The organism is Leucobacter viscericola, from assembly GCF_011299575.1.
In the GTDB taxonomy this organism is placed as follows: domain Bacteria; phylum Actinomycetota; class Actinomycetes; order Actinomycetales; family Microbacteriaceae; genus Leucobacter; species Leucobacter viscericola.
This window is the reverse complement of sequence record NZ_CP049863.1, coordinates 1,320,196-1,781,568: the sequence shown is the minus strand read 5'-3', so window position 1 is coordinate 1,781,568 and position 461,373 is coordinate 1,320,196. Positions and strand designations below refer to the sequence as shown.

Annotated in this window: 380 protein-coding genes, 10 tRNA genes, 2 pseudogenes and 1 riboswitch (2 of these 393 cut by a window edge); of the genes and pseudogenes, 235 read left to right on the top strand and 157 right to left on the bottom strand. The window is 60.9% G+C overall.

The features are described from left to right. Positions 1 to 950 carry the 3' portion of an Rv2578c family radical SAM protein gene (locus G7068_RS08000; protein WP_166290927.1) on the top strand. The gene continues 91 nt to the left of window position 1, outside the view, so 950 of the gene's 1,041 nt are visible here — the last part of the coding sequence; its start codon lies off the left edge, out of view; it ends in the stop codon at positions 948 to 950. Between the two features lie 68 nt (positions 951 to 1,018). Here G7068_RS08000 and G7068_RS07995 read toward each other — a convergent pair whose 3' ends face one another. Next, complete coding sequence (locus G7068_RS07995; RefSeq protein WP_244304788.1) at positions 1,019 to 1,993, bottom strand: 3-methyladenine DNA glycosylase; 975 nt, start codon at positions 1,991 to 1,993, stop codon at positions 1,019 to 1,021. Between the two features lie 380 nt (positions 1,994 to 2,373). Further along, complete coding sequence (locus G7068_RS07990) at positions 2,374 to 2,751, bottom strand: RNA-binding S4 domain-containing protein (RefSeq protein WP_166290925.1); 378 nt, start codon at positions 2,749 to 2,751, stop codon at positions 2,374 to 2,376. Positions 2,752 to 2,799: 48 nt separating this feature from the next. Between G7068_RS07990 and G7068_RS07985 the strand changes: the two genes are divergently transcribed. The 5 genes from G7068_RS07985 (at position 2,800) to G7068_RS07965 (ending at position 8,917) form a co-directional block, all read left to right on the top strand. After that, complete coding sequence (locus tag G7068_RS07985; protein ID WP_166290923.1) at positions 2,800 to 3,426, top strand: YigZ family protein; 627 nt, start codon at positions 2,800 to 2,802, stop codon at positions 3,424 to 3,426. Positions 3,427 to 3,583: 157 nt separating this feature from the next. Next, positions 3,584 to 4,732, top strand: coding sequence for a DNA polymerase III subunit delta' (locus tag G7068_RS07980; protein ID WP_166290921.1), 1,149 nt, complete (start codon positions 3,584 to 3,586; stop codon positions 4,730 to 4,732). Next, complete coding sequence (locus tag G7068_RS07975; RefSeq protein WP_244304787.1) at positions 4,732 to 6,402, top strand: alpha/beta hydrolase; 1,671 nt, start codon at positions 4,732 to 4,734, stop codon at positions 6,400 to 6,402. The genes G7068_RS07980 and G7068_RS07975 overlap by 1 nt, the downstream gene beginning before the upstream one ends. Before the next feature lie 167 nt (positions 6,403 to 6,569). Further along, a tRNA-Thr gene (locus tag G7068_RS07970) sits at positions 6,570 to 6,644 on the top strand. A 131-nt stretch (positions 6,645 to 6,775) separates the two neighbouring features. After that, a complete protein-coding gene (locus G7068_RS07965) occupies positions 6,776 to 8,917 on the top strand; it encodes a family 43 glycosylhydrolase (protein ID WP_166290919.1) in 2,142 nt (713 codons plus the stop codon). Between the two features lie 9 nt (positions 8,918 to 8,926). On the opposite strand, the gene G7068_RS07960 is transcribed toward G7068_RS07965, so the two are convergent. The 12 genes from G7068_RS07960 to G7068_RS16715 all read right to left on the bottom strand — a co-directional run bounded on the left by G7068_RS07960 (position 8,927) and on the right by G7068_RS16715 (position 21,456). After that, complete coding sequence (locus tag G7068_RS07960) at positions 8,927 to 10,894, bottom strand: ABC transporter ATP-binding protein (RefSeq protein ID WP_166293066.1); 1,968 nt, start codon at positions 10,892 to 10,894, stop codon at positions 8,927 to 8,929. Between the two features lie 51 nt (positions 10,895 to 10,945). Further along, positions 10,946 to 11,452, bottom strand: coding sequence for a 6,7-dimethyl-8-ribityllumazine synthase (ribH, locus tag G7068_RS07955; protein ID WP_166290917.1), 507 nt, complete (start codon positions 11,450 to 11,452; stop codon positions 10,946 to 10,948). Between the two features lie 27 nt (positions 11,453 to 11,479). Continuing rightward, positions 11,480 to 12,754, bottom strand: coding sequence for a 3,4-dihydroxy-2-butanone-4-phosphate synthase (gene ribB / locus G7068_RS07950; RefSeq protein ID WP_166290915.1), 1,275 nt, complete (start codon positions 12,752 to 12,754; stop codon positions 11,480 to 11,482). Further along, a complete protein-coding gene (locus G7068_RS07945; RefSeq protein WP_166290913.1) occupies positions 12,751 to 13,431 on the bottom strand; it encodes a riboflavin synthase in 681 nt (226 codons plus the stop codon). The genes ribB and G7068_RS07945 overlap by 4 nt, the downstream gene beginning before the upstream one ends. Beyond that, positions 13,431 to 14,603: a bifunctional diaminohydroxyphosphoribosylaminopyrimidine deaminase/5-amino-6-(5-phosphoribosylamino)uracil reductase RibD gene (gene ribD / locus G7068_RS07940; RefSeq protein WP_425280497.1), complete on the bottom strand. Its 1,173-nt coding sequence runs from the start codon at positions 14,601 to 14,603 to the stop codon at positions 13,431 to 13,433. Before ribD ends, G7068_RS07945 begins: the two co-directional genes overlap by 1 nt. Positions 14,604 to 14,668: 65 nt before the next feature. Further along, positions 14,669 to 14,811: riboswitch (FMN riboswitch) on the bottom strand. Positions 14,812 to 14,934: 123 nt separating this feature from the next. Beyond that, positions 14,935 to 15,639, bottom strand: coding sequence for a DUF1345 domain-containing protein (locus G7068_RS07935; protein ID WP_244304786.1), 705 nt, complete (start codon positions 15,637 to 15,639; stop codon positions 14,935 to 14,937). Positions 15,640 to 15,656: 17 nt separating this feature from the next. Further along, a complete protein-coding gene (locus G7068_RS07930; RefSeq protein ID WP_166290911.1) occupies positions 15,657 to 17,792 on the bottom strand; it encodes a bifunctional lysylphosphatidylglycerol flippase/synthetase MprF in 2,136 nt (711 codons plus the stop codon). A 166-nt stretch (positions 17,793 to 17,958) separates the two neighbouring features. Continuing rightward, entirely contained in the window at positions 17,959 to 18,969 is a 1,011-nt protein-coding gene (gene trpS, locus G7068_RS07925; RefSeq protein ID WP_166290909.1) for a tryptophan--tRNA ligase, read from the bottom strand. A gap of 33 nt (positions 18,970 to 19,002) precedes the next feature. Further along, positions 19,003 to 19,860 (bottom strand): exodeoxyribonuclease III, encoded by an 858-nt coding sequence (locus G7068_RS07920; RefSeq protein ID WP_166290907.1) that lies wholly within the window; start codon positions 19,858 to 19,860, stop codon positions 19,003 to 19,005. Positions 19,861 to 19,906: 46 nt separating this feature from the next. Beyond that, positions 19,907 to 20,785, bottom strand: a complete 879-nt coding sequence (locus G7068_RS07915) for an exodeoxyribonuclease III (protein WP_166290905.1) — start codon at positions 20,783 to 20,785, stop codon at positions 19,907 to 19,909. A 24-nt stretch (positions 20,786 to 20,809) separates the two neighbouring features. Continuing rightward, complete coding sequence (locus G7068_RS07910) at positions 20,810 to 21,109, bottom strand: DUF7882 family protein (protein WP_166290903.1); 300 nt, start codon at positions 21,107 to 21,109, stop codon at positions 20,810 to 20,812. Between the two features lie 17 nt (positions 21,110 to 21,126). Then, on the bottom strand, positions 21,127 to 21,456 hold the full coding sequence (locus G7068_RS16715) for a DUF7882 family protein (RefSeq protein ID WP_244304785.1): 330 nt from the start codon (positions 21,454 to 21,456) through the stop codon (positions 21,127 to 21,129). Between the two features lie 141 nt (positions 21,457 to 21,597). On the opposite strand from G7068_RS16715, the gene G7068_RS07905 reads away from it, so the two are divergent. The 4 genes from G7068_RS07905 to G7068_RS07890 all read left to right on the top strand — a co-directional run bounded on the left by G7068_RS07905 (position 21,598) and on the right by G7068_RS07890 (position 23,956). Further along, entirely contained in the window at positions 21,598 to 22,869 is a 1,272-nt protein-coding gene (locus G7068_RS07905; RefSeq protein WP_166290880.1) for an LCP family protein, read from the top strand. A gap of 66 nt (positions 22,870 to 22,935) precedes the next feature. Beyond that, positions 22,936 to 23,026: transfer RNA gene (locus G7068_RS07900), tRNA-Ser, on the top strand. A gap of 104 nt (positions 23,027 to 23,130) precedes the next feature. Further along, positions 23,131 to 23,502 (top strand): hypothetical protein, encoded by a 372-nt coding sequence (locus tag G7068_RS07895; RefSeq protein ID WP_166290878.1) that lies wholly within the window; start codon positions 23,131 to 23,133, stop codon positions 23,500 to 23,502. Positions 23,503 to 23,554: 52 nt separating this feature from the next. After that, the gene (locus tag G7068_RS07890) at positions 23,555 to 23,956 is read left to right on the top strand and encodes a hypothetical protein (RefSeq protein ID WP_166290876.1); all 402 of its coding nucleotides are present in this window, start codon (positions 23,555 to 23,557) and stop codon (positions 23,954 to 23,956) included. 284 nt (positions 23,957 to 24,240) lie between these two features. On the opposite strand, the gene G7068_RS07885 is transcribed toward G7068_RS07890, so the two are convergent. The 8 genes from G7068_RS07885 to G7068_RS07850 form a co-directional block, all read right to left on the bottom strand. Then, positions 24,241 to 26,841 carry a LuxR family transcriptional regulator gene (locus tag G7068_RS07885; protein WP_166290874.1) on the bottom strand — a complete coding sequence of 867 codons (2,601 nt, stop codon included), beginning with the start codon at positions 26,839 to 26,841 and terminating at the stop codon, positions 24,241 to 24,243. Positions 26,842 to 27,322: 481 nt separating this feature from the next. Beyond that, positions 27,323 to 29,113 (bottom strand): sensor histidine kinase, encoded by a 1,791-nt coding sequence (locus G7068_RS07880; protein ID WP_244304784.1) that lies wholly within the window; start codon positions 29,111 to 29,113, stop codon positions 27,323 to 27,325. Then, entirely contained in the window at positions 29,110 to 29,457 is a 348-nt protein-coding gene (locus G7068_RS07875; protein ID WP_166290872.1) for a response regulator, read from the bottom strand. The genes G7068_RS07880 and G7068_RS07875 overlap by 4 nt, the downstream gene beginning before the upstream one ends. After that, positions 29,454 to 29,615, bottom strand: coding sequence for a hypothetical protein (locus G7068_RS07870; protein WP_166290870.1), 162 nt, complete (start codon positions 29,613 to 29,615; stop codon positions 29,454 to 29,456). The genes G7068_RS07875 and G7068_RS07870 overlap by 4 nt, the downstream gene beginning before the upstream one ends. Then, the gene (locus tag G7068_RS07865) at positions 29,612 to 31,099 is read right to left on the bottom strand and encodes a glycosyltransferase family 2 protein (protein WP_166290868.1); all 1,488 of its coding nucleotides are present in this window, start codon (positions 31,097 to 31,099) and stop codon (positions 29,612 to 29,614) included. Before G7068_RS07865 ends, G7068_RS07870 begins: the two co-directional genes overlap by 4 nt. After that, positions 31,092 to 31,808: a PHP domain-containing protein gene (locus G7068_RS07860; RefSeq protein WP_166290866.1), complete on the bottom strand. Its 717-nt coding sequence runs from the start codon at positions 31,806 to 31,808 to the stop codon at positions 31,092 to 31,094. Before G7068_RS07860 ends, G7068_RS07865 begins: the two co-directional genes overlap by 8 nt. After that, positions 31,805 to 32,794: an ATP-grasp domain-containing protein gene (locus tag G7068_RS07855; RefSeq protein WP_166290864.1), complete on the bottom strand. Its 990-nt coding sequence runs from the start codon at positions 32,792 to 32,794 to the stop codon at positions 31,805 to 31,807. Before G7068_RS07855 ends, G7068_RS07860 begins: the two co-directional genes overlap by 4 nt. Next, positions 32,794 to 33,837, bottom strand: a complete 1,044-nt coding sequence (locus G7068_RS07850) for a response regulator (protein ID WP_166290862.1) — start codon at positions 33,835 to 33,837, stop codon at positions 32,794 to 32,796. Before G7068_RS07850 ends, G7068_RS07855 begins: the two co-directional genes overlap by 1 nt. A 165-nt stretch (positions 33,838 to 34,002) precedes the next feature. Between G7068_RS07850 and G7068_RS07845 the strand changes: the two genes are divergently transcribed. Next, on the top strand, positions 34,003 to 35,391 hold the full coding sequence (locus G7068_RS07845) for a DUF1214 domain-containing protein (protein WP_166290860.1): 1,389 nt from the start codon (positions 34,003 to 34,005) through the stop codon (positions 35,389 to 35,391). A 3-nt stretch (positions 35,392 to 35,394) separates the two neighbouring features. Here the strand turns inward: G7068_RS07845 and G7068_RS07840 are convergent, their stop codons facing one another. Then, complete coding sequence (locus tag G7068_RS07840; protein WP_166290858.1) at positions 35,395 to 36,276, bottom strand: class II glutamine amidotransferase; 882 nt, start codon at positions 36,274 to 36,276, stop codon at positions 35,395 to 35,397. Between the two features lie 83 nt (positions 36,277 to 36,359). After that, a complete protein-coding gene (locus G7068_RS07835; protein ID WP_166290855.1) occupies positions 36,360 to 36,659 on the bottom strand; it encodes a helix-turn-helix domain-containing protein in 300 nt (99 codons plus the stop codon). A gap of 130 nt (positions 36,660 to 36,789) precedes the next feature. Between G7068_RS07835 and G7068_RS07830 the strand changes: the two genes are divergently transcribed. Then, positions 36,790 to 38,025: an MFS transporter gene (locus tag G7068_RS07830; protein WP_166290853.1), complete on the top strand. Its 1,236-nt coding sequence runs from the start codon at positions 36,790 to 36,792 to the stop codon at positions 38,023 to 38,025. A 26-nt stretch (positions 38,026 to 38,051) separates the two neighbouring features. On the opposite strand, the gene G7068_RS07825 is transcribed toward G7068_RS07830, so the two are convergent. Further along, positions 38,052 to 39,182, bottom strand: coding sequence for a mannose-1-phosphate guanylyltransferase (locus G7068_RS07825; RefSeq protein ID WP_166290851.1), 1,131 nt, complete (start codon positions 39,180 to 39,182; stop codon positions 38,052 to 38,054). 50 nt (positions 39,183 to 39,232) lie between these two features. Beyond that, positions 39,233 to 39,913, bottom strand: a complete 681-nt coding sequence (locus tag G7068_RS07820) for a cyclase family protein (protein WP_166290849.1) — start codon at positions 39,911 to 39,913, stop codon at positions 39,233 to 39,235. Between the two features lie 202 nt (positions 39,914 to 40,115). Here G7068_RS07820 and sdhC point away from each other — a divergent pair, with 202 nt between their 5' ends. Genes sdhC through G7068_RS07795 form a run of 5 tightly spaced genes read left to right on the top strand, consistent with a single transcriptional unit; the run spans position 40,116 to position 44,665 of the window. Further along, positions 40,116 to 40,520, top strand: coding sequence for a succinate dehydrogenase, cytochrome b556 subunit (sdhC, locus tag G7068_RS07815; RefSeq protein WP_166293062.1), 405 nt, complete (start codon positions 40,116 to 40,118; stop codon positions 40,518 to 40,520). A gap of 18 nt (positions 40,521 to 40,538) precedes the next feature. After that, positions 40,539 to 40,982 carry a succinate dehydrogenase hydrophobic membrane anchor subunit gene (locus G7068_RS07810; RefSeq protein ID WP_166290847.1) on the top strand — a complete coding sequence of 148 codons (444 nt, stop codon included), beginning with the start codon at positions 40,539 to 40,541 and terminating at the stop codon, positions 40,980 to 40,982. 58 nt (positions 40,983 to 41,040) lie between these two features. Further along, positions 41,041 to 42,873 (top strand): succinate dehydrogenase flavoprotein subunit, encoded by a 1,833-nt coding sequence (sdhA, locus tag G7068_RS07805; RefSeq protein ID WP_166290845.1) that lies wholly within the window; start codon positions 41,041 to 41,043, stop codon positions 42,871 to 42,873. 3 nt (positions 42,874 to 42,876) lie between these two features. After that, positions 42,877 to 43,644: a succinate dehydrogenase iron-sulfur subunit gene (locus G7068_RS07800; RefSeq protein ID WP_166290843.1), complete on the top strand. Its 768-nt coding sequence runs from the start codon at positions 42,877 to 42,879 to the stop codon at positions 43,642 to 43,644. 37 nt (positions 43,645 to 43,681) lie between these two features. Then, the gene (locus G7068_RS07795; RefSeq protein WP_166290841.1) at positions 43,682 to 44,665 is read left to right on the top strand and encodes a YihY/virulence factor BrkB family protein; all 984 of its coding nucleotides are present in this window, start codon (positions 43,682 to 43,684) and stop codon (positions 44,663 to 44,665) included. On the opposite strand, the gene G7068_RS07790 is transcribed toward G7068_RS07795, so the two are convergent. From G7068_RS07790 to G7068_RS07750, 9 genes are all read right to left on the bottom strand, one after another. After that, positions 44,662 to 45,243, bottom strand: coding sequence for a signal peptidase I (locus G7068_RS07790; RefSeq protein WP_244304783.1), 582 nt, complete (start codon positions 45,241 to 45,243; stop codon positions 44,662 to 44,664). The two genes, G7068_RS07795 and G7068_RS07790, sit on opposite strands and share 4 nt — an antisense overlap. Before the next feature lie 41 nt (positions 45,244 to 45,284). Beyond that, positions 45,285 to 46,034: a hypothetical protein gene (locus G7068_RS07785; protein WP_166290839.1), complete on the bottom strand. Its 750-nt coding sequence runs from the start codon at positions 46,032 to 46,034 to the stop codon at positions 45,285 to 45,287. Continuing rightward, on the bottom strand, positions 46,027 to 47,304 hold the full coding sequence (locus G7068_RS07780; RefSeq protein WP_166290837.1) for an RICIN domain-containing protein: 1,278 nt from the start codon (positions 47,302 to 47,304) through the stop codon (positions 46,027 to 46,029). Before G7068_RS07780 ends, G7068_RS07785 begins: the two co-directional genes overlap by 8 nt. A gap of 11 nt (positions 47,305 to 47,315) precedes the next feature. Beyond that, on the bottom strand, positions 47,316 to 47,918 hold the full coding sequence (locus G7068_RS07775; RefSeq protein WP_166290835.1) for a SipW-dependent-type signal peptide-containing protein: 603 nt from the start codon (positions 47,916 to 47,918) through the stop codon (positions 47,316 to 47,318). 82 nt (positions 47,919 to 48,000) lie between these two features. Beyond that, on the bottom strand, positions 48,001 to 48,534 hold the full coding sequence (locus G7068_RS07770) for an alternate-type signal peptide domain-containing protein (protein WP_166290833.1): 534 nt from the start codon (positions 48,532 to 48,534) through the stop codon (positions 48,001 to 48,003). 250 nt (positions 48,535 to 48,784) lie between these two features. After that, a complete protein-coding gene (locus G7068_RS07765) occupies positions 48,785 to 49,990 on the bottom strand; it encodes an RICIN domain-containing protein (protein WP_166290831.1) in 1,206 nt (401 codons plus the stop codon). Then, entirely contained in the window at positions 49,987 to 50,598 is a 612-nt protein-coding gene (locus G7068_RS07760) for a hypothetical protein (RefSeq protein ID WP_166290829.1), read from the bottom strand. Before G7068_RS07760 ends, G7068_RS07765 begins: the two co-directional genes overlap by 4 nt. An 81-nt stretch (positions 50,599 to 50,679) precedes the next feature. Beyond that, complete coding sequence (locus G7068_RS07755; protein WP_166290827.1) at positions 50,680 to 51,213, bottom strand: alternate-type signal peptide domain-containing protein; 534 nt, start codon at positions 51,211 to 51,213, stop codon at positions 50,680 to 50,682. Positions 51,214 to 51,480: 267 nt separating this feature from the next. After that, complete coding sequence (locus G7068_RS07750; protein WP_166290825.1) at positions 51,481 to 54,051, bottom strand: LuxR family transcriptional regulator; 2,571 nt, start codon at positions 54,049 to 54,051, stop codon at positions 51,481 to 51,483. 161 nt (positions 54,052 to 54,212) lie between these two features. Between G7068_RS07750 and G7068_RS07745 the strand changes: the two genes are divergently transcribed. Continuing rightward, entirely contained in the window at positions 54,213 to 55,511 is a 1,299-nt protein-coding gene (locus G7068_RS07745) for a thymidine phosphorylase (protein WP_166290823.1), read from the top strand. Positions 55,512 to 55,631: 120 nt separating this feature from the next. Here the strand turns inward: G7068_RS07745 and G7068_RS07740 are convergent, their stop codons facing one another. After that, positions 55,632 to 56,576 carry an ADP-dependent NAD(P)H-hydrate dehydratase gene (locus G7068_RS07740; protein ID WP_166290821.1) on the bottom strand — a complete coding sequence of 315 codons (945 nt, stop codon included), beginning with the start codon at positions 56,574 to 56,576 and terminating at the stop codon, positions 55,632 to 55,634. Continuing rightward, positions 56,573 to 58,387 (bottom strand): phospho-sugar mutase, encoded by a 1,815-nt coding sequence (locus tag G7068_RS07735; protein ID WP_166290819.1) that lies wholly within the window; start codon positions 58,385 to 58,387, stop codon positions 56,573 to 56,575. The genes G7068_RS07740 and G7068_RS07735 overlap by 4 nt, the downstream gene beginning before the upstream one ends. Before the next feature lie 154 nt (positions 58,388 to 58,541). Between G7068_RS07735 and G7068_RS16595 the strand changes: the two genes are divergently transcribed. Next, the gene (locus G7068_RS16595) at positions 58,542 to 58,670 is read left to right on the top strand and encodes a hypothetical protein (protein ID WP_280116217.1); all 129 of its coding nucleotides are present in this window, start codon (positions 58,542 to 58,544) and stop codon (positions 58,668 to 58,670) included. A 9-nt stretch (positions 58,671 to 58,679) separates the two neighbouring features. On the opposite strand, the gene G7068_RS07730 is transcribed toward G7068_RS16595, so the two are convergent. Together G7068_RS07730 and G7068_RS07725 are read right to left on the bottom strand one after the other, a co-directional pair. Continuing rightward, the gene (locus G7068_RS07730) at positions 58,680 to 60,158 is read right to left on the bottom strand and encodes a PucR family transcriptional regulator (protein ID WP_166290817.1); all 1,479 of its coding nucleotides are present in this window, start codon (positions 60,156 to 60,158) and stop codon (positions 58,680 to 58,682) included. Positions 60,159 to 60,191: 33 nt separating this feature from the next. After that, positions 60,192 to 61,421: a flavin monoamine oxidase family protein gene (locus G7068_RS07725; RefSeq protein WP_166290815.1), complete on the bottom strand. Its 1,230-nt coding sequence runs from the start codon at positions 61,419 to 61,421 to the stop codon at positions 60,192 to 60,194. 263 nt (positions 61,422 to 61,684) lie between these two features. On the opposite strand from G7068_RS07725, the gene G7068_RS07720 reads away from it, so the two are divergent. From G7068_RS07720 to G7068_RS07670, 11 genes are all read left to right on the top strand, one after another. Continuing rightward, positions 61,685 to 62,812 carry an extracellular solute-binding protein gene (locus G7068_RS07720; protein ID WP_166290813.1) on the top strand — a complete coding sequence of 376 codons (1,128 nt, stop codon included), beginning with the start codon at positions 61,685 to 61,687 and terminating at the stop codon, positions 62,810 to 62,812. Between the two features lie 5 nt (positions 62,813 to 62,817). After that, positions 62,818 to 63,732 (top strand): ABC transporter permease, encoded by a 915-nt coding sequence (locus tag G7068_RS07715; protein WP_166290811.1) that lies wholly within the window; start codon positions 62,818 to 62,820, stop codon positions 63,730 to 63,732. Beyond that, positions 63,732 to 64,517 carry an ABC transporter permease gene (locus tag G7068_RS07710; protein ID WP_166290809.1) on the top strand — a complete coding sequence of 262 codons (786 nt, stop codon included), beginning with the start codon at positions 63,732 to 63,734 and terminating at the stop codon, positions 64,515 to 64,517. Before G7068_RS07715 ends, G7068_RS07710 begins: the two co-directional genes overlap by 1 nt. A 5-nt stretch (positions 64,518 to 64,522) precedes the next feature. Continuing rightward, complete coding sequence (locus G7068_RS07705; protein WP_166290807.1) at positions 64,523 to 65,719, top strand: ABC transporter ATP-binding protein; 1,197 nt, start codon at positions 64,523 to 64,525, stop codon at positions 65,717 to 65,719. A gap of 282 nt (positions 65,720 to 66,001) precedes the next feature. Then, positions 66,002 to 67,018: an AAA family ATPase gene (locus G7068_RS07700; protein ID WP_166290805.1), complete on the top strand. Its 1,017-nt coding sequence runs from the start codon at positions 66,002 to 66,004 to the stop codon at positions 67,016 to 67,018. A gap of 21 nt (positions 67,019 to 67,039) precedes the next feature. Continuing rightward, on the top strand, positions 67,040 to 67,924 hold the full coding sequence (locus G7068_RS07695; protein WP_166290802.1) for a DUF58 domain-containing protein: 885 nt from the start codon (positions 67,040 to 67,042) through the stop codon (positions 67,922 to 67,924). Next, positions 67,917 to 68,408: a hypothetical protein gene (locus G7068_RS07690; RefSeq protein ID WP_166290800.1), complete on the top strand. Its 492-nt coding sequence runs from the start codon at positions 67,917 to 67,919 to the stop codon at positions 68,406 to 68,408. Before G7068_RS07695 ends, G7068_RS07690 begins: the two co-directional genes overlap by 8 nt. A 14-nt stretch (positions 68,409 to 68,422) precedes the next feature. Further along, positions 68,423 to 69,424: a vWA domain-containing protein gene (locus tag G7068_RS07685; RefSeq protein ID WP_244304782.1), complete on the top strand. Its 1,002-nt coding sequence runs from the start codon at positions 68,423 to 68,425 to the stop codon at positions 69,422 to 69,424. After that, entirely contained in the window at positions 69,421 to 70,425 is a 1,005-nt protein-coding gene (locus tag G7068_RS07680) for a vWA domain-containing protein (protein ID WP_166290798.1), read from the top strand. The genes G7068_RS07685 and G7068_RS07680 overlap by 4 nt, the downstream gene beginning before the upstream one ends. Then, entirely contained in the window at positions 70,422 to 71,264 is an 843-nt protein-coding gene (locus G7068_RS07675) for a tetratricopeptide repeat protein (protein WP_166290796.1), read from the top strand. The genes G7068_RS07680 and G7068_RS07675 overlap by 4 nt, the downstream gene beginning before the upstream one ends. Then, positions 71,258 to 72,358: a hypothetical protein gene (locus tag G7068_RS07670; protein WP_166290794.1), complete on the top strand. Its 1,101-nt coding sequence runs from the start codon at positions 71,258 to 71,260 to the stop codon at positions 72,356 to 72,358. Before G7068_RS07675 ends, G7068_RS07670 begins: the two co-directional genes overlap by 7 nt. Before the next feature lie 45 nt (positions 72,359 to 72,403). Here the strand turns inward: G7068_RS07670 and G7068_RS07665 are convergent, their stop codons facing one another. After that, complete coding sequence (locus G7068_RS07665) at positions 72,404 to 73,759, bottom strand: MFS transporter (RefSeq protein ID WP_166290792.1); 1,356 nt, start codon at positions 73,757 to 73,759, stop codon at positions 72,404 to 72,406. 177 nt (positions 73,760 to 73,936) lie between these two features. Between G7068_RS07665 and G7068_RS07660 the strand changes: the two genes are divergently transcribed. The 4 genes from G7068_RS07660 (at position 73,937) to G7068_RS07645 (ending at position 78,014) form a co-directional block, all read left to right on the top strand. Continuing rightward, the gene (locus G7068_RS07660; RefSeq protein ID WP_244304780.1) at positions 73,937 to 74,539 is read left to right on the top strand and encodes a helix-turn-helix domain-containing protein; all 603 of its coding nucleotides are present in this window, start codon (positions 73,937 to 73,939) and stop codon (positions 74,537 to 74,539) included. A gap of 94 nt (positions 74,540 to 74,633) precedes the next feature. Beyond that, positions 74,634 to 76,004: an NAD(P)/FAD-dependent oxidoreductase gene (locus G7068_RS07655; protein ID WP_166290790.1), complete on the top strand. Its 1,371-nt coding sequence runs from the start codon at positions 74,634 to 74,636 to the stop codon at positions 76,002 to 76,004. 31 nt (positions 76,005 to 76,035) lie between these two features. Next, complete coding sequence (locus G7068_RS07650) at positions 76,036 to 76,389, top strand: cupin domain-containing protein (protein WP_166290788.1); 354 nt, start codon at positions 76,036 to 76,038, stop codon at positions 76,387 to 76,389. 14 nt (positions 76,390 to 76,403) lie between these two features. After that, the gene (locus G7068_RS07645) at positions 76,404 to 78,014 is read left to right on the top strand and encodes an amidohydrolase (protein WP_166290786.1); all 1,611 of its coding nucleotides are present in this window, start codon (positions 76,404 to 76,406) and stop codon (positions 78,012 to 78,014) included. A gap of 150 nt (positions 78,015 to 78,164) precedes the next feature. Here the strand turns inward: G7068_RS07645 and G7068_RS07640 are convergent, their stop codons facing one another. Together G7068_RS07640 and G7068_RS07635 are read right to left on the bottom strand one after the other, a co-directional pair. Continuing rightward, the gene (locus G7068_RS07640) at positions 78,165 to 79,475 is read right to left on the bottom strand and encodes a flavin monoamine oxidase family protein (protein ID WP_166290784.1); all 1,311 of its coding nucleotides are present in this window, start codon (positions 79,473 to 79,475) and stop codon (positions 78,165 to 78,167) included. A 296-nt stretch (positions 79,476 to 79,771) separates the two neighbouring features. After that, a complete protein-coding gene (locus tag G7068_RS07635; RefSeq protein WP_166290782.1) occupies positions 79,772 to 80,575 on the bottom strand; it encodes a purine-nucleoside phosphorylase in 804 nt (267 codons plus the stop codon). A 62-nt stretch (positions 80,576 to 80,637) separates the two neighbouring features. Here G7068_RS07635 and G7068_RS07630 point away from each other — a divergent pair, with 62 nt between their 5' ends. After that, positions 80,638 to 80,913, top strand: coding sequence for a hypothetical protein (locus tag G7068_RS07630; RefSeq protein ID WP_166290780.1), 276 nt, complete (start codon positions 80,638 to 80,640; stop codon positions 80,911 to 80,913). Next, positions 80,910 to 81,317, top strand: coding sequence for a type II toxin-antitoxin system VapC family toxin (locus tag G7068_RS07625; RefSeq protein ID WP_166290778.1), 408 nt, complete (start codon positions 80,910 to 80,912; stop codon positions 81,315 to 81,317). The genes G7068_RS07630 and G7068_RS07625 overlap by 4 nt, the downstream gene beginning before the upstream one ends. Positions 81,318 to 81,358: 41 nt before the next feature. Here the strand turns inward: G7068_RS07625 and G7068_RS07620 are convergent, their stop codons facing one another. Beyond that, positions 81,359 to 82,699, bottom strand: coding sequence for a hypothetical protein (locus tag G7068_RS07620; protein ID WP_166290776.1), 1,341 nt, complete (start codon positions 82,697 to 82,699; stop codon positions 81,359 to 81,361). 309 nt (positions 82,700 to 83,008) lie between these two features. Continuing rightward, positions 83,009 to 85,669 carry an aminotransferase class I/II-fold pyridoxal phosphate-dependent enzyme gene (locus G7068_RS07615; RefSeq protein WP_244304808.1) on the bottom strand — a complete coding sequence of 887 codons (2,661 nt, stop codon included), beginning with the start codon at positions 85,667 to 85,669 and terminating at the stop codon, positions 83,009 to 83,011. Between the two features lie 355 nt (positions 85,670 to 86,024). Between G7068_RS07615 and G7068_RS07610 the strand changes: the two genes are divergently transcribed. Beyond that, on the top strand, positions 86,025 to 86,495 hold the full coding sequence (locus G7068_RS07610) for an SIP domain-containing protein (RefSeq protein WP_166290771.1): 471 nt from the start codon (positions 86,025 to 86,027) through the stop codon (positions 86,493 to 86,495). On the opposite strand, the gene G7068_RS07605 is transcribed toward G7068_RS07610, so the two are convergent. Then, complete coding sequence (locus G7068_RS07605; protein WP_166290768.1) at positions 86,492 to 87,265, bottom strand: hypothetical protein; 774 nt, start codon at positions 87,263 to 87,265, stop codon at positions 86,492 to 86,494. The genes G7068_RS07610 and G7068_RS07605 overlap by 4 nt on opposite strands. Before the next feature lie 80 nt (positions 87,266 to 87,345). Here G7068_RS07605 and G7068_RS07600 point away from each other — a divergent pair, with 80 nt between their 5' ends. From G7068_RS07600 to G7068_RS07580, 5 genes are all read left to right on the top strand, one after another. Then, complete coding sequence (locus G7068_RS07600; RefSeq protein ID WP_166290766.1) at positions 87,346 to 89,496, top strand: S-layer homology domain-containing protein; 2,151 nt, start codon at positions 87,346 to 87,348, stop codon at positions 89,494 to 89,496. Between the two features lie 24 nt (positions 89,497 to 89,520). Continuing rightward, the gene (locus tag G7068_RS07595; protein ID WP_166290763.1) at positions 89,521 to 90,960 is read left to right on the top strand and encodes an NAD(P)H-quinone dehydrogenase; all 1,440 of its coding nucleotides are present in this window, start codon (positions 89,521 to 89,523) and stop codon (positions 90,958 to 90,960) included. Between the two features lie 127 nt (positions 90,961 to 91,087). Beyond that, positions 91,088 to 91,477, top strand: a complete 390-nt coding sequence (locus G7068_RS07590) for a cupredoxin domain-containing protein (RefSeq protein WP_166290761.1) — start codon at positions 91,088 to 91,090, stop codon at positions 91,475 to 91,477. Between the two features lie 207 nt (positions 91,478 to 91,684). Continuing rightward, positions 91,685 to 92,104, top strand: coding sequence for a PadR family transcriptional regulator (locus G7068_RS07585; protein WP_166290759.1), 420 nt, complete (start codon positions 91,685 to 91,687; stop codon positions 92,102 to 92,104). Then, a complete protein-coding gene (locus G7068_RS07580) occupies positions 92,097 to 93,179 on the top strand; it encodes a hypothetical protein (protein WP_166290756.1) in 1,083 nt (360 codons plus the stop codon). Before G7068_RS07585 ends, G7068_RS07580 begins: the two co-directional genes overlap by 8 nt. Positions 93,180 to 93,182: 3 nt before the next feature. Here the strand turns inward: G7068_RS07580 and G7068_RS07575 are convergent, their stop codons facing one another. Beyond that, complete coding sequence (locus G7068_RS07575; RefSeq protein WP_166290754.1) at positions 93,183 to 94,514, bottom strand: class I SAM-dependent RNA methyltransferase; 1,332 nt, start codon at positions 94,512 to 94,514, stop codon at positions 93,183 to 93,185. A gap of 34 nt (positions 94,515 to 94,548) precedes the next feature. Here G7068_RS07575 and G7068_RS07570 point away from each other — a divergent pair, with 34 nt between their 5' ends. The 5 genes from G7068_RS07570 (at position 94,549) to G7068_RS07550 (ending at position 97,528) form a co-directional block, all read left to right on the top strand. Beyond that, positions 94,549 to 95,313, top strand: coding sequence for an ABC transporter ATP-binding protein (locus G7068_RS07570; protein WP_166290751.1), 765 nt, complete (start codon positions 94,549 to 94,551; stop codon positions 95,311 to 95,313). Then, a complete protein-coding gene (locus G7068_RS07565) occupies positions 95,310 to 96,044 on the top strand; it encodes an ABC transporter permease (RefSeq protein WP_166290749.1) in 735 nt (244 codons plus the stop codon). The genes G7068_RS07570 and G7068_RS07565 overlap by 4 nt, the downstream gene beginning before the upstream one ends. 178 nt (positions 96,045 to 96,222) lie before the next feature. Then, complete coding sequence (vapB, locus tag G7068_RS07560; RefSeq protein ID WP_166290747.1) at positions 96,223 to 96,456, top strand: type II toxin-antitoxin system VapB family antitoxin; 234 nt, start codon at positions 96,223 to 96,225, stop codon at positions 96,454 to 96,456. Next, the gene (locus tag G7068_RS07555) at positions 96,456 to 96,863 is read left to right on the top strand and encodes a PIN domain-containing protein (RefSeq protein WP_166290745.1); all 408 of its coding nucleotides are present in this window, start codon (positions 96,456 to 96,458) and stop codon (positions 96,861 to 96,863) included. The genes vapB and G7068_RS07555 overlap by 1 nt, the downstream gene beginning before the upstream one ends. A 32-nt stretch (positions 96,864 to 96,895) precedes the next feature. Then, positions 96,896 to 97,528, top strand: a complete 633-nt coding sequence (locus G7068_RS07550; protein WP_166290743.1) for a Maf family protein — start codon at positions 96,896 to 96,898, stop codon at positions 97,526 to 97,528. Positions 97,529 to 97,540: 12 nt separating this feature from the next. On the opposite strand, the gene G7068_RS07545 is transcribed toward G7068_RS07550, so the two are convergent. Beyond that, positions 97,541 to 99,307: a PucR family transcriptional regulator gene (locus G7068_RS07545; RefSeq protein ID WP_244304778.1), complete on the bottom strand. Its 1,767-nt coding sequence runs from the start codon at positions 99,305 to 99,307 to the stop codon at positions 97,541 to 97,543. 135 nt (positions 99,308 to 99,442) lie between these two features. Between G7068_RS07545 and G7068_RS07540 the strand changes: the two genes are divergently transcribed. Continuing rightward, on the top strand, positions 99,443 to 100,927 hold the full coding sequence (locus tag G7068_RS07540; protein ID WP_166290741.1) for a CoA-acylating methylmalonate-semialdehyde dehydrogenase: 1,485 nt from the start codon (positions 99,443 to 99,445) through the stop codon (positions 100,925 to 100,927). 14 nt (positions 100,928 to 100,941) lie between these two features. Further along, on the top strand, positions 100,942 to 102,330 hold the full coding sequence (locus tag G7068_RS07535; RefSeq protein WP_166290740.1) for an aspartate aminotransferase family protein: 1,389 nt from the start codon (positions 100,942 to 100,944) through the stop codon (positions 102,328 to 102,330). A 99-nt stretch (positions 102,331 to 102,429) separates the two neighbouring features. Here the strand turns inward: G7068_RS07535 and hisD are convergent, their stop codons facing one another. Then, positions 102,430 to 103,755, bottom strand: coding sequence for a histidinol dehydrogenase (gene hisD, locus G7068_RS07530; RefSeq protein WP_166290738.1), 1,326 nt, complete (start codon positions 103,753 to 103,755; stop codon positions 102,430 to 102,432). A 71-nt stretch (positions 103,756 to 103,826) separates the two neighbouring features. On the opposite strand from hisD, the gene G7068_RS07525 reads away from it, so the two are divergent. Continuing rightward, positions 103,827 to 104,771, top strand: coding sequence for a LysR family transcriptional regulator (locus tag G7068_RS07525; RefSeq protein WP_166290736.1), 945 nt, complete (start codon positions 103,827 to 103,829; stop codon positions 104,769 to 104,771). Here G7068_RS07525 and G7068_RS07520 read toward each other — a convergent pair. Then, complete coding sequence (locus G7068_RS07520; RefSeq protein WP_166290734.1) at positions 104,758 to 105,582, bottom strand: nitrilase-related carbon-nitrogen hydrolase; 825 nt, start codon at positions 105,580 to 105,582, stop codon at positions 104,758 to 104,760. The genes G7068_RS07525 and G7068_RS07520 overlap by 14 nt on opposite strands. Before the next feature lie 239 nt (positions 105,583 to 105,821). Here G7068_RS07520 and G7068_RS07515 point away from each other — a divergent pair, with 239 nt between their 5' ends. The 3 genes from G7068_RS07515 to G7068_RS07505 all read left to right on the top strand — a co-directional run bounded on the left by G7068_RS07515 (position 105,822) and on the right by G7068_RS07505 (position 109,324). Then, positions 105,822 to 107,285 carry a purine-cytosine permease family protein gene (locus tag G7068_RS07515; RefSeq protein WP_166290732.1) on the top strand — a complete coding sequence of 488 codons (1,464 nt, stop codon included), beginning with the start codon at positions 105,822 to 105,824 and terminating at the stop codon, positions 107,283 to 107,285. Between the two features lie 227 nt (positions 107,286 to 107,512). Beyond that, positions 107,513 to 107,980, top strand: coding sequence for a MarR family winged helix-turn-helix transcriptional regulator (locus tag G7068_RS07510; RefSeq protein WP_244304776.1), 468 nt, complete (start codon positions 107,513 to 107,515; stop codon positions 107,978 to 107,980). Positions 107,981 to 108,028: 48 nt separating this feature from the next. Next, the gene (locus tag G7068_RS07505; RefSeq protein WP_425280502.1) at positions 108,029 to 109,324 is read left to right on the top strand and encodes an MFS transporter; all 1,296 of its coding nucleotides are present in this window, start codon (positions 108,029 to 108,031) and stop codon (positions 109,322 to 109,324) included. A 30-nt stretch (positions 109,325 to 109,354) separates the two neighbouring features. On the opposite strand, the gene G7068_RS07500 is transcribed toward G7068_RS07505, so the two are convergent. The 4 genes from G7068_RS07500 to G7068_RS07485 all read right to left on the bottom strand — a co-directional run bounded on the left by G7068_RS07500 (position 109,355) and on the right by G7068_RS07485 (position 112,284). After that, entirely contained in the window at positions 109,355 to 109,816 is a 462-nt protein-coding gene (locus tag G7068_RS07500) for a hypothetical protein (protein WP_166290728.1), read from the bottom strand. 140 nt (positions 109,817 to 109,956) lie between these two features. After that, positions 109,957 to 110,619, bottom strand: a complete 663-nt coding sequence (locus tag G7068_RS07495) for a CE1759 family FMN reductase (RefSeq protein ID WP_166290726.1) — start codon at positions 110,617 to 110,619, stop codon at positions 109,957 to 109,959. An 11-nt stretch (positions 110,620 to 110,630) separates the two neighbouring features. Beyond that, positions 110,631 to 111,083 carry a MarR family winged helix-turn-helix transcriptional regulator gene (locus G7068_RS07490; protein WP_166290724.1) on the bottom strand — a complete coding sequence of 151 codons (453 nt, stop codon included), beginning with the start codon at positions 111,081 to 111,083 and terminating at the stop codon, positions 110,631 to 110,633. 10 nt (positions 111,084 to 111,093) lie between these two features. Continuing rightward, positions 111,094 to 112,284, bottom strand: a complete 1,191-nt coding sequence (locus G7068_RS07485; protein ID WP_166290722.1) for an LLM class flavin-dependent oxidoreductase — start codon at positions 112,282 to 112,284, stop codon at positions 111,094 to 111,096. A 136-nt stretch (positions 112,285 to 112,420) separates the two neighbouring features. On the opposite strand from G7068_RS07485, the gene G7068_RS07480 reads away from it, so the two are divergent. Genes G7068_RS07480 through G7068_RS07470 form a run of 3 tightly spaced genes read left to right on the top strand, consistent with a single transcriptional unit; the run spans position 112,421 to position 115,895 of the window. Further along, positions 112,421 to 113,107, top strand: coding sequence for an ATP-binding cassette domain-containing protein (locus tag G7068_RS07480; protein WP_166290720.1), 687 nt, complete (start codon positions 112,421 to 112,423; stop codon positions 113,105 to 113,107). 40 nt (positions 113,108 to 113,147) lie between these two features. Continuing rightward, complete coding sequence (locus G7068_RS07475) at positions 113,148 to 115,295, top strand: YhgE/Pip family protein (protein ID WP_166290718.1); 2,148 nt, start codon at positions 113,148 to 113,150, stop codon at positions 115,293 to 115,295. A 42-nt stretch (positions 115,296 to 115,337) separates the two neighbouring features. After that, positions 115,338 to 115,895, top strand: coding sequence for a TetR/AcrR family transcriptional regulator (locus G7068_RS07470; RefSeq protein WP_166290716.1), 558 nt, complete (start codon positions 115,338 to 115,340; stop codon positions 115,893 to 115,895). A 72-nt stretch (positions 115,896 to 115,967) separates the two neighbouring features. Here the strand turns inward: G7068_RS07470 and G7068_RS07465 are convergent, their stop codons facing one another. Beyond that, the gene (locus tag G7068_RS07465; protein WP_166290714.1) at positions 115,968 to 117,170 is read right to left on the bottom strand and encodes a pyridoxal phosphate-dependent aminotransferase; all 1,203 of its coding nucleotides are present in this window, start codon (positions 117,168 to 117,170) and stop codon (positions 115,968 to 115,970) included. Positions 117,171 to 117,348: 178 nt separating this feature from the next. On the opposite strand from G7068_RS07465, the gene G7068_RS07460 reads away from it, so the two are divergent. The 16 genes from G7068_RS07460 (at position 117,349) to G7068_RS07385 (ending at position 139,337) form a co-directional block, all read left to right on the top strand. Further along, positions 117,349 to 117,424: transfer RNA gene (locus G7068_RS07460), tRNA-Trp, on the top strand. A 52-nt stretch (positions 117,425 to 117,476) separates the two neighbouring features. Then, positions 117,477 to 117,752, top strand: a complete 276-nt coding sequence (gene secE / locus G7068_RS07455) for a preprotein translocase subunit SecE (protein WP_166290712.1) — start codon at positions 117,477 to 117,479, stop codon at positions 117,750 to 117,752. 80 nt (positions 117,753 to 117,832) lie between these two features. After that, complete coding sequence (gene nusG / locus G7068_RS07450; protein ID WP_166290710.1) at positions 117,833 to 118,654, top strand: transcription termination/antitermination protein NusG; 822 nt, start codon at positions 117,833 to 117,835, stop codon at positions 118,652 to 118,654. Positions 118,655 to 119,133: 479 nt separating this feature from the next. Then, positions 119,134 to 119,562: a 50S ribosomal protein L11 gene (rplK, locus tag G7068_RS07445; protein ID WP_166290708.1), complete on the top strand. Its 429-nt coding sequence runs from the start codon at positions 119,134 to 119,136 to the stop codon at positions 119,560 to 119,562. Between the two features lie 11 nt (positions 119,563 to 119,573). Further along, a complete protein-coding gene (gene rplA, locus G7068_RS07440; RefSeq protein ID WP_166290706.1) occupies positions 119,574 to 120,263 on the top strand; it encodes a 50S ribosomal protein L1 in 690 nt (229 codons plus the stop codon). 259 nt (positions 120,264 to 120,522) lie between these two features. Further along, positions 120,523 to 121,665, top strand: a complete 1,143-nt coding sequence (locus G7068_RS07435; protein WP_244304774.1) for a serine/threonine-protein kinase — start codon at positions 120,523 to 120,525, stop codon at positions 121,663 to 121,665. After that, complete coding sequence (locus G7068_RS07430) at positions 121,662 to 127,772, top strand: Ig-like domain-containing protein (protein WP_166290704.1); 6,111 nt, start codon at positions 121,662 to 121,664, stop codon at positions 127,770 to 127,772. Before G7068_RS07435 ends, G7068_RS07430 begins: the two co-directional genes overlap by 4 nt. 63 nt (positions 127,773 to 127,835) lie before the next feature. Beyond that, positions 127,836 to 128,855: an AAA family ATPase gene (locus G7068_RS07425; RefSeq protein ID WP_166290702.1), complete on the top strand. Its 1,020-nt coding sequence runs from the start codon at positions 127,836 to 127,838 to the stop codon at positions 128,853 to 128,855. Then, positions 128,852 to 130,216 (top strand): DUF58 domain-containing protein, encoded by a 1,365-nt coding sequence (locus tag G7068_RS07420; protein WP_166290700.1) that lies wholly within the window; start codon positions 128,852 to 128,854, stop codon positions 130,214 to 130,216. The genes G7068_RS07425 and G7068_RS07420 overlap by 4 nt, the downstream gene beginning before the upstream one ends. Further along, positions 130,213 to 132,765, top strand: a complete 2,553-nt coding sequence (locus G7068_RS07415; protein ID WP_166290698.1) for a TgpA N-terminal domain-containing protein — start codon at positions 130,213 to 130,215, stop codon at positions 132,763 to 132,765. Before G7068_RS07420 ends, G7068_RS07415 begins: the two co-directional genes overlap by 4 nt. A 5-nt stretch (positions 132,766 to 132,770) precedes the next feature. Further along, positions 132,771 to 133,583 (top strand): PP2C family protein-serine/threonine phosphatase, encoded by an 813-nt coding sequence (locus G7068_RS07410; protein WP_244304772.1) that lies wholly within the window; start codon positions 132,771 to 132,773, stop codon positions 133,581 to 133,583. Further along, positions 133,583 to 134,119 (top strand): hypothetical protein, encoded by a 537-nt coding sequence (locus G7068_RS07405; RefSeq protein WP_166290696.1) that lies wholly within the window; start codon positions 133,583 to 133,585, stop codon positions 134,117 to 134,119. The genes G7068_RS07410 and G7068_RS07405 overlap by 1 nt, the downstream gene beginning before the upstream one ends. A 157-nt stretch (positions 134,120 to 134,276) precedes the next feature. Next, positions 134,277 to 136,142 (top strand): DUF5684 domain-containing protein, encoded by a 1,866-nt coding sequence (locus G7068_RS16590; RefSeq protein ID WP_166290694.1) that lies wholly within the window; start codon positions 134,277 to 134,279, stop codon positions 136,140 to 136,142. Positions 136,143 to 136,261: 119 nt separating this feature from the next. Then, on the top strand, positions 136,262 to 136,954 hold the full coding sequence (locus G7068_RS07395) for an endonuclease/exonuclease/phosphatase family protein (RefSeq protein WP_166290692.1): 693 nt from the start codon (positions 136,262 to 136,264) through the stop codon (positions 136,952 to 136,954). Positions 136,955 to 137,067: 113 nt separating this feature from the next. Beyond that, positions 137,068 to 138,783 (top strand): DHA2 family efflux MFS transporter permease subunit, encoded by a 1,716-nt coding sequence (locus tag G7068_RS07390; protein ID WP_166290689.1) that lies wholly within the window; start codon positions 137,068 to 137,070, stop codon positions 138,781 to 138,783. Positions 138,784 to 138,791: 8 nt separating this feature from the next. Next, positions 138,792 to 139,337: a MarR family winged helix-turn-helix transcriptional regulator gene (locus G7068_RS07385; RefSeq protein ID WP_244304770.1), complete on the top strand. Its 546-nt coding sequence runs from the start codon at positions 138,792 to 138,794 to the stop codon at positions 139,335 to 139,337. Between the two features lie 3 nt (positions 139,338 to 139,340). On the opposite strand, the gene G7068_RS07380 is transcribed toward G7068_RS07385, so the two are convergent. Continuing rightward, positions 139,341 to 140,498 carry a 5-(carboxyamino)imidazole ribonucleotide synthase gene (locus tag G7068_RS07380; protein ID WP_166290687.1) on the bottom strand — a complete coding sequence of 386 codons (1,158 nt, stop codon included), beginning with the start codon at positions 140,496 to 140,498 and terminating at the stop codon, positions 139,341 to 139,343. Between the two features lie 36 nt (positions 140,499 to 140,534). After that, on the bottom strand, positions 140,535 to 140,846 hold the full coding sequence (locus G7068_RS07375; RefSeq protein WP_166290685.1) for a helix-turn-helix domain-containing protein: 312 nt from the start codon (positions 140,844 to 140,846) through the stop codon (positions 140,535 to 140,537). Positions 140,847 to 141,000: 154 nt separating this feature from the next. Here G7068_RS07375 and purE point away from each other — a divergent pair, with 154 nt between their 5' ends. Together purE and G7068_RS07365 are read left to right on the top strand one after the other, a co-directional pair. After that, positions 141,001 to 141,540 carry a 5-(carboxyamino)imidazole ribonucleotide mutase gene (gene purE, locus G7068_RS07370; RefSeq protein WP_166290683.1) on the top strand — a complete coding sequence of 180 codons (540 nt, stop codon included), beginning with the start codon at positions 141,001 to 141,003 and terminating at the stop codon, positions 141,538 to 141,540. Position 141,541: 1 nt separating this feature from the next. Continuing rightward, a complete protein-coding gene (locus G7068_RS07365) occupies positions 141,542 to 142,747 on the top strand; it encodes an MFS transporter (protein WP_166290681.1) in 1,206 nt (401 codons plus the stop codon). A gap of 37 nt (positions 142,748 to 142,784) precedes the next feature. Here G7068_RS07365 and G7068_RS07360 read toward each other — a convergent pair whose 3' ends face one another. Next, positions 142,785 to 143,882, bottom strand: coding sequence for a glycosyltransferase family protein (locus G7068_RS07360; RefSeq protein WP_166290679.1), 1,098 nt, complete (start codon positions 143,880 to 143,882; stop codon positions 142,785 to 142,787). A gap of 169 nt (positions 143,883 to 144,051) precedes the next feature. On the opposite strand from G7068_RS07360, the gene galE reads away from it, so the two are divergent. The 8 genes from galE (at position 144,052) to G7068_RS07320 (ending at position 156,931) form a co-directional block, all read left to right on the top strand. Further along, on the top strand, positions 144,052 to 145,065 hold the full coding sequence (gene galE, locus G7068_RS07355; RefSeq protein ID WP_166290677.1) for a UDP-glucose 4-epimerase GalE: 1,014 nt from the start codon (positions 144,052 to 144,054) through the stop codon (positions 145,063 to 145,065). 53 nt (positions 145,066 to 145,118) lie between these two features. Then, positions 145,119 to 146,471, top strand: a complete 1,353-nt coding sequence (locus tag G7068_RS07350; protein WP_166290675.1) for an LCP family protein — start codon at positions 145,119 to 145,121, stop codon at positions 146,469 to 146,471. A gap of 41 nt (positions 146,472 to 146,512) precedes the next feature. Then, entirely contained in the window at positions 146,513 to 148,126 is a 1,614-nt protein-coding gene (locus tag G7068_RS07345; RefSeq protein ID WP_166290673.1) for an LTA synthase family protein, read from the top strand. Positions 148,127 to 148,211: 85 nt separating this feature from the next. Beyond that, positions 148,212 to 149,189: a glycosyltransferase gene (locus tag G7068_RS07340; protein ID WP_166290671.1), complete on the top strand. Its 978-nt coding sequence runs from the start codon at positions 148,212 to 148,214 to the stop codon at positions 149,187 to 149,189. 33 nt (positions 149,190 to 149,222) lie between these two features. Continuing rightward, positions 149,223 to 150,077, top strand: coding sequence for a glycosyltransferase (locus G7068_RS07335; RefSeq protein ID WP_166290669.1), 855 nt, complete (start codon positions 149,223 to 149,225; stop codon positions 150,075 to 150,077). Positions 150,078 to 150,113: 36 nt separating this feature from the next. Next, the gene (locus G7068_RS07330) at positions 150,114 to 153,614 is read left to right on the top strand and encodes an FG-GAP-like repeat-containing protein (protein WP_166290667.1); all 3,501 of its coding nucleotides are present in this window, start codon (positions 150,114 to 150,116) and stop codon (positions 153,612 to 153,614) included. 10 nt (positions 153,615 to 153,624) lie between these two features. Next, on the top strand, positions 153,625 to 155,376 hold the full coding sequence (locus tag G7068_RS07325) for an S-layer homology domain-containing protein (protein WP_166290665.1): 1,752 nt from the start codon (positions 153,625 to 153,627) through the stop codon (positions 155,374 to 155,376). Between the two features lie 115 nt (positions 155,377 to 155,491). Next, positions 155,492 to 156,931: a CHAP domain-containing protein gene (locus G7068_RS07320; protein WP_166290662.1), complete on the top strand. Its 1,440-nt coding sequence runs from the start codon at positions 155,492 to 155,494 to the stop codon at positions 156,929 to 156,931. On the opposite strand, the gene G7068_RS07315 is transcribed toward G7068_RS07320, so the two are convergent. Both G7068_RS07315 and G7068_RS07310 read right to left on the bottom strand, forming a co-directional pair. After that, complete coding sequence (locus G7068_RS07315; RefSeq protein WP_166290660.1) at positions 156,910 to 158,958, bottom strand: family 43 glycosylhydrolase; 2,049 nt, start codon at positions 158,956 to 158,958, stop codon at positions 156,910 to 156,912. The two genes, G7068_RS07320 and G7068_RS07315, sit on opposite strands and share 22 nt — an antisense overlap. Positions 158,959 to 159,110: 152 nt before the next feature. After that, on the bottom strand, positions 159,111 to 159,608 hold the full coding sequence (locus G7068_RS07310; protein WP_166290658.1) for a GtrA family protein: 498 nt from the start codon (positions 159,606 to 159,608) through the stop codon (positions 159,111 to 159,113). 67 nt (positions 159,609 to 159,675) lie between these two features. On the opposite strand from G7068_RS07310, the gene G7068_RS07305 reads away from it, so the two are divergent. After that, positions 159,676 to 160,464, top strand: coding sequence for a glycosyltransferase family 2 protein (locus tag G7068_RS07305; RefSeq protein ID WP_166290656.1), 789 nt, complete (start codon positions 159,676 to 159,678; stop codon positions 160,462 to 160,464). A gap of 9 nt (positions 160,465 to 160,473) precedes the next feature. On the opposite strand, the gene G7068_RS07300 is transcribed toward G7068_RS07305, so the two are convergent. After that, the gene (locus tag G7068_RS07300; RefSeq protein ID WP_166290654.1) at positions 160,474 to 161,745 is read right to left on the bottom strand and encodes a hypothetical protein; all 1,272 of its coding nucleotides are present in this window, start codon (positions 161,743 to 161,745) and stop codon (positions 160,474 to 160,476) included. A 415-nt stretch (positions 161,746 to 162,160) separates the two neighbouring features. Here G7068_RS07300 and G7068_RS07295 point away from each other — a divergent pair, with 415 nt between their 5' ends. Together G7068_RS07295 and G7068_RS07290 are read left to right on the top strand one after the other, a co-directional pair. Continuing rightward, positions 162,161 to 164,854, top strand: a complete 2,694-nt coding sequence (locus G7068_RS07295; protein WP_166290652.1) for a CDP-glycerol glycerophosphotransferase family protein — start codon at positions 162,161 to 162,163, stop codon at positions 164,852 to 164,854. Between the two features lie 248 nt (positions 164,855 to 165,102). After that, complete coding sequence (locus G7068_RS07290) at positions 165,103 to 167,754, top strand: S-layer homology domain-containing protein (protein ID WP_166290650.1); 2,652 nt, start codon at positions 165,103 to 165,105, stop codon at positions 167,752 to 167,754. Here G7068_RS07290 and G7068_RS07285 read toward each other — a convergent pair. The 4 genes from G7068_RS07285 to G7068_RS07270 form a co-directional block, all read right to left on the bottom strand. Then, positions 167,751 to 170,096, bottom strand: a complete 2,346-nt coding sequence (locus G7068_RS07285; RefSeq protein ID WP_166290648.1) for a CDP-glycerol glycerophosphotransferase family protein — start codon at positions 170,094 to 170,096, stop codon at positions 167,751 to 167,753. The two genes, G7068_RS07290 and G7068_RS07285, sit on opposite strands and share 4 nt — an antisense overlap. After that, positions 170,089 to 172,533 (bottom strand): bifunctional glycosyltransferase/CDP-glycerol:glycerophosphate glycerophosphotransferase, encoded by a 2,445-nt coding sequence (locus tag G7068_RS07280; protein ID WP_166290646.1) that lies wholly within the window; start codon positions 172,531 to 172,533, stop codon positions 170,089 to 170,091. Before G7068_RS07280 ends, G7068_RS07285 begins: the two co-directional genes overlap by 8 nt. A gap of 83 nt (positions 172,534 to 172,616) precedes the next feature. Continuing rightward, on the bottom strand, positions 172,617 to 174,140 hold the full coding sequence (locus tag G7068_RS07275) for a polysaccharide pyruvyl transferase family protein (protein ID WP_166290644.1): 1,524 nt from the start codon (positions 174,138 to 174,140) through the stop codon (positions 172,617 to 172,619). After that, entirely contained in the window at positions 174,137 to 176,248 is a 2,112-nt protein-coding gene (locus tag G7068_RS07270; RefSeq protein WP_166290642.1) for a glycosyltransferase, read from the bottom strand. The genes G7068_RS07275 and G7068_RS07270 overlap by 4 nt, the downstream gene beginning before the upstream one ends. A 156-nt stretch (positions 176,249 to 176,404) precedes the next feature. On the opposite strand from G7068_RS07270, the gene G7068_RS07265 reads away from it, so the two are divergent. From G7068_RS07265 to G7068_RS07245, 5 genes are all read left to right on the top strand, one after another. After that, positions 176,405 to 177,079 (top strand): hypothetical protein, encoded by a 675-nt coding sequence (locus G7068_RS07265; RefSeq protein ID WP_166290640.1) that lies wholly within the window; start codon positions 176,405 to 176,407, stop codon positions 177,077 to 177,079. A gap of 32 nt (positions 177,080 to 177,111) precedes the next feature. Next, positions 177,112 to 177,981, top strand: coding sequence for a metallophosphoesterase family protein (locus tag G7068_RS07260; RefSeq protein ID WP_166290638.1), 870 nt, complete (start codon positions 177,112 to 177,114; stop codon positions 177,979 to 177,981). Positions 177,982 to 178,180: 199 nt separating this feature from the next. Beyond that, positions 178,181 to 178,969: an ABC transporter permease gene (locus G7068_RS07255; RefSeq protein ID WP_341873768.1), complete on the top strand. Its 789-nt coding sequence runs from the start codon at positions 178,181 to 178,183 to the stop codon at positions 178,967 to 178,969. Further along, positions 178,953 to 180,125 (top strand): ATP-binding cassette domain-containing protein, encoded by a 1,173-nt coding sequence (locus G7068_RS07250; RefSeq protein WP_244304768.1) that lies wholly within the window; start codon positions 178,953 to 178,955, stop codon positions 180,123 to 180,125. Before G7068_RS07255 ends, G7068_RS07250 begins: the two co-directional genes overlap by 17 nt. 76 nt (positions 180,126 to 180,201) lie before the next feature. Continuing rightward, complete coding sequence (locus G7068_RS07245) at positions 180,202 to 182,850, top strand: bifunctional glycosyltransferase/CDP-glycerol:glycerophosphate glycerophosphotransferase (protein ID WP_166290634.1); 2,649 nt, start codon at positions 180,202 to 180,204, stop codon at positions 182,848 to 182,850. Positions 182,851 to 182,855: 5 nt separating this feature from the next. Here the strand turns inward: G7068_RS07245 and G7068_RS07240 are convergent, their stop codons facing one another. From G7068_RS07240 to G7068_RS07215, 6 genes are all read right to left on the bottom strand, one after another. Then, the gene (locus G7068_RS07240; RefSeq protein WP_166290631.1) at positions 182,856 to 184,952 is read right to left on the bottom strand and encodes an acyltransferase family protein; all 2,097 of its coding nucleotides are present in this window, start codon (positions 184,950 to 184,952) and stop codon (positions 182,856 to 182,858) included. A 47-nt stretch (positions 184,953 to 184,999) separates the two neighbouring features. Further along, positions 185,000 to 185,236 carry a hypothetical protein gene (locus G7068_RS07235; RefSeq protein ID WP_166290629.1) on the bottom strand — a complete coding sequence of 79 codons (237 nt, stop codon included), beginning with the start codon at positions 185,234 to 185,236 and terminating at the stop codon, positions 185,000 to 185,002. Beyond that, entirely contained in the window at positions 185,233 to 186,543 is a 1,311-nt protein-coding gene (locus G7068_RS07230) for a class I SAM-dependent methyltransferase (RefSeq protein WP_166290627.1), read from the bottom strand. The genes G7068_RS07235 and G7068_RS07230 overlap by 4 nt, the downstream gene beginning before the upstream one ends. Positions 186,544 to 186,820: 277 nt before the next feature. Continuing rightward, entirely contained in the window at positions 186,821 to 187,189 is a 369-nt protein-coding gene (locus G7068_RS07225; RefSeq protein WP_166290625.1) for a DUF2304 domain-containing protein, read from the bottom strand. 6 nt (positions 187,190 to 187,195) lie between these two features. Then, entirely contained in the window at positions 187,196 to 187,879 is a 684-nt protein-coding gene (locus tag G7068_RS07220) for a glycosyltransferase family 2 protein (RefSeq protein ID WP_166290623.1), read from the bottom strand. A 41-nt stretch (positions 187,880 to 187,920) separates the two neighbouring features. Then, positions 187,921 to 189,054 carry a glycosyltransferase family 4 protein gene (locus tag G7068_RS07215; protein WP_166290621.1) on the bottom strand — a complete coding sequence of 378 codons (1,134 nt, stop codon included), beginning with the start codon at positions 189,052 to 189,054 and terminating at the stop codon, positions 187,921 to 187,923. Between the two features lie 107 nt (positions 189,055 to 189,161). Here G7068_RS07215 and G7068_RS07210 point away from each other — a divergent pair, with 107 nt between their 5' ends. The 3 genes from G7068_RS07210 to G7068_RS07200 all read left to right on the top strand — a co-directional run bounded on the left by G7068_RS07210 (position 189,162) and on the right by G7068_RS07200 (position 193,598). Beyond that, positions 189,162 to 190,445, top strand: a complete 1,284-nt coding sequence (locus G7068_RS07210; RefSeq protein WP_166290619.1) for a lipopolysaccharide biosynthesis protein — start codon at positions 189,162 to 189,164, stop codon at positions 190,443 to 190,445. A 67-nt stretch (positions 190,446 to 190,512) separates the two neighbouring features. Continuing rightward, entirely contained in the window at positions 190,513 to 192,018 is a 1,506-nt protein-coding gene (locus G7068_RS07205) for a DUF2142 domain-containing protein (RefSeq protein ID WP_166290617.1), read from the top strand. Beyond that, positions 192,018 to 193,598, top strand: a complete 1,581-nt coding sequence (locus G7068_RS07200) for a DUF2142 domain-containing protein (RefSeq protein WP_166290616.1) — start codon at positions 192,018 to 192,020, stop codon at positions 193,596 to 193,598. The genes G7068_RS07205 and G7068_RS07200 overlap by 1 nt, the downstream gene beginning before the upstream one ends. On the opposite strand, the gene G7068_RS07195 is transcribed toward G7068_RS07200, so the two are convergent. Then, positions 193,530 to 194,795, bottom strand: a complete 1,266-nt coding sequence (locus G7068_RS07195; RefSeq protein ID WP_166290615.1) for a polysaccharide biosynthesis protein — start codon at positions 194,793 to 194,795, stop codon at positions 193,530 to 193,532. The two genes, G7068_RS07200 and G7068_RS07195, sit on opposite strands and share 69 nt — an antisense overlap. 68 nt (positions 194,796 to 194,863) lie before the next feature. On the opposite strand from G7068_RS07195, the gene G7068_RS07190 reads away from it, so the two are divergent. Genes G7068_RS07190 through G7068_RS07180 form a run of 3 tightly spaced genes read left to right on the top strand, consistent with a single transcriptional unit; the run spans position 194,864 to position 196,908 of the window. Next, complete coding sequence (locus tag G7068_RS07190) at positions 194,864 to 195,751, top strand: glycosyltransferase family 2 protein (RefSeq protein WP_166290614.1); 888 nt, start codon at positions 194,864 to 194,866, stop codon at positions 195,749 to 195,751. Between the two features lie 21 nt (positions 195,752 to 195,772). Then, positions 195,773 to 196,528 (top strand): glycosyltransferase family 2 protein, encoded by a 756-nt coding sequence (locus tag G7068_RS07185; RefSeq protein WP_166290613.1) that lies wholly within the window; start codon positions 195,773 to 195,775, stop codon positions 196,526 to 196,528. Further along, positions 196,525 to 196,908, top strand: a complete 384-nt coding sequence (locus tag G7068_RS07180; RefSeq protein WP_166290612.1) for a DUF2304 domain-containing protein — start codon at positions 196,525 to 196,527, stop codon at positions 196,906 to 196,908. Before G7068_RS07185 ends, G7068_RS07180 begins: the two co-directional genes overlap by 4 nt. Here the strand turns inward: G7068_RS07180 and G7068_RS07175 are convergent. The 3 genes from G7068_RS07175 to G7068_RS07165 all read right to left on the bottom strand — a co-directional run bounded on the left by G7068_RS07175 (position 196,905) and on the right by G7068_RS07165 (position 200,489). Further along, entirely contained in the window at positions 196,905 to 198,299 is a 1,395-nt protein-coding gene (locus tag G7068_RS07175) for a sugar nucleotide-binding protein (RefSeq protein ID WP_166290611.1), read from the bottom strand. The genes G7068_RS07180 and G7068_RS07175 overlap by 4 nt on opposite strands. Positions 198,300 to 198,301: 2 nt before the next feature. Next, entirely contained in the window at positions 198,302 to 199,303 is a 1,002-nt protein-coding gene (gene rfbB / locus G7068_RS07170; protein ID WP_166290610.1) for a dTDP-glucose 4,6-dehydratase, read from the bottom strand. Positions 199,304 to 199,370: 67 nt separating this feature from the next. Then, on the bottom strand, positions 199,371 to 200,489 hold the full coding sequence (locus G7068_RS07165) for an acyltransferase family protein (protein WP_166290609.1): 1,119 nt from the start codon (positions 200,487 to 200,489) through the stop codon (positions 199,371 to 199,373). 117 nt (positions 200,490 to 200,606) lie between these two features. Between G7068_RS07165 and rfbA the strand changes: the two genes are divergently transcribed. The 3 genes from rfbA (at position 200,607) to G7068_RS07150 (ending at position 204,716) form a co-directional block, all read left to right on the top strand. Beyond that, complete coding sequence (rfbA, locus tag G7068_RS07160) at positions 200,607 to 201,482, top strand: glucose-1-phosphate thymidylyltransferase RfbA (protein ID WP_166290608.1); 876 nt, start codon at positions 200,607 to 200,609, stop codon at positions 201,480 to 201,482. A 1-nt stretch (position 201,483) separates the two neighbouring features. Then, a complete protein-coding gene (locus G7068_RS07155; RefSeq protein WP_166290607.1) occupies positions 201,484 to 203,568 on the top strand; it encodes an acyltransferase family protein in 2,085 nt (694 codons plus the stop codon). Positions 203,569 to 203,801: 233 nt separating this feature from the next. After that, on the top strand, positions 203,802 to 204,716 hold the full coding sequence (locus G7068_RS07150; RefSeq protein WP_166290606.1) for an alpha/beta fold hydrolase: 915 nt from the start codon (positions 203,802 to 203,804) through the stop codon (positions 204,714 to 204,716). A 20-nt stretch (positions 204,717 to 204,736) separates the two neighbouring features. Here the strand turns inward: G7068_RS07150 and G7068_RS07145 are convergent, their stop codons facing one another. Further along, on the bottom strand, positions 204,737 to 206,650 hold the full coding sequence (locus tag G7068_RS07145; RefSeq protein WP_166290605.1) for a DUF6541 family protein: 1,914 nt from the start codon (positions 206,648 to 206,650) through the stop codon (positions 204,737 to 204,739). Positions 206,651 to 206,787: 137 nt separating this feature from the next. Between G7068_RS07145 and glf the strand changes: the two genes are divergently transcribed. The 3 genes from glf (at position 206,788) to G7068_RS07130 (ending at position 210,686) form a co-directional block, all read left to right on the top strand. Beyond that, positions 206,788 to 207,927, top strand: a complete 1,140-nt coding sequence (gene glf, locus G7068_RS07140) for a UDP-galactopyranose mutase (protein WP_166290604.1) — start codon at positions 206,788 to 206,790, stop codon at positions 207,925 to 207,927. A gap of 105 nt (positions 207,928 to 208,032) precedes the next feature. After that, complete coding sequence (locus tag G7068_RS07135; RefSeq protein WP_166290603.1) at positions 208,033 to 208,260, top strand: hypothetical protein; 228 nt, start codon at positions 208,033 to 208,035, stop codon at positions 208,258 to 208,260. 134 nt (positions 208,261 to 208,394) lie between these two features. After that, on the top strand, positions 208,395 to 210,686 hold the full coding sequence (locus G7068_RS07130; RefSeq protein ID WP_166290602.1) for a M12 family metallo-peptidase: 2,292 nt from the start codon (positions 208,395 to 208,397) through the stop codon (positions 210,684 to 210,686). Between the two features lie 94 nt (positions 210,687 to 210,780). Here the strand turns inward: G7068_RS07130 and G7068_RS07125 are convergent, their stop codons facing one another. The 3 genes from G7068_RS07125 to G7068_RS07115 form a co-directional block, all read right to left on the bottom strand. Further along, entirely contained in the window at positions 210,781 to 212,685 is a 1,905-nt protein-coding gene (locus G7068_RS07125; RefSeq protein ID WP_166290601.1) for a glycosyltransferase, read from the bottom strand. Positions 212,686 to 212,769: 84 nt separating this feature from the next. Next, positions 212,770 to 213,126, bottom strand: coding sequence for a hypothetical protein (locus tag G7068_RS07120; RefSeq protein ID WP_244304767.1), 357 nt, complete (start codon positions 213,124 to 213,126; stop codon positions 212,770 to 212,772). A gap of 5 nt (positions 213,127 to 213,131) precedes the next feature. Beyond that, positions 213,132 to 214,541 carry an O-antigen ligase family protein gene (locus G7068_RS07115; protein WP_166290600.1) on the bottom strand — a complete coding sequence of 470 codons (1,410 nt, stop codon included), beginning with the start codon at positions 214,539 to 214,541 and terminating at the stop codon, positions 213,132 to 213,134. 52 nt (positions 214,542 to 214,593) lie between these two features. Between G7068_RS07115 and manA the strand changes: the two genes are divergently transcribed. The 11 genes from manA to hpf all read left to right on the top strand — a co-directional run bounded on the left by manA (position 214,594) and on the right by hpf (position 227,070). Further along, positions 214,594 to 215,877 (top strand): mannose-6-phosphate isomerase, class I, encoded by a 1,284-nt coding sequence (manA, locus tag G7068_RS07110; protein WP_166290599.1) that lies wholly within the window; start codon positions 214,594 to 214,596, stop codon positions 215,875 to 215,877. Positions 215,878 to 216,119: 242 nt separating this feature from the next. Continuing rightward, on the top strand, positions 216,120 to 216,377 hold the full coding sequence (locus G7068_RS07105) for a WhiB family transcriptional regulator (protein ID WP_205881382.1): 258 nt from the start codon (positions 216,120 to 216,122) through the stop codon (positions 216,375 to 216,377). Between the two features lie 70 nt (positions 216,378 to 216,447). Continuing rightward, positions 216,448 to 219,495, top strand: a complete 3,048-nt coding sequence (locus tag G7068_RS07100; protein ID WP_166290597.1) for a glycosyltransferase — start codon at positions 216,448 to 216,450, stop codon at positions 219,493 to 219,495. Next, a complete protein-coding gene (locus G7068_RS07095) occupies positions 219,492 to 220,883 on the top strand; it encodes a DUF5719 family protein (RefSeq protein ID WP_166290596.1) in 1,392 nt (463 codons plus the stop codon). Before G7068_RS07100 ends, G7068_RS07095 begins: the two co-directional genes overlap by 4 nt. A gap of 17 nt (positions 220,884 to 220,900) precedes the next feature. Further along, on the top strand, positions 220,901 to 221,335 hold the full coding sequence (locus tag G7068_RS07090) for a metallopeptidase family protein (protein ID WP_244304765.1): 435 nt from the start codon (positions 220,901 to 220,903) through the stop codon (positions 221,333 to 221,335). Between the two features lie 156 nt (positions 221,336 to 221,491). Next, on the top strand, positions 221,492 to 222,175 hold the full coding sequence (gene mtrA, locus G7068_RS07085) for an MtrAB system response regulator MtrA (RefSeq protein WP_166290595.1): 684 nt from the start codon (positions 221,492 to 221,494) through the stop codon (positions 222,173 to 222,175). Positions 222,176 to 222,179: 4 nt separating this feature from the next. Beyond that, positions 222,180 to 223,883, top strand: a complete 1,704-nt coding sequence (mtrB, locus tag G7068_RS07080) for an MtrAB system histidine kinase MtrB (RefSeq protein WP_166290593.1) — start codon at positions 222,180 to 222,182, stop codon at positions 223,881 to 223,883. After that, entirely contained in the window at positions 223,880 to 224,860 is a 981-nt protein-coding gene (locus G7068_RS16440; protein WP_244304763.1) for an LpqB family beta-propeller domain-containing protein, read from the top strand. The genes mtrB and G7068_RS16440 overlap by 4 nt, the downstream gene beginning before the upstream one ends. Continuing rightward, positions 224,743 to 225,546, top strand: coding sequence for an LpqB family beta-propeller domain-containing protein (locus G7068_RS16435; protein ID WP_341873771.1), 804 nt, complete (start codon positions 224,743 to 224,745; stop codon positions 225,544 to 225,546). The genes G7068_RS16440 and G7068_RS16435 overlap by 118 nt, the downstream gene beginning before the upstream one ends. 504 nt (positions 225,547 to 226,050) lie before the next feature. After that, positions 226,051 to 226,425 (top strand): ComF family protein, encoded by a 375-nt coding sequence (locus G7068_RS07070; protein WP_166290590.1) that lies wholly within the window; start codon positions 226,051 to 226,053, stop codon positions 226,423 to 226,425. An 18-nt stretch (positions 226,426 to 226,443) separates the two neighbouring features. Then, a complete protein-coding gene (hpf, locus tag G7068_RS07065) occupies positions 226,444 to 227,070 on the top strand; it encodes a ribosome hibernation-promoting factor, HPF/YfiA family (RefSeq protein WP_166290588.1) in 627 nt (208 codons plus the stop codon). A gap of 46 nt (positions 227,071 to 227,116) precedes the next feature. Here hpf and G7068_RS07060 read toward each other — a convergent pair whose 3' ends face one another. Next, positions 227,117 to 227,854: a polyprenol monophosphomannose synthase gene (locus tag G7068_RS07060; protein ID WP_166290586.1), complete on the bottom strand. Its 738-nt coding sequence runs from the start codon at positions 227,852 to 227,854 to the stop codon at positions 227,117 to 227,119. 190 nt (positions 227,855 to 228,044) lie between these two features. On the opposite strand from G7068_RS07060, the gene secA reads away from it, so the two are divergent. From secA to G7068_RS07040, 5 genes and pseudogenes are all read left to right on the top strand, one after another. After that, positions 228,045 to 230,789 carry a preprotein translocase subunit SecA gene (secA, locus tag G7068_RS07055; RefSeq protein WP_166290584.1) on the top strand — a complete coding sequence of 915 codons (2,745 nt, stop codon included), beginning with the start codon at positions 228,045 to 228,047 and terminating at the stop codon, positions 230,787 to 230,789. Positions 230,790 to 230,842: 53 nt separating this feature from the next. Next, positions 230,843 to 231,829, top strand: a complete 987-nt coding sequence (locus G7068_RS07050) for a DsbA family protein (RefSeq protein WP_166290582.1) — start codon at positions 230,843 to 230,845, stop codon at positions 231,827 to 231,829. Positions 231,830 to 231,861: 32 nt separating this feature from the next. After that, positions 231,862 to 231,937, top strand: a tRNA-Thr gene (locus G7068_RS07045). Positions 231,938 to 232,016: 79 nt separating this feature from the next. Next, positions 232,017 to 232,423: pseudogene (locus G7068_RS16430) on the top strand (DMT family transporter); the annotation flags it as partial. 3 nt (positions 232,424 to 232,426) lie between these two features. After that, complete coding sequence (locus G7068_RS07040) at positions 232,427 to 232,963, top strand: DMT family transporter (RefSeq protein WP_425280501.1); 537 nt, start codon at positions 232,427 to 232,429, stop codon at positions 232,961 to 232,963. Here G7068_RS07040 and G7068_RS07035 read toward each other — a convergent pair. Further along, positions 232,950 to 233,522, bottom strand: coding sequence for a nitroreductase family protein (locus tag G7068_RS07035; RefSeq protein WP_166290580.1), 573 nt, complete (start codon positions 233,520 to 233,522; stop codon positions 232,950 to 232,952). The two genes, G7068_RS07040 and G7068_RS07035, sit on opposite strands and share 14 nt — an antisense overlap. After that, positions 233,519 to 233,944 (bottom strand): peptide-methionine (R)-S-oxide reductase MsrB, encoded by a 426-nt coding sequence (gene msrB / locus G7068_RS07030; RefSeq protein WP_166290578.1) that lies wholly within the window; start codon positions 233,942 to 233,944, stop codon positions 233,519 to 233,521. Before msrB ends, G7068_RS07035 begins: the two co-directional genes overlap by 4 nt. A 198-nt stretch (positions 233,945 to 234,142) precedes the next feature. Here msrB and G7068_RS07025 point away from each other — a divergent pair, with 198 nt between their 5' ends. The 4 genes from G7068_RS07025 (at position 234,143) to G7068_RS07010 (ending at position 243,051) form a co-directional block, all read left to right on the top strand. Further along, on the top strand, positions 234,143 to 236,398 hold the full coding sequence (locus G7068_RS07025) for an S-layer homology domain-containing protein (protein ID WP_166290576.1): 2,256 nt from the start codon (positions 234,143 to 234,145) through the stop codon (positions 236,396 to 236,398). A 253-nt stretch (positions 236,399 to 236,651) separates the two neighbouring features. Next, on the top strand, positions 236,652 to 238,955 hold the full coding sequence (locus tag G7068_RS07020; protein WP_166290574.1) for an HtaA domain-containing protein: 2,304 nt from the start codon (positions 236,652 to 236,654) through the stop codon (positions 238,953 to 238,955). A 253-nt stretch (positions 238,956 to 239,208) separates the two neighbouring features. Further along, complete coding sequence (locus G7068_RS07015; protein WP_166290572.1) at positions 239,209 to 242,061, top strand: HtaA domain-containing protein; 2,853 nt, start codon at positions 239,209 to 239,211, stop codon at positions 242,059 to 242,061. A gap of 69 nt (positions 242,062 to 242,130) precedes the next feature. Beyond that, positions 242,131 to 243,051: an HtaA domain-containing protein gene (locus tag G7068_RS07010; RefSeq protein ID WP_244304758.1), complete on the top strand. Its 921-nt coding sequence runs from the start codon at positions 242,131 to 242,133 to the stop codon at positions 243,049 to 243,051. A 3-nt stretch (positions 243,052 to 243,054) separates the two neighbouring features. Here the strand turns inward: G7068_RS07010 and G7068_RS07005 are convergent, their stop codons facing one another. Beyond that, positions 243,055 to 243,873, bottom strand: a complete 819-nt coding sequence (locus tag G7068_RS07005) for a heme ABC transporter ATP-binding protein (protein ID WP_244304757.1) — start codon at positions 243,871 to 243,873, stop codon at positions 243,055 to 243,057. Next, on the bottom strand, positions 243,873 to 244,976 hold the full coding sequence (locus tag G7068_RS07000; RefSeq protein ID WP_166293049.1) for a FecCD family ABC transporter permease: 1,104 nt from the start codon (positions 244,974 to 244,976) through the stop codon (positions 243,873 to 243,875). Before G7068_RS07000 ends, G7068_RS07005 begins: the two co-directional genes overlap by 1 nt. A gap of 143 nt (positions 244,977 to 245,119) precedes the next feature. Between G7068_RS07000 and G7068_RS06995 the strand changes: the two genes are divergently transcribed. The 3 genes from G7068_RS06995 (at position 245,120) to groL (ending at position 249,046) form a co-directional block, all read left to right on the top strand. Further along, on the top strand, positions 245,120 to 246,289 hold the full coding sequence (locus G7068_RS06995) for a heme/hemin ABC transporter substrate-binding protein (RefSeq protein WP_166290568.1): 1,170 nt from the start codon (positions 245,120 to 245,122) through the stop codon (positions 246,287 to 246,289). 124 nt (positions 246,290 to 246,413) lie between these two features. Continuing rightward, positions 246,414 to 247,175 (top strand): LytR C-terminal domain-containing protein, encoded by a 762-nt coding sequence (locus G7068_RS06990; RefSeq protein WP_244304753.1) that lies wholly within the window; start codon positions 246,414 to 246,416, stop codon positions 247,173 to 247,175. A gap of 251 nt (positions 247,176 to 247,426) precedes the next feature. Further along, on the top strand, positions 247,427 to 249,046 hold the full coding sequence (groL, locus tag G7068_RS06985) for a chaperonin GroEL (RefSeq protein WP_166290566.1): 1,620 nt from the start codon (positions 247,427 to 247,429) through the stop codon (positions 249,044 to 249,046). Positions 249,047 to 249,304: 258 nt separating this feature from the next. Here the strand turns inward: groL and G7068_RS06980 are convergent, their stop codons facing one another. From G7068_RS06980 to G7068_RS06960, 5 genes are read right to left on the bottom strand one after another with little or no spacing between them, the layout of a single operon-like run. Then, complete coding sequence (locus tag G7068_RS06980; protein WP_166290564.1) at positions 249,305 to 250,816, bottom strand: sensor histidine kinase; 1,512 nt, start codon at positions 250,814 to 250,816, stop codon at positions 249,305 to 249,307. Between the two features lie 5 nt (positions 250,817 to 250,821). Next, positions 250,822 to 251,523 (bottom strand): response regulator transcription factor, encoded by a 702-nt coding sequence (locus G7068_RS06975; protein ID WP_166290562.1) that lies wholly within the window; start codon positions 251,521 to 251,523, stop codon positions 250,822 to 250,824. A 59-nt stretch (positions 251,524 to 251,582) separates the two neighbouring features. After that, entirely contained in the window at positions 251,583 to 253,253 is a 1,671-nt protein-coding gene (locus tag G7068_RS06970; protein ID WP_166290560.1) for a DNA repair helicase XPB, read from the bottom strand. 23 nt (positions 253,254 to 253,276) lie between these two features. Beyond that, positions 253,277 to 255,100: a helicase-associated domain-containing protein gene (locus tag G7068_RS06965; protein ID WP_166290558.1), complete on the bottom strand. Its 1,824-nt coding sequence runs from the start codon at positions 255,098 to 255,100 to the stop codon at positions 253,277 to 253,279. An 8-nt stretch (positions 255,101 to 255,108) separates the two neighbouring features. Then, complete coding sequence (locus tag G7068_RS06960; protein WP_166290556.1) at positions 255,109 to 255,375, bottom strand: hypothetical protein; 267 nt, start codon at positions 255,373 to 255,375, stop codon at positions 255,109 to 255,111. A gap of 133 nt (positions 255,376 to 255,508) precedes the next feature. On the opposite strand from G7068_RS06960, the gene G7068_RS06955 reads away from it, so the two are divergent. Both G7068_RS06955 and G7068_RS06950 read left to right on the top strand, forming a co-directional pair. After that, positions 255,509 to 255,886: a cold-shock protein gene (locus G7068_RS06955; RefSeq protein WP_166290554.1), complete on the top strand. Its 378-nt coding sequence runs from the start codon at positions 255,509 to 255,511 to the stop codon at positions 255,884 to 255,886. After that, the gene (locus tag G7068_RS06950; protein ID WP_166290552.1) at positions 255,879 to 256,580 is read left to right on the top strand and encodes a DUF3027 domain-containing protein; all 702 of its coding nucleotides are present in this window, start codon (positions 255,879 to 255,881) and stop codon (positions 256,578 to 256,580) included. Before G7068_RS06955 ends, G7068_RS06950 begins: the two co-directional genes overlap by 8 nt. Before the next feature lie 52 nt (positions 256,581 to 256,632). Here G7068_RS06950 and serC read toward each other — a convergent pair whose 3' ends face one another. After that, positions 256,633 to 257,751 (bottom strand): phosphoserine transaminase, encoded by a 1,119-nt coding sequence (gene serC, locus G7068_RS06945; RefSeq protein ID WP_166290550.1) that lies wholly within the window; start codon positions 257,749 to 257,751, stop codon positions 256,633 to 256,635. A 96-nt stretch (positions 257,752 to 257,847) separates the two neighbouring features. Between serC and G7068_RS06940 the strand changes: the two genes are divergently transcribed. The 9 genes from G7068_RS06940 (at position 257,848) to G7068_RS06900 (ending at position 267,492) form a co-directional block, all read left to right on the top strand. Next, entirely contained in the window at positions 257,848 to 258,546 is a 699-nt protein-coding gene (locus G7068_RS06940) for an iron-dependent transcriptional repressor DtxR (protein ID WP_166290548.1), read from the top strand. A 73-nt stretch (positions 258,547 to 258,619) separates the two neighbouring features. Next, on the top strand, positions 258,620 to 259,972 hold the full coding sequence (gene gdhA / locus G7068_RS06935; RefSeq protein WP_166290546.1) for an NADP-specific glutamate dehydrogenase: 1,353 nt from the start codon (positions 258,620 to 258,622) through the stop codon (positions 259,970 to 259,972). 278 nt (positions 259,973 to 260,250) lie between these two features. Further along, positions 260,251 to 260,907: an NlpC/P60 family protein gene (locus G7068_RS06930; protein WP_166290544.1), complete on the top strand. Its 657-nt coding sequence runs from the start codon at positions 260,251 to 260,253 to the stop codon at positions 260,905 to 260,907. 206 nt (positions 260,908 to 261,113) lie between these two features. Next, a tRNA-Arg gene (locus G7068_RS06925) sits at positions 261,114 to 261,186 on the top strand. A 121-nt stretch (positions 261,187 to 261,307) separates the two neighbouring features. Further along, positions 261,308 to 262,474 (top strand): acyl-CoA dehydrogenase family protein, encoded by a 1,167-nt coding sequence (locus tag G7068_RS06920; RefSeq protein ID WP_166290542.1) that lies wholly within the window; start codon positions 261,308 to 261,310, stop codon positions 262,472 to 262,474. A gap of 53 nt (positions 262,475 to 262,527) precedes the next feature. Further along, positions 262,528 to 263,304, top strand: coding sequence for an electron transfer flavoprotein subunit beta/FixA family protein (locus G7068_RS06915; protein WP_166290540.1), 777 nt, complete (start codon positions 262,528 to 262,530; stop codon positions 263,302 to 263,304). 14 nt (positions 263,305 to 263,318) lie between these two features. After that, complete coding sequence (locus G7068_RS06910; RefSeq protein ID WP_166290538.1) at positions 263,319 to 264,281, top strand: electron transfer flavoprotein subunit alpha/FixB family protein; 963 nt, start codon at positions 263,319 to 263,321, stop codon at positions 264,279 to 264,281. Positions 264,282 to 264,285: 4 nt separating this feature from the next. Then, positions 264,286 to 266,169, top strand: coding sequence for a cytochrome b/b6 domain-containing protein (locus tag G7068_RS06905; protein WP_244304752.1), 1,884 nt, complete (start codon positions 264,286 to 264,288; stop codon positions 266,167 to 266,169). A 126-nt stretch (positions 266,170 to 266,295) separates the two neighbouring features. Then, complete coding sequence (locus tag G7068_RS06900; RefSeq protein WP_166290536.1) at positions 266,296 to 267,492, top strand: acyl-CoA dehydrogenase family protein; 1,197 nt, start codon at positions 266,296 to 266,298, stop codon at positions 267,490 to 267,492. On the opposite strand, the gene G7068_RS06895 is transcribed toward G7068_RS06900, so the two are convergent. Continuing rightward, the gene (locus G7068_RS06895; protein WP_166290534.1) at positions 267,489 to 268,013 is read right to left on the bottom strand and encodes a hypothetical protein; all 525 of its coding nucleotides are present in this window, start codon (positions 268,011 to 268,013) and stop codon (positions 267,489 to 267,491) included. The genes G7068_RS06900 and G7068_RS06895 overlap by 4 nt on opposite strands. A gap of 342 nt (positions 268,014 to 268,355) precedes the next feature. On the opposite strand from G7068_RS06895, the gene G7068_RS06890 reads away from it, so the two are divergent. The 6 genes from G7068_RS06890 to G7068_RS06865 all read left to right on the top strand — a co-directional run bounded on the left by G7068_RS06890 (position 268,356) and on the right by G7068_RS06865 (position 274,277). Continuing rightward, positions 268,356 to 269,213: an EamA family transporter gene (locus tag G7068_RS06890; protein ID WP_244304751.1), complete on the top strand. Its 858-nt coding sequence runs from the start codon at positions 268,356 to 268,358 to the stop codon at positions 269,211 to 269,213. A gap of 21 nt (positions 269,214 to 269,234) precedes the next feature. Continuing rightward, a complete protein-coding gene (locus tag G7068_RS06885) occupies positions 269,235 to 269,945 on the top strand; it encodes a CYTH domain-containing protein (protein WP_166290532.1) in 711 nt (236 codons plus the stop codon). Next, complete coding sequence (locus G7068_RS06880) at positions 269,942 to 270,160, top strand: HPP family protein (RefSeq protein WP_166290530.1); 219 nt, start codon at positions 269,942 to 269,944, stop codon at positions 270,158 to 270,160. Before G7068_RS06885 ends, G7068_RS06880 begins: the two co-directional genes overlap by 4 nt. A gap of 132 nt (positions 270,161 to 270,292) precedes the next feature. After that, complete coding sequence (locus G7068_RS06875) at positions 270,293 to 271,714, top strand: NAD(P)/FAD-dependent oxidoreductase (RefSeq protein WP_166290528.1); 1,422 nt, start codon at positions 270,293 to 270,295, stop codon at positions 271,712 to 271,714. Continuing rightward, complete coding sequence (locus tag G7068_RS06870) at positions 271,711 to 272,070, top strand: cupin domain-containing protein (RefSeq protein WP_166290526.1); 360 nt, start codon at positions 271,711 to 271,713, stop codon at positions 272,068 to 272,070. Before G7068_RS06875 ends, G7068_RS06870 begins: the two co-directional genes overlap by 4 nt. A gap of 236 nt (positions 272,071 to 272,306) precedes the next feature. Then, the gene (locus tag G7068_RS06865) at positions 272,307 to 274,277 is read left to right on the top strand and encodes a serine/threonine-protein kinase (RefSeq protein ID WP_166290524.1); all 1,971 of its coding nucleotides are present in this window, start codon (positions 272,307 to 272,309) and stop codon (positions 274,275 to 274,277) included. Positions 274,278 to 275,022: 745 nt separating this feature from the next. Here the strand turns inward: G7068_RS06865 and G7068_RS06860 are convergent. Beyond that, on the bottom strand, positions 275,023 to 275,304 hold the full coding sequence (locus G7068_RS06860) for a pyrophosphorylase (protein ID WP_166290522.1): 282 nt from the start codon (positions 275,302 to 275,304) through the stop codon (positions 275,023 to 275,025). A gap of 396 nt (positions 275,305 to 275,700) precedes the next feature. Here G7068_RS06860 and G7068_RS06855 point away from each other — a divergent pair, with 396 nt between their 5' ends. The 10 genes from G7068_RS06855 to G7068_RS06810 all read left to right on the top strand — a co-directional run bounded on the left by G7068_RS06855 (position 275,701) and on the right by G7068_RS06810 (position 293,403). Further along, positions 275,701 to 278,223 (top strand): hypothetical protein, encoded by a 2,523-nt coding sequence (locus G7068_RS06855; RefSeq protein WP_166290520.1) that lies wholly within the window; start codon positions 275,701 to 275,703, stop codon positions 278,221 to 278,223. After that, entirely contained in the window at positions 278,220 to 279,587 is a 1,368-nt protein-coding gene (locus tag G7068_RS06850; protein ID WP_166290518.1) for an ABC transporter substrate-binding protein, read from the top strand. Before G7068_RS06855 ends, G7068_RS06850 begins: the two co-directional genes overlap by 4 nt. Positions 279,588 to 279,595: 8 nt before the next feature. Continuing rightward, positions 279,596 to 283,897, top strand: a complete 4,302-nt coding sequence (locus tag G7068_RS06845; protein WP_166290516.1) for an FtsK/SpoIIIE domain-containing protein — start codon at positions 279,596 to 279,598, stop codon at positions 283,895 to 283,897. After that, positions 283,897 to 285,291 carry a hypothetical protein gene (locus G7068_RS16320; protein ID WP_205881367.1) on the top strand — a complete coding sequence of 465 codons (1,395 nt, stop codon included), beginning with the start codon at positions 283,897 to 283,899 and terminating at the stop codon, positions 285,289 to 285,291. Before G7068_RS06845 ends, G7068_RS16320 begins: the two co-directional genes overlap by 1 nt. Positions 285,292 to 285,321: 30 nt before the next feature. Beyond that, the gene (locus G7068_RS06835; RefSeq protein ID WP_166290514.1) at positions 285,322 to 285,681 is read left to right on the top strand and encodes a hypothetical protein; all 360 of its coding nucleotides are present in this window, start codon (positions 285,322 to 285,324) and stop codon (positions 285,679 to 285,681) included. A gap of 194 nt (positions 285,682 to 285,875) precedes the next feature. Further along, complete coding sequence (locus G7068_RS06830) at positions 285,876 to 286,868, top strand: hypothetical protein (RefSeq protein ID WP_166290512.1); 993 nt, start codon at positions 285,876 to 285,878, stop codon at positions 286,866 to 286,868. A gap of 64 nt (positions 286,869 to 286,932) precedes the next feature. Next, complete coding sequence (locus tag G7068_RS06825) at positions 286,933 to 288,831, top strand: alpha/beta hydrolase (protein WP_166290510.1); 1,899 nt, start codon at positions 286,933 to 286,935, stop codon at positions 288,829 to 288,831. A 113-nt stretch (positions 288,832 to 288,944) separates the two neighbouring features. Then, entirely contained in the window at positions 288,945 to 289,568 is a 624-nt protein-coding gene (locus G7068_RS06820; RefSeq protein ID WP_166290508.1) for a hypothetical protein, read from the top strand. Between the two features lie 309 nt (positions 289,569 to 289,877). Then, positions 289,878 to 290,507, top strand: coding sequence for a hypothetical protein (locus tag G7068_RS06815; protein WP_166290506.1), 630 nt, complete (start codon positions 289,878 to 289,880; stop codon positions 290,505 to 290,507). A 946-nt stretch (positions 290,508 to 291,453) separates the two neighbouring features. After that, positions 291,454 to 293,403 carry a leucine-rich repeat domain-containing protein gene (locus tag G7068_RS06810; protein ID WP_166290504.1) on the top strand — a complete coding sequence of 650 codons (1,950 nt, stop codon included), beginning with the start codon at positions 291,454 to 291,456 and terminating at the stop codon, positions 293,401 to 293,403. 211 nt (positions 293,404 to 293,614) lie between these two features. Here the strand turns inward: G7068_RS06810 and G7068_RS06805 are convergent, their stop codons facing one another. Further along, entirely contained in the window at positions 293,615 to 294,004 is a 390-nt protein-coding gene (locus tag G7068_RS06805) for a DoxX family membrane protein (RefSeq protein WP_166290502.1), read from the bottom strand. Between the two features lie 182 nt (positions 294,005 to 294,186). Here G7068_RS06805 and G7068_RS06800 point away from each other — a divergent pair, with 182 nt between their 5' ends. Genes G7068_RS06800 through G7068_RS06790 form a run of 3 tightly spaced genes read left to right on the top strand, consistent with a single transcriptional unit; the run spans position 294,187 to position 299,599 of the window. Continuing rightward, positions 294,187 to 295,548: a uracil-xanthine permease family protein gene (locus G7068_RS06800; protein ID WP_166290500.1), complete on the top strand. Its 1,362-nt coding sequence runs from the start codon at positions 294,187 to 294,189 to the stop codon at positions 295,546 to 295,548. Positions 295,549 to 295,586: 38 nt separating this feature from the next. After that, positions 295,587 to 299,387, top strand: coding sequence for an AAA family ATPase (locus G7068_RS06795; protein ID WP_244304749.1), 3,801 nt, complete (start codon positions 295,587 to 295,589; stop codon positions 299,385 to 299,387). Beyond that, entirely contained in the window at positions 299,384 to 299,599 is a 216-nt protein-coding gene (locus tag G7068_RS06790) for a hypothetical protein (protein WP_166287121.1), read from the top strand. Before G7068_RS06795 ends, G7068_RS06790 begins: the two co-directional genes overlap by 4 nt. Positions 299,600 to 299,816: 217 nt before the next feature. Here the strand turns inward: G7068_RS06790 and G7068_RS06785 are convergent, their stop codons facing one another. Next, positions 299,817 to 300,107, bottom strand: coding sequence for an FmdB family zinc ribbon protein (locus tag G7068_RS06785; protein WP_166290498.1), 291 nt, complete (start codon positions 300,105 to 300,107; stop codon positions 299,817 to 299,819). 11 nt (positions 300,108 to 300,118) lie between these two features. Next, on the bottom strand, positions 300,119 to 300,766 hold the full coding sequence (locus G7068_RS06780; protein ID WP_166290496.1) for a 5-formyltetrahydrofolate cyclo-ligase: 648 nt from the start codon (positions 300,764 to 300,766) through the stop codon (positions 300,119 to 300,121). 76 nt (positions 300,767 to 300,842) lie between these two features. On the opposite strand from G7068_RS06780, the gene G7068_RS06775 reads away from it, so the two are divergent. The 5 genes from G7068_RS06775 (at position 300,843) to G7068_RS06755 (ending at position 306,690) form a co-directional block, all read left to right on the top strand. Continuing rightward, positions 300,843 to 301,772, top strand: coding sequence for a UTP--glucose-1-phosphate uridylyltransferase (locus G7068_RS06775; protein ID WP_205881366.1), 930 nt, complete (start codon positions 300,843 to 300,845; stop codon positions 301,770 to 301,772). 3 nt (positions 301,773 to 301,775) lie between these two features. Next, complete coding sequence (locus G7068_RS06770) at positions 301,776 to 302,396, top strand: GNAT family N-acetyltransferase (RefSeq protein WP_166290494.1); 621 nt, start codon at positions 301,776 to 301,778, stop codon at positions 302,394 to 302,396. Between the two features lie 172 nt (positions 302,397 to 302,568). Then, positions 302,569 to 303,618, top strand: coding sequence for a hypothetical protein (locus G7068_RS06765; RefSeq protein WP_166290492.1), 1,050 nt, complete (start codon positions 302,569 to 302,571; stop codon positions 303,616 to 303,618). 64 nt (positions 303,619 to 303,682) lie between these two features. Further along, positions 303,683 to 303,755, top strand: a tRNA-Ala gene (locus tag G7068_RS06760). A gap of 199 nt (positions 303,756 to 303,954) precedes the next feature. Next, complete coding sequence (locus G7068_RS06755) at positions 303,955 to 306,690, top strand: M1 family aminopeptidase (RefSeq protein WP_166290490.1); 2,736 nt, start codon at positions 303,955 to 303,957, stop codon at positions 306,688 to 306,690. On the opposite strand, the gene G7068_RS06750 is transcribed toward G7068_RS06755, so the two are convergent. The 3 genes from G7068_RS06750 to G7068_RS06740 are packed head-to-tail and all read right to left on the bottom strand — an operon-like array spanning position 306,683 to position 309,494. After that, entirely contained in the window at positions 306,683 to 307,996 is a 1,314-nt protein-coding gene (locus G7068_RS06750) for a UDP-glucose dehydrogenase family protein (RefSeq protein WP_166290488.1), read from the bottom strand. The two genes, G7068_RS06755 and G7068_RS06750, sit on opposite strands and share 8 nt — an antisense overlap. A gap of 2 nt (positions 307,997 to 307,998) precedes the next feature. After that, a complete protein-coding gene (locus tag G7068_RS06745) occupies positions 307,999 to 309,330 on the bottom strand; it encodes a glycosyltransferase (RefSeq protein WP_166290486.1) in 1,332 nt (443 codons plus the stop codon). A 2-nt stretch (positions 309,331 to 309,332) separates the two neighbouring features. After that, on the bottom strand, positions 309,333 to 309,494 hold the full coding sequence (locus tag G7068_RS06740) for a hypothetical protein (protein WP_166290484.1): 162 nt from the start codon (positions 309,492 to 309,494) through the stop codon (positions 309,333 to 309,335). A 203-nt stretch (positions 309,495 to 309,697) separates the two neighbouring features. Between G7068_RS06740 and G7068_RS06735 the strand changes: the two genes are divergently transcribed. Next, a complete protein-coding gene (locus tag G7068_RS06735; protein WP_166290482.1) occupies positions 309,698 to 310,327 on the top strand; it encodes a LysE family transporter in 630 nt (209 codons plus the stop codon). Between the two features lie 19 nt (positions 310,328 to 310,346). Here G7068_RS06735 and G7068_RS06730 read toward each other — a convergent pair whose 3' ends face one another. Further along, positions 310,347 to 311,003: a pyridoxamine 5'-phosphate oxidase family protein gene (locus G7068_RS06730; protein WP_244304747.1), complete on the bottom strand. Its 657-nt coding sequence runs from the start codon at positions 311,001 to 311,003 to the stop codon at positions 310,347 to 310,349. Positions 311,004 to 311,139: 136 nt separating this feature from the next. Between G7068_RS06730 and pdxR the strand changes: the two genes are divergently transcribed. The 5 genes from pdxR to G7068_RS06705 all read left to right on the top strand — a co-directional run bounded on the left by pdxR (position 311,140) and on the right by G7068_RS06705 (position 315,975). Further along, entirely contained in the window at positions 311,140 to 312,579 is a 1,440-nt protein-coding gene (gene pdxR / locus G7068_RS06725) for a MocR-like pyridoxine biosynthesis transcription factor PdxR (protein WP_166290480.1), read from the top strand. 121 nt (positions 312,580 to 312,700) lie between these two features. Then, positions 312,701 to 313,822, top strand: coding sequence for a fatty acid desaturase family protein (locus G7068_RS06720; RefSeq protein WP_341873770.1), 1,122 nt, complete (start codon positions 312,701 to 312,703; stop codon positions 313,820 to 313,822). A 171-nt stretch (positions 313,823 to 313,993) separates the two neighbouring features. Further along, positions 313,994 to 314,068: transfer RNA gene (locus G7068_RS06715), tRNA-Lys, on the top strand. 151 nt (positions 314,069 to 314,219) lie between these two features. Beyond that, the gene (locus tag G7068_RS06710) at positions 314,220 to 315,275 is read left to right on the top strand and encodes a DUF262 domain-containing protein (RefSeq protein WP_166290476.1); all 1,056 of its coding nucleotides are present in this window, start codon (positions 314,220 to 314,222) and stop codon (positions 315,273 to 315,275) included. Then, complete coding sequence (locus G7068_RS06705) at positions 315,262 to 315,975, top strand: hypothetical protein (protein ID WP_166290474.1); 714 nt, start codon at positions 315,262 to 315,264, stop codon at positions 315,973 to 315,975. The genes G7068_RS06710 and G7068_RS06705 overlap by 14 nt, the downstream gene beginning before the upstream one ends. A gap of 165 nt (positions 315,976 to 316,140) precedes the next feature. Here the strand turns inward: G7068_RS06705 and G7068_RS06700 are convergent, their stop codons facing one another. From G7068_RS06700 to G7068_RS06675, 6 genes are all read right to left on the bottom strand, one after another. Continuing rightward, on the bottom strand, positions 316,141 to 317,103 hold the full coding sequence (locus tag G7068_RS06700; RefSeq protein WP_166290472.1) for a hypothetical protein: 963 nt from the start codon (positions 317,101 to 317,103) through the stop codon (positions 316,141 to 316,143). A 120-nt stretch (positions 317,104 to 317,223) separates the two neighbouring features. Then, positions 317,224 to 318,366: a tyrosine-type recombinase/integrase gene (locus G7068_RS06695; RefSeq protein WP_166290470.1), complete on the bottom strand. Its 1,143-nt coding sequence runs from the start codon at positions 318,364 to 318,366 to the stop codon at positions 317,224 to 317,226. 5 nt (positions 318,367 to 318,371) lie between these two features. Further along, a complete protein-coding gene (locus tag G7068_RS06690) occupies positions 318,372 to 319,010 on the bottom strand; it encodes a recombinase family protein (protein ID WP_205881365.1) in 639 nt (212 codons plus the stop codon). 303 nt (positions 319,011 to 319,313) lie between these two features. Beyond that, on the bottom strand, positions 319,314 to 321,515 hold the full coding sequence (locus G7068_RS06685; RefSeq protein WP_166290468.1) for a bifunctional DNA primase/polymerase: 2,202 nt from the start codon (positions 321,513 to 321,515) through the stop codon (positions 319,314 to 319,316). A gap of 687 nt (positions 321,516 to 322,202) precedes the next feature. Further along, on the bottom strand, positions 322,203 to 322,970 hold the full coding sequence (locus G7068_RS06680) for a DUF4190 domain-containing protein (protein WP_166290466.1): 768 nt from the start codon (positions 322,968 to 322,970) through the stop codon (positions 322,203 to 322,205). Beyond that, positions 322,958 to 323,284 (bottom strand): hypothetical protein, encoded by a 327-nt coding sequence (locus G7068_RS06675; protein WP_166290464.1) that lies wholly within the window; start codon positions 323,282 to 323,284, stop codon positions 322,958 to 322,960. Before G7068_RS06675 ends, G7068_RS06680 begins: the two co-directional genes overlap by 13 nt. A 95-nt stretch (positions 323,285 to 323,379) precedes the next feature. Here G7068_RS06675 and G7068_RS06670 point away from each other — a divergent pair, with 95 nt between their 5' ends. The 4 genes from G7068_RS06670 to G7068_RS06655 all read left to right on the top strand — a co-directional run bounded on the left by G7068_RS06670 (position 323,380) and on the right by G7068_RS06655 (position 332,182). Continuing rightward, positions 323,380 to 323,604 carry a helix-turn-helix domain-containing protein gene (locus G7068_RS06670; RefSeq protein ID WP_166290462.1) on the top strand — a complete coding sequence of 75 codons (225 nt, stop codon included), beginning with the start codon at positions 323,380 to 323,382 and terminating at the stop codon, positions 323,602 to 323,604. 268 nt (positions 323,605 to 323,872) lie between these two features. Further along, positions 323,873 to 327,538 (top strand): YobI family P-loop NTPase, encoded by a 3,666-nt coding sequence (locus G7068_RS06665; RefSeq protein WP_244304745.1) that lies wholly within the window; start codon positions 323,873 to 323,875, stop codon positions 327,536 to 327,538. Between the two features lie 797 nt (positions 327,539 to 328,335). Further along, the gene (locus G7068_RS06660; RefSeq protein WP_166290460.1) at positions 328,336 to 329,697 is read left to right on the top strand and encodes an RNA polymerase sigma factor; all 1,362 of its coding nucleotides are present in this window, start codon (positions 328,336 to 328,338) and stop codon (positions 329,695 to 329,697) included. A 289-nt stretch (positions 329,698 to 329,986) separates the two neighbouring features. After that, on the top strand, positions 329,987 to 332,182 hold the full coding sequence (locus G7068_RS06655; protein WP_166290458.1) for an InlB B-repeat-containing protein: 2,196 nt from the start codon (positions 329,987 to 329,989) through the stop codon (positions 332,180 to 332,182). 108 nt (positions 332,183 to 332,290) lie between these two features. Here the strand turns inward: G7068_RS06655 and G7068_RS06650 are convergent, their stop codons facing one another. The 4 genes from G7068_RS06650 to G7068_RS16645 all read right to left on the bottom strand — a co-directional run bounded on the left by G7068_RS06650 (position 332,291) and on the right by G7068_RS16645 (position 335,293). Beyond that, positions 332,291 to 332,968 (bottom strand): lipid II:glycine glycyltransferase FemX, encoded by a 678-nt coding sequence (locus G7068_RS06650; RefSeq protein WP_244304743.1) that lies wholly within the window; start codon positions 332,966 to 332,968, stop codon positions 332,291 to 332,293. Then, positions 332,940 to 333,398 (bottom strand): hypothetical protein, encoded by a 459-nt coding sequence (locus G7068_RS06645; RefSeq protein ID WP_166290454.1) that lies wholly within the window; start codon positions 333,396 to 333,398, stop codon positions 332,940 to 332,942. The genes G7068_RS06650 and G7068_RS06645 overlap by 29 nt, the downstream gene beginning before the upstream one ends. Positions 333,399 to 333,513: 115 nt before the next feature. Then, positions 333,514 to 334,611, bottom strand: a complete 1,098-nt coding sequence (locus tag G7068_RS06640; protein WP_166290452.1) for a hypothetical protein — start codon at positions 334,609 to 334,611, stop codon at positions 333,514 to 333,516. 49 nt (positions 334,612 to 334,660) lie between these two features. Then, positions 334,661 to 335,293 (bottom strand): RNA polymerase sigma factor, encoded by a 633-nt coding sequence (locus G7068_RS16645; protein WP_425280500.1) that lies wholly within the window; start codon positions 335,291 to 335,293, stop codon positions 334,661 to 334,663. 288 nt (positions 335,294 to 335,581) lie between these two features. Between G7068_RS16645 and G7068_RS06630 the strand changes: the two genes are divergently transcribed. Together G7068_RS06630 and G7068_RS06625 are read left to right on the top strand one after the other, a co-directional pair. Then, positions 335,582 to 336,898 (top strand): RICIN domain-containing protein, encoded by a 1,317-nt coding sequence (locus G7068_RS06630; RefSeq protein ID WP_166290448.1) that lies wholly within the window; start codon positions 335,582 to 335,584, stop codon positions 336,896 to 336,898. 196 nt (positions 336,899 to 337,094) lie between these two features. Beyond that, a complete protein-coding gene (locus G7068_RS06625) occupies positions 337,095 to 337,655 on the top strand; it encodes a pyridoxine/pyridoxamine 5'-phosphate oxidase (RefSeq protein ID WP_166290446.1) in 561 nt (186 codons plus the stop codon). Here the strand turns inward: G7068_RS06625 and G7068_RS06620 are convergent. After that, positions 337,639 to 342,570, bottom strand: a complete 4,932-nt coding sequence (locus G7068_RS06620; protein ID WP_166290444.1) for a DUF7507 domain-containing protein — start codon at positions 342,568 to 342,570, stop codon at positions 337,639 to 337,641. The two genes, G7068_RS06625 and G7068_RS06620, sit on opposite strands and share 17 nt — an antisense overlap. Before the next feature lie 178 nt (positions 342,571 to 342,748). On the opposite strand from G7068_RS06620, the gene G7068_RS06615 reads away from it, so the two are divergent. Continuing rightward, positions 342,749 to 345,310: a LuxR family transcriptional regulator gene (locus G7068_RS06615; protein ID WP_166290442.1), complete on the top strand. Its 2,562-nt coding sequence runs from the start codon at positions 342,749 to 342,751 to the stop codon at positions 345,308 to 345,310. A gap of 5 nt (positions 345,311 to 345,315) precedes the next feature. Here the strand turns inward: G7068_RS06615 and G7068_RS06610 are convergent, their stop codons facing one another. The 5 genes from G7068_RS06610 to G7068_RS06590 form a co-directional block, all read right to left on the bottom strand. Further along, positions 345,316 to 347,883 (bottom strand): helix-turn-helix transcriptional regulator, encoded by a 2,568-nt coding sequence (locus G7068_RS06610; RefSeq protein ID WP_166290440.1) that lies wholly within the window; start codon positions 347,881 to 347,883, stop codon positions 345,316 to 345,318. Positions 347,884 to 348,108: 225 nt separating this feature from the next. Next, positions 348,109 to 348,513 carry a hypothetical protein gene (locus tag G7068_RS06605; RefSeq protein ID WP_166290438.1) on the bottom strand — a complete coding sequence of 135 codons (405 nt, stop codon included), beginning with the start codon at positions 348,511 to 348,513 and terminating at the stop codon, positions 348,109 to 348,111. Between the two features lie 398 nt (positions 348,514 to 348,911). Then, positions 348,912 to 349,295, bottom strand: a complete 384-nt coding sequence (locus G7068_RS06600) for a hypothetical protein (RefSeq protein WP_166290436.1) — start codon at positions 349,293 to 349,295, stop codon at positions 348,912 to 348,914. A 136-nt stretch (positions 349,296 to 349,431) separates the two neighbouring features. Further along, positions 349,432 to 351,744 carry an Ig-like domain repeat protein gene (locus tag G7068_RS06595; protein WP_166290434.1) on the bottom strand — a complete coding sequence of 771 codons (2,313 nt, stop codon included), beginning with the start codon at positions 351,742 to 351,744 and terminating at the stop codon, positions 349,432 to 349,434. Positions 351,745 to 352,031: 287 nt separating this feature from the next. After that, the gene (locus tag G7068_RS06590; protein WP_166290432.1) at positions 352,032 to 354,290 is read right to left on the bottom strand and encodes a DUF5979 domain-containing protein; all 2,259 of its coding nucleotides are present in this window, start codon (positions 354,288 to 354,290) and stop codon (positions 352,032 to 352,034) included. A 340-nt stretch (positions 354,291 to 354,630) separates the two neighbouring features. On the opposite strand from G7068_RS06590, the gene G7068_RS06585 reads away from it, so the two are divergent. Beyond that, positions 354,631 to 355,260, top strand: coding sequence for a hypothetical protein (locus G7068_RS06585; RefSeq protein ID WP_166290430.1), 630 nt, complete (start codon positions 354,631 to 354,633; stop codon positions 355,258 to 355,260). A gap of 362 nt (positions 355,261 to 355,622) precedes the next feature. Here the strand turns inward: G7068_RS06585 and pstB are convergent, their stop codons facing one another. From pstB to G7068_RS06545, 8 genes are all read right to left on the bottom strand, one after another. Beyond that, a complete protein-coding gene (gene pstB / locus G7068_RS06580; RefSeq protein ID WP_166290428.1) occupies positions 355,623 to 356,402 on the bottom strand; it encodes a phosphate ABC transporter ATP-binding protein PstB in 780 nt (259 codons plus the stop codon). Positions 356,403 to 356,429: 27 nt separating this feature from the next. After that, a complete protein-coding gene (pstA, locus tag G7068_RS06575; RefSeq protein WP_166290426.1) occupies positions 356,430 to 357,506 on the bottom strand; it encodes a phosphate ABC transporter permease PstA in 1,077 nt (358 codons plus the stop codon). After that, complete coding sequence (pstC, locus tag G7068_RS06570) at positions 357,506 to 358,432, bottom strand: phosphate ABC transporter permease subunit PstC (RefSeq protein WP_166290424.1); 927 nt, start codon at positions 358,430 to 358,432, stop codon at positions 357,506 to 357,508. The genes pstA and pstC overlap by 1 nt, the downstream gene beginning before the upstream one ends. Positions 358,433 to 358,578: 146 nt before the next feature. Then, on the bottom strand, positions 358,579 to 359,682 hold the full coding sequence (gene pstS / locus G7068_RS06565; RefSeq protein WP_166290422.1) for a phosphate ABC transporter substrate-binding protein PstS: 1,104 nt from the start codon (positions 359,680 to 359,682) through the stop codon (positions 358,579 to 358,581). A gap of 275 nt (positions 359,683 to 359,957) precedes the next feature. Continuing rightward, positions 359,958 to 360,911: an NUDIX hydrolase gene (locus G7068_RS06560; RefSeq protein WP_166290420.1), complete on the bottom strand. Its 954-nt coding sequence runs from the start codon at positions 360,909 to 360,911 to the stop codon at positions 359,958 to 359,960. Further along, the gene (locus G7068_RS06555; RefSeq protein ID WP_166290418.1) at positions 360,908 to 363,031 is read right to left on the bottom strand and encodes an RNA degradosome polyphosphate kinase; all 2,124 of its coding nucleotides are present in this window, start codon (positions 363,029 to 363,031) and stop codon (positions 360,908 to 360,910) included. Before G7068_RS06555 ends, G7068_RS06560 begins: the two co-directional genes overlap by 4 nt. Further along, positions 363,028 to 363,939, bottom strand: coding sequence for a mycothiol synthase (mshD, locus tag G7068_RS06550; RefSeq protein ID WP_166290416.1), 912 nt, complete (start codon positions 363,937 to 363,939; stop codon positions 363,028 to 363,030). Before mshD ends, G7068_RS06555 begins: the two co-directional genes overlap by 4 nt. Further along, positions 363,936 to 364,610, bottom strand: coding sequence for a winged helix-turn-helix transcriptional regulator (locus G7068_RS06545; protein WP_166290414.1), 675 nt, complete (start codon positions 364,608 to 364,610; stop codon positions 363,936 to 363,938). The genes mshD and G7068_RS06545 overlap by 4 nt, the downstream gene beginning before the upstream one ends. A gap of 224 nt (positions 364,611 to 364,834) precedes the next feature. Here G7068_RS06545 and G7068_RS06540 point away from each other — a divergent pair, with 224 nt between their 5' ends. From G7068_RS06540 to G7068_RS06530, 3 genes are all read left to right on the top strand, one after another. Beyond that, entirely contained in the window at positions 364,835 to 365,143 is a 309-nt protein-coding gene (locus tag G7068_RS06540; RefSeq protein WP_244304741.1) for a hypothetical protein, read from the top strand. A gap of 204 nt (positions 365,144 to 365,347) precedes the next feature. Further along, positions 365,348 to 366,505: a CAF17-like 4Fe-4S cluster assembly/insertion protein YgfZ gene (gene ygfZ / locus G7068_RS06535; RefSeq protein WP_166290412.1), complete on the top strand. Its 1,158-nt coding sequence runs from the start codon at positions 365,348 to 365,350 to the stop codon at positions 366,503 to 366,505. A 9-nt stretch (positions 366,506 to 366,514) separates the two neighbouring features. Next, positions 366,515 to 367,255 (top strand): phosphoglyceromutase, encoded by a 741-nt coding sequence (locus G7068_RS06530; protein ID WP_166290410.1) that lies wholly within the window; start codon positions 366,515 to 366,517, stop codon positions 367,253 to 367,255. Positions 367,256 to 367,342: 87 nt separating this feature from the next. Here the strand turns inward: G7068_RS06530 and G7068_RS06525 are convergent, their stop codons facing one another. Beyond that, complete coding sequence (locus G7068_RS06525) at positions 367,343 to 367,531, bottom strand: DUF3073 domain-containing protein (protein WP_166290408.1); 189 nt, start codon at positions 367,529 to 367,531, stop codon at positions 367,343 to 367,345. A 381-nt stretch (positions 367,532 to 367,912) separates the two neighbouring features. On the opposite strand from G7068_RS06525, the gene G7068_RS06520 reads away from it, so the two are divergent. The 3 genes from G7068_RS06520 to G7068_RS06510 are packed head-to-tail and all read left to right on the top strand — an operon-like array spanning position 367,913 to position 371,508. Next, positions 367,913 to 369,220 (top strand): LPXTG cell wall anchor domain-containing protein, encoded by a 1,308-nt coding sequence (locus tag G7068_RS06520; RefSeq protein WP_166290406.1) that lies wholly within the window; start codon positions 367,913 to 367,915, stop codon positions 369,218 to 369,220. Between the two features lie 21 nt (positions 369,221 to 369,241). Then, entirely contained in the window at positions 369,242 to 370,825 is a 1,584-nt protein-coding gene (locus G7068_RS06515; RefSeq protein ID WP_166290404.1) for a hypothetical protein, read from the top strand. A 41-nt stretch (positions 370,826 to 370,866) separates the two neighbouring features. Beyond that, positions 370,867 to 371,508, top strand: a complete 642-nt coding sequence (locus G7068_RS06510) for a hypothetical protein (protein ID WP_166290402.1) — start codon at positions 370,867 to 370,869, stop codon at positions 371,506 to 371,508. Here the strand turns inward: G7068_RS06510 and G7068_RS06505 are convergent, their stop codons facing one another. Beyond that, positions 371,509 to 372,804: a DUF445 domain-containing protein gene (locus G7068_RS06505; protein WP_166293039.1), complete on the bottom strand. Its 1,296-nt coding sequence runs from the start codon at positions 372,802 to 372,804 to the stop codon at positions 371,509 to 371,511. Between the two features lie 84 nt (positions 372,805 to 372,888). Between G7068_RS06505 and G7068_RS06500 the strand changes: the two genes are divergently transcribed. Genes G7068_RS06500 through G7068_RS06490 form a run of 3 tightly spaced genes read left to right on the top strand, consistent with a single transcriptional unit; the run spans position 372,889 to position 378,985 of the window. After that, positions 372,889 to 376,812: an efflux RND transporter permease subunit gene (locus G7068_RS06500; RefSeq protein WP_166290400.1), complete on the top strand. Its 3,924-nt coding sequence runs from the start codon at positions 372,889 to 372,891 to the stop codon at positions 376,810 to 376,812. 2 nt (positions 376,813 to 376,814) lie between these two features. Beyond that, complete coding sequence (locus G7068_RS06495) at positions 376,815 to 378,359, top strand: DEAD/DEAH box helicase (RefSeq protein WP_166290398.1); 1,545 nt, start codon at positions 376,815 to 376,817, stop codon at positions 378,357 to 378,359. A gap of 47 nt (positions 378,360 to 378,406) precedes the next feature. Then, positions 378,407 to 378,985, top strand: a complete 579-nt coding sequence (locus G7068_RS06490; protein WP_166290396.1) for a dihydrofolate reductase family protein — start codon at positions 378,407 to 378,409, stop codon at positions 378,983 to 378,985. 1 nt (position 378,986) lies between these two features. On the opposite strand, the gene G7068_RS06485 is transcribed toward G7068_RS06490, so the two are convergent. After that, a complete protein-coding gene (locus G7068_RS06485; RefSeq protein ID WP_166290394.1) occupies positions 378,987 to 379,439 on the bottom strand; it encodes a MarR family winged helix-turn-helix transcriptional regulator in 453 nt (150 codons plus the stop codon). A 12-nt stretch (positions 379,440 to 379,451) separates the two neighbouring features. Then, on the bottom strand, positions 379,452 to 379,934 hold the full coding sequence (locus G7068_RS06480; RefSeq protein ID WP_166290392.1) for an SRPBCC family protein: 483 nt from the start codon (positions 379,932 to 379,934) through the stop codon (positions 379,452 to 379,454). A 262-nt stretch (positions 379,935 to 380,196) separates the two neighbouring features. On the opposite strand from G7068_RS06480, the gene G7068_RS06475 reads away from it, so the two are divergent. After that, positions 380,197 to 382,272, top strand: a complete 2,076-nt coding sequence (locus G7068_RS06475) for an acyl-CoA dehydrogenase family protein (protein ID WP_166290390.1) — start codon at positions 380,197 to 380,199, stop codon at positions 382,270 to 382,272. Between the two features lie 46 nt (positions 382,273 to 382,318). Here G7068_RS06475 and G7068_RS06470 read toward each other — a convergent pair whose 3' ends face one another. Further along, positions 382,319 to 383,245, bottom strand: a complete 927-nt coding sequence (locus G7068_RS06470) for a LysR family transcriptional regulator (RefSeq protein ID WP_166290388.1) — start codon at positions 383,243 to 383,245, stop codon at positions 382,319 to 382,321. Between the two features lie 85 nt (positions 383,246 to 383,330). Between G7068_RS06470 and tdh the strand changes: the two genes are divergently transcribed. Beyond that, positions 383,331 to 384,374, top strand: a complete 1,044-nt coding sequence (gene tdh / locus G7068_RS06465; RefSeq protein WP_166290386.1) for an L-threonine 3-dehydrogenase — start codon at positions 383,331 to 383,333, stop codon at positions 384,372 to 384,374. Next, positions 384,371 to 385,561 carry a glycine C-acetyltransferase gene (locus G7068_RS06460; RefSeq protein ID WP_166290384.1) on the top strand — a complete coding sequence of 397 codons (1,191 nt, stop codon included), beginning with the start codon at positions 384,371 to 384,373 and terminating at the stop codon, positions 385,559 to 385,561. The genes tdh and G7068_RS06460 overlap by 4 nt, the downstream gene beginning before the upstream one ends. A gap of 24 nt (positions 385,562 to 385,585) precedes the next feature. Here G7068_RS06460 and G7068_RS06455 read toward each other — a convergent pair whose 3' ends face one another. The 5 genes from G7068_RS06455 to G7068_RS06435 form a co-directional block, all read right to left on the bottom strand. Continuing rightward, complete coding sequence (locus G7068_RS06455) at positions 385,586 to 386,425, bottom strand: LysR substrate-binding domain-containing protein (RefSeq protein WP_166290382.1); 840 nt, start codon at positions 386,423 to 386,425, stop codon at positions 385,586 to 385,588. Then, complete coding sequence (locus G7068_RS06450; RefSeq protein ID WP_166290379.1) at positions 386,422 to 386,760, bottom strand: MGMT family protein; 339 nt, start codon at positions 386,758 to 386,760, stop codon at positions 386,422 to 386,424. Before G7068_RS06450 ends, G7068_RS06455 begins: the two co-directional genes overlap by 4 nt. Positions 386,761 to 386,796: 36 nt before the next feature. Further along, positions 386,797 to 387,519, bottom strand: coding sequence for a VIT1/CCC1 transporter family protein (locus G7068_RS06445; RefSeq protein ID WP_166290377.1), 723 nt, complete (start codon positions 387,517 to 387,519; stop codon positions 386,797 to 386,799). A gap of 128 nt (positions 387,520 to 387,647) precedes the next feature. Beyond that, on the bottom strand, positions 387,648 to 389,390 hold the full coding sequence (locus G7068_RS06440; RefSeq protein ID WP_205881364.1) for an ABC-F family ATP-binding cassette domain-containing protein: 1,743 nt from the start codon (positions 389,388 to 389,390) through the stop codon (positions 387,648 to 387,650). 441 nt (positions 389,391 to 389,831) lie between these two features. Continuing rightward, positions 389,832 to 390,554 carry a formylglycine-generating enzyme family protein gene (locus G7068_RS06435; protein WP_166290375.1) on the bottom strand — a complete coding sequence of 241 codons (723 nt, stop codon included), beginning with the start codon at positions 390,552 to 390,554 and terminating at the stop codon, positions 389,832 to 389,834. A 66-nt stretch (positions 390,555 to 390,620) separates the two neighbouring features. On the opposite strand from G7068_RS06435, the gene G7068_RS06430 reads away from it, so the two are divergent. Continuing rightward, positions 390,621 to 391,118, top strand: a complete 498-nt coding sequence (locus tag G7068_RS06430) for an SRPBCC family protein (protein ID WP_166290373.1) — start codon at positions 390,621 to 390,623, stop codon at positions 391,116 to 391,118. A 16-nt stretch (positions 391,119 to 391,134) separates the two neighbouring features. Here the strand turns inward: G7068_RS06430 and G7068_RS06425 are convergent, their stop codons facing one another. Further along, entirely contained in the window at positions 391,135 to 392,064 is a 930-nt protein-coding gene (locus tag G7068_RS06425; RefSeq protein WP_244304739.1) for a helix-turn-helix transcriptional regulator, read from the bottom strand. 80 nt (positions 392,065 to 392,144) lie between these two features. Here G7068_RS06425 and G7068_RS06420 point away from each other — a divergent pair, with 80 nt between their 5' ends. Further along, complete coding sequence (locus tag G7068_RS06420; RefSeq protein ID WP_166290369.1) at positions 392,145 to 393,104, top strand: alpha/beta fold hydrolase; 960 nt, start codon at positions 392,145 to 392,147, stop codon at positions 393,102 to 393,104. 150 nt (positions 393,105 to 393,254) lie between these two features. On the opposite strand, the gene G7068_RS06415 is transcribed toward G7068_RS06420, so the two are convergent. Further along, positions 393,255 to 394,289 carry an NAD(P)-dependent alcohol dehydrogenase gene (locus tag G7068_RS06415; RefSeq protein WP_166290367.1) on the bottom strand — a complete coding sequence of 345 codons (1,035 nt, stop codon included), beginning with the start codon at positions 394,287 to 394,289 and terminating at the stop codon, positions 393,255 to 393,257. Positions 394,290 to 394,496: 207 nt separating this feature from the next. Between G7068_RS06415 and G7068_RS06410 the strand changes: the two genes are divergently transcribed. Beyond that, positions 394,497 to 394,961 (top strand): ASCH domain-containing protein, encoded by a 465-nt coding sequence (locus G7068_RS06410; RefSeq protein ID WP_166290365.1) that lies wholly within the window; start codon positions 394,497 to 394,499, stop codon positions 394,959 to 394,961. A 3-nt stretch (positions 394,962 to 394,964) separates the two neighbouring features. Here the strand turns inward: G7068_RS06410 and G7068_RS06405 are convergent, their stop codons facing one another. Further along, the gene (locus G7068_RS06405; protein ID WP_166290363.1) at positions 394,965 to 395,441 is read right to left on the bottom strand and encodes a GNAT family N-acetyltransferase; all 477 of its coding nucleotides are present in this window, start codon (positions 395,439 to 395,441) and stop codon (positions 394,965 to 394,967) included. Positions 395,442 to 395,785: 344 nt separating this feature from the next. On the opposite strand from G7068_RS06405, the gene G7068_RS06400 reads away from it, so the two are divergent. Next, positions 395,786 to 396,226 (top strand): MarR family winged helix-turn-helix transcriptional regulator, encoded by a 441-nt coding sequence (locus G7068_RS06400; protein WP_166293037.1) that lies wholly within the window; start codon positions 395,786 to 395,788, stop codon positions 396,224 to 396,226. Positions 396,227 to 396,253: 27 nt separating this feature from the next. Here the strand turns inward: G7068_RS06400 and G7068_RS06395 are convergent, their stop codons facing one another. From G7068_RS06395 to G7068_RS06385, 3 genes are read right to left on the bottom strand one after another with little or no spacing between them, the layout of a single operon-like run. Then, positions 396,254 to 396,541, bottom strand: coding sequence for a putative quinol monooxygenase (locus tag G7068_RS06395; RefSeq protein WP_166290361.1), 288 nt, complete (start codon positions 396,539 to 396,541; stop codon positions 396,254 to 396,256). Positions 396,542 to 396,581: 40 nt separating this feature from the next. After that, complete coding sequence (locus G7068_RS06390; protein ID WP_166290359.1) at positions 396,582 to 397,094, bottom strand: GNAT family N-acetyltransferase; 513 nt, start codon at positions 397,092 to 397,094, stop codon at positions 396,582 to 396,584. A gap of 31 nt (positions 397,095 to 397,125) precedes the next feature. Continuing rightward, complete coding sequence (locus tag G7068_RS06385) at positions 397,126 to 397,611, bottom strand: GNAT family N-acetyltransferase (RefSeq protein WP_166290357.1); 486 nt, start codon at positions 397,609 to 397,611, stop codon at positions 397,126 to 397,128. A 179-nt stretch (positions 397,612 to 397,790) separates the two neighbouring features. On the opposite strand from G7068_RS06385, the gene G7068_RS06380 reads away from it, so the two are divergent. Then, positions 397,791 to 398,219, top strand: a complete 429-nt coding sequence (locus tag G7068_RS06380) for a hypothetical protein (protein ID WP_166290355.1) — start codon at positions 397,791 to 397,793, stop codon at positions 398,217 to 398,219. A gap of 83 nt (positions 398,220 to 398,302) precedes the next feature. Here G7068_RS06380 and G7068_RS06375 read toward each other — a convergent pair whose 3' ends face one another. Continuing rightward, positions 398,303 to 399,352 carry an LLM class flavin-dependent oxidoreductase gene (locus tag G7068_RS06375; protein ID WP_166290353.1) on the bottom strand — a complete coding sequence of 350 codons (1,050 nt, stop codon included), beginning with the start codon at positions 399,350 to 399,352 and terminating at the stop codon, positions 398,303 to 398,305. Positions 399,353 to 399,577: 225 nt separating this feature from the next. Between G7068_RS06375 and G7068_RS06370 the strand changes: the two genes are divergently transcribed. The 7 genes from G7068_RS06370 (at position 399,578) to G7068_RS06340 (ending at position 403,952) form a co-directional block, all read left to right on the top strand. Beyond that, positions 399,578 to 401,086, top strand: a complete 1,509-nt coding sequence (locus G7068_RS06370; RefSeq protein ID WP_166290351.1) for a leucyl aminopeptidase — start codon at positions 399,578 to 399,580, stop codon at positions 401,084 to 401,086. Between the two features lie 5 nt (positions 401,087 to 401,091). Continuing rightward, positions 401,092 to 402,393, top strand: a complete 1,302-nt coding sequence (locus G7068_RS06365; protein WP_166293036.1) for a M18 family aminopeptidase — start codon at positions 401,092 to 401,094, stop codon at positions 402,391 to 402,393. Positions 402,394 to 402,466: 73 nt separating this feature from the next. Continuing rightward, positions 402,467 to 402,751 carry a hypothetical protein gene (locus G7068_RS06360; protein WP_166290349.1) on the top strand — a complete coding sequence of 95 codons (285 nt, stop codon included), beginning with the start codon at positions 402,467 to 402,469 and terminating at the stop codon, positions 402,749 to 402,751. Between the two features lie 114 nt (positions 402,752 to 402,865). Beyond that, positions 402,866 to 402,938 (top strand) — tRNA-Glu (locus G7068_RS06355). A gap of 30 nt (positions 402,939 to 402,968) precedes the next feature. Continuing rightward, positions 402,969 to 403,045, top strand: a tRNA-Asp gene (locus G7068_RS06350). A 63-nt stretch (positions 403,046 to 403,108) separates the two neighbouring features. Then, a tRNA-Phe gene (locus G7068_RS06345) sits at positions 403,109 to 403,181 on the top strand. Positions 403,182 to 403,685: 504 nt separating this feature from the next. After that, positions 403,686 to 403,952 (top strand): hypothetical protein, encoded by a 267-nt coding sequence (locus G7068_RS06340; RefSeq protein ID WP_166290347.1) that lies wholly within the window; start codon positions 403,686 to 403,688, stop codon positions 403,950 to 403,952. A gap of 131 nt (positions 403,953 to 404,083) precedes the next feature. Here the strand turns inward: G7068_RS06340 and G7068_RS06335 are convergent, their stop codons facing one another. Next, positions 404,084 to 404,410, bottom strand: a complete 327-nt coding sequence (locus tag G7068_RS06335; RefSeq protein ID WP_166290345.1) for a hypothetical protein — start codon at positions 404,408 to 404,410, stop codon at positions 404,084 to 404,086. 230 nt (positions 404,411 to 404,640) lie between these two features. Between G7068_RS06335 and G7068_RS06330 the strand changes: the two genes are divergently transcribed. From G7068_RS06330 to G7068_RS06305, 6 genes are all read left to right on the top strand, one after another. After that, positions 404,641 to 405,075: a hypothetical protein gene (locus G7068_RS06330; protein WP_166290343.1), complete on the top strand. Its 435-nt coding sequence runs from the start codon at positions 404,641 to 404,643 to the stop codon at positions 405,073 to 405,075. A 46-nt stretch (positions 405,076 to 405,121) separates the two neighbouring features. Continuing rightward, the gene (locus G7068_RS06325) at positions 405,122 to 405,661 is read left to right on the top strand and encodes a GNAT family N-acetyltransferase (RefSeq protein WP_166290341.1); all 540 of its coding nucleotides are present in this window, start codon (positions 405,122 to 405,124) and stop codon (positions 405,659 to 405,661) included. A gap of 183 nt (positions 405,662 to 405,844) precedes the next feature. After that, a complete protein-coding gene (locus G7068_RS06320; protein ID WP_166290339.1) occupies positions 405,845 to 408,739 on the top strand; it encodes a helix-turn-helix transcriptional regulator in 2,895 nt (964 codons plus the stop codon). Positions 408,740 to 408,893: 154 nt separating this feature from the next. Continuing rightward, positions 408,894 to 409,418 carry a lipocalin family protein gene (locus tag G7068_RS06315; protein ID WP_166290337.1) on the top strand — a complete coding sequence of 175 codons (525 nt, stop codon included), beginning with the start codon at positions 408,894 to 408,896 and terminating at the stop codon, positions 409,416 to 409,418. Between the two features lie 25 nt (positions 409,419 to 409,443). Further along, complete coding sequence (locus G7068_RS06310) at positions 409,444 to 410,553, top strand: carboxylate-amine ligase (RefSeq protein WP_166290335.1); 1,110 nt, start codon at positions 409,444 to 409,446, stop codon at positions 410,551 to 410,553. A gap of 90 nt (positions 410,554 to 410,643) precedes the next feature. Next, a complete protein-coding gene (locus G7068_RS06305; RefSeq protein ID WP_166290333.1) occupies positions 410,644 to 410,901 on the top strand; it encodes a DUF7218 family protein in 258 nt (85 codons plus the stop codon). Here G7068_RS06305 and G7068_RS06300 read toward each other — a convergent pair. Both G7068_RS06300 and G7068_RS06295 read right to left on the bottom strand, forming a co-directional pair. Further along, positions 410,876 to 411,592 carry a methyltransferase domain-containing protein gene (locus tag G7068_RS06300; RefSeq protein WP_166290331.1) on the bottom strand — a complete coding sequence of 239 codons (717 nt, stop codon included), beginning with the start codon at positions 411,590 to 411,592 and terminating at the stop codon, positions 410,876 to 410,878. The genes G7068_RS06305 and G7068_RS06300 overlap by 26 nt on opposite strands. Then, positions 411,589 to 412,770 carry a type III polyketide synthase gene (locus G7068_RS06295; protein WP_166290329.1) on the bottom strand — a complete coding sequence of 394 codons (1,182 nt, stop codon included), beginning with the start codon at positions 412,768 to 412,770 and terminating at the stop codon, positions 411,589 to 411,591. Before G7068_RS06295 ends, G7068_RS06300 begins: the two co-directional genes overlap by 4 nt. Positions 412,771 to 412,890: 120 nt before the next feature. On the opposite strand from G7068_RS06295, the gene G7068_RS06290 reads away from it, so the two are divergent. The 3 genes from G7068_RS06290 to G7068_RS06280 are packed head-to-tail and all read left to right on the top strand — an operon-like array spanning position 412,891 to position 415,091. Beyond that, a complete protein-coding gene (locus G7068_RS06290) occupies positions 412,891 to 413,229 on the top strand; it encodes a hypothetical protein (RefSeq protein ID WP_166290327.1) in 339 nt (112 codons plus the stop codon). Between the two features lie 52 nt (positions 413,230 to 413,281). Continuing rightward, positions 413,282 to 414,076, top strand: a complete 795-nt coding sequence (locus tag G7068_RS06285) for a nitroreductase family protein (RefSeq protein WP_166290325.1) — start codon at positions 413,282 to 413,284, stop codon at positions 414,074 to 414,076. 10 nt (positions 414,077 to 414,086) lie between these two features. Continuing rightward, positions 414,087 to 415,091, top strand: coding sequence for a DNA topoisomerase IB (locus G7068_RS06280; protein WP_166290323.1), 1,005 nt, complete (start codon positions 414,087 to 414,089; stop codon positions 415,089 to 415,091). Positions 415,092 to 415,133: 42 nt separating this feature from the next. On the opposite strand, the gene G7068_RS16585 is transcribed toward G7068_RS06280, so the two are convergent. After that, positions 415,134 to 418,058, bottom strand: a complete 2,925-nt coding sequence (locus tag G7068_RS16585) for a helix-turn-helix transcriptional regulator (RefSeq protein ID WP_166290321.1) — start codon at positions 418,056 to 418,058, stop codon at positions 415,134 to 415,136. 424 nt (positions 418,059 to 418,482) lie between these two features. On the opposite strand from G7068_RS16585, the gene G7068_RS06270 reads away from it, so the two are divergent. Further along, positions 418,483 to 418,824, top strand: a complete 342-nt coding sequence (locus G7068_RS06270) for a DUF1801 domain-containing protein (RefSeq protein WP_166290319.1) — start codon at positions 418,483 to 418,485, stop codon at positions 418,822 to 418,824. Positions 418,825 to 418,953: 129 nt separating this feature from the next. Beyond that, positions 418,954 to 420,282 carry a peptidoglycan DD-metalloendopeptidase family protein gene (locus G7068_RS06265; protein ID WP_244304737.1) on the top strand — a complete coding sequence of 443 codons (1,329 nt, stop codon included), beginning with the start codon at positions 418,954 to 418,956 and terminating at the stop codon, positions 420,280 to 420,282. A 78-nt stretch (positions 420,283 to 420,360) separates the two neighbouring features. Here G7068_RS06265 and ppa read toward each other — a convergent pair whose 3' ends face one another. Beyond that, positions 420,361 to 420,855: an inorganic diphosphatase gene (ppa, locus tag G7068_RS06260; RefSeq protein WP_166290317.1), complete on the bottom strand. Its 495-nt coding sequence runs from the start codon at positions 420,853 to 420,855 to the stop codon at positions 420,361 to 420,363. A gap of 144 nt (positions 420,856 to 420,999) precedes the next feature. Between ppa and tilS the strand changes: the two genes are divergently transcribed. Next, a complete protein-coding gene (gene tilS / locus G7068_RS06255; protein WP_166290315.1) occupies positions 421,000 to 422,028 on the top strand; it encodes a tRNA lysidine(34) synthetase TilS in 1,029 nt (342 codons plus the stop codon). Positions 422,029 to 422,069: 41 nt separating this feature from the next. Here tilS and G7068_RS06250 read toward each other — a convergent pair whose 3' ends face one another. Then, positions 422,070 to 422,507, bottom strand: coding sequence for a coiled-coil domain-containing protein (locus G7068_RS06250; RefSeq protein WP_166290313.1), 438 nt, complete (start codon positions 422,505 to 422,507; stop codon positions 422,070 to 422,072). Positions 422,508 to 422,684: 177 nt separating this feature from the next. Here G7068_RS06250 and hpt point away from each other — a divergent pair, with 177 nt between their 5' ends. The 17 genes and pseudogenes from hpt to G7068_RS06165 all read left to right on the top strand — a co-directional run bounded on the left by hpt (position 422,685) and on the right by G7068_RS06165 (position 439,355). Next, positions 422,685 to 423,242: a hypoxanthine phosphoribosyltransferase gene (gene hpt, locus G7068_RS06245; RefSeq protein ID WP_166290311.1), complete on the top strand. Its 558-nt coding sequence runs from the start codon at positions 422,685 to 422,687 to the stop codon at positions 423,240 to 423,242. Between the two features lie 127 nt (positions 423,243 to 423,369). Further along, positions 423,370 to 425,544, top strand: a complete 2,175-nt coding sequence (gene ftsH / locus G7068_RS06240; RefSeq protein WP_244304735.1) for an ATP-dependent zinc metalloprotease FtsH — start codon at positions 423,370 to 423,372, stop codon at positions 425,542 to 425,544. A gap of 5 nt (positions 425,545 to 425,549) precedes the next feature. Further along, entirely contained in the window at positions 425,550 to 426,176 is a 627-nt protein-coding gene (gene folE / locus G7068_RS06235; RefSeq protein WP_166290307.1) for a GTP cyclohydrolase I, read from the top strand. A 17-nt stretch (positions 426,177 to 426,193) separates the two neighbouring features. Continuing rightward, positions 426,194 to 427,062, top strand: a pseudogene (gene folP, locus G7068_RS06230) (dihydropteroate synthase). Next, on the top strand, positions 427,059 to 427,484 hold the full coding sequence (gene folB, locus G7068_RS06225; protein ID WP_166290305.1) for a dihydroneopterin aldolase: 426 nt from the start codon (positions 427,059 to 427,061) through the stop codon (positions 427,482 to 427,484). The pseudogene folP and the gene folB overlap by 4 nt, the downstream one beginning before the upstream one ends. Continuing rightward, positions 427,481 to 427,996, top strand: coding sequence for a 2-amino-4-hydroxy-6-hydroxymethyldihydropteridine diphosphokinase (gene folK / locus G7068_RS06220; RefSeq protein WP_166290303.1), 516 nt, complete (start codon positions 427,481 to 427,483; stop codon positions 427,994 to 427,996). The genes folB and folK overlap by 4 nt, the downstream gene beginning before the upstream one ends. Continuing rightward, the gene (locus tag G7068_RS06215) at positions 427,989 to 428,504 is read left to right on the top strand and encodes a DUF3180 domain-containing protein (protein ID WP_166290301.1); all 516 of its coding nucleotides are present in this window, start codon (positions 427,989 to 427,991) and stop codon (positions 428,502 to 428,504) included. Before folK ends, G7068_RS06215 begins: the two co-directional genes overlap by 8 nt. 22 nt (positions 428,505 to 428,526) lie before the next feature. Then, positions 428,527 to 429,051: a PH domain-containing protein gene (locus tag G7068_RS06210; RefSeq protein WP_166290299.1), complete on the top strand. Its 525-nt coding sequence runs from the start codon at positions 428,527 to 428,529 to the stop codon at positions 429,049 to 429,051. Further along, positions 429,048 to 430,802 carry a PH domain-containing protein gene (locus tag G7068_RS06205; RefSeq protein WP_244304730.1) on the top strand — a complete coding sequence of 585 codons (1,755 nt, stop codon included), beginning with the start codon at positions 429,048 to 429,050 and terminating at the stop codon, positions 430,800 to 430,802. The genes G7068_RS06210 and G7068_RS06205 overlap by 4 nt, the downstream gene beginning before the upstream one ends. After that, positions 430,799 to 431,521 (top strand): Rossmann-like and DUF2520 domain-containing protein, encoded by a 723-nt coding sequence (locus G7068_RS06200; protein ID WP_244304728.1) that lies wholly within the window; start codon positions 430,799 to 430,801, stop codon positions 431,519 to 431,521. The genes G7068_RS06205 and G7068_RS06200 overlap by 4 nt, the downstream gene beginning before the upstream one ends. 49 nt (positions 431,522 to 431,570) lie before the next feature. Then, positions 431,571 to 433,142 (top strand): lysine--tRNA ligase, encoded by a 1,572-nt coding sequence (gene lysS / locus G7068_RS06195; RefSeq protein ID WP_166290297.1) that lies wholly within the window; start codon positions 431,571 to 431,573, stop codon positions 433,140 to 433,142. A 49-nt stretch (positions 433,143 to 433,191) separates the two neighbouring features. Then, positions 433,192 to 433,371: a hypothetical protein gene (locus tag G7068_RS06190; protein WP_166290295.1), complete on the top strand. Its 180-nt coding sequence runs from the start codon at positions 433,192 to 433,194 to the stop codon at positions 433,369 to 433,371. A 68-nt stretch (positions 433,372 to 433,439) separates the two neighbouring features. Then, positions 433,440 to 434,921, top strand: coding sequence for a cardiolipin synthase (cls, locus tag G7068_RS06185; protein WP_166290293.1), 1,482 nt, complete (start codon positions 433,440 to 433,442; stop codon positions 434,919 to 434,921). 49 nt (positions 434,922 to 434,970) lie between these two features. Next, entirely contained in the window at positions 434,971 to 435,327 is a 357-nt protein-coding gene (locus G7068_RS06180; RefSeq protein ID WP_166290291.1) for a YbjQ family protein, read from the top strand. A 220-nt stretch (positions 435,328 to 435,547) separates the two neighbouring features. After that, positions 435,548 to 438,073: an ATP-dependent Clp protease ATP-binding subunit gene (locus G7068_RS06175; RefSeq protein WP_166290289.1), complete on the top strand. Its 2,526-nt coding sequence runs from the start codon at positions 435,548 to 435,550 to the stop codon at positions 438,071 to 438,073. 113 nt (positions 438,074 to 438,186) lie between these two features. Further along, positions 438,187 to 438,705, top strand: coding sequence for an amino-acid N-acetyltransferase (locus G7068_RS06170; protein WP_166290287.1), 519 nt, complete (start codon positions 438,187 to 438,189; stop codon positions 438,703 to 438,705). A 26-nt stretch (positions 438,706 to 438,731) separates the two neighbouring features. Next, positions 438,732 to 439,355 carry a DUF4232 domain-containing protein gene (locus tag G7068_RS06165; RefSeq protein ID WP_166290285.1) on the top strand — a complete coding sequence of 208 codons (624 nt, stop codon included), beginning with the start codon at positions 438,732 to 438,734 and terminating at the stop codon, positions 439,353 to 439,355. A gap of 11 nt (positions 439,356 to 439,366) precedes the next feature. On the opposite strand, the gene G7068_RS06160 is transcribed toward G7068_RS06165, so the two are convergent. The 5 genes from G7068_RS06160 to G7068_RS06140 are packed head-to-tail and all read right to left on the bottom strand — an operon-like array spanning position 439,367 to position 445,581. Next, the gene (locus G7068_RS06160) at positions 439,367 to 440,524 is read right to left on the bottom strand and encodes a peptidase C39 family protein (RefSeq protein WP_166290283.1); all 1,158 of its coding nucleotides are present in this window, start codon (positions 440,522 to 440,524) and stop codon (positions 439,367 to 439,369) included. Continuing rightward, complete coding sequence (locus tag G7068_RS06155) at positions 440,521 to 442,116, bottom strand: ATP-binding cassette domain-containing protein (protein ID WP_244304726.1); 1,596 nt, start codon at positions 442,114 to 442,116, stop codon at positions 440,521 to 440,523. Before G7068_RS06155 ends, G7068_RS06160 begins: the two co-directional genes overlap by 4 nt. Then, complete coding sequence (locus tag G7068_RS06150) at positions 442,113 to 442,979, bottom strand: ABC transporter permease (RefSeq protein WP_166290281.1); 867 nt, start codon at positions 442,977 to 442,979, stop codon at positions 442,113 to 442,115. Before G7068_RS06150 ends, G7068_RS06155 begins: the two co-directional genes overlap by 4 nt. Next, entirely contained in the window at positions 442,976 to 443,941 is a 966-nt protein-coding gene (locus G7068_RS06145) for an ABC transporter permease (protein WP_166290279.1), read from the bottom strand. The genes G7068_RS06150 and G7068_RS06145 overlap by 4 nt, the downstream gene beginning before the upstream one ends. Positions 443,942 to 443,949: 8 nt before the next feature. Beyond that, positions 443,950 to 445,581, bottom strand: a complete 1,632-nt coding sequence (locus tag G7068_RS06140; protein ID WP_166290277.1) for an ABC transporter substrate-binding protein — start codon at positions 445,579 to 445,581, stop codon at positions 443,950 to 443,952. A gap of 195 nt (positions 445,582 to 445,776) precedes the next feature. Between G7068_RS06140 and G7068_RS06135 the strand changes: the two genes are divergently transcribed. Next, entirely contained in the window at positions 445,777 to 445,965 is a 189-nt protein-coding gene (locus G7068_RS06135; RefSeq protein ID WP_166290275.1) for a hypothetical protein, read from the top strand. Here G7068_RS06135 and G7068_RS06130 read toward each other — a convergent pair. After that, on the bottom strand, positions 445,962 to 447,467 hold the full coding sequence (locus G7068_RS06130; protein ID WP_166290273.1) for a PucR family transcriptional regulator: 1,506 nt from the start codon (positions 447,465 to 447,467) through the stop codon (positions 445,962 to 445,964). The genes G7068_RS06135 and G7068_RS06130 overlap by 4 nt on opposite strands. Positions 447,468 to 447,620: 153 nt before the next feature. Here G7068_RS06130 and G7068_RS06125 point away from each other — a divergent pair, with 153 nt between their 5' ends. The 5 genes from G7068_RS06125 (at position 447,621) to G7068_RS06105 (ending at position 452,633) form a co-directional block, all read left to right on the top strand. Next, positions 447,621 to 448,772: a CaiB/BaiF CoA transferase family protein gene (locus G7068_RS06125; protein ID WP_166293031.1), complete on the top strand. Its 1,152-nt coding sequence runs from the start codon at positions 447,621 to 447,623 to the stop codon at positions 448,770 to 448,772. 23 nt (positions 448,773 to 448,795) lie between these two features. After that, on the top strand, positions 448,796 to 449,959 hold the full coding sequence (locus tag G7068_RS06120) for an acyl-CoA dehydrogenase family protein (RefSeq protein ID WP_166290271.1): 1,164 nt from the start codon (positions 448,796 to 448,798) through the stop codon (positions 449,957 to 449,959). A 177-nt stretch (positions 449,960 to 450,136) separates the two neighbouring features. Beyond that, entirely contained in the window at positions 450,137 to 450,541 is a 405-nt protein-coding gene (locus G7068_RS06115) for a GntR family transcriptional regulator (RefSeq protein WP_166290269.1), read from the top strand. Next, positions 450,538 to 451,635, top strand: a complete 1,098-nt coding sequence (locus tag G7068_RS06110) for a DUF1648 domain-containing protein (protein ID WP_166290267.1) — start codon at positions 450,538 to 450,540, stop codon at positions 451,633 to 451,635. The genes G7068_RS06115 and G7068_RS06110 overlap by 4 nt, the downstream gene beginning before the upstream one ends. Next, positions 451,632 to 452,633, top strand: coding sequence for a CPBP family intramembrane glutamic endopeptidase (locus G7068_RS06105; RefSeq protein WP_166290265.1), 1,002 nt, complete (start codon positions 451,632 to 451,634; stop codon positions 452,631 to 452,633). The genes G7068_RS06110 and G7068_RS06105 overlap by 4 nt, the downstream gene beginning before the upstream one ends. A 7-nt stretch (positions 452,634 to 452,640) precedes the next feature. On the opposite strand, the gene G7068_RS06100 is transcribed toward G7068_RS06105, so the two are convergent. The 6 genes from G7068_RS06100 to G7068_RS06075 all read right to left on the bottom strand — a co-directional run bounded on the left by G7068_RS06100 (position 452,641) and on the right by G7068_RS06075 (position 458,562). Beyond that, positions 452,641 to 453,213, bottom strand: a complete 573-nt coding sequence (locus G7068_RS06100) for a TetR/AcrR family transcriptional regulator (RefSeq protein ID WP_166290263.1) — start codon at positions 453,211 to 453,213, stop codon at positions 452,641 to 452,643. Positions 453,214 to 453,259: 46 nt separating this feature from the next. Then, on the bottom strand, positions 453,260 to 453,721 hold the full coding sequence (locus tag G7068_RS06095) for a cupin domain-containing protein (protein ID WP_166290261.1): 462 nt from the start codon (positions 453,719 to 453,721) through the stop codon (positions 453,260 to 453,262). Further along, entirely contained in the window at positions 453,718 to 454,632 is a 915-nt protein-coding gene (locus G7068_RS06090) for an ABC transporter permease (protein ID WP_166290259.1), read from the bottom strand. Before G7068_RS06090 ends, G7068_RS06095 begins: the two co-directional genes overlap by 4 nt. Further along, a complete protein-coding gene (locus G7068_RS06085; RefSeq protein ID WP_166290257.1) occupies positions 454,629 to 455,834 on the bottom strand; it encodes an ABC transporter permease in 1,206 nt (401 codons plus the stop codon). Before G7068_RS06085 ends, G7068_RS06090 begins: the two co-directional genes overlap by 4 nt. Continuing rightward, on the bottom strand, positions 455,831 to 457,408 hold the full coding sequence (locus G7068_RS06080; RefSeq protein ID WP_166290255.1) for an ABC transporter ATP-binding protein: 1,578 nt from the start codon (positions 457,406 to 457,408) through the stop codon (positions 455,831 to 455,833). The genes G7068_RS06085 and G7068_RS06080 overlap by 4 nt, the downstream gene beginning before the upstream one ends. Before the next feature lie 89 nt (positions 457,409 to 457,497). Next, complete coding sequence (locus tag G7068_RS06075) at positions 457,498 to 458,562, bottom strand: BMP family ABC transporter substrate-binding protein (RefSeq protein ID WP_166290253.1); 1,065 nt, start codon at positions 458,560 to 458,562, stop codon at positions 457,498 to 457,500. A 459-nt stretch (positions 458,563 to 459,021) separates the two neighbouring features. Between G7068_RS06075 and phoH2 the strand changes: the two genes are divergently transcribed. Further along, positions 459,022 to 460,347, top strand: a complete 1,326-nt coding sequence (gene phoH2 / locus G7068_RS06070; RefSeq protein ID WP_166293030.1) for an RNA 5'-3' helicase PhoH2 — start codon at positions 459,022 to 459,024, stop codon at positions 460,345 to 460,347. Between the two features lie 271 nt (positions 460,348 to 460,618). After that, positions 460,619 to 461,373, top strand: partial view of an acyl-CoA dehydrogenase family protein gene (locus G7068_RS06065; RefSeq protein ID WP_166290251.1) — the 5' portion only. The gene runs 406 nt beyond the window's last position; only the first 755 of its 1,161 coding nucleotides appear in the window; the start codon lies at positions 460,619 to 460,621; the stop codon falls past the right edge of the window.

Here is a 461,373-nt window from a genome sequence, read left to right as displayed (position 1 = left end):
TGCGCACCGTGCGCGCGCCCGAGTTCCAAGGTGTGGTGTTTCATGAGGTGCTCGCGAGGAGCGCTTTGAACAAGGTGCCCGGTGGGTCGTCGATGCCGTTCTCCTGGACCATCAACCCGTATCGCGGCTGCTCCCACGCCTGCGTTTACTGTTTTGCGCGGGGCTCGCACCGCTATCTTGATTTCGATACCGGTCAAGATTTCGATTCCCAGATCATCGTGAAGGTCAATGTCGCCGAGGTGCTCTCTCGCGAACTTGCGCGCTCATCGTGGCAGCGGGAGTGGGTGGCGCTCGGCACCAATACTGATCCATACCAGCGGGCCGAGGGCCGATACCGACTGATGCCGGGCATCATCTCGGCGCTGAGCCGGTCGGCGACGCCGCTCTCGGTGCTGACAAAGGGAACCCTGCTGCGCCGCGACCTGCCGCTGCTCGTAGACGCCTCGCAACGCGCGCCCGTAAACCTGTCGATGTCGATAGCTATCGGCGATCCTGAGCTGCAGCAGTCCGTCGAACCGGGCACGCCTTCAACGAAAGCGCGACTCGAAACGGTCGCCGCCGCGAGAGAATCGGGCCTGCCCTGCGACGTGTTTGTGATGCCCGTGCTGCCGCACCTCACTGATTCCCCGGCACAGCTCAACGACCTGCTGCGTGATATTCGCGACGCGGGAGCCCGATCGGTCATGTACGGCGCTCTGCACCTGCGCACGCACGTGAAGCCGTGGTTCTTCGCCTGGATCGAGCGGGAGCATCCCGAGCTGCTCGGGGCCTATCGGGCGTTGTATCCGGGCAGCACGAGCCGGGCTCTGAAAGAGTACCGCGTTGCGCTCGCCGCGCGGATCCGCCCGCTCATCAGGCGCTACGGGCTGGAATGGCAGCCGGGCCCGCGGATCGCAGCCCCGCAACCCGAATCCCTACCGCCAGGGGTGCCCGCTCCGACGCTGTTTTAGCTAGGTCAGCTTTGCGGCTTGCAGTCCGTTGGCCGGGGTGATCCTCCGGGGCCATGGCGAGCAGAATCTCAGACCGGCCGCAAAGCGCGAGCCCGCCGAATCGCCGCAATTACACGCTCCCGCAGCGCATTGCCGCGCTCGGCGAATCCGCGCTGCAGCTGCGTGTACTCGCGCTTACCCTCCGGGGTTTCGATTGGGATCGCGGGGAGCCCCAGTGAACTCACGTCGTAGGGCGATGCCTGCATGTCGACCACACGAATGTCGCGGGCGAGCTCGAAGGCGTCGAGCAGAACCTCGCCGGGCACGATTGGCCCGAGCTTCGATGCCCACTTATAGACGTCCATGCCCGCGTGCAGGCAACCGGCCTGCTCCAGTGCGGGTTGAGATTCGCGCGTCGGCTGCAGCGTGTTGAGTGGTGCTGCCTCGGGCGTAAAGAAGCGGAACGCGTCGAAATGGGTGCACGCAATCGGGTGCTGTTCCACGACCAAGTCCGTTGCCTCGTGGCCGATGCGCAGGGGGAGCGCGCTGTGGCGCAGCTGCTCGGAAGTCATGCGGTAAACCATCGCCCACTCGTGCAGACCGAAGCAGCCGTAGCGCGGGGTGCGTTCGAGGGTTGCCGAGAGCAGGTTTTCGACGTAGTCGACGGTGCCGCCGCGGGTCGCGAAGAACTCGGTGAGATCGACCATTGAGTCGGTGTTCTGAGCATCGGCGAAGACTTCAGCGCCGATCGTGACAGGGTCGGTCGCGGGGTCAGGTCCTGAACTGTGCGGGCTCGCCGCAACGGTCCTGTAGTGCCGCCAGGATCCGCGATCCGCCCCCTCGAGCACAACGCCCGCGCCCGGGTGCCAGCGCCGCAGCTCCCGCGGTTTCACCGAGTAGTAGTGCCACAAAAAGTCTTCGATGGGGTGCTTCTCACCGCGCAGTTTGCGCTCGCGGTGGCCCGCGGTGAGCGCGTCGGCTCGGGCTTCGTGCTCGGCCGCTCGCGCTTGCCACTCGGCTGCAGAAAGGTGCAGCGTTGCGTTTGAGTCAGTAAGCGCGGCCACCCCTTGAGTTTACCCGGGTGTGCCTTGTGGCTTTGCGCCCTGTGCCTGTGCCTGGTGCCTGGCGCCTAGTGCCCGGTGTACTGCACCCTGCGCCCTGTGCTTTGTGCCCTATGTTCTGCACTCAACTCGACCACCATGTCGGCCGGTACTCACACGTCAGCCGGTTGTAAACCTGGAATTTTGACCGGCTGGTGTGTGAGTACCGGCCGACGTGAGAGAGCGGGCGCGGGCGCGGGTGCGGGTGCGGGTGCGGGTGCGGGAGCGGGCATGCCCGAAGAGTGGACAGAGGTAGGCGACCGGGGCGCGGGCGCGGGAGCGGAGGCAGGGGACGGGGAAGGGGCGACCTGCTGGGCCGGACAGGTTGGGATTGGGAGCAGCCTCTACTCGAGCGGATCCACGTCACGCCCGCGCAGGCGGTCGATATCCCGACGCTCACGCTTGGTTGGTCGACCGGCGCCGCGATCCCGAATCACAGCGGCAGGCTGCTCGACGCGGGGGAGTGGCGGTGGAGTCAGATCTTCGAAGTGCTTCGCCGCCTCGGTCGCACTGCCGCGCCGAGTTGCAAGCCCGGTGACTCGATAGATCTTGTCGAAGCCGCGGATTCGCACGCGAACCACGTCACCGACCTTCACCGGCTGCGCGGCCTTTGCGGTCTGGTCGTTCACACGAACGTGGCCACCACGGCACATGGTTGTTGCCTGACTGCGCGTTTTTGCGAGTCGCACCGCCCACACCCAGCTATCCACTCGTACGGCCATGCTCGCAAGGATAGCGTGACCGCACGCGCAAACCGGCAGAATGGAGGAATGGCAGCCGAGTACGAGACGATCGCAAAAGCGGTTGAGACCGAGATTGAGATCTCGCGATCCCGCTTTATCTCCCGGCTCGAGCGCGTCGAAGACGAGGCGGCAGCGCGCGAGGTCATTGCTGCTGTGCGTGCCGAGCACCCACGGGCACGACACCACTGCTCGGCGTTTGTGATTGGAGCGGACGGCCGCGTGCAGCGATCCAACGATGACGGTGAGCCGAGCGGCACGGCGGGAGCTCCCATGCTCGATGCCCTGACGTCAGCTGGTCTCAGCGATGTGGTCGCAGTCGTGACGCGGTACTTCGGGGGAGTGCTGCTGGGTGCAGGTGGCCTGACGCGCGCGTACCGCTCCGCTGTGGCCGGGGCTGTGCTGGAGGCAACGCGCGTGCGGCGAGGGCTGCGGCGCGAGGTGACGGTGCGATCGTCGTACGAAGTTGCGGCCCAGATTGAGGCCGAGGCCAGGCGACGCGGGTACGGGATCGGTGCCGCTGAGTACAGCGACGAGGTTGCCCAGGGGTTCGAGATCGCCGAAGAAGAAGTCGCCGGGCTCACCGCGCTCGCCGCCGAGCTGAGTGCGGGCGCTGCGCGAGTAGAGGCGGGTGGGATCGGCTACGTCGATCTGTAGGGTCTGCATCCATGCCGCCCCGCCATTTCGATGCCGCCCCGCCACCGCGTGAACGCGACCCAACGTTATGGTTGCTCTTTCGGTTGACTTGCGTTCACCGCAGGGCGCTTTGCGGCTTCAGTCAGCCGTTGTCAGTGGCTCGCGATACGCTTGGCGCGTGAGTTTTTGGTCAGAGATTGTGGGGCAACCTGAGGCGGTGCAGACGCTGCAGCGCGAGTCCGAGGCGCCCGGCGCCCATGCCTGGCTGATTACTGGGCCACCAGGATCGGGCCGCTCGAACCTGGCCTTTCGTTTTGCAGCGTCGTTAATCGCGCGCAGCGAAGATGACCGCGAGGCGGTCTTTCAGCAGGTGCAAGCTCAGACGCACCCCGACTTGGGAGTGCTCACAACACAAAAGCTTGTGATCGATATCAAGGCAGCCCGCGAGATCGTCGCGACCGCCCACTACTCCCCGGCTGAGGGCCGCTACCGCGTGATTGTGATCGAAGACGCGGATCGAATGCCCGAGCGCACCTCGAATGTGCTGCTGAAAGCACTCGAAGAACCACCCGAGCGCACCATCTGGATACTGTGTGCACCGAGTGAGGCCGACCTGCTGCCGACGATTCGGTCGAGGGCCCGTTCGCTGCGGCTCGTCACGCCGAGCGCCGGTGATATTGCGAGGTTGCTGCACGAGCGAGACGGCGCGAGCGAGGTCGATGCTGAGCGGGCGGCGAGACTCGCACAGAGCCACATCGGCATGGCGAGGCGACTCGCGACTGATCCCGAATCTATGGAACGTCGTGACCGCACGATCAACATCGCACTCGGCATTGAGACGCTTGGTGATGCAATGCACGCCGCCGGATCCCTCGTGAAAGTGGCGGAGGCCGATGCTGCTGCACTGACCGAGCGGCTCGACGCGACTGAACGCGACAGCGCCATGCGCAGCCTCGGGCTTGCCCCCGGCGCCGCGATCCCACCCCAGATGCGTTCTCAGATGAAGGCGCTCGAAGAAGACCAAAAGCGGCGGGCAACTCGTAGTCTGCGAGACGGTATCGACCGCATTCTCACCGACCTCCTGTCGCTCTATCGAGACGTGCTGCTGACCGCGTTGGGAGCCGAGCCGGAGCTCGTGAACCTGGAGCAGGCCGACCGCATCACAGATCTCGCAGAGCGCTGGAGCCCAGAACACGCCCTCGCGATGGTGACCGCCATTGAGACTGCCCGCGTGCGTCTCACTCGAGGGATCACTCCCGGGCTGGTGCTTGAGGCGTTGTTTGCCGGAGTGATCGCGGAAAAAGTATCCAATAGAGAGAGCATGTAGTGAACGAAGTACCTGGAACGCCGGGGATGCCCGAGACCCCTCGACCTCCCGTGCCACCGGTGCCTCCCGAGCTGCAGGGAATGCCACCGGCTGAGCCGGCCGAGCCGGTGAAGCGCGCGATTCTCAAACGTCCGGTTACGATCGCGATCATCTCAATGGTTGCCGTGGTCGCGTTGGCCGCGTTCATTATCTTCCCGCTCATCCTGACCGCTCAGGGTGACGCGGGGTCGACCACGGTGGCAACGAAGCTGCCCGAGGAGCCAAAGGGCACGGCGACGGACTTCGAAAAGCAGCAGCCAAATTGGCAGTCGTGTGGCACCGGTATGCAGTGTGCAGACGTGTATGCCCCTCTCGACTGGAAAGATCCGTCGGGTGAGAAGATCACGCTGCACATGGTGAAGCAGCCGGCGAAGAACGGCAAGCCGATCGGTTCACTGTTTGTGAACCCGGGTGGGCCGGGCGCCTCCGGTGCCGACTTTGTGTTGGACAGCGTCAACTCGGCCGTGGAGCCCGCGGTGCAGCAGCAATACGACGTGATCGGGTGGGATCCGCGAGGCGTCGGTAAATCCACCCCCGTCACCTGCCTTGATGCGGCGGGAATGGACAAGTACCTGTTTGGTGTCAGCCCGGCAGACGGCTTGACCGAGGGAAGCGACGAGTGGATCGCCGCGGCCGAAAAGGAATCGGCTGACTTCGGTGCGGCGTGCGCCAAGAGTTCCGGTGCGCTGCTCGGGCACGTCAGCACCGCCTCTACAGTGCAAGACCTCAACATGATGCGTGCGATCGTGGGCGATCCGAAGCTCAACTACCTCGGTTACTCGTACGGCACTTACATTGGCGCCCGGTTTGCCGATGCCTACCCAGATAAGGTCGGGCGACTAGTGCTTGATGGCGCAATGGACCCCACGACCTCTCTGGGAGAGGTCGTTCGCGAGCAGACGCTCGGGTTTGAGCAGGCCCTGCGAGCGTACGTGACGGACTGCCTGAAGCGCAGCAACTGCCCGTTGAGCGGCAGCGTAGACGAGGCCATGGCCTCGATCGGAAGCCTGCTTGACGGCGTCGACGCGAAGCCGCTGAAGGGGTCTGACGGACGCATGTTCACCTCGGGCACGATGCTCACCGCGATCATCACTCCGCTCTACTCGCAGAGCAACTGGCCATATCTCGACCAGCTCTTCACCTCCGTGGCCGATGGCAACGCCGATGTCGGTCTTTCGCTCGCTGACTTCTATTACGACCGCGAGAACGGTAAATACACGAGCAACTCCACCGAGGCGTTCTCGGCGATCAACTGCCTCGACTACCCGAGCGACATTGACGCTGACCGCATGCGCAAGGAAGCAGCCGAACTCGCCAAGATTGCCCCGACCATTGGGCGTTTCCAGGGCTACGGTGACCTCGGCTGTGCGGGCTGGCCATACACGGGAACCGAACGAACCGCGGTCAAAGCGAAGGGCGCCGATCCGATCCTGGTCGTGGGCACAACGGGCGATCCCGCGACCCCGTACCGCTGGGCCGAGTCGTTGACCAAGCAGCTCGATAGCGGAGTGCTTTTGACCTACGAGGGTGAGGGGCACACCGCGTACGGAAGCAACGCCTGCGTCAACGACGCGGTCGATGCGTACCTTTTGAAAGGAACAGTGCCCCCGGAGGGAACCCGCTGCAAGTAGCGGCGAGGCCGATTGCCGAGAGTGCATTCCGCAGCCGAAACTGCGGTTCTAGGCTGCACTCTCGGCATTGAAACGCAGGGTCGAGGCTGGGCCTCTCCTCGATGTGAACTGCGGCCCGCCTCCGTGCTAGAGTGTTACCTCGTGTGCGCGAGCGTTCTCGCACGCAGGCCGCCTTAGCTCAGGGGTAGAGCAGTTCCCTCGTAAAGAACAGGTCGTCGGTTCAAATCCGACAGGCGGCTCCAACAAAATGTATGTAACAGTGTCCTCGGGTGAACCCGGGGTGGTGTCTGTCGATATTGTTGTGACCGCTTAATTTAGCAACAGACGTAAAGTTACCTACACTGGAAGTGTCTCACTTCGGTCGGAGGTTGCTGTGCGTTTTTTGCGGGGTTCTGTCACTGCGATCGTCACAGCCGCTTTGATTTTTGGGTTCACGACCGCGGGCAATGCACTCGCAAAGAGCGAAACCCCCGACGGTGGCATGAACGGCAACGGCATAAGCGCCGAGCAATCGCCGGATCCCACGCCAGAACCAAGCGATCCCGCAACGAACCCTCCCGGTGATACCAACCAGGAAACCACCGATCCAGAGACCACCGACCCCATTCCACCAGACGGTGAAGGTACGGAAACACCCGCGCCACCCGAGACTCCCGAACCGGACCCGCAGGATCCGAACGGGACAGAACCGGGGCCCGGCATAAACCCCGGACCCCTTGAGCCAATTCAGAACATCGAAACCGAACCGGTTCCGCCTGCCTCAGCCAGGGCAGCCGCGCGAAACTGGTGTGCTGGGTCCGAAGCTTGGATGCGCCCCAGCTGCCGCTACACGGGCACGTTCGCAGACCCCACGGTTCTGCCGGTGGTCGAAAACGGCAAGACCGTCTACTACGCATTCGGCACGACCACCAGCAACCTGCGGCTGCCGGTGCTGCGCAGTACCGACCTCAAAAACTGGTACCCGAACATCTACAGCTCGCAGCCAAAGTGGCAAGACACGTGGCAGTCTGCAGACCGAAACAACTACAACCCTCGCACCGATCCCGCGATCCCCGCTGAGATTCGCAACCACCGCTACACGAACACGGCCGCGGGCAGCTTCGAGGAGAAGCGCGAGACCTGGTTCAACGTTGACGGACTCGTTTCGAAGCGACCCAGTTGGGCGGTGCCGATCGGCCCCGACGCTCGCGGGTGGATGACCCAGGAGAACTGGGCTCCGGGCGTCGCCAAAATCGGCAATAAGTACTTCGCTTACATGTCGGTGCGCACGCGTTACCCCGGCCAGGCGGGCGGCGCACCAGACGGCTCGTTCTGCATCGCGGTGGCAACGTCGTCCAAGCCGGGCGGCCCCTATGGCTACGCCAACGGTGGAGCCCCGGTGCAGTGCCAGAACTCCGACCCCGGCGGCGCGATTGATCCCGAACCCGTCTCCTACAACGGCAAGTGGTACCTGCTTTGGAAGGGGCAGGGGCAGGCCGGTGTGACGCAGGGGCTCTACGCTCAGCCGATCAACACGACCACGGGTGGCCTCACCGGTCGTTTCGTCCAGTTGCTCGCGCGTGACATGTCGCCGGGCACCTGGGAGGTCAACACAATCGAGAATCCCTCGATGGCGACCATTGGCGGCACGAGCTATCTCTTCTACGCGGGCGGTGACTACTACCCCGGACCCAACAACACGAGCAACTACGCGACCGGTTACGCGATCTGCCCGAAGGGGCCAACGGCCGCGTGCTACCGTCCGGCGGGCAATCGGCTCATGTCGAGTTCAGGATCGGTGCAGGGCCCCGGCGGCGGCAGCCTCTTTCAGCCCGGTGACGGTACGACCCGCTTCGCCTACCACGCCTATACCTACGGTGGTCAGCAGGGCATGCGAACCCTGCGCATCACCAACGTGCACCGCTGGCCCAATGGTCGCCTCACGCTCTCAACCGACCTGAACCCGGTGTTTGCCGATGTGCCGAACAATCACAAGTTCAACGCCGCGATTCGCTGGCTCGCGGGCAAGGGCATCACGACCGGTGACAAGGCCGGTAACTTCAACCCATCGGGCAACGTCACTCGCGCCGACATGGCGGCGTTCCTCTACCGCTACAACAAAACGACGAACTACACACCAACTGGCCCCGAGCCCTTTGCCGACGTCAACAAGAACACGAAGTTCTACAAAGAGATTCGCTGGATGAAGGCCAACGGCCTCGCAACCGGCTCGAAGAACCCGAGCGGCGGCAAACCCCTCTACAAACCTCAAGACAGCATCAGTCGTGAGGCGATGGCGGCGTTCCTCTACCGTCTCAGCGGCACGAAGAACTACAAACCGAGCGCGAGCCAGCCGCTCGTCGACATCACTCCGAAGTCGAAGTTCTACAGAGAGATTCGCTGGATGTACGCGAACGGCATCACGACTGGCAACAGGCTGCCCAACGGCACGGTGTTCTTCGACGAGAAAGGCGCGACCTCAAGGGCCGCGTTCGCCGCGTTCCTGCAGCGCTATGATCGCAAGTTCGCGAAGTAGAAAGCCCGCTCAAGCCTCGGTATCTGCCACCAGCAGCTGGTGCGCCGCGAGATCCCGGTAGAGCGGGGTGCTCTCGATGAGCTCCTCGTGGGTGCCCTCGCCGATCACCCGACCCTCGTCGAGCACCACAATCTTGTCTGAGTCGACCACGGTCGCCAGGCGGTGCGCGATCACCACGAGTGTGCGCCCGGTCGAGACCGAGTCGAGAGCGTCGCGCATCAGTCGCTCGTTGACACCGTCGAGGCTGGCGGTCGACTCGTCAAGCAACAGGATCGGCGGAGCCGTGAGCAGCGCCCGCGCGATAGCGAGGCGCTGCTTTTCGCCGCCCGAGAGCATCACACCGTTTTCGCCGACCTGCAGATCGAGGGGGGATCCCGACTCCATACCCGCCGCTGTGCGGTCGAGCAGGCCACCAAGGTTCACTGCCCGCAGCACGCGCTCGCAGGCCGCGTCTGAGGCGTCAGGAGCCGCTAGGCGTAGGTTCTCGCGCAGGCTGCCCGCGAGCACGGGCGCGTCCTGCTCGACATAGCCCATCTGAGCCCGCAGCTCTGCGCGATCCAGGGTGCGTAGGTCTGCCCCGTGCAGCGAAACAGAACCCGACTCCGGATCGTAGAAGCGCTCGATAAGACCCAGGATCGTCGACTTGCCGGCGCCGGAGGGGCCAACGAGAGCGACTCGGGACCCGCGGGGCACATCGAAGGTCACACCGTGCAGCACCGGGGTCTCGACGATGCGGGCCGGGGCTGCCTCGGCGTCGCGCTTCGCGCCGCGACTCACGAGCGCGCGGGCGTCTGCGCGATCCGGGGCCGCCGAGCGGTACGTGAAGTGCACGTCAGAGAAGCTGAGCGCTGGGGCGTCTTCGCGCCGCACCTCGCTGAGCGGCACAATTTGACCGATCGGCGAGAGCTCGACATCGTTATCGGTCTCCGAGGGCAGGTTCGCGATTTCTTGAATGCGCCCGAGCGCGCCGAGCGCCTGGTTGATCGCGGTGATCGCGCCGAAGGCCTGGCCCAGCGGCATGATCATCAGGAACAGGAAGATGATGAAGGTGACCAGCTGCGCGATGGTGATCGCACCGGTCGCCACGCGGTACCCGCCGAGGCCGAGCACCACCAAAAACGAAAGCTGCATCGCGAGGAACGACACCGGCACGATAAACGCCGAAATCTTGGCGACCTTCACACCAAGCACATACGCTTCAGACGCGTCGCGCACGGTCGCCTGCTCTTCGCGCTCTGCGGCACCCGCTGCACGAATCGTGCGAATGGACGAGATGGTGCGGTCCACCTGGGCGGCGAGGTCGCCCACCTTTTCTTGAGACCTGGCGACGGCGGGCCTGATCCTGCCCGACACAATCACCACAACCACGAGGGCGACGAGAATCACACCAAAGGTGATCGCAAACAGCACGGGATCAATCACGAGCATGCCAATGAGGGCGCCCACAAACACGAGTAGCCCGCTGATCGCCTCAACGAATCCCTGCGTGAGCACCGCGCGCAGCAGCGTCGTGTCGCTGCCAACGCGCGACACAAGATCGCCAGTGCGGCGGCGATCAAACTGCGAGATCGGCAGGTGCAAGATCTTCGCGATGAGCTGCTTGCGGCTGTTGAGCACCACACCCTCGCCCATGCGCTGCAGCACGTAGTGCTGCAGACCGCTCAGCACCGCGCCGACGATGACGATGGCCGAGAGGCCCACCAGAATCCAGTCGAGCGCGAGGCCACCCTCAACTCGCGTGATGACCTGCCCGAGCAAAATCGGTTGCAGCAGCGAGGCGACGGCGGCCACGAGGCCAAGCACCAGCGCAAGCGTCAGTAGCTTGCGCTGCTCGAACAGGAACGGCACAAGCTCTCGAAGCGAGGCTCGAGGCCCCTTCGGAGTACTGCTCACCGCCGAGGGTTTGCCACCCCTGCGGGGCTTGCGAGAACCCTTAGGTTCGGGGGATCCGGAGCTGCCTGGTTGCTCAGTATGCACTGCCACGCTTCTACTCTAGGCCGGTGCCCCTGGCAATTTGCGGGTTGTGGATCACCGCCGCCCGGGCACCAGCTCCATTGTGGGCCCGTCCTCGCGAATCCGGCGCAGCTGAACCGCGAGGTGCAGGGCTGCCTCGGCGGCCTCCTTGCCCTTCGACTCGGGGGCTCCGGGGCGACCCGAGCGGTCAAGGGCCTGCTGCTCGGTGTCTGTGGTCAGCACGCCGAACCCGACCGGCTTGCCGGTGTCGAGCTGCACGCGGGTGAGACCGTCGGTTACGGAGTTGCAGATGTAATCGAAGTGGGGGGTGCCACCGCGAATGATCACACCGAGGCAGACAACCGCGTCGAAGCCGCTCTGCAGCGCAGCCTGCGCGGCGGCGGGCAACTCGAAAGCGCCGGCGACACGGAAGAGCGTGTGATCCGCGCCCGAGGCGATTGTGGTTTCGTGCGCGCCCTTGATCAGGGGCGACATGATCTCTTCGTGCCAGCTGCCTGCAATGACGGCGACACGCAGTCCGCTCGCGTCGACGGCAAGGTCTGGGGCTCCAGCGCCACTCATGGGGTGCTCCTTTGGTTCGTGTGTGGTTTAGGCAACATCGTTGGGCAACTGGTGGCCCATACGATCGCGCTTCGCGTTGAGGTAGCCGATGTTCTTTTCATTGACACCGACCAGCAGCGGTACACGCTCGCTGATCACAACACCGTGCTGCTCCAGCTGCGACACCTTGTCGGGGTTGTTGGTGAGCAAGCGCACCCGGCTGATTCCAAGATCGTTCAGGATCTCCGCCGCTGCGGTGTAGTCACGAGCGTCGGCGGGCAGCCCGAGCTGCAGGTTGGCGTCGAGGGTGTCAGCGCCCTGCTCCTGCAGCTGGTAGGCGCGGAGCTTGTTGGCCAGGCCGATCCCGCGACCCTCATGCCCGCGGAGGTATATGACGATGCCACCGCTCTCGTTGATCCGGTCCAGGGCGGCGTCGAGCTGCGGCCCGCACTCGCACTTCAGCGACCCGAACGCCTCGCCGGTGATGCACTCGGAGTGCACTCGCACGAGCGCGTCATCACCAGGCAGCGAACCGTCGGGCATGGGTGAGACCAGCGCGATGTGGTCAACACCCACCCGACGATCCCGGTAGGCCATAGCCCGGAAATCGCCGTGCACTGTGGGCAGCAGCGCGTTGGCGCGCAGGCTCACGCTGCGGTGCGGGGTTCCCTGAGTCGTACCCTCAGGTGCACCCTCGGGGTCGTTTTCGTTGAGGTACCCGATCAACTGTTCGATCGTGATGACGGGAATGCCCTCGCGGTTGCCGAGCTTAATGAGCTCGGGCAGCCGCATCATCTCGCCGTCTTCTGCGACAATCTCGGCGATCACCGCGACGGGACGCAGCCCCGCGAGGCGCATGAGCTCAACACCAGCCTCGGTGTGGCCGTCGCGGGCGCGCACGCCACCATCGACCGCGCGTAGCGGCAGCACGTGGCCAGGGCGGCGCACGTCGGTCGGCACTGCATCGGGGTTGGCGAGCGCACGCACGGTGGTGGTGCGATCGCTCGCGCTGATGCCGGTGGTGACCCTGTGGGCCGCGTCGACGGTCACGGTGTATGCCGTTCCGCGTACGTCCTCGTTGTTGCTCACCATCATGGGCAGCTCGAGCTGATCCGCGACCTCATTTGACATTGGCGCGCACAGCAGACCCGACGACCAGCGCACGGTCCAGGCCACCCACTCGGGGGTCGCGAGTTCGGCCGAGAGGATCACGTCACCCTCGTTCTCGCGGTTCTCGTTGTCGGCGACGATGACCGGCTTGCCAGCCTTGATCGCCTCGATGGCCTCTTCGATGCGAGAGATGCCGGTGCTCGTTGTGGTCATGCTTGTGATCCTTCGCTGCTGGAGCCGATGATGCTGCTGGGTGTAGTTGGGGCCGCGACGCCGAGGCGGAGCATCCGCGCGACGTGACGAGCAAGAATGTCGGTTTCGACGTTGACGCGATCGCCGGGCTGCAGTGAACCGAGGATCGTTGCCGTGAGTGTCTCCGGGATCAGCGAGACTTCAAACCACTGCTCGGCCTCGTCTTCGGCCGCGATCGACGAGACGGTCAGCGAGACACCCGAGAGTGTCACCGAGCCCTTATCTACCAGCAGCGGTGCAAGCTCGGGGCTGAGTGAGAACCGCAGCACCTGCCAGGCATCACCCGGGGTGATCGACAGCAGCGTGGCCGTGCCGTCAACGTGGCCCTGCACGATGTGGCCTCCGAGGCGGGTGTCAACCCGCACCGCGCGCTCGAGGTTGACCTTGCTGCCCTCGGCGAGGTCGCTGAGGGCCGACATGCGGATCGACTGCGCCATCACGTCGGCGGTAAAGGTGCCGCGGCCATCGGGGGTCGCGCCCTGCTCGATCACGGTGAGACACACCCCCGAAACGCAGATGGAGGCGCCGTGGGTCGCGTCGCTCGTGACGAGCGGACCCGCGATCGTGAGGCGGAGTGAGTCACCGACCGGTTCGATCGCGACGATCTCGCCGATCTCTTCGATGAGTCCTGTAAACATTAGGAACCTTCCTGACTGCGTGATGCGGGTGAAGAGTTGGGGCCTGCGACCGCTGCCTTGATGAGCAGGTCGGCGCCGAGCTGGGCGGTGTGCACGATGCGCAACTGTTTGATTTCCGCCATCGAGGCAACACCGATGTCGCCGAGGGCCAGTCGCGGTCCACCGAGCAACGAGGGGGCGATGTAAATGAGTACCTCATCAACCAGGCCCGCGGCAAACAGTGCACTCGCCACTGTGGGGCCACCCTCGACAAAGAGACGCTGGATTCCGCGCTCGTGGAGCTCGGTGAGTGCGCCAGCGAGGTCCTCGCCGCTGAACTGCATCGGGGCCCCGAGGCCGTTCGCCGCGAGCGCGGGGTGCTGACGTAGGCGCGCATCGGCAGGAATTTCTCGGTGCCCAATAACCACCGGGATCGGCTGTTCGGCGGCGGGAACGAGCAATCCGCCGCTCTCTGCGCGGGCGGTGAGTGAGGGGTCATCGGCAAGCAGCGTGCCAGTGCCAACGAGGATCGCGTCCGCCTCGGCACGACGCCGATGTACGTCGGCCCGAGCATCGGCACCGGTAATCCACTGGCTCGAGCCGTCTGCGGCGGCGGCGCGGCCGTCGATGGTCTGTGCCCACTTCACGGTGACGTGAGGGCGAGGCGAATCAGTGGGCTGTGCTGATTCTGAGGGCCGTGCCGATCCTGCTTGCGAGGGAAACGCCCGCGCCAACCACGGCCCGAGCAGCGCGGCAGCCTCGCCAGCCAGCACACCGCCGGTCACAGAAACGCCGTGATTGCGCAGCGTCTCGGCGCCGCCCGAGGAGGCCTGGCCAGGATCGCCGAGCGCATAAACCACTGCCCCGATCCCTCCCGCCCCAAATTCTGTGAGCGCAACGGCACACGGACCCGTGCGACCCGTGTGATTGCAGGGTTCGAGGGTCACAACGGCCGTGAGCTCGCGCGACCGTTCACGCCACTCGGCGGGCACACGCGAGAGCGCATCGACCTCGGCGTGCGGGGTGCCGGACCCGCGGTGCCACCCCTCGGCGATGATGCAGCCGGAGGGGTCGAGGATCACGCAACCCACCTGCGGGTTCGCGTTGTCGGCGGGACCTCGGCGTGCAATCGCGAGCGCACGACGCATCGCGTCTGTGCTGGCCACCCTCGAAATGGTGTCTTGCTCGTGCATCCGGTCTCGCTGTCTTTGCGCGTGCCGGGTGCAGGGTTCGCAAAACAACTGGTGCGTTCACCAACCCTGCGTTCCTCACATCCGGACTAGACCCGCCTCAAGCGAGCCATCACCGTCGGTACCGGAGTTTCACCGGTTCAACCTCGCGGAAGCGAGGGTCGCGGACTTTGACCGCCGGTTCGGATTCTCACCGACCCCGGAACACGCTTCCCACTGTAGCCGGTACGCGGCGGGTGTGGGGATCGTTCGCTGAGTGCGTAACGGGGAATAATCCCCCTGTCATTCTGCGGGAGCTTGCGAGTCGCAGGATCTCACCCTCGACAAAAGTCGGTCAGCTAAACAGCTCAGCAAAGAGGTGCCCGTCGGCGATCACCTTGATCACCAGGCCGATAATAAGCGCGTTGAAGAAAAACGCGAGTGTGGTGTGCCACACGATGGTCCAGCGCATGCGAGAGCTGGTGACCTTCACGTCAGACACCGCAAAGGTCGTGGCGTTCGTGAAGGCCAGGTACACGAAGTCGACAAGCCGCGGTTCGGGGGTGCCCGGAAATGACAGCGGCGGATCCTGCGCGCGGTGATAGCGCGAGAAATAGATGCGGGCGTAGCCCCAGTTGAACATGGCCCACGACAGCATCATTGCCCAGATGGCTGCGAACTCCTGCACCGGGTTCTGCGTCTCCATACCGATGCTGGTGATAAGTTCGAGCGCAACGCTGAGACCAATAATGCTGGCGCCAAAGGTGATGATGGTCGAGAGAAACCGCGTGAGCGGGTGCCCAACAAGCACGCGTGTCGACGCGGGATCCGGTTGCTCCAGGCGCACAAGAATGTTGAGGCTCAGGATCGTCGCTCCGAGATAGACCGTCGCGAAGAGGCACCAAGCGACCAGGCGAACGGTTTCGCCCTCTCCGTCGGGGCCCCACATGATCTCGGCGCCCATGTAGACCAGCAGCAGCTGCATTGCGAGACCAACGATCTCGCCCCCGGTGCTGAGCACGGCCCCGATGCGAGAGGGCCGCTTGAGTTGCGTATCCATTCCGTCAGCTTATGCAGCTACGAAGCTGATCGGGAGACGGAGGTAGCTGACGCAACCAGGTCACGCAGCGAGGCATCGGGCAGGTAGGCGCGGGTGAGCGCGATGCCGATCCGCGGTAGGTCTCCCTCGTCACGGAACAGCAGGTACATCGGTTCGGATCGCGGATTGAACTTTTGCTTAAACCTGTGCAGCGACTTGAAACCGTAGAGTGGCTCGATCATGCCGCCGAGCTGTTCGAGAACCTGATCCACGGGTCCCGCCTCGACCCCCTCGGGCCGCACCAGCGGTGCGCCGGAGAGCGACACGAACTCGTAGCCCTCCTCCGCGAAGAACTGCGCTGACGAGGCGATCAAGAACTCCATGACCGGCCCAAAACCGCCGTCGCGGCGTCGCATGAGGTCGAGGGTCCAGCCGGTGATTTTTCCATCACCCGCGTAGACGGGCAGCCACGAGGTGACACCGTGCAGGCTGCCCTCGTCGTCGAACGCGAGGCCAACATAGACCTCCGGGTCGAGTGCCTCCTCGACGGTGCCGAGCGTAAAGCGCATCTCGGGCAGGCCCTTGTCTCCCGTCCACTGCTCAGAAATGGCGCGCACCTGCGCGAGGGTGCTCCACGGCTCGTCCGCAAGACGGGCCATGCGAAACGTGATCCCCTCGCGCCCGGCCTTATTGATCGAGGTGCGCACCGCGTTCCAAGACTTGCCCTTGAATTCGAGACCGGGCAGATCCACGATCGTGTCCTCGGCAACCACCACTGCGCGCCAGCCCTTTGGCTTCGCTTGCTCGCTGACGCCGTTTGCAGAGAACGCGCACGGGATCAGCCCGGCCTGCTGAGTCACCCTGGTGAACTCTGCGAACGCCTCACTCTGACCACCGGCGGGTGTGATCGGATCCCCGAGCATAATCGCGACGCCCGCGTGCGCCTGATAGCCGATGACACCCTCACCGACCGCCATGTAGCGGTTTGCGGGCCAGCTCAGCATCCACGAGATGGTGCCACCCCCAAAGCGCCTGACGCGATCCACTGTCTGCTCGGGGGTGAGTGTCTCAGCCTTGAGCTTGCGGCGCGAGTGGCGCAGGGTCACTCGGAACGCACCGCGGCCGACGATGATGAAGATCATGATCGCCACCCAGAACACCGCGGGGGCGATAAAGATGCCCAGCACTTCCTCGGGGGAGTCGATTGCACCGGCGTCAACGAGAAGCGGCACGATCGCAACACCGAGGGCCGCCGTCAGTACGTTGTAGGAACCGATGATGAGGGCGCCGATCCAAGCGATCCGGTAGCCGTGTCGCACTCCGTTGGCGATCAGCAGAATCACCACGACGTCGATCGCAACGTCAACAAACGAGGCAACCGGGTGGTTCTGGCCGAGCGGGCCGTCAAATGGCACAACAAGATCGAGCACCTGGATCACACCGATCGCGATGAGGCCCGCAAAGCCGATCAGGCGCCACTCGCGCTCGCTCGGCCTGCCCGCTGGGTGCCGGAACGCAGGGAGCCATCCGCTGGCGACGAGCCCGACGGCCATCGCGACCGCGTGCTCCAGGTCGTAGATGCGGCCGAGGTAGAGCACCGAGATGATGGTCCACACGAGAATAATGACGCGTCCACGCAGTCGCCACGGAGCCGGAAGGGTCGCGATGGCAAAAACGAGCGCAAAGAACGCACCGCAGGAGGGGCCAACGTCGTACGCCTCTGAGAGTCGTATCGCCCAGGGCCAACCCGTCGGCACGATCAGGGCGACGATGCCCGCGGCCCCCAGAATGCCGACGATGTGACCGACCACAAACAATCCGAGGGTGCGCAGCCAACCGAACTGCCACTCGGCCCAGCCGACACCGCCGATGACCAGTGGCGCGAGGATAAGGTAGCCGACGGGATGGTCGACAAAAAACGGTGAGGTCAGGATCGTCCACCAGCGCCCCTCGGCGAACGAGGGTAGACCAGTGGCGACGTCCTGGAACCAGGGCTTATCCGCGGCTGGAGAGAGCAGCGTGCCGGTCGTGATGCCGACCGCGAGAAGAGCGACGACGAGTGTGATCGTGAACGGTGTGCGCCTTACCACGGTGAGGGCGCGGTTGGGGGAGCGAGGCGGATCCTCACGCCCCTGCGGTGCGGTCTGCTCTGGGCTGGCGACAACGTCAGTCATGGTCCCCAGTGTAGGGATTGCCGCTTTCCGCGGCTATCCCTTGCGCTTTGCGTGCTCCCTCTTGCAGGCGCCTCCAAACGGGTGTAGCCATATTGCTAGTTGAGCCGCGCCCAACTAGCAATATGGCTACACCCGATTTAAACGGAGAGGGGGAGAGGGAGAAAGACTACCCGTGCAGCAGGCCGAGCGCCTCGTAGGCACTGGCAAGCGTGCGGCTGGCGACCTCGTTCGCGCGCTCTGCCGCACCCGCGAGGATGCGGTCAAGCTCGGCCGGATCCGCGAGCAGCTCTTCGGTGCGGGTACGCACCGGTGCGAAGGTCTCCTCGACGACCTCTGCGAGACCCTTCTTGAGGTCACCGTAGCCGCGGCCCTCGAACTCGGTTTCGAGCGACTCGAGCGAGCGCTCCGTCAGCACCGAATAGATGGTGAGCAGGTTTGAGACACCGGGCTTCGCCTCGCGGTCGAAGCGAATCGACGCATCGTCGTCGGTTACCGCGCGCATGATCTTCTTTTTGGTCACGTTTGCGGGATCGAGCACCTTGATCAGCCCGGCCTCGGTCTCGGCCGACTTCGACATCTTCGAGGTGGGATCCTGCAGATCGTAGATCTTTGCGGTGCCCTTCTGAATCTGCGCCTCCGGCACGACAAAGGTGTCGCCGAAGCGCGAGTTGAAGCGAGCCGCGAGGTCGCGGGTCAGCTCGACGTGCTGGCGCTGATCTTCACCAACCGGCACAACGTTGGTCTGGTAGAGCAGAATGTCGGCGGCCATCAGGATCGGGTATGTGAAGAGCCCAACCGAAGCGGAGTCGGTGCCAGCGCGCTGCGACTTGTCCTTGAACTGTGTCATGCGGCTGGCCTCGCCGAAGCCGGTCATGGTGTTTAGCACCCAGGCGAGCTCAGCGTGTGCTGGCACGTGGGACTGCACAAACAGCGTCGACTTGGCGGGGTCGATGCCGGCAGCAATGTACTGCGCGGCGGTCGCACGGGTGCGGGCTGCGAGCTCCTTCGGATCCTGCGGCACCGTGATCGCGTGCAGGTTTACGACGCAGAAGTACGCGTCGAAGTCTTCTTGCATCTGCGTCCACTGCGACAGTGCGCCGATGTAGTTGCCGAGGTGGAGGGAGTCGCTTGAGGGCTGCATGCCCGAAAAAATGACGGGTTTAGCGGGGGCATTCATGGTTTAAGAGAGGTGCTTTCGAGAAAGGATGAATTACGCGGTGTAGTCGACGATCACGGGAGCGTGATCTGACCAGCGTGTGTCGTATGAGGGGTAACGCGCGACGCGGTAGTCGGCGACGTGCTCGGCGAGTGCCGGGGTGACAACCTGGTAGTCGATACGCCAACCGGTGTCGTTGTCGAAGGCCTGGCCGCGGTTTGACCACCAGGTGTAGGGGCCGTCGACCTCACCGGCAAAACGGCGGCCCACGTCGACCCAGCCGTGACCAACACCCTCGGAACCGTCAACACCGGTGACGGTCTCGCCGCGCGGTCCGAAGAAGCGGTCAAAGTAAGCACGCTCGCGCGGCAGGAAGCCGCTGCGCTTGACGTTGCCCTTCCAGTTCTTAATGTCGAACTCGCGGTGGCCCACGTTGAAGTCGCCGACGATGGCGACGTAGTCGCGCTCCTCGGCAAGTTCGTCCATGCGCACGCCCATCGCGTCGAGAAAGGCCCACTTGGCCTCCTGGCGCGGTGTATCAACCTCGCCCGAGTGGGTGTAGTTGCTGATCACCGTGAACGGCTTGCCACCGAGCTCGAAGTCGGCCTCAAGCCAGCGGCCGGAAGACTGGATCTGCTCCTGCGCGTCGAGAGCACCGAGCCCTACGCGGTGCGCGGTCGCGGGCACGCGGCTCGCGATCGCAACGCCAGCGCGACCCTTGATCTCGCAGGGATCGTGCAGCACGTGCCACTCGTCGCCGAGCAGTTCTGCGATGTGGGAGTCGTCGGCACGCACCTCCTGCAGCGCGAGCACATCGACCCCGCTCGTGGCGAGCCAGTCGCCCATGCCCTTGCGGTACGCAGCACGAATGCCGTTGACGTTCACGGACGCTACACGAAGTGTTTCAGCCATGCGTCCCATCCTAGTTCCGCGGCGGCGATCCCGTGCCAAAGAACGACTAAAACACCATCGGGCGGTCGTACTCGTCTTCAAACGTGTCGCTCAGCAGTGTTGGATCAACGTCGCACACCACCGGAACGTGGTCGCTGGGGGCATCACCCTTGCGCTCGTCGCGGTCGATCGAGGCGCCGGTCACGACATCGGCGAACGCGCGCGATCCCATGATGAAGTCGATGCGCATGCCCTCGTTTTTCGGGAAGCGCCCTGCCTTGTAGTCCCAGAATGTGTAGCCCTCGGGAGCAATCGGCCGTACGACGTCTTCAACAACCGGCGCGAACGACTCAAACATGGCGCGCTCAACCGGCGATACATGGGTTGACTGTCCCACGACAAAACTCGGATCGCCCATGTCGCCATCAAGTGGGGCGATATTCCAGTCGCCCATCAGGGCAAGCGGCAGCTCGGGATCCTCGGCCAACCACGCCTCAGCGTTTCCACGGAGTGCTTCGAGCCAGCGCAGTTTGTATTCGAGGTGAGGATCGTCGAGCCCGCGCCCGTTGGGTACGTAGAGGCTCCACAAGCGAAGGTCACCGACGGTCACACCGAGTGCCCGCGCCTCGAGTGGCAAGCCATTCGGCCCCTCGCCCTGAACTTCTTCCTGCCCCTTGATGGGCTTGCCGAAGCCCGGCATGCCCTCAAAGCCGCGCGAAACGTCGGTCATCTCGTGGCGGCTCGCAAATGCGACCCCGTTCCACTGGTTCAGACCGTGAATCTCGAGCTGGTAGCCCGCCTGCTCAAACGCCTCGATCGGAAACTGATCCGGGCGGCACTTGATCTCTTGCATGGCGAGCACGTCGACGTCGTTGCGAACGAGCCAGTCGACCACGCGGCCATAGCGGGTGCGGATCGAATTGACGTTCCAGGTGGCGATACGCATACGAGCAAGCCTAGCTCGCGGCGGCTAGCTGCTGGAACCCGGCGCGCGCTCCGGCAGCAGCTTGAGGCCACCCGGGCTGTTTGCGGTCGCCGCGAGCGCTTCGATCCAACCCCGATTGATTTCGTGTGCGTCAACTGAGTCGAACTCAAACTGCAGCGACAGACCCGGGTGCATCCAGATGCTGCGCTGCGCCCCGGCATCATTCCAGGTGAAAGCGAAGCTCTCTTGGAGAACAAGTTTGCCAAGGATTACTGACCTGAGGTGGGCGAGGGCGCGATCTTCAAAGAGAAAAACCTGATTCGAGCTGTAATGGAGGAAGCCCATGTTGTATTGCCTTTCCGCTATTCTGCGGTGTGGCTCTGAGCGTAGGCTTCCGCCTCGCGTTCAGAGATGACGACGAGCCCGCGAGGGGTGTGAGAGAGTTCACCAAGTACACGGAGCCAAACGTCACTCAGTTCTGGCGCCTTACTGCCGGCGAAACGAAATGTCAGTGGGATGTTGGGGGACATCCACAAAGACACGCGGCCGCTTCCTCGGTCAGCTGGGTTGGACCAGCTGAGAAAGAAGCATTCCTGTCGCCGTAGTTTCAGGCTGATAGCCACCTTGAGGTGCGCAAGGACGCGGTCGTCGAACTCATACTCGGCTGATGTGCCGTACGCAAGATAGCCCATAAGCACTATCGTGGCATAAAATCAAGCTGAGAAGAAGAACTCAGACAGGACTCTCCAAGGGCCTACCCAGACCCCTCGGGTAGATTTGGACGTTGCGAACGAGTGCGGCGCCTGTCGCGCGTAACGTGTGAGGATTTCTGGATGGCTAAAAAGGACGCTGAGGCTGTAAAGCCGGTAATTGTGCGCCACGGCAAATTGCGCCGCTCAAATGCGTGGAGCAATGCCCTCAGGATCCTGCTGACGACGACTCTGGTCGTGGCACTCAGCGGAGTTGCAACCATCGCCTATGCCGTGTGGGGAACCCTCGGGCAGGCAAAGACCGTCGACATTGGCTCGGGCCCCGAGATTGTTGGCGCGAATGCCGAGTCGCTCGACGGCGCGGTCACGATTCTTCTTGTGGGTTCTGACTCACGCCAGGGGCAAAGCTGGAACGACGGCAACGAGGGTGAGCTCAACGATGTCACGCTGATGCTGCACATCTCGGCGGATCACAAAAACGCCACTGTCGTCAGCTTCCCGCGTGACCTCATGCTGCCGATCCCGAGCTGCCCCAATCCTGACGGGGGAGACTACCCCGCGATGAGCGAGCAACAGCTCAACAGCACACTCTCTTACGGCGGACTGCCCTGCACCGTGCTCACCATTGAGGCGCTTACGGGCATGGACATCAACTACGCAGGCCTCATCACCTTTGACGGTGTCGTTGGGGTTTCCAACGCGCTCGGTGGTGTCGATGTTTGCCTGGCGAACCCGATCTGGGATCCCGATGCAGACCTGAGCCTCAACGCCGGTAACAACACCCTCAAGGGGATGGAAGCGCTGCAGTTCTTGCGCACCCGTCACGGCGTTGGTGACGGTGGCGACACCAGCCGCATCAGCAACCAGCAGATCTTCATGTCGTCGCTCGTGCGAAAGCTGAAAAATGCTGACACGCTTTCTGACCCGGTGAAGGTCTTCTCGCTCGCGAAGGCTGCTGTGACAAACATGACGCTGTCCAAGAACATGCAGAGCGTCGATTTCATGCTTGCCATGGCACGCACCGTGAAAGATATTGATCTGGATCGCGTGAACTTCGTGCAGTATCCGGCAACAGACCACCCGTACCAAGAGGGGCGCCTCACGCCGAACCGAGTTTCTGCGGAGGCCTTGTTCGACGTGATCAAGAGCGGTCAGCCCTTCGACCTCACTGGTGTCGGACAGGGTGTCGCGATCGACGGTGTTGATTCGTCGGGTACGAACGCCACAGCGGATCCAGCAACTCCGGATGCCACCGAGACGCCGACGCCGACTCCAACGCCGACCGATGGGACCACTCCAACCCCCAACGCGAATGGCAAGGTCGAACTGCCGTCTGACATTACGGGCGTGCGCCCCGATCAGAACATTTGCTCGCTCGGACGAACCGTTTACTGATTCTCCCGCGTCCGATTTCCTGCTCGCGGGATCATCCGGTTAGAATGGGTGACGCTGTTCATTTATGGAGACGTGCCAGAGCGGCCGAATGGACTTCACTGCTAATGAAGGGTCGGGGTTAACTCGACCGGGGGTTCAAATCCCCCCGTCTCCGCCAGTTGAACAGCACAAAACCCCCGAGCTTCGCAAGAAGCTCGGGGGTTTTGGTTTTCTGTGAGGGCATGAGTGAGGCACTGAAGTCTGTCGTGCTACCTTCGAACGATGCCCGCCGATAGCCACACAGAGCTCAACACTGAGCGCGAAGAGCCTGGCAAACGCGGGCCGAATTTCTTTGGCCTCGCCGGGCTGATCTGCCTCCTGTCAGGGCTGATCTTCGGGTACCTCCTGGATCAGCCCTACATTGACGAGCTACGGTCGTGGGCGGGCCTGCCGGCACTGATCGGCTACTCTGGCGGGGTCGTGTTGGCGGTCGTGTCGCTCCTCCGCCGTGAACCGCGCGGGCCGGCGATCGCCACGCTCATCATCGCCGGAGCGCTCCTGCTGCTGCTCGCCATCTCCTCGGCACTTTTGTGGTGGGTGTTTTCGAGCCAACCGCCCTGTGAGGGCGGCCCGTTCTGCTTTAACCCTGCATAGAGCGGGGGCGGGCTGGGTAAGGGCGCAGGCGTCGCGGGCTTAGCATTAGTCCATGCCTCAGCCCCGGATCAGCGCCCTCGATCTTGCAGACGTACTGGTCTACCTGGTGGTGCTCGGCACCTTCACCCAGCTCTTCCCGGCCGTCATCAGCGAGACGTTTCTGGCATCCCTGCTGACAGCGATCATTCTCAAGCTCGTGCTTGAGGCGGTTGTCTGGGCGAAGACCAAGATCGTCGGCAGGATCAGGGCCGCGGAGACTGTGCGGGTGCGTGTGCTGGCCGGGGGCAGTTTCTTTATCGTGGCCGCTGGCAGCAAAGCACTCATCCTCTGGCTGATCGACGTGCTGCTGGGGGATTCGGTCTACCTGGGTGGGTTCTTCGCCGTCACGCTGCTGGTGGTCACCCTGATGGCGGCGCGTGCCGCGTTGAGGGCACTCCTCAAACAACGAAGCTAGAGAATGATGTGGCGGCCTCAGCGCGTCTTTGACCGCGAGGCCGCCACAAATTGGAGGGGCCTGGGGAGAGGCGCAACCTCCAGCGGAAGTGAGCTCCGAGAGACCAAATTACGTCTGGGGAGACCGGCTACTCGGAAATGCACTCATTCGTCTAGAAAAATGGGCGCTCATCCTCCGCTGCCTTCAAGTCTGGCATCGGAAATTTATTACGCTAGCTCTTCTGGCCAAGATCAGTGTTAAAACGCGCAATTGCAGTAGTGATTCCGTGTATCTCAGAGTAGAAATTAGATAATTGCGCTACTCAGGAAGACTCCGAGTGAGTGTCGGTTCGGAACACTGAGCTTTCGCATGACCCGATGCATGTGGCTTTCGACGGTGCGAACGCTAATGACAAGCTGCGAAGCGATCTCCTGATTACTGAGACCAGAAGCCGCCAAACGGGCGACCTCGCGTTCGCGCTCGGAAAGAGCCGCGTTGGTTGTGCTGAAGCGTGCGTTCTCAAGGGGTACGTCGCCAGCGCGTGAGCGGATAAGTGTCTCAAGCTTGTGAGCTGTGCGCTGCAGCTTGGCCTTGTTGGACTCGCCGAACCAGTGCGAGGCCTGCTGAGTGGCCGAGATCGCGAGGCCCAAACGGCCCGCGTGCTCAAGCTCCGTTGCGCTGACCAGCATCGCCTCTGCATCCTTGGCGAACAGAGCTCTCAAGTAGTTGCCGTGGGCTTTTGCGCCCTCAAGCTCGGGAACCTGCGCGAGGTACTCCCCGACCTTTTCCATGCGATCAGGCCGAAGGTTCAGTTCAAGGGCAACAAGAAGTCCGATAACGCCCGCGAAACGGGCCCCCCTGTTCCAGAGGCTCATCGAGGAGTTCCACAGCAGGTCAGCCGCTTCAGACGGTTTGCCGCGGAGAAACAGCACCTGCGAACGCGCCCAGGCGGTCGTCTGGCCGGGAAACGCGCCGTCGACGAAGTGCTCCCGCTCCGCCTCCGCCGCGTAGCGCTCGCCGAGGGAAACCTGCCCCTTCCTGCACGCCGATATTGCTGAGACCGAGAACATCGAAATACGTCGTCCAGGGGGAAGTAGTAACGGGTCGCCAACTGCGAGCACGGTATCGAAGAGTTCCTCCGCCGCCGTGTAGTTTCCAGCGTAGAGGTGGGCGAAAAGGATCGCGCCGCCAAAGGTTCGGTAGGCGTTCATGTCGAAGCTTGAGCGGGCCTTCTCGAGACCCGAGGTGAGCAGTCGCATCGCTTCTGCAGAATGCCCCTCATTGAGCAAGATGAGGCTGAGGAGGTAGGCGGGCTCAACTCGCTCGCTGCGAGGATCCAGTCTCTCAATTGCCGCGTACACTCGGAGGGCATCGCCAAACCTACCACCCGCTGTGAGCAGCAGCATCTGCGTTTCAAACAGCGCCAGCTGCACGCGGACGGGGAGGTCGGGAGTGCTCTGAATGGTTGCGGGTATCTCTGCCGGGGTGTGGCGCATGTGCGTCAGGATCCTGGCTTCCGCAGCGTAGGCCATGGGCGAATAGCTTCCCAGTGCTGCTGCCGATTCGTTCAGCAGCGTAAGAGCAGATTCCAGATCCTTTTTGACGTAAGCCAGCCATTCTGCATGGAGGACCAACAGGTCTGCGCGGCTCTCGGCGTCACCGAAGCTCTCGTTTGTGTCGACTAGAACCCGGTCCACCGTCTCCGCAACGTCTGCGGAATGGGTTTGGGCAAGCGCCGTAATGTAATCAACCGCGTTCGCGGGAGAGGGCTGGGCGATCCACGCGGCCTCCGTGATGAGCCGCCTCGTTCGCGATCGCTCTCGCGCGAGGCCAACAAATATGGTGTCCTGATCGGCCGGATCTGCTGCGCGGGGTGCGTTCTCCGACAGCATTACTGACGCCGAGTCTGCGGCACTGAGATTGGTCGTAATGAGTTCGGTAAGCCTGACTCGTCTGGCGGTGGCTGTGGCGTGACGAAAGTACTCAACAAGAAGCGGCGGGACGACCGTAACCAGATTGTGCGGAGACCCGGGGGCAAAGGCGATCAGGCCGTCTTCTTCAAGCGCCTCAAGCGTGTCCCACTCAACGAGCTGGCGGACAGCACCGAGGTCGGTCGAACCCATGACGGCGATGAGTTCAAGCGCGTCTCGGGCTTCCGGGCGAAGGTGCTCTAAGTGCGATTCCATGAGTCCTCTGAGGGAGGGGCTCCACAACTCCTTGTCGCCGACCCACATGCCTTCCCCGTGCTGAACGAGCCGGTGTTCCCTGACGGCAGCATCAACCAGCGCAATGCTCAGCCCAACGTTGCCGCCCGACTTAGCGTAAATACGACTCATCGTGTTGGTGTCGATCGCGGCGTTCAAATAGTTAGCCAGCGCCGTTTCAAGGTCGTCGTAACGAAGCGGGGTGAGCTCAATGAGGTAGGCGGGTTCGCAGATGGTTCCCGGCAGCGCACTGAGTGCGTGACGAGAAGCGCGACCGAACACGCGAGTGGTCACCACCGGGACTCCAGAGGCCTGCCGCGCGGCTTCGATGACACCCCAGGATGATTCGTCGAGATCGCCCCAATCATCTACGAGGATTGCCGTTAACGAGCGATCAGTGAGCCGAGTGAGGCCCATCGCTGTCTCATGGAGCCGAGAGGAATTGCGACCATTGGTTCCAGATCCCACGACTCCCGCGAGGTGGAGTGCGGCGAGGGGATGAGATTGCAGCGACGCGATGCCCCGCACCTGGATAACATTCCAACCTGATTCCCGGAGTCGCTTTGCAAGCTCGCTGACGAACGCGGTGCGTCCGCTGCCGCGTGCTCCAACGATTTCAACGCTCCGCTTGGCCTGGATGAGGTCAAACGCCGTTGTGAGCGCGTTTCTGCGGCCTTCAAGGTCAGTAGGTTCCGGGGTCATAGGCCTCCGTGGTTTTGGGCAAAACGGTTCTCGTGTGGAGATCGTGGGTCACGTGAATGAGCGTTTGTGGCCAGCGTTACCGTTGCCACCGATAAGAATGTGGTTTGTCGTTCGAGAGCCTAATCAGGATTCTCCGCCGGTGGAGTTCTGTGGGCACGGTTCAGTATGGAGGCGGCACTGAGTTCGGTAATTTTGACCGAAACTTTAGTGAATTTACGGCCGCTTTCAGTATGAAAATGCCAACTACGCACTGGTAGGAAAGGAACACGCACCACGCAGCGCATATATTGCCTCCGTAAAGCTGTGTCAACCCCTTACAGCGGCTTTTGATTCCGTGCACAATAGTCATCACGGGGAGAAACCGGAAGAAGGGGGACGCACAGTCCCGGTGGAAACGCTTCGAGCGAGACAGCCGGGAAGGTGGGGTCCAGGCCGGAACCAAGTGGGGGACTTGGTTCCGGCCTAATTATGTTTTACGGGCCTAATCGTTTGTAGCGCTTGTGGACGCGGCCTCGGGCTTTGGCGCGAGTGGGAGCGACATGCGGAACTCGGTTCCCTCGCCGACCACGCTCGTAAAGTCCATGGTTCCTCCGTGCGCAATGACGATGGCCTTGGTGATGGTGAGTCCGAGTCCAACCCCGGGCACCGCGTTCCTGGTAGCCGTTGAGGCGCGGAAGAACCGGTTGTAGAGCATGCCCTGCTCGTCCTTCGGGATCCCAAGCCCCGTGTCTCGAACGTAGAGCACAACCTCGCCAGGCCTCACGTCAACCCCCGCGGTCACCTGGCCATCTCGAGGGGTGAACTTGATGGCGTTCGAGAGCAGATTGTCGAGCGCCTGGCCCATCCGCCTTGGGTCGACGAGCATCATGACCGGTTCTTCCGGGAGCTCCGCTGCAAGCACGATGCCCTCGCGCTGAGCATGCGGGGTTGCCGAGCGCACGGCTGATCGAACCGAGTCGCAAATGTCGATGCTTTGTGGTTCAAGCGGGAAACGCCCCGACTCGACCTGCGCGGTGAAGAGCAGGTCCCCGACGAGAGCGAGGAGGCGCTGTGCATTGCGCTCAATAATGCTCACGAACTCGTTTTGTTCGGCAGTGAGGGGTGTCTCCGGGTCGTTACGCAGCAGGTCGATGAACCCGATAATGGCACTGAGTGGTGTTCTGAGCTCGTGGGAGATCATCCCTACGAACTCATCCTTCATGCGCGCCACCTCTACCGCGCGCGTCTCATCCGTGACCACGAGCAGGTATCCGCGCTGCTCACCGGTGCCGGTTTTACGCGGGGTGACGGTGACTCGAGCGGGTACGGTCGATCCGCCCGCGGTGGCGATCTCGATGTCGTCCGCAACTGTCGTGTCGGTGTCCGCGCGCGCAAACAGTGCCTGTATTCCCGCGGGCATGTCTGCCGGGGCGAAAGGGTGCTCAATGTCCGGGTGCTGATCCGCGAGCATTGTGAGCACGGAGGAGGGGAAGAACCGATCGATCCGTACGCTGTCGAGCGCCTCCGCAGAGCTCAGCCCGAGCATGCGCTCTGCACCGGGGTTCCAGGCCTCGATGGTGCCGCGGCAGTCCGTTGCGATGACAGCCTGCGCTGTGATCGACGACCACAGGCTCTCGAACGAGTCGAGAAGGGTGCGGTACTGCTGCTCGCTCGTTCGCAGTTGGGCGATCATCTCAAAGTTTTCGGCGAGCGCTTTGGTTCGCTCGCTTACCAGTTTCTCGGCCTGTTCCGCGCGACGGCGCTGCTGGCGTGACAGCACGTTCACGATGGCCGCTGCCGCTGCGTAGACAACGGGCGTGATGACTCCTCGCAGCCAGTCCGCGTGGGTGGAGGGCGGATCGAAAAAGTAGGGCATCAGGATGATGAGCGAGGTCATCCCGAGGATCACAAAGACGTAGCGAATGCCCGGCGCCATCGCGAGCCAGACCACGGGTATGAGCACCAGCGATCCAAATATCGACAGACCCGCACCGGTGCCGGCGCGCAGCATGCCAAAACCGATGATGTCGAGGATCGGAATGACGAACACGAGAACGCCGTCAAGCTGATGCCGCCAACTCAGGATTCCTGCGTATGCCGTTGCGGCAAAAATGACGGCGCCAGCCCAGAGTGTCGTCGCGAGGCTGGTGATTGGCAGATCCGGCACCGCAAAGGTGAGGACGAGCGCAATTGCCATCGCGATCGTGTTGGGGAGCTGTTTGACGAGTGGTGTGGCGCGCGAGAAGGCGCGGTACCAACGATCTTCGACGGTGCTGTCTCCCGCTGCGGTCACGGAGCGAGCCCCTCGAGTAGCTTTCGCAGATCAGCGCCCGTAATCGGCTTTGGCAGGGCCGCGTCAGCTGCGGGGTAGTCTGCCGCGTCGAGAACGGAACTGACGATGATGAAGCAATCGGGAAACCGCTCCCGCACGAGACGGGCGCACTCCGTGCCACTCATTCCAGGCAGGCGAAGGTCGAGTATCGCAACGCGCGGCTCGATATTCACAAACGCGGCCACGGCCACCTCTGCGTTGGGAGCGCTGAAGACCTCGTACCCCTGACGCTCGAGGAGGTGCCGCAGCAGCGCAGACTGATCGTCGCTGTCTTCGACAACAAGGGCGAGCGGGCGGGCATTCATCGCAGCACCAGCTCACGCACGATGGCGATGGCGGCGACAACGGCAAACGCCAGCAAGGCCTGCGGGATCAGCCACAGCTCTTTGCGAGCGTCGCGAGTGATCTCGTCGCGAGTGATCTCGTCTGTGCCATGTTTCGCCTGTGAGGATTGTTCGTTCATGAGACGACCCTTCCCACTTTCTCGGTCTTCACCCAGGAGGCGTCGGCGCGGCGCCATTCCTTTATGTATGAGTCAACTGTAATCGCGCACAGCAGTGATCCGTATCCGAAAAAGTAAATGAGTAATCCCGTGAAGAATCGCCCGCCCGGCAAACGCTCAACGAGGCGCGCAACCCAGGCGCCCAGCATTGAGACGGGACCCCACAGGTAGAGCAGGATCGTAAAGGCAAACCGGCTCTGCTCTGAGGTGTTTCCGAAGAGATCTGTCATCGCAAGACCGGAGGTTCTCGGGAAAATCGCAATGGCCATCACGAGCATGGCACCCACCCCGGGAAACAGCAGCGCCTCTCGCCAAGACCTGAGGCCGTGCGCGGGATCCAACTGCACAGAAAACACCATCGAAAAGATGTAGGTGCAGGCTGCGACGATCCAGGTGAAGCGGAAGGCCACCTCGTCGATGTTGGTATCCATGAGGAGCAGCGCGAGCAGGGAGAACGACGCGAGCAACATCCAGGCTGGCAGCAGCAGGATGCTGAACCAGCTCAGACCAAACGGAATGCTGCCGAGGTGATGGGTGCGGCTTGGTCGAAACCACAGCCGCTTGTAGATCGAAGTCAGCTGCACGTTGCCGCGCGCCCAGCGGAGGCGCTGTTTCCACAGCGCATCCAAAGAGCGGGGTTCTTCCGCGTACACCTTCGCGTGCGGCTCGAACACCATGCGGCGGCCCTTGAGTTGGCTCTCGAAGGTTGTCATCGTGTCTTCGGCGAGTGTGCCGGTTGGGATCCTGCCACCGATTGCCTCGAGGTTCGCGCGTGAGTGCAGTTGCGCTCCACCAGCGAGGCACGCGATTGCGCCGAGCACGTTCTGCGCGCGACGCGATGCGAGCTGGGCGATGATGTACTCCACACCGATAAACCGGGTGAGGTAGTTGCGATCCTCACTCCCCTCGGCGATGTAGGCGGTTACGGCGCCGACCCGCTCGTCCGCAAGGTGTCGGGTCATCTTGCGGAGTGAGTCACGCGCGAAAATGACGTCGGCATCCATGATGAGGATGGCTTCCGCCCACGGCTCCGCGAGCACTCGTGAGATGCCGTGGTTCAGCGTGTGCGCTTTGCCCTCGCCGCCGACGTCGCGGCGCAGATGAAACACGCGGCCGGGGTGCTCGGCGGCCTTACCGAGCACAACGGCGGGGGTGTCATCGGTCGACGCGTCGTCCACCACGTAAATACGCAGACGCTCAGGCGGGTACCCCAGGGTTAGAAGCCGATCAATCGAGGCCCCGATCACAAGCGCCTCGTTCCAGGCGGGCACGATCACCGCGACGTTCGGAAAGTAGGGTGCCGCATGGCGATAGTGATTCTTTACGGCGTGAAACGGCAGCACCAAAAACTGGAGCGCGGTATTCAACACCGGTGTTGTGCCGAGAAAGACGCACACCAGCAGAAAGATGATGAGCACTACCTGTGGCCAGTTCGAGTCACCCATGCGCGCTCACAGCCTCCAGCATCTCGGGCACGCGGCGGTAGCGACCAACGTCTTCCGCGCGGTGGCTGTCGGTTGAGGCGACGAGGGTGGCTCCGGATCGCCGCAGCGCTGCAAGCGTCGCGGGCTCCGGGCAGCCCCACTTCTCATTGACCTCAACAAAGGTATCGGTGGCCGCGGCGGTCTCTGCCCACAGTTGGAGGCGCTCGCCGCCGAGCTGAGCCTCGCTGAGGCCAACCTTCGGGAGGATTGAGAAGCAGTGCGCGAGTTGATTGCCCGGGTGGCGTTGCATCGCTTGGACCAGCGAGGTGACCAGGTCGTCGAGTGCATCTTCGACTGACCAGCCCGCTGCGAGTCGCTCGGTGACCGTGCTCGGTGAGAGGGGACCCTCGCTGCTTGGGAACTGGTGGTCAGCGATCAGAATCCGGTCGATCCCGGCTGGCAACGCGGGCAGGTCTAGCGCTCCAGAAACATCGAGCACCTTGGTTTCCACTCCGGTGAGCACCGTCAACCCGTCAGGGATCTGCAGCGCGTGTACCGCCGCGAGGTACTCCGGCACCCAGTCGGTGCTGCTGCGAACGTGATCGACGAGCCGCACGGTATCAAGACCGGCAGCCACCGCTGCGGCAACATTTTCTTGGAGCGTTGAGACCGCGTCATCAGAAAAGGTTGAGTGGACGTGATGGTCACCGCGCAGAATCGCAGCGGTCATAACTCGTCCTGGTGCCCCGCATGGGCTGACTCCAGCACCTCGTCGACCTCGATGATGACGTCTTCGAGAAACCTCACGGTCGCGATCTCCGCGAACGGCACATTCGCGGGAATGGCCTTGCCGAGAAACAGGTCGACCACGAGCGAGGGAATATCGACCCCGGCTGCAATGGTGAGGGGGAGTGCGCCAGGAAACCGAGGGTTCACTTCGAGCAGCATCGGGCGGCCCGCGCGGTCCCGTCGCAGCTGCACATTTGCCACTCCGACAAGCCCGATGGCCTCAGCAACAGCCGCCGCCGTCTCTTGGAGCTCGGGATCGTGCAGTGTGCGGCCAGCGATCGCAACACCCGAATCGACCCGTGCGCGGGTGCGAGGTACCGCCGCGACCACGCTGCCAGAGGCGTCGGCGATCACATCGACCGAGTACTCCTCACCCGGCAGCAAATCTTGCACAATCAGGCCCTCATCAAGCGGCAGCGCCTCGAGCGCCGCGCGATCCTGAACCATACGAATCCCGCGGCTGCCCGCACCCTGGCGGGGCTTCGCAAACGCGGGGAATTCCCAATCGACAGCGAGCGCGTCGGGCCCCGCGAGCACCGTGCGGGGAGCGCGTCCTGTGGCCGCGCAGCGTTCCGCGAGCGCAAGCTTGTCGAGCGATACCTGCAGGGTCTCGGCAGATGGTGCTGCCAATATCGCCGGTGCGAGTTCGTCGCGGCGGTCAACCACGGCGAGCAACTCAACGTCGACCGTCGAGATGACGAGGTCTAGTTGATCCTCTGCGACCAAACGGCTGAGGGCGGGCACAAAATCGTCATCACGGCCGGGCGGCACGAGCCTGCGCTGCTCAGCGGGCACCAGGTACAAGCCACTTGCCCACCCGTCCATGTCAGCCGCAAACACGGTGAGGTCGGATCGCTTGAGGAGCGATCGAATCACTGCAACTCCCGCTGGCCCGCCAGCGCCTGTAACCAGTACGCGAGTGGTCATTAACTCTCCTGTCGAAGGTGTTCGCGGGTTCGAGCAAGCTCTGAGCTTTCCCGAACCACCTCAAGTGGTTCTACCGCTGTGCCGCCGCCGAATCGGGTCCAGTAGCGTGCGGTCGCCGTGACAAAGTCGGGGGCAAGATAGTCGCGGCTCAGCACCTGCGACTCGTAGCACTTCAGCAACTCGAGCTTTTCGTCTAAAAACTGCTCGATGCGAATAAAGCGCGTTGGCCGGTAGTCGATCGTCGCCGAAGGGCTTTGGTAGCAGGCGACCGTGCCGATCTTGCGGGTCGCGACGATTGTTGCCTCGCTCACTGCCCGGTGATCCTGGTGCCGATCATGGCCGGAGTGCGTGTAAACGATCGTCGGCTGCACCTCTTGCACAACCTCTTCGATCAGCCGAACCGTTGCGCCTCCGCTAGAGATCTCGGTGTCGATCAGATCCTTCAGGAACAGCCTGGCCCCCAGCAGTTCGGCTGCCGCGAGCGATTCACCCTGTCGATCGTTTGCATTGCCGCCACGATCGCCCCGAGACATCGTGAGGATCGTGATGTTGTCACCCGCGTGGGCGTGCGCGGCGAGAATTCCACCGGCGCCGATCTCCACATCGTCAGGGTGAGCGCCAATTGCAAGCACGGTTTCGGGGGTGCGCTGAGCGGATCTGCGGCCTCGGCCCTCGATTGCGAGCCGTTTGACCGTTTCGATAAGGCGAGCGTTGTCGAGGGGTTTGGTCAGAAACTCGTCTGCCTGCGCGCGCAGTGCCGATACCGCGTAGTCGACCGAGACGTGCGCGGTCATCACGATGATGGGAACGCCGGGAATCTTCTCCCGTAACTGTTCGACGAGTTCCAGGCCGTTGAGGCCTGGCATTTCAATGTCGGTCACCACAACATCCGGTTGCGAAGCAACCGCGCGTTCTATCGCGGTGATCCCGTCCGCCGCGACCTCGACCGTGCACCCGGCACGACGCTCAAGGAGCGTCTTGACGAGAAGTGCAACATCTGGATCGTCATCTACAACCAGTACGTGAGGAACTGATAGTGGCATGCCCCCTCCTTCACTATCCTCTTGCGATTATTGCACAGAGGGGATTTCGGTGTTTGAAAGGTTTCATTCACTGCCTTCGCCCGGAACGGGTGATCTGTTTTGTGAGGCGCTGTGGTGGGATCGAGATGGGTATTGGTCCTTATACAACTCAAACTGAGGAGCATCATGGGTGAACAAGCGAGTCTGACTCCTGAGGGATTTCCCGACGCGGATGCGGTGCGGGTCGCCTACGAGGCCTCTGATCTCGTGCGGGCAATTACCTGCTACAAGCACTTCTTCCCTGCGGTGTCGGGGATTGCGATCCTGCGAGGCAGCGAAAAGGTCGGGATCCTTCCCAACCGAGTCTTCGGCACCATGGATACACGACCGGCGCAGGTGGGGCTCACGCTCAATTCTGATACCCCGTATGCACCGGTGTTTCTGGATCTCGATCTCGGGCCGATGCTCGTTGATATTCCCGCGGGGCCAATCGTGGGCTCGATGCTGAACGTTGATCAGTCTTGGGTGACCGACGTCGGCATTCCCGGTGCCGACGCCGGTGCGGGAGGCCGGTACCTGGTGTTGCCGCGAGGAGTGCTGCACAAGGAGGTCGAGGGAGCGATCACGGTGCGCGCCGCGTCGAGGCACGTGCTGATTGGGCTGCGCGCTATTCCGGTCGACGGAGATGTCGACGCTGCACTTGAACTTCTGCGGGAAACGCGGGTCACGCCGCTTGATCCTGAAGCCTCGTGGCAAGAGCCGCGCTGGATCGAGCTGAGCGGGATTCCGCAAGACACCAGCCCCAACGGGGTACAGGGCACTCCGGCGTTTTGGGAGTACTTGCGCGACTATCTGACGATCGAGGGGACTACCGAAACTGACGCGCCGTATGTTGCTCAGCTCGCCGAGCTCGGTATCCGCGCTGGGCAACCCATGCCGCAGGATGAAGTGGTGCGTGCGGTGCTTGACCGCGCTGCTGTGGGGGCCGACGCACAGATGCGGGTGCAGTCACTCGCGGATCGCCGCGAGGATCGTGTTGCCTGGCCAGATCGCCAGTGGGAGTGGGTGAGCCTTCGCCCGGAGAACGCGTTATTTCAGCTCGACGGCCTGCTCGACGTTACCGCCCGCGAGACCTGGTTCTACCAGGCGATCGCCGCATCGCCGGCGATGTTCCGCAGGGTCGCGGGTGGCGGCTCTCTCTACTGGTTTAGCGCGCGGGACAGCTCGGGTGCATACCTGGATGGTGGCAAGGAGTACACGCTCGAGGTGCCACTACCCGTTCCGGGTAATCTGTTCTGGAGCATAACTGTGTACGACGCCCGCACGCGCAGCCAGATATTGACCGAGCAGGGTGAGGCCGCGTTGAGGTCGCTGTTCGAGCTGGATGATCATCTTGATGGCGAATCTGTCACGCTTCACTTCGGCCCGACCGCTCCCGCGAACGATGACGGCACCTGGATTCAAACGATTCCCGGTGTCGGGTGGTTTGTGTACTTCAGGATCTACGGTCCAACCGAGGCCGCGTTCGACGGCACCTGGCGGCCAAATGACTTTGAGTTGAAATCTAGAGACTGAAATCTATAAACCGAGATCGACCGGGGCGAAGAGTGGTGCGGCGCTTGGCTTGAACACCCCGATCGTGCGCGCGGGAATTTCATGCCAGGTTCGCCGGCTCCAGTGCAGTTCGAGCGGTTCGGAGACCACGAGTTGCGCATTGGCGGGGAGCGGCTCATTTGCTCCAGCCGCCGTGTGCAGTGTGGTTGGGCCAAAGGAGTGGAACAGCGAGGGAGCGTCGGCTTCGCTGGCGTCGTCGCTGATCCAACGCAGTGTGACCAACTGGGTGCCGTCTGACGCGCACATCGTTGCGCGAAACGGTTCGGTGACCCCGCGCTCGGCTCTCGCCCGCTCGACACGAGCGACCATACGGCTGAGGGCGGTGACCGGATCGGCCGCGAGGCCATAGCTCAGCGCGAGATAAAAACAGACCTCGGAGTCGCCGTTGCCCAGAATCGACGGGTACAGCTCCGGCAGCACATCGAAGGTGAGATCTCTCTTGAGCGCAGCAAACCCGTTGACCTCGCCGTTGTGCTGAAACATCCAACCGTCGTGCACAAAAGGGTGGCAGTTTTGCTCCGAGATCGTGCCGGTTGGCGCCGATCTGACGTGCGCCAGGAAACATCCCGATTCGATCTGTGCGGCGAGATGGCGCAGATTCTGGCTTCCCCACGCCGGTTCGATCTGACGATACTGGCCGAGCGCGCCCGCGCGGCCAGACCACGCGAGGCCAAAGCCGTCCCCGTTCGTCGGGAAGGCATGACGTCTGAACTGTGCGGATTCTTGGTCGTGCGGGAGAAAGAGATCGCGCGCGAGCAGACTCTGGTCAATCAGGGAGTGATTGGGCTTCACCAGCACGTCTTCGATGGGGATCGGAGCCCCGAGATACGCGATCCAACGGCACACTGTTTCCCCCTGACACATTGGTCACACCGCTTTGGGTTCAGGGTAGCCCTCGCCCAGGAGAGGGACAAGGGGTCTGTCGTGTGTCAGCCCTGTTCGCGACGCGCCTTAATGAGATCACGCACGGTGATCTGGTGGGCCCGCTTGCCGTAGTCGGAGGCGGTGATCCCGGTCAAAAATTGGCCAGGATCAACCTCGAGCGCGGTGGCCAGGCGCACCAGGGTCTCCGCGTTGGGGCTTGAAGCACCTCGCTCAATTCGCCCGATACTGGTCCAACCAATCTCAGAGAGTTCACCCAGATCCTCGAGCGAGATACCGAGTAGTTGCCTCACCTCTCGAATGCGGCGGCCGATTTCAACGGCGGCAGCAGAGTGGGTTTTAGGCATTGCACCAGATTGCTTGAACGGTCGCGCACTTGCCAGGGAGCAAAGAATCAGTTCATTTATGCCTAGATTGTGAATGTCCTTTTCTGAGAGTGCACCGGCTCGCTCGGCACCGCACTACTGTGGAAGTGTCATGGCAGCCGCAACCTCCGCCCTCTTCCTGAGGCTAGCCCCCAGCATTTATGGGCCCACAATACTGTTCACCCTGGGTGAGTACGCGATTCTGCCTCTTGTGCCCTCTCTTGCGGTTGCGCGGGGTGCAAGTCTTGGTCTTGCGGGTTTTATCGCGACGGCCGTGGTGGTGGGTCAACTCGTCGGCAATCTCCCTGCCAGCTGGGTGGTGTCGCGGGCGGGGGAGCGGGTGGCGATGCTGATCGCCTCGGGGGTTTCGTTGTTCGCGGCCGTGGGAATCGCCCTGGCCCCGAATCCTGCACTTCTTGGTGTCGCGGTTTTTGTGGTGGGGTTTGCCGCCGCCACTTTCGGGCTAGCGCGGCACTCGTTTATGACCACGCGGGTGCCCGTGAACTTTCGCGCCAGGGCCCTGTCACTCCTCGGTGGCTCTAACCGACTCGGGCGGTTCGCGGGGCCGTTCCTCGCAGCCGGAATTGTCGCGGCGACGGGATCGCCCGATGCGACGGTGTGGGCGTTCATTGTGTGCATTGGCCTCACGGCGCTGCTCGTTGGGTTCGCACCCGATCCCGAACGCATTGTGCCGCCGACTAACTCGGCAGCAACCTCGCCGGCAGCAGCGTCTGCCGAGTCGGGTGGCATTATTGCGGCGGTGCGCGAGGGGCACGCTCCGCTGTTTCGTGTCGGCAGTTGCGCCGCGATCCTGTCTGGCCTGCGGTCGGTGAAAGACGTTCTTCTTCCGCTGTGGGGCATCTCAATTGGAATGGACGCAGCGGGAATTGCCCTTGTGGTGGGCTTGTGTGGAGCGATCGACTTCGCGCTGTTTTACACGAGCGGTCAGGTCATGGACCGTTTCGGGCGGCTGTGGGCGGCATTGCCCTCGACGGCCGCGATGGCACTGAGTTTTCTTGCGCTCGCCCTCACCCACGATGTGCCCAACGCGGTGACCTGGCTGATTATCGGTGCGATTGTGGTCGGCATCGGTAATGGGCTCTCGAGCGGGATCGTGCTCACGCTTGGAGCGGACCTCGCCCCAGCGGGCAACCCCGCCCCGTTTCTTGCCGCCTGGCGAACCCTGGTCGATTTTGGCGGGGCGACCGCGCCACTCGCGGCCTCCGCTATCGCCGTAGCGTCACTCCCGGCAGCGATGGCCGCGAGCGGTGTGCTCGCCATTCTGGGTGTGGTCGGATTCGCGCGCTGGGTGCCGCGCTATGTTCCGCACCTGCGCAAGTCGAGGTGATGTTTTGGCGCTGTGGCGCCGCGGCGCTAGAGCAGGTGCCCGCCGCCAGAAACCTTCATGCGGTTGACCAGGCTCTTGACGTCTTGCGCGCGGCTCTTCGAAGTGACGAGCAGCACGTCAGCGGTGTCGACCACCACCACGTCTTCCATACCAACGAGGGCCACAAGGCGGTCGCTCTCTGAGACGACGATGCCGCTCGAGCCGTCTGACAGCACCTGGGCGCCGTCACCGAGCACCGCGAGGTCGCTGCCGCGGCCGCGAGTCAGCAGGTTCGCGACGCTGGCGAAGTCGCCCACGTCGTCCCAGTCAAAGTGGGCAGCTACACACACCATCTTGTTGGCGGCCGCTGCGGGCTCGGCAACCGTGTAGTCGATGGCAATCTTTGGCAGCACTGGCCAGAGTCGCTCGCGCACATCTGCGCTGCGCTCGGTGCCCCAGGCGGCTGCCATCTCGCGCAGCGAGCGCACCATGTCGGGCTCGGCGAGCGCCATCTGGTCGAGCAGCACCGATGCCTTCGCAATAAACATGCCGGCATTCCAGAGGTACCCGCCCGCCTCAACGTAGTCGCTCGCCTTCTCGGCGCTCGGCTTCTCCACGAACTCGGTGACCTCGTAGACGTCAAACGGTGCGAGATCGCCGCGGGCTGAACCGCAGGCAATGTATCCGAAGCCGGTTGCCGGGTGCGAGGGGTGGATCCCGATCGTTGCAATGTAGCCCTGGTCAGCCGCCTGCGCCGCCGTTGCGACCGCACGCTGGAAGAGCACGTCGCCGCGAATCACGTGGTCGGCGGCGAAAGAGCCGAGGATGGCGTCGGGATCGCGCAGCTCGAGGATCGCTGCCGCAAGGCCGATGGCGGCGGAGGAGTCTTTGGGCTCGCTCTCGGTCACGAGGTTTTCGGGAAGCAACTCGGGCAACTGCGCGGCGACAGAATCGCGGTGCGCGTTACCGGTGACCACCATGATGCGCTCGGGTGGTGCAACCGGCGCAAGCCGATCCCAGGTGGCTCGCAACAGGGAGTCGCCTGATCCGGTGAGATCGAGCAGAAACTTGGGGGCGTTCGCGCGCGAGAGGGGCCATAGCCGAGAGCCGACTCCGCCAGCGGGGATGACGCAGGTGAGTCGGTCGAGCGCGGAGGGGTGAGTAGTTGCCTTGGGCATGGGGCTAAGCCTAACGAGCGAGTATCTGGGGAGGCTGGATTGCCCGGTACTTATCCCGCCGTGGTCGGGACTTTTGCAAACGCGCGGACCGTAAATGTGCCGGTTCCAACAAACTTCGGCGGTACGGCAGTAAACAGGGATCCGCTCGACGGAAGTTGTTCAAGGCAGGTGAGGTGCTCAACGATATGAATTCCGTTCGCGAGAAACACGGAGTGGGCGGGACGCTCACCCTGTGACTCGGCCGACATATCGTCGATGTTGACGGAGTCGATCCCAACGAGGGTTACCTCTTGTGAAGCGAGGTAGTCGACCGCCTCGGCGGTGAGGAAGGGGGCAGGATCGCCATAACTCGGCGTTCCGAAGTGACGATCCCAGCCGGTGTGCAGCAGCACGGCCCGACCCCGCACGTCCCGATCGTGGAACACGCTGGCGGGAATGCCACGAAGAGCTGAGTCGGCGAGGTGAAACACCTCGGTTGGCAGGTCAACGAGGGTTGAGAGTTCGAGGTCGGCGAGATCTGCACCGTCTTCATAGCGGTGCCAAGCCGTGTCGAAGTACGTGCCGGTGTTGCCGGGAATGGAGAAGACATCCATTGAAAAATCGGTGCCCGGTGCGTATGAACCCTCACCCCGGCGCAAATGCGGCGTGAGAAATGGGGCGGGCACACCCGGCAGGGTGATGAGGCCCTCTCGCAGAGTGTGGCTGAGGTCTACGAAGCGGTGCTGGCTCATTTGAAAAGTGTATCCGGACACCTCGTGGTCGCAGTGTGCCAAGCCCGTGCCCGAATGGTGACATAATAGTGACGCAGTGGATTCTCAACCCCAGGTTTATGTGGGTGCAACGATGCCCGCACTCCGGTTGGATTTCGCGTTGTCAGCTGTCGATAAACAACTCGACGAAGCAGGACCAAGGAGGAAGCTCGTGTCAGGCCAAATGGCAGAGGTCGCACCGGCGGCGAAAAAGAAGAGTCGCCCGGGTGGCACGCTCTATCGTGGCAACGAGGGAATGTGGTCGTGGGTGTTGCACCGGATTACCGGCGTCGCCATCTTCTTCTTCTTGCTCGTACACGTGCTCGATACCGCGCTTATTCGCGTGAGCCCCGAGGCGTACAACGCCGTGATGAGCACCTACAAGACCCCGATCATGGGCCTTGGCGAGGCGGCTCTTGTCGCTGCGATTGTGTTCCACGCGTTCAACGGCATCAGGATCATCCTGGTTGACTACTGGCGCAAGGGTGCTCAGTACCAGCGAGTGATGTTCTGGATTGTGATCGTGGCATGGGTTATCACCATGGCTGGCTTCCTGCCGCGTCACCTGATGAACGTATTCGGTCACTAGGCGAGGGGCGAGAGAAACATGACTATGACGATTGAATCCCCGCGTTCACAGACGCCGGCTAAGAAGCGCACCAACTGGGAAAAGTGGGGCTGGGTGTACATGCGCGTCTCGGGCGTGCTGCTCGTGGTGCTGGTGTTCGGCCACCTGTTCTCGAACCTCATGATCGGTGACGGTGTTCACGCGATTGACTTCGGCTTTGTTGGCGGCAAGCTTTCAAACCCGTTCTGGATGGTGTGGGACACACTCCTGCTGTGGCTCGCTCTGATTCACGGCGCAAACGGCATGCGCACGATCGTGAACGACTACGTGTCGCGACCGGGTCTTGCCAAGGCATTTAAGGTGGCGCTTTTCCTTTCGGCGGCGCTGCTGATTCTGCTCGGCACCTTCGTGATCTACACGCTTGATCCCTGCCCCGCGGGAGCGGATCCCTCGCTCGTCGCGTCGTTCTGCTCGACGCGCTAGACCGCGGCCGAAGCGCTTCGCGATCCCGCTCCCCATTTGACTTGAAGATAGGACTCACGTGACCACCAACACCCACGAGGGCGAGGAAGTGACCGTCAAGGACGGCGTCACTTACCACCAGTTCGACGTTGTGATCGTCGGCGCCGGCGGCGCTGGCATGCGTGCCGCCATTGAGGCCGGCCCGAAGGCAAAGACCGCCGTTATTACCAAGCTGTACCCGACCCGCTCGCACACCGGTGCGGCGCAGGGTGGCATGGCCGCGGCGCTCGCAAACGTCGAGGACGACAACTGGGAGTGGCACACCTTCGACACCGTCAAGGGTGGCGACTACCTCGTTGACCAGGACGCGGCTGAGATTCTCGCGAAGGAGGCCATCGACGCGGTCATCGACCTCGAGAACATGGGCCTGCCCTTCAACCGCACGGCAGAGGGCAAGATCGACCAGCGCCGCTTCGGTGGTCACACGCGTGACCACGGCAAGGCTCCGGTTCGCCGCGCCTGCTACGCCGCTGACCGCACCGGCCACATGATTCTGCAGACGCTGTTCCAGAACTGCGTCAAGCTCGGCGTCAACTTCTTCAACGAGTACTACGTGCTCGACCTCGTGATGACCGAGGAGAACGGCAAGAAGCGCCCCTCCGGTGTTGTTGCTTACGAGCTCTCGACCGGTGAGCTGCACGTGTTCCAAGCGAAGTCGATCGTGTTCGCGACCGGCGGCTTCGGCAAGATCTTCAAGACGACGTCGAACGCACACACCCTCACCGGTGACGGCGTTGGCATCATCTGGCGCAAGGGCCTGCCCCTCGAAGACATGGAGTTCTACCAGTTCCACCCGACGGGCCTCGCTGGCCTCGGCATCCTGCTGACCGAGGGTGCCCGCGGTGAGGGCGCTATCTTGCGTAACGCGAGTGGCGAGCGCTTCATGGAGCGTTACGCGCCCACCATTAAGGATCTTGCTCCGCGTGACATCGTCGCCCGCTGCATGGTGCAGGAGGTGCTTGACGGCCGCGGCGCTGGCCCCCACAAGGACTACGTCTACCTCGACTGCACCCACCTCGGTGCAGAGGTGCTCGAGACCAAGCTCCCCGACATTACGGAGTTCGCGCGCACCTACCTCGGTGTCGATCCGGTCACCGAGCCCGTGCCCGTCTTCCCGACCGCGCACTACGCGATGGGCGGGATCCCGACCAACGTGCAGGGTGAGGTTCTGGCCGACAACGACACGATCGTGCCCGGCCTCTACGCCGCCGGCGAGTGCGCCTGCGTTTCGGTGCACGGCTCGAATCGCCTCGGCACCAACTCGCTGCTCGATATCAACGTCTTCGGCAAGCGCTCGGGTAACGGCGCGGCCGACTACGCGAACCAGGCCGACTTTGTGAAGCTGCCGTCTGATCCCGCGAAGGAAGTTCGCGAGCTGGTCGAGCACTTCCGTACCGGCACGGGCACCGAGCGCGTCGCAGACATCCGCAAGGAGCTGCAGGAGGCGATGGATCGCGGCGCTCAGGTGTTCCGCACCGAGGAGTCCCTCACCGAGGTGCTCGGTGTGATCCACGGCCTGCGTGAGCGCTACAAGAACGTTGGGGTGCAGGATCGCGGCAAGCGCTTCAACACCGACCTGCTTGAGGCGATCGAGCTCGGCTTCCTGCTCGACCTTGCAGAGGTGCTCGCCTACGCGGCGCGTAACCGCAAGGAGAGCCGTGGCGGCCACATGCGCGACGACTTCCCCAATCGTGATGATGAGAACTACATGCAGCACACGATGGCCTACCTCTCGGGCGACCCGCACTCCGCGGACCCCGAGGACCACATCCGGCTTGATTGGAAGCCGGTTGTGTTCACGAAGAACGACAAGGGCGAACTGAACTACCCGCCGATGGAGAGGAAGTACTAGGCCATGAGCACTGCTACCGCTGAAGCTGCCACCATTGTTGACTCGGACGCGCCCAAGCCGTTCACAGTCACCCTCCTGATCCGTCGCTACAACCCGGAATCGGAACGCGAAGCGTACTGGGAAGACTTCGACGTCGAGATGTACCCGACGGACCGTATCCTTGACGCCCTGCACCGCATCAAGTGGGACGTCGACGGCACACTCGCGTTCCGTCGCTCCTGCGCGCACGGCATCTGCGGATCCGACGCCATGCGCATCAACGGCCGCAACCGGCTCGCCTGCAAGACCCTGATTAAGGATCTTGACATCACGAAGCCGATCTACGTTGAGGCAATCAAGGGTCTGCCCCTTGAGAAGGACCTCATCGTTGACATGGAGCCGTTCTTCGCCTCCTACCGCGAGGTGCAGCCGTTCTTGGTGGCAAACACTCCCGCCGAGCCCGGCAAGGAGCGCATCCAAGACATCGCCGCTCGCGAGCGCTTCGACGACACCACCAAGTGCATCCTGTGCGCCGCGTGCACCTCGTCGTGCCCCGTGTTCTGGACCGATGGTCAGTACTTCGGCCCGGCCGCGATCGTCAACGCGCACCGCTTCATCTTCGATTCGCGCGACGACAACGCTCAGGTGCGTCTCGACATTCTGAACGACACCGAGGGTGTGTGGCGCTGCCGCACCACCTTCAACTGCACCGACGCGTGCCCGCGTGGCATTCAGGTGACAAAGGCTATTGCCGAGGTCAAGGCTGCGATCTTGAGTGGCAAGACCGCGTAACCTACGCAACTTGCGTGTGGGCCGCTAGCATTGCCACATGACGACGCCCCGAGTTTCCAAGCACCGGTCAGGTGAGGAGACCGGGGCGTCGCGCGTTTCCGAAGTCGTAGAGCGCGGCAAGGGATTCTGGGAGCGGGCGCAGCTTACGAGGCCCTACCGGGCGTTCTCGCACTTCACCGACGTTGGTGGCAATGTGCTGACGGGCGGTATGAGCTACCAGGCGCTCTTTGCGGTGTTCGCCGCGCTCTGGGTGGGCTTTGGTGTGCTTGGGATCGTGCTCGGTGGCAATCCAGAACTGCTGGACTCGCTCGTCACCCAGATCAACCTGCTCGTGCCAGGGCTTGTTGCGCAGAACGGTGAACCAGGCGCGATCTCGCTCGACGTGTTGCTGAAGAATCGTGTGCTCGACTGGACGAGTCTTGTTGCGGGTCTCACACTCGTGTGGGTTGCCATGAACTGGTTCACCGGAACGCGACGCTCGATCCGGCTCATCTTCGGGCTTGAGGTCAAGCAGTACCGCAACGCCCTGCTGCTGAAAGCGCGAGATCTCGTACTCGCCCTGGCGTTTTTTGTTGCCCTGCTCGTTTCGGCCGCACTTACCGTGCTGAGCTCAAACGTTGTAAATGGCTTTTTGTCGTGGCTGGGCGCAGATCCTGACGGCTGGTTCTTTGGAGGACTCGGAACGCTGCTGCGTTACGGTGCGATGTATGCGGTTGACGTGATCGTGCTGATTGCGATGCATCGTTTTCTCGCGGAGGTGCGGGTGCCGTTTTGGCCCCTCTTGCGCGGGTGCCTTCTCGGTGGTGCCGCACTGCTGGTGCTGAAGATTGTTGGCGCTGCCGCCCTTGGTGGTGCGTCAAGCAACCCCGTGCTCGCGACCTTCGCCGTGTTCATCGGTCTGCTGCTGTGGTTCAACTTCATTTGCCGCACGCTGCTGCTTACGGCCGCCTGGATCGCGGTCGGTCAGAACCCAGAGTTCGGGTTGCCGCCCGAAGACGCTGGAGTTGTGTTCGACGTTTAGCTCGATTGTTTGTTCTTGCGGCGCTCGACGATCCACGCAACGACCATGTACAGCGCGTACAAGAAGACAATACCGGCGACAACCGGGATCCAAATGGAAGAGGCACCCTCGCCGCGAAGCCCGGTCACCCATCCCAGATAGGGAATTGCGTACCAGAGCGCACCACGAATTTGCACCGGACGAACCTGCTCGGGATCCGCAGCCGCGTTATTGTCACCCTTGGTTGTGAAGCGTCGCTCGCCGTCTCCTGTCGCAGAGATCTCAACGATGCGATGAGTCACAACTTCAGGCCGACCCGATTTGAGCTGGTACGTGATCACGTCGCCAATCTTGAGGTCGGCCTCCGGTGTCGGCCGCACAACCAGGTAGGTGCCCGGCGGAAACGCGGGTTCCATCGAGTGCGTGAGCACGGTGTAGGTTTGGGATCCGGTTACTGTCGGAATGATGACCGCGGCAAACGCGAGCACAACGGTGATGGACAGCACCACCGCGCTGATGCCGCGCAGCACTCCGCGCAGAATCTTCTTACCCGTTGTGGGCGGGGCGCCCCGATCGTGTGTCTCGCTTGATTCAGTCACGATCCCCCCTCTTTCAGTTGTCAACGGTGATGTCTGAGGCACTACTGCTCCTCGCTGCGGCGTCTCCGTTTGAATGCAACGATAGCGAACCCGAGTGCTGCAAGAACAGCCCCCCAGCTCAGCAGAGTTCCGAGCTCGGTTCCGGTTGTTTCGAGCGCACCCGGCGATCCTGAGCCGCCCCCAGAGACACCCGTGGTCGGCGGTTTGGTCGAGCCGTCAGTTTCGTTTTCGTCTCCGGGCATTTCCGCGCACTTGGTATCGCCGACGCTGGTCAGCGGTAGGTCGGAGAGCATGACGCGCAGGTTGAAGTCGAGCTTTGCGCCCTGGCCTTGGGTGCCATTGAGGTTGCCGAGCGCGAGCTGCGAAGAAACTCGCACGTCTTTGCCCGCGCCGAGAAGCTGCCCCGCCTCAAGGGTCACGCAGCTACCCTTGGCTGGGAGCGGAAAGGCCGGGTTAGTGTCGGCGAGGCCCGCTGACAGTGTCAGCGCCGCGGCGAGGTTGGGATCCGAGACCGTTGCGTTTGTCGCCATGATGGTGAGGTAGGCCGGAGCCTTGCCGGCATTTCGAACCCAGAAACTCTCGTCCACGCTGGAGAGCGGGGTGAGGGCGACCGGACCGAAAAGCCCCGACATTGAGCGGGAGTAGCTGGCGCCGTCTGAGGAGAGCTCGATGACCTCGGGGGAGGTCTCCGCGTGCGCGGGGGCCTCAATCGAGTGGACTGCCCCCAGCGCCACCGCCGCGGCGGTGGCGCCGAGAGCGACGCGCTGGATGGTGCGTTTTCCGCTACGCATCTTGATCCTCCATTATTGCCTCAGCGGGGTCACGCCCCTCGGTGATGATCACATTGAGCGCAGGGTCGCTCGCGGGAACTTCGTCTAGGACCGGCGTCTCCGGCCCCTGTGATTCCTGTGGCTCCCGTGCCGTTTCAAGCTCTTCAAACTCATCTGACCCTTCCGGATCCTGAGCTCCCGTTGCTGTCTCAGGCTGCTTTTCGGTCCCCGCAGCCGGTTCCGTGAGTTCGGCCATGGTTGGAATTGCGACGTTGACCTTGCTGTAGACGAACTTCTGGACATTGAGATCGTCACAGATGGCGAGTGAGAGGTTTCCGAACGAGGGCGGTGCACTGACGCACAGGCCGGAGGCCAGGTTGACGATCTGGTAGGTCGTGGGTGAGGACTGTTGAATGGTCCAGGCCTGTTCTTTCAGTGCAGCGTTGGTCGTTTGCGCCACGAGGGAGGAGCCACTCGGCTGCAGACTCGTGCCGGCGGGACCCTTGGGGCGAATAGCAAACCCGTTCGTCACCGGCTTAAACGAGAACCACTGGTTGCCGTACATGACATCGGTGCTCGGGTGACAGGTGTACGTTCCGATGAGAGACCCTGCCGTAGCATTCACGCCGCCGGTGACATCGAAGCACCAGGACTGGCCCAGCGGTTTGAGGTTGTACCAATTGTCGACCGGAGTGACATTAGGGAAGATAGCTTTTGTCGCCAGCGTGGCAGAAGATTGAGCGGTGGTCTGGAAATTGCCGAGCGAGAGTGTCGCAGCAACGTTGATGTTCGCGGACACGGTGCCGGTCGAACTGCCAAGGTTGCCCGTTCGCATCGTGCGGAAGCAGTAGGTTTGGCTTTCCCCCGGTGCGAGATCCTTCGTTAACGTGGTGTTGACGGGCCACATAAGGAGAGTTGAGCCGCCGCCTATCTCTGCGTTAACAGGGCAGGCAGCGGCGTTGCTCACGGGCCACACCCATGAGGTGCCAAATACCTGTCCGGTAGAGGTTAGACGGGTGGAGGTCTTGGCCTTCTGCGTTGAGGCGGTTGTCGTGGTGTTGGTGACAGTGAACGGCATGGCGATGCCGTCGTCTGACAAGCGCATCGTCGCATTATTAAAACCGGTCACGCTTGCCGAGAGTTGAGCGGCTTTTACTACACCTCCGACCGTTACGTCGGGATCAGTTGCAGCGTGCGCGGTGGAGCCCGCGAGAACGCTGGCGAGAGAGAGCGCGGCAATCGCGGCACCCCTAACGAGGTGCCTGGTGAGGCTGGACGTTGTGCGGGTCATCGTTTCCTCTCCTACTTTCCGTAAATCGTCACGGCGAATGATGGGGTAATTTGTGTGCCCTGTTTTGCGGCAGCTACATTGCTTGAGAGCTCAACCTGGAGGCAGTACGTTTTGCTGGCGTTGGCACCGAGAACTTGACCGCTGAGAGCTGCGGGAGTCGTCGTGAGCACGTTTCCGGTGATGGGGCCTGGCGTACAGGTGCCCTGAGCGAGAGCGAAACGCAGATCGCCAGACGCCGATTGTGGCAGGTCGATAGCCGCGGCAAGGTCGTGGGGCCTTGAATCGAAGTTCTTGATGGTGAGGGGAGCGCCGATGACGTCTCCCGGAAGCATATTGGTCCATGTAGTAACAGGAAATGCAACGTCAGTGGTTCCCTCGGGCGCCGCTTGTGTACCGGTCGAAATAGAGAGATTAGCCTTGGAAGAGCCCACGGTGATGGAGGCCTCTGGAATGTCGGCGCTGTCGTTCCACAGGGCGAGTGTGCCCGAGGTCGAGCTCGCCGTGATAGCGGCGACTGCCGCGAGAAGCAACGCACCCGCGCCGATCATGATTTTTGCGGTGCGGGGAATATGGCGGCGTCGGCTGGTCGGCTTCTGGTGTTGCTGAGATGTCATCATTCCCCCTTTTAAAAGCGTGTGATTGTGTGATGGCACCGGTTGCGCCTCAGTGAGAGACGCAACCGGTGCCGAGTCGGAGCTAGGCTGCGACCTGGTTGAGCAGGAGCTGCAGGTCGCTCAGGTGAGCCTCCGCGCCCTGTGCGACGAGTCCGGTGACCACGTCTGCGGGGAAGTCGACCTTCACGGTGACCTTTGCGCTGATGGGATCGCCGCTGTTGGCATTCGCCGGGGAGACGCTGTAGGTAGCGTCATCGATAGCGGTGAGTGTGCCGCCGGTGACGTCGGAGACCGAGATGCTGTAATCAAGTGCTGCGAGCAGAGCCGCGTCGCCGGTCACTGAGCTCGGGTCAATCTTGAGCTCGGAAGCGAGGTTGTCACCCTGCGCCACGATCGAAACCTGCGTGGTGTAGGTGAAGGAGTCGCCCGGTACCCACAGCTCGGGGCTTGCGGACCATGATCCCGGTGTGGCGTCGAGCGTCAGTACACCCGAGCTGATCTCCTGTGAGGATCCGACATTAACCGTGTCGTTCCAGAGAGCTAGTGTGGTGCCGCCGCCGAGCAGAAGAGCGGTGCCGATGGCGGTTGCGATTGCACCCTTGGTGAGCTTGTTCATTGAGATTCCCCTATGTTTGTGTTGCGATATGAGTGTCGTAGTGCCGGGCTTAACCCGAGTGTCCGACTGATCCGTGTGCGGTGTAATCCGAAGACTTGCGACTTCACCGATCAGCGCGACAAGAAAAGCATCTCAAGCAGGGTGGGGGCGTGAACAGCCACGTAGACGCCACTTCCGTAGCAAACTACCTGTTTCTTAGGTAGTAATGTGACCGACCTCAGTAGTTCGAAACCTCCGTCGCTTCTGGGCCTCAGTAGTCAGACGTCGAAAGCTCGGATTCGATGCGTGCCTCAGTTGACTCTGGTCCAGCCTGTTCGGTCGTGTTTGCCTCTACGGAGTCCTCAACAAGCGGAGCCTCGGGGGTATTCTCAACCGGCTCGTTGCTGCCGGTGTCTGGTTTCTCAACATCGACCCTTGTTGGAATTGCGACATTGACCTTGGTGAGTGTGAACCGCTGTGACGTGAGATCGTCGCACACGGCAAGGGTGAGTTGGCCGACAGCGGTCGGAGCAGTGACGCACAAACCCGTTTCCATGTTCACCATCTGATACGTGGTCTCGTTGACTTGCTGCAGGAGCCACTGCTGGGCCGAGGTTTCAGCAGTGGTTCGTACCTCCACCGAGGTGCCCCTTGGCTGCATGCTCGTTCCAGACGGCCCGTTCGGGCGAATGGCGAGTGTCTTATTGCTTTGACTCAGCTGCTTGAAGGAGAACCACTGGTTGCCGTAAGCGGTCGTTTCTTGCGTGTGGCAGGTGTAGGTTCCGACAAGGGCACCGGAGGTGGCGTTAATGCCACCCGTCACGTCGAGGCAGCGGCTTTGTCCGAACGGCTTGACGCGGTACCAGTTATCAGCGGGAATCACACTGGGATAGATCGCCTTGGTGGTGATTCGGGCGGTCGACTGATTGCTCGCCTGGAAGTTGCCGAGGGAGAGTGTCGCTGCTGTCGTAATGTTCATCGCCATTGATCCTGATGCGTGAACGACGGTACCGGTCTGCATTGAGCGGACGCAGTAGGTCTGACTTTCTCCCGGGGCGAGACTGGTTGTGACGGTTCCTCCCGCAGGCCAGGGGAGAACGCTCGGCCCGGTGCCGATCGCCGCGTTTGTGGGGCACGCCGCGGCGTTGGCCACGGGCCAGACCCAGCCAACACCAAACGCCGAATTGTCGCTGCTGAATTTGACCGAGGTCGCGGCTTTCTGCGTTGAACTTGTTGCGGAGGTGTTGGTGACCGTGAACGGCATCGCGACAGAGCTGTCAGAATTTCGCATCGTTGCGTTTGGCGGGGTAGTTACCGCAACGGAGAGATTGCCCGCCGTGACAGAGCCGCTCGCTGTGACGGCGGGAACCAGGGCAGCGTATGCGGCCGATCCTGCAAGCACACCGGCTATGGAGAGTGTGATCGCAATTGCACCCTGGGTGAGGCGCTTTGTGAAATTGCGAGGTGAACGGGTCATGGTGTTCCTCCCGTGGTTCCCGAGAATGAAAGCGTGAAGTTGGGAACGACAGAGGTTCCCTGTTTTGTGGCGGCGACTGAGCTTGAAAGCTCGGATTGAAGGCAATATGTTCTACTGGCCCCGGGCGCGAGGTCCGCGTCGCCGAGGGGTGAGGGGGACGCACTCAAGACCGTGCCCGTGAGTGGTCCCGCCACGCAACCCCCCTCGCGGAGTGCGAAGCGCGCGTCCGTTTGGGCTGCGGAAGCGGTGTCGAGACTGGCCTGCAAAGAGACCGGCCCAGTGCCGCGGTTTGTGACGGTCACCGGTGTGCCGAGCACGTCACCCGGGAGCATCCTGGAGAAGGTCGAGGCCGGAAACTGCACGGCTGCCTGGCCTTTTGGCCCTGGCTGGTTGCCAGCTGCGATTGAGAGTTCGGCACTGCCGACCGTGATCGAGGCCTCGGGAATATCTGCGCCGTCGTTCCAAAGCGCGAGTGTGCCGGTTGTTGAACTTGCAATGATGGCAACGACTGTCGCGAGGATGAGGGCGCTGACGCCCGCCAAGATTGCTGCAGTGCGAGGAATGCGGCGCTGGATCCTGCCGTGTTTTGCGGATTTCCGTCGAGACATCATTCCTCCTTCTGAGGCGTATGGGTGTGTGACGGTGCCGGTTGCGCCTCGACCTGAGGCGCAACCGGCACCCGGATAGTGCTAGGCCGCGACCTGGTTGAGCAGGAGCTGCAGCTCGCTCAGCTGAGCTTCTGCCCCCTGAGCAACGAGCCCGGTGACGACGTCAGCCGGGAAGTCGACCTTTACGGTGACCGTTGCCGTAATGGGAGTGCCGCTGTTCGGGTCGTCCGGGTTGACGCTGTAGACCGCGTCGCTGATGGGAGTGAGCGTGCCACCGGTGACTTCATCGACGGTAATGCTGTAGTCGAGTGCCGCGAGCAGTGCGGCGTCACCGGTCACTGAGCTCGGATCGATCTTGAGCTCGGAGGCGAGATTATCGCCCTGGGCGACGATGGATACGCCCGTTGTGTAGGTGAAGGAGTCGCCGGGTACCCAGAGGTTGGGGCTGGACGACCAGACTCCGTCGGATGCGTCGAGGGTCAAGACGCCCGAGCTGATCTCTTGTGAGGAGCCGACGTTGACTGCGTCGTTCCAGAGGGCGAGTGTGGTGCCGCCGCCGAGCAGAAGAGCGGTGCCGATGCCGGTTGCGATTGCACCCTTAGTGAGCTTATTCATGAAGATTCCCCTATGTGTGTTGCGAAGTGAGTGTCATAACTGTCGGGCTTATCCCGATACGTTCGCTCGACCTGAGTGACCAGTGATGTGAAACACTGGGATCGAATCGATCAGAGCGACAAGTAAAAGCATGACAACGTGAACCCACATAGGTATGGCTCTCTACCCCAATCCACGTACTAGGGGGTGGGGTATTTACGTGCGGCTAGGTGCCCTCTACGTGCAAGAGGTACGTGCAAAACCGGTGAAGTCAGTGGTGAACTGTCATCAGTCGAACTCGAGGGAAGACCCCAAGCGTTCCTTCAGATCGTGACGACTCTTCACCCCAACCTTGCGCATAACCCGATGCACATGGCTCTCAACCGTGCGGACTGAAACGACGAGTTTTGCGGCGATCTGCTGATTGGTCATGCCCTCAAGAACAAGCGCAACGGTCTCACGTTCACGATCGGTGAGCTTCACGGCGGCTGTCTTGAGGTGTGCCGTGTCGAACTGCGAATCGCTGAACGTGCTGGCAAGGTGGGCGCCGTGTTCAAGCGCGGCGTGGGCCTCTTCGTTGCGACCGAGGTGCTGAAGCTTCTTGACGGCCGTCTCAACCGCGTTCAGCGCGAGGCCAGGTCGCCCCGTTGTGGCGAGGGCGGAGGCGGAGTCGAGCAGCGCTTCGGGATCTTCCGTGTGTGTCGCATCGAGGTAGTCGAGGTGCGCACTAAAGTATGTGCCGTCCACTTCAGTGGCGAGCTTTCGTACACGAGCGCTCTCTTCAGGGGAATACTCGAGGTCAAGCGCAGCAGTCTCGGCGAAGAGGGATGCAACGCGGAAACCGCGTTGCCACTGGTCCAAGGATTCGGCGCGCAGAATCTGCACGGCCTCGGTGATTTGCCCCGCAAACGCAAGCAGGTGGCCCTGCAGCCAGGCCGGGGACTGCCCCGGATAGGGGCCCGGGCCCGACCCGAGCGCAAGTGCCTCTCGTGCGTACGCCTCTCCCATTTCTTGGCGGCCGCGGCGCACTGCGAGCACGCCCGCGAGGTTGAGGATCGAGATGCGATTCACTCGGACGAACGGTGCGTGCGCGCCGGCTGAGAGGATCGTGGCGAGGATGCCGCTTGCCTGTTCGTAATCGCCCTGGCCAACCAGCGCGAGCGCGGCTACGTATCCGTGTTGGCAGGCGGCAGCAAGGTCGAGGGCAACGCGCGCTTCGTCGTACGCTCGCAGCGACCAGGTGAGCGAATCCGCGTGCCGCCCGTCGCCGAGCAGCGCAAGGCCGTACTGCGCTGACGGGATGTATGCGGTTCCCTGTTCTGTGTTGGGGTGCCTCTCAAAGATCTTGATTGAATCTTCGAAGCGCCCCGCCGCGTTCAATACAAACATCTGGGCCTCAACTACGCGGGCGACAACCCATTCCGAGACGCCGTCCGTGCCCTCGAAAAGCTCGTGGAAGTCGGCGGGCACGTCACGCATGCTCGTTTCGAGGAGCACGGCGGTTGCGCTCGTAACCCTGGAGTACTTGGGGTGCTTTCGCCCGGTTTTCTTCAGAGCTGAAAGACCCGCATCGAGGTCTCCTTTGTAGATCCCGATCCACATGGCGTGCGTAATCGCGAACGCAACCGCGGTCTGCTCTCCAGAGTCTTCCTCTTGTGCGGCATCGAAGACCCCTGACACCTGAGACCCCGGGTCGTTGAGCGCAAGAAGCGCAAGCACATATGCCAGGGCTGTCTCTTGGCTCGGGTTGCTATCCCACTCGGCTTTTGTGACGAGCCAACGTGCTCCGAGTTGCTCGTTTGAGAGTCGCGCGAAGTGCGCGTCCGCCTGCGACTGTTGCTCGCTCGACGCGAGCAGGCTCGGATTTTGAAAGGTGTTCGGGATCGCCTCGCCTCCGAGATGCGATGAAACGTGGGCGCGAAGGCGCCGGCGCCGCGCCGACATGGGGAGGTGCCGGAAATAGTCGACAAGAAGCGGCGGCTGCACCGTGGCCAGCTCACTTCCCTGTGTCGCGTAAAAGCTGAGGTAGGAGCGCTCCTCAAGCGTTTCGACAGTGCTCCAGTCGATGAGTTCTTCGAGAGTGCTGCTGTCGACGGTGCCAATCATGGAGAGCATCTCAAGCGCGTCGACATCGTTGGCATCGAGCGGCTCAAGATACCCCTCAACGAGCCCGGCGATGCCATCACTCCACAGGTCTTGCACCGCGGTCCAGACCCCGTCGATGTTGCGCATGCGACTCTCACGCACGGCCGCATCGGCAATCGCGACGGCTAGCCCGATCACCCCGTTTGTCTTGCGGAATATTGCCCCGGTCGAGGCGAGATCCAGTGGTGCCCCGAGCCGCGCCATGAGTACCTGCTCAAGCTCGTCGAAACGAAGTTGGGGGAGCGACACCACAAACGAAGCGTCTGCCGAAGAACCGGCGAGACCGGTCGGGGTGAAGCTGCTGGTGGTGCCGGTGAGGCGGGTCATAACAACCGAGCACCCGGTGGTGCGTCGAGTGTGGTCGATGATGCCCCACGAGGCCTCATCGATGTCGTTCCAGTCATCGATCACGATAGCGGTTTTCGGGCGTGACGCGAGATGGCGCAATCCCTCGCTGAACTTTCCAAGTGTGGTTGTTGCCGCCGAGGCGGAGTCCTCTTGTATGTTCGCGAGTTGAAGGGCGGTGAGCGGGTTTGAACTCAGGGAGACAATGCCCTGCACGGAAACCACGTTCCAGCCTTGCTCTTCGAGCTTGCGGCTGAGCTCGGCGAGAAAAGTGGTGCGCCCACTCAAGCGGACACCAACAACGTTGACGCTCTCCCCGTTGATGACCAGATCAATCGCCGTGCGGAGTTCTCGACTTCGACCGATCATCGTGTGCCCCCTCGCCCATGTGCCCGCGGCAAGCCGGAGCAACCGATGCGTCCAGTACGCCTCTTATGATGAAAGGTTAGCAATCTGGCTGTGTACTTCATAGGTGAATTTTGGGGCTTGACGAGAGGGGTGTCCCTTGCCTGCTCATCTAGAGTGGGCGTATGAGTGAGCGCGCGCCAGTGGAACCGTACGATGTTGTTGACCTCATTACCCAGAAGAGGTTCGCCAGGCAGCTCAGTCGGCCTGAAATCGAGTGGCTCGTCGATGCGTATGTGCGGGGAGCCGTCGCCCCCGAACAGATGAGCGCACTGCTGATGGCCGTGGTTATTCAGGGCATGGAGCGTGGTGAGATCCAAGCGCTCACTGCCGCAATGATTGCGAGCGGCGAACGCATGAGCTTCGCGGGGATGGGTCGTCCCACGATCGACAAACACTCGACGGGTGGTGTTGGCGACAAAATCACCCTTCCCCTGGTGCCGCTGATGGCATCTCTTGGGGTGGCAGTGCCTCAGCTTTCGGGGCGTGGGCTCGGGCACACCGGTGGCACACTCGACAAACTCGAATCGATTCCGGGATGGCGCGCCCTGCTCAGCAACGAAGAGATGGAACGGGTGTTGCGTGAGGTCGGCGGTGTGATTTGCGCGGCAGGATCGGGGCTGGCCCCCGCGGATCGCGCGATGTACGCCCTGCGCGACGTGACCGGAACGGTCGCCTCCGTCCCCCTGATTGCCTCGTCGATCATGAGCAAGAAGATCGCCGAGGGTGCTGATGGGCTTGTGCTTGATGTGAAGTTTGGCTCGGGGGCGTTTCTCGCGTCGATGGAAGACGCCCGTGAGCTGGCCGAAACCATGGTGCGACTCGGTCAAGATTCAGGCATGCGCACCGTCGCGCTGCTGACAGACATGGACACTCCGCTCGGTCGCGCCGTAGGCAACGCCAATGAGGTGCGTGAATCGGTCGAGGTGCTCGCGGGTGGTGGGCCCCGAGATGTGGTCGAGCTGACGCTCGGGCTTGCGCGCACAATGCTTGAGCTCGCGGGGTTTGAGGATGTGGATCCCGAGCCCGCGCTTGCGAACGGTGCCGCAATGGACGCCTGGCAGCGCATGATCCGCGCGCAGGGCGGCGACCCTGATGCCCCTCTGCCTGTTGCACGTGAAACGGAAACCGTGCGGGCCGCGGCCGACGGGATCGTGCAGCGCGTTGACGCCCGCGACGTCGGAGTCGCCGCCTGGCGCCTGGGTGCTGGCCGTGCGCGACCGGGGGACGCGGTCGATCACGCGGCGGGTGTTGAGGTTCTGGTGAAGCCGGGGGATCGGGTTCGCGCTGGTGATCCGCTGTTCGTTGCGGCCTGCGATAATCCGGCACGCATGGAGCGGGGGCTGTCGCTGCTCGCGGAGGCGGTGGAGTTGGGGGCTGAGCAGCCGCCGCACCGCCCACTGATTGCTGGGCGGGTCGCCTAGGCTTCCGGGGTTTGATGAGCGGCCAGGTTTCCGACGAGCGACCCCTTTAATCGCGCGTCATTAGCCAGTGCACTCGTCTCTAACGCGTGCACTCGTGGGGCGAAAGACCCAGCCGGTCCTTCAGCCCGCTACTGCAATTCCTGCCCAAGCAGCGGGGATCGCGTTCGCAACGTCGAGGGCCGTGATCGGGTGCCCGGATCCGTCGGCCTCGGGATCGCCCGCGGCAATGCGGGCCGCCGCGTCGTGCAGGATCGCGGCTGTCGCACCAAGGTCGGCGAGCAGTTCGGGATCGGCGCATACCTCCGCAGCGTGCGTCGCAACAAGCGCGCCGAGCATCCCGGCCAGTACGTCGCCGGTTCCCGCCGACGCGAGCCACGGTGTTGCCGGACCCGCGGTGATGTGACGGCCTCCCGGGGTAGCCGCGACGGTCACAGAGCCCTTGAGCAGTACCGTCACACCGAGGCACTCAGCCAGACGGAGCGCCGCCTCTGCAAGGCGATTCGTGCCGACACGGTCGGGTCCGCCAGACACGCTGCGTTCGCTCCACCGTCGAGGCAGCACGCCGAGACCACAACCCCGCCACAGCTTCGTGAATTCCCCGCGGTGCGGGGTAACGATGGCCGGAGCGGCGATTGTGCCCTTGCGTGCCCCAACCAGCTCAAGCGCTCCCGCGTCGACGACCACGGGATCCTCGCCGTTCAGCAGTTCCAACAGTTTTGTGCGCTCGGACGCCGAGCGCAGACCGGGGTCGGTGCCCGAGCCAATCACCCAGGCGCCACAGGATCGCAGACCCCCATCACCAAACACCGTTTCGGGGTGCGCCGCGAGAACGGCCGCGGCAGGAGACGGCAGCCCGAACAACGGCTCACTGTCGCCGAGCGGAGGCACATAGCGGACCATGCCGACGCCGGAGCGCCAGGCCGCGGTCACACCGAGCACCGCGGCGCCCGGATACTGGGCCGAGCCGGTGCGCACTCCGAGCACCCCGCGTCGATACTTGTCATCGGCTGGCCCGGGCGCGCGCAGCCACTTGGCTGCGTGAGTGACGGACCAGCTCTCGGTCACAGTGTCTCGCTGTTTTGAGCGTCTGCCAGGTACTCGCGCACCGCGGTTTCGATGCGCACGAGCGCGGTCTCCGCAGCCTCACGGCGCTCAGCGAGGCTTCCCTCACCGCTGAACGTGTCGATGTACACCTTCAGTTTTGGCTCGGTGCCGCTCGGCCGAATCATGACCCGCGATCCATCCTCGAGATCGTAGCGCAGCACGTTCGCAGGCACTTCTGCAGCACCGGGGGTCAGCAGATCCTGAGCCTTCTCCACGGGAATGCCCGCGAAATCTTGCGGCGGATTCTGTCTCACCCGCTCCGAGAGCTCGGTCGAAGCGGTCATCGACGCCAACCGCAGTGTGACCTGTCCGCTCGCAAAGTGACCGAAGCGCAAGCTGGCTTCATCGAGCAGATCCCAGATGGTGCGGCCGGTCGCGGCGCACTCGCGGGCCATCGCGATCGCGTCGGCGCTGGCTGAGATGCCGTCTTTATCGCGCACGATCTCGGGGTGCGTGAGGTAACCGAGTGCCTCTTCGAAGCCAAAGAGTAGCCCGGGAACGCGCGAGACCCACTTGAAGCCGGAGAGGGTTTCCGCGTAGTCGAGGCCGTAATCGTTGGCAACGGCGCGCAGTGCGGGAGAGGAAACGATCGTGCAGGCGAGGGCGCCCGAGGGTTCGCGATCCTCAGCTAATGCCCGCACTCGCTCGCGCTCAGCCGCACGCCACCCGAGCAGCAGGCCGAGCTCGTTGCCGGTGAGGCGTCGATAGCCGCCGGTCGTTTCTGAGTGGGGAAGTGCGATGGCGAGGCGATCCGCGTCGGGATCGTGGGCGACCACCAGGTCGGCGTTGATCTCTCGTGCGGTGCGGAAGGCCAGGTCGAGGGCGCCGGGCTCCTCTGGGTTCGGGAAGGAAACCGTGGGGAACGCACCATCCGGCTGATCCTGCTCGGGCACCGAGGTGACCGACGGCAAGGAAGTCGCCGCAAACACGCGCTGCGCGACGGCTGATCCGACGCCGTGCATGGCCGTGTACGCAATAGCGAGGGGGGCGTCGGCTGCACCCTCGGGCTTCGGGAAACCCGCGAGCAGCGCGCTGGCGGTCTCAGAAACGTAGGCTTCGAGAAGTCCGGGTCCCTCGACCGTATAGATGCGGGATCGTGGCAGGTCGGCGACGGGTGTCGCGGCGACGCGGTCAATGTGCGCTGCGATCTCACCGTCAGCCGGAGGGACAATCTGAGAACCGCCGTCGGCGTCGCCGAGATACACCTTGTAGCCGTTGTCTTGGGGAGGGTTATGGCTCGCGGTGATCATGACACCGGCGGATGCGCCGAGGTAACGCACGGCGAACGCGGTGAGCGGGGTTGGGCCGGCCTCCGGCAGAAGCGTGGTGCGGATCCCTGCCCCCGCCATGATCTCCGCGACGTCGTGCGCGAAGATCTTGGAGTTCACTCGGCCGTCGTAACCAATGACGATGGAGGGGTTCTTGCGGGCCTCGCCGCGGGCAGTCCGGTCACGCAGGTAAGCCGCAAAGCCGGCGCTGGTTTGTGACACAACGACCCGGTTCATGCGGGCGGGCCCTGAGCCGATGGGGCCGCGCAGGCCAGCGGTGCCAAAGGCGAGGCGTCCGCCGAAGGCTGCAGCGAGCTCAGCGTCCGCCTCGGGGTCGCCCGCCTGCGCTCGTGCGACAAGCTCCCGTGTCTGCTGGCGAGTGACCTCGTCGAAGTCTTGCGCTTCCCAGGCAAGGGCCTCCGAGATGAGTAACTGACTGCGGCCTGCGGTGTCACTCGCGGGTGTCACAGTATCACCGGGCACTGCACTGCCGGGTTTTGCCATCGTCGTGCACCTCTTTTCTCAACGATTGGTTTTAAGCTACCATCGGTGGGCCATTGCGCGCGCGTTGGCAGCCAGGCCGTCCGCAATTCCGGGCGGTACTATGGTGCTAGGAATGCGACCCGACCCCCGGTCAGCTTCTCGAAAGGCTTTGATTATGTGTTCTCCCGCCCCCTGCGCAACCTGTGGCAAGACGACCTGGCAGGGTTGCGGCCAGCACGTTGAAGAGGCGCTTGCCGGTGTTCCCGAGGAGAGCCGCTGCGCCTGCGAGCGCGTTGAAGCCTAACAGCGCTGCCTAGACTTCTTCCGGGTCAGGATCCGGCGACGGTACGTACTCGCCCGGGTCGAGGTCGCCGCACTCGATGGCTGCTTGCACGGCGAGCCAGCACTCGGCCGTGTCTTCGATCGAGGAGAGATCTCGGTCGATAATCTTCTCGATGCGCGAGATGCGCGCGATGAGGGTTTGCCTGTGTACGTACAGGCGCTCGGACGCGCGCACCCAGCTGCGATTTTCTTCGAGAAACACCCGCAGGGTTTGGGTGAGTGAGGTGCCGCGCTGCTCGTCGTAGGTGCGCAAGGGGCCGAGCACCTGGCGCGCGATCCCGCGCAGCTGGTCCATGTTGCTGGGGAGAAACAGCGAGGTGGCCTCGTTCTCTTCGAAGCGCAGCACCCGGCCAGACTGGCGATTGCGGATCAGCGCGCTGCGCGCCTGCCGAAGCGCCGCGTGCGTGTCGCTCAGCTGCGAGAATTGTGCACTGACGCCGATCCTGGTGGTTTCTGTTGCGAGCAGTTCGAGTAACCGCTCGATTCGCTCACCGGCCTCAGCGAGTATGAGCACGTGGCCGTCTTTGATCGTGGCGAGCGCGGGCACCCGGTCTGCCGCGAACACGGCGTGCACCTCGTCGAGGGCCGATCGGGCGTGGTCGCTCTGCACCACCGCAAACAGGTAGGGGGAGAGCACGTTGTAGGCGGCCACAAGGTGCTCAGCCGGGCTGGAGGGTACCGACTCGTCACACAGGTCGGTCAGCAGCAGCGAACCGTGCATCCACTCGTTGCGCCTGGCGGCGGCCTTGACCGAGAGTGCGCTGCTCACAACCCCGGCGGCGTGCAGCATAAGGGCGTGATCGACGGGACCCACACTCGCGAAGCGTAGCTCCGGTGTTCCTGGCGCGAGCAACTGCGTTGAATAGATTCTCGCCGAGAGCTGGGAGATTGTGCCGGGCGGCTCTTGCGGGGGACTGAATTCGCCCACTGCGCTGCCAGGACGCAACTGAAGCCGACTCTCGAGCACACTCTCCAGGGCCTCCAGCAGGGTTTCGATCGCGTCGTCGACCGCGTGCGCCCCGGCGACCGCGTAGAGCCGCTCGGTCTGCTGCAAACGGTTCACCCGCTCCTGTCGCCCGGTTGCCGCGACCGCTTTTGCCAAGACAATAAAGGGCACCTCGTGCGCGGTTTGCAGCACCGGGAGCCCAATGTGCGCGGCATAGAGCAGCGCAGCCTCTGCGAACGGTGCGTCTGCGGGAGTCTCATCAATCGCAATGGCAGAGATGCCGGCAGCGTGCACCTCACGAAGGTAGGCACACTGCTCTTCGCTGGTGTCGGGAATGCCAATGCCGGTGGTCATGAGTAGAGCACCCTGCCCCAGCCAGCGCCAGGGCTCGCTCAACTCGCAGACGTGCGCCCATGTGATTGGGTGATCCTCGCCAACCCCCGGGGTGAGTGAAGTGGTCTGGGCCTCTGTGAGATCGAGTAACGACCTAACTGTGAAGGTCATGTTTTCAATGTATCCATATATTGGTGCTTCGATTTATGCACTGAGTACCTGGTCCAGTGCGGCGGCGGCCCGGTATCCCGACGCAACCGCCCCCGAAAGCGACTGCGCGAGCCCCGTGTGCTCTCCCGCGATGGCTACGCGCCCGGCTGCCCGGGTGAACACATCGGCGTCTTCCGCAGCCCAGTCGAGCGCTGGAGCGCTGTAGGCACCCCTGGTCCACGGATCGACAGACCAGTCGGTGAGCAGCACGTCACCGTCGATTTCGAGTTGGGGTCGCATCCCCTGCAGCTCGCGCACCCACCCCTCAGGGCCGCGCGCGATCCCGAGCGCCTCAAACGCAAAGGGTCCACCCGCGAACGAGGAGAGGGCGTTCACGCGGTTTTCGCCGTCAATCGAGAGGGATCGCCAAGACCACCAGGTGTGTTCTGCATTCTGCAGGGCGGGGTCGCTGTCGACCCGGCTGAGAGGCACACCGAGTTTCGCGGCGACACCCATAAAACGGTGGTCGAGGGCGCGCTGCTGTTCTTCGGGCAGGGAAAAGCCCAGTTCAAGTTCGCGCAGGATCGGCAAGGGCACTGAGACCACGGCCGCGTCGGCGCTGATCCTCGACCCGTCGCTGAGGTGCACCTGCACACCACTCGCCGACTGCTCGATGCCGGTGATGGGGTGTTCGAGCCTGATCTGGTCGCCGAGCCTGCGGGCGAGTTCGAGGGAGAGCGCTTGGTTGCCGCCAACAAAACGACCGCCGTCTTCGATGTAGCCACCCGCGCTAGAAGACTCATGCAGCAGCACCGCCTCGGCATTGACGCGGGAGGGATCGGCCGCTGCCGAGGTTGTGGTGCGGCGGTAGACGGGGTCCAGCCGGTAGCCGTCACCGAGCGCCTCGGCGAATGCTTGTTCGAGTGAGACCTGGGTCTCGCCGTCCGCGAGCATGCGGGCGAGTGTGTCGCGCACGCGCTCAGTTGTCGCGCCGAGCTCGGCGAACGAGATGACGTGGTCGTTGACTGTGCGGCGGGCGTAACGCACGTTGTGCGACATGATCGGCACACCGACCTCTGCGGCAAGCTTGCGGATCGGATGCTCGCTGGGAAAGACGTACTCGCCACCGCGCTCCGTCACCTCACCATTGCCGAGCTGCTCAGACCAGGTTCGCCCGCCAACCCGATCCCGCGCCTCAAGAACAGTGCACTTGTGCCCGGACTTGCTCAGCTCCCAGGCCGCAGTGAGTCCTGCGAGCCCGGCTCCGATGACAACAATGTTCATACCTGTTCCTCCTTGAACTGGGTGCGGGGTCGTGTTCATAGTAAGAGTGAGTTTCGGTCGGGTGCTGCGGTTCCGAACTATCTGTGCCGGATTCCTTATGTTCGTACTACATGGCTCGTGGGGTGTGTGTACGAAGCTATGAAAGATCGTGTCGGGCGGTAACGAAGGGGTAACAGGAGCCCCGGGTGCGCTGGTGGTCGCTGTTAGCTTCGAAAGCATCCGCTCAGCGGACGGCTCAACACACAATGAAGTGAGGAAACAGCATGGCCACACTCAAAACCCCCAAGACCAGAAAGCTGCTCGCGCTCGCCGCGGGCGCAGCGGCTCTCGCACTGACGCTCGCCGGCTGCAGTGGCAGCTCCGAGCCCAAGGCGGCCCCCAAGCACGACCTCGGCACTCCGGTTGCCGGGCAGATCAAAGAGGGCGCCCTTGACGGCGTCACACTCACCTTTGCCGGATCGGGTGGTGTCTTCCAGGACGGCCAGACCAAGGCACTCTGGGATCCGTTCGCGAAGGCCTCGGGTGCGACCGTGAACCAGGACGCGTTCGACGCGGGCAAGCTGAAGGCCATGGTCGACAGCGGCAACGTGAGCTGGGACATCGTCAACACGACGCAGTTCGACACCGCTCGCGGCTGCGGCACACTCTACGAGGAGTACGACTACTCCAAGGTTGATACCTCGAAGGTTCCCAAGGGCACCATCACCGACAAGTGCATGGTTCCCCAGATTCTGTACGGCTTGGTCGTCGTCTACAACACCGACAAGTTCGGCGACAACCCGCCCAAGAGCGCGGCCGACTTCTTCGACACCAAAAAGTTCCCCGGTAAGCGCACCGTCAGCCAGTCCACCTACGTCGACCCGCAGACCGTCGAGTTTGCACTCACGGCTCAGGGCAAGGACGTCAAGAACCTGAAGCCCGAAGACATCAACGGCGCCTTCGATATGTACAAGGATCTTGGCGACAATGTCATCGGCTGGACCACCGGCGCCCAGGCGCAGCAGCAGCTCGAGGCGGGCGAAGCCGTCATGGGTCTCGTGTGGTCGGGTCGCGGCTACGGTGCCGCGAGTGCCGGGGCGCACGTTGCGCCGATGTGGGATCAGTGGATGATTATGGTCGACTCGAACGGCATCCCGAAGGGTGTGAAAGACAAGGACGCCGCCTTCGCGGCGGTCAACTACTCCATCGGCGCCGAACAGCAGGCCAAGATGACCGAGCTCACCTCGTACGGCGGGGTCAACACCGACGCGAAGCCGAAGATGGACGCGACCCTCACCGAGTGGATGACCACGGAACACCTCGACACAGGTATCTCACCGAACGTCGACTTCTGGGTCAAGAACTATGACGCGCTCGCCGCAGCGTGGGCCGGTTGGGCCACGGGTAACTAATACCAATGGCCATCGATTCTGTCACCGAGGGCGACGTGTCAACACGCGCGATCGCCCTCGGTGCGGACCCCGGGGCAAAGAAGCGGGGGCCCAAAAACTGGCGCCCCCTGCTCCTGCTCATACCGGCGTTCGTTATCGTTTCCCTGTTCTTCCTGGCCCCCCTTGCCGACGTGTTTGTGCGCTCGGTCACGGACCCTCAGCCGGGGCTGCAGAACTACCAGTGGCTGTTCAGCACTCCGGGCAACCTCAACGTGGTGATGCGTACCTTTGGCACTGCGATCCTCGTCACCTTTGTGTGTCTGCTGCTCGCGTACCCGTACGCCTACCTGATGACGATCGTGTCGGATCGCACGCGCAACATGATGCAGTTGTTCATCATGATGCCGCTGTGGACCTCGATTCTGGTGCGCACGCTCGCCTGGATGGTGCTGCTGCAAGACACCGGCCCGATCAACAGCATCCTCGCCGCCTGGTTCGACATCGGACCGATCCCGCTGATCCGCACCACCTTTGGTGTGGCCCTCGGCATGAGTCAGGTGCTGCTGCCGTTTATGGTGCTGCCGCTCTACTCGTCGATGGCAAAGATCGACAAACGACTGCTGCCCGCCGCATCGAACCTCGGCGCGAACCCCGTGACCGCGTTCTTTACGGTGTACCTGCCGCTGTCGAAGCCCGGTATCTTCTCGGGTGGGGTGACCGTGTTCATTCTCGGTCTCGGCTTTTACATCATCCCGGCCCTGCTCGGTTCGTCGAAGGAGATCATGATCTCGGCGATGATCCAGCAGCAGATCAGCGTCTTTTTGATGTGGGGCCAGGGCACCGCACTCGGCATCTTTCTGCTCGCGTGCACGATCCTCATTTTGGTGGTCGTGTCTCGCTTTAACAAGAGTGGCAGTCTCTTCCCGGGGGTTGATCGCTGATGACCTCAAAACGCCTACTCGGCATCTTCGCCGTGCTCATTGTGATCTGGCTGATCGTGCCGACACTCGTCATCATTCCGATGTCGTTCAACGAGGCGCCGTCGTTCAACTTCCCACCCAAGGGCTTCTCGACGCGCTGGTACGAGAACTTCTTCACCGATCCGAACTGGATGAAGTCACTGTTCGCGTCGCTGCAGGTTGCGGTGCTGACCATGATTGTTGCGACCACGGTCGGTGTGCTCGCATCGCTGGGGCTCTCGAAGGTGAAGTTTCGCGGCAAGGGCCTCATGGAGGGCTACTTTTTGCTCCCCCTGATCGTGCCGGGAATCGTGCTCGCGGTTGGCCTCTACTCGCTGTTCCTGCGGCTCGACCTGCTGGGCACCCTGCCCGGGTTTGTGCTCGCACACACGATCGTGTCGATGCCGCTCGTCATTACAAACGTGATGGCGTCGTTGCAGGGCCTGGATCCCCGCCTCGAACAAGCCTCGGCGAGTCTCGGCGGCGGCCGGGTGCGCACCTTCTTCAGCATCACCCTGCCGCTCATCGCGCCGGGTGTCACGGCGGGCGCACTGTTTGCGTTCGTCACGTCGTTCGACGAGGTGATCCTCTCCCTGTTTATTCAGTCCCCGAGCCTGCAGACGCTTCCTGTGAAGATCTTCAACAGCGTCACGCAGACTAATGACCCCACAGTGGCCGCGGTGGCGGTCATCACGATGTTCACCTCGGTGATCGTGATGCTCGTTGCCCAATTTGCCACGCGCAAGAGAAAGCGACCGGTAGCGTGAACGCTATGACTCAAAACGAAGCACCGTCTAACGACGGCGTGCTGCCCGCGGAACACGAGCAAGAGTTGCGTGCCGAGGGACTGAACACTCGCGCGATCCACACGATCGGTGATGCGGGGATCAGCCTCAGCTCGGTCACGAAGCGCTACGGCGAGAGCACCGTGGTCGACGAGATCGACCTCGTGATCGAACCCGGCGAGTTCATGACCTTCCTAGGTCCCTCAGGATCGGGCAAGACCACCACCCTCAACATGATCGCGGGCTTCACCTCGGTGACCGAGGGCATGCTGCACATCTACGGCAAGCCCGTGGCGAAGCTGCCACCGCACAAGCGGGACATCGGCATGGTGTTCCAGAACTACGCGCTGTTCCCGCACAAGACCGTCGCCGAGAACATCGCCTACCCGCTGCAGCGCCGTAAGCTCTCAAAGGCAGAGCAGAAGGAGAAGGTCGCGACCGCGCTCGGCATGGTGCGCATGGGGGACTTTGGGGATCGTTACCCCTCGGAGCTCTCCGGCGGCCAGCAGCAGCGTGTTGCGCTCGCGCGTGCGCTCGTCTACGAACCCCGAGTGCTGCTCATGGACGAACCGCTGGGCGCCCTCGACAAGAAGCTGCGCGAGTGGCTGCAGAACGAGATCAAGCGCATTCACCGCGAGGTCGGCTCGACGTTTGTGTACGTGACACACGACCAAGAAGAGGCGCTGTCGATGTCGGATCGCATTGCGGTCTTCAATAACGGCAGGATCGAGCAGGTCGGCACTTCGGAGGACCTGTACGAGGCCCCACAGACGCTGTTTGTTGGGCGCTTTCTTGGGGAGTCGACTGTGCTGCTCGGTAAGGGCACTGCCGACGGCGAGCGGCGCACCTCGATCGACGTTGCCGGACACCGCGTGGTGGCCGACGGGCAATCGGCTCACGAGGATCTCGCGATCCTGATCCGACCCGAGAACCTGCGGCTTGAGCCCGCGGGCAGCGTGCCAACCGAAACACAAAACGCGATCCCGGTCACCATCACCGACGTTACCTACCTCGGCGCTTCGCGTCGCTACACGGTGCAGTTGCCGGATGGCACCGAGGGCGCCGTGCGACTCGGCCAGGAGGCCAGGATCCATAACCGCGGTGACAGTGTCGCCATGATGTGGGACATCTCCTCGGGAGTGCTGCTGGTCGACACCGGCGAGGCGGGCGAGTCAACGACGTAGCGCCCGTAGCCCCGCCCGTCCCCGCCCGTCCCCGCCCGGCCCTTCCCTCCCCTTCCCCAGGGGTTTGCGGGTCAGTTTCTGGTACTAAACCGCCTTTTACTACCAGAAACTGACCCGCAAACCATGGTGGGAGGGGTGGGAAGGGGGCGGGGAAGGGGCAGAGCGGGAGGGGGCAGGGCAGGATCTGGATAGTCCACACGGGAATCTCATATCTCTCCAATCGGCAACGGCTATGCTGGCCCGGGGGAAAAATACGAGTCACGTGAGGATCACCCGCAGAGCATGAGCCAAGTCGCAGCACACGCAACCAGAACGACACCGAGCGAGCAGGAAATCGCGTCAGCAGCAGAAAAGCTGGGGCGCATTTCGGCGGCCTACACCTCGAAGGTGGTTGGCCAGGAACGCCTGCGTGTCAGTTTGCTCGTCGGGCTGCTTGCCGGTGGTCACGTGCTGCTTGAGAGTGTGCCCGGGCTGGCGAAGACCACCGCGGCGACCACTCTCGCTGAAGCGGTGCAGGCGTCGTTCAAGCGCATTCAGTGCACCCCCGACCTGCTTCCGAGCGACATCACGGGCAACCAGATTTACGACGCACAGACGGCAGAGTTTCGCACCGTGCTCGGCCCGGTGCACGCGAACTTTGTGCTGCTCGACGAGATCAACCGCTCGAGCGCCAAAACGCAGAGCGCCATGCTCGAGGCCATGCAGGAGCACCAGACCACTATCGGTGGTGAGGTGCACCGGCTCCCCGAGCCGTTCCTCGTGATCGCAACGCAAAACCCCATCGAGCAGGAGGGCACCTATGAGCTGCCCGAAGCTCAGATGGACCGCTTCCTGCTCAAAGAAATCGTCGAGTACCCGAGCCCCGCTGAAGAGGCCGAGATTCTGAGCCGCATCGACTCGGGCATCCTTGCCTCTGGCAGCTCTATCGATGCGGTTGTGTCGACGCGAGAACTCCTCGAACTGCAAGACATCGCCAGCCGCATCTACGTTGACCCGGTTGTGCGCAACTACATCGTGCAGCTGATTTACGTGACGCGTGAACCGGCGCAGTACATCGGTGAGGATCTCGCGCGCTACGTGAAGTACGGTGCGAGCCCGCGTGCGAGCATCGCCTTTTTGCAGGCCGCCCGCGCCCTCGCGCTGCTCAGCGGTCGCAGCTACGTGACACCCGACGACGTGCGCGGCCTGCGCCACCTCGTGCTGCGCCACCGTGTGCTGCTGAACTTCGAAGCCGAGGCCGACGGTGTGCGCAGCGAGCAGATTATCGATGCCATTTTCGGCGCGGTTCCCACCCCGTAAGGGCGTTAGACGCTAAACGCCATGTCCACACTGATCGAACAGGTGAAGAGCAAACTCTTCATCGTGTCGTCGCGCCTCTCAACGAACGCGCTCGACGGCGAATACCAGTCTGCGCTTCGCGGTCGAAGTCTCGACTTCGACGACCTGCATCGTTACGAGCACGGCGACGACATTCGCGACATTGACTGGCGCGCGACGGCCCGGCTGGGTGTGCCGCTTGTGAAGCGCTCCAAAGCAGAGCGCGCACAGACCGTGCTGTTTGCCGTCGACTCGGGTCGCGGCATGGCGGCCCTTGCCCCTGACGGTAACCCAAAGCGCGATCTTGCGATCCTCGCCATGGGTGTCTTGGGGTTCCTGTCACTGCGCCACGGTGACCAGTTTGGGGTGCTGAGCGGTGACGCGGATCAGGTGCAGCGCAGCGACATTCGCCGTTCAGAGGGGGCGCTTGAGGTCGCCCTGCGCAAGATCCAGACCGCCACAACACCCAGCTCGGCTCGCAGCGACATCGAAAAACTGCTCGACACCGTTGTGCGCACGGTCTCGCGTCGCTGCATCCTCGTTGTGATTGCCGATGCCGCTCCGATTTCGGCGCGCACCGAGAAGCTGCTGCGCCGGCTGCGGGTGCAGCACGATGTGGTGTGGGTGACGATCGCCGACGCCGATCCCATTCTTGAGACGCGCGGATCGGGCACCCAGCGGGTCGATATTGACACCGGCTGGCAGATCCCTGATTTCTTGAACGGCGACGAAGAGGTGCTCGAAGAGCTCAGCGCGTTCGACCGGGCCAATGCTTCGCGTCGCGCAGCGTTGATGGTCAAGCTCGGGATCACCCACGCCGAACTGCGCGAGCCAGAAACGGCCGTGGCAGAGCTGCTGCGAATGCTTGATCGGAGGTCCCGTGTCTGACATCGAGGGACTCTACCCGCCGGCCCAGTACGGCTGGGGCTGGCTGCTGCTCGCCTTTGGCGTGATTGCGCTGGTGATTCTCGCGGGAATCGTTGTACTGTGGGCCACACGCCCCCGCTACAAACTCACCAAGGAAACCATTGCCGCGGCGCCCGACGTTAACGGCGATCTCATCACCGCCGCCCTGCGGGCCGAATACCTCGAGCGGCTGCGAGTGGTTGAACAGGCCTACACCGCGGGAGACATCGACGCCCGCGAGGCGAACCGACGGCTGAGCCGAGAGGTGCGCTCGTTTGTGCAAGATTACAGCGGCTTCGAAGCCCCCGTTCTGGGGCTCAACGACCTGATCGAGCTCGGGGTTCACCCCGCGCTCATCGATGCGATGCAGCGCCACTACTACCCGAGCATCTTCCGCAGCGACATGATCATTGACCCGATTGCTGGAGTCGCCGCTGGTCGACAGGTGGTGACCTCGTGGTACTGAGTGAAACGAGCGAATTGGCTGGGCAGCTGTTTGGGCAGCTGTGGGTGCTGTGGGTGGCCCTAGGGCTGCTGGTACTTGCTATTGCCGGTGGTGTGCTGTGGGGTTTGCGAGGTCGCGGCCCCAAAGAAGAAGTGCCGCAGTCACCCGCGCTGCTTTCGCGCTCGGAGCGCGTGCGCTCGCTGCCCGGATACCAGCACGCGGTGCGGCGCAGAAGAATAATGCTGAGCGCACTCGCCGGTATCGGCGCGCTCGCGCTTGCGTTTGGCGGGGTTGTTGCCGCGAGGCCGATGTCGACCCACCTCATTCAGCCCGAAAACGCCAACCGCGATATCGTGCTCTGCCTCGACGTTTCGGGCTCCATGAGTGAGGTTGTCACCGAGGTGATCGATGTCTTCGAGAAACTCCTTCCCGATCTCAAGGGAGAGCGGATCGGCCTCACCATCTTCAATAGCTCGCCCGTGCAGGTGTTCCCGCTGACCGATGACTACGACTTCATCGAGCGTGAACTCGGCCGCATGAAAAAGAGCTTTGATTACACGGACGAGTACCCCGAGCACTGGGCTGGCACGCTGACCGGTGCCGGAGCCTCACTGATCGGTGACGGCTTGACCTCTTGCGTCATGGGCTTTGACCACGAGGGCGAGGAGCGATCCCGCACCGTGATTCTCGCGACTGACAACGAACTGCAGGGTGCGCCCACGGTGACTCTCGTGCAGGCAGCTGCCTTCGCAAAGAAACAGGGCGTGCGCGTCTACGCGATCAACCCGGCCGATGGAGTCTCGAAGAAGGAGAGCGAGGAGCTCTCGAAAGCAATGGTTGAGACGGGCGGGCGATCCTACGCGCTGCGCGAGTCAATGACGGTGCCCGACATTATCGCGAAGGTGCAACAGCAAGAGGCGACGCTGCTCAAGGGCAGCCAGCAACTTGTAGAGACCGACTCCCCAGATCTGTGGATCGGGATCTTTGCCGTGCTCGGCCTCACCTGGATTCTTGTGGCTTGGAGGATCCGGCTGTGAACAACGTAATTTTTAACCCCGTCATTCACCCGGCGCTGCTGATACCCGTGGCGATCGCCGCGATCGGCCTCGCCGTGTGGGCCCTCGTACGTGCACCGGGGCGTCGGGCACGCGTGGTGTGGGGGGTTCGTATGGTGTTTGTGCTCGCGTGCGTGGCAATGCTGCTGCGACCCGGGATTCCAGGCGGCCAGTCGGAGTCGTACGCGACGAACGCCGACGTTTTTATTCTCGTTGATACCTCGGCGAGCATCGTGGCCGAAGACTGGGACGGCGACAGGCCGCGACTCGATGGAGTGCGCGAAGACGTCAAGACGATCGTCGACAAGTATCCGGGCGCGCGATTCTCACTCGTCACCTTCGACTCGACCACCTCCGTGCGGCTGCCGCTGACGACCGACACAACGGCCGTTGGCGCGGCTATGGCAACTCTGAGTCCTGAGGTGACGGACCGATCACGGGGCACCTCGATTTCTCAGGCGAACGGCGTGCTGCGTGACCTGCTGCAGGCGGCAGCCAACAGTGGGCAGGATCGCGCGAGGCTCGTGTTTTACATGGGCGACGGCGAGCAGACCTCGGACACGAAGCCGGGATCGTTTCGCGCGAGCGCCGACTTTGTTGGCGGCGGTCTTGTGCTCGGCTACGGCACCAAAGAGGGCGGCCCCATGCGGGTGACCGATGCCGATCCTGAAGCGAAAGACAATGCGTACATTCAGTACCAGGGCAAAAACGCGAAGTCGGTTATCGACACCGCAAACCTGGAGCGAATCGCGGGGCAGCTTGACGTCTCTTACGTGCATCGCACGGCGGACCAGGCGCTCAAGCTACCTGAGACCCCAAAAACGACAACACACAACGCGACCGGAGAGATCGGCACGGTCATTGAGCTGTACTGGATTCCCGCGGGCATTGCGGTCGTGCTGCTCGCGTTTGAGGTTGCGAACGCAACCGCGGCAACGACGCGGCTGGGCAGGATCACTAAACGAGAGCGGGGTGGGCGATGAGCGAGAACGTAACGCCACCCCCGACGCCGAGCGAAGCACTGCTCGGAGAGCTGCTCGACAAGAATCGTCGCAGGCGACGCGCGCGCAAGTGGATCGGCATCTCCGCGATCCCGGTCGTGCTGATCGCGGCGCTGCTCGTGCTGAAGCTACTCAGCATGTATGCCTTTGCCCACCAGTCGATTCGAGCATTTGTCGCGACCGACTTTGAAGGTACGGTGTCGGCTGCCGAGTGGCAGGGAGCCGGCGTCAACTGGTTTGAGCCCTACAAGGCTCCCTACAACCGCGGTACCGGCCTCGCCGAATTGGGTGAGCTCGACAAGGCGAGAGCCGCCCTCGAAGAAGCGCTCCCGCTTGTCTCGGGCATTGAAGTTTGTGCGGTGCGCTACAACCTGGCCACCGTGGTCGAGCGGCAGGGCGACCGTGCGACCGGTGCGGGTGACGTGCAGAAGGGGCAGGAGCTGTACCGCAAGGCGCTCGAGATTCTCAGTCTCGCGCCCAAGGAGTGCGGCACCGCCGAGGCCGATGCCGCTTCACCCGACCATCAGCGCTCGATGAAAGACAGCCTCGACGAGCTCGTTCGCCGCATCATGGAGAAGCTGATTCAGGATCCGCAAGACGGTGGCCAGAGTCAGGATCAAAACCAGCAGAAGCCACAGGAGCCCCAAGACCCGCAGCAGGGTGAGCAAGACTCTAAACCCAACCCGCAAGACCAACAACCAAATGACTCGCAACTCAACGAGATCGAGAAGAAACTGCAGGACGGCGCTCAGCAGCGCCAGGATCGCGATCAGGGAAAATCTGGTGACGGTTCCGGCGGAGGAACGGACAAGCCATGGTGAGTGAGGATCGAAACCCGGCGGGTGCACGCTCGTACGTATCGAGCACTGAGGGGGCACCGCCACTGCCGCCGAAGGGCGGGTATCACGGCGCGAGCCGGGCGACCGTGCACACGCGAGCGGTTGCGGAGCCTCGGCTTGAAACGGCGACCCTGCAGCGCAACCGTGTGAGGAGCCACTGGCTCGGCTGGGTCGCTCTGAGCCTTGCGATTGTCTTCGCGCTTGTGCTGGTGGTGATGGCCTTCTCGGGGGCCGCCGACGCCGTGTTCAGTGTGACGGTGTTTGTGGTGCAGCTCGCGGTCATAGCGGCCGTTGTCGCAGCACTCGTGACAAAACGCGCGCGGCGGCTCGGCATCGCAGCCCTCGCGGTTGTGCTGCTGTGCAACGTGGCGACGGTCGGCAGCCTCGGTGTGCTGCAGACGGCGTCCGCCGGTAGCTACGCGGTTTCAAAGTCAACGGGGCAGCTGCACCGTGAGGCCTTCCCCGGGGTCGAGGATTACTCCGAGCAAGAGATTCTCGCCCAGCCCTCGCTCGAGGCCGAGCGGGATCGTGTCGCGAAGGTGTTCGAGCAGGTTCGGGATCGGCTCAGCCGCGACTACGGGGTCACCTGGACGAAGACAAGCGACGAGCAGGTGAAGCCAGAGCGCAACGGGCAGGGCGGCGAATCGATGCTCAAGCAGGTGACGTTTGAGGGCTGGACCACCAACGAGCCGGTGCACGACCTCAAGCAGAAACGCGACATGATTGCCACCGCCGATGAGGTGCTGATGGCAAATAACGCCGCGGGGCTTATCTCGATGAACGAGTACGAATCAGGTCTGCCGGCTGCCCGCATGAAAGACCTCTACGGAAGCGTGAAGCCCGACGAGCAGGCTATCTGGGACTACCTGAGCTGGGACGGCTGGCAGCCTACACGCTTGTACGTCGGCATCACCGATCTTTCGCGTGATCCCACGGGAGACTTTCGTGCTGCCGCAGAGGCGCGACGCCTGAATCCGAGCGACCCGGTTGACGGGTTCACCCTCAACGCTTACTCCACTCCGCTGCTCGCCGAGGGCGACGTTAAGGAGTTCAAGGAGCGCATGCGCGGGTACTAGAACTGGTTGAGCGGGCGGATCCTGCTCGCTCAACCAGCCCCGGGCCTACTCCTCGAAGTCGACGCTCTTCGTCTCCTTCGTCAGCAGCAGCGACACAAACGTGACGAGCGCGGCTCCTGTCAGGTAGAGACCAACGTAGATTGGGCTGCCGTCGGCGAGGGTCCACAACCAGACCGCGATGATCGGGGCCAGGGCGGCACCCAGGATCGACGACACGTTGTACGAGACGGCCGATCCGGTGTAGCGAATGTTCGTCGGGAACATCTCCGGCAAGAACGCGCCCATCGGGCCGAACGTGAGGCCCATCAGCGTGAAGCCGAGTGCGAGGAAGAACATGACCATCGGGGTGCTGCCGCTCGCGAGCATCGGCACAAACAGCAGGCCGAAGAGCGCGATGGCCGCGGTCACCACGAGGAGTGTGCGGCGACGGCCGAAGCGATCCGCCAGCGGGCCAGACACCAGCGTGAAGATACCAAAGAACACCACACCGAACACGAGCATCAGAATGAAGTCGTTGTAGGTGTAGCCAGCGCCCGGAACCGGGGCGTCGCCGGGGCGGGTGCCGTAGGTGAGCGTGAACGAGGTCATCAGGTAGAAGAGCACGTAGGTGGCGAGCATGGCGAGGGTGCCAAGGATCAGTGCGCGCCAGTGGCTCTTGAACGCCTCAGCGATGGGCACGCGCTTGACGGCGCCGCGTTCCTTGGTCTGCTCGAATGCCTTCGACTCAACAAGCTTCAGGCGCACCCACAGTCCGATGATCACCATGACTGCCGAGAACAGGAACGGGATTCGCCAGCCCCACTCAAGGAACGCAGCCGACGGCTGGCCCGGTGCCGCAGGATCTGCCAGCACGTGATTGATCACAAAAAACAGCATGTTGGCGATGATGAACCCGAGTGGTGCGCCGAGCTGCGGGAACGTGCCGTACCAGGCGCGCTTGCCCTCGGGGGCGTTCTCTGTCGCGACAAGGGCCGCGCCCGACCACTCGCCACCGATGGCAAAGCCCTGGGTGAGGCGCATGAGCAGCAGCAGGGCCGCGGCCCAGGCGCCGACCATGGCGTGAGTTGGTAGCACGCCGATTAAGAAGGTCGCGATTCCCATGGTGAGAAGCGAGGCGACAAGGGTGGTCTTGCGGCCGAGACGGTCACCCAGGTGGCCAAAGAACACCGCACCGATCGGTCGCGCGAGCATCGCGGCGCCGAAGGTCGCGAACGAGGCGAGCAGCGCGGTGGTCTCGTTCTCGGACGGGAAAAAGAGGTGCGGGAAGACCAGCACGGCCGCGGTCGCGTAGACATAGAAGTCGTAGAACTCGATCGTTGTGCCGATGAGGCTCGCGAGAATGACGCGGGATCGAGTGTTGCGCGGTGCGGCTGGCGCTTGGGCAGAAGATGTGGCTGACACGGGAAAGCTTTCAAGGTGGGTTGAATAGGTCTCGCGCGAAGCCGAGATCGGGCTGTGCGCTCGACGTTGGGCCTATCCGCTTGTGGCAGAACGAAACAAGTCTACGCGGCAATCTGGTGCAGTGTGTTGCTGCGCTTGAGCGAGCGCTGTACAGTGAGGGCGAGTGTACTGAACAAAGTGTTCAGTGGTGAGGATGCCGTGGAGAGCTCTGCCGAGACAGAACTTGGTCGCCGTGTGGCCTCGTTCCGTGAACTGGGTGGGCTGAGTCTGCGCGCGCTCGCCGCCGCTGCAGGGGTGAGTTCCAGCTTTCTGAGCCAGCTCGAGAATGGCCACACCAACGCCAGTGTTGCGTCGCTTCGAAAGATCGCAGCCGCTCTGGGAGTGACCCCCGCCCAGCTGCTCGACGACACCTCGGTGCACACGCGCGGGGTCTTGCGCGCGGCGGATCGCCCCAGCCTGCCACTCGAGGGCGCCGAAAAATACGTGCTGTCGTTGCCGCCACTGCGCAACCTCGAGGTTTACGCGGGTCGATTCGAACCGGGTGGATCAACCGGCAGCGAAGCCTATGTTCACGGCAACTCACAGGAGCTGTTTCTCGTGACCAGCGGTGAGGTGGTCTTCCAGCTCGCTGAGGAGCGCTACACGATGCGCGCCGATGACTCGATTGAGTTCTTGAGCTCGGTGCCGCACCGCGTGCTGAACACCTCCGATGCGCCCGCGTCGGTGGTGTGGATCAACAGCCCACCGACTCCAAACGAGAGTCCGCACGCTCCGGCGTGATCCTGCGACTCGCAAGCTCGCGCAGGATGACCGGGCGGCAAGCTCACGCAGGAAGACCGGAACCAACCCAAGACCGCAGAGAGAAAGAAGCAACATGATCAACGGCAACGTGTCGCACTGGTGGGAAGAGATTGGCGCGCCCGATCCTCGCCCCGAACTGCCGGGCAACCTGACCGCAGACGTCGCGATCGTGGGAGCGGGGTACACAGGGCTGTGGACTGCGTACTACCTCAAGCAGGCAAAGCCCGAGCTGCGAGTCGTGGTGATCGAGCAGCGACACGTCGGTTATGGTGCCTCCGGCCGCAACGGCGGCTGGCTCACCAACGCGATCACCGGCGGGCGCGAGCAGTACGTGAAGACCCACGGGCGCGACGCCGCCGAGCGTTTTCAGCGGGCGATGAATGAGACCGTCGAAGAAGTGATCAGGGTCGCCAAGGCCGAGGGGATCGACGCCGACATCAAGAAGGGCGGCGAATTCAACGTCGCCTATACACCCGCTCAAGAGGCGCGGATCCGGGCCTTCGCCGCATCTGAGCAGAGCTGGCAGTACACCGATCTCGAACTGCTTGAGGCGCCAGAGGCGCAGGCGAAGATCAACGTTGCAAACACGCGGGCTGCCGTGTGGCACCCGCACTCCGCCAGGATCCAGCCCGCGAAACTCGCCAGGGGACTTGCCGAGGCCTGCGAGCGCCTCGGCGTTGAGATCTATGAGCGCACTCGCGCCGTCGAGATTTCGCCGCATCTCGTGCGAACGACACACGGTACCGTGTCGGCCGAGTACATCGTGCGCGCCACCGAGGGCTTTACCGCCAACCTCAAGGGGCTGCACCGGCTGTGGCTGCCGATGAACTCGTCGCTGATCGCGACCGAGCCGCTGCCCGCCTCCGTCTGGGACGAGTTGCACTGGAACAAGGGTGAGGTGCTGGGCGACTTCGCGCACGTCTACATGTACGCGCAGCGCACGGCAGACGACCGCATCGCTATCGGCGGGCGCGGCGTGCCCTACAAGTACGGCTCCCGCACCGACACCGACGGGCAAACGCCCGAGGTGACCGTCGATATCTTGAGCGAGATTCTGCACCGCTTCTTCCCGGCAACCCGGGGTGCGGCTATCGACCATGTCTGGTCGGGTGTGCTGGGTGTGCCGCGTGACTGGGCCGCGACGGTCGGGCTTGACCGCTCGACGGGATTGGCCTGGGGTGGCGGTTACGTCGGCACGGGTGTCACCTCGACAAACCTCGCCGGCCGCACGATCACCGACCTGATTCTCGGCAACAACTCCGAGATCGCTTCGCTGCCGTGGGTGAACCACCGCGTGCGCAAGTGGGAGCCCGAGCCGCTGCGCTGGATCGCGACCAAGGGTCTATATGCGGCCTACGGCATCGCCGACCACTCCGAGCTCGCCGGCCGGGCGAAGACCTCACCCATTGCCCACATCGCCGACGTGGTGACGGGCCGGGGCTAGTGTTACCAACCCTCGAACAAAGGAGTTCACCATGAGCACGATCCTTACCCACGCCATTCACAACACCGCAGCCGTTGACCTTGGCGAGCACTCGCCAAAGGCCACCGCCACGGACGGCAATCTCACCGAGGCCTCCCTGCCGATGTGGGCGAATGACCGCATCGACACCGGACTCTGGGAGTGCACCGCGGGCGCCTTCACCGCCGAGCGCATCGGCTACTCCGAGGTCTGCACGATCCTCTCGGGTCGCGTCACGCTTGAAGTGGATGGTCAAGAGCCTGAGGAGTTTGGCCCCGGTGACGTCTTCGTGACACCCTCGGGGTGGAAGGGTGTCTGGCGGGTCCACGAACCACTGCGCAAGCACTACACAATCATCAACGACTAGGGGAACAATTCAGCATGGTTCAGGGCGGAAACATCGCGATCATTGGCGCAGAGCTGCGCACCAACACGGCGGATCACGCGGACGCAACCGCGATCCTCGTGCGCGACGGCAAGATCGTGTTGATTGGCGGCGACGCCGAGGTGCGTGCGGCTGCTGAGGCGGAGGGGATCCCGAGCCGCGACGTGGCCGGAGCGACAGTGACCCCGGGCCTGTTCGATTCGCACACCCACCCGCACTGGGCCTCAGAAATCACCCGTGGCATCGACCTGGGTGGCCTGGAAACCGTCGAGGAGCTTCGTGCCGCAATTGCCGCCGAGCATGCCCGACTGCCCGAGGGGGCCTGGGTGCGCGGTTGGAACCTCGAGTACGAACCCTTCGAAGAGACCGGCCTGCTGGGCTCGCTGCTCGAAGACGCTGCGCCAGGGCGTCCCGTTGCGCTCATCTGCTACGACCTACACACGGGTCTCGCGACCGCTCCCGCGCTCGCCGCAGCGGGCATCACCGGGGCGCGCGACTTCGACGACGCCAGCGAGATCGTGGTTGATGCCTCCGGAGCCCCCACGGGTGAACTGCGTGAGCCCAGCGCGTACCAGCTGGTGTTCGACGCGGCACCAGCCTCGGGTCCCGAAGAAGAGCGCGAACTGCTGCGCGACATGTTCCGCACGCTTGCCGCCACCGGGCTCACCGGCGGCGCCATTATGGACGGTAAGGATCGCACGGTCGAACTGCTCGGCGAACTTGAAGAGCGGGGTGGGCTGGATCACCGCGTCACCGTGCACCACTGGCACGCGGTTGGCGACGATGATGCCGCGGTCGCGCGGGTCATCGCGAACAAGGATCGACACGGTCGCCTGTGGCAAACCGGCGCAATTAAACTGTTCAGTGACGGTGTGATCGACACCGGCACGGCCTGGTTGCACACGGTTGACGCCTGCGGCGACGGTCGAGCGGCGTTCTGGCCCGACTGGAGCCGCTACGGCGAGGTGGTTCGCGCGTACCACGACGCGGGCATGCTGATCGCGACGCACGCGGTTGGTGACTACGCCGTGAGCCGTGTGCTTGAGGTGTACGCCACATTGCCGCCTCGCGAGGGGCAGCCGTTCCATTCGATCGAGCACCTTGAAGTGCTGGCCGATGAAGACGTTGAGGCACTGCGCGGATCTGGCATCACCGCTTCCATGCAGCCGCTGCACATGCAGTGGCGCGCTGCCGACAACAGCGACAACTGGGCCGTGCGCCTTGGTGAGGGTCGCGACGCGACCGGGTATCGGGTGCGCAGTGTGCTTGACGCCGGTGTGCGGGTCACGCTCGGTTCGGACTGGCCCGTGGCGCAGTACGACCCTCGACTCGGCATGGCTTGGGCCCGCGGACGACACACTCCTGGCGATCCCGCAGCGCACGTGTTTGAGCCCGAGCAGCAGCTCACCGGCGAAGAAGCGCTGCTCGCCTACACGCTGTGGCCAGCGCAGGCTCGCGGACACGAGGACCGCGGCGTGATCGCGGTCGATGCGGTTGCGGATCTGACCGTGTGGGGCGCTGATCCTGTTGTGGCAAGCGCCGACGAGCTGCCCGAGGTGCCGATTCGCCTCACCGTGGTTGATGGGCGCGTAATTTTCGAGGGGTGATCGAGCGGCCCCCGGTTTTCGCCGGGCCCACGCCGTTCTGAGTTGTGCTTCAGCGCCGAGGTTGCATCTCAGCGTCGAGAGTGCGGTTCAGAACCGCAACCTCGGCACTGAGTTGCGCTTTCGGCGGCAGGGCTTCGTGGATGCCGCTGTTTAGTGCGGGCGGAGCTCCTCAAGAACCCTGTGTGACTCACGCAGGCCACTCTCAATCGCGCCATCGATGAAGCCACCCCAGAGGTTGGCATTGTCGGTGGTCGCGAAGTGCACAGCACCCTGCGGCTGCTGCAGTTCGGTCAGGTCTCTCGTGAGCTGACCGGGGCGATGCGTCATCCAGGTGGTGAGGGCGAGAGGATCCGTCATCCAGTCGTGCGCTGCAACCTCGGTGATGGTGAGTCCGGGGCGCACACGATCTACCGCGTCTTGGATACTTGCGAGATCCTCTAGGTCGACGCGAGAGTGATCGCCCCCGAAGCCGACGAGGATTGTGTAGTCCTTGCCCTCCGCGTCGGTGCAGTAGAACTCAGCCTTGAGCACGGAAAAGGGGTCGTGTTGGGTCGCGTATCCCGAGAAGCGAGGAATGTGGCCCTCTACTCGCATCCACACTTTGGTGCCCTGTGAGGCCACGGTTTCGGCGTGCTGTCGCAGCCATACGTCTGGCAGCTCAGGAGTGAAGTGGATCCCCGCTGATGCGTTGACCGGGAGGGTGTTCACGACCTTGCGTGCCTGAATCTGCTCGCCATCAGTGGTCTCCACGAGCGCGCCGGTCTCCGTCTGCGTGACCGAGGTGACGGTTGTGTTCAGGCGAATCTCGCCCGGCACGTCTGCTGCGATTAGCGTGGTGAGCCCGCCCATGCCATCGACGATCCGGTAGGTTGCAGATGCCTCGTGCATCAACTGCCAGTGTCCGCCCGTCGCGGCGACCCAGCGGAGCGCACTCGAGATCCCGACCTGGTGGAGCGGTGCGTTGAGGTGCCCGACCCACACGGACTCGTTGGCGTCGCGGGCTTCTTGTGAGAGGTTGAGTGTGTCGAAGCGGTCCTGCACGCTGAGCCGGTCGAGCTGCCGGATTTCGCCTTCGGTTGGGGCTGAACCGCGAGGGATCGCCGTGCGTACGTCATCGATGAGCTGCTGCTGGCCCTCATCAATCAGGGCCATGAACTCGGCGAGTGTGCCGCACCGCTGGCTGCCGTCGGATCCGCGCCAGTACATCTCTTCAGACTGCGGGCTGCGCACGATCCCGCGCTGATACCGTGTCATCTCGGCCCAGATGTGTGGCTGCACCCAGTGCACCCAGTTCGCGCCGATTTCGAGGTCGTGGCCGAGGCGGTGATCGGTCCAGGTGCGCCCGCCGATGCGATCCCGAGCTTCAAGGGTGAGCACGTTCAGCCCAGCCTGACCCAGCTCGCGGGCGGCGACGAGCCCGGCGAACCCGGCTCCGATGACGACGACATCAACAGACTGCATTTCTCTCCTTTGGGAACGCGGGGGTGCTGCTCTTGAGCGTAGCGGGGCTCATTGCGTCGACCTATCGCAAAACGTCAGCACTTTATCGATTGCCTTCATATGTTTATATGAAGGCACGGTTCTCGGAGCTGCGACCTCCCCAGTTTTGGGGTCAGTTTCTGGTAGAAAAGCGCGCTTTATTACCAGAAACTGACCCGCAAACTGGGATTGGGGCGGGTACGGAGGTCGGATCGGGGCGGGCGCAGCAGACCTCCGAAGGTCAGCACGTGCGTGATCCTATGCTGCCCAGCACTGCATTACAACAGGGCAACCACCCGTTTGAGTAGTTCCGCGAGGTGCGGCTCGGCGGCGCGGCCCTCTTCAAGGACCTCCTCGTGGCTAAGCGGATCGCCCATGCCCGCGGCCGGGTTTGTGATGAGTGAGAAGCCGAGAATCTCCATGCCGGCCTCGCGTGCAGCGATCGCCTCGAGTGTGGTCGACATACCCACGATCTGTCCGCCGATGGTGCGCAGGTAGTGGATCTCGGCGGGAGTCTCATAGTGCGGACCGGGCAGCTGGACGTAGACACCCTCCTGCAGTGAGGGTTCGGCTGAGCGGGCGATGTCGCGCAGGCGAGGGGTATAGAGATCAGTGAGGTCGGTGAAGTTCGCGCCCTCGAGCGGGGAGGTTGCGGTCAGGTTGAGGTGATCGCTGATGAGCACCGCCTCGCCGGCGCGGAAAGCGGGATCGACTCCGCCCGCGCCGTTCGTGAGGATCATGATGCCAGCCCCGGCCGCGGCCGCCGTGCGCACACCGTGAACGACCGCGCGCACCCCTTTGCCCTCGTAGAGGTGGGTGCGTGCTCCGATGATGAGGGCGTGTTTGCCGTTTGCGAGTCGGATCGAGCGCAGTGTGCCCGAGTGACCCGGCACACCCGACGTGTGGAACCCGGGCACCTGCTCGGCGGGCACCACGGCGACGGTCTCGCCGATCACGTCGGCCGCCTTGCCCCAGCCGCTGCCGAGCGTCAGCGCGATGTCGTGCCGCTCGACCCCGGTCAACTCGGCGATTGTGTCTGCGGCCTGTTGGGCGAGCGCGCGCGGATCCTGCGATTCAGTCATGCGGATAGTTTAGGGTGCAATTCAGAGTGTTGCACTTGTAGCCCCGGTGGTACACTTTCAGTATGCCCACCACACTGCCAAGATTCCAAGTGACTGAAACGCCCGAGGTTGCTCGGGCGCTTGAGGTCGCTCGTTTGACGTGGCCCGATCTGAGAAACTCGGAGCGGGTGAGAGAGCTGCTCATTAGAGGGGCGCACTCGATCGAAGAGGAGCGGCTGCAGTTGCGAAGCGCCGAGGCCAAACGACGCGAGGCTGCGCTGGAAGCCTTCGCTGGAAGCCTGACAGGCGTGTACGAAGCAGGCTACCTTGAACGGCTTCGAGAGGACTGGCCCGAGTGATCGTGCTTGACGCGAGTGTGCTGATTGCGCTCGGAAACGCGAACGATGTGCACCATCTGAGGGCCCGAGAGGTTTTGATGGCCTGCCTAGACGAACACTTGCTGCTGCACCCTCTCACAAAGGCTGAGGTACTGGTCGGGCCAGTGCGTCGCGGCTCGGGTGAACTTAAAGAGCGTGAGCTATTAGCTATGGGGGTCGAGGAATGGGCACCCATTGAGGGTTCTGGCCTTCGTCTTGCGGAAATCCGAGTAAGCACTGGTCTCAAAATGCCCGACTGCTGCGTGCTTGATGCCGCGCTCGCCACAGGATCTCAACTCGCAACCTTTGATGAAGAGCTTGCCAAAGCGGCGGCACACTTCGGGCTGGCGCTACAGAATCGTTCTTGGGTTGAGCAGCAACTCTAGCGTCTGAGTTTCGTCGCGGAGGAGTTGGGCGAGTCATGTGCTCAGGGGCTTTTGTGGGAAAATTTCACGAACAAACTGCCACGTTGTAAGTCCTGGCTGGTTTTCTGGGGAGCGTAATCCCGCTGGATGATAGTGGCTTCTCCTGCGGTTTGGGGCGGTTGTCCGCCGGAGAATTGTCTTCCGCTGATTGGACAGTGGCTTTTTTTCGGCTCGAACATCTGTTGGCTTAGGCAAAATCGTTCACGTAGTCGACGGAGTTCTCTGCTGCGAAGGCCCCATTTGATATCCGCTTCAGCGTAAAGAAATTGCAACCAGAAGTTCAATGCCTTGGTGCGAGGGGCTCGCTTCTTCGGAGGTCTCTGACTCAGCTCAGATTTCCTGCTTGAATTTACTGTTTTCCTAAGGTCGTAAACCGTTGGATCAAAAGTTAAGACGAATCCGTAGAAGAAGACAGTAGTTACAACAACCCAAGCAAACGTGAGAAGGGCTAGCGTTGAAAAGAGGCTGGGGAATGCTGTAGAGGCTGGAACAAAGAGGAAGAGAGGGAGGAAGCCCATATACACGCAAACAACACTCGTGGTGGGAAAACTGGTAACTTCCTTCTTGTCGACACTTCCAGGTGATTTCTTGAGCCACTTCCGAAGTAACCTGATTAGTTGAGATCCAAGTATGGGAGTGTAGGAGATCCCGAAAAAAAGTAGTCCTGTCAAGACGAATAACAAAATGAGTATCCAAGCGGGCGGTGCTTCCCACTGGATGGCGGCGACTTCTCCAGGCGACGTATTTGTTCCATCGTCTTCTAGGCCACTTAGGAGTGCGACCAAACTCCCAAAACTGATAGTTGCGTAGAGGGACGACTTAAATCGTGAAAAACCAACGCTTCTCTGTACATCTCGCGCTTGGTTCTGAACGGCGAGAGGCAGCTTTCTTCTTTTCTTGTTGATGCTTTGTGAAATATAGCGACCGTGCGATTTCAACCAAAGATGTTTGGCCTGCGTAAAAGTGCCAGTGAGGGCTGAGTTCTTAAACTCAATGCTCCAAGCCGCAGCCATTGTCGTGATCGTGATCAGTATGACGACCAGTGTGAGAATGACTGATTCTGAATGCGACTCTCCATCTGAATTGTTCCAGTCGATAAAAAGTGCGGCTATGCAGAGGACCGTCATGATGTTCATGATCGCGAGGAGAGCAAGAATCGGAGCGCGGAGCCGATAACGGACAAGGTATTGCTGACGACCCTTGTTCAGAAGCGCTGTGAAAATAAGTATTGTCCATATCAAAACCGCAAGTGAGAATTGTGTTGTTGTAATAAAATCTGTGCTCAGAAAAATCTTTTCGGGGTTAAATAATTTTCCAATTGACCCCAATTCCTTGTCTGACATCAATATGAATTGTGCACTGAATACCGTAAAAACCAAGGGCACAATGATCGAACCGAGTTTAAAGGCTGACTTCCCCTCTTCGGGTGTAATAGCCGGGATTCCAGAGATCGATGGAGGATGTGCAGAGCATCGTGTGCGAGCTGTACTTGACGCAATTCTTGTTTTGCTTGCGCTCAGAAGCTTAAAGAGCTTTCTCCCGTTCAATGGCTTTGAATAGCTCTCGGTGGTTGGCTCCACTTTTGTCAATCGCGCAACTTTCTAGCTAAGTTGAAGCTTCTCTCGCAATTTGTCCACTCGGGTTGCAAGTGTCTACCCCCGCAGCACCCGATACCCGCGGCGGGCGTCGAAGCCGTGGATCTCACGGGTATCTAGCGCCGCCAAAAAGTCGAGCACCTCCGACGTGATGACCTGACCCGGAACCAGCACCGGGAATCCCGGAGGATACGGCGTCACGAAGCCGGCCGAGACCGGCTTTTCGCCGGTGCGCACCCGCTCGCGCAGCGCTTCGGGGGAGACGTGCTCGACCGTGCCGCGCCGCTGCCCGTTGAAGAACGCCGCCCGCAGGTCGCCGTCCGGCAACACAGCGTCGGTCGCGTAGCCCGGCGCAAACGCGCTGAAGTCTGGCAGGGGAGGAGAAGGCACTGATAGGTCGCCGGGCAGCTCGGGATCACGCTGCGCCTGCTCCTCTTCAAAACGATCAGCGAGCTTGACGAGCACCTCGATGAGGTACGCGACCGCGCTGCGCGAGGTGCCGATGTTTGTCATGAACAGCACCGTGTTACGGCTGGTTTTGTTGACTTGGATGCCGTAACGGTCCATCAAGTGCTCGTGCTTGAACGTGTCACCGTCAACGCCGGTGCGGCTGATCTCGATCGTGATGCGCGACGGATCAACTACAAACTCGTCGTTGGCCCACGCCTGCCACATGCTCGTCAGCCCGTCGCGCAGCGGCATCGGGCGGCCAACCTCGCGGTGCTCCGCGGGGATCAGATCGTGCGCCGTGAGCACGCGGAACGTGCGCCTCAGCAGCGGGTGACGTGCGATCGCCTGGGCGAGGCTCGTCGCGAGATCGAGCTGGCGCTGCACAAGCTCGAAGCCCTCGAGCTCCACCTGGCGGCGGCCGATGTCGAGCGAAGAGAGGATCTGGTAGTTCGGTGAGGTCGAGGTGTGGGTCATGTACGCCTCGTGGAACGACTCTTCAGCCTCACGCACCCAGTCCTGGTCATAGACGTGGATCATTGAGCCCTGACGGAGCGCAGTGAGCGTCTTGTGCGTCGACTGCGTTGCGTAAACGCGAATGTGCGCATCGGGCGAGGGGATCAGCCGCTCGGACAACCAAGCCGAATCGGGGGCAGGATCGCCGTCAGTCTTGAACAACCGCGACTGCTGTTCGCGGTACGCGGCTGCGTGCGTGGAACTCTTCAGGCGATCTTCCAGGCGCTTAGCCGCCGACATTGCGGTGCGGCGGCGGGTGACCGGGTGGAACGCCGCGAACGCAAACCACGCTTCGTCCCAGAGGAACACGAGGTCGGGTTTAATCGCGAGGCACTCGGCCATCACGCGCTCGGGATCGTAGACAATCCCGTCGAACGTGCAGTTGGTGAGGGTGATCATTCGCACCTCGTCGAGGCGGCCCGCCGCACGGTAATCGAGCAGCATCTGTTTGATGCGGTTGATTGGAACTGCGCCATAGAAGGCGAAATCGTTCAGCGGGTAGGCCTCGAGGTAGGCGGGCCTTGCTCCTGTGAGCATCACCGCGTGGTGGTGGGACTTGTGGCAGTTGCGGTCAACCATCACCACGTCGTTCGGCGCGACCAGCGCCTGGTGCACAATCTTGTTGGCGGTTGACGTGCCGTTCGTCACGAAGAACGTGTGCTTTGCACCGTATGCACGCGCGGCAAGATCCTGAGCCTTCTTGATGGTGCCGACCGGTGCGAGCAGTGAATCGAGCCCGCCCGAGGTTGCCGAGGTTTCGGCGAGCAACAGGTTCAGGCCGTAAAACGTCTCGAGATCCTTGATCCATTTGGACGATACTACGGAGCCACCACGCGCCACCGGCAGTGCATGGAAGACCCCGACGGGGCGCCGTGCGTGATCCTGAATCGCGCTGAAAAACGGGGTGTCGTAGAGGTGAGAGACACGGCGAAGGAGCGTGAGGTGAAGCTCCAGCTGATCCTCGCGCCTGAACACACGACGGAAGCGGCGGGTCAGTGCCCCGGCGAGCTCTTCGATGTGTGCGCCCGCCATGAGATAGAGATCGAGCTCGGGGCGGATCGCGGCGAGTGTGTCGGCGATCCCCAGCACCCGCTGCACCGAAGCGAGGGAACTGCGCGCTGGAGCAATCGTGTTGGTGTTCTCTGAGTCGGTGCGGGCGAGACCGATGGCCTCTTTGAGGTCTTTGCTGAGGCTCTGTCGAGTGCGGTCGCTGAAGCCTGGGCGCACGACGCAGGCGAGAATGTTGGGGTTGGTGAGAATGGCGGCAACAGCATCGTCGGCGGAGGGGACGATGACGTACTCGTAGATAAAGTCGTCGGCCGGATTACGCAGGCGTAGAGCCTCCGCGCGCATCGTGTCGCGGTCGGCCGCTGTGGTCTCGTCGACCACGAGCACCTCGAAGCGGGGGCGAGGATCGCCGTCGCCGCTGGTCTCCAGGCGATCGAGTTCGTCAATGAACTCTTCGCGGGGGTCCTCGGGAACCGTGTCGCCGCGCAGGCGGTTGACGACTCGACCGATGCGGTCGAGTGCGGTGACGTAGTCGCCGGTTTCGAGCAGGTCTGTAATCCCGGTCACATATCGCTGACCGAAGCCGGCCCAGTACATCTCGATGGTCTCGAGCGAGCGCAGCGAGCGGTAGATCTCACTGTCTGGGGTGAGCGTGTCGGTGTCGTCGTTGCCGAGCGCGAGACGCTTCACGCCGAATCGCAGATACTCCCAGGCATCGCTGCGGAGGCGCCAGGTGCTCGACGGCATTCCGGGATCCCGTTCGAGAACACTGCCCGGGTCGGCTTGCGTCGCGCGAGGCTCCGCGATGTCGTCGGAAATCGAACCGGTACCCCGAAATTCCTCTGTAAGTGTTTCGTGAGCGGAGTCGATCCTCGTCATTGACGACTGTCCTTCCAACATCGGCGTTAATGGGTATTGCGTGGAGTTCTGATTGTCGATCTTACGTCGTTTCAAATGCCGGGTCAGGTACGTTGCGGTTTGCGACTGTGCTTGCGGTGCGGCCTGAGCAAACATTTTGGCGCCGAGCGGGCCCGCAAACAGCGACACTGACCGAATGCCGAGAGTTCACCCGATGTAACTTAGGATGCCCTAATATAGAGGTGTGCAGGCATTCGATTCAGACGGTTCAGAGGTCACCTCTGTCGTCGACCCTGACGGACTCGATTGCGTACTCGCCGCGGGTGACGCGGGCGATCTTGATGAGATTCGCGAGTGGCTGCAGAACCTGCCCGAGACCGCCTACGGGCAGGTCTTCATTGAAGCCTCCGATAAGGCCCAGATCGAGCCGCTGCCTCTGCCGGTAAACGTCGCGGCAACCTGGTTGTGTGCGGGATCACGCGCCACTGTTGAGCAGGATCCGGGAGTCGCCTTGGAGACCGCCGTCGACGCCTGGTTCGACGAGTGGTTGTGGCCAGACAGCGGCGTGGATCGCAACTTTCACCTCTGGACGGGGTGCCGCGAGAACGTGGTCATGCAGGGATACTGGCGCAGTTTCGATCGTCGCCTGAAAAAGCGGTTGCCCCGCTTCTGCGACCCGAACTGCGCGCGGGACTGCTTCGGTTCTTCTGATTAAACGTGTGCGCGCTTCCTGAGTGCGGCCGCGCGGGTAAGTAACAAGGATCCCGCCAGAGCTAAAACCGTCGCCAAGATGGTGCCGGTTTGCCGCGGTTGATTTCCCGTTTTTGCGAGTTCCTCGGGCTTCTGCGCTGGGGTCGGTTGGGCTGTAGAGCGAGGCGCCTCCGTGGGGGGCGGGGTTTCCGAACCAAGTATTGTGAAATTCGCGCCGGGAATTTTCATACCAGTGTCGTCGTAGAAGCAGCTATACCTGACGGTGTACTCTCCAGCACTCGCTGTCAACGGAATGTGAATCGAGTGTGCCACGTACCCATCTGAACCGACCGGTAGATCGAAAGAAAAGTAGGTTTCTCCGTCTGTGTCATTCGTCAGTGTCTGGTGGGAAAAGTCTGCATTGATGCTGTCTGGTGGGCTTGAGCTCTCACCGCAGGATCCGCTGATTTGCACGGTGCCCCCCGGGCTTGTGGAGTTCGGGGCGATGGTGAAACCAGCGGAGAGCGCTACGCCTGGCACTGCGAGCAACGGGGCTTCGGCCATGACTTGTGAATCTGGACCGACGGAGTCGAGCTTAGAACCATCAGGAGATACGTGACGCTCGCCTGAATCAGTTTCGGGAACGCTGAAGGTTTTCTGTTCCAAAGGACTTTCGCCCGACACCTCAGTATTAGGAAGGGGAGATTCGGGTAGTTCTGAAGCAGGTAGTAATCCAGTGGCGGCGAAGACGATTGCGGCAACCGCTGGAAGACTGAAAATTGAGGATGCGCTCATAGTTGCCAAAGCTAACAGGGGAAAATGCATCTAAGCAAGTGAGTTTGACAATATATAAATAAATTCATTAAATTTGAAGAATGACTTCAAAGTTTTGTCATCCTAGACAAAGATCGATCACATTCTTTCTCTTTGTGCCGTTGATGATTGGATTATCAGGATTTGCCGTGCCGAATCCAGCAAATGCGGAAGATTCTTCTGACTCGGCAGCCGAGGATTCGACTGGTAGCGAGAAAACACAAGCAGAATCGCCCCTTGAGGGTCCAGAGGTGGATGATAGTAGCGGCGATTCGGGGTCAAAAGATTCAATTCAGATTACTGAACCTTCGGACGAAACGTGGTTCTTGGACGAGAGCCCAACTGCGGGAATGAATAGCGAAGGGCAGAATCTATCCGGTGAAGCCCAGCGTTCTCGACTTGTTGATTTTGATGCAGGTGCTGCGCTTCACGCGCTAGTTGCCGAAAGCGATTTGAAATCAGGCGATCTAGCTGAACGCACGGTGGTCTCATCTGCAGAAAGCTTTGACTTTCAAGCCTTTGATGGCGAGATTCGGCATATCAACATTCGAGAGGTCGCGGTGATGGCTCCGCTGGATGGAGGCTCACAGCCAGTCGTCGAAGTGCTAGGTGATGAAAGTGTAGGGGGTGGGAATACTTCACTCGCATCCTTCGTGTTCTCTCCAGACGACGCGGGCGAATATCAGCTTTCCGCGAGTATCAACTCGACAGGAGAAGACAGCATTCGTGTTGAAGCAACGGGAGAAACGCTCTACCAAATAGATGAAGTTTCATCGAATACACCTGGCGTGGAACGCACGTTTGTTGATGACGATGCCCCACCGAAGGATGGGGAACTAGAGTTGGATGCCCCGGAGTATGAAGATAATGGCGTGCCCTTAGTGCCTGGCTCTGCAGCTTACAAAGCAGCGAAGGCGCCAAACTACGAAGTTACGGTACTGGCCGTAGCGGCAAACGGGATTGGCGGAGCCGCGGTGGCAGAGGGTCAGATGAGGGGTCTAATTGGCGAAGCCAACGCTGCGTTCGAATACTCCGGTATTAGGACTCGATTGCGCCTATTGGGGGCAATGGGTGTGAGCTTTTCCCAAAATCTGTGGGATATGGGGGAGGATCTTAAAGCCCTTGATAGGGGCAAAGGTGTTTTTGCCAATGTTCACAGCCGACGAAACGAACTCGGTGCTGACATTGTTTCGATGATTGTGCCAACCTCGTCAACCAAGGACAACTATTCCTACACCTGCGGGGTGGCTTGGAGGGCCGGGCAAGGAAAGTACAATAAGAACATTGGCCAGCTTGCCTATGATGCCAGTTATGGTTTCAATGTTGTCGCTACACAGGACGCCATTAGGGGCGGGGTGCAATGTCCGCACTTCGCCTTTGCCCATGAAGTAGGTCACAATCTCGGGGCGAATCATGACCCTGATCATTCCAATGTTACTTATGGCGACGAGGGGTACATACACGGGTATGCGGTTCCCGGTGCCGCACGGGACATCATGTCTTATCAGTGCAATTGGAATACCCCGTGCGCAGAGTCCCAACAATTTGCGAGCCCATGGAAGACCTTCAGAGGTTACCCGAATTTTGTCTCAGGAAACACTTGGCAGTCTAACGCGGCGAGAATGATTGAGGAGACATCGACCGTCGCCTCTGAATGGCGTACAACGACGGTTGGTTACGACGTCCCAACGAGCCACAAGTTCCGCAAGGAAATAATGTGGCTTGTGAATCGGAAGATCTCTAGTGGATACGCAGATGGTTCTTTTAGGCCAGGGGAATCAATTTCACGAGAAGCCATGTCGGCATTCCTGTTCCGGATGAGAAAAGTCAGGAACTTCAAGGTACCCGCAACCGCCAAGACGTTCTCCGATGTCCCTAAATCTCAACGCTTTTACACCTACATCATGTGGATGAGTAGCGAAAAGATCACCACGGGTAATGCGGACGGCACATTTAAGCCTAAAGATGCTGTTTCGCGAGAGGCGATGGCTGCGTTCTTGTACCGATACGCGGGTAGTCCAACCTTTACCCCTACTGCCGCGCCATTCTCTGATGTTCCGAAGACTCATAAGTTCTACAAGCAGATCGCCTGGCTTAAGTCCGTCGGAATTACCACGGGTAATGCAGACGGAACTTTTGGACCGTCGAATGCCGTTTCGCGAGAAGCGATGGCGGCGTTCCTCTACCGCTACAACGCGAAGGGACTCAAGTAGGTATAGCAGCGTAAGCTTGGAGTCATGGCCAAATCGCATGAACGCAAGCATCGGATCGTTGTGCTCGGAGGTGGCCCTGGCGGCTACGAGGCGGCTCTCGCCGGCGCCCAGCAGGGAGCCGATGTCACGCTGATCGAGCGGGCCGGTGTCGGCGGAGCAGCGGTGCTCACTGACGTTGTGCCCTCGAAGAGCCTGATTGGCACGGCGGGTGCCGTGCAGGCGGTTCGTGACTCTGGGCGGCTTGGTGTGCAAGCGTTTGTTCCCGGGGGAGACGGCAAGCCTGTGCGCCCCGAGATTGCCGTCAACCTCGCTGCGGTCAACAAGCGACTCATGGCGATGGCTGGAGCCCAGTCGGTCGACATGTTGCAGACTCTCGAATCTGCAGGAGTGCACGTTGTGCAGGGCGAGGGGCGCCTCGACGGCGTCGGCGCCGTGCTGGTTTCAACCTCCGCCGGATCCGGCGGCACCGACTTTGATCGCATCGAGGCCGACACGATTGTGCTGGCCGTGGGTGCGAGCCCTCGTGAACTCGACTCGGCAAAGCCAGACGGTGAGCGGATCCTGAACTGGAAACAGCTCTATGATCTGCCCGCGATCCCGGAGCACCTCGTTGTGGTGGGCTCGGGTGTGACTGGCGCGGAGTTCGCGAACGCTTACCGCACCCTCGGTGCGGAGGTTACGCTCGTGTCGAGCCGTGACCAGGTGCTGCCGGGTGAGGATCCCGACGCCGCTGCCGTTATTGAGCGCGAGTTCGCGCGGCTCGGCATGAACGTGATGTCGAAGTCCCGCGCCGAGTCGGTCACCCGCACGGAGAACGGCGTTGTCGTGGCCCTGGAAGACGGCCGCACTGTCGAGGGATCGCACTGCCTCATGGCGGTGGGCTCGATCCCGAACACGGCGAATCTTGGGCTCGAAGAGGCCGGTGTGCAGCTCACCGAGAGTGGGCACATTCGCGTGAACAAGGTGGCGCGCACTGCGATCCCTTCGATTTATGCGGCGGGTGACTGCACCGATTTCTATCCGCTCGCCTCGGTTGCTGCGATGCAGGGGCGCACCGCGATCATGCACGCGCTCGGCGACTTCGTGCGACCGATTGACCTGCGCAACGTTGCGGCCAACGTCTTCACGTACCCCGAAATCGCGACGGTCGGGTGGAATGCGAGCAGCCTCGCCGAGGCTCGCGACGTGGCTCAGGCGATTGAGCACACGATCCCACTCAGCTTGAATCCGCGCGCGAAGATGATCGGTTTCACCGACGGTTTCGTGAAGTTGTTCGCATGGAAAGCATCCGGCACCGTGATCGGCGGCGTGATTGTTGCGCACCGCGCGAGTGAACTCATTTTTCCGCTAGCGCTCGCCGTAGAGCACCGGCTGACAGTCGACCAGGTTGCGTCGGCGTTTGCGGTCTACCCGTCAATGACTGGCGCGATTACTGATGCGGCGCGTGCGTTGCATCAACATTAATGCTGGTGCGACGCGTGCGTTGCACTGCACGAGAGCGTAGGCGCGGGTGGGATCGACCGTCTCAATCGGTCGAGTGAAACCGGTGTGCCCGAAGGGTGCGTCGGCCGCGAGAGAAGAGGAACAAATGATGTTGAGCGAACGAGCGCGCACGGCTTCACGGCGCGGGATCCGCGGCGGGATCGCAGGGCTTATGGCTCTGGGGCTGATCGTTGGTCTTTCAGGGTGTGCCTCGGGCAAGCCTGAAGTCGTGCCGTCAGATGAGAGCGCGAAGCCGGTTGTTACGGTGCGCGCGGTCGACAACAAGTTTGAGCCGGCTGACGTGGAGATCGAAAAGGGCCAGGCTGTCCGGTGGGTCTTTGAGGGCACAAACCAGCACGATGTGGTCTCCGATGACGGCAGTTTTGTGAGCGATCTCGTCTACGACGGCAGCTACACGCACGTGTTCAAGGACGCGGGTGACTTCCGCTACATCTGCTCGATCCACCCCGAAATGGTTGGCAACGTGAAGGTGAAGTAGTCAGGCGGGTGGTTTCGGCTGCCCCGCCTGCGTTCCAGCCCGAACTTCCAGAATCCGCCCGGTTTTGCGCCCTTAAGACCTCGATCTTAAGCGCGCAAAGCCGGGCGGATTTGGCTTTCCGTCGAGGGTTAAGACGGAGGGATTGCTTCCGGTTTGCACACTACTGCGCAATCCGTAGTAGTGTGGTGTGCGTAACAGGAGGTCCACTTGGATACCACGCAGCTTCTCAAGGGAGTGCTCGACGCCGCGGTTCTTGCGGTGATCAGTCAAGAAGATGGGTACGGCTATGACGTCGTGCGCCGCCTGCGTGCCGCAGGCCTCGACCATGTCGGCGACGCCTCGGTTTACGGAACACTTAGGCGGCTCTTCACTGCTGGGTCGCTCTCGGCGTACGTCGTCGCATCAGACGGCGGACCAAATCGAAAGTACTACGCGATCACGCCGCAGGGGCACGAAGTGCTTGCTGAACAACGCCTCGCCTGGGCAACCTTCAGCCGATCCCTCTCGTTGCTATTGAACGGTGTGGATCGCCCAAAGACTCTTGCGGATCCTGACCTGAATTTTGATCCCATCCCTGCAACCGACCATTCAGCCAACCCCAGCCTGACCGGAGCTCATAATGACTAGTTTTACGAAGAACAGCGCAGCGGCGAATCTCACTGAGGAGATGATCGATGCGTTTGCTGCACGAGTGCGACTTGCCTTGGGTGACCTGCCCAAGGGTGACGTGGTGGATCTCACTGAGGGGCTCGAGACTTCGCTCGCGGAGCAAGCTGCCGACTTGGGGCCGGGGGCGACGTTGCCTCACGAGGGTGACGCAGTTGCCTACGCCAACGAACTGCGGGAGGCAGCGGGATTGCCTGCTGGTGGGGCTGACTTGACGGCTGAGAAGCGACCGGGGTTATTCAGCGTTGTTGCTGAGCGGTTGCGTGAAATGCGTTCAGAGCTGTCCGATCGCATTCGCGCGAACCCTGTATCGTCTGCGATTTTTGATTTTTTCGTGGCACTGCAGCCGGTTTGGTGGGTGCTCCGCGCATGGGTTGCCTGTTTGGTCTTCAGTGCTGTCTTCATGAGCGGAACGTTGACCTACTATTATCCGATCCCGGAGGGGGTCAAGGCGTGGTTGATGCTGCTAGTTGCGAGTGTTGTCAGCGTGCAGTGGGGACGCGGTAAGTGGATGCCCTGGCGCTGGATGCGAGTAGTGCGGTCACTCGGAAGTGCCTTCTTGTTTGTGGTCGTGCTGTTAGCCGCGCCGACGGTGGTTCCGCAGTGGGGTACTAGCAGCTATGTTGCTGATACGCCCGAAAATGCCCCTGGAATGTGGGTAAACGGCAGTCTTGTGAATAACATCTTTGCCTACGACGCCAACGGCAAACCGCTGAGTGAGGTGCAGCTGTTCGATCAAGACGGGCGAGCAATCGTCACGGTGGGAGATCCGGAGGCAGGCACCGAGGCAGGCCAATGGGTCCCCGCGAGCGTGGGCGCGTCATGGTTAATGCCACGGACCACCATTGAAGGAAAGATCGCCTGGAATGTGTTTCCGCTCAGAACCGTTCCAGATGCCGAAATCGATTACTCTGAAGATCCAATTGGGGTGGTTGATCAGACAAAGGCCATGCCCCAGTCACCGCCCAGCATCCAGGTCTATCCGCTTGCCCCGCTCAAGGATCAATCCGAGGTGGAGAGCAAGCCCGCCAGCTAAGCCCTACCCCCGCTCAAACACCGCCACGGTCTCAAAGTGGTGTGTGTGAGGGAAGATGTCGAACGCGCGCAGCCCAGTGAGTTCGTAGCCCGCATCGCGCAGCGTCTTGGTATCGCGGGCGAGGGCCACGGGATCGCAGGCAACGTAGACGATGTTCGCGGGTGACAGCTCGATCAGCTGGGCGGTGACATCGCCGCCAGCACCGGAGCGCGGCGGATCGAGCACCACGGTGCCGCGGCGCATGCGATTTCGAACCGGCTCTGTCGCCTTCAGCAGGTCGGCAAGGTGGCGGTCTACCCGAGCGGTGACGGCGAGTGCGCCCACAAGCTCGGCAAGGTTCTCAGCAGCATCATCGGTGGCGCCTGCATCGGACTCGACGGTTGTGACCCGAATCGTGGGGCCTGCCGCCTCCGCCATCGCAGCCGCGAGCAGCCCGACCCCGCCGTAGAGGTCGAGGTTGCTGGCTGTTGCGTCAAAGCGCTCAGCGTCAATGAGGTCTTGGATCGCGTCGCGCACCGCGGTGAAAAGAACCGTGGGGGCTTCGCGGTGCACCTGCCAGAATCCGCCGGCACGCACGAGGAAACCGCGATCCTCGACGAGCTCGCGTACTACGTCGTCTGCCCCAGCCCGCTTCTTCTCGCCGGGAAGTCCGAGCAGCATGCGGGGGTCGTCGGCCGCGGGATCAACGAGGTCGACGGTTGCAACCTCGGTGATGTTGTCGGAGAGGGGAGCGATCTGATTGATACCCTCGCTGGCGAGCGGTAGCGACTCGACGGGGATGACCCGGCGGCTGCGTGAGGCGTAGGGGCCGACGGTGCCGGTTTCTGCGTCGACGTGCAGGCGAACGCGCGTGCGGTAGCCGAGCCCGTTGGTCTCGTCGTCACCGGGCGCCGGTTCAACGAGATCAGCAAGCGCCTCCGCGAGATCCTCGCCCTCTTCGCTCGCGAGTTCGACGCCGCCAAAACGCTTCATGGCGTCGGCGAGAACCTCGGCCTTGAGGAAACGCTGGCGTTCAAGAGCGATGTGCCCGAACTCTGCGCCGCCCGCGCGATCTTCGGGGTCGCGCTCGATCGCGGCCTCGGGCCACACATGGGGGCGGCGATCCTCTGATGCTTCTAATACCTCAATGACGGCGGCGCGAGCGAACGACTTCTTGCGCGCCTCGGTGACGCGTGCACGTACGCGTTCGCCGGGGATCGCGTCTGCCACGAACACCACGCGCCCTTCGTGGCGCGCAACGCATACGCCGCCGTGTGCGATTCCGGTGACTTCGAGTTCAATTTCGTCGCCAACGGTGAGGGGCGCGGTGTTGCGGGTTTCAGACATGTTGACCATTCTCCCATTGCTTTGGCGGGTCTAGGATCAGAACATGGAGCAAGCAACGGTTCTAGTGCGAGACCTGAAGGTGCGACGCGGGCGCAAGACGGTGTTTGACGGCATCGGATTCGAGATTCCGCGGGGCGAGGTCACCGGCCTTCTCGGGCCCTCGGGCTGCGGCAAGACGACGCTGCTGCGTGCGATCGTCGGGGTTCAGGCGGGTGTGCAGGGTGAGCTGCAGGTGCTAGGAGAAAGTGCAGGATCGCGCTCGCTTCGAACGCGGGTCGCGTATGCGACACAGGCGGCGTCTGTGTACGATGACCTTTCGGTGCGACAGAATCTTGCGTTCTTTGCGCGGGCGCTTGGGGCGCCCCGGGGCGATGAGGATCGCGTTATCGATCTTGTGGGCCTGCGCGACCAGGCCAAGCAGCGCGTTGAGGCGCTGAGCGGCGGTCAGCGTAATCGGGTTTCCTTGGCTGCTGCTCTATTGGGATCACCCGAGCTCATCGTGCTCGACGAGCCGACGGTGGGGCTTGATCCGGTGCTGCGCGCAGAGCTGTGGGCGCTGTTTCGAAAGCTCGCGAGCGAGGGAGCAACACTGATCGTGAGTAGTCATGTGATGGACGAGGCGCTGCACTGTGACCGGTTGCTCTTGCTTCGTGAGGGCGAAATCGTTGCGGATACAACGCCGTCGAATCTGCTTGAATCAACGGGGGAGCGCGATCCTGAAGCCGCGTTCCTGGCTGTGATTGCCGGCGCAGGGTCTGGCGCGGCAATGCCGGGGCATCCCCGCCACGCAGGGGAGGTGGCCTCATGAATCCGAAACGTACCTTCGCCGTTGCTGGTCGCGTGCTTCGGCAGCTCTCGCACGATCCCCGATCCATCGCATTACTGCTACTCGCTCCGAGCCTTTTGGTCGGCTTGTTTGCCTGGCTGTTTAGCGATCAGGAGGGGACTTTCGATCAGTTCGGCGGGCCGATCCTCGCCCTCTTTCCCTTCATTTTGATGTTCATTATTACCTCGGTGACGACGCTGCGCGAGCGGCGATCCGGCACGCTCGAGCGACTGATGTCGACGCCGCTTGGTAAGGGTGACTTCATTGTGGGCTACGGGATCGCGTTCGGATTGGCGGCGACGGTGCAGGCCGTGATTACCGTGACGTTTGCGACTGTTGTGTGTGGCCTTGAGGTGAGTGGGCCGATTTGGCAGTTGGGCGCCGTTGCCGTGCTTGACGCGCTGCTCGGAACCGCCCTGGGGTTGCTCGCGAGTGCGTTTGCGCGGACCGAGTTCCAGGCCGTGCAGTTTATGCCGCTGGTGGTGTTTCCGCAGATCATTCTTGGCGGATTGTTTATGCCTCGGGATCAGATGCCTGACGTGCTGCACGCCATATCCAACTGGCTGCCGCTGAGCTACGCGATTGACGCTGTGACTGCTGTAACCGACGGCACCGAGGGGTGGGATCTGGGGCGGCCGCTGATCATTATTGCTTCGGTGACCGTCGTAGCTCTGGTGCTTGCGGCGGCGACGCTACGGAGGCGTTCGCCGTAGTCTTTCTCGGTTGCACGAGCTTCGCTCACAGGCAGTCGATTTTGCGAATTTTTGAAAATCTCTGGCGATAACTCCGCTTCTTTCGGAATGGCGTCAGAATTCAACCTATGCTTCTTGGAAACGTTGTCATTCCGCCAATCTCACGTATATACTTCATGTATATCCCAGGAGGTTAAGTATGAGAACTAAGCTGTTTTTCAGTAACAAGACGCAAGCGGTGCGGTTACCCAAAGAGGTGGCCTTCGCGGAAGGAGTAGAAGAAGTGGAAATAGTCGTCGTGGGTGAATCCCGAGTCATTACTCCGGTCAATAGGGGCCTGGAATGGTGGTTCCAAAACGGCGCGGCGGTGAGTGAAGACTTTATGTTGGACCGCGAGCAACCTCCAGTGCAAGAACGCGACTGGGGTGAGTGATGCTGCGTTACCTATTAGACACAGATGTGGCAATCGCTCTGCTTCGTAGGCAGAAAGGGATCGACCTGGATCGCTTTTTTGCGAACAGTGGGCGTCTTGCTATCTCAACGATTTCTATTGAAGAGCTCGAGTTTGGTGCCTACCGTTCTGCATTCCCTGAGCGAAATCTAAAAGCCAATGATGAGCTTCTAGCGCAACTGAAGATTCAAGATTTTAATAGATACGCGGCAGCACACGCTGCGGAGGTTCGGGCAACTCTCGCTGTTAGAGGCACACCGATTGGATCGTACGATTCACAGATTGCGGGGCATGCACGTTCGCTTGGGCTTACCGTCGTCACTGGAAACACGCGCGAGTTCGAGCGAGTCCCTGGGCTGCTGGTCGAGAACTGGATCGGAGGGGAATGAGCCAGCGGCGCACAACGTCATAGAATCGGCGCATGCGTTTGTATCTCGCCTCGACCTCACCCGCCAGACTCTCCGTGTTGCGCGGGGCCGGAATCGAACCGATCTGCTTCTCGCCTGAGGTTGATGAGGACGCCGCCGTGGCGGCGCGCGAGACCGAGCTTGGGCGACCACTCTCTGCCCCTGAGCTCACCGAGTACCTGGGGCGGCTCAAGGCTGAAGACGTTGTGCGAAGGCACGGTGACGAAATCGACGGACTCGTGCTCGGCGGGGACTCAATGTTTCTGCTTGACGGCGAGATTCTCGGCAAACCGCACCTGCCTGAGATTGCGCTTGAGCGCTCCAAACAGCACCGTGGCAAGACCGGGGTGCTGCACTCCGGGCACTGGCTCATTGACCACAGCGGCGGCACGGTGCGCGGGGCCGCGGGCGGGGTCGACACCGCCAAGGTGACGCTGTCGGCAGATCTGACCGATTCAGAGCTTGCGGCTTACGTCGCGACGGGCGAACCGTTGGAGCTCGCGGGAGGGTTTGCAATCGATGGACTCGCAGGAGCTTACATCGAGAGCATCGAGGGAACCCCGAGCTGCGTGATCGGGCTGTCGCTGCCGGAGCTGCGACGCCTCGTTCGTGAGCTCGGCCACGAGTACCCTGCGCTGTGGAGCTAGGGCACCAAGAGGTTACTCTTGCTCCGATCCTCGGGCTAACAGCGCGACGGTGAGTGTTGCGATCGTCTCGCCGCTGGCGAGATCCACCCCGAGCAGATCCTCAATGAGTGCGATGCGCTGATAGAACACCGACCGCGACAGCCTGGCACGTTGCGCGGCGAGTGAGCGGTTTGTCGGGTGTGCGAGATAGGCCTCGAGAACTCGAAGCAGATCCCCGCTGTGACCGGGCCCTGCGCTCTGGTCGTGCGCGACCAGAGTGGCAAGCGTGCTAGACGCAAACTCCTGCACGGCGGGGGCCGCCGATAGTCCACGCACCAGGTACGCGAGCGGCTGCTGTTCGGCCTGCTGCACCGAAACCCTACCAACCGTGGTGGCCGTGGGCAGCGATCCCGCTGCTCGCACGCGCTCCAGCGACGTGATCAGCTCGCCGACCCGTTTACCAGAGATGCCGAGCGTCAGCTGTGCTCGCCACGCGGCAGGCGTGGTGTCGGGCAACAGCATCCCGAGTTCATGGGAGAGCCGCTCGGCGAGTGCTGGGATCCTGGTTTCGTGTCCGTCTAAGGTGGCGGCAGAGGCGGAGTTGGCGGATGCGCTCATTCCGCTGCGTGGATCATTCAGCGGAAACGACAGGAGCGCAAGCAGCGTTCCCTCGCGAGGCGAGTCGGGGTCGGGGGTGAGGATCGCGGATCCTTCGGGTGCAACGGCGCGCCTGAGAGCCGTTTCGAGGATCGCTCGCTCCAAGCTTTCGTGGGCCCCAAAATCACCAAATCCGCGAAGCGTTGCACCGAGCAATCGGCGTCCAGCTATCGGAAGCCCACCGGCCGCGAGTTGAACCGCAAGGTCGGTGTCTCGTCGGTAGCGTCCGCCCAGCAACTGGCCAAAGAGCTGTTTCGAACTGAGCTGCAGCCACTGATCCTCACCCGTGTCAGCAAGCCTGCCGAGCGCGAGTGCAAAGGCACCAAGTTCGAGCACCGTCTGACGCCCGGCCGGGTGCGGAGAGCCTGGAAGTGCGATGAGGTGCCCCCAGCGCGTACCGCGCGCCTCGACGGGCACACGCACCCAATTAGTGGGCAGTGCGCGAGCGAGCTGCTGAGCGGAGGCCCAGCGTTCGAGGGTGTGCTCGGGATCCGGCTGTTGTGAACCCCCGCTCGCCCACGCAACAACACGCTGAGCCGAGTCTTCGAGCACCACGGGTGCGTCGAGCGTCGCCGCAAGCCGCTCGATCACGTAATCGACCGGGCTGCGGTTGAGACCGAGCTCGGTGAGCATCGCGTGCACCTCGGCCCGCGCCTGCAGGGCTTCGGTTTGTGCGGCGAGGATGCGTTGATGAACTCGCTGGGTAATCTGCACAAAGCGCACCTCGCTGTGCAGAACCACCAGCGGGATATCGTTGGCTTCACAACTGGCGATCAGAGCGTCGGGGGCGTGTTCAAGGCGGGTCCCGAGCTCCAGGATCACGGCTGCCGGACCGGTTCCGGTCAGTGTGTCTGTGACTGCGGCGAGCTCCTCGGGGTCACTTGGCCACCCAGCTCCCGTCGTGAGCAGCAGCTCGCCGCCGTCGAGAAAGGCTGCAGCTCCCGTGCCCGCGACCACGTGGGCCCAGCGGACTGCACGATCGGTGTGGCCGGATCCTGCAATCAACTCGGGCTGCCCGGCGCGCAATTCTGGCAGGTCGAGCACAGCGGCGACGGTGAGTCCAGCGGTATCGGTTGCGTTCTCTGGCACGGGATCCTCCGCTTCTTTTGTCATTGTCTGGCTCTCGCCGAGAACAAGCGTCATACAAAGTGTATGACAACACGCAAAAGTGCCGATGATTTGGCGTTCACTTTTAGGCATCTCCGCTGGCACACTTGTAATCGCTGGGATCGAGAGATCCCGAACACAATGACCGAAATGAGAAAGAGGGCGAACCGAATGGCACGCATCCCCCACGTTATTGGCGGCGAGAAGATTGATGCCGGCGAGCGGTACCAGCCGGTGTTCAACCCGGCGACCGGCGAGCAGCAGCACGAGCTGGGCATCGCCTCGGCGGCAACCGTCGAGCAGGCAATTGCTGCGGCTGCGGCAGCCCTGCCGAAGTGGCGCAAGACGAGCCTCACCAAGCGTGCGGATGTGTTCTTCAACCTGCGTCAGCTGCTGAAGCAGCGCACGCCCGAGCTCGCGGCGATCGTCACGAGCGAGCACGGCAAGGTGCTCTCTGACGCAGCTGGCGAGATCGCCCGTGGCCTTGAGAACGTTGAGTTCGCCTCCGGTCTGCTGCACCTGCTCAAGGGTGAGCGCGACGAGCAGGTTTCGACTGGCGTTGACGTCCACTCGGTCAAGCAGCCCGTCGGTGTTGTTGCGGCGATCACGCCCTTCAACTTCCCGGTCATGGTGCCCCTCTGGATGATCGCGAGCGCCATTGCCTGCGGCAACACCGTTGTACTGAAGCCTTCCGAGCGCGACCCCTCGGCTTCGATCTTCATCGCGGATCTCTTCCGCGAGGCTGGTCTGCCCGACGGTGTGCTCAACGTTGTGAACGGCGACAAGGTTGCCGTCGACACACTGCTCGATAGCCCTACGGTTAAGGCCGTCAGCTTCGTTGGATCCACCCCGATCGCCCGCTACATCTACGAGCGCGCCGCGGCAAACGGCAAGCGCGTACAGGCACTCGGCGGCGCGAAGAACCACATGATCGTGATGCCCGACGCTGACCTCAACATGGCAGCCGACGCAGCGGTCTCCGCAGCCTACGGTTCGGCAGGCGAGCGCTGCATGGCGGTCTCCGTTGTTGTTGCCGTTGGCGGCGTCGGTGACGAGCTCGTCAGCAAGATCGCGGATCGTATGAAGGATCTCAAGATCGGTGACGGCACGGATCCCTCCTCTGAGATGGGCCCGCTGATCACCAAGGAGGCTCGCGACCGCGTCGAGTCCTATGTCGAGGGCGCCGCTGCCGAGGGTGGCGTCGTGGTCGTCGATGGCCGCGAGACCAAGTTCGAGGGCAACGGCTTCTTCACCGGCGTCTCGCTGATCGACCACGTCAAGACCGACAGCAAGGTGTACCGCGAAGAGATCTTCGGGCCCGTGCTCGCGATCGTGCGTGTTGACACCTACGAGGAGGGTGTGACCCTCATTAACGAGCACCAGTTCGGCAACGGCACCGCGATCTTCACCCGTGACGGTGGCCTCGCTCGCCAGTTCGAATTCGAGGTTGAGGCTGGTATGGTCGGCATCAACGTGCCGATCCCCGTGCCCGTTGGATCCTTCTCGTTCGGTGGATGGAAGGACTCGCTCTTCGGCGATTCCCACATCTACGGTCCCGAGTCGGTGCACTTCTACACCCGCAGCAAGGTCATCACGACGCGCTGGCCGAACCCCGACCAGTCGAAGGTTGACCTCGGCTTCCCGAGCAACAGCTAAGCGAGGACGGCAACATGACTACCTACACAGATCTGAACGGCACCGAGCAGTCCTTCGGTGACACCGACGCCCAGCGCGAGGTTCGCGCGAACGACCGCCAGTACGTCTTCCATTCGTGGTCGGCGCAGGAAGCCATCAACCCGCTTCCCATCGCTAAGGGCGAGGGCGTGCGCTTCTGGGACTACGACGGCACCGAGTACCTCGACTTCTCGTCGCAGCTCGTCAACCTGAACCTGGGTCACCAGCACCCGGGGCTCGTCAAGGCGATTCAGGATCAGGCCGGGCGTCTCGCGACAATCCAGCCCGCCATGGCAAACGACGTGCGCGGCGAGCTCGCCAAGCGCATCGTTGAGCACTCCTTCGAGGGAGCGCGCTCGGTCTTCTTCACGAACGGCGGCGCCGAGGCGATTGAGTACGCTGTGCGTCTCGCTCGCCAGTCGAGCGGCAAGCGCAAGATCCTCTCGCGCTACCGCTCGTACCACGGCTCGACGGCAACCGCGATCACCATGACCGGTGAACCGCGCCGCTGGGCGAACGACGTGATCGACGGCGAAGTTGTGCACTTCTTCGGTCCCTACGCCTACCGCAGCGCGTTCTGGGCCGAGACTCCCGAGCAGGAGGCCGAGCGTGCCCTGAAGCACCTCGAAGAGCAGATTCAGCTTGAGGGTGCCAGCACCATCGCGGCGATCGTGCTCGAGACGGTTACCGGCACCAACGGCGTGCTCGTGCCGCCGCCCGGTTACCTGCCCGGTGTGCGCGCGCTCTGCGACAAGTACGGCATCCTCATGATCTGCGACGAGGTGATGGTCGGCTTCGGCCGCACCGGTGAGTGGTTCGCGTACCAGGGCTTCGGCGTAAAGCCTGATCTCGTGACCTTCGCGAAGGGTGTCAACTCGGGTTACGTGCCGCTCGGTGGTGTCGTGATTTCCGAGGAGATCCACAAGGCGTTCGCGCACAAGGCGTTCCCCGGTGGCCTCACCTACTCGGGTCACCCCCTCGCGTGTGCTGCCGGTGTTGCAACCTTCGACATCTTCGAAGAAGAGGGCATCATCGAGCGCGTTCGCGATCTCGGCTCACGTGTGATCGAGCCGCGCCTTCGCGAGATGGCCGCCAAGCACCCCTCGGTCGGCGAGTACCGCGGCAAGGGACTGTTCTGGGCGCTTGAGCTGGTGCTGGATCGCGAGACCCGCGAACCGCTTGTGCCGTTCAACGCCGCGGGCGAGGCTGCTGCCCCGTTCAACGCCGTGGTCGCCGCGTGTAAGGCCGCGGGCCTGTGGCCGTTCGCCGCGGGCAACCGCCTGCAGATCGCGCCGCCGTTGATCATCTCGGAAGAGGATCTGGTCAAGGGTCTCGACATCATCGACGCCGCGCTCGACGTGGCAGATGGTTACGTCACGAAGTAACCCAACATGGGCCCGCTCTGAGAGCGGGCCCAAACAAATGACTGTGTGCCGCTTCCCGAGATGGGAAGCGGCACACAGTTATTTTCGGGGGTTTGCGGATCAGGCCGCACCCTCAACGAAACGGTCAAGACGCATCTGGGCTGTTGCGGCGTGGGCCGACATACCTTCAGACTCTGAGATAGTGATTGTCGCTGGTGCAAGAAGCGGTGTCGCGTTGCGCTCGACGCGCTGGTAGGTGAGCGGCTTCAGGTAGCGCGACACCGAGAGGCCCGCGCTGTGCTTGGCGCCGCCAGCGGTGGGCAGCGTGTGGTTTGTGCCAGCCATTCCCTTGTCGGAGTAGGCGACCGTGCTCCACTCGCCCAAGAACACCGAGCCGTAGTTGCGCAGGTGCTCGTGGTACCAAACATCGTCTGCGGTGATGACTTCGAGGTGCTCGGGTGCCAGATCATCCATGAGTGCGACCGCAACCTCGCGACTGTCGGCGACGGTCACTGATCCGAAGTCACGCCACGCGGGTCCGCAGATGTCCGATGTCGACAGGGTGGGCAGTTGCCTCTCAACAGCCTCCATGACGGCGCGACCGTGCGATTCGCTTGTCGTGACGAGAGCCGCGGGGGAGTTCGGGCCGTGCTCCGCCTGACCGAGCAGATCAGCCGCGACGAGCTCGGGATCCGCCGTCTCGTCTGAGAGGACCGCGACCTCGGAGGGGCCAGCGAGTAGGTCAATGGCCGCTCGGCCGAAAAGCTGTCGTTTTGCTTCGGCTACAAAGGCATTACCAGCCCCGACAAGCATATCGACCGGCAGTTCATCGACGAGACCGTAGGCCATGGCAGCGAGTGCTTGGACGCCACCCAGCAGGAAAACGCGGTCTACTCCTGAGACGTGCGCTGTGTAGAGCACCGCATCGTTTGCGGCACCTGAGGGCTGCGGAGGAGTGCAGGCGATGACGTGGGGAACCCCCGCAGCTTTTGCGACTCCGACGGTCATAAAGGCGCTCGCGGTGAGCGGAAAGCGACCGGCGGGCATGTACGCGCCGACGCGACCAACCGGAACGTACCGCACCCCCGTGTGCAGCCCGGGCGCGAGTTCCACATCAAAGTCGACGTGTCCCTCACGCTGTCGCTGGGCGAATCCCTGTGTGCGCTCTGCACCCAATTCGATTGCCTCGCGCAGGGCAGGATCGAGCCGATCCCCGCTGCTTGCGATGTGGTTGGCGGCGATCTCAAAGCCGTCGCCTTCCCAGCGGTCGAGCTTGCGAGCGTAGTCTTGAACGGCGTCGATCCCTCTCCGTTCAATGTCGAGCAGCATGGTCGAGACGGTCTCAACCACCTTCGGGTCTCGCTGCGCTGCTGGCACATCAAGCGGGGTCTTGAGGCGCGTAAAGTGGCCGGCGTATTTTTCGAGGACTGGCGTCGTGAACTTCATGTTCTTGATGCTAGAAACCCGCGTTCCAAAGAACAATAGGCAGGAAACTCTAGATGACATAGTCTTGCGCTATGACAATCACGCAACTCCGCGCGTTCGTAGCAGCGGTTGATGGGGGTTCTTTCACCGCGGCCGCTGACGCTCTCGGAGTTTCGCAACCCACGGTCTCCGCGCTGATCCGAAAACTCGAAGAGCACCACCGGCTGCCGCTGTTCATTCGCACCGGGCGGCGTCTGACCCTCACGGCTGCGGGATCCGAACTCCTTGCTTGGGCACGCCAGATCGTCGAGACCGCCGAACGTGCAGATGAGGCGCTCGTTGAACTGCGCGGAGTGCAGCGGGGCACAATCTCGCTCGGAGTCTTGCGAAACGCGAACTTTTACTTTCTGCCCGACATGATCGAGCTGTTTCACCGTGCGCGCCCCAACGTACAGCTGCGACTCTTCGGGCAGAACTCGTTTGAGGTTGTTGAGGGTGTTCGTGAGGGCGTGCTCGAGGCGGGGATCGTGGTGCTGCCGGTGCCCGACGACGAGCTTGAAGTGTTCCCGCTCATTCAAGACGAGGTGCTGTGGGCAAGCGCTTCGCCCGATCACGTGGCGCAACCCGTCACGATCGACCAGGTCGTCTCAAACCCGGTGGTGCTGTACGACGTGAGTCACAGCTGGAACGATCCCACGAGGCGTCAGCTGAGCGAGCGGGCTCAGGAGCGCGGACTGCGCCTCGAACCGCAGTTCGAGGTTGAATACCTTGAGGCTGCGCTTGAGTTGGTCTCGCGCGGACTTGGCGACACGATGGTGTCGCGGGCCGTCACGAGGAGCGCTCACTTTCCTGACGGCATCCATGTCGCCCCGTTTGAGACGCCCATGTACGACACCATCGCGGTGATTCGCCGTAGAAACAGCATTCTGTCGCCCGCGATTCTTGAACTCATCGACATTGTGAGCGCGCTGCTGCGTCAGCGTGCGCCCCGAATCGTTGGGGAGGCCCCGCCAGCGCCTGCCTCTACGAACGAGTGAGGCGTCCGTAGAACTCTGGTCGGCGATCCTCAAAGAGATCGTTCCGCTCGCTAATACGGCGACGTTCGGGGTCGAGCGTCACGAGGGCATCGTGTCGGCCAGATTGATCCATCTCTCCGGTCGCCCAGCCGTCGGGGCCGATGATCGTAGTGCCCTCGGTCCAGCGAGTGCCACGCTCTTCGCCGCTGCGGTCGCAACACGCGATCGCCAGACCAGACACCCGGGCGGCAGCCATTGCCTGCACCACTTCAGGTGCGTGTTCACCCTGTGGGCGTTCAAGCAGCGGCCAGTTGGTGGGCACCGCGAGCAGATCTGCCCCGCGGAGAGCGAGCGACCGTGGCAGTTCGGGGAACTCGAGGTCGTAACAGATCACAACACCAAGTTTGCCCGCGGGGGTATCGATGACCGGGGGGTCTTCGCGCCCGGGCGTGAACACGAGCTTCTCCGTGTCCCAGAGGTGTAGCTTGCGGTAGACCACAGGTGGTGCGCCGGGAGTGAGTGCGACGGCGCTGTTGTAGACGACGTCGCCGCCATCCTCGCAAAACCCGACTACGACGCTCATGTTCTCGCCAAGTATTTCTTGCCACCGCAAGAACAGCGGAGAGTCTGCGGGCAGCGCGGCTTCGCGGGCCTCCTCCGGGGTGAGCGAGTAGCCACTCGTTGCAAGCTCCGGCAGCACGAGTAGATCGACGTTGTCTTGAGCGGCACCAGCGATCTCAAGCTCGATCTGTCGAATGTTGTGTTCGGGATCGGCGATGATCGGGCTGAGTTGCACGCAGCGAATTCGAACTGTTGTGAGGGTGTTTGTCACTTCATCACCTGTCTCGGCTTGCACGATTAGGGCGGGTCTCCAAAGAAGCACCCGCTCATAGGATCACACATTCCCCGCGTCTGTACCCCGTATCGCACCAGATTTCCGGTATAGATAAAAGCGATGGATTGTAGAGGAAAGCACCGCCTGGTGCTGTAGGGGTCTTGCGCCTAACCTCGGGGATTGGACGCGAGTCCCTGCGCCGATGCAGGGGCGTGAAGCGTGACGAAAGGGATCCCATGGCGAACTCCACACTCGCTGAAGACCTGCAAGATCGAGGACCGCTCATTGAATCGCGTTCGATCGAGTGGGTGCCGCTCAACGAGAGGAGCGGCTCACCGAAGAGCCTCTTCTCGCTGTGGTTCATGTCGAACGCAAACATCACAACGCTCGCCACGGGAATGCTGGGCGCCGCGTTGGGCGGCTCATTTGCAGTCTCTGCGCTCGCGATCCTGCTCGGTGTTGCTGTCGGCACAGTCTTTACTGCCTTCCACTCCGCGCAAGGGCCGCAGCTTGGCCTGCCGCAGATGATCCAGTCCCGCGCGCAGTTCGGGTATCGTGGGGTCGCCCTCATCTGCCTCATCGTGGTGTTTAGCCTGGTCGGTTTCAACATGTTCAATCAGATGCTCGGTGCCGAGATTCTGGTGAAGGTGACCGGTGTTGATGTCAACGCCCTCTGGTACTTCATTATTAGTGCCCTTGCGCTGATGCTCGCGATCTTTGGTTACCACTGGATTCACCGCACCCAGAAGTGGCTGACCTGGCTGTTTCTACTGACGTTCGGTGTGCTCACCGTTGCCGCGATTGTGCTTGTGCCCCTTCCCGCCGACCAGTTCAGCTTTACGAGCTTCACCTGGGTGTCGTTTCTGGTGCAGTTTGGTGCCGCGGCGGCCTACGCGCTCGGATGGGCGCCCTACGTCTCCGACTACTCACGCTACCTACCACCAGAGACTAAGCCAGGCCGCGCGCTGTTCTACACCTACAGTGGGATCTTTGTTGGAGCCTCCTGGCTCATGCTTCTTGGTGCATTTGTTGCTGCGACGTTTGCAGCGTCGGATCCGATTGGTGCGGTGCGGGATCTTGCCGAGCGAGTCCTGCCGGGTTCGGGCAACATGCTGCTTATTGCCGCCTTGCCTGGTCTGGTCGCCGTGATTACCGTCAACATCTATGCGGCTGCCATGGAGCTGATCACTGTTGCGGACTCCGTGCGACCTCTACGACCAACGAGGGCTGTCAGGATCATCGCGACCAGCCTGATCGCGGCCATTGCATTCGTGGGTTCGGTGCTGAGCACGGGAGCCTTCCTCGATAGCTTCGGCAGCTTCCTCGTCATCTTGCTGTACGTGCTCGTGCCCTGGACCTCAGTGAACCTCGTTGACTACTTCTTTGTGCGGCGCGGGCACTACGTGATTTCTGAGATCTTTCGACCGGGCGGGCTCTACGGAAACTGGGGTTGGCGTGGCATGGTGGCCTATGCCGCGGGTCTCATTGCGATGGTGCCGTTTGCCGTGACCGCCTGGTATGTCGGGCCCGTGGCGCAGGTTTTGGGTGGAGCCGACATTGCACTGTTCGTTGGATTGATCGTTTCAGGCCTCGTGTATCTGCTGCTGGGTCGCACGATCGACCTGGCGGCCGAGCGTGAGGCTGCCGCCGCTGACAAGCTGGCAACGGGCGCCCACGCAGTTGTGTTTGCTCGGGAGTAGTGAACGCTCGGGCTGGAGTCCGTGCCACCCCTGCGTGAGTTGGCCGCCAAGCGCCCCTCGGTTTCCAAACCACATCCTCTGGTTCGGGGGTCAGTTTCTGGTACTAAACCACGGTTTAGTGCCAGAAACTGACCCCCGAACTGTTGCGGGGACGTGCTCAAACCCATTTACATAGCGAGGCTATGTAAATTGTGCTAGCGTTGCCTTCGCAGACTTCAGGAGGCATCGTGCAGGATCAACGCGGGGAGACCGACCGCTCGGCCGCGCTCAGCGACGGTACGCTCGACAACACCGCGCTCGAGCTCATCCGCTCAGCCGCGCGTTTCACCCGAATGGTCGCCCGTGTGCCCGGCATCACCTACTCCTCCGTAGCCTGGCGCGTGCTCGCCGACCTTGCAGAGCAGGGCTCAGCGCGGGTCAGTGAACTCGCAGCGCAGCAGCGAGTCGCCCAACCAACCATGACCGCGCTCGTTAACCGACTCGCTGGCGAGGGCTGGGTAGATCGCAGCCCCGATCCCGAGGACGGCCGCGCGACGCTGGTGGTCATTACCCCGGCGGGTGAAGAAGCCCTCAATAACTATCGGCACTCCATGGCCGAGCGCATCGTGCCGCTTCTCGTTGAGCTCTCCGAGCAGGATCGCAGAGCGCTCGATCGTGCCGCCGAAATCATGCTGGGCCTGAGCGAGCAAGTCTAAACGCACAGATCTCCACCCAAACTTAGAAACAATCACGACCAAGGAGTCATCACGAGCACCATCACCGATCCCAAACCAAGCGCAACCGCAGCACCCGCGCGCCGACCCTCGATCCTGCGCCAACCGACCGCCGTCTGGGCGATCGGTTTCGCGTGTGCGGTGTCGTTTATGGGTATTGGGCTTGTGGATCCGATCCTGCCAGCCATCAGCAACGAACTGGGCGCGAGCCCGAGCGAGACGATGCTGCTCTTTACGAGCTACCTCTTCATCACCGGCATCGCGATGTTCTTCACGAGCTGGGTGTCGGGCCGCATTGGTGTGAAGAAGACTCTGCTCGCCGGTCTCGTGCTGGTTGTTGTGTTTGCAGCGCTCGCGGGTTCCGCGGGTTCGGTCGACGCGATCATCGGCTTCCGCGCCGGTTGGGGGCTCGGTAACGCGCTCTTCATCTCAACGGCACTCGCCGCGATCGTGGGAGCGGCCTCCGGTGGCTCGCGCCAGGCGATTGTGCTCTACGAGGCCGCGCTCGGGATCGGCCTCGCTGTTGGGCCACTCATCGGTGGACTGCTCGGAGAAATTTCATGGCGAGGCCCGTTCTTCGGAACCGCCGCGCTCATGTGCGTTGCACTCATTGCGATCATCGCCCTGCTGCGCCAGCCTAAAGACGCTCCCAAGCCACAGCACGTCTCGATCTTTGCGAGCTTCCGTGCCCTGCGAAACCCTGCGCTGCGCGGTCTCGCTATCGTCGCCTTCTTCTACAACTTTGGCTTCTTTGTGCTGCTCGCCTACAGCCCGTACCCGCTGGCAGCGGCCGCCAAGGCCGCGGGCCTCGACTTCGGAGCGCACGAACTAGGCCTGGTATTCTTCGGCTGGGGTCTGGCTCTCGCGATCACCTCGGTGCTCGTCGCGCCGATCCTGACCCGCCGCTTCGGCCTGCGCCCGGTGCTGTTCACCATGCTGACCGCGTTGACCGTGTGTCTCGTGCTGCTGGGATTGCTCGCTGACGTGCTGTCCGGTCTGATCGCGGTTGTCATCGTTAGTGGACTGCTGCTCGGTGTGCTCAACACCGCGCTTACCGAGGCAGTGATGGAGGCGACGGATCTGCCACGCAACGTGGCCTCGTCGACCTACTCCGGTGTGCGCTTCCTGGGTGGTGCAATCGCCCCGGCGGTTGCGGGGCCCATCGCCGAGTCGTTCGGTGCCCCCGTTCCGTACTGGGTCGGTGCAGCGGCTGTCGTTGTTGCGATTGTGATGCTCGGGATCGCGGGCCACCATCTCGCCCACATTGGACGGCCTCACGAAACCACTGAGGGGGAGGCCCAGGCGATCGCCGCCGGAGACGCTTAGGCGGCGATCGCTAGGCCAATGGAGTCGGGCCTAGTAAAGCACCATCAACGTGAAGATGACGCCGATAAGGCCGAGCGCTCCGAGGCAGATGCCGATGATCGCCATGGCGAGTGCACCGCCCTGGGAGGGTGCACCAGCACGCTTTGCTTTTGAAAGCTGAATGAGCACGCTGATGCCGCTCAGAACAGCCACGGTTCCCGCGATTGCGCCGAACAGGAACAGCGAGATCGCGCCAGCAACAATGGAGATGATGCTGGTCGTCATCGTGGACTTGCCCTTGGTAAGCGGTCCCGATGCCCAAGCAGGAGTAGGAGCGCCCTGCTGGGGCTGCTGCATCTGTGGTGCCTGCATCTGCGGTGCCTGCGGGTAGGACGGCGCGGGCTGGGCTGGCTGCACGGGCTGCACGGGCTGTGCGAACTGTGGCGCTGACGTGGCGGGGGCCGCTTCGGGCTGCTGCTCTGCCGGATTGCCGGGCTGAAGGTTTTGTGTCATTTCGTAGGCCTCGAGATATGTGTACTAAAAAGTGAGTGCTGAATGCACCTGGGTCGCGAGAGTCAAACGAAAAAGTTCTGGGGAAGATTTACGGTCAACACACCACTCCCCGCCGCAATTCTAGTCGTTACCGGGGTGGGCTACCGACCACCGGTCGCCATGCGCATCAGTTCGGTGTCGAGATCGATGCCAAGTTCAGATCCGCCGGCGCTGCCGTAGGAGTGCTGGTATGCGCCCCACGCATCGTCACGCACGGTCGAGCGGAACCCAGCGACAACGAGCACTACGAGCTCTGTCGCAGCGCGATCCACGCGCTTGCTAAGGTCGCTGCCATTCCAGTCGTCGGGGGAGGCAAACAGCGAAGTCGGCACGGTGATCGTGCGCAGGTAAGCGAAGAGCCCACGCAGCTGGTCGTCGATCACGAGCGCGTGCCGGTCGCTGCCTGCAGTCGCAGCGAGCAGCACCGGGGTGCCGATGAGCAGGTCGTTGTCGAGCACCTGGAAGAACGCGGTAAACAGTCCGCTCGCCCCCGCTTTGTACACCGGAGTCGAAGCGATCACGGCGTCGGCGTCACGCAGCACGTCGATCGCGTTCTGCAGGTCTGGGGAGATGTGTTGCGCCACGAGAGCGGAGGTGATGTCGTTTGCCAGGGCCCGCAGATCGATCATGCGAGTCTGAATCTCGACACCCTGCTCGGCGGCAAGTACGGCGACACGACCGGCCGCTTGGCTCGCGAGCATCGTCGTCGTAGAGGGATCACTCGTGCCCGCGGTCACCACGGCGAGTGTTTTGATAGTGGTCATTTTGAAGTCCTTTATGTGTTCTGAGAGCCGAGAAGTTTTTTGCACAGCCGCTGCAGCTCCCGCATCTCCGCCTCAGTCAGTTCGCCGCCCACGTCGCGGGCAACGCTTTTTGCGTGGGCCCTCCCGACCTCGCGCTGCACGCGAATGCCTTCCTCCGTGAGGGCGACCTGCACGGCACGGCCGTCGGTCGCATCAGGGCAGCGAGACAGCAGCCCGCGAGTGACGAGCCGATCCACCGCGCGTGAGAGAGCAGGCTGGCTGAGCAGCACCCCCTGCTGGATCTCGCTGATCCGCATCGGTCTCCCGCCCTTTGCGAGTGTGTAGAGCACGTCGTACTCGGAGACCGTTGCTTCGCTCCACATGTCTTCAGCGGCGTAGCGCCCCATGAGGGTTGCGTGCGCCGTCATCAGCGCCTCCCACGCCTCGTTTGCGAGGCGAACATCAATGCGAGTGTTGGTTCCCATGGTCGGCAGCCTATCCACCGAGCCCAAAGGCCGCACCCGTTTTGGCTGCTGTGTCTTGATACGGGGAGCCACCGGTCACGTTGTCGCCGCGGTTCGCGTTCGGTCGCGGCTGACGCGGTGCTTCGTCGCCGTACTTGGCCTGGACCCGCGAAGCGTGTGACGGGGTGTCGGGCGTTCCGGGATCCCGCAGCGCTTCGAGCTCGCGCCGCAGTACGGGCACGACTTCTTCTCCCAGCAGATCGAGCTGCTCAAGCACGGTCTTGAGGGGCAGCCCGGCGTGGTCGATCAGGAACATCTGGCGCTGGTAATCGCCAAACGTCTCGCGGAACCCAAGAGTCTTGTCGATGACCTCTTGGGGACTGCCGACGGTGAGTGGTGTTTGCTGCGTGAAGTCTTCCATGCGCGGGCCGTGGCCGTAAACGGGTGCCTCGTTGAAGTAGGGGCGGAAGCCGTCAACCGCATCCTGCGATTTCTTCGCAATGAACGCCTGCCCGCCGAGCCCAACGATGGCCTGCTTCTGCGTGCCGTGGCCGTGGAACTCGTAGCGTTCCCGGTAGAAGCGCACGAGCCGCAGGAAGTGCTCCGACGGTGCGAACAGGTGGTTGGCGAAGAAGCCGTCACCGTAGAAGGCTGCCTGCTCGGCGATTTCGGGGGTGCGGATCGAGCCGTGCCACACGAACGGGGGCACGTCATCGAGCGGGCGCGGCGTTGAAGTGAAGCCCTGTAGTGGCGTGCGGAAGTTGCCTTCCCAGTCGACTACGTCTTCACGCCACAGCCGGTGCAGCAGGTTGTAGTTTTCGAGTGCGAGCGGAAGTGCGCTGCGAATGTCTTTGCCGAACCAGGGGTAGACGGGTGCCGTGTTGCCGCGGCCGAGCATCAGATCCATGCGACCGTCTGCAAGGTGCTGCAGCATCGCGTACTCTTCGGCGATCCTCACCGGGTCATTTGTGGTGATGAGAGTGGTCGAGGTGCTCAGCTTCAGCGTGCTCGTTTGCGCGGCGATGTAGGCGAGCAGGGTCGTCGGTGTTGACGAGAAGAATGGCGGGTTGTGGTGCTCGCCGATCGCGAAGACGTCGAGACCGACCTCTTCCGCTTTGCGCGCGATCTGCACGGTTGCTTTGATGCGCTCCGCTTCGCTGGGCGTCTCGCCAGTGATCGGATCGCGGGTGATGTCGCTAACCGAGAAGATTCCGAATTCCATGATGCTCCTCATCTATATGCGTGTGCATGTAAATGTAACACGGGATCTTGAAATCTATTCCCGCGGGGTTGACGTAATCTCGAAAATAGTTTTAAACTGACTGGTCGGTACAAAAACTCAGGAAAGCCAGGACGCAGTGCAGACAGCATTTTTCGAGGATCTCGCGCAGAGATCCAAACGCACCCTTCGTCTGGAAGACGCCGTGGTGAACGGCCCCCGCGGCGCGGTCTTCGGCCCCCTCGCAGTGGAAAGCGACAGCGCCATCACCATGATCTGTGGATCCCGCGGCAGCGGGCGGACAGCGCTGCTGCTCGTGCTGGCCGGTCGCATGCGGCTGAGCTTGGGATCGGCCGAGGTCTTGGGTACCACTCGCTTGGCTGAGATGCGTCGCCGCATCGGAATCGCGGGCTTCGCTGACATTGACGCGCTTGAGCCGACGGCCACGGTATCCGCGACCCTGCGCGAGCGCCTTGCCTGGGTTTCGCCCTGGTATCAGCGCACGCCCAAAGTTACGCCCGCTGCGGCGCGCGAGCTGCTCGCCCGGGCATTTGGAGATCTTGCGCAGCCCGCAGCAGACACTCTTGTTCAGGATCTCGTGCCCGCCGACGAGATGCTGCTGCGCATCGCTCTCGCCCTGACAGAATCGCCACAGATGCTCGTCATCGATGATTTCGATGAGCTGCGAAGCTCGGCCGATCGCCAACTCGTAGCTGACCGGCTGACTGCCCTCGCGGCGACCGGAATTCGGGTGGTTCTCGCCACAACCGATCCCGCAGACGCGATGCACTTTGCAAGTGAGCCTCCAGCGCTCATTGAGCTGTAGCCCCAACTCCAACCGCTTCAACACGAATCGAAGATCCCGAATGTCACTTTTTACCACCGGAACCGAGCTCGGCCGCTTTCGCAAGGGCACCCTCCCCAAGATCGCCATTGCGGTGCTGCTGTTCATTCCGCTTATCTATGGAGCCCTCTACCTCTGGGCATTCTGGGCGCCAACCGACAACATGGATCGGCTACCTGTTGCGATCGTGAATCTCGATAAACCAGCAGAGAAGCCGGATGGCGGAGAGCTTTCTGCCGGCGCTGACGTCGTTCATGAACTGCTCGATGGCGGCGACCTCGACTGGCAGACCACAAACGCCAAGGAGGCGGCTGAGCGGGTGTCAGACGGTGATGTCTACTTTTCGGTGACCATCCCGGCTGATTTCTCGGCAACGCTGGCCGGGCTTCAAGATGATCCCAAAGCCGGGCAGATCGATGTGGTGTACAACGACAATAACTCCTTCCTTGCATCCACCCTCGGCAAACAGGCAATGGTGCAGCTGCGAGATGCGGTTGCCGAAACGACCACCCGCACGGCTGCTGAACAGGTGCTTGTGGGGGTTGAGAAGCTCAGTGACGGTACTCGCGATGCTGCGAAGGCGGCTGACAAACTCAACGATGGTTCTGCAGCGCTTGAGCAGGCGAGCGGCAAACTCAGCGCAGGACTCGGTGACTTCTCTGAGGGAACGTCTCAACTCGCGGATAGTGCCCCTCAGCTGGCGGCGGGAGTCAACACACTTGCGAACGGCCTCGGCGAGGCGACAACCGGCAGCGCAACACTCGCGTCGGGCAGCGCAGAGCTTGCCAGCAAGACCAGTGAGGCCTCAACAGGCGCCACGGCGCTGAGCGAGGGCATGACCGCGCTCAGCGAGGGCGTCTCGACGCTCAACACCAAAACGGGGGAGGCCGCTGCGGGTGGTGCGCAGCTCTCGACGGGCATAGGCAATCTTGCTGCGGGTGCTGAGAGTGTTGCGCAGGGCACGGGGCTGATCGCTCAACTCGCAGCGGCAAACCCCGACATGACGCTCGCTCAGTTGGACGCGGCGTTTGCGGGGAAGGGGTCGTCTCTCGGCGCACTCGCGCAGGGAGCAAGTGCGTTGCAGACAGGAGCGGGCACCGCCGCAACCTCCGCGAGCACGCTCAGCGAGGGGCTCTCCGGGCTAAGCCAGGCCACGACAACGCTTAATTCGAAGACCGCAGAGGCTTCGACCGGAGCGGCCAATCTTTCTGGTGGGCTTGCGCAGCTCGCCACGGGTGCGCAGACGGTGTCCGACGGCAATGCCACGCTCTCCTCCAAGCTCGGTACCGCGGCGACGGGGGCGAACACACTCGCGTCCAAGTCCAGCGAGTTGGTTCCCGGAACCGCGAAGCTTAGTGAGGGGGCAAAGAAGGCGGATGCGGGATCAACCCAGCTCGCCGAGGGGGCCACCAAGCTGCATGAGGGTTCCGACACCTTCGCCACGAAGCTCAGCGATGGCGCCAAAGAGGCCCCGAGCTTTGCGAGCGGTCAAACAGATCGCATCGCCACCACGATGGCGGCACCCGTCGAGCTGCACGAGACCACGGAGAACCCTGTTCAAGGGTTTGGTGAGGGCTTCGCCCCGTTCTTCATTGCACTAGCGACGTTCGTGGGTGCACTCATTACCTGGCTGATCCTGCACGCCATGCCGCGACGCCCTCTCGCCACAAACACCTCTGGGCTGCGCACGGTGCTCGCGGGCTTCTGGCCCGCCGCGATCATTGGTGTTGGGCAGGTTGCCATCATGATGGCCGTGCTCGTATTCGGGATCGGGATCCGGCCCGCGCACTGGCTTGGCATGTCGCTGTTTATGCTGCTTGTGACCTTCGCGTTCCTCGCGCTGCAGCAAATGTTTATCGTGCTTCTTGGCACCGCAACAGGTCGCGTGGTGAGTCTTGTGCTGCTGATGCTGCAGCTCTCCTCGTCCGGGGGAACTTACCCCGTCGAGACCACACCCGGATTCTTCCAGGCGCTGCACCCGTTCATGCCGGCCTCGTACGTTGTTGACGGGCTGCGGCAGATGATTGGGGGAGGCGTTGACTATAGGTTCTGGGTGGCGCTTGCGGTGATGTTCGCGGTTCTGCTTGGATCGCTCGCGCTCAGCGCCGCTTCCGCTCGCAGCCAGAAGGTGTGGACGATGAAGCGGCTGCACCCCGAGCTCGCGATTTAGGCGGGGTCAGCGACCCTCGCATAAACACGAGAGGATAGGACCATGGCACGTGTGAACACGAAGCAGCTCATCACTAACGCGGCGGTGGCCGTTGCTGCCCAGTACGGAATCAGCGGCGCGTCGATGGACCTGATTGCGGAGACCGCGGGGGTCGCGAAGGGCAGCCTCTATTACAACTTTGCTTCGAAGGACGCACTGTTCGAAGAGGTGATGCGGGACGGGTTCGAGCGGCTTGCCGGGGCAATTGATGCGGCGCGTGAGGGCGCTGGTGGTGCCCCGGACACGCTGCCGAGGGTGGTCGCCGCAGCCACCCTGGAGACGCTCCGTGAGAATCTCGACCTCGCAAAGCTCATGGCGTCTGAGATCTTCCGCACTGATCGCGCCTGGGCAGACACGATGGTGCTCGCTCGAGCATCGGTGGTGGTGCGCTACCGCGACGTGCTGCGGGCGGCGCACCCCGCGACCCCGGAGTCACAGATCACTGAGACTGCCGGTGCCGCATTCTTTGGAGCGCTTGCTGGGGCCTGCCTTGACTGGCTGCTGTTCCACCCGGATCAGCCGGTCGATGCCGTGCTGGACCAGGTGCTTCGGGATCGCTAGCCGATCCCCAGAATGACAAAAGCCGCCCCCGTTAGGAGGCGGCTTTTGTGCAGGGCTGGCTCGATCCTGAACCTAGGCCCCGAGCAGCTTCTGAACGCGCTTGATGCCCTCGAGCAGTGCCTCGTCACCGAGCGCGTAGCTGAAGCGCAGGTAACCGCTTGGGCCAAAGGCCTCGCCCGGTACCGCGGCAACTTCGGCCTCTGACAGGATCAGGTCAGCCAGCTCGAGTGAGGTCGTGGGAGTGACCCCGCCGTAGCTCTTGCCGAGGGCCTCGGTCACGTCAACGTAAGCGTAGAACGCGCCCTCGGGGGTGGGGCAATTGAATCCGGGAACCTTGCTCAGCTCTGCGACAATCACCTTGCGGCGGCGATCGAAGGCGAGACGCATGTCTTCGATGGGCTGCTGCGGGCCAGTGAGTGCCTCGATGGCTGCGCGCTGCGCAATGTTGTTGATGTTCGAGGTGAGGTGCGACTGCAGGTTTGAGGCGCCCTTGACGATGTCTGCGGGGCCAACCATCCAGCCGAGTCGCCAGCCGGTCATTGCGTAGGTCTTGGCGACACCATTGACGAGTACGGCCCGATCCTGAATCGCCGGAGCGGCTTCAACGATCGAAACGGCGCGCACGCCGTCGTAAGTGAGGTTCTGGTAGATCTCGTCGGCAACGACCCAGAGGCCCTTTTCGACTGCCCACTCGCCAATGGCACGGGTCTCTTCTGCGGAGTAGACAGCGCCGGTCGGGTTTGAAGGCGACACAAAGAGCAGCACCTTGGTGCGCTCGGTGCGGGCGGCCTCAAGCTGATCGACCGTAACCTTGTAGCCCTGATCGGCGCCCGCGAACACCTCGACGGCAACTCCGTCGGCAAGCTGAATCGCCTCGGGATAGGTGGTCCAGTATGGCGCTGGCAGCAGCACCTCGTCGCCCGGATCGAGCAGCGACTGGAAGGCCTCGTAGACGGCCTGCTTGCCGCCGTTGGTCACGATCACCTGGGAAGGATCGACGGCCCAACCCGAATCGCGCGCGGTCTTCTCTGCGATTGCCTTCTTGAGTTCGGGCAGACCCGCCGCGGCTGTGTAACGGAAGTTCTTGGGGTCATCAAGTGCTTTTCTCGCCGCGTCAACGATGTTCGCTGGCGTTGAAAAATCTGGTTCACCGGCGGCGTAACTGATGACTGGGCGGCCTTCGGCCTGGAGAGCCTTTGCTTTGGCGTCAACCTTCAGGGTTGCCGACTCGGCGATGGCAGCGATCTTCTTCGAAAGGCGGGAAATGTTGCTCACCCTCCAAGCCTACGACACAACAGGGTTGTGGCGGGTTTTGGGGTCGCTGAGAGTTTGATGCTTGTCGCAGCCGGGTTAGACAAGCCGTTCAGGATCACGTAGAGTATTGCGAGGTAGTTGACTTCTGCCAGAATTTCCTATGCCTAAAGGCTACGGAAGGCTGGAGGTTAAATTCCGAAGGGCGGTGGCTCAATTGGTAGAGCAGCGGTCTCCAAAACCGCAGGTTGCAGGTTCGAGTCCTGTCCGCCCTGCCACTCCCGGCTGGTGCCTACAGCACCAGTCGGGACAATGTGAAAGGACAATCTAGTGAGCAGCAGCGAGGTCGACGAGAGCGGCGGCGGGCTTGTCGAGCGCGCCAAAGCAGACAGTGCCGCAAAGCGGAGCTGGTTTGGGCGCATCATCCTGTTCATTCAGCAGGTTATTGCTGAGCTGAAGAAGGTCGTTACCCCGACCCGCAAAGAGCTCATCAACTACACGCTTGTGGTGCTCGCGTTCGTTGTTGTCATGATGGCGCTCGTCTGGGTGCTGGATCAGGCCTTTGGCTGGTTCACCCTGTTCCTCTTCGGGTCGCCACTCGGCTAATTGTTCTCTGGGTCTAAACGGCCCGGATCCCGAACCTTACGCGTTTCGAATCTTAAGCAAAGCAAAGGCATGAAAATCAGATGACGAGCGATAACAGCATGAATCCCGAGGCTGACCTCGACGCCGCGCTTGATGCGCTGGCGCACGGCACCGACCCGGTTGTCGACGCTGCTGTAGAAGATGCTCTCGACATCGACAATGCCGAAGAGGCCGAGGCCGCCGCCAACGCGATCGTTGACGAGGAAGCTGAAGAAGAGGCCGAGGTTGAGGCTGAAATCGACTCGGCTGAGGACCCCTACAAGGCTTTCAAGAAAGATCTGCGCCGTCGTCCCGGTAAGTGGTTTGTGATCCACACCTACGCCGGTTACGAGCGCAAGGTGAAGTCCAACCTCTGGAACCGCCGCGAGACCATGGGTGCCGTTGACGACATCTATGAGATCCAGGTTCCCATGGAAGAGGTCATGGAGGTCAAGAACGGCCAGCGCAAGATGGTGACCCGCGTGCGGATCCCCGGTTACGTGCTCGTTCGTATGAACCTGACCGAGAGCACCTGGTCTGTCGTTCGCCACACCCCCGGTGTTACCGGCTTTGTTGGCAACGCCCACAACCCCGTGCCGCTGCGCCTGAACGAGGCCTTCGAGATGCTGAAGAGCACCGTCGAGCTCGAGCCCGCAGCGACTGCCAAGGGCAGTGCAGCTGCGACCGCCGCTGCCGCGGGCAACGTCGAGATCGACTTCGAGATCGGCGAAACCATCACCATCAAGTCGGGCTCCTTCGAGGGCCTGCCTGGCACGATCAGTGAGATCAACCCCGCAGCGGGCAAGCTCACCGTGCTGGTGTCGCTCTTCGAGCGCGAGACCCCGGTCGAGCTCAGCTTCGACCAGGTCACCAAGATGGTCTAGTAGTTCTTTGCAAAAGCCCCGCTTCGGCGGGGCTTTTGTGTTTTTGGGGTGTCTGGTCCCGGCCCTGGCCTGGCCTGGCCTGCCCGGGGGCGTTTCGACCCCAACCCTCTCCGACCCCGCCCTCTCTGACCCACTGGCCCCACCCCCTCTCCGAGTTGGAGTCAGTTTCTGGTAAAAAAACGCGGTTTAGTGCCAGAAACCGACCCGAAAACGGGGTTGGCGGGTGGCGGGTGGCGGGTTGGCGGGTGGCGGGTTGGTGGGTGGCGGGCGAGGCTGGTGGGGTGGCAGGGTAGTGGGCCGGGGCGGCGGGACCGGGCTCGGCCCAGAACCCGCACGTGCAGGATCGGCAGAACTCAGGTATGCTTATTTGGTTTGCGGCTTCTTTCGGGAATGGCGCGAACCACACCACGCTTCGGATCGGCCGGAGAGGTGGGAGAACTGCGCCGCAGGGTGCAGCTTCGAATCGAAAGGAAACAATCATGGCTAAAGCCAAGAAGGTTACCGGTCTGATCAAGCTTCAGATCGCAGCCGGCGCTGCCAACCCGGCACCCCCCGTGGGTCCCGCGCTGGGTCAGCACGGCGTCAACATCATGGAGTTCTGCAAGGCGTACAACGCGGCTACAGAATCCCAGCGCGGCAACGTCGTGCCCGTCGAGATCACGGTGTACGAGGATCGCTCGTTCACGTTCGTGCTCAAGACTCCTCCGGCAGCTGAGCTCCTGAAGAAGGCAGCTGGCGTGCAGAAGGGCTCCGGCACCCCTCACACCGTTAAGGTTGCGAAGGTTACTGCTGAGCAGGTTCGCCAGATCGCCGAGCAGAAGAAGGCTGATCTGAACGCGAACGACATCGACGCAGCGTCGAAGATCATCGCGGGCACCGCTCGCTCCATGGGCATCACGGTCGAGTAAGGGCAACGGACATGGCACAGAAGTCAAAGGCGTACCGCGCCGCCGCCGCAAAGATCGGCGAAGATAAGTTTTACACTCCCGCTGAGGCTGTCGCCCTGGCGAAGGAGACCGGTTCAACCAAGACTGACTCAACCGTTGAGGTTGCAGTCAAGCTTGGTGTGGATCCCCGCAAGGCAGACCAGATGGTGCGCGGCACCGTCAGCCTGCCCCACGGTACCGGCAAGACCGCACGCGTTATCGTGTTCGCAACCGGTGCTGCAGCTGAGGCAGCTCTTGCAGCTGGTGCTGACGAGGTTGGTGGCGACGAGCTGATCGAGAAGGTTGGCGCAGGCTACACCGATTTCGATTCGGCTGTTTCGACCCCCGAGCTCATGGGCAAGGTTGGCCGTCTGGGTAAGGTGCTTGGTCCCCGTGGCCTCATGCCGAACCCCAAGACCGGCACCGTTACCCCGGATCCGGCCAAGGCCGTAACCGACATCAAGGGTGGCAAGATCGAGTTCCGCGTTGACAAGCACGCTAACGTTCACTTCATCGTGGGCAAGGCGTCGTTCACCGCTGAGCAGCTCACCGACAACATCAACTCGGTGCTCGACGAGATCTCACGTCTGAAGCCGTCTTCGGCCAAGGGCAAGTACGTGCAGAAGGGCGCCGTTTCGACGACCTTCGGCCCCGGCATCCCCCTGGATGTCAGCGGCCTGTAATCGCACCACTTAAAACGGCCCCCTGCTCTGGCAGGGGGCCGTTTTTGTTTTATGCAGCATCTCTGCCGGTACTGGCACGCCGGCCGGTTCGAAGCGGCGATATTGAACCGGCAGGCGTGCAGGCACCGGCTGATTTGCGGGGCGACCCCGCTGAAACCTGTGCATCGAATATGCGGTTGTCAGTGCTTCGGTTTAGGATGAGTCGAGATGATATTGGTACCCCTTTCCCCCCTCCGGCGCGCCACGTCGGTCATGTCTCGTGGCTGAGCGCTCTGCCGCCAGCGTGCCCGCGATCCCGGGCTTCAGCTATGTTCGCCCCCTGGGTTCTGGGGGGTTCGCTCAGGTGTACCTGTATGAGCAAGATATGCCGCGTCGGGTTGTCGCGGTGAAGGTGCTCAACCCAACGAGCAACACGATCGCGGCGGCAACGCAGCTGCGCGAGGTCTTCGAGAGTGAAGCCGATGTGATGGCGAGACTTAGCAGCCATCCCTCGGTCGTGTCGATCTATCAGGCAAGCATCTCACTTGACGGCCTGCCCTACCTTGCGATGGAATACTGCCCCGAATCTATGGGCGCCCGTACAAAAGGAAGTCCTGCGCCACTTCGTGATGTTCTAGACGCCGGGGTGAGGATCGCCGGTGCTCTCGAAACCGCCCACAAAGCAGGGGTGCTACATCGCGATATTAAGCCCTCAAACGTTCTCCTCACGACGCTTGGCAGGCCGGTGCTCTCCGACTTCGGTATTTCGCAGGTGATTGGTCGTCAAGAGTTTGGCGACGGCGAGGTTGCGATGTCGATCCCGTGGTCGGCGCCCGAGGTTGTGCAGCTGCAGACCACGGGTAACGTCGCGAGTGAAGTGTGGTCGCTGGGTGCGACACTGTACTCGTTCGCAGCCGGTCGTTCGCCCTTTGAGCTCGCCGACAAGACGCAGAACACCAGGTCTAAACTCACCGAGCGCATCACCAAGGCTGTGTATCCCGCGATACCTGGAGCGCAAGGCTACGAGCCCTTTGACGAGCTGATTTCGCACGCCCTACGAAAGAACCCGCAAGAGCGCTTTGCCTCGATGGCTCAGTTCGGTGAAGCCCTGCAGGGACTGCAGCGGATCTACGGTTTCGATGTGACTCCGCTTGAGGTGGTTTCAGAATCATGGCTGCCCCGATCTGAGGCCGTTCAGGCGGGTACACGCGGCCCGGTCGTGAGCACGGTAGCTGGACGCCAGACACGGGCCGAAGCACGCGCGGCAGCACTGGCTGAGAAGCGGGGCATGGATTCAGACGGTATCGTGCTGGATCGACCAGCGTCACCAATGCGTGCCGGGCTGATTGGTGCGGGTATCGCTCTGGCATGCGTCGCCGGAATTGGTGCGGTTGTGTGGGCACTTTGGGGTGGTGTGGGGTGAACAAGCCGCAAGCTGCAGGAGCGCGCCGATCCCGAACCGCTGACGCCGCGCGCGCAAAGAACGCACGTCTGTGGATCGCGGGTGGAGTCACACTTGCTCTCGTGTCGACCATCGCGGTCATCGCCAGTGGTTACGACGCCAGGGAGACCCCGCGAGAAGAAGCGGGCGTGTGGGTTGCGCGAGACGACGGCCAGTATGCCCGCGTGAACACCGACACAGGTGAGCTCGACATTGTGCGTAAGGTGGCTGAGCCGAGCGGCCTGCTGCAATCGGGTGGGCGTGGCGTGGTGTTCTCGAACGGCAATGGCCGGGCCTGGCCCATTGACGCATCGAACCCGACCGACTTTGGTGATGAAGCAAAGGCGAGTGGCGAGAGCTCGTCGGGCGGCAGCGCGCAGACCGTCGCGAACTCGACTGATACGGCAAACGCCGCGACCGATTCGAACCCTTCAGCTGAGCGCGAGGGTGCCGCAGCCGTTCGTATGCCAGATGGCACACGAAAGCTTGTTGGTTCGGGCCGTTTTGTTGGTGTTTTGACGGAGTCGGGAGTGGCGTACGTAGGTGAGCTTACGGACGGGTCTGACAGCGCAGGATCCGATGCCGCAGATGCTGCCGGTGCCAAGCTCGCCGCCGAAGACCTCAGCACTCGGCTCTCTTCGCTGAGAGCCATCACACCCCTTTCCGAGGGCAAAGCTGAAAAATCCACGACTAAAAAGTCCGACAAACAGGACTACCAGGCCGATGCAATCGCGGTCTCGGCAGCGGGTGAGGTCGCACTGTACTCATCTGCCGAGAACGCCGTGCGCCGCTTTGACGCAGCGAGCGGCGAGGCGAAGGGAGACACCGACGCACTCCCCGAGTCTGCGAAGGGAGTCAAAGACCCCCAACTCACGCTCGTCGGAGACGACTGGGTGCTGCTCGACGAAGAGCAGGGACTTTTGTGGCGCCGAGGCGCGGGTGAGGCCAAGCTGAAGCTTGAGGGCACCGCTAGGTTGCAGGCGAGCAGTGACTCGTCGGGGGAGCCCGCGGTTGTTGCGGACACCGGTGGTCTGTGGCAGGTCTCGAAGAACGGTAGCTCCAAGCGTGTGGCTGAGGCCACGGGAACTCCGGCACAGCCGTTTGAGGTCGGCGGCAAGATGTACGCGGCCTGGCTGGGGCAGAGCAGCGGTCAGCTCTGGGCTGACGGTGACACAAAACCGTTGCAGTTTGACGATTCAGTGCGTGATCCAGGGGACCTCGATCCTGTCTTCCGCTCCAACGGAGAACGTGTGGTTCTCAGCGAGACACGCAGGGGAATGTTGTGGACTCTGCCCGAGGGCAAGCTGATCCCGCTTTCACAGTGGAACATTTCAGACCCACCCAAGCAGAACGAGGGCACCGTCGTTGTTGACGAGGTGACCGAGCAGGTTCCGCCGACAGCCGTCGACGATGCGTTTGGCGTGCGCGCGGGACAACCAGCACCGCTGCCGGTGCTGCTCAATGACTTTGATCCGAACAAACGAGACGTGCTCACGATCGTTCCTGAATCGCTTAGCGAGTCACCGCTACCCGCGGAGTTTGGCACCCTGCAGCTGATGCCGGACGGGCAATCACTCACCGTGCAGACGGCGCCCGGCGCTTCCGGCTCGGCAACGTTTACCTATCACATCACGGACGGCGGGCTCTCGTCGAATACCGCGACGGTTACCCTCACGGTCATGCCCGATGAGGTCAACACTGCTCCCGAATGGTGCCCGGTTGAAGGCTGCCAGCGCGAGTGGCGGGTGCCTCCTATCGCGCCCGGAGGGACCCTGGTCTACCCGATTCTTGAGGGGTGGGTCGACCCCGAGGGTGACGTCATGATGCTGTCGGGAGCAGAGGTAGTCAACCCGCAGGATCCCGTCCGGGCAATCGTTACCGACGACGGCAGGTTGGCCGTCCGGCACACCGACCCGAACGCTGGCGCAGCCGAGGTGATACTCCGGGTCACGGTCACTGATGATCGAGGCCAGTCGAAGCAGCGAGTCCTGCAGCTGTCTGTGCAGCCGGATGCTCCGGCAGAGTTTACTGATACCGCCGCAACCGTGCAGGTTGGTGAGCAGACGGTGCTCCAGCCGCTGTTGAAGGTCGCGGGAGGATCTGGCTCGTACACGCTCACCAACGCCACGGTGCAGGGTGGCAGCGACAAACTGGCCGTCACTCCGCAACTCGCTTCGGGAACCGTGGAGGTCAACGCGAGCGAACCCGGCAGCACAACACTGGCGCTTAATATTCGTGACACCATGACGGGTGGTGAAGTCACCGGGGTCATTCGTGTGACAGCAACCCCTGCCGGGGCTCCGCTCGCGCTTCCACCGCTGCGTGCGTTTGTTCGTCCGCTCGCTGATTCAACAGTCGAGATTCTCAATGCCGTGCCGGGAGCGAATGGACGAGCGCTTGCCGTGAGCGCGGCCGACGTTGTCGACGGAGAGCTTCGTGCCGATGTGGTCGAGCACTCCAAGGTGCGAGTCGCCGGTAGCACTCAAGATGGTGGCCCCGGTCGTATCGGAGCGGTTGATCTGACTGTTACGGAGGGCGCCGCGCAGACTCAGGGCAGGTTGACCGTGTTCCAAGTACCGGAGTCGGGAGACTCCGGCGCCATCGCGGTCGCTGACAACGCGACGGTGCGCGCCGGATCCATCTCTGACATTCGGGTACTCGATAACGACATCGCGCCACCGGGCGATCGATTGCTGCTGCATCCATCAGTGACCGGTTCCGGCGCGAAGGGTGAACTGGCATTCGCCTCCGGCAACGTGCTCCGCTACCTTGCGCCAAGCAAACCGGGCACCTACCGTCTCAGCTACACGACCTATGGCGCCAGCTCTCCCGAAAAGAGTGATGTCGGCTCAGTTTTTGTGACGGTGCTTCCCAAGGGATCGAACCGAGACCCGCAACCTCGGGCGATTACCGCCAGGGTTGCCCCCGGCGAGCAAACCGAGGTTCGTGTGCCACTCTCGGGAGTCGACCCCGACGGTGATCGAGTTCGTCTCGTCGACGTTGCGTCGCCCGATGATCCGCAAATCACAGCGAGCCTGGCCACGGTTAACTCGAGAATCTCAATTACCGCCTCAAGCACAGCCAAGCAGAGTCAGCAAATAGTTGATTACACTGTTCGCGACGACTTTGGGGCCACGGCAAAGGGCAAATTGCGCATCATTGTGATGGGCGCAAAACAAGAAAACAGCGCGCCGATTGCCGCCACTGACTATGTGAGGATGGTGCCGGGCAGCACCGAACCCGCAGTTATCCGCCCGCTCGATAACGACATTGACCCCGCCCACGGCAAGCTGAGCATCGTGTCGGTTGAGCCAAACGTTCCCGGCGGCAAACAGAGCTCCGAGTACAAAAAACTCATGGGGCGCGTGGATCTTTCGCAGATGAAGAAGGGGCGCGTTTCGGTCAGCTCCGATAAAAACATCGGCATCGTCTCGTATCGCTACATCGTCAAGTCATCGGCGAGCTCGAGCACGGCCGAAGGTCTGATCGTCGTGCAGACCTCTGAACGTGTTGGAGCCCAGGCGCCGACGGTCGACGACACCGTGTTGAACGTTCGAGATCGCGCCGCGCTCTCTGGCGGTGGCGTTGATGTCATCACCGATAAGGTGCGCTGGACAACAGGAGATCCTTCCACGCTGAAGCTCTCGCTCTGGGGGAGTAACGCGAAAGATTACCGCGTCTCGGGTAGCAAGATCAGCGGGCAATACAATCCCGACGGTGATCTTGTGGTGTTTAAGGTCACAGGCAAAGACATCACCGGTGCAGAAGTGTCGAGCTACGGATTCTTGATGGTGCCGCCCCTCGATGAACTGCGTCTCACTCTCAAAGCCGGAATGAAACCGGTAAGCGTTGACGAAGATAAGTCGGTCGAGGTGAAGCTGCAAGACCTCGTGGATCTCGGGACTGCGGATCGCGCAGAGCTCCGTCAGACGGCCTTCGACGTGAGTCGCGGTCAAGCGAGCTGCTCAGCGGTCTCAAATAACACCGTGCGGTACACCGCGGGTAAAGAGGCGCCTTGGAACGACACCTGTCTGATCGCGGTGCGACTCGTCGGCCAGAAGACTTGGACTAACCTTCCCGTTCCGATCAATATTGCGCCGCGTATACCCGAGGTCCAGCTCAACCCTCTGACCCGCACCATCATGCCGGGCGCAACGGAAACGATCCAGCTGACTGACATGGTGTCGTGGCCCGGCGGCCGCGACGGAGATGTATCGAAGCTGCGCTTTAGCCGCACCGGAACCGGCACCCTATTTGAAGTGACGGAGAATGGTGCTGCAGTTAAGGTCACTGCGCGCGCCGACGCTCGCACCGGAAGCCAAGAGTTTGTGTCAATCGCGGCGACCGGTGCCGGTGAATCTCGTGCGACGCTGACTCTCCGTGTTGGGGAGGCGCCACGCGATCTGCCGAAGGGTGGATCAGTGCAACTCAGATGCCGTGTTGGTGCCGAATGCGGCACAACCCTCATCGGGCTTCCGAACGAACACGATCCATTTGCAGGCAAGAGCGGCGGCGGATTGAAGTTGGATTCGATTAGCGCGGGATCCTGCCAGGTCGGCAGCTTCTCCAGAGTTGGCGACGCTGGTGTGTCGGTTGCCTGGGCAGCTGATCGGATCGTCGGGGGCACCTGCACCGTAGGGTTCACTGTGCTCGACAGCCAGGGACGTAAGGGTACCGGGTCGATCGAGTTTGACGCCGCGGGGGTTCCAGAAGCACCGACGAGCATTACGCAGACTGCATTCGATGCCACCAGCGTGACACTTTCGGTTGTGCTTGGCGGACAGGCACACCCTGAGGTCACCGGCGCGTCAGTTTCGGCAAGAGGCGTCGGAAACACGAACTGCACGCAGGAAGCGGCGGGCTCGTCGTATACGTGCGTAGTGACGGGGCTTAAGAACGGCGAAAAGCATGAATTTAGCGCTACTGCGCACAATGGGATTGGCGGATCAGCGCCCTCGAGCATTGTAACCGCGTGGGCCTATAAGACTCCAGAAATTACCAAGGCAGTTGCGACCCCGCTTGAGAATCCTGGCAATACCCGCTCAGATCTCGGCGGTGTGCGGGTGACCGTGACAGGTTCAAGTGACACGGGATCGATATCTATTGGCGTTCCGGGTCGAGACGAGGCGGTGGTCATTGATGGGTCAAGCGGTAAGACTGACATCTCGGATCTCAGCGCAGGACCCATGACTTTGAGCGTAACCCCCAACACAAACATAGAAATTCCGAAGATCGGTGGCGCATCGGCATCGGGCACTGCGACACCGGTTGAGGTGACCGTCATCGGCGCACCGAGATTGGACTCTGTAGCCTTAACCAGCGACTCTGCGACATCCGCCAAAATAAGTTTCACACCGGAATCTGGTGCTCACCTCACCGAAAAAGTGACCTACAGCTATGGAATTGCGCGAACCGGCGGAAACGAACCTGCCTGCTCGGCCTCCCGCGGCGGTGGGCCCGCATACACCGGTTTGAGTGCGCGCCGGGAGTACTGGGCCAAGGTGTGCGCGAGTAGTGCATTCGGGGTCTCCTCCATGACAAGCAGCCCAGTGCGGCTTGGGGACGCGATGCCAGCACCGAGCGGCGACCTTCATTACGCCGTGAGTTCAGAGGCATCCACTCAAGACCCTGGCAAAACAACAGCAAACTACGATGCCGTAGCTCCAGACCTCACCAAGACTGACGGAGCAACGGAAATTCAGTATCAGATCAATGGTCGCGGACCGACGAGCTTTGAACTTGATCCCGAAGTTTTGGAGCAGAACATAAAGGTCCGTCAGTGTATCGACCCGCTCGACGTGGGAACCTGTTCGAACTGGGTGGCCGTTGAGCCTGCTGAAACTCCAACTGCGGTGCGCATTAGTGTTCCCAACTCTCCTGCCGTTTGTTACTCCGAGGCGCGACCGCCGGCAACGCCCGAAGCGCTGAGGGGCCTGTTAAACATCTCAGCTGCGGCCGCTCCATATGCCAAAGTCACGAAGGGTACGCCAGATGGAAGCACGATCCCGCTCGAGGTGAGCTGGCAAGATCCAACCTCCCCTTTTAAATCGCTCGCTTCGGTGACTCTCAATGTTTGCTACACACCCTAAGCAAGGGGGTTCCGACGTGATTGTCTGGACCAATACCCCATCAACTCACACACAGAGGAACGCATGAACCTTCAAGCACCTGCCGCAACCCAGGCTGCCGTTGCCCCCGGGCATCAAGAGGCGCTATCCGCCGACCAAACCCAGTGGGTGGCTCAGGTGTTCCGCGCGTGCGCTGGCGCGATCGAACAGACGATTCACGGCAAGCGTCGTGTCATCGAGCTGGTGTTGGCGAGTGTGCTCGCTGGCGGTCACGTGTTGCTCGAGGATGTTCCCGGAACGGGCAAGACCGCTTTGGCCCGCGCGCTGGGTCAGGTCGTGCAGGGCACGTCGTCTCGTATTCAGTTCACACCTGATCTCTTGCCGGGTGACGTCACCGGGGTCTCAGTGTTCGATCAGCGAGCTGGTGTGTTCGAGTTTCACGCAGGCCCCATCTTCGCGAACATCGTGCTCGCCGACGAGATCAACCGCGCGAGCCCAAAGACTCAGTCGGCGCTGCTTGAGGTAATGGAGGAGGGTCACGTCACGATCGATGGCAAAACACACGATGTCGGCAGTCCGTTCCTCGTGATCGCGACCCAAAACCCGGTCGAGCAGGCAGGCACTTACCGTCTGCCCGAGGCTCAGCTCGATCGTTTCATGATCAAGACCTCAATCGGCTACCCCGATGAGGCCGCCATGGTGCGCATTCTGCAGGGTGATCGCTCTGGCAACGCCCCCCTCAAGCCGGTCGTCACAACAAACACTATTACGCAGGCGCAGGACTTTGTTCGTAAGGTGCACGTGAGCCCACTCGTCGCCGACTACGCTGTGCGGCTCATCGAAGCCACGCGTCGTGCGGGCGAAGTGCGCCTGGGCGCGAGCGTCCGCGGCACCCTCGCGCTTGTGCGCCTCGCCTCTGCCTGGGCGCTGGCAAACGGGCGCCACTATGTCACTCCAGACGATATTCGGGATCTCGCGATGCCCGTGCTCGCCCACCGTCTCGTGCTGGAGCCCGAGGCCGAGTTTGACGGTGTTACCGCTCAGCAGATCATCGGCCAGATCCTGCTCGACATCACTCCACCGCAGGAGAACGGCGTCGCGTGAACAAAGACACGTCGCGTGCGCCGCTCTCACGCACTGGCACACGCAGTCGTACCTTCGGCACGACCCAACTGCAAGATACCGGCCGAGGCGTTGCCAAGGCTGGGTCGGGTAAGCGGCGCCTGAAACGCTGGTGGCGACGAAACCGGCGACAGCTATCGCGACTGTGGCGACGCGTCACACGAACGATCACGCCCACGGGCTGGTTCGTCATCTTTGCCACGGCGACAGCTGCGATTCTCGGAGCGACCCTGAACTGGGTTGAGGCCTGGTTCGTTGCAATCGTGGGTGCGGTTCTGCTGCTCGTCGGGCTCCCATTTTTGCTCGGCAGCCGTGCGTACCTCATCAGAATCGTGGTGGATCGCATGCGTGTCGTCGCGGGTGGTGCGGTCAACCTGTCGATCGAGGTAGAGAACTCGAGTGCTCGCCCCGCGCTTCCTGCGACCGCGGAGATGCCCGTGGGAGAGGCACTGCGGAGGATTCCGATCCCCTTCATTAGCCCGCAAGGCAGCGTGGTTGTTCCCGCCGCGGTCGCAGCAACCGCGCGTGGAGTGATCGAGGTTGGCCCGATGACGCTGTCGCGGCGGGATCCCCTCGGCTTAATGCAGCGCAAACTTACGTGGCGAGATCGCCACCTCATTCACGTGCACCCGCGCACGGTATTTCTGCCTCCTGGTACTGCGGGGCTTGTTCGGGATCTTGACGGAGCGGCCAGTAGGCGTCTGACCGACTCAGATCTCTCGTTTCACGCGGTGCGTGAATACGTGCAAGGCGATGCAATGCGCCACGTGCACTGGAAATCAACGGCAAAGACCGGCACGCTTATGGTGCGCCAATACGAGGAATCGCAGACGGCGCGGTCGGCGATCCTGTTCGATGCAAATCGAACCGAATACGCGAGCGACGAAGAGTTTGAACTGGGGGTGAGCGTTGCAGCATCGGTGTCGATGCAGGCGGTGCGTGAGGCACGCGAGAGTTTTGTGGCTTCCCAGTGGTCGCCGGGTCGGCTTCGGCCGAGCATCGATGGTCTCGAAGAGCTGCCATCGCAGACACTCTCACAACTGCTCGATGCCTGGGCAGAGCTTGAGGTTGCAGAAGAAGCGCTGCCAATTGAGCGGCTGGCGAGGGGGCTCGCTGAGTCACGACGCCCGCTGTCTATCGTGGTGATCGTGACCGGTTCGATCCCCGATCCTACGAGGCTGCGCAGAGCTGCCGCCTCCTTCCCCGAAGACGTAACTGTGCTGGCGATTCGTTGCGAGGTGCTCGCTGATCCCGCGTCGCGTCTGCTTGACGTGTGCACACTGTTCACCGTTGGTGCGCTGGGTGATCTGCCCCAGCTCATGCTGCGAGGGGTGTCTGCATGAGCGCCGCGAGAACGCGTGCGAGCCAGCGACGCGGCTCGCGTGGGCGCGCGACACGAGTGCCAGCGGGGCTGACCCTTGGCGCAGCCCTGCTGAGTCTCGCGACGGTTGTGCTCGGTGGACTCGCCGCCGAACCCATCTATCTGACAGATCAGCTGTGGTGGGTTGTTGGTGGCTCTGGCGTGATCACGTTTTGTGTAGTGTGGGCCGGAAAGCGCTTCAGGTGGGGCAGCCTAACGGTCGTCGCCTTGATTGTTGCGTTTCTGGTTTCAGTCGTGCCGCTCGCGGTACCAAGCGCACTGGGCGGCGGGCCGAGGGAGATCTTGCGAGGTGTTGGCGATAGCCTCGCAGCTGTCGCCCTGGGATGGAAGCAACTGCTCACGCTCACCCTGCCTGTTGGGTCGTATCAAACGGTACTCGTGCCCCTATTTGTTACAACCTTGGTTTCCGTTGCCGCCATCGTGGCGCTCACGCTGAAGGGCGGCCGGTGGGCTCCCTTTGCCGCCGCACCGGTGCTGCTCCCTGTTCTCTTTGGTGCGGTATTCGGTTCCTCAAACGTAAGTGAGCCCACAGCACTTGGCCCCCTCACAATTCCGGCCCCGCGTGAGCTCGCGCTGTGGCTGGTAGCGTGCTGCGTGTGTGCGATATGGGTGGCCTGGTCGTCTGGGATCGCTCGCCGTGCTTCGCTCAGACTTGGGCGCGAGGCATGGGCCGACATGCCCTCGGGTCCACTTCCCGGTGCCGGGTCCGTGCGGCGCAACGCGATTGCGCGCGGGCTGGTTGGTGCGTTGCTGGTGGGTATTGCGTTGTTTGCGGGGGTCGCGCTGGTTCCCGTGCTCGATGGTGGAACTCGCAGCGTTGCGAGAGACGCGATTGATCCTGAGATCGTTGTGCGCGAGCAGACCAGCCCGCTCGCCAGCTACCGCGTGTGGAAGCGGGATGCGCTGTTGGCCGCCCCAATCTTTGAGGTTTCGAGCTCCGGGAAGCTCCCGTCACGATTGCGGATTGCGGTGCTTGATCACTATGACGGCGTTGATTTTACCGTCGGCGACACCGCTACCGCTGGTCGCTTTACGCGGTTTCCGAGTGGGGAACCGCTCGCCGACTCGAGCCGAGTCAGCGTAAAGATCGATGACGGTTACAGCGGCATCTGGGTGCCCCTTGCGATGCCCCTAGCCGGACCGCCTGCCTTTGGAGGCAAGCGGGCGGGCGCGCTCGCAGACAGCTTTTATGTGAATCGTGAGCTGCAGGGGGCCGTGGCGGTACCAACGGCAGCGGGGTTGCGACCAGGCGACAGCTATACAGCCGATATGGCGGTCTCCGCCGATGCGAAGCTCGGGGCTGATCCCGCTCACCCTGATCCTCTCATCGACCTAGAGAGCACCCCAGAACTCGATCACTGGCTGCGCGCACAGCAGCTGCCCTCAGACGGCCAGGGACTAACCGAGGCGATCAAACGATTGCGGGATCGCGGCTATCTCAGTCACTCTCTTTCCGATGAAGACGGCGAAGGCGAGTGGGTGCGTGCGCTCGCCAGCGAGTACAACACCTCCTTTATGACGAGCCCGGGTGGGCACTCAATTGCCCGCATCGAGCAGGTGTTTAAGCAGCTCAACGACCAGGAAACCGCCGCGGGAGATCGGCCGAGCGAGAGCATGCTGGTTGCCGGTATCGGTGATGACGAGCAGTTCGCGACGGCCGCAGCCCTTATTGCGCGGGCAATGGGTTTTGACTCCAGGGTTGTGTTGGGTGTGCGGCTGGGCGGCGATAAAGCGGGTGTGCCGGGGATTCCAGCGTGCAAGGCCGAGTGCACGGGGGATAACGTTGCGGCCTGGGTTGAGGTCCGTGGGGCCGATGGTGTGTGGGCTCCTCTCGACGTCACACCGCAGGTGGAAACACCACCGAGCACCCTGGAAGAGGGCGAGCTATTGCCCGAGTTTCCGACGGTTCCCGAAGAGCGCGACGCGACCGAGAGCGACCCTCCGGTTGGCACGAGTGATTCAGACACCACAAACTCCGATAATAAGAACACCGAGGGCCTCAGCGCCCTGTGGCCGGTCTTAAGAGTCGTGGGTTTGAGCCTCGCGGCGCTGGCGCTTTTGGCTCTTCTCGTGCTGTTCATTCCTGTCGTAAAGCGTGCACGCAGCCGATACCGCAGGGGAGCCGCGGCGGCAGAGGTGCAAGCGCTCGGAGCCTGGAACGAACTGCTCGACACCTATGCCGATTCTGGGGTGCGCGTGTCACAGATCGGTACGAGGCGAGAGATTATGGCGTCCCTGGGTGTCGACTCGGGTGATTGGATCTCATGGACTGTTGATCGTGCAGTGTATGCTCCTGAAGGAATAGCTCCTGAAACCGCGCAGCAGCTGTGGCAAGTTATTGACGGTGAAATTGACTCGCGGCTAAGCGGTCTGAGCTTCTGGAGGCGATTGGGTATGCGCTATTCGCTCGCCTCTTTTGGGGTGCAACTGCGCGGGAGGCGCGGCTCCAAACGGGCGCTTGAATCGACGCCGAACAGCAGTCAAGCCAAGCCGATGGAGATGCAACGATGATGTCAATGGGTGAGCTTGAACTCGAGCTGAGCGTCGCGATGCGCACGGATCCTGGGCGACGACGGGCTGTGAACGAAGACTCTGCGCTTGCCGAGATGCCCTGTTTCATCGTGGCTGACGGCATGGGTGGGCACGAGGCGGGTGACCTTGCAAGCCAGGCAGCGGTGGCCGCCTTTGCGCAGTGGATACGGCCGGGCGAACGTTCCTCGGTGCGAACGGTGAACGAGGCGCTCGAAGCCGCGCGGGGGGCCGTGGATCAAGTAGCCCTTGGTCGCGAGCGTGGCGCCGGCTGCACCCTCACCGGCGTGGTGCTTGTAGAGCACGAACAGGAGCTCTTCTGGTTGGTGCTCAATGTCGGTGACTCGCGGGTATATCTGCATCGCGGAGCTGAGCTGCGTCAGCTGACGGTTGATCATTCCCTTATCGAGCAGGCGATCACCGGGGGAGTCGAAAGCAGGAAGCTGCCACCGCGCAATATCATTACGCGCGCACTCGGCTCAATCGATAGTGCCGCAGATACCTGGTTGCTGCCGGTCGAAACCGGTGCGAGGATCCTGATTTGTTCTGATGGCCTCACCACTGAACTTGATGACGAGCAATTGCGTGCGACCCTTACGATGGGCGGCCGATCGGAGGCTGTCGCAGAGGAACTGGTGCAGCGCGCGAACGAAGCTGGAGGCCGTGACAACATCACGGTGATTGTGGTGGATGTGCTTGCCGGTGGCAAAGCTTGGCATGTTGGATCTGACACCTCCGCACCGGAGACTTCGCAGGCCGATAAGACACTGACCGTGACCCTGCCGACGAGGAGAGCCTGATGTCGGGCGACGAAGGACAAGAAGTCGACGAGACCGTTGTTGTTCCCGGGAATCCCTCCGGGGATGAAACGGTCGTTGTGTCGCCCCCGGTCGTTGAAGACTCGACCGCGGTTGTGGCAACGCCTCGTCGCCCCGCAGTCGGCCTGCCAGTTGAAGAGCCGGCGGTAGAGATCCCAAAGGATCTCGCCAACCTCATGTTCAAACCGCCTCTCGACCCGCACCGCAGAGTTCGAGAGTCACCGTTTCCGCAGACGGAGCACACGCTGCCCAAGAGCGGTGTGCGGCAGGGCATGCCGGTTGTCTACGGTGCAAAAGCTGAGACAGCTGTTGACGTCTCGGGTGATGGGGCTGCCCTCGATGCGCGGATCGGACCGCCTCCCGCTGGAGCATATATCGTTCCAGCTCAACGGGAGGGGCTGCCCTCGATAGCAAAGCAGAACCGGCGATTTCGATTGCTTGCACTCGGAGGTGGTGCGGTCGTTGCCATTGTTGTTGGTGCAGGTCTCTGGGGTGTATCGCTGCTTGCGTTTGGATAGGCGAGTGAGTTGCTGTGCGGGTTCGCCGAGGCTTTAGGGCGGGGCTTACTGCCCGCCAAGCGGAAGAAATTTGGCGCCAGCTATGAGCCACGGCGGTTTCGTGGCAGAGTTAAGTAGCTGGGGGCATAACGTGCGGGGTAACGAGAGAGAGTAGCGCATGAACGACGGGACTGCTGGAGCTGCTTTGGGCGGTGGACTGCTCATTGTTTCTGTGATCTGGACCGTGGTTGTTCTCGGTTACTACGTCTGGTACCTGTGGTCGCTTTCGAAGCTTTTTCCAAAGTTGGGATTGCCCTCGTCGCACGGATGGATTCCCGTGTGGAACCAGTGGCAGCTCATCCAGCGCGGTGATCTGCCCGGGTGGATCGTGCTGCTCGCGTTTGTGCCGGGTCTCGGCATCGTGACGCTGGTTGTCACGATCATGGCGATTCACCGCATCAACTCAGAGCACGGCAAGGGCACCGGGTTCACGGTGCTGGGCGCGCTACTTCCGCCAGTGTGGGCGATGATGCTCGCGAATCACATCGGAGATTCTGCCTATGCGCAGCCTGGTCAGGCCAGCGCACACGGTGGGCAGTTGCCATACGCCGTGGGACCCGACGGTTACGGTCAGCCGGGATCCTATGTGTCGAACAACGGGTATCAGCCCGCGTATCAGGCAGATCCGAATGTTGGCGGTTGGCAGGGGATGCCCTCTGTGCAGCAGGATCCGATCGCTGGAGGATGGCAGGGTGTGCCGCAGGTGCAGGCTGATCCCTCAGGGGTTCCAGCGCATCAAGGCAATCCTTGGCAGCCCGCGCCCGTTGAGTACCCCGGTGCCGCAGGGCAGCCCGGTTTTGCCGCGCAGCCTGTGTATGGGGAACAACTTGATCCGGCATGGCAGGTAGCGCCTGTCGAACAGCCGCAGACCTTCGAAGATCCATACGCACAGCACCAGGGTGTTCAGTCGGCGCCGGCGTCTCAGCCGCCCGGATATCCGCAGCCGGAGCAGCCTCAATTGGCGCAGCCTCCCGTCGCGCTACCACCCGCGCCCGCGGTGCCTCCCGTAACGTTCCAGCAGCCCACCTTTTCCCAGCAGCCTGTTCAGCCTGTTGAGTCCGCTCCCGAGAACAACTGGGGTTTCAGTAATACAACGGAGGGGGCCTTCGAGCGTCTGGCTTCAGAGGGTGCTCCTCAACACGGTGATGCTCCTTTGGGAGTGTCGTCTCCGCCGCAGGAGCTGTACTCGTGGCCGTCGGTCGAACCCGAGCCGCCCCTCGAAGCCACCGCGGTCACCGCCGCACCGAGTGTCGAAGCGGAAGAACCCCGTGGAGTCATTGATCCGGCAAACTCCATAACCCCTCTGGTATTACCGGCGCCCTCAGTGATGCCTGTTGCTCCCGAGCCGGTTGCCGCTGCACCTGAGGCACCCGCACCCTCGCCCGAGCCGTTACGAGCCTCTGAGCCCGTGGCGTCAGTCACTCCGCCCGTCCAGACCCCAGACCCTGTGGCCCCGGTTCTGGAACCAGAAGTGCCGACCATCTTCGAAACGTCCCGCCCGCCCGTCGCGCCAGCGCCAGCGCCAGCGCCAGCGCCAGCGCCAGCGCCAGCGCCAGCGCCAGCGCCAGCGCCGATGGCAACGCCGACCCCAACACCAACGCCCGCGCCGACGCAGCAACCGGACGGCGACGAGCTCGACCACACCGTCGTTGTATCGCGGCAAACCCGATGGGGCCTTGAGTTGCCCGACGGGGAAGTGCTCGAGCTGCTGGGAGATGACGTTGTGATCGGACGTAAGCCGCAGGCGCTCGAGGGAACCACGGCTCTGCAGATTGCGGACCCGACCCGAACGATGTCGAAGACTCACGCGCGCATGCGCCGTGAGGGAGACGCCTGGACCATCGAAGACCTCAACTCAACCAACGGGGTCGCGGTGTTCGATAACCTCGGTAACTCGACGCAGCTTGAGGCAGGACAAGCCTCCACGGTCACCGATCGCCTGATCGTCGGCACGCTCGAGGTGCGACTGCGCTCGATCAGCTAGTCGGCGCGCCCGCAGCTGTGCGGTAGCTCAGAGATCCCGTGCAAACTGGCCACAGCCCAGTGTTTGGGGCGTAGGCTGCTGTTGGTGTCGAACGACGCTTCCCCGCTGAGAGGACCCGAGTGAAGATCGTCAGCTATAACCTGCGTAAGAACCGTGCCGTCACTGAGATTGGTGAGTTGGCTGAGGTGCACGGAGTCGACATCTTGTGTCTGCAGGAGGCTGAAGCCGTAGCGCTGCCAGCTCGCCTTGGCCACCTGAGCTTGGTGCACGCGACCGAACGCAACCGACTCGGTCTCGCGATGTACGTGCGCGAAGAACGGTTCCAGGCGCACGCTGCGCACACGTTCCAGCTCAAGAAGTCGCTGCACGACAGGTTGCTCGCCCCCGCGCACGAGCGCCTGCTCGGGGTCCGATTGCACGATCGCGAGAACTCACGCGACTTTGTCGCAGCATCATTTCATGCCGCGCCTCTCACCGCGCTGAACTCGTTGCGCCGCCACCAGATTCACGCCGCACTCGGCGAGTTGCGCCAATTGGGGCCGGGGCTGCCCGCGCTAATGGTCGGTGATTACAACTATCCGGTGTTTAAGGGGCGGCTCGACCTGGAAATGCGGGATCACGGCTACGAGCTCAGCCTGAGTGACAAGCGCACCTACACCCGCTACAAGATGTTCCGCGGGCACTTCGACTTTGCAACCTCCTCCGGGCTTGATATTGAGAGTGTGCGCACCCTGCAGCGTGGCACTTCGGATCACTTGCCCATCATGGTGTCAGCCTCGTTGAGCATGGAACAGATGCACGTCGCAGCGTAGGGCATCGCTCAGCGAGGAGCCACCGCGCGCATTAGTTGACAAAGATCAACCAACTACCTATAGTTGATCTTCGTCAACTAAATTCACGCACGCCAAAGGACCCCACGCCTCCGATGTCCCAGACTCAGATCAAACCACCAAAGAAGATGCCCGTCGAGGGCCTCCTCACCGGTCGCGCCAAGAACCTCGCGCTCACCGGCCTCTTCATGAGCATGGCCGTATCAATGCTCTCCATGACGGTCGTCGGCACGTCGATGCCGATCATCATCGCCGACATCAACGGCAATCAGGCGGCCTTCACCTGGGTTGTAACCGGCACCATGCTCGCATCGGCGATCTCCACGCCAATCTGGGGCAAGCTCGCCGACCTCACCAGCAAGAAGGTGCTGCTGCAGCTCTCGCTGATCCTGTTCACGGTTGGATCGGCACTCGCCGGCACCGCACAGGAGCCCTCCTGGCTCATCGCCTTCCGCGTACTCCAGGGCCTCGGAGCTGGTGGCCTCGGTGCCCTCGGTCAGATCGTGCTCGCCGAAATCATTAGCCCGCGTGAGCGTGGCAAGTACATGGGCATCATGGGTGCGATCATGGCGATCTCGACGGTCGGTGGCCCGCTGCTCGGCGGCACCATCACCGACACACTCGGTTGGCGCTGGAACTTCTACGTCGCAGCTCCCATCGCGATCATCGCGATCATCGTGCTACAGCGCACACTGCACCTGCACACCGAAAAGCGCAAGATCAAGATCGACTACCTCGGTGCGACCTTTATCTCACTCGGTTTTGCGAGCCTGCTGATCTGGGTCACCCTTGGTGGCACCGAGTTTGACTGGTGGTCATGGCAGACCGCCCTCATGGTTGGTGGCGGCGTGCTGCTGCTCGTGGCGGCCGTCTTTGTTGAGCTGCGGGCTGAAGAACCGCTGATTCCAATGACCCTGTTCAAGAATCGCACCTTCACCATGGCCGTCATTGCCAGCATCGCGGTCGGTCTTGCGATGTTTGGCACCTCGGTGTTCCTGGGGCAGTACATGCAGCTCGCGCGTGGCAAGACTCCAACCGAGTCCGGGTTGCTCACGATCCCGATGATGGCGGGTGTGCTGCTCGCTTCAACGCTCGTCGGGCAGATCATCACCCGCACCGGCAAGTGGAAGCGCTACATGGTTTCGGGATCCGTCATCATGCTGGTGGGCCTATTTATGATGGGCCAGCTGCGCTACGACACCTCTTTCCTGTTTGTTGGCGTCGCGATGTTTGTGCTCGGTGCTGGTGTCGGTATGTGCATGCAGAACCTGGTTCTGGTGGTGCAGAACACGGTGAACCCGCATGAGTTGGGTGTTGCGAGCTCCGCCGTCACCTTCTTCCGCACCATTGGCGGTACCGCCGGCATGTCTGCGATGGGCGCGATGCTCGCCAACCTGGTTGTTCAGTACATTAAGGACGGACTCGGTAAGCTCAGCCCTGAGCAACTGGTCGGTGCAGATAAGCTCGCGGGCGGTACGATCCCGAAGATTGCCGAACTGCCGGATCCTATTCGCATCGTGGTTGAGAGCGCTTATGGTCACGGGATTGGCAACGTCTTTCTCGCCGCCTCGCCAGTCGCGATTGTTGCGATCATCGCGATTGCCCTGCTGCCAAACATCCCGCTGAGCGACAAGAGCAACGCCGAGAAGCTCGCGGAACAGCGCGCGGCGTCCGATGCCGCAGCAGTTGGCGCAGGATCCAGTGCCTCCGGAATCGCTCCGAGCGAAGAAGTGGGAATCGAGTTCGACGGAGCCCTGGTTCCTGAGCCGCCCCGTGTTGATGCGTACGCTCCAGATACGCCGGCGCGTTAGGATTTAGTATGTCGCAGCAGCCCGTGATGCCACCGGAAGCCCCTGAAGCATCGGCGATCCCGAACCACCCCGCACAGGGTGACGAACTGATCTCCGAGATTATCGCCGAGTTCTCTCAGGTGTTTGCCTTCGCCCGCACGCGCTGGGCACGCTACGCGGAGGAGGTTCACCCCGAGCTCAAGGGGGTGGGCATCATGGTGCTGCAGACGATCCTGCGAAAGGGGCCGATTACCGCGACCCAGCTGAGTCAGCTGCTCGGCATGGACAAGGCCGTAGTGAGTCGGCAGGTAACGAAGTTGCGGGAGTTCGGTCTCATTGAGGCCGAGGCGGCCGCTGAGGATCGGCGAGTTGTGTTGCTCACGGCGAGTCTCGCGGCGCAGACCGCGATCGAGGAGCTGCACGCGCACACCTCGCACGATTATCAGGAGCGGTTCCAGGGGTGGCGGCTCGAAGAGCTCGCGTCTCTGAATGAGGCGCTGCATCGATTCAACGGTGCAGCGCCCGCGGGGGCCGACAGCCCGGCGAGCCGCTGCGCCCGCCCGGCGGCCGAGTAGCCGCTAGTTAAACTCGTCAGCCGCGGCCTGCGCTGCGGCGCGCACGGTCTCGAGATCCTCGCCCGTCACCGTCACGTGGCCCACTTTGCGGCCCGGCCGCGGTGTTTTGTCGTAGCTGTGGAACTTCGCGCGGGGGTGCGCCGCAAGAGCTGCGGCGTAGCGCACGGGCATCGGCCCCTCGACTGGTCCACCAAGCACGTTCACCATGACTGCGGCGGGGGCCGTCATCGAGGTGTCGCCGAGCGGTAGGTCCGCGACAGCGCGTAGGTGCTGCTCGAACTGGCTCGTCACGGATCCTTCGATCGAGAAATGGCCCGAATTGTGCGGCCGCATGGCAAGCTCGTTCACGAGCACCCTGCCATCGCGGGCCTCGAACATCTCGACAGCGAGCACTCCGGTAACCCCAACCCCCTCGGCAACAACCGCGCCGATGCGGGCGGCCTCATCGAGGGTTGCGGGATCAGCAACCGGCGCCGGCGCCAACACCACGGCGCACACACCATCGCGCTGGATCGTCTCAACCACGGGCCATGTGCGTGTTTCGCCACTCGGGCGGCGCGCGACCAGCTGGGAGAGCTCGCGCGTGAAATCTACGAGTTCTTCAGCGAGCAAGTGACCGCCACGCGCATCCTCAGCGAGAGCGGTAAACCAGTCGCGAACCTCGCTGGCATCCGACACCAATCGCACACCCTTGCCGTCGTAGCCACCGCGGGCCGTCTTGACCACGGCGCGACCGCCATGGGCGTCAATGAAGGCCTTGAGTTCAACCTCATCGGCGACGGCTGCCCAGCTTGGCACCGGGACACCCAGCTCTTCGAGCTTTTGGCGCATAAGGATCTTGTCCTGGGCGAACTGCAGCGCACCGGGCCTCGGGTGCACTGCCTTGCCGCGGCGCTCAAGTTCAAGCAGAATCTCTTGCGGTACGTGCTCGTGATCGAATGTGACCACGTCGACGGTGTCGGCGAAGGCATAGACCGTTTCGGGATCGCGGTAGTCGCCCACGGCGTCGGCTGCTCTCGCGGCGCTCGAGCCCTCGACCTCGGCGAGAACGCTGATGCCCAGACCCAGGTGGGTTGCCGGGGGCACCATCATACGGGCGAGCTGCCCGCCTCCGATGACGCCCACTCGGATGCTGCTGCGGTTCGTGCCCAGTTCGCCCATGTACCTATTCTGCCTTATCGCGCGGTGGCGAAATGGCTAGCCACCATTGCCGAACTGTTCTCTGCGCTGGCGAATGAGGTCTCGAACCTTCAGCTGGTGCGATGGTGGCGCATAGGCGTCGGGTGTGATGCCGGAGATGAACTGGCCGGGATCCGTCTCCAGTGCAAAGGCAAGACGAACAATTGATTGCACCGCAGGGCTTGACTCGCCCCTTTCGATGCGGCCTATGCTGGTGGTCTCCATCTCGGAGAGCTCGCTCAGATCCTCCCGCGAAATACCAAGTTTTTGACGCGCTTCACGAATACGGCGACCTATTTCGATCGCCGCGACGGATTTTGTCTTGGTCATCGCACTAGATTGCTTGACCTAAGTAATAAAGGTCCAGTGAAGAAAAGATGTGTACAGAAAAGTACAGTACAAATTTGACTTACTTTGACACTCACCGGCGCACCCGAAACCCCCGCGTCACTCCCCACTGCAATGCCCGGATACGATATAAACCATGACCAACAGTGCAGTGCCCCTCGTGGGAGTGATCATGGGCTCGGATTCCGACTTCAACGTGATGGCCGACGCGGTCCAGGTGCTGCGAGATTTCGGTATCGCACACGAGGTTGAGGTTGTGAGTGCCCACCGCACCCCAGACAAGATGGTCAGCTACGCTCGCGAAGCCGCTGATCGCGGGCTCAAAGTGATTATCGCGGGAGCGGGCGGAGCCGCCCACCTGCCGGGCATGGTTGCCTCAATGACCACACTGCCCGTTATCGGGGTGCCCGTGCCGCTCGCAAAACTCGACGGGCTCGATTCGCTGCTGTCGATTGTGCAAATGCCGGGGGGCATCCCCGTCGCTACCGTTTCAATTGGCGGTGCGAAGAACGCAGGGTTGCTTGCCGCTCGCATTCTTGGGGCGCAGGATCGCGGAATCTCTGCGCAGCTTGACGCCTACGCGGCCGAGCTCACCGCTGTTGTCGAGGAGAAAAACACGGCGCTCAAGGCACGCGTCGAGGCGACTGCCAGCGACACGGCCTCACCCAGCAACTAAGGTGTCAGACCCGCGCGCAGATCGGGGTACTCCCGAGTATCGGCGCGCGCTCATCGCACTCTTCTGCGCGGGGCTCGCAACCTTTGCGCAGATGTATTCGCCGCAGGGACTGCTGCCCCAGATTGCGCGCGAATTCGAGACGGGTGCTGGATCCATCTCGTGGATCATCGGTGCGACCACCATTGGGGTCGCACTCGGGGTGCTGCCGTGGGCGCGGCTCTCCGACCACCTTGGCCGAATCACAACGATCCGCTGGGCCGCGGCGGCGGCGATGATCCTCGGCCTGCTGGTTCCGTTTGCACCAAACTTCGAAACCATGATTGTGCTGCGCGGGATCGAGGGCATCGCCCTGGGTGGGCTTCCCGCCCTCGCGGTGACAACCCTCGCTGAGACGGTGAGTCCACGCTCGCTCGGCGCGGCGGTGGGTGGCTACGTCGCGGGCACTACGTTCGGTGGGCTCATTGGTCGAGTTGTTGCGGGGTCGCTCGCGGATCCCGTGAGCTGGCGCTTTGGGCTCGCCGCGGTTGCGCTGCTCGCGGCCGCTGCGACGATCGCATTCATCGTCTTGATTCCTAAGACCGCGGTGCCGCTGCCACGTACAACGCCCTTGCCGAGGGCTCTGCTCGCCAACCTGCGCAACCCGGCCGTATTGGTGCTGGTGTTGCAAGCGTTCCTGTTGATGGGTGGTTTTGTTGCCGCGTACAACATGCTCGCGTTTCGCCTGGAGCAAGATCCCTACGCCCTTTCGACCCTGCAGATCTCGTGGCTTTTTCTTGCGTACCTCGCGGGAGCCGTCGCATCAAACCTGGTGTGGCGGATCGCGCGCCGAATCGCACCGGTCGCGGTGATGCTGGCGAGTCTTACTGTGATGCTGCTGGGGCTACTGCTCACCCTCACCGAGCCACTCGCGGCAATTGTCGTGGGGCTCGTGCTGTTTACCGGAGGGTTCTTCGGGGCGCACTCCATTGCGAGTGGGCTTATCGGGCGACGCACAGCGGGACTTTCGGGCGCGAGCCAGGCCCCGCCGCTCTACAACCTCGCGTACTACGCGGGCTCGAGTGTGCTGGGTTGGGTCGGTGGTCTCGCATTTGTTGCCGCGGGCTGGGCTGGGACCGTGGCAATGGTGGCTGCCGCGATCCTGATTTCAGGGACGCTCGAGTGGGTGCAGGCGAAAAGCAGGGGTGGCATCGGCAGCGTCGACGCCTAGGTTCTGCGATGCAGATGTCTGCGCAGAACCTCAGTCGCTACATGTTGGCGTGGGCTTCCCAGAGCTGCCAGGCCGCACCGTTCCAACCGAAGCCGCGGCTACGGTCGCGGGCGAGAACCGCCAGCTTGGTGAGCGAGTTGGGGTCACGGAACAGTCTGCTGAACTCGGCCGCAAATTCTCCCGCCGAGGTTGCTGCCAGGCCCGCATCAAGCACGAGTTCTTCTGCGGCCGGGTGACCCGAGTGCAGCACCGGAACAGATCCGGTGAGTGCGCCGAGCAGGGTATAGCCCGTGCCGACGTAGGCCTGTGGCTGCAGCAGAAGCGAAGCACCGCTCAGCACTGCGCCAACGTCCGTGAGGTCACGAGGTGTCACGAAAACCACGCGGTGCTGAAGCTCCTCGGGGATGCTTGGCTGTTCGGTTGCACTCGCGGCCGGATCCAGCCCCTCGAGCACCACCACGCTGGGGAGCGCGGGATCGGCGCGCAGCGCATCAATAATCCAGCTGAGGCGGCCGTCTTCGCTTGAGGTGGCGGTTGTGACCGCGTAGTGATCGGGTACCCCGAGAGCGGCACGGCGCTCGATCGCGTCGTCCGGGCGCAGGTACTCCGAGGGTGCCCCAAGCTGCAAAACCTGAACCGGAAGGTCGGAACCAAACTGCTCCTGCAGCACCCGAGCGGTTGCGTGGGTGGGGGTGAAAAGTACGTCCGCCAGCTTTACGGCTCGCCGCACGAAAGCGCGGTACAGGCGGGCCTGAGAGTTGCCGAGGATCGCCGGGGCGTCCCAGGCGATGCTGTGGGTAATGGTGACCGAGGTTTGGGTTCCGTCGTCGTCGCCGTGGGAGCGCAGCGGAACCATCGGCGTGATGGAGTGCACAAACTCACCGTCGAGCGGCCTGGCCGTTGCGCCGTTTTGCCACAGCAGCGGCAGCATGGTCGATCGGAACGGTAGATATTCAGAGCGAATAAGCGGTGACGTGAAGTGAGGATCGGTTGATCCCTTGGCCATCAGATACCGGGTACTGCAACTGCGCGGTGCCGTGGTTGCCAAAGCTCCCATGAGATCTCTCGCAGCTGCGGCATGTACCGGCGCTTCCCAGTCGGGGAAAGGTTCTGCGATGAGAGTGAGTGTTGCCACGTACTTCTCCCATCGATAATTCGTACTCTAGAACGGTCCCAGATCATTCTATGAGTCAGAGTGTGCAAAGCCTGAACTTATGCCCTGCGAAGTCAAGGACGAAATAGAAATGTGACGATTGCCCAAGCATTCGGGGAGTCCACGGCTCAAACAAAGTACGCTGGTACCCATGCGTGTATTGCTTACAGGTGGAGCCGGATACATCGGCTCCCACACCGCCCTCGTGCTCTTGGACCAGGGACACGACGTTGTTATTCTCGATGACTTCTCGAACAGCAACCCCGAGGCGGTACGCCGCGTGGAAAAACTGAGCGGTCGGAGTGTCGCGCTTATCGAGGTCGACCTCGCGGATCGCGAACGCGCAGCTGAGGCCCTCAAAGATGTTGAGTTTGACGCCGTGATCCACCTCGCGGGGCTCAAGTCAGTTGGCGAGTCGGTCGCCATGCCCACGAAGTACTATCGCGTCAATATCGATTCCACCCTTGCGCTGCTCGACATTATGCGCGACCGGGGCGTGACAAAACTTGTCTTCAGCTCTTCCGCGACGGTCTACGGTGACCCCGAATACGTTCCCCAAGATGAGCTGCATCGTGTCGGTGTTGGCCTGACTAACCCCTACGGCTGGTCGAAGTTTATGAACGAGCAGATTATTCGCGACACGCAGCTTGCCTGGCCCGAGCTTGAGGCCGTTCTGCTGCGCTACTTCAACCCGGTGGGGGCGCACCCCTCAGGGCGCATCGGTGAGGATCCCTCAGGGATCCCGAACAACCTCATGCCCTTTATTGCCCAGGTTGCCGTTGGTAAACGGAAAGAGCTGAGCGTCTTCGGCGACACCTATCCGACCCCCGATGGCACCGGCGTGCGTGACTACATTCACGTGATGGACCTTGCCGAAGGGCACGTTGCCGCACTGAACAATTCCGCCGTTGGTGTGGCCAGCTACAACCTTGGTTCTGGCACGGGCTCGAGTGTGCTTGAAGTGGTGCGTGCGTTTGAGCAGGCTTCGGGCCAGCCAATTCCCTACGCTGTCGTCGACGCGCGTCCGGGTGATGTTGCAGAGGTCGTCGCGAATCCTGAGAAGGCAAACCGCGAACTGAATTGGCGCACCTCACGATCACTCGCAGAGGCCTGCCGCGACTCCTGGGCCTGGCAGTCGTCGAATCCGGGAGGTTATACCGCGTGACTCTTGATCTTGAGCGGCCGCTTCGTAACCCAGACTTAAACTCGCCGCCGCTCATGAGCAAGCGAGCGCGCTGGCTTGTTGTGCTCGGGTTTTTGTTGCCCGGAAGCGCGCAGCTGCTCTCGGGTAACCGCAAGCTCGGGCGTTTCGGGTTGACCGCCACGATCGTTCTGCTCGTGGTGGGTATCGCCTCGATTCTGGGGCTGATGTTCGCGCGAGTCGCAACACTCACCATTTTTACGAACAGTTGGGTGCTGCTCATTCTGCAGTGGGCGCTATTTGCCTATGCCGTGCTGTGGGTGCTTCTTGGGCTCAACACCCTGGGTCTCACGCGGCTTCGACGGGTGCAGCCCAACTGGAAAATGCCGGTTGCCATTCTCTCCGTGATCCTGACGCTTGTTCCCGCGGTTGGTGCCGCCTGGGCCGGAACATCGGTCGCGGCCGGTCGCGGTGCGCTCAGCGACATTTTTGGCAGTGCCCCCGCTGTTGCGCCGGTCGACGGGCGCTATAACTTCTTGCTGCTGGGCACCGATGCTGGAGCGGATCGTGAGGGGCTGCGCCCCGACAGCATCTCCGTCATTAGTGTTGATGCCGAGACAGGGCAGGCCGCCATTATTGGCGTGCCTCGTGAGCTTGAAGGCACGCCATTCGCCGAGGGATCACCCATGGCCGAAATGCATCCGAACGGGTTCGGCGTTGGCCCGAACGAGTTTGGCGACTACGGCGGCTGCCAGGTCGGTCGTTGCATCTTGAACGGTATCTACGCTGAGGCAGAGCTGTTCTACCCCGAGCTCTACCCGAACGCCAAAAAACACGACTCCTCGCCAGGCATCGAGGCGACCCGTGAGGCCGTTGAGGGTGCTTTGGGGCTCAAGATTCAGTTCTACGTGCTGCTCAACATGGACGGCTTTGCTGATCTGATTGACGCGCTCGGTGGGGTCACCATGGACGTCAAAGAACGACTGCCCATTGGTGGCGGGGTCGATCCGTATAGTGGTGAAGTGGTGAACGAGGATGGCTGGATCGAACCAGGTAAGCAGCACCTCAACGGATTCCAAGCGCAGTGGTATGCGCGGTCGCGATACGGCTCGAGCGGTGGCGACTACGATCGCATGCAGCGACAGCGCGAGCTGCAGGCCGCGATCCTCTCCCAGATGAACCCCACGAACGTGCTTCTTAAGTTCCAGGGTATTGCGGCTGCGGGAACTCAGCTCATTGAGACCGATATTCCCGAATCGATGCTGGGCAGGTTCGTAGATCTTGCTAGCAAGTCCCGCGAACACGACATCGTGAACGTCGAGCTAGTTCCGCCAGCGGTCGAGCCCGATGCGCCGGACTTTGACGTGATCAGGCAGCTCACGGCTGACGGAATCGCACAGGCCTCTCCTCCCAAGAAAGACTCGGAGTAGAATCGCTGGTTGATCAGCGAGTGATAAAGGTGGAAGAAGAATTGACTGCAGAGTCGGTCAGCCCGAAACGTAGGCTGTGGGCTGCCGGAATCGTTGGATTCTGGGTGCTCGTTGCTGTTGGCACCATTTTTACCGGAGCGGCACTCTGGGTGCGGCGTACCTTTGGTGTCATCTCCGTTGATCAGCTGCTAAGCAACATGAACGGCGGTGGTGAGGGTGCGGGCGGAGATGCGCTCGTTGCTGGAGCGGTTGCGGCCATCATTGTGGTTCCCGTGGCCATCACACTCGCATTGGCTGTCGTTGTCGAAATGCTGCGGCGCGGCCTGCGTTCCAAGGCGTGGTTCACCACCCTGCGAACCCGGTTGTTTAGAGGTGTTGCCATTGCGCTCGCCGTCATTCTGCCTCTGGGCGGTGCGACATTGTTCGGGGACACGATTGGCGCGGTCGACTACATACAGGCCTCAATTCGAGAGAAAACGCTGGGAACGACACTCGCCGATTTCTACAAAGCTCCGAAGGTAGAGCCGGGTCACTCCGATGGCGGCTCAGTTGTGAGCGTCGGCGCGAAAGGTGATTCTGGTTCTGGCGCCGCAAAAGGCAAGAACAATCTCGTGCTGATCTATCTTGAGTCCATCGAAGACACCTTCACTGACGACAAGGTGTTTGAGAAGAACATGCTTGCCCCCGTTCAGACGGCGACATCTGGTTGGGCGACTGTTCCAAAGCTAGACACCTACGAGGGTGGCGGCTGGACGATGGCAGGGATCGTGGGAACGCAGTGCGGGATCCCGCTGCGCACCGCGACCTCAAACGCGGATAACGATGACCTGAACCTTCTCGGCGATCAGGATCACCAGCTTGATCGCTTCCTTCCAGGTGCCGACTGCCTGGGAGACGTGCTGAAGGACGAGGGATACCACAACGTTTTTCTCGGGGGAGCGAACGCAAGCTTCGCTGGCAAGGATCAGTTCCTATCCGGTCACGGTTACGACGAGGTCTACGGCCTGGAAGATTGGGTGAGCGAGGGAGAGACAGAAACCCGCGCAGAATGGGGGCTCTCCGATCGTCGCCTGTTCGAGCACGCAAAAGAAAAGGTGAAGGAGCTGCACGACGCTGGCGATCCCTTCAACCTCACAATGCTGACGCTTGACAGTCACGAACCGATACACGTCTTCGACTACTGCGATGTAGACACCAAAAAGGAACTCACCTCGATTACCTTCTGTTCCATGGAGCAGGTGGCGGGGTTTGTTGGCTACATGGACAAGCAGGGATACCTGGACGACACCACCGTTGTTGTCATGGGCGATCATCGGAAGATGAACGTTGAGGGTGGCACCTACTGGGACGAGCTGAAGGACCGGGATGACCGCACCATTTTCAATCGAGTGTGGGTTCCAGGAGGCGTGAAGTTCGCGCGCGAAGAAATCGACCAGCTCAGCATGTATCCAACGCTTCTGGAGCTTGTTGGCCTCAACATCAAGGATCACCGAGCAGGCATAGGGGTTTCCGCGCTTGTGAAGGAACAAGATGTGCCGGCAGGATCGATTCTGGATCTTGACTCAGACGAATACCTTGACGTGGTGAAGTCCCGCTCGGTGAGCTTCTACGCCAAGATGTGGGCGCACGGGTCGCAGGTTACCGCCGCGGGTTGAGGGGCGCGAGCCGTGAGCGAGTGGTCTCCTTCGCGAGCAACGTAGACTAGGCGAGGCCAATTTGTCTTGATGGGAGAGTGTTCGCATGCGCGTAACCGCCGTATTGGTGGCGTACAACCGGCGAGAACTGCTGCAAGAGTCGCTGCGTGCGCTCGCCGCACAGAGCAGACCGGTTGACCGTTTGGTGGTGGTCGATAACGCGTCTGACGGCGGAATCGGCGAAGAAGCCGAGCACCTGCTTGAGGAGTGGGGCGAGCGCGCACGCTTTATCCAGTTAACCGAGAATACCGGCGGTGCCGGTGGGTTTGCGGTAGGGATAGCCGCGGCCGTTGCCGAAGACGGGATCGACTGGGTCTGGGTGATGGACGATGACACCGTTCCCGGCCCCGACGCACTCTCGGGAGCACTTGAAGCGCACAAGCGCTATCGCAGCACGGGGCAAGACGACCTGGCCGTCATGGGGTCTCGGGTCATCTGGACCGACGAGCAAGATCACCCCATGAACACGCCCAAAGCGAAGATTCGTGCTGGTGAACGCGAACGCCGTCGTGCCGCCCAAGCTGGTGGCATGGAGATTCGTTCGATCTCCTTTGTTTCGGCGTTTCTGAGGGCACCGCGGGTGCGCGAACTCGGCCTGCCTCTCGCCGACTACTTCCTGTGGAACGACGACTTTGAATACTCCGCCCGCCTGCTGCGGGGTGCCCGTGGTCTGTACGTACCCGGGTCGGTCGTCACTCACAAGACGGTGAAACGCGGCTCAAGCGACCAGGATCCTGGTCCCCGTTTCTTTTATGAGGTGCGCAATAAACTCTGGGTGTTCCGCTGCAGTCGTGCACTGCAGGGGTGGGAGAAACTGCTGTACTCCGCCGCCACCGCGAGGCGTTGGATTCGCACCTTCCGCGCGTCGGAAGACCGGGCCCAGCTGCGGGACTGCCTGAAGCGGGGCTGGCGTGATGGCTGGCGTACTTCTCCGCGGCTGACGCGTGACGTGCTGCGTGACGCGGGTGTGCCCGTTGATGTCATGTACGAGATCGAACGCCTGTCGAAGCTCGACGCAAGGTAGTCGATTCATATTCAGCGGGTACGCTAGAGCATTATGCCTGCATCACAAACACCCCAGGCGAACTTCTCCCTCCTGCTGCCCGTATACGCTGGCGATAATGCCGAGTATCTGCGTCTTGCCTTCGAGAGTTCGGTGGATCAGCAGACGCTGAAACCGGCCGAGGCCGTGATTGTGCAGGATGGCCCGGTTCCGGAGGCGCTCGCCGCGGAGCTCGAGCGTATCGAAGCCGAGAGCCCCATTCCGGTGCGGCTGATCCGTCTATCTGAGAACCGGGGCCTCACTGAGGCTCTGAACGCGGGTCTCGATGCGTGCACCTACCCCGTTGTCGCCCGCATGGACGCGGACGACGTCTCAAGCCCCGAACGCTTTGCACGGCAGTGGGAGATGATCGAGCAGGGGTACGACCTGGTCGGCACGGGTATGCAGGAGTTTGAACAGGACCCAGCCTCTCCGAGCGCGATTCGTGTTCCGCCCGTCGGGCCGGAGCGCATCAGGGACCACGCGCGTACCCACAACCCTTTCAATCACCCCACGATGATGTACCGTCTCGCCGCGCTCGACCGCGTCGGGCGTTACCAGCCCTTTGGCAAGATGGAGGACTACTGGCTGGGGGTGCAGCTCATCGCTGATGGAGCGAGGGTCGAGAACATTGCGGAACCGCTGCTGAGCTATCGGGTGGGATCCGGTGCCTTTGTTCGCCGCGGTGGCTGGGCCGAGGCTCGCACCGAGTGGAAACTGCAGCGTGAACTGCTTCGGATGGGGTTTGTGACCCGTGCGCAGTACGCGCGCAACGTTCTCATGAAAGGGGCGTACCGTTTAATGCCCGCGGGTGTGAAACGTGTGCTTTTCCGCGGGTTCATCGGGCGGGGGCTGCCCGGGGATCGATAAACCGGATCGTTGAACGTTAGGAACTCTGGGGGAGTCATGTCAGGCTTTGGTCGATCGGTAGTGACGGTGGCGCTTGCAACAGCGCTGGTGTCGTCGCTATTTGTGGTGCCTCTCGGCGCAACAACCGAGGCCGCAGCCGAGTCGCCCGCGATCCTGAATTCGCTGAATAATGATCAGGATCCGGGTACCGGCACGGAGCCGTCGAATGTGACACAGGATCCGGGCGCTGGCGATCCCGAGCCGACTGATCCGCCAGTAGCACCTCCGACGACTGAGCCGACGGATCCGCCAACTGCTGAGCCGACGCCGCCGACCACGCCCGCTCCCGAGCCCACACCCGAGGGAGACGAACCCCGCGGACCCAATGGTGGGCTCGCGTCGAACTCACCAGGGCCGGCGTCTGCGCGACCAGCAGAGGAAGCGCCCGATGACCAGGTGCTCGGTGGTTTGTCGAGCCGGGCCATGGCCAGCGAGCTGCGTGGATCCATCATCGGTGACAACTACCCGGCGAAATACAGAAACCTGCCCTGGCCATACCCCAATGGCGCCTACATCTGGGACGAGTGGAACTTCGCCTACCGGCAGTGCACATCGTTTGTGGCTTGGCGCCTCAACAGCGCTAACGGTGTGCCGTTTTCAAACCAGTACCTCGGCTTGACCCGGTGGGGTGATGCCGGGCAGTGGGCAGATTCGGCTCGCGCCGTTGGTGTGCGCGTTGACAGTACCCCCGAGGTTGGGGCGGTCGCCTGGAGCGGCCCCTGGTACAAGGGTGCCTCGGAGTTTGGGCACGTCGCATGGGTAGCGCAGGTGCTCGACAGCGGCCAGATTGTCATTGAGGAATACAACAACGGGTGGGCGGGTGCCTACGGTACCCGAACAATCTGGCCGGGTGATTTTCAGGGGTACATTCACATCAAAGACCTTGCGAACTCGTTCGTAAAAACGACGACTCCCACCATCAGTGGTGCCGCAGTTGTCGGAAGTAAACTCACGGCGAACCTTGCAGGCTGGACACCCGCAGTGACGGGGCTGCGCTATCAGTGGCAGCGGAACGGTGTTGCGATCGCGGGAGCAACCGCGAGTACCTACACCCCGACGATGACGGACCGCGCACAAACCATCACCGTCGCAGTGACCGGGAGCCGAGCAGGTTATCGAGCGGAAACCAAGGTTTCGGCGGCGACCTCCGCGGTGCTGATGATTGACTCGGACGGTGACGGTCTTGACGACACCACGGAGATGTTGCCGTGGAACTCGGACGTGAACGGCGACGGCCTTCCCGACGTTGTGGGCTTTGGTGTCGACGGTGTGCAGGTCGCGCTCAACACAAAGACCGGTCTCGGCCCGATGAAACAGTGGGTGGCGGGTTTCGGTGCAAACAACGGGTGGTCGCCGCTGCGCAACCCGCGCACGCTTGTTGATGTGAACGGTGACGGCAAATCTGACGTTGTTGGCTTCGCAAACAGTGGTGTGTATGTGGCTACCAGTACGGGTAGCGGGTTTGCCGCGCCGAAACGCTGGGGCGAAGGTTTCGGTGTTGACCTGGGATGGCAAGTCGATAAACACCCGCGCACCCTCGCCGACATTAACGGTGACGGGTTGCCCGACATCGTTGGGTTTGGTGAAACTGGTGTGTATGTTGCCTTGAACACGGGAAGCGGTTTCGGTCCCGAGCAGAAATGGAGCAATGAGTTTGGGGCGACCGCGGGGTGGCGCGTGGATCGACACCCCCGCTACTTGATCGATGTAAACGGTGACGGCAAGTTGGACATCGTCGGATTCTCGAACTCGGGTGTCTCGGTCGCCCTCAGCACCGGCAAGAGCTTCGCCGCCCCGAAGCAGTGGTCGACGGGCTTCGGATACAACAGCGGTTGGCGCATGGAAAGCCATCCGCGCATGCTTGCGGATGTGAACGGCGACGGCCTGCCCGACGTTGTTGGTTTCAAAGACGACGGTGTCTATGCGGCGATCAACACGGGATCAGGGTTCAAAGCCCCCGTTCGATGGAGTGACAATTTCGGCACCGCAAAGGGCTGGCAGACTGGGCAACATCCTCGTGTACTCGCCGACGTTAACGGTGATGGCCGCGCCGACATTGTTGGCTTCGGTGAATCCGGAGTGATGGTCGCGCTGAGTACGGGAGCGAAGTTTGGAGCCGGGACCTGGTGGTCGAGTGAGTTTGGTGCCCTGAACAACGGCAAGCCAAACTGGCAGCTCGACCGCCACCCGCGGATGGTGACCGATGTAAACGGTGATGGCCGCGCGGACATCGTTGGGTTTGGAAACGGCGGTGTGCGAATCGCCTACAACACCGGCAGCAAGTTTGCTGCCGCGACCTCCCCCCTGAATAACCTGGGGTACACCGCTGGTGGCTGGCGGGTTGATAGTCACCCTCGAAGCATGAACATCCAGACGCTGAGCAGCCGGCCAGTGCCGGGCGTCACCGGCTCGGTGCGGGTCGGGCAGCAGATTAGTGGCGCCGCCGGCAGCTGGCAGCCGCGGCCGGTAAAGCTCAAAATGCAGTGGTACCGCGACGGAAAGGTCGTGAGTGGGGCGACCTCAACCAACTATGCAATCACCCCCGATGATCTTGGGACGAAGCTGTCCTTTGGGGTGACGGGGTCGAAGCTCGGTTACGCGGCATCGCAGCAGCGGTCGAAGGAGTTTGTTGTCGCGCCCGGTGTACTGCAGGCCCCGACGCCCACGATTGAGGGGCAACTGCGAGCAGGATCGGTTCTGCAGACAAAGGTCGGCAACTGGGGCCCCGCCCCGGTTCAGCTGAAATACCAGTGGAACCGCAACGGATCCCCAATTCAGGGCGCGACGAGCGCCAGCTACAAGCTGTCGAGCGCGGATGCCGGGCGTCGCCTTACGGTGACCGTCACCGGCTCTAAAGCTGCCTACGATACCGCTTCGCGCACGTCTGCCCATGTCAAGCTGAAAGGGGCCCCGCCCGCGCCCGCGAAGTCTCCATTTATTGATGTACCGGTGACTCACAAGTTCTACCGGCAGATCGCCTGGATGCACCAGACCGGACTTTCAACGGGAACTAGGACCCCGCAGGGCGCGGTCTACGGGCCCAAAACCGCGGTTAGCCGAGAAGCAATGGCCGCGTTTCTGTACCGCCTTGATGCGCTCAAAACATGGAAACCGCCGGCAGCATCGCCGTTTATCGACGTTCCCGCGAATTATGGGTTCTACCGGCAGATTGCCTGGATGGGGGAGACCGGGCTCTCGACCGGCACCCGAACTGCGGCAGGAGCCCGCTACGACCCGAAGACTCCGGTGTCGCGTGAGGCGATGGCGGCGTTCCTGTACAGGCTCGAAGCGCCGAAGGGATACACGCCACCCAAGACCTCACCGTTCGCCGATGTGCCGACGAATCATCGTTTCTATCGAGAGATTTCATGGATGTATTCCTCGGGTCTTTCAACCGGCACACGACAGCCCCACGGGAAGCCCGTGTACTCTCCGAAGGACCCGGTGTCGCGTGAGGCGATGGCAGCGTTCCTGTACCGTATGGAGACCAACGGGTAGGCTGTAACCTATGCTTGCGATACTGAAGAAATTCTCGATCGCCTTGCTCGCCGGGGGACTCGTCATTGGGGTGCTCGTTCCCGGGGGCGTTGCGAATGCTGAAAGTGGCACTGCTTCTGACACGAACACGGGGGCCCAAGAGTCACCCGCGCCCGCGCCAGAAGAGTCCGCCGACCCTGCTGCTCCCGTGACAGAGGATCCCGCGGATCCCGCTGTCCCCGCGACTGAGACTCCAGCTGATCCCACTACCGAACAGCCGCAGTCTGATGTTCCTAGCGCTGAACCCGTCGCGCCGGAGAACCAGGATGTACCGAGCGAAACGAACCCCGACGGGTTTCAGACTGAACCGAGAACAGCTGAGGAGAACGAGAAAATCGAGGCTGCAGCTGCGGGAGCGATTCCCCAGGCACGTGCTTTTTCTACGTCTTCGCTGGCGGCGGGTTTTAAGCCCGGTTACATTATTTCCGACACGAACTTCTATAAGGGCGACTCGATGTCGGCGGCCCAGATCCAGACCTTCCTCAACCAGCGAATGGCTGCCACGGGTGAGGGGCGCTGCACAATTGGCAACCCCGGCAGGACCCCCGGAACGCCCTTTGGCAGCACGGTTGTCGCGAGCCGCTGTTTGAAAGACGCGGCGTTTTCTTCACCCACTCGCGCGGCTAATGCCTATTGCAGCGCCTACCAGGGGAGCAACTCTGCCGAATCATCGGCGACGATCATTGCAAGGGTCGCGCGATCCTGCGGGATCAACCCCCGTGTGCTCCTGGTGATCCTCCAAAAAGAACAGAGCCTCGTCACCGACACCTGGCCAACCGTGCGGCAGTTTGATTACGCCACGGGAGCAAACTGCCCTGACAGCGGACCAGGAAACTCGGCGAACTGTGATGCGGGTAGTGCCGGCTTTGCAAACCAGGTCTACTTCGCAGCCTGGCACTTGAAGCGATACACGGCTCAGAACGGCATGAACTACAACCCGGGGCGCTTCAACACGATTCTGTGGAACCCGAACAGGGGCTGTGGAACCTCCCAGGTCTACATTCAAAACCTCGCGACGGCGACCCTGTACACCTACACGCCCTACCGTCCGAACGATGCCGCACTCAACGCCGGATGGGGCGAGGGTGATGGCTGCTCTTCCTATGGCAACCGCAACTTCTACCAGTACTACAAGCAGTGGTTCGGATCCCCGAACACTTTCTTCGCGGACGTGCCTGAGACACAGAAGTTCTTTAAAGAGATCGAGTGGATGGGCACCAGCGGCCTCAGCGGTGGATTCAAGACCGATGACGGGCGAGGTGTCATTTACCAGCCGTATGCCTCGATCTCTCGAGAAGCCATGGCAGCGTTCCTGTACCGTCTCGAGGGTGCGAACTTCACACCCCCGGCCGTCTCACCGTTTGTAGATGTGAAGCCAAGCGACACCTTCTATCGACAGATCACCTGGATGTACGCGAAGGGCTACTCAACCGGCACCAGGCAGCCGAGCGGTAAGCCAAAATTTGCGCCGAAGGATCCAGTTTCACGCTCGGCCATGGCTGCGTTTTTGTACCGATACAAGGGGGCAAAGTACACGGCTCCTAAGGTCTCGCCGTTTGCGGATGTGAAGCCAAGTGACAAGTTCTACCGCGAGATCACCTGGATGTACGCGGTGAAGTACTCGACCGGCAATAGACAGCCCTCGGGCAAACCGGCTTACCTTCCGCGGGACAACGTTTCACGTGGAGCAATGGCGGCGTTTATCTACCGTATGGAGCACTAGCTTCTGCGAGATTCCCACGAGTCACTGGGTCAAAAACAGCACACACATCAGTCTTTGCAAGGGGTAGCTATCGACTGAGATTTGTGCTTAATTGAACCCAGGACAAGGGGGACCTATGAGATCGTTCAGTCGACCGTTGGTTGGGGCAGTGCTATCGAGCGTTCTCGCCGCTTCGCTGGTGGCAAGTGGCTTGGGGACACCATCGAGGGCAACGGCAGAAACCGGGGACGCCGCCGAGCTAGCACTTGAGCAAGGATCCTCGGGAAGTCCTGGCGAGGAGCCTGGTGCAGTCACCGACCCTGCTGGTGGGGTGACGGAGCCAGGTACAGTTCCGGCTGAGACGCCGAGTGTCGATCCCAACCCAACACCGCCCGAGCCAACGGATCCGAGCTCGCCCCCGGAGACAACACCCACACCTGACCCTACGCCAACACCGACTCCGACCCCGGACCCTCCGGCCCCGCCGACTCCGACGCCAAAGCCCGATCCGACACCGAAACCGAAGCCGGATCCCAAACCGAACCCGACGCCAAAACCAAAGCCAGGCCCGAAGGCTGATCCAAAACCTCATCCCGGTCCCACTCCGGCTCCTCCTGCGGCACCGCCGGTTGCACCGCCAACACCGCAGAACACCTCGGATTCTCCGGGGCTAGAAACGGTTAGGCCGTCGGGCGGCATCTTCGACAGCCCCATCGTCATGAATCTTGGAGCACTGCGAGGCAAGATCATCGGCGATAACTATCCCAGCTACTACCGCAATCTGCCCTGGCCCTACAGCGGCGCGGCCAGCGTTTGGGACAGGTGGAACTTTGCGTACCGGCAGTGCACCTCGTTTGTTGCGTGGCGACTGAACACCGCGAACGGCGTTCCTTTCTCGAACCAGTATCTTGGGGTGGCTCGATGGGGCAACGCCGGGCAGTGGGCTGACTCCGCGAGAAGTGTCGGGATCCGCGTGGATAATGTGCCAGAGGTCGGAGCTGTCGCGTGGAGCGGGCCGAACTACCGGGACGCCTCAGAGTTCGGTCACGTTGCCTGGGTCGCAAAGGTGCTCGGTAAGGGCAAGATTGTGATCGAGGAGTACAACTATGGTTGGGGCGGTGCTTATCATTCCCGCGTAGTTGACTCGAATGAGTTCCAGGGATACATCCACATCAAAGACATCAAGGATTCGTTCTCGAAGGCCGCTGCCCCCGTCGTGGAAGGCACGGCGATGGTCGGCGGGAAGCTCACGGCGAGTGTTGCCGGATGGAAGCCTGCTCCCACGAACGTGCAGTATCAGTGGAAGCGCAACGGTATCGATATTGCGGGCGCAACCGCAAAGACTTACGAGCCAACGAAAGCGGACCTCGGATCCTCCCTCAGTGTCGAGGTGGTGGGGGATCGAGCAGGCTTCAGCGTCGCTGCGAAGAACTCAAAGAAAACTGACCGCATACTCCTTTCCGACGAGAACGCGAACGGAGTCGAAGACGCTCAGGAGCGGTTTGAGCTACATCTTGGGCTGAAGGACTACGGCAGGGCGGAGGATTCCGATTCCTACCCGAACTTCGAGTCGTAGCGCTGCAGGAATGCAGCGAACGCATCGCGGTTGGTGTTGCCCTTCTCGTCGAAGACGTAGGTTCCGTTTCCCTGGCTGTAGCCCGTGGTGATTTTGTTGTCGTACATCCACCGAATCTCACGGTAGAACTTCGACTGGCGGTTCACGTCGAGAAGCGGCTCTTTGCCCTTGGGGGTGTAGTTCTTGGTGCGGCTTAGCCTGTAGAGGAACGCAGCCATGGCCTCGCGGCTGATGGCATCACCGGGTTTGTAGAGGGCCTTGCCACCGTTGGGGTTTCTGCTGCCGGTGGAGAGACCCATCGCGTGCATCCAGCGGATCTCTTTGTAGAACTTGTTGTTCTTTTTACTCACGTCCGCGAACGGCTCGGCCCCCTTGGGGGTATAGGCCGGGGATCCCGCGTAGCGGTAGAGGAAGGCCGCCATGTCGGATCGAGTTGTGGACGTCTGGGGGAGGAAGTTGCCGTCCTTATTGCCGGTTGTGATGCCCTTGTTCGCCAGCCATCCGATCTGCGAGGCGAACTTGTAGTGAGCGGGCACGTCGGCAAAGCGAGCTTTTGCGCCGTCTGAGATCGAGATTTGGCCAGCCTGCCAGCGGTAGATGTTGGCAATCCGCAGCTGCCTCGTATCTGGGTCTCCACCCTGTGTGTAGGCGTGATACGCGAACTTCCAAGTTCCGTCAGCAGCCTGGAATGCACTGCCGCCGCCGGGCCCTTGAACGCTCCCCAAGCTGCCGAGCAGCCGGTTGTCTCCGGAGGGGCGTTTGCAGGGTGCTGTGGGGCCCTTTGGGCAGACCGCATAGCCGGTGGCGTAGTTGCTGTTGGTGCCGGGCTTTGCCCAGAACTCGCCGCCCGCGTAGAACAGATAGGTTGTGCCACCGATGGTCGCCATGGAGGGGTTCTCGATTGCGTGATGTTCCCAGGTCGTGGCAGAAGTGTCGCGATACAGCAGGTCGACCTTTTTGGTTCCCGCTTTGAGCCGGCCCGTCGTGACATCGATTTCTTGGGCGTGCAGGCCCTGCGCCTTGCCAGGAGAGTACTCGCTCTTCCAAAGCAGGTACCACTTGCCGCCATAATTGACGGGCTCAGGATCGATCACGCCGTTGAGGTAGTCGGTGGGGCAAACGACAGCAGAGTTACCACTGATGTATCGGTAGGGTCCGCCCGGATTTGTGGAGGTTGCTAGTCCGATGCAGAAGCGATCGGAGGTACCGTTTGCACGGACCGACATGTACGCGTGATACTTTCCGTTGAAATACGCGACCCCCGGGGCCCAGGTTTCTTGTGTGCGCCAACCGAGCGCACCCGGACCTGCCTGCGGTACCCACGCTGCCCAACTGGGTCGAGCGGAGACGAGGCCGTCGACGTTGAGCCAGGCTTCGACCTGATTGGGGAAGTAGTTCGTCTCGGGTTTCCACTGGACGTTGTAGTTGTACTGACGAATCTCGGCGGGAATCGCCGTGTCATCGAGCGGGTCGTAGTCGGACAGGCATCTGCTCTCGGCCCACCCGGAGTTGGAAGTGTAGGAGATGACGCTCCACGTCTTGAGATCCGTGCTCTTCATGACGGGAAGGTTGCGCTGTGAGGTGTTGGTTGCAAAGGCGTAGTAGACCGTCCCGCCCGCCTCCTTGACCGGCAGCACGAACGGATCGGCGAAGTTACCCTTGTAGGCGATGCCGGGGAACAGCCAGCCACCGTCTCGAATGCTCATAAATTTGCTATTGCACTGTGTGATTGGTGCAGCAGTTGCACTGGCGGTGAGCGGTTCGGGATCGGCCGAGGGTGTTGGTGGGGGAGTCTCTTCGGGGGCCGCTGTTGGGCTCGGTGAGGGAGTGGCGGTGGGTCCGGGTGTTACTTCAGGAGCCTCTGGCTTGTCGCTCGGAGCAGGCGTCGGTTCCGGGTCGGCGGAGGAAGTTGGCCCCTCCGCTTCCGTGGCGAATGCGGCCGTGGCCTGGAAGCCAGAGCCGCTAATCAGGAGCGCAAGAACTGTGAGTGCCCCGGCCGTCGCGGTGAGGGGTCGCGTGAGCTTCAAGAATTTTTCCCGTTAATAACCGGATGAAAAACCGGGCAACACAATAGACGCAACATAACTCCCTGAAAGTCAAACTCCTAGACCAGGGTACCCGTGATTCACGAATGTAGTGAATTGACGAGGTATTTGCTACTCAACTTCCTTGGGGAAGGTCAGCTCGCGGTCTCTGCGGCTTGAAGGTCTAGCTTGCCGGATTGCTGTCCTGTCTTCGGCTGTCCGGGCCTGAAAACAAAACGGTTGTAAAACAGGAACCGTACGAGAACCACGACGACGATGCTGGCCAGGTTCACGAAGTTGGTGATGTAAGGCCCGATCTCGCGGTTGAGTATCAGTGCGGCAGCTTCAACGCCGATCCACACCAAGGCGGCACCAAGACCGGTGCAGAGCAGGTTAACGATGAGAAATCGAACGACTTCATCGGTTCGTTGACGGCGTTCACGATGACGGAAAGCCCACTCCCTGTTGCCAAAGTAAGCATTGATGAGCGCGATTAACGAGGCGGCAATCTTGGCGGGAACGAGGTCCCAGCCCGCGGCAAACAACAGGAGATTGAACGCGGCGACCTCAATAAGGGTGCTGATTCCACCGACGATGAGGAACTTGACGCCAACTTTAGCGACCTGTTTCAACCGCTGCGATATTTGAGGCACCTCAATAGTCTACACTTGATTTCAAGTGCGTCTAATGCGCAACACCTATATGAACTTTAGGATGGTCGTGTCAGTTTCTCGTCTCGTCGTCGTAATGCCGGCTTACAACGAGGCCGAAGGCCTCCCCGGTTTCATTGAAGAAATTCGGTCTCACCTGAAGCCCCACGCTGAAGAGCTCGTATTTGTGATCGCAGACGATCAGTCGACCGACAACACTGTTGTTACTCTTCAGAATCTAGACACCGACGATGTGCGAGTGGTGCCCCAAGCTGTCAATCGAGGTCACGGGCCGACTGCCCTGGCTGCATACCGCGCGGGCCTTGAGCTTGCCCCTGATGTTGTGATCCATGTCGACGGCGACGGTCAGTTTATTGGTGAAGATTTTCCGAAGTTGCTTGCAGCGCTTCAGCCCGGCGTTGATGTCGTGCGTGGTGTGCGTCAGAATCGCACCGACCCATGGTTCCGAAAAGTCCTTACGGCTTGTGTGCGGGCAGTTATTTCGACCGCTGCTGGCAAGTGGCAGCCGGATGTTAATACACCTCTGCGGGCTTACCGTCCCGAAGCTCTACAGGTGCTTATCGAAGCCATTCCCGAACACCCAGCTGTTCCTCACGTTCACTTCTCACTCGCTGAGGCGCGTGGAAAGTTCGTGACGGTTGATATCCCTGTTGAGAGTATCCCGCGACGTGGATCAGAGGAGACAGGAACAATGTGGGGGCAAGTGTCCGCGCCCAAGCTGCCGCCCAAGCGTCTGCGGCAGTTCACCCGTTTGGCGGCAGCTGAACTGTGGCAGGTATCTCTTCGCCCGGGCGCGCCAACCCGAAAGGTAAAGCGCCAGGCCGCTGCGGCGGCCTAGGTCGCTAAACTACTTCAGCTCGTAGAGGTAGAAGTAACTATTCTCGTGAACGAGATCGTAGTTTGAGTCGAGCAGCTTTTGCATCTCGGTGATCGGTTCCTGTGTTTTCGGCCGGATCACCCACCGCGGCTTCTCGTCTGAGACAAAGTTCAGAACTTCTTGCTTGATCTTTGGATCAATTTCAGACCACTTGTCTTGGAGGAAATAGAAACGCTGAATCGGGAGCGTGTCTGTGATCAAGAAGAACTTTGGTTCAAGGTTCCAGCCGTACACTTGGCTGCGATCTGATTCAGGGATCCACTCGAGAATGCGCTCCGCCGCGGCCGCGTAGCTGGCTTCATTCTTTGGTGCAGGCGAAACCGTGCTTCTGTGTACATAACCGAGCATCATGGGTACCGTCAGCAATAAGACAACGATGGCAACAAGGAACTTTGACTCATTCTTGACCGCCTGCATGATCAGCACGGACCCGAGAAAAACAATCGGTAGGCCAAGCTGCAGGTAGTGCATGTAGGCGTTTGTGTTCATGAACATCACTGCACCTGATAGCGCCACCATTGTCCAGCTGAGCGCAAACCACTCTTGACGCTTGTGGATTTGGCGATCGACTATTCCGCCAACGAGGCCCAAGAGTAGTGCGAATGCGCCAAGTATCCCGTACGGGGTGCCAAGCAGGCTGTTGTAGTCGTAAGGGTAGGCGCTGTTGTACAGCGAGTTGAAGGTAAAGACCGCGTAGAGCATTTCGCTGAGCGAGCCTGCGAGCGCGAACCAGGCTAAGAAGGCAAACGTGGTCGCTGCAAAGCCTGCCAGAGAGATCAAAAGCGGTACCCAAACTCGCTTCTTTTTGATGAGGGCGAAGACAAAATAGACCAGGAAAATAGCGAAAACAGGTACAGCATTATTGATTCGAATAAACGCGAGAAACGCAAAGCTGGCACCCGCAACGGAGAACCAGATGAGAGCGAGTGGCTTTCCTGTGCACCACTCGCGAGTCAGGAGCATCAAAACGAGTGCGATGAAGAAGAGCGAGTATTCCTCGGTGAGGTTTCCACCCTGGTAGGGAGCCACGAGGAAAGCGAGCGTAATAATTACGGCAAGGCCTCGTAGTAGCGGTGAAATGAAGTGCTTGGCGATGCTGTCGAGGCAGAGCAGGGTTCCGAACAGCGAGAGAACCTGGATAATGAAGATCCCGATTCTTCCTGGCCAAATGACCTGTCCAAGCCATTCGATAAGGAAAAGGCCTGGGCCCTTGTGGTCCCAAATGTCAACGTAGGGTGCCATGCCTTCGGCAAGAGCGTGTCCGAAAAGACGGAAAGCAGCACTGTCGAACCCGTATGTTGGATTGAACGGTCCGGTTGTGGAGGAAAACAGTGTGACGAACACTGCGGCTGCTCCGAAAAGTAGGGGGTATCGCAGCAGGTGGCTGTATCGTCTCACAGGTGAGTCTCTCTCGCTCGAGCTTCAAGCTTGCTGTTGGTTCGCTTGATCCACAAATTTCCAGGGTAGCAAAGCGGTCTTCTTGCTTGATCGCTGACACGCCAATCCCTCAAAGCAAGAGTATTGGGTAGGCTTAGTTTCAGGGACTTACCTGGTGGTAAATTGTTCCAAAGTATTCGCGCTGAGCTTTTGTGTGCATTTGCGCCTGCATTGAGAGCGCCGAGAAAAAGCTTGAAGCGTTTGTTACGAAGGGTGATTTATGACTGCGGGCCAACCACGTTTTTCGGTTGTGATGAGCATCTACAACCAAGAACCATGGATGGATCAGGCCATTGAAAGCATCATCTCGCAGGATTTGGGGTTTGAAGAGCACATTGAGCTGATTCTCGTAAATGACGGCAGTGTGGATGGCAGCCTTCGCAAGTGCGAGATCTTCAGGGAAAAGTACCCGAACAACGTTGTCGTTATTGATCAAGCAAATCAGGGGCTTTCTGCCGCTCGAAACGCGGGCATGGCTGCCGCAACTGGTCAACTGGTGAATTTCTTTGACCCTGATGACTTTCTTGCGCCAAACGTGTTTTCGGAAGTTTGGGATTTTTGGCAGCGGCACTCGTCCGAGGGCTTGCCGTTCATTACTATCCCGCTTGAGCTGACCGGCGCGAAGAATGGACGCCATGGAAAGTACGAATTTTTCCCCGAAAAGAACGCTGTAATCGATCTGCTGGAAGAGCCCGGCAACTTTGTCTTGTCTTCTGCCGCGAGTTTCTATCCCCGTGAGAATATCGAGGGGGCTAAGTTTGATAGTTCCATGCTCTCTGCGGAGGACTCTCTGTTTAACTTTGAGCTTCTTGCTCGGTTTGGGCCGCGCTTCGGCTACGTGTGTGAGCAAGGTGTCCAGTACGAATACACACAGCACGTGGCGGGGGCAAATCAAGTTGCAAGAAGTGTTCGTACGGCTAGCGGATTTCAGAGTGCAGTTACCTTGCTCTCAAGGCTTCTCCCACCCGTAGGTGAAGAAGCTCCCCGGTATCTCAAGGAACTGATCATTTATGAACTCAGGCAACGTATCGGAAGGATGCGGCGCAAGTATTTTGAGAGCGACGAAGAGTATGAAGCCTTAGTCGCAAGCTACCGAGAGTTCATTGACTACCTCGACCCAGAGACCCTCAAGACTTCACCGTGGGTCACCAGTATGGTCAGACACTTCATGTTTTCCTCGGCCATGACGCGAGACCAGCCTTGGCAGCTGGGCGCCGACGGGATGGTTTTTGACCGAGAAAATGAGCTGTTTCACCTCGATACCATCCCTGTTCAAGTAAGACGCATCAATAAGCGCCCTGAGGCTGCCGAGATTGAGGCTGTCTTCTTCAACTACTTCATCTCCGGCTTTGATCTTGTAATGGTTTCAGATACGGGGGACGTTCTTGAGGCCAGCGGAGGGTTCTCAGGGAAGAACGAGTTCTCGAAGCGCGATGGTGAGTTTATTGCAACGGAGACTCAGTATCGTAAGTTCCTTCTCCCGGCCCCGTCGCGAGAGTCTCGCTGGAGATTCGCGTTTCGACTGACTGCAACTGGTGAACTTCACTTCGTTGCAGATGTAAAGCAGTGGGGAGAAAGCCCTTTCCGTGGATATGACCCGACGCGAAAGAGCATTTCAGAGACGTATTGGATGCGCTTTCTGCCCGAGAGTAATGAGTTTTGGATAAATCGTGCTCACACAAAGGTAGGACTCTATAACCTTAGAAGCACTTTGCGTCTGCTCTGGAAAGAGAAACGATTCGTTCCAGTACGCCTGTTTTCGAAGCCCCAGAAGCGAACGATTCTGATTACAGATCGCCCTGGATTCGGTGACGATAATGGCGAAGCGCTCTTCCGGTACGTACAGGAATCTCGCCCCGATCTGAAGAACGATACTTGGTTAGTTCTCGCCAAAACGGCACCGGGGTACAACGAGCTAAAGCGAACCAAGCGTATTGTGAAACCCGGCTCCTTTCGGCATCGCCTGCTTTTTGTGAATTGCAGAATCCTGCTGACCTCTCACTTGTCCCCAACTCTCATGTCGCCATGGGGCAAGCGTGTGCACGCGGAGATCGCGGATCTCTTCGATCGAACGCTTGTTTGGTTGCAACACGGTGTGACGATGAACGACGTTGGGAGTACGTTCAACCGGCTCCCACTGAGTATTGATGCCGTTGTAGTTGGCACCGCGCACGAGGAGCATTTTGCCTTGCGCGAAGGTCTGCTTTATGACGAAGAAACCGTACTGGGCACGGGCTTTTCTCGCTTTGATCTGCTTGAAGATCAATCCGCCGGTAGCAAGAAGAGAAGTATTCTCTACGCTCCGACGTGGAGAACATGGCTCACAGGTCGAATCATGCCTGATGGCAGCCATGAGGTCATTGATGACTTCGAGGAGAGCCTTTACTTCCAGCAGCAGCGGCAGTTGCTTTCTGATCCAGAAATCCTTGAGGCGTTGAGGGCTGCAGATGCTTCAATCGACATGCTTTTGCACCCGGGTATGGCGGCATACGTAGATAATTACAACGCGCTTGTGTCTGATCGGGTGCGAGTGCATCGGCCCGGATCTGTGAAGTATCGAGACGCATTGAACTCGAGTGTGGCGATGATTACGGATTACTCGAGCGTGTTCTTTGATTTCGCTTACATGGGGAAGCCAGTCATCCTTGATCATTCGGATCAGGAGGAGTTCCGCACCCATCACTATGGTGAGGGAGTCTTCGATTATGCTTCCTCGGCCCCTGGTGCTGTGGTGGACGACTTTATCGAGCTCAAGCGTGAGATCTTGGCGATGATTGACGGCGGCTTCAAGATGGAAGAGAAATATTTGAGCCGCTTGGACGGCGTCTTTTTGCATCGTGACCAAAAGAACAGTCAGCGTGTTATTGAGGCTGCTTTGAATGTTGACCAGCGCAGGAGAGGACTGCTCGTCTAGTGCCTAGAGCCTTTTCCTGAGGTGCCTGGACCGATCAACTGTCGGTACGCGCAACTCATAAGGCGTTTTCGAAGGTGTTGTAGCTAGTCGAGGCCTCAGGTCGGCGTTCGAAGCGATGTAATGAATCTTGCAAGTATCAATGTTGCAGAAAAGCCGATTTCTGCTTTAACAATTCGACTTTCTTGTTAATTTGCAATGAAGTGATACTCTTCTTTAAATTAGGAAATCCTTCTTTTTAGGAGAGGTCAATGGAGAATTCGAGTCTCGGTTTGGTCCGCGTGATCAATGTCAGGCCAGTGCGAAGGAAGAGCTCGTCCAAAGGTCTTAAGGTGTCGTTAATTGCGTTCTTGGCCGCAGCTATGGTTGTAGTGGGGACACCCAACCCGGCACTTGCCGACCCGCAGCCGCCGGAATCAGATTTGTTCGTTGAAGACCAAGTTGAGGAATCCGGGCAGGACGCAGAACCTGAATTATCTAATACTGAGATATCTGACGAGAGCCTGTCCGCTAAATCCGCGAGCGAACCTGAGCCAGTTCAACCGGCGGTGGAAGAACCCCTGCCGACTGCATCCGCCGAGGCGGTCAGTGATCTGAAATACCTGGGGGATCTATTTGCTTCGGCGCAGGCGGGGGCCACCATTACAGTGCCTGCAAGGACCTATAACCTCACTGGAGACGTAATTGAACTGCCATACGCCAGCAATGTAACGGTCATCGCCACTGGGGCTACCTTTACGGGCCAGGCGACATTTGGATCGGCTCTCGGTCAGGGCCTGAAATGGACTGGTGGAACCTTTACTGCAGGAGGTTCTGGCGGGAGCGTCCACTTCGCCCTTATGCAAGTCAAAAATGCTGCATTCACTGATATGAAATTTGATCGAGCGGTGGCCTTTAGAACACACGTTTTTGATGTGATGGCTTCGGATAGCATCAGGATCAACAACATACGGGTGATCGGCTACGGCTCTGGGACCGATTTTACGGGACTGACGGATCACGCGCGCTATGCGGAAGCCGTGCAGATCGACCGACACGCAGAAGGCTCCGGTGGGAACGCTTGGAACTATGGGCTAGACAGACTGTTTAAAAAGCGTGCTGGGGGCAACTACTTTTTGCCTGATCGACACAGCACGAATGTTACGGTGGAAAACTCCACATTCGAAGCCGCGCGTGACGGTTCAGGAAAAGTGATTTCGTGGGCCCAAAGTCCGATAGGGCAACACTTTGCTGGTTCTTCTAACGAAGCGATAAATATCGTCTTCAGAAATAATGTGGTGATCGACCCGGTCCCTGTTGGCGGCACGGCCTACGATGGAGCGCTTCACTTTAGTCCTGTTGCCGGCCTTACAGTTACTGGCAACACTTTTCGTGCTAACGAAAGAATCGGTGTTTGGATTCAGCTAGTAACCGAGAAAAAGCTCACGAAGGGAGTGAATATCTCCGGCAACAAGTTCTACGGCATGAAACCGTCAAACAGTTTCGTTAATATCAGCGTCGTTGGAAACGCGGCAGGTTCTGCCCCTCTGGTCTCCGGTGTCTCTATCAAAGACAATAGCTCCTATGTTGAGGACATCGTTCCAATGCGCGTTGCGCAGCAGGGGAAAACAGCGCGGATCGCTCCAATAACCCAGTCGAACAATGTATATCGTGGTCCTAACTTCTATGATGTGCCTGAAAGTTATGGGTTCTTCAAAGAGATCAAGTGGATGAAGGACGCAGGCATTACCACCGGAAACGCGGACGGCTCCTTTGAGCCGAAAGTAAACACCAGTCGAGTGGCGATTGCTGCGTTCATGTACCGCGCGAAAAAGGCAAGCTACACAGGTCCTAGTTCCTCGCCGTTTGCGGACGTGCAACCGGGGGACAAGTTCTATAACGAGATCGCATGGATGCATAAAGAAGGCATCTCTACTGGCACCAGTCAGGGCCCAGGCAAGAAACCCCTGTTTTTGCCCAGCGACAGCATCAGCCGAGAGGCCATGGCCGCCTTCATGTATCGCTCCGAAAAAGCGACCGCACCCGCACCCGCGGTTTCACCATTTGCGGATGTGAAGACCACGGACACCTTCTACAAGCAAATTGCTTGGATGCACTCAAGCGGTATTTCGAACGGTACGAAGCAGCCGAGCGGCAAGCCACTGTTCGAGCCCAAAAACTTGGTGACCCGTGAGGCGACAGCGGTGTTCCTCTACCGCGTAAGAGCTGAGCCTGATGCACTGAAATACAATTATTTGTCGGGCCACGTCACCAATTTTCCAGGTCGCAAATGTACCGGTGGTTATGTCGTGGCCGGAACTTCAGGAACTTTCATCATGACTGCAGGACACTGCGGAAACACCGGTCAGATAGTTTCCGGAACTCAGGCCCCTTTCGCAAAAGTTGCTGCGAAGAAGCCAACGGATGGGAGCGATTCGCTATTGATGTCTGCATATGCTGGCGTAACGTTGCCTCAAATCGTGATCGATCCAGTGGGAAAGCAGTACCCCGGAACGAATGGCCAAATTAAGGGTGTTGTGTCGAGCTCGCGACAAGTTGAAGGCTTCCTGGTCGGAAAGATGGGTGCCACTTCTGGATGGACCGAAGGGAAAATCACAGGCGAGATTTCTTGGTACGGACGCACTGCAATCTGCTCGACGGCGCAAACTCGCCCAGGTGATAGCGGCGGGCCTGTTTGGCGATCAGAAAATGGGGTGGTCCGAGCAGTGGGAATGATGGTCGCGTATGAGCCCGCAACCGGACATGGCTGTTATTTGCCGATGGACCAACTGCTCAAAGACTGGGGGGCGTGGCTGCCTCTCTACGGCGGTGGTACGGCTCCTGCATCTAGCGCGTCAGAGTCTCAGATCCCGTCTGACCTTCCCAAATTGGATTCTAGGAATTTTGTCGAAGCCGTGGGCTAGAGAAGCCCAAGCTCCTCAAGAATCTTCCGCGAAGCATCACCCTGCTCCCAGCACAGGAAGCGCTCCACGAAGTTTCGGCGCTTAGCGTCGTAGCGCTCAATCCAGGACGCACGGTCGGAGCTCAGTCGAATGGCATCAATGAGTTCTGTGGTCGTCTTGGCGACCGCTCCGGGCGCGACCTCGTCGACGTTGAAGTAGCTGCCGCGGGTTGCGTTGTAGTACTCGATGTCGGGCGTAAACAGCACCAGCGGTTTGCGAAGGTGCGTGTAGCCAAACATGAGAGATGAGTAGTCCGAGATCACCACGTCTGATACCGACATCAGTTCGTTGACGGAGCCGCCGATTTTGTGAACATTGGCTCGGGATCGCGAGGCCTCGGGGTCCAACGTCGCGGGACTGTACGCGGGATTAACACGAACCTCTCCCATGAGCTTCACAAATGGGGAGGGAGCGGGATCCTGCGCGAAATCGGTCAGCTCTTGAAAGTCGATCAGGGCCATCTGAGTGTGGTTGAAGGGGTGCACCTTCATGACGAGCTGGTACTCATCACCCAACTGCCGCTGCATCTCCCGCACATCGAGTAGGCAGGGAAACCGCGAGCCCTTTTTGTTGCGAAACGTTGGCGCGTACAGCACGATCCTTTTCTTGGGGTCGAGCCCGTACCGTTGCCGTATCGTGGCCGACTGATCACCCGGAGGGGGCGTCACGAGCGCATCGTGCTGCGGTAGACCGGTCGCAAGAACCTGCGCGTTCACCGCGTGTGACTTCATGAATGTTTCAGCGACGAACGGACTCGTTGAGACGAGGTAGTCGTAGCGCCTGGTGCGTGCAAGAAAAGTGGCTCGCCCTTTTGCCGAGATCGCATGCTCCGAATCGAGGCCCATTTTTTTAATGGGAATGCCGTGGGTGACCTGCACCTCAATCTGGCCGCGCCGCTTTTGTGTAAACCGTTGAGCCCCGTACCCAAGCTGAAAGTTCACGTCGTTAAAGAGGTACTTCGCTCTCCACAGGTAGTAGTAATACGCGAGGCTGGTGTTGCGCACGACTCGGATCCGGTCTGGGTGGTCGGCCAGTCGAGAAACCTCGGTTTGGATGCGCTCATATTCCGCGCCCGCCGCAAATACCACGCTCTGAAACTGCGGATTCTGTCGATTCAGCTCGAGACAGATGGCAGGTGGGCCAAACGACGGCGAGAAGTTCTTTCCCCAGTAGGACGAAAACACCGCCGTCTTTTTCATCACCGGGAGCGCAAATAGTGCTGGTCGGAGCACCAGATACACCATCAGATTTCGAAGGCTGCGCTTCGTCGTTGGCCAGCGAAGCGCCCGACGGTGTGGCTTAGCGCCGGAAGGCGCCTGCAGGGCTTGTTCAAGGGCAACCGCATCGCCATGCTTTGCCACCATTGCCCACTCAGCGATAGGGGACTGCACTCGCGCAATCGCCTCATCTGACACGGGTCCTAGTATCTTGTGTACTTCTTCAGCGATGTAACGCTGTGTCTCAGCGTCGTGCTTCGGGTACTCAAAAAATATGCGCCGCAGGTTGTAGTCAACGATCGCAAACCCCAGCTCCTCGTTCAAACGGGGTGAGGATCCGCGCGCCGTGAAGTGCTCCTGAATATGCGAAAGTGCCCACAATCGATCGTGAGCCTTGGCTGAGCTGAGCGTCTGAGTGATGCTGCCGGGGGTTCTGCGCCAGAAGTACCCCGCATCTGCGAACACATCAAACGAGGAGGCCTTGTCGAAGAGAATCGGTGTGGTTGCAACGTCTTCGAAGATGCGCCCCTCAGGAAACCTGACCCCGCTGCCGACAAAGAACTCGCGTCGATAGATCTTGTTCCACGCGGTGAAGTCGCGCAGGTACTCCGGGTGATCGTCGAGCGTCAGCCCCTGCCGCGACTCGAAAAACAGGTCCTCACTTCTCACAAATGGTCTTGCGTGGCGATGCCGCGCGGAAAACCGGTACGGCGCGGCCGTAATGAAGTCGGAATCTGACTGACGCAACACCTCAAGCATGCGCGCGTAAACCCCGTCAGGCACGATGTCATCGGAGTCGAGAAACGTCACGTGTTCACCCGTCGCAGCGTCGAGTCCCGTGTTCCGCGCCGCCGACAGGCCACCGTTTGGCTTTTTCAGAACCTGAACCTCTGCGTGACGCTTCGCCCACTTCTCGGCGATGAGGGCCGATCCGTCGGTGGAACCATCATCGACAACAATGACCTCGAACTGCCCCGCGCCCAGACCCTGCTGAAACACGGAGGCGAGACACTGATCGAGGTACCGGGCCGTGTTGTACACCGGCACCACAATCGAGAGTAATAAGGGTTTTGTAGAGCTATTCACGTTCTGCAACCGCAACAAGTCCAAGTTCCGTGAGGATCTTGCGTGCTGCGTCACCCCGATCCCACACCAAAAAACGCTCGATGAAGTCGTTTCGCTTCACATCGTACTGTTCGTTCCAAGAGGCCACGTCCGAGCTCAGCTGGATCGCCTCAATGACCTGCTCGGTGGTCTTGGTGACGGCTCCTGGTGCAATCTCGTCGACGTTGTAGTAACTGCCGCGGGTTGCGTTGTAGTGGTCGATGTCTGGCGTAAACAGCACCAGCGGTTTGCGAAGATGTGTGTAGCCAAACATCAGTGACGAGTAGTCAGAGATCACAATGTCGGCCACAAACATGAGCTCGTTGATGGAGCCGTCGACCTTGCGAACAGTGTCTCGAGATCGCGATGCCTCGTAGTCAAGCGTCGCGGCAACGTAGGTAGGATCCAAACGAACCTCACCCATCAACTTTACGAACGGGGACGGGGCGGGATCCTGCGCGAAATCGCTCAGCTCGCGGAAGTCGATCAGGCCAATCTGAGTGTGGTTGAAGGGGTGCACCTTCATCACGAGCTGGTACTCGTCGCCGAGCTGCTCCTGCATCATGTGGAGATCGAGCAGGCAGGGAAACACAGAGCCGTCAGCATTCCGGAACGTCGGTGCATACACAGCGATTCGCTTTTTGGGATCCAGGCCATACTTCTTGCGGATCCGCCGCAGTTCGTGCTCCTCCGGCGGCGTAAAAAGTACGTCGTGCTGCGGCAATCCAGTTTGCAAGACACTCGGCTCGATACCGAAGGAGTGTGCGTAGGTCTCTGCGACGAGAGGGCTGGTCGACACAAGGTAGTCACAGCGCTGGCTGCGCGCGAGAAACACGGAACGCTCCTCGAGGTCAATCGCTGCCGCTGAATCGATCCCCATCTTTTTGATCGGGATTCCGTGCGTTGTCTGCACCTCGATTTGTCCTGGCCGTTTGCCCGTGAACTTATCGACGCGGAAGGCGAGCTGAAAGTTAGCGTCGTTAAAGAGGTACTTCGCTCTCCAGATGTACCAGTAGTAGGCGAAGCTCGTGTTGCGAACCACCTTGATTCTGCGAGGATCCGCAGCGAGCTCTTTCACCCTCGCGCGAATCAGGCGTCGATCGTTTCGTGTTGCGAACACGACACTTCGCATCGTGGGGTTCGAGCGGTTGAGCTCAATGCAGACTGCCGCTGGTCCGTCTGAAAGCGAAAACTTCTGACCCCAATAGTTTGAGAACACCGCGGTGTTTTCGAGCAGCGGCAACCGAAACAGAACGGGTCGCAGGGCCAGATACACGAAGAGGTTTCGCAGGCGGCGCGCGGTTTCGGGGAGCCGACGGGAGCCACGGAGGCGATCGCGCAGACTCTGTCGCGGCAATGCCTGAGAATGCGCAGCGACGGTTGAGCCGGGCGGAATGTCTGGCAGATTCTCATGCTGCGAGGTGCGCAGTGCCCTGTTGAGTCCCGCAGCGTCGCCGTGCTTTGCCAGCATCGCCCACTCGCGCAGCGGTGATTGCACCCGAGCGATGGTCTCATCGGACACGGAGGCGAGAATTTCTCGCGACTTCTCCGCGATGAAACGCTGTGTCTCTTCATCGAGCTGAAAGTACTCGAGAAACGTCCAGCGTAAGTTGTAGTCGACAATTGCAAACCCGAGTTCGTCTTGCAAACGGGGTGAGGATCCGCGACCCTCGAAGTACTGCTGTATGTGCGCGAGCGCGCCCAACCGGTCATGCGCCTTGACTGGCTTGATCGTCTGGGTGATGCTGCCGGGTGTCATACGCCAGAAGTAGCCTGCCTCGGCGAACACGTCGAAAGCCCTGGCCTTGCTGTAGAGGATCGGGCTGGTGGCGATCTCTTCGTAGATGCGCCCCTCTGGGAAGCGCACTTCGCTCTGCACAAAGAATTCGCGTCTGTAGATCTTGTTCCACGCGGCAAAGTCGCGCAGATACTCGGGATGCTGCTCAAGCGTGACCGATCGCCGCGATTCCCGGTACAGGTCGGCGCTGCGCGCAAAGGGTTTCGCGTGCCGATCCCAACCCGCAAATCGGAAGGGGGCTGCAGTTATGAAGTCTGAGCCGGTCTCCTGCAGCACATCGATCATGCGCCGATACGCGCCCTCGGGAATGAGGTCGTCTGAGTCTAGGAACGTCAGGTACGTGCCGGTCGTGAGTTCAAACCCGGTGTTGCGCGCTGCCGAGAGGCCGCCGTTCGGCTTGGTAATCAGTTGAACTTCGCTGCGACGCCTTGCCCATTTTTGGGCTATCAGTCCTGAGCCGTCGGTCGAACCATCGTCAACAACGATGACTTCAAGCTCGCCCGGCTCGAAGCCCTGGGCAAACACAGAGGTGAGGCACTGATCGAGGTACTGAGCGACGTTGTACACGGGCACCACGACCGATAGCAGGGGTTGCGCGCTTGAGCTGCTCACATTACTCATTCATTAGATTCTAGTTGCAGGCGTGTGGCGACCAGCGGCGAGGTCCAAGACAGGGGATGCCAAGCCAAGACCACTGGTGCCGGCTAGCGTCCGCGTAGTTTGCGTCGAAGGCGATCGCGCAGATTAGCCCCGGGCGGGCGAAGCCTGTGCCGAATCGCGGCGAGCTCATGTTCTAGTCGTTTGTTCTGCTGTCGGAGCTCAGCGATTTCGGCGTGCGCCGCGTGCGCGCCGCGTGGACCGCGCTCATCGGCGGCAATGTTCACGCGCAGCAAATTCACGCCCTCTTGAGCGAGGCGCGCGAGTGCGAGCGATTCAGCAGTCCGTTCGTCGGCCCAGCCCAGGGGCGCAATTTCGGGCGCGTCAGTGGTGACCACCGCACCTGAACCCGCAATGTCGGCCACGATGCCATCCCACCAGTTGTGCTGGTAGGCGCGCACTTTGGCGCCGGATTCAACGACGTGGGCGGCAATCGCTTCTCGGTTGTTTGACATAGATTCGAGCAGTCGACGCCCGATGTACGGTTGCCACGCCTCGAAGGGAATGGCGAACTCCTCCATGCCCACGTTGCGCAGTGCTCCACGCACCCGCACCGCTGAGTAATAGCTAATGACGAGCCCCACCGCCGGGGTGCCAACACCGACGCCGAAAATGACGGGGTGGTACCTGGTGGAGAGCGTGAGCATCGCGCTCGCGGTGACCGCGAGAAGTTCGCGCGCCGGCATCATCGGGAGAGAACGCACACGCCCGCTGCGAGTGTGGGCAACGATGCGGTCGTGCCCGTAGACATCGCTTCGTTGGTCGCTACGGTCAGCGTTCTCGAGTGTGCCCATGTGGGGCAGCAGCAGGATGTCGGCGTCGGTTGTTGCAACGGCGTCATCGAGCAGGGCCGCAACGGCGCGGTAATACTCCTCGTGGGTCAGGCCCGTGCTGAACGAGTGGAATGTGAAACTGCCAACGATGTAGCGTTCAGGGAGGCTCAGATCGTTCTGCTGTTTTGAACTGAGTTCGGCGGGCTCCAGCAGGATCGCGTCGTCGAGCGTGTGGACGACGGGTGCACCATCTCCACCGAGCTCGCGCATAAGCTGTGCCGTTGTGCCTTCGCGGGCGCCGAAGACGCGGGCATAGCTCAGAATCTCTGCGAGAAGCTCGCGATCGGCGGCGTCGAGTTCGGGGCCGACGGTCTGGCTGGTGATGTAGAGCGGAATACCGCGAGCCTCGGCTGCTCGTTTGAGGGTGAGCCGCTCAAATATGTGGTGAGCCCACTTTGAGTTCAGATTGCCACCGCCCGCAATAACCACCGCGTCGGAGGCATCAATGGCAGCAAGGGTCGCTGCGGCGTATTCGGGGGTTTCCCGCTCACCCGCGAGCGTGGCGTCGATTTCTGCGAGTCGCGCGGTCCAATCCTCGCGAGTTGCGAGTGAGCGGTAGCCAAACTGGGGCACCGTATCGACTCCGTAAAATGTTGCGGAGATACCTGGATCACCCGCAATCAGGGTTACCTCTGCGCCACGGTGCTGCAGCTGCGTGATTGCAACCTCGGTCATGGCTTCGTCGCCGAGGTGGTAGCTACCCCGCCAACTGACATCGCCGATTACCAGAATTCTCACTGCATCACTCCTTGGGCCTGGGCTTCTGCCCAGATAAACCTTACCGGCGGCGCAACCTCAGAAGCTTTGGGCGCGGCCTGTGAGAGCGCCGTGCGGTAGTCGTAGAGCTCCAGAACTTCACACTGATTAAACCAGTAATATCCGCCATCTTCTGTGAGCATCGATACTTCATTCTCACTCTTGCTGTCAGCCGCGATCAGGTCTATCTCCCACGGAAACAGCTCCCAATAGTCGTGCGCGCCCAGTGCAACCGGCGGAAGATACACGAAACGCCACCTCTTCGAGAGAACGTCGGCGGGGAAGGGTTGGGGGTAGTCGCGGCGCAGACCCACCATCACCGCGGCGTGTGCGAGTAGGACAAGATGTTGCGAACTGCCAACGACAACGACGGGCAGCTTCGCCGCTCGAAGCGTCATGGCACGCGGGTCGTCAGCTGCGATCAGCCCCCAGGCGTTGGTGGCAGGGTCTGCCGCAGCCGAAGCGAACAGACCCTCAAGCGATAGGCCGTATTCGTTGTGTGATCCTGAACTCAGATCAAACAACACCGCGGACTGATAGCGACGTGCGCGTCCTGTGGCCCTCGCGAGGCGCTGCGGAAGCGCGTATTTGAGGCGGCGCAGCCGCTGACTCAGATGATTCGCAACTCGCCTCGTAAACGCTTGCGGTTGATCTTGGGCGTGGTCGCGCTGCGGGTTTGGCATTGGCGGTTTGCTGTGGCCGAGCTGGTCGCGGATCGCCCAGACCGGCAGGGCTGCGCCTTTAAGTGCAAACTGGGGGCCTGATTCTGCGACGATCCGCACCGCGTCTGGATGCTCGGTGCGCACCAGCAGAATGTGCTCATAGGCCCAGATGGCACCGAGATATTCGACTGCTCGGGTTTTACGCGCGGCGATTTCGAGCTCGTTGTCTGTGTTGGCATCGAGCGCGTGGAAGGAAGTGGGAGGATCGGCACTCACCGACGCAAAACTCACGCGCAGCATGCCGCGGGATTCGTTGTAGTCGTGCCGTTCGACGGCGACGGCTGGCAGCGAAGTGGCTGAGTCGGTTGCGGCAGCCCCGGCGATCCAGGCTGCGCGCATGTCTAGCGGCAGGTTGTGAACCCGAAACGCGTCGATTCGCCTAACGCCAATGCGCTTCAGAATCGCCCGAAGAGCCTCGCGAATCTCAGAGAGTGTCGCTTCGTCGGTGGCGTAGACGGCGGAGTGCGGGCTGCGATTGCGGTCAAACAGGTAAAAGACAAAATAGAGCAGCATGTTCGCGAGCCACTGCGGGCAGTTCGGCCCGGCCTGATCGAGGAGCGCGGGATAGCTGGACCCGAAGAGCACACGATAGCGATCGATGTTCTTTTCTTGAGTCTTCACGATTGATGAGTCGTCTGCGCGGCGCTGATAGCGATAGCGTGCCTCGGGCACCAACACATAGCGGGCTTCGACAGCGAGTAAGTAGCGCACAATAAAATCGGTGTCTTCGCCGGTTGCGAGATCTTCGCGCATGCGTAGCTTGTGCGCGCGAAGGTGCACTGTATTGAGAAAGGTGACGGCTCCCTGCGTGACGAGTGCGTCGGGTTCTTCAAGCAGGTCGACAACGCGAGTCCGCCCGTCACGGTTTTTGTAGTCGAGCGGGTGCTCGATGGCGCTACCGTCGGGAGTCGTCAGGCAGATGCGGCCAACGAACATCGATTCGTCTGGGTGGGCGGATCTGGCACGCTCGATCTCGCGCAAATAGTCTGGCTCGAGAACGTCGTCGGGGTCGGGGCACGCGACCCATGTGCCGCGCGCAACCGCGAGACCCGCGTTGCGAGCCGTTGCGGCGCCGCCGTTAGGTTTGGTGATGAGGTGCACGGGGTAATCGGAGTGTTGCATCCACTCGCGCACGAGTGCCTCCGAGTTTTCGGGGCAGCCATCGATCACAAAGATGAGTTCGGTGCCTGTGTGATCTGAAGTTTGCGCTTCGAGCGATGCAAAAAAAGCCGGCAAATATGCGGCGACTTTGTAGCAGGCGATAACGAGGCTGGTGTGCGGCACCTGATCCTCACCCCAGCTTGGCGAATAGCTCGATGCGAGCAGGCCGACGGGGGAGATGGTCCCTTGGGTTTGCTCTTTGGTCACGGGTTCACTCTAACAACCACCACCGACACGCGGGCTTGTCGGGGTCAATCCTGATGGCCAACGCTCGTTCTATGAAACCAGAACTCACAGTTATTATAAGATTGGCAGAAATTTACTTTGCAATATGAAGCCACAATTAACCTTGAAAGCGGCGAAGTGACTAAAAAACGTGGGACTGAAAACGGCAATGATTCATCAAAGCGAGAGAAAGTTGAATCAATCTCGCGACGGCATACATTTGCCTTGGCCACGAGCGGCGTAATTGCCGCGGGACTGGTCGCGGCTCCCGTAAGTCGTGCGGAAGCAACTGAAACGGCCTCACCCGAAGAAGAGCGCCTTGCAGCTTTGGAATCCGCCGTTCAAGGCGTCTCTAGTCAGGTAGATGCCATTCAGAGCATCGGGGTGACGAACGATGACGTGTTTTTCTCCGCGAACATAGCGGGAACGGGAAATAAGGGGGTTCATGTAATTCAGCCAGACTGGAGTCATTACAACCCGTTTTTTGTAGCTCCATATCCGTTGAGGATCACTTCTGCGACGTTGGCATTTACGACATTTTCAGATCAAGAGATCAAGGCGCAACGCAACGTGTTATTGGCATTACGCAGATTCCGTAATGGAGCGGGTGCCCAAATTGTCGAACGTGACCTCTACTTTGGGCGTCCTGCCGCGTACTCTGCGTTTCCCCTCGATGGTGCCGTTTGGAACGAAACTTCGCGTTCGTTGGACACCGGAGATGTCGTGGCGTTCGGGCTATCGCTTGCAACTAACCTGAAATTCCCGCTTCACTACCCCGTCACAATCACCCTGAAGTATGCGAGAACCACATGATCTCCAGATATCCAGACCTGCGTAAGGGAGTAGTGATAAACCACATCACTGATACCCAGCAGGGGGCCTTCTCTTACTTCACGGACAACTGGTGCGAGCGCGTAGCAAAAGACATAGTCTTCCTTCGTGAGTTCACTTCAGGTCATGTTCACACGGGAGACTGCATTGAGTGGTATACCGAGAAACCTGAAGATGAGAAATACCAGGCTTTTCGGCAAACTGTGATGACGAGTGGTAAGCCATATCTTGACCTTCCTGGGAACCATGATTTGACGACATTCCGTCAGCATGTTCGTTCTGCCAATGAATGGGCTGCCTCCGTAGTGGGTCGAGAAAAAGCAAACAGTGAAATGCTTCTTGGTGACGTTGCTGTCCTTGGGATATCTCCCGACTACATAAGGCGCAACGCGGATAACACGGGGTACCTCAATGAGTACCTTTCGAGCGAAACAATCTCTTGGCTTGATGAGAAGCTGCAGAAGTATTCTTCGAAGCGTGTCTGGATCGGTTCTCATTACTTTCCTTTACCTCACGCAAGAAACCCTGTCGGACCAACGGGGCCTGCTGTCGGCGATTGGAACAAGATTTCTGAGGTGCTGGCGAGCCACGGCAATGTCGTAGGTTGGCTGTCAGGCGATTCCCACAGGGCACCAGGTGATCAGGACACGGTTAGACGAATCCAAGCAGGAAACCGGAAAATCTGGTCCATCAATGCCCCCTCGTCGAGTGGGTTGGGTAACCCCACTGCTGTGGTGCATCAATGGACACGATATGCCGGTTCGCTATACGTGACCGACACGCTAGATGATGCCATCGAGGTTCGCTGGAGAAACCACCTTTCTGCTCGGTGGGAAAATCCCCTCGGAGAGTATGTGAAGGTCTACCGAGATTCGACAGATTGAAATTCTCTCAGTGCTAGTTGTGGAACCGGGAGTGTGAAGCAATCCGGGACGGCTCGTCAGGGTCGCGCCTCAACGAAGTACCCAGCCGGACGAAGTAGACTGCTAGATCGTGTCATACATAAACGCCTTAACTGACCCAGAGTTTAATACTCCAGGTAGGAGCAAGGGCCTCTTTGACGTTTTCCATCATCGTCATCTATTGGGGCTCCTTGTTCGCAAGGGAATCGCCACCCGCTACTACGGCTCAGCACTCGGGTGGATCTGGTCGTACGTGAGGCCAGCGGCCCAGTTCTTGATGTACGACTTTATTTTCGGCACGGTCTTCCAGGCCCACCGCGATATACCGAATTTCTCTATCTATCTGTTTTCCGGCATTATCACTATCAACCTTTTTAGTGAGGCCCTGCGAAACACGACCGACTCGATCACGGGCAACGCGTCGCTTGTCAAAAAGATCTACCTGCCGCGTGAGCTTTTTCCTGTTTCTGCAATTGGTGTCGCGTTCGTGCACTTCTTGCCGCAGGCCGTGATTTTGCTCATTGTGTGCATTTTTCTTGGGTGGACAATCACCTGGATGCAGCTGCTCGCGCTTGTGCTCGGTATCTTCATCGTGCTCGTGTTTGCGCTCGGTTTGGGGTTGTTTTTCGGCTCCATTAACGTGGCGCAGCGTGATGCCCGCAACATTGTTGACCTGATCCTGATGTTTGCCACGTGGCTTTCGCCCGTGCTTTACCAGTGGACGATGTTGAAAGCCCACCTCTCTCCGCTCGCTCTTAAGATCTATATGATCAACCCGGTCACCGTGACGGTCGAGCTCTTCCATAACGTCTTTTGGGCCGCGGTGCCCACGGACGGGCGTCCACTTCCAGAGCGGCCGTCTCATCTCATGCTGAACGCGCTCATTGGCCTCGTCATTGCGCTCGTCACGCTACTCATCGGGCAGCTCACATTCCGAAAGCTGGAGGGTAATTTTGCTCAGCACCTCTGATCCAAACGCCGCCGCCCCTGAACCGGCCGTTGAGTCGGTTGCAGCGGTTGCAGCACCTGCAACAAAGAAGCCCTCGATCGTCATGCACGACGCGAGCAAGACTTTTAGGATCAAGCACACCGGGTCACTCAAAGAGACCTTCGTCGCTGCGTTGCAGCGCAAGGAGATTTCTTCTGACTTTCACGCGGTTGATGGTCTGAGCCTTGAGGTCGCCGAGGGCGAATCGATTGCTCTGATGGGCAGAAACGGATCCGGCAAATCGACCGCTCTCAAGATGCTCTCGGGGGTTCTCCGTCCTACCCGTGGCTGGGTGCGTACTCGTGGCAGGATCGCGGGTCTTCTCGAAGTGGGAGCTGGCTTCAACCCCAACCTCACCGGCCGGGACAACGTTTATTTGAACGCCGCAATCTTGGGCATGAGTAAAAAAGAGACTGACGCTCGCTTTGACGACATTCTCGAGTTCTCTGAGATCGGTGACTTCATCGATACCGAGGTGAAGTACTACTCGTCAGGTATGTACTCCCGCTTGGGGTTCTCCGTCGCGGTGCATACGGAGCTCGATATCCTTTTGGTCGATGAGATTCTGGCCGTTGGTGACGCCGCGTTCAAAGATAAGTGCACGGAGCGAATGAAGCTGCTGCGCAGCCAAGGGACCACGATGTTTATCGTGAGTCACAGCACGCACCAGGTGCTTCAGCTCTGCGACCGGGGTGTTGTGCTGCAGCGCGGCAAGATGGTGTTCGACGGCCCGATTGCGGATGCCGTTGCGTTTGTTGATCCCGCTTCCGGCAAGCTTGGTAGCGGGGCCCTGAATTATCAGGTCAAGGGCAACATTAAGCCGGTGTACGAGCGTGGCCGCAGCCATTACGGGCGTCCCCTGCACAATGAACTCTCGATTACCGAGAACGGTGGCGGCGTGTATCAGCGGTTTGAGGGCGGGCTTATCACCTACTCCGAAGCGCTCGGTAAGGCATACGGCATTGTCAACGGCGCTTTCCTTGAGAGCTACCTCGACGAAGACGGCCCGATGGGAGACTGGGGTTTCTTGGCTGGATCGCCGAAGGGGCGCGTCTCAAACGGAACCCGCACACTCGAGTTCCAGCACGGCATCGCTGAGTTCCAGTCGGGTTCACGGGTATCGTTCAACCCCAAGTAATCACTAGCAGTCGGGCCGCGACGTAGAACATTGTGGCGGCCCGACTGACTGCTCTGAAATGAAGGCTGAATACCCGATGACGAAGATTCCTTCCGCTGCGTACACGGTAGACGCGAACGGCAAAGGGAACGAGCCAAGCGCGTCCCAGCCGGTCGTAACCTTCGTTATCCCCTGCTACAACGTCGCGGTGCACCTGCCTTCGATGTTTGCCAACCTGCAGGCGCAAGAGGTTGATCGTGCGCTTGTTGAGTTGGTGTTTGTGATCGACGGATCACCCGACGAATCAGAGCGCCTGGTGCGTGAGTGGATGCCTCACACCGACTTCGCAGTCACCCTCGTGACGCAGCAGAATCGTGGGCTCAGCGGCGCGCGCAACACAGGAATCGAGGTTGCTCGCGGTGAGTTTGTGAGCTTCCCTGATCCAGACGACACGCTGTCGACCCGCTACCTCGCAGACATGATCGAGGCAATCCGGCAGCACCCCGGCCTTAGCATGTTCACCTCGAAGCTCGTACGCCGCGATCCCGATGGCACACCCCGGCACCACGCCCTGAACTATCGCTATACCGACATTTCCACCACGACGGTTATCGACTTGATGAGCGAGCCGGAGCAGATCCATTTGCACGGAGGCATGGTCTTTCTGCGAACGGCAGAGCTTCGCAACCACAGTTTGAAATTTGACGAGCGCATTCGCCGCGGGTTTGAAGACGCACACCTCATTGCGAGGTTCTTGCTCGCCCTCGACGCGCCGCAGTACGCGCTGGTGCCCCAGGCTGAGTACATCTATGTCGCCCATCCTGGTGCGGCCACCGCTCTGACCGACTACAGCAAGTACCTCAACATCATTCGATACGGCTACCTGCAGCTTCTCGAAGACACCGGCACTGATTGTCCGCGGTGGCTCGGCAATCTGATCCTCTACGACATTTCCTGGCTGTTTAAGGCCTATCTGCCATTCATCTCTCCGGTGTACAAGATGGGTGAGAGCGATCAGACGACGCTTGCTGAGCTTTCGCGCGAGGTTCTTACGGGCGTAGGCCTGGCGAACATTCGTGCTTTTAGGATCATTCACGTACCCCTTGAAATCCGGGCCGCCTGGGAGACCGCGGTAGACCCGGGGCAGGTTTCGCACATTCCCCTTCTGGGGCTCTACGACCCCGCGCGCCAGCTGCAAGAGGTGTTCTTTTACTCGGCGCAGCCAGAGCCCGAAGCTACGGCTTCTCAGGCAGGGGCAGTGCGCGACGTTGCCTTCCGCAAGACCCGCGAGGTCAAGCTGTTTAACCAGACCTGGGCCTATGCGAATATTTTCTGGGTAGCGGCGGAGGATCCGGCACAGCGTACAGATGCGATCGCGCTTCATTCGCCTCAGAGTACGGTGAAGTTCTCTTTTGAGGGTCGCACCCAGACGGAGGGCGAAGCCTGCGTGGCGCTTGAGATAGCCCCGTTGCCTTTCCCCGCTCCTGCAGAAAGCATGCGCGTCAGCCGGGCTACGCAGCTGCGCGAGCGTCTCCGGAACAAGCGTGAACGGCTCTCTTTGGCGCTCGCGTATCGCGCCGGGCGGCTCTTCGGAATCAGCAAGCGGTTCAGCGATGCGTGGGTGTGCATCGACCGCAATATTCAAGCGAACGATAATGCCGAAGCGCTCTATCGTTATCTGCGGAAGCACCGGCCCGATATTAACGCCTGGTTTGTGATTGATCGCGGCTCGCCAGACTACCGTCGGCTCAAGGCCGAGGGTTTCCGACTCGTTGCACACAAGACTAAGAAGCACTTTCTGCTGATGAAAGAGGCGAAGGTACTTGCCTCCTCTATGGCCGATCACTATGTACTTGAGCCGTTCCCCAGGCACTATCTGCCTAAAACCTGGACCTTCACGTTTTTGCAGCACGGTGTGATTCACAACTCGCTCCATCGCTGGCTCAATAGAAGACTCATCGATGTTTTCTTGACCTCGACCCGTGAAGAATATGCGGATATCGCGGGATCACCGTCTCCCTATAGGTTCTCGGAGCGTGAGGTCGCGCTCACCGGTCTTCCCCGCCACGACAGGCTTGTGGAACTTCAGGGTTCGGCCGATAACGCCAACCCGGGGGTTTGCCGGGTGCTCATTATGCCCACGTGGAGAAACTACCTCCTGGGCAACGCGACCGACGGCAAGCGAGAGGTGCTCGACGGTTTCTTCGAGACCGAGTTTGTGCGCGCGTGGCAGGCCTTTTTCCAGGGCGAATTCATGGCCGAGTTGCTTTCGCGAACCGACGTTGAGGTTGTGCTGTTGCCGCACCCCGGCATTGACGAGCACTGGAAGGGGCTGCAGCTACCCGCGGGCATGAAGCGCGTCTCTTACGTTGGTGATGACGTTCAGAAGGTCATCGCCGGTGCGACGTTTGTGGTGACCGACTACTCGTCACAGGCGTTTGAGGGGGCCTTCTGCGGAGCCCCGACGGCGTATTTCCAGTTCGACCGGGATGAGTTCTACGGCGGGGGACACGTTGCTTCGCAGGGCTACTTCGACCACCGGCGCGATGGCTTTGGCCCCGTCTGTAGCGACCTGGAGTCGCTCGAAGAAAACCTCGCGCAGATGATTGCGGGGACACATCCGCAACTCGATGAATATCGCGAACGGATCGCCAAGCTGTACCCGTTTACTGACGGGAAGGCGTCTGAGCGCGCGGTGTCAGCGATCGAAGAGCGTTTGATCCCCTGGACCCCCGAGCAGCGCTGAGGCGACTAACCGACAAGCGGCTCTAACTCACGAGCAAACCACCCCGACATCGACAGTGCAAACAAGTTGGTCAAGTGGTTGTCGTCGGTGTAGGTCACGAGGCCGCCGGTGATCAGGTGACAGGTGCCGTCAGGGCAGAGGATCTCATGCGTATCCAACACGTCGAGATTAAGGCTGTCTGCCGCTGAGGTGAGCCAATTCGGCTCGCTCGGTTCCGCCCAACTGCAGGCGTCGTCAACAATGCCCTGAGACGACAGACACTCGGGCCCCGTGAGCCGTGTGCCATCTGTGTCGAAGACTCTAACCTCGGGTGTGTCTCGGATCACAATGACCTGCTTCCCGGCGTCCAACAGTCTTGAAAACCCGGGGACGGCATCGACGGCGGGAGAGCCGTCTTCAATGCGCACGCTCAAGAGGACCACGTCGACGGTTGGATCTGCAACGATCGAGTCGATCAGTTCCTTGCCCCAGGTCGCGCACCGGGCAACATCTTCGTTTTGCCCCTCGGCTGGAGCCACAAAAACGGCGCACGCAGAACGACTCTCGAGCCGGAACCCCCAGCCGTTGTCCTTCGCGACCTGGCTCAACGGCGCGGCGAACTGGTCCGCATGAGAATCCCCGATGAGCAGTACCTGTTTGCCCTTACCTGGGAACGCGCAGGCCCTCTCCGGCAGGGTCCCGACGGTCTTCTGCGTGCACGTACCCTCTGCGACCCGCTGATTGATCCACCGCCACGGCTTGTCCTCTTGCGCGAACGTTGGGTCGATAACCGACGGGTCGTACGCGTGCGGGTTGTCGCAGCCGTTGAGAATCGAGTACGCGCCAATGCAGAGCTGCAGGTTCGGGATCTGGGTACCCTGCGACTCGGTCGCGCCCGCATCGCTGAGCGGCGACTCAATCTCCGACTGCCGTTTCTCGACTTCTGTGTGAATCGCGGCAACCTGCGTGGTCGAGACCGCAATGATGGCAGCGATGATTGCGCCCGAGAGCACAAAAGTGAGTCCGCGCTGTTCGAGCAAGCCGGGGCTGCGGCGCACCGGATTCTCAACGAACCTGAGGCTGAGCCATGCAAGTGCCGCCGTTGCGGGCACAACGAGGATCGCGCGTTGCCATTCGGGTGTGGCGGGCATCAGAGCGGCGAACACCAGGATGAGCGGCCAGTGCCAGAGATAGATTGAGTACGAGGCATCACCGACGAACTGCACCCCGCGATTGTGGGTAAGCCGCTGCGGTTCGTACTTCCATCCGAGAGGGTGCGCGTCACCGCACCAGATCAGGATCGCGGTTGCGCCAACCGGGATGAGCGCGATCGAGCCCGGAAACGGTGTCGCCGGTCCAAAGACAAAAGCGCAGGCCACAATCGAGGCGACCGCGATAATGCTGACGAGACCGCGCGTGCGGGCGGAATGCCTGGCTGCAGGGACCATCGCGATCAGGCCGCCGAGCGCGAATTCCCAAGCTCTGGTGGTCGTGAGGAAGTAGGCGGAGGGTTGTGATCGCGCGGTTTCGATGATGGAGAAGGCGAGTGATGCCACGAACACAAACGCCAGGGCTCCGAGAATGAACCTTCGCGACGGGCGTTTGAGCAGCGCCGCGATTCCGAGAACGAGGAGGATCAGCACCGGCCAAACGATGTAGAACTGTTCCTCGATCGAGAGCGACCAGTAGTGCTGCACGAGGCTGGGCGGGGCTGCAGCATTGAGGTAGTCGATGGAGTTTGAGGCGAGGCGCCAGTTGAGGACGTAGCCCGCCGCGAAGCCGATGTCGCCGTAGTTTTGGGTGCGGGTGTTGGCGGGCATTAGGGTCGCGGTGAGGATCAGCGTCACTACCAGCACAAGCAGAGACACGGGCAAGAGCCTGCGAATGCGTCGTGCCCAGAACTCGGTAACGCGGATCCGGCCGGTGGTTTCGACCTCGCGCAGCAGGTGCCCGGTGATCAGAAATCCACTGATCACAAAGAAGAGGTCGACGCCGATATACCCACCGGGCAGCGCGGCTGGGAAAAGATGGAACGCAACTACGAGGGTGACAGCGAGCGCACGAAGCCCCTGAATATCGAGACGCAGTGATTTGTGGGTTGCCGGTCGGCCTTGACGCTGCAAACTTGTTACCTTCTGGGGGAGGAACGGGAACGGGCTATTGCCGAGGGTTAGTCGAGGGCCTTTGGTGTCAATTGCCGCTCAGCGACGTCGATCAGCTCCACGATTCGAAGATTGTTTTCACGCAACTCGTCGACCTCGGCCTCAAGGCGCGCCACCAGTTCAAGGGCCGACTTCAATTCGGCCTCGATCGCCGTCATGCGGCGAGCGTCGTCGCGCCAGTGGAAGATGAACCGGTGGGCCAGCGCGCGGAAGTTTCGTGGGGACTTGGAATCCGGCTGAGTCATGGGGTCCTCCTGGAAGTGTGCATCGCGTCGTTTGTGCGAAGTTCGGGTTCGGGATCGGCGAGCCGCACCTGGGCTCCAACGGGTTCGCGGTCGGATTGCGAGTCGAGGGATACAAAGTCAACGGTCAGCCCGAATCTTGCCGCCTCGGCAATGACCTGGTCTCGGGTGAGATGCCAGCCGCTCGGATCGTCGATCGAAACGTCCGCCGCGGGACGCGCGTTAAACACGAAGAAGACCGAGCCGCCGCTGCGCAGCGACATGCGGGTGATTCGCCAGGCGTTCTCTCGGGCGTGGTGGCCAAGCTCTTCAAACAGGTGATTCGCGACGACGCTGAACGGCCCTGTGATCGAGAATCTGCGAGTGAGTGCGATCGACTGCAGCCGATTCAGGTTGAGCCGGCCGAACGACAGGTTGGACGCGGGCGTCGCAGCGGCCCGGTCAAGTGCCGCGGTGGAGAAATCGAGACCGAGTACCTGGCGCGAGGGCTGCTTCTGCATAAGCTGACGAGAAAGCTCACCGAGCCCGCAGCCGAGATCCACGATAAATGGTGTGTCGAAATCCTGACCCACCAGCCAATCGCGGCCCGTCTGCCACTCGGCAGAACTTTGGCCACTCGCAAAGCGGTCGTCCCAGTACTCTCGCTGAAAATTGAAGCCACCGAACCACGGCTCAAAGCGCCGTCGGGTTTCAAGCGGGGTCACGATCTTGAACCCTGGGATCGGGGTGCGCCACTTTTTGTCGTAGTTGATGGTGAGCCAGTGGTCGACGTCTGCGGGCGCCGGAAACTCGAAGCCATCGAGTGCGACGCTGCCAAACGGCAGCATTTGAGCCTCGGTCATTGGGGCGCGCACGTGGAATGGCTGATTGATGTTGCCGTCGCTCGTAAAGAACGCCGCGAACACGTCGATGTAGTGGCCGGGGCCGCTAGCTGGCTCGGAGGTGTTGGCGACTCCCGGGAACGTGAGCTGCATGTGCACCGCACTGTGGTGCAGCACCTGATACCCCAGATCGCTCAATCGATGCCCGACCCTGAGGGACTCGAGTGCGACATCGGCCGGATTGGTGTGGGAAGAGAGGTAGGCGATGTCGGCGTCGTCGTCGTGGGGGAGAAGCTTGCCGTCGCGCACCCCGCCGAGCAGGGTCCCGCCAACTGCAAACGGGCGCAGTCCGAGCTCAGTGAGGTCCGCGACAACCCGAGTGGCGTCCTCGAGAATGCGGCGTTGCGCCTCAGACCCCATTGCTTCAAGCGCATGACCGAGGCGACCCCATTTATTCACCATGAGTTGGTGGCCATCGGGATCAGCCACACTCGTTCGCTGCTGTTGCTCGTCAAACTGTGCGTCGCACGAGGCAAGCTCAGCGAAGCTTGCGGAGTCGACAACGCTGACGCGCGTGTGGCCGGTCAGATACGGCCGAAGCGAGTCTGGCCAGGAGAATGAGAGCGGGTCAGGATCCGCGCGCTTCGTGTCGCTGAGGTCGATGGACCAAATTCTGCGATCGTCGAAGCGGACATCAATTGAGGCGGTTCCCGGGGAATCGCGTCGAGTTGGAGGGCGGTCGGGGTGACCTGCAGCACCGAAGGGCTCAAGGCTGCGGGTGATCCTGAGCTGGTGCTGTGGGCTCGAGTGGCCGCTGCAGCGCGAGCGTGCGAGCGAGCTGGGTGATCTGCGCGCTCTGTGCGCTGCGCCTGCGCGCTGCCTGCAGCGAGTTACCGATGAACACGATGATGAAGGCGTAGAGCAAAAGATCGGCGCCGCGGCCAATGCCGACGCTCACCGCGAGATCGTTGACGAGGGCCGGGAAGATGACGGCGATGATGGCGGCGGCCAGAAAGAGGATGAGCGCGAGCGTGCGGATTGCCTGAGTGCGCGCGGATCCACCTGTGCGCAGCAGCATGAGCCCAAACAGCACAAAGACCGCAATGAGGATTGATTTGATGATGATCTGATCCATTGGGGCCTACTTCACGAACAGTTCGCTCAGGATGTTGACGGAGTTCCAGAGGGACTGTCCCTTTGCGCGGGAGTAGTCGGTGTAAATGATGTGCACGGGCTCCTCGGCGTAGCGCAGGTGCCGCCTGCCAATCTGGGCGACGATCTCGCTCGCGTGAGCCATGCGGTTCTGGCGGATCTGGATCTTGGTGACAGCCACCCGGTTGAGCGCTCGCAGCCCGTTGTGCGCGTCAGTCAGCTTGACCCCGGTGCTGAGCCGCTCGAACCACACGGCTGCCCGAAGTACGATCCGCTTCATGAGGCCAGGCTTGGTGCGCCCGTCGAGGAAACGCGAACCGACGACGATATCGAGGGGTTCGCTGCGCAGACGAGCCACCATGCGCTCTGCGTCTTCGGTGCGGTGCTGGCCGTCGGAGTCGAACGTCACGAAGTATTCGGCCCCCTCTTGCGCCGCGGCAAAATCCAGGCCGGTCTGCAGCGCGGCACCCTGCCCGAGGTTGATGGGGTGGCAGACGACGTAGGCGCCGCCCGCGCGTGCTTCATTGATGGAGTTGTCGCTGCTGCCGTCGTCGACGCACACAATGTTGGGGAACGTTTCACGGGCCTGGGCGATGACCTCGCGCACCACCTGAGCCTCGTTGTAGAGGGGCACAATGAGCCAGGTGTCCGCGTTGCGCGGTACAGCAGCCATGTGTGTGTCCTTAACCGATCAGAAGACGTAGATACTCCAGTCTAGTTCTTGTGATCCGCGACCGCGGCGCACACCTCAGCAAACTGGGTTGCGCGAGCTGGCCAGGTCCACCGATCAATAAGGTCACGGGAAGCGTGCTCGCCGGGATCTCGAAGTACCTTCGCAACCGCTGCGGTGAGAGAGGCCGCGTCTTTCTGCTCAGTGATGGTGACGTTCGCCCCCTGCTTCAGTAGTACTTCCGCGCTGGGAACCGAGTACGACACCACACGTCCGCCCCCAACGATCGCCTCCAGGACGGTGTTCTGAAACCCCTCCGCGAGTGTCGACGGGTTCACGAGAGTGGCTCCCCGCAGCGCCTGGAGTACTTCTGTCTGGGAGACTCGGCCGCGCACAGAAACGATGTCGCTCAGGCCAAGTGAATTAATCTGCGCGAGTACCTGGTCCATGTCTGCGCCATCACCCAGAATCTCTGCGGTGAGCTCGGGGTGATCGGCCCTCGTTGCTGCAACGACCTCAAGAAAGTCCCGCCACCCTTTTCCGGCGACGAGTCGCCCGGCGAACACCAGGTGAGTCGGGCGGCTGGCTGATCCAGGATCCGCCGCACCTCCTGCGGGAATTGCGTCGACGGCGTTGTAAAACACCTCGCCGTCAACCCCAGCAAGCCGGTGGGTGAACGCCGTCACGTTCTCTGAGACCCCAAGCACGCGGTCTGCGCTCCGCAGCACCTTGCGTCCGAGGGTGAAGTCAACCATGCGGCTCGCAAAACGAATGATGGCCGAGTCGCTTGCAACGTGGTCGCTGCCGTGCTCTGTATGAACGAGGGGGAGTTTGGTGGCTCGTGCTGCCCGCATGCCGATGTAGCTCATCGGGAAGAAGCGGGTGTGCACCGAGACGACGTCGATCCCGCGCTCTTTCAGCAGGTGCGTGAGGTGGCGCCGCGTGCCGAGCGACGGAAATCCGAGAATATCGGCAACGCGGAAGTGCTCGGGCAGGGTGAGGATCTCGACGGGGTTTGTACCAGCGCCAGCATCGTGAGACCAGCCCGTTTCGGGGCCAAGCGTCACGACCAACACTTTGTGGCCCTGCCTGGTCAACTCTGAGGCGAGCGCGTGGACGTGCAATTCAACCCCTCCGGTGCGCGGAGGGTAGTTGTTTACGACAAATGCGATGCGCACGAATTGCCACCTTCGGTTTGGCTGGGTGCTGATGTATTGATCCCTGACTTTCGATACTAGGGTGATGAACGACTGTTTCGACACAGGAGGCCCCGTGCGCATCATGCATGTCTGCACCGACACCGAGAGACTCGCCAGTGAGCGGTGAGGGTGGCGGGGTTCTCTCGCGCACTGTTGTCTCCACGATTGGGATGGGCGTGCAGGGGCTTGCCCGGTTCGCCTACACACTCCTCATCGGGCGGCTTGCAGGGCCAGAGAGCCTCGGCGAGATCTCTGCACTGCTGTCGCTTGCGGTGTTTGCGGTGTTGTTCTGGCCAGCCGCGGCCGGTGTTGCGGCTTCGCGGTTTCTTCCAGATCTCAGGCTGTCGGACTCCGCGTTGGGGGTACTAAAGCGCAGTTTTGCTGTGTCCGTTATTGTGCTCGCGATCCTCACTGTGCCCGGCGCGCTTCTGCTGGGGAGCGACCTCGCCAAGACCCTAGGCACGGTGGTGCTTGTGGTGAGCTACTCCGGCTACGTGTTTGTGCGCGGGGTGCTGTTCGGAGAAGACCGGATCACCCGGGCAACCGTGCTCGACACCGTTGCTTCGTTCGTGTCGATCACGGCGCTCGTTGGAGTTCTGCTCGCCGGGTGGCACTGGGCAACACTGCTGCCCCTTGCCGCCTCCTACGCGATCTTTGCGGTGGCTAGCTGGCCGCGCGGAGGTGTTGCGAGCGCTGGTGTGCTGCCGGGTGCGCGCCGAGAGGTGCTGATCTTCACGAGGGACTCAGCCATCGCGCTGCTGGCAACTGGTGGACTTCTGCTTGAGACGATGGTGTTTGTGCGAGCCTTCGAGACTCCCATTGTGGCGGGACTTTTCGCTGCGGGCCTGTCTCTCGCCACCCCGGCAAACCAGCTGGCGCAGTCGGTGCAGCAAGTGCTGGTGCCGCACTTCGCCAGAATGCTCAGCGGATCGGCGCGCGCGATCCGAAGCTCCCTTGTGCGCGTGTTCCTCGTGACGCTCGCTGCCTTCGTTGTGCTGTTCGGCCTGCTGATTTGGCTGTCACCGTGGATTCTGTCGGTGTTCTACGGCGACTCGTATCGTGAAGCAGTTGAGAGCATGCGGCCGCTGCTCGTTGCTGTGTGTGCAATGTCGATCACCGCCGCGCCCGCTGCGTACCTGATTGCGGTGGGCCGACAGGGGCTCTTTGCAAAGATCTGGCTGACCGCCACGGTCGTGGGTACCGCGGTGATGCTGGTTGCCTCACCCGCGCTGGGGCAGTGGGGGGTCATCTCGGGCTTCTTGATTGGTGCGTGCGGCGGGTCTGCCGCGGTTGTTATTTGCGGGCTGACGCTTGCGCCGCGCATTCCACGTGACCTCGCAGGATCACCGCTCCCAAGTAATAGCCCGTAGAATCTCTGGAGACCTCGGGTGTTTGCGAGAAGTGCACCCGCCCTCAACCTTTGGAGTCGCCCGCAGCATGACCACGATCACGACCGCGCCCAAGCGCACGCTCGCCGTTCTCGGTATCTTGCTCGCAGCTCTGGTGACCTTTGGGGCCTGGGCCCTGTCATCTCCGGTTGGTGCGTCACCCGACGAGGACTATCACCTCGCAAGCATCTGGTGCGGTAGCGGCGAACGCGACGGTCTCTGCGGCGAGGGATCGACCGCTGATAAGCGGGAGATCCCAGACAAGATCAAGAAGGCGATCTGCTACGCGCACAACCCCGAGAAGAGCGCGGCCTGCCAGGGTGAAGCCTTTGAAGACAGCGGGTTCAAGCTGGTTGACTCCAAACGCGTGAACTCCGACGGCCAGTACCCTTCCGGATACTATTTTTGGTCGTCGTTCTTTGCGAGCGACAACCTCGTAGTGTCGACAATCGCCCTGCGATTTACGCAAGCCCTGCTGTTCAGCGGTTTGGTCGCCGCCATAACGCTCCTGTTGCCCCGCCAGAACAGACCGTCGCTGATCGGTGCGATCGTGATCACGTTTGTGCCGCTCGGCATGTTCTTGATCCCGTCCATTAACCCGAGCGGGTGGGCGATTGCCTCGGGTGCACTGTTATTCCCGGCTCTGGTCGGGTACCTCACCACAACGGGGCGACGCAGCATTGCGTTGGGTGCGCTCGCCGTTGTTGCGGCGTTGCTCGGTCTCGGATCCCGTGGCGACAGTGCAGCCTACGCGGTGGTGGCCGTGCTCGCTGCACTCGTGATTACGTTCAAACGCACACGTGGGTATGCGCTGCGCGCGATCCTGCCGGTTGCGATTTCACTTGCGGCCGTCGTCACGTTTGTCACCGCGGGGCAGACTGGCCTCGCGCTTGAGGGCATGACGCAGAAGGGCTTTGACTCGATCGAGCCAGGAAAACTGCTGGTCGAGAATATCTTTGCGCTCCCCGAGCTTTACGCCGGGGTACTTGGCCAAAACTTCGATTCGAGCGACTACGCGGGCCTAGGCTGGCTCGACACGCCTCTCCCGGCCTCCGTGTGGGCACTGACGACTTTCGTGTTTGCGGGTGTGATCTTTCTTGCGTTCCGACGTTTTGAGCTGCGCCGCGCAATCGCGCTGACCGGAGTTGCGCTCGCCGCAGCTGCGATCCCGCTCTACATTCACTTCCAGAGCCACGTGCCGATTGGGTTCCAGGTGCAGCCGCGCTACGTAATGCCGCTGTTCGTTCTGTTCGCGGCGGTGGCACTCTCGCCAAGTCCGCAGGGAACCGTTGTTCTGGATCGGCTGCCCAAGCTGACGAAGATTCAGTTCTGGATCGTGGTGTTGCTCCTGAGCGCTGCAAACTCGGTGGCGCTCTTCACGAACATGCGCCGCTACGTGTCACCGGGCAACTTCAATCTCAACAACTCGGATTGGTGGTGGCGGGCGGCGCCGCAACCCATGACCGTGTGGTTTGTTGGTTCAATCGCCTTTGCTGTGCTCGTTTTCTTCCTGATGAGAAAGTTGCAGCGAGATCGCTTGGAGGTGGCCGCATAATGTCGGTGTCTGAAGCTAGCGTCGCGGTGACTGAAACAGCCCCTGAAACTCGGGCGACCCGTTCGAAGCGGCCGATCCTGATCGGCTTACTTGCCATCCTGCTCATGATGCTCTCCTTTGGAGCCTGGGCACTCGCGTCACCGGTCGGTGCAAGCCCCGACGAAGATTTCCACCTCGCCAGCATCTGGTGCGGCAGTGGCGAACGAGAGGGCCTGTGTGGGCCGGGCAGCACCGCCGATTCCCGCATGGTGCCCGACAACATTGAGCGGGCAATCTGTTACGCGCACGAGCCCGACGTGAGCGCCGCCTGCCAGGGTAAGAACTTCTTAGACGGCGCGTTTGGTCTTACGGACTCGGACCGCGTGAACGGTGATGGGCTCTATCCATCGGGGTACTATTTCTGGACGTCGCTGTTGGCGGGCGACAACATGGTGATCTCGACGCTGCTGATCCGCTTCGCCCAGGCGCTGCTGTTCTCGGCGCTCACAGTGGGCCTGTGGGCGCTGCTGCCGCGCAAAAACCGCCTCGCCTACGTTGGCGGTATCGTCGCGACATTTGTGCCGTTTGGCATGTTTCTCATTCCCTCGATCAACCCGAGCGGCTGGGCAATCTCCTCGGCGGTGCTGCTCTTGCCCTCGCTTGTCGGCTATCTGAGCACTACGGGGTGGCGGTCGTGGGCGCTCGGTGGATACGCGGTGCTTGCGGCGCTACTCGGACTTGGTGCTCGCGGCGATGCTGCGGCATACACGGCGATTGCGGTGCTCGCAGCGCTGGTGCTCACCTTCGAAAAGTCCCGCGCGTACTTCGTGCGTGCGATCCTGCCACTTGCTTTGATGGTGTTTGCCGCTTTTGCATTCCTGAGTGCAAACCAAACCGGATCGGCGCTCAGCGGGGGAATGGCGCTGAATGATGCGGCTGAGATTCCAAAGCGTGCGCTCATCGCGATCAACCTCTTCGATCTGCCCGAGTTGTTCCTCGGAATCGTTGGCCAAAACTTCGACGGAAGCCCCTACTCGGGCCTCGGCTGGCTAGATACGCCGCTGCCTGGCCTGGTGTGGTTCTCGACGACGGCCGTGCTGGCGGGTGTGCTGTTTGTGGCGCTCGCCCGATCGGACTGGCGCAAGACCATCGCGCTCGCTGGAGTCGGGCTCGCGACGATCGCGATTCCGATGCTGCTGCTCGTGCAGAACGGTGTGACAGTCGGGTGGCAGGTGCAGCCACGCTACATCATGCCGCTTCTCATCATGTTTGTGATTGTCGCGCTGATGCCGACGCGGGAGCGCGGGAGTGTCGACGCGGGTGTCCCCGTGTGGCGACAGCCGACGTTCAGTCTCGTCCAGGGCGGGGTCGCAGCTGGACTCCTGACCGTTGCAAACTCGGTCGCGCTCTTCTTCAACATGCGTCGCTACGTCGCACCCGGTGAGCTAGATCTCAACGGCGCCGCCGAGTGGTGGTGGCGAGTTGGTCCGTCGCCCATGGTGGTGTGGGGCACGGGAACGCTCGCGTTTGCGCTATTCGCCGCGCTGCTGCTCTGGGTTGCGAGTGCGCAGCGCCGCAAGGTGAACGACGGCGCCGAGTAGCGGGCCGACCACAAGGCCGAGCACAATACGCGTCTCGAGAGAGGCGGGCAGAAACGCGAGGATGGCCAGGGCAAACGCGGCGGCAACGATCCAACCTGCTGCGAAGAAACTGTGACGCTCAAGCGCGAGTGCGGCGGCTCCCGTGGCTGTCAGCACACCGAGGCAACCCGCGGCGGCAACCAGCCCGGCCAGTGTAGAAGCGGAGAGCAGAAAGTCCTCTCCGAAAAACGCTGCAAGTAGCGGGCCACCCCAGAGCCACACCACCCCGGCCACGAGTACGGTCAGCGTTGCGATCACCGCGAGAACGAGCGCGAACAGGCGATTTCGCCCCGCTGTGGCTCCACTCAGGCGAGCGATCAGCATGCTCTGCAGCGCATTGATCGGCACCAAGATGGGGGCGCGAGTGAGGATCACCGCCAAATTAAGGGCGCCAAGAGTGTCGTCGTCAGTCCGCCCAAATAGTGACATGAACACAGGGAAGCCGTTGATCAGGATCGCCGCCGCGACTGAGGCGGCGAGCGTGCGTGACATGTTTGCAGCGAGGCTGCCCGCTGTGCCGGCGACGAGCGTGTTGGCGCGAATGGTGCGCGCCTTGATAAAAAACACCACCGCGAGTGACACCGGAAACGGGATCGCGACGGCCCAAGCGAGTGCAGTGCCGCCGAGATGGAGACCCAGCGCCAGCCCGACGAGCACTAGACGCAGAACTCCGTCGATCACGGCGAGCAGCGCGAACGCGGCCCACTGACTGGTCCCAGCGAGGATCCCGTTCGTCGCCGCGACAATCGCGTAGGCAGCCACCGCGATCGCCAGAGGAACTCCCCAGGTGGCAGTGCCGGTTCCGAACAGGGCCTCGCTCCACAGCGGGCTCGTTGCACCGACCAGAACGAGCAGGGCGACGGCGATCAGCAGGGCAAAACGGAGCACAGAAGTTTTGTGTTGAGCTGTTGCTGTCTTTTCTGGTGCAGCGATGCCTCGCGCCGCAGCGACGCCGCGGGTAGATTCTTGCTGCACGCCGAACAGGATCGCCACCACCATAAACAGCGCGCTCCAGTACACGGAGAACTGCTTGTAGCCAGCGGCACCCAGGGCCGGGGCCACGATCAGCAGCACAATAAAGCTGCTTGCTGCAGAGACGACCGTGCCGGTCAGCACAAGCGCTAATCCGGATCGCGCGTTCGTAGCGGTGTTTGTCAAATGAGACCCCTTAAGATGATGAGCGCGCGACCACGACACATTATCTCAGGAGACGGAGCGACTTCGGCGTGACCATCGACATTCTCATGCCCTACTATGGCGACCCCGAGCAGCTCAAAGAAGCTGTGCACAGTGTGCTGGCCCAGCGTGATCCAGACTGGCGTCTGGTTGTGCTCGACGATTGTTACCCCAAGTGGGATGCGCAACCGTGGGTCACCTCTCTGCAGGATCCCCGCATCGTGTTTGAACGCAACCCGCAGAACCTGGGAGTCAGTGGCTCCTTCAACCGCTCGGTTGACCTTGCAACCGCAGACTACGTGACCATCATGGGCTGCGACGACCGCATGCTGCCCAACTACATTGGCACGGTTAAGGCCGCGATCGAGCGTTTCGACAACCCTGAGTTCGTGCAGCCCGGGGTTCGTGTTATCGACGAAAACGGCGCTGCCTCTTACCCACTCGTTGATCGCGTGAAGACCTGGGTGCGACCCCGTGTGCCAGCCGGAGGCGCGTTGCTCTCCGGAGAGAACGTTATGACGACGCTGCTGCGTGGCGACTGGTCGTATTTCCCATCAATTTGCTGGCGGCGTGACGTGCTCGAGAAACACCGCTTCTCAAAGGATTTCGAGATCACACTCGATCTGGTCATTAAGAGCGACATTCTGCTTGAGGACGGCCGGCTCGCCCTACTGCCCGAGGTTGTGTTCGAGTACCGCCGGCACGCTGCTAGCGCTTCGTCGTACACCGCAAAAGACGGCACCCGATTCAACGAAGAGCAGGCGTTCTATCGCTCCGCGGTGCCCCGGCTGCGCGGTAAGGGGTGGGGTCGCGCCGCGCGTGCTGCCCAGAATCGAATCACTTCGCGCCTCAACGCCGTCACGAAACTCCCGTCTGCTCTTCTCAGCAGGGACGGCGCTGCGATCGGCACGCTGTCGCGATACATCTTCACCCGCTGAGCTGTGGATAGAATGACCGGCATGACTTTCCCTCTTGAACGCGTGCTCATTGTGATGCCTGCTTTCAACGAGGAAGAGGTAATCGCAAGTGTTGTGCGCGAGGTGCGACAGACCCTGCCCGGTGCGACAGTGCTCGTGGTGAACGACGGCTCCTCCGACGCGACGACGGACCGGGCACGCGAAGCCGGCGCTCGTGTTCTTGAGCTCCCGTTCAACCTGGGTGTTGGTGGGGCCATGCGGCTGGGATTCCGCTACGCGGAAACGAACGGTTTTCCGGTTGCCGTGCAGCTCGACTCGGATGGGCAGCACAACCCCGCAGATGTGCCAGCGCTCGTTGCCCTGCTCGACGCTTCGGAGGGATCCAATGGCGCTGAGGGAGTTGACGTTGTCGTCGGGGCTCGGTTCACCGACGGTGACGAATACGAAGTGCGCGGGCCCAGAAAGTGGGCGATGCGTTTTCTCTCCAGCGTGTTGAGCCGCGCAATGCACGTCAGGCTCAGCGACACCACCTCAGGGTTTAAGGCTCACGGGCCGCGTGCGATCCACCTCTTCGCTCGGGAGTATCCAGCGGAGTACCTGGGCGATACGATCGAGGCCCTCGTTATTGGGCACCGCGCCGGGCTGCGCTTTGCCCAGCTCGGAGTCACGATGCGAGAGCGCGCAGGCGGCACTCCCTCGCACAATCCGTTGAAGTCGGCCATCTACCTGGGTCGAGCGTTTTTCGCCCTGGTCATCGCGTTTTTGCGCCCACGGCCAAAGACTGGAGTGGAACTATGACTCTCGCAAGCTACATTCTGGGGATCGCATCGGCTCTTTTGGTGCTCGTTGTGGTGATCGAGTTGCTACGCCGAGGTCGTCTGCGCGAGCGTCATACACTCTGGTGGTTGATTGCCGGAGGGATCGGCCTGGTCGTTGCTGTTTTCCCGAACCTTCTTGAGGGTGCGGCAAAGGCTCTGGGGGTCGAGGTACCGGTGAACCTCGTGTTTTTCTTGGGGATCCTCGTGCTGTTCCTGGTGCTCATGCAGCAGTCGGGTGAACTTACTCGCTTCGAAGAGCGCACGAGAACGCTAGCCGAGCACACGGCGGCCCTTGAGGATCGTGTGCGCGACCTGGAGTTGGGCGCCCCCCGCCAAGAAAACTCGGACGACCCCCGCTAGTTTTCCGGCAGGTAGTCGGCGAGCGCCTCGCGAGCATCGCGGGGTGTGAAGCCCGTTGCCTCGATTTTGGCGAGGGCAAGCGTGCTGTTAAGTGGCCGCGGGGCCGCCTGCTTATCCTTGAAGTACTCGGCGGTGCTCACACCCGTGATGCGCGCGGGATCTTGATCCACGCCCGCAAACACCAAGCGGGCGATGTCTGCCCACGACATGGGCTCACCCTCGTTTGTGAGGTTGTACAGGCCGTATGCCGGGCGGGTCTCGAGCAGGTGTCGGATCCCGGCCGCGATGTCTGCCGTAAAACTGAGGCGGCCGACCTGGTCGTCGACCACACTCGGATCGATGCCGCGCGACGCAAGTGACGCCATCGTGCGCACGAAGTTGTTGCCCTCACCGATCACCCAGCTGGTGCGCACGATGTAGTGTCGCGGCACGGTGGCAACGACAGCATCGCCCGCGGCCTTGGTCTGACCGTACACCCCGAGCGGTGAGACAGCGGAGGTCTCGTCAAACACCGGCTGCGAGCCGTCGAAGACGTAGTCGCTCGACACGTGCACGAGTGTCAGGCCGTGCTCGGTCGCGAGACGCGCTAGCTCGGCGACCCCCGTAGTGTTCGCGGCCCAGCACTCGGCGCGACCGGACGCGGTCTCGGCTTCGTCGACCTTCGTGTATGCGGCCGCGTTGATGACCGTGTCGTAGTCGGCCCAGCGCACGCGCGCCAGCGACGCAGCGTCGCTCAGGTCGATGCGTGCACGATCCGCGAAGTCAGCCTCGGGAAGCGCCGCGCGTAGGGCATGCCCCAGCTGTCCGCCCGCTCCCAACACCAGCGTGCGCTTTGGCTTCATCGGAGTGACATCGGCCAGCACAGGGTGGTTGAGGTCTTTCTCGGAGCGCTCAGCCTGCTCCAGCGGTATCGGCCACTCGATCGCCGCAGTGGCGTCTGCGAGGTTCAAGAAGCAGTATTCGCCCTGCGCCTCCGCGCTCCAGTGCGCGTTGACCAGGTAGACGTAGGCGGTGTCATCTGCGAGGGTCTGGTACGAGTTACCCACCCCGCGCGGCACGAAGATCGCGGTTGAGGGATCCAGCTCGGCGGTAAACACCTGGCCGAAGGTCGGGCCCTCACGCAGATCGACCCAGGCTCCGAAGATGCGCCCGGTCGCAACCGATACATACTTGTCCCACGGCTCAGCGTGGATCCCGCGCGTCGCCCCGGCTTTGTCGTTGAACGAAATGTTGTTCTGCACTGGCCCGAAATCGGGCAGTCCCAGCGCAAGCATCTTCTCCCGCTGCCAGTTCTCCTTGAACCAGCCGCGGTTATCGCCGTGTACGGGCAGGTCGAGTAGCAGCAGGCCCGGGATCGGGGTCTCGCGGATCGCGAGCGGCTTCGCAGCCACGATTACTGTCCCTGCTCGCGGTACTTGGCCTCGGTTGCGGCCTTCTGCGGACGCCACCACGCCTCGTTGTTGCGATACCAGTCGATGGTCGCGACGATTCCGCGCTCGAAATCTGGGAACGACGGCTGCCACCCGAGTTCAGTACGCAGTTTGGTCGAGTCGATCGCGTAGCGTAGGTCGTGACCCGGGCGGTCAACGACGTGCTCAAATGCGTCAGCGGGCTGGCCCATGGCCTGCAGGATCAGCCGCAGTACCTCGAGGTTATTCTTCTCGCCATCGGCACCGATCAGGTAGGTCTCGCCAATGAGCCCCGCCTCGACGATGCGCAGCACTGCTGAGGAGTGATCGTCTGCGTGGATCCAGTCACGCACGTTGAGGCCCTCGCCGTAGAGCTTGGGGCGCTGGCCGTCGATCACGTTGGTGATCTGCCGGGGGATGAACTTCTCGACGTGCTGACGGGGGCCGTAGTTGTTCGAGCAGTTTGAGATGGTGGCTTGCACGTCGAAGGAACGCACCCAGGCCCGTACGAGTAGATCGGAGCCGGCCTTCGTCGACGAGTAAGGGCTCGACGGGTGGTACGGGGTCTGCTCGGTGAAGCGCTGGGGATCGTCGAGCTCGAGATCGCCGTAGACCTCATCGGTTGAGATGTGGTGGTAGCGCTTTTCGTGGCGGCGAACAGCCTCAAGGAGCGTGTAGGTACCAACAATGTTGGTGTCGAGGAAGGGGCGGGGGTTCTGCAGCGAATTATCGTTGTGTGACTCGGCCGCGTAGTGCACCACTACGTCGGTCGCCTCGACCAGCTCGTTAACCAGCTCGGCGTCGCAGATGTCGCCGCGAACCACACGCACGCGATCCGCGGGCAGGCCAGCGAGCGAGGCCTCATTGCCGGCGTAGGTGAACTTGTCGAGCACCGTCACCACGTCATCGGTGTTGGCGACGAGGTAGTGTACGAAGTTGGAGCCGATGAAGCCAGCGCCTCCGGTCACAAGAATCTTGCGGGTCACGGGGTTCCTCCGGGTTTTTGGAATGCCAGTGCGGTACGAGCGCCCCCAAGTGTATCTGGCTCAGCCGTTAGCGATCCGCAGAGCGCCCCGTGGCGATGCGTGTGCGTCGAAGAGCCGGGCGTTCGATCCAGAACCAGCTAGCGAGGGCGAAGAGCGCCGTGATAGCCAGTGAAAGCGTTGAGAACCAGAACACGTTGAGTGTGTAGAGCCCCAGAAGAGCGAGCATCTGCTGCACCGGGAACGCGTAGATGTAGATGCCGTACGAAACGTCGTGGTGTGCGATCCACTTCGGTTGAGGAATGACGGTCGAGAGCCACAGCAGCCCGTAGGCGTAGAGCGGAGCGAGAGCCTGCGCGATCCAGAGCGGCCCGAAATTAACGCCGATGATCATGATCGCGAGCGAGAGCACACCCCCGACCCAGTGGAGCCCGATGTAGGGCTTCAGGAGGCGGAGCAGTGCGCCACCAAGAAAGTACGGGAGTAGGGAAGCCAAGAGGCGGATCGAATCTTCGCCTCCCACGGCATTGACCGCGAGGTCAGCCCGCGCGTACACCGCTGCCGAAAGCACAAACGCGATCGCGACGGGCCACACAGAGGTGCGGGCGCGCTTCCAAATAAGGAGCAGACCGATAAACAGGTAACACAGAAACTCGAAGTACAGGGTCCAGAGCGAGCCGTTCCACGCGTCTGGGTAGGGCACGGCGCTGAGCGTGTCACCGATTGCGTACTGCTTGATGTCGAGAAACAGGTTGCCGTAGATGTAGGCAAACGGGCTCGGCTGTGTCGAAAGGTATCCACGCAGCGTGCCGTGGTTGATCAACTGCGCGATAGGCCCGAATAGGCAGACCGTTACCACCAGCACCGTAATAAACGCGGGGTAGATACGGCCGACTCGGAGCAGTAGGAAGTTCGCGAATCCGGTGCGCTGACGGCTCGCGGTGATCAGGTAACCGCTGATTGCAAAGAAGCCGGCAACAGCCCACCCGCCAAGCCCCTGACCTCCGAGTGCGGGAGCCAGTTCGGGCCTCCCAGTCAGCGGGTAGCTGTGAAACACGAGCACCGCGGCGGCAAGCACAAGGCGGATTAAGTTCAGGCTGTTGGTAGAACTGAGTGGTTTGCCGAAATAACGCGGAGACTTCTGGTTCCAGGGCTCGCCAGGATGCATCAGTGGTGTTGTTGCGGCCATGTTGCTCCCTGAAATCTTGCAGCTCTGGTGAATTGCGCCTCAGGCAGTCTAGCTGCGATGGTGAATCGGCTGCGTGGAATAGGCTGTTGGGCAACACGACGAAAGGCAGTGGTACGCGTGAAGGGCATCGTTCTCGCCGGGGGTTCCGGCACCCGGCTTTGGCCAATCACCAAGGGCATCTCGAAGCAGCTGATGCCGATTTTCGATAAGCCAATGATCTACTACCCGCTTTCGACGCTCATGATGGCGGGGGTTCGCGAGATCCTCATCATCACGACCCCCGAGCACAACGAGCAGTTCCAAGCACTCCTCGGCGACGGGTCACAGTTGGGCATGCGCCTCGAATATGCCGTACAGCCGAAACCAGAGGGGCTCGCTCAGGCGTTCACAATCGGTGAGGAGTTCATCGGAGACGACAGCGTTGCGCTTGTGCTCGGCGACAACATCTTCCACGGCACCGGACTCGGCTCAAATCTGCGCAAGCACACGGAGGTCGACGGGGCCGTGGTGTTTGCGTACCACGTTGCGAACCCCAAGGCCTACGGTGTGGTCGAGTTCGATGCTGAGATGCGCGCGCTGTCAATCGAGGAGAAACCCGAGAACCCGAAGAGTAACTTCGCCGTTCCCGGCCTGTACTTCTACGACAATGACGTGGTGAAGATCGCGAGTGGCATCAAGCCGAGCGCCCGCGGTGAACTCGAGATCTCAACGGTCAACGAAGAATACTTGAATGCGGGCAAACTGCACGTGCAGACGCTCGACCGCGGCACGGCGTGGCTCGACACGGGCACGGTTGAGTCGATGATGCAGGCCTCGGAATATGTGCGCGTGATCGAGGATCGCCAGGGCTTTAAGATCGGGTGCCTCGAAGAGATCGCGTGGCGAAACGGCTGGGTGAGTGATGCGGAGCTCGCTGAGCTCGCAGCCCCCCTGCGCAAGAGCGGCTACGGTACATACCTCGATGGGATTTTGCGTGAGGGTGGCGCCGCTTAGCTTGAGTAAGGCGCAACCGCCCGCCACAAAACGCCTGCGTCTCGACATTCAGGGGTTGCGTGCGCTCGCCGTCGCGCTTGTGGTGGTCTTCCACCTGTTTCCGAAGCACCTGCCCGGTGGCTATATCGGCGTCGACATCTTTTTTGTCATCAGCGGGTTTCTGATCACCGGGCACCTACTCCGTGAAGTTGAGACCACCGGCCGGGTGAAGGTCACCGAGTTTTGGGCGCGCCGCATTCGACGGCTCATTCCCGCGTCGCTCCTTGTGCTGCTCGTCACCATAGCGCTCACGGCGACGGTGATGCCCGCGAACACACGCCCGCAAAACTACGGCGATATTGGATTCGCGGCGGGCTACGTTCTTAACTGGCGACTCGCCGCAAACTCGATCGACTACCTCAACGCTGCATTCCCTCCAACGCTCGTGCAGCACTACTGGTCGCTGTCGATCGAGGAGCAGTTCTATCTTGTCTGGCCACTCATCATCGTGGTGGCAATCGGAATCGCTGCGCTCGTTAAGAAGCCCAAGCGCGGATTCATCCTTGGTGCGCTCATAGCCGTTCTCGTGCTGTCGCTCGCGTTCTCAGTGCTTGAGACCGCGAGATCTCAGCCTTCCGCTTACTTCCTTACCACGACCAGGGCGTGGGAATTTGCGCTGGGTGGCCTCGTTGCGATGGTTCCCGCGGCAAAGTTCTCGGCTGCGTCACGTGGAGTGCTCAGCATCATCGCGGTGGGTGCGATTGCGGGATCCGCGATCCTATTCGGGGCTGCCACACCCTTTCCTGGTGCGATCGCGTTGATCCCGGTCGCCGCGACCGCGATCCTCATCTGGTGCGGTGATACCGACTCCGCGGGTTGGAAGTTCGCTCCGCAGCGTCTCACTCATAACCGGGCCGTCCAGTTCCTCGGCGACACCTCGTACTCGGTGTATCTGTGGCACTGGCCGCTCATCCTCGCGATCACCGCGGCCGCGCCAGCGGTCGGCTGGGGCTGGCGACGCGCACTAGTCGTTATTCCCGTCACGCTGGCGCTTGCCTGGCTGACGCTCAGGTTCGTTGAGGATCCGATACGCAAAGCGCCCGGCATATTGAAGCGCCGCAGCGCCACGTTTGGGTTGATGGTGGTTGCCGTCGGCGCCGTGATCGGGTTGGCTGCCTCGCAGATTGTCGCGATCCAGCAAGACGTGGATCAGCGACGGGCAGCTATCGAGTCGCTGCTGAGTGGCGAGAATACCCAAAGCGGAACACAGCAGTGTGTAGGTGCCTATGCCATCCTCAACAAGTGTGACAATCCTCACGCCTACGAAGAGGCGCTGATCGATCCCACCTTCGCGCAGGAAGACACTCCGTGGCTGTGGTTCCGCACTGGTGTCGGCAAGGATCACTGCACCCGTCAAAAGGTGGCAACCGAGGTGGAACGCTCATGCGATTTCCCGGGCGAGGGTAACCAAATTATGCTGCTCGGCGATTCGCACGCGGAGCAGTTTGCCGCGCCTCTTCAGCAGCTCGCTGCGGAGGAAGGATGGGGGCTGCGTATGGAATCGCGCGCGTCGTGCGAGCTTGTTGACTCCCGAGACAGCCTCAGTAGCGAGGACGCTGCCCGCTGCCGCGAGTGGAGCGAACAACAACTGAGTGCGATCGAGGCTGATCCCACGATCGACACCGTCATCGTCAGTATTCGCGCGGACCTGGTCGCGGGGGATGTGGATCCCACTCCCGCGCTTAACCGGCTTCGCGACGCCGGAAAACAGGTGATTGTGATGCGTGACGCGCCCTCCGTCGGGTTCGTCGGTGCCGATGGTGTGCGACTCAATGGGGCGCAGTGTCTGATAGAGCAAGGGCCTGTTGATGACGCCTGCTCGTGGTTTGTTGAGCAAGATCCCGACTGGTTAACCGCAGCTGCGACCGCGATGGGAATCAGCGTGCTCGACACCCACCAGATGGTGTGCCCGGACGGCACGTGTCACATGATTAGCGGCGACCTGGTGGTCTACAGCGACGACAACCACTTCACCGGAATGTACGCGAATTCACTCAAGGGCTGGTTCGCGCGAGAACTGAAACCGCTGCTGAGTCGCAGCTCGTAAACCGGGTGCCATGCCTGCGCTGCAGAGTGGATAACGGCCCGAAACTTACGCGACACGGAAGACTCGGTGACTATCTAAGAAGCCCGATGCATTCAGGTGGAGTGTTGCTACAGCATGCCCTCTTCGATTCACCCCTGGCTTGTTCGCTCCGTTAGCGTGGACCGAGTTGGTCGGCAGTGAGGCGGTTGCCCCTCCGGCAACGTACATCCCCCAACCCGATACGGAGAGCCTCCATGAACCGTGCCCCACGTCAGACTGCCAGCCTCAGCGTCACACTCGGTGCCACAGCTGCGCTCATCGTCCTGCTCAGCGGCTGCGCGACCGCGTCCACCCCCGCCAAAACCAAAACCGACAGTGCATCGGCCGCCGAGTCGAGCAGCAACGCAACCCCACCGAAACGAACGAGCACGGACGTTGACGTCGACGGTGTCTCCGTTCACACCGAGTGCAGCGGTCCGGCGGACTCCGGCAAGCCGACCGTTGTGCTCATCACGGGTGCGGGAGATTCCCTTACTGCCATGAAGGATCTGCAGGACAAGATCGCTCATGAAACTCGCGTGTGTTCGTATGACCGTCCCGGCACCGGGGACGTGCCCGCACCAAAGCAGACTCAGACGCTAAAGGATGCCGCGGCCCTGTTGCACTCTGTGACCAAGGAAGTCGTTCAGAGCGATTCCATAACGCTCGCGGGACACTCTTCGGGTGGGATGATCGCTGCGCAGTATGCCGCCGACTACCCCGATGATGTCGCCTCGGTCGTGCTGATCGACGCGACGCCACCCAGCGCGATCACGGAGATTCTCAAACTGATTCCGGAGACTGAGCCTGCGGACGAAGCTGCGGGGGCCTCCCGTGCGGAGATCATGAGCATGACCAGTGGCGATAACCCCGAGCGCATGATTTTGACCGGTGATCCACTCGCCCCGATCGGCAAGACTCCGCTGACGGTTATCCGCCACGGACTTGACCTCTTTGCCGAGATTCCCACGTACGGTACCCAGCTCGACGAGATCTGGGTTGCTGGCCAAAAGGAATGGTTGGCGCTGTCTTCTGATAGCAACATGGTCGTTGCCAAGACAAGCGGCCATTACATCTACAACGACCAGCTCGACCTCGTGGTAGACACGATCACCAAAGCGCTCGGCTAGACCGCAGGCAGGCGAGCTGGCTACCCGCAGCCCGTAAACCGATAGAGTTTTGCGTTTCCCTCCTGGTCAACCAGTTTGAACAGGGGGGAACCGCTGAGCCCCTCGATACCGGGGTACTTGTGGCGCTCTTCGGGCTTGATCTCATTCGTGCCGAAGTCGAGCACGTAGCGTACGTTGAGCCGGTCGGCTGCCTTGCAGACCGCGGGATCAGTATCCGCGTTCTTGAGGGACTCCATAACGAGCTTTCGATCCTTACCCACGTTGTTCATGAGGATGTGCGGGTACAGCACGTGCCGATCCGCAAACGCGTAGGCCAGGGCAGTGCCCGTCCAGGGGCTGCCCGCGATCACCTCATCAGGGGCTACCTCGGAGGGGAGGCGCTTCAGCAGGGCGACTTCATCCTGCGAAACTAGGCGCGCATCTGGCTTGAGCTCGTAGACCTGGTGGATGATGATCGAGAGCCGCTCGTATCCCGAGGTGGTGAGCGCGACAGCAGCGACAACCAGGAGCACAACAACCTCGCTGATCCAAGATGGACGCGTTCGTTTGGCGAGGGCGTCCACGATCCAGCGAACGGCCAGTACTCCAATGGGGATCACCGTGATTACAAAAATGGCCGAGAGTCGGGGGGAGTCGCCGTACCAGAGCCAGGTTGGAACCCGCAGGATCGGTGGTTTGACGCTCGCGGCCAGCACGTACAGAATCGCCACGACGACCCACATGCCAACAACCGCGCCACCAATCACGTCTTTGCGGCGAATTGCAATGACAAGACCGAACAGCACGAGGGCGGCAGTCAAGAGGGGGAGCCCGTAGCCTTCGAGCGAAAGCGTTACGATCTGCTTGACTGCCTCGAACACAGACATCCTTGTGTCTCGCCACCAGTCACCCTGGCGAAGCACGACGATTACCGTCAATCCAAACACCACAAAGATGCCGAAGCCCAGGCTTCGCTGCTTCTTCTGCTTCGCGGTGAGTTTGGCCCAGCCGTTAATAAACGCGGCGGTTGCCGAGGGAGCCGCGAGAGCGAGTACACCCATCGTTGCGCCCGGGTGGGCCATCGCAACCCCAAATAGGACCCCCGCGAGTAACACGATGTGCGGCCACAGCGTCGTAACGCGGTTCTCGCGCGAGACCCCGATCAGGTTGAGTACGAGCGCAAGAGCTGCTGGCAAAAGTGTGAGGCCCAAAAAATAGGGGTAGAGCACACCGTAGAGCAACATGTTGAGGGGGAACGCCGGCAGCGCCGCTGCGAGGATTCCGGTTGCGATTGTCGCTGCGCGCGAGGAACCCGCGATCTGGCGAGAGAGCAGCAGGATGCCGGCCGGCCAAACCGCAGCGAGCACCGCGATATTGAACGCGTTGATGGCGAGGGGAATGGACGCCCCGGTGAACTGCTGGGCAAGCTGCACGAGAGCGTGGTAGGCATCGGGGTAGAAGCCGCGGGCACCGTCGGGGGTAGTGAGAACCGTAATGTCGAAGGGTGAAGCTGAACCGGTATCACCGATAAACGCGATGGCATTGAGGTGGAAGACGTTGTCGAATGTCTGCGAGAACGCCTCTGGCTTGCCGATCGATGTCACGGTGATGGTGATGAGAACAATCGAGCAGAAGGCCCACGCCACGATAGTGGGCCAGGATCGACCGCTCTCCGTGGGGGCGAAATCGAACTTCGCGCGGAGGGCGAATCTGAAGAGGCACACAATGAGTGCGCCGAAAACGGCAGCGAAGAGGAGCGCTGATACCGGGTTCCAGGAGACGCCAATCAGTGGGAGCACAACTGATGCTGCGCTCAACAGTGTGATTGACACGGCGGGGGCAAGCGCCCAGAGCCAGAGTCTCCGCAGCCCAATGAACCAGCCAACTGCTAGTCCGGGAACGAGCAGAAGTGCTGCGCTCGCTAAGACTGTGGGAAGGGCGTCGATCCAGCTCATGTACGTCCGTATCTTTCGTCGGGTGAGGGTACGGAAAAATCTCCCCACTTGAGGTTAGCCGAGTTATTCTCATGAACAGCTGGAGGGAAGCACGTGTCTCCGCATTTGTATCGAGGGACTCTACTAAGCTAGCTGCCATGGATCTTTTGGTGGTCGGCTCAGGTTTCTTTGGACTCACAATCGCGGAGCGTGCCGCGAACGACGGAAAAAAAGTGGTTGTCATTGACCGACGCCCGCACATCGGCGGTAACGCATACTCCGAGGCCGAGCCAGAAACGGGCATCGAGGTGCACGTTTACGGTGCGCACCTCTTTCACACCTCCAACCAGACCGTGTGGGAATACGTGAACCGTTTCACGAGCTTCACCAACTACGAGCACAAGGTTTACTCGAACTTCAAGGGTGAGGTCTACCCCCTCCCGATCAACCTCGGCACGATCAACCAGTTCTTCAGGGCCGCCTACGGCCCCGATGAGGCCCGAAACGTGATTGCAGAACAGGCAACGGAGTTCGACACAAAGGGTGCCAAGAACCTTGAAGAAAAAGGCATCTCGCTGATCGGACGCCCACTCTACGAGGCGTTCATCAAGGACTACACCGAAAAGCAGTGGCAGACACCGACAACCGAGCTGCCGGCTGAGGTTATTAGCCGCCTTCCGGTGCGCTACAACTACGACAACCACTACTTCAACGACACGTACGAGGGATTGCCCACCGACGGCTACACCGCGTGGCTCGAGAAGATGGCAGATCACCCCAACATTGAGGTGCGACTGAACACCGACTTCTTTGACGAGTCGCAGCCGCTGAACAAAAACGCCGTTGTCGGCACCGTGCCCGTTGTGTACACCGGTCCAGTGGACCGTTACTTTGACTATGCCAAGGGTGAGCTCGGCTGGCGCACGCTCGATTTTGAGCAGGAAGTGCTGCCGACTGGCGACTTCCAGGGCACGAGCGTCATGAACTACGCAGGATCCGATGTGCCGTATACGCGCATTCACGAGTTCCGCCACTTCCACCCCGAGCGCGACTACCCGAGCGACAAAACCGTCATTATGCGTGAGTTCTCACGGTTCGCGACCCGTGAAGATGAGCCCTATTACCCGGTTAATACCCCGGAGGATCGTGAGCGTCTGCTGCAGTACCGCGAACTTGCGGATGCAGAGAACCAGGTGCTCTTTGGCGGCCGCCTCGGCACCTACCAGTACCTCGACATGCACATGGCGATCGGATCGGCGCTGTCCATGTACAACAACAAGCTCAGCGAGCTACTCTAAACCTTTCAATTGGTTCGCAATACACCCTGAAGTTCGACATCTTCTAAACCCCCGCATAAACTCTTCGTTTGGGGGACGGTTCATTTATCGTGCGGAAGGTGCATATTGCGAACAATAGTTAAGTCCATAGCTGGGGGTGCGCTGGCGCTGCTGCTGGCTTTGAGCGTAGCCCCGGCGAACGCGTTGGACCCCCTCGCCCCTGAGGACGACGTAACCATCGTTGATGATCAGAACCCGGCAGCGGGCGACAACGACGATCTTGAAAATACAAGTGACTCCGACGGCACCGATGGCGACGCATTCGGGCTGAGAATACGTCAGAGGATGAAGTAGAGACTTCTAATGATACGGAATCGGCTCCGAAGCCCACCGGAGAGACGGGCGAGCCAGAAGCTCCCACCGTTGACACGGCCCCAGCAACTTTGAAGGTATCGGGGCAGATATATACGGCCCCAGTAGAAGCTGATGTGCAGACAATCGAGCAATTTGAAGCGGGTGAAAAGCCAGCCACGAGTGAGAGCAAGACGATTGTTGCGACTGAGCAGATCGGTCTTGTAGAAGTTGACACCGAGAAATCCCAGGGAGCGCTTGAGAGCGGAGACACTTTCTCGGGCGAGGTTGAATTACCGTCAGCTGTGGTTGAAGCGATGAGTGACAAAATTGCGAGCGAGGGTCCTCTGACGGAAACGGCAGTTGCCGAGAGCGTCGCTGATGCCACGATGGAAGGTGGCGGACTCCTAGTCGCTTCAGGAGTTGGCGTTGAGGATAGCAACACGGCGGCTGACGAGACTGGTGCTGACACTGATCTCAAAGACGACGGCTCGGCGCAAGCAGCACTGGTCAAGAAGAGCCATCCAGTTCATATCCGTTACTTTGGGGGGAACGCGGCTGCTCAACCCACCAAGACAGAAATGCAGACTCTGGTTAAGGGTGCTTCGAGTTACTGGAACGTTCAGACCAACGGCATCGTGCCTTCGTTGCCAGAGGCAAGTTACAAAGTAATGAGCAACAGTAATAACTGTGATCAATACGCACTTTGGAACCAGGCAATTCACGACCTCGGCTATTCTAACGCTTACGCATTTTTGACGAGTGGGCAGCACCTTGCGATTTTTGTAAATAACAACTGCAGCGGTCCTACTGTTGGACTGGCACTGATGTCCCAATCCCAGACAATTCATCAGGGCGGTGTCACCTGGGTAGACCTTGGTAAGCGAGGAGGCCAGCCCGTCTCGGATATGCTTCAGCCGTTCGCGCATGAAATTGGCCATACCTTTGGCCTGGCACACAGTGATGCACGTCAGTGCCCGAATCCCAAGTTTGACGTAGCGGTTCCGGCTTCTACGGGCAGGCCGAGCGCGAGCACGGGATGTCAGGACATCGACTATGGTGACTACATCAGCGTCATGGGCCCCTACTATCAAGGGTGGGGTAAAGTGCCAGCTGTGCTGCCTATTGCACAAAAGAATTTACTCGGAGTGACAACGAGCTCCATGCTGCGAGAGGTAAACGCGTCCGGTAGCGCGGTGCAAACCTTTACGATAAATGCGGCAAGCGCTACGAGCGGGGTTCGAGGCCTACGAGTCGCTACTCCCAGCCCCGGGCGAACGCTATACGTGGAATATCGCAACGGTACTGGTCAGGATCGGGGCTTGAAATGGTCCACGAACCTACTTACCAACGGAACTGACATTCTGGGACCGGGCGTTCGCGTCATGAACGGTGACAAGGTCTTTGGCAGTCGCGATGTGGTCCTTTCGCCCTGGTTCAGTGGAAAGCGCTGGCAGGGAATGCGAGCTGGTCATAGCGTGATGCCTTATGGTGATACCGCGCGAGTTGTTGTGCAATCCGCATCCGGTGCCACCGCCACAGTTCGTATCGAGTACAAGGGCTTCAAAGATGGCGGCAAGGTAGCCTCGACCTCTGTGAAAGAGGGCGGATCGCTTATCGCCGGTAAGACGCTGACGGCGAAGCTGACGGGCAAATGGGCGGTCACCTACGGTACGGCACCGAGCAAGGTCTCTGACCGCTACCAGTGGCTCCGCAACGGAAGCGCGATCAAGGGTGCTACGGGCGCGAGCTACAGGACAACCGCGGCCGACATTAACCAGAAGATTACGGTGAATGTTAAGCCCTACGCGGCTGGTTGGGTTTCGGGCAAGGGAGCGACATCCGCCACGAGGACCGTGGTGAGCCCGCCATTCATTGACGTGCTCTACGGGCAGAAGTTCTACAACGAGATCAACTGGATGAAGTCATCCGGCACCTCAACTGGAACCAGGACCGCCAAGGGTGCGGTCTACGCGCCGAAGGCAAACGTGACCCGTGAAGCTATGGCTGCATTCCTGTACCGGATGAACGCCCCGAAGAACTACAAGGCTCCGGCCAAGTCTCCGTTCGTGGACGTGCAGAAGGGGCAGAAGTTCTACAAGGAAATCTCCTGGATGTACACATCAGGTCTTTCCACCGGAACGATGCGGAATGGCCAGCGGTTCTACGACCCGAAGGCCGCTGTAAGCCGCGAGGCGATGGCCGCGTTCATGTACCGCATGCAGAAGCCGAAGGGCTACAAGGCTCCGTCGACATCCCCGTTTGCGGACGTGCGGAAGGGGCAGAAGTTCTACAAGGAGATCACCTGGATGTACAAGTCCGGTCTCTCCACCGGGACGAGGCAGCCGAGCGGTAAGCCCGTGTATAGCCCGAAGGGCAGCGTGACCCGCGAGGCCATGGGAGCATTCCTGTACCGCCTCAAGCACTAACAATCAGGCAGTATGACTGAGGGCCAGGATCCGCAAGGATCCTGGCCCTCAGTCGTTGTGCGCGTGACGCGAGCCGCACGCGGGCTAGCGGGAGTTATCGCCCGTCAAAGGTCTTGCGCCACTCCTCAACGGAGGTGATCTCTGGAAGTGCTGCCTTGTACGCCTCTGCCAGCCGATCCCAGTTCTTTTCCAGGCGGCGCGCCAGCTGGCGCGATTCCTTCAGCAAGCGGCGGAATTTCGCCTGATCGTGGCGGTACCACATCTTGCCGCTGCCGTCGGCTGCGCCGATGACAACACTGTGGTGCCGCGGGATTCGCCACCACAGGGAGTCGGCCTTTGAGTACTCGAGTTCGGGGGCGTGCTGGTCCGACTCGTTGTTTTTGCGCAGCCAGTGTTTTGGCACGGTTTTCAGCGTGAAGAGCGCGAGCTGCACACCCGTGGGGTAGTCATCGGGATCCTCAAGAAGAGGAAGGGCCCTGCCCCCGAATGCGCTGGGCGCCTCCGGGTCGTCAGAGCGATAGATGCGGGTCTCGGGGAAGTCCGCGGCGTGGGCCCGAGCCGCGGGCATGTCCGTGGAGATGCTCTTGTGCAGTGCACCGGGGCCGTCAAAGATGGATCGCATGCCGTCGATCGACAGCTGCGTCGCGTAGTACTGCATGTTCAGAAGCTTCTTGAGATCCTGACGGCTGCTGTTCTGGATCAACCGCCCGCCACCCGCCGCGTCTGAGTGCAGCAGGCCCGCGATGATGCGGTTGCGGGTGTGGAAGAAGGCCTGCCAGTCCTGCGAGTCGTCTTTATCGACCCACGAGACGTGCCACAGCGCAACACCCGGCAGCGACACCGTGCGATACCCGGCAGCCTTTGCGCGCAGTCCGTATTCGGCGTCGTCCCATTTGATGAAGACCGGAAGCGAGAGACCGATCTCGGCGATGATCTTCTTCGGGATCAGGCACATCCACCAGCCGTTGTAATCGGAGTCGAGGCGCGCGTGCATCCACTTGGTCTGGCGCAGGTTGCTCTCACGGAAGTCGTGGCGATGCTGCTCTTCGAAGGAGGGGCCCCACATGAACGGGCCAGGGCGTACGACCTCTGCCCAGGCGTGCATCACAGGCTTGTCGAGCAGGTCGAACATGTGGCCGCCAACGATAACGGGAGTGCGGCTGAATCGGCCGAACTGCAGCGCTCGAAGCGCGCTTTCGGTCTCAAACTCAACGTCGTCGTCAAGCAGTAGCAAAAAGTCGGTGTCTTCGCGCTCCAGCGTTTCTGACATGGAGCGAGCGAAGCCGCCGGATCCGCCGAGGTTGCCCTGCTCAATGATCTGCAGGGTGTCACCGAGCTGAGCGGCGACCTCGTCGAAGCCGTTTTCGTCGCGAACCTTTTGGGTGCCCTGATCTACCAGGAAGATTCGATCGACCACGTCGACGAGCGCCGAGTTCTGGGCAATGTTTGAGAGCGTGGCGACGCAGAAATCGGGCTTGTTGTAGGTGGTCATTCCAAGGCTGAGTTTGCCCTTGTTGACGGGCTCGGCCTCGGTGGTCCAGGATCCCTGCTCGAGCGTCAGGTCTTCGGTGCTCGCGATGAGATCGAACCAGTACCAGCCGCCGTCGCTGAACGATTTGAGCGGCAGGTCGAAGGAAGTGGTAGCGGATCCCGTGACCGTGCGGGCCTCAACCTGCTGCTGCACACCGCTCGAGTTTGAGCGGTACACGATGACGGTGCCGGCTCCCTGGGTGCGCAGTTCCAGTCGAACCTCGGTCACCACCGTCCATCGTTGCCAGTAGGCCGCGGGGAACGCGTTGAAGTAGCTCGCGTACGAGATACGCTCACCCGGGCGAACGCGCGAGCTTGAGCGAGACAGCACACTGTCGATGTGCGCGTGCTGACTGAGTCGGACTGACTTCTCGTCGATCGTTGTCCAGGTCTCGGGGTCTGCGTACAGCGGCAGAACATCGGGATCTTTTGCCTGCGGAAATACGACTGACTGCAGAGTGGTCGGCATCGAAAGAGGCCCTTTCACCGGGGAACAACAAACGGGTACAGCGAGCCAAGTCTACCCAGGGATCGCTGCACGCTGCCCGTGCGCTTAATCCACCTGCAGGCGATCGCTCAGCCGCCAGACCGCAACAGTCAGCTCGGGCACCTCGGCCGCGATTTCTCGGAGCAGCTCAAATTCGACCCTGTCGGTATTGCGCTGGTGCTCCGCGGCATCGGGGCCGCCGGCGCGTGCAGCGAGCCGAGCGAGCCCGAATTCGGCGAGCTGATCCCGTTCCTCCAGCATTTCGTCGCGAAGTGTGAGGACAACCAGGTCATCGATCTCCGGGGTTTCAGCGTAGGCCGTGGCCGGATCCTCACCCGCTCGCACGCGGCTCTCGAGTGTGGTGATTCTCTCCAAGCGCGCATCAGCCCGTAGCTTGATGAGACGCTCGGTTGACAGTGACACGGGGATCACCTGCTGAGTCCCACCTGGCCGGTGTCGTGCACGATGGGCACGCGTCGCCACGGCAGTCGCGTGTGCTCGGTATCGAGCGAGGGCACCACAAAATCAAAGCGTGATTTCACCGCGATCAGCACCAGCAGAATCCAGTTCCCCTCGATCAGCAGGCGGCTCTCGGTGAGTGACTGCACGAGCAACGCGACCATCACAAGGAAGGGCCACAGGGAGCTTGTGGCGTAGGGCAGAGCAGGGCCGTAGCCGCGGCGCGGGGGATCAACCGCGCGGAACCAAACGCGCCAGATCGTCAGTATGACCAGCGGTGCAAAAACAAGCACACCGACGATGCCAACCTGTAGCCACACGTCAAGCCAGGTGTTGTGTGCGCTCATCGTCGCCGCGTTTTTCTTCACGTCGATCGACTTGAACGGCTCGACCCAGGGCGCCCAGTAGCTGACCCAGCCCCAGCCGAACCAGGGGCGCTGCTCTGCGAGATGGATGACGCGGTCCCAGATGTCGACGCGACCCGTGAGGTCGCCGCTCTTGCCGAGCAGGCCAAAGACGAACTCGCGCGCGAACAGGGTGACGGCGACCGCCGCGGTGACGAGCACGGTGCTCACAACATAGAGCGGCACGCGTCGCTCTGGCCCCAGCCGCCGTGCCCACAGCGCGACGACCAAACCGACGACCACGGCAAGGAGTGCTACCCACACCGTTGCTCCCCGCGTCAGCAGTAGGGTTCCGGCCGCGATGATCACCCAAAACCATCCGCCTAGGCGGCGCACGAGCCCCGCCCGCAACTGGATGGTGAAGATAATAAGACCCAGCAGCGCAATGAATCCGAGCATTGCGGAGTTGGCAACGAGACCCTGAATGGGGCCGCCAGAAAACAGCAGGTCGCGGCTCCACAGCAGCAGTTTGGATTTGTTGTCCGCGAGCTCTGGCGACAGGAAGTTCTGGCGCAGTGGTTCGCGCAGCACGAGGGACACCCACAGCTCAAACAGGAGTGACAAGCCGATCAGGTAGCGCAGTGCAGTTCCGAGTGTGCGCAGCACCTCTTGCCAGCTCAAGATGAAGGCCAGCACCACCGCGACAACGGTGGTCGCCAACTGTGCGACGACACCGAGCACGGTTTCAAAACGGTACTGCGACCAAAAGATTGAGAGCGTGATGACCAGCAAGAACCAGTAGAGCGGCGCGGGGAGTCGGTACCACCGAAAACGCTCTGGCTTCAAGCGAACAAATAGCACGATCCCGGTAACGACCAGCGCTACTGCGAGCAGCAAGAACCCGGGCCAGCCAACAATATTGCGAACGCCATTGCTGCCCAGTGTGAAGATAAACGCACAGATTGCATACGCGCTCACCCCGAGTCGCGTTTTGTTGGGACCGGTTTTGATCCCTCCATCTTTACTACCTGCCATAGTCGGTATGGTAGAGCATGGCGCTCGAAGCTACGGTCGCCGGAGGAGTGACGTGCTGATCTTCATCGAGAACACCCCGCGTGCGTACGCTTGGGGATCGATGGACGCGCTCGCCGAAATGCTGGGTACACCGGTCACGGGCGAGCCCCAGGCTGAGCTGTGGCTCGGAGCGCACCCTGGCAACCCCGCGACGGTCGCAAAGGCCTCACCCGCGCCACAGACACTCATTGATCTCATCGAGCGCGATCCCGAACGGTACGGGGTTGACGGTGGGCAACTCCCTTTTCTGCTGAAAGTGTTGGCGATCGGCGCGCCGCTCTCGCTGCAGGTTCATCCCAACCTTGAGCAGGCCGCTGCAGGGTTTGCCGCAGAAGAGGCGGCTGGGGTGCCACGTGATGCACGGAATCGTAACTACGGTGACGCGAACCACAAACCCGAGTTGCTTGTTGCGCTCAGCGAGGTAACCGCGCTCAGCGGGTTTCGCTCTCTCGTAGAGACCCGTCGGGATCTGCTCGCGTTTGCTGCGCTCACCCGCGGAGACGCGTCAGAGGTGTTAGCGAAGGTGGCGGAGCGGCTCACTCACGGTGATCCCGAACGACTCCGTCGCGATTTTCTGACCTGGGTGTTCAGCGGTGATCCACTCGTGGCTAACGCCCTTGTGGCGCTCAACACGGCGATTGCAGACGCCGGGATCGCCGCCTCCGGCATTGTGGAAGCCAACGAGGTGCTGCGCGAGAACGAACTCGATCCTGAACGGGTTGGGGCGCTACGCGCGCTCGCCGCAACGTATCCCGGTGACCCGGGAATTCTTGTGTCGCTGCTGCTGCACCTCGTGCGACTCGCTCCCGGTGAGGCTATCTACCTCGCTGCGCAGCAACTTCATGCGTACCTTGGGGGAGTCGGTGTTGAGGTTATGGCGGCGTCTGACAACGTGCTGCGGGCCGGACTGACTCAAAAACACGTCGACATCGCCGAGCTGAGTCGTTTGGTCGATACTCAAGAGCTCGCCGAACCCAGGTTTCCCTGCGAACGGGTCGCGCCGGGGCTCGTGGCGTGGCGACCACCTGTGCCCGATTTTCAACTGCTTCGAGCACGTCTCTGTGAATCTGATGACCTGATGGAGCAGGGGGGCGACGCGGCGGCGAGCGTGGAGCTCGCTGCGGTGCACCCGGTTGTTCTTGTCGTGACAGCGGGTCGCGTGCGAGTTGAGCGCCCGGAGGCAGACCTGGACGAAGTGGCTGCCGTGCGTCGCGGCCAGTCACTCTATGTCTCGGCGGGTGCCCCAATCCGGCTCACGGGTGCGGGTGAAGTTTTCGCGGCGACAGTTGCTGAATAAATTTCGATAATGCCACTCACCTGTTCAGTTTGAGCACATTTTAGACACGCCAGCGCGGCGTCGACCCTCAAGGCGGCATTGAGGGTTTAGACTCTCCGGCTTGACTTGTGCGAATCACAACGGTGTAATTGTGATTGTGTTGCGCAAACGGCGTGGCAACTTGAACGGTTGTGAAGGAGTGTTTGGTGAATAACTCGTCACACGCGCCGGTTCCTGGTAATTGGTTTGTCGACCCGGTATTTCTGGGTGTTCCGGGTGTACGCAAGCCCGAAGAAGATGAAGCCCTCGCTTGGCAGACAGATGCACTCTGTGCACAGACTGATCCTGAAGCTTTTTTTCCTGAAAAGGGCGGCTCTACGCGCGATGCGAAGCGCATCTGCGAGGGGTGCGAGGTTCGCTCCGAGTGCCTTGAGTATGCACTTGAGAACGATGAGCGTTTTGGCATCTGGGGCGGTCTCTCTGAGCGTGAGCGTCGCAGGCTTCGCCGCGAGGCAATGTAGGGAACTCCCTGCGTATTTGCGGCATGGCCTACCGGCCACGTGCATTTTTGTTGCCTAGACTGAGGCCGATATGCGCACAAAAGTGACTGCCGTTCTCGTCGCCCAAGCTGGTGGCGAGTGGCTAGACCAGACCATCGCGGGAGTCGCCGCGCAAACGCGTGCACCCGCGGCCGTTGTTGCTGTCAATAACGGCGGTTCACAACGGGTAGCCGAACAACTGCTGGCTGGCGGTGCACAGGGTGTCGTCGGCACAGGATCGCGCGTGCCCTTCGGGCAGGCAGTGCGTCAGGCGGTGCAGGCGATCCCGGTCGAGGGTGACCCCGCTGCCGAGTGGATCTGGCTGCTCAGTGAGGATTCCTGCCCGGAGCCGGAAGCGCTGGAGCACATCCTTAACCGTGTGCAACGAGCACCCTCGGTTGTTGTTGCCGGACCGAAGCTTGTCGACTGGGATCGCCCGGACCGCATCATTGAACTCGGGCAAAGTCTCACACGTTACGGGTCCCGCTGGACGCTGCGCCGCCAAGAACTGGATCAGCAGCAGTACGACCACATGCAAGACGTGCTGGGTGTTGGGCCCGTCGGTATGCTCATTCGCCGAGACGTGTGGGAACAGCTCAATGGGTTTGATCCTGCACTGGCTGTCTACGATGATGCCCTTGACTTTTGTGTGCGTGCCCGCCTCGCGGGTCATCGTGTTGAAGTTGCGCCCGAATCACGGGTGCGGTTTGCGCAGAGTGGTGTTGCGGGCCCGCGTATTGACCGCAAGCGTTCGGTTATGCGGGTCGCGCATCGCCAGGCTCGAACAGCTCACCTGCACCGCAGGATCACATACGCCCCCGCGTTCGTGGCGTTTTTTGAGTGGTTAGGACTGCCGCTCTACGCTCTGCTTCGTGTGCTGTGGGCGCTGATCCGCGAGCAGCCCGGCTACATGGTCGGCGAGTTTGTTTCGGCCTTCACCGTGTTTTTCACTCCGCACGCGATTTTGGCATCGCGGCGTCGCCTCAAGGCCACCTCAACGGTTGGCTGGCCCGCGATCCGTCAGCTCAGGGTTGACCCCAAGAGTGTGCGAACAGCTCGTATGATCGATCGGGAGGCGATCCTCGCCTCCAATGGCCGACAGCCCAAAGAGCTGCACTTTATTTCGACCGGTGGTCTTGCCGTGCTGGCTGCCGCTACCGTGATTACCATCGCGCTGACCTGGTGGGCATTCTCGTTCACGAGCCTCACCGGCGGTGATCTGGCTCCGCTGAGCTCGATCGATCAGCTCTGGCAGAACACTCACACCATCGACGGGGTGCCGGCAGATCCCTTCACCTGGGTTCTCGCGTTGCTCGGAACTCTCACGTTCTGGAACCCGTCGCTGAGCATCGTGCTGCTGATGGTGGCGGCGATTCCGCTCACCGCGCTGGGCAGTTGGATCTGGGCTGCACAGCTCACCGATTCGAAGGCCGGCCGCGCGCTCGTCGGGCTCGGGTTTGCGATTAGCCCTGTGCTGCTCGGCTCGATTAGCGGCGGACATCTTCCGACTCTTGTACTCGCGGTTGTGCTGCCGTGGTTGTTGCTCGCGGCGACACGCTGCCGTGAGTCCTGGAGCTGGGCGGGAACGGCATCGTTGCTCGTCGCGGTTGCGCTCGCTTCAGCGCCTATCCTGATCCCCGCTGCAGTCGTGCTGCTGATCGTAGGGCTTTTCTCGTCTCTCCGGGGTGTCGGTCGTGTATTGACCACCGCCATCGTGCCGGTTGTGCTGTTTGCCCCGAAGCTGGTTACCTGCCTCGTGAACGGTCGCCCGCTCGACATTTTGCTTGATCCGGGCCTTAACGCGCCGTTCGAACCCGGAACAACCTGGCACATGCTGCTGGGCTTCCCCGTGTTTGGTCTTGAGGGTTGGGCCGGAATTCTCGACAGCATTGGGCTCGGGGGGCCGCCGTCCACTCTGCTGGTGGGTGTGCTCATGGTGCCTCTTGCAGTGCTTGCGCTCCTCGGAGTGTTCACCGGTCGTATTGCCGTCACTGTCATGAACGCGGTTCTTGGCGGCCTCGGTCTGCTGACAGCGATCGCAGCCGCACAGTTGCATCTCACCACAACGGGCAACGAGAGCATCTCGCTGTGGACTGGATCTGGCCTTGCCGTGTACTGGATCGCCGTTCTCGGGCTGGCAGCGGTCGGTGCCGGGGCGTTGCGCCGTGCGGCCACCCCGGTCGTTTCGGTCGCGCTTGTGGGCATGCTCATTGCGGTGCTGCCCATGGCAAGCCAACTGTTTCTCAATAACACGCCGTTCCGCGACGGCAACACCCAGATGCCCGCTCTGGTGCAGGCCGCGGGTGAGAGTAACCCTGGATTACGAACGCTCGTTCTAACAGCCGAGGGCCCGCACAGCGTGAGCGCCGAGTTTGTGACAGGAGCCGGACTGCGGCTTGACCAAATTCGTACCGCGGAAACGGTGCCGACCGAGACTAAGGCTGATCGAGAGCTCGCTGCTCTCGTGGCCGGTCTTGCGAGCGTTGGTGGTGCTGACGTGAGCGATGCGCTTGTTGCTCAGAATGTTGGCCACGTGCTGCTGCGCGACGGTGGTAACGGCTCTGAACGCGCCCAGCTCCAGCGAGTGTTTGATCAGCACGCCTCCCTGAAGAGTGCAGGCCAGACCGCTCAGGGACTGCTGTGGCGTGTTGTTGAGGTTGCGCCGAAGGCCGACGCCGAAGGCAGTGCCGCCGCCAATCTTGGCGGGACCGCCTGGAGTGGCCAAACGATTTGGACGATCCAGCTCGTTGTTGTGCTCGGCATGATCTTGCTGGCCCTGCCGACGGGTGAGGTCACCTACCGACCTGAGCGTCGCAAGCGGGCCTCTCGTTGGTCCAGGCGCAAGACGGCTGCGGTGCCCACTCTCACCGTGGTCGCGCCGGGAAGTGCGCAGGATCCCGAGCCGGCTGCAGCACCGGAAACGACCGTAGAAGCGGAGCCAGCCGCTGAATCTGAACCGGCTGTTGAATCTGAACAAGTTGCTAAATCTGAGCCGGTTGCTGAGTCGAGACAAGCTGAAGAACCTGCGCCAGCTATCGAGGCGGATCCCGAACCGCCCGTAAGTCCTCATCAGCCATCCGCAGAGGGAGAAGAACGATGACCTCCCAGCCCCGTGCCGTTCAGGCAACACTTCGTGCGGTTGTTGGCCTCGTGATCGTCGGCGTAGCCGCTGGCGCCGTTGTGCTTCTTGGCAACACAACGTTGCCATCCGTGACGCGCGCACCGCTCGCGATCAAAACCGACACCACCCAGAACACCGATCGCACGCTCGTGTGTGCCGGATCATTCTCTGAGCTTGGGGCTGACTCCAATCGGCCCGGCGTGGCGATTCCAACGAATGCACCCGCGATCGTCGTTGCCGGCACCGCCAGCGACACCTCAACGCTCGCGCGCGCTGAGGGAGGCGAGGGGCTGCCTCAGGTGTTCCGGGCTCCCACAAAGGAGCCGCTGGGTGCAGCACAGATCCAGGGCGTAAAAACCGATGCACTCCGGGGTCTCACCGCGAGCGCGTGCACGGAACCCCTGAACGAACAGTGGGTGCTTGGTGGAGCCACCGGGCTTGGTGTGTCAAGCACTCTGAGCCTGGGCAATCCCGGAGACGTACCCGCGACCGTGCAGATCACGGTGTTTGACGAAAAGGGAAAGGTCGCCGAGGGGCAGACGGCGGGTGTGCTTGTCTCACCCGGAACCGAGCAGACAATTTCGCTGAACGGCTACGCCCCTGATCGTGCACGCATCGCCGTGCGCATCGTGAGTACCGGTGCTCCGGTCACCGCAAGCATGGGCGTCGCTCACGTTACCGGTCTCGATCCTTATGCGGTCGACACCGTTACTCGGCAAGCCGAGCCCGCAACCAAACTTGTGGTGCCCGGTGTCACAAACGTGAGTGATCATGATCGCGGTGCGGGTGACGTCGGAGAGGCGGATCTGTTCAGCGTGCTTGTTCGGGTGCTCGCGCCCGGCGGTGAAGTTGGCACGGCCCACGTGAAAGCGATCGATGGCAAGGGCAAAAGCACCGACCTTGGTGAAGTTCAGCTTGCTGGCAGTGGCGTTGGCGAATTGACGGTAGAACACTGGCCAGCGAGTGCCAACGCGGTCGTTATTGAAGCGGACGTGCCGATCCTCGCCGGTGTCATGGGATCAGCAAAGAAAGGCGCTGATCACGACTACACCTGGTTCGTGCCAGCCCCCACTCTTGAGGCGAAGACCCCCGTTGCCGTTCCCATGGTGGCCGGTGGCAAACTCGTCATCGCAAACACGGGAGATTCCGAGGCCGAGGTCAAACTTGTTGCCGACGGTGACAAGCCGGTTTCGGTGAAGGTTCCCGCTGGAGCTGCCGTTGTGCAGAATGCAAAGACCAACACCATTCTGACGAGCACGGGTGAAGTGACTGCGGGTGTGCGCATCGCGAGTGGCGGAGACATCGCGGGTTATCCGGTGCAGGCCTCTGACGCGCGCGATGGTGGCCTTTTGGTCTACCCGCGCTGACACCTACACTTGACGCTATGAGTGGTCGACAACCGCATTCGGATCGGCGCGCAGCCGCGCGTCGGCACGGTCGACGACCGATCCGATCCTCGATCACCGGCCCGGGACTCCCTGACCCCGGCAGCCGCTTTGCTCGATTTGAGGCCGATGCGCGCGGGGTCGTCGAGATGCTGCAGGCGCTCTTTCCCGAAGAGCTCGAAGGGGTACAGATCGGGTTTCAGACCGCGCCGAGTGGTACCGGGGAGAGTCAGTTTCCGCTGCTCTACTCGATTGATCGCGCCTCGCAAACCATCATTCTCTACCGCATGCCAATTCAGCGGGCGCGCGGACTACACATTGATGACGACGAACACCGCCGCTACTTTGTTGAGCACTGCGTGTATCGCTCGGTGTGCGAGTACCTCGGGAAAGAGCCCTGGGAGTTGCTCCCGGGGCGATTCGATCACTACTAAGGGATTACTGGGCCTCTGTCATTGCTCTCATAGCAAGACCAGAAATAGGAACTCTCCCCGCTGAGATCGGTGTTTCATGGCATTTGGGTCATTGTTGCAAGAGCAAAGGTTCAGCGGAAGAGAAGATTTCAGGGGTTTGCGGCCATAATGGGAACCATGAGCGCACGTATCCTCGTGGTGGACGATGACAGGGCACTGGCCGAGATGCTCGGCATGGTTTTACAGGCGGAAGGATTTGTTACTGAACACTCCGCAGATGGCGCTGAGGCTGTCGAGATGTTCCGTGAGGTGCGCCCCGATCTCGTGCTTCTCGACGTGATGCTGCCGGGACTCGACGGTATCGAGGTGTGCGAGCAGATCCGGGCTGAGTCCGGTGTGCCGATCATCATGCTGACCGCGCGCACCGACACCAGGGACGTGGTCCGCGGACTCGAGGTCGGCGCAGACGATTACGTCGTGAAACCGTTTAACCCTGCTGAGCTCATCGCGCGTATTCGGGCACGGCTTCGCGAACCGCAGCAGGAAACGTTGGAGACACTGCGCATCGGTGATCTCACGATCGACGTGGCCGCGCACGAGATTCGACGGGCGAACACCCCCATTTCGCTCACCCCGCTCGAGTTTGACCTGCTCGTCATTCTCGCCCGCAAACCACAGCAGGTGTTCACGCGAGAGGTTCTTCTCGAAAAGGTGTGGGGGTACCAGTACAAGGCCGACACTCGTCTGGTGAATGTTCACGTGCAGCGCTTGCGCGCAAAAATCGAGCAGGATCCTGACCACCCAACCATCGTGATGACAGTTCGTGGTGTGGGTTACCGCGCGGGCGCCCCCACTGAGTAACAACATGACCCGAACCCGAGGCCGCTCGCGTTTCGCGCTCGCGTGGCGTCGGGCGCACCTGCGCTGGGTGCGCGTCACTCAACCCGTGCTCGGGCCGTTCCGTGCCCGCTGGCGGCGCTCACTCATGCTGCGCACCATGACCATCACGGGGTTGGTGACCGGATTTGTGGTGTTGGTGTCTGGTGTTTTTATTCTGAGCAGTATCAGCGATGACCTCTACACCTCACGACGAGATCAGGCGCTGCAAGACTCAGCTCGCGCGACCCTGGCTGCGCAGCATGATCTTGACGCCTCAGACGCATCGAACCGCGGCAGCCTCTCGACCCTCGCAGAGTCTGTGCGTCGAACCGTGCGCGACACCTCATCGAGCCAGATGGTGTATCTGCGGAGACAGCCTGGACAGACCACGTTTCCGGAGGCGCCACCGCCCTCCTACACCAACCGGATGCTGGTAGACGCGGTATCGCCAGAGCTGGCAAAGGCCGTTGCGGCCGATACCCAGCCGCAGCACTGGCAATCCGTGACGTTTGTTGAGGAGGACGGAACGACGTCACCGGGGATCGTGGTCGCCTCAAGTCTCAGCTTTCCCGCCGGTGCGGGCACATATGATCTCTTCATCGGCTACAAGCTGAGTGATACGCAGGGCACACTGAGCTTTGTACAGCGCACCCTGTTGATCACCGCCGCGGCGATGATGGCCTTCATCGGCATTTTGGTGTGGATCATCTCTCGGGTGGTGTTTCGCCCTATTCGAGCCGCAGCCGATACCAGCCGCCGCCTCGCTGCCGGAGAAACTGACGCGCGAATGCCGGTGCAAAACGATGAGCACTTCGACATGCTCTCGGAGGGATTCAACGACATGGCCGACACGCTGCAGGCGCGCATTCAAGAGCTCGACGAGGTCTCTGAGATGCAGCAGCGTTTTGTGTCTGACGTGTCGCACGAGCTTCGCACACCATTGACCACGATTCGCCTCGCGGGCGAGGTACTGCAGGGACAAAAGGATGGGCTGAGCCCTGGGCAGTTGCGTGCGGTCGAGGTGCTCGGTACCCAGGTGGATCGGTTTGAGTCTTTGCTCGGGGATCTGCTGGAGATCTCGCGGTACGACGCCGGACGTGTGCTCCTCGAGACAGAGCCGACAAATCTGGTGCACCTCGCGCACGAGGTCGTTGAGGGGCTGCAACCTCTCTCCTCGAGCCTCATCGAGGTGCGGCCACTGGGCGGGTACGCACCGATCGACGTCGATGCTCGCCGCATTCGCCGAATTGTCTCGAACCTTGTTGGTAACGCGATTGAACACGGTGAGGGCAACCCCATTGTTGTGTCGATCGACTCCAACGCGTCGGCGATCGCGATCACGGTGCGTGACTGGGGGATCGGTATCAGCCCCGTCGATGTCGATCACGTATTTGATCGCTTTTGGCGCGCGGATCCCTCGCGAAAACGCACGCTCGGTGGAACGGGACTGGGGCTCGCGATCGCTCGCGAGGACGCGGCGGTGCACGGTGGCACCCTTGAAGCCTGGTCGCGACCGGGCATGGGGTCCAACTTCAGGCTCACGATTCCACGTGCCGATGGCATTTCTGCGTTCATGTCTCCGTTGCCGCTTGTTCCCGACGACGTTGAGCATGAGGACGGCGATCCGCAGGCGACCGGCGGCTGGCTTCGCCGGCCTCGCAGGCGTACCCGCAAGGAGAAACGGCAATGAGGCGTCGTATCGTTCAAGTCGTTGCGGCCGCAGTCGCGATGCTCACGCTCGCGGGGTGCAACGCGATCCCGTCTTCCGGGCCCGTTGAGGTCGGACTCACCGACCTGCGCCAGGTCGATCAGCTCGTCCAGTTCAACCCGCCGGGCCCCACCCCCGGCTCTAGTCAGGAAGACGTCGTGCGCGGGTTTGTGCTCGCAGCGACGTCAAGCGCCGAGGATTACTCCGTCGCGCGAGAGTACCTGACGAACGACTACGCGAACCAGTGGGATCCTAACGCTGGCGTTTTGATTGACGACGGCGACCGACCTTTCAGGGATGAGGGCGATTCTGTTGGGGTTCTTTCACTGACACTCGTCGCGAATGTGGATGAGCACGGTGAGATGCTTCCCGCCAATTCTGGCCCGAGCACGGACATGAGATTTGAGCTTCAGAAGGTCGGAGATGAGTGGCGGATCTCGTCAGCCCCGAACGGCATCATTCTTGACCGAAGCGACTTCCTCGCCATTTGGTCTTCGCACGAGCTGAATTTTGTTGGTACGGGCGGGTACTTGGTCCCTGAGACAAGGTGGTATCTCACGCGCGCTGCACTCGCGACCGAGATCGTTAACGGTCTGTTGGCGGGGCCGAGCGAGCGTATGCGGGAGTCCGTGCGGACCGCTTTTCCCGCTGGTAGTGCGCTCTTGAACGGCACCGTTCCCGTCGCGAACGGCCACGCAAAAGTCGACTTTACGGGTGATCTGCTTGACGCGGAGCCCAGAACAATCGATGAGATCGCTGCCCAGTTGAGCGCCAGCCTGCGTCTAGTGCAGGGAGTCACCAGCTTTGAACTGCTTGTTGATGACGCGCCACTCCGAGAAGAATCCACGAGCTCGCAGATCGAGTTGCGACCCGTGACCGAAGCGATGAACCCCGCGGTAATGCTCGGGGAAAGCTTGGGGAACTTGTCGGCGGGGAGTTCCAAGAGCTACCGGAGCTGAGTGGGCCTGTCGCCGCCTTAAACCCGAGTGCGGTGACCCTGTCGCCCGATGGGACCTCTGCGGCCGTGTTGTCGCCCGCGGGTGTCAGCCGGGTTGATGCAGACGGGGCTGTGACCGTCGATGATCGAAGGGGTCTGCTGCAGCCCAGCTATGACGTCTTTGGAAATGTGTGGACGGTGAAGGCCTCATCTCCGACAACGATGCGAGTCTCAACCCCCGACGGTGGCACGATGCAGGTTGCGGCTCCCTGGCTGAGCGGGCTAAAGCCCGTAGCGGTGCGGCTCTCACCCGACGGCAGTCGAATTGCCGCTCTTGTCGAAGAAGACGAGGAAAGTGTGGTGCTGGTCGCAGCAGTGGTTCGTGATGAGGCAGGTCTGCCGGTGCGCACAACTGACGTCGCAGACACACAGATGACAACGGTCGGCTCACCCATTGACTTCGACTGGATTGACCAGTCGCGGTTTGCAACGCTGACACGAGCCGGTCGCGCGAGCAAGGTCACCATCGGGGGACCGGGGCTTTTTTCTCAAGATCAAGGATCGGTGCCGGGCGGCTGGCAGCTCAGCGGCGGCAGCACACGCACCCAGCTGCGAGTTCTCGGCGAAAAGGGTGACCTCTTTGCGTCGCAGGGCAGCGGTTGGCAGCGGGTCGACAACGAAGTCCAGTTGCTCGCAAAGCGTGGTTAGCGGCGGTTCCCTCACAAGGTCGCATTTTGACGAATCATCCACAGATGCTGCTTGGGGCGGTCGCGGGGCTGAGTGACAGCTGAGAATTGAGGCATGAGTCTCGCCGACACGCTTCGAGAAACCTGCCTTGATGTACTTGCCCTTGTTTGGCCAACAGCGTGCGTGGGGTGCGGGCGAGCAGACCGCGACTGTTGTAAGGATTGCCTTGGCGAGATCAGGTCAGGGGACCCGCTTTTGCGCCATGGTTCGCTGCCGGGGATCAGCGCTCCCGTGTTTGCGAGGGGAGCCTATGAGGGGCCGCTCAGGGCGGTGCTGATTGCCTACAAACACGGGGGCCGGGTCGGTTTTGTTCGGCATCTGGCGCCGCAATTGCGAGGCTTACTGTTTGAAGCGTTCACGCTTGCTGAGAGTAACAGGCCACCCCTCATTGTGACCGCGCCCTCACGTCCTTCCCGAGTGCGGGAGCGGGGAAACCGCCACGTAGAAGAGCTACTGCGAGTGTCCATGCGGGGGCGACCGTCACCACGTCCTCGGGTGCTGCGGGCGTTGCGAACGCTGCGAGGTCGCACGAGTCAGGTGGGGCTAAAACTCGCGCAGCGTGAGAAGAACGCAGCGCGCATCCGTGTGCGTGGATCGGCGCGACCGCGCCTGCGTGATCGCGAGATCGTGCTGGTTGACGATGTGATCACAACGGGAGCAACGGCGCGGGCCGCTCAGAAAGTTCTTGAAGAGGCCGGGGCCCGGGTCATTGCGGTTGTCGCCCTGTGTGCTGTCGTGCGACGTGACACGCGCCAAAACTCTGGGACTGGAAACGCCCTTCTGGAAGGGAGTAGGCTTCCAGAAAGGCGTAAGGTTGCGCCACACCGGCCCACCGCCTGAATACCCTGGGAGGTCACCATGGACGTGCACATCCGCGGCAAGAATGTCGGCATCACCGACCGCTTCAAGAGCTATGTCGAGTCGAAGGCTGAAAAGGTTGAGGGGCTTCTCCCGAAGGCTCAGCTGTTTGAGGTGAGCGTATCTCGACTCAGCGATCGCAGTCCGAAGCACGGTGACCGGGTCGAAATTACGATGGTTGGTCCAGGACCCGTGATCCGTTCGGAGTCCGTAGGCGGCGACAAGTACTCGGCATTCGACATTGCCTACGCGCGAGTTCTCGAACGCATTCGTCGTTTGAAGGATCGTCGCACGGAGCGTCGCGGCCGCGGTCGCACGTCGCTGGGGGATGCCGCAGCGAACGACTTTGACATGGTCGACGTCACGCCGGCACCGCTCGAGGTCCTTGAGTCGGTTGCAACGGGCAGTGTGCCGACTGTGCCGCAGGCAGAAGAAGACTACTCACCGGTGGTTATTCGCACGAAAGAATTCCCGGCTGAAAAGCTTTCTGTCGAAGAAGCTGTGGATCAGATGGAGCTTGTCGGCCACGACTTCTTCCTCTTCATGGATACCGAGAGCGAGCGCCCGGCGGTTGTTTACCGTCGCAAGGGCTGGAACTACGGTGTGATTTCACTCACTACTGAGTAGTTTTGTCAGATTGACGGGGGTCGTGAGCAGTCACGGCCCCCGTTTTCTATTTGCGAAGCTTTCCGAAACGCAGTTGCCAGCCCCAAAGCAGCACTTTGGCGAGCGCCTCAGCGACGATCCCGAACGACATTTTTGAGCGCCCGCTTGATCGCTCCACGAACGTGATCGGCACCTCAACAACAGGGCAGCCGATGCGCTCAAGGCCCCAGGCAAGTTCAACCTGAAACCCATAACCCTCAGTGGTGACTGAACTCAGATCAAGCCGCCTCAGCCAGTTCGTGTCGATGACGCGAAAACCACTCGTAAGGTCGTGGAGGTGTGAACGGAGCGAAACGCGCGCGATAGCGGTGCCGATTCGCGAAATGGCTTGGCGGTGCCAGGGCCAATTCTCAATCTTCCCGCCTGGCACCCAGCGGGCCCCGAGAACCAGTCCGGCACCGTCGTGAGCCGCCGCAATCAATCGTGGCAGGTCGCTTGCGAGGTGCGATCCGTCAGAGTCCATCTCGATCGCAAAGCGATAGTTGCCCGAGAGAGCTTGCTCAAACCCGGCGATATACGCGGTGCCGAGGCCAAGTTTGCCCCGTCGGTGCAACACGCTGATCCGCGAATCGTTGGCGGCGAGTTCGTCAGCGACCTCACCCGTGCCGTCAGGACTGTTGTCGTCTATGACAAGAATGTCGGCCTCTGGAAGCTGTTCGCGCACCGCTGACACGATGTTTGGCAACGAGGCGCGTTCCTCGTAGGTGGGGAGGATAACGAGTGTTTCGCTGCCGCGCTCTCGCATCTGTTCTCCTCATGACCACCCGCATTTGTGCTCGATCGGCGATCAATTTTGGCGGCAACGTCTATCTTTGCATCTCTTCAGGTGACGGACTGCTCTAGATTGGTAAGCTGAAGTGTTGTCACAATTTGGCAACGACGTATGTGTCGCGCTTGTGGCACCCAACGTGGCAAACCGTACAGGAGAAACTAAAGTGGCGACAGTTCTCGAAAAGCTCCTTCGCGTAGGCGAAGGACGCACTCTGAAAAAGCTTGAGCGTCAAGCCAAGCTTGTCGCGGGGCTTGAAGATTCCTTCGCGGAATTGAGCGATGAAGAGCTGCGGGGTGAAACCGAAGAGTTCCGCGAGCGCCTCGCAAAGGGGGAGACCCTCGACGATCTGCTGCCCGAGGCATTCGCCGCGGTTCGCGAAGCTGCGAAGCGTACGATCGGCCTGCGTCCCTTCGACGTTCAGGTCATGGGTGGCGCAAACCTTCACATGGGCAACATCTCTGAGATGAAGACCGGTGAGGGTAAGACGCTCGTTGCAACCCTGCCTGCGTACCTCAACGCCCTCGCTGGCAAGGGCGTCCACATCGTCACGGTCAACGACTACCTCGCGAGCTACCAGAGCGACATCATGGGTCGTGTGTTCCGTGCGCTCGGCATGACCACGGGTTGCATCGTTGCGGGTCAGGATCCGCCGCTGCGCCGGGAGCAGTACAACGCCGACATCACGTACGGCACTAACAACGAGTTTGGCTTTGACTACCTGCGCGACAACATGGCGGGTTCGGCCGAGGAGCGCGTGCAGCGCGAGCATTTCTTCGCGATCATTGACGAGGTCGACTCGATCCTTATCGACGAGGCGCGTACCCCGCTGATTATCTCGGGTCCGTCTTCAGGTGAGGCAAACCGCTGGTTCACCGAGTTCGCTCGTGTTGCAAAGAAGCTTGAGCCCGGTGTTGACTACGAGGTCGACGAGAAGAAGCGCACCATCGGTGTGCTTGAGCCCGGCATCGAGAAGGTCGAAGACTACCTCGGCATCACGAACCTGTACGAGTCGGTCAACACGCCGCTCATCTCGTTCCTCAACAACTCGATCAAGGCGCGCGCGCTGTTCACGCGCGACAAAGACTACGTTGTGCTGAACGGTGAGGTGCTGATCGTTGACGAGCACACCGGCCGTATCCTCGCCGGTCGCCGCTACAACGAGGGCATGCACCAGGCGATTGAGGCCAAGGAAGGGGTGCAGGTCAAGGCTGAGAACCAGATGCTGGCGACCGTCACCCTGCAGAACTACTTCCGTCTCTACGAGAAGCTTTCCGGCATGACCGGTACCGCTGAGACCGAGGCCGGCGAGTTCATGTCGACTTACAAGCTCGGTGTGGTGCCGATCCCGACCAACAAGTCGATGATCCGTAAGGATCAGCCCGACCTTGTGTACAAGAACGAAGAAGCGAAGTTCAAGCAGGTTACTGCCGACATCGCCGAGCGCTATGAGACCGGCCAGCCCGTGCTCGTTGGTACAACCAGCGTTGAGAAGAGCGAGTACCTCTCGCGTCTGCTCGCGAAGGCTGGCGTGCGTCACGAGGTGCTGAACGCGAAGAACCACGCTCGTGAGGCCGCGATCATCGCGCAGGCGGGTCGACTCGGTTCTGTCACGGTCGCGACCAACATGGCCGGTCGTGGTACCGACATTATGCTCGGTGGCAACGCCGAGTTCTTGGCCGTTCAGGAGATGGCAGCCCGCGGGCTCTCGACTGAAGAGGATCCAGAGGCATACGAGGCCGCCTGGGACGACGTGTTTGCAGCGGTCAAGGAGACCGTCGCTGGCGAAGCCGAAAAGGTCGTTGAGGTTGGCGGTCTGTACGTGCTCGGAACTGAGCGCCACGAGTCCCGTCGTATCGACAACCAGCTGCGTGGTCGTTCAGGCCGTCAGGGTGATCCCGGCGAGAGCCGCTTCTACCTCTCGCTCGCTGATGACCTCATGCGCCTGTTTAACTCGGGCGCAGCTGCTGCGCTCATGAACCGCGACAACTTCCCCGACGATCTCGCGATCGAGTCGAAGGTTGTTTCGCGCGCGATTCAGAGTGCGCAGAGCCAGGTTGAGGCTCGCAACGCCGAGATTCGCAAGAACGTGCTGAAGTACGATGACGTGTTGGATCGCCAGCGCAAGGCAATCTACAGCGATCGCCAGCAGATCCTCGACGGTGAAGAAATTGAAACCCGCATCGATGCGTTCCGTGAGCAGACGATCGACGCGATCCTTGATTCACACGGCAGCGATGAGAACTGGGATTTCGACGCGCTGTGGGCTGACCTGCGCCAGGTTTACCCAGTTGGCATTACCGTTGACGAACTGCTCGCCGAGGCCGGCACCACAAAGGTGACCAAGGCCTTCCTGCGCACCGAGATTCTCTCTGACGCAGTAGTGGTCTACAAGCAGCGTGAAGAGACACTCGGTGAAGAAGCGATGCGCGAACTTGAGCGTCGAGTCGTGCTTGCCACGATCGACCGCCGCTGGCGAGATCACCTCTATGAGATGGAATATCTCAAGGAGGGCATCGGGCTGCGTGCAATGGCTCAGCGCGATCCACTGGTTGAGTACCAGCGCGAGGGCTTCGGCATGTTCGAGGGCATGATGGGGCAGATCAAGGAAGAGGCCATGGGTCTTCTGTACAACCTTGAGGTCAAGGTGCGCCCAGCTGAGGGCGAAGAAGGCCACGTCCACCTTGAGGGTGGTGGCCTCGACCAGGAGCAGAGCACGGATCAGTCCAAGCTGAGCTACAGTGCTCCCGACGAAGACGGTGCACCGGCGATGAGCGGTGCTGCGCAGCCCGGGGCCCGTAATGCACCCGCGAAGAAGCCGGCTCAGCGAGGCGCCTTCGGTCAAACTGTCGAAGATTCTGATGAGGCACCCACAAACCGTGCTGAGCGTCGTGCCAGCAAAAAGAAGTAATCTTTCTTCGCAATAGCAAACCCGCGTGAGCGGACCAACTTGGAGATCCACCCATGGCAAATGAGACAAACGGTCGCTTGACTAAAAACGAGCGACGCGTACAGGGCCGCGAGCAGGCACGACTCGCTCGCGAGCAAGAAAAGAAGCGCGAAAAGCGCAATCGTCTATTTTGGCAGGGTGGGATCGTCGTTGGCGTGCTTGCAATCCTCGCCATTGTGGCGATTGTTGTGACTCAGTCGATACAGCCGCCCGGGCCCGGGCCCAAGAACATGGCTTCCGGTGGAGTCGTCTTTGGTAAGGATCTGAAAGTTGTGAAGGGTCCCCGCCTCGAGTCAGGCGAGACTCGCAAGGCACCCGAGACTGACCGCAGCAAGCTGCCACTCGACGTCACGGTCTACGCCGACTACATGTGCCCCGCCTGCGGTGCGTTTGAGCAGCAGAACGGTGAGATCCTCCAGAACTTCGTCGGCAGCGGCGACGTCAAGCTTGAGGTCTACCCGATTAACTTCCTGGACTCCTCGTCGCTTGGCAGTAAGTACTCCACTCGCGCAGCAAACCTCTTCAGCTGCGTGGTCGATCAGCAGCCAGACGTTGCCTTCCAGTTGCACAACCGTCTGCTGAGCAAAGAGGTGCAGCCTCAAGAGGGAACTACCGGACTGACTGACGACGAACTGCTCCAGCAGGCTAAGGACGCCGGTGCAAAGCTGACTGATGAGCTCAAGCAGTGCGTGAAGAGCCAGCCCTACGCCAGCTTCATCTCTGCCAACTATAAGGCTGTGAGTGAAGACGGTGTGCAGGGCCTCGCCAAGGGTGCGCGTCTGCTGATGCCGAGCAGCAACACTGAGCTGCAGCCCGCTGACAAGCCGCAGCGTCTCGTCAGCACACCGACCGTGATCGTCAATGGTCAGCAGTGGAACCCCACTCGCGACGGCACCCTGGAAAGCTACCTGCTGAAGGTTAAGGGTGAAATCGAGCAGAAGAGTGCCGATTCCAAGACCGACACGAGCGCCGATTCGAAAGCTGACGCGAAGAAGGACTAAACTATTCAGGGCGGCCTCGCGGCCGCCCGCTCGCCGCCTTAGCTCATCTGGTAGAGCAGCGCCCTTGTAAAGCGCAGGTGGTCGGTTCGAGTCCGACAGGCGGCTCCAAGCAAGGCCCCGCGAAAGCGGGGTCTTTTGCGTGTCGCCAACTGTCGGTTTGTGTTTGACGGGGCGATAGGGTGAGTGGGTGAATCGCGCAACATCGAAGTTTCCCGTCTGGGCCGCCCTCGTCGGCTCGGGCCTTGCAGGCGTGCTCGTTGCGCTGCAGTCCCGCGTTAACGGCGGACTGAGTCAGGAGCTGGGCAACGGGTACGTTACCGCAGCCACCTCGTTCGGCTCTGGGCTCATCATTATGTGCATCATGGTGACGGCGTCTCCGAAAGCCAGGCGTGGGCTCGGAAAATTGCGCGGTGATCTCAAAACCCGCAAGCTGCCAGTCTGGACGCTCCTCGGGGGAGTGCCGGATCCATGTTTGTTCTTGCGCAGGGTCTGGTCGCTCCGCTCACCGGCCTCGCGCTGTTCACCGTGGGAATTGTGGCGGGGCAGGTGCTTGGTGGTCTGATCCTCGACCGAGTCGGACTCGGGCCGGGCGGCAGGATGGATCCTACGCCGCTTCGTATCGTTGGCACTGCCCTCGCGGTGGTCGCCGTTGCGGTAGCTGTCGGCTCAAATCTGGGCACTTTGCACTACGTCTGGCTGGTGGTGTTTCCGTTTGTGATCGGTGTGCTTGTCGCGGGGCAGTCCATGGCGAACGGAATTGTGCGTGCTGCAGCTCAGAGCGCAATCGCGTCGACGTTCATTAACTTCGTTGTTGGCACCACGATCCTCGTTGTAGCGGCCGCTGTTTCAGTTGTTGTATCGGGCTGGCCAACAAACTGGCCGAGCTCACCCTGGTACTACATCGGGGGAATCGTCGGCACAATCTTCATTGCCGTCGCGGCGATGCTGGTGCGTACTGCGGGAGTGCTGCTGCTGAGTATGTCGAACGTTGCCGGCCAATTGATCGCTGCTGTCGCGTTCGAAGCGGGGATCCCGCTTGCTGACGGACTCACCCCTGGATTGATTGCGGGATCCGCAATCTCCCTACTTGCCGTGGTGATTGCGGCGCTGCCATCACGCGCTACAGCGAACTGAGGTGTTTCGTCACGTCGAGAGGCTTGCGGGGCTTAGGCGTTTTGTCGCGATCTGGAATCCCGCCAACGTAGAGCCAACCGAGTAGATACTCGGGCTTCTTGATTCCATGTGCTTTGCGGACTGCCTTCGTGCGGGTGAGCGGCCCAGTACGCCAGATGGATCCCCATCCGGCTTCGTGCAGCAACAGCCCAAGCGAGTGAGCAACCCCGCTCGCGACCGCCTCCTGTTCCCAGAGCGGAACCTTGTGTGAAGGTTTTGGGCTCACAACAATCGCGAGGACCAATGGCGCCCGCATCGCTTTTGAGATGTGCTTCTCCGCGTCGGATTCCTTATGAGATCGTGTCTCCTGCTTTGCGGCGGCTTTTGCGAGCCCCTCGCCCAGGCTGCGGCGGGCGTCACCTCGCAACTCGATGATGCGCCAGGGGCGCAGGCCGGAGTGGTCCGCAATACTCGACATTGCGGTGAGGAGGTGCTCGAGTTCGGCTCGACTTGGGGCCTCGTCGGTGACCTTCGAGTGTGATCGTCTGGCGCGAAGCGCGTCAAACGCGGGGGAGGTCATGCTTCGTCGACCTCAAACGTCAGTGCGAGGGAGTTCATGCAGTAGCGATTGCCGGTGGGGGTGCCGAAGCCGTCGGGAAAGACGTGGCCGAGGTGTGAGCCGCAATTTGCGCACCTCACTTCGGTTCTGGTCATGCCGAGACTGTTGTCTTCGAGGAGTTCGACTGCCTCCGGGCGCACGCTCTCATAGAAGCTCGGCCAGCCGCAGCCGGAGTCGAACTTCGTGCCAGCGATAAAAAGCTCGTTACCGCAGGCACGGCAGCTATATAGGCCAGCGCGTTCCTCATCAAGCAGGGCCCCCGTGCCGGCCCGCTCGGTGGCCGCTTGGCGCAGGATCGCGTATTCTTCCGCGCTGAGCTGCTCGCGCCATTCCTGGTCGCTGCGCTGAACCGGGTAGTCGCCTGATCCTGATTGCCTGCTCATGGCTGTCTCCTTTGGCGTTCGGGCTGGTGCCTTCAGTTGTGGTCCGGCCAGTGTACGCCCGCCACATTAGTGAGTACTGACTAATGGAAGTGTGAAAGTTTTCTGAGGAATCGCCTAATCTCGCTAATGTTGATATTCTCGATTTTTGTGTGCTATCGCATGCATCCCCCAACCCCTTAAATAGTCTTTTGGAGTGCAATGTCCCTTCCTGCAACTGTGCATGAAGCAAGATCCCGGTGGAAACTCACCGCTATCGTTGCTGTCGTAGCGCTTGTCCTTTCGATGCTGAGTCTCACTGCTGGCCAGCAGTCGATTGCTCACGCCGAAGACGGCGCGACCCGCACCATTTCTGGTGTTGTAAGTCTTCCTGAAGGATCGTCGGCGTCGCTTGCTGACGTCACTGCTCAGGCCACGCTCGACGGTGCAGAGGGGGCACTCGAGCCGGTTGCAGTTGAAGAAGACGGTACCTACGTAATTTCCGATCTGGCGCCAGGCGCATACCGAGTTGAGTTCAAGGTTTCTGGGGACTCTGCTGAGGTCGTAGCCGGCCAGACTTTTGGTGCCACTGCTGAGGCGCCCGAGGGTGGGCTTGTTGATGTCGCCGATGCGAATCGTGACGATGTTGATGTGACGCTGGCTGCTGTTGTAGTTGTGGCTGATGCTGATGCTGATGCTGATGCTAAGGCTGCTGCTTCGGCTACGAGCGATGAGGCCGTGTCAGAGCCGAGTGCTGATGAGACAATGGAAAGGTCCCGTCCGGCGGCGGAACTTGTTACCTCAGCGGATCTTAACGCTAACCTGAGCGGTCCTCTTGCTTTTGGCACCGTCCCCGACGATAGTGCGCAGCCCATGGCCGCACTTTCCATCCAGGCGCCCGCGCTTGATTCGAAGGATAATGCGGCGATGGCAGCCACTGCAGTGGGTAATCGTTCCATTTCTGGAAAGGTAAGCGTGGCTGCAGGTTCACTTTCGGGAGTGCATGTGTACCTCGAGAACGCTGAGACCTCGGTTAAGGGGGTCCGCCCCGGAAGCGATAGCCGTTACCTGAATTACAACAGCACAAGTGTTCCTGCTGCGCAGCGTGACACCTGGAATGCGGCAACAGGGGTGTATACCTTCAAGAACCTAGCACCGGGTCGGTACCGAATTTCGATGGAAAGTTGGGCGGCAAGTCCCGTTCTTGTGGACCAGTGGTACCCCAAAGCGCTCTCGCGTGACAAGGCTGTTGCTGTCGACGTTCGACAGGTAAATGCTTCGGGAATTAACGGTACGCTTCCGCGTGGTGTTGCTTTGACCGGAAGAATCTCCATTCCCAGCGGCTTTGATAAGGCGGGGGCAGGCTTCTACGCGGTCAACGCCAAGAACGAGCGCTGGGCTTTGTACTGGGATAGAACAGCTGGCACGTATGAATCGGGTGCCATGCCTGCCGGAGACTACTGGTTGCAGATCGCCTCCTACAACATCAACACGGGCTCCATGCAGTTTGTGAAGTCCGGCACTCAGACTAAATTCACTCCGGCCGCTGGAACTACGCTGACTAGGAACGTAACAGGAGTCAACCCGGTCAGCAAGATTACTGGCAAGATTGCTGTAACCGGTGGCCTACCGAGTGACTTTGAGCGGGCCGCGAATGTTTATCAGAAGATTGATGGCGTCTGGTTCCCGCTGTACTACGCATACCAGAATCACAGCGGTACCTATCTCGCAGTAAAGCTTGGGCCGGGCCAGTACTCGGTTGAATTTACTGCGAAGACCGGGCGTGATATCGCCAAGGGCGAGTGGTGGAATAAGAAGCCGAGCCAGGCAAAAGCGAACCTTATAACGCTAGATGGAGCTAAGTCAGTTTCGGGAGTGAACGGTACTCTGAGCACCGGTAGCAGCGGGCAGGTTTCTCCATTCAAGGACGTGTTGTCGAACCACAAGTTCTACAACGAGATCCGTTGGATGTACACCTCGGGGACTTCCACCGGCACCAAGGTTGGAAACGCGCGTTACTACAAGCCGAAGGACAGTGTCTCTCGCGAGGCGATGGCGGCGTTTATGTTCCGCATGAACGCACCGGCGAACTACAAGGCTCCAGCAAGGTCGCCGTTCAAGGATGTTCCGACGAACTACAAGTTCTACAAAGAAATTGCTTGGATGTACACCTCGGGTCTTTCCACCGGTAATAAGGTGGCGGGTGGCCGTGAGTACAAGCCAAAGGACGCAGTGTCCCGCTCCGCAATGGCTGCGTTCATGTACCGTCAGTATGCGCCAGCCGGAAACAAGAAGTACTACGCATACTTCGCTGACGTGAACTCAAATCACAAGTTCTACAACGAAATCAGCTGGATGAAAGACAGCGGTATTTCGACGGGAACCCGGATTAACGGTACGGCCTACTACCAGCCCAATGACGCGGTTTCGCGTGAGGCAATGGCTGCATTCCTCTTCAGGAACGCGCTGTACCGCTAGTCTCTAGCGTCATTAAAAAGCGCGGGTTTCGCCCCCTCAGGGGTGGTGAAGCCCGCGCTTTTTGTGTGCCCGGAACATGTTCTCCGTTGTTTATCGAAGCCAATTTCAAACCAGACTTGCATCATCTGATGAAGTTCGCCAGACTTGTCCCTGGTAACCGAGGTTAGGTAAGCCTCAGTTCGATCCGACGATGGACTGCAGGCGTCGCGCCCCCGTGTGATCTCTGCAAACGAGTGTAAGGAGTGCGTTCGTAATGGTGGAGACTCAGAAAAAGCCACGAGGGAGGGTGACCTCGCTGCTCGCGACTGTCACCGCCGCCCTTGTTGTCGCAAGCGGGCTTGGGTTCGCTCCGGCTGTCGCGAACGCCGCGGACCCGGCAGTGCAGACTGCTTCGCTGAGCTGGGGCGTGAAGTCGTCCTTTGCTAGCTACATCAAGAGCCCGATTGCTCACGGCACCATCACTAACCTGGGAGCAACCACCGGGCAGTTCGACTGGGCCAACGGCACCGGCACTGCTACTGGCGACGGCAGTTCGTTCGACGTCAGCTTCGGTGCGGGTAACGGGATGCACTTCCTCGGGCACGAGATCGACGGTGTCAGCGCACTCGACATGCAGTTCACTAACCCCCGAGTCAAGCTCACTTCAGCGACAACCGCCGACCTTTACCTTGACGTGAAGAGCCGCAAGTTTGAGGGGATGTCGTCAGCCAGCGATGAGTTTTTCGAGCAGGACGGCGTTCGCTTCGCAACGGTGACGCTGCCCGCCCCGACCGTAAACGGAAGCGCTCTTACCTGGACGAATGCGGCGACGGAGCTGACGACCGAGGGTTTCGATGCATTCGGCGGTTTCTACCCAGCGGGAACTGCGCTTGATCCGCTTACGCTTACGGTGGGTAACTGGGCCCCGGCTCTTGGAGTCTTCCTTGCGGACGGCACCACCCCCGTGGGCAACTCGGTTGTTCATGCGGGCGACAAACTCATCGTCAAGGGAACCGGTTTTGATCCCACGGCCAACGTCGGCGGGCGAGGCGTGCCGATCCCGGACACTCTGCCGCAGGGTAGCTACGTCGTTTTCGGCAACTTCGGCTCAAGTTGGAAGCCCTCAAGCGGTGCAGCGAGCGCCACTCGCAAGGTTGGCGCTCAGGGCTGGGCGCTGACCTCGGCCACTGTTGATGCTGTGCCCGCGCAGTACCAGGCCACCATCCGTAATCAGTGGGTGGAGCTTGCTGGTGACGGAAACTTCGCGTGGGAAGTCACGCTTAAGAACCCCGCCGAATTGGCAGCCGGAGGCGCCTATGGCATCTACACTTACGGCGCCGGTGGTGTGAATAACGCGAGCCAGGAGCTCGGGGTTGCACTGAATTACGATCCGAGTCAGCGAACCACAACCACCCTCGCCGTGGCTCCGGCTAACTCCGCCACGATCGGTACCTCAACCAAGCTGACTGCAACAGTTGCGGCTGGCGAGGGCACACCCGCCGGTACGGTTGCATTCTTTAACGGAACGACCCAGGTGGGGCAAACCCAGCCCCTGAACGCTGGTTCGGCCTCGGTTACGGTGTCGAACCTTCCCGCTGGATCTGCCAAGCTTCAGGCAAAGTTCACCCCTGCTGATGCGACGGCATTTGCGGCTTCGGAGTCGGCAGTGAGCCCTTTCCAAGTCAATAAGATCGCCAGTAGTGTCGCTCTTGAGGTCATGGTGGCGCTGCCCTCCGGGAACGGCAGCGGTGAGGGTTTTCAATCTGTGGGTGCGACTGTCAAAATTGCCTCTGGCGCAAAGCCTGCCGGAACTGTGACGCTCTTCTCGGGCAAGCAGCAAATCGGCACCCCGCAGAAGGTTAACGAAGATGGATTCGCGTCCCTTCCTAGCGACTTGCTTAAGCCAGGCACGCACTCTCTCACAGCAAAGTTCACGCCCTCAGATTCTTCAAAAATCGCGGAATCTACCTCCAAAGCACTGTCGTTTGTGGTTGATTCACCAACGGCAAAGATCGTGTTCTCTGACGTGAAGAAGAGCGACAAGTTCTACAAGGAGATTTCGTGGATGGCCTCCTCGGGGCTGTCGACCGGAACCAAGCAGGCCAACGGTACCTACCTCTACAAGCCTGCAGATGCCGTATCTCGTGAGGCAATGGCCGCGTTCCTTTACCGTGAAGCGAAGGCAAACTACAAGGGGCCGAAGGTCTCGCCGTTTGCTGACGTGAAGCCTGGCGACAAGTTCTACAACGAGATTGCCTGGATGTACAAGGAAGGTATCTCTACCGGTACCAGGCAGGCGACCGGTAAGCCGCTGTTCAAAGCAAAGGACGGCATCTCTCGCGAAGCAATGGCAGCGTTCATGTACCGCATCGACACGAAGGCGAAGCCGAAGACCCCAACGGTGTCTCCGTTCTCCGATGTAAAGCCCAGCGACAAGTTCTACAAGGAGATCGCTTGGATGTACTCGAGTGGTCTGTCGACCGGGACGAAGCAGGCGAGCGGCAAGCCGCGTTACGAGGCTAAAGCGAACGTTTCTCGTTCGGCTATGGCGGCGTTCTTGTACCGCAAGGCGCACTAGTCAGATAGAACGGCGAGCGGCCGCGGATCCCAGTGGGTCCGCGGCCGCTTTGCTGTTGGGGGGGGGGGGGCGCCTATTTTTGCGGAAAACTTGCATCATCAGATGAAGTTGACCAGACTAGATGGAGTGGCTTAGGTAAGCCTTACCCCGATCCGATGAGCGATCTCCGCAACGAGTGGTGAAGCTCTGAATTTCGATCCCTAATCTTGAAATAGGTGCTTGACTGATGACTGCCCGCGCAAGACTGCTTCGCATGACTTCGACCTTGCTTGCGACCGTCTTGGTAATCGGTGGATCATTGGTGACTGGAGCGGCGGCCTTTGCGGAAGGCCCAGAAGACTCTGCGGTCGCGCAGCAAGAGGCGGCCGAGGTTTCGGCTGATGAGTCAGCACCCAAGGCCGACACGGAGACGACTCCCGAACCTCAAGAACGGCCGGCTGAGGTACCCGCTCCCGAGTCGCCGGAGAGTGCCGAGCAAGCGGCGCCGGCTGTAACAGAGCAGACAAACAGTGAGGTTGTTGGCTCGGTAGCGACCGAGGCAGAGACTCCTGCTTCGGTAGAAACTCCGCGTGTCCCGGAGGCAGCGACGAAGCGAGTGTCAACACAGCAGGTGCCAAACCTCTCACCTTGTGTAGCAGGAGCCAACCCCACCGGGGCGACGCCGGTTACGGCAGCGACTCTCGACTGGGGTGTGAAACAGTCCTACCGCAACTATCTCACTGGGCCGATTGCTCACGGCAGTATCGAGAACCTTGGTTCCACGACGGGTCAGTTCAGCTGGAATGGTGGAACGGGTAACCTGCTTTCGACCGGATCCGCTGGGGCCTTCGGGTTCGGTGTGGGCAATGGGGTCCACTTCGTGGGGCATCTGATGGACGGTGGTTACGCCCTCGACCAGACCTTCACCAATCCGTGTGTGGAAATTGTTTCGGATTCGAAGGCAAATCTCTATCTTGACGTTAATAGCCGCAAGTTTGAGAGCATGACGTCACTGAGCCAAGAATGGTTCGAGCAGGATGGCGTGCTCTTTGCGACGATCGATCTCGACAGCGCGCCCATCATTAGTGGTGGAACAACCACGTGGCAAAATGCGCCAGCAACGCTCACCGACGCTGGGTCAATCGCCTTTGGCGGCTTTTACCCGGTCGGGGATTCCCTCGATCCAGTCACGTTCTCAGTTCCCTTTGAAATTGAGCCACCCGCTCCGACTACGGTTCACCTGCAAAGCTCGACGGTGAAGGCGGTTGAAAAGTCCGAGGTGGTTCTGACGGCGACAACCCAGCCCGCTGATCTAGCTGGAACGGTAACGTTCAGCAGTGGCGAACAATCGCTGGGCCCTGCCGTGCAAGTCCAGGATGGCAAAGCCGTACTCAATACCAAATCGCTTCCGGTCGGATTGAATAAGGTCCGTGCGCACTTTTCTCCGGAGAACAGTATCGGCTACGTCTCTTCGCGCTCAAACACGGTCGAGGTGACCGTCTCCGAGATCCCGACCCCTGTTGCCCCAGACGGAATGCTCGAGTGGGGCGTCAAATCAAGCTTCAGAAGCTACGTGAATGGCCCAATCGCCCACGGCAAGATCACGGTCCAGAAGCCAGCCACGCAGAACGCCGCGAAGACAACGTACAAGTTTCCTCAGGCAACCGGCGGCACCTGGAACGGCAGCACAGGAACCGTGCAGTACGCCGGAAACGTGAACTTCTACGGGCACGAGGGCGCGATGAACGTTGATCTCGCGAACCCTGTCATCTCTGTGAAGAGCAGCACGGCAGCTGAGCTGAGCGTGAAGTTTAAGAAGAAGAACATCGTTCTCGCGACCATCGACCTTAAGTCAGCAAAACGAACTGCACTGCAGGGTGGTGCGGTCAATTTTGCCGGAGCCAAGGCCACGCTCTCGAAAGCCGGGGCCGAAGACTACTTTGCGTACGAGGGGCCAGAGGGAATCGGGGGATTCTACGAGGCTGGAGACGCCCTAGACGCCATGACGTTCACGATCGGTAAACCGACCGAGACCAATATCGTCAACCCTGATCCCAAAGACCCTACGAACACGAACAAGCCGATGGAAAAGCCAGCTGGCCCAGTCGCCACTGGTACCGGGCAGGCCGCCGGATCCCTGCGTTGGGGCGTCTCTTCGGCGTTCGCGAATTACGTCACCGGACCCATCGCCAAGGGTGACATATCTACGAGCGGTGTCGGTAACAGTGAGGGAGCTTACCTCTTCCCTCAAGCGGACGGCGGCAACTGGAACGCCACCTCCCAAACGGGCACTGTGCAGTACTCCGGTGTTATCACGTTCACTGGACACAAGGGCCTGCTGAAAGAAAGCGTCAGTAACCCAATGATTGAGGTCACCAGCGCGACCTCCGGCGTGATCTACTCCGGTGGCGCCCGCTGGGGCACCTTGGATCTCGCAGCAGCCTCGAAGAGCGTTGGCGCAAACGGCGAGGTGACCTGGAGCGGTGTGCCGGTGGCCGGAGGATTCAGTGGAGGCGCCTCTGGCGGAAGTCAGTACACGCTTGGTGCGGACCCACTTACGTTTACCGTCGGATCCGCCAGTGGCGTGAGCTACGGATCCACCCAGAAGGGCGAGAGCACCAAAAAGAGGCGCATCGCCGCCGACATCGCCCCGGCGACAACGGGGATCACGGTGCTCACCGAAGCATCGAAGCTGAAGCCCGGTGGTCGCATCGAGCTTGAGGCTCAGGGATTTGAAGCTGACGACGAGGGCGTGCTCGTCGTGCTGTACAAGGCCAAAGGATCCAAGCCGATCCTGCTCGACGAAGGGGCCAAAGCCGACAAGAGCGGCAACGTCGCCTGGTCAGGCACACTGCCCAAGGACACAACTGGCGAGTACACGATCACCCTGCAGGGCAGCGTGAACGCCGGTGCGATGATCGACATCCTCGACGCGAAGCAGGCGAAGAAGAAAGCCGCAGCGTCTGCGACACAGGTGGATGAGGCAGCTGTGCAGGCTTCGGGGTTCGTGGGTGGTGCCCAGAACAACGGTATGTCGACGTGGGAGTGGTGGGCGAGTGCCGGCGGCCTCGTAGTCATCGCTGCTTGCATGACGCTGCTCGCCATTCGGCAACGTCGACTCTCCTAACTGACTCCGGGCGCAGCGCGCTCCAGTACGATACAACGTGAACTTCGTGACGCCTCAGGAGGCCAACCCGTGAACATCACCCCCAAACGACACCGAGCTTCGTTGACACGTAAGTTCCTGCGTCGAGGAGTGTTGCTCGGTGCCGCTTTCCTTGCCACGCCTCTGCTTCTCGCTCCCGCGGCCGCGCTCGCGATTCCCGCGGGGACTCCGGTAGCTGCCGAGGGAGAGTCGAGTGCCTGCCAGGTGACTGACGGCATGCTTACTTGGGGAGTCAAAGAGAGCTTCCGCTCGTACATCAGCGGAAGCATCGCAAATGGCTCGTGGGACGCAAAAGACGGCGCCAGCTACACGACCCCTGATTTTCAGTGGACCAAGGCCACCGGCACTGTTGACCCAACAACCGGCACCGGAACCGTCTCTTTTGTCGGTACGGTGCATTTCACGGGTCATGACGGGGTGCTGGATCTCACACTCGCTAACCCAACAATTGAGTTTGAGGGTGACGGCAAAGCTTCGCTTCTGCTTGATGCGCGCAGCACCGACGCAACCGGCAAAGTCACGATCGACTCCAAGCAGGAGTGGGTTGGCGACATGACCGCTCCGTTCCCGCTTGCGGTTGCGGGTGAGCCACTCAAGTTCGATGAGCTGAAGACCGTGCTGACCAATAGTGGCGCGAAGGCGTTTGCTGGCTTTTACGAACCGGGGGTCGATCTTGACCCGGTTTCGGTATCACTCGATCTTGCTGACTGTGACCTCTCGAAAGCTGTTGCCGGTGAAACGCCACAGACACCCGCGACCACGACACCCGCAACGGCGGTTCCCGTCGCCGAGAGCAACTCCCAGATCCCCTGGATTCCGATTGTGGTCGGGGGAGTAGCACTTCTTGTCATCGGAGTTACCGCGGGAATGCTTCTGAGCGGGCGCAAGCGTTCTCAGCCGGCGCAAGACCAAGCGACCCAGACTCCGTCACCGCAGGAACCGGTGGAGTAACACCTAACCGCGAAGCGGCATTACGATCCCCACTCCCGTGAGGGGGTGGGGAATCACCTCAACCGGGGTGCGGTAGACGTCGCTGACGATCTCTGCCGTGAGCACCTGCGCGGGCGTATCGCAGGCAACGATTTTGCCGTCGCGCAGCAGTGCAATGCGATCGGCGTAGGCTGCAGCAAGATTGAGGTCGTGCAGCACGACGAGCACAGCGTCGCCCGCTGCGGCGCGATCCCGAGCTAGGCCCAGCACCGCCTCTTGATGCCCAAGATCGAGGGCCGCGGTAGGTTCGTCGAGCATCAGCACACCCGTGCGACCGGCCATGACCCGGGCAAACGCGGTGCGGGCGCGTTCGCCGCCCGAGAGTGACGGCACACGGCGGGTGCCGAGGTGCGCGATATCGGCGGCATCGATCGCTTCAGAGATTGCAGAGTTGTCTTCATCCTCGAGCGGGGTGCGTCGCCACGGAGCCCGCCCCATCTCGACCACCTGGTGCACGGTGAACGGAAACAGCAGTTGGTTGTCCTGCAACAGCACACTGCGCCTGCGCGAGAGGTCACCGAGCGACCACTCCGAGATGTCGCGGTGGCCAAACTGGATCGTGCCCGAATCTGGAGCCATGTCGCCCGAGAGCAGATTCAGGAGTGTCGATTTGCCGGCGCCGTTTGGCCCGAGCAGAGCAAGAACCTCACCGGCCTTAACCTCGAGTGAGACCCTGTCGAGCAGCACGCGACCACCCCGCGAAAGTGTTACTGCTTCGGCAGAGCACACCACATCCCCCATGACGGGCAGCGTGGGCATAGTGAGGTGTCGTGCGGCAGCCATCATCCCCACCCTCCCGAGCGCTTGCGGGTGCGTCGCAGCAGCCAGAAGAAGAACGGTCCGCCGACGAGCGCCGTCAGCATACCGATCGGCAAATCGGCCATCGGAACGATTGTGCGCGAGCCCAGATCCGCCAGGGTGAGCAGCAGCGCGCCACCGAGGGCGGAGGCGGTCACGAGCGGTAGGTGTGCTGGGCCGAGGATCATGCGCATGAGGTGTGGGATCACGAGGCCCACAAAGGCGATGATGCCGGCAAAGGCGACCGCAGCTCCCGTGAGCAGCGCGACGACAAAGATCATGGTGATTCTGAGCACCTCGACGTTCACGCCGAGATGGCGTGCGTTGCGCTCACCCAGAGCAAGCAGGTCGAGTTTGCGTGCTACGAAGTAGGCGGCGCAGAGGCCGATCGCCAGAGCAGGGGCGACGATCATTACCTGAGACCAGCGGCTATTAGCCAGGCTACCGAGCTGCCAGAACACGATCTGTTCGCGAGACTGAGTATCGCTGAGGAAAGTGAGTAGAGCGATTGCGGCGCCCGCGATCGCGTTTACGGCGATACCCGTGAGCACCAGGGTGACGACTTCAGTTTTACCCTCCGCACGGCTCATCGCGTAGACGATGAGTGTCGCCGCGAGGCCAGCCCCGAACGCAAAAATAGCGGTAGTCCACTCGCCGAAGATCGTAAGACCAAAAACGATCGCAAGGCCTGCTCCCACTGCAGCTCCCGAGGAGATGCCAATCACGCCGGGTTCGGCGAGGGGGTTGCCGAAAATGGCCTGCATGATGAGACCCGCAACGGCAAGGCTGGCGCCAACAAGCACTGCCATTGCGACGCGGGGGAAGCGGATCGACCAGAGCGTCTGGTCGCCATTTGCGTGTGACGGCCCAGGCAGCCAGTCGATCCCGATCTTACGCAGCAGCGATCCCAGGATTTCCTGCGGTGGGATGCCGAGCTGCCCGGTGCCTGCAGAGACAAGGATCGCAGCAATCAGCGCCACGACCAACACCACAAAGAGAACCGTCTTTGTGCCGGTGCGGCGCGAGCCGGTGGCGGATCGGCGCACGACGACGGCCGTGCGACTTGTGGCCGGTGAGGTATCTTGCATGCGCTTGGAGGACCGCTTTCTCGGCCGCGACGCATCTTGTTTCGCGTGCGGCGGGACGTTGAAGGGCAGAAAGCCCGACATTCATCTTACCTTCATTGGGTTAGGCTAAGTTGGGTATTCGTCTGATGAAGGGAAGAGGCGGTATGAGCGGAACTGGGCTGCGTGGATTGCGGCAGCGAAAGTCCCGACAGCTCGGTAGCGTTTGGCGCAGTGCGTCGGTGCTGGCGCTTGTTGGGTTGCTCGGGATCGGCCTGACCGCCTGCCAGACCAGCGCGAGTGGTACCGGAGACGGTACGAAGAAGGAAGCCGTCGAGTTGCCCCCGTTGAAGGACGTGACGCCACTCGCAGATCCAACCGCCTACGAAGGGCCAACGACCGCCGTGATTGGTGGCCCCAGCATTCCTCCGCTCGCAGACCCGCCCGCACCGAAGCTGCCAGTCACCGTGGTCTCAAAAGACAAGGCCGGGGACAAAAAAGTTGAGGTGACAGACACTTCGCGTGTGCTTGCGCTTTCCCTCAGTGGAACGCTCGGCGAGCTCGTCTACGCCTACGGAATGAGCGACTCCCTTGTTGGCCGCGATATCTCCACCAATTTCGACGGTGCTGAAAAGCTGCCGGTTATTACCCGCGACGGACACTCCATCAACGCGGAGGCCGTGCTTGCCCTTGATCCGACGCTCATCATTACCGATGGAAGCATCGGCCCGACCGATGTGGTGCTGCAATTGCGTGACGCGGGAATTCCCGTGGTGACGGTTGATCGTGCGATTGATCCCGAATCGAGTTACAAGACTGCTCAGCAAGTTGCTGACGCTCTAGGTGTCGGTGAAGCTGCCCCCACCCTGATCGATCACCTCAAGACCGCGATCGCCGATAAGGAAACCGAGGTGAAGGCGCTGCTTCCCAAGGACTCGAGCAAATCGCCTCGGGTTGCATTCTTATATGTGCGTGGAGCCGCTGGCATTTTCTACCTCTTTGGTGAGGGCAGCGGAGTTGATAGCTTGATCCAGTCCATCGGCGCTGTTGATGTTGCCGAAGAGGCCGGCTGGAAGGGTGAGCGGCCCATGACCGAGGAGGCCTTGGTCGCAATGGACCCCGATGTGATCCTCGTAATGACCAAGGGGCTCGAAAGTGCGGGTGGTGTCGACGGGCTGATCGCCGCACAGCCGAGTATCGCGCTGACTCAGGCGGGAAAGCACCGCCGCATCATTGATGTCGATGATTCAGTGCTGTTTGCGGGAGGCACTCGAATCCCTGATGTGATTGACGGGCTCGCTCGTGCAATCTACGCTCCCGACTCTTTGAAAGGCTAACCTCACCAGTCTCGCAGTCGGATCAATGTACGCTAGTGGAGCCGCTGAAATTCAGTAGCACTGTTGTATGTTGTACCGGTCAGCCGCGGTTTTGGCTGCGGAATCCGGATCCGAGGAGATGAGTGTGGCGCGAACACCCGCTGACCCACAGGCAAATCGCCGTGCCCATAAGGGTATTCCTGAGGACCGTTTTGACCGCGTCGAGCGGAGCGGCCGGGTCGGGGCCCACAGGGTCACTGTCCGCCCCCGGTACGTCTGGCAATACCTGATTGCGGCGCTGCTCGGGTTCGCCCTCTTGACGACCGCTGGAATTTTTGCCGTGCAAAGCATCGGAAATGTTGAGGCCCTGCCGCTCCTTGGCGACAAGGGTGGCACGGCAGATACGCAGAAGCCTGCGACCGCCAAACTTGATCCGAAGGCGACCGTCGCCGTTTTCAATGGAACTCCGACGGAAAACCTTGCTGGTGCACTCGAGAAGATCATCCCCGAGAAAAGCTGGGGGAACGTTGTCTACGCTGGCAGTGCCGGTAAGGACGACGTCAAGATTTCCGCGGTGTTTTACCGGGATGCTGCCGATCAAGCAGCGGCCGCCGGTCTCGCTGCGAAGCTCGGGGGAATCTCGACCTACGAAACCAAAGACTACGCTGATTACGGTGCGCGCCTCATCGTGCTGATCGGCGAAGATTACGCCGGCCCTGGCATCGAAGAGGCGAAGAAGATGACGGCCGAAGACAGCGCGCCAGACTCGAGTGAACCTCAGATTAACCCTGAAACGGGAAACACGGTCGACCCTGTGACTGGCTGGGATATTGATCCCGACACTGGCTGGCCGATTGATCCGTCTACGGGTCAGCCTGTTGATCCGAGCACCGCACCCGCACAGTAGCTGTGTCGGTGGTTGGCTCAGGATCCGCGAGCTTTGCTTCTGCGTCCGCTTGACGCGAACACTCGTCAAAATTGGCTCTGTGTCAATGCTGTGCATAGGCGGCAAGTCTCTTTCGCCGCTTGCACTCGTGGGGTGAGAGTGCCAAGATTGTGCTAGCAGTCGATTCGACTGAGTGCTAAATATCCGTGCCGCAGCGATAAGTCGTCGGCACGGTGATCCCACCACGAGAACGTCCGAGAGAGGCGAAATACATGGCAAAGATCATTGCGTTTGATGAGGAAGCACGTCGCGGGCTTGAGCGAGGACTCAACACCCTCGCTGATGCCGTAAAGGTGACGCTCGGCCCGCGCGGTCGCAACGTTGTCCTCGAGAAGAAGTGGGGCGCTCCCACAATCACTAACGATGGTGTCTCCATCGCGAAAGAGATCGAGCTCGACGACCCCTTCGAGAAGATCGGCGCTGAGCTGGTCAAGGAGGTCGCCAAGAAGACTGACGACGTCGCAGGTGACGGCACCACCACCGCAACCGTGCTCGCTCAGGCGCTCGTGCGTGAGGGCCTGCGTAACGTTGCAGCTGGCAGCGATCCCATCGCGATCAAGAAGGGCATCGAGGCAGCCGTTGCTGCTGTCACCGCTCAGCTTCTTGCAAACGCCAAGGAGATCGAGACCACTGATGAGATCGCGGCAACCGCGTCCATCTCTGCGGCTGACCCCCAGATCGGCGCACTGATCGCCGAGGCCATCGACAAGGTTGGCAAAGAGGGCGTTGTTACCGTCGAGGAGTCCAACACCTTCGGCACCGAGCTCGAGCTGACCGAGGGCATGCGCTTCGACAAGGGTTACCTGTCGGCATACTTCGTCACCGACGCTGATCGCCAGGAAGTTGTCTTCGAGGAGCCCTACATCCTCATCGTCAACAGCAAGGTCTCCAACATCAAGGACCTGCTCCCCGTTGTTGATCCCGTGATCCAGTCGGGCAAGCAGCTCCTCATCATTGCTGAAGACGTCGAGGGTGAAGCACTCGCAACTCTCGTGCTCAACAAGATCCGTGGCATCTTCAAGTCGGCAGCCGTCAAGGCTCCGGGCTTCGGCGATCGCCGCAAGGCCATGCTGCAGGACATCGCGATCCTCACCGGCGGCCAGGTCATCTCTGAAGAGGTCGGCCTCAAGCTCGAGAACGCAACGCTCGACATGCTCGGCACCGCGCGCAAGGTCATCATCACGAAGGACGAGACCACCATCGTTCAGGGCGCTGGCGAAGAAGAGGCCATCGCTGGCCGCGTCACGCAGATCCGTCGCGAGATCGAGAACACCGACAGCGATTACGACCGTGAGAAGCTGCAGGAGCGCCTCGCAAAGCTCGCCGGTGGTGTTGCAGTCATCAAGGCTGGCGCAGCTACCGAGGTTGAGCTCAAGGAGCGCAAGCACCGCATCGAAGACGCCGTTCGTAACGCGAAGGCTGCCGTCGAAGAGGGTGTGCTGCCCGGTGGTGGCGTCGCGCTGATCCAGGCCGGCAAGGAGGCCTTCGCAGGCCTCAGCCTCTCGGGTGACGAGGCCGTCGGTGCGAAGATCGTACAGACCGCTATCGAAGCTCCGCTGCGTCAGATCGCGCTCAACGCGGGCCTCGAGCCCGGTGTTGTTGCCGATCGTGTTGCGGGCCTGCCCGTCGGTCACGGCTTGAACGCCGCAACCGGTGAGTACGGCGACCTGGTTGCTCAGGGCATCCTGGATCCCGCTAAGGTGACCCGCTCGGCGCTGCAGAACGCGGCATCGATCGCAGGTCTCTTCCTCACCACCGAGGTTGTTGTCGCCGACAAGCCTGAGCCCGCAGCGGCTCCCGCTGGTGACCCGACCGGTGGCATGGACTTCTAGTCTGAGTCTGCAGAAGCGGGGCCGCACCTTCGGGTGCGGCCCCGCTTTTTGCTTCTGCCGGGGATCCGGGCCCATCGGTCGAGCCCTGGCGAGTGCCCAGCTAACCGACGAGTGGCCCTCCTGCCAACGCGTTGGTAAGAGGGCCACTCGTCAGTATGGGGGCCGCTCGTGAGTAGGGAGCCGGGTGGCGGGTACTGAGCACCGGGTACCCGGGTGCGGGCCCGGGGCGGAGGTGCCAGGCTCGGAGCGCGTGACTACCTAACCCAGGCGCTTGATCGGGATCGTGTCGTCTGAGAGCGGAGCGCCCGGCAGATCTACACGGAACGTTGCACCGCCGCCCGGCGTCTCGTGCACGCTGACCGTGCCCCCGTGGGCGTCGACGATTGACTTGACGATCGCGAGGCCGAGGCCCGATCCGCCAGTTTCGCGGTTGCGTGAGGTGTCCGCCCGCCAGAAGCGCCCAAAGATCTTTTCGCGAACCTGCTCGGGCACTCCTTCGCCATGGTCGACGATCTCGAAGCGCGCCATTGAGGCAGCCGGTTTTGAGGCGCCCTCAGGTGGGTCAGCTGACACAGTCGACACCACGATCTCAATGGGGCTGCCCTCCGGCGTGTGCCGCATCGCGTTGCCGACCAGGTTGGTCATGAGCTGACGCACCTTGTGCTCATCGCCCACGACCGTGGGGTTGAGAGGATCCTCCTGCACAGTCACAACACGGTCGGGGGCCTGGGCCCCCGCATCGAGCGCGGCATCGTGCGCGAGCTGGTTCAGGGGCAGTGAGGTGAGGTTGAGGGGCCGGCGCTCGTCGAGACGGGCGAGTGCGAGCAGATCCTCGACTAGCGCGGTCATGCGGATCGCTTCCTTCTCAATCCGCTCCATGGCTTGCCCGACGTGCTCCTCGTCTTCCAGCGCACCCATGCGGTAAAGCTCTGCGTATCCGCGAACGGAAACGAGGGGAGTGCGCAACTCGTGACTGGCGTCACCGATGAAACGACGCATGCGGTCGATGGTGCGCTCGCGATCCTCGAGAGAACCGTCAAGTCGGTCAAGCATGATGTTGAGGGATTCGCCGAGGTGTCCCACTTCTGTGTGTGGGCTCGCAACCATGATGCGCTTGGAGTAGTCGCCGCGCGCGATTTCAAGCGCGGTTTGCTCGACCTCCGCCAGCGGCAAAAAAGTGGTCGTGACGAGTAAACGGGTGAGCGCCGCACCCAGCAAGATGACGGCGATTCCGAACCCGGTAAAGATGATGACGTAGTTCGCGACGATCTCATTGATGTTTGCGGTTGAGGCCGCGATGAGGAGGGCACCGGCTGGCTTGTTTGCAATGGTGATTGGCGTGACAATTGCTCGCCATTCAACCCCGTCGCCGCCCCTGAGGGACAGCGTGTCGTCCTTGAGGTCGTTGACCTGGTCAATATCTAAAACGGGAACGTGCGGCAGCGAGGCGTTCGCCCGGCCACGGGTGTTGTCGGCCTGCACTTCGCCCTTGGCGTCCAGCAGTGCTACGTAGTACTCGTTGCCCGCAAGGGTGACGTCTTGCCGGCTGAGGGCGCCCAGAGAAGCGTCTGAGGCGAGTGCCGGTGTGGGATCAACGCGCAGCTGAGAGAGCGAGTTGTTCTGGTTGTTGATGAGCATGGGGCGGAGCACGGAGAGCGTGCCGACTCCCGCAACGATGAGGCCAAGGAACAGGATGAATACCGTCACCCCGGTGATCTTGGCCCGCAGCGAGATCTCGGCCCAGCGTTCTCCGTAGCTCTGCCGCGCCACCCTACCTACTTTGCTTCAGTCTTCAACATGTACCCAAAGCCGCGCTTCGTCTGGATCAGCGACTCTTCGGTCAGCGGATCCAACTTGCGACGCAGGTACGAGATGTACGATTCGACGATGCCAGCATCGCCATTAAAATCGTACTCCCACACGTGGTCAAGAATCTGAGCCTTTGACAGGACGCGGTTGGCGTTCTGCATGAGATAGCGCAGCAGCTTGAACTCGGTGGGCGAAAGCTCAACCGAGGTGCCCTCCACGTTGACCTCGTGTGTGTCCTGATCCATGGTGATCGGGCCGATGGTGAGAACGGTGTCTTCGTCTTCCTGGATCGTGCGGCGCAGCACGGCCTTGATGCGGGCGACGATCTCGTCGAGGCTGAACGGCTTGGTGACGTAGTCGTCGCCGCCGACCGTGAGGCCCTCGATCTTGTCTTCCGTGTCGTCCTTCGCGGTGAGGAAGATGATTGGGGCGGTGTAGCCGGCCGAACGGAGGCGCTTGGTTACGCTGAATCCGTTCATGTCGGGCAGCATGACGTCGAGAACAATTAGATCTGGTTCTTCCTCGAGCACTGCAGAGATGGTCTGTGCTCCATTACCTACCGCACGAACGCCGAAACCGGCGAAGCGAAGGCTGGTGCTGAGCAATTCGCGGATGTTTGGCTCGTCGTCAACGATCAGGATGCGCGGGCCCTTGTGCTGAGTAGTCATGACTTCAGTCTCTGACCGTTTGCTATGAAGTGGCTGGGAGTCGAAGGAAATTATCGGGATTAGTGAGCCACGCTGCGCAGCTGATCGACGTGATCCGCGTCGAGAATTGTGTACGCGTAGCCCTGCTCTGCAAGGAAGCGCTGGCGGTTCTGGGCGAAGTCTTGATCCACGGTGTCGCGCGCTATGAGCGTGTAAAACGAGGCAGTCAGGCCCTTAGCCTTGGGGCGCAACAGTCGCCCCAGTCGCTGCGCTTCCTCCTGGCGCGAGCCGAACGATCCTGAAATCTGGATCGCAACCGAGGCGTCGGGCAGATCGACCGAGAAGTTTGCGACCTTGGAGACCACAAGAATGCGCACCTCGCCCGTGCGGAAGGCGTTAAAGAGCTCTTCGCGCTCGTCGATGGGAGTCTGCCCGGTGATGAGCGGCACATCAAGCGCCTCGGCCATGGCCTCCAACTGATCGATGTATTGCCCGATCACCAGCACACTCTCGCCGGGGTGCTGATCGATGATCCGCTTGGCGAGCACCTGCTTCTGTGTGGTGCTTGCCGCGATGCGGTAGCGATCCTGATCCTCAGCGACCGCGTACTCGAGGCGTTCGCTCTCGGTCAGGTCGAGTCGAACCTCGAAGCACGCAGCGGGAGCGATGAACCCCTGTGCTTCGATGTCTTTCCAGGCTGCGTCGTAGCGCTTTGGGCCGATCAGACTGAAGACGTCGCCCTCGCGACCGTCCTCGCGCACGAGTGTTGCGGTCAGGCCCAGGCGGCGGCGAGCTTGCAGCTCTGCCGTGAGCTTGAATACCGGGGCCGGCAGTAGATGCACCTCGTCATACACGATCACACCCCAGTCTTGCGCGTCGAGCAGTGAGAGGTGCGCGTACTCGCCCTTACGGCGGCTGGTGAGGATCTGGTACGTCGCAATCGTGACGGGTTTCACCTCTTTGACCTGCCCGGAGTACTCGCCAATGTCTTCGGGGGTGAGCGTCGTGCGCGCGAGCAGCTCGTCGCGCCACTGCCGGGCCGACACCGCATTGGTGACTAGGATCAGCGTCTTCGCGCCGACCTCGGCCATGGCGGCCGCGCCGACAATCGTCTTACCCGCACCACACGGCAACACCACAACACCCGATCCACCGCGCTCAAACGCGTCGACGGCCTTGGCCTGGTAATCGCGCAGCTCCCAGCCGTCTTGTACGAGCTCGATGTCGTAGGGCTCACCCGGGGTGTAGCCCGCCAGATCTTCCGCGGGCCAACCGCGGGCCACCAACTGCTGCTTCAGTTCGCCGCGTGCCCAGGCGGCAACGGGGAACGTGTTCTCATCGATCTTGTTGCCGAGCAGAGGGGCAATCTTCTTTGCGCTGGAAACCTCGCGCAGGATCGCAGGCTCGTCTGACCGCAGCACCAACTGGCTGTCGAGATCACCAGAGGTGACGCGCTCGATCGTGAGCCGACCGTAGCGACGCATGGTGTCTTCGATTTCGCTCGCGACGCCGGTGGGAACCGGAAACTTGGCATAGCGGTTGAGCGTCTCAAGAATTGCGTCGGCGGTGTGACCCGCGGCCCGCGCATTCCAAAGCCCGAGCCGGGTAACCCTGTAGGTGTGGATGTGCTCGGGAGCGCGTTCGAGTTCTGCGAACACCGCGAGGGCGTGGCGGGCGTCTTCGGCTTCGGGGTGCGCCACCTCTAAGAGAACAGTGTGGTCGCTCTGCACAATGAGTGGGCCGAGTGTCATAGCGATCTAGTTTACTCGTGAAACTAGAGGGTTTCGACCGCGGTGATGGTGCTGACTGGCAGCGTCCGTTCCATACCGGCGGCCGTATCGGTCGCACGCAGTCGGCCCCCACTGAGCGACACGGGTAGCAGGGTGAAGACATAGGCCTGCCCTCGCGCCTCTGCGGTGACACGCACGGTGCCGCGATCTCGAATGGCCAGCTCTAGAAGCCGCGTGAAATCTCCCGTGCCCGGTTCAGAGCGAGCCGCGAGGTACACCCGCTTGACCAGGTTCTCAAGTTCGGGGGAGAGCTGGGCGGCCGTGTCATCGGAGGTCAGGAGGTGAGGCTCACCGGAGCTGGTCTCACCCGGAGACGGGGCCGAGGCAGAACCTAAACCTCCCGCGCGAAGCGAGGCGGCGGCCGAGGCGGGGTAGCGGGCGGCATTCAGCGCAGCGATGACGTGTTCGGGTCGCAGCTTTGAATACAGCACCCCGCGATCCTCGGCGCTGCGCATGAACTGCAGGTGCTGCACGCTGCGATCAATCAGAATGGTGTCGGCGAGTTCGGGTCGCGAGACGCTGACCCTACTCTGGCCCTCGTCGCCGTGGTGCTCGCCAACTTTGATGCTGCCCGCGCGTTCTGCAATCGAGGCGAGCAGGTAGTCGAGAGGCTGCGGCACCCCGGTCAGCGACAGTCGGGTAAAGATCTCGCGGGCCGTCGTTGCCGTGACGCCACGCTCGATGGCATCCGCGAGCGACAGCTCTGAGACCCGCCGTGTGGTGGCAACCCCAATATGCTCCGGGCGCGAAAGTGACGCAAGGTCAGCTTCGTTCGCCGGATCCAGCGATCCGGGAATCACGATGCTCAGGTCGGGCTGCACGTAGATTCCTGGAGCTGGGGGTGGAAGCTCCGAGGCGAGGATCGCGCGCGCCGTGGCGAGGTCGTCGGCCATGACGTGTTTCGCGGGTTCTGAGAGCAGCCCCTGCACGGTGATGCCGAGGTGATCTGTCGTCGCGACAAAGTCTTCGGCGATCTGCCGCCGGGCGGCGGGGAGAAGCGGAAACATGGTCGGCAACATCGAGGCAGCGACCGCGAGATCGGAGCCCGCGGTCTCAAGTGCAGCGCGCAGCGCTTGCGGCATCGCGTTGAGGGTGGTCTGCGCGAGAACGAGCCAGCGCTCGCCGCAGCTGAGTGCGAGCCAAGCCGGTGCATTGGCGCCCGGAGTGAGCCGCTGTTTACTCGGCTCTGGCCAGAGCAACCTGGCCCGGTCAAGGGCTGCGAGGATCAGCGAGGTTTTAGAGGGCTCGACACTCGTGAGCTCTGAGAGCGCACGCACGGTGGCCACGGCAACGGAGCCACTCCGATTGAGTCGCCCCGGGTGATCACGAAGGGTGCGAAGCGTTTCGGATCCTTCGCCCACCGCGGTCAGTGCTGCCGCGTACCAGGTGTGGGTGTCGGGCTGGGGATCGCGGGGCGCAATCTCGGCTGACGCATCACCGAGTGTGGCCGGATCGATCCCCGCTGTCGCGAGTCCGTTCATGAGCGCAGCTGTGACCTCGGGCAGGGCCTCGGATGAGGAACCCTGTATGCCGACCAATCCGAGGCGAGTGAGCTCACTCAGCACACGGGGGTCGTATGGCTCCGTGGATCCGTCCGCTTCGCTGAGGGTGAGTAGAAGGGAAAGCTGGCGTCGATTGAGAGGTGCAAGGACACGCGCGACGGTATCGGCGCGAAGCAGCTCGGTTGCGAGGCCAATTGGGTCCGACACATTTGAAGCGGACTGGGGGCGGCGCTGACGCACCAAATGAGCAAGCGTTTCTTGATCCATCGAAGCGATTGCTGAGGCGAGCGCGAGAGTTCCGCTCATGAGCGCAACTACTGCTTCTGGCTCTGTCGGAACTCGCGGCGGCGGCGAACCTGACTGATGATAAGTAGCGCAATTAACAGGACAAAGCCGGTCGGCAAGCCGTAGGTGGAGATGCCGTACACAATCGGCCAAAGCCCGGCTGCAAGCACCTCACGGTTACTCATGCCAACGATAAGCGTCGCAAAAAAAGAGAGCAGCGCTATGGCGATGATTGATAGCGAGGCATACGCGAGAATTCGCTCAAGCCACGACGGATTACTGGTTTCTGTGGACATCATCTCCATTTTACCGCGTACCCGCCGACAGTGGGGTCGAGGAACAAACGCTAGACTCGTGTGGATAAGCGCCCGGGTGCGTGAATGTGATGCGATACCAGGTGGGGATCGCCGAGATGGAGAGGGACGAGGCATGCCGAACGGCAAGGTCAGGTTCTACGACGCCGAAAAAGGCTTTGGGTTTATTCAGGGTGAAGACGGGCAGCAGGTGTATCTGCACGCAACCGTCGTTCCCGACGGTGCGGACATTCAGTCCGGCACCCGACTGGAGTACAGCGTTGCCGATGGCAAGCGCGGGCCTCAGGCGCTCTCAGTGCGAGTGCTCGATACCCCGCGCATGGCGAAGCGCAATCGCCGGTCTGCCGACGAGATGGCAGTCATTATTGAAGACCTCGTGAAGTTGCTCGACGGCATGGGTGAAAAACTGAAGCAGGGGCAGTACCCCGAGCGCCCAATGGCGCGGAAGGTTGCGGAGATGCTACGCCACGTTGCGGATGATTTTGATGTCTGATGACACAGCTTCGGCTGAAACCACCCCCTCGGTAGAGCCCGAGGTCGCAGATGTTGAGCTCGCCGCGGTCGAGGGTGAGGCCGAGGCTAATGCTGAGGTCGTCGCCGAGGCCGACGAAGCAGTCTCAAGCGCTCCAGAAGAGCCCAGCGAACCGCTGGCCGCTGATTCGGTGCTGCTCGCGGCACGGGATCAGGCGCGCGCAGCGCTGACCGAGATCACCGATGCCGACATGATCGGTGCAGATCTGGATCACGAAGTTCAGGGCGAGCACGTGCTCACCCTGTTCTTTGAGAGCCGGCTTCCTGGGTATCCGGGTTGGAAATGGGCAGCGACACTGGCGCGCGTCGATGAGGAATCGGACGTCAACGTGCTGGAGGTTGAGATGCTTCCGGGCGAGGACGCCGTCATTGCTCCCGAGTGGGTGCCCTGGTCGGAGCGCCTCGCGCACTACCGCGAGAACCAGTCGAAGCTCGCCGCTGACGAGGCCGAGCTCGCCGAGGCTGCCGCGGCCGAGCTTGAGGACGAAGACGACGTGGATCCCGAAGACGATCTGCTTGACAATGACTTCAGTGATTTCGACGATGAAATTCACGGAGCCGACGTCGAAGATTTCGAAGAAATCGACGACGACGATGAAGACGATGATGATTCCGACGAGGAAGAACTCGACGATTCGGAAAACGACGAAGAATAACCGCTGCAGTTCATCCTGCGGGGCGCACGCTCCCGCAGGATGAACTGAACAACTAACCTATGCGCTCGAGCACGTAGTCAATGGAGCGCGTGAGTGCCCGCACGTCGTCCGGCTCAATCGCGGTGAAGGTCGCGACGCGCAGCTGATTGCGGCCGAGCTTGCGGTACGGCTCCGTGTCGACAACCCCGTTGGCGCGCAGCGCCTTCGAGATCGCGGCAGCGTCAACGCTGTCATCGAAGTCGATTGTTACAACGACCTGCGAGCGGTGATCCGGGTTCGACACAAACGGTGTTGCCACGTTGGATCGTTCTGCCCAGTCGTAGAGCACGTTCGAGGATTCGGCAGTGCGGGCAGCTGCCCAAGACAGCCCGCCGTTGGCGTTGATCCAGCGCACCTGCTCGTCCATCAGCGCGAGCGTCGCGAGCGCAGGCGTGTTGAGTGTCTGGTTCTTGCGCGAGTTCTCAACCGCGCCCGCGAGGTTGAGGGCCTCGGGAATGTAGCGCCCGGAAGAAGTGACTCGTTCGATTCGCTCGATTGCGGCGGGGGAGACAAGCGCGAACCACAGACCACCGTCGGAGGCGAAGTTCTTCTGTGGTGAGAAGTAGTAGACATCAACCTCGGAGGCATCGAAGTCGATGCCGCCCGCGCCACTTGTCGCGTCAACGACGGTGAGTGCGCCCGCATCGCCTGCGACGCGACGTACCTCTGTCATCACACCGGTTGAGGTCTCGTTGTGGGGGTACGCGTACACGTCGACGCCCGCAACCGGCAGAGCGTCTGAGCGTGATCCTGCGTCTGCCGCACGCACGTCGGGATCTTCAAGGAACGGGGCTGCCGCTGCAGCCTTCGCGAACTTCGCGCCGAACTCGCCAAAGGTGAGGTGCTGGCTGCGGTTCTCGATGAGCGAGTGCACTGCGGAATCCCAAAACGTTGTTGCGCCACCGTTGGCGAGCAGGATCTCGTAGCCCTCTGGTGCCCGGAACAGGTCGAGGAGGCCCGAGCGTACGCTGCCGACCAGATCCTTCACGGGTGCCTGGCGGTGCGAGGTGCCGAGAACCCCTGGCTGCAGGGAGGCGAGAAAGCTGAGCTGCTCGTCCCTAACTTTGGACGGACCGCAACCAAAGCGTCCGTCGGCGGGCAGGAGATCAGCGGGGATGATGATGTCGGCCATACGCCCATTCTAAGTGTGCGTCAGGCGTCACACTGCGCAGTGATTTTGTGTGAATGCTCTAGGCTGGGCGAAGGACAGTGGCGTAGAGAGGCGGAAATGGCGGATCTGATCGACACGACGGAGATGTATCTCCGCACGATCCTCGAACTAGAAGAAGAGGGAATCGTTCCTCTGCGCGCTCGAATTTCTGAGCGACTCAGCCACTCTGGCCCAACGGTGTCGCAAACTGTCGGGCGTATGGAGCGGGACGGACTCGTTGTTGTTACCGATGATCGCCGCCTTGAGCTGACCCCCGAGGGGCGCACGAAGGCAGTGCACGTCATGCGCAAGCACCGCCTTGCCGAGCGTCTGCTCTCTGATGTGATCGGGCTCGAGTGGGAGTACGTGCACGAAGAAGCCTGCCGCTGGGAGCACGTGATGAGTGAGCGGGTGGAGCGCAAACTGCTCGACATCCTGGATCACCCCACCGAGTCCCCGTACGGCAATCCGATTCCGGGCCTCGGCGAGCTAGGTGCCCGCATGGCTGGCTCATTCCAGTCAGGCGTCGTGGGAATCGGTGAGCTGTTGGGCGATCCTGACCGCCCGGTCACTGTCAGAATTCGGCGGCTCGCTGAACCGGCTCAGGTTGATCCCGAACTGCTCGGGCAGCTTGCCGTCGCTGGCGTGAAGCCCGGCAACACCGCAACGTTTCAAGGAAATGGCGATTACGTTCGAGTTGAGGTCGAGGGCGAGTTCGAGGCCATCGAGCTCGATACAGAAATCGCCGCACACATTTTTGTCTCTCCCCTGAGATAACCACGCCGCACCTGCGGCACACCGCCCTCATTGGGCGACCCACAATGGAGTTGATACACCGAGGAGTTCTACCTTGTCATTGCCCACCCCTGAAGCCCATCTCCGCGCTGTCGCAGAGGTCGTCGAGCACCGAAGCAAGGGAGAGGCAGAGTTTCTGCAGTCCGTGCACGAGGTGTTGGACACACTGACACCGGTGCTCGCTGAACACCCCGACTTTATTGAGGCGGGCATTCTGGATCGCCTGGTCGAGCCTGAGCGACAGCTCATTTTTCGGGTGCCGTGGACTGATGACAGCAACCGCGTTCGGGTGAACCGCGGCTTCCGCGTGCAGTTCAACTCCGCGCTCGGGCCGTTTAAGGGTGGGTTGCGATTTCACCCGAGTGTGAACCTCTCCGTCATTAAGTTCTTGGGCTTCGAGCAGATCTTTAAGAACGCACTGACTTCGCAGCGCATCGGCGCGGGCAAGGGCGGCTCCGACTTCGACCCGAGTGGCAAGAGTGACGCTGAGGTCATGCGGTTTTGCCAGAGCTTCATGATGGAACTGGTGCACCACATCGGCGAAGACACCGATATTCCCGCTGGTGACATTGGTGTGGGCGCGCGCGAGATCGGGTACCTCTTTGGACAGTACCGGCGAATCACGCAGCGCTATGAGTCGGGTGTGCTTACCGGCAAGGGTGTTGGCTGGGGTGGTGCCGAGGGGCGCACAGAGGCAACCGGATACGGAGCCGTATTCTTCGCCGAGGAAATGCTACAGCGGGCGGGCCGCGGAATTGACGGGCTGCGCGTGCTTGTATCGGGGTCAGGCAATGTGGCGACCTACGCGATCGACAAGGTGCAGCAGCTCGGTGGAACCGCCATTACCGCGTCTGATTCGAGCGGGTACATCGTTGACGAGGCCGGGATTGACCTCGCACTGCTCAAGCAGATTAAAGAGGTAGAGCGGGCACGTATCTCTGAGTACGCAGAACGCCGTTCGGGATCGCACTTTGTGGCTAGTGGCTCGGTCTGGGACGTGCGCGGTGACGTTGCTCTGCCCTGCGCGACCCAGAACGAGCTCAATGCGAGCCACGCGCGCGCACTCGTCGCCGGGGGAGTGCAGGCGGTTGCCGAGGGCGCAAACATGCCGACGACCCCCGACGGGATTGAGCTCTTTCAAGCGGCCGGGGTGCTGTTTGCGCCCGGCAAGGCGGCGAACGCCGGTGGGGTTGCGACCTCTGCGCTCGAGATGAGCCAGAATGCTGCTCGGTCGCGCTGGGATCGCGAAAAGAGCGAGTCTCGACTGCACGGAATTATGCGTGACGTGCACGAGGCCACGTACGCGGCCTCGGAGCGGTACGGGCGCCCTGGGGACTACGTGCTGGGGGCAAACTCCGCCGCGTTTGTGACGGTTGCTCAGGCGATGCTTGAACAGGGTGTCATCTAAGTTTCTGGCTGTTTCGCGGCGTCCTTAAGCGGCGCCGCGAACATTCAACCCTCAAGAATACCTTGAAAGTTTGTTTCTAGCCTTGGTCTTGAAGCTTCGTGTACGTTTCGTGACCTGAGCGTGACATTCGCGTTATCTTCGGTTACTCTTGAACGGTCGCGGCTCAAACGGGCCGTTCTTTTGTGAAGTGAGAACGAAAACGTAAGGCAGATTATCTCGTGACTCGGACCCTAAACACCGAAGTAGCAGTCTCCGCAGACCCATCCAGACGCTCCTCGGTGAAGGCCAAGCGAATCGTGCAGATGGCCGGCGCCGCAGCGCTCAGCCTCGGCATGGTCGGTACATTCGCTCTTCCCGCGTATGCAACTGCTCCAGCTGTCGATGGAATTCCCGACGGCTTCGCCGCAGCACAGACCCTTCAGACCGTCGATGTTGACGAGACGATCCTCCCCCTTTCCACACCAGACGGTGCGGTTGACTCTGCGATCCTCAAGGAAGAGCGCGAGCAGAAAGAGGCCGCAGACGCGGCAAAGGCCGCCCAGGCTGCTCAGCAGGCTTCGGTAACAAAGGCTGCTTCGTCTTACACGGGTAAAGATGTTCCCGCTGGTGTTGGTGCCTCGGGCATCGTTACCGCGGCGCTTGCGCAGCTTGGTGAGTTCCAGGATTGCACCGCGCTCGTCGAGCGTTCGCTTCGTGCAATTGGTGTTCCTGCCGGTGACCTCGGCACCCAGATTGGGGAGTATACCGGTCTCGGTGGCTCGCTGATCACCGACGGCGCATACGCTCCTGGTGACGTGCTCATCTGGTCGGGTCGTCACGTTGCTGTTTACATCGGCAATGGCCAGGCTGTTCACGGCGGCTTCGGCGGTAACCAGACTGTTGTAGCGAGTGCCTTCATCGATGGTGCTCCCGACGGAGTGGTTCGCTTCGGCTAAGCGCACATAGGTTTTGAGGGCCCGGTTCACGGTTGTGGACCGGGCCCTTTTCTGTGCGGTGCGAGTGTTGAGGCCGTGCTTGTGCCCACCTTTCTCGCAATCGCCCACCTTATCTGCGTGCAGTTAAGGTGGGCATTCGCCATCGAGGTGGGCACTAGTGGGCTCAGGCCACTGCTAGACTCTCAGGGGTCGCAAACGCGGCTCCCGCCTTGGTAGCTCAGTGGATAGAGCACTTCTCTCCTAAAGAAGGTGTCGGAGGTTCGATTCCTCTCCAGGGCACTCTTGCTCATCTTGCAGTCACTGCACACCCGTACGCTTGTAGGTAGTGCACACTTGCCGTGCGGTCAGGTGTCAGACTGTCCATAATTGTGATGTGAGCTGAATACCGAAAGGAAGTGCAATGCAGCGCGATATTTTTAATGAGGATCACGACGCGTTTCGCGAGATGGTCAAGGAATTCATCAAGCGGTACGTTACTGCAGAGAAGATGAAGCAGTGGGACGAAGACGGTGAAGTCGACCGTGCCACGATGCTGGCAGCTGGCGAGCACGGGATCATCGGTCTTTCTGTGCCCGAGGAGTTCGGCGGTGCAGGAATGCTGATGGATTACCGCTTCCGCAGCGTTGTGATGGAAGAGCTGATTCGAGCGGGCGCTGGATCCTCCCTCGCCGGTGCCGCCGGTATCCAGGATGATCTCGCGATCCCCTACATCGCCCACTTTGGTACCGATGCACAGAAACAGAAGTTCTTGCCGGGTATGGCAACGGGCGAGATCCTCGGCGCCCTTGCAATGACCGAACCCGGCGCGGGTAGCGACCTGCGTGCTGTGAAGACGACGGCCAAAAAGGTTGACGGCGGCTACATCGTCAACGGCGCAAAGACCTTCATCTCGAGCGGCCATACCGCCGACATGATCGTCACCTTCGTGAAGACCGGTGAGGGTAACCGCCCGGACGCCTTCAGCCTGATCGTCATTGAAAAGGGCATGGAGGGCTTCGACCAGAGCAAGAAGCTGCACAAGATGGGTTTCCAGGGCCACGACACCGCAGAGCTCAGCTTTGTTGATGTGTTTGTGCCGGAAGAAAACCTCATCGGTGGGGCAGAAGGCCACGGCTTTGTGCAGCTGATGAAGAACCTGCCGCTTGAGCGCCTCTCCATTGGCGTTGCTGGCGCGGCAGTCGGCCAGGCAGCCCTCGAGTGGACACTCGACTACACGAAGAGCCGTGAGGCGTTCGGACAGGCAGTCGCAGACTTCCAGAACACCCGCTTCCGCCTCGCCGACATGGCAACCACGGTTGACGTGATGTGGGCGTTCATCGACCGCGCCATGAAGCTCTATGAGAAGGGCCAACTGAGCCCAGAGGAAGCTGCCAAGGTGAAGTTCTGGTGCACCGAGCGCGAGTGGGAGATTCTCGATCAGGGCGTGCAACTGCACGGCGGATACGGGTACATTATGGAGTACCCGATCGCTCGCGCGTTCCTGGACGCTCGCGTCCACCGCATCTACGGCGGCACAAACGAGGTTATGCGCGAGATCGTCGCGCGCGCCGTTACCGGCCGCAAGTAACTGCTGAACGATCACAACAATCCGATACGCAAGAGTGAGGGTGGAGCCCGTCAATGAAGATCGCCGTACTCGTCAAAGAGGTGCCTGACACCTACGGAGAACGCACCTTGAACCTGGAAACTGGTTTGGCTGAGCGCGGTGCATCAGAGAACGTCACCGATGAAATCGGTGAGCGTGCTCTTGAGGTTGCACTGAGCTACGCCGAGGCAAACGAGGGAACCGAGGTCTCGGTGCTCACCGTTGCGCCGGAGGGGGCGACCGCCTCGATCCGCAAGTGTCTCGCAATGGGTGCAGGATCGGCCACGCACGTGGTTGACGAGGGCCTGACAGGGGCGGACCTAGGCTTAACAGCCGAAGTGATCGCCGCCGCACTGAAGCGTATTGGCTTTGACCTGGTCATCGCCGGCAACCAGTCAACCGATGGAATGGGTGGCGTGTTGCCGGCGATGGTCGCCGAACTTCTTGATGTTCCGAACGCAACGAACCTGAGCGAAGTCACGATTGGCGCTGACGGGGTTTCGGGCGTTCGCGCTTCTGACGATGCGACTGTGCAGATCACTGCGCCATTGCCAGCCGTAGTCTCGATTACCGAGGCGCTGCCCGACGCACGGTTCCCGAATTTCAAGGGGATCATGGCGGCAAAAAAGAAGCCGCTTGAGGTGCTCTCATTGTCAGATTTAGGGATCGACGCCGAAGACATGTCTGCATCGCGGGCAATCATGCTCGGGATCACCGAGCGCCCGCCGCGCGCCGCCGGCGTAAAGATTACCGATGAGGGTGACGCGGCTGCCAAGCTGGCTGCCTTCCTCGTAGAGAACCACCTGGTCTAGGGAGGAGCACAGTCATGAGTTTTGCTGCTGATTCAATTTTGGTGCTGCTTGACACCACTCCCGAGGGCTCGCTCGCGAAGTCGTCGGCTGCCCTGCTGGGTGCCGCTTCAACGCTGGGAACTCCTGTCGCGCTGGTGCTCGGTTCCGAGGCTGCCGCTACCGCCGCGGCCGAGCTGGGCGCAACCACGGTGTTGCGCGCAGACGCGTCGACGACGGTTTCGCTGGGTGCAACTGATGCTCTCGCTGCCGCGGCTGCCCTTGTGCAGCCGGACGCGATCCTCGTCTCGCACTCCGTTGAGGGCCGTGAGGCTGCTGCTCGCTTCGCGGCGCGCACTCGCTCCGGGCTGATCGTTGATGCGATCGGGGTTTCCCGTGACGAGCAGGGCGTCATCGCGAGCAACTCCTCGTATGGCGGGGCCTACAACGTGTCGTCGGCCGTGACCTGGGGTGCCCCCGTCATCGCCGTGCGACAGGGTGTGATCGAGGCGCGCGCGACCGCGCAGCCCGCGAACATCGTCGAGCTCGAGGTTGCAGCCAGCGGCAAGCCCGCGGCTGACCGCGGCGCGGTTGAGGCTGCTGAGAGCGGCGGTGAACGCCCAGAGCTTCGTGGTGCCGCCAAGGTCGTGTCTGGCGGCCGCGGACTCGGCTCGAAAGAGAAGTTCGAGCTCGTGGAGCAGCTCGCTGATTCTCTTGGTGCCGCGGTTGGCGCTTCGCGAGCGGCGGTTGACGCGGGGTATGTTCCTCAGTCATTCCAGGTCGGGCAGACCGGCGTGCAGGTCTCACCGAACCTGTACATTGCCGTTGGCATCTCGGGCGCGATCCAGCACCTCGCTGGAATGCAGACCGCAAAGACCATCGTGGCGATCAACAAAGACGGTGACTCGCCGATCTTCGGTATCGCCGACTTCGGCATCGTGGGTGACCTCTTCACCGTTGTGCCGCAGCTGATTGCCGAGATCGAAAAAGCGAAGGCCTAGTCTCGTGGCGACGTACCAGCAGACCATCCGGCAGGGCCTGCCGCGCGTCGCGGGCGGGCCCGGCTGGCCCGACGTCGAGGGTGCCGTGGTGGCTTCGGCTGCCCCGGCTGCGATGGTGGCTCAGGATCCGGTGGCTCCTGAACTCCCCGCGGTTGACGCTGCCCCTGCAGCTTCGGCGAGCCCGGAGCCCGCAGGTGGCGCGGTAGTCGATGGCGTTGCCGCGGCGGCGACCGCTGCTGTGTCCGGTGTGGCCTCGCCCGGCGTCGCCGCTTCCAGCGCTGCCGTGCCCAGCGCGGCCGTGCCCAGTGCGGCCGCCGGACCGGCTATTGCTCTGCGTCGTGGTCTGCCCCGGGTTGCCGGTGGCGAGCCGTGGCCTGCCGCCGGTGAAGTTGCAGGCGCAGCAGTGGCTGCGATTAACGGCGCGCAGCCGGTTGCGGGGGCTCCCTCGGTTGCCCCTGCGAGCACCGTAACGGAGCAAGCCCCTGCAGCGGTGGAAGCAACTGCAACTAAGGCTCCAGCCGCGACCGCCGCGACCGCCGCGACCGCCGCGACCGCCGCGACCGCGCCCATCTCTGCCGCACCAGGTATCGCTGCCGAGACCGTTTCTGAGGAAGTCGGCCTGCGCCGCGGCTTGCCGCGCGTAGCGGGAGGAGACCCGTGGCCCGCCGCCGAAACGGCGACGGTTCAGCGAGTGGTTGCCGGGAAGCAAGCTGCTCCTGAGATCGCTGCATCCGCAGTTCACGGTGCGGCCGCACCCGAGACCGCGGCGCCCGCCTCGGTTGTGCAGGATCCCGTGCCTGTGGCTGTGCCTGCGCCCGCTCCGGTTGTCGATGCGCAGGCCGATCCGGCGCCCTCTGTTGCCGAACCGGCCCAGCCAGCTGCGGCACACGCGGCGCAGTCTGCCGAGGTTCAGCCTGCCGTCAAACCTGCAGCCGCGCCCGTCACCCCCGAGGCAAAGAAACCCGCCAAGCCCGCGCGCGAGCCGCGCATGATCGGATCGCGACCGCTGTCGCAGTGGATCAAGTTTGGGGTCTGGGGAGTGATCGGGGCGATCCTCGCCGCTGGCATTATTGTGCTTGCCGCTCGCGGCGTCACGACCTTGCCTGGTGTGCCCGAGTTCATGAAGCAGTATCCGGGCGAGTACCACATCCCTGATGTTGCCGAGCCTGGGTTCCCCGCTTGGGCGCGCTGGTCGCACTTCCTCAACATCTTCTTGATGGTGCTGATTATTCGCTCGGGCCTGCAGGTGCGGCAGCAGCAGAAGCCGCCCGCCTTCTGGACGCCTAAAAAGGTCGGCAAGAAGATCAGCATCAACCTGTGGCTCCACACTTCGCTCGACGTGCTGTGGATTCTGAACGGTGTTGTGTTCATCGTTCTGCTGTTTGTTTCCGGGCACTGGGCGCGAATCGTGCCGACCTCGTGGGAGGTCTTCCCGAACGCTGCTTCAGCGCTGCTGCAGTACCTGACGCTCGACTGGCCGCTTGAGAATGGCTGGGTGAACTACAACTCGCTGCAGCAGATCATGTATTTCTTGGTGGTGTTTATTGCGGCGCCGCTCGCGATCATCACGGGCTTGCGCATGAGCGAGTGGTGGCCCGCGAAGGCGGAGAAGCTGAACAAGGTTTACCCGGCTCCTCTGGCCCGTGCGATCCACTTCCCGACCATGCTGTTCTTTGTGGTGTTCATCTTGATCCACGTGTTCCTCGTGTTCAAGACCGGTGCGCTGCGCAACCTGAATCACATGTTCGCTGGCACGGACGACGTGAACTGGGTGGGCTTCTGGTGGTTCGCTGCCGGGCTGTTTGTGACGGTTGCTGCGGTCTTCCTGGCCCGGCCACTGGTGCTCGCCCCGATAGCATCTTTGACCGGCAAGGTGAGTAACCGCTAGGCAAAAGTGACAGTCCTGGTTGTTTGGAAAATGTTACGGTTTTTGTAGTCAAGCTTCGCTGTCAACGGTGGCGCGGGCAGGCTGCAGAATCTTGTCCCTAGCAATCCAACAACCAGGAGTGGAACTATGAGCCATTTTGATCCGACCAAACTTCCCGCACTGAACCCCGCGGATCCCGCCTCGCTTGACGACCTGCTGACCGAAGACGAGAAGATGATCCGCACCTCGGTGCGTCAGATGCTCGACAAGAGTGTTGAGCCGTACATCGCGGAGTGGTTTGAGAAGGGCGAGATCCCGAACATTCGCGAGCTCACCAAGGAGCTCGGTTCGCTCGGGCTGCTCGGCATGCACCTCGAGGGCTACGGCTGCGCAGGCATGACGGCGACCGAGTACGGCATTGCCTGCCTCGAGCTTGAGGCAACTGACTCGGGGCTGCGCTCGCTGGTGTCGGTGCAGGGCTCACTCGCGATGTTTGCGATCTGGCGCTGGGGATCGGAAGAGCAAAAGCAGCAGTGGCTGCCCGGCATGGCCGCCGGCGACCTGATCGGTTGCTTCGGTCTGACCGAGCCCGATGTGGGCTCGGATCCCGGCAGCATGACCACCAAGGCCCGCCGCGACGGTGACGACTGGATTCTTGACGGTCGCAAGATGTGGATCTCGAACGCTCCTTACTCTGACGTAGCCGTTGTGTGGGCCATGACCGAGGACGGCGTGCGCGGCTTCGTCGTGCCGACGGACACCCCCGGATTCTCGGCTCCCGAGATCAAACACAAGATGTCGCTTCGCGCTTCGGCCACCGGCGAGCTCGTGCTCGACGGTGTGCGCCTGCCCGCGTCGGCGATGCTGCCCGAGGCTCGCGGCCTCAAGGGACCGCTCGCCTGCCTGAACGAGGCCCGCTACGGCATCGTCTGGGGCGCACTCGGCGCCGCGCGTTCGAGCCTCGAGGCTGCTCGCCAGTACTCGATCGACCGTGTGCAGTTCGGCAAGCCGATCGGTGCGTTCCAGCTCACGCAGCAGAAGCTCGCCGACATGTCGCTCGAGTACATCAAGGGTTACCTGCTGGCCGTGCACCTCGGACGTCGCAAGGACGCCGACAAGCTGCGTCCGGAGCAGGTCAGCATTGGCAAGCTCAACAACGTCCGCGAGGCAATCGAGATCTGCCGCACCTCGCGCACCATCCTCGGTGCAAACGGTATCTCGCTCGAGTACCCCGTGATTCGCCACCAGAACAACCTGGAGTCGGTGCTCACCTACGAGGGCACCGTTGAGATGCACACGCTCGTGCTCGGTCAGGTGCTGACCGGCGAGCAGGCCTTCCGCTAGGCCTTTTCGACCAGCAGGGTGACTCGCTCGGCGAGGTAGCTCTGCAGGGTTTGTGCTCCTTGTATGGGGGCACCCGCTCTCCAGCGGACTCGGACCTCCCCTTCGCTCAGCGCGAGGGGGAGGTCTTCTGCTGTGTGCGTGAGCGTTTCTTGGTTCAAGGGGAGCGGGATCGCGTCGTAGTTCACCGGGGTTCCGATTGGGTAGCCGGCCTTCAGCGCAGCGGCTGCGATCTCGCGGCGCTCCTCGCGTGAGTTTGATTGGTAACCGGGGCGGCCGCGCTCGGCGGATCGGGTGGCGGATCCTGCTGCGTAGAGATCCCCGCTGCTAGTGAGTAGCAGCGTGCCGAGTCGCCAGACCTCGCCGAGTGGTTCGAACTTTGCGGGTTTCGTGCGCAGGAACGCCTTGCGGGGCGGGATGTAGGTGGCGAGGGTTTCGGGCCGGATGCCTGCCTGGGTGAGATTGTTGGCTGCCTCGGCGCAGGCTTGTGTCGCTCGTCCAATGGCCTCATCCTGCGCGCTCACCCGGCCAGTGTAGCGATATTTGCGGTCTGAAATCACTGCCTGAATTGGAGTGGGGGACTCCCCGGCAGGAGCCTCGACGTCGAGCTTGCATCTTGTTGTCGAGCCTGCCGTCCGCGACTGCGGGTTCGGCGATGAGGTGCAGGCTCGGCGGTGGGGTGCAGGTTCGGCGATGGGGTGAGGGTTCGGCGATGGGGTGAGGGTTCGGCAGCGGGGGACTGCAGGTTCGGCGATAGAATGCAGGTTCGGCAGTGGGATGCGGGTCCGGCGATGAATCGGAATCGTAGTGTGTTTGAGGTGGCTCAGGATCCGCGATCCCGCGAGGCACCTCCTAGAATTGGCAGGATGACCTCACCCCAACACTTCGCGAGAGCGGCCACGATTCGAGCGATGCTGCTCGTGCTGGTCGGGTCGCTCGGCATGCAGCTTTCGGCGGTGATTGCTCTCGGACTGTTCGACACCCTGGGGGTGCTCGGCACGAGCTCGGCCAGGCTCGCAGTGGCAGCAGTCTTTCTGCTGATCATTTTTCGACCGCGGCTGCGAGGGCGCTCGCGCCGCGAGTGGATCAGCATCATTCTGTACGGTGCCGCGATGGCCGCCATGAATGGCTTCCTCTATCTTGCGATCGAGCGGATCCCGCTTGGCATTGCGACGACGATCGACTTTCTCGGCCCCTGCCTCGTCGCGCTGGCGGCCTCGCGGAGGCTGCGCGAGATTTTGCTGGCCCTTGCCGCGCTCGCCGGTGTCGCGCTGATCGCGGGTTTCGGGGGCCCCTTTGACACGCTCGGCCTCATCTTTGCCGCGGCCGCGGGTGCCTGCTTTGGGCTGTACACACTGCTCGCCGCAAGAATTGGCCAGTCGAGTGGCGGGCTCTCTGCCGTGGCGCTGTCTGTTGCGGTGGCGGCGATCCTGACCCTGCCGTTCTCGGTTCCCGCGGTACCGCTGATCCGGCCGGAGCAGTGGGGGCTTCTAGTGCTTTCGGCCCTGCTCGGCACGGCGCTGGCCTTCACCGTCGACACGATGGCTGGGCGTCTGACTTCGGCAAGGGTGCTCGGGGTGTTCTTTGCGTTTGATCCGGTGCTCGGCACACTGCTTGGTGTGCTGATCCTGGGCCAAGTTTTGACGCTCCCGGCGAGCTTGGGCATCGCCCTGGTGGTAGCAGCGGGCGCGGGCATCGTCTGGTTCGCGGGAAAACAGCGCTAGAAAAAGGCCTAAGCTGGCAACGTGGAGAATCAGATTGCAGTTGAGTCCCTCGAGATTGAGCGCAAGTATGAGGTCGACGTTGTGGCAGAGCTGCCACACGGCGACGATTTTGCTGTGGCTGGTCTCACCGCCGCAGATCCGGTGGTGCACGAGCTGAAGGCCACCTATTTCGATACGCCCGAGGGTGATTTGGCGCGACTTCGCATGGCACTTCGCGTGCGCAGCGGTGGTAAAGATGCCGGGTGGCACCTCAAAAAGAAGAGTGATGCGGGCAATAAGGAGACGCTCTGGCCCGCGTCCGATGAGATGCCCGAGGCGGTGATCACGCTGCTTCACGATCGACTTGGCCCCGCCGCGGCAAAGCTCGGACCCATCGCTGACCTGCAAACGGAACGCACCGTCGTTCGGCTGAGTGACCAGAACGGTCTCGAGGTCGTGGAGCTTGCTGACGACCGGGTGCGCGCGCTCTGCCACAAGACTGGCGTGCAGCGTGCCTGGCGAGAATGGGAAGCTGAGCTGTTGCCTGACGCTGACACCGAACTGCTCGACCAGATCGAGCCCGTGCTGCTCGCCGCGGGCGCGGCTCCGTCGTTCAGTCCCGCGAAGATCGCCCGGGCGATGGGACGGCTTGTCGGCATCGCGGAGGCGCGAGGTGAGAGCGCTGAGCAGATCCTGGCACTTCAGCAGCTCGATGAGGCGGACCGCGAGGCGGCGCGTAGGCTGGAGTCATGAGCAATAAGCCGGTCTCCAAAGGCAAGAACAAACGCGACGATAAGAACCAAGAGGTGAGCCCCGCTGCGAGGCGGAAGCAGATCATCGTCGGCGTTGTGATGGGGACAGTGATGGGTGTGATTCTCGGGGCCCTAACCACGTTCTGGCTGTGGGTGCCGGCGGGAGTTGCGTTCGGTCTTGCTGTTGGGGCGATTATGAAGCCGCCGAGCGAGTAGCGTCAAGGGAGGTTCGGGATCCGGGCCTCCTTTTTTGTACCACTAAACAGAATGTCAACGTCATTGACATTTCCGTTTACATCGAACCCTCTCTGTGCGAGGATCAATGAGGACACGACAAACGAGGACACCATGGAACCCACCATCTTTGAAACACATCGACCAGCAGCGAAGATTGTCGACGATGCACTTCGCGACACCAAGCTCGGCTGCTTCTGGATCGAAGACGTCGCCGATACGGCTGCGCGCTACCCCGCACTCGAAAGCGGCAAGATGGCCGACGACGTGGTCGTTGGCGGCGGCTACGCGGGCCTGTGGACAGCGATCAAACTGAAGACCGAGCACCCCGAGCGTCGGGTGCTGCTGCTTGAGGCGAAGCGCGTAGGTTGGGCGGCGTCCGGTCGCAACGGTGGCTTCTGCGAGGCGAGCATCAGTCACGGTGAGCCGAATGCCGAGGCCCGCTGGCCCGACGAGGTCGGCACCTTGCGCCGCCTCGGGTACGAGAACCTCGACGCCATCGAGCGCTTCGTCACTGAGCACAAGCTCGATGTGGACTTCGAGCGCACGGGCGAGCTGTCGATCGCGAACGAGCCGCACCAGGTTGAGTGGCTGGAGGAGGGCGATGATCCTCACCACGTTGTTCTGAACGCCGAAGAAACGCAGCAGCGCATCAAGTCGCCGACCTTCTTGGGTGGCGAGTTCTCACCGCGCGACAACGCGAACCTGCACCCGGCAAAGCTGGTGGCCGAACTCGCGCGCCACGCTGCAGAGATCGGCGTGGAGATCCACGAACAGACGCGGGTGACCGGTCTCGAAGGGCAGTCCGACGAGCCCATCCAATTGACCACCACACACGGCACTGTGAGCGCGGAGCGCGTCGCGCTGTGCACGAACGTCTTCCCGTCGCTGCTGAAGCGCTACACCTTCCACACGGTGCCGGTGTATGACTACGTGCTGATGACGGAGCCGCTGACCGATGAGCAACTCGCTTCGATCGGCTGGGAGGGGCGCGAGGGCCTCGCCGACATGGCGAACCAGTTCCACTATTCGCGTCTCACCAAAGACAACCGCATTCTCTGGGGCGGCTACGACGCCGTGTACTTTGCTGGCGGCCGGATCAAAGCCGAGCACGAGGATCGTATGGAGACTCATCGCAAACTCGCGAGCCACTTCTTCACGACCTTCCCGCAGCTCGCTGGCGTGAAGTTCAGCCACCGCTGGGCCGGCGTGATCGACACCAGCACACGCTTCTGCGCGTTCTTCGGGCAAGCGCACGATGGCCGGGTGCAGTACGTCGCGGGCTTCACTGGCCTCGGGGTGGGCGCCACGCACTTCGCAGCAGACGTGATCGTGGATCGCCTTGAGGGGCGCGTGACAGAGCGCACCGAGCTGCAGATGGTGAAGGAGATGCCGCTGCCGTTCCCACCTGAGCCCATTGCCTCCATGGGCATCAACATGACGCGCTGGGCGCTCAACCGCGCCGACCACAACCGCGGGGAGCGAAACGTGCTGTTGAAGACGCTCGACGCGCTCGGCCTGGGATTTGACTCATGAGTGAGGTTTTGGCTGACGGGGTGAACGCTCGGGTGAGCGGGTTGGGGATCTCGGTTCCGCTGGAATCGGTCGCGCCTGAGGAGACCGTTTCAGGATCGCCGCGGCAGGGCTTCGTCGAGCTCGGTGCCATTGGCAGCTGCGAAACCGGCATCTGGGAGTTGCGCTCTGGCACGGTGGTCGACACCGAGGTGGACGAGATCTTTGTGGTGCTCTCGGGTGGGGCCTCGATTGAGTTTCTCGACGAGGATCGAAGCGTCGAAGTTGGTCCCGGTGATGTGATGCGGCTCGTTGCCGGGTCGCGCACGCGGTGGACCGTGGAGGATCACATTCGGAAGGTGTATATCGCTGGGGAGTAGAGGGCTGTGCCGCCCTCAGCCTGGCGGGTCAGCAAACGAAGACGCGATTTGGGTGGGGACAAGTTACAGACTTATCGCCTTGGGATCAGCTATCGGCCAGCTCAGTGGAGACATAATCCCACTGACAGATAGGATTATTGGGGCCACTCGACGGCTTGAGGAATGCGACGGCAGCTTCCTCTAATTGACCTTCCCCAAGGGCTCATCTGAATAGTCGAGGGTGAAAGGAATCCACAATGTCGCAACCCCACGCTGGTGCTGCTCTCGGCGCTTCCTACCGATTGGTGGATCGGATTGGATCGGGCGCTGCCGGCGATGTGTGGTTGGCTGAGTCGACCGCAGATAAAACGAGTTTTGCCGCGAAGATCCTCAAGACTGAACACGCGAGTGATCCTGAACTGGTTGAGCGGTTTATCCGGGAGCGCTCGGTTCTTATCGGGTTACGTCATCAAAACATAGTTGCGGTTCAAGATCTTGTGGTCGAAGGATCTACGCTGGCGATTGTCATGGATTACGTGCCGGGCGGATCGCTACGTGACTTGCTAGCAGATGGAGGCCCAATCCCCGCTGCCGAGGCCATGACGCTTTGTGCGCAGGTACTTGATGCTCTTGCCGTTGCTCACGGGCGAGGCGTGACTCACCGCGACATAAAGCCCGACAACGTGCTGCTCTCTGAGCAATGGCAACCGGGCCAAAACGGAACAGTGCGAGTCACTGACTTTGGCATTGCTTCGGTGGTGAGCGAGCGACAGCGGCAGACCACCGGGATACTGGGCACGCCCCAGTACATGGCCCCAGAACTGATCAGTCACGGTCAGACCTCACCGGCAGCTGACGTCTATTCGACTGGTGTGATGCTCTACGAATTGCTCGCAGGGCGAACACCATTCGCTGGACCTGGTACCGATTTCACTATTGCCTATCGGCACGTCACTTCGTTGCCCCCTAGGCTTGAAGTGCCCGAAAAGCTTTGGGCCGCGGTCAACCGATTACTTGCGAAGGATCCGCGCGAGCGTCTCGGCGCGGGAGACGCCGCAGCGGAACTGCGCAATCTAGCTGCACAGTTTGCCAGTCTGACTGCGCTGACTGCGGCGCCGGTCACTGAATCGTTTGAAGAGATTGAGCGACCTGCGACAATGTTGCGCAGTGACCTCATCCGAGAAGCTGAAGAGATTCCAGATCACGTCTCGCACTTCTCTCAGGACCTTCCTGAGCTCGGCGATGCTGGCCAGCACACTGTGATTCGGGCAATGCCAAAACGTGAAATTCCACGGTCTGCCGCCCTTGTCGAAGAACCGGAGAAGGGTAAATACCCCGACTGGTTGACCAAAAAAGTGGTGTTGCTGGCAGGCAGCGGGTTGGTGCTTGTGATAGCGCTTGTGATTGGTATGGTCTGGATGTTTGAGGGGGGGTCGGAACCCTCTGAAGCCGTCGCTACAGAAACCCTGGATGCAAGCCAACAAGATCAAATTTTGCCGACAGGGCTTTCGACATCGCGTAAGGCAAGTTTTGATCCAGAAACTCGGCTCGTTACGGTTGAGATGACATACGGGGCGCAGAAATCGGAGCTCTCGGGTGCCTTCTTGGAGGTTATCCCTGGAATGAGTAAAAAAAGTGCGTGCCCGGCTGTCGAGTGGGATGGAGCAAAGGTAAGTAAACACCAGACTTCAACTACTGGGCTAAACGTGACCTGTGGGTGGAAACTTGACGGCTTAGTGGTTCCTGCAAATGGGCAAAAGACGGTCACTGCCAAGTTCCCGTTTGCTGTAGCTGATGCCTCTGAACTGAGCGAATGGTTAAGCGGTGCCGCTTCTGCAACTACGGCTGCCATAACCGATCCAGACGCAATCTCAACGGCTTACCCATCGCAGCGGCTCACAAACATCAACGTTGTTACGCCACAGAGGCTTGTTAGCCAGACGCCGGTCACGGTCACGCTTGTGCCAGTGTGGCCGAGTGGCGCTGATGAGCTAAACCCGCTTTACCAGAGTCCCTCTACCGGGACTCCGTCGCAGATGTTGCAACAGGTAGCCGGAGGCGAAGCAGGTGTTCGCTTCTCGGACAGTTGCTCGGGAGCGATTGCGATCTCTTCAGATGGTCTAGTGGTGACGGCGCTCTCGGTAACACCATCATGCAGTCTGAGAGCTTCGGTTGGTAACTTCACGGATCTTATGAGTTCGCCGTTTAGTATTACTACGCGAGAGTAGCTTACTTCTCGCGCCCCTCAACAGTTGTTTTCAGGTGAGGCATATATCGCGTAGACCCACACTTCGAAACATGGGGGCGCAACGCGGTGGGGATTAACGCCCTAGGGCAACGTAAAGCACGGGAGCTTGAACTGGTGGTGATCCAGTCAGCGCCAAAAATGCTTAGAAGGTAGCTTTCCCCCGGCCTCATCATCAATCAGTTGGAGGCAATAGACGCCAGCAACGTCGTGATGCTCGTTTAGCTCAAATCTGCTGTCTTTGTAGTGATCTGCGATAGCTCGAATTGATGTCTCAGCATCTACGTTCTTGCGTAGATATACCCTCACGACTCCGTTCCAGCTGTGTTCAGTTTTGCTGCAGGAGAGGAGCTAGTCGCTGTCCTTTTGTTCGACAGATAGGACATCGTCGGGGTGTTTGTGAAGGTCGTGAATCAAAAGGTCGAGAGGGATCGAAGGTGAGTGGGTTACAAGTCTTGCCTAAACGTCGCTGATCTTCATGAACTTGTCACTCAGCGAGTTTTGTTTGCTTCGTCGAGGGCATCTTCGCCAAATTTTCGACGTGGGCTCGCTTGATCTCGCAGTTCCCTCGCGGCGTCAGAAGCCGCCAGTTTGAGCGAATCCGCAACACCCTCATCGAACGCTATCGGCGCTTTGCCGCCTCCACGCCGTTTTCGGAATCTTCTTGGTGCAGAGAATCGGTTTGGATCTCGGAACAGGTCCGCGATCCAAACCGAAACTGCGTCTACCTAGGAAGCACCACCGGCGGTGAAGATATTCTGCGCGATGGTGTCGAGCTGCTCGCGCAGGCCATCGAGCTCCGTTTTGACGTTGTCGAGAGCCGTCTTTGTGTCGGGCCAAACTTCGCCGCGGAACTTGATTGCGAGAGGGCCGTCCCAGACGTTCGGATCCGACAGAACCTTGCCCTGTCCGTCAAGCTTTGTGATCTCGTCTTGAAGACCACCGGTGATAATCGCCTTAACCTGATTGATGGCATCTTTGGCTTGTTGGGTTGAAAGTACGCGTGACATAGAGATTCTCCTGAGTGTTCTTTAAGTCAGACCCGGGGAGGGTCTAATGGATCACGCTACATTGCAACTAAAAACATAAGCAAATTAATTGTTCACAGTTTGCTCTAGAATGTTTGAGTATTGAGACTTGTTTTTGTTTCAAGGCAAAAGTTTTTGTTTTGACCGCAAGCAAGTTTAGAAAACTCCCCCGATTCAAACAGCAGCAGCGCTTGCTTATCTCGAGAAATTGAGTCTACAAAATTGAATTCTATACACAAAGTAAACACAAGGTCAACGCTACATAGACGTGGCGCTCGAATAGTAATTGCTGGACTGGCTATTGCTGGTATTACCTTTGCGCCAGCGTGCAGCTTATTGAATGCAGAGGTAGACCAACCGACGAAGGTGCTCCAATCAGTGAGTGTCAGCCTGGGGTCCAACGGCAAAATTTCTGCAGTTGATGGTTCTGCCATCTACCTTGATGAGATAGCAGGCAGGACCAGTTCTTCTGCAACGAGCTATGTGCCACGCGACGTGGTGAACGACCTTCCGGTAAGGGTGACAACTCGGTATCTTGCCGGAGATAAGACCGGTGAAAACCTAGAGGACCTTGCAGGCTACACCGGTCAAGTCGAGATCGAGGTCATGTTGGAAAACTTGACTGTTGCCTCACGTGACGTGGAGTTTGATGCCGCTGGCCACTCTTATAGTGCCCCCGCGCTCGTCGGCACACCTTTGAGCGTTGCAGCAGCTGCAACGCTCAAAGGTGTAGACCCTGGTGAGCTCGTGTTTGATGCCGATAAGGATGCTGCAAATACTAACGGAGTGGTGAGCGTCGGTGCTGATGGTAGAACAGTTGTGCAGTGGGCTACGCTGCTCGCGCCACCGCATGCAGAAGCGACCGCCACTCTTCGTCTAGTTGCGAACGTGACTGATTTTGCGGTGCCCGATATTGATATCGCGGTACAAGCTGGACTGCAGAGTGATCTGAGCTTCGATGGTGTGCTCGCGTCTGCCTTCAATAATGGCCCGAATTCTGAGATTGGCATGCAGCAGAAAGCGATTTCTCTTGTTGCTGAGGTGAACGAAGTGCTTGCGAGAGCGGGTGGAACGATTACCGAAGTGAGAAAGAACCTGAATGACACGTCGGGCACCCTTGGCGTTCGTGCCGCTGAGCGGCTTCGCAGCAGCAGTACATCTTTGACTGAACAAATGAGCGCCTTGAGTGAGCAGCTCACCTCGCTTGAGGGCACTCTTAATGGATCCGTGAAATCTACGCAATCGGCCATGACATCGCAGCTGTCGGAGATCGTGTCTTCCATGAACTCGATGCTGGGCACCACAACAGGTCATCCATCCAGCTACTTGGACGGATCCGGTTGTTTGGCCAAGGTGAAAACGAGCGAGGCGAGCGGGACACTTTTCTCGACGATCTTGCAATTATCGGGATTGTTGGATGGGTACTCGAAGGCCAACGCCAGCTGCCGAGATCAGGTGGTCGAAGAGATTAATGCCCTTCTCGGACCTGAAGTGCCCGATGCGGATGCATGCGTAGAGACATCGATGACCTGCTCACTCTTTGAAGCAAAGGGTGTTATCAGTGGTGCTTTGATGCAGTTTGTGGCTGACAGCCAAGACATTTTAGACGAGCTCGACGGTCAGAAGGTGAACGATGCAATTGGCCTGCATGGGCAACTTGGAACGACTCTGAGTGGTCTTGAAGGGCTTATTACCAAGTTGGATGCGGGCGTGATTGACGAGAGCACCTGGAATGAAATTGACATCGCGCTAGGTAGTGCGAATTCGCAGGCCGCCAGTCTCGCCGCGCTTCAAGAGAACGCGGCAAATAACAGAGACGCGCTAAAAAATGGCGGTGAAGTAGACCAGCAACAACAGGCACTCGCTGCTCTTATCTGTTCCTCCGGTATTGATCCCGTGACTGCCGAGCAATTGCGGGCCTACTTGACCGATACGAAGTGCGATCACACACCGCAAGATCCAAGCCTGATTCCGGCTGAGGGCACGTTCCAAAAGCAACGTAATGATCAGAGGGCGGCTTGGGATCAAGTAGTCGCGGCGATCCCACTGAAAGACGCGCCCTTGACTCAGCTTCAGGATGACCTTGCCAAACTTGGTACCAAGCTCAGCGCGCTAAAGACTTCGGTCGGTAGCCCCGGCTTCCAGGGAATCAAATCAGAGCTGAGGGCACTTAAAGATGATGCTGACGAGAAATATGACGATCTTGGCTTGAAGCTGGGCGAAATCAAGGTTAATCAGGAGCACGTCTCTGATTCCTTGACCGACTCCCTTCAAGACCATGCTGGTGAAGCGAACGACACTATTTCAGAAGACCTTGATGAACGGATTAGCGTTGTGCATCAGCGTGTCACTCGCGGTCGCGATTCTTTAGTTGAATCATTTAATCTCACCATCGACGGTCTCGCTGCTGCTTCGAAGAAGGTACGCACCGAGGGCAAAACGCAGATTGATGGACAAAAGGCAAAGCTCAACGATGCAAAGCTCAAAGCCACCGAGGCCCTCGACAAGCAGACCATAAGCGCGCTGGAGCACATTGCAGCTAGCACTGACAGATCGACGCAGAACGTGACGGCAGCATCTGCCATGCTTGCAGAAAGCTTGAGCAAGGTTGTGCTTGACCTTGGGGATCCGAAGGTCAAGGGATCGGGAATCTTGGGGGCAATGTCGAAGAGTGCCGCCCAGTCCGACACCGCGGATTATCAACTTGCACTCGCGTCTCAACGAGCTTCAGGTTTCGCCAACGTGCGGTCCGACGATATCGCCGGGTTGAGGTTGCGTCAGGCGCAGTTTCAGGCATCGATCGAGTCTGTGGCTGAGCTTCCCGCATTTCATCTAGATATTGCCGCGGGAGCAACTTCGCAGACCATTTATTCATTCCACGTAAAAGGAGGCGACAAATGAGCCGGAAACTGCTTGTTTCACTCATTAGCGCTGTGGCGGTCGTGGTCGCCGTTGTGCTTGTGGTTGTTTTCCTCTGGATTCCTCGTTCCCAACCTAAACCTGACCCGATCGCGGCAACGGTTCCCGTGGCTCTTTCCAAAGCGAATCTGCCGAAGGGGGTAAAAATCGGCATCATCGTCACTGCCGGTTCAGGCGCGGCTGAAGGGGCTGAATGGCGGGCTGCGGCTGAAGGAGCACGTGTAGCACAACAACGACTCGCGTTGGGTGGGACGCAACTTAAGCTCGTTACCGAAGACGATCGGGGCACTTCTGCGGGTGGCAAAGAAGCGGTTGATGCACTCATTGACGAAGATGTCGCTGGGATTGTGTTGGCAAGTTCGGGAAAGCACCTGGGCGGTGCAATCGAGGCAGCGGCAGAAGCTGGGGTGCCGGTTATTCTGCCTTACGCCCAGCCTCCCAAGGGTTCAGAAAGTGTCTGGTCCCTCGACAGTGCGGAGACAGACAACGCAGAAAAGCTTGAGAGCGTTCTCTCTGAGTATCGTCACCCGCTTTTTGTCGATGCGGGTTCGACGTTACCTGAAGGGGTTCGTATTGATGACCGGGTCGCTTATAAATCAGGTACTGAACTCCCAGCTTTTGTGGACACTCTTGTTCACCGTACGGGAACCGACGCACTTGCTGGTGGGGCCTACGGTGGAGGCGAACACGAAGACGAACCTAAAAAAGAACCAGTTGAGGATCCGGCCGATGCGCTCTTGATAAGCGGGAACCCAGCGCTGCAAGCGACGATTGTTGCAGCTCTGCAGCAGCGGGGAGTCTCCGTGCCGATCCTCATGACTCCTGAGGCGATAAGCCCTACGTTTTCGGCAACTCTCCTTGAGCGAGGGGGCAGCGTGACACCGCAGCTGCGTACGGTGGGAAACCAGTGGAATGACACGTTGGCGCTAAATGCTGATGCTCAGGGGCGTTCAATGTCAGCATTCCTAGCTGCAACCCGCCAGTTCACCTACGACAAGAACATCAAGAATCTCTCAGAAGATGCGTCATTCGACGAGGTGGCAGGTAACGCAGACGTGCGTAGCCATGACGCAGTCATTGCTCTGGTAGAGGCTATTTCGCAAGCGAACAGCATCGAGCCTAAAGAGGTCGAGCGCAAACTCAGTGGCCTCACGCTGAATTCCGGTGATGGTATTGCGGGTCCTGATCTTGACTTTTCCTCACCTGAAGCGAATAAGGGTGAAGTGAGTGTGATGCGTGCGACGGACCAATACCTAGGGCTTCGCTCGCAGGTTGAAAACGGCACTGACCGATTGGTGTGGTTCACTGAGCCAATTTCTGACGGTACTCAAGTGAGCGCGGAATAGGAGAGGCCATGCGGGTACTCATCGATCTTGGTGGCCAGCAAGAGGTAATTGAACTTGCAGATTGGCAACCTGAAGCAACAGTGGCGCAACTGTGTGCCGCCGCCGGAATCCTTGGGTTAGAACCAGAAGAGCAGTTATTTCTGGACGGGGCGCCGGTTACGGGGGCGACCAAGCTCCAGGAGGTTGTGATGCTTGAGGGGTCCGTGCTAGCGCGCGAGGCTCCTTCCCCCGTGCAGCGTGTGCACGCTTGGAACGTGTCAATCTCGGGTGGGGTTGCAGTAAGTGACGTTGTTGTTATTCCGGGTCACCGGAAGCTCGTGGTTGGGCGCGCCCCACAAGCTGACCTCGTCTTGCCGACCGATAGTGCCTCATGGCATCATTGCACGCTTGAACTTGAACCCGAAGGTGTTCGTCTACGCGATGCAGGTTCTACAAATGGCACTGTGGTCGATGGTGCAAAAATCGATGACGAAGGCGTGCTGATCTCTGAAGCAAAAACCGTCATTGCAGGCGGGGCTGTGCTCAGTATTCGACCAAAATTGGAGGAGAGTCCGGCGCCCGCACCTGGTAGCTTGGCGAATCTCACTCCAGCGGCAACTGCCCCTTTTAATCGCCCTCCGCGGCCGGGACGCCCTGCACCACCCGACGCGCTTGAACCTCCCGTTCAGAAGGATGTGCCTGCTGCATCAAAGTTCAGCTATATTTCTATACTTGCCCCGCTCGTAATGGCGGGGGTGCTGATTGTCGTGATGAAAGATGCAAGGTTCGCAATGTTCGCGATCCTGAGCCCCATCATGGGAATCGGCATGTGGTTCGAACAGAAACGTCGTCGCGCAAAGAACCTGAAAGAAGAAGAGGCTCGTTTCAGCGAAGCACTTGAGGCGTTTCAAGGAGAGATTCGTGAAATCGCTGCTGATGAGAGCTTAAGGCGGCAAAGCAGTATCCCTGATCCCGGTCTTTTGATGCGCCGCCCTACACTCCCGTCAACGTTGCTGTGGCAGAGGCGAGTGGCGGCCGATGACTTCCTGAGCTTGCACATTGGTGTTGGCGACGTGCCTTGGAAACCTGAAGTGAGCATGCAGGGCGTTGCTCGCCTGGATGATCGAGTGAAGCAGGTTCTTGAAGAGAGTGTGCTGCCTGCTGCTCCCGTGCTGGGAGAACTCGGAAACAGCGGTGTCATTGGCATTGTCGGAGATCGCGATGGAGCCCTCGCTCTCGCAAGAAGTCTCATCATGCAAGCCGCTGTTCACTGCGGACCGGCAGATCTCACTATCGGTCTGTTCTGCGATGGTGGACGTGAGACTGACTGGGAGTGGGCGGCCTGGCTGCCCCACACAAGACTCGCTGGAAGCAGCGAGGGGGCTCGGTGGATGTCGAACAAGCGTGAACAGAGCGCTTCAATGTTGCGAAATTTGCTTGACAGTATTGAGGCACTGCCTACTCCAACTCTGCTAACTGTGTTGGACTCAGAAGTGCTCACAGAAGGTCGGGACGCACCCGCACGAGAATTGCTTGGGCTGGGGCGAGTAGCGCCCGGATCCCGCGAGTCTCAAGATAAGATTGTGCGTCGAGTGAGCGGAATTGTCATTGCGACAACCTCCGATAAACTTCCTGCTGCGTGCACCGCGGTTATCGAAGTCGGGCAGGATGCTGCCGCTACAGTTCACCACCCTGAAGATCTCACACGTGTGGAAGACGTGATCCTTGCAGGTATCAGTGTTGAGAGCGCCGAAACCTCTGCGAGGAGACTTGCCCATTTTGAGGATCCAGAACTTGTTGTTCCAGGAGCTTCTCTGCCCTCATTAGTGCGGCTTCCTGAATTGCTTGACGCGAGGCAGCTTGATGCGGATGCGATCCAACGCATGTGGGCCGCCCCAACTGGCATGTCGACACCAGTTGGTCTTGGGGAATCTGGTGTGCTTGATCTCGACATTGTGAAAGATGGGCCACATGGCCTAGTGGGTGGTACCACTGGTTCGGGTAAGAGCGAGTTTCTACGTTCTTTTGTCGCCGGGCTTGCGGCACGCAATGACCCTACGAGGCTGAACTTCATTCTGATTGACTTCAAAGGTGGAGCCGCATTCAAAGCTTGTGAACGGTTGCCACACACAATTGGAACGATCAGCAACCTAGACGAGCAGCTTGCGGATCGTGCGCTTCGTGCGCTTGAAGCAGAAATGGAGAGGCGACAGCGTCTGTTTGCTGCGGCCGGCGAAGACATTGACAATCTACCGGCCTACCTTGCGACCAAGCCAGCTGAACCGCTCCCTAGACTGCTCCTAGTTATTGATGAGTTCGCCATGCTCGCAAAGGACTTTCCTGATGTGCTTGCATCACTCGTGAGTGTTGCGGCTGTCGGACGTACCCTCGGTGTTCACATGATTCTTGCGACGCAGCGCCCTGCGGGCGTGGTGAACGAAGATATCCTTGCGAACACTAACCTGCGAGTCGCGTTGCGTGTGCAGAGCCGTGAAGACTCCAGCAACGTGATCAGTGTGCCTTCCGCCGCGAGCATTGGACGTGCGCAGATGGGTAGGGCGTATGTGAAGCTCGGTCAAGATGACATCACGCCAGTACAGACGGCGCTTGTTACAGGACGAGCGAAGCAAGATCTCGCCGAGGTTGTTGAGGTGAGAGAAATTGGATTGTTCGGTGTACCGATGCCGCGCAAGTCTGCTATTTCGGCAAAGGCCAGCGACGCAAATGATCTTGACTTGTTGATCGATGCTGTTGTTCAGGCAAACGAACTGAATGGCTATGCGCCACCTCGTCAAGTGTGGCCGGAGGCTCTTGGCGAACAGGTCAACCTTGACGGATACAAATCGAATCCCGAGAACACAGAAGTTGACGTGGCAGCCCGACCGACGCCCGCTACGGGCGGCATGCACGATACGACCGTAAACGTTGCACTGGCAGACGAACCCGACCTTCAGCGACAATCACCCGCTGGATGGAACCTCGCAGAGGGTAACCTGCTGCTGTTAGGAATTGCCGGTAGCGGCACGAGTACTACCCTCGCCTCGATTGCCCTTTCCGTTGCCGCGACAAAGGCACCTGATGAGGTAGATATTCTGTGTCTCGATGTTGGGTCACGGGGGCTCGCTTCGCTCGCCGGCCTACCGCACACAGTTGCATATGTTGGCTCAGGGCCAGGGGCCAAAGAACAGCAAGCGCGGTTCTTGCGGCACTTGACTGGCGAACTCGCGAGACGTCGAGAAACAAATGGTCCGCACCGGCCTACTATCATCTTGATCGATGGTTTCGCGGCGATGCGCGATGAACTTCAAGACTTTGAAGGGCAGCAGCTGCTGGATTCGTTCTACCGGGTCTATGCCGATGGGCCAGCGTTCGGAATGCACTTTGCAGTGACGACGACTCGTGCGAAGTCTGTTCCTTCTGCGATGGATGAGGTGACGACGCAGCGTTGGGTGTTCCGGCTCGCTGACGTGTTTGATTACTCGAACTTTGGGGTGAAGGGCAAAGACATTCCGGCGACGATTGCTGGGCGATGTGTCGACGCGACCACACTGCTGCAGATGCATATTGCGACCGCGCCTCAGGGAATGGAAGTCGCTGTGCAAGAGGCGAAGTCTCGTTGGGCGGGGGCGGCAGCGAAGGCGGATGTAATCGGATCACTTCCCGACAACGTGCTTGCTTCGAGTCTCGTGGCTGCCCTGGATCTCACGGGGGAACCGTTACGCTTTCCGATTGGAGTGCGGGAAGACACGCTTACAGCGGGGTTGGTTGAGCTCTACGAGGGTGAGCATGCGCTGATTGCAGGGCCTGCGAGAAGCGGGAAGTCGACGCTACTGCTTGCACTGGCTGAAGTGCTCCGGTCAGGGGAGACCAAACCGGCAGTATGGGGTATTTATGATCGTCGTTCGCCTTTGGGAAGCGCGGCCCTCGACAGGTCGGCGTCGGGTGCTGACGAGATACCAGCGTTGTTGTCGGCCTTGCAACTGGAAACTGGTCCCGTGTATCTCCTGATTGATGATGCGGAGCGAGTGGAGGACGCTGACCAGGCACTTCAGAAACTTGCCGAGTCGAATCATCCTGGACTGTGCATGATTGCTGCGGGACGGTCTGCTGATCTGCGGAGCATATATAGCCATTGGACGAAGAGTCTGCGGAAGTCGCGCTGTGGGGTTCTGCTGCAACCCGATACTGATTTTGATGGCGAACTGCTGAGCGTGTCGATACCTCGGCGTGCGCCTGTGGCGATTACCACGGGGCGTGGGTATTTGTGTGTTGGTGGTTCGGTTGCGCTCGTGCAGACGATGAGCCCGAGTGCGGAAGGTGCAGGTCTGTAATGGTGATTGAGTTTGATGATGCGGCTGCTGATGGAATTGCGCAAGCTGCGCGAAATGCTGCGACGGAGTTACGGGCTCAATCGGCAACTAGGCGCAGTGCTGCGGAGAACGTTGCAAAGGATTTTAGCGGTCATTATGCAAACCTTCTCAAGACTGCTTGTCTGATTGAATCGGAAGATCGAATCAACCTTGCTGGCATTCTTGAGTCTCTTGTTACCCAAGTAGAAGCAGCGAAAACGAGAGCGACTGAAGAGAAGCAGCGAGCTGCTGACCTGTCGGCCTGGCAAGACCGGGAGGACGCAAGGGATAGAAAACGGGCAATGGATGCCCTGTCTCCTGGTGCTCCAAATCCAGTGGCTGAACCCTACGATCCTAAACCGTCTGATACTCCCTTGAGCCCACCAAGCGTTTCCGCTGCGTTCTCGGCGCGCGAGCGGAACCGGGCAGCTAGCATTCTAGGAGGTTCGAGTTCAGCGAACCCTAACAGGCTTCGTAGCTTCGTGACTAGTTCGAACGGACTGAATACGAGCCTTGAAAACCAGTTAACAAGCGTTAAGAGTGCCTGGACGAGGTTTACATCAAGCTGTGGATGGGTCAATTTCGGATCAGCCACGTTCCTCGCAGGGTTTGAGAAATTACTTGCCGAAAACCGGGCGGACGCGTTATTGGTAGAGAAAGTTGCCGCAGCTTTTGAACTGGCTGGGGGTGATCAGTCGCTGCTTTCCCCGAACCAGTTACAATCCACACTGACTGACGCCACCATTGGCACCTCGGTTGAGCTTATGGTGCGGTATCGGACCGGGCTCATAGTGCCCGGTGAAAATGCGGAACGTTTGGCAAAACTATTTGAAGCTCAAGATAAGTTTTGGCCTAAGGAACTCGTCAAGGGCAAAATATACTCGGTTTCTCCTTCCGGGCTTCTTATTCCAGAAGGCTCTCTGCCTGCGCCTCCGGTGCCCCCGGGCAAGCTGGATCATCCAAAGGGGTGGTCGACCCAGAAATGGCTCACTCCGAGTTCAACTATCGGCACACCACCTCAGTGGGCGAAGTGGGGCGGTCGTGGCTTGGGGGTGGCTGGTACCGGCATCACACTCTGGAGCACTTACTCGAGTAGTTACAACTCGACATTGACAAAGTACCCGACATGGGACGAAAGCCAGAGACAACAGCGAGCATTAGAAGACACTGCTTTTGTAGGTGGACACTCCGCTCTGGGAGCTGCTGGAGGCGCATGGGCGGGAGCATCTATTGGGGCGGCGATAGGTTCGATTTTTCCCGGTCCAGGAACCCTTATCGGGGGAATCATCGGAGGTGTGATTGGCGGAATTGCTGGTGGAATGGCTGGCAACAATGCTGCTCAAGCTACTGCTGATTATGTTCGTGGGGAGAACTGAATTGTTTAGTTCGACAAGAATGGACGCCTGATGATTTCGGTATTTGTGGTGTCATTTGGTGTCATTCTGATGCTTTCTGGTTTGCTTGCATATCTTGGGAAGTGGACGGGATGGGCTGAGTCTTCGGCGTATCTGATTTGTGGAGGGTTTGCTGCTCTGTTTTTCGGTGTGGCGTTTGTGTTCCCCTACATCCATGCTGCGTTGGTGCCAAAGGGAAGTATCCTGAGTGGCTGGTTGGTGCCTATCGCGGCCACTTTGTGGGGCGTGAGTATTATCGGGTTTTGGTGGCTGCCATCGTTTTTGCTGCCGAAATGGTTTATTCAGGGGCGAGAAGAGCGTCGGCGACTTGAGCGGTTGGCCAGAGATCTGAAGAAGGGGCTGAACCTATGAGAAGCGAGCAGGGTGATTTCAGCGAAGAAGTAAAAGATGAAGTTGTTGTGCTTGAAACTCTCACTCCACATTTTGTGGTGAGGTACCCAAGTTTCTTGCAACCTCTTACGTTTGCAGGGGCCGACCTTGTGCTTGGTCTGCAGGATGAGCGTCTCTCGTTCCGACCAAATATTGTGTTTACCTCGGTGCCCAGTGTGGAACCTCTGGTCGATGCGTCGGTTGTTGCGTTGCGTGCAGCGACTGAGCAGCATCCTGGAGCGAAAGTTCTCAGCGTTGATTTCTTCTGGGGTGCGCTTGCGTCGATCGAGGAGCCTGCCCCGGGGCGTGCGATCCTGTTTAGCTATCCAGACGGAGCGGGCCGCGAACTGCTCGCAAAGAAGTGGGTCTTTGCAACTGGACGGCATCATCTTCACGTGGTTGCTACTTACCTCCCTTCGCAGGCAGCAGATCTTGAAGAAACGTTTGATTGGATCGCTAGGTCGTTGCGCCTCCGAGATGAGACTGGCAAGGCACTTGAAGCGGCAGCGATGGAGGGTCATGCGCTCCTAAATGAGAAAGCTACTGTGCGTGCTGGGTTTCCTATCGAGCAACTGGATAGACTTCAAGAACTGCGCGCTCATACCGAACGAGAGTTTCCTCGTGAGGAGTTAGCCACGGTTGCCGCTGTGCGGGGACTAACAGGTTTTGAGGATCGGCTCCTGGGGATCCATGTCAGGTGTGGCGCGGTGACTGGCAGCTATAACGCACTTTCCACGGAACCTGGCGTCGCGGTTGTCCGTTCTGGTGGAACATCTGCCTTTGATGTCGTCGGAGATACCTGCGACCTCTATGGCCTCAGCGGAGAGCAACTTCTCGCTGATGTTTTTGCCTGGACTGGGATCACACCTGGATTCGTGTTTGACGGTGGCCAAACATTCGAACTTTCCGAATACGAGAGGAACGTTCGTGGAATCAACGATCAGGTCTCCGAGGGAGCTTGCTGGACTGAATGCCAGTTCGAGTTCTCTTTGCAACACCAGTGGGTGATCGTGCTCGTTCCTTCACAGGGTTGGTTTGAAGTCGTAATGCCAAGCTCTGAAGTGGTTTCGTTGCACCCGCTGCCTTCAGCGCGATTTGTGAGCGTGATTCAGCAGCGGCTTTCTGAAGCATTCGTTTCCTCGGATAAGTCAAACGACAAGTTTGCTTGAGTCAAGACTCTGCCGTGTGGACGCAAATATTATTTCGGTGTAGAAAGTTGAAAAGACTGTAATGGTGATCGAGTTTGATGATGCGGCTGCTGACGGCGCGGTGTCTGTGTTTCAGAACGCGGCGATCGTGTTGCGGGGCCAGGCCGGGTCGCGACGGAAAGCGGCTGATGATGCGTGTGAGCAGTTTGCCGGACCGTTTGCGAAGTTGTTTGGGGCGGCGTGTTTGGTGGAGTCTGAGGATCGGGCGCGGCTTGCAGGCAAGTATGAAGATCTTGCGACGGATGTGATCGATGCGAAAGTAAAGGCTGCTACGGAAAAGGCTCGGGAGCAAGCACTTGCTGATTGGCAGGTGCGTGAGGATCAGCGGAAGCAGGATCGGGCAGCGGACCCTGTGGGAAACACGTATGCTGCTGACGCGGCGGCGGATAAGAAACCGTCTACTGATGTGATGACGCCGCCGACGTTGTCTGCTGCGTTTGAAGTGCGGGATCGGGTGCGTGAAAACACGAGTAAGTCTGAAAAGGGGAAGACGTCTGCTGATCCCGTGATGTTGCGGGCGTTTGTGTCGACCTCTCAGGGGTTGAATAATGCGCTTGATGGGCAGGTGTCTGCGGTCGAGAACGCATGGGCACGGTTTACGGGGGCGTGTTCGTGGGTGCAGTTTGGCAATGTGTCGAGCGTGCCTGCGTTTGCGAGGTTGTTGGGTGAGAACCGGTCGGACGTGTTGTGGGCTGGGAATCTCGCGGGCCAGTTTGAGAAGGCTGGTGGCGGATCGCTGTCGGTGTCAAAGTTGAATCAGGCGGCGAAAAAGGTTGCGACGGATATTTCGAAGGGGAAGAAGTTTCAGAACCTGTTCAAGGGCGATTTGTCTGCTGAAGAGGTCGCGAAGGCGTGGAATGCGTTGGGGTTGGATGCGGAGGCGGTTCGGGAGTTGCCGCCCGAGTTGTTGGTCAAGTTGACGGATTTGAGCGGGTTGCCGGCGTGGGCGCAGGATGCGGCATCGCGGGAGTTTTTGGAGTACGCGCTGGAAGAGCCTGATTTGGCTTACAAGCTGATGGGGTTCAAAGAAGATTGGAGGCAGAACGCTAGAGGTACTCGCATTAACTTGAGCGCAGACGTTGATTTGGTGACGTTTAAGGAGCAGGCGCAGGCTATCAAGGACGCGCTTGAGCAGTCGCAGAAGGATAATCCTGGTGTTCCGATTCAGCTGATCGGGTTGGGCAATCATGACGGTGTGCTTGTTGCTGGAATGTCTGTGGGAGATCTGGACACCGCGTCCAATCTGACAGTGAATGTATCTGGCATGGATTCGAGTGTGAGTGACATGTTTAACGGGAACGACGCTGCAAAACGCTTGTATGACGATGCCCAGAAGAAGAATAGATCGGCTTCGTTTGCGGTGGTGAACTGGATCGGATACAAGTCTCCATCTTGGGACGAAGTGCCGAGTATGGGGAGAGCGAAATCGGGAAGTGACCGGCTTGCTTCGTTCTTGAATGGTCTGCATGCGAGTCGGGAGGAGCTTGGGAAGCAGCCGAAGCAGCTCGCGGTGCTCGCGCATTCGTATGGGTCAACGACGGCGGTGGAAGCGTTGAAGAAAACGAACTTCGTGGTTGATCGTTTGGTGACGTATGGGTCTGCGGGGGTGAAGAACGACACTAAGGTCACTGATCTGAAGGTGGGTAAGTTCTACGCTACTTCGGCGACGGGAGACTGGCTTGCGAATAAGGGGTGGGTATCAACGACGAAGAGCCTGAAGCCAAGCAACATAGAGGGTGTGGTGGAGTTTTCGTCTGAGGACATGGTGTTGTCTGATAAGAGTAAGTTGAAAGCGACGACTACGCATCGAATGAATCCAGTGAGCGACACCAAATTGGGATATCTCTCGGCGAGCACGTCTTCAGAAGATGCGATTACCTCGATCATGGCAAACGGCAAAATCGACAAAAGGACCAAAGGGTAATGAGATTGGTGCAGCGGGGGATAAGGCGGCAGCGGTTTTGGTCTCGACTGATAGCTAGTGTGACAGTCGTTGGTGTTGCGTTTTTTGTTAGTGGATGTGCGGAGGGAGTGAAGATGAGTGCGAAGGATTCTGCGGGGATGTCGTTTGGTGAGGTTGAAGCGATGTCGATGGAGGAACAATTTGATTTGGCGGGTGTCCGGTATACACGGATGATGGAGTTGGTAACAGAGACACAGTCACAGATCTATGATGGCCCTTGGGTGTGGTTAGGTGCAGGGCTTGGACTGTCGTCAGGGCTGACGGCGATGGATCCTGTTGAGGGTGCCACGGTTCATAATTCTTATTACTACAACATTACGAGGTCTTTTGATCCTCCTGGGGCGACTGGGGCTGAAGCTGATCTTGAGCCTGCGGCGAAGTTTTTCGCGTCGAAGGGGTGGCAGACTGAACAGTCTAAGAGTGAGGACGAAGACGGGAAGATCACTCGGCGAGAGTTGCGGGCGGTGACCGAGGACGGTTATCACGTTTGGTATACGGTGCAGGCGAATGGCCAGTACAACGTTGACGTGTGGAGCGGCGTGTACTGGTGCGATGATTACGCAAAGCTAACTGACGAAGTCATCTACCGGATTCCGAAGGAGAAGTTTCCTCCTCCGGGAGAGAAGCAGACAGTACCTGGCGAGTTCATCGAGTTTCCGAAGTGGAGCGACCCGAAGGTCTGGAAAGCCGAGCTGTAGAACAAGGAGAAGCGCCTGATGATTTCGGCCGCATGATGCAAGCGCTTGAGCCCAATGGCATCGCAAGATATGAGGTCGATGCTGTGTTTGAGTGTGGGAGCCTGCTGTTTGGGGGTAATCCCATTCGCAAAGCTTCCGAACTTGGGTGAAAGCATCTCGAATTATTGGAGTTTTTCGTGCTGATACGGTCAATTCAATTGTGAATACGGGGAAACAGATTCAGAATCAATCAAGTTCGCATAAGTCGACGTCTGGAGCGGGCTCCGCAGGGGGCGGCGGCACATCAGGAGGACGTTGAGCTTGCGATCTATGATGAAGCGAAACAGGCTGATTTTCATTCTGTTTGTATTGGTGGTACCTGTTGTTGCTGCCCTCGTGAGGATACTCGCAGCTTTGGTGCAAGGTTCAAACGGAAGCGATCTTAATCCGGCTGCCGTTGGAACTCTGCTCGGGATTCCGGCTGGGTGTCTCGTCGTGTTTGGTGGACTCAGCCTGATTCGGGTTGCTGGTAAGGCTCGAGTCCGAGCGCTGCACCGTAATGATCCGGATGCCATTGGAATGTACGTTTTGGCTCAGGCGGTTTCAACGAGAGTCGCTCTTCAGAAGCTTGGGGCATCGCGACTGCCGAGACGCTTAGGTCCAATTTCCATCGGTGTTTGCAAGGAACACCTCACGGTATGGGTTGGTTTGGGTTCCAATATTTTGACCATACCTACGCACAGGGCTGTTGAAGCGAGAGTAGAACTTTGCGAGCTCGTGACAGGGGCGTTGAAACCCTGTCTGGTGATCGAACTGCAGACCGCAAAAGATCGAACGGTGGAGCTGGTGAGTTGTGTGCTTGACGAACGATTCGGGGGTTTCCGCGCCATTTCGCCGCAGCGATTGGACGAACTTTTTGTAACCCTCAACAGGAGATTTCAAAAGGTTGACGGCTCGTGAGAAGGCGCTCACTCTATGCGGTGAGATCCTCGCTCTAGTCCGATGAAGGTCTGCGAGGGATGCTCCTCGGATTGTTCGAACGCGGTTACGACACTGTTCTATGCGCGGTACTCGAAGAAGGACTGGCTGGTATGAGCGTCTCGGTGGTGACTTCCACGCTGATGCCAGTATGGACCGGATCCTGTATCGTGCGATCTGGGTAGAAACCATTGAAACAAACATGCGAGAGAGCCTTGCTCGCAGATAACAGTCAGTTGGCGGGTAGCGGTCGAGTAAGGGCGCTACTCACCGGTGCTATCGGGGGCTGTCCAGGCACAATACGAGTGCTGCTCACGACCACGAATACTCAAATACCGAGCTCGGCCAAGGACACGTTTTATTACTAAAACATGAACAATGCCTTCACCCGCCGGGAGGGTTTGAGGTTTCGGAAGCTGTCGGGGGTGGAGACGCAGGGGATGCTTCAGGGGTAATGGTGGTTACGGACGGTGGTTTTCGTGTGGAGTATTCGAGCTATGCGCTTGGGCATCGTGGTGTGTTGCCGCGACAATTCACAACTCGCTGGAGAAATTATGCACCGGATTCCGAAAGAGAATATTTCCGTCAAGGAAGCGTTCTCGATGCTGTAATTCCGAGACCCGGTGTTGTCGCGCTGTATCCATTGGCCTCGGTGCGTTTTGCGAGCGTGTCCCGGAGGCAACTCTATGAGTCGTTTGTTGTCGCAAGTGCCTCGTGCAAAAGGTCGGAGTGTCCTCCGCTGCCGAGAAATTCGCGGATACCTCAGGCTGAACTTTGACAGCTTTAAAAGTACCGTTTGCGCGGAACTAGAAGCAGCTGGTCCTTGTTGCTACATATTTAGTAGTGTGGTGTTTGGTATGACCTGCAACAGAGGCGAATGCTAGGAGAGTTAATCATTTTTAAGAGAACATCCACAAAAAGTAGCTGGTTGTACGGGCTGATCGTGGGTATCGTTTCCGCCACAATGCTTGTCAGTGGCACTGTTGCTCCGGCGCAAGCAGCCCCAACAGATGAAGTAGTGTTTGCTGACGCGGGGTTGAAAGCCTGTGTCGCTTCAAAACTTGGTGTGCCCACTACCTCTGCGATCACCCAGGGACAGCTTGCCTCTATGAGTGGGGCGCTGGGGTGTGGAAATCTTGTGATCGCTGATATTGCCCCTCTGAAATACGCCACGGGTCTTACGTCGCTAACCCTGAACAACAACCGACTTGTGGACGTTTCACCCTTGACAGGTCTCTCTGGTCTCACGGTCCTTGATCTCTCCAGCAATCCACTTAACGATGTGTCGCCGTTAGCGGGCCTCACAGGCCTTACGTACCTGTCCTTGATCGCCACTCAAGTCGAGGATGCGACACCATTGGGGCGTCTCACAAATCTGACCCAACTGAAAGTGACTGGTGCTCAGGCGGTGGATTTAGCGCCACTGAAGAATCTCACTAACCTCACCACTCTCAGGTGGACCTCGAGTCGAGTCGCTGACATAACCTCGTTGTCGGGGCTTGTGAACCTCACATCCTTGAATTTGAGTTCCAATCAGATTGCGGATGTTTCGCCATTGTTAGGGCTCACTAATCTCACCAGTTTAGAATTAAATAACAACAAGATCTATGATGTATCCGCGTTGGCGAATCTTACTAAACTCACCGAGCTAAGAATTTACCTTAACCAAATTGTGGATATCTCACCGTTCGCAAATCTTTCCAATCTCAAGATTTTATCCTTAGATAACAATCAGGTCCAGGACGTGTCTCCGCTGGTGGGCCTCACTAACCTCACTGCGCTTTACATTTCAGGGCAGAGACTAGTTCCGGCGCCCGCCAAACAAGGCGTGGCCGTTCCACTGCCTGTCATTACGAACGTCGATGGATCGTCAGTTCCAGTCGAAATTAAGACCGGCGCTGGGTCTATTAGCGCGGGTAAGGTCACCTGGACCAAATTGGCGGGCAGCGAATTGAAATGGGACACTCCCGTAACCGTCGGGTCGGTAAGAACTGTGTTCAGCGGTGTGGCTGGTTATTACCTCGTGGGGGATCCCACGCTTTCGGGAACCCCGACTAGCGGTTCGGTCGGTAAAGCCTACAGCTATTTATTCGCAGTAACTGGCTCGCCGACACCTACGGTTTCCGTAACTGAGGGGAGTCTTCCTGCAGGTTTGACGCTTACGTTTGGCGGAAAGCTATACGGCACGCCAACAACCCCTGGCACCTACACCTTTCGGGTCGAGGCTAAGAATACGAGCGGTGCGGTATCCGCGAAGCACACAGTAAAAATCACACCGGCGGAGGTTACCCCGCCGAATGTTCAGTGCGGTGAGCCGCGCAAGCAGGCCGTGTTTACCGATGCCCCCACGAACCAGAAGTTCTATAAAGAGATCGACTGGATGCGCTGCACGAAACTGTCCACGGGGTATGCAGATAAGACCTATCGCCCAAAGACGGAGCTATCGCGCGAGGCAATGGCGGCATTCATGTTCCGGTTGCAGGCACCGAAAAACTATGAAGCTCCGAAGGTGTCCCCGTTTAGTGATGTGCCGACGGACCACAAGTTCTACAAAGAGATCGCGTGGATGAAGGAATCGAAGCTGACGACGGGATATGCCGATGGTGGCTACCATCCGAAAGATAACCTGTCGCGTGAGGCGATGGCGGCGTTTATTTATCGCCTAGAAGCGAAAACCTCCACGAGCTTCACGGCTCCAAAACAGTCTCCGTTTAGCGATGTCCCGAAGAATCAGAAGTTTTACCAAGAGATTGCCTGGATGAAGCACTCTAAGCTTTCAACGGGGTATTCAGACGGTTCTTATCGCCCGAAGGACAACCTTTCTCGTGAGGCGATGGCCGCCTTCATCTATCGTCTGGTAACTGACTACCGCAAGTAGACAAGCTTTCTGAGCAGCACAGGGAGGTGGATCGCGCACTGGGGCAGGCGATCCACCTCCCTCTCTTGTGCTCGCGGATGCTTCCCAAAATGCTAGCCATGCGGATAATTCGCAGGCCGCCGATGCCCACCCCTGCGCATGCCCCAACCGGCGAGGAAAATAAGCCCAGCAATAATGACGACGTTCTTCACGATGTACTGACCCTCGATGGTCAGCACACCGGGGACTTCCACAGCAGATCGGGGAAGAACAAGAACGGCGTAAACGTGCCGATCATGTGGCCGAGGATCAACACGAGCATCAGCGGCATCCACCGCCCTATGAGAAGCACAATGCCGAAGCCGACCTCCAGGGCCGCAAGAATGACGCGCGCCGTGTCGCCAGCGACAAGGCCGAAGGTCAGAATATCGACCGTGTTGACCGCGAGATCCTCAGCGGACGAAGAACCGGGGAAGAGCTTCGGGAACCCGAACCAGATCATGATGAGCGCGATCGCGTAGCGCATGCTCGGCACGGCTGCCTTCTGCGCGAGTACCTCGACACGGTCGACAAAGCGTGTCATCTTCGCCGAAAAGCTGGGATCTTGTTGCGAGGTGCTCATGGTTCCGTTCACTGTTCTCGTTTGATTCGAGTATATGGTGGCGGATCCCTCGCGCTTTGGTCTGGAGGAGCCGCTATCGGGGTCGATAAGATATAGCTTTGGGGCCCGCAACTCGCTGCGCGCGTCCACCGTGAGGCACTGCACACCGCACGCCGTGAACCACCGCACACCGAGGAGTCCCAATGGCCCTGCCCTGGAAGCTGCACGCAGAAGGCAACAGCGTCAAAGCCGACGCGATCGTGCTGCCAGAAGAGCGTCTGAGCTGGCCGCGCACTATCGGCTTCGGTGCGCAGCACGTGGTCGCGATGTTTGGCGCCACGTTCCTCGTGCCGCTCATCACCGGCTTCAGCCCGACGGCGACACTGTTCTTCTCGGGCCTGGGCACACTGCTGTTCCTGCTGATCACGGGCAACCGCCTGCCTAGCTACCTGGGTTCATCATTCGCGTTCATCGCGCCGATCATGGCGGCAACCGCAGGCGGAGACGACCTCGGCCGTGCATCCTTCGGCATTCTCGCGATCGGTGTGCTGATGGCGATCGTCGGCCTGATTGTGAACCGCTGGGGCACCGGCTGGGTCAACGCGCTCATGCCGCCCGTCGTTATGGGCTCGGTCGTCGCACTGATCGGGTTCAACCTCGCGCCAGCGGTCAAGAACAACTGGCTGGGGGATCCGGCAAACCATCCAGACGTGGATCAGGGCCTCTCGTCGTGGGTCGCGGTTGCGACGCTCGTGGCGATCCTTCTTATTACCGTGCTGTTCCGCGGACTCATCGGGCGCCTCTCGATTGTGCTCGGCGTCGCGGTCGGTTACATCGTTGCGATGCTGGCCGGTCTCGTTGACTTCAGTGCGGTCAAAGACGCCGCCTGGATCGGCCTGCCCAGCTTCCACGCCGTCGGAAATCCCTTCGCGGATCCGTCACTCTGGGGGCTGCTGCCGGCCTTCCTCCCCGTGGTGCTCGTGCTGATCGCGGAGAACGTCGGTCACGTGAAGAGCGTGGGGCTGATGATCAACCGAAACATGGACCCCGTGACGGGTCGTGCTCTGCTCGCCGACGGCGTCTCGACGATCCTCGCCGGGTTCGGCGGCGGATCCGGCACCACCACCTACGGCGAGAACATCGGTGTGATGGCTGCGACGCGCGTCTACTCCACGGCCGCGTACTGGGCTGCGGGCGTGATGGCGATCCTGCTCAGCTTTTCTCCCAAGGTCGGCCAGGTCATCTACTCGGTGCCGCCCGCGGTGCTCGGCGGTGTGACCGTTGCGCTATACGGCCTGATCGGCCTGATCGGCATTAAGATCTGGATCGACAACAACGTCGACTTCTCGAAGCCCATTAACCAGTTCTCGGCGGCAGTGCCGCTAATCGTCGGCATCGCGAACTTCGAGCTGACCATCGGATCGGTGCAGTTCGGGGGCATTGCGCTCGGCACGATCTCCGCCGTTGTGGTCTATCACTTCATGCGAGCGCTGGCGAAGATCCGCGGTGGCCAGGTTGAAGTCGCGGCGCCGGTTGTGACCGCGGGAGAAGAAACACCGCGCTGATTCCGCAAATTCACGCTTTCACACCTTAGGGTGGCGGTGTGTGGAGTGTGGATAGGCGACGGCGATCAGATAAGGATCGCGACGACAATAACGCGGAGACGACAACCGCGGATTCCGTCGAGCCTCGAATTGAGGGGTCGCTCGCGACCGCGCCCGATCCTGAACCCACCAGTGTTGACGAGCAGTTGACGGCCCCGCTCACGGGATCCGTGACGCTCGTAGACAGTTACGCTTCCGAGCACGCCGCCTGGCGCGAAGAACTCGCGACCATCGGCGGCGAGAACCCGCTGCTGCACTTCGACGATCGCCCCGCAAACCGCATTGAGCTCTCCACCACACACCCCGGGGGCCTGCCGCAGTTTATTACGGGCAACAAGATTCTGCTCTCCGCTCTGATTCGTGACGATCTCGCGCTGCGCCACGCGCGCGCAGCCGCCGGTCGTGTCACTGACAAGGCGATCGAGATGCGCACGGTGCGCGGTCTCGAAACCGTCAACCTCGGCGTTGGCATCGCCAAGTGGAGCTTTGAGGGCGAAGACTTCTGTGCCCCCGTGCTGCTGCGTCCGCTCGCGATCCGGCGCTACGGCCGCGACTTCGAGCTGAAGCTCAAGCAGTTTCCGGTTGTGAACTCCGAGCTGATCCGGGTGCTGCGCGCGCAGTTCGGGATCAGTCTCGACGCGCGCACGCTGATCGAGCTTTCGCAGTCCGAGGGTGTGTTTAAGCCGCAGCCGGTAATCGACCGTCTGCGCCAGATGGTTGCTGGTCTGCCCGGGTTTGTTGTGCAGCCGCGCCTGGTGGTGTCTTCGTTCCACAACGTGTCGCAGCAGATGGTTGCTGACGCGAAGAACCTGGACTCTCCGATTCTTGAGGCCGTGTGCGGTAGCGAGCCTGCTCGCAAGCAGCTCACAGAGTCTTTCCGCCCGGTGAGTGCAACGCCTCCCGACGAGCGCGCGCCCGAGACGGACCGCTACCTCTACGACGCGGATGCCGAGCAAGAGGATGTGCTCGCGCAGATCGACGCGGGGCACTCGATTGTGGTGCACACCCTGCCCGGCACCGGCGGCACACAGACAGTGGTCAACGCCATTGGCAGCCTCGTGCGATCCGGCAAACGGGTTCTTGTTGTGTCGCCGCGGCGCGCAACCCTTGACGGCATTACTCACCGCCTGACTCGCGCTGGTCTCGCCGGACTCTCAGTGAGCCCGCGCCGCCTGCGTCGCAACCTGGTCGAGTCGATCAGCCGCAACGAAAACGCGCGACCAGAGCAGCTGCGCGACGTCGACGAGGCACTCGTGCGCCTGCGCGGTGTGCTGAGCGATTACCAGTCGGCGCTATCGACCCCCGACAAGCGTTTTGGGGTCTCGCCGCTTGAGGCGCTGCGCAAGCTGACGATGCTCGCGCTGAGCGACAAACCACCGACAACAACCGTGCGGCTGGACGACCAGGCGCTGGGTCAGCTGACGCTCGACCGATCCTCTGTAGCTGAAGCACTGACCGAGGTCGCGCGTCTGGGCCAGTTCCAGTACGGTCCCGAAGATTCGCCCTGGTACGGCGTTGACTTTGCCTCGACCGAAGAGGCGCGTTCCGCGTATGGCGTGGCTGTTGACCTCGCCGAATCGCAGCTGCCGCGACTCATCTCGATGGCGAACGAGGTCATCGGCCAGACCTCCATGCGCCCGTACGAAACGATCGCCGAGCTCGGCATCTTCTTGCGTTTGCTGATGGGGATCCGCGATACCCTCGACCGCTTCACCCCCGAGGTCTACGATCGCTCCCTCACCGAGGTGATTGCGGCGCACGCCCCCCGTGGCAGTGACGAGATGTCGGCCGCGAACAAGCGCCGCCTGCGCAAGCTCGCTCGCGAGTATGTGCGCCCCGGTGTGCACATCACCGACATGTATTCGCGTCTGGTGCAGATTCAGCAGCAGCGTGTGCTGTGGCAGCGTTACACAACGGTCACGGGCACGCGACCCGAGGTGCCGCTCGGGATCGCCGATGTGGTCGTTGCGTTCCAGCTGGCGTACCAGCAGCTCGACGAGCTCGACAAGACGCTGGGCACGGTGACTGATCCTGCCCGCATGAAGAACCTGTCGCTGAGCGCTTTGGCTGCTCGTATCTCTGATTTGTCGCGCGAATCCGAGGTGCTGCAGAACATTCAGGAGCGCACGACGATCATTGAGCGTCTGCGTGCTTCGCACCTCGAGGGGCTGCTTGACGACCTGTCGGCCAGGCATGTGCCCTCAGACGAGGTCGCCGCCGAGCTTGAGCTTGCCTGGTGGCAGTCAGCGCTTGAGCGCATGCTGCAGACGAACCCCGCGCTGCTCAGCGCCAACACGAGTGTGATTGAGCGACTTGAGGCCGACTTCCGTCTCGTCGATGACGCGCACTCCGGTGCGAACGGAACGCTGCTCGCTGGTTCGCTCTCCGACGCGTGGCGCGTCTCGGTGCTTGACCACAAGCAGGAGGCCCGCGCGCTGCGCGAGTCGCTGCGCAGCGGGTACGTGTCGGCCGCGATGCTCGGCAAGTATGCGCCGAACCTCATGTCGGTGCTCGCTCCCGTGTGGACGATGTCGCCCTACGAGGTCGCACAGCTGCCCGACACCATGCGATTTGATGCGGTGCTGATTGTTGACGCCGGTGCAACGACCCTCGTTGAGAACCTGGGTGCTGTTCGCAGGGCTCGCCAGGTCGTTGCCTTCGGCGATACGATGACGCAGAGTCCGATGCCGTTCCAGATGGCCGTTGGTGCTGAGCCTGTCTCAGTTGATGTCGAGGCGTTGCACGCCCGCTCCGCGTTCGCCCAGCTGGGCGAGGTGCTGCCGATGCTTACGCTGACTCGCAGCTACCGTGCTGGCGGTGAGGATCTCACGAGCCTTGTGAACACCCGCTTCTACAACGGTGCGATCCAGTCGCTGCCGTGGGCCGGTAGCTTCCTCGGGCACTCGAGCCTCACCTACGAGTTTGTGCACGGCGGGCAGGGACTGCCCGATCAGCAGACCGGCGCCGTCGAGAGCACCGATGCCGAGGTTGATCGAGTTGTGCAGCTCGTGCTTGAGCACGCGAGCGAGCGTTCGAGCGAATCACTCATGGTGATCACTGCGAGCGAGCGCCACGCGGTGCGTGTCTACCAGGCTGTGCTGCAGGCGTTCTCGAAGTTCCCGCAGTACCGCGAATTTTTGCTGGGCGAGCGTGCTGAGCCATTTGCAGTGCTGACACTCGAACAGGCGACCGCGCAGAGTCGGGATCGCGTGATCTTCTCGATTGGCTACGGCCGCACCCCGCACGGGCGTGTGCTTTCAAACTTTGGTGCTCTCGGGCAGCCCGGTGGCGAGCGTCTGCTTGCCGTTGCAATGACCCGCGCGCGCCGCGCCATGACGATCGTCAGCTGCTTCAAGCCGAAGGATCTCGACGCCGCACGCATCAAGCACGGGGTTGTGGATCTCGCTGAACTGCTGGCGCTGGAGAACCCCGCACCGGAGCCGCCGGCGCTTCCGTCTGAGCGTGATCCGATGGTTGGCGAGCTTGCCGACCGCTTGGAGAAGCTGGGCCTGACGGTTGCGCTCGACTACCGCGGTGCGATCCCGCTTGCTGCCTCCCTCGGGGATCGTGCAGTTGCCATCGACCTCGACCTCGGTGAAGACCACGACAGCCTCCGCGACACCCTGCGGTTGCGCCCGGCGGTGCTTCGCAGGCTCGGCTGGCACTACTACCGCGTCCACAGCTTCGACCTGTTCTCTGACCCTGACGAGGCTGCGCTGCGGATCGCGCGGACCCTGGGCTACTCGGAATCTGCTGATCCCTTGGACGCTCAAGCGACCGAGGAATACTCGGCGCTGTGACCGAACCTGGTGCTCGCAAACGGCGCCGTGTGACTCGACCCGCGCCCGAGGGAGTTGACCCGAATCCGTCGGATCACTCCTTGGACGCTGCGGCGTCTGAGGATCGACCCGAGGGGTGGGGTGGTTCTGGGGCTTCCGGGGCTTCCGGTGCTGGCAAATCCGGTGAGAACGACGAACAGTTGCGACGGGATCGGCCGCCGCACTGGGGGTGAGGTGGCGGCTCGGCCGGGACTTGTTGTGGCTGGTGCGGCTGTTGTGTCTGTCAGCCGGTGCTGGCTCGGCCGAGACCCGTTGTGCCTGTCGTGTCTGTCAGCCGGTGCTGGCACGGCCGAGACCTATCGTGCATGTCGGCCGGTGCTGGCACGTCTGCCGGACGGATCCAGGTGTTTTTGTCCGGCTGATGTGTGAACGCCGGCTGACGTGTTGTGGTTAAGAGCTTGCGCTGGAGGATCCCGAACTGCTGGCTGAGCCGGAGCTGCTGCTTGATCCCGAACCGCTGCTTGATCCCGAATCTGATGAGCCGCTCGACTTCTTGTCACCCGAGGCGCGCGAGTCGGTGCGGTAAAAGCCCGAGCCGTTGAAGGTTACGCCGAGCGACCCGAAGACCTTGCGCAAGGGGCCACCGCACTCGGGGCACACCGTGAGGGAATCGTCTGTGAACGACTGGTAGATGTCGAAGGCGTGGTCGCACTTGGCGCAGCGGTAGGCGTAGTTAGGCACAATCGTCGAGTTTAGCCTGGGTTGTTGCTAAACAACCTGGTTTGGGTGGGAGTGATGACTCCGCTAACAGGAATGTCGTGGGTATCTGCTGGAATGTGTGCCAAGAGTTCGTCGTCGTGGATCACGGCAAAAACCGGAGGGAGCGTATTCAGTGAAGCGAGCAGCCTGTCGTAGTATCCGAGGCCCCACCCGAGCCTCATGCCCTGTTCGTCGACCGCGCAGGCGGGAATGACGAGGAGATCTAGGTGGCTCAGGATTTCGCCCGAGTGCTTTTCTCCGACTGGCTCTTGGATGCCGTGGAGTCCCGTGGTGGTGCCTGCCGCGCCGAGGCGGGCCCAATCTAGGCCACGGTCTTCGCGGGATATCGGGAGGAAAACGTCGATGTTATGCGCGCGTGCCCAATCGATGAACCCCGTGGTGTCGGGTTCGCCCGGTGTCGGGAGGTAGCAGGAGACGGCCTTGGCGTTGCGTTGCGTGGCGAGCGAGATGAGTTGTGCGGTGAGCTGATCCCGAACTCTCTGCCGTGCTTCGAGGCTTCGTTTGGCCCGGCTTGTGCGCACTGTCGCTCGGATCTGCGGCTTGGTTCGGGGCTGTACTCCGTCACGCTGCGTCGTATCGCGTCGGCTCTCGCTGCGTTCGCTGCGCTGGTTTGTGGGCACACCTTCAGCCTACGGAATCTGCGGGCTGAACGTCGAGAAGTTGGTGGGAAATAGCCGGGATACTAGGCTGAAGCGCATGACTGATTCTCAGCGCATGCCCGCTCGGGCAGTGACCAAAGCAGTGGTACCCGCGGCAGGCCTTGGAACAAGGTTCTTGCCAGCGACAAAGGCCATGCCCAAAGAGATGCTGCCGATCGTGGATAAGCCCGCGATTCAGTACGTGGTCGAAGAGGCAGCGGCGGCTGGGCTGGATGACGTGCTCATCATCACGGGGCGCAATAAAGACAACCTCATTAACCACTTCGACAGCGTGCCTGAGCTGGAATACACCCTCGAGCGCAAGGGCGACGAAGGCAAGCTCGGCAAGGTGCACGAGTCGAGTGAGCTCGCCGAGGTGCACTTTCTGCGTCAGGGCCAGCCGCTTGGCCTCGGTCACGCGGTTGGGCGCGCGCGTCGTCACGTCGGCAACGAGTCGTTTGCCGTGCTGCTCGGTGATGACCTGATTGATGCGCGGGATCCGCTGCTCGATCGTATGGTCGCCGAGCATGATGCGCGCGAGGCCACTGTCATCGCGCTGATGGAGGTGCCCGAGGCATCGATCCACCTCTACGGTTGTGCTGCCGTCGAGACGACGGACGATCCTGACGTCGTGAAGATCACCGGCCTTGTCGAGAAGCCCGATGTTGCGGATGCTCCCTCGAACCTCGCGGTCATCGGACGCTACGTGCTGCGCCCCGAGATTTTTGACGTGATCGACACGCTTGAGCCCGGTCGTGGCGGCGAAATTCAGCTGACTGACGCGCTCAACTACCTCGCCGAGGGCAAGGGCGAGGGGCCCGTGTACGGTGTGATTTTCCGCGGGCGTCGATATGACACGGGTGATCGTGCCGATTGGATCAAGGCGAACGTGCTGCTTGGTGTTGACCACCACGATCTCGGTGACGAAATCACTGAGTGGGTGCTGGAGTTCGCAGACCAGCTGCGCGCACAAAAAACCGGCGCCTAGCTCATGGCTCCGCTCGGTCGCTCCATCGAAGATCCGGGGACTCTCGTTGCCGGTCGTGTAGAGGTGCGGCTCGTGCGGCTGTCAGACGCCGAACCGCTGCGCCAGCTGTTGGTTGATAACCGGCACTGGCTGCAAAAGTGGGAGGCGACGCATCCCTCCGGACGGGGCATCGTGCCGGGTTCGGTGGTCTTGCGGCCGACCATTCGCTCGCTTCGGCGCCAGCTGAAGGCGGGTACGGGTGTGCCGTTTGTGGTGCGCTACGACTCTCAGGTCGTCGGCCAACTCAGCGTCTCTGAGGTGAGCGGGGGAGCGCTGCAGTCGGCGCAGATTGGATACTGGGTATCTGAACACGTCGCTGGGCTCGGGATCACTCCCGTTGCCGTAGCGCTTGTGATCGACTACCTCTTCGGTGCGCTTGGCCTGCATCGCGTTGAAATCTGCATTCGACCGGAGAACGCGGCCTCGCTGCGCGTGGTCGAAAAGCTGGGGATGCGCTACGAGGGGCGCCGCAGCGACTACATCCATATCGACGGCGCCTGGCGCGACCACGAGAGTTTTGCGCTGACGCGCGGCGAGGTGCCGGGCGGTCTGGTGGCGCGGTTGATGGAAACCACTGACCAGTGACCAGGTAAGCGACGAGTGCCCAGATTGGCAGCAGGCATTTAAGCAGGCCGCTCGTTGCTAATCTCGTGACTCGTGACTCGTGACTCGTGGCCTCGTGAACATGTGGGCAATTACTGCAGCTCATCGGCGCGCCGAGTGCCAGATCACGCCCCGAAACCGTAGTGTGAACGGCATGACAGGCGGAGGACTCGGGGGCGGCGTAATCTTCGTCGTGGCAGCGCTTCTTTGGGCTGCCGTTTTGGTGCCCGCCTGGGTGCGGCGCAAGGAGTTTCGCGCGGCCGAGCGCAACGCCCTTCGGCTGCAGCGCACGCTGCGAGTTCTCGCTGAGACTTCTGAGGTCCCTCAGGAAGTGCGGCTCGAGGCGACCGCAAAGCAGGCGCTTGCACACGAAAAGCTCCTTCGCACGGCACAGCGCCGACAAGAAGCCGAGCGCGACGCAGAGCTGTCGGAAGCCCGAGCAGAGCAGCTGCGCGCCGAAATTCGTGCCCAGCAGGTGAATCGTAAGCAGGCCGCTATTAAACGATCCGCAAAACTTCGTCGTCCTATTGTTCGGCGCGTGCGCGGCGTCGTGTTTCTCGGTGCCGTGGTTGGGCTGCTGGGACTGTTGGTCGGCGCTGGTGCGGCAATCGCCGGAAGTGGCACGCTGATCCTGCTGTGGTCTGCCGCGCTGTTTGCGGCGGCTCTTGCGGGACTCATGCTGCTTGCTCCGGGGCGAGCGACGGCTGCTCCGATCGCGGTCGAGCAGGCTGTTGTGACCAAGGCTGCTCCTACGCCGGTTGTTGACGAGGTTGTCGCGACTGGTGAGACGGCCGAAGCGAGCGCCGCGCACGCCGCAGCTCAGCGTGCGGCAGCAGAGCGCATCGACCGGGCGCGTGCTCTTGCTCGCGCCCGTGCTCGATCTGGTCAGGCGCCGGTGCGTGAGAACCAGCAGGATTCGATGCTGCTGCAGGAAGCTCGCGAACAGGTCGCTCGTGCCCAGACATCGCAGACAGCGGCAGCCCAGAGCATCGATGCTGCCGAGGTTGAGCGCAAGCGTGCCGCGCAGGCCGAGCAGCTGAAATTTGCTCGGGAGCAAGCTCGCGCCCAGGCGCAGAAGCAGGCACAACAGGCTCAGGAACAAGAAGCGCGTGTTCGCCTGAGCCGTATGGGCGTCGTTGGAGACACGAGCGAGGGCATGCCCGATCTCGATGCCGTGCTGCGCCGTCGTCGCAATGCCAGCTAGCCCGCACCGAATCTCTGCTAATTTCGTGCGGTGGTCGTGCGGCTGGTAATGTTGTTCGCCGTAAGGGTCTGTGGCGCAGTTGGTAGCGCGTCTCGTTCGCAATGAGAAGGTCAGGGGTTCGATTCCCCTCAGATCCACTCCGATCGGCTTCGTAAACGGGGTCGGTTTCGAGTACCGACGCGAACAAACGTCCAGCACCCGACCAAAACTCTTGTCAGGCAACTCCCAGTCAGCTAATCTGATGCGAGGTTCGCATGGGCCTACTCAGAAGCGACTACGTCGACCGGGGGGTCCGCAGTTATTGTGCTGCCCGCCGTCGATGAGAAAGTGTAAACAATGGAGTTTCATTCACTGAGGCGCGCCCGCAGAGCCGGGCTTGCCGCGGCAACAGCCGTCGCAATCGCGCTCGCCGCACCGCTCGGTGCGACCGCCGCCAGCGCTGTCGACCCAATCGACGGAGCACCCACTATTGGTGACTCGCTCTTCGCGGGCATCGGTAACACCGGATACGACGTCACTCACTACGACGTTAAGCTGCACTACCTGGCTGACAAGTCGATTACGGCGGTCACCACCATCACGGCCACCGCGGCGCAGCCGCTGCGATCCTTCTCGCTCGACTTCGAGGGGCTGAACGTTGATTCCCTCAAAGTAAACGGTGTTGATGCGGCATTCACGCGCAGCTCCGATCCCTCCATCGAGTCGTTCAAGCTGCACATCACCCCGGCGACCCCGATCCCGGCGGGCGAGTTCACGGTAGAGGTCGCGTACTCGGGCACGCCCGTCACACACAACGACCTTGATGGCTCGCAGGAAGGCTGGGTACAGACCGCCGACGGAGCGACGGCACTGGGGCAACCGGTCGGAACGATGACCTGGATCCCGAGCAACAACACCCCCGCAGACAAAGCGACGTTTGATTTTGCGTTCACGATCCCGACTCAGATCGGCGGCAAAGATGCTGCGGCCGCGAGCAACGGTGAACTCGTGGCAAAGACCCCGTCGGCCGACGGCACCGAGACGACCTGGCAGTGGAAACAAGAGCGGCAGCAGGCGACGATGGCCACGATGGTCTCGATCGGCAACTACCTCGTTTACAACGCCCCCATTAACCTCTCGAGCGGACGCACGATTCAAGAGTGGACCTTCGTGGATCCGGCCGTCACGACAGCCAACCAGGCAACAATTCAGACGCGGCGCGGCCAAATCGAGGGGATCATCAACTTCCTCGAATCAAAGTACGGCCCCTATCCCGGTGGCAGCACCGGCATCGTCGTAGACATCACGACACTGGGATACGCGCTTGAGACGCAGGATCGATCCTATTTTGAGCGCAGCGTTTCGCTTGGCACGCTAGTGCACGAGATCGCACACCAGTGGTTCGGTGACGGTGTCACCCCGCGAGACTGGAACAGCATCTGGATCAGCGAGGGCATGGCAACCTACGCCTCAGCGATGTACACGCAAGAGGTGACCGGGGGAGCCAAAACGGCAGACACCTACTACAACACCTGGAATAGCACGGCCTCGTCTCACGCGAGATGGACCGTTCCGCCCGGGGCGATGACGGATCCGCGCCAATTGTTCGACTGGCAGGTGTACACCCGAGGCGCGATGGCCTACGAAGCGCTGAAGCAGTCGCTGACCCCGAGCGTGTTTGACCAGCTGCTCAAGGAGTGGAACGCGCGCAATAACGGCACGAGCCAGACCACAGTCGAGTTTCAGGCCCTGGCCGAAGAACTCTCCGGTAAGGATCTCGATCCGTTCTTCCAGTCGTGGATCTACAACGCGGGTAAACCCGCCTGGTCATCACCCTGGACCCTGTCGCTCACGAGCACTCCTGCCTCGGGTGCAGTCGCTCCAGGCGACACCATCGAGTACCAGCTCTCGGCGACCAACACCGGTAAGGTTCCGGTGACCGGCGGGGTGGCGACGATCGACCTGAGCGGGTTGGGATCGGCAGCAACCGTTGACGCGTCCTCCTTGCCAGCAGAGTTGACTCTCAACGGTCTTGCGCTCACCTGGGCGGTGCCCGATACGGCAGTTGCCGGGACCGCGACAACCTCGTTCACTGCGAAGCTGTCGAATCGCGCCCACGGTGTCACGCTGCCGGTGTCGGCCGTAGGCGCCACGCTCGGTGTGACCTGCGATTCCTGCTCGGTTGAGCACACAACGCCGGCGCTGCCCGCGGTGACCGAGGCCGACCTGACCGATGCGGCTCGCGGGGGCATCTCGATGCCCTCAAAGGTGAAGCAGGGGGAGACCCTCACCATAACACTGCCCACCGCTGATTACGATGGAGAGACGCTCACCGGGCTGCTGTTCTCTGCCCCGCGAGTCCTGGGTAGTGCTGCGGTGCAGAACAAGACCCTCACGCTGACGGTTCCCGCCGACGCAGCACTGGGCAGCCACAAGGTTGCAGTGCACTCTGCTCTCAACGAGCTCATTGGCTGGGCAACCACCGAGGTGGTTCCTGCCGATGTTGCTCCCAAGCCAGACAAGTTCACCGATGTGCCAAAGAACCACAAGTTCTACGAACCCATCGCGTGGCTCGCGGGCAAGGGCATCACGACCGGATACAGGCAGCAGGACGGCACGCTCAAGTTCATGCCTGCTGAGAAGGTGAGCCGCGAGGCAATGGTCACCTTCTTGTACCGCGACAGCGGCGTCAAGAACTACACACCAAAGGGCAAGTCTCCGTTCGTCGATGTGAAGCCCGGGGACAAGTTCTACACCCAGATTATGTGGGCCTACGAGACGAAGGTGACGACTGGCACCAAGCTCGCAGGCGGCAAGCTGAAGTTTGGTCCGAAGGAGCCGATCACACGCGAGGCTATGGCGGCCTTCATGTACCGCCACTATTCCAAGCAGATTCCGAACGGTTCGATCTCAGCGAAGTTCACCGATGTCTCCGCGAATCACAAGTTCGCGAAAGAGATTCGGTGGATGGCCTCGAACGGAATCACTGAGGGCTACAAACAGCGCAATGGAACGCTGAAGTTCGTTCCCAAGGGTGCGACGAGCCGCGAGGCAACCGCCGCGTTCCTGTACCGGGCGGAAAAGCTCAGGTAGTTTGCGGCACCGTGGTTGGAGAGGGGGCCGGGCTCAGGCTCGGCCCCTGACCCAGTCCGATGTACTGCGATCCCTGCGCGCGAACGGACGCAGGATCCAGGGCGTTCCGAAGATCCAGCACCACTCGGGGTGAGCCCCGTGTGACCCGCTCCGCGGTGTACTCCGGCCACTCGGTGGCGAGCACAACCACTGCTGCCCCCTCGAGCGCGGAGTGGAGATCACTCACCTGGCAGACCCCGGTCGCCAGAGAGACTGCCGTGCCCACGAGCGCCGGATCAGTGCAGGCGAAATCGCTGAGGCCGTGTGAAACCAACTGGCTGACAAGGTTGAGAGCGGGTGACTGCCGCACATCATCGGTATTGGGCTTGAAGGTGAGCCCCAGAATCGCGATTTTTTCGCCGGGAAGGATCGCCCCCAGCACGAGTTCCGCGGCCCGCTGAAGCGCAGTCTGGTTCGTTCGGGCCGTCGTGTCGAGCAGGTGAAAGAGATCCATTGCCTCGGCGTGCAGCGCTTGGGCCCGCAGCGCCGAGAGATCCTTTGGGAGGCAGCCGCCACCGTAGCCTAAACCGGCGTTGAAGTATGAGCTTCCGATCCGGGCATCTGATCCCATCGCCGCGGAGAGCTCACGCACGTCTGCACCCGTTGCCTCGCAGAGCTGCGCGAGGGAGTTGATGTAGCTGAGACGTAGCGCGAGAAACGCGTTCGACGCGGCTTTGGCCAACTCGGCTGATTCGAGCCCGGTGCGCAGGATCGGCACGCCCGCTGCCGAGAGGCCACTGTACACGGCAGCAACTCGTTCTTGAGCCGCCGCCGTGTCTGCACCGATGATGATGCGATCGGGGCGCAAGGAATCTGCAATCGCGGTTCCCTCTCTCAAGAACTCGGGATTCCACGCAACGGCGGCGCGTACCCGCGCAGCAACCAAGCGGGCGGTGCCGACAGGTACGGTCGACTTTCCGATCAGAACGTCGTTCTCTGTCAGCAGGGGCGCGAGCGCGTCGACGGCCGCGAAAAGCGCGCCGAGGTCGGCTTCGCCGTCGGCTTTTGCGGGTGTACCAACACACACGAAGTGCGCGTCTGCGCCGCGGGCAAGCGACACATCAGTTGAAAACGTGAGGCGCCCAGAGGAAAGCTGATCCCGCAGTCCCTCCCTGAGGCCCGGTTCGAGAAACGTGGGTCGTCCCGAGCTGAGGGAAGCAATCGTCGCCTCGCAGACGTCAATGCCAACGACACTGTGTCCCAAACTCGCGAGGGTAACCGCGTGGACTGCGCCGAGGTGACCGCAACCGATGACCGAGATGCGCATGGTTATTCCGATCCTGAAGATGCTTGGATGATGGGTTGATGTGCTCGGACTTCGACCTGCTTACGGGTGCCCCAACTGCCGCGATTGAGCGTGGCCAGCGCATAGATACGCAGCCAAACCAGCACGGTGACGTGGAACACCCCGTAGAGCGGTGCGATCGCAAAGCCGATGAACACGTCTGATTTGGTGCGATGCAGCCCGGTGACTTCGAAATAGCGCGCCGAGCGGGCGTAGGCGAGCAACATGACGTAGAGCAGCAGAGGCACAATAAGGAGTTGACCCACCACCACGGGCATCACGATCAATGAAATGACGAGCGCGAGGGAGAAGACCACCCACGAAGCGAGCTCTACAGCTGAAAGCCAGAAGGCGGGGCGCTTCGTGGGGAGGTGTCCGACCGCCCAGATCGACTCGCGGAAGAAGGACTTTGACCAGCGCACCTGCTGGCGCGCGTAGTGGCCGAGCCGTTCGGGAACTGCGGTGAACGCCACGGAGGTTGACTGGAACTTCGCCTGCCCCTCAAGAAGCGCGTAGTTGGTGAGCCGACGGTCGTCACCAAACACCGCGGGTTGGCCAAGGAAAGTCTGGCCAAGAAAATCATCGCGGTACTTTCGCATGAGCGCGGCGCGGTAGATCGCGAGCGATCCGCAACAGCAGAGCACCGAACCCAGCGAGGAGTAGGCCGCGCGCTCGAACAAAAAGGCGTTGGCGTAACGCACGTCGGTGAGTCTGGTCAGCAAGTTCTTGTCGAAGTTGAGGGGGAGCACAAGGCCGGTCGCGGCGTGAGTGTCGTCGTCGAGAAATGCCGGTAGCAGGCGCTCGACCGCCGTCTCGAGCAGTACGGTGTCTGAATCAACGCAGAGCATCGTGTCGATGTCTGGCTGCATATCGAGCGCGGTGATGAGGGCCTCGCGCTTGCCGCGATTGACAGGCATTTGGCGAATCAGGAGCCGGACCCCGGCGGCCTCGAAGGCCGGTTTCATTGCGCGCGCAACGTCTATCGCGGCCGAGTCGTTTGAGCAGTCATCGATGACGGCGATTGACTCGGGCAAACGCGTCTGGGCGAGCAGAGACTCGAGGCAGCGCGCGAGCAGCTCTGGGTCTTCGTTGTAGACCGGGATCGCTGTTCCGACGCGGAAGGACGCGAGCTGTGCGATCTCCGGTTCAGTTGCTGCCTTGCGATCAATAGCGCGCCAAGAGAAGCCAATCTTGATGCCAAAGAGTGAGACCAGAGTGAGCCCGTACCAGGGAATCGTGCCGGCCTCTAACCAGAGAAAAGCGACCGCTAAGAGTGCGAGCGCCAATACGATGAGGCCCGCACTGCGACGGTTCATCGCTATTCCGCTGCGCGAGCTCGCCGCTGGGCGACGAGTCGAACTGCGAGAATCCCGAGGCCCGCCGCAATTGCGATGCCGCCAAAGATCCACCACAGGCCGGTGCCGATACCGAGGATCGTGAGTGCTCCTCCGGTGACCGCGAGTGTGCCGTCTTCATACATGATGTGCCCCTTTTCCGCTGGCCGATATGGCCCGCGGTACCCCTACAGAAAAGACTACGTTTCTATTCCACACCGCGACAGGGGCCAATTGCGTAGTGCAAATGACACATAAGCGGAAATCATCGGGGTAAATACGTAGCCGAATTGTGGTGTGAAGTAGCAGCGGGAACACGACGAAGTAGTTCAACCGTTAGGCTGTGCTGGTGGCTCCTGCGCTGTGGTTTTCCCTCTTGACGGCATCCGTCGTGATCAGCCTTACTCCTGGAGCGGGCGCGATCAACACCATGTCGAACGCGCTCACCGTTGGGTGGCGGCGGTCGATCTGGGGTGTGCTCGGGCAACAGCTCGCACTGCTTGTGCACATCGTGATCGTTGCGGCGGGTGTTGGGGTGCTCGTCACGCAGACACCGGTGCTGTTCACCGGGATCCGTTATCTGGGAGCCGCCTACCTCGCCTATCTCGGGATCCGGCTGATCCTGTCGAAGCCCTCCGCAAAGACGAGCGATGATGATGCGGCCGCGCAGCAGGGAGAGAGCGCCTGGTCAATGCTGCGGCGTGGGTTCTGGGTGAACCTGCTCAACCCGAAGGCCATTGTTTTCTTTCTCGCGTTTCTCCCGCAGTTCATTCGGGTCAACGAACCGTTGTTGCCGCAGTACACCCTCATTACCCTGACCGTTGTGGGCGTCGATGTGATCGTCATGTGGTTCTTCTTCGCGGCGACTGCCAGACCTTTTAGGCGATACGTTTCGAGCGAGCGTGGTCAGAAGGTGCTCAACACGATCTTCGGGGTGCTTTTTATGTCGGTCGCCGGACTGCTGCTCTTTTTGCACTGAGGCGTTCTTGCAGGGACTATTACACAATCCCGCGCGGGGACCGCACCAGAGCGCGCACTGACTCGGGTTCAGGGATCCCCGCCCGCAGGTCAGGCGCGGCCTCGGATGTTGCCACCGGGTCGCCGAGTCGGATCACTCCCGCCCAGGCATCGCCCGCGATGTCGTCGTCCTCATCTTCTGGCCAGCCCTCGGATACGCGCAGTGACCAGCGATCGAGCGGCATCTCCAGCAGCATCGTCGCTGCCAGCTCTTTGCGCGCCGAGCCTCGGGTTTCTGCCGTGCGACCAGGAATCAGCCGCTCAGACAGTCGGTTCAGTAGATCTTCGTGCCGATCCGCCCCGACCCGCGTGAACGTGCCGAAGACCACCGCACTGCGATACAGCACCGACGACTCGAAGGTGCTGCGCGCAACCATGAGCCCGCTAATTTTGGTGATGGCGACGGATGCCTGGGCGCCGTCGAGGTGGCGCATCCAGCGGGAGCCGGTCGAACCGTGGATCATGAGGTGTCCGTCGAGAAGTGCGAACGCGGTTGGAAAGACGAGCGGGCCGCTGTCGCCACTGTAGGCGACGTGAGCGAGGGTTGTGCTTGCGCACAGCGCCTCAAAATCAGCGAAGTCGCTCGACATCTTCTCGGGCATGCGCTGGGGAACGAGTGGGGCGGTTGCGGTTTCCATGGTGGCCCTTTCTGAGTGGCTCGCCAAAACTGGGTCGATGAAGCAACGATAGGATCACAAGAGGTCTTTGAATAAGTCCAAATCTTTAAACTAATGACGTACCAATTTTGGATTGTGGCAGGGCAGGGGGTGGCGCGTGGAACAGTTCCCGCAGCTTGTTGTGGATCGTGGATCGCCGACACCACTCTCCGACCAGCTCACCCACAACTTGCGCGAGCTGATCCTGAGCGGAGCAACACGGCCCGGTGAGAGTCTGCCACCCAGTCGCCTGCTCGCCGAGACGCTGCTGGTCTCACGGTCAGTCGTGGTGAGTGCTTACGAGCGGCTGGTGGGTGAGGGGTACCTCGAGAGCCAGCAGGGATCGGGCACACGGGTTGTCGAGGAGCTGCCGGACTGGGTCGTCGAACCGACTGCTGTCGCGGTTGAGCGCGATCCTGAAGCGGCCAGTGAGGCCGCCACAAGTACCCCGCCGATCGACCTGCGCCCCGGTCGGCCCTACACGCCGCCCTCACCTCCGAGGGAGTGGGTGCGTGCGCTCACCGCGGCGGCCCGAGAACCCTGGCGGTCGGATGCGCCCGATTCACGCGGCGAACCTGCACTGCGGCGGGCTATTGCGGATCAGGCTCGGCGAAGCCGGGGCATCGACTGCGATGCCGAAGACGCCGTGGTCACCACCGGAACCTCTGAGGCGCTCGCGATTATTGCCCTTGCGCTCCGGGAGCTGCGAGGCCGTGAGCCCCGGATTGCGGTGGAGGATCCCGGATACATTGAGGGGGCGTGGGCGCTGCGGCGGGCGGGAGCCACACTCGTGCCCATTCCGGTCGGGGACGACGGCGTGACAGCAGCTGGTCTGCGCGCGCTCGCCGCAGTTGACACGATTGATGCCGTTATGGTGACACCGAGTCACCAGTACCCGCTCGGTGGGCGGATTCCCGCTGTCGAGCGGCACGCGATCCTGAGCTGGGCAGAAGAGACCGGTGCGTATGTGATCGAGGACGATTACGACAGCGAGTTTCGCCACGACGGCGCCGTGTTACCGGCGATGGCTTCGCTGGATCGGGGCGGAGCCGTGATCTACGTCACGACACTCAACAAAGTGCTCTCGCCTTCCCTGCGCTGCGGAGCCATCGTTCTGGGACGAGGCCAGCACGCTGAAGCGCTGCGGGCCGCGGTTTTTCGAGCGAGACAAGATCTGGGCGAGGCGGTGTCTGCGATGATTCAGCGGGCGCTCGCCGCCTTTTTGAGCGGCGGAGGTTTTCGCCGAGAGGTGGGCCGCACCAGACGTGAATACCGGCATCGACGCGAACTGCTGCTTGCCGAGTGCACGAAGCTCGGGCTCACGGTGACCGGTGCTGCCGGTGGCCTGCATGTGGTGATCCCGCTTGCCCCCGGGAAAACTGGGTTAGAGGTCGTCGCGCAGCTAGAGAAACGTGGGGTGCTCGTCGGCCAGGTGCAGAGTCTTGCTGACGAGGGCGGACCCGATGGCATCATTGTCGGGTACGGCGCCGAATCGGTCTCGCGCACGTTGCAGGGAGTGGAGAGGATCGCGGCCGTGATGGGGGTTTCACAGGTCTAATATCGATGTATACAGCTGCCGGTATGGTGCGAGGCTTACCCTGGAGTTAGCGATCGGCGCCTCTGCCCTTGGCTGTACAGCCAAGAAACATCGAAGTGTTTCTGTAAAAGACGAGGACGTCATCATCGTTCCTTCAACTGTCACCCCGTCGACTCCAGCTTCGCACCTTGGTCCGTTGCGTCAGACCTACGCCACCAGCGACACGTTTCCCAAGATGACGCGCGCTTACACCGAGATCGCCCAGACTATCCGTGAAAGCGGCCTACTACGGCGCACTCCCTGGTTCTACACCTTCGTTGCCGTGTTGATCGCTGTCGCCCTTGGCGGTTCGATCACCGGGTTTGTGCTTCTCGGCAACAGCTGGTTCCAGCTGCTCATCGCTGGTGCGCTCGGGATCATCTTCACGCAGATTGCGTTTCTAACGCACGAGGCGGCCCACCGCCAGATCATGCCGCTCGGTCCCGCTAATGATCGGCTGGCGCGGATCCTCGCCGGATCCATCGGCATGAGCTACTCGTGGTGGGATTCTAAGCACACCAGGCACCACTCGAACCCGAACATGGTGGGTAAAGACCCCGACATCGATGTCGACACCATCTCGTTCTTGGAAGAGGACGCCGCCAAGTCTCGTGGCATCATTCGGCTGATTACCCGCAAGCAGGGCTGGTTGTTCTTCCCGCTGCTGACACTTGAGGGCCTGAACCTGCACTACCTCAGCCTGAAGCACCTGTTCTCGACCGGTCCCGTGAAAAAGCGCTGGTACGAGATCGCAATGATCCTCGCCCGCTTTGCGCTCTACCTCACTCCCGTGTTCCTGTTTTTGCCCCTCGGCATGGCGTTCGCGTTTGTGGGAGTACAGCTCGCGGTGTTTGGTGTGTACATGGGTGCATCGTTCGCGCCAAACCACAAGGGTATGCCGGTTCTCGCGAAGGGCGCCCGCCTCGACTTCTTCTCGAAGCAGGTGCGCACGTCGCGCAACGTATCCGGTGGCTGGGCCGCAACCTGGTTTATGGGCGGCCTGAACTACCAGATCGAGCACCACCTCTTCCCGAGCATGCCCCGGCCACACCTCGCGAAGGCTCGCGAGATTGTGATCGAGCACTGCTCGACCTTGAATGTGCCCTACACCGAGACCACGATCTGGAAGTCGTACGGGATTGTGATCGACTATCTGAACCGAGTTGGCCTGGCTGCAAGGGATCCCTTCGAATGCCCGATTATGGCGGAGTACCGTAAGGCTTAGGGCTCTGTTATTGCCTGGCTAATGTCGCTACCCTGCTTTTGCATCTGCGGTGAACGCGTTCCAACGTAATGAGTGACCATTATGTTGGGATGCGTTCACCGCAGGCCTAAAAGCGCGGGTTGTGTGCCCGAATCGCGAGGCGGCGAAGTATCCGCTACGCTAGTCGGGTTGGCCCCTATAGCTCAGCGGTAGAGCTACGGACTTTTAATCCGCAGGTCGTAGGTTCGATCCCTACTGGGGGCACCAATGCTTGTAAGGGAACGCAAGCCTCCTGTTCTGGTGGGATTCTAGAAATCCCCTCCAAATCCCCTCGGCGCCCAGTCCCTGCAGTTAGGTGCCAACTTCGTTATTGTAAGACTTCGAGTGGCGGGGTGGTAAAGAGAGCTAGCATGATTACATGACACAAACTGTTTTCGATGGGCTTGAAGCGCAGCTAGCAGTCGAGAGACGAAAGGTAGATGTTGCTAGTGTTAGCTTTTCGACCCGAGAGCTAGTGCGCATGTACGAGGCCGATGAACTAAGCATCGCTCCCGCCTACCAAAGAAAATATCGTTGGCGTAAGAAGGTTGCGTCCGCTTTTATTGAGTCAATATTCCTGGGGCTTCCCATCCCTCCGATCTTCGTTGCTACGAACAGTGATTTTCGTTGGGAAGTGGTAGACGGGCTGCAACGCATTTCGACCCTAATTCTGTTCATGAGTTCTGATGCGGAAGCAAGGGAACGTGTTCGAAGCGAAACCCCTCTTGCCTTAGGTGAATTGGAAAAACTAACGCAGCTCAATGGATACGGCTATGCGGACCTTCCGGACACGATTCAGAGGCACTTCTCACGGCAGCCGCTACAGATAATTTCATTAACTGATAAGAGCGACAAGTCTGTTCGTTTTGATCTTTTTGAACGCCTAAATACAGGTTCGATATCTCTCACTCCGCAGGAAGTCAGAACTGCGGTCTATGGTGGCGATTTTCTCGACTTCATTGAAAGAATCTCGGCTAACAGCGATCTCGGCTCGTTGCTTAAACTTCAAGACTCGAATAAGCACGATGGCACTTCGACCGAACAAGTCTTAAAGTTCTTTGCCTACAAAAATGACTCAGATAAATTCAAAGGGGCAGTTACTACTTTCTTAAACAACTTTGCAGAGCAACCGGGTGACAAATTTGACTATGTCTTGGAACAGGCAACTTTTGAGGCAACCGTTTCGTTTCTGGCGAAAGCGGTCGGGGGGCCTTTCTTGCGCTCAGGAACCTCGGTTACGCCTCTTGTTCAATTTGAGGCTACGTTGCTGGGTATAGCAAGAATTATCGAACGTGGGGAGAGCCCGCGGGTTCCAGAAGTTGACTGGCTCAATGACAAAGAGCTCATTGATTCGAGCACGGGCGGCACAAATACGCGCTCAATGCTCTCCAGGCGAGTCGATCGTGCTGAAAAGCTGTTCAGTGGCCAAGCATGAGCTTGCGTCTGCAAGAGCATATGATTTAGCAGATTCAGCAACAGAGCGTTTGTCTGAGTGGCGATCGCGTTTGATACTGCTGTCTGCGGGATCATTGCCCGGCATATCTGAAACGAGCTTCCTTGGTCGAGAACTCAAGGGAGCATCTGTTATTGCGGGAATGGCTGAGCTAGAAGCGATTCTTCGCGAGATGCTTATTTCTATTGGAGAGTGCATCAATTCCTCGCAAGTAAGACTCAGGGATTTGAAACCGTCACTTCGCGCTCTTGTGGCCCATTCTGATTTCGAATCGCTGCTCGCTCTTCGCGATAGGAGCAAGGTTTGGCCGAAGCGGCTAGGGCTAACTTCATTGGACGAAGCTTCTGAGGTTGCAGTTTTCCCTGAAAGGTCCTTCAAGTCTCCCCAGCCTCCTCTTGACGGCAAAACTATTCAAACCAGTCATTTGGCGTTGGTTTGGCAGGTTCTTGGGATCGAGAACCCCATACCTGAGCCTTCGGCATTTGTGATTGCCTCATTAAAGAAGCTCACCCAGATTCGAAATGACGTGGCCCATCGAAATATCAGTATTGAGGAAGTGTTTCGACAAGCGGATCGGTCAGCGAATCACCTTGAGCAACATCTCGAACATCTCGTCTTTTTGATTATCCACATTTCAATCGAATGGGCGAGCTATTTGACTGATGAGAAGTATCTGAAATAGAGTCTGCATCTTGCTTCAGGGGAAAGTTCTTAATCGCTATCTGGTGGGCATTCCGACTGGCTCGGGGCAGATTCCCATGATCGTCGCAACTCACGCCTAGTCTCAGACGACTCAACGACCACGGGAAACTAACGGCACCTCGACCCCAGTGGTGCAGACGATTGCCTAATAGGTCAATGCTGTGGATTGGGCGAGTGAATTTTCGACGAAATGTAGAGCTGTACCACTTGCCAAAAGTATGACGAAAGTGCCAACAATGATGAAGTAAATCAGGTTTGCGCCCTTAGGCTGAGAATAACGCCAAGCTTTCTTTGCGGCCCTTTCGCTTCCCTTGCCGTAACGAAAGCCCATGAAAGTGTACCAATCGATGAGTCTCACCCATGCCAGGACAAGCAGCGTTGACGATAGTACGCAAGCCCCAGTGAGCGTCAGAGCGAAGAATAATTGATCCTCATCGAACGCGATCTTTACAAATGAGATCACTGGGCTGAAGAATTCGGAAGCCCAGCCGGCAAGCCCCGAAGCGGTAGGAAACTCAGAGGGCATCTCTGCAGCGCGAGTCCGTAGTTCATCCAGCGTTACGCCCCGGTGTGAAGCGGTGAAGATGCTGATCCAGGTCCATATCGTGGCCGTAAGCGCAATTGAGACTTCAATTGCAATCAGGAAATCTTTACGGGTCCACAAGCGCAAGGAATGTGCCCGGATCACAGCCAGTGAACCGGCAACCAAAAGCCCAAGAACCGCGCCAAGCGTGAACCAGAATACGTAGTCGAAGTAAACTGCGAACGCCCCCACTGCAACTAGGCCAGCGATTCCAATCAGCCAGGGGTCGTCACCAGAGGATTTCGATGTATTCGCGCCTACCTGCGAGTTTGAATGGGTGATGTTCTTGATCGTGATTTGACGGCTGTTATCCACATGGATGTCCAGGTCACTGTTGGGGGAATCTTGGATAGCAACTGCTACCCCGCCTTTACCTGATCGCGCATTTGCAGTCTTTCGTTTGTCTTTACCAAGCTCCTTTTGGGTTCGTAGAAATTTTAGAAGCGTGGGCGCAAGAACTACTGCGCCCCCGCCAATGAATGCAGATAAGCTTCCGACAGTAAGGTCGGACAGAAAATCAGCCATCTATATGCTCCTAATTTCAGAGAACAACCTTGTGTCGCACTCTCAAAGCAAAATGTTACCCGTGGCCGCTGACATTGACGGTTCGTTGCTAACTTATGGCTCGGAGAATGGACTATTGTTTTAGTCAGTTTCTCGTGCCATGTATCGTTCGAATTTCTCCATATGATCGCGATAGTTTGTTGGGTAGAGATGCCCGTAAATCGTGTCAGTCGTGGTAACGCTCGCATGTCCGAGCCAGCGGCTGACCTCGTATGGTTGGAATCCTGCTGCCAGCCAGAGACTCGCAGCGGTGTGGCGCAGATCGTGGAGGCGCATCTTTGGCAGTTTCGCCTGTATTAGCGCGGTACTAAAACGATTGCGGCGAAAACTCGCCCCATCAAACATGCGGTCATAGTCAAGTTCTCTGGAGCCGGGAGAGCGGCCAGGCCAGAAGAGTGCGCCGGATCGACCAGGGTCCGGGTGTGTCAAAAGATGAGTCTTCAGGTCGGCGATCAGTCTGCTGTCCAATAGTGGAACTTCCCGCGTTGACCGTTTTGACTTTGGGGCTCCGAGGACCCAACCCCTCCCCGTGATCCGCTGTGCCGTTTGCCTCACGAAAAGACGTCTATTGCCAAGTTCTACGTCTGAAACTCTCAGCCCCGCGACCTCAGCTAGGCGCAGGCCCGTATATGCCATAAAACGCACCAGTAAGCCGTAAGGCGGGGTGTCTTCAAGCACTTCAGCAAGACGTTGAATCTCAGCCACCGAAAGTATCGGATACTCGTTAGACGTTGAGCGACGTGGGAGTGAAATGTGTTCACAAGGATCGTGCGTGAGAAGACGCTCCCTAATCGCCCATTTGAACAGCTTTCGCAAAGCGAGGTAGTGGTGTTTCACGGTAGCCGCCGCCAAACCATCTCCCGCAAGTTCCGTTATCCAGTGTTGTATCTCGCCGCGCTTCAGGGTATTCAAACGACGGTTGCCGAACTTCTCGGTGATGCGCTTGCCATAAATCTTTCGATAGCTATCTAACGTGCGTGGTTTCAGACGGTGTCTGTCGGCTGCAAGCACAGCATCGATTGCTTCTTGTATTGTTTTCCTGTTTTTCAACGCATGATGGGAATCATCGCCAGCGGCTAGCTCGTTTTCGATCCTTGCCGCGAACCGTTCAGCTTCTCGTCTTACCGTGAATGTGCGCTGGCTATTCTTGCCAGCAAGGTCACGCCATCTCACCTCGTAGGCGCGTTTGCCGCCCTTGCGTGGGACCTCTCTTACGTGTGCCATTTCTTTTATGCCTCCGTTCGAGTCGTGGCTGCATATGCCCGGCGCACGGTGGATTCCTGCCAAATGTCGAGACCAGTTGGTGAGAGAAAGCCCTCGGCGGTGAGTTCTCGTGCGATTCGAGAGAATGATGCACCTGCCTCGCGAGACAAGACGATGCGGCGAAGCAGTCCCGCTGGTATAGCGCTACGCCGCCCATTTAGATCCCCGCGGCGGGCGCGAGCCGCTAAAGCCTCTTTCGTGCGAGTGGAGATAAGATCCCGCTCCAGTTCAGCGAACGTGGCAAGCATATTCGCCATGGCCCGACCTCCTGGGGTGGAGAGGTCGAGCGCATTGTCAAGTACGACGAGATTCCAGCCTCGTTCTTGTGCATCGTTGATGATTGCTGAAGCGTGCCGCACGGAACGAGCGAGGCGGTCGAGCTTTGAGACCATTAGGCCGTCTGCCTGTCCGCTCGCAAGCAAGTCGAGCGCGTGACGCAGTTGCGGATTTACTTCTTTGCCGGAGCGTCCAAGGTCCGCGACGAATTCGGCCGTCCAGCCGCGTCGTTCGCATTCTGCGTCGAGGGCCTCTTGTTGAGCTTCGACGCCAAGGCCTGAGCGCTCTTGCTCCTCGGTTGAGACGCGAATGTATCCGATCATATGCATGTCTTGTCCTTTGTTTCAGGCGAAAACGTCCATCTACGCCTTCCGCCTGAGAGCTAATCGAACCTCTTCTCCAGAGATTTCACTACTAGGGGGAGTGAACCGACCCCCTACGCGAGTAGGGCGATGCGTCGGAGGTCGCCGGAGGGCGGTGGGTAGTTCCCACAGTTCTTTAGGGGAGGCCAGGGAGGTGGGGAGGCTAGGCCGGGAACGAGCTGATCCTTGAATCAGGCTCGCGACCGCCCCAGCCTCCCTCACCGTCCCTAATTAACACGGCGGGATGCCAACCGCCCCAGGGCCACCGCTCTAAGGGGCGCTTCGGAGAAAGTAGTGCGTGCTCCGCTCACCGTTTTGCATTGCACGACGCTTTACGCCAATGAGCTTGTCATCCTTCAACGCGGCGATTGCGACGTCAAAAAACTCTCGCTGCCGTCTACTCAGTCTTCGTTTGAGAGTCGTTTGCGACGTGCTTTCCTTTTCGCCAAGAACGTCGATGATGCGTTCTCGCACTTGTTTCGAGATGGCTTCTTCCTCTGCATGGGATCTGATACCGCGTAAGCGGCCCGCTTCTCTCGCTTCATCGTTCCGTCCTCGCGTCCGCTTCTCGGCGATTGCGTGAAGGATCGACCGATATGTTGTGTCGCTCGCTTCGAGCAGCAGACCCGCCTGCTCCCAATGCGCGCTGCTGAATCCGTCGACCCGACCATGGATGACCGCGAACCCCACTGCGATTTTGCATTGCAGGAAGAGTCGATGGCCTTCTTTATCGTCGGACAAGCCTTGAAGGTTGAGTTCTCTTGCTCGAAGAATTTGTGCTTTGGCTTCTTCGGGCACCGTAAGGCATTCAAGCTCCGCAGTTTGTGCTTCAGAGAGCATTTTGTCCCGCCACGCGAGGGTATCCTCACTTTCACCAGGCACTTCCGGTAACTGGATCGGGTTGAGGTCCGAGCGGTCGCCAGAAGGACGAACATAGCTGCTCGGCGGAACGGTGACACCTGCCCAGAGGAAGCGTTGCGGGAGCCCTCCAGCTTGACCCTGAATGATCGTTCCCGCCCGCTCTGGTTGTACTCCGATCAAAAGACAAAACCGGTATCTCTTTGCCCCGACAGTAAATTGCGTCTCCACATGTGCATAGTCGTAGCCAATTCGACTCCCGGTCCAGAGTTCTCGGAGTGTTGCCGAGAGATGTGAGCCGTCCCTGCCAAGAAGTGCCGCGAGCGTATCTACCTCAGGCAAACTCGCAAGCACTCGGGAAACCTTGTAAACGGGTTTCCACAGTTTCGATTTGAGGGCCTTCTGCATGCGACCGTACATTTTTGCTATGCCCTCGCTAGAACCGGGACGCCCGATGTGAAGGTCAGACAAGACCGAATCGGGTAGTTCAAACACTTCTTGAGCAAGATCCTCTGTCGCTCCCTTTCCAGCCCCAGAGGGGCCAACGAGCGCTACGAAGAGATTCACCGGTCCTTCTTTCCCTACAATCGGCGGCAATACTTTGCGCGGAGGCAGGCAAATGAGTGCGCGCAAGAGCCCTGCTGCGAGTAACCCAACTGGTGCTACTGAGTGTTCCTCGGCATACCGTCGAATCATGCGAAGCTCATCGGTTGAATCGAAAAGCTCGACAAGGGTCTCGGACGGAGTGGGTTGCGCGCTCGCCCATCGCAACAAACCCTCAAATTCGCCTTTTGCTGGCGCTGACCGCCTTCCAAGGGAGCGGTTAGAAAAGGATTGTTCGAACTCCTGGCGGAGTCGTGCTATCGCGTCTGCAGCTGGGTAATGTCCCTCTCGAGTTTCTTGCATGACGATGAGAGAGCAGCGCAGCATTGCTTGGTGGCGCGATTCTCCATCAGCAACATCGACTCGAAACCGCAGACAGTGCTTCTCAAGTAGCCCGTGCTGAGTACCGCTCGTTAAAGACAGGACTTTCTTTTCGAACTCTGATGCAGTGAGCGCAGGTTGTTGCTGTTGCCCACCCGAACGTATGAGGCTTCGAAGCACGGCAGGAAGCTCGGGAATATTGTCCCAGTTGCCACGTACGAGCTCGTAAGGTTCCCCTGTTACGGGGTGGATCGTGGGTGCAAGGACGATCACGCCATTCTTCCCGCGAACATCACCCCAGCCAGCAAAGCCCCCCGCACTATTTCCGAAACTTTCCGGTGTGGCAAACACGTAGTGGCCACGATCAACCTTGCCCCGAGAGCGTTGGAACAGGCCAAGTCGGAGTGCGTCAGCAATTTGCTGGGGGAGTTCGTTAAGGTCTTCAACGTCGAGATCGAATGCAATCAGGCCAGATTGACCCAGGTGTAGAAACAAGCCATCCTTTGGGTGGTCCGTGTACCACTGAGACACCACCTTGGGATCATTTGAGGTTTTGTTGTGCCATCCTTTGCCCAGGCGTGAACCGGGAACTTTGGTTGCCGGTTTCAGTGGGCCGACGTAGTGTCCGAGTTTTGCATGGCGAATGGCCGCAGCAGATACGGATTTCTTCCGTGTGTTTGGGGTGGTCATCGTGCACCGCCTCGCTTGAGTGGAGCGTTTACGCCACTCTCGATGAAGTCGACGATGTTTTTGTGGGTGAAGTAGATTACGAGCCCACAGGGGCGCACGTAGTCAATTCGGCCATTTTGAACGGCGCGGCGGAATTGTCGCTCTGAAATGCTGAATTGCTTAGCGTAAGGGTGCTCTGGCGCAGTCTTTATCGTCCAAACACTTTCGCTGAGAGTGATATTCATGATCGTCTCTTTCGACTAGGTATGTCCTAATGAACACGATCAAACGACCAGAATGGGCAAGCGTCAGAAAAGGGTTGCCAAAGCTAGGCGAGTTGATCGAGTAGCAGGTCTTGCCTGCCTTGAAAATGAGAGGTCGTATGAAAAGGGCTTAGCCCAAACGGCCTTCAGGCAATCGTGGAGAGCTCAGCCCCACACGTTTACCAATTTCGAGTTTCACTCGCCTAGTCCTATATTTAAGAAGTATTGGTACCCTCAGGGGTGGCTCAGCCGTTTCCAAACTCCAGGTTCCTCGTTTCGCTCAGCAAAACGGTCTCCATTTCAGGCTCAGCCCGCAAATAAAGCTCGTCCTAGGACGTGCGGGAACTCCCGCGTGAGCTTCTGGCTGATAGATTACGCTCCGAGGTAGGCGAGTGCAAGTGTGACCTTTGCAATCTGGAAAATCAGTTCGCATAAACGACGCAAATTAGTAAACGTCAAACGCCAGAATCTCAGGAACGTTCTCGGAGCCGGTGATCGTACACTCCATCACCATGCCGTTGACTTTCGTACCGTGCTCGTTTTTAGGGGTGATCTCGACCTTTAAGAACCACGCATCGTTTTCCAGACGTTCCGCGATTTTGCCCACATACCAGTGGAACTTCACCCCATATGGGAATGACTCTTTCGCCGCATTCTCGCAGGCTATTTGAGCCATGCCAACAGTAAGTCCGCCTGAAGTTGAATTTGCTGGAACGGGCTTCGCTCCTGGCTCTTTTGTGGGTGTTGGTTTCTTGGCCGGAGGAGCGGTTTTGGTCGGCTCGGGGGTTTTGGTTGGGGAGGGGCTTTTTGTCGGCGTAGGTGTGGGCACTTGGCTTGATTTGGGTGAGATGCTCTCGGTTGACGCTTCGGTGGTGATGCTGTTCCAGTCGGTAGTGGCAATTGCAAAGATTGTCCATGAGATGGAAGCAATCGCAGCCACGCCACCCAGCGCAATTCCTATGATGCTCATCGCTTTCGGCTGTTTCTTGACGAGAGCCACGATGCCAAGCACTACTGCGACTGCGCCAACCATGAGTCCGAGTAGAGGCATCCAGCCGATCAAGAAGGCGATGCTTCCGACGATGACTGATGAGAGTGCGAGTCCTTTGTTGGGCATTTTTTCCTTCAGGTAGAGTGAACGGGAATGAATCATATTGGCATCAATAGCGGCGGGGTTTATCCCCGGCGATGTGGTGCCCTTTATTTGTTCCATCCGAGAAACTCGCGCTCTTCTCGCGTCGTCTGTGGGCGCATAAAGATGTAGACATCTCCGCGCAGCATTCGTCGAGGTGTGGCGCTCTGGATCGTCCAGCCATGCGCAGTGAGTTTTTGAATTCGCTTCCGGCCAGACCTGTCTTGAGCAATGATGCGTTCAGTGAGAACCTCAGACGGACGCTGCGACAACTGCACCATGAGGTTCTCGCGCAGAAGGTGCCACATTGCCACCGGATCAATGCACTCGGCAATCACGTTAGCCGAATTTGGGTACCCGCCGAAGAAGTTGGTTACAGGTTTTATATCGCTCATGGGTGCTCCTTGAATCGATGAAACTCGAACTACCTTACCTTGAATGCTACTTATAGTCCGTAGATTCATAGTCATCAGGAGTGAAGTCTTGAAGCATGCCATCAGTCGGACCGGTACAGCACGCCCAACGGCGGGCATTCGGCAACCGGGTAAAGCTGCTGCGCACGGATCGAGGGCTCAGTCAAGAAGCTCTGGCTCACCTCGCAGAACTTGACCGCACCTATATAGGCGGTGTTGAGCGCGGTGAACGAAATATTAGTCTCGACAATATTCATCGGGTCGCAGAAGCATTAGGAATACGCGCCCGAGACCTGCTTTAGTGCTCGCAAGGGGCGTAAGGATTCATCCAATCTCCTGTTCACCTCGGCACGTTTTAGCTGGCATCTGGACGCGAGGATAATTTCCGTGGTGTTCCTCTGGAGAGCGTTGACTCTTGGCAGTCGGTGATGCCGCCCAAGGTCTCTAAGTTTCAGTCGGCTCGTGCGCTTGCATTCGATCCTTTTAAGCGTCAAGTGCAGCGATATGGTAGGTGCAGGGACCAAGGATCATACAAAACGCGCCGAATGGCGCAGAGGAGACACCCGCGCCGTGACAGAAACAAGCAGCATCGAGGCGACAAATCAAGAAGCGTGGATGCTTGTTCCACTTACTCCTGAGTACTTGCCTGATGAACATCGCGGATACGTCAATGCTATAGAGGCAGCGCTTGAGAATGATCGCGTCCTAAATATCGCGTTATCGGGAAATTACGGCGTCGGCAAAAGCAGCATATTAAATGAACTGGTAAAGCGAAAAAAAGAGCGAATCGTGGAGCTATCGCTCTCTACGTTGGCTCCTGTCAAAGCTTCAGACATCGACGATTCAGTGCCGAAGCAGGCAACCACGCCAACGAACCAGATACAGCAGGAAATAGTTAAGCAGCTTCTCTACCGCAAGGTTCCAGGGAAGACTCCCGGGTCTCGGTTTGAGAGGATTGAACGGTTTAGCTGGACTCGAGAATTGGCGTTCTCGATACTTGCTGGCCTGATTATCGCCACGGTTTTCTTGCTTACCCATTGGTCAAATCAAGTTGCCATCGTTTTCAAACCACTCATCGATCTGGGGCTTTGGGTGCACCTGATTGTCTTGCTCTTGGCGACGGCGACGGTGCTCGTGTTTCGGATACTTTTCCACGGGCGAATCCATGTAAAACAATTCACTGCCGGTTCCGCCACAGTCACACTTGACGACAAGTCGGTATCGTATTTCGATCAATACCTTGATGAGATCGTCTACTTTTTCGAGGTCTCGAATAAGCAAGACATCGTCATATTTGAGGATATAGATCGATTCAACAACTCACACATCTTTGAAACTCTCCGCTCGCTTAATACACTCCTGAATAGTGCGCCGCAAATTAGGAGAAATATTCGTTTCATCTATGCGATTAAGGACAGTATTTTCGACAGAATTGGTCTTGAGAAACAGGGGAGACCGCTCGACCAAGACATGATTGAGGCAGATGATCCTGCCCAGGCAGAGGTGATCCGCGCGAATCGTACGAAATTTTTTGACCTAGTGATCCCGGTCGTGCCATTCATCACTCACCGAAGCGCGCGCAACCTGGCTGCCCAGCTGCTAGGTACGGTTCCGCATGACGTGAAGCCGGAATTGCTAGATCTCGCAGCACAATACGTGCCTGACATGAGGCTCCTTAAGAACATCTGCAACGAGTTCATCGTTTTCCGAGACCGGATATTCTCCGGTGACGGGGAACAACTAGATCTCAACGAGACGGACCTCTTTGCGATGATGCTTTATAAAAGTACTCATCTGAGCGACTTTGAAGCGATTCGGATCGGTAAGAGCAAGCTCAATACGTTATATGCCTTGGGGCGCGAACTCGTCGCCACTAATATTAAGCGAATCGAAAGCGAACGTCGCGAACTTCAACAAGAGCTTGGCCGAGTTAATGGTGCAACTTCCCGAAGTCAAGCACTCGGACGCAAGCTCATTGCTCACGTGAATCGGACGGTGCAGGCAGCTAGGTTTAAAGAACACGATGTGACATACACCTTTTCCAACGCCTTGCAATCGCCAGAGGATTTGCAAGGCGTTCGGTTCTGGAGCGAGTTTGTATCGGCAAACTCTAGCGAAGCAACCCTGATTTGGAAGACGAATGATGGCTATAACCATTCACTCACATTCACCCGAGAGAGCCTAGCCGAAGCACTTGGAGATCCCCTAAACGCTGCGGCTTGGGATGAGTCGGCAAAGGAGAATCTGAAAGAACAGATCTCTGAGAAAACCGAAGCAATTAAGTTCTTACGTAGTGCGGATATGGGCAAGTTGATGAAGCGGCCTGAATTTCTTGTGGCCCACCATGGCGAAGAGCTTTCTCTGGGAGCCATATGTCGCGATTTGCTCGACTATGGTCTTGCATTTCAGCTTGTGCGTTCAGGGTTCATCAACCGTAACTTCACGCTCTACACCTCCACTTTTCATGGTGATCGGGTGAGCACAGCTGCGACAAACTTCATCATTCATCATGTAGAGCAGGACCAAATGGACGTCCAGTTCGAACTGTCAGCTGATGATGTTGACATGGTGGTTAGGGAACGAGGGAGGGAGTCTTTGCGGGAGCCTGCATTGTACAACGCTGCGATTCTTGACCGAATAATGGAATCGGATATGCCCGCCGCTAACATCATGATTCGCTCGCTGGCTGCATTAGGAGAAGACCAGAAACGCTTCCTGCACTCCTATCTAAGTTCGGGGCGCTTCCGTATTTTGCTGGTCGCCCGCCTTGCACCGATTTCGCGAGGGCTGATGAATTATCTGATTGATGAACTTGAAGCCAGTGATGATGAACGACTTGATCTTGTTGATGCGGGCCTCATGAATCTCGCTCAGGAAAAGGGAAACCTTGCAAGTAAGGGAGTGTCGGATTACTTACAAAAGCACTACTCCGAGCTCTCCGTCATGACGTCTGAAAAGACAAGCGCCTCCCAAGCGGAGCGGGTCGCGCAATTCTTTGCTAAAGCAGGGGCGGCACCGTCAAGACTCGGGTTGCTTGCTGAGGTCGTTCAAACTGCGTTTGTCGAACGGCATCTATACCCGTTTTCGCTTGAGAATCTCCGTGTCGCCGCTGGGGATGAACAAAGCCTCTCGTTGGACTCGCTTGGCGAGGTCGCCCCTGCGGTCTACGACTACTGTCTCGACAACCTGGAGCGGTACCTCCTTGCCATTGGTGATAAGTATTCGACGGTCGATGCTGCGGAGTACTTTGTTGATGTGCTTGAAGACATCCTTGCTGAGGACAGCAACGCGGACATTGAGGAGATTATTGCTAAAGCCGACGGCGATTGCGTTGTCGATGTCCTCAAAGACGTTTCCGAAAGTGTTTGGGTCATACTTGCGAAACATCAACGGTTCCTGGCTACTTTCGACAATGTGAGGAGATACATTGATGTCGTTGGTTCTCTAGACGCAAACCTCGCATGCCTACTATCCAAAGATTGTCAGATATTTCGATTTGATGGAGTCAGTGAAGAGGAAAAAGAATCTCTCGCAAAGACCATCTTGAACGCGACTGAGGTGCTCCCCTCGGCCGAAATGCGTTCGCGACTTGCTCAGAGTCTGGAACTCGAAAACTACCTTGACGTCCTCGATGTTCCTGCGGAGACCGGTAATCTGTTCGCGCTCCTGCGTAAGCGACAAATTATTGCAGACAACGCAACCAGCTATGAACGTCTCGCCAAAACTGATTGGCCTACGAGAGAGGCTTTCATTCGTGAATCGCGAAGGTTTGAGGAGTTTGTTGTACCTTCCCACGTACTTAGCGATCTCGCTGCCTTATTCCTGAGCAAAGAGGTCGGCAAATCGATTAAGTTTTTAATTTTGAAATGTGCTGATGAGTTCACCTCAGGAGCTGATACCGCAGGCCTAACTCAACTCGCTCGATTTGCTGCGCAAAACCAGCGTCAAGTATCGGAAGATATTGTCTGCAGGCTTGCGCATGGGGGCGTTCCACCGCAATACGTTTTGGTTCTGCTCGAGCCACTTTTGAAGTCACTGGAACGAGACAAACTGTTTGAAATTCTGCAGGCACTCGGCAGCGATTATTCGCAATTGACCTCAGTCGGTCGTGACAGGCCAAAAATTTCAAACACCACCGCAGACCGTGCACTTCTTGACCGGTTGAAGATGGAAGGGATTGTTAACTCCTATGACCCGAGAGCGTCGCCGATCAAGGTGAACAAGAAGCATAAATAGGCCACAGTTTTTGGCTCCGTCGCGGCAATGGGTCTGTCGTTCGGTTGCTGCTATGGCGTGTCTTACTGGCTTGCTGAAGCATCCCCTCCAAAACCCCTCGACCGCGCTTCGCCACGATTCTTCAACCTTGACTGAAGTCGATTCTCATCTGAATCGAAATGGACCGAATTGCCACAGCACATGGGCTTATGCCGGTCAGCCTTGGTTGACCCCAGCTAACGCCAGCTAAACACTCCCGACCGTCTTTTAATCCGCAGGTCGCAGGTTCGATCCCTGCTGGGGGCACCATTCTCATCCGTTATCAAAAGTTCCACGGCTAATGCAGATCGATCTGGAATCGGTACTTACGCATCCATGACAACTACTACTTGTGCTCGCCGGGGCTACTTACTATTTGGCCGAGGCACTTCTTTCTTGGACTCGCAGAGTACGTCAAAGCAGCGAGACACGTAATCAACTGCGAGATGTAGCGCAGAATGATGTGAGTGGAACTACTGCCAAATCTATCTTGGTCAGTGTGGGGAAAAAATAGGGGTAGTCTAATTGAGAAATTTTCTTAGAAATGTGGATCTGGCCGCGCTCAGCGGAACAGGGATCGCTGACCTGAGAAATTCGATCTGCGCATTCCTATAGAAACAGTGTGTTTCGAAGGCTTCTTGTTGATCTATGCAGGGTGCTGGCGAACACTTTTGATGATGTATAGGCGCTCGTTTCCGGTTTGTTAACTCGAACCAGATTCAGTTTTTTGGGTATTTCCTAGAGGAGATACTGTTCGTATGTTGGGGGAGACAACTGCGGTGGATGATTTTCGACGTTTGGTGGTACTCGCAAACGAAGGTGACACTGATGCCGGTGAGCGGCTGATCGTTGCCTGGCTCCCGTATTGGATGGGCGCCGCCAGGCAAATCATTGGCACCGATTCGCGCGCTTTCCGCGTTGGTGGTCAGCATGAAGATGCCGAAGACCTCGTGCAAGCTGCGGTTACTAAACTTCTTGATCTCTGGAAACGTGGCATTGGTCCCACCGACAACGTGCGCGCGTACGTTACCGTGATGATGCGGAATTCGTACTCGAATCGGCTACGTTCGCCACGATCCCGCGAGTTCCCACTGGACACGGTCAACGAAGAGGTCTTCGCTGAATTCGATAGCGGACTCGAAGCGGCTGAACTAACGCGGGAGCGGAACGCCGTGCAGCGGGCGCTTGCAGCATTGCCTCGCGACCACCGCGACATACTCATCTGGGTTGTCGTCTCGGGGCACAAGCCCGGAGAGCTGACAGGGTCGCTCGGACGGGAAGCGCCCGCAATCTCAAGTCTGCTTATGCGAGCGAAACAATCGCTACGCAGATTTGTGCTTGTCGATTACCTCACGGATGGTGGTGAGGAGTGTGCACAGAACGCTGAACAGCTCCCGAAACGCATCCACATTGACCTGCAGGCGCATGACAAAGACGAGCGCGGTATAGCTCATGCGAGAAATTGTGAGCGCTGCCGACGAAACTGGCGCCGCTTCGCAGCTACAGCGTCGATGTTTGGAATCATTCCTCTTGTCGCTCTGCCGTCTTTCAATCAGGGTGCGGCGGCATATGCGTCACCCCCGGAAGAATTGGCGAGGCCCGACGCGGCCGCGCGCCCCGAAACTCGCTCTGCAAGCAATAGCGTCGTTTCGCGCGTCGCGGCGATCGCCTCGTCGCGAGGCGTACTCGTCTCTGGCGTCGTGCTCGTCTTGATCGTGCCCCTGTTGCTGTTCGTTCCGACGCTGGTGGAAGCTGGGGCTGTCAATCGGCAGACGACAAGGGCTGATCTCACCAGCGAAAATACGCACGGGGCCAAACTTGCGGTCGACCTGAATCTAGATACGACGGGCCGACTCGAGAGCTTCACCACGAACTTGATTGTTGAGGGCTCTGTCTCGTGGTCGCTGGGAAGAATCGAGGTGGAGCTTTCCCCTGGAACAGGCTACGTTTCTGCCTCAAACGGGTACAACTGCACCACTACTGGTGCGTGGGTCACCTGCGATCCGACCACTGAGAGCCAGTCCGAAACGGCCGTCACCATCTACACAGAGAATGACGGTGCCTCAGGATCATTCGACCTGCGACTTGCCTCGACTATCGGCGGCGATACGGTCTTGGGTGTTGCCGACGGTCACTGGTAAACCTCGCCGCATCAGTTGCCAGGAGCGTTGGCCCGCGACAGATTCTTTGGACTCGCGTGTCTTGTTTTATGGAGGGCGCTGTTGCGTCCGACAAATTCCTCGTAATGAGCGGCGGCGCTGCTTATAAGAAATGGATTACGAAACGAAAATGAGAAAAATTCTAGGCAAGGACGTGCCCGGTTCTGGGAAGTTGCACGTCAGATCAGCATTGGGGGAACCTAACATTTCAACTACAGTTTCAAAACACAAACGTTTTTCTATCAAGAAGTTCGCCGCGGCTTTCGTCGCTGTGGGTATCGTGTTCTCCGGTATTACCGTCGGCTCTTCCGCGGCAATGGCGGCCGATCCAACGATCAACGACCTCTTCCCTCGAGTCAGTGTGGCCGGCCAAGTGGCGGCAGCGCTCGGTAAGGCTCGCACCGATACCGTGACGCCAGCTCAGCTTGCGAGTATCCAGTCTTTTGAGATGCGGTTCGGGGATCTCGCTTCGCTCAATGAGCTCGCGCCCCTCACAGGCCTGAAATCCATCGACGTGCGCGGCAACAACCTCACGAACCTGGACGGGGTTCAGAATTTTCCGACGCTGAACAGCCTTGTCGTAATGATGAACTCAATCACCGACGTTGCAGGGTTGAGCGGAAGCGGCCTCAGCGATCTTGCGATTGGCTACAACCCGCTCAGCACCGGTTTTTCAAGCTTCGCGACACTGTCAAACCTGCGCACCCTCGAAGCGCGATCAGCAAACGTGACGGACCAAGCGCTGAGCCAGATGTCAGCAGCGACTGGCGTGACAGCTTTCAATCTCTCCACCTGTCGAGATGATGAGGACGCTCATGACTGTGGAAGTGGGGAGTACGCGAACCGCGTCACATCGATCCAACCACTGCTTGCACTGCATGGTCTCACGGGTATCTCCCTTGACGGTAACAGTGGGTTGCGCAGCATTGCGGGAATCAGCGCACTCCCCAATGTGACCGCGGTGTCAGTTGGCGAAGGAACGCAGGTCACCGACTTTAGTGAACTGAACTACAACAAGCACACTCTGTACGCGAGTCGCGTTAACGGCAAAGAGACCCTTACCTACGACCCTTCAGCGGCGACGGTCACCTACACTCACCCCTATAAGTCTCCCGCAAACGCTGGAGTACCGGATCGGTCGCCCGTTGCAAGCAACACCGTATCGAACTCCGCGGTCGCAAAGGTGCCTTACAACGGAGTCGTGAGCTGGGACCCCTCCACTCAGATTGCGACGATTACTTGGAATACTGCCGACATCGACGGACTCACAAGTATTCGCTATGAGCACCGACTCAACGCTTGGAACAGCACACAACTCGTTTGGGGTTGGATGGACCTGACGCTGGTCAAGCAGGTTCCGACAGTGGTTGAGCACACCGTTACGTATGATCTTGCCGGTGGTGCTGGATCCTTCCCTGCGGAAACCGTTGCTGATGGTGCAACTGTTACAGCGCCCACGGCGGTGCCGACCCGTGATGGGTATACGTTTGCCGGGTGGAAAGATACCAGTGGTAGTGCGTTTGATTTCTCGGCGGCCATTACTGCGGATACCACGGTTGTTGCCAGCTGGACCGAGGATGTTGTTCCGGTAGTTGAGCACACTGTTACGTATGATCTTGCCGGTGGTGCTGGATCCTTCCCTGCGGAAACCGTTGCTGATGGTGCAACCGTCACCGCACCCGCTACGGTGCCGACGCGTGATGGGTATACGTTTGCCGGGTGGAAAGACACCAGTGGTACTGCGTTTGATTTCTCGGCCGCCATTACTGCGGATACCACGGTTGTTGCCAGCTGGACTATGGATGTCGTTCCGGTAGTTGAGCACACCGTTACGTATGATCTTGCCGGTGGTGCCGGATCCTTCCCTGCGGAAACCGTTGCCGATGGTACAACCGTTACCGCGCCCACGGCGGTGCCGACGCGTGATGGGTATACGTTCGCCGGGTGGAAAGATACCAGTGGTAGTGCGTTTGATTTCTCGGCCGCCATTACTGCGGATACCACGGTTGTTGCCAGCTGGACCAAGGAAGATGTCCCGGTGGTGAAGCACACTGTTTCGTATGATCTTGCCGGTGGTGCTGGATCCTTCCCTGCGGAAACCGTAGCCAATGGACTCAAGCCCACCCAACCAAAGGTACTGCCAACCCGGAGCGGTTACACCTTCACTGGTTGGAAAGACTCCAGCGGCGCAGCCTTCGATTTCTCGAAGGCCATTACCGCGGACACCACGGTCTTCGCTGGATGGGAGAAAGTCGCTGTTCCGCCGGAGAAGCCCAAGCCGACACCACCCGTTGAGACCCCAAATTCCGGGCCTCCAGTCACTGCAGAACCGGGTACAAACGCCCACCTGGCTGTTACCGGTGGCACGGATGCTCCGATGCTCTGGTGGGCAGCAGGCGCGTCGTTGCTGGTAGGAATTGGTCTGATCTCAGCGAACCGTACTGCAAGACGTCGACTCACTAGCTGACTCAGCTAGTGGATGGTCTGTTCCGCAGACTGTGACCCAGCGAGTCTTGCTCATCGCACTGTGGTGAAATGAGCAAGACTCGCTGGCAGTTTTTTCCATTGCGCTCTCCTAGTAATAGGGATCCTTGTGGAATTTCAGCGACAAGCGTCTTGCCACTGGCTCGCCCCACCGATACCAGACTCTCGCTGGCCCCGCGCGTAACGCTAGGTCCCAGACTCCCACGTAATCGGTAACGGCTTTCGAGAGTCGCAGCTTGTACTGACCAACTCCGTAAAGCGGATGCGTCACATCGTCAAGACGATCGCTCGGCGGGGTCCCAATGAGATCGTGCACGGTGGCCCCGTGTTCGCGGGCCCACAGAATTAATTCCCATTGCATGCGGTACATTGCTCCGACGGGCAGCCGTAACCGACGAGTTGACGCGCCGTCCTTGTAACCACTCGTATGACCGAACACGGTGCCGAACATACCCGCGATGGGCTCACTGTCGGCATATCCAAGCACAAGCTGGCCACGGCCAGTCTTCTCAAACGTCTGCCAGAAGCCCCGATAATACTCGTAGGGACGCAGCTGAAATCGGCCTTCACTGGTCTCACGGAGAAGGCTGTACATAATCCGACAGTTCGCTTCGGTCGCTTCTACGCGCCTGGCCGTAAAACCTGACCTGTCTGCCTTGCGAATCTTTGTGCGGGTGCTACCGGAGAAACGGCCTATGACATCCGACTCGTCACCGGAGATGTTTAGCAGAATCGTTGATTCATTCGGCAAGATGCGCGCGGCGCGCACAAACCCTCGCTGCGATAACCGAAGAATTGAGGCCTTGTCTTTCAGAGAGCCTTGGTTCAATATTCAGTAAAAACACCCCCTGCGTCCGAGCGAACTTTGCAAGGCGTCCTGCAGCCTCGAGCATCGAATCAGTGTCTGTGGCATCGGGTCCGCCAGGTACGTACCACCATCTTCCGAGGAAAGGTACGTTTCTCTCCAGCACGAGCGTCGCTGGAAACGAATCGCCCACCACATAGCGGTCAACATAGCGTTGAAATCGCTTGGTGGAGGCGTATTCCCGGCTTTGCCATACCTCCCCGCCACTGTGCAACGCTTCGATAGAACCGTTCCACCTGAGCAACTCGGCCTCGTTAGCGAAACGAAGTGGGGCGTCTGTGTCGTTCACCGTTAAGGTGCTGGCAGGTCGGTTGCTGCTTTGCTGATCAAGCACAGGTTCAGGCTGGACGGATTCTCTCGAGGGTTCCAGATAGTTCATACCTGGTATTGCCATGAGCGCCTTCCGGTGTTCATGGCAATACCAGGTATTCAAACAAACATTAAGCGTCTCACCAGGTTTCTTCGTCGCGTGGGGGGATACCGTCCACCACCGTCGACGTAAACGTTGAAACGTATCCAACCGTTTTGTTCGCTTCCATGGTTCGTGCGCCAATAAACATGCCGGTGTCCTTATCAAACACAAGATATTGACCTCCTGCCGACGAGGGCTCCCCTGAGGGCAACCTCACCGCAACTCGGCTCGTGTCTTTTGGCGCTATGGGGTCAGTACCCAGTTCCACGCCCTCCAGCTCAGCTAGTAGTTCAAGACTTGCTGATCGCAATCCGGCGGGGTACGCGAGGTCGCTCAATACAGGAGTGAGCCATTCGATGATGCGATTCTCACCAGGATCCTCTTCACCCGTCTGCCTATAACCGTTCAAAATATATTCGCGCAGTGCAGCCGGTTCGTGGGGAGCATTGTTGTACGAGGGGTTGCCTTCGAATGCGAGGGTTCCCGTCGGCTCTCCGGTCTCTTCCGACACCTCATAGTGGAGGCCTCCTGGCAAGATCTGATCCTCTGGAAAATCCGTTAGCGCAGCGTACTCTTCCGAGGAATTTCTCGCGAACTCTTCTGCCTGTGGATCGTTTAGAGGCTGAATCATCTCAATAAATCGCGACTTTCCGAAGCGCTGCACCCAGTCGCCATTCCGGTCGCTAGGAATATAGGTCACGTTTGTTGACGCTTCACGGAATCGCACGCCCCCCTGAGAAGCCACCTGTTCTTCGAAGGTTAGGCTTTCATCGAAGTACGCGGAATCAGGAAAATTTGTCTGGTCCCATTCACCGGATTCAACCAACCTGAGGTATTGCCCAGGTTGCATTTTCGGATCGTTCACTTTCACGCTGTTTGCGGCCTTGAGAAGTACTTCCGTTGCCGAGGCAGGTGTTTCTGTGGCAGGTGGACTAGGTGAGAATACCGAAACCGCGACAGCAACGGCCGCTGCCATCGTGATTCCCGCGATAGCAAGTCCACGGGTCCGCCTTGCACTGGTACTTCTGCCAAAACGATTCGGGGTATGGGTGGCAGAAGCTGAGCCCTCCGCGCGCGATGCTTCAATAGCGCGCTCAAGTTTCGCCCGACCGACCAAAAAACTTTCGTCGCTCATCGTGTTTTCTTCACCACGAAGCCGACGCAGTGCCTCCAACTCGCTATCCCTAGGCTGTTGCATAGTGTTTCTCCGTTTCATTGGCACAGCCCTCAACGCTGGGGGTGTGATCAACATCAAGATGAGTGCGTATGATTTTTCGAGCGCGATGCAGGCGGGACCGCACGGTGCCTACAGGTATCTTGAGCGCTTCGGCGATACCCGCAGAATCGAGCTCAGACCAAGCCGCGAGCGTGAGCACGTCACGGTCCCGTTTCGGAAGCTTAGCGATGACGCCCGCAATCGAACTCACCGCAAGACCCGCGTCGATACGATCCTCGGTATCAAGAAATGGGTCATGTATGGCGTGCACCGTTCCTTCTCCGCCAAGACCCTGCGAGGCGGCGGTTAACCGCCACAATGCAACCTCGTCACGCCTGCGCCGCCGGATCAAGCGGGTCGCGATTCCAAGTAGCCACGGTAGCGCGCTGTGAAACGTAGCGTCGTATCGCTCTCGTCGTTCGAACGCGACAAGGAACGTTTCGCCCGTGAGGTCGTCAGCTTGTTCTGCGCCGAGACGTGACGCAATGTAACGAAACACGGCGCGGGCATGACGATCGTATAGTTTGCCAAATTCCCCAGGTCTGTCGCGAGAGCGTGCCACGATCTCGGCATCGCAGCAAGAATCTTCACTATTTTTCATGTTGCCCATACTGAGTATTGCCACGAGAACCGACCCGCGTTCACGATTGCATAAACAAATTGCAATACAACCTTCTGAACTGCGGATCCATCGAAGCGCTCGGCAACTGTTCGGCCGATTCACGTGTCAAACGTCAGCCAAGTGTAATCGCTGTCGCGATTGTGAAAGCTGATCGGCTCTACAGCTCTCAGATTTCTATCCACCCAAAATAAATGTGCAGCAGACCGTTATGAGGTCGGGTCGTCTGCGTCTCCTTAGTGACACCATTCACAAGACAGGAGCGTCAACTTGAAGATCCCCACTTTCTCGCGTCGCACAAGGCTCAGTGCTACCACCATCGCGGTGACGACGTTCCTCGTGAGCCTGGGGGCTCTTCCCGCAGTCGCATTGTGGGAAGCTTCCTCCACGGCGACTGGCACAGTGAATGTCCCGAAAGTGGAGGTTACACAGTCCGGATTCACCGGGCTCACCGCGACCTATCTGAACAGCGCGCTCTCAAGCACGGGCAGCTTCACCATAAAGAACACCGGAGGCGCCGCCGGAGTCGCTGGTGCTGTGGTCACTGCAACCGGTACGTTGGCCGAGGCGATGTCCGTGCAGGCATGGCCCGTTGCCAACACCGCCGCCTGCACCACGGCGACAGACGCACCCGAGACCGCTGTGATGGGGACCTGGGCGAACTTCCCGGCGCTCGAGCCGATTCAGCTCGACCCGGCTGCGACAATCACCGTCTGCGTGCGCACGACGATTGCCGACCGAAATGCGGTTACGAGTGCAACTGGCAGCCAGAGCGTGAGCCCAAAAATCGCCGCATCACTCACCGCGGGCAACTGGACGGTAACCGCCGCTGCAACGACTGTCACCCAAGCTACAAAGCTGATTTACCCTGTGGCTACCGGCTATCTTGTGGACGGGGCAGCGGCAAACTGGTTCGCGATTAAGTCCGGTGATGGCCGATGCCTCGATGTGAACGCATCGGGAGTCGCAGCGGGCACCACGGTTCAGTCATACACTTGCAACAACTCCGGGGCTCAGCGCTTCGAGATCGTTCCGATTCCAGATACCGAGTTGGTGACCATACGGCCGAAAAGCTCCGGTCTTTTGAACGTTGCAATCAATGCTTCTAACAAGACAGTCTTGGCAACCCCCAACATCGATGCAGCGGACCAGCAGTGGCGCGTTGACCGCATCTCGGCCACGACCTACATGATCGTCTCTGCAAAAAATGGACTCTGCTTTAGCGGGTCGGGTGCAAACGCTCAGGCCAGCGTGGCCACCTGCTCGGGCACGTCGTATCAGACGCAATCGCTCCCGCGTGACACATTCGGTTGCAGCGCGAGTGGCGCCGTTCTCACGGTTCGACTCGGCGTAACCACGACACCCCGAACCTACAGCCTTCAGTACCGCGCAGAGGATGGGCCCTGGACCACAATCGGATCCATCGCTACCACCGTGACCTCATTCAACGTAACGTTTCCCACTACTGCCACCCAAACATACGAGGCACGAGTGACCGACGAACGCGGGTCGATCATCTATTCGGGAATGACACTTTTCACCGACAGCGCCACCAAAAAAGTAACGTGCGGAACCGGGTGGAGCTAACATTATTGCTCTCATGAGCAACGCACCGGAGCCACTCACCGACATTGATCTTGTGGAGCGTCTGCGAACTGGCGAAACGGGCCGATTTCGCGCTGCCATGGCCGCTCTGAGAAACCACAAAAGCACACGCTGAGCGGATCCCATGTCAGTCCGGCTGCCATGCGAAAGCCTCGGCTTTGCTCGTATGCTGGGCACCATGAGTGAACTCGAATCACGCCTTCGCCAGCTTCCTGCGTTTCCAGAACCACTGCCGGTGCTTCGCGAAGAGGATCTGCCTGCTTCTCCAGACGAGCTGTTCCTCGAGTGGCTGAATGCGGCAATCGAGAGTGGGGCTAGACAGCCGCACGCGATGACAATGCTCACCACTCGGCCCGACGGAACCCCGGTCGGACGCACGCTAATTCTGAAAGACATCGATGCCGAGGGCTACCACTTCTCGACGCATCGCAGCTCGCGCAAGGGCGTGGAGATCGCGCATAACCCACGGATCTCGTTTGTGTTCTTTTGGCGGGAGTCGGGCCGCCAGGTTCGGGTCACCGGCGACGCCGTCGCGCTGAGCGACGAGGTGTCGCAGGCCGATTGGGCTGAGCGACCGAGCTACGAGGGAGCACCAAACCCCGACTGGCAGCGCTACGCGCTCTGGCCCGACGAGTTCGAATTTATGCAGGCGCGACTCGACCGAAACCACACGAGGATCGAATACCTTCGCGACGGTCACACGTGGACAATGGCCCGGGTGACTACCCCCGCGGGCTAGCTGCGCGGTTAACTGGGTAGCGGCGCCGCCTCACGAGAAGCATGCCAATGCCTAAGAACACGCTCCCGAGCACTACGAAGAAGCCGAACTCACCTCCCGTCGAAGCGAGGCTGCCCCGGGGCGTGGTGGGAACGACGCCAGCCGTGCCGCCGTTGCCGCCACCACCCGGCGGTGTCCCACCGCCTCCACCGCCTCCGTTGTTCGGGGCCGCGACGGCGGTGAACTCGGCGGTCGAGGGTGCCGAGGTGATGGCACTCTCACCCGTTGTACCGCGGGCAGTCGCGGTGTTCTCGTAAACGCCCACCTTCGTAATAACGTTTCCGACAGCCGTGCAGGTCATGGAAAGGGCAGGGGCCAGCGACGTTGCCGGGCAGCTGATCGAAACGGCACGCGGATCCTCAATGGATATGCCACTTACGGCGGTGCCGCCCGTGTTGGTGACCAGAATCCTCCAGCCCGCCGTGTCTCCCGGGTCGATGAGACCGTCTTTGTTGGTGTCCCAAGGTGCCGCCCGCTTGATAATCGCGAGGGACCCCGGTGTTGCGGGCGAGATTGTGGTCGCGCTGGCAGTTGACGGTTCGCTCGAAAAAGGCTTGTCGCGGAACAGGGCGGTTGCGACCGCGGTGTTGTCGAAGGATCCGGCGAGAGCATCTGCGGCCGTCACTGTGTAGCCTGCGGTGCAGGTGACGATCTGACCCGGAATGAGCTGGGGCGGGATCGCGCAGCTCGGAACTGGAATCGCGTCGCTGCCCGTGAAGGTTTGCTCCGTAACGCCCGCGTTGTCGACGGTCACGTTGCCCGTATTGGTAATGGTGAAGAGATACTCAACCGTGTCAGCCTCAAACAGGCCAGACCCTGGTGACACGCTCTTCTCGAGCTCAAGCTCGGGGCTTGGTACCTCGGGGAGCACCACGGTCGAACTCTCTGATTCGACCGGGTCACCAGACACCGGGACTGCCCTCGCGACCGCAGTGTTTACGATTTGGCCGTTTGCTACGTCTGCGGCAGTGACCGTGTACGTCGCCTCGCAAATGACCTGGTCGTTGGGGGCGAGGGTGACATCGGGGCAGGTTGGAGTCGGGGTTGCGCCCGCGCCGCTAAACGCGCGCTCCTGAATTGTGAGTCCGTCGAGGGTCACGTTGCCCGTGTTTGTGACCACGTAGGAGTAAGTGACACCCTGTCCGCTCGACAACACTTGCGCACCATCGGACAACGATGCCGACTTCACAACGCTCAGGGAGGGGTCACGCACCAGATCAACGTCTGCCGTTGAGGGTTCTGAGAGCGGATCGTCGAACCCGTTTTCGGCATCCGCTGTCGCTACTGCGGTGTTGCTGAGGGTTGTGCCTCGGTCGAGGTCGGCCTGCGTGACCGTGTAGTTGGCGCTGCAGCTGGTCGCTCGACCCGGTGCGAGTGCGGTGACCGGACAATTGACCGCGCTCAGCGTGCCGATGCCGTTAAAGCTCTGCTCGACGACGTTGAGGCCGGTCAGCGATACGCCGCCGTTATTGATGACGGCGAAGTTATAAGTGATGACCTGGCCAACCTGGTCGGCAGACGCGACGGAGGCTGACTTGGTGAGCGTCAACGAGGGAGGGGCCACAAGCGTGATTCGGGCGCTCGCGTCGGCGCTGACCGGATCCGGCCCCGAGACCGGGGTGCCAGTTGCATACGCAGTATTTGTGAGTGCTCCGGAAACGACGTCTGCGGCGGTGATTGTGTAATTGGCCGTGCAGACAACACTCGTGTGCGCGGGAAGTGCTGTACTGGGACAGTTCATTGCCGAGAGCGATCCGGTTCCCGAGAAGCTGCGCTCGATGATCTCGAACGCCGTGACATCAACGTTGCTGCCGTTGCTGACCTCGTAGGTGAACGTTACGGTCTGGCCCGTGGTCGCTTTTGTTGTCGAGACGGTCTTATTGAGTTGCAGTGCAGCCAAGACCTGCAGTGGTGTTCTACTTGTCACATTAATCGCCTGCGACGGCCCCAGTACGGGAATTATCTGCGGGGTGATCACAGCGGGCCCCGCATACCCAAATCCCGCGGGAAGTGCGGGCGGCGGGTCCTCGGTGATGGTGCAGGATTCGCCGTCGAAAAATGTCTGAGTGAGGGCATCAATGGCGCGTTCGCCCGCGGGGAGCGTGACGCTCCAGGGTTTGCTGCCCTGGCTGCCGCAAGTAATGGCGCCGGTGAAGGTCAACGGCACCGGAACGCCGCCAGCAGGCAGACCAGTGAGTTCTTTGGTGAAGTTGATGGTCGACGCCGTATTAAAGACCTGCAGTGACACGTTGCTTGTATTGGAAGCGATAATCGGATCGACAAAGTCGTTCACCCCCGGCGTTGGGAATGCTGTCGCCGTGTTTTTGTAGGTGCCCGGAATCGTGCCGGCTGTGCCGTTCACGGTGATCGTCACGTAGTCCTGGGTTGGGCCAATGAGCGAAATACTTGAGGAGACCCTTCGCAACAGCGGGTCGTAGGTGACGGCCCCACAGGTGCTGGCCGGGGAATTTGGTATACAACTCGCAGAGGTGAAGATGAAGCCTGTGGGCAGCGGGTCTGAGAACGCGACATCGTTGACGGCAACGTCACTGCCATTTGCCACTCGGATCGTGAATGCAACCGGGTTTCCCGCCTGGGCCGCGGCAGGGGCGACTGATTTGTTAACAGATACGTCGGCACACTTAGTGGTGGCGGTCGAGTACGCGTAGTTGTTGGAGCTGTTCGGGTCGGTCACCGTGCGGCTGTAATCGTTGATGCCTGCGTTGCCCTGGAGCGTGGTGAGAGATTGAGAACAGCTTGAGGCGTTTACAACCAGCGGTTCGAGCGTGTAGGCCACGGTGAACGATGCGCCGGAGGGAAAATTGTCGACCTGGCCATCCGCAAAGATTGAGTTGTACTGGTTGAAATTGCCGTCCGGCACCAAAGCCGGGCAAACCACCCCGCCCGTCGCCGTGCAAGAGACTGCTTGGAAATTCAGGCCTGTGTAAAGGTTGCTGTCCCAGTAGTAATAGTCAGAGACGGTTGGGTGCGGCGCAGCGTTGGGGCCGTTGTTCGTGTACGTCACCGTGTAGGTGATCGGTGCCCCCGGCATCGCGGTCGAGCTGCTTTGGGTCTTTGTGACCTGCAAGTCTGCGGGAGGGCATTCACCCGGGCCGTCGGCCGTGACAGTGGGTCGCGAGTAATTGTTGCTGTAGTTCGAGTCGCGCAGTGGTGACTGCGGGTACAGATCGGCGTAGTTCGTGACGACACTTACTGCTTCACCACACGTCGGGGTCGGATTTGGGATCGGGTCGAGGGTGTAGACCACTGTAATGACGCCACCGACCGGGAAGGTCGGAATATTGGTGTTAATGAGCCGATCGTATGTTCCTAACGTGCTGTCGGTATTCAGGGCTGGGCACACGGCGCCACCACTCGCCGTGCAAGAGACGAGGTGGTACACCCAACCGGTGAAGAGCGAAGTATTGACATCTGCGTAGTCAGAAAGGCTCGCGCCGCCAGCAGCAATGGGCCCGTTGTTTCTTGCCGTGAGCGTGTACGTGACTGGCGATCCCGGAGCGATAGTGCTCGCGGAGGCTGTCTTGTCGACCTGCAAGTCGGTCGCCGGGCACTCACCAGGGCCATTTGCGGTGGCGAAAATGCGGGAGAAGTTGTTGCCGGTGTTCGGGTCTACGAGGGGATACGGTGCCGTGATTCCTGAATCGTTGACGACGTCGGTGGTGAGGGAGCCACAGCCGGGAGTGGCAGAAAGTACTGGGTCTGCCGTGTAGACCACGGTGACGCTGCTTCCCGCAGGCATTCGGGTGCCCATTGCGTTGAACACGTTTGTGTATTGACTCACGTTGGTGAGAAATATGGGACAGATGGCGCCCCCGCTTGGAGCGCAAGAGACGAAGCCGATGTTCATTGAATCGAAGAGGGACGAGTCCCAATACAGGTAGCTTCCGACGATCGGGTTGTCGACGGTTGCCGGGCCATTGTTGCCGTACGTCACGGTGTAGGTAACGGGCGATCCTGGTGCGATCGTTGTTGAGCTTGCTGAGCTGGTTACGTACACGTCCGCACGGTTATTAATGGCCGAGCCAACCACGCTGTCATTTGAAGTGAGATCTGAATCAGTTGTGCCTGCGGGTGGATCGACGTGCGCATTTGCTGTCACCGAAGATGGTGATTGAGCGCCATACACGCCTGAGATCGTGAGGGTGAGCACACCAAGATGTGGCAGCAAGGAAGCTGACCCCGAAACAGCCGTGTCAGTAGTGTTAAGGGCCCCAGGGCACGCTGCACCCGCAGTTGCACCACAACTCGCGGCGACATTTGTCGCGCCGGTCGGCATGGTGATGGAAAAGGGTGCACCGTCAGCAACTGGGAGCGCGTTGTTGCTGATGGTCACCGTATAGCTGAACGTGTCGCCAACGACGGCGGCTGCCGGGCCCGCAATGTTAATGGTGACATCGACGACTGATCCTGGAACTGCGATGAGGGGAGTGATGAGCTTAGAGGATGGAGTGCCCGTGTCGGGGACGTTAGCTTTTGGCTTCGCTTGGGGAGTCGCGGGTGTTTCAGGATCAGCGGGCGTTGTCGGCGGTTCGGGCTGAGGAGCTGGCTCGGGGTTTTGCGTTGGGGGAGGATCGGCGGGCGGCTTCGGCTGTGGAGTCGGGTCCGGTTGCGGCGCCGGGTTTGGAGTGGGGCTGGGAGTTGGCGCCGGAGTTGACTCGGGTTCTGCCGTGGTCGCGGGAGCATCTGCAGCGGGCGGTGCCGAACCGTTCGACTCACTGGTTGCGGTGCCCGATGTGTCCCCGGAATCCCCGAAGGCCAATGGTCCCGTGCCGACAGTGAGACAGCCAGCAACGAGGGCCAGTACCGCAACGTGACAGGTGAGTCGACTTGCCTTCGTGCGAAGTGCAGGTTCCATTACGGTCGGCCTCCCCTGGCTCAACAGCAGATAAGCCTCACATTCGTCCCAATGTGCGCTCGCCGCAAGGCGCTTGTGAAATTTGAATCGTTGTGCATCGGAAATGCTGCGAACAGCACTAAATACCCCTCGACCTAGCCCCACTCTCCCTCGTAGGATCAGGGCACAGGGGGTAGCAATGTCTGATCGAATGGACTCTTTGCGGTTTGGGGTGGAAACACTGCTTAGCGGTGAGAACCTCGACGTTGTTGGTATGCGTGGAAGCGGCAGAACACTCTTCCTGAACGATCTGATTGACCGCTTGGGTGACGAGGGCTGGAAGGCCGTGCGGATCCGCGGGAACGCGTCGCTCGCCAGCGTAAACTTCGGGGCGCTGATGACGGCCGGGATCCTGCCCGGAACAGCAGGGCCCGGGAAGTCGCAACTGGCGACGGCAATAGACTCACTGCTTGAGTACGCGGGCGAGGACGAGTTCGTTTTTGTTGTTGATAACTGGGACGATCTTGACGAGTCCACGTGGGGTGTCATCGAGGTGGTTCGCCAGCGCACGCGGCACCCCGTTGCGGTGTCGCGATTGCTCGGTCGTAAGGTGAGGCAGACGCCGAGTGGGCTGCACTCCGCTTCGTCAACCAACGCACTTGTGGCGACTGTTGATCCGCTCAGATTCGCGGAGATGACTGAGATGGCGGAAGCGCAACTCGGTGGCAGTGTAGATCCAACAACCCTCAGTCGCCTCTACGCAAAATCTGGTGGGCTTGCCGGTATCGCCACAAAAATGCTTGCGTCGGGGGCGCTGAGCGGCAGGCTCGTTCAGCGCAACGGCGTTTGGATCGCGGTTCGCAGCCTGTGGTCGCCAGCGCTGAACGGAGTGCTGGAGGCGTACCTCGAACCTCTCAACGCGGGGGAGCGGGACGCCGTTCAGACGATCGCCCTGGCGGGAGTGTGCGACGTCGAGACGCTGCGCGACGTTGTCGACTGGAGCATCCTCGAATCTCTTGAGGCGAGCGCTCTGCTGAAAGTGTACGCGTCGGGAACTCGGCAGCTCGTGACGCTGTACCCACCTGCGCTGGTCGAATACCTGCGGAGTGACTCGCAAAGAATACAGAAGATTCGCCTGACTGATGTACTGCTGAGCAAACTCGGAACTCAGCCGCTCGCACCGTTCGCCGTTGCCTCGCCAGACGGGCACCTCTCTTCTGAGGACGGCGCGATCTTCACGAGGCTCACACACGAGCAGGCTCAAACGCGAGCCCAGGTGACCTACGCCGAATGGAAGCGCGAGCCATCGGCTGAAACCGCAAGGCACCTTATTCGGGCGATGCACGTGGTTGGCAGCACCCCCGAAGAATTCGTGACCATTTTTGAGACCCCCTTGCAAGAGAGCAACAACTACAGCGCGGAAGCCGACTACCTGTGCTTGCGAGCCGAGTGGATGGCCTACGAGACCAAAGACGTTGATGGGGCGATAGCGCTTCTCGAGAGTGCACCGGAACGCTGGGGCTCGTATCGCAGAATCTCGGAAGCGTTTTCGGTGACGCTGCAGAGTTCGCTGCGGCGAATCCCTGAGGACTACGCCTCAATACTGGAGATTACACACGACCTGCCGAGCGACGTCGAGATCGCTCTCCTGCGTTCCCAGATGTACGTGCTCATCTCAGTTGGGCGATTCGAAGCCGCACAGCGAGCCTACGACCGTGTTGATGCGCTGTCGCGGCTGCGGCTTGGCAACGCCCCCAACGCGCTGTACGGCATTGCCCTGTTGGGGCAGGGTCGGGCCGACTCCGCGCTTGCCTGGGCTAGGCAAGGATACGAGGACTCCCGCAACGCGCTCGATTTTGAGGCCGTTCGCACCCACGCTTCAGCGCTGGTGTACTGCCTCGAGGCCGACGGCCGCTTTGACGATGCCGAGGAGATCCTCAGTGCTATCTTCCCGGCAGGGCGACCGCCGAGGCTGCTTGAGTCGGCCTCCGCGCAGTTTGTGCTTGAGGTGACCTCGGGTTTGATTGCGGCACGGAGCGGCGAAGCCGCCCAGGCCGAGGCTTCGCTGAGTGCGGTTCAAGAGATGGGACTGCCCGACGGGCCGATGCCGAATGAGAGTGTGGCGATCCTGCGGGCACAGGTGTTGATCGGCGAGGGAAAGCCCGACGAGGCCGCCGAAGTGCTGTGGGCCAGCGGACAGGACCTCTTAGATCGTGGAATGATCTACGCGGGAGTGTTACTGCAGCTCTCGTCGATCCGCACCTCACCCAATGACGAACGGCTTGAAGAGGCCGCACAAACCGCAAAGCTGGTTGAGGGTGAGTTTGTTGCCGCACTCGTTGACTACCTGAGGTTCGTGTCTCTCGGCAATGGCGATAACGTCGAAGAGCTTGCTGACCGGCTCGTTCGAGCTGGTCGCAGTGGGCTCGCGATCCTCGCGCTGGATCACGCGATTCGCTGGGATCACGAGCAGCAGGGAGGCCGCAGATCTGCCCAGCTGGTTGATTTCAGAGTGCAGCTGATCCAATCTCTGCCCGCGAACCACTACGAGGTCGCGGGGTACAACCCGCAGGTATCAGGGCTCACCACTAGGGAGACTGAGGTGGCGGTGCTGATCGCGAAGGGCCTGACCAACAGGCAGATTGCGGAGCGGCTTGTTCTGAGCGTGCGAACCGTTGAGACCCATGTTCGCCATATTCTGCGAAAGACGAACAGCGCCACAAGGGACGACGTTCAATACTCGATCCAGGTGGATCGCTAGGTCGCTCAGAGCCGGTCCGCAACCTGCAGGCGGGTTTTGGCGTTTGTCTTTTTCATGATCTTGTGAACATGAGTTTCTACCGTTCTGACGCTGAGAGTGAGCTCCTCCGCGATCTCCTGGTTACTTCTGCCAAAGGCGACCAGCCATGCGACCTGGAGCTCGCGGGGTGTGAGGCTCGGGTGTGGAGCCTGCCCCATCCCGGCATCTGAGACCTCACTGTGCTGCTTCTTCAGTTTCGCGAGTGCCTCGTTCATAGCCTCGGTCCGCTCGGTGTCGCCAGCCTTGCGAAAGTGATCCGCGGCGGCTCGATAGCTCGAGAGCGCAAGTGCGGTCTGCATGGTGTCAAGCAGCTTGGCCGCCACTTCGGCAGTGTTGTTGTACCTGTTCTCCTGCACAAGCAGGAGGTAATCGAAGTAAGCGGAGAGTGATGGCGACTGAATCGTCTTCAGTTTCGTTTGTGTGAGCGCGAGGCGCTGCGGGGAAGGCGAGATTTCGATGCTCCGAAGCATGCCGTAGACCGCCGCGGGTTTTGCGTTGCGTCGCCACAAGTGAATCGACTCTTCCCACAACAGTTCAGCCGCGCTTGCCTGCTCACCCTGTTGAATCATGAGCTGAGCCGCGGCCCACTGCGATGACTGCGCCTGGAAGGGGCCCTCGAGGCCAAACTCGTCGGCGGCTTCGAGGTGCGCGAGCGCGGTCTTCGGGCGTCCCTGGTGCAGCGCGAGAACCGCCGCGCTGACCTCAAGACTCTGCTGCGTCGACCACTCAGCAAGAAAACGGGCGGATCCGCCGGCGGAGAGGATCGTTGCCAGGATGCGCTTGAGCTCTGTGAACCTGCCATCTGGGATCAGGATCCCTGAAAGCACCACCGCGTGAGCGTGGCAGCCCTCGAGATCCAGCTCAGCCAGGGCATGCTCGAACCCCTCGGCCGAGCGTGCGTGTGCCTGCTGTACGTGCCCCTGCCCAAAAAGAATGTAGTTCAGCAGCGGGTCGTTGCCGGTTGTTATCGCCTGAACCGTGCGGTCGTAGGCATCCTTTGCCTCGTCGAAACGGCCGGTGATGCTCAGAACCAGAGCGAGTGTTCTGCCGAGCTTGTCTTCAACAGGGGCAACAAGGCCCGGGCTGGGCGTAAGTCGTGCCTCGAAGTCTTCGGGCACCGACCTCAGCATGGACTCAAGAGTGACCGCGTAGGCGTCGACGCAACGCTCGTATTCGCCCAGCTGATCTCTGCTCGCTTCAAGGTCGGCGAGGGCGCCATCCAGATCGTTGAGCGTGCAGGCGCGCCACTCCGCCCGAAGCCTCACAAGTTCAGCCTGTGCAGCCAGCGAGCCGGTTGCTGGCGTGGCATACAACGCCGATTCGATGTCGAGCATCGAGGCATCAGTTTTTGCGAGAGCCTTAACGTAGGCCACACAAGAGTCTGCCGTGGGATCGTGCTGCCAGCGCTCAGCAGCTTCGAGGGCGCGTGACTTTGCCTGCTCGCGAATGATCCGGGTGAACATGGCATCTTGCTCAGCGTCTGATTCAAGAGCGTCTGCTGCCTGGTGCTCGGCGGACGCGTGCGGAATCGCACAACCCAGTTTGTGCTCGATGAGCTGTTCTTGGCGAAGCCTTCTGAGCGTTGCGGGTGACCGCCGAAAATACTCCACGATGAGGGGAGGTGAGAGCGTGAGGAGGTTCTGATCCTGAGCCGAATACATTTTGAGGAAGGAGTGCGACTCAAGCTCTTCAAGCATGTCCCACCCGACGAGTTTTGTCGCTGCGGGGAGCTCACGAACGCCCGACAGTGCGAGCACCTCAAGGGCATCTTGCGCGGTTGGGGTCAGACCGGTGAGAAAGTCTTCGATTACACCAAGCAGTGCCGGGTTCCAGAGATCGTGTTTGACCCTCCACGCGGTGCCCTCTGACAGGATCCTCTTGTGAGTGACCGCAGAGTCTGCGAGCTTGATCGCGAGGCCAATGTTTCCGCCGGACTTCGAGAAGATCCTCGCTCCGAGCGAGGCATCGACAGCACCCCCAAGGTAATCACGAAGAATGAGTGCAAGATCGTCGGAGGAGACCGGCTTCATTTCGATCAGCAGTCTGGATCGCGCCGCGGCGGAGTGCTTCTCCGCTGCACGCGAGCGTGGAGCCGGAACGCTGAGGCGCGTGCTGGCGACTGGAACATTTCGCTGCGCCGAGACCGACTGAATGACACCCCGCGAGAGGTCGTCGAGGTCGTTCCAGTTGTCGACCAAAATGACGGCCCTGCCGTCGCCCAGTTGATTGCTGAGGGCCTCGATCGCGCGCGAGACGGTTACGTTTGCATCGTTTGGTGCAAAGAGTCCGGACGCCATCAGCGTGCCGAAGGGGTGATCCTGAAAATCTTCAATACCGCTGATGAACAGGTAATCGAGCCCAACGCTGTCGAGGCGACGCCCCAGTTCTTTCAAAAACGAGGTGCGTCCGCTCAAGTGTGCGCCGACGATATCGATGCTGCTGCGTGTGCGCAGGAGTTCTGCCGCGATGGCGAGCTCGTCGCTGCGTCCGCGAAGTAGCCGCTCCACCTGCGTGAGTCTGCCGAGTTGTTCCAATCTACTATCCCCTAAGTTTTGGATGAAACATGACTGAGTGCCCCGGAATCGAGCATGCGGCATGGAATCGCGCACGTGCGTTTGTTTCGTCAAACCCCCGTAGCGGCCCACAAGAAGTACGTACGGTTTCTGCTGTGATCTCTACTGAAGTGCGTGTGGTTCGTTCTCACTACGTAACAGTGTTGAGGGTTCTGACCGTGGGGTTCGGGGAGCTGCGGTGGTTACTTAGGGAAGTAAAGTGCTCGCAACCGTGGTCACCCAGTAGGCGGCTGCGAGGGCCATTGCGGTTCCGCCGAGGATCTGTCCAGCCCGTTGCCACTTTGTGGCTCTGGTTCGGATGCGTCTGCCTGTATTGCTGATCACACGGCTTTGTGCTTGATGCGTCGTGAGTTGGGCGCGACGAAAAGGATCCTTGTGTAGGCCGGCTTCCTGAGTCGAGTCACTGTATAACTCAGTCTGCCTGCGGAGTGTGCTTTCTACGGCTCGCACGAGAGTCGCCGCGTCATCTAATTGGCCGTTCGCATACATGACTCTGACCGGGAAATAAAGAATGATCCTGTCATCGACAAACTCGATGTCTCGCACACCCTCGATATCGATGAGGTGCGCCATCAAATCGGGGGTCAACACATAGAGAGCATCGTGCGCAAACTGCTTGGGGCAGTAGAGGGTGAAATGGGAGTTGAAGTTTCCTTCGAGCGAGAGCCGTTGGCTCGGGTGTATGGAGATGCCGAGCCTAGAAAATAGGCTACCTCGGGTGCTCGCGCAAATGAGGTTTGGAACTGGCCGAGGCAGGGGGATGATGAGTGCAGCGACCCTTGGGCTTGTGAACTTTCGGTTGCGCACTTGCGCGAGCACGAAAGGACTGTTCGAGTTGCTCGCATCAATGACCGAGGAAAACTCAACGTGACCGCGTGAACGGAAGAGGACTCCAGAAAAAGGTGGATCGATCAACGAGTCCCGGAGGGTAAACCCCCGGGACTCGCAGTAGGACCGGATCGAGGCAGGAGGAGCCAGCGGCTCCCGGCTCACTTCACGCCCTTGACCTGTCCTCCAAGTGACTGCACGACCGTGGCAAAGCGCTTGTTTTCTGCGAACTGGGCTTCCTTTGCCTGCTCGTCGCCGAACCCGGCGTTGATCAGTTTTTCCCAGACCAGCATGACTCGATACTTCTTTCCGTTGAGGGTGAGCAGAAGGATTGACGTCATCGAATAGAGGAAACCGGCTTTGACGACCAAGTCGCTCACGGGGGCGCTATCAATCAGGTCGCCGTTCTCGCGCAGAAGGCCGATGTGTCCATCTTCGATGACCACACAACCCTGCTTTGTGATGACTTTCGAGCCGGCGGTGATTGTGGTTCCGGTTAGCGTTGCGTAGCTGCCTGAGGAAGTGGGGATAGGTTTTGTCGTCATTCTGGTTCCTTGGGTATTACAGTTTGAAAGTTTGTCGGGTTCTTGAACGCAGTAAGACCTCCGGTCGTGGAGAGGCATTGATCGCTTCTCCACAACCGGAGGTCTCGTTCCGGTTCGGAACCGGGATTACTGCTGGTTAGGCGCGGTAGTCGAGCACCAGGCGGTAGATGAACGCTGCCATCGCTTGACGCGACAGGTTGTCCTTAGGCCAGTACTCCTTGCCGGTCGCGGTCTTGTTGCCGGTCGAGAGCTTCACGTCGTACATCCACGAGATCTCCTTGTAGAACGACATTCCGGGCTTCATATCAGCCATCGGTGACACCGCAGGTGCCTTGTAGTTCTTGGGAGCCTCGAGGCGGTAGATAAACGCCGCCATTGCTTCACGTGAGAGGGAATCGTGCGGGCGGAACGTCGGCTTGCCAGCGGCTTCCTTGTAGCCAGTGGAGAGCTTCGCTTCGTACATCCACGCGATCTCCTTGTAATAGGAGTCGCCCGGCTTCACATCAGCAAACGGTGACACGGCAGGTGCCTTGTAGCTCTTAGGAGCTTCCATACGGAAGATGAACGCTGCCATTGCCTGACGCTCCAGATTGTCGGCAGGCTTGTAGAGCGGCTTGCCAACGGGCTGGCGCCATCCGGTCGAGTACTTCATGCACTCCATCCAGTCGATCTCTTTGTAGAACTTGTGAGCGAGAGGGGTGTCAGCGAACACAGGGATCGGACGAGGAGCAGAGCAGAGACCGCCCGGAACCTTCGACCCATCAACAGTGACGACCTGCGACACGGTTGACTTTACGTGGTTCTTGTCGCCCGCGTAGTTTGCAAGGAGGGTGCGCTTTGTGGCCTTGGCCGGGATAGTCCAGCCGGTCAGCGTGGCCTTGTAGCTGCCATCTTTCGCGACGGTCGCTGTGCCAACTTGCTTGCCCTCGAACGTGAGGGTAACGGTACCGGTCGGAATCGTGCCGTACTGTGCGGTGACCTTGCCAGCAACTGACTTCTGATCCTTATTTAGCGCGACTGTGGTCTTGGTGGTCGCCTGCTTCACGATCAACTTCGCGTCACCCGACGCGTACAGCGTAGAACCGGTAGCCGCATCAACGAGGGTCATGGTGACCTTGTGGTCGCCCGCGGTGTAAGCGCCTGCAGGAACCGTGATAGTCGCAGTGGTGCCTGTCAACGCGACAGGGGTCTGCGCGAGGCCGTCGACCCAAACAACAACGCTCGAATTAGCGGGGGCATCGGTTACCGCAACTCCGATTTTTGCCGGCTGGCCATAGGTCACCGTTACGTCGCCAGCCTTACCGTCGCCGTCACCCAGGGTGACGGTTGGTTCTGCATGGTTTGCGGGAACCGCTACGGTCACGCTGGAAGCGGTGTGGTTTGTGTCACCGGCATAGTTCGCAATGAGGTCGCGCTCAAGAATGCCCGTTGCAGACCATCCCGTAAGGGTGGTCGAGTAGGTGCCATCTGCTGCGAGAGTTGCGGTTCCAACAGTCTTGCCCTCGAAGGTGAGAGTGACGGTTCCGGTTGGGATGGTGCCGTACTGGCCAGCAACCTTGCCCGTGACCGAGACGAAGTCTTCACCGAGTTCCAGTGAAGTAGTTGAGGCGGCCTGTGCCACCCGCAGCTTTGCGGAGCTGATTGCGTACACGGTGGAGTTGTCACCCGTGTTGACGAGTGAGGCTGTGATGTCGTGCTCACCAGCCGGGTATGCGCCGGCTGGCAGCGTGACCTTTGGAGTGGTGGTGTTCACCTTGACGGCGGGTTGTGCAACACCGTCAACGGATACGACAATGCTCGAGTAAGGCGGCGCATCAGTTACCGGCACGCTGACCGAGGCAGCCTGGCCGTAGGTGACCGAAACGTCACCGACAGTGCCGGTGGCATCTGCCAGAGAGACCGTCGAGTCTGCGACTGGCGAGAAAGGGGGGAGATAGAAAGCGTGGGTTCGATTCCACTTGCTGGACATCACACCGAAGCCGCTCATGTCGGTGAGGTAGAGGCCACCCTGCATTACGTAGAAGGTGTTGTTCCCGTTACCGGTGTCGACGATGTCAAACTGCTGCGCAGCAGAACCATCGCACGTGCTAGTCCTGATTCTGTTTGTATCGGCAGGAAAGTACTGGAAGCACTGCCGGTTTGTGCCGACCATGATCTCGCCTGTCTTGCCCACTGCGGGCATTGAGACAACACCAGCGAGGTCGATGAGCGATTGCGGCATATCGGTCCGGTTTACGTCCCAGTCCGTGTAATCAAAGTTAAAGTAACCGCTCTTGTTGAGGCCGTATTGGTATGCGACGGGCGCGCGGGTCCCGTCATAGCTAAAGAAAGTCCAGTGGCCTTCCATGCGGTCTACTTTTGTGAGACTCGGTGCCTCAACCGCGTTCGCGGGCGAGGCGATTGTGCCGACGCCAGCCGCGCCGAGCGCAACAGCGCCCAGTGCAACCATGCCGACAATTCTCTTAAATTTACTCAAGATAATTCTTTCCCCTAGATGTTGATGTTCCGTCCGCCCTGTTCCATGGAGCGGATGTCACAGTGTTCATTCAACTTGATGGAATCGAAATGATTTCGGTAAATTTGCTCAGTGAAGTGATGTTTGACTCAGACGGAAGTGCTTTTCTTGGAAAAGTAAGTGGTGTACCTAGGGTGACTAAGTAGTTTGCTCTTGGAGGCCAAAAAGGCGGTGCGGACAACAATGTCCGCACCGCCCGTCTCAGTAGCCAGGTGACCTAGCTAGACCTTTCTGTAGCGCTTGCGCCGCATCACGAGGGCTCCACCCGCAAGTGCAAGGAGCGCCCCAATCCCGACGAGGATCCCGACACCGGTTGAGCCGGTGACGGCCAGGCCAGTCGGCGAGAACGTTGTGGTGCTCGTTCCCGGGGGAGTCGCCTTGGTGGGGTTCTCGAGCGAAACCTTGACCGTGGTGCCATCACCAATCGTAACTTTTGCACCAGTCTCGGTTACCGTGACACCGCTACCTGAGAACACGGGGGTGCCGAAGCTCACACCGGTGACCGCGGAAGGCTTCGCCTCGGAGAGCGTGACGATGGTTCCGGTCGGGATATTCGCGAGGCCCTGGGTCTCACCGTTCTTTACGGCGAGAGATCCACTCACTACCTTGCCCGACTTCTGGTAGCTGTACTTGACGGAGAACCTGGTCGTGGCGGGAACGAGCGAGGATCCGTTACCCGTAACCTTCTTCGTAACTTCAAAGTCTCCGAAGTGGTCGACCACAACCGGTGGCGGCGGAGTCTTGGTTGTGGGGTTCTCAAGGCTCACATGGACCGTCGTGTCATCACCGATCGTAAAGGTTGCGCTTGAACCCGAGACCGTCACGCCGTTGCCGGAGAATACGGGCTCGCCATAGGTGACGTCCGTGACCGGTGTTGGAGTCGCTTCGGAGAGCGTGACGATGGTTCCCTTTGGAAGGTCGGTGAGACCCTTCGTTTCGCCGTTCTTGACCGAGAGTGTTCCGGAAACAGGGGCTCCCGCGTTGTCGTAGCTGTAGTTCACCGTGAACCCGGTTGTCGCCGGTACGAGGCCGGATCCAGTGCCGGTTACGGTCTTGGTTACGTCGAAGCTGCCAAGAGTTGGTGGTGCGAGTGTGGTGGGGTTTTCGAGGCCGACGTTGACGGTCGTGCCGTCGCCGATGGTGAATGTCGCGCTTGATCCCGAGACTGTGACACCGCTGCCGGAGAAGACGGGGGTGCCGTACACGACCCCCGCGATCGGGGTCGGCGCCGCTTCAGAAAGCGTGACCACGGTTCCGGTGGGGAGGGCTGTGAGGCCCTTGGTCTCGCCGTTCTTCACCGAGAGTGTTCCGGTGACCGGGGTTCCCACGTTGTTGTAGCTGTAGTTCACCGTGAATGTAGTCGCTGCAGGTACGAGGCTGGATCCTGCGCCGCTCACGGTCTTGGTGACGTTGAAGTTGCCGACCGGGCAGGGTTCGCGCAGGATTCCAACGATGTTGCCCGCAAGATCGATGAACGTTTTCGAAGACGAAGCGGTGCCCGACTGGGTGCTGGGCGTTCCCATGATCATGCCGTACGCGTTGCTGAGAGTGTCGATGAAGCCCCAGCTCGCGACTCCACCACCCATGCCCGCGCTGTTGTAGGCATCCGCGACGCCATCATTGTTGTAATCGTTGAGCCACACGCCGAGCCCGTAGCCGATGGTGCCCGACTGGCCGCGCGCAGATGCGGCAGCGGGAGACCAAGATATGCGCGGGGTCTTCATCGATGCGATGCTTGCCGGGGTGAGGAGGGATCCGTCATTTGCGAGGATCGCAGCGAGAAACTTGCCGTAGTCGGCGGAGGTTGAGGTTGCGCCGGCAGCCGCTGTGCCGCGGCCGAGCGCGTTGTAGGAGAACGTCGTTGCGGTCATGCCGAGCGGATCGCCAATGTAAGTGTGGAAGACAGAATCCCACGACGGCAAGGTTGCGGCGCCGGTGGCCGACTGAACAACAAGCTGCCCAATGTAGGCCGCGACCTCGTAGTCGCCGTTCATGTACAGGAATTGCGCTCCCGCAGCGAACTGCGGTGCTCCGGCCAGGAGCGGGGCTGCCAAGAGGGCGGGATCGCTGACGCCCGAGGGGAGCAGCGCTTCATTGAGCCCCGAGGTGTGTGAGAGCAGCTGCTCTAGAGTGATTGACCCGTTGGAGCCGTAAAACACTGTTCCGGCGGGCAGGTACGTCGAGATGGGAGCCGTGATGTCGAGCATCCCGAGCTCCTGCAGGCGAAGGATTGTGGCAGAGGTGAGCCACTTGCTCCCCGACCAGATTCGCGCAGACGCCGGTTGCCCGCCGCCTGTTCCGTCGTAGACAACCTCGCCGTTCTGCACGATGTGGGCGCTGTAGCGAATGAGCTCATCGTTTGTGAGTGAGCGATCGAATCGTGTGGTGAGTGCGTCTTCTGCGCAGGGAACATCTGCGCGCGCACCCGGGCTTGAAACTTGGGGAAGGAACGTCGCGCACAGCGCTACGAGTGCGGTCATGGCGACCATTAAGACAATGCGTGTTCTAGACAGCGACGTTATTCGCACAGCAGTTTCTCCGTCATTGGATCGAAATTCTGGGACGTGCCCGGGGGCTACAGGTCCAAGATGTCATCTGATGAAGTCCAGAAGTTACGCGCGACAAGAGATATACGTAGTTGTTTTCCCCATTCTGCGTAGTCAAAGAGGGGTCGTAAGTAGTAATTTTGCATACTTGAAAATCGAAAGATTTTCTATTACAAAAACAATGTTGACCTCTAGATCAGGCATGCGGCGTATACTCGCCGGGTCGCTGATCCGAATTGAGGATCCGCGATCCTGAACTAATTGAAGGAGACCGTTGAGTCGAGAGCACCCACGTCCCGTCCTGCTGCCGAGTTACAGTTTTGACTGGCTGATCGGTTCAGATGAACCCGGGGCATCGCACCGCATTGCACAGGAGACCTCCTGGGCGTTGCTCGATCGAGTGCGCAAGGGGGCCGATCCGGTGATCGTCGAGCGGGTGGTGCAGCTGGCCTCGGGTAGCGGTCTGAACGACATTGCTGAGTTGTGGGCGCACCAGGGAGCGCACTCGCTTGCGGGGGTTCTTTGGCGGCTGTATCTGCTGCGGCGAGTGGCGGGAGCCGATCCTGAGCTGACCGCGGAGCTGTACCGACGCGGTGCCGCAATCGCGGTGACGATTGACCCCATCGTTGCGGGAGTGGCAGAGCCCGCGACGCCAGCCTCGATCACGGAGCTGTGCGACACGATCCTGAGGGGTGCCTTCACCGGTGACCTCGGCGACGCACTCGAACGTGCGGCCAGCTACTGCAGGATCATGTCGCTGGGAGCCGCCGATCTCGCGGATTCGCGCGACAATAACGACGACGAGCACGCGGCGATGCTCACCACAAGGGCGCTGCGCTACTCAACCTTTGCCCACGATTTGCACGGTGGCGCCACGCGCTGGCGCGACGGCACGCTGGAGTGAACGCAACTCAACCGTATGGTCGACCATAATGTTGACTTGCGTTCACGCCGCGCGTGATTGGTCGGGGAGTGGTCAGGATCGGGCTGCCTACGCTAAACTCGTAGCTGCCGGGCCGCAGTAACCCCGGGCTCCAATTTTTGCCGCCTCGAGCGGCCTTCCGCCGAGAGGCGTTTCTGCGGCTCGGTATTTTTTATGCCCGGGCTTATTGTGGGCCGGTGGGCCGGTGGGCCGGTGGGCCGGTGGGCCGGTGGGCCGGTAGGTCCTGGCCCGTAGCCCAAATTCGCGGGTCAGTTTCTGGTACTAAAACGCGGTTTAGTACCAGAAACTGACCCGCGGATGGCGGCTCGAGAGGCTTCAGCAGCCTACCCAAACCGCCCAGAGACGTAATCCTCGGTCGCCTGAACCGACGGCGTCGAGAACATCGTGCTGGTGTCGTCGTACTCGATCAGCTTGCCGGGCTTGCCGGTGCCAGCGATGTTGAAGAACGCCGTGCGATCCGACACCCGCGATGCCTGCTGCATGTTGTGCGTCACAATCACGATCGTGTACTGCTTCTTCAGTTCGTCGATCAGGTCCTCGATCGCGAGGGTCGAGATCGGGTCGAGGGCGGAGCAGGGCTCGTCCATCAGCAGCACCTCGGGCGACACCGCGATGGCGCGCGCGATGCAGAGACGCTGCTGCTGCCCACCCGAGAGCCCCGATCCCGGCTTGTCGAGCCGATCCTTCACTTCGTTCCACAGGTTTGCGCCCTGCAGCGAGCTCTCCACGAGGGCGTCAGAATCCGACTTCGACATCTTGCGATTGTTCAGGCGCACACCCGCGAGCACGTTCTCGCGAATCGACATCGTGGGAAACGGGTTGGGGCGCTGAAACACCATGCCAACCTGGCGGCGCACGAGCACAGGATCAACTCCCGTCGCGTACAGGTTCTCGCCGTCGAGCAGCACCTCACCCTCGACGCGGGCGCCCGGGATCGCCTCGTGCATGCGGTTGAGCGTGCGCAAGAAGGTGGACTTGCCGCAACCCGACGGCCCGATGAAGGCGGTGACGCTGCGGGGCTCGATGTTCATGGTGACACCCTCGACCGCGAGAAACTTGGAGTAGTAGACGTTGAGGTCGGTGACCTCGATGCGCTTCGACATGTTGTGTGCTTTCTGGTTCAGGGAGTGCTAGCGGCCGGTTTTGGGAGCGAACCAGCGGGCGATCAAGCGGGCAAAGAGGTTGAGTGCCATGACGATGAGGATCAGCAGCAGCGCCGCCGCCCACGCCCGGTCAAGAAACGCGAAGGCCGGGTTGCCCTGGTTCGCAAACTGCGTGTACACGTACACGGGCAGTGACTGCATGCGGTCTTTGAACAGGTCGTAGTTCATGGAGGCGGTGAAGCCGGCGGTAATAAGCAGTGGTGCGGTCTCGCCGATCACACGAGCGATGGAGAGCATGATGCCGGTTGTGATGCCCGCGATAGACGTAGGCAACACCACCTTCAGGATCGTGCGCCACTTCGGCACGCCCAGCGCGTAGGAGGCCTCACGCAGCTCGTTGGGCACAAGCCGCAGCATCTCCTCGCTCGAGCGAACCACCACTGGAATCATCAGCACCGACAGCGCGACAGCACCAACGATGCCCATGCGTACCCCCGGACCCAGGAAGATCGCGAACAGCGCGTAGGCGAACAGACCCGCGACGATTGAAGGAATGCCCGTCATCACGTCAACGAGGAACGTGATGATGCGTGCGAGCCGACCGCGGCCGTATTCGACTAGATAGATCGAGGTCATGAGCCCGAGCGGCACCGAGATGATCGTTGCCGCGAGGGTGATGAGCAGCGTGCCGATCATGGCATGCAGCGCGCCGCCGCCCTCGCCCGTGACGTTGCGCATCGACGAGGTGAAGAACTCGGCGTCGAATCGAGCGAGTCCGTTTGAGACGACCGTGATCCCGAGCGAAACCAGCGGCACCATGGCGAGCAAAAACGCGCCCGTCACGACCCCGGTGATGAAGCGGTCCATGGCCTGTCGGCGCCCCTCGACGGTGGCGGACAGAATGGAAATGATAAGCAGGTACGCGAGTAAACCGGTCAGGGTCGCGCCGATCAGCGAGAACTTGTGACCTGAGGCGAGCGCGATGAGGCCAAAGAGCGCAAAGGCGGCGGCGAGGCTCGCTACGAGCGTGATCCAAGGAGTGCTGCGGGGCAGACGGTTGCCCGCGAGAGTGGACGCAGTGCTGGGGCGAATGGTGATGGCCATTAGTTAGCTCCGTTGAACTCGGCGCGGCGGCTGACGATCCAGCGAGCAACCGCGTTCACCAGGAATGTGACGATGAAGAGGATCAGACCCGTTGCAATCAGCACGTTAATGTTTTCGCCGTAGGCTTCCGGGAACGAGAGCGCGATATTCGCTGCGATCGTTGAGGGGTTCTCTGAGGTGAGCAGGCGGAAGCTCACCACACCCGTCGCCGAGAGCACCATGGCAACGGCCATCGTCTCGCCGAGGGCGCGACCAAGGCCGAGCATGGCGGCCGAGACGATGCCGGGGCGACCAAAGGGCAGCACCGCGAGGCGGATCATCTCCCAGCGGGTCGCGCCGAGTGCGAGTGCGGCCTCCTCATGCAGCGCGGGCGCCTGCAGAAAGACCTCGCGGCAAATGGCCGTCATGATGGGCAGAATCATCACCGCGAGCACCAGGGATGCGGTCAGGATCGTGCGCCCCGTGCCGGTCACCACACCTCCGAAGAGCGGGATCCAGCCGAGGTTGTCGTTCAACCACGCGTAGACCGGTTGGGCCGCGGGGGAGAGCACCCCGATGCCCCACAGGCCGAACACCACGCTGGGCACCGCTGCGAGCAGATCGACGATGTAACCCAGCACCTGTGCAAGTTTGCGGGGTGCGTAGTGCGAGATGAAGAGCGCAATGCCGATTGAGAGGGGCAACGCGATGAGCAGGGCGAGTGTCGCTGCCCAAACGGTGCCGAAGACTAGCGGGCCGACGTAGGCCCAGAAGTTGCTCGTGAGGAGACTTGCGGTCTTATCGGTTGCGAAGAAAGCGGGCAGACTCTGCGCAATCAAAAACGCGGCAACGGCCGCGAGCGTCACGAGGATCATGCTCCCGGCAAACACTGCTGAGCGGGAGAAGACGCGGTCTCCCCGGCTCAGAACCGGCTTGGCTGTTGTCACTGGTGTCCTTCGGTGGTGGTTGGGCTACTGTAATCCTGCGCGAGTTGCCCCCACGTCATTCTGCGCGAGCTTGCGAGTCGCAGAATCTGCAGTGAGATTCTGCGACTCGTTCCTCGCGCAGAATGACGGAGAGCAGGCGACGATCCTTACTTGATCGCGTCGATCGCGACCTGAACCTTGCTGCGCAGGTCATCGGAGATCGGGGCGCTGCCGGCGGCCTTGGCCGCCTGATCCTGACCCTCGGTGCTCACGATGTAGTTGAAGTAGGCCTTCACCAGATCGGCCTGGGCCGAATCCTTGTAGTTCTGGCAACCGATGAGGTAGCTCACGAGCACGATCGGGTAGGTGCCGTCTGCGGTGCTGGTGCGGTCGATCGCGATGGCGAGATCGTGGGTGCTGCGGCCCTCTTCGAGTGGCGATGCGTCAACGATGGCCGCGGCGGCTTCCGGTGAGTAGGCGACGAACTTGTCGCCGACCTTGATCTCGACGGTGGAGAGATCGCCAGCGCGTGAGGCGTCGGCGTAACCGATGGTGCCAACACCATTGGTGACGGCCTCAACCACACCCGAGGTGCCCTGGGCTGCCTCGCCGCCGAGGTCGGTGGGCCACTCCTCGATTGCGCCCGGTGCCCAGTCAGCGGGCGCTGCAGCGGCGAGGTAATCGGTGAAGTTCTCAGTGGTGCCCGACTTATCGGAGCGGTGCACCGGCACGATGTTCGCGTCTGGCAGTGTTGCACCCGAGTTCAGTGCGGCGATCGCCGGGTCGTTCCACTTGGTGATCTTGCCCGAGAAAATCTTCGCGACGGTTGACGCGTCAAGCTTGAGCGAATCGACGCCCTTGACGTTGAAGATCAGCGCGATGGGCGAGATGTACGCGGGAAACTCGACGATGTCGCTGTCTGCGGCGCACGAGTCGAACGGGCCCGCCTTGATCTCATCGACCTTGAACGCGCGGTCAGACCCGGCGAACGCGCTTGCGCCCTGCTGGAAGGTCTCGCGGCCGGCACCCGATCCGGTTGGATCGTAGTTCACAGTGACCTTGTCGTTTGTGGTCTGGAACCCTGAGATCCAGGCCTCTTGCGCGGAGCCCTGCGAAGAAGCACCTGCACCGATGAGCTCACCCGAGAGGGAAGAGGTCGTGCTGGTGTCGTCGGATGGCTTGGCGGACGACTCGTTCGCGGCGCAAGAGGTGAGTGCGAGCGCGGCGATGCTTCCGATAGCCGCGGTCTTGATCAGTGTTGAAAGCTTCACTTGAGAACCAATCTGAGAGCTGATGAAATGTGCGGCCACACTGGCCACATATTCCAAGCTAGACAGGCTGGGTGTATTGAGGTCTGCCAAGAGGTGAACAGCGAGTGAACGTGGGCTGGACTGTGCTGGCTCCTGCTGGCCCCTGCTGGCCCGCCTCTCGGCCGCCGCCCCCTCGCCGACAAGCCATGGTCCCGTCGAGAGCACATCAAATCAGATGGCTCTTCGACGAAATCATGGCTTGTCGGTGGGATTGGGGGGCTGGGGGTGGGCCGGGCCTAGTGCTCTAGCGGGTAGGTTTCTACACCCAGGATGCCGGCGCCTGGGCGCGTGCGTGAGAGGTGAAACACCGAGAAACCTGCCGGTGGCATTGCGGCTGCTTTCTCGACATATTTACCCGGCAGACTGCCCGTCGCAAGCATGAGTTCTCGTGCGAGATCGGGCAGCACGGGGCGATGGCTGCACACGACAACACTCTTGCCGCGGGAGACAATCTTGCCGACGAGCTTGCGCAAACCGTCGAGATCACCCGTGTCCCAGTTGTCTTGGCTCAGCGACGTCTTTGCCCGAACCTTGCGGCCGAGACGCGCGGAGAGTGGCGCAACGGTTTCGAGGCAGCGCACCGCGGTCGATGAGTAGATGCGACGAGGGCCAAAAGTCTCGACGATGTGCGCGACCGTTGCCGCCTGCACGGTGCCGGCTTCGGTGAGGGGTCTCTCGCAGTCAACAGGAAATTGCTCGCCGCGAGGCTCGGCCTTTGCATGCCGCAAGAGCGTCACGGTGAAGGTATCCAGCAATTCGTGGGCGGCGAGCTCAAGGAAAACATCGTAGAGCTCGCGGTCGGCCTTGTAGCTCAGCCGCTTGCGAGCAGCATCGATGGGCACCCACTCGAGCGCCTGCACCTCGGAGTTTGGTGTGAACGTTGATGCCAAAGCCATCTCGGGTGTCACTTCTGCCGCCCAGTACTGCACGGTCTTTTTGTTGCCGCCGCCGATGCCGTAATGAATGGTGCCGAGGTGTGAACCAAGAAACACCGAGAGTCCCGTTTCTTCCCAGGTCTCGCGTACGGCGGCCTCGGGCATGCTCTCGCCGGGATCGAGCTTGCCCTTTGGAAACGACACGTCTTTTTGTTTGGTGCGGTGGATCAGCAGCACCATCACTTGGCTGGCGCCGTTCGGCTGCACCACGCGCCGCCAGCACACGGTACCGGCAGCGAGAGTCTCTTTGCTCAACGGGCTCTCCTTGAACCGGCCTCTGTGCGATCGAGCATCACGAGGTCTTGCAGATCTGGCAGCAGCTCCCCCTCTTCGCTAATGACGCGGCGCTGCCACGTACCGTCTGGCAGCATGCGCCACGACGACACGTCGTCGCTAAACGCGAACTCGAAGAACCGATCGATGCGACCGAGGTGCTCGCGGTCGATGATGCGCACTAGCACCTCGATGCGGCGGTCGAGGTTGCGGTGCATCAGGTCGGCGGAGCCGATGAACACCTCGCGATTCCCGTTATTCTCGAACGCGTAGATGCGCGAGTGTTCGAGGTAGCGCCCCAGCACCGAGCGCACCTGGATGTTCTCAGAAAGCCCCGGCACACCAGCGCGGATCGAGCAGATGCCACGCACCCAGATCTCGATGGGCACCCCGGCCTGACCGGCGAGGTAGAGGGCATCGATAATGACCTCGTCGACCATCGAGTTGGCCTTGAGCTTGATACCGCTCGGCAGCCCCGCGCGCGCGTTCTCGGCCTCGCGCTCGATGCGCTCGAGCAGACCAGCCCGCAGCTGTAGAGGTGCAACCAACAGGCGGTCGTAGTCGGTTTCGATCGCGTACCCCGAGAGCACGTTGAACAGTTTGGTGACGTCGCGACCGACCTCGGGGGAGGTCGTGAACAAGCCAAAGTCTTCGTAGATGCGGCTGGTCTTCGGGTTGTAGTTGCCCGTGCCGATGTGGCAGTAGTGCTTCAGCTGACCGCCCTCTTGGCGAATAACCTGAACCAGTTTGCAGTGGGTCTTCAGACCAACGAGGCCGTAGACCACGTGCACGCCAGCCTGCTCGAGCTTGCGCGCCCACGAAATGTTCGCTTCCTCGTCAAACCGAGCCTTCACCTCAACGAGCGCGAGCACCTGCTTGCCGGCCTCGGCCGCCGCGATGAGCGCCGCGATGATGGGGCTGTCGCCCGAGGTGCGGTACAGGGTCTGCTTGATCGCGAGTACATCGGGATCGGTCGCAGCCTGCTCAACAAAGGCCTGCACGCTCGTCGCAAACGATTCGTAGGGGTGGTGCACCAGCACTTCGCGGCGCGCGATGGCCGCAAAGATGTCGGGCTTTTCGCTCGGTGAGCTCTTGCGGAACTTCGGGTGCGTCACCGGAATGTGCGGCTTGAACTTGAGGTCGGGGCGCTGCACACCACCGAGCGCAAACAGGCCACTCAGGTCGAGCGGCGATGGGAGTGTGTACACCTGCTGCTCGTCGATGTCGAACTCCGAGACGAGCAGGTCGAGTGTTGCCTCGTCCATGTCGTCGGAGAGTTCCAGCCGAATCGGCGGGCCGAATCGACGCCGCAGCAGCTCTTTCTCGAGCGCCTGGATGAGGTTTTCGGTCTCGTCTTCTTCGATCTCCATGTCTTCGTTGCGCGTGACGCGGAAGACGTGGTCGTCGATCACCTCCATGCCTGGGAAGAGGCCGTCGAGCTGGTTCGCGATCAGCTCCTCAAGCGCGATAAATCGCACGTTGTCGTCGGACTCGCGCCGATCCACGCGCACATAACGCGGGATCATCTGCGGCACCTTCAATCGCGCGAACTCGATCTTGTCGGTGCGTGGGTTGCGCACCCGAATCGACATGTTGAGCGCGCGCCCCGAAATGTAGGGGAACGGGTGGGCAGGATCAACCGCGAGTGGCATGAGCACCGGGTAGATGTTGTGCTCGTAGTAGTCGGTCAGAATCTCGCGATCGGCGTTGTCGAGCTGCTCCCACTCCACGATCCGCACCCCGGCCTCCGCCAGCGCGGGCTGCACCTGCTCGACGAAGCAGCGGGCGTGCCGCAACTGCAGTTCGTAGGCGGTGCGGTTGATGTCTTCGAGTACGTCGGTGGGTGCGCGACCAACGTTGGTCGGCACCGCGAGGCCGGTCACGATGCGGCGCTTGAGGCCCGCAACTCGCACCATAAAGAACTCGTCGAGGTTCGACGCGAAGATGGCAAGAAAGTTGGCTCGTTCTAGCAGTGGGATCGTCGGATCTTCCGCCAGCTCCAGCACCCTCTGGTTAAACGCAAGCCAGCTCAGCTCGCGGTCAATGTACCGATCCGCGGGCAGGCTGTCGCGGGTTGCAACGTCGCGCGTCTGTTCGCTCATGCATCCATTCTGGCACTAGCCACTGACATTGCTGGTCGCTCCCACTGCTGGCTGCGTGAATCTATGGTGAACCCGGCGGCCTCGTACATCTTCACAGCGCGGGTGTTGTCGCCGTCGACGTAGAGCGTGACCCGCTCCGGCCGATGCTGCGCCATGCGTGCAAGCGTGACGTCGAGCAGGTATCGACCGAGGCCGTGGCCCGCGTGATCCGGGTGAATTCCGATTGCGTAGAGTTCAGACTCGTCGGGGGTGGTTTTGATCCAGGTTGACCCTGCCGCAACACCCTCGGGTCCGGCCAGAATAAAGAGGTCGGCCGGATCGAACCAGTCTTCCTGCGTGATGAGATCGAAGTCGGTCACCGTCATGCGCCCCTGCTCGGGGTGGTCGGCGAAGGCCGCGGCGTTGACACGAACCCAGTCCTCGGCGGCGGTTGTGTCGCCGCTTCGGCAGTTGCGCAGCGCGAAACCGGCGGGCGGAGTGAGGCTCAAAGGATCGCGGCCGTCACTCGGCAGCAGGGCAGGATCGAGCGCCATCCGAAACAGCGAGCGCACCGGAGCAAACCCGGCCTTCGCGAGGATGGCGTCTGCGGCAGGGTTATCGCCGTGCGACCAAGCGCGCAGCGATCCTGAACCGCCGGATCCCGAACCGCGCGCAACGAGCTCAGCGAGCGCCGCCGAGCCGATCCCGCGCCCGCGATGTTCCGGATGCACAACCAGGTCGACCTCGCCGTCGCCGACGATGCCAACCGCAACGGCCTCGTCCCCGAACAGCGCCAGCTCTCGCTGGCCCTGAGCGACCGCGAGCATCGCCTGGTCTGACACGGGCGAGGCACCGTCGCGTTCCTCGGCCGCGGCGATGATGGTTCGCGCGGTTGCCAGATCAGCAGCGGGGACGGGTGCGGTGTTCATTCAGAAGTCTCCTCGTAGCGGGCGCGGGCGAATCCATAACCAACACCGCGAACGGTGCTGATGAGCCCCTCGTGGTCACCGAGCTTTGCGCGCAGGCGCCGCACGTGCACATCAACCGTGCGGGTGCCGCCGAAGTAGTCAGTGCCCCACACCTCGCTCAGCAGTTGCTCGCGGGTGAAGACTCGACCGGGGTGGCCCGTCAAGAAGTGCAGCAGCTCGAACTCCTTGTAGGTCAGGTCGAGCGTGCGACCGTAGACCCTCGCAATGAAGTTTGACTCGTCAATGACCACACCAGCTGCCTGCACCGCGGGTGAGGGTGTCTCGTCGGCGAGCGACGGGCGCTCGAGCAGGCGAAGTCTGAGCTCGATCTCAGCAGGGCTAGCGGTCGGTAGTAGCAGATCCCGAACACCCCAGTCGGTCGTGAGAACCGGCAGCGCAACTTCCGAGAGCACAACAACCCGGGGAGTCTCCGTCGAATCGATCAGACTCATGCTTGCCGTGCGGGCGCGGCGGGGGTCAAGGGTGCCGTCGATAAGGATCGCGTCAAAACGGTCAGCCATCGTATCTGGCACACGCAGGGAGAGGGGTGACGTGCGGATCTCGTGCGGGAGAAGGTCGAGCCCCGGCAGCGAATCTGCTGGATCCCGGTCTGTCAGGCAGAGCAGCTGCATAGATCCGCTCCCTTCTCGCACGACGTATTCCCCATACTATTGCTTGGTTGTAACTATTACCTGTCCGTGTTTCGAGAGCGTTACGGGTGGGTGCTCAAATGTTTCTGCGAGTTATTGGGTTTGGAGTGAACGCATCCCAACATTAAGGACGATCAAAATGTTTGGAAGCGTTCACCGCAGGAAACATGGCGGCCAGCAGTGCACCTCTGTGCGACAATGACGGGGTGAGCGAGTCAGAGGACCTTGACGCCCGGGAGATGCCGGATGTGCAGGCTTGGCATATGCCAAGGCTTGTCATTGCGTGGGTTGTTGCCGCGGTGATCGGGGTGCTGGTCACGGTGCTGGTGCGCGGCGACGAGCGTTTCTCTTGGCTGGTGTTTGCGATCGGTGCGAGCACACTCGTTACCTTTGCGCTGCAGCTCGGAACAGCCCAGCGTGTCGGATTCATTACGCGCGTTGCATTTAGCGTGGCGGGTTCCGTGCTCGTCATTGCCGTGATCGATGTGATCGGTTTGTTAGTTCTGCATTCATAGACCCGGTCGTCTGCAGCCAGGGTGATTCGCCCAACCGAGATTTGATAGACTGACCTCATGCTTCTTGCTCTCGAACTCTTTTTTCTCGGGCTTCTCGGCCTCGCGTCACTGGCGATCGCCTGGGTGTCGGGAACCGTTATTTACAAACTCTTCAAGGGGCAGCGCTAGTTCGTTGTTCCTAACTGCTCCGTGGGTGCGTGAACGATGAATCCGTTTCTTGAGCTGCCCGGGGCTATCGCGGATTCCGATTTCGGGGTGGCCGCACACTATGGCGAGCCGTTGCCAGAGCAGCGTGCGCTCGTTGAAGGCGGCGCGATCGTCGATCTCTCCCACAACGGCATTGTTGTTGTGTCGGGTGAGGATCGACTGAGCTGGTTGCACTCGATGACGAGTCAACAACTCACTGGCCTGCGTCCTGGCGAGAGTGTTGAGACGATCCTGCTCGACCCGAACGGGCGCATCGAGCGGGTGATGCGTCTTGTCGACGATGGCAAGCGGACCTGGCTGCTTGTTGATGCGGGATCGGCCGAGCCGCTCGCAGCATTTCTGACCCGCATGCGATTCGCGCTGAGGGTTGATGTGCGTGACGTTTCTGAAGAGTACGCCGCTGTACTCGCGTTTGAGGGCCCGGCGGCCGAGTCGCTGCGGGCGCTTCACCCAGCCGCCGAGTGGCGAGATCCCTGGGCGGTTGTGGCGCGTGGGGGCGTGCAGTATGCGCACGGCGAGCACCCGGGTGCTGACTGGTCTGCGGTGCAGTTTTTGTTCGCTCGGGATCAGCTCGGCGCGGTGGCAGGGTTGGCGCGATCCGGCAGTGTGCGGGCAGCAGGACTCATGGCGATCGACGCTCTTGAAGTCCGCGCCTGGCGGCCCTCGCAGCACGGTGAGGTCGACGCGCGCGCGATCCCGCACGAGCTCGACTGGATGCGCACCGCGGTGCACATGAATAAGGGGTGCTACCGCGGACAAGAAACCGTCGCGAAAGTGCACAATCTTGGGCATCCGCCGCGGCGGCTTGTTCTGCTGCATCTCGACGGATCCGGTGGTGAGCTGCCGGTGACCGGTGCGCTCGTGTATCGCGAGGGTGAGGCTCAGGATCCCGAGTCCCGTCCCGTGGGTCGCGTGACCAGGGCTGTGCTGCACTATGAGTGGGGCGGCATCGCGCTCGCGCTGTTGAAGCGGGCTGTTGCTGAAGACGCACCACTTGAGCTGCGCGCGGGCGAGACCGGAGCCGATGCCGATAGCGTCGAGGGCCAGCTCATTGCGGCGAGCCAAGAGACTGTTGTGCCCGCAGACGCTGGCAGAACCCGCACCATTGAACCGACCGCGCGCCTCACCCCGCGGCGCGAAACACCGACCGGATAGGCTGGAAATATGACACACACCCTCATCTTGCTGCGCCACGGCCAGAGCGTATGGAACCAGAAAAACCTCTTCACCGGTTGGGTCGATGTGCGACTCACCGAGAAGGGTCGCGGCGAGGCCGCTGCAGCAGGCGAGTTGCTCGCCGAGGCGGGCATGCTGCCCGACGTGCTGCACACCTCGATGCTGAGCCGTGCGATCCAGACCGCAAACCTGGCGCTGGACACGGCAGACCGCCTCTGGATTCCGGTGAAGCGGTCGTGGCGTCTGAATGAGCGTCACTACGGTGCGCTGCAGGGTCTCGACAAGGCCGAGACGCTCGAGAAGTACGGCGAGCAGCAGTTCATGGAGTGGCGTCGTTCGTTCGATACGCCCCCGCCCGTGCTCGACGACTCGAGCGAGTGGTCGCAGGCGAACGATCCGCGCTACGTGGGTATCGACGGTGTGCGTCCGCAGACCGAGTGCCTGAAAGATGTCATCGAGCGTCTGCTGCCCTACTGGGAGTCAGAGATTCTGAGCGACCTCAACGCGGGTCAGACCGTGCTCGTCACCGCCCACGGCAACTCGCTGCGCGCACTCGTCAAGCACCTCGAAGGTATCTCTGACGAAGACATCGCGGGTCTCAATATTCCGACGGGTATGCCGCTGGTCTACGAGATCAACGACGACGGCACGGCAACCGGACCCGGTCGCTACCTTGACCCCGAAGCTGCCGCAGCTGGTGCTGCCGCGGTTGCGAGCCAGGGGCGCTAGTTCACGGCCGCTAGATCGCGGGCGAACAACAAATATCCGAGCGGGCTGGCTAGGCCAATCCGCTCGGATATTTGTGTTAGTAGACGTTTAGCGTTCGTCGTCTTTGTCGTCGTCGCCGTACTTCTCGGCGTACTCGGCCCAGGCGTCTTCTTCGGTTCCTCCCGAAGACGGCGTTCCTAGTTCTCGCTCAAGCGCAGAGTAGTTCGTGTCAGGACTGAAGTACTTCAGCTCCCTGGCGACTTTGGTGTGCTTTGCCTTTTGACGGCCGCGCCCCATGCGTGACCCCCTTACACATTCAGGTCCCGCGGACTAGAGCCGGCGAGACAGGTACCAATAAACATAGACGTATAGAGCAGATTCTAGCATGACCGGACCTGTGACTGACCTGGTTTCAGGGAGCAAGCGGCGGTGGGTGCTCGCACCAATTGCTCACCGCAACAAACTCCTGCACGCTGCTGCAGATTTTGCCCGCAGGTTAGCTGATGCACTACTGTCAATTTTCTTTGAGCTTATGAAAGTGATATGTTTACTCGGTCCCCTGTCAGGGCGGGAGTTTAGGTAGAAATACCTGAGCTTGGGGGAAATTGTCAGATGGATAGCAATGTTCTGATTTATTCAGGGTAGCGACTTGGCTGACCCCGACACGGAAAGTTCAAAATGAAGTTTGTAAAGCACGCTGCTGTTCTGGTGGCGGCCTCGGCCCTTGTTCTTACCGCTGGTATTAGCGCCGCGAGCGCTAACACCGAGGCTTCAACTGGCAGCGAGACCGGAGCTACTGAAGCGACGACGTCGGCTCCAGCTGCGAACATTTGGATCGACGGCTTCAAGATTGCGCCGAGCGCTGAGAACTTCACAATGTCTTTCAGTTATACCCAGGCTCTCTGGGGTGCTGACAGTGCGCTCAAGCTCGGTATCTACACCGCTGACGCGCCTCTAGACGTTACGACTTGGGAGGCGCAAGGCGCCGGAGCCGCTGCTGCATTCCCGGATGCCGAGCAGGCGATGGCCGACCTCACTCAAGAAGTACAGGGCCAGGGCGTTGTCTTCCGGAAGAGCGTTGAAAAGACGATCTCATTTAAGCCCTCCGGCGCCTATTCAGTCATGCTGTTTGACGTTAACAAAGACGGCGCACGCTTTCTGGCGGGCGCAAAGGTCGACGTGACCCTGGCAACGCCAGCGGTACCGACGTTTGACGCCAAAACTTCGACCCTTACCGTGCCTGATTCGAACGAGTTCACTTACCAAGACGCAACAGGTAAGACCTGGGCTCCCGGTCCGTATTTGCTTGTGGCGCCAGTCAAGCTGACTGCCGTGCCAAACCCCGGTTTCGCAGCAGCTCCGGAAGCCTCAACTGAATGGCCAGAATTCGCGCCCGAGGTGAAGCCGGCCCCTGAGCCTAAGCCTGAGAAGGAACCGGGCACGGACAAAGATAAAACCCCCGGCACTGACAAAGACAAGAACCCCTCCGACGAGACCCAGACAACGGGTGGGGGCACCCCTCCGGTTTCGGGGCCAAACGAGAACCAGCTTTCACCGGCGCTTGAGGGCAAGGTCGGCGCGCAGCCAACTGCGGCTGCAGGTGCGCAGGTCAAGATTTTTGTTGGAACGCAGTTTGCGGGCAAGGAAGTTGACGTTTACGTCTTCTCCGAGCCGACTTACCTCGGACGACACCTGGTGGATCCCGATGGCAATGTCACGGTTATGCTTCCCGCCGGACTGACCGGTTCACACCGCCTCGCCGTTTACAACGGCGGCGAGCTGATCGGCTGGAACCGCATCATTATCGGTGAGTCCACCGACGGTTCGACCGGAACAGGGTTTGTCGCGGGCACTGTAACCACGTCGCAGCTGGCAACAACCGGTTCTGACTCGACCGGAACGCTCGCGCTTCTGGCCGCAGGAAGCGTCGTGCTCGGCGCTGCAGGTCTGGTAGCTCGCCGTCGCGCGCGTCGCAGCGTTGCCTAAACGCAAGTCGGACTGCCACCAATGAGAACCAGCGGATCTGGTGCTGATTCAGACGACGAGTGGGAAAGCCCCTTTCCCTACCTCGGGTTCACCGACCTGCCATCGGAGACACCTGAAGACGATTCGGAACCGACCGATACTGCTCCGGTAAACACGGTCGAAGAGCTCACTCCGATCGTGCTGCCAGAGCCGATCTTGAGCGAGCCTGTAGTTGCTGAGCCGGTTGTTGTCGAGCCTGACGTCGTTGATATGGCCGCTGTTGAATCGACCTTTGTCGAGTCAGATGTCGTCGAGTCTGAAGCCGTAGAGCCGGCCTCGTTCGAGTCAGGCGCTGTCGAGTCAGGCACTGTCGAGACAGAATACGATGAGCCAGTTCTGCCCGAGCCGGTACTGCCTGAGTATGTAGCGCCTGAGGTGGTCGCGCCCGAGATCGGCGACAGCGCCGATTGGCTCGAGCAGAAAATCGCAGCCGCTGATCCTGAGCCAGCGATTCAGGAGCCTCTGGCGTTTGATTCACCCGAGACGGCTCAGCCCGAAGCTGCTCAGCCCAACCCAGAACTGTTGACCGCCATTCCGGCGCCTCCCTCTTGGCCAAGCGCGACGACAAAGGCTCGTCGAAAGCGGCCTGTGGGGCTTGTCGTTGCCATCCTTGCGGTGTTGCTCGCGTTTGGTGGCGGCTACGCGCTTCGAGCGGTGATGACTCCGTCCAGCACGGACGGCATGGGCATGCAGCACTCGGTGAAGTCCGCGCCCAAGACTGTCGAGGCTTACCTCAACGCGCTCGCAAGTGGAGACGCAAGTACCGCGCGCAAGATTGTTGGGGCCGGCACCACCGAACCGTTGCTCGGTGACGACGTGCTGAAGAAGTCGAACGAACTCGCACCGATCTCGAATGTTTCGGTCGGCGCTGGAACCGCAGACGGCGAGCAGGTCGAGGTAGCTGCGAAGTTCACGGTCGGCGATACCCCCGTCGAACGCACATTTCGACTCTGGAATACCTCAGGCGGATGGCAGCTCAACGACGGGTTGATCCCCGTTTCGCTCACTTCTCTCGACGGCTTTGGCGTGACCCTCAACGGTGTGGCACCGAAGCAGGCCGAGGCGCGCGTCTTCCCTGGCATGTACCAGGTCGGGCTTAGCGAAGAGGCGTTCGCGCTTAGCTCGGATGCCGACGCGATACTGATTGCGACGCCCGAACAGGGCGCGGCGCTCGGTGCGCTGCAGCCGACCCCCACTCCAGACACGTCAGCGCGCTTCACCCAAATGGTGCGTAGCTCGCTGGAGGAGTGCGTGGCGATGACGAGTCTGGTGACGCCCTGCGGGCTCGACGTGTCGGCCAAGCTCAACGACGGGGCGACCCCCATCGAAGGTACGGTGCGGCGCTCGCTTGATGATGAGGGTAAGGCAAGCCTTGACGCCCTGGTCGTCCAGCTTGACGGGGCTTCTCCGGGAACCACCTACAGCGTGCTCAATACCCAGGTCAAGACTCGCCTTGAGGCGGAAAACAACGGTTCCAGGGTCGCTGGCGAACTGCTGTACGGTGGTCAGCTTTTGACTCCGTACGTTGATTTCACCGCCGATTCACCCGTGGTTGTCTGGAAGTAACTGCCGCCAGAGTTCTGAGCCGAACGCGTTACGCTTAGACCATGAACGCTACTCGTGCACGCTCTCGCACCAAGCGGATCGTGCTCGTCACTCTGCTGGTTGTGGCCCTGGTTGTGCTGGGTCTCGCCGTTGCTGTGCTGCTGCCGATCCTGACCCACCAAAGCACCGGAGGATCGGGCCAACAGGTTCCAGACCGCATCGTTTCTGAAACGAGCGCTGTCGGATCTGACGGTCGCACGCGTGAACTGAGCGTCATGACCGTTGAAGGAAAGCCCGCGGATCTTGCCGCACTCACCCCGGGTGAAGTGCTTGTGGTCGACGGTAAAGGGTTTAATGCCGACATTGGAATATACGTCGCAATCTGCGGGATCCCAGCGAGTCCCGATGAAAAGCCGTCGCCCTGTCTCGGTGGTGTTCCAAGCGGCGCGACCGAGGGGGCTGCGGCGGGAGCGACGGCACTCTCCAGCGTCTGGATTACCGATGACTGGGCCTGGCGTGCGTTCGCTACGCAGGGGTATGACAACCCGAAACAGGGTTCGTTTAGTGCGCGTATAACGGTGCCGGATCCCGTTGAAGGAACGCTTGATTGCCGTGTGAGTCAGTGTGCGATCGCAACGCGCGCCGACCACACCGCGTCATCGGACCGGGTGCAAGACATCCTGCTTCCGGTGAAATTCAAGTAATTAGCGCACCAGCGGTGCGATGATGAGCGTCGCGATTGTGTAGATGGCAAGCCCCGCGAGCGATCCAACAATGGTTCCATTAATGCGAATGAACTGGAGATCCTTACCGACCTGTAGCTCGATCTTCTCGGCGGCCTCGCGTGCGTCCCAGCGATGCACCGTCTCAGTGATGACGTTAGCGATGTCGTGGCGGTAATTGTGGACCAGGTGCTCAACCGCTCCCATCACCCAAACATCGATCTTGTACTGCAGCGTCGAATCGTCTTGTAGGCGATGTCCGAAGTCTTGCAGCGCTTTGACCAGCCTGATGCGGACGTCGCTCTTGGGATCCTCGAGCATCTCGACGAGTGTCGACTGCATGACCTCCCAAGTGGTGGCGGCGAGAGAGCGAATGCGCGGGCTGTCGAACACCTCGTGCTTAAATGCCTCAAGCTGCTGCTGCAGCGCACTCTGGTGCTGGAGGTCGCGGCCGAGGTCGCTCAAGAAACGCTTGATGGCGTTTCGGAACGGGTGAGTGCGGTCCTGGGCGACAGCCCGCGCAAAACGCACCGCCTCTGAGTGCAGCCTGTCATCGATGAAGCGGTCCACGATCCCGGGCACCCACGACGGCAGACGCGACGAAACAACCCGGTCAAATGCCGCCGGATGCGCGACCAGCCAGCCTTCGAATCTCGAGGCCGCCATGTCGATGAGCGCTTCGTGATGACCCCCATCTATAAAACTGGCCGTGGTGCGACCGAGCAACGGGGCCCACTCCGGGTCAATAATGTGCCTGCGAACGAGCGACTCAATGAGTTCTCGAACGTCGTTGTCATCGAGCACCGTGAGCGCACCGAGTCCCGCACTCGCGATCATGCCGCCGACCTTCTCAGCGTTGGGCTGCTGGGCAACCCACTCACCGGCCATTCGGGCGCCGCTGATCTGTGTGAGCTTGTCGTGCACTACATCGTCGGCAAGAAAATTTTCTTCAATAAAGGATCCGAGCCCCTCGCCGATGTCATCTTTTTTGCTCGAGATGAGGTTGGTGTGGGGGATTTTGATCCCCATCGGGTATCGGAAGAGCGCTGTGACGGCGAACCAGTCGGCGAGCGCACCCACCATGCCACCCTCGCTCGCGGCCCGCACGTAACTGAGCCACGGAACCCGCTCTTGCAGCGCAAACGAGATAACAAAGACAACCGCCATAAGGGCGAGCAGCCCGAGCGCGATACCCTGCATGCGTCGAAGGCTGGCAAGCCGTTCGAAATCTGCGGGGGTGACGGCGCCGAGCGTGCGGCGGCTTCGAATCAGCGGCATCTCTGTATTATCCACCCGTGAGCCGGTGACCGCGTACACTGTGGCGGTCAAGCCATGTCGTAGGGGCGTGGGATAATCGACCCCATGTATATTTTCACAGCGCTGAGCCTGAAGAACCGGGCTTTGATTGCGCTCGTGACCGTGGTTGCCGCGGTCTTCGGTCTGATCGGCGTGGGGTCACTCAAACAAGAGCTTGTCCCCTCCGTTCAGTTTCCGGCAATTGCGGTTGTGACCTCGTACCCGGGCGCTTCGCCCGAGGTGGTCAATAAAGACGTCTCGGGGCCGATCGAGACGGCGCTTCGGGGTGTTCCCAAGCTTGAAAGCACCACGGCGACATCCAGCACGGGCGCTTCGATGATCGTTGCGCAGTTCGAGTACGGCGTCGATCTGTCCGTGACTGAGCAGCGGGTTGAACGCGCAATTAGCCGCCTCTCAAAGATGCTTCCCCAATCTGCCGATACGCAGGTGCTCTCGGGCAGCGTAGATGACTTCCCGGTGATTCAGATTGCTGTCACTCCGGCCAAGGGCGTCTCTGCCGAAGACACCGCGAAGCTGGTTGAACGGGTCGCGATCCCCGAGCTCAGTGATCTTGACGGTGTGCGTGACGCGCAGCTTGCGGGTGCCCGCGGTGATCGTGTGACGATCACTCCGAACGCGGAGGCCCTTGCCGCCCAGGGGCTCACTGAGCAGTCCATCAAGGACACCCTGCAGCAGAGTGGTGTGTTGATAGCCGCAGGAACGGTCACCGAGGGTGATCGCACGCTTGCCGTGCAGGCGGGCTCGGAGGTGCACTCCGCCGAGGAGATCGCGGCCCTTCCGCTAGCGGTCAGTCCGACGGCCCTGGCTGCTCAGCAACAGGCTGTGCTCGAGCAGCAGGCCGCTGCAGCGCGACAGTCGTCTGCGGCGGCAGCCCAGCAAGCTGGGGACGCCACGGGGGGAGACGCTGCCGCGGCTGGAACGGATGGCGCGGCTTCGGCCTCGGCGAACGCTGAAACTCCGGCGGCTCCGGTGACGGCGGAGCCAACAACGGTTGCGACGATCGGCTCCGTTGCCGACGTACAGCTTGAGCCGAACCCCGAGCAGAGTATCGCCCGGGTAAACGGTGCTCCAGCCCTCACCATCGGCGTCACAAAAATGTCTGCTGCGAACACGGTCGATGTGTCGCACGCGGTGCAGACCAAACTCGACGAGCTGAAAGATAAACTCAGCGGCGCAAAACTGACGATCATTTACGATCAGGCCCCTTACGTAGAGCACTCGATCGAGACACTCACAACCGAGGGATTGCTCGGGCTCGTGTTTGCGGTTCTCGTAATCCTCGTATTTTTGATGTCGGTTCGGGCCACCCTGGTCACGGCGATTTCGATCCCGACCTCTGTTTTGCTCACGTTTGTGGGGCTGAACTTTGCCGAGTATTCGCTCAATTTGCTGACGCTTGGCGCACTCACCATCTCGATTGGGCGTGTGGTCGATGACTCGATTGTGGTGATCGAGAATATTAAGCGACACCTCTCTCACGAAGGGGACAAGGCCGCGACCATCGTGCGGGCCGTGCGCGAGGTGGCCGGTGCAATTACCGCCTCGACGATCACGACCGTCGCGGTGTTCTTGCCGATGGCCTTTGTCGATGGGATGGTGGGAGAGCTCTTCAGGCCCTTCGCCTTCACTGTGACGATTGCTCTGATCTCTTCGCTGCTGGTGGCCCTTACGATTGTGCCGGTCCTTGCGTACTGGTTCCTTCGACCCGATCGAGAGAAGACCCGACGTCGCAGTCGCCGTTCCGGGACTGCCGAAGACGCTGCCGTAACATCTGAAGTCGGCGAAGAGCGGGAGACCGCCCTGCAGCGTCGATACCGCCCGATTATTACTTGGACGCTGAAGCGGCCGATCATCACTCTGATGGTCGCGGTGCTCGTGCTGGTACTTACTGGCGGAGCAAGTATGTTCATGAAGACCAACACCTTCGGGTCAGACGAACAGAATTCGGTCGGGCTCACACAGGCGCTCGCGCCCGGTACCAGCCTCGATGCGCAGCTGACTCAGGCGAAGAAGGTTGAGGCTGCTCTGGAAGATGTGCCGGCGGTTGAAACCGTTCAGGTGACAATCGGCAATGCCGGCAACGGTCTCGCAGCTCTGCTCGGGGGTGGTGGCGACGGCACCATCAGCTACTCACTCACCACGGATCCCGATGCGAATCAGGCTGAAGCGCAAGACCAGATTCGCAAGGCGGTTGATGCCCTTGACGATGCGGGGGAGTTCTCGCTTGGACAGTCGAGCGGTGGTATTGCAGGGTCCACTGCCATCGAAGTCAACGTCACCGCACCAGATCAAAAGGTGCTCGCCGAGGCCAGCGACGCAGTCGAAGCCTCGCTCAAGAAGCAGAGCGGACTGCGCCAGGTTGAGAGTGATCTCGGCAAGTCACGCCCGTACCTGAGCGTTGTGGTTGATCGCACGAAGGCCGCCGAGGTCGGGCTGACCGAGGCCGCCGTTGCTGGCCAGGTCGCGGCACAGATGCAACCGAGCCAGATCGGGCAAATCACTATGGATGCGGACACAATTACTGTGTACCTCTCTGAGGGTGAGGCCCCGAACGACGAGGCCGGAGTGAAAGCTCTGCAGATTCAGACCGCGGCAGGGCCGCAGTCGCTCGAGTCGCTCGCAACCGTTGAGGTCGCAGATGGCCCCGTCACTATTCGCACCGAGAACAATGTGCGCATGGTGACTGTTTCAGCGATGCCCAAGGGTGACGACCTCACCTCGGCAGGTGCCTCGGTGAACAAAGCGCTTGACGAGGTGAAGTTGCCAGCCGGTGCCAGCGCGAGCATCGGTGGCGTTCAAGCTCAGCAGGCTGATTCCTTCCAGCAACTGGGCTTGGCTCTGCTCGCAGCTATTCTCATTGTGTACGTGGTGATGGTGGCAACCTTCCGCAGCCTGCTACAGCCGCTGTTGCTGCTCGTTTCGGTGCCGTTCGCGGCAACCGGTGCGATCCTGCTGCTGATTGCCACGGGCATCCCGCTCGGCGTCCCCTCGCTCATCGGTGTGCTGATGCTCGTTGGTATCGTCGTGACAAACGCGATCGTGCTGATCGATCTGGTGAACCAGTATCGAAGTCGAGGAGACGCACTGCGAGATGCGGTGATGCACGGGGCACTGAATCGTCTTCGCCCGATCGTGATGACGGCACTTGCGACGATCTTTGCGCTCACGCCGATGGCCCTCGGGATCACCGGCAAGGGCGGCTTCATTTCACAGCCCCTCGCGGTTGTTGTGATTGGCGGCTTGCTGTCGTCAACCGTACTCACCCTCGTTGTGCTGCCAACGCTGTACTTCGTAGTAGAACGCCGTCGCGAGCGGTGGCGGGAGCGTCACGCAGAGGCGAAAACACCGCCTAGCGGGCCCGTGCGCGGGCCGGAGGTAGCGCCAGCTCTGGCTGCTGCCGGAGTCGGTGCGGTTTCTGCGGGTGACCCGGAAGCGGTCTTCACCTCGAAGCCCTGGAATAAATTTGGGGCAGCCGATGCGGAGCGAACCGTGGATCATGTGGCGCCAGCCGGGCTTGTAAATGACGATGCAGAGCCCGAGGCACTCGTCGAGCCCGAGCTGCCGGGGGCAGCACCCGTCGCCCCTGAGTTTCCGAGCACAGCGCTGACTGAGGCCCCTGCCCCCGCCCCCGCTGACGCGGCAAAGGCTTCTGAACCTGAACTTCCCGAGATCAGAGAGGTCACCTTCAACCCTGAACCCGTGAAGATGCGCAGGCCAAGGCCTACGACCGCTTCAGAAGAGACGCCCGCAACCACTCCCGAGGTGCCGCAAGAAACGGAGCAAGGCGCCGAGCCCGTTCCCACGACCACCGGGGAACTCAACTGGGAAGAACTCCTGTGGCAGGCGACCCAAGAGGTCGATGAGCAGGTGGCTGCGGAACCCGCACACGAAGAAGAATCCAAAGCTGGTGATCCCGAACAGGGTGAGCCCGGCGCATCCGAGCACGGCGAGCATCGCGAACAGGACTAATCATGGCTGGCAAGAGGCGGGGATTTAAGGCTCCGGCCAATTACGAGCCGAATCGTGGGCGCAAACCGAAGCGGTTCAGCGGTCAACAGACAGATGGCGCTGGCAAACAAGCGAAGCAATCGGACGCACGCCGCGATCCGGGGCGCCGAGAGTCCACGCGACGAGACGCGGATCCCGCGCACAAGGGACGTGATCGTGACGAGTCTGCTCGTGGCAACCGCGCACCCGCAACTCGCTCGCGTGCTGAAGTCGATGGCAAGGCGCCAACCCGCAAGAGCGTTTCTCGTGCTGAACCCGACGTTGTGCTGAGTCGCATCGAAGCGAAGCTCACAACCGCCGACGATGTTGCGGGAATGAGTTTTAAGGACCTCGGTCTCGGTGGCAATATTGTGCGCACGCTCGAGGAGCTCGGGGCCGTGCGGCCCTTCCCGATCCAGGCAGCGACGATACCCGACACGCTACTCGGTCGCGACGTGCTTGGCCGAGCGCAGACCGGCTCGGGCAAAACGATCGCCTTTGGCGCTGCCCTTGTTGAGCGGTTGCTCATCTTGAAAGCCAAGGGACTGTTTGCGGGTGATCCCAAGGCCTCGCAGATGAAGCCGAAGCGCGGTGAGCGCGCGCCAAAACGCGTCGCTCGTAAGCCCAAAGCGCTGATCCTCGCTCCCACAAGAGAGTTGGCCCTGCAGATCGATCGCACTGTCCAGCCGATCGCGAGGTCCGTCGGGTTCTACACCGCGCAAATGGTGGGTGGGGTGCCGATTGACCCGCAGCTGCACGCGCTTGAGCGGGGCATCGATATCGTGATCGGCACGCCCGGTCGAGTGCAAGACCTCGTGACGCGTCGCAAGCTCGATCTGCGAGAGGTTGTCGTGACGGTGCTTGATGAGGCCGACCACATGTGCGATCTCGGGTTCCTGGAGCCCGTGCAGCGGATTCTGCGGGAGACCGAGCGTGGCGGCCAGCGGCTGCTGTTCTCGGCGACCCTCGATAGTGGCGTATCGCAGTTGATTTCCGAATTCTTGCGCAACCCTGCCGCGCACGAGGCCGAGGAATCGAAACGGGGATCCTCAACCCACAAAGTGCTCATTGTGATGCGCGAAGACAAGGACCAGGTGCTCACGCAGCTCGCCTCGCGGCGAGGGCGCATTATGGTGTTCTGCCGAACTCGCGCGTATGCCGAGCAGGTGACCGAGCTGTTGGAGCTTGCCGGGGTGCACGCTACGGCGCTCCACGGTGATCTCAGCCAGTCGAGACGCGAGCGCAACCTCGCGCGCTTCGCCGAGGGAAAGTCTGCGGTGCTGGTGGCGACCGACGTTGCCGCGCGCGGCATCCACGTCGATGATGTTGACCTGGTGGTGCAGGCGGATCCGCCGAGCGACTACAAAACCTACCTGCACCGAGCCGGACGCACCGGCCGCGCCGGTAAGACCGGCCAGGTGGTGACCGTGATCCCGCGCACCGCTCAGAAACGAACCCGTGAGATGCTGGAGAACGCCGAGATCAAGCCCGCCTACTTCGGTGACTTCGTGCCCGGCCAGAAGCTTTAGTCAAACGGTGCCCTAGAACGGGGCCATTTAGCGAAAGAGAGTGTGTCATGGGAAAAGTGGTCATGAATGCCTCGATGTCGATCGACGGATTCATCGCCGACGTTGATGACCAGCCGGGTCCTCTCTTCGAGTGGCTTTTGGGCGGTGACGTGCCTCTGGACGAGAGTGGCATTTTGAAGGTGTCGCAGGCATCGTACGACTACGTTCGGCCGTACTGGGACCAGGTTGGCGTGACCATTGCTGGTCGTCACGTCTTCGACATGACTGACGGTTGGGATGGGACGCCTCCGAGCGGGGTTGAACATGTCGTCGTTGTGAGTCACCGGTCGGCGCCTGAGGGCTGGGATCCGGAGGCGCCTTTTCACTTCGTGGACAGCATTGAGGCGGCTGTGGCTCTGGCGCAGCAACTTGCGGGGGACCGGGTGGTTGAGGTGGCCGCGGGCAACGTTGGTGGCCAGGCCTTTGCAGCGGGCCTAGTCGACGAGGTGCGCATGGACGTGGCGCCCGTTGTGCTCGGGACGGGCAAGCGTTACTTCGGATCGGTTGAAGCGAAACACCTGCTGGAAGACCCCGAGGTTGTTCAGGGCAACCGAGTGCTGCACCTGCGTTATCAGGTGCGCCGCTGAGCTATTGCCTCGATTGATCCAGCTCCGTGAGGTGGGCAAGGAACGGCTTTGGGGTCGACGCGCTCGTCCCAAAGAACTCCGCGTCAGCGGCCTCCACCGCCTGGTTTGCCGCCCTCGCGACAGCCATGCCGGCTGGCGTGGCCTGGACGAGCATCGCACGGCCGTCGTTGGGGTTGGGATCTCTGCGCACGAGTTCCTTCTCCGCAAGTACTCGCAGCACCTGCGAGACCATCATCGGGTCAGTTTGAGTTCTCTGGCTGAGCACCGCTTGGGTGATCCCGGAATCCTCGCTGGACCAGGTGAGTGAAGCGAGCAGCACAAATTGGACGTGCGTGATCCCGAACTCTTTGAGCGAGCGGCGCATCACGGCCTGCCACTGATTCGTAACCCGCCAGAGCATAAAGCCGGGGCTGTCATCGCCCGATTCGAACTTGCTCTCTAGCGCGGTACCCATGCAGCCATCATGTCACTTTTGAGCTGGGGTCGGGGTCGGGGCCGGGGCGTCGGTCTTGGCCTTGGCTTCAGCTTCAGCTTCAGCTTCGACGAGGGCAACCAGGCGGTCGAGGCTCGATATGGCGCCGACATCAAAGTCCTTAAACGCGGTGCGCGCCCACAGTCGCGAGAGCGGACCCTCAAGCCAGACGCGAATTGCGACCTCGGATCCGCCCTCGACAGGAGTGACGCTGTGTCGAAAGGTGAGTTTGGTGCCAGGCATTCGACTCACGTCGGTGTAGACCCGGTCTTGTTCGCACTCAAAGATCTCAAACTTTACCTTCGGACCGCCACGGGGTTTCATGACGCCTAGAGCCCCCTCGCGCACGGGGCCCTCGACCGACACCCACTCGGTGTCGGGATCCCATTCAGCCCAGCTTGAGTGATCAATCCAGCGTGCGAAGAAGTCGCTCGGAGGTGCGGAAGAAAAGTGTGTGGCGCTTGCGAGTTCAATCATGCATTTAGTATGCGCGCATAAGAAATAAGTGTCAAGTTGGCCCCGATTGGCGTACCTTGTGAATGGAGGTGACCTCCAGGTTTGTGGGGTCCGTTTTGGAGATGGTTCACAATGGCAGTGGGGGTGGATCAGGGAAGTTATTGTGGGGTGTGAGCCGAATGCTTGTCAGTGTCTGAGGTCGGGCCTACGCTGACTTCATCCCGAGGGCAGCGCGGCGAACTCCGCATGTGTTTGCGCACTGCCCACCTGTTAAGGAGCCTCGATGACCGACACCACCACCTCTCGCCCGGGCAAGGCCACGTCTGCTGCCGGCATTGACGTCGACGCGGTTGGCGATGCGCTGCTCGGCAAGTGGAAGAAAGAGCGGCTTGAGGGGCGGCAGATGGCCGAGGATCCGCGGATGCACACGATCCACGGCCAGCCAATGGACGAGCACCGCCAACGGGTGCTCGAGCAGCTCGGCATTCTTGTGGAGTCCGGTGCGATTCAGCGAGCCTTCCCGAAGTACCTGGGTGGCGCCGACAACCACGGCGGCAATATCGCGGCGTACCAGGAGCTCGTGCTCGCCGATCCGTCGATGCAGATTAAGAGCGGCGTGCAGTGGGGACTCTTTGGCGCAGCGATCCTGCACCTCGGCACTCGTGAGCACCACGAAAAGTGGCTCCCTGACGTCATGTCGCTTAAGCTGCCCGGAGCCTTTGCGATGACGGAGATCGGCCACGGCTCGGACGTCGCCTCGATCGGCACCACCGCAACGTATGACGCAGAGACTGAAGAGTTTGTGATCCACACCCCGTTCAAGGGTGCGTGGAAGGACTACCTCGGCAATGCTGCGCTGCACGGGCAGGCTGCCGTGGTGTTCGCGCAGCTCATCACTAACGGGGTAAACCACGGAGTGCACGCGTTTTTTGTGCCGATTCGCACGCCAGCGGGCGACATGATGCCGGGTGTCGGCAGCGAAGACGACGGCGTCAAGGGCGGCCTGAACGGAATCGACAACGGGCGGCTGCACTTCACGAACGTGAGGGTGCCGCGCACGAACCTGTTGAACCGCTACGGTGACGTGGCGGCAGACGGCACCTACTCCTCGTCGATTGAGAGCCCCGGCCGCCGCTTCTTCACGATGATTGGCACGCTGGTGCAGGGGCGAGTTTCGCTCGACGGGTCAGCCGTGCAGGCGATGCAGGCCGCACTTGCCATCGCAATTCGCTACGGCAGTGAGCGTCGGCAGTTCCCCGGCGCCTCGGGCCGCGACACCGTGCTGATGGATTACGGCCAGCACCAGCGCCGATTGCTCCCGCGACTCGCCCAGAGCTACGCGATGGCGTTCGCGGGGGAGCGCCTGCTCACCGTGTTCGACGAGGTATTTTCTGGGGCCGGTGATACTCCCGAGAATCGTGAGGACCTGGAGACACTTGCCGCGGCGCTGAAGCCACTCTCAACCTGGGCCGCGCTCGACACCTTGCAGGAGGCCCGCGAGGCGTGTGGTGGTGCCGGGTTCATCGCCAAGAACCGCCTCACCGGCTTGCGCGCCGATCTCGATATCTACGTCACCTTCGAGGGCGACAACAACATATTGCTGCAGCTCGTGGGCAAGCGCCTGCTGACCGACTACGCCGCTCAGTTCAAGAACGCAGATCGAGCCGTTCTTGCGAAGGCGGCGGCCAGCCAAATCGGCGATCGCGTGACCCGTTTTGGTCTGCGCCGAGTCGGTCAGAGTATTGCTGACCTAGGGCAGGTCGCGCGCTCCGTCGAGAGCATGCGCGCGCCGGAGGCGCAGCACGCACTGCTCTCTGACCGGGTTGAGACGATGGTCTCGGAGATCGCGATGGCTCTGCGAGAGGCGACCAAAAACGTGCCGAAGAGCGACAAGCAGGCACATGCGATCGCGGGCGAGGAAGCGTTTAACGCACAGCAGCACAAGCTGATCGAGGCCGCGCGAGCGCACGGTGAGCTGCTGCAGTGGGAAGCCTTCACTGAGGGCATCGAGAAGGTGAAAGACACCGAGTCGCGTCGTGTGCTCATCTGGCTGCGAGATCTTTTCGGCTTTGGGCTCATTGAGAACAACGCCGCCTGGTACCTCGTGCAGGGGCGCATTTCACCCCAGCGTGCTGAGGCCGTCACCGCCTACATCGACCGTCTCCTTGGGCGTCTGCGCCCTCACGCGCTCGACCTCGTTGAAGCGTTTGGGCTTACCCCCGAGTTGCTGCGTGCCGAGATTGCGAGCGGCATTGAAGAGGAGCGGCAGGCCGAAGCTCAGGCATACGTCGATGCCCAGCGTGCAGCCGGTACGTGGCCGATTCACGAGAAAGAACTGCGCGCTCAAGCGAAGAAGTAAAAGCTTGCGTGCGGCGGTGGGGGCCGCCGCACGCAATGGTTCAACATCAGGCCCGCTGATCCTGAGTGGCCTCAACAAGCCGTGACATCGCGGCACGCAACCCGGCCACTACGGCCTGCACCGAATTGCGGTGAAGGTTTTCGGGTCTTGTGAGCAAATCGATGCTTCGGGTGGCGGTGATGCCGGTCAGGGGACGCAAGACGAGGCCACTGTAGGTCGAGCCAACCGTGTAGCGAGGCACCATGCCGATCGTGCCGCCGGCACCAATCACGGAGGCCACCGAGCCGTAATCGTTCACACGATGCACAACGTCGATCGACGAGTCGGTGACCGCGGCGATTGCGCGCACCAAGTCGTCGGGCGAAAACCCCTCGCGGCTCGTGACCCAGCGCTCGCCCGCGATGTCGTGCGGGGTCAACGAGGCCATGCTGGCGAGGGGGTGGCCGAGGGGCAGCGCCACGTCGAGCGGTTCTTGAACGAGGGGGATGACGCGCAGGCCGTCCGTGGGCCAGGGTGCACTGTGCGCGAGGCGGTGCGCGAGTACGAGGTCGTAGTGGGCGGCGAGTGGCGGAAACGCGTCTTGCGCGACATCCTCGTCTGCGAGCCGAACCGCTGGCGCGACGTCGTGGGAGTTGAGCTCAGAAATGAGGGGACCAAAGAGTGCCTGCGCCGCACTGTGAAAGCCGCACAGGCTGACGGATCCTGCTGGATCACTCTCGAACACCTCAACCGCGTGTTTCGCCGCGGCCATCGCGTCGATAACGTCGACGCCGGCTCGGGTGAGCGCGAGCCCCGCGTTTGTGAGGGTGAGCGTGCGGCCTCGCCGCTGAGTCAGAGGCGCTCGAAACTCGCGCTGCAGGGCGGAGAGCTGCTGTGACACTGCGCTGGGTGTGACCAGGAGTGACTCGGCGACGGCCGTGACGCTGCCGAGCGCGCCGAGCTCCCGCAGAATCTCGAGTTGGCGAAGTTCCATGACGCTCCTCAATTAAGCTCTACCTTAACCGATGCTAAAGAAGTTGCCGGTTGTTCTCAATCCGTAAAGCTGGCGGAATGGTCACATGAGAGCTCTTCTGAAGTCGAGACCCGCAGCAGGGCTCACGCTCACCGAGATTCCGGATCCCGAGTGCGGCCCAGACGAGGTGATCGTACGGGTGCTGCGCACCGGCATCTGCGGCACCGATCTCCATATCTACGAGTGGGACGACTGGGCAGCAGAAGCGATCAAAACTCCGCTCGTACCCGGTCACGAGTTTTACGGCGAAGTGGTCGAAATTGGCGAGGCCGTGCACGACGTTGTGATCGGAGATCGTGTGTCGGGTGAGGGGCACATTGTGTGCGGCACCTGTCGAAACTGCCGCGCTGGCCGCCGCCAGATGTGCATTCGAACGATCGGGCTCGGACTGCAGCGAAACGGAGCGTTCGCCGAGTTCCTTGCGCTCCCCGCGAGCAACGTGTGGGTGCACTCGCGTGAGATCGCCCCAGAGCTCGGAGCCATGTTTGATCCGCTCGGCAACGCCGTGCACACGGCCCTCGCGTTTCCGCTCGTTGGTGAAGACGTGCTCGTGAGCGGCTGCGGACCGATCGGACTCATGTCTATTGCGGTCGCGCGTCACGTTGGCGCCCGCTACATTGTTGCCACCGACGTCAGCCCGGCACGGCTTGCGCTCGCGGCCGGCATGGGGGCCGACGACACGGTTGATGTTGCGCGAGAGCGAATAGGCCGATCCCAAAAGACGCTCGGCCTGCGTGAGGGCTTCGATATCGGTTTCGAGATGAGCGGCGCACCCGCAGCGCTTCCCGAGATGATCGAAAACATGAATCACGGCGGGCGGATCGCAATGCTCGGGCTGTCGGCTCAGCCCTACTCGGTTGACTGGAACAAGGTGGTGACGCACATGCTGACGCTGAGCGGAATCTACGGGAGAGAAATGTTCGAAACCTGGAACGCCATGGCGGGCATGCTGCAGACGAGCGCGCACCTGCGGGAGCGCATCTCTTCAGTGATTTCCGACACGATCCCCGCGCGCGACTGGGAGGCTGGTTTTCAAGCCGCACGGTCTGGCGGCACGGGCAAAATTATTCTCGATTGGACAGTGCTGTGAACCGTGCAACATTCTGGACGCATCTCGACGCCGAGCTCGAGGGGATTCGCGACTCCGGTCTGCTCAAGACCGAGCGCGAGATTGTGGGGGCGCAGGGCGCCGAGGTTCAGGTCGACGGTGCCGCGATGCTGAACTTCTGCGCCAACAACTATCTCGGCTTTGCCGACGAGTCCGAGATTATCGCCTCGGCCAAACACGCGCTCGACGAGTGGGGCTACGGCATGGCGAGCGTGCGCTTTATCTGCGGCACGCAGCAACTGCACCGAGACCTTGAGCGGCGACTCTCGGCGTTCCTCGGCACTGAGGATTCGATTCTGTACTCGTCGTGTTTCGACGCCAACGGGGGCGTGTTTGAAACCCTGTTCGGCGCAGAAGACGCCATCATCTCGGACGCACTGAACCACGCGTCGATCATCGACGGCATTCGCCTCTCAAAAGCGCGTCGGTATCGCTACGCAAATCGAGATCTCGCCGAGCTCGAAGCGCGGCTCGTTGAGGCAGCGGATGCGCGGTTCCGCATCATCGTGACCGACGGCGTCTTTTCGATGGACGGCTACATCGCCCCGCTTCGTGAGATCTGCGATCTCGCGGATCGCTACGACGCCCTCGTGCTGGTCGATGATTCACACGCGGTTGGGTTTCTCGGGGAGCACGGGCGGGGCACCCCCGAACTCTGCGGTGTGGCAGACCGCGTCGATATTCTGACCGGCACCTTCGGTAAGGCGCTCGGCGGAGCCGCTGGTGGATACGTTTCCGGCCGACGCGAGGTGGTTGAACTGCTGCGGCAGCGATCCCGACCCTACCTCTTTTCGAACACGCTTACCCCCGCGCTCGTCGCGGGTACTCTGACGGCGCTTGAGCTTGTTGCGAGTGCGGGTGAAGCTCGGGATCGCCTGCGGCACAACGCCGAGCAGTTTCGCGAGCTGATGGAGGCCGAGGGGTTCACCCTGCTGCCGGGCAAGCACCCCATCGTCCCCGTCATGTTTGGCGATGCTGAGCTGACCGCGCGGATGGCGGCTGAGATGCAGAGGCGTGGCATCTTCGTCGCGGCGTTCAGCTACCCCGTGGTGCCGCACGGACTCGCGCGCATCCGGGTGCAGCTTTCGGCGGCCCACACCGACAAACAGATTCGGGCCTGTGTGGCCGCGTTTGTGGAGTCGCGGGCTGCGGTCGCGGGGGAAGTGTAGGAGCTAGCGGCTAGCGGGTAGCTACTAGCGGCGTTTGCGGCGAGCGGCCTTGCGTTTTTCGGCCTTCGCCCGCTCGACCTTTTCGCGCGCGGCGGCGAGCTGAGCGCCCCGGGAGTTGGGGTTGAGCTTGGGTTTTTTGGCGGCTTTGGGCTGGGGTGAACGCGATGCTTTGGCGGGTGCCGGATCCTGCTCTACGCTCGCGGCGGGGCGTGAACTGCGGGCGGTGCGACCGCGCATCACGCCGATGAGCTGCTGCACGTCGAGGGCGTCACGATCTATATCCCAGGTCGCCCAGATCGTGCTGCCCGCGAGCGCGGGTTCGCCTGTGACGCGGAGGATGGCGTGTTTGCGCTTGTCTGAAATGTGGCGCGCGAGCGGTTGCGGCAGCAGCATGGAGCCGCTTCCGGCGGCGACGAGCTCAAGCGCGGCCAGGGCGTTACGGGGCATCCAGGCGGGATCCTGCCAGGCCACTGCCGCGGGCCACTCGGCAGAGTGATCGGGGTGATCCAGCAGCGGCACGAGGGAGAGGTCGGCGGCCGATACCGTTTCTTCTTTGGCGAGCTCGTGGTCGATGGGCACCACAAGCGCGATGGCTTCCGTGTAGAGCTTCAGTGCGTGCCGGCCGTCTACGGGCCGTTCGCCCGGAGCCGCTCGCTCGATCACTACGTCGCAGCCTTCGGGGCGCTTTGGTCCGCCGAATGTCAGATTCAGCGGCACCAGCTCGAGCGCAATATCGGGCTGCACCTTTTGCCAGCGGTCGGCCCACTTGCTGGGCGCGATGCCGCGAGCAAAGCCCAGACGGAGGGTAGGTGCTGTGGGCTCCGTTGGCTCGGATCCTGAACCCTCTGCTGTCGTCTCTGTCACAGTGCGACCTCCGCATAGATTTCGTGGGTATAGGGCAGCCGTGCCGAAGAGAGCGCGATCTTGTACCCACCGGGTTTCAGCTCACCGCGCAGGGGCGTGCCCTCTTCAATGTAGTGGGGCAGCGCGAGTACCTCGTGACCCTGCGGCGGCTGACCGCTCGCGGGTACAACTCGCCACCACGGGCTCGCGTGCCCGTACAGTGCCATGACGCGGCCAACCGCGCGTGGGGCCTCAGAGCCGATAGCGACGCCGACGTCACCGTAGGTCATCACGCGGCCCGCGGGTATGCGCGCGACCGTCGCGAGGACCGCGTCGACGAACTCAGGGCTAGGCACGCAATAAGCCTACGGCCCCGAACCCGTCAGAAACTGCTAAACGAGCGCGGAAACCCCGAGGAGTTTGCCGATCGCATAGGTCACGCCGACGGCCAAACCACCGAATAGTAGCTGGCGGGCCGCCCCGGCCAGCCAGTTGCGGCGGGTGAAGCGCGCCGCGATCCCGCCCGCGAGCAGCAGGCCAACGCCACCGAGAGCGAGCCCCCATCCGAGGGTGCCAAAACCAAAGAGAAACGGCAGGATCGGAATCAGCGCACCGATACCAAACGCGAAGAGCGAGGAGAAAGCGGCCACCCAGGGGGAGGGCTTTTCTTCCGGGCTCATGCCGAGCTCGTGAGAGATGTGGACGCGGATCGCCTGCTCCGCATCGCCGTGAACCTGCTCGGCGGCGGTCCGCGCGATGTCTGTTTCCATGCCGAGGCGCTCGAAGAGCTGCGCGAGTTCTGCCCGCTCACCCTCGGGGTTGCGATCGTGTGCCTCGCGCTCGACGCGAACTTCGGCGTCGACCTGCTCGTTGGCGGTGCGCACTGAAGCGTATTCACCCAGCGACATTGAGATGGAGCCCGCGATCAGCCCGGAGACGCCGGTGATAGCGACGATTCCCGGCGCGGCGCCTGCTGCGGCAATACCGGCGATCAATCCGAGGTTTGATACCAGGCCGTCCATGGCGCCGAATACGGCAGCGCGCAGCCATCCCGAAGTGATGTCTGCGTGGCGGTGGTCGTACTCGTGAGGGTTAGCGATGTTGATCTCGCTCATCGTGGCTCCTGCGGGTTGTCTGCGTGCGGGCAAACCGCAACGTTAGCAAGGATTCGGCGAGAGGGAATAGCCCGAGTTTGTGCTTGGAGCAGCGATGAAATGAGTTCGTTGGGGCGAACTTATCGGGCTCACATCGCCAGGACCTCTCCATTCCAGCGGGATCGCAGCCACCTATCGTGTGTCGCAATAATGAGTGCACCCTCGAAGCTCTGGAGCGCTTCTTCAAGCTCTTCAACCAGCGTGAGCGAGAGGTGGTTTGTTGGTTCGTCGAGCAGCAGCACGGGTGGTGGATCAGCAACCAGTATCGCGAGGGCCAACCGTCTGCGCTGGCCAACACTCAGGGCCGCGACCGCGCGATCGCTGTCCCGCGGCGCAAGAAGGCCTGTCTCTGCGAGAGGGTAGGCTTCGGCAACCGATAGCCCCACTGCCCGCCGGTAGGTTTCATTTGCGGTTCGCATCGGATCCTCGAATGACACCTCCTGCGGGAGGTACCCGACCCGGCAGTGTCGCTCCACTTCGCCTTCGCCCGGCTCAAGTTCGCCGGCCAGGATCGCAAGCAGTGTCGATTTACCGGAACCGTTTGGGCCCGTCAGCATGATCCTGCCCCCTGTCTGGAGTTCGAGGCTCGTGGGTGCGAGGCGAGCTTCTAGTGCGACTCTGTTGGCCTGCAAGAGCGGGGTAGCGTCGGAGGTAGGTTCGGTGCCGCCGGAAGAGAACCCCCTGAACTCGAGCGGCTCGGGCGGTCGGCGCACACGATCCCTTTCGAGCACCTCGAGTCGCACGCGGGCATTGCGGGCCCGACGCGCCGTAACCCTGGCATCTTTGTCGGCGTAAAACTTGCGGGTGATTCGTGATTCAGACTTCGACTCGTGTTTGCGGTTAACCTCTCGTGATCCGACCTCAATCTCGTGCACGAGTGACTCGTGCTCCGCGGTCTCGGCGTCGAACTGTGCGCGCCAGAGATCAAGCTCCACTCGGCGGGCCTCACGAGCGGCCGAGTAGCCCATGCCCCACGCGCGCAGACCCAGCGCGGATCCCGGGTCGTCGCTTCGAATCGCCGTGACCTGGGGAACTGGCGTGACGGGATCGAGATCGAGGATCCTCGTTGTGACGGCGTCGAGCAGCGCGCGATCGTGACTCGCGACAATCACGATGCCAGGCCACTGTCGCAGCACACGCTCAAGATAGGCAGCCGAAGCGTCGTCGAGGTGATTTGACGGTTCATCGAGCAGCAGAGTGTGCGGAGCCTCGAGCAGCAGCGCCGCTAGGGCGAGCCTGAGGCGCTGACCACCCGAGAGGTGCCCGATCTGTGTCGATGTCGGGATTCCTCCCAGGCCGAGACCCGTGAGCATTTCGCCGCGGCGGGCCTCGACCGACCACGCCTGTTCGTGCTCGGCACGCTCCAACGCTGCGGCGTAGGATTCTGCGAGCTGCGGGTTATCCGGTTGCTCAGCAAAGTCAGCGCCAAGCCGTTCTATCTGCTCGAGGGTGTCAAGCGCGGACCGCTGGGCGTCGTCGAGCACCTCCGACACCGGCACGCTGTCGGAATAGGGGAGTTGCTGTGCGAGCATACCGACGCTGCCGGGGTGCCGGATCACGCCCGTGTGCGGGGCTTCCGATCCTGCCAGCAAACGAAGCAGCGTTGACTTGCCGGTGCCGTTCTCTCCGATAAGGCCGATGCGGTCGCCCGTTTTTGCTGCAAACGAGATGTCACTGAGCACGCGTCGGTCGCCGTACGATTGCGAGATGCCGTCAACGAGCAGGTGGTTTTGGGCGCCTGAGGCCGTCGAATCCGCGCTGCGGGCGACTCTGTTCGCGGCCGTGAGTGCGGGGGAATTTGACGTTGGGTTGATGGTTTGTGGTGCGGGCACGGTGCGCCGCCTCTCTGAACGAAGGGAGGGCTCCGCCGGGCATGCCGTTTCGAGGTGCGGGTGGCGTGCGGTTCTTTCAGAACGGCAAGGCCACGAAGTGAGCACACAGGATCGGCGCCGCGGGCGCGGAGCATCGACTGCGTTAGATCTTCACGATATCGAGTGTAGGTGGGGAGGCGGTTTTGCGCAACGAGTTGTGTGCGCCCGGCATCCGTTGAGCTTGCGCTTCAGCGTCGAGATTGCGCTTCAGCGTTGAGCCTGCGCTTCAGTGTCGAGCTTGCGCTTCAGCGTCGAGCCTGCGCTTCAGCGTCGAGCCTGCAGTTAGGGACTGCAGGCCCGGCAGTGTGGTGCAGGCTCGGCAGTGTGGTGCAGGCTCGGCAGTGTGGTGCAGGCTCGGCAGCGAGGTGCAGGCTCGGCAGTGAGGTGCAAGCTCCGCGGGCGTTACCTCAGCGGAGTCCAGCCCACGGGGCGCGGACCGGTTATTGCGGCGCGGGCGCGATCCTCGGCTTCTGACCAGCCCTGGCCCCCGGGCCCTGCCGCGCCGCGCACCACACGAAAGCCGACGTCCTCAAGCTTGGCGACCGGGGAATCGCCCCTGCGGACGCCGACCCGGCAACTCCACTCGGGATCAGCCCAGCCACCACCCTTGAACACGCGGTAATCGCTGTAGCGTGCCGGGTCCAGGCGATCCCAGCACCACTCCCAGGCGTTGCCGAGGGTGTCGTAGAGGCCGAAGTCGTTCGGGCGTTTAAGCCCGACCGGTTGTGACGCATCAATGGGGTCTGCGTCTGTCCAGGCGATCTGCGACAGCTCGCCGTAGCGAGGGCCAGTGCTACCCGCTCGACTTGCGTACTCCCACTCGGCCTCCGTTGGCAGGCGGAAGCCGTCTGAGTTGAGATCCCACACCACCTCGCCATTGTGAATCTCGTATGCGGGTGTGATCCCGGCGGTCTCTGACGCTGTGTTGCACCACTGTGCGGCGTCGATCCAGCGCACTCCCGTTGCGGGCAAAGTGGGGTTCTGTGCGGTTGTCGCGTCGTAGGTTGTGGCGGTGACCGGGTATGCACCGATGCGAAACTCGCGTAGCTCGACGGTGCGTGAATCCCCGCGTCGCGCGTCATTCAGTTGAACCGACCCCGCGGGAACTTCAACCAGTTGCTGCATACAGGGATCCTACGGCGGTACGCTGTCATTTATGCGGGCGAAGCCCGCCTGAAGTAAGGAGTGGTCGTGTCAATTGAAGCAACCGGACGTGTGGTGAAGACCGCGCGAGGCGTCGATCTGGTGCTGGTGCGATCCCTCGCCCTGCCCATTGAAGATGCGTGGAGCTACCTGACCGTTTCTGAGCGCACGGCCGAGTGGTTTGGTGCGTGGGACGGTGACGGTCGCGCGGGCGGAAGTGTGCGGATCCGCATGGCGTTTGAAGAAGACGGCCCACCGGTGCGCGCAAACGTGATCGCGTGTGAGGCCCCACATCGCCTGGAACTTCACACCACGACCAACGATGACGGCTGGGAGCTTGAATTGTTTCTCGAGGAGGACGGCGAAGACGATTCGCTGCTGCGCTTTGTGCACCACCTCGACTCCGGCGCTGCGGTCGGCGACATCGGCCCCGGCTGGGAGTACTACCTCGACCTGCTCGTCGCGGCGACCGAGGGCACGGAACAACCGAACTTCGATCAGTACTACCCCGCAATGAGCGAGGCGTTTCTGTCGCAGCTCGGCTGAGGCGCCAACGAATCGGTCAACGGTATCGGTTAGTGAGGGCGGTGCCGATCCTCGCCAGGTGATCTCGCACTGATTGTGGGGCGGCGATCTCGAGCCACTCGACGAGCCCGGCGAGATGGCCGGCGATCCCGTATTCGCTGGGTCCACGGATTACGACGGCGACGCGACCGTCGGTCGCGGCTGCTCCAATTTCCAGGTTGTCACCAACGGCGGTTTGTAGGTAGCCGAGTCCTTCGGGTGCACACATCGCATGGACCTCGACGGGTGTGCGCCTGCGGTCTGCCTCAGTTGCGATCTCGTGCCAGCTTTCAGCGAGGTCGAAGTTCTCGGGTCGCTGAACAGATTCATCGGTGACCGCGACCGACGAGACTCGGTCGATCCTGAATGTTCGCCGCCCCGCGTCGGTGTGAGCGACGATGTACCATGACGGGCCCTTGGCGACGATCCCTAACGGATGGACGATTCTCTCGGTTTCATTCCCCGCGTTGTCGACATAGCCGAGCCGGGCTTGAACGCCCTGAATGACGGCGTTCTGCAGTGTGTCAAGGAAGCGGGGCGGTTGATTCGTAGCACCGCTCGAACCCCAACTCTGCGAGTCCACGATCAGTGAAGATGCCGCGGCCTCTGCTTGTTCGCGGAACGGCTCTGGCAGGGCGCGGACGAGCTTGCGCAAGGCGGCCTTCACCTCTGGTGTCGCTGCGGCTGCGGGGCCCGCGACGAGAAACAGCGCTCGGGCTTCGCTTGCAGTAAGGCCGGAGAGATCGGTACGTCCACCGCCAAGGAGTCGCCACCCGCCTGCGCGCCCCTGGACCGAGTACACGGGAATACCGGCCATGCCGAGGGCATCGAGGTCACGGCGCGCGGTGCGCTCGGATATCTCCAGTTCTTTGGCAACTTCTGGGGCTGTCACCTGCCCGCGCCGCTGCAGCATGAGAAGGATGGCCACCAAACGATCGGATCTCATAAATCAATAATTTCAGATAAACCGGTCGCGGGGTGACCGGTTTGTCTATTTACCTTTGAACCATGAACAAATCAATTCAAGAAAACTCCTTCCCTGAGCCCGCCATTGTCGCCGTCAACGGCGTCGAACTAGAAGTCTTCGAAGCCGGGAAACAGAATGCCGGAAACCCGATTGTGCTCTGCCACGGCTGGCCCGATCTTGCCTACACCTGGCGCTATCAGGTGCCAGCGCTTGTAGCGGCCGGTTACCACGTGATTGCTCCTAATCAGCGCGGCTTCGGTAATTCTGCCCGGCCAACCGAGGTCATCGAGTATGACATTGAGCACTTGACCGGCGACCTTGCGGCCCTCCTTGATTATTTCGGCTATGACGACGCGACCTTCATCGGCCACGACTGGGGTGCGTTTGTGGTCTGGAGTTTCGCTCTGCTGCACCCGCACCGAGTAAACAGGGTGATCGCCTTGAGTCTGCCGTACCTGGCGCGAGGCGAGATGCCCTGGCTGGACTTTATGGAAGCCGTGCTTGGCAGCGAGTACTACTTTGTTCACTTCAACAAGCAGCCAGGGGTAGCCGACGCAGTGTTCGATGCGGATCCCGCTCGCTTCATCAACAACCTTTATCGCAAGAACGAGCCGCTGCTGCCGCCGAAGCCGGGCATGGCAATGATCGAGATTGCTCGTTCGGAGTCACCCCTCGGTGAGCCCCTGCTCAGCGAAAGTGAACTGGCCGTCTACGCCTCTGCGTTCGAGAAATCAGGATTCACCGGTGGCATCAATTGGTACCGGAATCTCAACCGCAACTGGCACCTGCTGGCTGAGGCTGACCCGATCATTCACAAGCCTGCTTTGATGATTTATGGCGAGAGGGATGCCGTCGCGCGCTCCGAGAACCTGTCGGACTTCGTGCCGAACGTCGAAGAGATCAGTCTCGATAGTGGCCACTGGGTGCAGCAGGAGCGGCACGCGGAAACGAATGAGGCCATCCTCGGGTGGCTTGCGCGGCACGGAGTCTCCGCGGACTGAAGCAAGCGTTCAATCCGGTGTAGCCATATTGCTAGTTGGCAGTCGCTCAACTAGCAATATGGCTACACCGGATTGGGGAAGGGGCGGGCGGGCCGGGGCCGCGGTCGGGGTGGGCCGGGGCGGGGGCCGCGGTCGGGAGGGCTCCCCCCCCTAGGGGATCACGACCGCGCGGCCGCGGACGTCGCCGTGGTGCAGGCGGGCGTAGGCCTCAGGAGCCTCCTCGATGGGGTAGCGCTCGACGTGCACGTTGACGGCCTCAACGCGGGCGAGATCCAGCACCTCCATGAGTTCTGAGCGGCTGCCCCAGTAGGGTGCCCGCACTGACGCGCCAAACGGCGTGGAGAAGAAGCCGGTCGGCAGAAGCCCGCCGCCGATCCCGACAATGTGGATGTTGCCGTTGACCGCGACCACCTCGCGGGCGATGTCGATGGTGGGCTGCACGCCAGCAAAGTCAAACACCGCGTCGGCACCGCGGCCGCCGGTGAGTTCGCGAATCTGCGCTGCGGCCTCGGGACCCGAGATGACGGTGTGATGCGCGCCGACCTCTTTTGCCAGGGCGAGCTTCTCGTCGCTCGTGTCGACCGCGATCACGGTTGCTCCCGAGATCGCGCGGATGATCTGCACGCCCACGTGACCGAGGCCGCCAACGCCCAGCACAACGGCGGTTGATCCAGCGCGGAGGTGATCCTGAGCCGCCATGATCGCGTGGTACGGGGTGAGTCCCGCGTCGGTGAGCGAAACAACCTCGACTGGATCGAGATCACCGAGCGGCACGAGGTGGCGCTTGTCGTCAACGATCACGTACTCGGCCATCGCTCCAGGTGCGCCAAGTCCGGGTGGCTGGATGCCGAGCTCGGCCGCGCGCGTGCAGTAGTTCTCCTGGCCCTGTGCGCAGGCGTGGCAGAGCCCACAGCCCCACGGGCCGTAAATTGCGTAGGACTCACCGACTGAGACTCCGGTAACCCCCTCGCCGAGCTTGTCGACGACACCCGCACCCTCGTGGCCGAGTGTGAGCGGCAGGCCGTAGGTGTAAGCCTCGGCGGGCAGGTCCATGACGAACCAGTCTGAGTGGCAGAGACCAGCGGCGGTGACGCGCAGCCGGATCTGACCCGGCCCTGGTTCTGGGGTTGGGATCTCAACAACCTCGGGTCCCTTGCCAATTTCGCGATACTGAACGGCTTTCATAGTGTTCCCTTCATCGGTAACGCGCCCGGTTGGGGTGCACCTTCAGTCTTACACCCTTCTCGGTGAAGGCCCCTGGGCAGTTCGCAGATTGCGACTCTCGTTCCCACCTTCACAGCGTTCGCGGGTCACTTTTGTGCGTTAAGCCTTGCCTTAGAGCATAAAAGTGACCCGCGAATTGAGTGGCGGAGAGCAAATAGGGTGGACAGCATGAGTCAGAGTGTCACCATTGCCCAGTTTTGGAGGCGGTGCCGTGAAGAAACGGCCGGTCTACCTGAGGAGACTCCGCTGGCCTGGGCATTTGGGGCGACCCCGGCGCATGCTGATGAGCTGCTCGGGCTTGTGCTTGAGGGCGTCAAAACGGGAACCGCCTCGTCTCTCTGGGACTATGAGGAAAGCGGCGATCCTCTGCCCCATGTAGGGGAGCTCAGTATCATTCTCGACAGCGCGGGCGAGCCGCGTGCTCTTATCGAGACAACCTCGATTCGTGAGGTGCCGTTTGACGAGGTCGATGCTGAGCATGCCTTTTCGGAGGGCGAGGGGGACCGCACGCTCGCCGATTGGCGGCAGGGGCACGAGAGGTATTGGCGAAATTACTCGGAGAATCCGCGCGGATTTGAACCAGACATGCCCGTGATCTGCGAGCGGTTTCGGGTCGTGTACCAGTCGAGCTAGGGATTAGGGTGCGGTGAGTGTTTTCCGCATCTTCACGCTGGTTGTTTCATAACCGAGGGATTCGTAGAGACCACGCGCGGCGTGATTGAAACCGAACACGTTCAATCCCAGTGTGGTTGCGCCGTGGGAGACCGCGTACTCCTCTGCCAGCTGCATGCCGACCCGGCCGAAACCCCGCCCCCGATACGAGGGCTCGACAAAGATGTCCCACACCCACCAAGAGGTTGGATCGTCGGATTGGTCACGACCGACCCAGAGGTAGCCCACGACGCTGCCTTCGTTGTCGATGAGGTGAAATACTGCTTTCGTGGGATGGGGAGAGCCCTCGGGAAACGCTCCCTGGATGCTCTGCGCGGCACGGGCGAGGGACTCCGCCGGGGAGAGTCCGGTCGCCACCAGGTCGGATTGATACTCCGTCTGGCTCTTCGTGAGCCAGCCCGGAAACTCTTCGCTGGTGAGGGGGGTGAGGTGAAGGGGCATGCCCCCATCATGTCAGTGCGTGCCCGGGGAGGTTTCCACGCGTGGGCACTGCATGTGCGAAGATTTGCCCGGGCTGGCGGGGGTGATCCTGTGATCTTGCAGCGGTTGTTTGCAGGCCGGGCAGTTTGGATCCGCCGGTGCCGCATAGGCCGGCTCGTCTCGATCGCCGAGCTGCGCTGGACCCTGAAACTGATAGAGGAATCGCTGAGTCGCGGCGTAGAACCCCGGAACCCCATCATGGGGACTCTTGTGCCAAAGCTGTCGTTTCTTATCTCGTTTGCCCACAAACGAAATCATAACACGTTCGTTAGTGCACTAACGGCAGTAGTATTGAAAGCGTGGAAATGCTTCCGGATGATGCCCTCGAGCTGGATCGACAGGTGTGTTTTGCGCTCGCCGTCGCCAGCCGCGGGGTTGTCGGCATCTACCGGCCGATTCTCGAGCCGCTGGGGCTTACCCACCCGCAGTACCTTGTGATGCTCGGCCTCTGGGGCGATGCACCGCTGCGCTTCCGTGAAATTGCAGACATGCTTCGGCTCGATCCGGCGACACTCTCGCCGATTATCAAGCGGCTCGAGCGATTGGGATTCATTGAGCGCACCCCGGTCGACGGCGACGAGCGTACGTTTTATCTGACGCCAACCGAGTCGGGTCAGGCTCTGCGAAAGAAGGCGCTTGAGGTTCCGCCGGCTGTTGTTGAGCGGCTCGGTATGCCGGTTGAGCGGCTGCTCGCGCTTCGTGACGAGCTCACGGCCATCATTGAGGCGGTGGATCGCGGCGCTTGACGCGGTGTTGCTGAGGCCTGGCCTATTCTACTGGCCCGATAGCCCCTCGATCGTGTACTCGCGTGCGATCCCGCTCGTCTCTCGCCCCCATCTGCTCGCGGTCACGCGTTCTTGGTGGAGCTGAAAAGCCAGTTCGTTTTCGAAGCGCTCGTTCACCGACCACACCAGGGGGTTTTCTGTCGGAGCGACCTCAAAGGAGAGACAGCCCGGTTCTGCGCGAGTTAGTGCGATGTGCTGCGGCAGCAGGTTCGCCACGAGTTCGGCCTGCTCCGTGGTCGCGCAGATGAGCTGGCCGGTGAGTTGCACGTCGTTCATTGGCCCAGTTTAGGTTGTTGCCCAATCGGGTGCCGCAAATTTACTTAACCCTGTACTTGAACCCGACGTGAGAGTCGACGAATCCAAGCCTCAGGTAAAACCGATGGGCGTCCTTTCGCGAGCTGTCAGAAGTGAGCTGGATCATTGCAGCGTTTACGGCCGGGGCCGCAACGTCCATAACCCACTGCATCATCGCGCCGCCGATGCCGGACGACTGAAACTGTGACGCGACGTGCACACTTTCAACCAAGAGTCGCGTGCCGCCTCTGCGTGATAGGCCGGGGATGGTTGTGAGCTGCAGGCAGCTGACAACCGCGCCTTCCGAATGCTCGGCGACCACAAGTTCGTTCTGCGGACTCTTGGAGATCTCGTCGAGCGCCCGCACGTAGAGGGCGTTGTCGGCAGGATCGAAGCGGTCACCACGACCCTGGCTGATCGGATCATCGTAGAGAAATCCGAGCACGGTCTCGAGATCGTCTTCCTGAGCACGTCGCAGGGTAACCGCGCCTGCTCGGGTATCAAGCACGGTCGGCAGCGACAGATCCTGAATCATGGTTCGATTATGGCAAACGAGTCAGGGGCTTCTACCGAAGCAAAAGCCTGTACGCCTGCATTGGATACCCGGCGAGCGAGTGAGGGGTGGGCTCCCCGAACGGCACGAATCCCGTTCGTGTATACAACTCGATGGCGCGCGTGTTGTTGGTTCGTACCTCCAACATCATTGATTCGAAGCCGCCGAGGCGCGTGTGCTCAATCGCGTCCGCGAGAAGTGCTCGCCCTAGTCCACGTTTGGGTGTTGCAGGATCAACCGCCAGGTAGTGCAGCAGTGCTTCCGTTGGGTCGGGGCGGCCCGCCTCAACCAGCGCGAAGGCTCGGTGGGGCGGATCCACAACGGCGAATCTGACGATCAGAAGCTCGAACGATGAGCGCACTCGCTCAGCCATTGCGTCTGCGTCAACCGCGCCGTCTCGCGCGAGTAGGGCGCTCACCCAAATCTCGGCGCACGCTTCAACGTCGCCGGGAATGGTGCCCGTGCGAATTACCGAAGCGTCTAATGTTCCCGTCTCCATGATTAACGATCGTAGAGGTTTGCTGCTCCGGTCTGCTTGGGTTCAAAGGTGTGCATTGATCCATTGATCCATTGGTCCATTGGGGGCTGCACAGACCGGCGCATCGAGAAAGTGCCCATGATGCCGTGAGCCATCCCTCGCGGCAAACCTCGCTGTTCGAATGTTGGTAGCGTTGAAAAATGAGTGAGAATCGCACCGCAAAGCTCGCCCGAGTCGTGCCAGAGATCGGCATTGCGATTCTTGCTGGTGGGCTCAGCTGGCTTCTCACTCCGCCAAGTGGCCTCGTGATGCACTGGAGTGTGGAGGGCAAATCGGGCTGGGTGATGACCGCCTCTACTAATGCCGTAGTCGCTGCCGCGGTGGTTTTTGTGTTGGGTTACGTGATCACCACGTTCGCCTCTTTCAAGATAGGCATGCGTTACCCGCTGCCTGGACCCGCAGCAGCCGCGACACTCTGGGTGGCTTTTACAGGTCTGCAGAGATCTGGTGTCGAGATGGCTTCATTTCCAATTGCGGTAGCCGCGGCAGCCGTGGTCTACTTCCTCGTATTTTGGTTCAGCATGCGTCGCTCCGTGCCGACCGAGGGTTCACTCGGCACGGAGCCATAGCCATCTGAAAGCCGTGGCCGTTTATCGTCCAGCGTGCTGAACTCGAAGCAGCCGTGTGTGGTTGAGATAGTCGGGATAGCGCGCTAAACCACGTCCCCCTGCACAGGCCCCTCCGTATTCGGCTTCCACCCGAGCGCGGGCGCAACGTGCTCCGCGAAGGCCTGCAGCACGTGCAGGTTGTACTCCGCCCCGAGCTGGTTCGGGATCGTCAGCATGAGCGTGTCGGCAGCCATCACGGCCTCGTCAGCGAGCAACTGCTCGACCAGGCGATCTGGAGCATCCGCGTACGTCTTGCCAAATGTCGAGCGGAACCCATCGATGACGCCGATTTGATCCTGATTCCCGCCTGACCGCACCCCGAAGTACATCTCGTCTTCGGCGCTCACAATGGGGAACACGCTGCGACTCACCGATACTCGCGGTGACCCCTTGTGCCCCGCGGTACGGTACGCCTCGCGGAAGCGGTCGATCTGCTCGCGCTGCAGTACGTCGAATGGGCGCCCATCGGCCTCGGTGAGCAGGGTTGAACTCATGAGATTGAGACCCTGCTTGCCGACCCACTCGGCGGTGTCGCGGGATCCTGCACCCCACCAAATGTGGTCGCGCAGCGTGGGGGACTGGGGTTCGATCGCGAGGCGCCCGGGCGGGGCCATCTGCGTGTCACTCTCGACGAGCTTCTCGCCCTCGATCGCCCGGATGAACAGTTCAAACTTGTCGCGAGCGAGGTCGGCACCGCGAGGATCCTCGGATCCCGTGTACCCAAAAGCCTCGTAGCCGCGCAGGGCGGTCTCGGGTGATCCTCGGCTCACGCCGAGCGCGAGTCGCCCATCTGAAATGAGGTCGAGCGCGGCAGCCTCTTCTGCGAAGTACAGCGGGTTTTCGTAGCGCATGTCAACAACGCCGGTGCCAACCTCGATGCGCTTCGTGCGGGCTGCCATCGCGGTCAGTAGCGGGATCGGCGAGGCTGCCTGGCGCGCGAAGTGATGCACGCGCACGTAGGCGCCGTTGACGCCGATCTCGTCGGCACCCTCCGCGAGCTCGATGGTCTGCTTCAGCATGTCGCCAGCAGTGCGCACGCGCGAGCCGGGTACGGGGCCGTAGTGGCCGAAGGATAGGAATCCGAATGCTCTCATGTCGGGTGTAACTGGGGTGCTGGGAAGTATATTCCCGCGAATATAGTTTTGGGTGGGGGTGGGTCTAGGGGCCTCCCGGGCAAGCCATTGGAGTGAACGCTTCTCAACATTATGGATGCTCATTATGTTGAGAAGCGTTCACCGCAAGTGGTGAGGCGAGCGCTGACAGAGGGTGGTTCAGGATCCGCGCCGCCTTTGTCAGAGGGCGGGGCTAGGCTTGTCAGCATGACTGTTGTGATTGATCCCTCGTTTGATCCTGTCCCCTCACTCGGCCGCAGTGCCGAGGTGCGCATTGCGTCCGCCACGGACGTTGAGGTCGCCCCGGTACGCGCCATTTTTGTGGCTAAAGAGGGCGAGTTGCCCGAGGTTGGTTTGAGCCGCGAGGCGCTTGCCGCCGCGGGGTTCACCTCGGGTAAAAACCAGACGCTCGTTTTGCCGGGCGAGCAGCTGCGAGTGCTCGTTGGTGTTGGCGAGGGAATCACGACTGCCGCCGCTCTGCGGGACGCGGTTGCCGCGTTCACGCGGGCCGCGAACGAGTCGGGCGCGCTGGCCGTTGACCTCACCGGTGTCGTAGGCGCAGACCTCAGCGCGCTCGACGCCGCGATTGCTACCACCGAGGGTGCTCTACTCGCGCGCTACCGCTTTGATGCGCTGAAGAGCGACCCGAAGACCGTTGCGCTCGAGAGCTTGCTGATCGGTGTCGCGACCAGTGACGAGGCGGCCGCGAAGCAGGGTGTGGAGCGTGCGCAGATTCTCGCTCGCACGGCGGGCATCGCTCGGGATCTTGCGAACACCCCACCGCGTCACCTGAGCGCTGAGAAGTTCGCCGATGTGATCGAGCGAGTGGCCCCCGATTTTGGCCTAAAGGTCGAGGTCTTCGACCGCGCTGCGCTCATGGAGCTCGGCTGTGGTGGTCTGCTCGGCGTGAACGCCGGCAGCATCGAAGAGCCGCGCATGATCAAGCTGTCGTACCAGCCCGCCGACGCCGAGGGTCACCTTGCGCTTATCGGCAAGGGCATCATGTACGACTCGGGCGGAATCAGCCTGAAGCCTTCGAACGCGATGCACGCGGCCATGAAGTTCGACATGATGGGTGCCGCCGCGGTGTTCTCGTCGATGACCGCGCTGCGTGAGCTCGGTGTCAAGACCGCCGTGACCGGCTGGCTCATGTGCACCGACAACATGCCTTCGGGTAGCGCCACGAAGCTGGGCGATGTGCTCACCATTCGCGGTGGCAAGACCGTCGAGGTGAAGAATACGGACGCCGAGGGCCGCCTGGTTATGGCAGACGGCCTTGTGCTCGCGACAGAAGAGCAGCAGCGCCCCGACGCGATCGTCGACATTGCCACGCTCACCGGTGCCGCCATGATGGCGCTCGGCACGCGCACCGCAGCGATGCTGGCCAACAACGACTCGATTGCTGCGCAGCTCGAGGCCGCGGCCAACACGACGGACGAAAACATTTGGCGTTTCCCGCTCGACCACCGCTACCGGGATCAGCTGAAGTCAAACACGGCAGACCTGTCGAACATCGGTGGCCAGTACGCGGGCGTGATTCTTGCCGGGCTCTTCCTCAACGAGTTCGTTGATGGCCTGCCCTGGGGTCACCTCGACATCGCCGGCACCATGCAGGCGGAGAGCGACGACCTGTGGCGCTCTGTCGGCTCCACCGGATTCGGCGCGCGTTTGCTCGTCGAGTTCGCAGCAGCGTTCGAGGCACCGGCCGGAGCATGAGTGACATGGAGCAGCTGCTGCGCAATCGGGATAACTACATAAGTGAGTTTGCTGGGTTCGTGGCTGCTGCTCCGAGCTCGTACCACGCGGCCGCGGCGCTCGCTGGAGTGCTCGTGGGGAGCGGGTTCACGCAGCTCGACGAGACGGAGGCCTGGCCCGCGGTAACCGCGGGGTCAAGCGGGGTCGTCGTGCGTGATGGTGCCGTGATCGCGTGGCGTGTTGGCGAAGACGTGACGCCAACGAGTCCCGTGCGGGTTTTTGGCACGCACACGGACTCACCAGGGTTTGTGCTGAAGCCTCAGCCCGACTTTGTTGCCGATGGTTGGGCGCAAGCTGGGGTCGAGGTGTACGGCGGGCCGCTGATCAACTCGTGGCTGGATCGAGACCTCGGCATGGCCGGGCGTATCGTGACCCGTGACGGTGCGGAACACCTGGTCTCAACGGGGGCGGTCGCCCGCATCCCACAGCTTGCGATCCACCTCGACCGCGAGGCTAACTCCGGCCTGACGCTCGACCGACAGCGCCACGTGCAGCCTGTGCTCGGTATCGCGGGGGAAGGCACCTCGGTGCTCGGTGCGCTCTGTGCCGCCGCGAAGCGGGCACGCCCCGCGATCCTGCCTGAAGATATTGCGGCTCTAGACGTGCGTCTGTTTGACACTCAGGCCCCCACTCGTATTGGGGTTCACGGGGAGCTGTTCGCTTCGTCGCGTCTCGATAACCTCAGTTCGACATTTGCGGGGCTTGTTGCACTGCTGGGAGAGAAGCCGGCTCCCGGCACGATCTCGGTGCTTGCGGCTTTTGACCACGAGGAGCTCGGTTCAGAGACGCGTTCCGGGGCTTGCGGGCCGTTTCTTGAGGATGTGCTGGCGAGGATCCGAGACGGTTTGGGCGCCTCGGCGGAGGACGCGGCTAGGGCGCTTGCCGGATCCTGGTGTGTCTCCGCAGACGCGGGGCACTCGGTGCACCCTAACTACGCGGAGAAGCACGACCCTCGTGTGAGGCCGCTTGCGGGGCGTGGACCGATGCTAAAGGTGAACGCCAACCAGCGCTACGCAAGCGACGCGCACGGTGCGGCGCTGTGGCAGCGCGTATGTGATGAGGCGGGAGTCGAGACGCAGGAATTTGTGTCGAACAACACCGTGCCCTGCGGATCCACGATCGGGCCATTGACCGCGACCCGGCTCGGAATTCGAACGGTTGATGTTGGTGTGCCGCTGCTCTCGATGCACTCGGCCCGGGAACTCGCGCACGTGGACGATCTGCACGGCCTCGCGAAGGCCGCCGCGGCGTTTTTTGCGGGGGCCTGAGATGTGGTCACTTTGCTACAAGAATTATGTGCGTTATTATCACTCCCCGCCAACCGTTCGCTAGGATTGAGCCATGAGCGAGATGCAGCATCCGGGGAATGGTACTGTCGCCCTCTCAACAGAACACCTGGTGCCAGGTATCCAGCAGGTCGGAAGCCGTGACATTGAGGTTACTTTCCTAGGAAAGAACGCTGGGGGGCAGCCGACATGGCTGCTTTGGGATGCCTCGCAACCGCATCTCATCGCACTGTTGAGCCAGGGGCGCATGGGGTACCACCTCGAGCAACGCACGAGCTACGGTGTGATGATTCAGGAGAACATCTCGCTGAGTCGCGTGCAGCGCGCTCTCGGGGGCTGACGCGGTTGTTGGCGCGTGCGACACGCCAGGGATCTCGCTTTCACCGCGGCGATTTGCGCACCGACACCAATTCAGCATAAGCTTTCATCTCGGTAGCAAGTGAGAAATCACTTCGGCCCCATCGTTTAGCGGCCTAGGACACCGCCCTTTCACGGCGGCAGCACGGGTTCGAATCCCGTTGGGGTCACTGGTACCAAATATAATTGAATACAAGTTTGGCCCTGTAGCGCAGTTGGTTAGCGCGCCGCCCTGTCACGGCGGAGGTCGCGGGTTCAAGTCCCGTCAGGGTCGCCAAGGCGAAGAGCCCTTCTCCGGAAGGGTTTCTTTGTCTCAGGCGGTCGCCATTGGTGAGTGCCTGGCTCTGTAGCTCAGTTGGTAGAGCGTTCGACTGAAAATCGAAAGGTCACCGGATCGATGCCGGTCGGAGCCACGAAGGAACATTACACCTTCACCGAACCCCCATGAGGCTTCTACTCGTGGGGGTTCTTTTGTTTTTCCGAGTAGCACTTTGCGAATTGCTCATCTGCATCTCAAATGCGGGATCGATTTCTTGCAGTAGGTCAACCCTGCACACCCTAATCGGCCACCGGGCTGCTGCAGCGCCTCCGCCGCACTCCTGGGACATCAACATGCTGAAGGCGACGCGGGGTACACTGAGTGCTCCCAACGCAATTTACTCAAGGGCAGGCAGCAAGCTCTGCTACGCCGGGAAAATCACTTCCTACAGGCTAAAGAATGGGAAAGTTGTGGCCCAAAAGACCTGGAATCACGCGGTAGTTGTGTCTAAGAACACCAAGCGCGTGATCACCTCGTACCCAGGCAAATGTTGAGCGAGAGGGCTATGAACATGGTGGATGCGGGATCGTCGACTCCGATGCCCATAAGAATGGCGAATGACTACTGCGCGCGCGTCCCCTTATGGTCGGATGACGGCATGCTTGAGCGCACCGAGATAATCCCTGACTCAATCCAGAAGCAACTTCGGGCATGGGCAGATGTCTTCGATGAAAACTATGACGAAGAGGATGGCTGGCCAAACCTCCAGATTTGTCACAATCAGTATGTTGAGGGGCTTCGTATCTACGCTGAACTTCGGCAGCATCTCGGGGCACAAGCCACTGTCTCGTATGAATTTTGGGAAACCAACGTTCAAGGGCAAGAACGTAGCTTGGAAGAGATTGCTGGCTCAAAAGCGATTTGAGTCTGTGCCCAAAAGCGCTTCTCCTGCCCACTTGTGTAGCCATTGACGGTGGCCCCTCGTACACGGGCGCTGCACCAACGGCCCTGGCCGCCGTGCAGTTCTGGTAAAAAACAGATTCAGTGGCGGGCGTATCAGCAGGCATTTCCGTGGGAGTTGGGAAAGCGATAAGACTCGCGCTGCATCTCTCGAAGCATCGTCAGCGTCTCCTCGTCACTCAGACCCGAGACGGTTTCCCACTCAACGCCGGCACCGAGTAGGTCGCTCACAAAAACGATCTCGGTCGCCAAGACTAGGCGGCGGAAATCGAGATCTTCAATGCATTTCTGGCTCGAGACGAGGTCAACTAGGCGATCCTGATCCTCGTAAAACTCGCGAGAACTGGAGTATCCGATCACTCGAGCCACGTCATCGGTGCAGCGGGCAGGGCCGCCCCACTGAATGACTCCCTGACGAAGCAACGCTCGATGTCGACTATTCAGATTCAACAGGGCATCTTTCGTTAGAACCAAAGCATGAAAGTGGACGCCTCGACAACGCCCGCAGCGCAGTAGGAATCCCGGACCCGGCCCGGCTCGAACGGGCAGCCACCCTCACCAAACTGCGGGCTGAGCACGTCCTTACCGGGTAGACGCACCTTGGGCGGGTTCGCTGTACAGTCTAGGGGTGCCTGGGCAGGTAGCCTTTCGACATGAAGGTAGAGATCACTCGCGAGAGTGTAGCGATGGGCGATGATGTTTGGGCGCCGCACAAGATCATGATCAAGGTGCCTCGCGACGCACTCATCGGGCATATTGCGATCTGGGCCACAGACTATTTGGCTTTCGTGACCGGCAACGTGATGTGGACGATGAAGTCACTTCAACCCGGAGACGAGGAGTCGCGGGGTAAGGGCCTTATGCTTCTTCACTTTACGTATGATCCTGACAGTCGACAACGCACACCCTCTTTTGCATCTATCGGGAGCTACCGCACTCAACTGAACAAGATCAGCGATGTACTCGAGCCACATTCAGACGGCGTGCGGCGGATTCACTTCGATTACCACTCAGAACGCGGGTTGATGTCGGCGGAAGAGCTTCAAGAGCAATTGCCTCCGCAAAGATCGGCGATCAAAATTGTTTGATCAGAGTCGCCTTGCCCAGACAGCACCAGACGATATGCCTACCAATATGCAGAACACCTACCTGCGACTGCTTACGTTGCAAGACGTACCTTCGCTCACCGAGATGCTTCAAAACCAGGCCGATCACCTGCGGCCTTGGGAACCCACACGCTCCGCTGACTATTACTCGGTGCCGCGGCAATTGCAACTCGCAGAGCAGGCCTTGGAACATTATGAAGCGGGCGGATCAGTGCCCTTCCTCATTACTTCTGGCACCGATGAAATTCTCGGCCGATTGACTGTGAGCGGGATCACTCGCGGCGCTCTGCAGTCCTGTGCCCTGGGGTATTGGGTTCGGGCAGACTCGCTCCGCCGAGGCCATGCGACGAACGCCGTTGCGCTTGCCGTGAGTTTCGCCTTCGAGTCTCTGGGGCTGCACCGCGTGCAAGCCGAGACACTGCCAGAGAACACCGGATCCCGGAGAGTGCTTGAGAAAAACGGGTTCCGAGAGTTCGGTCTCGCTCCGCAGTACCTCAACATTGACGGACAGTGGCGGGATCACCTGATGTACCAGATCCTGAACAAGCAGCATGTCGACGAGCCTTGAACACGTGCACTGAAGTCTTGCCCTAGAGAGCCCGCGCGGGGCACGGGTAATCTAGGGCATTCGCCCGATGCGGCGGTGCGGCCCTAGCGCGAAAGATATAGGAAGTAAGAGCTTCACGCCGCAAAGGAACGCCAAATTAATACACTGCACGACAATGCCAGTGGTGGCTGGAATGATGGAAACATGCCAGCACACACCGCGAGATCCGCCCTGGTCGGGCGCGATAGAGAGCTTGCTCGCCTTCGCGAGCAGTTTCGTGAAGCGTTGAACGGCCAAGCCGGTGCTGTGCTGGTTTCTGGTGAGGCGGGCATCGGCAAGAGCCGACTTGTGAACGAATTGGCTGATGCTGTTCGGGGTGAAGCTGACGTGATAACTGGCCACTGTATTGACTTGGGGAACGCGGCTACTCCCTACGGGCCGCTCGTGGGAGCCCTTCGGGCGCTTGTAGAAGCCCGTGGTGCACACGAGATGCTGTCCTACCTTGAAGATCATCAACTGAGCGGTGCCACGATCCAGCTCCTGCTCCCAGAGCTCTCTGAATCCGAAGGCCCCGCCCTGTCGAGCGGCATGCCGCCAGACGACGAAGCCGGGCCAGAGCGTTTACTCGCAGCAATTAGAGCCCTGCTGCGTGCCGCTGCTCGCAGACGACCGTTGCTCATCATCATTGAAGATCTGCACTGGGCAGACGAGGGCACGCTCACGGTGCTGACGTCCCTGCTGCGGGGGCTCGCCGATTCACGGCTCATGCTTGTCATCACCATGCGAGACGATGCGCACCGCAGCGATCCGGCGCGACGCTTCGCCGTCGAATCGGTGCGAGCCCGTGTGCTCGAAGCAATGCCACTCTCGCGGCTGGAAGGCAACGAAGTGCGTGCGATGGTCGCTGAACTCAGAGAAAGGCCTCTCGATCCCGAGAAATTCGATCAGCTCTTAGAACGTTCGGAGGGCGTGCCTTTCTTCGTTGAAGAACTTGTCGAAAATGCGTCAGCTCCGCTCGCCGAGACCCTTCGCGATGTTTTGCTCGCACGTTACGACCGCCTCAGCGAGCGGGCTGGATCACTGGTGCGAATCATGGCGATCTCGCAGGCCGCCATCCCGCACGACACACTCGTGCAACTGGCAGGGGTGTCCGACGAACAACTGGAAGTCACTCTTCGCGAAGTTATTGATGCGGGGATTATCGCGGTAGACGAGGCGGATCTATATGCGTTTCGCCACGCTCTGCTTCGTGAAGCCGTTCGAAGCGAACTTTTGCCCGGGGAGCGTGCTCGCCTCAACCGAGCCCTGGCAGAGATCCTGCAGCGCGCAGTCGATTCAGGTGAGCAGCACGCGTCTCTATCCGCGCTTGCCTACCACTGGGAACAGGCCAAAGACTACGAGAAATCTTTCGTGGCTTCCCTTGCCGCAATGCAACTGGCCGCCTCACAGTATGCCTACGCCCCAGCGGCCCACTTCGGGGAGCAGGTGTTGGAACGCTGGGACGAGGTCGACGCGGCTGCTGAAAAGGCAAGGATCGGACGAATCGCTTTTCTGGAGCAATTCGCGTTGATTCTGCGAGACGCAGGGAAAACCGCGCGGGGTCTCGCGGTTGTTGATCTCGCGCTCAACGAGGTCCAAACCGTTCAAGATCCGGTGGCGCACGCCGGCCTGCTCCTTCAAAAGGCCGACTATCACAGCTACATGGGCTGGCCCGGTAGAGAACCTCTGATTACTGAGGCACTCGCCGTGCTGGGCTCAAGCGATGATCACCACAAGCTGCGCGCCCATCTGCTCAGCCTTCTCGCGAGCATGCAGATGAGAGCGGGAGACCTGCAAGAGGCGATTGACACCGCTTCAGCCGCGCTCGAACACGCGCAACAAAGCGGCGACGAGTCTCAACAGGCCATTGCCTACAACCTGCGAGGGGCCTCTCTCGTTTCAGCCGGTCAAGTGCAGGCTGGGCTCGCCGACTTCGAAAAGGCGCAACCACTCGCCGCTACCGGCAACTCGCTCATGTGGTTTCACGCGAACTACTCTGACCTGCTCAACAACATTGGTCAGTATCGGCGAGCAGTTGAGGTCGCTGAGGCCGGTCTCGCAATCGCCCAGCGCTACGGAGTAGAACGCACAACGGGGGCGATCATGATGCAGAATCTGATCGAGCCTCTGTTGGAACTCGGAGAGATCGAGCGAGTCGATCAGTTGCTCTGGCGCGGCGTCGATACCCATGCCGTGCGCATGCAGCGTGTCTATATGCTGTCCTCCAGAATCCGCGCGTTGGCGTGGCGGGGCCACCCCGACGAGGCGGAGAGGATGCTTCGAGAATGGGAAGAGCCGCTGCGGCAGACCGCCGAACTCGAGCGCCAGGTCTGGTACGCGGCCCTCTCCATGGAGATCGCCATCGCGACCGCGCGAGATGATTTTGATACTGCGCGCGCTGTGATCGAACGCATGCTGCACGACCCGCGAAAACGAACGGGGAGCCAGCGACGACTGCTCCTCGAGGGAGCCTGGATCGTGGCAGAGTGCCGAGCTCGCGGAGAGGACACGACGGAACTCGCAAGCGGCCTTCTGGCCGCATGGAACTTGCAGACTCAAGACCTGCAGGATCCCGATTGCGCGCGCGTGTTTTTGGCATTGCTTCACCCTGAAGGGTCTCTGCTCGAAGGCGCGCTTGCCGCGGCAGACGGCGAAACGGTACCGCGCACATTTGGTGTCATCGTTCGGATCGAGCTCGCCCGGCACCGCATCGCACGTGGAGACCGGAGTAGGGCAATCGAGGCAGTCCTTGAGGCCCAAACCGTCTCCACCCGGCTCTCTCACGCAATCCTTGAGCGACACGTCAGCGAACTCTCCCGAGCCTTGGGCGCAGACCGCAATAGGTCGGCGACCGACGGCGACCCACTGTTGACTCCCCGGGAACAGCAGGTCTTAGACCTCATCGCCGAGGGTCTAAGCAACCGGCAGATCGGCGAGAGGCTCTACATCAGCCCCAAAACGGTGAGTGTTCACGTATCCGCGGTGCTTCGAAAACTGGGGGTTTCCACTCGAACGCAGGCCGCACGAAGCGCGCTGGGATCCTCGCTACACGATCGCTGACGCCAGTACAACCGCTAGCGCGTGCCCACATGCCCGCGTTCTAATGAGAGTGATGCGGGTGATCCAATGGTCCGTGCTGCGCCCAAAACCGTAGCTACTCACCGAAGGGCTCCCAGCGGTCGGTTGCTGGCGACAGAAAGAAGAGACGACACAAATGAACGACACGAATCCGGTGCGATCAGTTGAAAACGTTGACCTCCAACGATACTTAGGGCTTTGGTTTGAGATCGGGCGACTGCCGCTTCGCTACGAAGATGACACCGCAGAAGACGTCACCGCGGAGTACAGCCTGCGAGAAGACGGCACCGTGCAGGTCGACAATCGCTGCCTCGACGCCGAAAAGACGCCGACCCAGGCCATAGGCCAGGCCGATCCCGACCCAGAACACGCGGGGCGACTGCGAGTGACCTTTCTGCCAGAGGGGCTTCGCTGGATACCGTTTACGCGCGCGGACTACTGGATTCTGAAACTTGACCCCGAGTACCGGGTGGCCCTCGTCGGCACCCCCGACCGAAAGTACCTCTGGTTGCTCTCAAGGGAGTCGCAACTTGAGGAAGCCGTAAAGCAGGCATATCTGGCGGAGGCCAGGTCGCAGGGGTACGAGCTCGAGCGTTGGATCGAAACCCAGCAGTCGGGAGCGAAGGTCACCGACGAACACCTTGCCAACTCGTCACGATGAGGTGTACTGAGGAAAGCTGGAGACAATGCTTGACGAACAGGGAAACCCGCGAGGGTTTGGAATCGAAGAAGAGTACCTGCTTCTCGACGCGAAAACCGGAATGCCCGCTAATGGCGCAGAACAGGTAATCCGTGATGTTGATAGTGCTGCGCAACCCACGGAGCACGAGTTTCTTGCGAGCCAGTTAGAGACTGCAACTCCGGTGTGCACCACAGCGGAGGAGGCCGAAAGCTCTCTCCGGGGGTTTCGAGATACGGTTGCGCAAACGGCGGAGCGACAGGGCATGGTGCTTGCGAGTTCGGGGTTGCCGCCGCTGGGCGGCGACACCGAGGGCACGGTCACGCCCAAGTCGCGTTACCAGCTGATCCGAGAGGAAATGCGAGGGGTGGCCGCCCATCAGTACGCCATCGGCACCCACGTGCACGTCGCGGTTCCCTCGCGGGACGCAGGCGTTGAGGTGATCGACCGTATCTCCCGATGGATGCCCGTGCTGCTCGCGCTGACCGCGAACTCACCGCTGTGGTGCGGGAATGACACCGGCTTTGCGAGCTGGCGGTATATCCAGGGACTCATGTGGCCGATCTCGGGCTATCCACCGAGCTTTGCAGACGGCGCGCAATACGAAGACGCCGTCGCGAGACTCATCGATACCGGGGTGCTGATTGATGCGGGACACCTCACGTGGACGGCGAGGCTCTCCGCGAACTACCCGACTGTCGAGGTGAGGATCGCCGATGCCCAACTCGAGGTCGGCGAATCTGTGGCGTTTGCAGTGATCGTGCGCGCCCTCGTCAATCGTGCGCTGCGCGAGATCGCAGAGAGCATCCCCAGGCCGCAGCTCGGGCCCGGAATCGTTGACGGGGCGATCTGGATCGCCGCGCGAAACGGGCTGAGATCAGATCTCACCGATCCCGTGGTCGCCGACACTGTTCCCGCTTTCACCCTCGTGGATCGCATGATCGCGACGGTTGAAGAGGAACTGCAGTTTTCCGAAGAGTGGGATCGTGTCCAGCAATATCTGGATGGCCTGCGCGAGAGGGGAGGACCGGCCGATCGGCAACTGCTCGCGCACGAGAACGGCGGCATCGATGCGCTGCTGAAGCTGTACCGATCTGGCTCGCACGCGTCACGATAGTTGCTCCGCCGAACCCTGTCGAGGCCCTCGCCTGCCGCAGCCGGCGCGACTATCGTCGAACTCAGACCCCGATTGAGAATGGATGTTGCCATGCCTAGATCGTCTTTGAAAGATCCAGAACTCTACGAAACGCTTCGCAGTGAGGGCGCCTCTGCCGAGAAGGCCGCCCGCATCTCAAACGCCGCCGCGAAAGAGGGCAGATCCGCCATCGGAAAGCGCGGCGGGCAAGCCGAAGATTACGACGACCGCACCGTTCCCGAGCTCAAGAAGCGGGCAAAAGAACTCGGCATCACCGGATACTCCAAGATGCGCAAGCCTGAGCTCATTGGCGCGTTGCGGAACCACTGACCACTGGTCGACGCACCGCGAGAAGCCGAAACCTTCCCGGCTGCTCGACGCTCCAGCCTGGCGGCAGCAGGCTCGTGAGCTCGCCGGCGGTGTAGCTCCGACGAATGCTTCGTAGCCCATCGACCCACACAAAGGTTCCGGGCGCGACGGGTGCAGCGAGCATGGAAAATGCCCCGTAGGCGATGCGTCCACGAGCGATATCGGAGTGCAGAGACAGGCCGGTGGCCAACTTTTCACTGTCGCTCAAAAGCCCGGCAAGCTCGACGGTGTCCAGGTGGTGCAGCAGGTGGTTTGAGATGACAAGGTCGTAGTCTTCTCCGCGCTCGACCAGGGTTCGGCTGAATTCCCGCCGGTACGTCACCCCGGGTTCGGGGCGGGCGGCCTTCGCGACCGCAATGGCGTGGAGGTCAGGATCGATCCCCACCCCCTCGACAACAAATCCATCTTGTCGCGCGAGTCGCACGAGGCGGCGCAACACGTCGCCCCCGCCGCAGCCGATGTCGAGCACGCGCGCGGGCCGATCCAGGCCAGCAAAGAACGGTCGCAGCTGAGACCGGTACACCCCGTCCCAGCACGAAACGGCCCGGTTCACTACACCAAAACGCTGCAGGGTTCGACGAAGGCGATCCTTGTCACATTCTGGATCGTCCATTAGCTCGCGGAGATCCGGGTCACGAACCGCCAGCGTCATACCGATACCTTCGCGCCCGCAGTCACTGTTGCCGCTGCGGTAACCGCGGGCTCCGCCGCCTGAACCAACGCAGTTTCAGCGCGGCGAGTAAACCGCGCCGTCTCCACGGTCAGCCCCGGGCCAAACCCCAGGGCCGCAATCTGCTTACCGGAATCGATGGACTCGTCACCCAGCATCCGGCCGAGGATGAACAGGATCGTCGCACTCGACATGTTGCCGTACTCGCGCAGGATCGCGCGCGAGTGCCGCATCGCATCGTCAGACAGCCCAAGGCCCTCTTGAACGTGATCGAGCACGCTGCGGCCTCCTGGGTGCACTGCCCAATAGGGTGCGTCGCTGAGCGGACTCGAACCGTCGCGAAGCGCCGCCCCAACAGCCCCGGCAATCTCACGCCCGATGATGCGCGGCACCTGCGCGGTAAGGCGCATCTCGAAGCCCGCGTCGCCCACGCTCCAGTCCATGTCTTGCTCACCCTCGCTGGTGATCGCCGTTGTGAACTCGCCGACCTCCAGCGTCGCCCCGGTCGTTCGTGGTTCAGCGGAGGTCACAATCGCAGCTGCCGCCCCATCACCAAACACGGCAGAGGCAACAATCTGCTCGGGGTCACTCGACGAGCGAATGTGGATCGAGCAGAGCTCCGTGCACACCACCAACACGACTGAGCCGGGCTGCGCCGTGCAGATCCTGCTGGCCGCACGCAGCGCTGGGAACGCGGCAGCGCAGCCCATAAACCCGATGTTGGTGCGCTCGGCGGTGCCGGGGATCCCGAGCTCCTTCACCAGCAAGAAGTCGGGGCCGGGCGCAAAGAACCCGGTGCATGAAGCCGTGATGACGTGGGTGATTTCGGACGCGTCGAATCCCGAACCGGCGATCGCGTCTCGGGCCGCGGCCGACGACAGCCGGGGTGCTTCGCGGCGGTAGACCGCGTTCCGCTCGCCCGTGGTCGGGGAGTGCAGCAGCCCGTCGGTCGAAAAGAGCGGGGAAAGCTCATCGACACCGCCGATCCCACCAAGAACCGAATACCTTGTTTCGATCGCGGACTGGTCAAACGCCGTGTGGATCAGCCTCTGGGCAAGACGATCCCGGCCTGGCTGGGCGGCAAAAAAGTCTCGGGCCTCTTCCTGTTGCAGCCTTGAGGCCGGAACAGCCGTGCCGATGGAGACGAGATGAGTGGTCATGTTGCTAATGGAACACGCATGTTGGTTGCGAATGCAAGCCCTATTCGCACAGCTAACGCTCCACTACAAAGAGGGGTAGGTTGGAACACCAACCCAGGCAACGGGCAAAGGAGGCAGAAGGTGGCCAACGCTGTCCCATGGAGCCTGATCGCCGTGATTTCTTACCTCGCGACGATCACCCTCGGCACGTTGAGTCTTCGCGGAAGAAAAGTGCGGCGGGCCTGGCACGCCCGGCTCTTTGCACTCACTGTGATCCTCACCCTGCTCGCCGCAGTACTGTCGTTCCCAACTCACTGGCAGCGTGGAGTCTTGTTGGCGGTGGCTCTCGTGCCGCTGGCGATGCTGCCGTGGCTGAGTAGGCCCGTCTTGAAACGCACCGAACGACACATTGCAATTGGCCTGAGTGCCGCCCCGTTTTATCTTGCGGCGGTTGTGCTCTGGGCGTTAAGCGTCACGTGAACCCGCGACTTGAGCCCACGAACTCATTCAACCCCAAACACAGGAGCACCCCATGGAATTTCTTGATGTTCTCTTCAACCGCCGCACGACCAATGGGCCGTTCCTGCCCGATCCCGTGAGCGACGAGCACCAGCGCCTACTCATCAAAGCCGCCGCCTCGGCCCCGTCACAGTTCAACAGCCAGCCCTGGCGGTTTGTGGTGATTGAGGATCGCACAATGATCGACACCATCGCAGGCATCAGCGGTGAATCGATGACCGCCGTGATCTCTGAGGGGTCGTTCTTCGAGCGGTACAAGCGCCACTTCCGCTTCAGCGCCGAGGAGATGGCCGAGCATCGATCCGGCATGTACTTCGATAAACTGCCCGCCGCGCTGCGGCCGTTCACCCGTGCGGTGTACACGCCGGCTGGCATCAAGACCATGCGAATGCTGCGCATCCCGCAGACCCTCGGCGAAGAGAATCGCAAGCTTGTGGCAGGATCGCCGCTAATTCTCGGGGTCATGCTCGACCGGCAAGAACGCAACGCCCACTCGCTCGCAGACTTCTACTGCCAGTTCAGTCTCGGTGCCGCGATGGAAAACGTCTGGCTCACGACCGTCGAGTTGGGTATGGGCATTCAGTTCATCTCCTTCCCGATGGAGGCGCCCGGCCAGTGGGAACGCATCAATGAGCTGCTGCAGGTTCCCGAGGACCTTGAACTCATGGCGCTCTATCGCCTCGGCTACGTGCCCGAGCAGTCGCACAGGCCAGTGATCGACTGGTCAAGCCGCGAGCGCAGGGCGCCAAGCCAGTTTGTGTTCCGCGAGAATTGCAGTGAGCCGCAGACTGGGTGGGACGAGGACTGAGGGAACGCGCATGGCGAAGCGAATCGGTAGAAGGACCCCAATCACGCGCGAACTCACGGACGAGGGGTTTATCTACCGGCTTGGCAAGCGCAGGATCACGAAGCGCTCAGAGCTCAAGCGCATCGAGGCGCTCGTGATCCCACCCGCGTGGACCGAGGTGGAGATCGCGCAGTCGGCCTCGGCTAAGGTGCTCGCAAGGGGAGTGGACGCCGCCGGGCGTACTCAGGCCATCTACCATCCGGCTTTTCGTCGTCGTCAGGATCGGCTCAAGTTTGACCGGATGCAGCGTTTTGGTCGCGCGTTGCCGCGATTGCGCGCGCAGGTTGATCGGGATCTGCGCCGTCGCCGTCTGAGCCGCAGCCGGGTCACGGCGTGCGCGATCCGGCTCATTGACCTGCAGCTGTTTCGTGTCGGCAATGCTGAGTACGCGGCGCAGCACAAGAGCTACGGGATTACGACGCTGCGACGGAAACACTTGGCGGTGGGCGCGACCGGGGTCGAATTCGACTTTGTTGGTAAGAGCGGAAAACGGCAGCGGCGGCGGGTTCGGGATTCCCGAACAGCCCGGATCCTCGCGCAACTTGCGGAGCTGCCAGGGCAAGAGGTGTTCCGATTCTTCGACGAAGACGGGGTGGTGCACAGCCTGCGAAGCAGCCACGTCAACGACTACGTCAAGAAACACATGGGAGAGGAGTTCACCGCAAAAGACTTTCGCACCTGGGGTGGCACGGTGACAGTCGCCACGGCACTGCTTGAACTTGACCCACGTGATCTTGCCTCAGAAAAGGCGCGCGCCGCCGCTGCCCGAGACGCCATCGCGCTCGCCGCCGAGAAACTCGGCAACACGGTCGCGGTAACTCGCGGATCCTATGTGGATCCCCGAGTGCTTTCCGCGGTGGAACGACCCGGGGTGCTCGAGCGTGTGAAGCAAGCGCGCATTCGTCCGAGCACATGGCTCGACCCGGGTGAGCAGCGGACGATGCGCTTGATCGCGGAGATGGGACGGGCGAGGTAGTTGGGGATTCTCGGATCTCGCCCGCGGAACATTTCTCTGAATCTAGTTCACACGAACCTCAGACACCAGCTCACTTCGTGCCGCCTGCGTGCGACTGCTGACGCCGAGCTTTCTGAGTACCGCAGAAACGTGCACACTCACCGTCTTAGCGCTGATGAAGAGCCTTTCGCCAATCTGACGGTTACTGAGGCCCTCTGCCACGAGGTCAAGTACCTGCTGCTCGCGAGGCGTGAGGAGCGAATCAGGGCTTCCGTCAGCACTAGTCGTGCGTCCTGTCCCAATACCCTGCACCAACTTCTTCACGTGCTGACCCAGCGTCTCATGAGCGAGCTCGATGCACAGATCCTGCGCTTCCAGGGCGACCGCTGCGGCTCGAGTCCGCTCACCCGACGCGAGTAACAGCCTGCTCAGTTCGATCCTCACGATGACTTGAAAAATCCGCGGCACAGATTCGGCGTTCGACGCGCTCAGCGCAGCGTCTAAGAGGTCTGCTGAGGGGTTGAGGAGCCCGCGAAGTACGCTTGAACAATAGGGGTCCTGCATCTCCTGCGGCTGCGATTCCCAGCGGCTGAGCACTCGGGACGCGAAAGTTGATACCTCGTGACCCCGAGAGCGGCACTCCGCGGCGATCCAGCCACCCTCAAGAAGCAGCCGTCTCTGGTTTCCAGACTGAGGGCGCTCGTCTTGAAGCATGCGCAGGATGACGAGTCTCGCCTGTTCGAAGTCATCTCGAGTGGTCGCGAGCGTCACCTCCATCAGGAGTTGCGCGTACCAGACCTGCCGTTCCAGCTCGGCGGTTTGGTGGAGCGGCTCGGCCCAGTCCCGGTAGAGCTCCTCCGCTTCCTCTGCCCGACCACGCCAGCACAGGGCGCGCACCCGCGAAACGAGGGTGTAGACCTGCTGTATGCGCACGGCGTGTGAGTCGATCCCCAGTTGCAACAACTGCTCAACTCGTTCGATCTCACCGAGTTCAAGCAGCGGCTCGACCAGGTTCTGCATCAGAATCGCGCCGGTACTGCGTTCAACTCCGTAGCGTCTCGAAACCACGAGTCCCTCCTCTGCAACCTCAACAGCCTCGTGGTATCGGCCGAGGATGTTGAGCAGGTCAGAGTAGTTTGTGTGGAACTTCATGAGGGACGAACCGTTCACCGCGAGCGGTCGTGCCCTTAATAAATCGGTGAGGCCAGTCTCCACCTGTCCCAAACCTGCGAGACAGGAGCCGCGCACGCTGTAGGTGATCGACAGCAGAGCTTTATCGGCGCACTGCTCCGCGTAGCGGGCCGCCTCTGTTGCTGCGGCAACCGCTTCGGTGAGCTTCCCAAGGTGCATGAGTGTGCTCGTGAGCAGGCTGAGCAATTTTGCCTTCAGCCGGACGACACCGAGATCGATCTCGAATCGAGGATCTGAATCGAGGGCGGCCAACGCTTGCAAAATGAGCGGCTCCCTGCCGGGGCGTCCGAGATGGCTCAGGTAATAAGCCTTCTGCTGAAGCAGGCTGGCCTTCGCTACGGGGTCGTTCAGACCCTCCACCTCGTCGAGGGCGAGGTCAACGACGGTGAGACCCCGCTCAGTCTGACCAGCATTCCGCAGGATCGAGGCGAACCGCTCGAGAAACTTCAGCCGGTTGATCCCCGCTTCCTCGGCAGCAGCGAGCGACTCGTCCCAGTTCTCAAGCACGTGCTCACCAAAGCGAACCGCCGCCGCATACGCGTACTTTGACTCTGCCTGCCTCATCGCGGCAAACGCGGCAATAAACGATTTTTCAGGATCCTTCGCCTGATCCCAGTGGTACGCCAGCTCTGAGAGCGGAGCGGTTTTGGTGTCTGAATCGGCGATCTGTTGCAAAATCTCGGCGAGTGCGCGGTTCAGGCGCGTGCGTTCTCCGGGCAGCAGCTCACCCTGCACAGCCTCACGGAGTAACGCGTGTCGAAACACGTAGTTGTCTGATTCATTGACCGCGATAACACCGGCGTCAATGGTTTCTCGTAGGGCCGATTCCAGCTCCTCCTCGGGAAGCGAAACGAGCCGCACGAGCGTGGCATGGGGGAGCGGCGATTGCGAGGTCGACATCGCGCGCACCAGCGATGCGGCCTCACGGCCGAGCCGGTCATACCGGGCGAGCAGCACGTCTCGGAGCGAGTCGGTGAGTGGAGCCGCCGCGTTCTCAACCAGCTCCTCAACGAAGAAGGGCACACCCTCTGAGCGCTCGAGCAGCTGGCTAAACGTTTGGGGAGCGAGCGGGTGCTGCATGAGTCCGTTGACCATTGCGCGCACTTCTTCGTCACCGAGCCTCGCGAGGGGTAGCTGCTCGAGCACACGTGTGCGCTCCGATTCCGCGGCAAATCTGCGAGCGGGGTTGCTGCGGCGCCCGTCATTTTTCATCGTGAGCACCGCCAAGATGCGAGTCTCAGTGATGCTCTGCAGCAGTGTCGTGAGCACCGCGAGTGTGCCCTCGTCTGCCCAGTGCAGGTCTTCGATAACGAGGATCAACGGGCGCGTCTTTGCGGCGATGCGCAGCACGGTCGTGATGGCCTCCCGCAGTCGCTCCGGGCCCGAGTGATCCTCAGAGGGAAAGGGAGGTGAACCGCTGGCACCATCGGGAGTCTCCGCGTCAACAAGCTCGGGCAGCAGAAGGAGAAACGCGGATCGGCTGGAGTGGTCCAGCGCCGGCGATTCGAGCAAAGAATCCGCACCCCGCGCCGTGACAAGTGTGCGCAGCACCTCCAGAAGGGGGCCGTAGGGTGTCGCGGCCTGCTTGAGGTCGATGCAGCGGCCAATTAAGACATCAGCCTCGTCTCGCGCCGCATCCGCAAGATCACGCACGAGCCGACTCTTACCGATTCCCGCCTCGCCGGTAATCAGCGTCGCTGCACCCTGGCCCCGCAGAACACCACGGAATCGATCACGAAGATGGGCAAGCTCTGCATCGCGCCCGACCATGGCTGGTTCAACCTCGTGATGAGACATGACCCCATTTTCCCAGGTCTCGTCGGGAGCAAGGTACTGAGACCTGAAGCCGACCCTCACTGAGGGCGTCCGGTCGCGCTTTGCGTGCCTTTCCATGAAGCCCATGAGCGGAGTCGTTCAAGAATCTTGGGGCGGCCGGGGCATGGGCTCGGTTCAGGATCCCGCCGGCCTGATCCTGCCGTTCGGCATGCATCCGGGCGCGTTCTGCGGCTGCCGCTGCAGACTGAGTCCGCTGTGCGGTTGCGTGCTGGTGAGCGTAGGTCTGAAAGTCCAAGGGAAGCTCCTCTGTAGACAAGTGGGGGTACTTCTACTCTCGGTTCTAAGGAGGGGGCAGCACATCGGGCAGGTGCCCTAGATTTGCGAGATCGGGCCTTAGAGCGAGAAGTTCTCGCGCCTGGGGCTCTGGGGGAGTACGATCACATGCATGACGATGGACTGGCGAACACAGCGCGTTGAATTGGTGCGATCGGTGATCCTGCGTGGTGCACCGGACGTTGTCGAAGAAGTGAAGTGGCGCAAACCCTCAAACCCCGACGGGGTGCCGACTTTTTCGCTTGACGGCCTGATCTGCACGGTCGAGACCTACCGAGACAAGGTGAAAATTACCTTTGCGAAGGGGGCCGCTATCGAAGATCCAGCGGGATTGTTCAACTCGAGCTTGACGGCTGGCACGCGGCGCGCCATTGATCTGCATGAGGCTGATGAGCTGAACGAAAACGCACTGCTGGCTCTGGTTCAAGACGCGCTTGCGCTGAACCGGGCCTAATTTTTGGGGTGAGGATCACGCCAAAGCCTTGAAGAACCGCGCCTGCCCGAGCGACCTCAGGGGTTCTGGATCGGGTCAATGCTAGCGTGGGTACGGATTAATCCTTCCTTCTAGGCTTTTGGGGGCTGCATGCCGAAGCGGACTATCCGCTCGAACCGTGTCATGAAACGACTGACCGGTGTACTCGGAGTGAGCGCGTTAGCCTGTGGGCTTCTCTTCAGTGGAGAGCTCACGGCTGCTTCACCCGCAAACGCGTTAGACCTGCCCACCTGGGATGATGTGCAGGCTGCCAAGGGTAATCAGGCAGCCGCCGCCAAAAAGGTGAAGGAGATTGAGGGGCTGCTCGCGCAGAGCCAAAAGGATCTTGAGCGCCTTCGTAACGAGTCGGCCAACGCCAACGAGTCGTGGCAAGAGGCTGAGGCTGCTGCGCACAAGGCGGCCGAAAAAGCGGAGACGCTGAAGACTCAGGCAGAGGTCAGCCGGGTGAAAGCGGATGAGGCGGCCGATCAGGCCGCGGTGATCGTTGCTCAGATGTACCGCTCAGGCGGGGTGGATCGCAACATGGAGCTGTTTCTGCAGTCGGAGGGTGATACCGCGGACGCCCTGCTAGATCGGCTAGCGACCATGTCAAAAGCTACTGAGCGCAATACGTCGATCTCGCGGGAGGCTCAGCAAGCGACGAACAACGCGACGGCTCTCGGAAAGCAAGCGGAGACCGCGCAGAAAGAACGCGAAAAGCTGAGCGCAAAGGCTGAGGAGAAGGCCGAGGTTGCGGCTCAGGCAGCCGATACCCAGCGCGTCAAACTCGAAGCCCAGCAGAAGCAAGAGCAAACGCTGGAAGCGCAGCTTGCGGCTCTGAAAGACAAAACGACCGACACTGTTGCGGGGTACGAGGAGCGCCTTCGGGTCGAAGAAGAACAGCGTCAGCGAGAAGCCGAGCGACTTCGCAAAGAAGCCGAAGAGCGCGCCCGGCAAGAACGCGAGAACGCCAACAACAATGGCGGTGGCGGTGGAGGTGGCAATACCGGCGGTGGTGGCGGTGGCGGCAACACCGGTGGTGGCAATACCGGCGGTGGTGGCGGCGACGGCTCCTGGTGGCGCCCAACCAGCGGCTACGTCTCGACCTACTTTTACCAAGTGCCCTACCACACCGGCATTGACCTCGCGACCGGCTGCGGCACGCCGATCCAGGCTCCGCAAGCGGGCACCGTCACTTTTGTCGGCTGGAAAGACGGCATCGGCGGCAACATGGTCCACGTCGATCACGCGGGCGGCTTCCAGACGCGATATGCCCACTTGGAGGCGTTTGGTCCGGGTTGGGGGACCTGGGTGGGGCAGGGCGCAGTGGTCGGTTACGTCGGTACGACGGGTATGAGTACCGGCTGCCACCTGCACTACGAGGTGCTGTACGGCGGCATCTTCCAGAACCCGATCCCGAATTACGGGGTCACCGGGTAGTCAACGCGTCGCTTCCGCATTAGATGCGAAGAGGGGGTTCAGGATCTTGCGATCCTGAACCCCCTCTTTGCGATGGAGCTAGTGCCCCTGGGCCGCGAGGCGCTGCTGTGCCTCGACTATGAGCTTCTCAGCGTCGGCTGCCGAGCCCCACGCGTCAACCTTGACCCACTTGTTGGGCTCCAGGTCTTTGTAGTGCTCGAAGAAGTGCTCGATCTCTTTGCGGGTGTACTCGGGAATGTCGGCGACATCCTGGATGTGTGACCAGCGCGGATCCTTGTGCTGCACGGCGATGACCTTGTCGTCGCCACCGGCCTCGTCGCTCATCTTGAGCACACCAACCGGGCGCACCTTGATGCCGACACCGGGGAATACGGGGTAGTCGAGCAGTACGAGTACGTCGAGTGGATCACCGTCTTCGCCGAGGGTTTCCTCGAAGAAACCGTAATCGGTGGGGTACACGAAGCCGGTGTAGAGCACCCGGTCGAGATACACGCGTCCGGTCTCGTGGTCGACCTCGTACTTATTTCGGCTGCCCTTGGGGATTTCAATGACGGCGTCGAATGCTGTGCTCATGCACGTTCCTTGTCGCTTAAGGGCGCGGAAGACTCCCGGCCTCGATTTGCAATGCCAGCACAAGGTTACCCGACCGGAGCGCCGGGAACCTTGATGCGAGGGGTCAGTGCTCCCAACGACTCACCGTCGCGGTAGCGTGGAGGAATGAATCAGCGCCCACCTTTGCCCCCCGCCGTTGCAATGACGCGGGTTGCGGTGCGGCGAGCCTTGCTCGGCTTCGAGGGAAGAGGAAGCGATGCAACGGAGCTGCCGCTCGCGCTTGTGGCGCTCTCGGGCGGGGCTGATTCGCTCGCCCTTGCCGCAGCCGCGGCTTTTGTGGGCTCTCGGGAAGGCTGGCGCATCGGCACCGTGATTGTGGATCACGGGCTGCAGCCTGGCTCAGCCGAGGTTGCCGAGCGAGCCGCAGCGCAGGCCACGCAGTTGGGATTAGACCCGGTGACAGTCGTGCGCGTCTCTGTCGATGCTCCCGAGCTCGGGCCAGAGGCCGCGGCCCGTGAGGCGCGCTACAGCGCACTCGAAGAACAGGCAGCGCATTCAGGCGCGTCGCTGATCCTCACCGCCCACACCCGCGACGATCAAGCCGAGCAGGTGTTGCTCGGCATCGCACGCGGCTCGGGATCGCGCAGCCTGGCGGGGATTCCTCCGCAGCGAGGGCTCATTCTGAGACCATTTCTAGGGGTGACCCGCGCAGACACCGTTGCTGCGTGTGAGGCCCAGTCGCTGGAACCCTGGCTTGATCCGCACAATGAAGACACCGCCTATGCCCGGGTGAGGGTGCGTCGGCGTGTTTTGCCCGTGCTCGAGGCGGAACTCGGACCCGGCGTCGCAGCGGCTCTCGCGCGCACCGCCGAACAGGCACGTGAAGATGCTGCGGCCTTCGACGAGATGGTAGACGAGCAAATTGAAGACATCGTTGAGCACGCGGAGGCGGGAATCGCGGTCTCCACTGCGGCGCTCAGCGCGAATCCCGCGGCTCTGCGCCACCGCATTATCCGGCGTGTGGCCGAGGCGGAGTTTGGGAGCGAACTGAGCCGTGAGCACACCCTCGCGATTGCGGCCCTGGTGACGGACTGGCATGGGCAGGGAGCGATTTACGTTCCCGGGGTCAGAGTGACCCGGTCAGCAGGGAAATTGCTGTTTGTGCGACAGGTGGGTTCGCCGCGGGCAACCTAGCCTTCCTGGGGAAGAACATGCCGTCCTGGCCTCATAGAGCGCTACTTCGGGAAGGCTTGTTTCATGAGTAGCTGAACATCACCGTCGATACCGGTAACTTGTTTCTCGATCGTGGTGAGTCGGGCGTCAACCCCGTCGATGCGTCCCTCGACTTTTTCGAATCGTTTATCGACCTGTTCGAATCTCTTATCGACCTGTTCGAATCGCTCATCCACCCGCTCAAATCGAAGCGTCATTTCGGTCCTCAGTCCCTCAATTCGTTCGTTCACGGTGTCAAACTTTGCCGACACAGTGTCAAATTTTGCGTCAACCTGGACCGCCATCGAATCGAGGCGAGTTTCGATGGCCGTAAAGTTTGCGGACATCGTGCTCATGTTGGCGGACATTGTGCGCATAAAGGTCTGTGTGATGACTGTCGTGAGGCCGAGCAGGGCGGCGGCGAACACGCCAATCAGCGTCCAAACTTGGGGTTCGTTCATAGTGATCATGCCTTTCATTCTGACTGCTGTTGCAACAGAATTCCAGAGCAAATGCACTGATGTTCCACACTGGGGTGTTTTGTGAATAAGTCGTCCGAAAACCGCGAAGTTTGCGGCTTGTGAGCGAAGGTCGAAACCGAGGCGTGTGCCCAGGAGGCTTCGGGCTAATATTGGCTCATGGATTCGAAACATCTGGGTGACAACCTTTCCAAAGTGCTTCACACCGAGGCGGAGTTGCTCAGTCGACTCGCAGAGCTCGCACGCGAGATCGAAGCTGACTATAAAGATGAGCCACCTCTGCTCGTTGGTGTTCTCAAGGGCGCTGTCATGGTGATGGCCGATCTCGCGCGTGAGCTAAAGTTCCACGCGCAGATGGACTGGATGGCTGTTTCTTCCTACGGAGCCGGAACGAAGTCGAGTGGCGTCGTGAAGATCCTGAAAGACCTGGACGCAGACATCACCGATCGTGACGTTCTAATTGTTGAGGACATCATCGATTCGGGACTGACGCTCTCTTGGCTCAAAGAAAACCTTGAGAGCCGCGGTGCGCGTTCCGTCAAGATTTGCACGATGCTTCGCAAACCAGAGGCTCTGAAAGTGGACGTCGACGTTGCCTACGTTGGCTTCGACATTCCAGTCGAGTTTGTTGTTGGGTATGGTCTTGACTACGCCGAGGACTACCGCAACCTGCGTGATGTCGCGGTTCTTGCGCCGCACGTCTACGGCGGGGAATAGCTCGCAGGCGCACGTTTTCAGTGCGCCCTGAGCGGACACTGGCGCCTGGCACAGGGCGATGTCAGTGGTATTCGTTACGCTTACTTTTGCCGGAACCCCCGGTGCGCCGATTCCGAAAGGCCCAGACTTGGCTGAGAATTCAACGAAGAGCACGTCGACGAGCAGAAAGCTTCTGCGCGGTCCGCTGCTCTATCTGATCCTCGCACCAATCATTGTGCTGATTGGTTGGTCGCTGCTCTCGGGCGGCAACACCCGAGAAGTGTCCACGCAACAGGGCCTTGAGATGCTTTCTGAAGGCAAAGCGAAGAGCGCTGAGATCGTTGACGGCGACCAGCGTGTCAACTTGACCCTCACCAAGGCTGACAAGAAGACCGGCACTGACGACGTGTACTTCTACTACGTCTTCCAGCGCGGCGGCGACGTCGTGAAGGCAGTCGACGACGCAAAGCTTAAAGATGGCTTTAACGACAAGGTGCCTCAGCCGAACCCGCTTTGGTCGCTGCTTGGCTTCCTGGTCCCGCTGCTTCTGATCGGCCTGCTGCTCTGGTGGATGCTGTCTTCAATGCAGGGCGGTGGCCGAGGTGTCATGCAGTTTGGCAAGTCACGCGCCAAGCTCGTCTCAAAAGAGACGCCCCAGGTTACGTTTGAAGATGTTGCTGGCGCCGACGAAGCCGTTGAAGAGCTCTACGAGATCAAAGACTTCCTGCAGAATCCAGCGCGTTTCCAAGCCGTTGGTGCCCGCATTCCAAAGGGTGTTCTGCTGTACGGTCCTCCCGGTACGGGCAAGACGCTTCTCGCGCGGGCCGTTGCGGGCGAGGCCGGTGTACCGTTCTACACGATCTCCGGCTCCGACTTTGTCGAGATGTTTGTTGGTGTCGGCGCAAGCCGCGTGCGCGATCTCTTCAAAGAGGCGAAGGCCAATTCTCCCGCGATTATCTTTGTCGATGAGATCGACGCGGTTGGACAGCGTCGCGGGCAGGGCATGGGCGGCGGCCACGACGAGCGTGAGCAGACCCTCAACCAGCTCCTCGTTGAGATGGACGGGTTCGATCCGAAGACCAACGTCATCATGATTGCCGCGACGAACCGGCCTGACATGCTGGATCCGGCACTATTGCGTCCCGGCCGTTTCGATCGCCAGGTTGGTGTTGACGCCCCCGATATGGCGGGTCGTCTCAAGATCTTGCAGGTGCACTCGAAGGGCAAGCCGCTCTCTGATTCCGTTGACCTTGAGATCGTTGCGCGCAAGACCCCCGGTTTTTCTGGTGCGGATCTCGCAAACGTGCTCAACGAGGCTGCGCTGCTGACGGCGCGTTCCAACGCGCAGCTCATCGATAACCGTGCACTCGATGAAGCAATTGATCGTGCGATCGCTGGCCCTCAGCGCCGCACACGCTTGATGAAGGATCAGGAGAAGCTCATAACGGCCTACCACGAGGGTGGACACGCCCTTGTTGCCGCTGGACTGAACCACACGGATCCTGTCACCAAGATCACGATTCTTCCCAGAGGCCGTGCGCTCGGCTACACGATGGTGATCCCGCTCGAAGACAAATACTCGGTAACTCGAAACGAGCTACAGGATCAGCTGGCGTATGCGCTGGGCGGTCGCGTCGCGGAAGAGCTGGTGTTTCACGATCCCACGACGGGTGCTGGCAACGACATCGAAAAGGCGACGAGCACCGCGCGCAAAATGGTGACCGAGTACGGCATGTCTTCGACGGTTGGTCCGATCAAGCTTGGCCAGGCTCAGCCCGGTGCGTTTATGGGCGAGTTCGGCCAAAATCGTGACTACTCTGAGGGTGTTGCGGTCGCGGTAGATGCCGAGGTGCGCGCACTGCTTGAGCAGGCGCACAATGAGGCCTATGACGTGCTAGTGAAGAACCGAGACATTCTCGACAACCTCGCGCGTGAGCTTCTTGAAAAAGAGACGCTTGATCACATTCAGATCGCCGAGATCTTTAAGGGCGTGCAGCGTCTGCCAGAGCGTCCGGTTTGGCTCTCGCACGGCGAGCGCCCCGTGTCGAACAGGCCCCCGATTGAGGTGCCTGTGGTTGTGCGCACCGACGGCAACCTGGATGAAACGAGCGTCGACGATACTAAGGGTTCGGGCAACTCAGAGAGTGCCGCAGTGGATTCGCCGGCGACGGCTCCTCCCTCTGAAACGCCCTCCGGAAACACGTCCCCGCTAGGCTCTTCGGAACTTGCTCCAGGCGATACGAGCGCCCCTCCGCGTAACCTCGGAGTGCCCGGTAATGAAACCGGCAAGGGCTCTGATTCAGGTACCGACGAGGCGCGATAGTTCACATGGAGAACAGCGTTGACCGGGAGCGCGTCGCTGCTGCGGTGCGCGAACTGCTGAGCGCGATCGGCTCAGATCCCGACAGCGCGGAGCTCGCGAGCACACCGTTTCGCGTGGCCGACGCCTACAGCGAGTTCTTTGCGGGCGTGGGGCAAGATCCGGCTGTGTTTCTGACCGACTCGGTTCCGGTGGGCGACGATACGGGGGAGCTTGTGCTGCTGCGCGACATTACCCTCCGTTCTGTTTGCGAACACCACCTACTGCCGTTTCGCGGGCGTGCCCACATCGCTTACCGACCGGGCTCGCGAGTCGTTGGGCTCAGCGCCCTGCCGCGTGTTGTCCAGTCGCTTGCAGCGCGGCCGCAGGTGCAAGAGCGCCTGGGGGAGCAGATCGCTCAGACTCTCGAAGACGGACTCGAACCCAGAGGTGTACTTGTCGTGCTCGAGGCAAGCCACGGGTGTGTGTCAGATCGGGGTGTGCTGCAGGCCGAAGCGGTCACCGTGACGGTGGCATCTCGAGGCGTGTTCGTTGATCCAGTAGAGCAGACCGCGGTGTTCGCGTTGCTTGGCGCGGGAGCCAGCCGCGCCGCTGATAACGCAGGCAACACCGATAACGGCGGAGCCGTATCGTGAGGCCCCGCACACTTGTTATGGGGGTGCTGAACGTTACCCCCGACTCCTTCAGCGACGGCGGACTCTTTGACGAGCCAGAAGCAGCTGTTCAGCGCGGCAGCGCCCTCGCCGTGCAGGGAGCTGACCTGATCGATGTTGGCGGTGAATCGACAAGGCCGGGAGCAACCCCTGTTGCCCCGAAGAAGAACTGCGTCGCATTCTTCCCGTGATCCGGGGGCTCACTGCCCGCGGACACCGCGTCTCAGTCGACACACTGCACGCCGAAACTGCGGCAGCGGCAGTGACCGCTGGAGCGCGCCTCATCAACGACGTTTCTGGCGGCGAGCACGATGCAGACATGCTGCGAGTTGCTGCTGCGGCGGGCCAAGAACACGGGGCGCGTTTCATAATTGGCCACTGGCGCGGCATTCCCGATCCGACTCACCAGCGTTCCGACTATGCAGATGTGGTCGCAGAGGTGCGCGATGGCCTTGCGGGGCGCGCTGCGGAGGCTATGGCCGCGGGTGTCGCTCGCGAACTGATCGTCATCGATCCCGGTCTCGGTTTCGATAAGACGGGCGCGCAGGGTTGGCAGCTGCTTGCCCACCTCGACGCGCTCATCAGCCTCGGTTTTCCGGTGCTTGTTGGGGCCTCAAGAAAGCGCATGATCGCCGAGGCACTCACGACTCCGTTGAGCGCTGCGCCACCTCCCGAAGGGCGCGACGTGGCAACGGCCGTTGTCAGCGCACTGGTCGCTCGTCAGGGGGCTTGGGGAGTGCGGGTGCACGACGTGCCCGCGACGGTGCAGGCGCTCGCCATTGCAGAGGCGTGGCGGTCGGGCGAACGAGATGCTTCCGAAGCTCCACGGCAGCCCGAAGCTAAGCCGGCAGTTGGTGCTCGACCATGAGCGAAGTTGGTCGTGACACAATTGCCGGGAACACGGAGCGACTCCCCGAAGACCGCATTACTCTCACCGGGCTTGAGGTGTTTGCGCATCACGGTGTCTTTGGCTTCGAACGCGAGCAGGGCCAGCGCTTCCTGATCGACGCGGAGGTCGCGGTTAATCTCAACGGAACGGGCGATGAGATCGCGCGCACTGTGCACTACGGCGAACTCGCCGAGGCGATCCACGCTGCTGTTGCGCAAGATCCCGTAGACCTCATCGAAACCGTCGCGGAGCGGGTCGCGGCGACGGCGCTGGCCTTCGCCGGGGTGCGGGAGGCACGCATTACAGTGCACAAGCCCAACGCCCCGATCAACCTGACCTTCGCCGATGTTTCGGTCACTGTCGTGAGGTACGCGAGCGAGCCAAAGGAGGTCGCCGAATGATCGCCCAGCAAATGCCGGTGCTGCTCGCCTTCGGCGCGAACCTCGGTGACCGCGGCGAGACGATCCGGGCGGCACAGCGAGAGCTTGCCAGTGCCGCGGGCATCAGCGATCTGAACGCCTCGCCGCTGCGTGAGACCATCGCGCTGACACTTGACGGCCCCGATCCAGACGCACCGCGTTACCTCAACGGCGTTGCGACCGCCACCACCACACTGCGGCCACACGAACTGCTCGATCTGCTTCAGACGGTGGAATCCGCGCACGGGCGCACCCGCGATGAGCGCTGGGGCGATCGGACCCTCGACATCGACATCATTACGTTCGGAGGTCGATCGATCTCCGACGACCGGCTGCATGTTCCTCACCCGCGCGCGCACGAGCGAGACTTTGTGCTTGCCCCGTGGCTTGAACTGGATCCGCACGCCGTGTTACTCGGTCACGGCCGGGTTGCTGAGCTATTGGAACGCATCGGCGATACGACGCGTCCGTTCGAGGAGCCAACACATGCGTAAGCTCGACCGGATGAACCCGCTGACCTCGATCGCAGCCGCTGCTATGGGCATGGCGATCGGTCTCCTGGTGCAGTTTTACCTCTCCGGCCGGGGCCACGCCCCGTTTGTGCCTCCGCTCTCGCTGCCCGTCACGCTGGTCTTCATCGCGGCAGTTTTGCTCGGGTTCGGGATCAGGCTGCGACACAACGTCTCAAAACGCACGAGAGCCGTCAACCCGTTTCATGCGGTGCGTCTTCTCGCGACTGCGCGCGCCGGGCAGATTGTCGGCGGGCTGCTTGGCGGGTTTGGCGGTGGCCTAGTTCTGTCACTGCTCGGGCGCAGTGTTCCCGCCCCCGTGGCGAGCTGGTTGCCCATGCTGCTGGTGTTTGGTGGTGGCCTCACCCTCGTTATCTGCGCCATGATTACCGAGCGTCTGTGCAGGGTCCCTCCGGGAGACGATAAGGGGGAAGAAACCGACCCCGAGACAGGCCCCGAACCCGCCGACCAGGCCGCGTTCCGCAAGCCTTAGGGCCCCGTCTAAGCTTGAGGCTATGAACGCGGACACACTTGGGCAGGCTGCCCGCTCAGATGCCGGGGCAGACAACGAACAGCCCTGGCAGCGAGTTTCTTCGAAGTACGCCTGGGCCGATCTCGCGTTGAACCTGCTGTTGGTGCTCGCCGTCTGCGCAGCCTTTGTTGTTGTGTTTGTTGGCACAGAGGGTGATGTGCCGCTGTTCCCGCTCATCGCGATCCCGGCAGTGGCGTTGGCGCTGCTCATCAACGCGCTTCTGGCCTTCCGTCGCGTGAAAGCAATCGGCTACAAGCTCCGTAAAGACGACCTGCTGTTCCGTCGTGGCATCATGTTTGAGCGGATCGTCGCGGTGCCTTACGGGCGATTGCAGCTCGTTGACGTCAACCGGGGGCCTCTGTTGCGCGCGCTTGGGCTTTCGACATTGAAATTTGTGACTGCCTCGATCGCCACCGGCGTCAACCTGCCAGGTCTGCCTGCCGCAGAGGCTGAAGAGCTTCGAGATCGCCTTGTGGTGCTTGCCGAGACACGGCGGTCAGGGCTGTGACCGACCTCCCCGCGCCGAGCAACGGCGACCTGCCAACTGGCACGGAGGCTTATGAGGCTGCGCAAGATCCTGCGCTCCCTGGAACCGCGGATGCCGAGGGCTGGCGCAGACTGCACCCGCTCTCTCCACTGTTGCGAGGCGGACTCGCCCTGCTCGTTGTTGGTGGCATCATCGTCGCCAACTTCCGCGATCGTTTTATCGAGTTCTTTTTTGCGAACCAGCTGCGCGAGAGCGGTGACCTTGAGGGCATGGTGAGTGAGCAAGACATGTTCACCTTCCTCGAGAAGCAGGGCCTACTGCTTGTCGCCCTTGGCGCCGCGATCGTTGTGATCCTGCTGATTGTGCTGTTCTCGTGGGTTGCGTGGCGCTTCCACACTTACCGCATTTCAGATGAGGCGGTCGAAGCGCGCAGCGGTGTCGTCTTTCGGAATCACCGGCGTGCTCCGCTCGAGCGTATCCAAAGCGTAAACCTGCAGCGGCCACTCCTTGCCAGGGCCCTCGGGCTGACCAAAATTGACGTGCTCACCGCTGGCCAGGGCGGAAAAGTTGAGCTGGCCTACCTCGGCCATCGCGACGCCAAAACTGTACGTGAACAGATTCTGCAGCGCGCCGCGCACAAGCGCGACGGGGTCGCGCCGAACCGCACCGCCGACGTGCAGGCGCCTCCCGTGGTCGGCTACGACGGCTACGTGTATGGCGAAGCGAGCGGCAAACTCACCGAGCGCGCGCAGACCTTCGCTGATGCGGATGTCGATCCTGAGGCGTTCGCCGCAAATACGCTGGTGAAGGTGCCGGTCGGCCGTTTGATCGGCAGCATTGCTCTCGGCTGGGAAGCCGTCATAGCCGTCGCGATCGTCATCGCGATCGTGGTGCTGGGGGCCACCCTCGAACTCGCGATTCTTGTTGGCATTATTCCCATGGCCATTGTGATGTTCGGAATCGTCTTCTCCCAGTTCAACAAGGGCTTCAACTTCACGCTGTCGCGCAGCAGTGACGCGGTTCGAACGGGCGCCGGGCTCACGGCTACCGCAACCGAGACCATCCCCTTCGGCAGAATCCACGCTATTGAGGCCCGTCAGCCGCTGCTGTGGCGCCCGGCAAAGTGGTGGAAGGTGAGGATCACGCTCGCCGGTCACTCCGTCGCGCAGGGAGGGCAGAATGCCACTCAGAACGTGGTGCTGCCCGTCGGGTTCGAAGACGACGTGCTGCGTGTCATCGACACGCTACTGCCCGGAGTCGGTGAAAACACCGCCGAAATCGAGGCGTTGCGCGACGCCTTGACCGGATCCGGAAAGGGATACCTCGGTGCCGGGCCGCGTGCCGGATGGGTGCTGTGGTGGGGGCGCAAACGCGCGGGTATGCGTGTCGACGGCCTCGGACCTGATGACGAGCTCGGTAACTCCACACTGCGTATCAGGCGGGGTGTGCTCACGCGCTCACTCTCGCTCATGCCGATCGTTCGCTCCCAGTCGGTGCAGCTGCGGCGACCGCTTGTGCACCGCATGCTGGGGCTCGCCTCGGTGCAGGCGCACACGGTTCTGGGACCGGTGCGCATGGAGATGCGCGGGCTGGCCCTGAAAGACGCACGAGCCGCTTTCGACTTCCTCGCCGCGACGGTGCTGCGAGTACAGGGAGCCGAAGCTGCGGAGCGCGCCGAACGAAAGCAGGCATCGCAGATGGTGGAGCCGACGCAAGAAGTCCCGCAGAGCGGCGTTGCCTATCCCGCAGAGCAGAGTGGAGACCCACAGTGAATCCGGATCGCGAAGCCTCCCGCCTTGGTGTCGGCATTATCGGGGCGGGGCGTGTCGGCCCGGTGCTCGCGAGGGCGCTTGCCGGTGCAGGCCACGCCATCACCGGCATCAGCGCAGTCAGCGAGACGAGCCGGGAGCGCGCTGAGAGCATGCTCCCCGGAGTCCCCATTCTCGAGGTCGCAGAAGTTGTGCGTCGCTCCGAGCTCGTTTTGATCGCGATTCCAGGATCGGAGCTGCCCGGTCTTGTCGCCGGACTCGCGGCGACCGGTGCCTGGCAACCGGGACAGCTTGCGATCCACACCGCCCCTGAACACGGCATCGGGGTGTTCGCTCCCGCGCTCGCCGCGGGAGTGATCCCGTTGGCCCTGCACCCCGCGATTGTGTTCACTGGCACCAGCCTCGACCTCACCCGTTTGAGTGAGGCGACGATTGCGGTGACGGCACCAGCCCCCGTGCTGCCGATCGGACAGGCCCTCGCGGTCGAGATGGGGGCAGAGCCCATCATTGTGAGCGAGCAGGATCGCCCAGCGTATGCAGACGCGATGCTCGCAGCTGCGGAGCTGTCGCAAGCCGTCGTGCGGCAGACAACCGACGCGCTGCGATCCATCGGGATCGAACGCCCGGATCGTGCAGTCGGGGGAGTGCTTCGCGCGGCTATGGAAGAAGAATTGCTTCGAGCCGTCGCAGATCCTGGTCCCAGCGGGATTGAACTGAGTTAAGCCCCGTAGGATGGTCGGGTACGCCAAATCAACGGAGGAACCCGCCCAAATGAGCGAGCAGACCGCAGCCAGCAGCGCAAACGCCGAGAGCAACGCGAGTGAAGAGACCAGCGCCCCAGAAGTGAGCGCGGAAGAAATCTTCGAGCAGAAGCGCGTGCGCCTGGAGAAGCGGGACCGGCTGAACGCGGCCGGCGATCTAGCGGGTGGCGCCTACCCGGTGGCAGTTCCCGTTACGGCGACGATCCCCGCGGTTCGCGCGAAGTGGGGTCACCTTGAAGCGGGTGCCGAGAGCGGCGAGACGGTTGGGATCGCTGGGCGTGTGGTGTTCCAGCGCAACACCGGCAAGCTCTGCTTCGGAACGCTGCAGGCTGGCAACGGAGAGCGGATCCAGGTCATGGTGAGCCTTGCCGAGGTTGGCGAAGAATCGCTTGCCGCATACAAGGAGCTTGTTGATCTCGGCGACCACCTGTTCGTCTCTGGCGAGGTGATTTCGAGCCGTCGCGGTGAGCTGTCGATCATGGCCCGTGAGTGGCGGATCGCGGCGAAGGCGATTGCGCCGCTGCCAAACCTGTACACCGATCTGAACGAGGAGACGCGGGTTCGCCAGCGCTACCTCGACCTGATTCAGCGCGAGCAGGCCCGTCGCAACGTCGTCACTCGCGCCCGCACAATGGCGAGCCTGCGGCAGACCTTCGCCGATCACGACTTCATCGAGGTCGAAACCCCGATGCTGCAGACGATGCACGGCGGTGCCTCCGCGCGCCCGTTCGTGACCCACTCGAACGCCTTCGACACCGAGCTGTTCCTGCGGATCGCCCCCGAGCTCTACCTCAAGCGCGCCGTTGTCGGCGGGCTCGAGCGGGTCTTCGAGATCAACCGCAACTTCCGCAACGAGGGTGCAGACTCCACGCACAGCCCCGAGTTCGCGATGCTTGAGTCATACCAGACCTACACCGACTACAACGGCATCGCCGATCTGACGCAGGAGCTGATTCAGAACGCCGCGCTCGCCGCTAACGTCGGCACCGAGCGCGAGGGCACCCACACTGTGGAGTGGGCCGACGGCACACTCTTTGACCTCGGTGGCGAGTGGGAGCGCATCTCGATGTACGGCACGCTCTCTGCGGCCGCTGGTCGCGAGATCACACCCGAAACCTCGGTTGACGAGCTGCAGAAGCTTGCCGACGCAGAGGGCGTCGAGGTGCACCTGCCGAACCACGGCAAGCTCGTTGAGGAGCTGTGGGAGCACTTTGTAAAGGATGGCCTCACCCGTCCGACCTTCGTCATGGACTTTCCCGTCGAGACGAGCCCGCTCACGCGTCACCACCGCTCGATCCCGGGTGTTGTTGAGAAGTGGGATCTCTACGTGCGCGGCTTTGAGCTCGCCACCGGCTACTCCGAGCTCGTTGATCCTGTCGTGCAGCGCGAGCGTTTTGTGGAGCAGGCGGCACAGGCTGCGAAGGGTGACGTTGAGGCCATGGGCGTCGACGAGGAGTTCTTGCGCGCGCTCGAGCACGGCATGCCACCCTCCGGCGGCATGGGCATGGGTATGGATCGCCTACTCATGACCCTTACGGGGCTCGGGATCCGAGAGACCATCCTGTTCCCGCTCGTCAAATAGCGGCAATTGCCCAGGAGCCGTGGAGGGAAGCAAAGTAGAGTGAGTGCTTATGGATAACTGGTGGTTGAATGCGATCTGGTCGCTCACTCCGACCGTGTTGATCGGGCTCTTCTTCTGGATGGTGTTGCGTCTGATCTTGCGTGCGGATCGCACTGAGCGACGGGTGTTCCGCGAGATTGAAAACGAGGAGCGCATTAAAGCGGGTCTGCCGATCCGCGAAGACTCCTAAACTTGCTCCCGCGACCGATAGAGTGATTCTCAGCAATACGGCGAATCACTAAACGGGAGGGAGCCGCAATGGATCTCACCTGGTTGGTGAACAGCTGGCCGTACATTTCGACGTTCGGGTTCTTTGTTGTCGACAACATCATTCGAATTGTCGCCCTGTTTGTGGTGCCGCGTAACCGGCGCCCGACGGCGGGTATGGCCTGGCTTATGGCGATCTTTTTCTTGCCGGTGCCCGGGCTGCTGCTGTTCCTGATCATCGGGAGTAAACGGCTCCCGAAGAGTCGCGAGCGCAAACAAGAAGACATCAACAAGTTTGTGTCCGAGGTTGCCGATCGCGAGGACAACAGCCTGGTGGCGCCCGTGGATCAGCTGCAAGAGGGGCTCGCGAGCGCCGTGCAGCTCGGACGCTCTCTTGGTGCCCAGCCGATGCTGCTTGGCAACACCGCGACGATCTGCATCGACTACGAGGGTTCTTTCGCCCAGATGGCCGCCGCGATCCGTTCCGCCACTGAATACGTTCACGTCGAGTTTTACATCTTCGTTCACGACGAGACGACCGATGACGTGTTCGCCGCAATGCGCGAGGCCGTGGAGCGCGGTGTGAAGGTTCGTGTGCTGCTGGATCACGTTTCGGCCGTGCGAAACCCCGGCGCAAAGAAGACCGTGCAGAGTTTCAAAGACATCGGCCTCGACTGGTCCTACATGCTGCCGGTGCGGCCGTGGCGCGGGGAATACCAGCGCCCGGATCTGCGCAACCACCGCAAGCTGCTGGTGGTCGACGGCAAGGTCGGATTCATGGGGTCACAGAACCTCGTTGACTCAAGCTACAACAAGGCCTCCAACAAACGGCGTGGCCTGCACTGGAAAGACCTGATGGTGCGGGTTGAGGGTCCGATTGTGCTCGGCCTCGAAGCGGTGTTCCAGGGTGACTGGTACCTCGAAACGGGGGAGTACCTCACACACCTCGCCGAGGAGAGCATCTCGGTGGAACAGCCGGGTGAACTTGAGTGCCAGATCGTGCCGAGCGGACCGGGCTACGAGGGTGAGAACAACCTGCAGGTGTTTGTTGCGCTGCTCTATTCCGCGCGACGCAGGATCAGCATCACGAGCCCCTACTTTGTGCCTGATGGCTCGATCATGAACGCTCTGCGCGCGGCGACCGCGCGCGGTGTTGAGGTCGAGCTCTTTGTCTCCGAGACCGGAGACCAGGCGGTTGTGTATCACGCACAGCGCTCCTACTACGAAGAGATTCTGCGCGCGGGTGTGCGCATCTGGATGTTCAAACCGCCCTACATTCTGCACTCGAAGCACTTCACCGTTGACGAGGCGGTAGCTGTGGTCGGATCGTCGAACATGGATCAGCGCTCGTTTGGGCTCAACATGGAGATCTCGATGGTCGTACACGGCGAGAGTTTCGTGAGTGATCTCGATGAGGTCAACGATTACTACCGGGCCAATTCGCGGGAGCTCACGATTGAGGAGTGGTCGAAGCAACCCCTGCGTTCGCAGCTACTCGATGGACTCGCCAGGCTCACCTCAGCTTTGCAATAGCGTGTGGGTGTAAAACTTACGTGGGGGTCAACTGAAAGGAAACCATCACATGTTTGCAGTCACCACCAATGATGTACCGGGGTACCGAATCACGCAGGTCTTGGGTGAGGTCATGGGCCTCACTGTTCGCTCCGCCAACTTCGGCCAGAACTTCACCGCAGGCTTCCGCGCCCTCGGTGGCGGCGAGATGCCGGAGTACACAAAGGTCATCTACGAATCGCGCTGGGAAGTTATGAACCGCATGTGGGGCGAGGCGCAGGCCCGCGGCGCAAACGCGGTCGTCGCGATGCGATTCGACTCGGGATCGATTGGCAACTTCACCGAGTTCTGTGCCTACGGTACCGCCGTGGTTATCGAGCCAATCGCTGGAGAGGCACCGGCGAATCCGACTCAGCCACAGAGCTAGTTGCAATATTAGGGCCGCCTTCGGGCGGCCCTTTTTGTTGCCTGCCACCGACGGCTGAACTCGGATAGACATGGCTTATGGATAACCTGGCCCAACCAGACATCACGTGTCAACCCCCGTCACGCCTGCGGCGAACAATTCCCCGTGATCCCGAATCAACCCGTAGCCTTATTTCAACGGCGGTGCCCTATCCGTGCACGGGTACCGCAGGGAGGTAAAGATGTTCGAGAGATTCACTGACCGCGCTCGTCGCGTCGTCGTCCTCGCCCAAGAAGAGGCGAAGATGCTGAACCACAACTACATTGGCACCGAGCACATACTGCTTGGTCTCATTCACGAGGGTGAAGGCGTTGCCGCCAAGGCCCTTGAGCAGCTTGAAATCTCCCTTGACGCTGTACGTGCCCAGGTGACCGACATCATCGGCACCGGCCAGCAGCCGCCAGCGGGTCACATCCCCTTCACGCCGCGCGCGAAGAAGGTGCTGGAGCTCAGCCTGCGCGAAGCGCTGCAGCTTGGCCACAACTACATTGGCACGGAGCACATTCTGCTCGGTCTTATCCGCGAGGGTGAGGGCGTTGCAGCTCAGGTGCTCGTGAAGCTCGGTGCTGATCTCAACCGCGTACGCCAGACCGTGATCCAGCTGCTCTCCGGCTACCAAGCCGGTAAAGAGAGCGCGACCGTCGGTGCTCCCGAGGCGCAGGGCGAAGCTAAGGGATCGCAGGTGCTCGACCAGTTCGGTCGTAACCTGACCCAGGCCGCTCGCGAGGGCAAGCTTGACCCCGTTATCGGCCGCGAAAAAGAGGTCGAGCGGGTCATGCAGATCCTCTCGCGCCGCACCAAAAACAACCCCGTGCTGATCGGTGAGCCCGGCGTCGGTAAGACCGCCGTGGTCGAGGGCCTCGCACAGGCGATTGTGAAGGGTGAAGTTCCCGAGACGCTGAAGGACAAGCAGGTGTACGTGCTTGACCTGGGTTCGATGATCGCGGGTAGCCGTTACCGTGGTGACTTCGAGGAGCGCCTGAAGAAGGTCACCAAGGAGATTCGCAACCGCGGCGACATCATCATCTTCATCGATGAGATCCACACGCTCGTTGGTGCGGGTGCCGCAGAGGGCGCTATCGATGCGGCCAACATCCTGAAGCCGATGCTTGCTCGTGGTGAGCTGCAGACCATTGGTGCGACCACACTCGACGAGTACCGCAAGCACTTCGAGAAGGATGCCGCGCTCGAGCGCCGTTTCCAGTCGATCCAGGTCGCTGAGCCGTCGCTGCCGCACACCATCAACATCTTGAAGGGTCTGCGCGACCGCTACGAGGCGCACCACAAGGTATCAATCACCGACGGCGCCATCGTTGCTGCTGCCAACCTGGCCGATCGTTACGTGCAGGATCGCTTCCTGCCCGACAAGGCAATTGACCTGATCGACGAGGCCGGTGCACGTCTGCGACTCTCGATCCTGTCGAGCCCACCCGAGTTGCGCGAGTTCGACGAGAAGATCGCGGTTGTTCGCGCCGACAAAGAGATGGCGATCGAGCAGCAGGACTTTGAGGGCGCAGCTAACAAGCGCGACGAAGAGAAGAAACTGATTGCTGAGCGTCTGCGCCTCGAGAAGCAGTGGCGCTCGGGTGATGTCGAGACCAAGGCCGAGGTCGATGAGGGCCTGATCGCCGAGGTGCTTGCACAGGCGACCGGCATCCCCGTCTTCAAGCTCACTGAAGAAGAGACCAGCCGTCTCCGCTTCATGGAAGAGGCGCTGCACCAGCGTGTGATCGGGCAGAACGAGGCCATCTCGGCACTCGCGAAGACGATCCGCCGTCAGCGTGCAGGACTGAAGGATCCGAAGCGCCCCTCGGGCTCGTTCATCTTCGCCGGACCCACGGGTGTCGGCAAGACCGAGCTCGCGAAGGCACTCGCCGAGTTCTTGTTCGATGACGAGGACGCGCTGATCTCCCTCGACATGTCGGAGTACGGCGAGAAGCACACCGTGTCGCGCCTCTTCGGTGCGCCTCCCGGGTTCGTTGGCTTCGAAGAGGGTGGCCAGCTCACCGAGAAGGTACGCCGCAAGCCATTCTCCGTGGTGCTGTTCGACGAGATCGAGAAGGCTCACCCCGATATCTTCAACTCGCTGTTGCAGGTGCTCGAAGAGGGTCGCCTCACCGACGGCCAGGGTCGCGTGATCGACTTCAAGAACACCGTCATCATCATGACGACCAACCTCGGCTCGACCGCGATCGCTGGTGGCCCCGTCGGCTTCCAGATCGAGGGCGACAGCCAGATCGGTTACGACACGATGCGCGGCAAGGTGAACGAGGAGCTGAAGAAGCACTTCAAGCCCGAGTTCTTGAACCGTGTTGACGACACGATCGTGTTCCCGCAGCTCTCGAAGCCCGAACTGCTGCAGATCGTTGACCTCTTCGTGAAGCAGCTGAAGGACCGCCTGCTCGATCGCGACATGCACATTGAGGTGTCGCCCGCTGCGCGCGAGCGGCTCTCAGAGATCGGGTACGACCCGACACTCGGTGCCCGTCCGCTGCGCCGTGCGATCCAGCGCGAGATTGAGGATCGTCTCTCCGAGAAGATCCTCGGTGCTGAGCTGCTGGCGGGTGACACCGTAAAGGTTGATCTTGTTGATGGTGAGTTCACCTTCACAACCAACCGCAGCGCTGAAAAGGCTCACGGCGAGACCTCGGCTTCTGCCGCGGCTGCCGTCGCCTCGACCGCTGCTACACCGGGAGTCACTGAGTAGTTCTCTGCTAGACGGAATCGTGGGCCCATCGCTTCGGCGGTGGGCCCACGTTCGTTTTGGTGGCGACCAGCCGTGGGATTTCTGCAGAGGAAGGCTGCCATAAGCTTGAACGCATGAGTGACACCCCAGAGATTCAGATCCGCACCGCGCGCACAAGCGATGTGCCGCGCATGGTCGAGCTGATGGAACCTCTCGTTGCTCGACGCGTGTTACTTGGTAAAGACCTGGTCGACCTCTATGGGGCTGTACCCGAGTTTCTGGTGGCGACCACGGCCGATGACCGGGTTGTTGGCTACGGTGCCGTCCACGTGATGTGGGACAAACTCGGCGAGGTTCGCACCCTCGGTGTTTCCGAAGAGGTGCTCGGACGCGGGGTCGGGCGCAGGTTGTTGCAGGCGCTTGAGGCCCGAGCGGCCGACCTTGGGCTGACCCAGCTCTTCTGCCTGACCTTCGAGATCGACTTCTTCACCCGCAACGGGTTTGAAATCGTGAGCGAAAACACGTCGCTCGTGGCCGCCGATGTGTACACCGAGCTGTTGCGGTCGAGTGACGAGGGTGTCGCGGAGTTCCTGGACTTAGCCCGTGTAAAGCCAAACACCCTTGGCAACACGCGGATGCTGAAGCGCCTTTAGCGTCAGATCAAGGTTACGCTGGCGCTATGTCGACGCTGCGAGATCCCGTGGGCCCCAAAGACCGCAAGGTCTACATCAGGCGGAGAATTCTGGTGCTCGCCGGACTGCTCGCGGTGATCGCCGTGATTGTGCTCATCATCGTGAAGCCAGGATCGAGCGACACCCCAGACCAGGCCTCTGACGTCAAGGTGCCGTCGGACATCGCAACGACAACCGCCACTGACGATGCGAAGGCGAGCAAGGATCCGCAGCCCTGCAATTCCGCCCAGCTGCGAGTCAATGCGATCACGGATAAGTCCGATTACGCTGAGGGTGAGCTCCCAGAGATCTCACTCTCGGTCGAGAACACCGGGTCTAAAGCGTGCACGGCAGACCTGGGCACCGCCGGAATGCAATTCGTTATTTCCAGCGGCGACGATAAAGTGTGGAACTCCGTCGACTGCCAGACTGACCCCAAAAACACGGCGGTGATCCTCGACCCCGGCAAACCCGTTGAGAGCGAAGCCATCTCGTGGGATCGCACCCGCTCCAGTAAAGACACCTGCGATGTGAGCCGCGAGCCCGTTGTTGCTGGCGGTGCCACATATCACTTGCAGGCTACTGCCGCCGGTGTGACCGGTGCAGAGACGGCGCCGTTCATTCTGAACTAGGCATCTGCCATTCAGGGCAGCACAACAACTCCGCGATAGCTGGGATCACCCCAGCGCGTAACCAAGTCCACGCCGGTGAGCGGGATCGGCAGTGCAAACGTGTCCACCCACGTCTCGCCGTTCGGGTAGTGCACCCAGGGATCCGAGACGATCAAGTTGTCGCCAACCACATCGCTCGCGAGCACCCAATGTGGAGTCGGATCGGCGATCAGTTCCGTGAGATCAATGAGCAACAGCACCTGCGCGCCTGCCCGCACGAACTCCGCGATCTCTTCAACCTCGATCCAGCGCCGCTCAATCGGGATGCCCAACTCCTGCGCCTGCCGCAGGGATTCGCGTTGCAGGTCGGTGCGCAGCATGGTTTCAGCCTCGTCTGAGGCAAACTCCTCAAGCAGCACGGGCTCGTCGGTGCTGAGGATGACACGGGGGAGACCCGACAGCAGCGAGCCTCCCGACTTCGCGATCTCGACGGCTAGCGCGATCGGTTCGCAAGCAGGCAGGTTCGTTGCCTTACGCCAGAAGGTGATCTCGGCGGCCCGGTTTTCGGTGAGGCTGTGTGGATCGAAGCCCTTTGCCCCGAGCAACTCGAGCGCCATAAGCGAGGCGACAGCGCCGCAGGTGACCTCGGTCGTTTGGCCGTAGTAAGGTGCGAGGCGTGTTGGGCGCTCGTCGCGCCACCAGGTCCACGCTGCGACCTCGCTAGAGTCGCCGTCGCGAGTGCTGGGAATCGAGGGCACCGGTCGTGGTGCGGGGGAGAACCCCAGCACCTCAAGCTGGTCCCGATACCTTTGCGAGAGGGGCGCGATCTGCAGGTGCTCTTCAAAATGAACTACGAGCGGCACAGGGTGACTCGCATCCACGTCAGGCACGTCGTCCCTCGCCGCGTCAACAAGCGTGGCCCAGACAGCCAGTGCGGCAACGGGGTCGCCCGGGTTGGAGTCGTCAACAACGACCACATCCACGATCTTGCGGTAGGCGGTGTGCGGTCGCCCCACTGTGAGGACCGCACCGCGCACACTGCCACTGGCAGAAATATAGGCACGAGGTGTCCAGAGCTGCCGCTCCACCTCCCAGAGGGCACGTCGCTCGGGTGAGATTTTCGCTGCCAAATCCGCGGGTAGTGCCGCCTCGTGATGCAGCAATGTCTCGACCGTGAAGCTCTTGCTCATGTCCGTCCCTCTCTGTGCACGCTATCGTGCTCCGCCGCCGCCACAAGCAGCCTTGTGTACTCGTGCTCGGGGGCGCGCAGCACACGCTCGGTTGCGCCGCGCTCGACGATTTCACCGTTACGCAGCACGACAACGTTGTTTGCGATCCTCGCCACAACTCCAAGATCGTGGGTTATGAACAGCATCGCAAGCCCCAGCTCGTCACGCAGCCTGGCGAGCAGAGCAAGAATCTGTGCCTGCACCGAAACGTCCAGCGCCGAGACGCTCTCGTCGCAGATCAGCACGTCAGGGTTCGGGGCGAGTGCCCGAGCTATCGACACCCGCTGGCGCTGACCGCCCGAGAGCTGTGACGGACGCCGCATTGCCAGCGCAGGATCAAGCTCAACCAGCTCAAGGAGATCCTTCACGGTGCGTGTGCGGTCACTGCCCGCTCGCAGCGCCTCCTGAAGTGTCTGCCCGATGGTGAACGTTGGGTTGAGGGTCGAGTACGGATCCTGAAACACAATCTGGATCTGCCCGGGTTTACGCCCGCGCCGCCCGGCCGGAAGCTGCGCGCCGTGCAGCGTGACGGTGCCGGTGTCGGGAACTTCGAGCCCGGCAATCGAACGAGCAAGCGTCGACTTGCCCGATCCTGACTCCCCGACAATCGCGAGTACCTCGCCGGCTGCGACCTCAAGCGACGCATCGCTCAGCGCTGCGGTGGCACCGAACGATTTTGAGATGCCGGTGGCAACGAGGATCGGCGGGGTCGTTGCAGCTACCGCTGGCACAGCCGAGGCCGCGTCAGAGATTGAGGGGTTCGCTGCGATCAGGGCCCGCGTGTATTCGTGCTGCGGGTTCTGCAGCACCTCTGCCGAGGTACCCTGCTCGACGACCTCGCCGTTGCGCATCACGTACACACGGTCTGCTCGCCCCTCAATAACACCCAGGTCGTGGCTGATGAGGATCAGGCTCATGCGGTGAGCGAGCTGCAGACTGCGCAGCAAATCGAGCACCTCACCCTGGGTGCTCGCGTCGAGTGCGGTTGTGGGTTCGTCGGCGATGAGCAGTCGGGGTTCAGCGGCAAGTGCGGCCGCAATCGCCACCCGCTGTCGCATACCGCCCGAGAGCTCGGTCGGATACATCTTCGCCACGCGCGCTGGAAGTTGCACCTCGGCGAGCCGGCGCTCAACCTCCGCCTGAATGGCCGCGCGCCCGGGGGAGCGGCCGGTGCGCGCCTCGATCGTAAGCGCGATCTGCTCGCCGCAGCGCAGCACCGGGCTCAGACTGGTGAAGGGGTCCTGCAACAGCAGAACCGCCCGCCGCCCGCGAACCTCCCGCCACACCCCGGCCGACTGCTCTGAGAGATCGTAATCGAACCCGTCAATCGCGGCGCTCCCGGTCGCGCGCACGCCGCGGGGAAGCAGGCCTGTGATCGCGCGGGCTGTGAGCGACTTGCCCGATCCTGATTCACCGATTATCGCGAGCATCTCACCGGGCACAACCGTGGCATCAAACGGTTGCACGATGGTGCGTTCGTCACTGTCGACCTGGAGGCCGGTGACCCGCACTCCCTGTGCGTTCTGTGCGGTGTTCGCGTCTTTGAAGATCACTGCATGCCCCGCTCTCGCAGGCGCTCACCCAGGTGGTCGCCGAGCACGTTGATGGCCATGGCAACGAGCACAATGAGGATCGCTGGCACGACCATCATCGCGGGGTTGTCGCCCATGATGCCCCGGCCGTCCGTGATCTGGCGGCCCCAGTCGGGGGTGCCGGGTGCGACTCCAATGCCGAGGAAGGACAGGGACGACAGTGTGACCAGTGCGATAGCGAGGTTCAGCATGAAGTTGGTCATGATCAGCGGCCACACGTTCGGCACGGTGTGGCGGTACATGATCCGCGCGGGTGACAGCGATAGCATTTGAGCCGCTTCGACGTAGGGTCTCGGGGCCTGTTCAGTGACCCCCGCCCGCACAATACGAATGTCGGAGGGGGCAAAAAGCGCCACGAGCATAAACACGGTGACCCAGTACCCCGCCCCAAAAATACCCGCGACCACAATGGCAACAAGCATGACTGGGAGCGCGAGCAAGATATCGACCACACGCCCGACGGCCCAATCGACTGAGCCGCGCAGGTAACCAGCGAGTGTGCCGATGAGAATCGCGAGAACCATCGATCCAATGGCGATCACCACGGGGCCCGCGACGGCCGAGCCGGTACCGGCGAGGGTGACCATGAGTATGTCGCGACCGAGTTCATCGGTGCCGAGTGGATGCCCCGGAGAGCCCGGGGGAAGGAGCGAATCGAGAATGCTCTGATTGGTCGCGGCCTCCGTGAGAAACGGTGAGATAGCCGCCGTGATCGCCACGAGCGTTAGAAACACCGCCGAGACCATCACGCTCCAGTCTCGAGGTTTGCCCGGTGCGACCCGCACGCGATTGAGCAATGAAATCTGGGTCGTTTGTGAACTCATCCGACGAGCTCCCTCGCTCTGACTCGCGGATCGAGCAGCATGTAGCTCACGTCCACGAGAATGGTGATGATCGCGATGGCCGTCGCAACAAGGAGGGTGATGGCCTGCACCACCGGCAGATCCTTGAACAGCACGGCCTCCTCGAGCAGTTGCCCCAGACCCGGCAGCGCAAACACCGTTTCCACGATGATCGTGCCACCGATAATGAAGGTCAGAATGAGCCCGGCACTCGTGACAATCGGAATCAGTGCCCCGCGCAGCGCGATGCGCTGGATCTTTGCCTCGGCGATGCCGCGCGATCTGGCGAACGTGACGGCGTCACTCTCGAGTTCGCGCAGCACCGCAGCGCGGGTCATGCGCATCAGGATGGCGCCGATACCCGCGGCGAGAACCACGGAGGGCAGTACGAGGTGCAAGAACCGATCAAAGCCCTCGTCGCCCGCTCCGTAGGCGGGAAAAATGGGGATCAGAAGCGAAAACACCGAAATCGCTAGAATGGCAAGGGCAAAGCTCGGCGCTGACAGCCCAAAGAGCGAAACCGCGCTCGCCGCACGGTCGATGCGCTTGCCCGCGCGCGCAGCACTCAAAATGCCCAGCGGCACGGCCGAGACCAGGGCCAACACGAACGAGAAGCCGATGAGTTCGGCGGTGACCCCGATCCTGCTCTCGATGACCTTGGTGACCGGCTGTTGGAGCCGGATTGAAACCCCAAAATCGCCGCGCAGGGCAGAAAACAGCCAGTCGAGATAGCGAACGAAAAAGGGGTCATCGAGATGGTACTGAGCGCGGATTGCCTCGATGGCCGCGGGTGTGCTCGGGCGATTGCCGAGGAGATTCTTCACAAGGTCTCCCGGCGCAAGGTAGAGCAGCGTGAAAGAGAGGAATGAGATCACGAGCAGGATCAACACGACGCTGGCAATGCGCAGCGTGAGCGTTCTCGTGAGGCGATGACCGACCCTCACCGTTCGGGCTACTTCACTTCAGCGGCGAAGAGCTTTGCTCCCCATACACCGGTGAAGGTGTAGGGGCTGTAGTCGGTGACGCCGACGGTGTTCGAGAACGCCGTGAGCGACTTGCCCCACCAGATCGGTGCGTTCACCGTTTCGTTGGCATTGAGGGTTTCCAGCTCGATGAGCTTCTGGGCCCGCTCCTTGGGATCAACGAGGGCGTTTGCCTCGGCGATGAGGTTTGTGGCCTCGTCGCTCTTAAAGGCGTTCGGGTTGTCGGCTCCGAGAAGGTAGCCGTTCACCTCTGCCGGATCACCCGTCGTCGAGAAGTACCACATGAATCCGAGCCCGTGTTTGCCATCACCGATGGTGGCGAGCCACTCTTCGATCGGTACCTCTTTGACGGTCACCTCCATGCCGATCTTCTTGAGGTTCTCTGCGATCGCCTGGGCGGCGATCCCGAGCTGCGGACCCGTGTTCGGATAGGTCAGCTCAGTCTTGAGCCCCTTGGCGTCGGTGCCCGCCAGGAGCTTCTTCGCCGCGTCGAGGTCGAAGTCATGCTGCGGTACTTTCGCGAGCTCCTTACGGGCTTCCTTGCCGTCGTACGCCGCCGAAAGTGACTCGGGCGTCATGATCGCGGTCGCCTTCTCGCCGTACCCGCGGAGCAGCTTGTCTGCGATTGCATCGCGGTCGATGCTCTCAGCGATAGCGGTGCGAACATCGACGTTATCGAACGGCTTCACGTTCTGATCAAAGAGCAGCCCAACATACGAGAGATCGTTGAGCGCCTCGAGGCGCATGCCATCGATCTTGCTCCACTCGGCAGCCTGATTGATGGGCACATTGAACGCAATATCGATGTCGCCCTTCTTGGCGGCCGCGAGTCGAGTGTTTGCATCCGGAATGAAGTTGACCCGGATCGACTTGGCCTTTGGCACTCCACCCCACCAGGTGTCGACGCGCTCCAGGGTGACGTGTGAATCAGGCTGGAACTCAGTGACCTTGTAGGGGCCGGTGCCGAGGATCAGCGAGTCGCTCGTGCCGATGTTTCCCTTGTGCGCCTCCCAGAACTTCTGCTGTGTGATGACCACCGCGCCAGCGTTGGAGAGACCAACAAGGAACGTCGCGTCGGGAGTTTTGCTCTTCACCGTCACTTCATCGTCGCCGGTCTTCTCGACCGAGGCGAGGTTCGTTAGGTAGTAGTAGATGCCGGGTGAGGCCTCGGGATCCGCTGCCTGTTTGATGCTGAAGACCACGTCGTCTGCGGTGACCGGATCCCCGTTCTGGAACCTGGCGTCTTTGCGCAGTTTGAACACGAAGGTGGAGTCGTCTGGTGTCGTCCAGGACTCAGCGATCGCGGGAACCACTTTTCCGCTGGAGTCCTGCCCAACAAGCCCCTCCTGCACCGTTGCAGCGAGGTTGTAGTTCAGGATGCCGCTCTCTTGTCCGATGTACAGGTTGGCCAGTGATCCAGGAAAAGCCACTGTGACCTGATCAATGTCCTTGCCCGTGTCGACCAGCTTGACGTCTGGAGCCGCGTCACCGCCAGATGAGCCGGAGGTGGCGCAGCCTGTGAGTACAAGCGCGGCCGTTGCGACGAGCGCGGCGGCGGTGCCGATGCGTCGTCGCAGAGAACGAGACAGAACCTTCTGCATGTGGGTTCACTCCTTTGTGAAATTGGGTGAGCTGTGGTCAGCGTATTACAGCGCGAGAAACCGCGGGGGATTCTTTTGACACCAAACGTAACGATTTCGCAAAGGCGACCATTATCGCAAGCTAGCTGAGAGTACCCAGAAACCCGTTCAAAAAAGGTGATGCGCAACCTTGATGATGGGGTCTATCTTGAACCCATGGACAAGAAACATGCAAAAGATACCGGGATCCGTGTTGAGGTTCTGCAGGGCACTGGGGAGTCGGTCGCCCTCGATGAACTTGTCAACGATTTCTTACACGGCGACGTGAACGGTGCGCTGCACGCGCTTCACGAGCCACACTCAGAGAGCAAACCGGAGGCGCCAGGGGCGCCGAAGTTAGCCTAACCCTCGTCCGCGATCTCTTCGAGACGCAGGGCGAACCACAGTTCGGAGCGGTCATCGGCATCTGCCAGTGATCGCTCCGTAAGTCGTTCAATGCGGGTCAGTCGATCCCGAAGGGTGTTCCGGTGAATGCCCAGCGCGGTGGCAGCTGGCCCGCGCTGCCCATCAGCCTGAAAGACGGCAGACATGGTCTCGCGCAGCATGTGGCGTTCGTGCTCTGCGAGTTCTGAACTCGCAAGTGAGAGCGGGCCGAGAACATGCGCGCCGAGCGCCCTGCGCCGAGATCCTTCCTCGGTTCCCTGAGGGTCTCCCATGCTGAGCAACGCGTCGAGCAGCGGCGTATCGCGATCCGCCCAGATCACCACTGGTGTTCGGGGAGCGGTATAGAGCGGAGCCGTCACCGAGAGGGACCGCAGTCGAGTGCTGGCGGATCGGTAACTCAGTGCGGTGTTCGTGACAGGTGCGGATCGCCCAACCACCGCGTCGAGCTGATGGTTTGCAGCCACTTTGAGTGCTCCCTCGACCGCCGCATCCGTGTCGGCACACAGCTGCCAGGCCAGGGCCAGGCCGGCCGCTCGCGGTGGAGACTGTGAAGCCGCGATGAGCCGGTCGAGCCCGCTGCGGGGCCGGTGGCGCCACGCAGAGATGTCTTCGGCAGTGCCCTGCACGGCAATTGCGCGAACCAGGGCTGGCAGCTGAAGGGAAGGGTTCAGGATCGCCAGACTGTGGGGCTGCTCGCGACCACTCAGCAATCCCGCGGTAAACCGCTCCCAGCGCTCGCGCTCGCGGGTCTCCTCGAGACGGTCACCGCGAAGCCCCATGCCGAGCACCATGGATCCCGCGGCGATGACCGAGCGGCCCTCTGGGGAGAGCGGTGTATCGCCAACAACCGCGAGCCGCAGCGAGCCCTCGGCATCGAGCGAGATGTACTCGGTGCCGACACTATCGCGCACGCTCGCGAAGCCCCCAGTACTCGCGAGCACGGTGTTGTCTGAGCCGAGGAGGCCAAGCTGGCGCCCCGTTACCTGGGCGATGTTGGCCAAGACCTCGGCCGGATCCTGGTCTCCCCGCGAGCGATCGAGCAGCCTCTGCTGCGCCCGCAGGGCGCCACGGGCAGCCCGCAGCTCATCAGCGCGCATGAGCTCAGCGATGGCCTTGCTCACGGCGATAAACGGCACCGGCAGTGGCACCTCGAAGAGGGCTACCCGGTAGACGCTGGCGGCGCTCACGAGCGGAGCGGGAACCCTGTCGTGGTTGACGCCGATCCCGAACCCGATGCCCGCGACCCGGGCCCTGCTGAGAACCGCGACGAAGTCGCGCCAGCGGGGATCGTCGGCCTCGAGCGTGAGCCCTGTGGTGAGTATGATTTCGCCACCCTCAAGGTACTCGCTGAGATCGAGCAGCTCTGTCGTTGACACCCAGCTGAGCTCGGGATCACCCGGCCCAGATTGAAGCAGGCGGAGCCCAAGATCGGGCAGAGCCAGCAGCTGAGAAAGGGCGACCATGAGGCAATTCTTGCACAGCCTTCTCTGCTGGCTCTATGCAAGGACGGCTCGGGGGATGTCGGTGGGTGTCCGTAGACTGGCGGAAGCAAACGAGTTGGAGGAACCCCCGTGAGCCCAGAAGCAAGTACAGCGCAGACACGTCCGGTCGGGGCGATGAGCGGTATCCGCGTCGCCGATTTCTCGCGGGTGCTCGCGGGCCCACACGCCACGATGATCCTCGCGGATCTTGGTGCAGACGTGATCAAGATTGAGAGCCCCGAGGGTGACGGGACGCGGCAGTGGAGCCCGCCCGTCAACGCCGTGGGGCAGAGCACCTACTTTGCCGGCGTCAATCGCGGTAAGCGCTCAGTCGTGTGCGATCTGCGAGACGCTGAGGGGCTCGCCCGTGCCGCCGAGATCGCGCGCACCGCTGATGTGGTGATCGAGAACTTCAAGCCGGGCACCATGGAGAAGTTCGGGCTCGGTTACGAAGAACTGGCCGCGCAAAATCCCGGTGTTATCTACTGCTCAATTTCGGGTTTCGGCGACGCTGCCGGTAAAGATCTGCCGGGTTATGACCTGTTGGTGCAGGCCGTCGGTGGTCTCATGAGTATCACCGGTGAGCAGGGCGGCGAACCCATGAAGGTCGGTGTTGCGCTGGTAGATATTCTCACCGGCCTGAACTCGGTCATTGGAATCCAGGCCGCACTGCGGGCCCGCGATACTCCTGAACTGCCAACGGCCGGCCGCGGGCAGCACGTTAAGGTCACACTGCTGACCTCGTTGCTGTCGGCCCTGGCGAATCAGGCCTCCTCAACGCTGGAAACCGGGGTCTCGCCGACCCGCATGGGTAATGCTCACCCCTCGATCTCGCCCTACGAAACGCTCGACGCCTCAGATCAGCCGATCGCACTCGCGGTAGGAACAGACGGGCAGTTTGCGCGGTTGTGCGAAGTTCTCGGGGTCGCCGAGTTGGCTCAGGATCCGCGATTCGTCACGAACCCTGAGCGCGTTGCAAACAGGGTCGCGCTGCGGGCCGCCCTTGAGGTGCCGCTGCGTTCGCGCACGGCCGAGGAGTGGATCACAGCGTTCACCGCATCGAACATTCCCGCTGGCCGGGTCAATTCCATCGGGCAAGCGATTGAACTGGCCGAGTCTCTTGGGCTTGGTGTCATTGCGGAGACCCCCGCGATCGCACCCGACGGAACAACAAAAACGCTGCGCTCCATCGCCACCCCGATCGATTTTTCGCTCACTCCGCCGCACTATCAAGCCCCTCCGCCAGGCGTGGGTGAGCACCAGGGTGCCACCTGGCTGCCGCGCTAGCTGAACCCAATCTCAGGAGCACCATGCCCACCACTATCGACCAACTCTTCGACGTGGCCGACTATGTCACGGAAGAAGAGCGCGAATGGCAGCTGAAGGCGCGCGAATTCGCGCAGACGCGACTCGCCCCGATCATCGATCAGGCGTTTGAAGAAAACCGCTCGCCCAGCGAACTGCTACCCGAGGTTGGCGCGTTTGGTGCGTTTGGCATGTACATGGACGGCTACGGCCTGCCCAACGCGTCGTCGGTTGCCTACGGACTCGTCGCGATGGAGTTTGAGGCCGTCGACTCGGGGTTTCGCACGGCGCTCTCGGTGCAGGGATCGCTCACGATGGGTGCGATCCACAAGTTCGGCTCCGAGGAACAGAAGCAGCAGTGGCTCCCCGCGATGAGGCGGGGTGAGGCAATTGGGTTCTTCGGGCTGACTGAACCGCAGGGAGGATCCGATCCCAACACCATGCTCACCACGGCTCGCCGCGAGGGAGAAGAATGGGTGCTCAACGGCACCAAGCGCTGGATCGGACTCGGCACGATTGCCGCGGTTGGTGTGGTCTGGGCAAAAGACGAAGAGGGTGTTGTTCGCGGGTTTGTGATGCCAACAGACACCCCTGGCTTCACCGCTACGGCCATCGCCAACAAACTCTCCATGCGGGCGTCCCTGCAGGCTGACCTTGAGTTTGTCGACGTGCGTCTTCCGCTCAACGCGATGCTGCCCAAAGCGAAGGGGCTGTCGGCGCCGTTTGAGTGCCTGAACGAGGCCCGCTACGGCATTGCCTGGGGCGTCATGGGGGCGGCGCGTTCCTGCCTCGAGCTTGCAGTCGAGCGGTCACAAACACGCGAAGTGTTTGGCAGCCCGATCGGTGGCAAACAGATTATTCAGGCGCAGCTCGCCGACATGTTTCTTGAATACGAGAAGGGGCTGCTGCTCGCGCTGCACCTGGGGCGGCTGAAAGACTCGGGCAACCTCGCCTTCGGGCAGATTTCTGTCGGCAAGCTCAACAACGTGCGCGAGGCGATCAAGATCGCGTCGCAGGCGCGTTCGATCCTCGGCGGTGATGGGATCACGAGCGACTTCCCGGTGATGCGTCACATGGCGAACCTCGAGTCCGTGCGCACCTACGAGGGAACCGACGAGGTTCACCAGCTCGTGATCGGGCGCGAGCTGACGGGCATCTCCGCGTTCTAGTTTCGAGGGGAGTTCGCGGTGGCGAGTGACCAGCTTAACTGCGAGTGCACCACAAAACAGCGCGTAATTATCTAGAGCGCTCGTGGGTTAGCGGCGCACTCGCCGGCGGGCAAACCATCTCGTGTTTTCAATAGTTCTATTTCATGTAGAGTTATTAGATAAGTGAGGTGGTGGCGAATGCTGATCCGAGTAGACGAAGCGAGCGAACGGGCAATCTATGCCCAGATCGCTGACTCGGTGCGGACCGACATCTCGCTGGGGCGCATCACACCGGGGTCCGTGCTTCCTCCCGCCAGGGAAGTGGCTGCTGCCCTCGGCATCAACGTGCACACTGTGCTGCGCGCGTACCAGCTGCTACGCGATGAGGGGCTCATCGATTTGAAGCGGCGCCGTGGCGCCGTGGTCACCCAGGCCGCGGGGGCGATTGCCGAGCTGCGGGTTGAAGTGCAGTCGCTGGTAACTCGGGCCGCAGCGCTCGGGGTTTCGCCGGACGCGCTTGCCGCCCTGATTGCAGGGTCCGCGGCAGCACCGCATGCAACCACACCACAAGTCGGAGACATAACGGAAGGAACCGCCGCATGAACGACAACGGAGAGAGCCGGGTGAGCAAGGGTTCCAACGCCGAACACAAAAACTTGCTGAGTGCTCCTCAACTTCAAGAGCTCAAGCGTGCCCGCAGGGCTGCCAGAGTCGTGGGTTTCTTCTTGCCTCTCGCAATCACCGTGCTCGGGGCTCTGACGCAGATTCTCTGGATGCCGCGCATGCCTGACCCCGCTCCCACCCACTGGAACATTGGGGGTGTGGCCGACGGGTTCGGTTCACCGTGGACCAACGCCATAGGCATTTTCTTAGTGAGCTTGGTTCTGACAGCCATGTCCCTGTTGCAAGGTGTGCAAAGCCTGCAGAAACCCGGGTCTGCGGTCTGGGGCGCCTCGAATCGAGCATTCCCTTCCATCATTCTGGGTGCCGTGACGGTGGTACAGCTGGGGGTCTTACTGTCGCTGGTTCCGCAGCTGGATATGGCCGACGCGCGGGACGCGGCTCCCGCGCCGTGGGCGATGCCGATTGGGTTTGGGATCGGTATCGCTGCAGGGCTCGCGGCCTATTTCTTGCAGCCTCGCGTGCGCATTGAGCGGCCGATCGAGGATGATAGTGAGCCGCTGCCCCTCGAAGAATCGGAGCGAGGGTTCTGGTTTGGAGAGGTTCGTCCGTCCAAGGGGCTCGTATGGCTTATCTTCGGTACGCTCGCGGTGATCGCCGCTAGCCTTGTGCTGATGTACGCCACGGGCACACCTGGGTGGTGGGGAATGGCGGTGCTATTGCTTGTGCTGGCGGTGTTGTTTGCCGCGACCTGCTGGTTCCGCGTGCGCATAGATGAAACAGGGCTCGAGGCCCGATCCATTATGGGATGGCCGACGGTTCGTGTGCCAGCCACAGACATTGCTCGTGTCGCCGCGGTCGAGATTTCGCCGTTCGCAGAGTTCGGTGGCTTGGGCATGCGCTGGGTGCCGGGCAAGTTTGGGATCGTGATGCGAACGGGCGAGGGAATCGCAGTGACACGTAAGAGCGGGCGCGACTTTGCCATTACGGTCGACGACGCAGAGACCGGGGCTGCGTTGCTCGCGGCCGCCGCCAAAGCAGCAGCGAAGCTGCCGGAGAAAGGGGAGAAGAAATGACCAATGAGACACCTCTCGTGGAGCATACGCCCGGCATCGTTCAGGATCGCCCCGACCGACTCCAACGAGTTCCCTGGGGTGCGGTTGCCGTGTTTGTGGTCGTTGCCTTCGCGCTGGCCTGGCTGGTTGCCACCCCACTTTGGATGATGGGCACCGATAACCCGGCCTTCCCCCTCATGCTTTCGCTGCTCGCCTCGGTCATGATGTTTACCCCCACGGTCGCCGCGCTGATCGCCACGTTTGTGATGCGCGTTCCGACAAAGGGCACGCGCCTGCAGTTTCTCGGCATCTGGCCGCTCCGACCGGCGAAGCGGGTCGTGTGGTTTACGGTGGCCGCAATCTTCGTGCCGGTCATTGTTGTGGGGCTCTCGGTCGCGATCGCAGCCCTGTTCGGTTGGGTCACACTTGACCTCGTTCACTTCTCAGCGTTCGCGGAAACGCTGAAGGGGTCGCTGCCGGAGGGCAGCACACCACTGCCCCCAATCGGCGTCCTTGTGGCGGCGCAGCTGATTGCGATTCCGTTTGGTGCGATCTTCAATTCCGTGTTTGCGGCGGGAGAAGAGATCGGGTGGCGCGGGTGGCTCTTGCCGGCGCTCAGACCGCTTAGGGTGTGGCCCGCACTGATTCTCTCGGGTGTGATCTGGGGGCTGTGGCACTCGCCCGTGATCCTGCTCGGCTACAACTTCGGTTTGACCGACTGGCGCGGCGTCGCACTCATGACCGTTGGCTGTGTCGCCTGGGGAGTGCTGCTCGGGTGGTCACGCTTGCGCACCGGATCCGTCTGGCCCGCGGTGTTTGCCCACGGGGCGCTGAACGCATCCGGTTCGCTTGTTATTCTGCTCTCGGCAGCGGGTGCGCCGATTGACCCGGCACTCGCGAGCCCACTCGGGGTCGCTGGCTGGATCGTCATCGCGATTATTGTGCTTGTGCTGCTGCTGACGGGCCAGTTTCGAAAGGAACCGGCCCTCACAGCGAAGCCTCGGGTCGTAGCGGGGTAACGGCGGGTTAGTCGTCCGTCGGGAACATCCACTCGGGGGAGTACGACAGGACCGTTGCGATGAACGCCGTGCGGTCCGTGCTGCCCTCCTGAATCCATGCCTTGATGGCGCCAACGAGTCCGTGCGCGAAGAATCGCACGGCGATGGTCACGTCGACCTCGGGGTTTGGTGGGGTCAGTTCGGGGTGTTCCGCGAGGTACTGCTGCAGTGAACCGGTGAAGTGGTCCGCGAGCAGGTTTGGCACAACACCGTCTTCTGGGGTGTTGATGGCCAACTGGTAGAGCGCGCGGTGGCGATCAACGTGGTCGAGCACCAGACGAATGGTCGTGGCAACGGTACTGACCGCGGAATCTGAGGCATCCGAAACGAAGTGCTCGCGCGCGGTGTCGAGCTCACTTCCGAGAGCGGCGATCAGTGCCTCCGCTGGGGAAGCGTAGTGCTTGTAAAAGGTCACGCGGTTGATCCCCGCGCGGACCGCGAGCTCTGAAACCGTGATGGTTGGGACTGGCTTGTGGGCGGCGAGGTCAGTGATAGATGAGTGCAGGGCAGCACGGGTTCTGACAATTCTTGCGTCGGTCATGTTGATTACCTTAGCCCTTAGATTTTTTACTTGTGAGGGGTTACGTTCAGGCCCTCGTGAGTGTAAGGATGCGATCCGCCTGCGCGGGGAACTGCGACTGGAGGGCGTCCCGTTCGCCGAGTTTGAAGCCGTCCCACTGGAAGGGAGGCGACATGGTTGTTCCGATGAGGGTCCAGTCAGATTGGGGCGAGGATCCCTGCATCACGTCTGGCGGCACCACCAGTTGTGGCAATTGGCCGGCATCGAGGTCGGGGCCGAGCACCTTGACCTCGGAGCGCCCGTCGGGGTGCAGCAATAGCAGCTCGAGCGGGGAGCCCGCGTACCAGTGATACACCTCGGTTGAGCTGAGCGAGTGCAGCGCCGAGAAGTCTGGCGAGGCGAGCAGGTAATAGATTGCGCTTGAGTGCTCGTCGAGATGCATCTGGCGGAAGAGGCCGCCCTCGTGTTCGAGCGGCTCAAGACCGAGATGCTGGACCCAGCGGGCCGCCTCGGCGGGAAGCTCGATCACGTGAGCACCGCGTCGCGGGTCTTACGCAGGCGAGAGCTCAACACGATGAGCACTAGCAACGTCACAACGTAGGGGCCCGCGTCAGTGAGCTGCTGCGGGAGACCGAACGACTGCAAGCGGAACCCGATCGCATCGATGAAGCCAAAGAGCAGGGCCGCCCCGAGCACACCAACCGGGTGCGCACGCGCGAGCATTACGGCAACAACCGCGATCCAGCCGCGTCCTGCCGACATGTTTTCAGTGAACTGCACCACGTTGCCGAGTGCAAGCTGCGCGCCGCCCAGGCCAGCCAGAGCGCCCGAAGCGATCACGGCCCCGAGCTGGTAGTGCTGCGGGTTGACACCCATCGTTGCGGCCGCGAGCGGCCGTTCGCCGACGCCGCGCAGGCGCATGCCGAGCGGTGTGCGGAACAGCACAACCCACAGCACGGGCACCAGGATCAGCGCCAGGTAGCCGAGCGGAGTCAGCGCGAACAGTGCCCCGATCCACGGAATATCGGCGAGAACCGGAATGCGCCACACTGGGATGCCGTCGATGCCCGGGTCCTGGAACACACCCTGCACACCAAACATCGCAACGATCAAGAAGCTCGTCATGCCGACCGCGAGAATGTTCATCGCGATCGCGAGCACAATGGGATCACCCTTGCGATACACCGCGCCATACCCGAGGATCAGCGAGAAGAGGGCACCGCAGATCATCGCGACGATGGTGCCGACGAGCCAGTTGTTCGTGAAGAACGACGCGGCGACACCCGAAAAGGCGCCGACAAGAATCATGCCCTCAAGACCAATGTTGAAGATACCAACGCGCTCCGCGAGCATGCCGCCGAGTGCGGCGAGCAGGATCGGAATGAGCGCGCGCAGCACTGAAGAGATGAGATCCTGATCAAACAGTTCCAAGAAGTTCATCGTTCTGACTCCTTTGACGTGTTTGTTTCTACGACCGCGAGTCGTGGATCTGACAGATGCTCGGGTTCTGCGAAGGGCGGATCGTCCGAGGCTTTTGACTTCCGTTTGCGCAGCCAGGGGATCGTCACCCGGAAGGCCAGCAGAATAATGACGAGGGCCTGAATCACCGCTGCAATCTGCGGGGAGAGCCCAAGCTCGCGTCCCATCGCGTCACTGCCGACCATGATTGCCGCGAAGAAGAGGCCCGCGATCACAATGCCAACCGGCCGGTACAGAGCCAGAAGCGTGACGAGCAGCGCCGTCCAGGCGTAGTTCGTTTGAATGAACGCGCCCTCGATGAGGCGAGTGTTCGGGGCCCCGATGATGACCATGAGGCCGAACATGCCGGCAAGACCACCCGAGAGTGCCATCGTGCGCAGCACGAGCGGGCCCGGCTTAACGCCGCTGTAGCGCACGAACTCGGGGTTTTGGCCGCTGAGCCCCGACTCGAAGCCGAAGCGGGTGCGGCGGTTCATGAAAATCGCGCCGAGCACCACGAGAATCACAATAACGAGCGACCAGTTGACGCCGGTCAGTATCGCGGTAATGGGGTTTGTCGGGCCGAGGGAGTTGCGCAGGGTTTCAGCGAAGGCGGAGTCGCGCGGCACCAGCATCGAGAGCTGCACCTCGGGCCGCACCTGGTCACTCGCCACCATGTCGGTGTCTTTTGCGTTGAGCTCGAAGCGAATCATCCACGAGGCGAAGTAGCGCGCGGGGTAGTTCAGCAGCAGCGTTGAAAGCAGTACCGGCACGCCCCACAGGTTTTGCAGCAGACCCGCGAGCAGGCCCCAGGCAGCACCCGTGGCAATTGCAACGATAAACGCGAGAGGCACGATCAGGATCGCGGGGCCGGGCACATAGATCGCGACGATTCCGCCAGCGAGTGCTCCGAGCCCTGCCTGGCCCTCAACACCCAGGTTGAGTACACCCGCGCGGAAGGCCACCGCAATAGCGATGCCCATACCGATGATCGGGATCGCGCGCTGCAGGGTGTTTGCGAGACCCGCACCACTGCCGAAGGAGCCCTTGAGCATCGCGGAGTAGCCGCTGAGCGGATCCACACCCGCGACCAGCATGAAACACGCGCCGATCAGTAGCGCGAGGAGGACGGAGATGGGGATCGGCCCCATGAACCAGCGTCCGATGCGGTGCAGTGCGCTCACAGCGCGTCCCCCTTCTGCGTGGTGCCGTTGGTGAGCGGCGCAAAAGCACTGGCTCGGTGGCGTTCTTCGGGCTCGTGACCGGCCATGTACAGTCCGAGAAGCGCCTCAGTGGCTTCCGCTTTCGGAACCTCGGCGACGATCCTGCCCTCGAACATCACGAGGATGCGTGATGACAGTGACATGATTTCGCTCAGCTCTGCCGAAATAAGCAGGAGTGCGCCGCCGTTGTCGCGGTACTCGCAGAGCTCACGGTGAATCGCTTCGATAGCGCCAATGTCGACGCCTCGGGTCGGCTGCTCAGCGATGAGCAGTGGCGACTTGTAGTCGAGTTCGCGAGCGACGACGACCTTCTGCAGGTTGCCTCCCGAGAGCGTGCCAACCGGGGTCGAGGGGGACGCGATCTTCACACCGAAGCGTTTGATGAGGCGCTTCGCGTGTTCGAGCATGGCGCCGCGTGCGAGCAGGCCGTGGCTCATGATTGGCGCCTTGCGGTGGTGGCCGAGCGCGAGGTTGTCGATCGCATCGGCGGTTCCCGCGCTGCCAATAGCGTGGCGATCCTCAGGGATGTAGGCGATGCCGCCGTCACGGCGCTGCGCGATGGAAGAGTGGCTGAGATCCACATCTCCGATGCGCACGCTGCCCGAGGTCGTGCGGCGCATGCCGATAATCGCCTCGGCGAGCTCGACCTGGCCGTTGCCAGCGACGCCCGCAATACCGACGATCTCGCCCGATCGCACGGTGAGGCTTGCCTCAGCGACGGCGTTACGCTCGCCCGAGCCGGGAACGGTGAGCTCGCGGGCGTCGAGCACAACCTGGCCTGGCTGCTGCGCTGGTGGTGGTGTCGTGAGGTCGACGTGCCTGCCCGTCATGTGGCGGGTGATCTCTTCTGGCGAGCTGTCGGCGGTGACAAGCTGGGCCACGTTGCGGCCATCACGCAGCACCGTTACGCGATCCGAGATTGCCATGACCTCGTTGAGCTTGTGGGTGATGAGAATGATTGTGCGACCGTCAGCCTTGAGCGCGCGCAGCACGTCGAAGAGCCGGTCGGTTTCTTGCGGGGTCAGTACCGCGGTTGGCTCATCGAGGATGAGTACGCGGGCTTCGCGGTAGAGCGCCTTGATAATCTCGACGCGCTGCAGCACACCGACGGGAACGGAGTCGACGCGAGCGGCGGGATCAACGGCGAGACCATACTGCTCAGCGATCTCCGCGACTTTGCGGTTCGCTGCGGCTCGGTCGATGAGGCCACGCTTCGTGGGTTCGCGGCGAAACACAACGTTCTCCGCGATGGTGAGTGAGGGGAACAGCTTGAACGACTGGAACACCATGCCGATGCCGACGTTGATGGCATCGAGTGGTGAGGCGAGCGTTTGGCGCTCACCGCGGATGAGGATCTCGCCCTCTTCGGGCTGGTAGACCCCGGCAAGGATCGACATCAGAATCGACTTGCCCGCTCCGTTTTCACCCATCAGGGCGTGAATCTCACCCGATTCAACCTCAAAGTCGACGCTGTCGTTTGCGAGCACCCCGGGGAACCGCTTGGTGATCCCGCGCATGGAAACCTCGGCGGCCATGCTCACTCCTTCATACTTCCAGACGATTACGAAACCGCCGGAGTCGCAGCACCCACGGCTTGTGGATCCTGCGACTCCGGCGGAAATGCCTATTCGGCGGTGGGGTCAGTGACCTTGATCTTGCCGCTCACGATGTCGTCGCGGGTCTCTTTGACCTTCTTCAACACGTCAGCGTTCTCCATGACGGTGCACTGTGAATCGGCCGCGTTGTCGGTGAGGCTGACAACAGTCATGCCCTTCTCCTTCAGGCCGAACGAAGTGGTCGCGTCTTTGGCGGACTTGCCGTCCATGATCTCGCCTACGACGGTCTCGACGACCTTGTCGACGGACTTGATGCTGCCGTCAACGACAAAGCCGGGAGCCATCGGGCACTGGTTCGCGTCAACGCCGTAGGCGGAGAAGCCCTTCTCAGTGGCGGCCTCCATGATGCCACCGTTCGACGCAGCGCCAACTGCGAAGACCTGGTCAACGCCGGTTGCGGCAAACGCGAGGGCCTGCTCCTTGCCACGTGCGGGATCAGCGAAGGGATCGCCGCTGCCGCCGATGACCTGCGGTGCCACCGCGTCAACCTTGGGGTTGACGCTCTTGGCGCCCTCGGCGAAGCCGTCGGAGTACTTCTTGAGCAGTGGGATATCGAGCGAGATGACCGATCCAACCTTGTTTGCCTTGGTGAGCATGCCAGCCTCAACACCCAGCAGGTAGGAGGGCTCCTGCTCGCGGAAGGTCGCCTGGTACAGGTTGTCGGGTGCGTCCTTGACAGCGGCGTCAATCAGCAGGAACTTCTGCGAGGGGTTCTGCTCAGCAAGCTCTTTCGCGACGTCCTGGAACTGGAAGCCCAGCATCACAACTACCTCGGGAGCCTCGGCGATTGCTGCTTCAAGGTTTGCGCGACGGGTCGCCTCGTCCTTGGACTCGTAGGTCTTCGAGGTGCCGTCGAACTCCTTGGCAACGTTGTCGATGCCGATCTTGCCCGACTTCAGAAACTCGTTCTGGCCGATCGGATCGCTCGTGATGTAGATGAAGCTCGGGCCATCAGCGTCGCTTGACCCGTTGTCGCTCCCGCTGTTGCCGCTGGCGCATGACGTGAGCAGCAGAGCAGCAGCTGCGGCGCCCGCGATGAGTGCCGCGCGAGCGCGACGCTTGGTGAAGAACATGTGCGTACCTTTCGGAAGGGACTGTGTTTGTGTTGAGCTCGAAGATGAGATCGATCTAACGGCGCGCCGAGAACGGATGAACTTCACCCATTCTCACCGCTCGCACCTGGAACCGCCAGTGTAGGCATCCCCAGCTGCTGCGCCACCGTCCCAAGAATATCGGAATTGTGGGCATTCATTAGCCTCGAAGTGTGATCTGTCGGCAAGCTCTGGAAATGTGTCGTTCACGTGACCGAAGTGTGACGTTCATAACAATCAGAGCGTGTCACTAGACAAGCCTCAGGGATTGCGGCGTACGGTGTGTGGTATCGGGCAGGGTGCCCGACGAGCGGGAGGGTCACTCAAAGGCAAACAACCGCTTTTGGGGGAGTTAACCGCTGAAGCCGTCAGGGCTTCAACCTGAAGCCTTGGTCAGCCGAAGGAGCCATCGTGGCCAACACCCAAAAACCCAAGTTCAGTATCGCAGGCGACTCAGAGCGCGCCACCAATGTTCATCAGGGGCAACGCAGTTACGTGCTTGACACTTCGGTGCTTCTCAGCGATCCGGCGGCACTCTTCCGCTTCGCTGAGCACTCGGTTGTGCTGCCCGTTGTTGTGCTGATGGAGCTGGAGAAGAAACGGCACGACCCAGAGATCGGCTACTTCGCTCGCCGAGCGCTGCGGATACTCGACCAACTGCGCGCTGAACATTTGAGGCTCGACCTTCCCGTTGCGGTTGGCGAAGAGGGCGGCACCGTTCGGGTCGAACTGAACCACAGCAGCGTCGATACGCTGCCGAGTGGCATGCGGCTCGGGGACAACGACACCCGGATCTTGGCGGTTGCCCAGAACCTGGCAGCCGAGGGACTCGACGTGACGGTTGTCTCGAAGGATCTGCCGATGCGTCTGAAGGCTGCCGCGCTTGGACTTGGCTCTGAAGAGTACCGGGCCGAGATGGCCCGCGACGACAGCTACACGGGAACCGAATCGCTCGAGCTCGACGAGGAGCAGATGCGGGTGCTGTGGGAAGAGGATCGGCTGGAAGATGTTTCAGGCCTGGATTCTCTGCCTCTCGGCACGGGACTGATCCTGACCTCACCTCGGGGTTCCGCTCTCGGCCGGGTCGACGGTGAGACTTCACTGCACCTCGTGCGCGGTGACCGTGAGGTATTCGGGCTGACCGGCCGCAGCGCCGAGCAGCGTCTCGCGATTGACCTGCTGCTTGATACCCGGGTCGGCATCGTTTCGCTCGGCGGCAGCGCTGGCACCGGCAAGTCAGCGCTCGCGCTCGCCGCGGGTCTTGAGGCGGTGCTTGAACGGCGACAGCACCGCAAGATTATGGTGTTCCGGCCGCTCTACGCGGTGGGTGGGCAGGAGCTCGGATACCTGCCCGGTGATTCCCAAGAGAAGATGAACCCGTGGGCTCAGGCCGTGTTCGACACCCTCGGCTCGATCGTCTCGGAGAACGTGCTTGACGAGGTGATGGCGCGAGACATGATCGAGGTGCTGCCGCTCACGCACATTCGCGGACGATCCCTGCACGATGCATTCGTGATCGTCGACGAGGCGCAATCGCTTGAGCGTGGGGTGCTGCTCACCATGTTGAGCAGGATCGGGCAAAACTCTCGGGTGATCCTGACCCACGATGTCGCTCAGCGCGACAACCTGCGGGTTGGCCGCTACGACGGCATCGCCGCGGTGATCGAGAAGCTGAAGGGACACTCGCTCTTCGGGCACGTCACCCTGACGAGGTCGGAGCGCAGCGAGATTGCGGCGCTGGTGACGGAGTTGCTTGATACGCCGTAGTTTCGGATTGGTCGCTGCCTGCGGTGGGTGCCCTGGTTGGGTACCCACCGCAGGTGTGATTCGGGGTCGGATAAGCCCTGGCGAGTGCCCACCTTATTGACTTGTGCCCACCTAAACCGCGTGCTGGTTAGGTGGGTACAAGCTATTTAGGTGGGCGGAAGAGCGGGATTGGGTCTGGTCGAGTCAGAGCGAGTCGCGTTGAACGAGTTCGGCGGGTGGTGCCGGGGGTGCGGCTAGTTCAGAATCAGGATCGCGGGCGTAGGCTGAAGGGGTGACTCAGCTAAGCCCCGAAGAGATCCTGCCAACCTCGCTGCTCGAGCGGTTTCGAGAGCGAGCTGCCGGTTACGACAGTGACAATCGATTCTTTGCAGAGGACTTCGCCGAGCTTCGCGAAAGCGGCTACCTCTCTGCGGTGGTGCCTGGAGAGTTGGGCGGATCCGGGATCTCGCTCGAGACTCTCGTGCGGTGCCAGCGTCGACTCGCTTCGTTTGCTCCGGCAACCGCACTCGGCGTCAATATGCACTTGGTGTGGGTGCAGGTTGCCCGCTTCTTACACGAGCGCGGCATTGGCACACTCGACTGGGTGCTGCGCGACGCCGTTGCGGGTGAGGTGTTTGCGTTCGGGATCTCTGAGGCCGGCAACGAGGCTGTGCTGCTGGACGCGTTCTCGACCGCCGAGCCAGATGCCGAGGGCGGTTTTCGGGTCTCGGGCACCAAGGTCTTCACCACGCTCTCACCGGTGTGGACGCGGCTCGGGCTGCACGCGCGCTGCGAAGAAGCGGGGGCTGATCCTTACCTGGTATTTGGGTTTGTGCGCCGCGACGGTGGCGAGCTCGAAGAGGGAACCATCGAGCACCCGGGTGTATGGAACCCACTTGGCATGCGCGCGACCCAGAGCTGGAACACCAAACTCGAGGGAGTGCGGATCCTGCCCGAGGACGTTGCAGCGAAGATAACTCCGTTCGACGGCAGCGACCCGCTCGTGCTCGCGATCTTCTCTTCGTTCTCGATTCTGACCGCCTCGGT

Bases quoted from the DNA above. Each gene is read 5' to 3' on its own strand.
- G7068_RS07990 (WP_166290925.1), bottom strand. From the start codon at position 2,751: ATGGCCGTACGAGTGGATAGCTGGGTGTGGGCGGTGCGACTCGCAAAA.
- G7068_RS07985 (WP_166290923.1), top strand. From the start codon at position 2,800: ATGGCAGCCGAGTACGAGACGATCGCAAAAGCGGTTGAGACCGAGATT.
- ribH (WP_166290917.1), bottom strand. From the start codon at position 11,452: ATGAGTGGCGCTGGAGCCCCAGACCTTGCCGTCGACGCGAGCGGACTG.
- ribB (WP_166290915.1), bottom strand. From the start codon at position 12,754: ATGACCACAACGAGCACCGGCATCTCTCGCATCGAAGAGGCCATCGAG.
- G7068_RS07945 (WP_166290913.1), bottom strand. From the start codon at position 13,431: ATGTTTACAGGACTCATCGAAGAGATCGGCGAGATCGTCGCGATCGAA.
- ribD (WP_425280497.1), bottom strand. From the start codon at position 14,603: ATGCACGAGCAAGACACCATTTCGAGGGTGGCCAGCACAGACGCGATG.
- G7068_RS07935 (WP_244304786.1), bottom strand. From the start codon at position 15,639: ATGGATACGCAACTCAAGCGGCCCTCTCGCATCGGGGCCGTGCTCAGC.
- G7068_RS07930 (WP_166290911.1), bottom strand. From the start codon at position 17,792: ATGACTGACGTTGTCGCCAGCCCAGAGCAGACCGCACCGCAGGGGCGT.
- trpS (WP_166290909.1), bottom strand. From the start codon at position 18,969: ATGAATGCCCCCGCTAAACCCGTCATTTTTTCGGGCATGCAGCCCTCA.
- G7068_RS07920 (WP_166290907.1), bottom strand. From the start codon at position 19,860: ATGGCTGAAACACTTCGTGTAGCGTCCGTGAACGTCAACGGCATTCGT.
- G7068_RS07915 (WP_166290905.1), bottom strand. From the start codon at position 20,785: ATGCGTATCGCCACCTGGAACGTCAATTCGATCCGCACCCGCTATGGC.
- G7068_RS07910 (WP_166290903.1), bottom strand. From the start codon at position 21,109: ATGGGCTTCCTCCATTACAGCTCGAATCAGGTTTTTCTCTTTGAAGAT.
- G7068_RS16715 (WP_244304785.1), bottom strand. From the start codon at position 21,456: ATGGGCTATCTTGCGTACGGCACATCAGCCGAGTATGAGTTCGACGAC.
- G7068_RS07905 (WP_166290880.1), top strand. From the start codon at position 21,598: ATGGCTAAAAAGGACGCTGAGGCTGTAAAGCCGGTAATTGTGCGCCAC.
- G7068_RS07895 (WP_166290878.1), top strand. From the start codon at position 23,131: ATGCCCGCCGATAGCCACACAGAGCTCAACACTGAGCGCGAAGAGCCT.
- G7068_RS07890 (WP_166290876.1), top strand. From the start codon at position 23,555: ATGCCTCAGCCCCGGATCAGCGCCCTCGATCTTGCAGACGTACTGGTC.
- G7068_RS07885 (WP_166290874.1), bottom strand. From the start codon at position 26,841: ATGACCCCGGAACCTACTGACCTTGAAGGCCGCAGAAACGCGCTCACA.
- G7068_RS07875 (WP_166290872.1), bottom strand. From the start codon at position 29,457: ATGAATGCCCGCCCGCTCGCCCTTGTTGTCGAAGACAGCGACGATCAG.
- G7068_RS07870 (WP_166290870.1), bottom strand. From the start codon at position 29,615: ATGAACGAACAATCCTCACAGGCGAAACATGGCACAGACGAGATCACT.
- G7068_RS07865 (WP_166290868.1), bottom strand. From the start codon at position 31,099: ATGGGTGACTCGAACTGGCCACAGGTAGTGCTCATCATCTTTCTGCTG.
- G7068_RS07860 (WP_166290866.1), bottom strand. From the start codon at position 31,808: ATGACCGCTGCGATTCTGCGCGGTGACCATCACGTCCACTCAACCTTT.
- G7068_RS07855 (WP_166290864.1), bottom strand. From the start codon at position 32,794: ATGACCACTCGCGTACTGGTTACAGGCGCTGGCGGGCCAGCGGGAGTT.
- G7068_RS07850 (WP_166290862.1), bottom strand. From the start codon at position 33,837: ATGCCACTATCAGTTCCTCACGTACTGGTTGTAGATGACGATCCAGAT.
- G7068_RS07845 (WP_166290860.1), top strand. From the start codon at position 34,003: ATGGGTGAACAAGCGAGTCTGACTCCTGAGGGATTTCCCGACGCGGAT.
- G7068_RS07835 (WP_166290855.1), bottom strand. From the start codon at position 36,659: ATGCCTAAAACCCACTCTGCTGCCGCCGTTGAAATCGGCCGCCGCATT.
- G7068_RS07830 (WP_166290853.1), top strand. From the start codon at position 36,790: ATGGCAGCCGCAACCTCCGCCCTCTTCCTGAGGCTAGCCCCCAGCATT.
- G7068_RS07825 (WP_166290851.1), bottom strand. From the start codon at position 39,182: ATGCCCAAGGCAACTACTCACCCCTCCGCGCTCGACCGACTCACCTGC.
- G7068_RS07820 (WP_166290849.1), bottom strand. From the start codon at position 39,913: ATGAGCCAGCACCGCTTCGTAGACCTCAGCCACACTCTGCGAGAGGGC.
- sdhC (WP_166293062.1), top strand. From the start codon at position 40,116: ATGGCAGAGGTCGCACCGGCGGCGAAAAAGAAGAGTCGCCCGGGTGGC.
- G7068_RS07810 (WP_166290847.1), top strand. From the start codon at position 40,539: ATGACTATGACGATTGAATCCCCGCGTTCACAGACGCCGGCTAAGAAG.
- G7068_RS07800 (WP_166290843.1), top strand. From the start codon at position 42,877: ATGAGCACTGCTACCGCTGAAGCTGCCACCATTGTTGACTCGGACGCG.
- G7068_RS07795 (WP_166290841.1), top strand. From the start codon at position 43,682: ATGACGACGCCCCGAGTTTCCAAGCACCGGTCAGGTGAGGAGACCGGG.
- G7068_RS07785 (WP_166290839.1), bottom strand. From the start codon at position 46,034: ATGCGTAGCGGAAAACGCACCATCCAGCGCGTCGCTCTCGGCGCCACC.
- G7068_RS07780 (WP_166290837.1), bottom strand. From the start codon at position 47,304: ATGACCCGCACAACGTCCAGCCTCACCAGGCACCTCGTTAGGGGTGCC.
- G7068_RS07775 (WP_166290835.1), bottom strand. From the start codon at position 47,918: ATGACATCTCAGCAACACCAGAAGCCGACCAGCCGACGCCGCCATATT.
- G7068_RS07770 (WP_166290833.1), bottom strand. From the start codon at position 48,534: ATGAACAAGCTCACCAAGGGTGCAATCGCAACCGCCATCGGCACCGCT.
- G7068_RS07765 (WP_166290831.1), bottom strand. From the start codon at position 49,990: ATGACCCGTTCACCTCGCAATTTCACAAAGCGCCTCACCCAGGGTGCA.
- G7068_RS07760 (WP_166290829.1), bottom strand. From the start codon at position 50,598: ATGTCTCGACGGAAATCCGCAAAACACGGCAGGATCCAGCGCCGCATT.
- G7068_RS07755 (WP_166290827.1), bottom strand. From the start codon at position 51,213: ATGAATAAGCTCACTAAGGGTGCAATCGCAACCGGCATCGGCACCGCT.
- G7068_RS07750 (WP_166290825.1), bottom strand. From the start codon at position 54,051: ATGATCGGTCGAAGTCGAGAACTCCGCACGGCGATTGATCTGGTCATC.
- G7068_RS07745 (WP_166290823.1), top strand. From the start codon at position 54,213: ATGAGTGAGCGCGCGCCAGTGGAACCGTACGATGTTGTTGACCTCATT.
- G7068_RS07735 (WP_166290819.1), bottom strand. From the start codon at position 58,387: ATGGCAAAACCCGGCAGTGCAGTGCCCGGTGATACTGTGACACCCGCG.
- G7068_RS16595 (WP_280116217.1), top strand. From the start codon at position 58,542: ATGTGTTCTCCCGCCCCCTGCGCAACCTGTGGCAAGACGACCTGGCAG.
- G7068_RS07730 (WP_166290817.1), bottom strand. From the start codon at position 60,158: ATGACCTTCACAGTTAGGTCGTTACTCGATCTCACAGAGGCCCAGACC.
- G7068_RS07725 (WP_166290815.1), bottom strand. From the start codon at position 61,421: ATGAACATTGTTGTCATCGGAGCCGGGCTCGCAGGACTCACTGCGGCC.
- G7068_RS07720 (WP_166290813.1), top strand. From the start codon at position 61,685: ATGGCCACACTCAAAACCCCCAAGACCAGAAAGCTGCTCGCGCTCGCC.
- G7068_RS07715 (WP_166290811.1), top strand. From the start codon at position 62,818: ATGGCCATCGATTCTGTCACCGAGGGCGACGTGTCAACACGCGCGATC.
- G7068_RS07710 (WP_166290809.1), top strand. From the start codon at position 63,732: ATGACCTCAAAACGCCTACTCGGCATCTTCGCCGTGCTCATTGTGATC.
- G7068_RS07705 (WP_166290807.1), top strand. From the start codon at position 64,523: ATGACTCAAAACGAAGCACCGTCTAACGACGGCGTGCTGCCCGCGGAA.
- G7068_RS07700 (WP_166290805.1), top strand. From the start codon at position 66,002: ATGAGCCAAGTCGCAGCACACGCAACCAGAACGACACCGAGCGAGCAG.
- G7068_RS07695 (WP_166290802.1), top strand. From the start codon at position 67,040: ATGTCCACACTGATCGAACAGGTGAAGAGCAAACTCTTCATCGTGTCG.
- G7068_RS07675 (WP_166290796.1), top strand. From the start codon at position 70,422: ATGAGCGAGAACGTAACGCCACCCCCGACGCCGAGCGAAGCACTGCTC.
- G7068_RS07670 (WP_166290794.1), top strand. From the start codon at position 71,258: ATGGTGAGTGAGGATCGAAACCCGGCGGGTGCACGCTCGTACGTATCG.
- G7068_RS07655 (WP_166290790.1), top strand. From the start codon at position 74,634: ATGATCAACGGCAACGTGTCGCACTGGTGGGAAGAGATTGGCGCGCCC.
- G7068_RS07650 (WP_166290788.1), top strand. From the start codon at position 76,036: ATGAGCACGATCCTTACCCACGCCATTCACAACACCGCAGCCGTTGAC.
- G7068_RS07645 (WP_166290786.1), top strand. From the start codon at position 76,404: ATGGTTCAGGGCGGAAACATCGCGATCATTGGCGCAGAGCTGCGCACC.
- G7068_RS07640 (WP_166290784.1), bottom strand. From the start codon at position 79,475: ATGCAGTCTGTTGATGTCGTCGTCATCGGAGCCGGGTTCGCCGGGCTC.
- G7068_RS07635 (WP_166290782.1), bottom strand. From the start codon at position 80,575: ATGACTGAATCGCAGGATCCGCGCGCGCTCGCCCAACAGGCCGCAGAC.
- G7068_RS07630 (WP_166290780.1), top strand. From the start codon at position 80,638: ATGCCCACCACACTGCCAAGATTCCAAGTGACTGAAACGCCCGAGGTT.
- G7068_RS07620 (WP_166290776.1), bottom strand. From the start codon at position 82,699: ATGTCAGACAAGGAATTGGGGTCAATTGGAAAATTATTTAACCCCGAA.
- G7068_RS07615 (WP_244304808.1), bottom strand. From the start codon at position 85,669: ATGCCGTCGAGCACCTGGCGCCTCCGCAGCGATGCCTGGGAGTATCTG.
- G7068_RS07605 (WP_166290768.1), bottom strand. From the start codon at position 87,265: ATGAGCGCATCCTCAATTTTCAGTCTTCCAGCGGTTGCCGCAATCGTC.
- G7068_RS07600 (WP_166290766.1), top strand. From the start codon at position 87,346: ATGACTTCAAAGTTTTGTCATCCTAGACAAAGATCGATCACATTCTTT.
- G7068_RS07595 (WP_166290763.1), top strand. From the start codon at position 89,521: ATGGCCAAATCGCATGAACGCAAGCATCGGATCGTTGTGCTCGGAGGT.
- G7068_RS07590 (WP_166290761.1), top strand. From the start codon at position 91,088: ATGTTGAGCGAACGAGCGCGCACGGCTTCACGGCGCGGGATCCGCGGC.
- G7068_RS07580 (WP_166290756.1), top strand. From the start codon at position 92,097: ATGACTAGTTTTACGAAGAACAGCGCAGCGGCGAATCTCACTGAGGAG.
- G7068_RS07575 (WP_166290754.1), bottom strand. From the start codon at position 94,514: ATGGTCAACATGTCTGAAACCCGCAACACCGCGCCCCTCACCGTTGGC.
- G7068_RS07570 (WP_166290751.1), top strand. From the start codon at position 94,549: ATGGAGCAAGCAACGGTTCTAGTGCGAGACCTGAAGGTGCGACGCGGG.
- G7068_RS07565 (WP_166290749.1), top strand. From the start codon at position 95,310: ATGAATCCGAAACGTACCTTCGCCGTTGCTGGTCGCGTGCTTCGGCAG.
- vapB (WP_166290747.1), top strand. From the start codon at position 96,223: ATGAGAACTAAGCTGTTTTTCAGTAACAAGACGCAAGCGGTGCGGTTA.
- G7068_RS07555 (WP_166290745.1), top strand. From the start codon at position 96,456: ATGCTGCGTTACCTATTAGACACAGATGTGGCAATCGCTCTGCTTCGT.
- G7068_RS07550 (WP_166290743.1), top strand. From the start codon at position 96,896: ATGCGTTTGTATCTCGCCTCGACCTCACCCGCCAGACTCTCCGTGTTG.
- G7068_RS07545 (WP_244304778.1), bottom strand. From the start codon at position 99,307: ATGACGCTTGTTCTCGGCGAGAGCCAGACAATGACAAAAGAAGCGGAG.
- G7068_RS07540 (WP_166290741.1), top strand. From the start codon at position 99,443: ATGGCACGCATCCCCCACGTTATTGGCGGCGAGAAGATTGATGCCGGC.
- G7068_RS07535 (WP_166290740.1), top strand. From the start codon at position 100,942: ATGACTACCTACACAGATCTGAACGGCACCGAGCAGTCCTTCGGTGAC.
- hisD (WP_166290738.1), bottom strand. From the start codon at position 103,755: ATGAAGTTCACGACGCCAGTCCTCGAAAAATACGCCGGCCACTTTACG.
- G7068_RS07525 (WP_166290736.1), top strand. From the start codon at position 103,827: ATGACAATCACGCAACTCCGCGCGTTCGTAGCAGCGGTTGATGGGGGT.
- G7068_RS07515 (WP_166290732.1), top strand. From the start codon at position 105,822: ATGGCGAACTCCACACTCGCTGAAGACCTGCAAGATCGAGGACCGCTC.
- G7068_RS07500 (WP_166290728.1), bottom strand. From the start codon at position 109,816: ATGACACAAAACCTTCAGCCCGGCAATCCGGCAGAGCAGCAGCCCGAA.
- G7068_RS07495 (WP_166290726.1), bottom strand. From the start codon at position 110,619: ATGACCACTATCAAAACACTCGCCGTGGTGACCGCGGGCACGAGTGAT.
- G7068_RS07490 (WP_166290724.1), bottom strand. From the start codon at position 111,083: ATGGGAACCAACACTCGCATTGATGTTCGCCTCGCAAACGAGGCGTGG.
- G7068_RS07485 (WP_166290722.1), bottom strand. From the start codon at position 112,284: ATGGAATTCGGAATCTTCTCGGTTAGCGACATCACCCGCGATCCGATC.
- G7068_RS07475 (WP_166290718.1), top strand. From the start codon at position 113,148: ATGTCACTTTTTACCACCGGAACCGAGCTCGGCCGCTTTCGCAAGGGC.
- G7068_RS07470 (WP_166290716.1), top strand. From the start codon at position 115,338: ATGGCACGTGTGAACACGAAGCAGCTCATCACTAACGCGGCGGTGGCC.
- nusG (WP_166290710.1), top strand. From the start codon at position 117,833: ATGACGAGCGATAACAGCATGAATCCCGAGGCTGACCTCGACGCCGCG.
- rplK (WP_166290708.1), top strand. From the start codon at position 119,134: ATGGCTAAAGCCAAGAAGGTTACCGGTCTGATCAAGCTTCAGATCGCA.
- rplA (WP_166290706.1), top strand. From the start codon at position 119,574: ATGGCACAGAAGTCAAAGGCGTACCGCGCCGCCGCCGCAAAGATCGGC.
- G7068_RS07425 (WP_166290702.1), top strand. From the start codon at position 127,836: ATGAACCTTCAAGCACCTGCCGCAACCCAGGCTGCCGTTGCCCCCGGG.
- G7068_RS07415 (WP_166290698.1), top strand. From the start codon at position 130,213: ATGAGCGCCGCGAGAACGCGTGCGAGCCAGCGACGCGGCTCGCGTGGG.
- G7068_RS07410 (WP_244304772.1), top strand. From the start codon at position 132,771: ATGGGTGAGCTTGAACTCGAGCTGAGCGTCGCGATGCGCACGGATCCT.
- G7068_RS07405 (WP_166290696.1), top strand. From the start codon at position 133,583: ATGTCGGGCGACGAAGGACAAGAAGTCGACGAGACCGTTGTTGTTCCC.
- G7068_RS16590 (WP_166290694.1), top strand. From the start codon at position 134,277: ATGAACGACGGGACTGCTGGAGCTGCTTTGGGCGGTGGACTGCTCATT.
- G7068_RS07390 (WP_166290689.1), top strand. From the start codon at position 137,068: ATGTCCCAGACTCAGATCAAACCACCAAAGAAGATGCCCGTCGAGGGC.
- G7068_RS07385 (WP_244304770.1), top strand. From the start codon at position 138,792: ATGTCGCAGCAGCCCGTGATGCCACCGGAAGCCCCTGAAGCATCGGCG.
- G7068_RS07380 (WP_166290687.1), bottom strand. From the start codon at position 140,498: ATGGGCGAACTGGGCACGAACCGCAGCAGCATCCGAGTGGGCGTCATC.
- G7068_RS07375 (WP_166290685.1), bottom strand. From the start codon at position 140,846: ATGACCAAGACAAAATCCGTCGCGGCGATCGAAATAGGTCGCCGTATT.
- purE (WP_166290683.1), top strand. From the start codon at position 141,001: ATGACCAACAGTGCAGTGCCCCTCGTGGGAGTGATCATGGGCTCGGAT.
- galE (WP_166290677.1), top strand. From the start codon at position 144,052: ATGCGTGTATTGCTTACAGGTGGAGCCGGATACATCGGCTCCCACACC.
- G7068_RS07350 (WP_166290675.1), top strand. From the start codon at position 145,119: ATGAGCAAGCGAGCGCGCTGGCTTGTTGTGCTCGGGTTTTTGTTGCCC.
- G7068_RS07340 (WP_166290671.1), top strand. From the start codon at position 148,212: ATGCGCGTAACCGCCGTATTGGTGGCGTACAACCGGCGAGAACTGCTG.
- G7068_RS07335 (WP_166290669.1), top strand. From the start codon at position 149,223: ATGCCTGCATCACAAACACCCCAGGCGAACTTCTCCCTCCTGCTGCCC.
- G7068_RS07330 (WP_166290667.1), top strand. From the start codon at position 150,114: ATGTCAGGCTTTGGTCGATCGGTAGTGACGGTGGCGCTTGCAACAGCG.
- G7068_RS07325 (WP_166290665.1), top strand. From the start codon at position 153,625: ATGCTTGCGATACTGAAGAAATTCTCGATCGCCTTGCTCGCCGGGGGA.
- G7068_RS07320 (WP_166290662.1), top strand. From the start codon at position 155,492: ATGAGATCGTTCAGTCGACCGTTGGTTGGGGCAGTGCTATCGAGCGTT.
- G7068_RS07300 (WP_166290654.1), bottom strand. From the start codon at position 161,745: ATGGCACCCTACGTTGACATTTGGGACCACAAGGGCCCAGGCCTTTTC.
- G7068_RS07295 (WP_166290652.1), top strand. From the start codon at position 162,161: ATGACTGCGGGCCAACCACGTTTTTCGGTTGTGATGAGCATCTACAAC.
- G7068_RS07290 (WP_166290650.1), top strand. From the start codon at position 165,103: ATGGAGAATTCGAGTCTCGGTTTGGTCCGCGTGATCAATGTCAGGCCA.
- G7068_RS07280 (WP_166290646.1), bottom strand. From the start codon at position 172,533: ATGAGTAATGTGAGCAGCTCAAGCGCGCAACCCCTGCTATCGGTCGTG.
- G7068_RS07245 (WP_166290634.1), top strand. From the start codon at position 180,202: ATGACGAAGATTCCTTCCGCTGCGTACACGGTAGACGCGAACGGCAAA.
- G7068_RS07235 (WP_166290629.1), bottom strand. From the start codon at position 185,236: ATGACTCAGCCGGATTCCAAGTCCCCACGAAACTTCCGCGCGCTGGCC.
- G7068_RS07225 (WP_166290625.1), bottom strand. From the start codon at position 187,189: ATGGATCAGATCATCATCAAATCAATCCTCATTGCGGTCTTTGTGCTG.
- G7068_RS07220 (WP_166290623.1), bottom strand. From the start codon at position 187,879: ATGGCTGCTGTACCGCGCAACGCGGACACCTGGCTCATTGTGCCCCTC.
- G7068_RS07210 (WP_166290619.1), top strand. From the start codon at position 189,162: ATGTCTGCACCGACACCGAGAGACTCGCCAGTGAGCGGTGAGGGTGGC.
- G7068_RS07205 (WP_166290617.1), top strand. From the start codon at position 190,513: ATGACCACGATCACGACCGCGCCCAAGCGCACGCTCGCCGTTCTCGGT.
- G7068_RS07200 (WP_166290616.1), top strand. From the start codon at position 192,018: ATGTCGGTGTCTGAAGCTAGCGTCGCGGTGACTGAAACAGCCCCTGAA.
- G7068_RS07185 (WP_166290613.1), top strand. From the start codon at position 195,773: ATGACTTTCCCTCTTGAACGCGTGCTCATTGTGATGCCTGCTTTCAAC.
- G7068_RS07180 (WP_166290612.1), top strand. From the start codon at position 196,525: ATGACTCTCGCAAGCTACATTCTGGGGATCGCATCGGCTCTTTTGGTG.
- G7068_RS07165 (WP_166290609.1), bottom strand. From the start codon at position 200,489: ATGGCCGCAACAACACCACTGATGCATCCTGGCGAGCCCTGGAACCAG.
- G7068_RS07150 (WP_166290606.1), top strand. From the start codon at position 203,802: ATGAACCGTGCCCCACGTCAGACTGCCAGCCTCAGCGTCACACTCGGT.
- G7068_RS07145 (WP_166290605.1), bottom strand. From the start codon at position 206,650: ATGAGCTGGATCGACGCCCTTCCCACAGTCTTAGCGAGCGCAGCACTT.
- glf (WP_166290604.1), top strand. From the start codon at position 206,788: ATGGATCTTTTGGTGGTCGGCTCAGGTTTCTTTGGACTCACAATCGCG.
- G7068_RS07125 (WP_166290601.1), bottom strand. From the start codon at position 212,685: ATGCCGACCACTCTGCAGTCAGTCGTATTTCCGCAGGCAAAAGATCCC.
- G7068_RS07115 (WP_166290600.1), bottom strand. From the start codon at position 214,541: ATGGCAGGTAGTAAAGATGGAGGGATCAAAACCGGTCCCAACAAAACG.
- G7068_RS07100 (WP_166290597.1), top strand. From the start codon at position 216,448: ATGCGCACAAAAGTGACTGCCGTTCTCGTCGCCCAAGCTGGTGGCGAG.
- G7068_RS07095 (WP_166290596.1), top strand. From the start codon at position 219,492: ATGACCTCCCAGCCCCGTGCCGTTCAGGCAACACTTCGTGCGGTTGTT.
- G7068_RS07090 (WP_244304765.1), top strand. From the start codon at position 220,901: ATGAGTGGTCGACAACCGCATTCGGATCGGCGCGCAGCCGCGCGTCGG.
- mtrA (WP_166290595.1), top strand. From the start codon at position 221,492: ATGAGCGCACGTATCCTCGTGGTGGACGATGACAGGGCACTGGCCGAG.
- mtrB (WP_166290593.1), top strand. From the start codon at position 222,180: ATGACCCGAACCCGAGGCCGCTCGCGTTTCGCGCTCGCGTGGCGTCGG.
- G7068_RS16440 (WP_244304763.1), top strand. From the start codon at position 223,880: ATGAGGCGTCGTATCGTTCAAGTCGTTGCGGCCGCAGTCGCGATGCTC.
- G7068_RS07070 (WP_166290590.1), top strand. From the start codon at position 226,051: ATGCGGGGGCGACCGTCACCACGTCCTCGGGTGCTGCGGGCGTTGCGA.
- hpf (WP_166290588.1), top strand. From the start codon at position 226,444: ATGGACGTGCACATCCGCGGCAAGAATGTCGGCATCACCGACCGCTTC.
- G7068_RS07060 (WP_166290586.1), bottom strand. From the start codon at position 227,854: ATGCGAGAGCGCGGCAGCGAAACACTCGTTATCCTCCCCACCTACGAG.
- G7068_RS07050 (WP_166290582.1), top strand. From the start codon at position 230,843: ATGGCAAATGAGACAAACGGTCGCTTGACTAAAAACGAGCGACGCGTA.
- G7068_RS07040 (WP_425280501.1), top strand. From the start codon at position 232,427: ATGGATCCTACGCCGCTTCGTATCGTTGGCACTGCCCTCGCGGTGGTC.
- G7068_RS07035 (WP_166290580.1), bottom strand. From the start codon at position 233,522: ATGACCTCCCCCGCGTTTGACGCGCTTCGCGCCAGACGATCACACTCG.
- msrB (WP_166290578.1), bottom strand. From the start codon at position 233,944: ATGAGCAGGCAATCAGGATCAGGCGACTACCCGGTTCAGCGCAGCGAC.
- G7068_RS07025 (WP_166290576.1), top strand. From the start codon at position 234,143: ATGTCCCTTCCTGCAACTGTGCATGAAGCAAGATCCCGGTGGAAACTC.
- G7068_RS07020 (WP_166290574.1), top strand. From the start codon at position 236,652: ATGGTGGAGACTCAGAAAAAGCCACGAGGGAGGGTGACCTCGCTGCTC.
- G7068_RS07015 (WP_166290572.1), top strand. From the start codon at position 239,209: ATGACTTCGACCTTGCTTGCGACCGTCTTGGTAATCGGTGGATCATTG.
- G7068_RS07005 (WP_244304757.1), bottom strand. From the start codon at position 243,873: ATGGCTGCCGCACGACACCTCACTATGCCCACGCTGCCCGTCATGGGG.
- G7068_RS07000 (WP_166293049.1), bottom strand. From the start codon at position 244,976: ATGCAAGATACCTCACCGGCCACAAGTCGCACGGCCGTCGTCGTGCGC.
- G7068_RS06995 (WP_166290568.1), top strand. From the start codon at position 245,120: ATGAGCGGAACTGGGCTGCGTGGATTGCGGCAGCGAAAGTCCCGACAG.
- groL (WP_166290566.1), top strand. From the start codon at position 247,427: ATGGCAAAGATCATTGCGTTTGATGAGGAAGCACGTCGCGGGCTTGAG.
- G7068_RS06975 (WP_166290562.1), bottom strand. From the start codon at position 251,523: ATGACTACTCAGCACAAGGGCCCGCGCATCCTGATCGTTGACGACGAG.
- G7068_RS06970 (WP_166290560.1), bottom strand. From the start codon at position 253,253: ATGACACTCGGCCCACTCATTGTGCAGAGCGACCACACTGTTCTCTTA.
- G7068_RS06965 (WP_166290558.1), bottom strand. From the start codon at position 255,100: ATGAGCGGAACTCTCGCGCTCGCCTCAGCAATCGCTTCGATGGATCAA.
- G7068_RS06960 (WP_166290556.1), bottom strand. From the start codon at position 255,375: ATGTCCACAGAAACCAGTAATCCGTCGTGGCTTGAGCGAATTCTCGCG.
- G7068_RS06955 (WP_166290554.1), top strand. From the start codon at position 255,509: ATGCCGAACGGCAAGGTCAGGTTCTACGACGCCGAAAAAGGCTTTGGG.
- G7068_RS06950 (WP_166290552.1), top strand. From the start codon at position 255,879: ATGTCTGATGACACAGCTTCGGCTGAAACCACCCCCTCGGTAGAGCCC.
- serC (WP_166290550.1), bottom strand. From the start codon at position 257,751: ATGGCCGACATCATCATCCCCGCTGATCTCCTGCCCGCCGACGGACGC.
- G7068_RS06940 (WP_166290548.1), top strand. From the start codon at position 257,848: ATGGCGGATCTGATCGACACGACGGAGATGTATCTCCGCACGATCCTC.
- G7068_RS06920 (WP_166290542.1), top strand. From the start codon at position 261,308: ATGCAGCGCGATATTTTTAATGAGGATCACGACGCGTTTCGCGAGATG.
- G7068_RS06915 (WP_166290540.1), top strand. From the start codon at position 262,528: ATGAAGATCGCCGTACTCGTCAAAGAGGTGCCTGACACCTACGGAGAA.
- G7068_RS06910 (WP_166290538.1), top strand. From the start codon at position 263,319: ATGAGTTTTGCTGCTGATTCAATTTTGGTGCTGCTTGACACCACTCCC.
- G7068_RS06900 (WP_166290536.1), top strand. From the start codon at position 266,296: ATGAGCCATTTTGATCCGACCAAACTTCCCGCACTGAACCCCGCGGAT.
- G7068_RS06890 (WP_244304751.1), top strand. From the start codon at position 268,356: ATGACCTCACCCCAACACTTCGCGAGAGCGGCCACGATTCGAGCGATG.
- G7068_RS06880 (WP_166290530.1), top strand. From the start codon at position 269,942: ATGAGCAATAAGCCGGTCTCCAAAGGCAAGAACAAACGCGACGATAAG.
- G7068_RS06875 (WP_166290528.1), top strand. From the start codon at position 270,293: ATGGAACCCACCATCTTTGAAACACATCGACCAGCAGCGAAGATTGTC.
- G7068_RS06870 (WP_166290526.1), top strand. From the start codon at position 271,711: ATGAGTGAGGTTTTGGCTGACGGGGTGAACGCTCGGGTGAGCGGGTTG.
- G7068_RS06865 (WP_166290524.1), top strand. From the start codon at position 272,307: ATGTCGCAACCCCACGCTGGTGCTGCTCTCGGCGCTTCCTACCGATTG.
- G7068_RS06860 (WP_166290522.1), bottom strand. From the start codon at position 275,304: ATGTCACGCGTACTTTCAACCCAACAAGCCAAAGATGCCATCAATCAG.
- G7068_RS06850 (WP_166290518.1), top strand. From the start codon at position 278,220: ATGAGCCGGAAACTGCTTGTTTCACTCATTAGCGCTGTGGCGGTCGTG.
- G7068_RS06845 (WP_166290516.1), top strand. From the start codon at position 279,596: ATGCGGGTACTCATCGATCTTGGTGGCCAGCAAGAGGTAATTGAACTT.
- G7068_RS16320 (WP_205881367.1), top strand. From the start codon at position 283,897: ATGGTGATTGAGTTTGATGATGCGGCTGCTGATGGAATTGCGCAAGCT.
- G7068_RS06835 (WP_166290514.1), top strand. From the start codon at position 285,322: ATGATTTCGGTATTTGTGGTGTCATTTGGTGTCATTCTGATGCTTTCT.
- G7068_RS06820 (WP_166290508.1), top strand. From the start codon at position 288,945: ATGAGTGCGAAGGATTCTGCGGGGATGTCGTTTGGTGAGGTTGAAGCG.
- G7068_RS06815 (WP_166290506.1), top strand. From the start codon at position 289,878: ATGATGAAGCGAAACAGGCTGATTTTCATTCTGTTTGTATTGGTGGTA.
- G7068_RS06805 (WP_166290502.1), bottom strand. From the start codon at position 294,004: ATGAGCACCTCGCAACAAGATCCCAGCTTTTCGGCGAAGATGACACGC.
- G7068_RS06800 (WP_166290500.1), top strand. From the start codon at position 294,187: ATGGCCCTGCCCTGGAAGCTGCACGCAGAAGGCAACAGCGTCAAAGCC.
- G7068_RS06775 (WP_205881366.1), top strand. From the start codon at position 300,843: ATGACTGATTCTCAGCGCATGCCCGCTCGGGCAGTGACCAAAGCAGTG.
- G7068_RS06770 (WP_166290494.1), top strand. From the start codon at position 301,776: ATGGCTCCGCTCGGTCGCTCCATCGAAGATCCGGGGACTCTCGTTGCC.
- G7068_RS06765 (WP_166290492.1), top strand. From the start codon at position 302,569: ATGACAGGCGGAGGACTCGGGGGCGGCGTAATCTTCGTCGTGGCAGCG.
- G7068_RS06755 (WP_166290490.1), top strand. From the start codon at position 303,955: ATGGAGTTTCATTCACTGAGGCGCGCCCGCAGAGCCGGGCTTGCCGCG.
- G7068_RS06750 (WP_166290488.1), bottom strand. From the start codon at position 307,996: ATGCGCATCTCGGTCATCGGTTGCGGTCACCTCGGCGCAGTCCACGCG.
- G7068_RS06745 (WP_166290486.1), bottom strand. From the start codon at position 309,330: ATGAACCGTCGCAGTGCGGGCCTCATCGTATTGGCGCTCGCACTCTTA.
- G7068_RS06740 (WP_166290484.1), bottom strand. From the start codon at position 309,494: ATGTATGAAGACGGCACACTCGCGGTCACCGGAGGAGCACTCACGATC.
- G7068_RS06730 (WP_244304747.1), bottom strand. From the start codon at position 311,003: ATGGAAACCGCAACCGCCCCACTCGTTCCCCAGCGCATGCCCGAGAAG.
- G7068_RS06710 (WP_166290476.1), top strand. From the start codon at position 314,220: ATGACACAAACTGTTTTCGATGGGCTTGAAGCGCAGCTAGCAGTCGAG.
- G7068_RS06700 (WP_166290472.1), bottom strand. From the start codon at position 317,103: ATGGCTGATTTTCTGTCCGACCTTACTGTCGGAAGCTTATCTGCATTC.
- G7068_RS06695 (WP_166290470.1), bottom strand. From the start codon at position 318,366: ATGGCACACGTAAGAGAGGTCCCACGCAAGGGCGGCAAACGCGCCTAC.
- G7068_RS06690 (WP_205881365.1), bottom strand. From the start codon at position 319,010: ATGCATATGATCGGATACATTCGCGTCTCAACCGAGGAGCAAGAGCGC.
- G7068_RS06685 (WP_166290468.1), bottom strand. From the start codon at position 321,515: ATGACCACCCCAAACACACGGAAGAAATCCGTATCTGCTGCGGCCATT.
- G7068_RS06680 (WP_166290466.1), bottom strand. From the start codon at position 322,970: ATGGAACAAATAAAGGGCACCACATCGCCGGGGATAAACCCCGCCGCT.
- G7068_RS06675 (WP_166290464.1), bottom strand. From the start codon at position 323,284: ATGAGCGATATAAAACCTGTAACCAACTTCTTCGGCGGGTACCCAAAT.
- G7068_RS06670 (WP_166290462.1), top strand. From the start codon at position 323,380: ATGCCATCAGTCGGACCGGTACAGCACGCCCAACGGCGGGCATTCGGC.
- G7068_RS06640 (WP_166290452.1), bottom strand. From the start codon at position 334,611: ATGAGCGACGAAAGTTTTTTGGTCGGTCGGGCGAAACTTGAGCGCGCT.
- G7068_RS16645 (WP_425280500.1), bottom strand. From the start codon at position 335,293: ATGAAAAATAGTGAAGATTCTTGCTGCGATGCCGAGATCGTGGCACGC.
- G7068_RS06625 (WP_166290446.1), top strand. From the start codon at position 337,095: ATGAGTGAACTCGAATCACGCCTTCGCCAGCTTCCTGCGTTTCCAGAA.
- G7068_RS06620 (WP_166290444.1), bottom strand. From the start codon at position 342,570: ATGGAACCTGCACTTCGCACGAAGGCAAGTCGACTCACCTGTCACGTT.
- G7068_RS06615 (WP_166290442.1), top strand. From the start codon at position 342,749: ATGTCTGATCGAATGGACTCTTTGCGGTTTGGGGTGGAAACACTGCTT.
- G7068_RS06600 (WP_166290436.1), bottom strand. From the start codon at position 349,295: ATGACGACAAAACCTATCCCCACTTCCTCAGGCAGCTACGCAACGCTA.
- G7068_RS06595 (WP_166290434.1), bottom strand. From the start codon at position 351,744: ATGGTTGCACTGGGCGCTGTTGCGCTCGGCGCGGCTGGCGTCGGCACA.
- G7068_RS06590 (WP_166290432.1), bottom strand. From the start codon at position 354,290: ATGACCGCACTCGTAGCGCTGTGCGCGACGTTCCTTCCCCAAGTTTCA.
- pstB (WP_166290428.1), bottom strand. From the start codon at position 356,402: ATGTCGAAGCGCATCGAGGTCACCGACCTCAACGTCTACTACTCCAAG.
- pstA (WP_166290426.1), bottom strand. From the start codon at position 357,506: ATGGCCATCACCATTCGCCCCAGCACTGCGTCCACTCTCGCGGGCAAC.
- G7068_RS06555 (WP_166290418.1), bottom strand. From the start codon at position 363,031: ATGAGCGAACAGACGCGCGACGTTGCAACCCGCGACAGCCTGCCCGCG.
- mshD (WP_166290416.1), bottom strand. From the start codon at position 363,939: ATGAACACCGCACCCGTCCCCGCTGCTGATCTGGCAACCGCGCGAACC.
- G7068_RS06545 (WP_166290414.1), bottom strand. From the start codon at position 364,610: ATGCAGCTGCTCTGCCTGACAGACCGGGATCCAGCAGATTCGCTGCCG.
- ygfZ (WP_166290412.1), top strand. From the start codon at position 365,348: ATGAATCCGTTTCTTGAGCTGCCCGGGGCTATCGCGGATTCCGATTTC.
- G7068_RS06530 (WP_166290410.1), top strand. From the start codon at position 366,515: ATGACACACACCCTCATCTTGCTGCGCCACGGCCAGAGCGTATGGAAC.
- G7068_RS06525 (WP_166290408.1), bottom strand. From the start codon at position 367,531: ATGGGGCGCGGCCGTCAAAAGGCAAAGCACACCAAAGTCGCCAGGGAG.
- G7068_RS06520 (WP_166290406.1), top strand. From the start codon at position 367,913: ATGAAGTTTGTAAAGCACGCTGCTGTTCTGGTGGCGGCCTCGGCCCTT.
- G7068_RS06515 (WP_166290404.1), top strand. From the start codon at position 369,242: ATGAGAACCAGCGGATCTGGTGCTGATTCAGACGACGAGTGGGAAAGC.
- G7068_RS06510 (WP_166290402.1), top strand. From the start codon at position 370,867: ATGAACGCTACTCGTGCACGCTCTCGCACCAAGCGGATCGTGCTCGTC.
- G7068_RS06505 (WP_166293039.1), bottom strand. From the start codon at position 372,804: ATGCCGCTGATTCGAAGCCGCCGCACGCTCGGCGCCGTCACCCCCGCA.
- G7068_RS06500 (WP_166290400.1), top strand. From the start codon at position 372,889: ATGTATATTTTCACAGCGCTGAGCCTGAAGAACCGGGCTTTGATTGCG.
- G7068_RS06495 (WP_166290398.1), top strand. From the start codon at position 376,815: ATGGCTGGCAAGAGGCGGGGATTTAAGGCTCCGGCCAATTACGAGCCG.
- G7068_RS06490 (WP_166290396.1), top strand. From the start codon at position 378,407: ATGGGAAAAGTGGTCATGAATGCCTCGATGTCGATCGACGGATTCATC.
- G7068_RS06485 (WP_166290394.1), bottom strand. From the start codon at position 379,439: ATGGGTACCGCGCTAGAGAGCAAGTTCGAATCGGGCGATGACAGCCCC.
- G7068_RS06480 (WP_166290392.1), bottom strand. From the start codon at position 379,934: ATGATTGAACTCGCAAGCGCCACACACTTTTCTTCCGCACCTCCGAGC.
- G7068_RS06475 (WP_166290390.1), top strand. From the start codon at position 380,197: ATGACCGACACCACCACCTCTCGCCCGGGCAAGGCCACGTCTGCTGCC.
- G7068_RS06470 (WP_166290388.1), bottom strand. From the start codon at position 383,245: ATGGAACTTCGCCAACTCGAGATTCTGCGGGAGCTCGGCGCGCTCGGC.
- tdh (WP_166290386.1), top strand. From the start codon at position 383,331: ATGAGAGCTCTTCTGAAGTCGAGACCCGCAGCAGGGCTCACGCTCACC.
- G7068_RS06445 (WP_166290377.1), bottom strand. From the start codon at position 387,519: ATGAGCGAGATCAACATCGCTAACCCTCACGAGTACGACCACCGCCAC.
- G7068_RS06435 (WP_166290375.1), bottom strand. From the start codon at position 390,554: ATGCAGCAACTGGTTGAAGTTCCCGCGGGGTCGGTTCAACTGAATGAC.
- G7068_RS06420 (WP_166290369.1), top strand. From the start codon at position 392,145: ATGAACAAATCAATTCAAGAAAACTCCTTCCCTGAGCCCGCCATTGTC.
- G7068_RS06415 (WP_166290367.1), bottom strand. From the start codon at position 394,289: ATGAAAGCCGTTCAGTATCGCGAAATTGGCAAGGGACCCGAGGTTGTT.
- G7068_RS06410 (WP_166290365.1), top strand. From the start codon at position 394,497: ATGAGTCAGAGTGTCACCATTGCCCAGTTTTGGAGGCGGTGCCGTGAA.
- G7068_RS06405 (WP_166290363.1), bottom strand. From the start codon at position 395,441: ATGCCCCTTCACCTCACCCCCCTCACCAGCGAAGAGTTTCCGGGCTGG.
- G7068_RS06400 (WP_166293037.1), top strand. From the start codon at position 395,786: ATGCTTCCGGATGATGCCCTCGAGCTGGATCGACAGGTGTGTTTTGCG.
- G7068_RS06395 (WP_166290361.1), bottom strand. From the start codon at position 396,541: ATGAACGACGTGCAACTCACCGGCCAGCTCATCTGCGCGACCACGGAG.
- G7068_RS06390 (WP_166290359.1), bottom strand. From the start codon at position 397,094: ATGATTCAGGATCTGTCGCTGCCGACCGTGCTTGATACCCGAGCAGGC.
- G7068_RS06385 (WP_166290357.1), bottom strand. From the start codon at position 397,611: ATGGAGACGGGAACATTAGACGCTTCGGTAATTCGCACGGGCACCATT.
- G7068_RS06380 (WP_166290355.1), top strand. From the start codon at position 397,791: ATGAGTGAGAATCGCACCGCAAAGCTCGCCCGAGTCGTGCCAGAGATC.
- G7068_RS06375 (WP_166290353.1), bottom strand. From the start codon at position 399,352: ATGAGAGCATTCGGATTCCTATCCTTCGGCCACTACGGCCCCGTACCC.
- G7068_RS06370 (WP_166290351.1), top strand. From the start codon at position 399,578: ATGACTGTTGTGATTGATCCCTCGTTTGATCCTGTCCCCTCACTCGGC.
- G7068_RS06365 (WP_166293036.1), top strand. From the start codon at position 401,092: ATGGAGCAGCTGCTGCGCAATCGGGATAACTACATAAGTGAGTTTGCT.
- G7068_RS06360 (WP_166290349.1), top strand. From the start codon at position 402,467: ATGAGCGAGATGCAGCATCCGGGGAATGGTACTGTCGCCCTCTCAACA.
- G7068_RS06340 (WP_166290347.1), top strand. From the start codon at position 403,686: ATGCTTGAGCGCACCGAGATAATCCCTGACTCAATCCAGAAGCAACTT.
- G7068_RS06330 (WP_166290343.1), top strand. From the start codon at position 404,641: ATGAAGGTAGAGATCACTCGCGAGAGTGTAGCGATGGGCGATGATGTT.
- G7068_RS06325 (WP_166290341.1), top strand. From the start codon at position 405,122: ATGCAGAACACCTACCTGCGACTGCTTACGTTGCAAGACGTACCTTCG.
- G7068_RS06320 (WP_166290339.1), top strand. From the start codon at position 405,845: ATGCCAGCACACACCGCGAGATCCGCCCTGGTCGGGCGCGATAGAGAG.
- G7068_RS06315 (WP_166290337.1), top strand. From the start codon at position 408,894: ATGAACGACACGAATCCGGTGCGATCAGTTGAAAACGTTGACCTCCAA.
- G7068_RS06310 (WP_166290335.1), top strand. From the start codon at position 409,444: ATGCTTGACGAACAGGGAAACCCGCGAGGGTTTGGAATCGAAGAAGAG.
- G7068_RS06305 (WP_166290333.1), top strand. From the start codon at position 410,644: ATGCCTAGATCGTCTTTGAAAGATCCAGAACTCTACGAAACGCTTCGC.
- G7068_RS06300 (WP_166290331.1), bottom strand. From the start codon at position 411,592: ATGACGCTGGCGGTTCGTGACCCGGATCTCCGCGAGCTAATGGACGAT.
- G7068_RS06295 (WP_166290329.1), bottom strand. From the start codon at position 412,770: ATGACCACTCATCTCGTCTCCATCGGCACGGCTGTTCCGGCCTCAAGG.
- G7068_RS06285 (WP_166290325.1), top strand. From the start codon at position 413,282: ATGGAATTTCTTGATGTTCTCTTCAACCGCCGCACGACCAATGGGCCG.
- G7068_RS06280 (WP_166290323.1), top strand. From the start codon at position 414,087: ATGGCGAAGCGAATCGGTAGAAGGACCCCAATCACGCGCGAACTCACG.
- G7068_RS16585 (WP_166290321.1), bottom strand. From the start codon at position 418,058: ATGTCTCATCACGAGGTTGAACCAGCCATGGTCGGGCGCGATGCAGAG.
- G7068_RS06270 (WP_166290319.1), top strand. From the start codon at position 418,483: ATGACGATGGACTGGCGAACACAGCGCGTTGAATTGGTGCGATCGGTG.
- G7068_RS06265 (WP_244304737.1), top strand. From the start codon at position 418,954: ATGCCGAAGCGGACTATCCGCTCGAACCGTGTCATGAAACGACTGACC.
- ppa (WP_166290317.1), bottom strand. From the start codon at position 420,855: ATGAGCACAGCATTCGACGCCGTCATTGAAATCCCCAAGGGCAGCCGA.
- tilS (WP_166290315.1), top strand. From the start codon at position 421,000: ATGAATCAGCGCCCACCTTTGCCCCCCGCCGTTGCAATGACGCGGGTT.
- G7068_RS06250 (WP_166290313.1), bottom strand. From the start codon at position 422,507: ATGAACGAACCCCAAGTTTGGACGCTGATTGGCGTGTTCGCCGCCGCC.
- hpt (WP_166290311.1), top strand. From the start codon at position 422,685: ATGGATTCGAAACATCTGGGTGACAACCTTTCCAAAGTGCTTCACACC.
- folE (WP_166290307.1), top strand. From the start codon at position 425,550: ATGGAGAACAGCGTTGACCGGGAGCGCGTCGCTGCTGCGGTGCGCGAA.
- folB (WP_166290305.1), top strand. From the start codon at position 427,059: ATGAGCGAAGTTGGTCGTGACACAATTGCCGGGAACACGGAGCGACTC.
- folK (WP_166290303.1), top strand. From the start codon at position 427,481: ATGATCGCCCAGCAAATGCCGGTGCTGCTCGCCTTCGGCGCGAACCTC.
- G7068_RS06215 (WP_166290301.1), top strand. From the start codon at position 427,989: ATGCGTAAGCTCGACCGGATGAACCCGCTGACCTCGATCGCAGCCGCT.
- G7068_RS06210 (WP_166290299.1), top strand. From the start codon at position 428,527: ATGAACGCGGACACACTTGGGCAGGCTGCCCGCTCAGATGCCGGGGCA.
- lysS (WP_166290297.1), top strand. From the start codon at position 431,571: ATGAGCGAGCAGACCGCAGCCAGCAGCGCAAACGCCGAGAGCAACGCG.
- G7068_RS06190 (WP_166290295.1), top strand. From the start codon at position 433,192: ATGGATAACTGGTGGTTGAATGCGATCTGGTCGCTCACTCCGACCGTG.
- cls (WP_166290293.1), top strand. From the start codon at position 433,440: ATGGATCTCACCTGGTTGGTGAACAGCTGGCCGTACATTTCGACGTTC.
- G7068_RS06180 (WP_166290291.1), top strand. From the start codon at position 434,971: ATGTTTGCAGTCACCACCAATGATGTACCGGGGTACCGAATCACGCAG.
- G7068_RS06175 (WP_166290289.1), top strand. From the start codon at position 435,548: ATGTTCGAGAGATTCACTGACCGCGCTCGTCGCGTCGTCGTCCTCGCC.
- G7068_RS06170 (WP_166290287.1), top strand. From the start codon at position 438,187: ATGAGTGACACCCCAGAGATTCAGATCCGCACCGCGCGCACAAGCGAT.
- G7068_RS06165 (WP_166290285.1), top strand. From the start codon at position 438,732: ATGTCGACGCTGCGAGATCCCGTGGGCCCCAAAGACCGCAAGGTCTAC.
- G7068_RS06160 (WP_166290283.1), bottom strand. From the start codon at position 440,524: ATGAGCAAGAGCTTCACGGTCGAGACATTGCTGCATCACGAGGCGGCA.
- G7068_RS06150 (WP_166290281.1), bottom strand. From the start codon at position 442,979: ATGAGTTCACAAACGACCCAGATTTCATTGCTCAATCGCGTGCGGGTC.
- G7068_RS06140 (WP_166290277.1), bottom strand. From the start codon at position 445,581: ATGCAGAAGGTTCTGTCTCGTTCTCTGCGACGACGCATCGGCACCGCC.
- G7068_RS06135 (WP_166290275.1), top strand. From the start codon at position 445,777: ATGGACAAGAAACATGCAAAAGATACCGGGATCCGTGTTGAGGTTCTG.
- G7068_RS06130 (WP_166290273.1), bottom strand. From the start codon at position 447,467: ATGGTCGCCCTTTCTCAGCTGCTGGCTCTGCCCGATCTTGGGCTCCGC.
- G7068_RS06125 (WP_166293031.1), top strand. From the start codon at position 447,621: ATGAGCGGTATCCGCGTCGCCGATTTCTCGCGGGTGCTCGCGGGCCCA.
- G7068_RS06120 (WP_166290271.1), top strand. From the start codon at position 448,796: ATGCCCACCACTATCGACCAACTCTTCGACGTGGCCGACTATGTCACG.
- G7068_RS06115 (WP_166290269.1), top strand. From the start codon at position 450,137: ATGCTGATCCGAGTAGACGAAGCGAGCGAACGGGCAATCTATGCCCAG.
- G7068_RS06110 (WP_166290267.1), top strand. From the start codon at position 450,538: ATGAACGACAACGGAGAGAGCCGGGTGAGCAAGGGTTCCAACGCCGAA.
- G7068_RS06105 (WP_166290265.1), top strand. From the start codon at position 451,632: ATGACCAATGAGACACCTCTCGTGGAGCATACGCCCGGCATCGTTCAG.
- G7068_RS06100 (WP_166290263.1), bottom strand. From the start codon at position 453,213: ATGACCGACGCAAGAATTGTCAGAACCCGTGCTGCCCTGCACTCATCT.
- G7068_RS06090 (WP_166290259.1), bottom strand. From the start codon at position 454,632: ATGAACTTCTTGGAACTGTTTGATCAGGATCTCATCTCTTCAGTGCTG.
- G7068_RS06080 (WP_166290255.1), bottom strand. From the start codon at position 457,408: ATGGCCGCCGAGGTTTCCATGCGCGGGATCACCAAGCGGTTCCCCGGG.
- G7068_RS06075 (WP_166290253.1), bottom strand. From the start codon at position 458,562: ATGTTCTTCACCAAGCGTCGCGCTCGCGCGGCACTCATCGCGGGCGCC.